The sequence below is a fragment of the Prevotella multiformis genome, from assembly GCF_018127985.1.
Lineage (GTDB): Bacteria > Bacteroidota > Bacteroidia > Bacteroidales > Bacteroidaceae > Prevotella > Prevotella multiformis.
Map to the genome: position 1 here is coordinate 807,402 of NZ_CP072358.1, position 461,373 is coordinate 1,268,774.

The 461,373-nt window shown below is 53.7% G+C and carries 323 protein-coding genes, 6 tRNA genes, 3 rRNA genes, 1 other RNA gene and 12 pseudogenes (1 of these 345 cut by a window edge); 177 read left to right on the plus strand and 168 right to left on the minus strand.

Features of this window, described 5'->3' with window-relative positions; genetic code table 11:
• From J4864_RS09525 to J4864_RS09585, 13 genes are all read left to right on the plus strand, one after another.
• A protein-coding gene (locus tag J4864_RS09525) for a SusC/RagA family TonB-linked outer membrane protein (protein ID WP_211814702.1) crosses the window boundary here: on the plus strand, positions 1 to 282 show its final stretch. The gene continues 3,003 nt to the left of window position 1, outside the view; 282 of the gene's 3,285 nt are visible here — the last part of the coding sequence; its start codon lies off the left edge, out of view; it ends in the stop codon at positions 280 to 282.
• A gap of 18 nt (positions 283 to 300) precedes the next feature.
• Entirely contained in the window at positions 301 to 2,061 is a 1,761-nt protein-coding gene (locus tag J4864_RS09530) for a RagB/SusD family nutrient uptake outer membrane protein (RefSeq protein ID WP_211814703.1), read from the plus strand.
• A gap of 31 nt (positions 2,062 to 2,092) precedes the next feature.
• Entirely contained in the window at positions 2,093 to 3,382 is a 1,290-nt protein-coding gene (locus J4864_RS09535) for a glycan-binding surface protein (protein WP_211814704.1), read from the plus strand.
• Positions 3,383 to 3,479: 97 nt separating this feature from the next.
• Positions 3,480 to 5,153: a glycoside hydrolase family 26 protein gene (locus J4864_RS09540; RefSeq protein ID WP_211814705.1), complete on the plus strand. Its 1,674-nt coding sequence runs from the start codon at positions 3,480 to 3,482 to the stop codon at positions 5,151 to 5,153.
• Between the two features lie 365 nt (positions 5,154 to 5,518).
• A complete protein-coding gene (locus J4864_RS09545) occupies positions 5,519 to 6,865 on the plus strand; it encodes a sialate O-acetylesterase (RefSeq protein ID WP_211815410.1) in 1,347 nt (448 codons plus the stop codon).
• Between the two features lie 181 nt (positions 6,866 to 7,046).
• Positions 7,047 to 11,207: an acetylxylan esterase gene (locus J4864_RS09550; RefSeq protein ID WP_211814706.1), complete on the plus strand. Its 4,161-nt coding sequence runs from the start codon at positions 7,047 to 7,049 to the stop codon at positions 11,205 to 11,207.
• Between the two features lie 688 nt (positions 11,208 to 11,895).
• Positions 11,896 to 13,623, plus strand: coding sequence for a GH25 family lysozyme (locus J4864_RS09555; RefSeq protein WP_211814707.1), 1,728 nt, complete (start codon positions 11,896 to 11,898; stop codon positions 13,621 to 13,623).
• Between the two features lie 266 nt (positions 13,624 to 13,889).
• The gene (locus J4864_RS09560) at positions 13,890 to 14,597 is read left to right on the plus strand and encodes a glycoside hydrolase family 25 protein (RefSeq protein ID WP_007367057.1); all 708 of its coding nucleotides are present in this window, start codon (positions 13,890 to 13,892) and stop codon (positions 14,595 to 14,597) included.
• A 58-nt stretch (positions 14,598 to 14,655) separates the two neighbouring features.
• The gene (locus tag J4864_RS09565; RefSeq protein ID WP_211814708.1) at positions 14,656 to 16,008 is read left to right on the plus strand and encodes a zinc ribbon domain-containing protein; all 1,353 of its coding nucleotides are present in this window, start codon (positions 14,656 to 14,658) and stop codon (positions 16,006 to 16,008) included.
• Positions 16,009 to 16,427: 419 nt separating this feature from the next.
• Entirely contained in the window at positions 16,428 to 16,637 is a 210-nt protein-coding gene (locus J4864_RS09570) for a hypothetical protein (RefSeq protein ID WP_211815433.1), read from the plus strand.
• Between the two features lie 116 nt (positions 16,638 to 16,753).
• Positions 16,754 to 17,857, plus strand: coding sequence for an Mrp/NBP35 family ATP-binding protein (locus J4864_RS09575; RefSeq protein WP_211814709.1), 1,104 nt, complete (start codon positions 16,754 to 16,756; stop codon positions 17,855 to 17,857).
• A 1,018-nt stretch (positions 17,858 to 18,875) separates the two neighbouring features.
• On the plus strand, positions 18,876 to 19,964 hold the full coding sequence (locus J4864_RS09580) for an o-succinylbenzoate synthase (RefSeq protein WP_211814710.1): 1,089 nt from the start codon (positions 18,876 to 18,878) through the stop codon (positions 19,962 to 19,964).
• 2 nt (positions 19,965 to 19,966) lie between these two features.
• Positions 19,967 to 21,010, plus strand: coding sequence for an AMP-binding protein (locus J4864_RS09585; protein ID WP_211814711.1), 1,044 nt, complete (start codon positions 19,967 to 19,969; stop codon positions 21,008 to 21,010).
• A gap of 213 nt (positions 21,011 to 21,223) precedes the next feature.
• Here the strand turns inward: J4864_RS09585 and rbr are convergent, their stop codons facing one another.
• From rbr to J4864_RS09605, 4 genes are all read right to left on the minus strand, one after another.
• Positions 21,224 to 21,877 carry a rubrerythrin gene (rbr, locus tag J4864_RS09590; RefSeq protein ID WP_007367068.1) on the minus strand — a complete coding sequence of 218 codons (654 nt, stop codon included), beginning with the start codon at positions 21,875 to 21,877 and terminating at the stop codon, positions 21,224 to 21,226.
• Between the two features lie 604 nt (positions 21,878 to 22,481).
• Positions 22,482 to 24,647 (minus strand): alpha-amylase family glycosyl hydrolase, encoded by a 2,166-nt coding sequence (locus J4864_RS09595; protein WP_211814712.1) that lies wholly within the window; start codon positions 24,645 to 24,647, stop codon positions 22,482 to 22,484.
• A gap of 176 nt (positions 24,648 to 24,823) precedes the next feature.
• A complete protein-coding gene (gene fabD, locus J4864_RS09600) occupies positions 24,824 to 25,711 on the minus strand; it encodes an ACP S-malonyltransferase (RefSeq protein ID WP_036854045.1) in 888 nt (295 codons plus the stop codon).
• Between the two features lie 101 nt (positions 25,712 to 25,812).
• Entirely contained in the window at positions 25,813 to 27,537 is a 1,725-nt protein-coding gene (locus J4864_RS09605) for a DUF4153 domain-containing protein (protein ID WP_211814713.1), read from the minus strand.
• 689 nt (positions 27,538 to 28,226) lie between these two features.
• Between J4864_RS09605 and mfd the strand changes: the two genes are divergently transcribed.
• The gene (gene mfd / locus J4864_RS09610; RefSeq protein WP_211814714.1) at positions 28,227 to 31,775 is read left to right on the plus strand and encodes a transcription-repair coupling factor; all 3,549 of its coding nucleotides are present in this window, start codon (positions 28,227 to 28,229) and stop codon (positions 31,773 to 31,775) included.
• A 487-nt stretch (positions 31,776 to 32,262) separates the two neighbouring features.
• Here the strand turns inward: mfd and J4864_RS09615 are convergent, their stop codons facing one another.
• Entirely contained in the window at positions 32,263 to 33,102 is an 840-nt protein-coding gene (locus J4864_RS09615) for a peroxiredoxin family protein (protein ID WP_211814715.1), read from the minus strand.
• 185 nt (positions 33,103 to 33,287) lie between these two features.
• Between J4864_RS09615 and J4864_RS09620 the strand changes: the two genes are divergently transcribed.
• Both J4864_RS09620 and queF read left to right on the plus strand, forming a co-directional pair.
• Positions 33,288 to 33,980 carry a queuosine precursor transporter gene (locus J4864_RS09620; RefSeq protein WP_007367077.1) on the plus strand — a complete coding sequence of 231 codons (693 nt, stop codon included), beginning with the start codon at positions 33,288 to 33,290 and terminating at the stop codon, positions 33,978 to 33,980.
• Positions 33,981 to 34,085: 105 nt separating this feature from the next.
• Positions 34,086 to 34,541 carry a preQ(1) synthase gene (gene queF, locus J4864_RS09625; RefSeq protein ID WP_211814716.1) on the plus strand — a complete coding sequence of 152 codons (456 nt, stop codon included), beginning with the start codon at positions 34,086 to 34,088 and terminating at the stop codon, positions 34,539 to 34,541.
• Between the two features lie 687 nt (positions 34,542 to 35,228).
• Here queF and J4864_RS09630 read toward each other — a convergent pair.
• The 7 genes from J4864_RS09630 to J4864_RS09660 all read right to left on the minus strand — a co-directional run bounded on the left by J4864_RS09630 (position 35,229) and on the right by J4864_RS09660 (position 46,948).
• Positions 35,229 to 36,212 (minus strand): ISAon1 family transposase, encoded by a 984-nt coding sequence (locus tag J4864_RS09630; RefSeq protein WP_449579656.1) that lies wholly within the window; start codon positions 36,210 to 36,212, stop codon positions 35,229 to 35,231.
• A 1-nt stretch (position 36,213) separates the two neighbouring features.
• Complete coding sequence (locus tag J4864_RS09635; protein ID WP_211813571.1) at positions 36,214 to 36,558, minus strand: ISAon1 family transposase N-terminal region protein; 345 nt, start codon at positions 36,556 to 36,558, stop codon at positions 36,214 to 36,216.
• Positions 36,559 to 36,855: 297 nt separating this feature from the next.
• Entirely contained in the window at positions 36,856 to 38,745 is a 1,890-nt protein-coding gene (locus tag J4864_RS09640; RefSeq protein WP_211814717.1) for a DUF349 domain-containing protein, read from the minus strand.
• Positions 38,746 to 38,903: 158 nt separating this feature from the next.
• Positions 38,904 to 39,830 carry a magnesium transporter CorA family protein gene (locus J4864_RS09645; protein WP_007367083.1) on the minus strand — a complete coding sequence of 309 codons (927 nt, stop codon included), beginning with the start codon at positions 39,828 to 39,830 and terminating at the stop codon, positions 38,904 to 38,906.
• 321 nt (positions 39,831 to 40,151) lie between these two features.
• Positions 40,152 to 41,933 (minus strand): 30S ribosomal protein S1, encoded by a 1,782-nt coding sequence (gene rpsA / locus J4864_RS09650; RefSeq protein WP_211814718.1) that lies wholly within the window; start codon positions 41,931 to 41,933, stop codon positions 40,152 to 40,154.
• Positions 41,934 to 42,041: 108 nt separating this feature from the next.
• Positions 42,042 to 46,469: a translocation/assembly module TamB domain-containing protein gene (locus J4864_RS09655; protein ID WP_246479536.1), complete on the minus strand. Its 4,428-nt coding sequence runs from the start codon at positions 46,467 to 46,469 to the stop codon at positions 42,042 to 42,044.
• Between the two features lie 98 nt (positions 46,470 to 46,567).
• Positions 46,568 to 46,948 (minus strand): hypothetical protein, encoded by a 381-nt coding sequence (locus J4864_RS09660; RefSeq protein WP_211814720.1) that lies wholly within the window; start codon positions 46,946 to 46,948, stop codon positions 46,568 to 46,570.
• 4 nt (positions 46,949 to 46,952) lie between these two features.
• Here J4864_RS09660 and J4864_RS09665 point away from each other — a divergent pair, with 4 nt between their 5' ends.
• From J4864_RS09665 to J4864_RS09710, 10 genes are all read left to right on the plus strand, one after another.
• Positions 46,953 to 48,305, plus strand: a complete 1,353-nt coding sequence (locus J4864_RS09665; RefSeq protein WP_211814721.1) for a Na(+)-translocating NADH-quinone reductase subunit A — start codon at positions 46,953 to 46,955, stop codon at positions 48,303 to 48,305.
• Between the two features lie 262 nt (positions 48,306 to 48,567).
• A complete protein-coding gene (locus J4864_RS09670; RefSeq protein ID WP_007367088.1) occupies positions 48,568 to 49,719 on the plus strand; it encodes an NADH:ubiquinone reductase (Na(+)-transporting) subunit B in 1,152 nt (383 codons plus the stop codon).
• 15 nt (positions 49,720 to 49,734) lie between these two features.
• Complete coding sequence (gene nqrC / locus J4864_RS09675) at positions 49,735 to 50,448, plus strand: NADH:ubiquinone reductase (Na(+)-transporting) subunit C (RefSeq protein WP_211814722.1); 714 nt, start codon at positions 49,735 to 49,737, stop codon at positions 50,446 to 50,448.
• Positions 50,449 to 50,478: 30 nt separating this feature from the next.
• The gene (locus tag J4864_RS09680) at positions 50,479 to 51,108 is read left to right on the plus strand and encodes an NADH:ubiquinone reductase (Na(+)-transporting) subunit D (RefSeq protein ID WP_211814723.1); all 630 of its coding nucleotides are present in this window, start codon (positions 50,479 to 50,481) and stop codon (positions 51,106 to 51,108) included.
• Between the two features lie 2 nt (positions 51,109 to 51,110).
• Positions 51,111 to 51,737, plus strand: coding sequence for an NADH:ubiquinone reductase (Na(+)-transporting) subunit E (gene nqrE, locus J4864_RS09685; RefSeq protein WP_211814724.1), 627 nt, complete (start codon positions 51,111 to 51,113; stop codon positions 51,735 to 51,737).
• A 10-nt stretch (positions 51,738 to 51,747) separates the two neighbouring features.
• Positions 51,748 to 53,016: an NADH:ubiquinone reductase (Na(+)-transporting) subunit F gene (gene nqrF / locus J4864_RS09690; protein WP_007367092.1), complete on the plus strand. Its 1,269-nt coding sequence runs from the start codon at positions 51,748 to 51,750 to the stop codon at positions 53,014 to 53,016.
• A gap of 252 nt (positions 53,017 to 53,268) precedes the next feature.
• Positions 53,269 to 54,333, plus strand: coding sequence for a LacI family DNA-binding transcriptional regulator (locus tag J4864_RS09695; RefSeq protein ID WP_211814725.1), 1,065 nt, complete (start codon positions 53,269 to 53,271; stop codon positions 54,331 to 54,333).
• A 158-nt stretch (positions 54,334 to 54,491) separates the two neighbouring features.
• On the plus strand, positions 54,492 to 55,775 hold the full coding sequence (locus J4864_RS09700) for a Na+/H+ antiporter NhaC family protein (RefSeq protein ID WP_211814726.1): 1,284 nt from the start codon (positions 54,492 to 54,494) through the stop codon (positions 55,773 to 55,775).
• Positions 55,776 to 55,877: 102 nt separating this feature from the next.
• Entirely contained in the window at positions 55,878 to 56,693 is an 816-nt protein-coding gene (locus J4864_RS09705; RefSeq protein WP_211815411.1) for a hypothetical protein, read from the plus strand.
• Between the two features lie 234 nt (positions 56,694 to 56,927).
• Positions 56,928 to 59,879: a TonB-dependent receptor gene (locus J4864_RS09710; protein ID WP_211814727.1), complete on the plus strand. Its 2,952-nt coding sequence runs from the start codon at positions 56,928 to 56,930 to the stop codon at positions 59,877 to 59,879.
• 932 nt (positions 59,880 to 60,811) lie between these two features.
• Here J4864_RS09710 and J4864_RS09715 read toward each other — a convergent pair.
• The 5 genes from J4864_RS09715 to feoB all read right to left on the minus strand — a co-directional run bounded on the left by J4864_RS09715 (position 60,812) and on the right by feoB (position 70,845).
• Entirely contained in the window at positions 60,812 to 62,092 is a 1,281-nt protein-coding gene (locus J4864_RS09715) for a DUF4302 domain-containing protein (RefSeq protein WP_211814728.1), read from the minus strand.
• 10 nt (positions 62,093 to 62,102) lie between these two features.
• Entirely contained in the window at positions 62,103 to 63,038 is a 936-nt protein-coding gene (locus tag J4864_RS09720; RefSeq protein ID WP_004353573.1) for a zinc-binding metallopeptidase, read from the minus strand.
• 20 nt (positions 63,039 to 63,058) lie between these two features.
• Positions 63,059 to 64,621, minus strand: coding sequence for a RagB/SusD family nutrient uptake outer membrane protein (locus tag J4864_RS09725; protein WP_040554427.1), 1,563 nt, complete (start codon positions 64,619 to 64,621; stop codon positions 63,059 to 63,061).
• 31 nt (positions 64,622 to 64,652) lie between these two features.
• A complete protein-coding gene (locus J4864_RS09730) occupies positions 64,653 to 67,961 on the minus strand; it encodes a SusC/RagA family TonB-linked outer membrane protein (protein ID WP_211814729.1) in 3,309 nt (1,102 codons plus the stop codon).
• Between the two features lie 403 nt (positions 67,962 to 68,364).
• Positions 68,365 to 70,845 carry a ferrous iron transport protein B gene (gene feoB / locus J4864_RS09735; RefSeq protein ID WP_211814730.1) on the minus strand — a complete coding sequence of 827 codons (2,481 nt, stop codon included), beginning with the start codon at positions 70,843 to 70,845 and terminating at the stop codon, positions 68,365 to 68,367.
• 845 nt (positions 70,846 to 71,690) lie between these two features.
• On the opposite strand from feoB, the gene J4864_RS09740 reads away from it, so the two are divergent.
• Both J4864_RS09740 and J4864_RS09745 read left to right on the plus strand, forming a co-directional pair.
• A complete protein-coding gene (locus J4864_RS09740) occupies positions 71,691 to 72,950 on the plus strand; it encodes an ATP-binding protein (protein WP_211814731.1) in 1,260 nt (419 codons plus the stop codon).
• The gene (locus J4864_RS09745; protein WP_211814732.1) at positions 72,947 to 73,237 is read left to right on the plus strand and encodes an HNH endonuclease; all 291 of its coding nucleotides are present in this window, start codon (positions 72,947 to 72,949) and stop codon (positions 73,235 to 73,237) included. Before J4864_RS09740 ends, J4864_RS09745 begins: the two co-directional genes overlap by 4 nt.
• Before the next feature lie 377 nt (positions 73,238 to 73,614).
• Here J4864_RS09745 and trxA read toward each other — a convergent pair whose 3' ends face one another.
• Positions 73,615 to 73,929: a thioredoxin gene (trxA, locus tag J4864_RS09750; protein ID WP_211814733.1), complete on the minus strand. Its 315-nt coding sequence runs from the start codon at positions 73,927 to 73,929 to the stop codon at positions 73,615 to 73,617.
• A gap of 137 nt (positions 73,930 to 74,066) precedes the next feature.
• Positions 74,067 to 77,786 (minus strand): DNA polymerase III subunit alpha, encoded by a 3,720-nt coding sequence (gene dnaE / locus J4864_RS09755; protein ID WP_211814734.1) that lies wholly within the window; start codon positions 77,784 to 77,786, stop codon positions 74,067 to 74,069.
• A gap of 129 nt (positions 77,787 to 77,915) precedes the next feature.
• Between dnaE and J4864_RS09760 the strand changes: the two genes are divergently transcribed.
• Genes J4864_RS09760 through J4864_RS09770 form a run of 3 tightly spaced genes read left to right on the plus strand, consistent with a single transcriptional unit; the run spans position 77,916 to position 79,630 of the window.
• On the plus strand, positions 77,916 to 78,614 hold the full coding sequence (locus tag J4864_RS09760; RefSeq protein ID WP_211814735.1) for a phosphatidylserine decarboxylase family protein: 699 nt from the start codon (positions 77,916 to 77,918) through the stop codon (positions 78,612 to 78,614).
• Positions 78,615 to 78,635: 21 nt separating this feature from the next.
• Positions 78,636 to 79,340 (plus strand): CDP-alcohol phosphatidyltransferase family protein, encoded by a 705-nt coding sequence (locus J4864_RS09765; protein WP_211814736.1) that lies wholly within the window; start codon positions 78,636 to 78,638, stop codon positions 79,338 to 79,340.
• A gap of 20 nt (positions 79,341 to 79,360) precedes the next feature.
• On the plus strand, positions 79,361 to 79,630 hold the full coding sequence (locus tag J4864_RS09770; protein ID WP_211814737.1) for a DUF4834 domain-containing protein: 270 nt from the start codon (positions 79,361 to 79,363) through the stop codon (positions 79,628 to 79,630).
• A gap of 1,333 nt (positions 79,631 to 80,963) precedes the next feature.
• On the opposite strand, the gene J4864_RS09775 is transcribed toward J4864_RS09770, so the two are convergent.
• From J4864_RS09775 to J4864_RS09790, 4 genes are all read right to left on the minus strand, one after another.
• Positions 80,964 to 81,131 (minus strand): 4Fe-4S ferredoxin, encoded by a 168-nt coding sequence (locus J4864_RS09775; RefSeq protein WP_007367116.1) that lies wholly within the window; start codon positions 81,129 to 81,131, stop codon positions 80,964 to 80,966.
• 243 nt (positions 81,132 to 81,374) lie between these two features.
• Positions 81,375 to 82,016 carry an ABC transporter permease gene (locus J4864_RS09780; protein WP_211814738.1) on the minus strand — a complete coding sequence of 214 codons (642 nt, stop codon included), beginning with the start codon at positions 82,014 to 82,016 and terminating at the stop codon, positions 81,375 to 81,377.
• Positions 82,006 to 82,731, minus strand: coding sequence for a DUF5932 domain-containing protein (locus tag J4864_RS09785; RefSeq protein WP_007367119.1), 726 nt, complete (start codon positions 82,729 to 82,731; stop codon positions 82,006 to 82,008). The genes J4864_RS09780 and J4864_RS09785 overlap by 11 nt, the downstream gene beginning before the upstream one ends.
• Positions 82,718 to 86,293, minus strand: a complete 3,576-nt coding sequence (locus J4864_RS09790) for a sensor histidine kinase (RefSeq protein ID WP_211814739.1) — start codon at positions 86,291 to 86,293, stop codon at positions 82,718 to 82,720. The genes J4864_RS09785 and J4864_RS09790 overlap by 14 nt, the downstream gene beginning before the upstream one ends.
• Before the next feature lie 483 nt (positions 86,294 to 86,776).
• On the opposite strand from J4864_RS09790, the gene J4864_RS09795 reads away from it, so the two are divergent.
• From J4864_RS09795 to J4864_RS09830, 9 genes and pseudogenes are all read left to right on the plus strand, one after another.
• Positions 86,777 to 88,792: a transketolase family protein gene (locus J4864_RS09795; protein ID WP_211814740.1), complete on the plus strand. Its 2,016-nt coding sequence runs from the start codon at positions 86,777 to 86,779 to the stop codon at positions 88,790 to 88,792.
• A 65-nt stretch (positions 88,793 to 88,857) separates the two neighbouring features.
• On the plus strand, positions 88,858 to 89,304 hold the full coding sequence (locus J4864_RS09800) for an RpiB/LacA/LacB family sugar-phosphate isomerase (RefSeq protein ID WP_007367123.1): 447 nt from the start codon (positions 88,858 to 88,860) through the stop codon (positions 89,302 to 89,304).
• A gap of 948 nt (positions 89,305 to 90,252) precedes the next feature.
• Positions 90,253 to 90,337 (plus strand) — tRNA-Ser (locus J4864_RS09805).
• 255 nt (positions 90,338 to 90,592) lie between these two features.
• On the plus strand, positions 90,593 to 90,937 hold the full coding sequence (locus tag J4864_RS09810) for an ISAon1 family transposase N-terminal region protein (protein ID WP_211813571.1): 345 nt from the start codon (positions 90,593 to 90,595) through the stop codon (positions 90,935 to 90,937).
• Position 90,938: 1 nt separating this feature from the next.
• Positions 90,939 to 91,922 (plus strand): ISAon1 family transposase, encoded by a 984-nt coding sequence (locus J4864_RS09815; protein ID WP_449579656.1) that lies wholly within the window; start codon positions 90,939 to 90,941, stop codon positions 91,920 to 91,922.
• Positions 91,923 to 92,604: 682 nt separating this feature from the next.
• Positions 92,605 to 92,964: pseudogene (locus J4864_RS09820) on the plus strand (IS4 family transposase); the annotation flags it as partial.
• Between the two features lie 133 nt (positions 92,965 to 93,097).
• Positions 93,098 to 93,314 (plus strand): annotated as a pseudogene (locus J4864_RS11850) (IS982 family transposase); the annotation flags it as partial.
• A gap of 668 nt (positions 93,315 to 93,982) precedes the next feature.
• On the plus strand, positions 93,983 to 95,308 hold the full coding sequence (locus J4864_RS09825; RefSeq protein ID WP_211814741.1) for a reverse transcriptase family protein: 1,326 nt from the start codon (positions 93,983 to 93,985) through the stop codon (positions 95,306 to 95,308).
• 155 nt (positions 95,309 to 95,463) lie between these two features.
• Positions 95,464 to 97,545, plus strand: coding sequence for a GDSL-type esterase/lipase family protein (locus tag J4864_RS09830; RefSeq protein ID WP_211814742.1), 2,082 nt, complete (start codon positions 95,464 to 95,466; stop codon positions 97,543 to 97,545).
• A 498-nt stretch (positions 97,546 to 98,043) separates the two neighbouring features.
• Here the strand turns inward: J4864_RS09830 and J4864_RS09835 are convergent, their stop codons facing one another.
• Positions 98,044 to 99,411, minus strand: a complete 1,368-nt coding sequence (locus J4864_RS09835) for a DDE transposase (RefSeq protein ID WP_211814648.1) — start codon at positions 99,409 to 99,411, stop codon at positions 98,044 to 98,046.
• 356 nt (positions 99,412 to 99,767) lie between these two features.
• Here J4864_RS09835 and J4864_RS11990 point away from each other — a divergent pair.
• A pseudogene (locus J4864_RS11990) lies at positions 99,768 to 100,088 on the plus strand (hypothetical protein); the annotation flags it as partial.
• 112 nt (positions 100,089 to 100,200) lie between these two features.
• On the opposite strand, the gene J4864_RS09845 reads toward J4864_RS11990, so the two are convergent.
• The 10 genes from J4864_RS09845 to J4864_RS09890 form a co-directional block, all read right to left on the minus strand.
• Positions 100,201 to 100,773, minus strand: coding sequence for a chromate transporter (locus tag J4864_RS09845; RefSeq protein ID WP_211814743.1), 573 nt, complete (start codon positions 100,771 to 100,773; stop codon positions 100,201 to 100,203).
• Complete coding sequence (locus J4864_RS09850) at positions 100,770 to 101,315, minus strand: chromate transporter (protein WP_156792415.1); 546 nt, start codon at positions 101,313 to 101,315, stop codon at positions 100,770 to 100,772. The genes J4864_RS09845 and J4864_RS09850 overlap by 4 nt, the downstream gene beginning before the upstream one ends.
• Positions 101,316 to 101,398: 83 nt before the next feature.
• Positions 101,399 to 101,929, minus strand: a complete 531-nt coding sequence (locus J4864_RS09855) for a hypothetical protein (protein ID WP_211814744.1) — start codon at positions 101,927 to 101,929, stop codon at positions 101,399 to 101,401.
• Positions 101,930 to 101,976: 47 nt separating this feature from the next.
• On the minus strand, positions 101,977 to 103,041 hold the full coding sequence (locus J4864_RS09860) for a Gfo/Idh/MocA family protein (protein ID WP_211814745.1): 1,065 nt from the start codon (positions 103,039 to 103,041) through the stop codon (positions 101,977 to 101,979).
• A gap of 5 nt (positions 103,042 to 103,046) precedes the next feature.
• On the minus strand, positions 103,047 to 104,114 hold the full coding sequence (locus tag J4864_RS09865; RefSeq protein WP_211814746.1) for a radical SAM/SPASM domain-containing protein: 1,068 nt from the start codon (positions 104,112 to 104,114) through the stop codon (positions 103,047 to 103,049).
• A gap of 99 nt (positions 104,115 to 104,213) precedes the next feature.
• Positions 104,214 to 105,896 (minus strand): sigma-70 family RNA polymerase sigma factor, encoded by a 1,683-nt coding sequence (locus J4864_RS09870; RefSeq protein WP_211814747.1) that lies wholly within the window; start codon positions 105,894 to 105,896, stop codon positions 104,214 to 104,216.
• Positions 105,897 to 106,245: 349 nt separating this feature from the next.
• Positions 106,246 to 108,345: a protein-disulfide reductase DsbD family protein gene (locus tag J4864_RS09875; RefSeq protein WP_211814748.1), complete on the minus strand. Its 2,100-nt coding sequence runs from the start codon at positions 108,343 to 108,345 to the stop codon at positions 106,246 to 106,248.
• Between the two features lie 401 nt (positions 108,346 to 108,746).
• The gene (gene pyrH, locus J4864_RS09880) at positions 108,747 to 109,457 is read right to left on the minus strand and encodes a UMP kinase (protein WP_007367237.1); all 711 of its coding nucleotides are present in this window, start codon (positions 109,455 to 109,457) and stop codon (positions 108,747 to 108,749) included.
• A gap of 98 nt (positions 109,458 to 109,555) precedes the next feature.
• Positions 109,556 to 110,347, minus strand: coding sequence for a biotin--[acetyl-CoA-carboxylase] ligase (locus tag J4864_RS09885; protein WP_211814749.1), 792 nt, complete (start codon positions 110,345 to 110,347; stop codon positions 109,556 to 109,558).
• An 18-nt stretch (positions 110,348 to 110,365) separates the two neighbouring features.
• Positions 110,366 to 110,731 carry a YraN family protein gene (locus J4864_RS09890; RefSeq protein ID WP_211814750.1) on the minus strand — a complete coding sequence of 122 codons (366 nt, stop codon included), beginning with the start codon at positions 110,729 to 110,731 and terminating at the stop codon, positions 110,366 to 110,368.
• Positions 110,732 to 110,937: 206 nt separating this feature from the next.
• On the opposite strand from J4864_RS09890, the gene J4864_RS09895 reads away from it, so the two are divergent.
• A complete protein-coding gene (locus J4864_RS09895) occupies positions 110,938 to 111,390 on the plus strand; it encodes a nucleoside deaminase (protein ID WP_211814751.1) in 453 nt (150 codons plus the stop codon).
• Between the two features lie 158 nt (positions 111,391 to 111,548).
• Here the strand turns inward: J4864_RS09895 and J4864_RS09900 are convergent, their stop codons facing one another.
• The 3 genes and pseudogenes from J4864_RS09900 to J4864_RS11940 all read right to left on the minus strand — a co-directional run bounded on the left by J4864_RS09900 (position 111,549) and on the right by J4864_RS11940 (position 113,496).
• The gene (locus J4864_RS09900; protein WP_211814752.1) at positions 111,549 to 112,247 is read right to left on the minus strand and encodes a TetR/AcrR family transcriptional regulator; all 699 of its coding nucleotides are present in this window, start codon (positions 112,245 to 112,247) and stop codon (positions 111,549 to 111,551) included.
• Positions 112,186 to 112,660, minus strand: a pseudogene (locus J4864_RS11855) (aminotransferase class I/II-fold pyridoxal phosphate-dependent enzyme); the annotation flags it as partial. The gene J4864_RS09900 and the pseudogene J4864_RS11855, both read right to left, overlap by 62 nt.
• A gap of 671 nt (positions 112,661 to 113,331) precedes the next feature.
• Positions 113,332 to 113,496 (minus strand): hypothetical protein, encoded by a 165-nt coding sequence (locus tag J4864_RS11940; protein WP_317194573.1) that lies wholly within the window; start codon positions 113,494 to 113,496, stop codon positions 113,332 to 113,334.
• 322 nt (positions 113,497 to 113,818) lie between these two features.
• On the opposite strand from J4864_RS11940, the gene J4864_RS09910 reads away from it, so the two are divergent.
• Both J4864_RS09910 and J4864_RS11995 read left to right on the plus strand, forming a co-directional pair.
• Positions 113,819 to 116,101: a TonB-dependent receptor gene (locus J4864_RS09910; protein ID WP_211814753.1), complete on the plus strand. Its 2,283-nt coding sequence runs from the start codon at positions 113,819 to 113,821 to the stop codon at positions 116,099 to 116,101.
• A 37-nt stretch (positions 116,102 to 116,138) separates the two neighbouring features.
• On the plus strand, positions 116,139 to 116,234 hold the full coding sequence (locus J4864_RS11995; protein ID WP_394371031.1) for a cysteine peptidase family C39 domain-containing protein: 96 nt from the start codon (positions 116,139 to 116,141) through the stop codon (positions 116,232 to 116,234).
• 480 nt (positions 116,235 to 116,714) lie between these two features.
• Here the strand turns inward: J4864_RS11995 and J4864_RS09920 are convergent, their stop codons facing one another.
• Complete coding sequence (locus J4864_RS09920; RefSeq protein WP_211814755.1) at positions 116,715 to 119,576, minus strand: hybrid sensor histidine kinase/response regulator transcription factor; 2,862 nt, start codon at positions 119,574 to 119,576, stop codon at positions 116,715 to 116,717.
• A gap of 34 nt (positions 119,577 to 119,610) precedes the next feature.
• Positions 119,611 to 120,879 (minus strand): ATP-binding protein, encoded by a 1,269-nt coding sequence (locus tag J4864_RS09925; protein ID WP_211814756.1) that lies wholly within the window; start codon positions 120,877 to 120,879, stop codon positions 119,611 to 119,613.
• Positions 120,880 to 121,240: 361 nt separating this feature from the next.
• Between J4864_RS09925 and J4864_RS09930 the strand changes: the two genes are divergently transcribed.
• The 7 genes and pseudogenes from J4864_RS09930 to J4864_RS09960 all read left to right on the plus strand — a co-directional run bounded on the left by J4864_RS09930 (position 121,241) and on the right by J4864_RS09960 (position 129,578).
• Positions 121,241 to 121,513 carry a hypothetical protein gene (locus J4864_RS09930; protein WP_211814757.1) on the plus strand — a complete coding sequence of 91 codons (273 nt, stop codon included), beginning with the start codon at positions 121,241 to 121,243 and terminating at the stop codon, positions 121,511 to 121,513.
• Between the two features lie 60 nt (positions 121,514 to 121,573).
• The gene (locus tag J4864_RS09935) at positions 121,574 to 122,923 is read left to right on the plus strand and encodes a hypothetical protein (RefSeq protein ID WP_211814758.1); all 1,350 of its coding nucleotides are present in this window, start codon (positions 121,574 to 121,576) and stop codon (positions 122,921 to 122,923) included.
• Between the two features lie 39 nt (positions 122,924 to 122,962).
• The gene (locus tag J4864_RS09940; protein WP_211814759.1) at positions 122,963 to 124,468 is read left to right on the plus strand and encodes a hypothetical protein; all 1,506 of its coding nucleotides are present in this window, start codon (positions 122,963 to 122,965) and stop codon (positions 124,466 to 124,468) included.
• Between the two features lie 337 nt (positions 124,469 to 124,805).
• Positions 124,806 to 126,317 (plus strand): hypothetical protein, encoded by a 1,512-nt coding sequence (locus tag J4864_RS09945; RefSeq protein ID WP_211814760.1) that lies wholly within the window; start codon positions 124,806 to 124,808, stop codon positions 126,315 to 126,317.
• A gap of 62 nt (positions 126,318 to 126,379) precedes the next feature.
• On the plus strand, positions 126,380 to 127,573 hold the full coding sequence (locus J4864_RS09950; RefSeq protein WP_211814761.1) for an Lcl C-terminal domain-containing protein: 1,194 nt from the start codon (positions 126,380 to 126,382) through the stop codon (positions 127,571 to 127,573).
• Positions 127,574 to 127,658: 85 nt separating this feature from the next.
• Positions 127,659 to 127,990, plus strand: a pseudogene (locus J4864_RS09955) (RteC domain-containing protein); the annotation flags it as partial.
• A 370-nt stretch (positions 127,991 to 128,360) separates the two neighbouring features.
• Positions 128,361 to 129,578, plus strand: a complete 1,218-nt coding sequence (locus J4864_RS09960) for a transposase (RefSeq protein ID WP_211814762.1) — start codon at positions 128,361 to 128,363, stop codon at positions 129,576 to 129,578.
• A gap of 61 nt (positions 129,579 to 129,639) precedes the next feature.
• Here J4864_RS09960 and J4864_RS09965 read toward each other — a convergent pair whose 3' ends face one another.
• Entirely contained in the window at positions 129,640 to 131,961 is a 2,322-nt protein-coding gene (locus tag J4864_RS09965; RefSeq protein ID WP_211814763.1) for an outer membrane beta-barrel family protein, read from the minus strand.
• Positions 131,962 to 132,285: 324 nt separating this feature from the next.
• Positions 132,286 to 132,915 (minus strand): hypothetical protein, encoded by a 630-nt coding sequence (locus J4864_RS09970; RefSeq protein WP_211814764.1) that lies wholly within the window; start codon positions 132,913 to 132,915, stop codon positions 132,286 to 132,288.
• 190 nt (positions 132,916 to 133,105) lie between these two features.
• Here J4864_RS09970 and J4864_RS09975 point away from each other — a divergent pair, with 190 nt between their 5' ends.
• Entirely contained in the window at positions 133,106 to 133,861 is a 756-nt protein-coding gene (locus J4864_RS09975; RefSeq protein ID WP_211814765.1) for a helix-turn-helix domain-containing protein, read from the plus strand.
• Positions 133,862 to 133,871: 10 nt separating this feature from the next.
• Here J4864_RS09975 and J4864_RS09980 read toward each other — a convergent pair whose 3' ends face one another.
• From J4864_RS09980 to J4864_RS09990, 3 genes are all read right to left on the minus strand, one after another.
• Positions 133,872 to 134,621 carry a ThiF family adenylyltransferase gene (locus J4864_RS09980; RefSeq protein ID WP_211814766.1) on the minus strand — a complete coding sequence of 250 codons (750 nt, stop codon included), beginning with the start codon at positions 134,619 to 134,621 and terminating at the stop codon, positions 133,872 to 133,874.
• Between the two features lie 164 nt (positions 134,622 to 134,785).
• Positions 134,786 to 135,241, minus strand: coding sequence for a transposase (locus J4864_RS09985; protein WP_246479446.1), 456 nt, complete (start codon positions 135,239 to 135,241; stop codon positions 134,786 to 134,788).
• A 139-nt stretch (positions 135,242 to 135,380) separates the two neighbouring features.
• Positions 135,381 to 135,638: a helix-turn-helix domain-containing protein gene (locus tag J4864_RS09990; RefSeq protein WP_246479447.1), complete on the minus strand. Its 258-nt coding sequence runs from the start codon at positions 135,636 to 135,638 to the stop codon at positions 135,381 to 135,383.
• A gap of 237 nt (positions 135,639 to 135,875) precedes the next feature.
• On the opposite strand from J4864_RS09990, the pseudogene J4864_RS09995 reads away from it, so the two are divergent.
• Positions 135,876 to 136,108: pseudogene (locus J4864_RS09995) on the plus strand (IS4 family transposase); the annotation flags it as partial.
• A gap of 212 nt (positions 136,109 to 136,320) precedes the next feature.
• Here J4864_RS09995 and J4864_RS10000 read toward each other — a convergent pair.
• From J4864_RS10000 to uvrB, 7 genes are all read right to left on the minus strand, one after another.
• Positions 136,321 to 136,788 carry a nucleoside deaminase gene (locus tag J4864_RS10000; protein WP_211814767.1) on the minus strand — a complete coding sequence of 156 codons (468 nt, stop codon included), beginning with the start codon at positions 136,786 to 136,788 and terminating at the stop codon, positions 136,321 to 136,323.
• A 20-nt stretch (positions 136,789 to 136,808) separates the two neighbouring features.
• Positions 136,809 to 137,447, minus strand: a complete 639-nt coding sequence (locus J4864_RS10005; protein WP_211814768.1) for an HD domain-containing protein — start codon at positions 137,445 to 137,447, stop codon at positions 136,809 to 136,811.
• Positions 137,448 to 137,536: 89 nt separating this feature from the next.
• Positions 137,537 to 138,475: a 1,4-dihydroxy-2-naphthoate octaprenyltransferase gene (menA, locus tag J4864_RS10010; protein WP_211815413.1), complete on the minus strand. Its 939-nt coding sequence runs from the start codon at positions 138,473 to 138,475 to the stop codon at positions 137,537 to 137,539.
• Positions 138,476 to 138,530: 55 nt separating this feature from the next.
• Positions 138,531 to 140,924 (minus strand): putative porin, encoded by a 2,394-nt coding sequence (locus J4864_RS10015; protein ID WP_211814769.1) that lies wholly within the window; start codon positions 140,922 to 140,924, stop codon positions 138,531 to 138,533.
• Positions 140,925 to 141,155 carry a hypothetical protein gene (locus tag J4864_RS10020; RefSeq protein WP_211814770.1) on the minus strand — a complete coding sequence of 77 codons (231 nt, stop codon included), beginning with the start codon at positions 141,153 to 141,155 and terminating at the stop codon, positions 140,925 to 140,927.
• A 158-nt stretch (positions 141,156 to 141,313) separates the two neighbouring features.
• A complete protein-coding gene (locus J4864_RS10025) occupies positions 141,314 to 142,273 on the minus strand; it encodes a DUF4468 domain-containing protein (protein WP_211814771.1) in 960 nt (319 codons plus the stop codon).
• 119 nt (positions 142,274 to 142,392) lie between these two features.
• Complete coding sequence (gene uvrB, locus J4864_RS10030) at positions 142,393 to 144,438, minus strand: excinuclease ABC subunit UvrB (protein ID WP_211814772.1); 2,046 nt, start codon at positions 144,436 to 144,438, stop codon at positions 142,393 to 142,395.
• A gap of 530 nt (positions 144,439 to 144,968) precedes the next feature.
• Between uvrB and J4864_RS10035 the strand changes: the two genes are divergently transcribed.
• The 4 genes from J4864_RS10035 to J4864_RS10050 all read left to right on the plus strand — a co-directional run bounded on the left by J4864_RS10035 (position 144,969) and on the right by J4864_RS10050 (position 151,184).
• Positions 144,969 to 146,264 carry a hypothetical protein gene (locus J4864_RS10035; RefSeq protein ID WP_211814773.1) on the plus strand — a complete coding sequence of 432 codons (1,296 nt, stop codon included), beginning with the start codon at positions 144,969 to 144,971 and terminating at the stop codon, positions 146,262 to 146,264.
• Positions 146,265 to 146,383: 119 nt separating this feature from the next.
• Positions 146,384 to 148,456 carry a TonB-dependent receptor plug domain-containing protein gene (locus J4864_RS10040; RefSeq protein WP_211814774.1) on the plus strand — a complete coding sequence of 691 codons (2,073 nt, stop codon included), beginning with the start codon at positions 146,384 to 146,386 and terminating at the stop codon, positions 148,454 to 148,456.
• Positions 148,457 to 148,458: 2 nt separating this feature from the next.
• Positions 148,459 to 149,307: a DUF4249 domain-containing protein gene (locus tag J4864_RS10045; protein ID WP_211814775.1), complete on the plus strand. Its 849-nt coding sequence runs from the start codon at positions 148,459 to 148,461 to the stop codon at positions 149,305 to 149,307.
• A 386-nt stretch (positions 149,308 to 149,693) separates the two neighbouring features.
• Entirely contained in the window at positions 149,694 to 151,184 is a 1,491-nt protein-coding gene (locus J4864_RS10050) for an alpha-L-fucosidase (protein WP_394371014.1), read from the plus strand.
• 407 nt (positions 151,185 to 151,591) lie between these two features.
• Here J4864_RS10050 and J4864_RS10055 read toward each other — a convergent pair whose 3' ends face one another.
• From J4864_RS10055 to J4864_RS10065, 3 genes are all read right to left on the minus strand, one after another.
• Complete coding sequence (locus J4864_RS10055) at positions 151,592 to 152,617, minus strand: esterase-like activity of phytase family protein (RefSeq protein WP_211814777.1); 1,026 nt, start codon at positions 152,615 to 152,617, stop codon at positions 151,592 to 151,594.
• A gap of 101 nt (positions 152,618 to 152,718) precedes the next feature.
• The gene (locus J4864_RS10060; RefSeq protein WP_211814778.1) at positions 152,719 to 153,786 is read right to left on the minus strand and encodes a mannose-1-phosphate guanylyltransferase; all 1,068 of its coding nucleotides are present in this window, start codon (positions 153,784 to 153,786) and stop codon (positions 152,719 to 152,721) included.
• 545 nt (positions 153,787 to 154,331) lie between these two features.
• Positions 154,332 to 157,325, minus strand: a complete 2,994-nt coding sequence (locus tag J4864_RS10065) for a PEP/pyruvate-binding domain-containing protein (RefSeq protein WP_211814779.1) — start codon at positions 157,323 to 157,325, stop codon at positions 154,332 to 154,334.
• 258 nt (positions 157,326 to 157,583) lie between these two features.
• Here J4864_RS10065 and gdhA point away from each other — a divergent pair, with 258 nt between their 5' ends.
• From gdhA to J4864_RS10080, 3 genes are all read left to right on the plus strand, one after another.
• Positions 157,584 to 158,921, plus strand: a complete 1,338-nt coding sequence (gdhA, locus tag J4864_RS10070) for an NADP-specific glutamate dehydrogenase (RefSeq protein WP_007367298.1) — start codon at positions 157,584 to 157,586, stop codon at positions 158,919 to 158,921.
• A 94-nt stretch (positions 158,922 to 159,015) separates the two neighbouring features.
• Positions 159,016 to 159,816 carry a septal ring lytic transglycosylase RlpA family protein gene (locus tag J4864_RS10075; RefSeq protein ID WP_211814780.1) on the plus strand — a complete coding sequence of 267 codons (801 nt, stop codon included), beginning with the start codon at positions 159,016 to 159,018 and terminating at the stop codon, positions 159,814 to 159,816.
• 281 nt (positions 159,817 to 160,097) lie between these two features.
• Positions 160,098 to 160,538, plus strand: a complete 441-nt coding sequence (locus J4864_RS10080) for a DUF4890 domain-containing protein (protein WP_007367300.1) — start codon at positions 160,098 to 160,100, stop codon at positions 160,536 to 160,538.
• 301 nt (positions 160,539 to 160,839) lie between these two features.
• Here the strand turns inward: J4864_RS10080 and J4864_RS10085 are convergent, their stop codons facing one another.
• A complete protein-coding gene (locus J4864_RS10085) occupies positions 160,840 to 162,327 on the minus strand; it encodes an ATP-dependent DNA helicase (RefSeq protein ID WP_211814781.1) in 1,488 nt (495 codons plus the stop codon).
• Positions 162,328 to 162,382: 55 nt separating this feature from the next.
• The gene (locus tag J4864_RS10090; protein ID WP_211814782.1) at positions 162,383 to 163,249 is read right to left on the minus strand and encodes a DNA/RNA non-specific endonuclease; all 867 of its coding nucleotides are present in this window, start codon (positions 163,247 to 163,249) and stop codon (positions 162,383 to 162,385) included.
• 185 nt (positions 163,250 to 163,434) lie between these two features.
• Between J4864_RS10090 and J4864_RS10095 the strand changes: the two genes are divergently transcribed.
• From J4864_RS10095 to J4864_RS10140, 10 genes are all read left to right on the plus strand, one after another.
• Entirely contained in the window at positions 163,435 to 166,170 is a 2,736-nt protein-coding gene (locus J4864_RS10095) for a SusC/RagA family TonB-linked outer membrane protein (RefSeq protein WP_211814783.1), read from the plus strand.
• A gap of 32 nt (positions 166,171 to 166,202) precedes the next feature.
• Positions 166,203 to 167,843 carry a RagB/SusD family nutrient uptake outer membrane protein gene (locus J4864_RS10100; RefSeq protein ID WP_211814784.1) on the plus strand — a complete coding sequence of 547 codons (1,641 nt, stop codon included), beginning with the start codon at positions 166,203 to 166,205 and terminating at the stop codon, positions 167,841 to 167,843.
• Positions 167,840 to 169,036, plus strand: a complete 1,197-nt coding sequence (locus tag J4864_RS10105) for a metallophosphoesterase (RefSeq protein ID WP_211814785.1) — start codon at positions 167,840 to 167,842, stop codon at positions 169,034 to 169,036. The genes J4864_RS10100 and J4864_RS10105 overlap by 4 nt, the downstream gene beginning before the upstream one ends.
• A gap of 184 nt (positions 169,037 to 169,220) precedes the next feature.
• Positions 169,221 to 169,291, plus strand: a tRNA-Gln gene (locus J4864_RS10110).
• A gap of 180 nt (positions 169,292 to 169,471) precedes the next feature.
• Positions 169,472 to 169,858, plus strand: a complete 387-nt coding sequence (locus J4864_RS10115) for a rhodanese-like domain-containing protein (protein ID WP_007367308.1) — start codon at positions 169,472 to 169,474, stop codon at positions 169,856 to 169,858.
• Positions 169,859 to 170,857: 999 nt separating this feature from the next.
• On the plus strand, positions 170,858 to 173,827 hold the full coding sequence (locus tag J4864_RS10120) for a SusC/RagA family TonB-linked outer membrane protein (protein WP_211814786.1): 2,970 nt from the start codon (positions 170,858 to 170,860) through the stop codon (positions 173,825 to 173,827).
• Between the two features lie 13 nt (positions 173,828 to 173,840).
• Positions 173,841 to 175,415, plus strand: coding sequence for a RagB/SusD family nutrient uptake outer membrane protein (locus tag J4864_RS10125; RefSeq protein ID WP_211814787.1), 1,575 nt, complete (start codon positions 173,841 to 173,843; stop codon positions 175,413 to 175,415).
• A 15-nt stretch (positions 175,416 to 175,430) separates the two neighbouring features.
• The gene (locus J4864_RS10130) at positions 175,431 to 177,128 is read left to right on the plus strand and encodes a DUF5114 domain-containing protein (protein WP_211814788.1); all 1,698 of its coding nucleotides are present in this window, start codon (positions 175,431 to 175,433) and stop codon (positions 177,126 to 177,128) included.
• Positions 177,129 to 177,153: 25 nt separating this feature from the next.
• Positions 177,154 to 178,200, plus strand: a complete 1,047-nt coding sequence (locus J4864_RS10135; protein ID WP_211814789.1) for a glycoside hydrolase family 53 protein — start codon at positions 177,154 to 177,156, stop codon at positions 178,198 to 178,200.
• A 537-nt stretch (positions 178,201 to 178,737) separates the two neighbouring features.
• The gene (locus J4864_RS10140) at positions 178,738 to 182,508 is read left to right on the plus strand and encodes a response regulator (RefSeq protein WP_246479448.1); all 3,771 of its coding nucleotides are present in this window, start codon (positions 178,738 to 178,740) and stop codon (positions 182,506 to 182,508) included.
• A gap of 207 nt (positions 182,509 to 182,715) precedes the next feature.
• On the opposite strand, the gene J4864_RS10145 is transcribed toward J4864_RS10140, so the two are convergent.
• The 7 genes from J4864_RS10145 to rsmA all read right to left on the minus strand — a co-directional run bounded on the left by J4864_RS10145 (position 182,716) and on the right by rsmA (position 191,049).
• Entirely contained in the window at positions 182,716 to 184,002 is a 1,287-nt protein-coding gene (locus J4864_RS10145) for a bifunctional folylpolyglutamate synthase/dihydrofolate synthase (RefSeq protein ID WP_211814790.1), read from the minus strand.
• 74 nt (positions 184,003 to 184,076) lie between these two features.
• Complete coding sequence (gene dnaJ / locus J4864_RS10150) at positions 184,077 to 185,219, minus strand: molecular chaperone DnaJ (protein WP_211814791.1); 1,143 nt, start codon at positions 185,217 to 185,219, stop codon at positions 184,077 to 184,079.
• 149 nt (positions 185,220 to 185,368) lie between these two features.
• Positions 185,369 to 185,935, minus strand: a complete 567-nt coding sequence (locus tag J4864_RS10155; protein ID WP_007367320.1) for a nucleotide exchange factor GrpE — start codon at positions 185,933 to 185,935, stop codon at positions 185,369 to 185,371.
• A gap of 200 nt (positions 185,936 to 186,135) precedes the next feature.
• The gene (locus J4864_RS10160; RefSeq protein WP_211814792.1) at positions 186,136 to 187,752 is read right to left on the minus strand and encodes an ABC-F family ATP-binding cassette domain-containing protein; all 1,617 of its coding nucleotides are present in this window, start codon (positions 187,750 to 187,752) and stop codon (positions 186,136 to 186,138) included.
• Positions 187,753 to 188,008: 256 nt separating this feature from the next.
• Positions 188,009 to 188,803 carry a DUF3825 domain-containing protein gene (locus J4864_RS10165; RefSeq protein WP_211814793.1) on the minus strand — a complete coding sequence of 265 codons (795 nt, stop codon included), beginning with the start codon at positions 188,801 to 188,803 and terminating at the stop codon, positions 188,009 to 188,011.
• 759 nt (positions 188,804 to 189,562) lie between these two features.
• The gene (locus J4864_RS10170) at positions 189,563 to 190,051 is read right to left on the minus strand and encodes a free L-methionine (R)-S-oxide reductase MsrC (protein WP_211814794.1); all 489 of its coding nucleotides are present in this window, start codon (positions 190,049 to 190,051) and stop codon (positions 189,563 to 189,565) included.
• A 125-nt stretch (positions 190,052 to 190,176) separates the two neighbouring features.
• Positions 190,177 to 191,049, minus strand: a complete 873-nt coding sequence (gene rsmA / locus J4864_RS10175) for a 16S rRNA (adenine(1518)-N(6)/adenine(1519)-N(6))-dimethyltransferase RsmA (RefSeq protein WP_211814795.1) — start codon at positions 191,047 to 191,049, stop codon at positions 190,177 to 190,179.
• Positions 191,050 to 191,127: 78 nt separating this feature from the next.
• Between rsmA and J4864_RS10180 the strand changes: the two genes are divergently transcribed.
• The 4 genes from J4864_RS10180 to dcm all read left to right on the plus strand — a co-directional run bounded on the left by J4864_RS10180 (position 191,128) and on the right by dcm (position 195,994).
• Positions 191,128 to 192,159 (plus strand): lysylphosphatidylglycerol synthase transmembrane domain-containing protein, encoded by a 1,032-nt coding sequence (locus tag J4864_RS10180; RefSeq protein WP_211814796.1) that lies wholly within the window; start codon positions 191,128 to 191,130, stop codon positions 192,157 to 192,159.
• 70 nt (positions 192,160 to 192,229) lie between these two features.
• Complete coding sequence (locus tag J4864_RS10185; RefSeq protein WP_211814797.1) at positions 192,230 to 193,684, plus strand: aminoacyl-histidine dipeptidase; 1,455 nt, start codon at positions 192,230 to 192,232, stop codon at positions 193,682 to 193,684.
• Between the two features lie 280 nt (positions 193,685 to 193,964).
• Positions 193,965 to 194,681 (plus strand): PmeII family type II restriction endonuclease, encoded by a 717-nt coding sequence (locus tag J4864_RS10190; protein WP_246479449.1) that lies wholly within the window; start codon positions 193,965 to 193,967, stop codon positions 194,679 to 194,681.
• Between the two features lie 5 nt (positions 194,682 to 194,686).
• Positions 194,687 to 195,994: a DNA cytosine methyltransferase gene (gene dcm / locus J4864_RS10195; protein ID WP_314648391.1), complete on the plus strand. Its 1,308-nt coding sequence runs from the start codon at positions 194,687 to 194,689 to the stop codon at positions 195,992 to 195,994.
• A gap of 443 nt (positions 195,995 to 196,437) precedes the next feature.
• On the opposite strand, the gene J4864_RS10200 is transcribed toward dcm, so the two are convergent.
• The 12 genes from J4864_RS10200 to J4864_RS10255 all read right to left on the minus strand — a co-directional run bounded on the left by J4864_RS10200 (position 196,438) and on the right by J4864_RS10255 (position 208,284).
• Positions 196,438 to 197,181: an inorganic diphosphatase gene (locus J4864_RS10200; protein ID WP_211814799.1), complete on the minus strand. Its 744-nt coding sequence runs from the start codon at positions 197,179 to 197,181 to the stop codon at positions 196,438 to 196,440.
• Positions 197,182 to 197,463: 282 nt separating this feature from the next.
• Positions 197,464 to 198,822, minus strand: coding sequence for a glucose-6-phosphate isomerase (locus tag J4864_RS10205; protein ID WP_211814800.1), 1,359 nt, complete (start codon positions 198,820 to 198,822; stop codon positions 197,464 to 197,466).
• A 6-nt stretch (positions 198,823 to 198,828) separates the two neighbouring features.
• Positions 198,829 to 199,824 carry an NAD(P)H-dependent glycerol-3-phosphate dehydrogenase gene (locus tag J4864_RS10210; RefSeq protein WP_211814801.1) on the minus strand — a complete coding sequence of 332 codons (996 nt, stop codon included), beginning with the start codon at positions 199,822 to 199,824 and terminating at the stop codon, positions 198,829 to 198,831.
• Positions 199,825 to 200,054: 230 nt separating this feature from the next.
• Positions 200,055 to 201,791 (minus strand): lysine--tRNA ligase, encoded by a 1,737-nt coding sequence (lysS, locus tag J4864_RS10215; protein WP_211814802.1) that lies wholly within the window; start codon positions 201,789 to 201,791, stop codon positions 200,055 to 200,057.
• 460 nt (positions 201,792 to 202,251) lie between these two features.
• Complete coding sequence (locus tag J4864_RS10220) at positions 202,252 to 202,704, minus strand: DUF4293 domain-containing protein (RefSeq protein ID WP_211814803.1); 453 nt, start codon at positions 202,702 to 202,704, stop codon at positions 202,252 to 202,254.
• A 2-nt stretch (positions 202,705 to 202,706) separates the two neighbouring features.
• Complete coding sequence (locus J4864_RS10225; protein WP_007367336.1) at positions 202,707 to 203,048, minus strand: DNA-directed RNA polymerase subunit omega; 342 nt, start codon at positions 203,046 to 203,048, stop codon at positions 202,707 to 202,709.
• Positions 203,049 to 203,080: 32 nt separating this feature from the next.
• Positions 203,081 to 203,905: an outer membrane protein assembly factor BamD gene (locus J4864_RS10230; RefSeq protein ID WP_211814804.1), complete on the minus strand. Its 825-nt coding sequence runs from the start codon at positions 203,903 to 203,905 to the stop codon at positions 203,081 to 203,083.
• A gap of 94 nt (positions 203,906 to 203,999) precedes the next feature.
• Positions 204,000 to 204,197, minus strand: coding sequence for a hypothetical protein (locus J4864_RS10235; RefSeq protein WP_211814805.1), 198 nt, complete (start codon positions 204,195 to 204,197; stop codon positions 204,000 to 204,002).
• A gap of 457 nt (positions 204,198 to 204,654) precedes the next feature.
• Positions 204,655 to 205,743, minus strand: a complete 1,089-nt coding sequence (locus tag J4864_RS10240) for a helix-turn-helix domain-containing protein (protein ID WP_211814806.1) — start codon at positions 205,741 to 205,743, stop codon at positions 204,655 to 204,657.
• A complete protein-coding gene (locus J4864_RS10245; protein WP_246479450.1) occupies positions 205,740 to 206,861 on the minus strand; it encodes a helix-turn-helix domain-containing protein in 1,122 nt (373 codons plus the stop codon). The genes J4864_RS10240 and J4864_RS10245 overlap by 4 nt, the downstream gene beginning before the upstream one ends.
• Positions 206,862 to 206,871: 10 nt before the next feature.
• Positions 206,872 to 207,903 (minus strand): helix-turn-helix transcriptional regulator, encoded by a 1,032-nt coding sequence (locus J4864_RS10250; protein ID WP_246479451.1) that lies wholly within the window; start codon positions 207,901 to 207,903, stop codon positions 206,872 to 206,874.
• Positions 207,904 to 208,080: 177 nt separating this feature from the next.
• Positions 208,081 to 208,284, minus strand: a complete 204-nt coding sequence (locus tag J4864_RS10255; RefSeq protein ID WP_211814809.1) for a hypothetical protein — start codon at positions 208,282 to 208,284, stop codon at positions 208,081 to 208,083.
• Positions 208,285 to 208,635: 351 nt separating this feature from the next.
• Here J4864_RS10255 and J4864_RS10260 point away from each other — a divergent pair, with 351 nt between their 5' ends.
• From J4864_RS10260 to rrf, 7 genes are all read left to right on the plus strand, one after another.
• Positions 208,636 to 212,181 carry a hypothetical protein gene (locus J4864_RS10260; protein WP_211814810.1) on the plus strand — a complete coding sequence of 1,182 codons (3,546 nt, stop codon included), beginning with the start codon at positions 208,636 to 208,638 and terminating at the stop codon, positions 212,179 to 212,181.
• Between the two features lie 9 nt (positions 212,182 to 212,190).
• On the plus strand, positions 212,191 to 212,385 hold the full coding sequence (locus J4864_RS10265; RefSeq protein ID WP_007367345.1) for a hypothetical protein: 195 nt from the start codon (positions 212,191 to 212,193) through the stop codon (positions 212,383 to 212,385).
• 1,839 nt (positions 212,386 to 214,224) lie between these two features.
• Positions 214,225 to 215,757 (plus strand): 16S ribosomal RNA (locus J4864_RS10270).
• 138 nt (positions 215,758 to 215,895) lie between these two features.
• A tRNA-Ile gene (locus J4864_RS10275) sits at positions 215,896 to 215,969 on the plus strand.
• Positions 215,970 to 215,991: 22 nt separating this feature from the next.
• Positions 215,992 to 216,065 (plus strand) — tRNA-Ala (locus tag J4864_RS10280).
• A gap of 220 nt (positions 216,066 to 216,285) precedes the next feature.
• Positions 216,286 to 219,187: ribosomal RNA gene (locus J4864_RS10285) — 23S ribosomal RNA — on the plus strand.
• Positions 219,188 to 219,354: 167 nt separating this feature from the next.
• Positions 219,355 to 219,467: ribosomal RNA gene (gene rrf, locus J4864_RS10290) — 5S ribosomal RNA — on the plus strand.
• Together the 16S, 23S and 5S rRNA genes with 2 tRNA genes alongside form the textbook arrangement of a ribosomal RNA operon.
• A 236-nt stretch (positions 219,468 to 219,703) precedes the next feature.
• On the opposite strand, the gene J4864_RS10295 is transcribed toward rrf, so the two are convergent.
• The 3 genes from J4864_RS10295 to J4864_RS10305 all read right to left on the minus strand — a co-directional run bounded on the left by J4864_RS10295 (position 219,704) and on the right by J4864_RS10305 (position 222,814).
• Positions 219,704 to 220,198 carry a gliding motility lipoprotein GldH gene (locus tag J4864_RS10295; protein ID WP_211814811.1) on the minus strand — a complete coding sequence of 165 codons (495 nt, stop codon included), beginning with the start codon at positions 220,196 to 220,198 and terminating at the stop codon, positions 219,704 to 219,706.
• Entirely contained in the window at positions 220,195 to 221,535 is a 1,341-nt protein-coding gene (ricT, locus tag J4864_RS10300) for a PSP1 domain-containing protein (RefSeq protein WP_211814812.1), read from the minus strand. Before ricT ends, J4864_RS10295 begins: the two co-directional genes overlap by 4 nt.
• A 139-nt stretch (positions 221,536 to 221,674) precedes the next feature.
• Positions 221,675 to 222,814, minus strand: a complete 1,140-nt coding sequence (locus tag J4864_RS10305; protein WP_211814813.1) for a DNA polymerase III subunit — start codon at positions 222,812 to 222,814, stop codon at positions 221,675 to 221,677.
• Between the two features lie 587 nt (positions 222,815 to 223,401).
• Between J4864_RS10305 and J4864_RS10310 the strand changes: the two genes are divergently transcribed.
• The 8 genes from J4864_RS10310 to J4864_RS10345 all read left to right on the plus strand — a co-directional run bounded on the left by J4864_RS10310 (position 223,402) and on the right by J4864_RS10345 (position 235,012).
• Positions 223,402 to 225,021 carry a BACON domain-containing protein gene (locus tag J4864_RS10310; RefSeq protein WP_007367355.1) on the plus strand — a complete coding sequence of 540 codons (1,620 nt, stop codon included), beginning with the start codon at positions 223,402 to 223,404 and terminating at the stop codon, positions 225,019 to 225,021.
• A 36-nt stretch (positions 225,022 to 225,057) separates the two neighbouring features.
• The gene (locus J4864_RS10315; protein ID WP_013672022.1) at positions 225,058 to 226,662 is read left to right on the plus strand and encodes a BACON domain-containing protein; all 1,605 of its coding nucleotides are present in this window, start codon (positions 225,058 to 225,060) and stop codon (positions 226,660 to 226,662) included.
• 17 nt (positions 226,663 to 226,679) lie between these two features.
• Complete coding sequence (locus tag J4864_RS10320) at positions 226,680 to 229,442, plus strand: S8 family serine peptidase (RefSeq protein WP_211814814.1); 2,763 nt, start codon at positions 226,680 to 226,682, stop codon at positions 229,440 to 229,442.
• 12 nt (positions 229,443 to 229,454) lie between these two features.
• Positions 229,455 to 230,408 (plus strand): PorV/PorQ family protein, encoded by a 954-nt coding sequence (locus tag J4864_RS10325; RefSeq protein WP_211814815.1) that lies wholly within the window; start codon positions 229,455 to 229,457, stop codon positions 230,406 to 230,408.
• A gap of 42 nt (positions 230,409 to 230,450) precedes the next feature.
• Positions 230,451 to 232,007, plus strand: coding sequence for a hypothetical protein (locus J4864_RS10330; RefSeq protein WP_211814816.1), 1,557 nt, complete (start codon positions 230,451 to 230,453; stop codon positions 232,005 to 232,007).
• 916 nt (positions 232,008 to 232,923) lie between these two features.
• Positions 232,924 to 233,886 carry a type I phosphomannose isomerase catalytic subunit gene (locus tag J4864_RS10335; protein WP_211814817.1) on the plus strand — a complete coding sequence of 321 codons (963 nt, stop codon included), beginning with the start codon at positions 232,924 to 232,926 and terminating at the stop codon, positions 233,884 to 233,886.
• Between the two features lie 68 nt (positions 233,887 to 233,954).
• Positions 233,955 to 234,092 carry a hypothetical protein gene (locus tag J4864_RS11860; RefSeq protein WP_246479453.1) on the plus strand — a complete coding sequence of 46 codons (138 nt, stop codon included), beginning with the start codon at positions 233,955 to 233,957 and terminating at the stop codon, positions 234,090 to 234,092.
• Between the two features lie 494 nt (positions 234,093 to 234,586).
• Positions 234,587 to 235,012, plus strand: a complete 426-nt coding sequence (locus J4864_RS10345) for a hypothetical protein (protein WP_211814818.1) — start codon at positions 234,587 to 234,589, stop codon at positions 235,010 to 235,012.
• A 249-nt stretch (positions 235,013 to 235,261) separates the two neighbouring features.
• On the opposite strand, the gene J4864_RS10350 is transcribed toward J4864_RS10345, so the two are convergent.
• A complete protein-coding gene (locus tag J4864_RS10350) occupies positions 235,262 to 236,329 on the minus strand; it encodes an AI-2E family transporter (RefSeq protein ID WP_211814819.1) in 1,068 nt (355 codons plus the stop codon).
• A gap of 7 nt (positions 236,330 to 236,336) precedes the next feature.
• Complete coding sequence (locus J4864_RS10355) at positions 236,337 to 236,936, minus strand: thymidine kinase (protein WP_211814820.1); 600 nt, start codon at positions 236,934 to 236,936, stop codon at positions 236,337 to 236,339.
• A 346-nt stretch (positions 236,937 to 237,282) separates the two neighbouring features.
• Here J4864_RS10355 and rsmI point away from each other — a divergent pair, with 346 nt between their 5' ends.
• Complete coding sequence (rsmI, locus tag J4864_RS10360) at positions 237,283 to 238,005, plus strand: 16S rRNA (cytidine(1402)-2'-O)-methyltransferase (protein ID WP_211814821.1); 723 nt, start codon at positions 237,283 to 237,285, stop codon at positions 238,003 to 238,005.
• On the plus strand, positions 238,002 to 238,916 hold the full coding sequence (locus J4864_RS10365; protein WP_007367367.1) for a Cbp1 family collagen-binding glycoprotein adhesin: 915 nt from the start codon (positions 238,002 to 238,004) through the stop codon (positions 238,914 to 238,916). The genes rsmI and J4864_RS10365 overlap by 4 nt, the downstream gene beginning before the upstream one ends.
• A 90-nt stretch (positions 238,917 to 239,006) precedes the next feature.
• Here J4864_RS10365 and J4864_RS10370 read toward each other — a convergent pair whose 3' ends face one another.
• The 11 genes from J4864_RS10370 to J4864_RS10420 all read right to left on the minus strand — a co-directional run bounded on the left by J4864_RS10370 (position 239,007) and on the right by J4864_RS10420 (position 252,894).
• A complete protein-coding gene (locus J4864_RS10370) occupies positions 239,007 to 239,381 on the minus strand; it encodes a hypothetical protein (RefSeq protein WP_007367368.1) in 375 nt (124 codons plus the stop codon).
• Complete coding sequence (locus J4864_RS10375) at positions 239,378 to 239,860, minus strand: RNA polymerase sigma factor (RefSeq protein ID WP_211814822.1); 483 nt, start codon at positions 239,858 to 239,860, stop codon at positions 239,378 to 239,380. The genes J4864_RS10370 and J4864_RS10375 overlap by 4 nt, the downstream gene beginning before the upstream one ends.
• Before the next feature lie 6 nt (positions 239,861 to 239,866).
• On the minus strand, positions 239,867 to 240,316 hold the full coding sequence (locus J4864_RS10380) for a hypothetical protein (RefSeq protein WP_246479455.1): 450 nt from the start codon (positions 240,314 to 240,316) through the stop codon (positions 239,867 to 239,869).
• A gap of 355 nt (positions 240,317 to 240,671) precedes the next feature.
• On the minus strand, positions 240,672 to 242,369 hold the full coding sequence (gene ettA / locus J4864_RS10385) for an energy-dependent translational throttle protein EttA (protein WP_211814824.1): 1,698 nt from the start codon (positions 242,367 to 242,369) through the stop codon (positions 240,672 to 240,674).
• An 863-nt stretch (positions 242,370 to 243,232) separates the two neighbouring features.
• Positions 243,233 to 244,837, minus strand: a complete 1,605-nt coding sequence (locus J4864_RS10390) for a leucine-rich repeat domain-containing protein (protein ID WP_246479457.1) — start codon at positions 244,835 to 244,837, stop codon at positions 243,233 to 243,235.
• Positions 244,838 to 244,895: 58 nt separating this feature from the next.
• On the minus strand, positions 244,896 to 246,338 hold the full coding sequence (locus J4864_RS10395) for a DUF6850 family outer membrane beta-barrel protein (protein WP_246479458.1): 1,443 nt from the start codon (positions 246,336 to 246,338) through the stop codon (positions 244,896 to 244,898).
• A 100-nt stretch (positions 246,339 to 246,438) separates the two neighbouring features.
• Positions 246,439 to 247,746 (minus strand): DUF4876 domain-containing protein, encoded by a 1,308-nt coding sequence (locus J4864_RS10400; protein WP_211814826.1) that lies wholly within the window; start codon positions 247,744 to 247,746, stop codon positions 246,439 to 246,441.
• Between the two features lie 22 nt (positions 247,747 to 247,768).
• Complete coding sequence (locus J4864_RS10405) at positions 247,769 to 250,537, minus strand: TonB-dependent receptor (protein WP_211814827.1); 2,769 nt, start codon at positions 250,535 to 250,537, stop codon at positions 247,769 to 247,771.
• A gap of 517 nt (positions 250,538 to 251,054) precedes the next feature.
• Positions 251,055 to 251,834, minus strand: coding sequence for a nuclease-related domain-containing protein (locus tag J4864_RS10410; protein ID WP_211814828.1), 780 nt, complete (start codon positions 251,832 to 251,834; stop codon positions 251,055 to 251,057).
• A 188-nt stretch (positions 251,835 to 252,022) separates the two neighbouring features.
• The gene (locus J4864_RS10415) at positions 252,023 to 252,274 is read right to left on the minus strand and encodes a hypothetical protein (protein WP_211814829.1); all 252 of its coding nucleotides are present in this window, start codon (positions 252,272 to 252,274) and stop codon (positions 252,023 to 252,025) included.
• A 119-nt stretch (positions 252,275 to 252,393) separates the two neighbouring features.
• Positions 252,394 to 252,894 carry a very short patch repair endonuclease gene (locus tag J4864_RS10420; protein ID WP_007367382.1) on the minus strand — a complete coding sequence of 167 codons (501 nt, stop codon included), beginning with the start codon at positions 252,892 to 252,894 and terminating at the stop codon, positions 252,394 to 252,396.
• A gap of 276 nt (positions 252,895 to 253,170) precedes the next feature.
• Here J4864_RS10420 and J4864_RS12010 point away from each other — a divergent pair.
• Positions 253,171 to 253,269: pseudogene (locus J4864_RS12010) on the plus strand (IS982 family transposase); the annotation flags it as partial.
• A gap of 865 nt (positions 253,270 to 254,134) precedes the next feature.
• Here the strand turns inward: J4864_RS12010 and J4864_RS10425 are convergent.
• Positions 254,135 to 255,160, minus strand: coding sequence for a helix-turn-helix transcriptional regulator (locus J4864_RS10425; RefSeq protein WP_211814830.1), 1,026 nt, complete (start codon positions 255,158 to 255,160; stop codon positions 254,135 to 254,137).
• 620 nt (positions 255,161 to 255,780) lie between these two features.
• Between J4864_RS10425 and J4864_RS10430 the strand changes: the two genes are divergently transcribed.
• The 8 genes and pseudogenes from J4864_RS10430 to J4864_RS11865 form a co-directional block, all read left to right on the plus strand.
• Complete coding sequence (locus J4864_RS10430; protein ID WP_211814831.1) at positions 255,781 to 257,520, plus strand: helix-turn-helix domain-containing protein; 1,740 nt, start codon at positions 255,781 to 255,783, stop codon at positions 257,518 to 257,520.
• A 46-nt stretch (positions 257,521 to 257,566) separates the two neighbouring features.
• Positions 257,567 to 257,914 (plus strand): hypothetical protein, encoded by a 348-nt coding sequence (locus J4864_RS10435; RefSeq protein WP_246479460.1) that lies wholly within the window; start codon positions 257,567 to 257,569, stop codon positions 257,912 to 257,914.
• A gap of 53 nt (positions 257,915 to 257,967) precedes the next feature.
• A complete protein-coding gene (locus J4864_RS10440; protein ID WP_211814832.1) occupies positions 257,968 to 261,663 on the plus strand; it encodes a peptidase M26 in 3,696 nt (1,231 codons plus the stop codon).
• Positions 261,664 to 261,788: 125 nt separating this feature from the next.
• Positions 261,789 to 261,989, plus strand: coding sequence for a toxin PIN (locus J4864_RS10445; protein WP_211814833.1), 201 nt, complete (start codon positions 261,789 to 261,791; stop codon positions 261,987 to 261,989).
• Positions 261,977 to 262,978: a hypothetical protein gene (locus J4864_RS10450; protein ID WP_211814834.1), complete on the plus strand. Its 1,002-nt coding sequence runs from the start codon at positions 261,977 to 261,979 to the stop codon at positions 262,976 to 262,978. Before J4864_RS10445 ends, J4864_RS10450 begins: the two co-directional genes overlap by 13 nt.
• Before the next feature lie 135 nt (positions 262,979 to 263,113).
• A complete protein-coding gene (locus J4864_RS10455; RefSeq protein WP_246479462.1) occupies positions 263,114 to 265,285 on the plus strand; it encodes a discoidin domain-containing protein in 2,172 nt (723 codons plus the stop codon).
• A 122-nt stretch (positions 265,286 to 265,407) separates the two neighbouring features.
• On the plus strand, positions 265,408 to 268,230 hold the full coding sequence (locus J4864_RS10460) for a hypothetical protein (protein ID WP_211814836.1): 2,823 nt from the start codon (positions 265,408 to 265,410) through the stop codon (positions 268,228 to 268,230).
• A gap of 225 nt (positions 268,231 to 268,455) precedes the next feature.
• Positions 268,456 to 268,608: pseudogene (locus J4864_RS11865) on the plus strand (winged helix-turn-helix transcriptional regulator); the annotation flags it as partial.
• A gap of 183 nt (positions 268,609 to 268,791) precedes the next feature.
• Here the strand turns inward: J4864_RS11865 and rmuC are convergent.
• The 4 genes from rmuC to J4864_RS10485 all read right to left on the minus strand — a co-directional run bounded on the left by rmuC (position 268,792) and on the right by J4864_RS10485 (position 274,651).
• Positions 268,792 to 270,123: a DNA recombination protein RmuC gene (rmuC, locus tag J4864_RS10470; protein WP_211814838.1), complete on the minus strand. Its 1,332-nt coding sequence runs from the start codon at positions 270,121 to 270,123 to the stop codon at positions 268,792 to 268,794.
• A gap of 508 nt (positions 270,124 to 270,631) precedes the next feature.
• Positions 270,632 to 273,112 (minus strand): bifunctional UDP-N-acetylmuramoyl-tripeptide:D-alanyl-D-alanine ligase/alanine racemase, encoded by a 2,481-nt coding sequence (locus tag J4864_RS10475; protein ID WP_211814839.1) that lies wholly within the window; start codon positions 273,110 to 273,112, stop codon positions 270,632 to 270,634.
• Positions 273,113 to 273,395: 283 nt separating this feature from the next.
• A complete protein-coding gene (locus J4864_RS10480) occupies positions 273,396 to 273,827 on the minus strand; it encodes a Fur family transcriptional regulator (RefSeq protein ID WP_007367393.1) in 432 nt (143 codons plus the stop codon).
• An 11-nt stretch (positions 273,828 to 273,838) separates the two neighbouring features.
• A complete protein-coding gene (locus J4864_RS10485; protein WP_211814840.1) occupies positions 273,839 to 274,651 on the minus strand; it encodes a GSCFA domain-containing protein in 813 nt (270 codons plus the stop codon).
• A gap of 258 nt (positions 274,652 to 274,909) precedes the next feature.
• On the opposite strand from J4864_RS10485, the gene J4864_RS10490 reads away from it, so the two are divergent.
• On the plus strand, positions 274,910 to 275,362 hold the full coding sequence (locus tag J4864_RS10490) for an NUDIX domain-containing protein (RefSeq protein WP_211815417.1): 453 nt from the start codon (positions 274,910 to 274,912) through the stop codon (positions 275,360 to 275,362).
• Between the two features lie 423 nt (positions 275,363 to 275,785).
• On the opposite strand, the gene J4864_RS10495 is transcribed toward J4864_RS10490, so the two are convergent.
• The 9 genes from J4864_RS10495 to J4864_RS10535 form a co-directional block, all read right to left on the minus strand.
• Positions 275,786 to 277,993 (minus strand): sodium-translocating pyrophosphatase, encoded by a 2,208-nt coding sequence (locus J4864_RS10495; RefSeq protein ID WP_211814841.1) that lies wholly within the window; start codon positions 277,991 to 277,993, stop codon positions 275,786 to 275,788.
• 297 nt (positions 277,994 to 278,290) lie between these two features.
• The gene (locus J4864_RS10500) at positions 278,291 to 278,944 is read right to left on the minus strand and encodes a carbohydrate-binding family 9-like protein (RefSeq protein ID WP_211814842.1); all 654 of its coding nucleotides are present in this window, start codon (positions 278,942 to 278,944) and stop codon (positions 278,291 to 278,293) included.
• Positions 278,941 to 280,032, minus strand: coding sequence for a phosphotransferase enzyme family protein (locus J4864_RS10505; RefSeq protein WP_007367399.1), 1,092 nt, complete (start codon positions 280,030 to 280,032; stop codon positions 278,941 to 278,943). The genes J4864_RS10500 and J4864_RS10505 overlap by 4 nt, the downstream gene beginning before the upstream one ends.
• 99 nt (positions 280,033 to 280,131) lie before the next feature.
• The gene (locus tag J4864_RS10510) at positions 280,132 to 282,282 is read right to left on the minus strand and encodes a GH92 family glycosyl hydrolase (RefSeq protein ID WP_211814843.1); all 2,151 of its coding nucleotides are present in this window, start codon (positions 282,280 to 282,282) and stop codon (positions 280,132 to 280,134) included.
• A gap of 254 nt (positions 282,283 to 282,536) precedes the next feature.
• Positions 282,537 to 284,636: a glycoside hydrolase family 20 protein gene (locus J4864_RS10515; protein WP_211814844.1), complete on the minus strand. Its 2,100-nt coding sequence runs from the start codon at positions 284,634 to 284,636 to the stop codon at positions 282,537 to 282,539.
• A gap of 52 nt (positions 284,637 to 284,688) precedes the next feature.
• Positions 284,689 to 286,944, minus strand: a complete 2,256-nt coding sequence (locus J4864_RS10520; protein ID WP_025067607.1) for a GH92 family glycosyl hydrolase — start codon at positions 286,942 to 286,944, stop codon at positions 284,689 to 284,691.
• 153 nt (positions 286,945 to 287,097) lie between these two features.
• Complete coding sequence (locus J4864_RS10525; protein ID WP_004353840.1) at positions 287,098 to 288,072, minus strand: glycoside hydrolase family 130 protein; 975 nt, start codon at positions 288,070 to 288,072, stop codon at positions 287,098 to 287,100.
• Between the two features lie 298 nt (positions 288,073 to 288,370).
• Positions 288,371 to 289,600: a uracil-xanthine permease family protein gene (locus J4864_RS10530; RefSeq protein ID WP_211814845.1), complete on the minus strand. Its 1,230-nt coding sequence runs from the start codon at positions 289,598 to 289,600 to the stop codon at positions 288,371 to 288,373.
• Positions 289,601 to 290,401: 801 nt separating this feature from the next.
• Entirely contained in the window at positions 290,402 to 292,690 is a 2,289-nt protein-coding gene (locus J4864_RS10535) for an NADP-dependent malic enzyme (RefSeq protein ID WP_211814846.1), read from the minus strand.
• Between the two features lie 121 nt (positions 292,691 to 292,811).
• On the opposite strand from J4864_RS10535, the gene J4864_RS10540 reads away from it, so the two are divergent.
• From J4864_RS10540 to J4864_RS10550, 3 genes are all read left to right on the plus strand, one after another.
• Positions 292,812 to 293,459 carry a TetR/AcrR family transcriptional regulator gene (locus J4864_RS10540; RefSeq protein WP_211815418.1) on the plus strand — a complete coding sequence of 216 codons (648 nt, stop codon included), beginning with the start codon at positions 292,812 to 292,814 and terminating at the stop codon, positions 293,457 to 293,459.
• Between the two features lie 321 nt (positions 293,460 to 293,780).
• Entirely contained in the window at positions 293,781 to 295,184 is a 1,404-nt protein-coding gene (locus J4864_RS10545; RefSeq protein ID WP_211814847.1) for an SGNH/GDSL hydrolase family protein, read from the plus strand.
• A gap of 84 nt (positions 295,185 to 295,268) precedes the next feature.
• Complete coding sequence (locus J4864_RS10550) at positions 295,269 to 296,789, plus strand: MBOAT family O-acyltransferase (RefSeq protein WP_394371032.1); 1,521 nt, start codon at positions 295,269 to 295,271, stop codon at positions 296,787 to 296,789.
• A gap of 740 nt (positions 296,790 to 297,529) precedes the next feature.
• Here J4864_RS10550 and J4864_RS10555 read toward each other — a convergent pair.
• Both J4864_RS10555 and J4864_RS10560 read right to left on the minus strand, forming a co-directional pair.
• On the minus strand, positions 297,530 to 298,345 hold the full coding sequence (locus J4864_RS10555; protein WP_211814849.1) for an SGNH/GDSL hydrolase family protein: 816 nt from the start codon (positions 298,343 to 298,345) through the stop codon (positions 297,530 to 297,532).
• Positions 298,346 to 298,351: 6 nt separating this feature from the next.
• A complete protein-coding gene (locus tag J4864_RS10560; protein WP_211814850.1) occupies positions 298,352 to 299,323 on the minus strand; it encodes a transporter in 972 nt (323 codons plus the stop codon).
• A gap of 582 nt (positions 299,324 to 299,905) precedes the next feature.
• On the opposite strand from J4864_RS10560, the gene J4864_RS10565 reads away from it, so the two are divergent.
• Entirely contained in the window at positions 299,906 to 300,250 is a 345-nt protein-coding gene (locus J4864_RS10565; protein WP_211813571.1) for an ISAon1 family transposase N-terminal region protein, read from the plus strand.
• Position 300,251: 1 nt separating this feature from the next.
• Positions 300,252 to 301,235 carry an ISAon1 family transposase gene (locus J4864_RS10570; protein WP_449579656.1) on the plus strand — a complete coding sequence of 328 codons (984 nt, stop codon included), beginning with the start codon at positions 300,252 to 300,254 and terminating at the stop codon, positions 301,233 to 301,235.
• Positions 301,236 to 301,784: 549 nt separating this feature from the next.
• On the opposite strand, the gene J4864_RS10575 is transcribed toward J4864_RS10570, so the two are convergent.
• On the minus strand, positions 301,785 to 302,075 hold the full coding sequence (locus J4864_RS10575; protein WP_007367414.1) for a DciA family protein: 291 nt from the start codon (positions 302,073 to 302,075) through the stop codon (positions 301,785 to 301,787).
• Positions 302,076 to 302,080: 5 nt separating this feature from the next.
• Complete coding sequence (recF, locus tag J4864_RS10580; protein ID WP_211814851.1) at positions 302,081 to 303,187, minus strand: DNA replication/repair protein RecF; 1,107 nt, start codon at positions 303,185 to 303,187, stop codon at positions 302,081 to 302,083.
• 274 nt (positions 303,188 to 303,461) lie between these two features.
• Here recF and J4864_RS10585 point away from each other — a divergent pair, with 274 nt between their 5' ends.
• From J4864_RS10585 to trmB, 3 genes are all read left to right on the plus strand, one after another.
• Positions 303,462 to 304,136: a tetratricopeptide repeat protein gene (locus J4864_RS10585; RefSeq protein ID WP_007367417.1), complete on the plus strand. Its 675-nt coding sequence runs from the start codon at positions 303,462 to 303,464 to the stop codon at positions 304,134 to 304,136.
• A 6-nt stretch (positions 304,137 to 304,142) separates the two neighbouring features.
• Positions 304,143 to 304,619 (plus strand): 6,7-dimethyl-8-ribityllumazine synthase, encoded by a 477-nt coding sequence (gene ribH, locus J4864_RS10590; RefSeq protein WP_007367418.1) that lies wholly within the window; start codon positions 304,143 to 304,145, stop codon positions 304,617 to 304,619.
• 983 nt (positions 304,620 to 305,602) lie between these two features.
• Positions 305,603 to 306,400 (plus strand): tRNA (guanosine(46)-N7)-methyltransferase TrmB, encoded by a 798-nt coding sequence (gene trmB, locus J4864_RS10595; protein ID WP_007367421.1) that lies wholly within the window; start codon positions 305,603 to 305,605, stop codon positions 306,398 to 306,400.
• A 188-nt stretch (positions 306,401 to 306,588) separates the two neighbouring features.
• Here trmB and J4864_RS10600 read toward each other — a convergent pair whose 3' ends face one another.
• The 5 genes from J4864_RS10600 to J4864_RS10620 all read right to left on the minus strand — a co-directional run bounded on the left by J4864_RS10600 (position 306,589) and on the right by J4864_RS10620 (position 311,990).
• Positions 306,589 to 307,692 (minus strand): bifunctional methionine sulfoxide reductase B/A protein, encoded by a 1,104-nt coding sequence (locus tag J4864_RS10600; protein ID WP_007367422.1) that lies wholly within the window; start codon positions 307,690 to 307,692, stop codon positions 306,589 to 306,591.
• Positions 307,693 to 307,892: 200 nt separating this feature from the next.
• On the minus strand, positions 307,893 to 308,825 hold the full coding sequence (gene trxB, locus J4864_RS10605; protein ID WP_040554493.1) for a thioredoxin-disulfide reductase: 933 nt from the start codon (positions 308,823 to 308,825) through the stop codon (positions 307,893 to 307,895).
• A 227-nt stretch (positions 308,826 to 309,052) separates the two neighbouring features.
• On the minus strand, positions 309,053 to 309,673 hold the full coding sequence (locus J4864_RS10610; protein WP_007367424.1) for a deoxynucleoside kinase: 621 nt from the start codon (positions 309,671 to 309,673) through the stop codon (positions 309,053 to 309,055).
• 149 nt (positions 309,674 to 309,822) lie between these two features.
• Complete coding sequence (locus J4864_RS10615) at positions 309,823 to 310,437, minus strand: deoxynucleoside kinase (RefSeq protein WP_007367425.1); 615 nt, start codon at positions 310,435 to 310,437, stop codon at positions 309,823 to 309,825.
• 83 nt (positions 310,438 to 310,520) lie between these two features.
• Positions 310,521 to 311,990 (minus strand): alkaline phosphatase family protein, encoded by a 1,470-nt coding sequence (locus tag J4864_RS10620; RefSeq protein WP_211814852.1) that lies wholly within the window; start codon positions 311,988 to 311,990, stop codon positions 310,521 to 310,523.
• 114 nt (positions 311,991 to 312,104) lie between these two features.
• Between J4864_RS10620 and J4864_RS10625 the strand changes: the two genes are divergently transcribed.
• Positions 312,105 to 312,749 carry a helix-turn-helix transcriptional regulator gene (locus tag J4864_RS10625; RefSeq protein ID WP_211814853.1) on the plus strand — a complete coding sequence of 215 codons (645 nt, stop codon included), beginning with the start codon at positions 312,105 to 312,107 and terminating at the stop codon, positions 312,747 to 312,749.
• 663 nt (positions 312,750 to 313,412) lie between these two features.
• Here the strand turns inward: J4864_RS10625 and J4864_RS10630 are convergent.
• Positions 313,413 to 314,321, minus strand: a complete 909-nt coding sequence (locus tag J4864_RS10630; RefSeq protein ID WP_211814854.1) for a DMT family transporter — start codon at positions 314,319 to 314,321, stop codon at positions 313,413 to 313,415.
• Positions 314,322 to 314,605: 284 nt separating this feature from the next.
• Between J4864_RS10630 and J4864_RS10635 the strand changes: the two genes are divergently transcribed.
• From J4864_RS10635 to crcB, 7 genes are all read left to right on the plus strand, one after another.
• Positions 314,606 to 315,295, plus strand: coding sequence for a peptidylprolyl isomerase (locus tag J4864_RS10635; RefSeq protein WP_211814855.1), 690 nt, complete (start codon positions 314,606 to 314,608; stop codon positions 315,293 to 315,295).
• A gap of 349 nt (positions 315,296 to 315,644) precedes the next feature.
• Positions 315,645 to 317,249, plus strand: coding sequence for a sugar phosphate nucleotidyltransferase (locus J4864_RS10640; RefSeq protein WP_211814856.1), 1,605 nt, complete (start codon positions 315,645 to 315,647; stop codon positions 317,247 to 317,249).
• Between the two features lie 162 nt (positions 317,250 to 317,411).
• A complete protein-coding gene (locus J4864_RS10645; protein WP_211815419.1) occupies positions 317,412 to 318,347 on the plus strand; it encodes a CDP-alcohol phosphatidyltransferase family protein in 936 nt (311 codons plus the stop codon).
• A 60-nt stretch (positions 318,348 to 318,407) separates the two neighbouring features.
• Positions 318,408 to 319,178: an HAD family hydrolase gene (locus J4864_RS10650; RefSeq protein WP_246479464.1), complete on the plus strand. Its 771-nt coding sequence runs from the start codon at positions 318,408 to 318,410 to the stop codon at positions 319,176 to 319,178.
• Between the two features lie 60 nt (positions 319,179 to 319,238).
• Complete coding sequence (locus J4864_RS10655; RefSeq protein WP_211814857.1) at positions 319,239 to 320,546, plus strand: inositol-3-phosphate synthase; 1,308 nt, start codon at positions 319,239 to 319,241, stop codon at positions 320,544 to 320,546.
• Positions 320,547 to 320,840: 294 nt separating this feature from the next.
• Complete coding sequence (locus J4864_RS10660) at positions 320,841 to 323,462, plus strand: DUF5686 and carboxypeptidase-like regulatory domain-containing protein (RefSeq protein WP_394371016.1); 2,622 nt, start codon at positions 320,841 to 320,843, stop codon at positions 323,460 to 323,462.
• A 300-nt stretch (positions 323,463 to 323,762) separates the two neighbouring features.
• On the plus strand, positions 323,763 to 324,146 hold the full coding sequence (gene crcB, locus J4864_RS10665; RefSeq protein WP_007367437.1) for a fluoride efflux transporter CrcB: 384 nt from the start codon (positions 323,763 to 323,765) through the stop codon (positions 324,144 to 324,146).
• A 221-nt stretch (positions 324,147 to 324,367) separates the two neighbouring features.
• On the opposite strand, the gene J4864_RS10670 is transcribed toward crcB, so the two are convergent.
• Positions 324,368 to 325,075, minus strand: a complete 708-nt coding sequence (locus tag J4864_RS10670) for a DnaJ domain-containing protein (protein ID WP_211814859.1) — start codon at positions 325,073 to 325,075, stop codon at positions 324,368 to 324,370.
• Positions 325,076 to 325,133: 58 nt separating this feature from the next.
• Positions 325,134 to 326,300 carry a carboxynorspermidine decarboxylase gene (gene nspC, locus J4864_RS10675; protein ID WP_211814860.1) on the minus strand — a complete coding sequence of 389 codons (1,167 nt, stop codon included), beginning with the start codon at positions 326,298 to 326,300 and terminating at the stop codon, positions 325,134 to 325,136.
• Between the two features lie 73 nt (positions 326,301 to 326,373).
• Between nspC and J4864_RS10680 the strand changes: the two genes are divergently transcribed.
• Positions 326,374 to 326,985, plus strand: a complete 612-nt coding sequence (locus J4864_RS10680; protein WP_211814861.1) for a thiamine phosphate synthase — start codon at positions 326,374 to 326,376, stop codon at positions 326,983 to 326,985.
• Positions 326,986 to 327,040: 55 nt separating this feature from the next.
• Positions 327,041 to 327,979 (plus strand): ribose-phosphate pyrophosphokinase, encoded by a 939-nt coding sequence (locus J4864_RS10685; protein ID WP_007367441.1) that lies wholly within the window; start codon positions 327,041 to 327,043, stop codon positions 327,977 to 327,979.
• 695 nt (positions 327,980 to 328,674) lie between these two features.
• On the opposite strand, the gene J4864_RS10690 is transcribed toward J4864_RS10685, so the two are convergent.
• Together J4864_RS10690 and J4864_RS10695 are read right to left on the minus strand one after the other, a co-directional pair.
• A complete protein-coding gene (locus J4864_RS10690) occupies positions 328,675 to 329,784 on the minus strand; it encodes a penicillin-binding transpeptidase domain-containing protein (RefSeq protein ID WP_246479537.1) in 1,110 nt (369 codons plus the stop codon).
• Between the two features lie 339 nt (positions 329,785 to 330,123).
• Positions 330,124 to 330,819 (minus strand): glycoside hydrolase family 25 protein, encoded by a 696-nt coding sequence (locus J4864_RS10695; RefSeq protein ID WP_211814863.1) that lies wholly within the window; start codon positions 330,817 to 330,819, stop codon positions 330,124 to 330,126.
• Positions 330,820 to 330,985: 166 nt separating this feature from the next.
• On the opposite strand from J4864_RS10695, the gene J4864_RS10700 reads away from it, so the two are divergent.
• The 6 genes from J4864_RS10700 (at position 330,986) to J4864_RS10725 (ending at position 338,621) form a co-directional block, all read left to right on the plus strand.
• Entirely contained in the window at positions 330,986 to 331,930 is a 945-nt protein-coding gene (locus tag J4864_RS10700; RefSeq protein ID WP_211814864.1) for a serine O-acetyltransferase, read from the plus strand.
• A 63-nt stretch (positions 331,931 to 331,993) separates the two neighbouring features.
• Complete coding sequence (locus J4864_RS10705; RefSeq protein ID WP_211814865.1) at positions 331,994 to 333,508, plus strand: THUMP domain-containing class I SAM-dependent RNA methyltransferase; 1,515 nt, start codon at positions 331,994 to 331,996, stop codon at positions 333,506 to 333,508.
• A complete protein-coding gene (locus J4864_RS10710) occupies positions 333,498 to 335,699 on the plus strand; it encodes a S9 family peptidase (RefSeq protein ID WP_211814866.1) in 2,202 nt (733 codons plus the stop codon). Before J4864_RS10705 ends, J4864_RS10710 begins: the two co-directional genes overlap by 11 nt.
• A gap of 177 nt (positions 335,700 to 335,876) precedes the next feature.
• On the plus strand, positions 335,877 to 337,145 hold the full coding sequence (gene purD, locus J4864_RS10715; RefSeq protein ID WP_211814867.1) for a phosphoribosylamine--glycine ligase: 1,269 nt from the start codon (positions 335,877 to 335,879) through the stop codon (positions 337,143 to 337,145).
• Positions 337,146 to 337,251: 106 nt separating this feature from the next.
• The gene (locus J4864_RS10720) at positions 337,252 to 338,196 is read left to right on the plus strand and encodes a hypothetical protein (RefSeq protein WP_211814868.1); all 945 of its coding nucleotides are present in this window, start codon (positions 337,252 to 337,254) and stop codon (positions 338,194 to 338,196) included.
• Positions 338,169 to 338,621 (plus strand): YqaA family protein, encoded by a 453-nt coding sequence (locus J4864_RS10725; RefSeq protein ID WP_211814869.1) that lies wholly within the window; start codon positions 338,169 to 338,171, stop codon positions 338,619 to 338,621. Before J4864_RS10720 ends, J4864_RS10725 begins: the two co-directional genes overlap by 28 nt.
• 930 nt (positions 338,622 to 339,551) lie before the next feature.
• Here the strand turns inward: J4864_RS10725 and J4864_RS10735 are convergent.
• Positions 339,552 to 339,704 (minus strand): hypothetical protein, encoded by a 153-nt coding sequence (locus J4864_RS10735; protein WP_156792421.1) that lies wholly within the window; start codon positions 339,702 to 339,704, stop codon positions 339,552 to 339,554.
• A gap of 41 nt (positions 339,705 to 339,745) precedes the next feature.
• Between J4864_RS10735 and J4864_RS10740 the strand changes: the two genes are divergently transcribed.
• From J4864_RS10740 to J4864_RS10765, 6 genes are all read left to right on the plus strand, one after another.
• Complete coding sequence (locus tag J4864_RS10740; protein ID WP_211814870.1) at positions 339,746 to 343,231, plus strand: SusC/RagA family TonB-linked outer membrane protein; 3,486 nt, start codon at positions 339,746 to 339,748, stop codon at positions 343,229 to 343,231.
• Positions 343,232 to 343,237: 6 nt separating this feature from the next.
• Positions 343,238 to 344,785, plus strand: a complete 1,548-nt coding sequence (locus tag J4864_RS10745; RefSeq protein ID WP_211814871.1) for a RagB/SusD family nutrient uptake outer membrane protein — start codon at positions 343,238 to 343,240, stop codon at positions 344,783 to 344,785.
• 42 nt (positions 344,786 to 344,827) lie between these two features.
• Complete coding sequence (locus J4864_RS10750; protein WP_007367454.1) at positions 344,828 to 345,460, plus strand: hypothetical protein; 633 nt, start codon at positions 344,828 to 344,830, stop codon at positions 345,458 to 345,460.
• Between the two features lie 3 nt (positions 345,461 to 345,463).
• Positions 345,464 to 345,937, plus strand: a complete 474-nt coding sequence (locus tag J4864_RS10755; RefSeq protein WP_007367455.1) for a hypothetical protein — start codon at positions 345,464 to 345,466, stop codon at positions 345,935 to 345,937.
• A 199-nt stretch (positions 345,938 to 346,136) separates the two neighbouring features.
• Positions 346,137 to 347,471, plus strand: a complete 1,335-nt coding sequence (locus J4864_RS10760) for a thioredoxin family protein (RefSeq protein WP_211814872.1) — start codon at positions 346,137 to 346,139, stop codon at positions 347,469 to 347,471.
• 9 nt (positions 347,472 to 347,480) lie between these two features.
• A complete protein-coding gene (locus tag J4864_RS10765) occupies positions 347,481 to 350,330 on the plus strand; it encodes a M16 family metallopeptidase (RefSeq protein ID WP_394371033.1) in 2,850 nt (949 codons plus the stop codon).
• 324 nt (positions 350,331 to 350,654) lie between these two features.
• Here the strand turns inward: J4864_RS10765 and J4864_RS10770 are convergent, their stop codons facing one another.
• The 8 genes from J4864_RS10770 to J4864_RS10805 form a co-directional block, all read right to left on the minus strand.
• Complete coding sequence (locus tag J4864_RS10770) at positions 350,655 to 351,206, minus strand: hypothetical protein (RefSeq protein ID WP_211814874.1); 552 nt, start codon at positions 351,204 to 351,206, stop codon at positions 350,655 to 350,657.
• 8 nt (positions 351,207 to 351,214) lie between these two features.
• Positions 351,215 to 352,978, minus strand: a complete 1,764-nt coding sequence (locus J4864_RS10775) for an ATP-dependent DNA helicase (protein WP_211814875.1) — start codon at positions 352,976 to 352,978, stop codon at positions 351,215 to 351,217.
• Positions 352,979 to 352,993: 15 nt separating this feature from the next.
• Positions 352,994 to 355,519 (minus strand): transglycosylase domain-containing protein, encoded by a 2,526-nt coding sequence (locus J4864_RS10780; protein ID WP_211814876.1) that lies wholly within the window; start codon positions 355,517 to 355,519, stop codon positions 352,994 to 352,996.
• 90 nt (positions 355,520 to 355,609) lie between these two features.
• A complete protein-coding gene (miaA, locus tag J4864_RS10785) occupies positions 355,610 to 356,521 on the minus strand; it encodes a tRNA (adenosine(37)-N6)-dimethylallyltransferase MiaA (protein ID WP_211814877.1) in 912 nt (303 codons plus the stop codon).
• A gap of 108 nt (positions 356,522 to 356,629) precedes the next feature.
• A complete protein-coding gene (gene lpxA / locus J4864_RS10790) occupies positions 356,630 to 357,400 on the minus strand; it encodes an acyl-ACP--UDP-N-acetylglucosamine O-acyltransferase (protein WP_211814878.1) in 771 nt (256 codons plus the stop codon).
• A gap of 16 nt (positions 357,401 to 357,416) precedes the next feature.
• A complete protein-coding gene (locus J4864_RS10795; RefSeq protein ID WP_007367464.1) occupies positions 357,417 to 358,805 on the minus strand; it encodes a bifunctional UDP-3-O-[3-hydroxymyristoyl] N-acetylglucosamine deacetylase/3-hydroxyacyl-ACP dehydratase in 1,389 nt (462 codons plus the stop codon).
• Between the two features lie 172 nt (positions 358,806 to 358,977).
• Complete coding sequence (gene lpxD, locus J4864_RS10800) at positions 358,978 to 360,018, minus strand: UDP-3-O-(3-hydroxymyristoyl)glucosamine N-acyltransferase (protein WP_211814879.1); 1,041 nt, start codon at positions 360,016 to 360,018, stop codon at positions 358,978 to 358,980.
• 50 nt (positions 360,019 to 360,068) lie between these two features.
• Positions 360,069 to 361,289 carry an HD domain-containing protein gene (locus J4864_RS10805; protein WP_211814880.1) on the minus strand — a complete coding sequence of 407 codons (1,221 nt, stop codon included), beginning with the start codon at positions 361,287 to 361,289 and terminating at the stop codon, positions 360,069 to 360,071.
• Positions 361,290 to 361,876: 587 nt separating this feature from the next.
• On the opposite strand from J4864_RS10805, the gene J4864_RS10810 reads away from it, so the two are divergent.
• The 3 genes from J4864_RS10810 to J4864_RS10820 all read left to right on the plus strand — a co-directional run bounded on the left by J4864_RS10810 (position 361,877) and on the right by J4864_RS10820 (position 367,618).
• Positions 361,877 to 364,267, plus strand: a complete 2,391-nt coding sequence (locus tag J4864_RS10810) for a DUF3943 domain-containing protein (RefSeq protein ID WP_246479466.1) — start codon at positions 361,877 to 361,879, stop codon at positions 364,265 to 364,267.
• 129 nt (positions 364,268 to 364,396) lie between these two features.
• Complete coding sequence (gene pheT / locus J4864_RS10815) at positions 364,397 to 366,865, plus strand: phenylalanine--tRNA ligase subunit beta (RefSeq protein ID WP_211814882.1); 2,469 nt, start codon at positions 364,397 to 364,399, stop codon at positions 366,863 to 366,865.
• Between the two features lie 12 nt (positions 366,866 to 366,877).
• On the plus strand, positions 366,878 to 367,618 hold the full coding sequence (locus J4864_RS10820) for a YebC/PmpR family DNA-binding transcriptional regulator (protein WP_007367469.1): 741 nt from the start codon (positions 366,878 to 366,880) through the stop codon (positions 367,616 to 367,618).
• Between the two features lie 589 nt (positions 367,619 to 368,207).
• On the opposite strand, the gene J4864_RS10825 is transcribed toward J4864_RS10820, so the two are convergent.
• On the minus strand, positions 368,208 to 370,511 hold the full coding sequence (locus J4864_RS10825; protein ID WP_211814883.1) for a transglycosylase domain-containing protein: 2,304 nt from the start codon (positions 370,509 to 370,511) through the stop codon (positions 368,208 to 368,210).
• Between the two features lie 163 nt (positions 370,512 to 370,674).
• Here J4864_RS10825 and pyrB point away from each other — a divergent pair, with 163 nt between their 5' ends.
• Together pyrB and pyrI are read left to right on the plus strand one after the other, a co-directional pair.
• Positions 370,675 to 371,622: an aspartate carbamoyltransferase gene (gene pyrB / locus J4864_RS10830; protein ID WP_040554505.1), complete on the plus strand. Its 948-nt coding sequence runs from the start codon at positions 370,675 to 370,677 to the stop codon at positions 371,620 to 371,622.
• 193 nt (positions 371,623 to 371,815) lie between these two features.
• Complete coding sequence (pyrI, locus tag J4864_RS10835) at positions 371,816 to 372,271, plus strand: aspartate carbamoyltransferase regulatory subunit (protein ID WP_007367474.1); 456 nt, start codon at positions 371,816 to 371,818, stop codon at positions 372,269 to 372,271.
• A 163-nt stretch (positions 372,272 to 372,434) separates the two neighbouring features.
• Here the strand turns inward: pyrI and J4864_RS10840 are convergent, their stop codons facing one another.
• From J4864_RS10840 to J4864_RS10905, 14 genes and pseudogenes are all read right to left on the minus strand, one after another.
• Positions 372,435 to 372,980, minus strand: a complete 546-nt coding sequence (locus tag J4864_RS10840) for a hypothetical protein (protein WP_211814884.1) — start codon at positions 372,978 to 372,980, stop codon at positions 372,435 to 372,437.
• Between the two features lie 643 nt (positions 372,981 to 373,623).
• Positions 373,624 to 374,586 (minus strand): annotated as a pseudogene (locus J4864_RS10845) (cysteine peptidase family C39 domain-containing protein); the annotation flags it as partial.
• Positions 374,587 to 374,607: 21 nt separating this feature from the next.
• Positions 374,608 to 376,917: a TonB-dependent receptor gene (locus J4864_RS10850; RefSeq protein WP_211814885.1), complete on the minus strand. Its 2,310-nt coding sequence runs from the start codon at positions 376,915 to 376,917 to the stop codon at positions 374,608 to 374,610.
• A gap of 18 nt (positions 376,918 to 376,935) precedes the next feature.
• A complete protein-coding gene (locus tag J4864_RS10855) occupies positions 376,936 to 377,202 on the minus strand; it encodes an SPASM domain-containing protein (protein WP_231556696.1) in 267 nt (88 codons plus the stop codon).
• Between the two features lie 35 nt (positions 377,203 to 377,237).
• A pseudogene (locus J4864_RS10860) lies at positions 377,238 to 377,393 on the minus strand (3-oxoacyl-ACP synthase); the annotation flags it as partial.
• A gap of 7 nt (positions 377,394 to 377,400) precedes the next feature.
• A complete protein-coding gene (locus J4864_RS10865; protein ID WP_007367479.1) occupies positions 377,401 to 378,027 on the minus strand; it encodes a TetR/AcrR family transcriptional regulator in 627 nt (208 codons plus the stop codon).
• Positions 378,028 to 378,881: 854 nt separating this feature from the next.
• Entirely contained in the window at positions 378,882 to 380,519 is a 1,638-nt protein-coding gene (locus J4864_RS10870; protein WP_211814886.1) for a dipeptidase, read from the minus strand.
• A gap of 17 nt (positions 380,520 to 380,536) precedes the next feature.
• A complete protein-coding gene (locus J4864_RS10875) occupies positions 380,537 to 382,174 on the minus strand; it encodes a M23 family metallopeptidase (protein WP_211814887.1) in 1,638 nt (545 codons plus the stop codon).
• A 67-nt stretch (positions 382,175 to 382,241) separates the two neighbouring features.
• Positions 382,242 to 382,472 (minus strand): hypothetical protein, encoded by a 231-nt coding sequence (locus J4864_RS10880; protein WP_007367483.1) that lies wholly within the window; start codon positions 382,470 to 382,472, stop codon positions 382,242 to 382,244.
• Positions 382,469 to 383,422 carry a DUF4296 domain-containing protein gene (locus tag J4864_RS10885; protein ID WP_211814888.1) on the minus strand — a complete coding sequence of 318 codons (954 nt, stop codon included), beginning with the start codon at positions 383,420 to 383,422 and terminating at the stop codon, positions 382,469 to 382,471. Before J4864_RS10885 ends, J4864_RS10880 begins: the two co-directional genes overlap by 4 nt.
• An 11-nt stretch (positions 383,423 to 383,433) precedes the next feature.
• Positions 383,434 to 384,141 carry a lipoprotein signal peptidase gene (locus tag J4864_RS10890; protein WP_211814889.1) on the minus strand — a complete coding sequence of 236 codons (708 nt, stop codon included), beginning with the start codon at positions 384,139 to 384,141 and terminating at the stop codon, positions 383,434 to 383,436.
• Positions 384,141 to 384,524 carry a TraR/DksA family transcriptional regulator gene (locus J4864_RS10895; protein WP_007367486.1) on the minus strand — a complete coding sequence of 128 codons (384 nt, stop codon included), beginning with the start codon at positions 384,522 to 384,524 and terminating at the stop codon, positions 384,141 to 384,143. Before J4864_RS10895 ends, J4864_RS10890 begins: the two co-directional genes overlap by 1 nt.
• 134 nt (positions 384,525 to 384,658) lie before the next feature.
• Complete coding sequence (ileS, locus tag J4864_RS10900; RefSeq protein ID WP_211814890.1) at positions 384,659 to 388,324, minus strand: isoleucine--tRNA ligase; 3,666 nt, start codon at positions 388,322 to 388,324, stop codon at positions 384,659 to 384,661.
• 838 nt (positions 388,325 to 389,162) lie between these two features.
• Positions 389,163 to 389,591: a Fur family transcriptional regulator gene (locus tag J4864_RS10905; protein ID WP_007367489.1), complete on the minus strand. Its 429-nt coding sequence runs from the start codon at positions 389,589 to 389,591 to the stop codon at positions 389,163 to 389,165.
• Between the two features lie 577 nt (positions 389,592 to 390,168).
• On the opposite strand from J4864_RS10905, the gene J4864_RS10910 reads away from it, so the two are divergent.
• Positions 390,169 to 390,696 carry a flavin reductase family protein gene (locus J4864_RS10910; protein WP_211814891.1) on the plus strand — a complete coding sequence of 176 codons (528 nt, stop codon included), beginning with the start codon at positions 390,169 to 390,171 and terminating at the stop codon, positions 390,694 to 390,696.
• A 203-nt stretch (positions 390,697 to 390,899) separates the two neighbouring features.
• Here the strand turns inward: J4864_RS10910 and J4864_RS10915 are convergent, their stop codons facing one another.
• Positions 390,900 to 392,474, minus strand: a complete 1,575-nt coding sequence (locus tag J4864_RS10915) for an NAD(P)/FAD-dependent oxidoreductase (protein WP_211814892.1) — start codon at positions 392,472 to 392,474, stop codon at positions 390,900 to 390,902.
• A 153-nt stretch (positions 392,475 to 392,627) separates the two neighbouring features.
• Between J4864_RS10915 and thrA the strand changes: the two genes are divergently transcribed.
• Both thrA and J4864_RS10925 read left to right on the plus strand, forming a co-directional pair.
• Complete coding sequence (gene thrA, locus J4864_RS10920; RefSeq protein WP_211814893.1) at positions 392,628 to 395,063, plus strand: bifunctional aspartate kinase/homoserine dehydrogenase I; 2,436 nt, start codon at positions 392,628 to 392,630, stop codon at positions 395,061 to 395,063.
• A 435-nt stretch (positions 395,064 to 395,498) separates the two neighbouring features.
• Entirely contained in the window at positions 395,499 to 397,166 is a 1,668-nt protein-coding gene (locus tag J4864_RS10925) for a formate--tetrahydrofolate ligase (RefSeq protein ID WP_211814894.1), read from the plus strand.
• A gap of 184 nt (positions 397,167 to 397,350) precedes the next feature.
• Here J4864_RS10925 and J4864_RS10930 read toward each other — a convergent pair whose 3' ends face one another.
• The 3 genes from J4864_RS10930 to J4864_RS10940 form a co-directional block, all read right to left on the minus strand.
• The gene (locus J4864_RS10930) at positions 397,351 to 398,061 is read right to left on the minus strand and encodes a DUF2461 domain-containing protein (RefSeq protein ID WP_040554293.1); all 711 of its coding nucleotides are present in this window, start codon (positions 398,059 to 398,061) and stop codon (positions 397,351 to 397,353) included.
• A 140-nt stretch (positions 398,062 to 398,201) separates the two neighbouring features.
• A complete protein-coding gene (nth, locus tag J4864_RS10935; RefSeq protein ID WP_211814895.1) occupies positions 398,202 to 398,849 on the minus strand; it encodes an endonuclease III in 648 nt (215 codons plus the stop codon).
• Between the two features lie 49 nt (positions 398,850 to 398,898).
• Positions 398,899 to 399,519, minus strand: a complete 621-nt coding sequence (locus J4864_RS10940; RefSeq protein WP_211814896.1) for a Type 1 glutamine amidotransferase-like domain-containing protein — start codon at positions 399,517 to 399,519, stop codon at positions 398,899 to 398,901.
• A 205-nt stretch (positions 399,520 to 399,724) separates the two neighbouring features.
• On the opposite strand from J4864_RS10940, the gene J4864_RS10945 reads away from it, so the two are divergent.
• The 7 genes from J4864_RS10945 to J4864_RS10975 all read left to right on the plus strand — a co-directional run bounded on the left by J4864_RS10945 (position 399,725) and on the right by J4864_RS10975 (position 405,751).
• On the plus strand, positions 399,725 to 399,946 hold the full coding sequence (locus tag J4864_RS10945; protein WP_040554297.1) for a hypothetical protein: 222 nt from the start codon (positions 399,725 to 399,727) through the stop codon (positions 399,944 to 399,946).
• A 1,067-nt stretch (positions 399,947 to 401,013) separates the two neighbouring features.
• Positions 401,014 to 401,358, plus strand: a complete 345-nt coding sequence (locus tag J4864_RS10950) for an ISAon1 family transposase N-terminal region protein (RefSeq protein ID WP_211813571.1) — start codon at positions 401,014 to 401,016, stop codon at positions 401,356 to 401,358.
• 1 nt (position 401,359) lies between these two features.
• Positions 401,360 to 402,343 (plus strand): ISAon1 family transposase, encoded by a 984-nt coding sequence (locus tag J4864_RS10955; RefSeq protein WP_449579656.1) that lies wholly within the window; start codon positions 401,360 to 401,362, stop codon positions 402,341 to 402,343.
• Positions 402,344 to 402,717: 374 nt separating this feature from the next.
• A complete protein-coding gene (locus tag J4864_RS10960) occupies positions 402,718 to 403,062 on the plus strand; it encodes an ISAon1 family transposase N-terminal region protein (RefSeq protein WP_211813571.1) in 345 nt (114 codons plus the stop codon).
• Between the two features lies 1 nt (position 403,063).
• A complete protein-coding gene (locus tag J4864_RS10965) occupies positions 403,064 to 404,047 on the plus strand; it encodes an ISAon1 family transposase (protein WP_449579656.1) in 984 nt (327 codons plus the stop codon).
• 374 nt (positions 404,048 to 404,421) lie between these two features.
• The gene (locus tag J4864_RS10970) at positions 404,422 to 404,766 is read left to right on the plus strand and encodes an ISAon1 family transposase N-terminal region protein (protein WP_211813571.1); all 345 of its coding nucleotides are present in this window, start codon (positions 404,422 to 404,424) and stop codon (positions 404,764 to 404,766) included.
• A gap of 1 nt (position 404,767) precedes the next feature.
• Complete coding sequence (locus tag J4864_RS10975; protein WP_449579656.1) at positions 404,768 to 405,751, plus strand: ISAon1 family transposase; 984 nt, start codon at positions 404,768 to 404,770, stop codon at positions 405,749 to 405,751.
• 269 nt (positions 405,752 to 406,020) lie between these two features.
• Here the strand turns inward: J4864_RS10975 and J4864_RS10980 are convergent, their stop codons facing one another.
• From J4864_RS10980 to J4864_RS11005, 6 genes are all read right to left on the minus strand, one after another.
• Complete coding sequence (locus J4864_RS10980; RefSeq protein ID WP_211814897.1) at positions 406,021 to 406,686, minus strand: Crp/Fnr family transcriptional regulator; 666 nt, start codon at positions 406,684 to 406,686, stop codon at positions 406,021 to 406,023.
• A gap of 3 nt (positions 406,687 to 406,689) precedes the next feature.
• The gene (locus J4864_RS10985; protein ID WP_211814898.1) at positions 406,690 to 407,706 is read right to left on the minus strand and encodes an FAD:protein FMN transferase; all 1,017 of its coding nucleotides are present in this window, start codon (positions 407,704 to 407,706) and stop codon (positions 406,690 to 406,692) included.
• The gene (locus tag J4864_RS10990; protein WP_211814899.1) at positions 407,703 to 408,395 is read right to left on the minus strand and encodes a DUF6048 family protein; all 693 of its coding nucleotides are present in this window, start codon (positions 408,393 to 408,395) and stop codon (positions 407,703 to 407,705) included. The genes J4864_RS10985 and J4864_RS10990 overlap by 4 nt, the downstream gene beginning before the upstream one ends.
• Positions 408,349 to 408,852: a DUF6452 family protein gene (locus J4864_RS10995; protein ID WP_246479468.1), complete on the minus strand. Its 504-nt coding sequence runs from the start codon at positions 408,850 to 408,852 to the stop codon at positions 408,349 to 408,351. Before J4864_RS10995 ends, J4864_RS10990 begins: the two co-directional genes overlap by 47 nt.
• Before the next feature lie 135 nt (positions 408,853 to 408,987).
• Positions 408,988 to 409,941, minus strand: coding sequence for a glycosyltransferase family 2 protein (locus J4864_RS11000; protein ID WP_007367504.1), 954 nt, complete (start codon positions 409,939 to 409,941; stop codon positions 408,988 to 408,990).
• Between the two features lie 143 nt (positions 409,942 to 410,084).
• Positions 410,085 to 410,624: a DUF4199 domain-containing protein gene (locus J4864_RS11005; RefSeq protein ID WP_211814900.1), complete on the minus strand. Its 540-nt coding sequence runs from the start codon at positions 410,622 to 410,624 to the stop codon at positions 410,085 to 410,087.
• 154 nt (positions 410,625 to 410,778) lie between these two features.
• Here J4864_RS11005 and ffs point away from each other — a divergent pair.
• Positions 410,779 to 410,871: signal recognition particle sRNA small type (ffs, locus tag J4864_RS11010), an RNA gene on the plus strand.
• Between the two features lie 7 nt (positions 410,872 to 410,878).
• Positions 410,879 to 410,952: transfer RNA gene (locus tag J4864_RS11015), tRNA-Thr, on the plus strand.
• A 1,277-nt stretch (positions 410,953 to 412,229) separates the two neighbouring features.
• Here J4864_RS11015 and J4864_RS11020 read toward each other — a convergent pair.
• Both J4864_RS11020 and J4864_RS11025 read right to left on the minus strand, forming a co-directional pair.
• Entirely contained in the window at positions 412,230 to 413,477 is a 1,248-nt protein-coding gene (locus J4864_RS11020; protein WP_211814901.1) for an ABC transporter permease, read from the minus strand.
• Between the two features lie 87 nt (positions 413,478 to 413,564).
• Positions 413,565 to 414,770, minus strand: coding sequence for a pyridoxal phosphate-dependent aminotransferase (locus tag J4864_RS11025; protein ID WP_007367510.1), 1,206 nt, complete (start codon positions 414,768 to 414,770; stop codon positions 413,565 to 413,567).
• A gap of 229 nt (positions 414,771 to 414,999) precedes the next feature.
• On the opposite strand from J4864_RS11025, the gene J4864_RS11030 reads away from it, so the two are divergent.
• Together J4864_RS11030 and J4864_RS11035 are read left to right on the plus strand one after the other, a co-directional pair.
• The gene (locus J4864_RS11030; RefSeq protein WP_211814902.1) at positions 415,000 to 415,488 is read left to right on the plus strand and encodes a DUF4494 domain-containing protein; all 489 of its coding nucleotides are present in this window, start codon (positions 415,000 to 415,002) and stop codon (positions 415,486 to 415,488) included.
• Positions 415,489 to 415,517: 29 nt separating this feature from the next.
• Positions 415,518 to 416,189 (plus strand): YggS family pyridoxal phosphate-dependent enzyme, encoded by a 672-nt coding sequence (locus tag J4864_RS11035; RefSeq protein WP_211814903.1) that lies wholly within the window; start codon positions 415,518 to 415,520, stop codon positions 416,187 to 416,189.
• A gap of 274 nt (positions 416,190 to 416,463) precedes the next feature.
• Here J4864_RS11035 and hisC read toward each other — a convergent pair whose 3' ends face one another.
• Both hisC and J4864_RS11045 read right to left on the minus strand, forming a co-directional pair.
• Positions 416,464 to 417,510, minus strand: coding sequence for a histidinol-phosphate transaminase (hisC, locus tag J4864_RS11040; protein WP_211814904.1), 1,047 nt, complete (start codon positions 417,508 to 417,510; stop codon positions 416,464 to 416,466).
• 49 nt (positions 417,511 to 417,559) lie between these two features.
• On the minus strand, positions 417,560 to 418,288 hold the full coding sequence (locus tag J4864_RS11045) for an RNA methyltransferase (protein WP_211814905.1): 729 nt from the start codon (positions 418,286 to 418,288) through the stop codon (positions 417,560 to 417,562).
• Positions 418,289 to 418,438: 150 nt separating this feature from the next.
• Here J4864_RS11045 and tamL point away from each other — a divergent pair, with 150 nt between their 5' ends.
• The 7 genes from tamL (at position 418,439) to J4864_RS11080 (ending at position 427,181) form a co-directional block, all read left to right on the plus strand.
• Positions 418,439 to 420,703, plus strand: coding sequence for a translocation and assembly module lipoprotein TamL (gene tamL / locus J4864_RS11050; protein WP_211814906.1), 2,265 nt, complete (start codon positions 418,439 to 418,441; stop codon positions 420,701 to 420,703).
• A gap of 121 nt (positions 420,704 to 420,824) precedes the next feature.
• Positions 420,825 to 421,631 carry an MBL fold metallo-hydrolase gene (locus J4864_RS11055; protein WP_211814907.1) on the plus strand — a complete coding sequence of 269 codons (807 nt, stop codon included), beginning with the start codon at positions 420,825 to 420,827 and terminating at the stop codon, positions 421,629 to 421,631.
• 178 nt (positions 421,632 to 421,809) lie between these two features.
• On the plus strand, positions 421,810 to 421,974 hold the full coding sequence (gene rd, locus J4864_RS11060; protein ID WP_211814908.1) for a rubredoxin: 165 nt from the start codon (positions 421,810 to 421,812) through the stop codon (positions 421,972 to 421,974).
• Positions 421,975 to 422,267: 293 nt separating this feature from the next.
• Positions 422,268 to 422,774 carry a DMP19 family protein gene (locus tag J4864_RS11065; protein WP_211815423.1) on the plus strand — a complete coding sequence of 169 codons (507 nt, stop codon included), beginning with the start codon at positions 422,268 to 422,270 and terminating at the stop codon, positions 422,772 to 422,774.
• Entirely contained in the window at positions 422,771 to 423,250 is a 480-nt protein-coding gene (gene smpB / locus J4864_RS11070; RefSeq protein ID WP_007367519.1) for an SsrA-binding protein SmpB, read from the plus strand. The genes J4864_RS11065 and smpB overlap by 4 nt, the downstream gene beginning before the upstream one ends.
• A 356-nt stretch (positions 423,251 to 423,606) precedes the next feature.
• Complete coding sequence (locus J4864_RS11075) at positions 423,607 to 425,280, plus strand: AMP-binding protein (RefSeq protein ID WP_211814909.1); 1,674 nt, start codon at positions 423,607 to 423,609, stop codon at positions 425,278 to 425,280.
• Positions 425,281 to 425,516: 236 nt separating this feature from the next.
• A complete protein-coding gene (locus J4864_RS11080; protein WP_211814910.1) occupies positions 425,517 to 427,181 on the plus strand; it encodes an AMP-binding protein in 1,665 nt (554 codons plus the stop codon).
• 417 nt (positions 427,182 to 427,598) lie between these two features.
• On the opposite strand, the gene J4864_RS11085 is transcribed toward J4864_RS11080, so the two are convergent.
• Positions 427,599 to 428,198 (minus strand): Crp/Fnr family transcriptional regulator, encoded by a 600-nt coding sequence (locus J4864_RS11085; RefSeq protein ID WP_007367523.1) that lies wholly within the window; start codon positions 428,196 to 428,198, stop codon positions 427,599 to 427,601.
• A gap of 33 nt (positions 428,199 to 428,231) precedes the next feature.
• A complete protein-coding gene (gene lepA, locus J4864_RS11090) occupies positions 428,232 to 430,013 on the minus strand; it encodes a translation elongation factor 4 (protein WP_211814911.1) in 1,782 nt (593 codons plus the stop codon).
• A 173-nt stretch (positions 430,014 to 430,186) separates the two neighbouring features.
• On the opposite strand from lepA, the gene J4864_RS11095 reads away from it, so the two are divergent.
• From J4864_RS11095 to J4864_RS11130, 8 genes are all read left to right on the plus strand, one after another.
• On the plus strand, positions 430,187 to 430,591 hold the full coding sequence (locus J4864_RS11095) for a DUF8479 domain-containing protein (protein ID WP_007367525.1): 405 nt from the start codon (positions 430,187 to 430,189) through the stop codon (positions 430,589 to 430,591).
• Positions 430,592 to 430,758: 167 nt separating this feature from the next.
• Positions 430,759 to 432,276: a Y-family DNA polymerase gene (locus J4864_RS11100; protein WP_211814912.1), complete on the plus strand. Its 1,518-nt coding sequence runs from the start codon at positions 430,759 to 430,761 to the stop codon at positions 432,274 to 432,276.
• Positions 432,273 to 432,698 carry a hypothetical protein gene (locus tag J4864_RS11105; RefSeq protein ID WP_211814913.1) on the plus strand — a complete coding sequence of 142 codons (426 nt, stop codon included), beginning with the start codon at positions 432,273 to 432,275 and terminating at the stop codon, positions 432,696 to 432,698. The genes J4864_RS11100 and J4864_RS11105 overlap by 4 nt, the downstream gene beginning before the upstream one ends.
• 887 nt (positions 432,699 to 433,585) lie before the next feature.
• Complete coding sequence (locus J4864_RS11110) at positions 433,586 to 434,698, plus strand: MORN repeat-containing protein (protein WP_007367529.1); 1,113 nt, start codon at positions 433,586 to 433,588, stop codon at positions 434,696 to 434,698.
• 40 nt (positions 434,699 to 434,738) lie between these two features.
• Positions 434,739 to 436,832 (plus strand): alpha amylase C-terminal domain-containing protein, encoded by a 2,094-nt coding sequence (locus J4864_RS11115; RefSeq protein WP_211814914.1) that lies wholly within the window; start codon positions 434,739 to 434,741, stop codon positions 436,830 to 436,832.
• A gap of 5 nt (positions 436,833 to 436,837) precedes the next feature.
• Positions 436,838 to 437,794, plus strand: a complete 957-nt coding sequence (locus tag J4864_RS11120; RefSeq protein WP_211814915.1) for a hypothetical protein — start codon at positions 436,838 to 436,840, stop codon at positions 437,792 to 437,794.
• Positions 437,795 to 438,009: 215 nt separating this feature from the next.
• Positions 438,010 to 438,807 (plus strand): DUF5715 family protein, encoded by a 798-nt coding sequence (locus J4864_RS11125; RefSeq protein ID WP_211814916.1) that lies wholly within the window; start codon positions 438,010 to 438,012, stop codon positions 438,805 to 438,807.
• A 1,555-nt stretch (positions 438,808 to 440,362) separates the two neighbouring features.
• Positions 440,363 to 440,563 (plus strand): hypothetical protein, encoded by a 201-nt coding sequence (locus J4864_RS11130; protein WP_048799179.1) that lies wholly within the window; start codon positions 440,363 to 440,365, stop codon positions 440,561 to 440,563.
• 349 nt (positions 440,564 to 440,912) lie between these two features.
• On the opposite strand, the pseudogene J4864_RS11135 reads toward J4864_RS11130, so the two are convergent.
• A pseudogene (locus J4864_RS11135) lies at positions 440,913 to 442,157 on the minus strand (IS1380 family transposase).
• A gap of 292 nt (positions 442,158 to 442,449) precedes the next feature.
• On the opposite strand from J4864_RS11135, the gene J4864_RS11140 reads away from it, so the two are divergent.
• The 4 genes from J4864_RS11140 to J4864_RS11155 all read left to right on the plus strand — a co-directional run bounded on the left by J4864_RS11140 (position 442,450) and on the right by J4864_RS11155 (position 445,827).
• Positions 442,450 to 442,893, plus strand: coding sequence for a helix-turn-helix domain-containing protein (locus J4864_RS11140; RefSeq protein ID WP_246479470.1), 444 nt, complete (start codon positions 442,450 to 442,452; stop codon positions 442,891 to 442,893).
• Positions 442,894 to 443,033: 140 nt separating this feature from the next.
• The gene (locus tag J4864_RS11145) at positions 443,034 to 443,489 is read left to right on the plus strand and encodes a transposase (protein ID WP_246479472.1); all 456 of its coding nucleotides are present in this window, start codon (positions 443,034 to 443,036) and stop codon (positions 443,487 to 443,489) included.
• A 111-nt stretch (positions 443,490 to 443,600) separates the two neighbouring features.
• Positions 443,601 to 444,020, plus strand: a complete 420-nt coding sequence (locus J4864_RS11150) for a hypothetical protein (protein ID WP_211814918.1) — start codon at positions 443,601 to 443,603, stop codon at positions 444,018 to 444,020.
• A 145-nt stretch (positions 444,021 to 444,165) separates the two neighbouring features.
• Positions 444,166 to 445,827, plus strand: coding sequence for an IS1182 family transposase (locus J4864_RS11155; protein WP_211814387.1), 1,662 nt, complete (start codon positions 444,166 to 444,168; stop codon positions 445,825 to 445,827).
• 338 nt (positions 445,828 to 446,165) lie between these two features.
• On the opposite strand, the gene J4864_RS11160 is transcribed toward J4864_RS11155, so the two are convergent.
• Positions 446,166 to 446,239: transfer RNA gene (locus J4864_RS11160), tRNA-Ile, on the minus strand.
• Between the two features lie 244 nt (positions 446,240 to 446,483).
• On the opposite strand from J4864_RS11160, the pseudogene ribF reads away from it, so the two are divergent.
• Together ribF and J4864_RS11170 are read left to right on the plus strand one after the other, a co-directional pair.
• Positions 446,484 to 447,538, plus strand: a pseudogene (gene ribF, locus J4864_RS11165) (riboflavin biosynthesis protein RibF).
• Positions 447,539 to 447,587: 49 nt separating this feature from the next.
• Complete coding sequence (locus J4864_RS11170) at positions 447,588 to 448,415, plus strand: CPBP family intramembrane glutamic endopeptidase (protein ID WP_211814919.1); 828 nt, start codon at positions 447,588 to 447,590, stop codon at positions 448,413 to 448,415.
• A gap of 1,340 nt (positions 448,416 to 449,755) precedes the next feature.
• Here J4864_RS11170 and J4864_RS11175 read toward each other — a convergent pair.
• The 3 genes from J4864_RS11175 to J4864_RS11185 all read right to left on the minus strand — a co-directional run bounded on the left by J4864_RS11175 (position 449,756) and on the right by J4864_RS11185 (position 451,660).
• On the minus strand, positions 449,756 to 449,941 hold the full coding sequence (locus tag J4864_RS11175) for a hypothetical protein (RefSeq protein WP_004351520.1): 186 nt from the start codon (positions 449,939 to 449,941) through the stop codon (positions 449,756 to 449,758).
• A 33-nt stretch (positions 449,942 to 449,974) separates the two neighbouring features.
• On the minus strand, positions 449,975 to 450,334 hold the full coding sequence (locus J4864_RS11180; protein WP_007366639.1) for a four helix bundle protein: 360 nt from the start codon (positions 450,332 to 450,334) through the stop codon (positions 449,975 to 449,977).
• Between the two features lie 144 nt (positions 450,335 to 450,478).
• On the minus strand, positions 450,479 to 451,660 hold the full coding sequence (locus tag J4864_RS11185) for a phosphoribosylaminoimidazolecarboxamide formyltransferase (protein WP_211814920.1): 1,182 nt from the start codon (positions 451,658 to 451,660) through the stop codon (positions 450,479 to 450,481).
• Positions 451,661 to 451,942: 282 nt separating this feature from the next.
• On the opposite strand from J4864_RS11185, the gene J4864_RS11190 reads away from it, so the two are divergent.
• Positions 451,943 to 452,317 (plus strand): RidA family protein, encoded by a 375-nt coding sequence (locus J4864_RS11190; RefSeq protein WP_004351529.1) that lies wholly within the window; start codon positions 451,943 to 451,945, stop codon positions 452,315 to 452,317.
• Between the two features lie 159 nt (positions 452,318 to 452,476).
• Here the strand turns inward: J4864_RS11190 and J4864_RS11195 are convergent, their stop codons facing one another.
• Positions 452,477 to 453,109 (minus strand): hypothetical protein, encoded by a 633-nt coding sequence (locus tag J4864_RS11195; protein WP_211814921.1) that lies wholly within the window; start codon positions 453,107 to 453,109, stop codon positions 452,477 to 452,479.
• Between the two features lie 431 nt (positions 453,110 to 453,540).
• On the opposite strand from J4864_RS11195, the gene J4864_RS11200 reads away from it, so the two are divergent.
• Positions 453,541 to 453,825: a hypothetical protein gene (locus tag J4864_RS11200; protein WP_007366634.1), complete on the plus strand. Its 285-nt coding sequence runs from the start codon at positions 453,541 to 453,543 to the stop codon at positions 453,823 to 453,825.
• A 99-nt stretch (positions 453,826 to 453,924) separates the two neighbouring features.
• Here the strand turns inward: J4864_RS11200 and rplS are convergent, their stop codons facing one another.
• Positions 453,925 to 454,293, minus strand: coding sequence for a 50S ribosomal protein L19 (gene rplS / locus J4864_RS11205; RefSeq protein ID WP_040554333.1), 369 nt, complete (start codon positions 454,291 to 454,293; stop codon positions 453,925 to 453,927).
• Positions 454,294 to 454,586: 293 nt separating this feature from the next.
• Between rplS and J4864_RS11210 the strand changes: the two genes are divergently transcribed.
• Entirely contained in the window at positions 454,587 to 455,351 is a 765-nt protein-coding gene (locus J4864_RS11210) for a 5'-nucleotidase C-terminal domain-containing protein (RefSeq protein WP_211814922.1), read from the plus strand.
• Between the two features lie 20 nt (positions 455,352 to 455,371).
• Complete coding sequence (locus tag J4864_RS11215) at positions 455,372 to 456,211, plus strand: bifunctional metallophosphatase/5'-nucleotidase (RefSeq protein ID WP_211814923.1); 840 nt, start codon at positions 455,372 to 455,374, stop codon at positions 456,209 to 456,211.
• 486 nt (positions 456,212 to 456,697) lie between these two features.
• On the opposite strand, the gene porT is transcribed toward J4864_RS11215, so the two are convergent.
• The gene (gene porT / locus J4864_RS11220) at positions 456,698 to 457,444 is read right to left on the minus strand and encodes a type IX secretion/gliding motility protein PorT/SprT (RefSeq protein ID WP_211814924.1); all 747 of its coding nucleotides are present in this window, start codon (positions 457,442 to 457,444) and stop codon (positions 456,698 to 456,700) included.
• Positions 457,445 to 457,649: 205 nt separating this feature from the next.
• Between porT and J4864_RS11225 the strand changes: the two genes are divergently transcribed.
• Together J4864_RS11225 and J4864_RS11230 are read left to right on the plus strand one after the other, a co-directional pair.
• Positions 457,650 to 459,245: a capsule assembly Wzi family protein gene (locus J4864_RS11225; protein ID WP_211814925.1), complete on the plus strand. Its 1,596-nt coding sequence runs from the start codon at positions 457,650 to 457,652 to the stop codon at positions 459,243 to 459,245.
• Positions 459,246 to 459,278: 33 nt separating this feature from the next.
• Positions 459,279 to 459,728, plus strand: coding sequence for a lipocalin-like domain-containing protein (locus tag J4864_RS11230; protein WP_211814926.1), 450 nt, complete (start codon positions 459,279 to 459,281; stop codon positions 459,726 to 459,728).
• Positions 459,729 to 460,115: 387 nt separating this feature from the next.
• Here J4864_RS11230 and J4864_RS11235 read toward each other — a convergent pair whose 3' ends face one another.
• The gene (locus J4864_RS11235; RefSeq protein WP_211814927.1) at positions 460,116 to 461,255 is read right to left on the minus strand and encodes an MraY family glycosyltransferase; all 1,140 of its coding nucleotides are present in this window, start codon (positions 461,253 to 461,255) and stop codon (positions 460,116 to 460,118) included.
• Positions 461,256 to 461,373: the final 118 nt, after the last annotated feature.

Consider the following 461,373-nt stretch of genomic DNA (forward strand, 5'->3'; position numbering starts at 1 on the left):
GACGTGATCAGCGACCGGTACATCGAGAACGGTTCGTACATCCGTCTGAAGAACATCGCCCTGGGCTACACCTTCCCCAAGAAGTGGATCACGAAGTGGGGTATCGAGAACCTCCGTGTCTACATGAACATCCAGAACCTGCTGACCATCACCGGCTACGACGGCTACGACCCGGAAGTAGGTGCCAGCACGGCCGATATCAACGGCTATTCCTACGGCGTGGACAACGGCCGTTATCCCTCGCCGACGACCTATTCGTTCGGTCTGAGCCTGAGTTTCTAACATAAAACCTTCATCACAATGAAAAGATTAAAGTATCTATATACGGCCTGCCTCCTGGCAGCCGGCATGCTGGTCGCATCCTCGTGCAACGATTTCCTGGATCGGCCGGCGGAAGACTCCTACAATGCAGGGACATTCTACAAAGACGACAGCCAGTGCGTGCAGGGCGTCAACTACCTGTACAACTCGCCCTGGTACGATTTCCAGCGCGGTTTCATCAAGGTGGGCGAGGTCATGTCGGGCAACTACTACTGGGGGTCGAGCCCCTACATGACGCTCACCGTGAACAGCACCGATGCCGACCTCACGAGTATGTCCAACTCGCTCTGGTCGGTCATCGGACACGCCAACACCGTCTACAACAACCTCAAGGGCGCGTCGGCATCGCAGGCCGTGAAGAACCAGTGCATGGGCGAGTGCCTGGCATGGAAGGCCATGGCCTACTTCTTCCTCGTGCGTTCCTTCGGCGACGTGCCCATCATCCACGACAATTCCGCCATGCTGGCCGACGGTTCGTACAGCAACGTCAGCCGCGTGGAAAAGGCCGACGTGTACGATTACATCATCATGACGCTGGAGAAGGCGATGGAGCTGCTGCCCCGCAAGGGCAACCCCGGCCGCATCGACTACTATGCCGCCGAGGGACTCCTGGCCAAGGTCTATCTCTACCGGAGCGGCGTGAAGGCCAACGGAAACGGACAGCGTGATGCCGCCGACCTGCAGAAGGCCGCGCAGTATGCCAAGGACGTCATCGACAACAGCGGACGGACGCTGATGCCGAACTACTCGGATGTGTTCCGCCTGCAGAACGCCCTCAACAGAGAGTGTCTCTTCTCATGGCTGTGGACGGCGGACACCAGCATCTGGACCGTGCAGAACACGCTCCAGAGCGACCTCGCCATGCAGGGCTTCGACGAGTTCGGCGACTGCTGGGGCGGCTACAACGGCCCTTCAGCCGACCTGCAGGCAGCCTTCGGCGTGTCGCCGCTGGAGGACCCGGCGACGAGAACCGAGGTCGACGCACGCCGCAAGGCCACGATGATGATGGCCGGCGACTTCTACGACTACTTCTGGACCGACAAGACCGACCGTCAGGGCCGCAAGGGATTCAACTTCCTACAGTTCCTCTACGACAGCAACGGCTATGGCTCCGGCGGCCCGGGGACACTGCAGAGTGCGACGGGCGCCAACTGCGTGAAGCATCTCTACGGCGACGCCTACGACCACAAGACGTATGCCGTGGACGGCATCTCGGCCTCGAACATGCACAGCAGCCTCGCCACGCCGGTGCTGCGCCTGTCTGATGTCTATCTGGTTTATGCCGAGGCCGTCATCGGCAACAACGGCAGCACCGCCGACGCCAGTGCCATCGACGCTTACTACAAGGTGCGCAGCCGCGCCGTCAGGTCGGCCGCACGCCCGGCAAGCATCACGTGGGAGGATGTGTGGAAAGAACGCCGTCTCGAGCTGGCCATGGAGGGCGACCGCTGGTACGACTTCGTGCGCCGCAGCTACTACGATATGGCGGGCAGCATCCGCGAGCTGAAGCAGCAGAAGCGCGGCGCCTACTACGGCCTGAACACGCTCTACAAGAACTACTACGAGAGCAAGGCCTGGAACGTAGACCCCTCCACGATGCACTATGCCACGGAGACACAGGCTCCGAACGTGTCGGAGCAGAGCTTCACGCTGCCCTTCCCGAGCCAGGACATCGTGTTCAACGGCAATCTGCAGAAAGGCTCCGTACACGTCGATGTGCGCTCGACATACGCTTACTGATCCGAAACTTTCAAAAAACAAGAGACATAAGATGAAACATTCCAATAACATACGCCTTGCGCTGGCTGCCCTGATGGGGGCGGCAGCCATAGGCTTCGCATCCTGCGAGGACCAGCCCGACGAATACAAGTCAACGAGCGGAAGCCCCGAGGTGCAGTACGTCAGACTGCCCGAGAGCGCCGACTCCGTCATCACCAAGAGCTACCTCCAGACCACCGTCTGCCTCGTCGGAAACAACCTGCGCAGCATCCGCAAGCTGCTCTTCAACGACCAGGAGGCACTCCTCAACACCAGTTACATCACGGACAACACCCTGCTGGTGGACATCCCGAAGAACATTCCCGCTGCCGTGACCGACAAGATCTACATGATCAACGAGGCCGGCGACACCACCACCTACGACTTCCATGTCATCGTGCCGCCGCCCGTGGTGTCGGCCATGAGCTGCGAGTACGCCGCCGCCGGAGACGAGGTGACGCTGACGGGCGACTACTTCATCCAGGATCCTTACAAGCCGCTGAAGGTGAAGTTCAATGACGGCACGCTGCCCGTGACCGACATCAGGTCGATTTCCAAGAACAGCATCACCTTCACCGTACCGGCCGGCGCACAGAGCGGAAGGGTCTGTGTGGAGAGTGTCTACGGCGAGAGCAGGTCGCAGTTCGTCTACAAGGACAACCGCAACATCCTCTTCGACTTCGACGGATCGCACGGCGGACTGGCCGGCGGACACGGCTGGCGGCCGGGACGCATCCGCACCGGCGGCATCGACGGAAGCTACCTCTATCTCGGCGGCGCGGCGATGCTGGGCAAGGTGGGGGCCACCTGGGACGAGGACGACTTCGCCATGAACTACTGGCCGGAGCCTTCGGCGGGATTCCCCGAACTGACCGCCATCCCCTCCTTCGCCAATATGCTGGACACCTGCGACATCGGCGACCTGGCCCTGAAGTTCGAGTGCCGCGTGCCGGAGACGTCTCCCTGGAGCGCATCCGCCCTGCAGCTCATCTTCACCGGCAACCAGGATGTCACCGCCCTCACGGCGAACAGCCAGTATTACAACAACGCCGACATCGCACGCGGACTGTGGATACCCTGGCAGACGACCGGCTCGTTCAGCACGGGCAGCGGCTGGACGACGGTCACCATCCCGCTCTCTGCCTTCAACAAGACGCACGAGGGACAGGCGGCCGGAAAGACCGTCGCCAAGAACCGCATGACGGGCTTCACCTTCTTCCTCTGGAACGGAGGCGTGGAAGGCACCGACTGCACACCCGAGCTGGACATCGACAACATCAGGGTCGTACCGATCAGCAAGTAGAAACACCATGGCCGGAAGGGGGCAGGGAAGCGTCTGCTCACGAATGAGGATGCACCTTGCCCGCTTCCTTTCCCGTAAAAACAAAAGAAAAGAAACAATGCACACCCATAGACTTCATGCCGCAGCCCTTGCGCTGCTCTCGCTGACGGCCGCAGCCTGCAGCGACACCGTAGAACACTCCATCGCCGCCGTGGACGCACCGTCGTTCGTCAGCGTGAGCCCGCAGACGAACATCCGGGCCGGCCTCGACTCGATTGTCGTCACCTACGACAAGAACATCTTTTTCTCTTCCGCCGACTACCGGAAGATCACCCTCAACGGCTCGCCGGCCGTCAGCGCCAACGTCATCGGCTCGTCCAACCGGCTGCTCGTCATGGCCGGCATCAGCCGCGGCAAGAGCTACGAGCTGGTCATCCCCGAGGGCGTCGTCACCGGGCCTAACCGCATGGCGGCACCCATGGTGAAGGCCACCCTGACGGCCCAGACCCAGCACATCGCCGGCCAGCCGGTCAACGCCGAAGCGACCGCCGAGGCGAAGGCACTCTACCGGAAGCTGGCCGACAACTACGGCAAGAAGACCTTTTCGGCCACGATGGCTGACGTGGCATGGAACAACAAGACCGCCGAGAGGGTACACCGCCTCACGGGCAAGTACCCCGCCATCAACGGCTACGATTACATCCACCTGCAGTCCACCCGGCCGGGCGGATGGATCGACTATGCCGACATCACCCCCGTCAGGACGTGGCACGATGCCGGCGGCATCGTCACGATAGGGTGGCACTGGAACGTGCCCACCTCCGATCCCTACGCCTCCGTCGTGCCCGTCGTCCTCTACGGCGGCCCCGACAAGGTCATGCCGGGCGACTGGAGCGGGAACATACAGCTCACCACACAGGCGGCGAAGGACATCCTGGCCGGCGCCTCCATCGGGAGCAGACTGGTGGTGAAGATTACCGACGTGAAGCCGGGCGCACAGGGTTCCATCAAGAACAGCAGCTGGGCAGGCTTCGTGGACGAGAACGGAAAGAACTGGGACTACTTCGACATCAGCGGCGACAGCTACTCGATGACGCTCGACCAGACCACGCTCAACGAAATGCGGGCCAACGGCCTGATCATCGGCGGACACGACTATACGGTCACCGGCATCACCGTCGAGGCAGCCGGCACGGTGAAGTACGGCTTCTACGCCGCCAAAAGCGAGTTCACCCTCGATGCCGCCGTCACCGAAGGCACATGGGCCAACCGCTTCATGAAGTCCGACCTGGAGAAGATCGTTCCTTACCTGCGGCAGCTGCAGCAGGCCGGCATCCCGGTTCTGTGGCGGCCCCTGCACGAGGCGGCCGGCAAGTGGTTCTGGTGGGGCAACGGTTCCGCCGCCTCCTACGTGAAGCTCTGGCGCACGATGTACGATTACTTCAGGCAGCAGGGCATCAACAACCTCATCTGGGTGTGGACCTCCGAGAAGGCCGATGCCGACTGGTATCCCGGCGACGAATACGTGGACATCATCGGGACGGACGTGTACGGAAAGGACGGCAGCGCCGTCACGGCCGAGGAGATGGCGGCACGATTCAACGAGCTGGCCTACCGCTATCCTTCCAAGATGATTTCGCTGACCGAGTGCGGCACCGTCGCCGACATCCCCTCCCAGTGGAAGAGCGATGCCGCATGGAGCTGGTTCATGCCGTGGTACGGCGACGGACACGCATCGGACGAATGGTGGAAGGCGGCGATGGACTCCGAAGACGTCATCACGAGAAAGTGAAAGGTTTGAGGTTTGAGGTTTGAGGTTTGAGGTTTGTCCCAGGTCTGATCAATCCGTCTTGGGTTCGCTCCAATTGAAATACGGAGTCGGTTCGAGGTTTATCCCAGACGTGATCAATCTGCTTCCGTACGCTTTCAATTGAAACATTGGGATCGGGAGACCTCTTCTATAATGCGGTTCCGCATGATGAACGTTGAAACAAGAATATGAGAGATGTCGAATCAAGAACAAGGATGAACGTTGAAACAAGAACGATGAAGCTGTCAAGAATGATGAAGCTGCGTTTTCTCACGCTCCTTTCCGTCCTGCTCGCCGGCCTCACGGCAGCGGCGAAGGTACGGCTGCCGCACATCCTCGGCGACAACATGGTGCTGCAGCAGCAGACCGACGTGCGGCTGTGGGGATGGGCGAAGCCCGGGGCACGCATCAGCGTGAAGCCCTCCTGGAGCGGGGCACGCCGTACCGTCGCCGGCAGGGACGGACGGTGGAGCCTCCGTGTCCGCACACCCGAGGGCGGCTACACGCCGCTCAGCATCACCTTCAGCGACGGCGAACCGCTGACGCTGCACGGCATCCTCGCCGGAGAGGTGTGGGTATGCGCCGGACAGAGCAACATGGAAATGCCCCTGCAGGGATTCCACGAGTGTCCGGTCGAGGGCTATCAGGAGGCCGTCGCCGGCGCGGGGCGCATCCGGGGGATGCGGTACGTGAAGATTCCGGCGGTGATGCGTGCCGTACCGCAGGACGACGCCGACTGCCGATGGGAGACGGTAAACGCCAACACAGCCAACGACTGCAGCGCGGTGGGCTTCTTCTTCGCCCGACGTCTACAGGAGATGACCGACCTGCCCGTAGGCCTCATCCTCGCCGACAAAGGCGGCACGAGGGTGGAGAGCTGGCTCGACGAGGACAACCTGCGGCGGTACACCGACGAGCCTGTCGACTCAGCCGCCATCGCCGCCCGCTATCCCACGGAATGGCTGCGCCCCCTGCTCTGGGGCAACGGCACCTTCCACCCCGTCCTCCCGTACACCGTGCGGGGCATTCTCTTCTACCAGGGATGCAGCAACGTAGGCCTCCGCCCGGAGACCTACGCCGACCGCCTGACACGGCTCATCGCACAGTGGCGAAGCGGATTCGGCATCCCCGACCTCCCGTTCTACTTCGTCGAGATCGCACCCTACAGCTACGGCAACGCCCTCGGGACGGAGGCCGCCGTCATACGGATGCAGCAGCAGCGGGTGGCGCAGACCGTCGCCAACACCGTGCTCATCGGGACGAACGACCTGGTCGGGCCCGGCGAGGCCGAACAGATACACCCCTGCCGGAAACGGCAGGTCGGCGAGCGGCTCGCCATGACGGCGGCGGCGCGCGACTACGGCTTCGGCAGGGTTTTCTACCGCTGTCCGGCCTTCGGACGCATGGAGGTGTGCGGCGACAGCTGTCTCGTACATCTCAAGGACACCTACAACGGCATCGCCGCAGCCGCCTCCTACGAGGGCTTCGAGATGGCAGGAGCCGACAGGGTCTATCATCCTGCCCGTGCCCGGTACGCAGGCGGCGGCACGTTCGTCCTGACGTCGCCGGCGGTCGTGCGGCCCGTCAGCGTCCGCTACTGCTTCCGCAACTTCCTTCCGGGCACGGTGAAGAACCAGGCCGGGCTGCCCCTGCTGCCCTTCACGACCGAAGAAGACTTCCTCCGCCGGCCGTGAGGATGCCCGTCACCGGCGGTGCCGACACGCATCACCGCTGGTGACGGCACTCCGCACCGGCGATGCAGACGGGCTCTGCAGCTGTTGGAAGCCAGGAGGAAACAGTCTCCGCCAGCCGTTTCCCCCTGACGGTCTGCCGGTTTCCGGACTACAACGACTTAAACAAAAAAACAACAAAAAAATGAAGAAGTATTTTCTATTTTTCCTTTTTCTATTGCTGTCCATGACCATGAGGGCAGCCACGGTGGACGTGAAGTCCAATCTGTGGAGCGGCGTCCAGGCCATGGATGCCGGATGGAGCAACTGGATATCTGTTCCGGCCTCTGCCTTCTCGGCCGCCGAAACCGGCAACGTCATCTCGGTGCATGTCTCGGCCATCTCCGCCGGTTCTACACTTGTCATGCTCAATACCGGCACATGGAAACCCATGCCCGGAGCCGAAGAGGGAAAGGCGGTTGCAGATGCACCCTGTGAAATGCGATGGGAAGTGACGGATGCCATGCTGGCCGAACTCAAGGCACACGGCCTGATTGTAAAAGGAGTGAGCTATACCGCTACAAGCGTGGACCTGATACGGAAGGTGCAGACGAGCGACGAGGTGAAAGGCAATCCTGTAACAACCGTCTGGACCGGGAGGAAGGTCATCGACTGGTCGGGTGCGCTGCCCGACGGCTGGCTGAAGCTGGACAGGACGCTCTTCGAGGAGGTCAAGGTGGGCGACAGGCTGCGGTTCAACTATGCCGGTCTGGCGATAGGTGCGACTGCGAGAATCTCTACCGGAGACTGGAAGGAGATGCCGGACGGAGCAGGCTACAGACAGCTGTCTTCCAGCTGCTTCGAATATGCCGTGACGGCCGGAATGCTTGCCAGGCTGAAGGCCGGCGGCTGCATCGTGTCGGGCATCGGATTCACCCTGACAGGGGTAGAGGTCATCGACCCGAAGCAGATTCCCGCACTCGTCTGCCAGGTGGACAGGCGCGACATCAGGTGCTGGGAGAAAGGCGAAGCCCCCGTCATCCATGTCGGCATCCAGAGCCTGGAGAGCAGACCGCAGGACGTGACGGTGGAAGTGCTGCTCCGCACCGACGGTTACGAAGACCTCCGCACCGAGCGCAGACAGGTCACGGTGGATGCGGGCAAGACACAGGACGTAGCCGTCAGCCTGGGAGAACTTGCACCCGGATTCTATCATGCGGTGGTGAGGGCCAACTACGGCGAGCTGGCCGACTTCAACATCGGTTACGACCCGACCGGCATCGTGTCGGCTCCTGATGCGCAGCCCGACTTCATGGCGTTCTGGGACAAGGCGAAGGCAGACCTCGCCAAGGTGGCGCCTGCCTACAAGCTGACCAGGATTGCCGAGAAGTCTACCGCCAGCCGGAACGTGTACCTCGTGGAGATGCAGTCGGTGGACGACGGCGACGGAAAGCCGGTCACCATCCGGGGCTACTATGCAGAGCCGGTGGCGGAAGGCACCTATCCCGTCCTCATCACCCAGAACGGATACGACAGCGATGCCAAGATTCCCGCCCTCGACTTCTGTCCCGCCGGCGGTCAGAACAGCGGCTGGATAGAGCTGAACCTCTCGGTACGCGGACAAGTGATCAACAACCGGGGCGAGAATGTCAACAGATACGGCGACTGGTTCGCTTATCATTTCGGCGACAAGGACACCTACTATTACCGGGGAGCTTACATGGACGTGGTCCGCGGCATCGACTTCATCGCCTCCCGCAGGAAAGCCCGGCAGGACGCCATCTTCATGATGGGCGGCAGCCAGGGGGGAGCCTTCACAATTGCCGGAGCAGCACTCGACCGCCGCATCAAGGCCATCGCGCCGTCCATCCAGTTCATGGGCGATTTTCCCGACTACTTCAAGGTGGGGGCATGGCCGGCATCGGTGGCACGGAAACAGCAGAAGGCTCTCGGGATGAGCGATGAGGATATGTACAGGTTCCTCTCCTACTTCGACACGAAGAACCTGGCTCCTTACATCACCTGCCCGGTCAAGACGGCCATGGGACTGCAGGACCCCATCTGCCCGCCCCATACCAACTTCGCCCCTTACAACAACCTGAAGGTGGCCGACAGACAGTACGTGGTGAACGCCGAATGCAGGCACGAGACCCCTTCCGCCTGGTACGGCGACTGTCTGGAGTTCTTCAAAGCGCATCTGACGGACAATACCGAGTATGCGGAAGTCGGTCTGGATATCTGGAAGGGCAACCTCTCCGTAGACGACTGGAACACGTACCGGCAGATAGCACCGGGCAGGTTCGCACCGGTACGTACGGGCGACGAACTCCGGATCACGATACCGGCGCTGAAAGGAAAGTCCCACCTGCTGATGCTCCAGAACGGCGACTGGAAGACGCTGGCGGGGCTGGAAGACAAATACGTCTTGACGGAAGCTCCCTGCACCTTCAGGACGACCGTCACAGCGGACATGCTGGCGGAACTGCAGGCAAAGGGACTGATTGTGAAAGGCACCGGCTACGTCCTCTCCCGCGTCAGCATCCTGCACAGAGTGCCCAAAGGAAACTCCGGAAACAAGGGGAACGCCCTGACGAACCTGTGGACAGGCTGCGAGCCGATAAGCTGGAGCGGCGCGCACAAGAACAGCGTGTGGCTGGAACCTGCCGACATTCAGACGAAATGGGCCGGAGTCAAGCCCGGACACCGGCTCCGCATGAGCTGCTCGGGGCTGGGCATCGGGACGGCGCAGGGCAAGATCCTTGCCAATTACACGGAACTCCCGGGACTGGCGACGGCACGGTTTTCCGACGGAGGCTACTTCGAATACACGCTGACCGGCGAATGGATCGCACGCATCAGGAAAGAAGGACTGCGCGTCACGGGCACCGGCTTCACGCTGACCGCCGTCGACCTGATCGACCCTGACAGAGAATACAGCCTTGTCGCACAGTGCGACGACGAGGACATCAAGGCATGGGAACCCCATGAGACCCCCAAGCTCGGCATGACGATAACCAATCTGGAGACAGTCCCGGTGAAGGTGCCCTACAAGGTCACGCTGACGAAGGATATGGTGGACAAGGACACGCAGACGCACAGCGTCTACAAGACCTATGTGCAGGAGGTGACCCTCGGGGCCGGAGAGACCCGCCACGTAGACCAGCCGTTCGACGGTCTGGACGAACCGGGGTTCTACAGGATGACGGCAAGTGTGGACAACAACACCGTCTGCTCCTACAACATCGGTTATGCTCCGAGACGCGTCCCCGTGAAGGCCACCGCACCGGCCGATTTCTGGGACTACTGGAAGGAAGGACTGCAGGAACTGGCAGCGACGGCACCCGACATCCGTATGGAGGAACTGCCCGGGAAAAGCTCGGCCGCCCGGAAGGTCTATCTCGTGACCATGAAGTCGGTGCCGGACAGCAGAGGCGGCCGCCCGGTGACCCTCCGCGGCTATTATGCAGAGCCTGTCGGCGAAGGCAGGTTCCCGGCCATCATCCACTATCAGGGAACTGACGGCGGAACCGGTACGCCATGGTGCATGAATGCGGACGACAACCCCGGCTGCTGCGAGTTCGTCCTTTCCACCCGCGGGCAGATGCTCAACAACCGTGAACCGAACCTGGCAGACAATGTCTACGGACGTGACAAGACGACCGGAAAGACCGATTACTACTCCTTCGGCTGGGGCGACAAGGAACGGCACTATTACCGCGGCGCCTACCTCGACTGTGTGAGAGCCGTCGATTTCATGAAGTCGCATGCCAAAGCAGACACCTGCAACCTCTATGCCGCAGGGGGCAGTCAGGGAGGCTGCTTCACCTATGTGGCCGAAGGACTTACCGGAGCGTTCAGGGCGATAGCCCCCTCCATCACCGGCCATGCCGACTTCGAGGAAGGGATGAGAATCGTCAACTGGCCCCGTGCCAACTTCCTGGCCGCCAAGGAGAAGCTGGGAATGACGGACGATGAGATGAATACCTTCAATGCCTACTTCGATGTCATGAACTTCGCTTCCCGCGTCACCTGCCCGGTCATCTCCTGTTTCAGCCTGCAGGACACGACGGATCCGGTCCGCACCAACCTGGCGCCGTTCAACCTGCTGGACAAAGTGAAGGAGGACGACAAGGTGTACATCATCAACCCGTTCCTGGGACACGCCACGCCTGCCGGATGGGGGAAACGGTACATGGAGTTCTTCGAGAAACATCATTCTGACAGGACACCCGCCGCCATCCGGCAGACGACTTCCTCCACGGGTGGCGACACGTGTGCCGTCTGCTTCGACATGACCGGCAGGCGGGTGTCTGTCCCTGGCCGCGGGCTTTACATCACGGGAGGCAGGAAACTCGTGATGAGATAAGCCCTCCCTATCGCTGCTGCGGGCAGACCGCCCATGCAGCGGCATCCCCTCACGCCTCCATCCATGCGGCGGCATCCAACGGAAAAGAGGGTGTGTCAAAAGGCAAATACCATTTTGATCATCTTACAGTTTGAAACGATTCATTGAAAATGACCATTTCTGTACTCGATTCTGAGTAAAGAAATGGTCTTTTCTTTGCTTTTAGGAAAACCTGCTTGTAGTTTGAAAGTTGTCAATTTGTCAATTTGCATTTTGACACGCCCCTTTTCCGTCCCGTCCAGGCCTCGACAGCATCCCGTCCCGGGCGGAGTACAGAAAGCCGCAGGGGAATCCGGGAAGAGAAAATCCATCATGCAGATGTAAAACTTCAGGTCACGGCTCTGTCCATTTCAAAGCAGCCCTGAAGATTCCGCGTTAGGCTTTTGTTTATATGGGCATTGTCAACTCGCGGCAGACTCCTGCCCATCAGTCGGACGGCAGATGCCGCACAAAAGGCAAAAATCCATCAAAGGTATTTCTCAGGACCTGTCGATACAGGAATCCGGGACAAGACGGACAAAAAAACTGAAGTCCAATGGAATGAAAATAATCCGTATCTTTCCTCTGAAGAAAAAAACTTTCTTTGTCCGATGGGCTGATAAATCACAGTCTTTGTGTAATTTTGCAGTGTTTTTAAAAAATTAGACAGATGTCTCAACTGCGCCTTGGCAGGCGGCTCGCATACATAGGAGGCGGCATGACGGCCGTTCTCCTATTTGCCTGTCTCATCATCCGTAGTCTTCCTCCCTCGCAGCGGGAGGTGGAAGAGAGTGCCGTGTCTGTCGCCCAGACCTCGTACTACGTGCTGGAGGCGGACGGAAAGACGGCGGCCTGCTTCGCCGACTATGCCGATTCGGTCTTCACGGGCGGGACGGTCGGCCGGGACTCCATCCCTGCCCGGCGCATCGTGCAGCGCGGCTACTGGGTGAACCGGCTGCCTGTCGTCCCCTCCTGCTTCGGCCGGATCGTCATCCGCTGGAACTGCCGTCCCGACCCGGTCGTCAACCTCAGGGACGCCGCTCTGCGCCGGGTGCTCTTCCGCACGCTGGTCAGGATGGACACGGAGCTGGGCGGGCTGCAGACCGTGCGCAACGAGACGGGCTATTACCTCCGCGTACACAGCGTGCAGGACTACGGGTACAACAGAATCGCCGGCTATCATGCGGAGGTCGTGCGCCGGATGGACTCGCTCCGCAGCGTGCTGAAGACGGTACACGACCTGTCCGCCTCGCCTGTCCGCCTCCGTGTCCGGCAGGTGAACCGTTATTCCATCGCCTCCGGTCCGGGGGAGCGTACCGTCTGCAACCGCCTGAGAATCTACAAGGAACGCGGTGCCGTGCTCTTGCAGACGGCAGACGGCATGACACCATTCCGTGTCACGACCCGCCTGCAGTCCGGCAAGGCGATGGACGAGCTGGAGAAATACCGCCGGAAGCATCCTGCCGTGGCGGCGGGGCCGCAGCCCAAGGGCATCCGCGTGGCCGGCGGCCGCTATGACGGTGAGGTGCGGAAAGGGCTTCCTGACGGCTACGGACGGTTCTACGGCGATGACGGCGGCTTCTACGACGGCCACTGGAAGGGCGGCCGCCGTGACGGATTCGGGATCTATGTCGCCCCGCATGAGTATCTGCAGGTGGGCGAGTGGAAGGAAGACGTGTTCAAGGGCGAACGCCTCACGTACAATGCGGACCGCATCTACGGAATCGACCTCTCGAAGCACCAGCACGAGCAGCGCGGCCGGTACTATCACATCTATTGGAACCGGATCCGCATCACGCACCTCGGCACGCTGAGCAGCAAGACCGTCAGGGGCCGGGTGGACTATCCCGTCTCGTTCGCCTATGTGAAGTCGACGGAGGGCTGTACGGTGCGCAACGCCTATTATCTCACCGACTATGCCGAGGCGCGGCGGCACGGCATCCGCACGGGGACCTACCACTTCTTCTCCACCACGTCGCCCGGCGGGGCGCAGGCCGGCCATTTCCTGCAATGCAGCCGTTTCGGCAAGGGCGACCTCCCGCCGGTGCTGGACGTGGAGCCGAGCGACGCACAGATTGCCAGGATGGGCGGTGCGGCGGCGATGTTCCGCAGCATCCGTGCATGGATGACGCATGTGCGGCGGCGCACGGGCCGCCGGCCCATCCTGTATGTCAGTCAGATGTTCGCCGACAATTACCTGCCGCTGGCACCCGACCTCGTCGACAACTACCTCGTCTGGATAGCCCGCTACGGCGAATACAAACCCGACATCAAGCTGGCTTACTGGCAGCTGAGCCCTGACGGGAAGGTGCGGGGCATCCACGGCGACGTGGACATCAACGTCTTCAACGGCTACCGCAACCAGTACGAGGATTTCCTGAAGCGGCACTGCTTCTGACCCGTGCCGGCATCCGCCGTCCTGTCCATTTCCCGTCTGTCATTGCCGGCTCTGCCGGCCTGTCCGGGCGTGGGGCGGGGCAGAGCCTCTGCCAAAGGGAATTTATCGGATCTGCCGGACTTCCAAGGCAGAAGGGCAGTGCCCCCTTCTGTCCGCTCCCTCCCCCTTCCGTCCTGGAGATTCTGAGGATTCGGGCTGCCTTAAGAAAAACTAAATTATATCCTTTTCAATCCGCCGTCTCAACTTAAAATGTTACCTTTGCATTTATGGAATTGAAAAAACTATTGTTCTTTATCCTCTGCATATTCTCCTTCACAGGACTCCGGGCACAATACAACATCCAATGCGAAGACACCTGCAGCCACATCCACGGACTCGACATGAGCCATTACCAGGGTGACGTATGGTGGGAGACGGTGGCCGAAAACAGCAACCACAAGCTCAACTATGTCTACCTGAAGGCGACAGAAGGCGGTTCGCGCACCGACCAGCGTTACCTTGACAACATCGAGGCGGCGCAGCGCTACGGCATGAATGTAGGGTCCTATCACTTCTACCGGCCTGCCGTCCCGCAGGAAGAGCAGCTGCGCAACTTCCGTATGCAGTGCCGCCCGCAGGACCAGGACCTCATCCCGATGGTCGACATCGAGACGACGGGTGGCCTGGGACGCGAGGCGCTGCGCGACAGCCTGCAGCGGTTCCTCGTCCTCATGACGAGAGAGTACGGCGTGCGGCCGCTGGTGTACACCTACACCAATTTCTACGACCGCTACCTCAGCGGTGCGCTGGACGGCTACAAGCTGTTCATCGCACAGTACAACGGGCGCGAACCGGTGCTGCAGGACGGCAGGGACATCTTCGCCTGGCAGTACACCGGAAAGGGACGCATCAACGGCGTGAACGGCTACGTGGACAAGTCGAGGCTGATGGGAAAGCACAGCATGAGGGAGATACGCTACCGACGGCGGAGATAGTCTGCGTGGAGAGAGACTGCGACAATTGACAACACAACTATAATCTTACATTACGTAAATGATCATCAAATGCCCTGAATGTGGCCATCAAGTGAGCGACAAGGCACCTGTCTGTCCGAGCTGCGGCGTGGAGATCGCCGGACACATCGTCAGATGTTCCCACTGCGGCGAACTCTACCTCAAGGAGGAACCGTCGTGCCCGAACTGTCACCATACGGAGACGGAGAATCCGTCTGCCGGAAAGAGAGGCGGGACGGACGGGACGAAGGAGGCTGGACCGATTGTCGTCCTGCCTATGGAAGAACATCCGGCGGCCGGGAAAGAGACTGTCCGTACCGGCGCACAGAAGCCGGCCGGCGAAAGGAAAGAGGCTGCGCGCGATACTGTGCGTACCCCGTCCGCGGATGCCGATGAAGCGACGGTAGACGCCGATTTCCTCATGGAGGACGATGCCGATGAGGATGTGATCGCTGCCGCTGAGGCGGTGCAGGAAGCGGACGAAGCCGGTGCGGAGAAGCCGGCGCAGAAGCACGGCCATGTATCGCTGGCGGTGTCGCTGCTCATTGCGGCCATCACGGCCGCCGTCCTGCTGTTTCTGTACAACCAGGGAGCCGGGGTGAGCCGGGCGAACGGCGAGCAGGAGGCCTATGCGCTGGCGCTCTCCAGCGACGAACCGACCGTCCTTCAGAACTATCTCTCCGAGCATCCCGCTGCTCCGAAGACCCACCGGGACAGCGTCTCCGCCCGGCTGAAGAGGCTGGTGGCAGCCGACCGCAGCCTGCAGACTGCCGACAGGGAGCTGGCAGCCGCCATGTCGGGCAATTCGACGGAAGAACTGAAGCGGTTTCTTGCGAAATATCCCGCCTCGAAGCACCGCAAGGAGATAGAGGCGCGGATCGACGAGATGGACTGGGCGCAGGCGGCGGCGAAGGACGACGAGAACGCCTACCTCGGATACAAGGCGCAGCATGCGGACGGCATACACAGCAGGGAGGCGGATGAGAAGCTGAAGCGGCTTCTGGTACATACCGTCTCAGATGACGAGAAGTCGTCTGCCCTCGGGGCTGTCCGGCAGCTGCTGCAGGGTATGAACAGCAAGAGCAGCGACAAGATAGCAGGCGCCGTCGCACCCTCGCTGAGTTTTCTCGGTGCAGGCGGTGCAACGGCGAAGGACATCCGCCGCTACATGACCGACAGGCTCTATCAGGCTGATGTCAAGACCATCAACTGGCGCCTCGGATCGCCTGCCGAGATTACCAAGGACAGCAACGACGAGGGGGCGGAGCTCCGCCTGAAAGTGCCTGCAACGCTCGACATTGAGCGTAAAGGCGGCAGGTCCAGACGGAGCTATGTCATTTCGGCCGTTGTCAAGGGCGGAAGAATCACAAGCGTGAACTGGAACCAGATATAAACCGGCGGGACTTCAAGGAAGCTGCACACCGACAGGATTCATGACCGGATCCTCTCGGTGTGTTTCTTTTTACAGGGGGCTGTTCTGCGGGCGGTCTGCCTCTGCGGTTTATCCGTCCCCGGTCTCCCGGTGTGTTTACGGAGGCCTGCTCCCTGGAAGAGGATGCTGTTCAGCCGTCTTTCTCATGTGTCTGCAGATGACCGCCCCCGTCGCCCGGAAAGACGGTCCGTCCTTTCAGCGGGAAGTGCAGTCCCGGACGTTGGCCTGCTGCGTCCTATGCTCCACGCACCGGCAGTGCCTCTGTCATGGGTTCTTGCCTCCCTCTCTGCCTCTATGGGGTATTTCATCAAAGTCATCAACGCACGAGACAGACCTCATCGCTCCAAATCCCTGAAGTCCCTGATTTCTCCCGATAAAATTTGCATCATTGTAAATTTGTTGCTATCTTCGCAGACAGGAAGTCCGTGCAGGAAGCCGGTAACCGATGTGGGCGGCCTGCAGAAGGGCATGCTGCGGGATGGGCCGAGGCGATGTCCGAGATTGTCAAGCGGATGCGGGAACTGGGAACACCGACCGACATCACCGTCCCGGCCACAGGCCTTGCACCGGAAGAGACAGCCCGTCTGTAATCATCCCGTCATCACCTGTCCTTCCATCCCCGGCTTCCCGGAAACTTCATCCCCCGGCACCCCGTCAGACATTCCTCTCCGTCGGAGGGGGGACTCTCTAAGACATCAAGAAAACAATGACACTATATCCAAAACTCATCACAGAAGCCCTGGAGAAAGTAATCTACCCGGGCACAAAGAAGAACATCATCGAGAGTGAGATGCTGGCCGACACTCCCAGCATCAACGGCAACAAGGTGCGCATCACGCTCATCTTCCCGCGTGAGACCGACCCGTTCCTCAAGTCCACCGTCAAGGCGGCCGAGGCGCAGATCCACTACTCCGTGGGCAAGGACGTGGAGGTACACATCACCACCGAGTTCCGCAATGCGCCGCGGCCGGAGGTGGGCAAGCTCCTCCCGGAGGTGAAGAACATCATCGCCGTCAGCTCCGGCAAGGGCGGCGTAGGCAAGAGCACCGTCTCCGCCAACCTCGCCATCGCCCTGGCACGGCTGGGCTACAAGGTGGGACTGCTCGACACCGACATCTTCGGACCGAGCATGCCCAAGATGTTCGGCGTGGAGGACGAACGGCCGTACGGCATACGGAAGGACGGCCGCCAGCTCATCGAACCGATCGAGAAATACGGCGTGAAGCTCCTCTCCATCGGATTCTTCGTCAATCCCGACACCGCCACGCTCTGGCGCGGCGGCATGGCGACGGCGGCACTGAAACAGCTCATCGCCGATGCCGACTGGGGCGAACTCGACTACTTCATCCTCGACACGCCGCCGGGGACGAGCGACATCCACCTCACCCTCATGCAGACGCTCGCCATCACGGGAGCCGTCATCGTATCGACACCGCAGAACGTCGCCCTGGCCGATGCGCGCAAAGGCATCGACATGTACCGCAACGACAAGGTGAACATCCCCATCCTCGGGCTGGTGGAGAACATGGCCTGGTTCACGCCGGCCGAACTCCCTGAAAACAAATACTACATCTTCGGCAAGGACGGCGGCAAGAACCTCGCCAGGGAACTCGACTGCCCGCTGCTGGCACAGATTCCGATCGTGCAGAGCATCTGCGAGAACGGCGACAACGGGACGCCGGCTGCCGCGCAGGTGGACACTGCGACGGGACGGGCTTTCCTCAGTCTGGCACAGTCGGTCGTGACGGTGGTGAACCGCCGCAACAAAGAGCAGGCCCCGACGAAGATCGTCAATGTGAAGAACGAATGATCCGTTGTCTCCGGAAATCCGGCAGACCTGCCTGAGACCGGTTCTGAGAAAGCACAAAGAACCGGCAATCGCCCTCAGCGGCAGACCGACGTGAGGTGTCTTTGCATATTCCTTATGACATCCGTTAATCGAGAGCCTTGTCAGTACTCATCGTCAGAGGCTGGCAGGGCTCTTTTTCCATGGAATCGGGACAGGGGCAGTTTCGTTTTGGCGGTATGGCGGCATGAAGCCTTCCGGAAGGTCGCTGTCCGGCAGGAACTTGGAGGTCATGGACTTCCCTGCGCAGCGTGGATGCTTTTCGTATAGCCTTGACGGATGAACCAAGGTGATTCATTCTTTCATTTTAATACGTGAAAAAGACAGATAAGATTTTGAAAAAGCATTACATGATTTCAAACAGATCCTCTGCAAATATAAAAGGAACGTGTAAAAAGCAGGACTGTAACCAGCAGTTTATCAAATGGTTATCAATCCGTTCGTAAAAGGTGACTGATTGGCCTCCAAAAGGGCGTTGGCAACACCTCAAAAGAGCACCTGTTGCAAGCCAATCAGGCATCTTTCGGGAGCCAGAAGAGCATGTGTCAGCTTTGGACCGCATAAAAATTTTTACAAACACCGATGGTAAGGGAATAAATTGTTTGTAGAAGATGGAAAGACAGGCTGATGGATGGACATTGTGTCAATTTACTTTTTCTGCATTTTATCCTGTAGTCCATCCTCCTTTGTACGACCATCCGTTTTCGGAGAGTCATACTATGCAAGTGCACAAGCCCTTTATTCTATCCTCGCCTATCCATTTAACGGAAGAACCGGAAATGTCTGCCGGACAGCTGCCTGTCAGAACATCGTCTGAAAATTTGTACGATCCGTTGTTTTTCCGTAACTTTGGATACGGATTCGGCTGCACACGGGGGCTTCCGGATCCGACAGTTCTGTCCCCCCCGTGCGCAGACCGGGACCTGCGTCTTGGACAGACGGGAAAGGAAAGGGGACCGGAACGGATGAAAAAGGAACAGAAATGTACAGCATAGCAATCACCTCAAGGACGCTTCACTTCCTCCAGCCGGCAGGAACGTCAAGGGGAGTCTACACTACAAGGAAGAGTTTTTACCTCACCCTGTCGGACAGCGGACGGCCGGGCGTGACAGGACTGGGAGAGTGCGCCACCCTCCCGGATCTGTCGTGCGACGCGCTGCCCGATGAGGAATACGAACGGACGCTGCGCCGCTTCTGCGCCGACTTCTGCCGCACAGGCCGTCTGGACATCGATGCGCTGCGCCCCTATCCGTCCATGCTCTTCGGTCTGGAGACGGCGAAGGCGCAGCTGGATGCAGGGGGCAGCACCGACTTCTTCGGCACGCCGTTCGGGCGCGGGGAGGAGGGGATTCCCATCAACGGTCTCGTCTGGATGGGGACTTTCGACGAGATGTACAGGCGGCTGGAAGCGAAGCTCGAGGCGGGATTCCGCTGTGTGAAACTGAAGATCGGAGCCATCGACTTTGACAGGGAACTCGACCTCGTCCGGCACATCCGCCGGACGTTCCCCCGGGAACAGGTGGAACTGCGTGTAGATGCCAACGGCGGCTTCCGTCCGGAAGAGGCGCTGCAGCGGCTGGAAGCCCTGGCACCGTATGGCATCCACTCCATCGAGCAGCCCGTCCGGCAGCACCAGTGGCGGGAGATGGCGCACCTGTGCGCCGCATCCCCCCTGCCGGTAGCCCTCGACGAAGAGCTCATCGGCGTGAACGATTCCACGGAGAAAGCGAGGCTGCTCGATACCCTCCGTCCGCAGTACATCGTCCTCAAGCCGAGCCTCCACGGCGGCATGGCGGGCACGAGGGAATGGATCCGGCTGGCCGGGGAACGCCACATCGGGTCGTGGATAACCTCTGCCCTGGAAAGCAACGTCGGGCTGAACGCCGTCGCCCAGCTCACGGCCGATGTCTACGGACCGCACATCAGCCTGCCGCAGGGACTGGGTACAGGCCGGCTCTTTGCAGACAACATTCCCATGCCGCTGGCGATGAGGGGCGACCAGCTGTGGGCATGCCGTCAGGAGAAGGACCGCCCGGGCGTGACGGCGCCGGCTTCCGACAAAAACCGCTGACAATGACACTACAGGATTTCCTTTCCGAATGGCGGAACGACAGTCCGCGGCTTCTCGTCCATACAAGCGGATCGACCGGCCGGCCGAAACCGCTGTGGGTGGAGAAACGGCGGATGCTCAACTCTGCCCGCATCACCTGCGATTTCCTCGGACTGAAGGCCGGCGACACGGCGCTGCTCTGCATGCCGCTCGACTACATTGCGGGGAAGATGGTCGTGGTGCGAAGCATCGAACGCCGGCTGCATCTGCTTTCCGTACCCCCTTCCGGGCATCCGCTCTCCGACTCCTCACTGTCCCGGCTGCCCAACCCTGACGGCGAGATTACCTTCGCCGCCATGGTTCCGCTGCAGGTTTACAATTCCCTGCAGGTCGCCGGGGAACGCGAGAGGCTGCGGCGCATCCGCCATCTGATCATCGGCGGCGGAGCGGTGGACGACAGGCTGGCTGCCGCCCTGCACGATTTCCCCCATGCCGTATGGAGCACCTACGGGATGACGGAGACGCTCTCGCACATTGCCCTCCGGCGGCTGAACGGCCCCGGTGCCGACGGCTGGTACCGGCCTTTCGAGGGCGTGGAGGTATGGCTCGACGAGGACGGCTGCCTCGTCGTCAATGCCCCGGCGGTCTGCTCCCGTCCGCTGGTGACCCGCGACAGGGCCGAACTGCGCCCTTCCCGTCCGGCGGATGCTTCTCCGCTCTGCGGCTTCCGCATCCTCGGGCGGAAGGACAATGTGATCGATTCCGGCGGCATCAAAATCCAGATAGAGGAAGTGGAACGCCGTCTGAAACCGCTCCTCGCAGACGGTTTCGCCGTCACAAGCTGCCCGGACGAGCGGTTCGGCGAGGCGGTCGTATTGCTTACCACACAGACCGACACCCCTTTGGTCGATGCGCTCTGCCGGCGGTGTCTGCCTAAGTTCTGGCAGCCCCGCCGCATCCTCCATGCCGCCGTCATCCCGCAGACGGCGACCGGCAAACCTGCGCGGGCGGAAATCAAAGCCCTGGCCCTTGCGCTGTGCAGGGCGGGCGACGGCTCCATCCGCTGACGACGCTGCCGTCCGGTGACCGGTCCCGCATACCGCCTCCCCGGACCGGCGTGCACGGCGGCGCAGCCCTTTTCGGCATAGACACGAGAAACCCCGGAAGTCCTTTTGTCAGACTTCCGGGGTTTCTTCATGTCTGTTGCAGCCCCCGGCGGGTCGCCCCGCCATGTCCTTCTGCCGTCCCGGCGGCCGTGGGATGAGGCTGCCGCTGTGGTCTTAGAAGTTGTTCTCCTGTACCTGGAAGAAGCTCTGCGGATGGTTGCAGACCGGGCAGACAGCAGGTGCCTTCTTGCCGACTACGATGTGTCCGCAGTTGCGGCACTGCCAGATGCAGTCGCCTTCGCGTGAGAACACCACGCTGTCCTCGATGTTCTTCAGGAGTTTGCGGTAACGCTCCTCGTGGTGCTTCTCCACCTGGCCTACGCCGCGGAACTTGACAGCCAGCTCGGGGAATCCCTCCGCCTCGGCATCCTTTGCCATCTGGTCGTACATGTCCGTCCACTCCCAGTTCTCACCGGCAGCGGCGTCTGCGAGGTTCTGGGTCGTTGTCGGGATGTCGCCCTCGTGCAGGAACTTGAACCAGATCTTGGCGTGTTCCTTCTCGTTGCGTGCTGTCTCCTCGAAGAAACCGGCGATCTGCTCGTAGCCGTCCTTCTTGGCCTTGGAAGCATAGTAGAGGTACTTGGTGTGCGCCTGGCTCTCACCGGCAAAAGCATTCTTGAGATTCTGCTCGGTCTTCGTGCCCTTCAGGGCTGCCGGGTCGAAAGCCTTGAACTTGCCGGCTTTTGCGTGACATACCGGGCACTCTGCCGGTGCCTCTGTTCCTTCGTGGATATAACCACAGACGGTGCAAATAAATTTCTTCTTCATAATGTCTTTGTATTATAATGTAATCAAATCTTGTTCTTTTGTGGCTGCAGGCCGCTTCACCCTACTGGTGTACAGCCGGATAGGACATCGTCCGATTCCTGTAATTATTTCAATCTTTCGGGTGCAAAGTTAGGAATTTAATCCGATACCATCCAAGTTTTCATCGATTTTTTTCTCGGATCCGACCTATTTAGACGGTGGATAATTAAAAGGAAAAAGCCTCACCCCCGCCCCCTCTCCGAATGGAGAGGGGAGTGGATACCGAGATACCCCTATATGTCAGACAGGTAATGAGAGTCGATAAGACAAAAACAAGTCAAAGGATATGCAAACGGTGAGGTATCACACTGTTCACTCCCCTCTCCGAATGGAGAGAAAAAAAGGCCTCACCCCCGCCCCCTCTCCGAATGGAGAGGGGAGTGGATACCGAGATACCCCTATATGTATATGTCAGACAGGTAATGAGAGTCGATGAGACAAAAACAAGTCAAAGGATATGCAAACGGTGGGGTATCACGCTGTTCACTCCCCTCTCCATTCGGAGAGGGGCTGGGGGTGAGGCTTTTTCTTCCAATTCGGAGAGGGGTTGGGGGTGAGGCTTCCCTCACGCCGGAATCACCTTGAAGCGGATGCGGAAGGCATGCTTCTGCTCGTCCCAGTTGGTGCCTAACAGCTCGAAGCGGCCGATCTGTGCAGTGGAGCGCACGTGCCTGCCGATGCAGGGGCACACGTCATAGTCGCCGATGCGGACAAGGCGCAGCATTTCCGATGCGTCCTCGGGCAGGCGGTCAAGGCTGACGCCTTCGGGGAGGCTGTCGCGGTCGACCAGCTCGAAGGTCACCGGCAGGTCGTCGGCGATCAGCCGGTTCATCTCGTCCTCTATCGCCTTCTCTTCCTTGCGGTCGGGCTTGTGGTCGAGGATGAAGGTCATCTTGCTCTTCTTCCGTTCGATGTGCGCATTGGTGCTGCGTGCCGCGCCGAACAGACGGAACATCACCTGGTTCAGCAGATGCTCGGCGGTATGCGCCGGCGGGAACTCCTCTTTGTTGTGCGAATTCAATACGTATTCCACGGTTTTCTTCTTTATGTTGAACTTGTAAATCCGGCCATAGTTCCCGGGGACATCCAGTGCGATCTGTCCGTCACGTTTCAGTTCCGCCGTCTTCGTGAAGCCGGAAAGCAGGTCGGTCATCTCCACCTCCTGCTCGGGCAGACCGAGGAAATCGTAGGCATGGGCCGGCACGGTGACGCTGATTTGTACACGGCGGTCGTCGAAGTTGGCGACGACCAGCAGCACCTCGTCATCGGCCTTACGCAGGAAGGCGAACTGCCGGCGGGGATTGAACTGGTAGCTCTGGTTGTTGGCGTACATGAGGTCGAAGGTCTGTCCTTCACGCACGGCCTTCTCCCGGTTGCAGAAACGGAGGATGCCCTGGTAGACCAGCGACAGCTTCTTCTCGTCGGTCGTCAGCGCGTCACGGTGGAAGAATCCCTTGTAGACGGCCTCGCACGTCCAGTAGTCGAAGATGGTCGAACGGCCGTCACGCCCCGAGAAGCCTTCCTTGTCCATGCCCCTTTCGCCGAACTCCTGTCCTGCATAGACCATGACGGGGTTCTGCTGGAGGAGTGCGGAGACGATCATCCCCGGCACCCCTTTCCACGGATTGCCGGCGAAGAAGGCGGAGGCGATGCGCTGTTCGTCGTGGTTCTCGAGGAAGTAGAGCATGTGGTCGCGGATGTCGTCCACCTGCTGCCACTCGCGGGTGATGGACGATGCCGGCCGCTGGTCGCAGATCACGCCGCGGATGCAGTCGTACATCCCCACCTTGTCGTACAGATAGTCGAACCCGGACTCCACGTACATACGGTACTGGCCGGGGTCATAGACTTCGCCGATGAAGATGGCTTCCGGATAAAGGGCCTTGACCTGCTGCGTGGCGTATGCCCAGAACTCATGCGGCACCATCTCGGCCATGTCGCAGCGGAAGCCGTCGACACCCTTCGCCGCCCAGAAGAGCAGGATGTCGGTCATCTTCTTCCACGTGGAGGGGACGGGATTATAGTGGCAGCTTCTGCCGCCCGCATCGCAGTAATCCACACCGTAGTTCAGCTTGACCGTCTCGTACCAGTCGTTCTGCTGCGGATGGGCGTCGAAGCGGTCGTTGCCGGTACACTTCGCCGGGAACTCCTCGTAGGGTCCGGCACCATGGGCGTACTCGCTTTCGGAGATGCAGGAGAGGTCGAGCCGTTCGCCCGGACAATAATAAAAGTTGTTCTGCGCATCGAAATGCTTGCCGGTGTCGTCTCCCTCGCCGAGGTCCTCCACGCCCTGCGGCCGGGCGATGCTCCTGTACTGGCGTGCGACGTGATTGGGCACGAAGTCCATGAGCACCTTCATGCCTGCCGCATGGGTGCGGCCGACGAGCGCCTCGAACTCTGCCATGCGTGCGTCTACATCCACGGCGATGTCGGGGTCGATGTCGTAGTAGTCGGTGATGGCATACGGCGACCCGGCACGTCCCTTCACGACCCGGGGGTTCTGGCACGGTATGCCGAAAGCGGAATAGTCCGTACATGTCGCATGGCGGATGATGCCGGTAAACCAGAGATGGGTGACACCGAGGTCATGGATGCGCTGCAGCACCTTGCCGTCGAAGTCGTTCATCTTCCCCGCACCGTTCTCCTCCAGCGTTCCGTATGCTCTGCGGGTAAGGTTGCGGTTGCCGAAGGTGCGGGTGAGGACCTGGTAGATAACTAATTTAGTTTTCATTTGAAATCGCCTTTCCGCTCTTCCGGGACGGCGGAGCGGAAAGGTCTGTGCTTACAATTCTTGCAGGTGCGTCGGACGTCGGACGAGCCTCCTGTCCTGACAGACCTGCAAATCCATATTCTTGTTCTTGACTTTCCTGCGGCTCCTGCCCTCTCTCCAGAGGGCAGGGTGGGGGATTAATCTATGCCGTGTGCATTGACATTACGGTCGATGCGGGCGAGCATGCCCTGCAGGGCCTTGCCCGGACCGCACTCGATGAACTCGTCGGCACCGTCGGCGATCATGTTCTGCGCGCTCTTCGTCCAGCGTACGCTTGAGGTGAGCTGTGCGATGAGGTTCTTCCGGATTTCGGCCGGATCGGTGTGCGGGAGGGCATCCACATTCTGATAGACAGGGCACTTCGGCGTGTTGAACTCCGTCGCCTCGATGGCTGCCTGCAGCTCGTCCTTGGCCGGCTGCATCAGCGGAGAGTGGAACGCACCGCCCACCTTCAGCGGCAATGCCCGCTTGGCACCGGCAGCCTTCAGCAGTTCGCAGGCCTCCTCAATGCCTTCCTTCGAACCGGAGATGACCAGCTGGCCGGGGCAGTTGAAGTTGGCTGCCACGCAGACTTTCCCTTCCTTGGAGACCGTTGCGCAGACTTCCTCCACCTTCTCGTCAGGCAGGCCGATGATGGCCGCCATCGTGCCCGGGTTCTTCTCGCAGGCCTTCTGCATGGCGTTGGCACGTGCCGCAACAAGTTTCAGTCCGTCCTCGAAGCTCAGTGCGCCGGCGGCGACCAGTGCGGAGAACTCGCCCAGAGAGTGGCCGGCCACCATGTCGGGCTTGAACGCATCGCCTAAGCAGAGGGCGGAGATGACGCTGTGGAGGAACACGGCAGGCTGCGTCACCTTGGTTTCCTTCAGCTGCTCGTCCGTTCCGGCAAACATGATGCCGGTTATCTTGAAGCCAAGAATCTCGTCTGCCTTGTCGAAAAGTTCTTTTGCCAGCGGGTTGTTCTCATAGAGCTCCTTGCCCATGCCGACAAACTGAGATCCCTGTCCTGGGAATACAAATGCTTTCATCTTTTGTCAATTGTTTAATTGTTAATACTCTACAGCGTGCAAAGATACAGAAAATAAAGCAGATAAAGAAGAAATCGTCCTGAAAAGCCCCTGCTTGTCCCTCACTTTACGAAGAGAATGCCCGACAGAAAGCCGTTCTCGTCCTTCTCTTCCTCGTAGCAGGTCAGCCCCGTCAGGTACAGGCAGGTGTGCCGGCCGTAGAAAAGAGCCGGCCGCTGCATGCGGCTTTCGTTCAGTTCCTTCAGCTTCGCAACCGGCATCCGGACAGTGTCGGCCGTCTTTCTGCCCCGGTACTGATAAGGTATCGTCACGCTCAAGGTGTCATGCTTGACGTAACAGGGCAGGAAGCCCGTTTCGTAATCATACCTGACCGTCCGGAAAGCGGCATATCCCTTCGGTATCTCCAGTACACTGTCGGAGGCAGAACACTGGATGTTGAAGTAATACTTATCGTTGACTGTCGTGAAGGAGGGCTCGCCGGAAAGAAAATCCCGCATCGAGACCGCCTTCGCATCAACGACCCTGCTGATGTCTGTCGTGTCATAATGGGTATAGAGATAGACGAGTTTGTCTTCAAGGAGCTGGGACTGCCCGTCCTCCGGACCCTCCCATATCTGCTTCAGCTCCGCATCCCGCATCGGGAAGTGACGGATGCCTTTCTCCTCCGCAAGGCTTCTGATGTCCCGGCACAGCTGGCCGCACGTGAACGAATAGACATTGTAAGGCAGGACCGAAAGAAGCAGCAGCACGCCGGCAAACGAGCCGCCTATCCACCACAGCCGTTTCGCCCTCGTCACACAGAGTCCTATGCAGACGGCATAGCACCAGACGTTGAACGCCAGCAGATAGACACGCAGCACCGACACGCCGTAGTCGCTGAAACGGCGGACGATGCCGATGGTCATCAGCACCAGCAGCGGCAGCACGACAAGCGGCAGCCAGCGGAGGACCCTCCTGTCGAACCGTCTGTCTTCCGCCTGGAAACGGACAGGATAGAGCAGATGGACAACAATGACGGTAAGAAACATCAGCGCCGTTACCAGCCAGCTTACCCATCCGTCGGGCAGCGTCCATTCGAGGATGATCTTGAAGACGTAGAGATACAGCGTGGCGAGATAGGCGAAGAGCAGGGGGAGGAGCAGGAAATGGATGACGCCGTTCATGAACCTGTGCTGCATCCAGTCGCGGGGTGTACGGTTCTCTTCGGCCGAAGGTGTCTGCACGACCACCAGCGTGGGTGCCAGGAACACGAAGCAGAAGACCAGAAGATAAAGGAAATGGCTGTCGCTGACCTGGGCGCCGAACAGATAGAGGAAAGACAGCACCAGCAGCTCCAGCCCCAGGAACAGGAGTCCCGAAACGGCTATGGCCAGCCCCGCACGCCCCAGAAATCCGATGGCAAAGCGGATGGCGGGCCGGTCGTCCCCCAGCCGGCGGAAAGGAACGATGAAGAGGCTCACCGCAACGGCCACGCAGCAGGCTATGCAGGCGGCCGTCATGGCACCGTCCAGCGGATAGCGGCAGGCGAAAAACGAGCAGACCGCAATCCACACGATGTTCGCCGGCAGCATGACGACGTGCCGACGCCCTCCCGCACGCCCCTCCATGAACAGATGGAGCATATAGGAGAGTACGATTCCGCCCAGGGTCAGCAGGTCGGCCAGGAAATCGATACAGGTATAATCGTCCCCCGGCATCTTCCCGCAGACAAACCAGAGATGCACCGTGGCAAGGACGATATACACGAAAGTGACCGGAAAGCGGCCGACCGTCTCCACAAGACGGCCGCTCCAGTCTGCAAGGCTTGGCTTCTTCAACGGTGTCATACGCTTTTGATGTTTCAGCGCCGGCTCCCTGTCCGCCTGAAGGCAGGTGCGGAGCCGGACTTTGTGTTGATTCCGCAGCAAATTTACATAAAAACCTTGGTTTATGAGCCGATTGGGTAAGGAAACTGTTTTTTTTCAGAGGAAAGTCGGGTAAAGAAAGTGTTTTCCTTATTTAGAGCCAAGATGATCATTCCCGGTGAATGCAGTCCCGATCGGTCCGTTCTTTAATGGAGGCTGCGTTTTTCACCGGCGTACCTGCTCTGCACCCTGTAAATCCCGGTCTTCCGCTGAATGTATAGGCAGGGATAAAAAACGGCTCTCCCTCCCTTCTCGCTTCCCCTCCAGTCCTCCCTTCCTCTCCGCACCGGAGCTGCCCCTTTCTCCGTGTCCCCTCCGTGTCCTCTGTGTGAGCCGGATTCCCGGTCGGTGCATCGGTCGTATTCTCCGGGGGCTGCCGGGAACTCGGGTACCGGCGGCTGGGAACTCGGGTACCGGCGGCCGGGAATCCTGTTCCCAACCGGTCGGGAACCGTGTTCCCACCTGGCCGGGGACGTGCTCTGCCCTCCCGTCCGTTTCTTCCCCGCCGTGCCTCTTCCGCCGGAAAAGTAGCCGCCGTCCCTGAAAGGACGGGCCGTTTTGTGCCCTCTGTCTGAATTTTATTGTAACTTTGCACGCACAACGCATTTGCGATGAAGATACAGGATATACGGAAACTATACGCTATGCTGCCGCAGGCAGAAGCGGTACGGAAGGTACAGGAAGACGCGTCGGTGAAGACGGTTTTCCTGCAGGGACTCGTGGCGTCGGCGGCCCCGGTGTTCTTTGCGTCGGTCGCTGAACGGTGGAAGGCGACGACCGTCTTCGTGCTGAACGACAGCGATGAGGCCGGCTATTTCTATAACGACCTCAGGACGGTCGCCATGCCGGAAGACGGAGAGGACAGGGTGGCGGATGTGCTCTTCTATCCCTCGGCCTACCGGCGCGCCGTGAAGTACGGGCAGCGCGATGCCGGCAACGAGATACTGCGGACGGAGGTGCTGACGCGGCTCTCCGCCCTGGCTTCGGAGAAGGAGCGCCCGCTGCCGCTCTTCATCGTGACCGAGCCGTCGGCCCTGGCGGAGCTGGTGGTGTCGAAGCGGCAGCTGGACGAACGGCGGCTGACGCTGGCCGTCGGACAGCACACCGGCATCGTCGAGGTGGAAAAGACCCTGCGGTCGTTCGGATTCAGCGAGACCGACTATGTCTACGAACCGGGACAGTTCGCCGTGCGCGGCAGCATCATCGACGTGTATTCCTACTCGAACGAGCTGCCGTTCCGCATCGACTTCTTCGGCGACGACATCGAGACCGTCCGCACGTTCGAGGTGGAGACGCAGCTCTCTGACAGGAAGCTGGAGCGGGTGGAGATCGTACCCGAACTGACGACGCTGTCGGAAGAGAAGGTGCCGTTCCTGCATTTCCTGCCGGAAGACGCCGTGCTGGCTTTCAAGGACTTCCTCTATGTGCGCGATGCCATAGACCGGATTTACCAGGAGGGGTTCACCTCGCAGGCCGTGACGGAGAAGCTGGAGGGAAAGACGGAGATGGAACAGCGCGAGCTGGAGCAGGCCTTCCGCCGGGAGGGACTGCTCGTCCCGGCCTCGCGCTGGATGAGCGACGCCCTGGACTTCCGCCGCATCGAGTTCGGCGCCGGCCGTTCCGTCCCCGAACCGGCCGGGAAGGACGACGGCAGCCGGGCGGCGGTCGGCTTCGCCACCTCCCCGCAGCCCCTCTTCCACAAGAACTTCGACCTCCTGTCGAAGACCCTCCGCGACTACCTCCTCCAGGGGTACAGGCTCTACATCTTCGCCGACAGCGAGAAGCAGACGGCACGCCTGAGAGATATTTTCGACTCCCGGTCCGGCGGCGGTTCGGCGGCAGACTCCGAGAACCTGTCGGTGGCGGACGGCGTCTCCGCCTCTGCCGGGGCGAACGGGGGCTCCATCCCCTTCACCCCGGTCAACCGCACGCTGCACGAGGGCTTCGTCGACGGCACGCTGAAGGTGTGCTTCTTCACCGACCACCAGATCTTCGACCGTTTCCACAAGTACAGCCTCAAGTCGGACAGGGCGCGGCAGGGCAAGATGGCCCTGACGATGAAAGAGCTTCAGGAGATGGAGCCCGGCGACTTCCTCGTCCACGTGGACTTCGGCATCGGCCGGTTCGCCGGGCTTGTCCGTGTGCCGGCCGGCGACTCCTACCAGGAGATGATCCGCCTCGTCTATCAGCACAACGACATCGTCGACGTGTCCATCCACTCGCTGTACAAGATCAGCAAGTACCGCCGCGGCGACACCGGAGAGCCGCCCCGCCTGTCGGTTCTCGGTTCGGGCGCATGGGACCGGCTGAAGGAGAAGGCGAAGAAGCGCATCAAGGACATCGCGCGCGACCTCATCCGCCTCTATGCCAGACGGCGGCGGGAGAAGGGGTTCGCCTTCTCGCCCGACTCGTTCATGCAGCACGAGCTGGAGGCTTCGTTCCTCTACGAGGACACCCCCGACCAGCTGAAGGCCACGCAGGAACTGAAGCAGGACATGGAGAGCGCACGCCCGATGGACCGCCTCGTCTGCGGCGACGTGGGCTTCGGCAAGACGGAGGTGGCCATCCGCGCCGCCTTCAAGGCCGCCGCCGACAACAAGCAGGTGGCGGTGCTCGTGCCAACGACCGTGCTGGCCTTCCAGCATTACCAGACGTTCCGGAAGCGGCTGAAGGACATGCCGGTGCGGGTAGACTACCTCTCACGGGCCCGCAGCCCGAAGCAGACCCGGCAGGTGCTGGCCGACCTGGCGGAGGGGAAGATCGACATCCTCGTCGGCACGCACAAGCTGATAGGGAAGTCCGTGAAGTGGCACGACCTCGGGCTGCTCATCATCGACGAGGAACAGAAGTTCGGCGTGGCGACAAAAGAGAAGCTGCGGCAGCTGAAGACGAACGTCGACACGCTCACCATGTCGGCGACGCCGATCCCGAGGACACTGCAGTTCTCGCTGATGGGGGCGCGCGATATGAGCATCATGCGCACGCCGCCGCCCAACCGCTATCCCATCCAGACCGAGATAGCCTCTTTCTCGCACGAGGTGATCGCCGACGCCGTCAACTTCGAGATGAGCCGCAACGGGCAGGTCTACTTCGTCAACGACCGGATCAGCAACCTGCAGGAGATCGCCGGTCTCATCAGGAAGTACGTCCCCGACTGCCGAGTCGCCGTCGGGCACGGACAGATGAAGCCCGAGGAGCTGGAGGAGACCGTGATGGGGTTCATGAACTACGACTATGACGTGCTGCTCTCGACGACCATCGTGGAGAACGGCATCGACATCCCCAATGCCAATACCATCATCATCAACGACGCCCACCGCTTCGGACTCTCCGACCTGCACCAGATGCGCGGACGGGTGGGACGCTCCAACAAAAAGGCCTTCTGCTACCTGCTGGCGCCGCCGCTGGCCGCTCTGAACCCCGAGGCGCGCCGCCGGCTGGAGGCGCTGGAGACCTTCTCCGACCTCGGCAGCGGCTTCAACCTGGCCATGCAGGACCTTGACATCCGGGGGGCCGGCAACCTCCTGGGGGCGGAGCAGAGCGGATTCATGGAGGACCTGGGCTACGAGACCTATCAGAAAATCCTCAGCCAGGCGGTGATGGAACTGAAGAACGACGAGTTCCAGGACCTTTATGCGGAGGAGATGGGCGAGGGGAAGCAGATCACGGGCGACGACTTCATCGACGACTGTGCCGTGGAGAGCGACCTCGAGATGTACTTCCCCGACAACTATGTGCCGGGCAGCTCGGAACGGATGCTGCTCTACCGGGAACTGGACAACATCGAGAAGGACAGCGACCTCGAGGCCTACCGCCGCCGGCTGCAGGACCGCTTCGGCCCCGTCCCGCGGCAGGGCGAGGAGCTGATGCAGGTCGTGGCCCTGCGCCGCGTGGGCAAGCGGCTGGGCTGCGAGAAGATCATCCTCAAGCAGGGACGGATGCAGATGCAGTTCGTGTCCAATCCCCGCAGCATGTACTATCAGAGTGCCGCCTTCGGCAAGGTGCTGGACTATATCGGGCAGCATCCCCGCCGCTGCAGCCTGAAAGAGAAGAACGGCAAGCGGTCGATGGTGGTCGGCGACGTGAAGACCGTGGAAGACGGCGTGAAGGTGTTGAGGGAGATCGAGAGCGGGACGCGCACCCTGCCGTCCGCCGGGTAGCGGTATTCTGTTCTGGTTGGCAGGAATCGGAAGGTGTCGGGAAAAGGAGGAGAAGTGAAGGAATCCCCTGGGTGACTTTTGCATTTTAGGCGGACAGATGCTGCTTCCTGCCTGCAAGGGAAACAGCAGCCTCTATGACTGAAAGAGAAAGCCGGAGATGCGTAGGAGGTCGGGTAACGGAGAGGCTGTCGTTCTGAAACCTCTGCGAAGACAGACCTGCGCCCACTTCCCTTTTATATACTTCAGATCGTCTGCATCCCTGCCGTCCGTCTCTGCATGGGCAGGGATGATTCTGCGGAAATATGCGAATGAGAAAAGCCCCTTCCGCTACTCGGGCTGAGTAGCGGAAGGGGCTTTTCTCTGTTTTCCGGGGCCGGGCGGTCCTGCGGGGCGGAAGCTGTCAGGCTGCGGTTTCGCATTTGCCGCCTCGGCATCCCTGCCGGCACGTCCGGAAGTCCGCCCTGCCGGAGATGGCCGCGGAGGACGTTTACTGCTTCAGCTTCTCTGCCAGTACGTCCAGCAGTTTTGCTTCCCTGAGATCCATGGCGACGATCCTGCCTTCGGGATCCAGCAGGATGTTGGACGGGATGCTGCGGATGCCGTAGACGGCCCCTGCCGCCGACTGCCATCCCTTGAGGTCGGACATCTGCGGCCAGGTCATCCCCAGCTTCTCCACGGCAGCCGACCACTGCAGCTTGTTGCTGTCGAAGCTGACGCCGATGATTTCCAGCCCCTTGTCCTTGAAACGCTTGTAGGCTTCGACGACGTTCGGCATCTCCGCGCGGCAGGGGCCGCACCAGCTGGCCCAGAAGTCCACCAGCACATATTTCCCTTTGCCTGCCCACTGGCTCAGCTTCACCTGCTTTCCGTTGAGGTCGTCCATGGTGAGGTCCTTGTACAGGGATCCCGGCTGGCGCAGCTTGTAGGAGTCGAAGAGCTGCTTCACCTTCGTCATCTCCGGCTCGTTGTAGTAGCCGGTCCCGGGGTCGCAGAGTGCCTTGAGCTGGTCGTACTCCACGTCGTACATGATGTCCGCCACATACTTTGCCGGGAACCTGGTGTTCCGGAACTTCTCCACGATCTCCAGTACGGTGGCCTTCTGCATCTTGTCGAGGGAGTCGGCCTTCACCATGATCTCGTTCATCCGGGCCTTCTCCGCATCGGTGAATGTCGTGGGGTCCTTCTTTCCGAAAGCCTTGAAATCGGCTTCCAGCGTCTTATACTGTGCCTCGATCCGGGACATTTTCTGCTCGTAGGGTTTCGTGTCCTGCGCCTTGGCCGTCCATGCGGCGGCGGCCAGCAGGGTCATTAAAAAGATCTTTCTCATGTTCTTCCTTAAATTTAGTTCGATAATCTGATGAGGCTACAAAAGTAATGATTTTCCGCTTATCTCAAGGCCTTGTTATGTTTTTTTATGTGTTTTGTCCTGCCGGCCGGATAAAAATGCGTACCTTTGCAGCCGCTTAATTTCAACAGGGGTACTTGCTCAACCCCCTTCAACAAAACAAGACAATGACAAAGAACAGACAACAGGTGAGTGTGCTGTTTATGCTTTTCAGCATCCTCTTCTGCGTTTGCCTCATTGCGGCAAACATTCTCGAGACAAAGCAGATTTCAGTGGCAGGCATCTCCTTGACAGGCGGTCTGATCGTCTTCCCGATTTCTTACATCATCAACGACTGCGTCTGTGAGGTGTGGGGCTTCCAGAAGGCGCGCCTGCTGATATGGACCGGATTCGCGATGAACTTCTTCTTCGTGACGATGGGTGCGCTGTGCGACTGGATTCCGGGTGCACCTTACTGGACGAACGACGCCGGTTTCCATGCCATCTTCGGACTGGCTCCGCGGGTGGCGGCAGCCTCTTTCGTGGCGTTCATCGTGGGGTCGTTCGCCAATGCCTACGTGATGAGCCGGATGAAGATCCGCGACGAGGGCCGTCACTTCTCCTGGCGCGCCATCCTGAGTACGGTCGCCGGCGAGAGCTGCGACTCGGTCATCTTCTTCCCCCTGGCGCTGGGCGGCGTCGTGCCGGCCGAGGAACTCCCGAAGCTGATGCTGTGGCAGGTGCTCCTGAAGACCGTCTATGAGGTCATTGCCCTCCCGGTCACCATCCGCGTCGTGAAGGCGATGAAGGCGCATGAGGGGGAGGATGTCTACGACAATGACGTGAACTACAGCATCTGGAAGATATTTGCATTGAACTGAGGGACGCCAAGGGCGTTGGAGGGGACGGGCAGCCGCCGCTGCCGGCTGTCCCCTGCGGATTCCTTTGAATCCCCCACCGCTCAACTCCTATAACTCCTGAAACAGATGGAAAGAAACGAAGAAGGTCTGAAGTCCTTGGGGACGAAGACCGCATACAAGACGGACTATGCGCCCGAAGTGCTGGAGACTTTCGCCAACAGACATCCCGGGAACGACTACTGGGTACGGTTCAACTGTCCGGAGTTCACGAGCCTCTGTCCGATTACCGGGCAGCCCGACTTCGCCGAGATCCGCATCTCCTATGTCCCCGATGTCCGCATGGTGGAGAGCAAGAGCCTGAAACTCTACCTCTTCAGCTTCCGCAATCACGGCGACTTCCACGAAGACTGCGTGAACATCATCATGAAGGATCTCATCCGGCTGATGGATCCCAAGTATATTGAGGTGACGGGACTGTTTACGCCCCGCGGCGGCATCAGCATCTACCCGTACGCCAACTACGGCCGCAAGGGTACGAAGTACGAGAAGCTGGCCGAGCAGCGGTTTGTGAACCACGTGTAGCCGGAGCTGCCCGGTGCGGAGACTGTCTGCCGAACGGCAGCAGCCGCGCATCGCATGGTCGGGAATGCACCAGAAAAAAGGTTCTTCCGTTCAATGCGCGGATGCTTTTCATATAGCTTTGACGGGAGAACCGGCGTGGGTCATTCAACGAAAACATAGCCAAGGCTGTCAGCTGCCTGTTCTGTCGTCAGCCTCCGATGCAAAGACCTTTTCAATTTAATATGTCGGGAATACAGACAGGATTTTGAAAAACCATTACACCGTTTCAGACAGATCATCTGCGAAAATGAAAAACACGTGTAAAAAGCAGGTTCGTAACCAGCATTCAATCAATTGGTTATTGAGCCGTTCGGAAAAGGTGCCTGATTGGACTTCAAAAGGGCGTTGGTAACGCCTCAAAAGAGCACCGGTTGCAAGTCAATCAGGCATCTTTCAGAAGCTGAAAGAGCATGTGTCGGCATGGGTTGCATGAAAACAGTTTACAAACACCGATGATATGGGAATAAGTTGTCTGTGGAAGACGGAAAGACATGCCGGTGGACAGGTATCGTATCAATTTGCTTTTTTAGCGTCTTGTCTTGCAGTTTATCCTCCTTTGCAAGGCCATCTGATTTTAGATGGCCATACCTGCAAGTGCATGAGCCTTTATTCGGGTCAGTCCTAAAACCCAGTTGCAAGCCTATACTCTTAAGCACACAATTTCATAAGCCTATATAAAAAGAAAGGAATATCTGTAACTCCTCTGAACTGTGCCCTGAATGCCTTAACCTTAGCATTGAATGACTCGGCATTTGCATTCGTAGCTCTGTTTACAAAGAAATTGAGTATGGTTTGATAATGATTTTCAAACGTGTCAATCACTGTGTAGAAATTGTCCACTCCCAGCTCTTCAACCTCATTAAACCATTTTGCCAGCTTCAGCCTTGCAGCATCCTTGATGCTCTTGATGTTATAAATGTCGGTAAGTTTCATAGCCAAATCATATGCCTTTTTCAGTGTCGGATAATGTTCAAAGATGATTTCCGCCCTACCTTTCTGTGTTTCAGTCCACTTGGTCTTGTGCTTGGTCAATATGAACTTTGCTCTGGCGAGCAACTGCTTGCGCGTGTCACCATTGCTGTATCTAAATGGTATATATTCCTTACCCTTACTTTTAGCTTCTTTTATCTCCTCATTCTCTTTATCTCTTGCCATCCATCGGTAAGCAATACGCATGTCATCCAGAGCATCATAATATAGTTTCTGCACATGAAATCTGTCATTGGTAATAAGTGCTTTTGGAAAAACAGAGCGGGCTATGCGCATCATAGAAGATGATAAATCGAGTGTTATCTCCTTGACTGTCTTTCGTTTAGAAAGGTTTATCGTCTTGAGAACCTGGATGACGTCCTCTGCCTTGGTCCCTTTAACCACAGCTACCAAAGTCCCTTTTCTGCCCTTTCCCGCCTTGTTGGTCAGAAAAGTATAAACCTCGCCACTGCTTAGACAGGTCTCATCAATACTTAGGTTCTCACCTATGTTATCTTCAAACAATAGCCAGTCTTGAGCATGCCCCAACTGGTCCCAGCTACGATAATCACTGAAATGTTCCTTGTACTGTGTGGATAACTGCTTGCCATTTACGCCATAGTGCGCACCGATGCTTGCGATGCTCTCTGCAGTGGACTCAATTCTATTCTTTTAAAAAAGAAACGAACTCGGGGGATAGTTTACTGCCCTCGGCCGTCAAGTCATCATATGAATAAGTAAATATCTCTCCGTTGGAACTGTCACGCCACTTGCGACGGCGAACATGGAGGTAGACGGCTTTGCCACGAAGAGGAAAGTCCTGAATTACACGCTCGCTGGTAAAACCATAACTGCTTACAGTGCCTAGCTTATGGTCTGACTTTTCCATAAAGTTACGCTCGTCAAGCCAAAAGTCAAACTGGGAAACACTCTCTTGAATATCGACAACATCAAAGTAGTCGGCAAGTACATCTGGAAAGATGCAACGTAATAGTTGGTCACTCTTCATGATGCAAAGGTAATAAATACTTATGGAATTATGTGCTTAAGAGTATAGGCTTGCAACTGGGTTTTAGGACTGACCCCTTTATTCCATTTCCCATCTGCGCATTTAACGGAAGAACCATGAAAAAAGACCCTTCCGGCACTCGCTTTTGAGTACCGGAAGGGTCTTTTCCTGTTCGGGGAGGAGCTGTCTGCGGCCGGTGGCCGGCGCATTGCCCGGCAATGGCGCCGCCTTCAGGCGGATGCCGCATCTGCCGTTCTGAAGGGGCGGATGCCCCGTCAGAGGCAGTGCCGTCCCCCCTTATTTGTTCTCGGCATCGATGGCCTTGATCTTCTGCTTCACTTCCTCCATGTCGTCCTTGAGCTTCTGGATGCGGCGGTTCATCTCGTCGATGAGGCTGTTCCCTTTCTTTGAACTGATGTTGAGGAATCCGAGGTTGTTCTCGTAGGTGTTCACCTCCTGTTTCAGCTGTTCAAACCGGCGCATGAGCCTGCCCCGCTCGTTGTCGAGGGCGTCAGCTCCCCGGTCGGCCACCTTCTTGAGGTTGCTGCGGAAGTTGTCCATGCGTCTGCGTGCGGCAGTCACATGGAGGTCTTTGTACAGTCTGTCCAGCACCTCGTGGTATTCCTTGTAGAGCTTGTCCTTCTCCTTGTAGGGTACATGGCCGATCTTGCCGTACTGTTCGGTCAGCTGCTGTACCTTCTCCTGAAGGTCGTCGCCAGCATCCTCGAGGAGCTGCTGCAGGCGGGCGATGATGTCACGCTTCCTGTTCAGGTTCTCGTGTTCCTCGTTGCGTGTGCCGGCGTGTACGGCGTTGCGTGCCTCGAAGAAATGGTTGCAGGCCGTCAGGAAGTCGTGCCACAGCTGGTCGCCCAGCTTCTTGGGCACCATGCCGATGGTCTTCCATTCTTTCTGCAGGGCGATGAGCTTGTCGGAGGTCGCCTTCCAGTCCGTGGAGTCGGTCAGTGCCTGCGCCTTCTCCACGAGCGCCTTCTTCTTCTCCGCATTCTCGGCGAACTGTGCCTTGAGCTGCTTGAAGAACTCTCCTTTTCGTCCGAAGAAATCGTCGCAGGCGGCGCGGAAGCGTTCGAAGATCTTGACGTTCATCTTCTGCGGGGCGAAGCCGATGGTCTTCCATTCCTGCTGGACGGCGATGATCTCCTTGGTGTGCTTCTCCCAGTCGGCCGAGGTCTTGTTCTCCTGCCTGGCGATCTCCTCTACCTTCTCGCAGAGTGCGGTCTTCTTCGTGAGGTTCTCCTCCTCACGGCTCCGCAGTTCCTCGAAGTGCTGCTGGTGGCGTTTGTTGATGACGGTGCTGGCGGCCTTGAAGCGTGCCCAGATCTGTTCGCGGAGCTCTTTGGCGACGGGTCCCGTCTCCCGGTATTCCTGGTGCAGCTCCTGCAGCTGGTGGAAGGCGCTGATGACATCCGGCTCGTCGGCCAGTTTCTCCGCCGCCTCGCAGAGACGGGTCTTCTTCTCGAGGTTCTTCTTGAAGTCGTATTCGCGCGCCTCCCGGTTGAGGTTCAGCAGGTCATAGAACTGCTCGACGTAGAGCTGGTAGTTCCGCCACAGTTCGTTCGCTTTCTCTGCCGGCACCATCTTGATTTCTTTCCATTCCTGCTGCAGCTTCTTGAGCTGGTCGAAGTTCTTGTTGGCTTCCTCGGGTGTCGTCACCATCGCCTTGATCTGTTCGATGATGCCCTCCTTCCTCTTGAGGTTCTGCTGTTTCTCCTCTTCGAGGGCGAGGAACGCTTTCTGGCGTTTCTCCTTGATGATGGTCATCTCGGCCTTGAAGGTCTCTTCGTCCTCGTCGGGCAGCACCTGGAATTTCTCCGGGTCGCCTCCGTCGTCGAGGTAGGCCTTCTGCTGTGCTTCCCGCTCGGCGAAGTGCAGCTTGTAGAAGGCCGTCTTGAGATGGTCCACTTCGGCCTTTTCGGGTGTCTCGTCGCTGCCGGCGATTTCCTTCAGGCGTTCTATGATTTCCTTCTTGGAACCGTATGCCTTCGCCGCGGGGTTTTCCTTCCCGTCTTCAGGTTGTGTTTCAACTGGCTGGTCCTGGCTTTCATCAGCCGTGTCAGCCTGTCCGTTCTGTGCCCCGGCCTCTTCTGCGGCTGCGGGTCTGGCAACTTCTTCAGACAGTTTAGCTTCTTCCGTACCCTGGTTCAGGGCATTCTCTTGAGAGTCCATCATTTCACTTGTTGTTTGTGATTCGGGTTTTTCCGCATTTAAGGTTTCCGGCTGCTGCGCTTTCGCGCAGCAGTCGTCCGCCATCTTATATATCAACTGCAAACTTATATAAAAAGTTTGAAAATACCTAATATTACGTTGATTTTTTTCGTTTCTTCGTTCTAAAGCAGGCGTTTGCGGCGCAGGAACCACCAGGAGGCGGCCGAGACGACCACCGACATCAGCAGTGCGATGGGGAATCCCCAGGAGTAGGTTTCCATGCCGTTGATGAGGTTCATTCCGAAGAGGGAGGAGATGAGCGTCGGCAGCATCATCACGATGGAGACCGAGGTCAGCGTCCGCATCACGGTGTTCATGTTGTTGTTGATGATGCTCGAATAGGTGTCCATGGTGGATTCGAGGATGTCCGAGTAGATGCTCGTCGTCTCCCTGGCCTGCGACATCTCGATGTTCACGTCTTCGATCAGGTCGGCATCCAGTTCGTCTACCTGCAGTTTGAATTTCAGTTTCGCCAGCAGGTTCTCGTTGCCCCGGATGGAAGTAATGAAGTAGGTGAGCGAGTCCTGCAGCCGGCTCAGTCCGACCAGGCTCTCGTTGTCCACTCCCTTGTCCAGGTTGCGCTTGGCTTTCTCTATCAGGGTGTTGATCTGCTTCAGCCGTTTCAGGTACCACACGGCGGACGACAGGAAGAGGCGGAAGATCAGGTCGACGTAGTCGGTGAATCCCTCCCCCCGTTTCTGCTGGTAGCTGACGAAGTCGAGCATCATGTTGGTCTCGAAGTTGCACACCGTGATCGTCACGTCCTTCTTGTGGATGATGCCCAGCGGCACGGTGGTGTAGGGGGTGCGCGATCGTATCTCCTTCACGTAGGGGATACGGAGGATGATCAGCATCCATCCGTCGTCGTACTCGTAACGTGCACGCTCGTCGGTATCGCTGATGTCCGAGAGGAAGTAATCGGGGATGTGGAAGGTGTCTTCAAGCTCCTGCTGGTCCTGCTCTGTCGGGCAGGTCACCTGAATCCAGCAATTCGGCTGCCATTCCTTAATGACATTCAGGTTTCCGTTGATGTTCCAGTATGTCTTCATTTTGCTAATCTCCAAAGTTAGGGATGGTGTGGGGATCAGCAGCTCACGGTTGCGGTCCTCACGCCTACAGATTGAAATTCTCCGCGTGATAATCGTCCATTTATGATGAAGTGTTGGTTTGTGCCTGCAAAATTAGACAAAAAAAACGGTTGGGGCAAACAAACGCATAAGTTTTTCGCAGGGGGAGGATTCTTAAGGCTTCTGGGGGGAGGGTAGGCGGGGATAAGCGGGGATGTGCGGGGGGAGGCGGTGATAGGCGTTGATAAAAAAAGTACCAGGCCGGAACGGCCTGGTACTTTTATGACAGGTGATGGGGCAGGATTACTTGCCTTCCTCCATTTTCTTCTTCAGGTCGGCCAGTACGCCGAGGTCGCCGAGAGAGGTGCCGGCAGCGATGTTGTTGATGGCTGCTGTCTCGTTCTTCTGCGGCTTGTTGCTGTTGCGCTGGCGGCGCGGTTCGTCCTTCACTTCCTCGAACGTGCGGGAGTGGGAGAGGATGATGCGCTTGGTGTCCTTGACGAACTCGATGACCATGAACGGCAGTACCTCGCCCAGCTGTGCCTGCGTGCCGTCCTTCTTGACGAGATGCTTCGGCGTGGCGAAGCCCTCACCGCCTTCGTTCAGCGTGATGACGGCGCCCTTGTCCATGGACTCGGTGATCTTGCCCTCGTGAACAGAGCCCGGCGTGTAGATGCGCTCGTATTCGTCCCAAGGATTGGTCTCGAGCTGCTTGTGGCCGAGGCTCAGACGGCGGTTCTCCTTGTCTATCTCGAGTACGACGACGTCGATGTCGGCACCCTGTGTGGTGAACTCTGAAGGATGCTTTACCTTCTTCGTCCAGGAGAGGTCGCTGATGTGGATCAGGCCGTCGACGCCTTCCTCAAGCTCTACGAAGATACCGAAGTTGGTGAAGTTGCGTACCTTTGCCGTGTGCTTCGAGCCTACCGGGTACTTCACCTCGATGGTCTCCCACGGGTCTTCCTTGAGCTGCTTGATGCCGAGAGACATCTTGCGCTCCTCGCGGTCGAGGGTCAGGATGACTGCCTCTACCTCGTCGCCCACCTTCAGGAACTCCTGTGCGGAACGCAGGTGCTGGCTCCAGCTCATCTCGGATACGTGGATCAGGCCCTCTACGCCCGGCTGGATCTCGACGAATGCGCCGTAGTCGGCCATGACGACTACCTTGCCCTTGACGTGGTCGCCCACCTTGAGGTTCGGGTCGAGCGAATCCCATGGGTGCGGCGTGAGCTGCTTCAGGCCGAGTGCGATGCGCTTCTTCTCCTCGTCGAAGTCGAGGATGACGACGTTGATCTTCTGGTCGAGCGAAACGACTTCATGCGGATCGCTTACGCGGCCCCATGACAGGTCGGTGATGTGTACGAGTCCGTCGACACCGCCGAGGTCGACGAATACACCGTAGGAAGTGATGTTCTTGACGGTACCCTCGAGGATCTGTCCCTTCTCCAGGTGGGAGATGATTTCCTTGCGCTGTGCCTCCAGCTCGGCCTCGATGAGTGCCTTGTGTGAAACGACTACGTTGCGGAACTCCTGGTTGATCTTGACCACCTTGAACTCCATGGTCTTGCCGACGAATACGTCGTAGTCGCGTATAGGATGAACGTCGATCTGGCTGCCGGGAAGGAAGGCTTCGATGCCGAACACGTCAACGATCATGCCGCCCTTGGTGCGGCTCTTGATGTAGCCCTGGATGACCTCGTCGTTCTCCAGTGCCTTGTTGATGTTCTCCCAGCTCTTCTGCAGGCGTGCCTTCTTGTGGGAGAGGACGAGCTGTCCGCGCTTGTCCTCCTGGTTCTCTACATAGACCTCGACCTTGTCGCCGGGCTTGAGCTCCGGGTTGTAGCGGAACTCGGAAGCGGGGATGATGCCGTCGCTCTTGTAGCCGATGTTGACGACTACTTCCTTCTTGTCGACCGAAATGACAGTCCCTTCAACTACCTGGTGTTCCTGGATCTTGTTGAGCGTCTCGTCGTATGCCTTGGTGAGGTCGTCCTTGCTGGCCTCGTTCTTGGCACCGTTCTCGAACTCGTCCCAGTTGAAGTCAGCTAAAGGCTGTACATTCTGGACGTCTTTGAAATTTGTCATAAAGTGTTTAAAAAATAATTGAATTAATAAAGTTCGACTTTATATTGCCTGTGAAATGGGCTGAAACGGCCCAAGTCGGCTGCAAAGTTACGAATAATATTCTGAACGTCAACGTTCTTGCCGGGCTTTTTTTGTCTTTTTCTTCCTGTGCCCGAAGATGTCGCCCAGGTTGTTGAAGTCTTTTTTCAGGATCAGTCCTATGCCCTGCGTGGTCAGCGAGTTGCGGGTGAAATAGCGGTCGTTGGTCTGGTTGTAGACGCGGAAGGCGACGTTGCCGCTCGGGAAGAGGAGGTAGCGGATGTCGAAGTCGCCGATGAACGACGCCTTGTCCTTCGCCACGTTGTTGCGGTAGCCGAACTGTCCGTTGAAGAGGAGGCGGTTGTTGAACATGCTTCCCGAGAGCATTCCCTCGTATTCGGCGTTGTCGAATCCCTCGTTGCCGGTGGCGATGTTTGCGCCGAAGTTCCAGTTGTTGTCCTTCACGACGTTGGACAGCACGGTGTTGATCTGCTGCGAGAGCGTCCCCGAGAGGAGGCTTTGCATGGCGAGCGACGCGCCGCTGTGTTCCTCGTTCTTCTGCGCCGTGCTGTTGTTGTTGGTCTGCGGATAGAAGCGTCCCACGGCGAGGAGGTAGAGCACCTGCTGGTTGAGCTCCTGTTCGGAGTTGAGGACGGAGCGCACCATCTGCTGCGCGTCGGGCGAGAGGGAGGGGAGGTCGAGCCCGAAGGTGACGGCCGGCGCGCCCGGTGTCCCCCCGATGTCCAGCAGGCAGTTCACCTTCGTGTTGTTGCCCGAGAAGGTGCTGCCCAGCCCGAGGTCGCCCAGCGGGACGGAGTTGATGATGTAGCTGGCCTTCAGGTTCAGGGCGGCGTTGAACGGGTCGCCGCCGAAGGCGATGGTCGAGCCGGGCTGGAAGACGAACTGCTTCTTGATGATGTCCTGGATGGTGAGGTTGTATTGTCCCTGTCCGACGTTGTAGTTTCCGTAGAGCTGGAAGGCCCCCTTATTATAATAGGTGGCGCGGATGATTCCCGATCCGTTCAGGCGGATGTTGTCGCCCGTCGTCTCGTCGAGCAGCACGCCGAGGGTGAGGTCGGGGGTGGTGTGCAGGAGGAAGTTCATGCGCAGGTCGCTCGGGATGTCGTCATATCCCGGGAGGACGACCGCCGCCTTTTCCGGGCTTCCGGCGGCGTCGGCCGTTGCGGCGTCCGGCAGTCCGGTGCTGTCCTTGGGCAGTCCGGTCCACCGGATGAAGTTGTTCGGCCCCGCATCGCCGGCCGCGGCGGCATCGTAGGTGAGGCGGGTGTTCTTCTCCGGCGTGAGTTCTATGTCCATCGTCGTCTCTCCCGGGCCGCCCTTTATGCGGCAGTCGCCGGTCCCGTAGACGACTCCCCAGAACGTCTCCTTTCCCTGTTTCTTCGGGTAGTTGTAGGCCAGGAGATTCTTCGCCTCGATGTTGATGTCGTAGGTGAGGTGTCGCAGGCTGTTGTGGTGCAGTCCGCCGGTGACGATGCCGATGTGCGACTGCGGGTCCGTGAGGGTGTCCCTGTCGAAGAGGATTTCGTCCGGGATCATGCGGATGCGTGCGTTGCGCAGGGTGTAGACGGCTCCCGCCGGCTTGACGAAGACGCTGCCGCAGGCCTCCATGTCGCCTTCGAGGTTGACGTTGCTGAGCGGCCCGACGACCTTGCACCATCCGTTCGCCCGCACCTGGATCCGGTCCATGAACGACCCGCAGAAGCTCCGGAGGAAGTAGAGGTGGGTGTCGTGGGCGTAGACGGGCAGGTTGATGTAGCTGTTGCGGAGGTCCACGTAGCCCTTGATGTCCGTGCGGGCGTCACCGTCGTCGGCCCGTGCGTCGATGTGGATTCTTCCGTCGCGGCCGTTGTATCCGACGCTGGCGGAGAGCGTGCCCATGTCGCCTTTCTCAAACTGGAAGCCGTTGACCTTGAGGCGGGCCTCCATCTGCGGGCGGTGGAAGAACGACCTGACGGAGGCCGTCCCTGTCGCCGTCCCCGAGAAGCTGACGCTGTGGAAGTTGACGAGGTTGAGGACATACGGGATGTCGATCTCCCTGAACCTGATGAGGATGGAGTCCTCGGGGTTGCCGGAGGTCTGTCCGTTGACGATGATGTGCTGGTTGCGGTTCGACAGTTCGAAATGGTCGATCATGAGCCTGTTCCGGTGGTAGGAGAGGTCGGACGGCTGCACCTGCAGGGCGATGGAATCGAAGTGGATGGTCGAGGGGTTGAAGTGCAGGCGGGTCTCCAGTCCGCCCCGGCGGCGTTCGAAGGCGGCGGTGCTGCTGATGTGTCCGCGGACCGGCGACGGCCCCGGCAGCTGGAAGTCGATGTCCGAGTCGATGCGGTTTCCGGCGATGTGTCCCTGTGCCGTCATGCGGACGTGCGGCCCTGTCCCGCCCTCCCGTTCGGCGGAGAGGACGGCATGCAGCCCCTGCGGCCGGCTGCCGACGTCCAGCAGCAGGTGGCGGAGGCGCTGTCCGGCGCAGGTGAGGTCGGGTGCGTCGACGTGCAGGTCCAGGCCGTTGTGCCGTTCGTCCACCTTTCCCTCCACCCGGACGGGGCGGGATGCGTCGAGCGGTGTCCGCAGCAGGCGGTTGAGCGTCCGTGTGTCGTCCAGCTGCAGGGAGAAGGCGTAGGCCGCCCGCCCCTTTGCGATGCTGTACTCCGGACGGGGGTAGACGATCCCGGGGAGATAGTGCCCCAGCACCCGGAGGAGGCTCTGCGGCAGCGTCGCCGGGTCGTACTGTCCTGCCAGGTGCGCCTCGCCGAAGTCGGTGCGTACGTCGAGCGACCTGCCGAGGAGGCCGTTGTCCGCCGTCGCCTCCAGCCGGTCGAGGGCGATGTCCTGCCCCTCGCCTGCCAGGTTGAATCCGCTGACGGCGAGGCTTCCGGTCAGGTCGTCGGGACCGGCCCCCTGCCCTTTGATCACGGATCTGAACGACAGGGTGCGGTCGCCCAGTGCGTCCGTCAGCTGCAGACGGTGCAGGTTGACGGCCCGGGCGTCGACCGTGAGGTCGGCCTTCAGCTTTCCTTTCCGGTGCAGGAAGGCGAGGAGGTTGGCGGCCCTGCCGTCGATGGCGAGGCTGCCGTTCGGGTCGTCTATCGATGCCTTCCCGCTGAAGGCATCCCCGGCGTAGACACCGTCCAGCCGGATGTTGCGGTAGGTATAGCCTTTGTAGCGGAACGACCGTATGTCGCCCTTCGCAAGGAGGCGGGAGAGGTCGGTGCTCCCCTCCGCCAGCAGGTCGGCGCTGACCTTCCCGAAGTCGGGATTGTCAAGCACTTTCGTCATGTCGAATCCCTGTGTGCGGACGCTCGCCCGGACGTTCTTCCCCTGTACGGCGGCCGTCAGCCGGATGTCGCCGGCTCCTGTCCTGAGCAGTCCCTTTGCGCTGTATCTGCCTGTGGCATGGGTGAAAGAGCCGTGGTAGAAGATGCCGCCGAGGGACTCCAGCGGCTTCGGCAGCGGCTGCCGGAGCGCCTGTGCGATGCGTAGGATCATGGGGTGGCTGATGCGCAGCGGCGTAAAGGAAATGTCCCATGCGGGGCGGGTGTCGAGATGCCGTATCCGTCCTTTCGCCCTGACCTGTGTGGCCAGTGTCCTGTCGGCGACGGAAAGGCTTTCTATGCGGAGCGAGCGGCGCGTGCCCTGTGCCTCCAGGGAGGCTTCACAGGCGGTCGTGAAAGGGCGTAGGGCGGGCAGGAGAGCGGCGAAGTCGGCCGGCGTGACGGTCGCCTTGAAGCCCCTGACGGCATAGCGCAGCGTGCTGCCGTCAGGCCGTCCCCTTTCCATGCGGTAGCCGGCCGACAGTTCCTTCAGGACGATGCGGCTGGCGGGGGTCTCGAGGCGGAAGCCGTGCAGCGAGGCATGGCGGCAGTCGGCCTTCAGGCCGAACGTCAGCTGCCGCACCTCCAGGCCTGCCGCTTCCCTGAACGCCAGCGTACGGAGGTCGGCCCACAGGCTGGTGTCCTTCAGCTCGTGGAGGACGAGATAGGCCGAGATGCCGCTCACGTCGATGTGGTCCGGATTCAGCCGGCCGGGCGTGCGGGGGGCATCCAGCCGGTCGTAGCGGATGCTTCCGTGGCGGACGACAAGGCTGTTGATGGAGAGGCGGAGCGGGGTATGGGCGGTGGTGTCTTTCGAGGCCAGCGAGTCCAGGGCGAACTGGAAGTTGGGGCGGGCGTTGCGGCCCGTCTTGTAGAAATCCGCCTTCAGGCCGAATACCTGTGCCGACGAGATGTCGATCTCTCCCGTGCGCAGCAGGTGCCAGAGGTCGACCTTCGCCCCGATGCGCGAGGCGGAGAGCATCCGCTTCTTCTGCTGGTCGTAGATGAGGACATCGTCCAGCACGAAGCGGTTGAAAACGCCCAGGTCGATACGTCCCACACGCACCTCCGTGCCCAGCTTCCGGCCTGCCGCACCGGCCGCCTTGCGGGCGAGGAAGTCCTGTACTGCCGGCAGGTGCAGCAGTACGATGGCGGAGAGGTAGAGACCTGCCACGGTCCATACCATCCACCGGATAAATGTCCTGAGTTTCTTCAATTCGTCTACAAAACTACTAAAAAAACGTTTTATGCTCAAATTATTACATTCAAATATGCCAAATCTATTTAAATTTTGCTACATTTGCAGAAAATAAGCTGCGCTCGGCAAATTGAAAACAAGTTTTCTTTGCGCTCGCCTGCATTGTTTTTGCAGAAAATAAGCTGCGCTCGGCAAATTGAAAGCACGCTTTCTTTGCGCTCGCCTGCATTGTTTTTGCAGAAAATAAGCTGCGCTCGGCAAATTGAAAACAAGTTTTCTTTGCGCTCGCTTGCATTATTTTTGCAGAAAATAAGCTGCGCCCGGCAAATTGAAAGCACGCTTTCTTTGCGCTCGCCTGCATTGTTTTTGCAGAAAATAAGCTGCGCCCGGCAGGGCGGGGCGCTGTGCGGCTTGTTCCGAAAGAGGAATCTTAAAGATGAAATAATATAAAAAATCGGATTTATCATTGTTATGGCAAATGTAATTAAGTTGCGGAAGGGCTTAGACATTCACCTTGCAGGACGTGCGCAGGAACAGCTGCTGCCCGTGAAGGCGGCCGTGGAGTATGCGCTCGTGCCCGACGACTTCGTGGGCGTGACCCCCAGGGTGACCGTCCGTGAAGGCGACCACGTCCGTGCCGGCGATCCGCTGTTCGTGGACAAGGGATGCCCGGAGGTGGGCTTCGCCTCCCCCGTGAGCGGCACCGTCTCGGCGGTCGAGCGCGGAGAACGGCGTAAGGTGTTGCGTGTGAAGGTGACTGCTGATGCGCAGCAGGAGTATGCTGACTTCGGCGTGAAGGACGTGGCGGGCCTGTCGGCAGACGAGGTCAAGGACGGGCTGCTGAAGGCTGGGCTGTTCGGGTATATCACCCAGCTGCCGTATGCCGTCGCCACGCGTCCCGACACGGCGCCGAAGGCCATCTTCGTGTCGGCTCTTCGTGACAAGCCCCTGCAGGGCGACTTCGAGTATGAGCTGAAAGGGCAGGAGCACGACTTCCAGACGGGGCTTACGGCGCTCTCCAGGATCGCCCGGGTCTGCCTCGGCATCGGTGCGCGGCAGACGGCGGAAGCCCTGACCGGGGCGAAGGATGTGGAGGTGAACGTCTTCGACGGTCCGTGTCCGGCCGGCAATGTCGGCGTGCAGGTCAACCACGTCGCGCCGGTCAACAAGGGCGAGGTGGTGTGGACGGTCGATCCCACGGCCGTCATCTTCTTCGGCCGCCTGTTCAACACCGGGCGGGTGAACCTCATGCGCCGTGTCGCCGTGGCCGGCAGCAGGGTGAAGCAGACCGGTTATGCGGACGTGCTCGTGGGCACGCCGCTGAAGCAGATCCTGGCCGGCAACGTCGCCGACGGCGGCCGCCATGTGCGCATCCTCAACGGCAATCCGCTCACCGGTGCCGTCGCCGACGAGGCCGCCGTGCTCGGCGCCCACACCTCGGAGGTGACGGTGATTCCGGAGGGTGACGACGTACACGAGGCGTTCGGCTGGATGCTCCCCCGGCTCGACGACTTCTCCACCTCTCGCAGCTACTTCAGCTGGCTGCAGGGCGGAAAGACTTACGACCTCGACGCCCGCATCAAAGGCGGCGAACGCCACATGATCATGAGCGGCGAGTACGACAGGGTGCTGCCGATGGACATCTACGGCGAGTACCTCGTCAAGTCGATCCTCTCCGGCAACATCGACAGCCAGGAGCAGCTGGGCATCTACGAGGTGAGTCCGGAGGACTTCGCCCTCGCCGAGTTCGTCGATAGTTCCAAGCTGCCGCTGCAGAAGATCGTCCGCCGGGGATTGGATATCCTTAGGAAAGAAAACGCATAGGGGACTTGACGGACCCGCAATGATGTCAACTTCAGCTCCCTGTCCGGCCGTCTGCAGCCGTCTGTCCGGCAGCCTGCCGTCATTCTGCGGCGCGGACGGAAGATTCCCGCACGGCCGGGACCGGGATTCCCGACGGCCGGGAACACGGTTCCCAAGGGTCGGGAACAGGATTCCCAACCGGTTGGGAACAGGATTCCCAACGGCCGGGACGGTTTCGCCGGAGAGGAGCTTCAGACTTTAAGAACCCTGTAACAAAAGTAATATGAGTTTAAGAAATTATCTCGATAAGATACGCCCGAACTTTGAAGAGGGCGGAAAGCTGCATGCTTTCAAGAGCGTCTTCGATGGTTTCGATTCGTTCCTCTACGTCTCCAGCGAGACTTCCAGGAGCGGTGTCTCCATCCACGATGCGATCGACTCGAAGCGAATCATGAGCCTGGTGGTGCTGGCGCTGGTGCCCGCCATGCTGTTCGGAATGTACAACATCGGCTACCAGAATGCCGCCGCCGCCGGGAAGCTGGCGGAAGCAGGCTGCTGGGGGATGTTCCTCTACGGCCTGCTGGCGCTGCTGCCGAACATCCTCGTCTCTTACATCGTCGGCCTGGGCATCGAGTTCGCCTGGGCACAGTGGAAGGGCGAGGAGATCCAGGAGGGCTATCTGGTGTCGGGCATCCTGATCCCGCTGATCATCCCCGTGACCACGCCGCTGTGGATACTCGTGCTCGCCGTGGCCTTCGCCGTCATCTTCACCAAGGAGATCTTCGGCGGAACAGGCATGAACATCTTCAACGTGGCACTGGCGGCGCGCGCCTTCCTCTTCTTCTCCTATCCGAGCCGGATGACCGGCGACAGCGTCTGGGTGGCCCGTGACTCCATCTTCGGACTGGGCTACACGCTCCCCGACGGCTTCACGATGGCGACGCCGCTGGGGCAGATAGGGCAGGGCGTGACGGTCAACGCCTCGCTCCAGGACATGATCACCGGACTGATTCCCGGCTCCGTCGGCGAGACGTCGGTGATCGCCATCGCCATCGGTGCGGCCATTCTTCTCTGGACGGACATCGCCAGCTGGAAGACCATGCTCAGCGTGTTCCTCGGCGGGACGGTCATGGGCCTCCTCTTCCAGGCGACGGGAGCGACCCCGGTACAGTGGTACGAGCACCTCGTGCTGGGCGGCTTCTGCTTCGGCGCGGTCTTCATGGCGACCGACCCCGTCACCTCGGCGCGCACCGAGACCGGCAAGTGGTTCTACGGCTTCTTCATCGGTGCGATGGCCATCATCATCCGTGTCCTCAACCCCGGTTACCCCGAGGGCATGATGCTCGCCATCCTCTTCGGTAATATGTTCGCACCGTTGATCGACTACTGTGTCGTACAGTCCAACATCAGCAAGCGCGCCAAGCGTGCCAAATAAACAAGGAGAAACGAAATGAAAACAAACAGCAATTCCTATACAATCATCTATTCCGCCGTCCTCGTGCTGGTGGTGGCCTTCCTGCTGGCCTTCGTGTTCCAGGCGCTGAAGCCGATGCAGGATGCCAACGTGCAGCTCGACCAGCAGAAGCAGATTCTCTTCGCGCTCAACCAGGACCGTGACATGACCGATGCGCAGGCGGTGGAACTCTGGAAGAAGATCATCGTCGCCGACGACGTCATCGACGCCGCCGGCAAGGTCGTCGAGACAGGACGGCCGGGCGGCGTGGAGGCCGGCTTCCGGCTCGACAGCAAGGATGCCAAGGCCGGACGGCTCGCCCTGTACCGCTGCAAGGTGAACGGCGAGGAGAAGTATGTCATCCCCGTCTATGGCAACGGCCTCTGGGGTCCCATCAACGGCTTCATCGCCATCAACGGCGACCGGCGGACGGTCTTCGGGGCCTACTTCAACCACGAGAGCGAGACGGCCGGCCTGGGTGCGGAAATCAAGGACAACGCGGCCTGGCAGGCGAAGTTCAAGGGTAAGCACCTCTTCGCCGGCGGCAACGACAGGCAGATAGCCCTCTCCGTGGAGAAGAAAATCTCCGACCCCGGCACGCAGGTAGACGCCGTGACCGGCGCCACGCTCACCAGCAACGGCGTGACGGAGATGCTCCATGCGGAGAAAGGCGGTCTGCAGCCCTACGTGAAATTCCTGAACAGCAAATGAAAATCCCAACCATTCAGAACGTAAAGAAAAATGGATTTATTCTCAAAGCAAAATAGAGAGGTGTTCAGCAATCCGCTGAACCTGGACAACCCCATCCTGGTCCAGGTGCTCGGCATCTGCTCCGCCCTCGCCGTCACTTCGCAGCTGAAGCCGGCGATTGTCATGGGGCTTGCCGTCACCATCATCACGGCATTCTCCAACGTGATCATCTCGCTCATCCGCAACACCATCCCCAACCGCATCCGCATCATCGTGCAGCTCGTGGTGGTGGCGGCGCTGGTGACCGTCGTCAGCCAGATACTCAAGGCCGTGGCCTACGACGTGAGCGTGCAGCTCTCCGTCTACGTCGGGCTGATCATCACCAACTGCATCCTCATGGGACGGCTCGAGGCGTTCGCCATGACCAACCGGCCGTGGCCGAGCTTCCTCGACGGCATCGGCAACGGACTGGGCTATGCCCTGATCCTCGTCACCGTGGGGGCCGTGCGCGAGTTCTTCGGCCGCGGGTCGCTGCTCGGCTTCAAGCTGCTTCCGCAGAGTTTCTATGACGCCGGCTACATGGACAACGGCATGATGACGATGCCGGCCATGGCGCTCATCCTCCTCGGGTGCGTCATCTGGGTACACCGTGCTTATTTCTATAAAGAAGACAAGAAGTGATTATGGAACATCTTATCAGTTTATTCTTCCGGTCCATCTTCGTGGACAACATGATATTCGCCTTCTTCCTCGGCATGTGCTCGTTCCTCGCCGTGTCGAAGAACGTGAAGACATCGCTCGGGCTGGGTGCAGCCGTCACCTTCGTGCTGCTCGTCACCACGCCGGTCAACTACCTGCTGCTGACGAAAGTGCTCGGATCCGACTGTCTGGCCGACGGCGTCGACCTGACCTATCTCAGTTTCATCCTCTTCATTGCGGTCATCGCCGGCATCGTGCAGATCGTGGAGATGGCGGTGGAGAAGTTCTCGCCCTCCCTCTACGGCGCACTGGGCATCTTCCTGCCGCTGATCGCCGTCAACTGCGCCATCATGGGCGCGTCGCTCTTCATGCAGCAGCGCATCGGCCTCGACCCTTCGAGCACGCAGTACATCGGCTCCGTGTGGGACGCGCTCGTCTACGGCCTCGGCTCCGGCCTCGGCTGGACGCTGGCCATCGTGGCGATGGGCGCCATCCGCGAGAAGATGGAATATTCCGACGTGCCCAAGCCGCTGCAGGGACTGGGCATCACTTTTATCACCGTAGGACTGATGGCAATGGCAATGATGTGCTTCTCAGGTCTTAAAATCTAAGCGAACAATCATGGGACAATTCATAACAACAAGTATTGCGGTATTCCTGATTACCATCCTCGTGCTGGTAATCCTCCTGCTCGTGGCGAAGAAGTACCTCAGCCCGAGCGGAAAGGTGACGATAACCATCAACGGCGACAGGCAGCTGACCGTCGACCAGGGCAGCTCCGTCATGGCGACGCTGAACGAGAACGGCGTCTTCCTGCCTTCGGCCTGCGGCGGCAAGGCCAGCTGCGGACAGTGCAAGGTACAGGTGGTGGAAGGCGGCGGCGAGATACTCGACTCCGAACGTCCGCACTTCAGCCGCAAGGAAATCAAGGACCACTGGCGGCTCGGATGCCAGTGCAAGGTGAAGGGCGACATGGCGCTGAAGGTGCCGGAGTCGGTCATGGGCGTCAAGGAGTGGGAGTGTACCGTCATCTCCAACAAGAACGTGTCCAGCTTCATCAAGGAGTTCAAGGTGGCGCTGCCGCCGGGCGAGCACATGGACTTCCTCCCCGGGTCCTACGCGCAGATCAAGATTCCGGCCTACGACTGCATCGACTACGACAAGGACTTCGACAAGAACGACATCGGCGAGGAGTACCTCGGGCCGTGGAAGAAGTTCAACATCCTCTCGCTCAAGGCACACAACCCCGAACCGACCGTCCGTGCCTATTCCATGGCGAACTATCCGGCCGAGGGCGACATCATCATGCTGACCGTCCGCATCGCCTCGACACCGTTCCTGCCGCGCCCGCAGGTGGGCTTCCAGGACGTGCCGACGGGCATCGGGTCGTCGTACATCTTCTCACTCAAACCGGGCGACAAGGTGATGATGAGCGGCCCTTACGGCGACTTCCATCCCAACTTCACTTCCGGGAAGGAGATGATATGGATCGGCGGCGGCGCCGGCATGGCTCCGCTGCGGGCGCAGATCATGCACATGACCAAGACGCTGCACGTGCGCGACCGTGAGATGCACTTCTTCTACGGGGCACGCTCGCTCGGCGAGGCGTTCTTCCTCGAGGACTTCTGGGAACTGGAGAAGGAATATCCTAACTTCCACTTCCACCTCTCGCTCGACCGTCAGGACCCGAAGGCCGATGAGGCCGGCGTGAAGTACTACACCGGTTTCGCCGTCAACTGCATCCGTGACGAATACCTCAGCAAGCATGAAGCACCCGAGGACTGCGAGTATTACCTCTGCGGACCTCCCATGCTCATCAAGACCGTCACCGACTATCTCGACAGTCTGGGCGTAGACCAGGATGCCATCATGTACGACAACTTCGGATGACAGGTCGCCGGTCTTCAGGAAGCTGCCTGCCGGCCGTCAGACGGCGGTCTGCCGGTTTCCGGGCGATCTGTTTCCCTGATAACGAACAGGCGGGGATGCCACTGGTGGCATCCCCGCCTGCTGTTCCTTCCCCCTTTCCGTCTCTCCTCCGTGCGCCTTCTGCTGCAAAATAATGTCTGTGACTACACGCATTCCAACAATTATTCGTAATTTTGCACCGTGTAAGGTGAAATCATTTATCCCTTTCTACCTATGGCGGAAAAGATCAGAATCAAAGACATCGCGGAGCGCGCCGGCGTAAGTGTCGGGACGGTTGACAGGGTGCTGCACAAACGCCCCAACGTGTCGGCGGCGGCCCTGAAGCGGGTGGAGAAGGTGCTCAAGGAGATGGACTACCAGCCCAACGTCTATGCCAGTGCGCTGGCCTACAACAAGAGCTATACCTTCTACTGTCTCCTGCCGAAGCATGCCAGCGAGACTTACTGGGAGGAGATAGAGACGGGGGCACTGAAGGCGGTCGAGATGCGCAGGGACTTTGACGTCGACCTGGAAATCATGTATTACAGCCGGCTGGACTCCCATTCCTTTATCACGACCTATCAGAAGTGCCTGAAGAAGAACCCGGACGGCGTGATTCTCGTCCCTACGACGCTGGAGCTGACGCGTCCCTTCACCGACGAACTGCACGAACGCAACATCCCCTTCATCCTGCTCGATTCCTATATGCCGTCCCTGCAGCCGCTGTCGTTCTACGGACAGGACTCCATCCAGAGCGGACGGTTCGCGGCGAGGATGCTCATGCTCGTGGCGGGAAAGGAGCGGCCGGTCATGCTCATGAAGCAGACGAAGGACGGGAAGATGGCGAGCCGCCAGCAGGAGAACCGGGAGGTGGGATTCCGGCGTTACATGGAAGAGAACTGTCCGGAAACGGAAATCCTCGAGGTGAACCTGCCGCTGGACGAGGAGCGCAAGCGCTACGACCGCATCCTGGAGAAGTTCTTCTCTGCCCATCCGGAGGTAAGGCACTGCATCACGCTGAACTCCAAGGCGCACATCGTGGGCGAGTTCCTCCTGAAGACCGGACGCCGCAATGTGCAGATCATGGGCTACGACATGGTGCACAAGAATGCCGACTGCCTGCGGGCCGGGAGCATCTTCTTCCTCATCGCACAGCATGCCTACCAGCAGGGGTTCTTCAGCGTCGATTCCCTCTTCCATGCCATCGTGCTGAAGAAGAAGGTGGAGCCGGTCAACTACATGCCCATCGACCTGCTGACCCCCGAGAACATCGACTTCTACCACCGCTCCTGGGGCTGATCGGCATCCCCTCTCCCCCTTTTGTAATCGCTTATCCTCTCTTATAATCGCCTATCCCCGCCTATCATCGCCTATCCCCGCCTATCATCGCCTATCCCCGCTTATTATCGCCCATCCCCGCCTATCATCGCTTATCCCCTCCCACAAATATCCCCCCAATGACAGAAAACAAAAAAGGCCTCCTCGCCCTGAGTCCGCTCATGGTATTCATCGTGCTCTATCTGGTCACGTCCATCGTGTCCGGCGACTTCTACAAGGTGCCGATTACCGTGGCATTCATGGTCTCCAGCATCTTCGCCATCGCCGTCTCCGGAGGCTATCCGCTCTCGAAGCGCATCGAAATCTACAGCAAGGGAGCCAGTACGGACAACATGATGATGATGCTCTGGATATTCGTGCTTGCCGGGGCTTTCGCCAATTCGGCCAAAGAGATGGGCAGCATCGACGCCACCGTCAACCTGACGCTGTCGGTCCTGCCGGGCAATCTGCTGCTGCCGGGGCTTTTCCTTGCCGCCTGCTTCATTTCCATCAGCATCGGGACGAGTGTCGGGACCATCGTCGCCCTGACGCCCATCGCTGCCGGTGTCGCCGCCTCGACAGGCAGTTCGCTGCCCTTCGTCGTGGCGGTGGTGGCAGGCGGGTCGTTCTTTGGCGACAACCTCTCCTTCATCAGTGACACGACGGTCGTCGCCACACGGACGCAGGAGTGCAAGATGGCCGACAAGTTCAAGGTCAACTTCTTCATCACCGCACCGGCGGCCGTCCTCATCCTCCTTGTCTATGTCTTCATGGGCGAAGACCTGCATACGACGGGGCAGGCGGCATCTGTCAGCATTTACAAAATCATCCCGTACATGGCCGTCCTCCTCTGTGCCGTCTTCGGCATGAACGTCATGGCGGTGCTGACGATCGGCATCACCCTGACAGGCGTCATCGGCATCGTCGACGGCACTTACGATGTCTTCGGCTGGTTCTCGAGCATGGGGACAGGCATCACGGGCATGGGCGAACTGATCATCATCACGATGATGGCAGGCGGAATGCTGGAAATCATCCGTGAGAACGGCGGCATCGACTATCTCATCCGCATCATCACACGCCACGTCAGCAGCAAGAAGGGAGCGGAGCTGACCATTGCCTTCCTCGTGAGTCTGGTGGACATCTGCACGGCCAACAACACGGTGGCCATCCTCACCGTGGGCGGCATAGCACGGCAGATCGGCAACCGGTACGGCGTGGACAGGCGCAAGGCGGCCAGCATCCTTGACACCTTCTCCTGCTGCGTCCAGGGGCTGATTCCGTACGGCGCGCAGCTGCTGATGGCTGCCGGACTGGCCAAGCTCAATCCCGTGAGCATCATTCCTTATCTGTATTATCCCATGGCGCTGGGCATCGCAGCCCTGCTGTCGATCCTCTTCCATTATCCCCGCCGCTACTCATAGCGTCCCTCTCTCATCCCTTCTTATTACCGTCTATCATCGCCCATCATCGCCCATCCCCGCTTATCATCGCCTATCATCATGCAGACAATCGATTCTTCTTCAATGGACATCATACAGCGTAATTTCTTCCGCATCCTCTGCTCAGGAGCGTTCGGCACGCAGTCGAGCATCGAACCGATGTCGCCTTTCAAGTGGCGGAGGCTCATGCAGATGGTGGAGGCGCAGCAGGTCATGCCGGTCTTCATCAACGGCATTGCCCAGCATGCCATGGACGAGGGACTGAACCTTCCGGAGGGGATCATCGCCGACCTCAGGGGAAGGCAGGACGAGCGCAAGTCGCTGGCGGCGAGGATTCCGAAGACCGTCAGGCTCAGCAATGCCTTTCTGAACCGGCGGTTGAAGAATCTCATCTACAACGAACTGCACAGCATCGACACCTCTGTGGAGGCGCTCGATATGCTGAAGCTCATTGTCTCCAACTCCGAGGTGATGTTCACACGGGGGATGAACCTGGGGGGAATCATCACGATGGGCGAATACCTCCGGACACGCGGCGACAAGGTGGACTTCGTGAAACTCGACAACTGGCTGACGGCTCTGCAGCTGCACGGGATGGCGGAACTGCAGGGCAACGTCCTCATATCGGTCTTCGGCTTCGAGCAGGACGAGCTGCCTTTCGTCACCAAGAGCGACCCGAAGGCATACCGGCTGACCCTCCGCAGCGTGTCGGACCTGGCGAAGGACACGGCGCAGGAGTGGCATTTCAGGCAGAACTCCGCCGGCTTCGTGCAGAACAACAATGCCGTTCTCCGTCGCAACCTCAGCCGGAGTCTGCGTTACGTGGGCTATGCCCCTGTCGAGACCACCAGCAACTTCTTCCGCAACTTCGTGAAAAGTCTGTCTGAAATCGAAGAGTAGACCGGCGGCAACACACCGTGATGTTTTCCTGTTGTCTATCCCCGCCCATCCCCTTCTATCCCCTTCTATCCCCGCTTATCATTGCCCATCATCGCCCCTCCCCGTCCCCCTCTTATCCCCGCCCATCATCCCCCCTCCCCGCCTATCACCCCCTGAAAAACTCCCCCCTTGATTAAACCTTATCCTCTCTCAGACGTCATATTTCACGTTTAGATCATCAAAAAGAAGACATTTATGGTAAAAAGACTGTTGACACTTGTCCTCCTGCTTTCCGCCTCCATGGTGATGCTGGCACAGAACAGGACAATTACAGGAACACTCTATGACGGAGAGATGAAGGAACACGTGCCCTTTGCCGTCGTCCAGCTGCTGAAGCAGGACAGCAGTTACGTAGTAGGAGCCACCTCCGACGAGACCGGTACGTTCAAGGTCACCGCCCCGGCAAACGGACGGTACATCCTGAAGGCATCGTATGTAGGCTACAGGACGATCTTCCAGAACGTGACGATTGCCAATGAGCAGGATGTCTCCGTCGGACAGCTTGACTTCCAGACAGACACACACATGTTGAAGGAGGTCAAGGTGGTGGCGAGCGCGCCGAAGGTGGTCGTGAAGGCCGACACCTTCCAATACAACGCCTCGGCCTACCGCACACCGGAGGGCTCGACCATCGAGGCACTGGTGAAGAAGCTGCCCGGGGCAGAGGTGTCGGACGACGGGACGATCAAGATCAACGGCAAGGAGGTGAAGAAGATTCTCGTCAACGGAAAGGAATTCATGGCGGGCGACACGAAGACCGCCATGAAGAACCTCCCCGCTTCCATCATACAGACCATAAAGGCCTACGACCAGCAGAGCGACCTCACCCGTGTGACGGGCATCGACGACGGCAACGAGTCTACGGTCCTGGACTTCGGCGTGAAGCAGGGGATGAACAAGGGACTTTTCTCCAATATCGACCTCGGAATCGGGACGAAGCACCGTTATTCTGAACGCGGCATGGCGGCCTACTTCAACGACAAGTTCCGGATGATGGGATTCGTCTCGGCGAACAACGTCAACGACATGGGCTTCGGCGGCGGACCGCGCGGCGGCTTCGGCGGTGTACGGCAGGGACTGAATGCGACGAAGATGGTCGGCCTGAACATGAACTACGACAACGGACAGTCGCTGCAGTGGGACGGCAGTGTGCGGTGGAATCATGCCGACGGCGACCTGAACGCACGCATCGCAGCGGAGAACTTCGTGGCGCAGCAGGGCTCTTTCTCCAACCGCCTCTCACAGCAGTACACCCGGACTGACTCGTGGGACGGCCGGTTCCGTCTGGAGTGGCGGCCCGATTCGGTCTGGAACATCATGTTCCGCCCGAACATACAGGTCGGCAGGAACGACGGACAGACTGTCAGCACGTCGGCCGCCTACAGCGCCGACCCTTACGGGACCGTCGACGACCCCTTGTCGGCAGCGGCCATCGCACAGCTCAAAGCCAGGGGACTGATGGTGAACAGTCAGCAGAACACGACCATCACCTACGGCGACAACACCTCGCTGGGGGCGATGCTGCAGGTGAACCGCCGGCTGGGGAAAAAGGGACGGAACGTGACGCTGCGCATGGACGGCGACTATACGGATGCCGACTCCAGGACTTTCTCGACACAGGACCTCCAGTATTTCCAGCTGCGGGACGCACTCGGCAACGATTCCACCTACCGGGCGTACCGGTTCAACCTCATGCCGACGAAGAGCTGGGATTATGCCGTGCAGGCGACTTACAGCGAGCCGATAGCCCGGAAGACCTACCTGCAGTTCAGCTATCAGTTCAAGTACGGTTTCTCGAAGAGCAACCGCGACACCTACGATTTCTCGGCACTGCCCGCAGCGACATTCAGCGGTGTGCATCCGGCTTACCGCTCGTGGAACAGCTATTTCGGTCTGCTGGCGCAGCCGGTGGACAGTTACCTGGACGGCAGTCTGAGCCGCTGTTCGGAATACCGCACCTACACACACGACGTGCAGGTGATGCTGCGCATGATCCGCAGCAGGTGGAAGATGAACGTGGGCGTGATGCTGCAGCCCCAGCGTTCCACCTATAGGCAGGATTATCTCGGTGTACACGTCGACACGGCACGGACGGTGGTGAACTGGAGCCCGACGTTCGACTTCCGTTACCGTTTCAGCGAGCAGAGCAACCTGCGCATCAATTACAAGGGGACGGCGACACAGCCGACGATGAGCCAGCTGCTCAACATCACCGACAATACCGACCCGCAGAACATCTCCGTCGGTAACCCCGGACTGAAACCGGCCTTCACCCACCGTTTCCGACTCTTCTACAACACCTTCCGGCAGAGCCATGCACAGGCGCTGATGACCTTTGCCAACTTCTCCGCCACACGCAACGCCATCGGCAACAGCGTCAGCTATGATGCGGCGAGCGGAGCACGTACGGTGAAACCCGTGAACGTGGACGGAAACTGGGACGCCGATGCGGCGGTGATGTACAATACGAGCATCGACTCGGCCGGTGTATGGAACTTCCATACCTTCACGCGTGCCGGTTTCAACCGATACGTCAGCTTTCTGCAGCCGGACTTCGCAAGCAGTCTGCAGAAGAACATCACGAAATCGCTGACGCTGGGCGAACGCCTCGCCGGCAGCTACCGCAACAGCTGGCTGGAACTGGAGCTGGACGGGTCGGCCGACTTCACCCGGACGAAGAACAACCTGCAGAGCTTCAGCAACCTGCATACCTGGCAGTTTGCCTACGGCGGCACGTTGAGCCTGAGCCTGCCGTGGAACATGAGCCTGTCGACCGACCTTCACCAGACCAGCCGCCGCGGTTACAGCGACGCCTCGCTGAACACGAACGAGCTGCTGTGGAATGCACAGCTGTCGCAGAGCCTGCTGAAAGGCAATGCGCTGACGGTCAGCCTGCAGTTCTATGACATCCTGCACCGGCAGAGCAATCTGTCGCGGGTCATCAGCGCCGTGAGCCGTACCGACACGGAGTACAACAGTATCAACAGCTACATCATGCTGCGTGCCACCTACCGGCTGAACCTGTTCGGCGGCAGGAATGCCATGCCGAGACCGAAGGATGCGCCGCCTTTCGACCATCGCGGGCCGGGCATGAGACCGGGCGGGCCGGGGCCTGGCGGTCGTCCGCCTATGGGGGGAGGGTTCTGAAAAGGGAATCGTCCCTGAGGAGACAGAATGCAAAGCGGCGGCCTGACAGCTTCCGGCGTGTAAGTTGAATTTTCAGAAAACAAGGAAAAGTCCATTTCTCTGCCCACAGACGGGTTTTGAAATGGACTTTCCGGTTTTTCCGGTCAATGCGTAGATGGGAAACAGAAGAAAGGCTTCTACGCCTGCAGGGCATGACCGTCCAGAATCAGACGGAGCCTTGCAAAGGGGGATGAGCTGCAAGGTAAGATGCAGGAAAGGCAGATTGATACGATGCCGGTCCATCGGCAGGCCTTTCCGTCTTCTGCAGACAGCCGATTCCCATGCCGCCGGTATTTGTAAACTGTTTTCATGCAGCGCAAAGCAGCACATGCCCTTCTGGCTTCTAAAAGATGCCTGACTGGCCTGCAGAAGGTGCTCTTTCAGCGTGTTGCCAACGCCCTTTTGAAGTCCAATCAGGCACCTTTCAGAAATGAAGTGACAACCAGTTGATAGACTGCCGGTTACAGACCTGCTTTTTGCACGTTTTTTTTATATTTTCAGATGATCTGTCTGGAATTATGTAATGGTTTTTCAAAACCCTGTCTGTATTCCCGGCATATTAAACTGAAAAGGTTTTTGTATCAAAGGATGATGACAGAACAGGCAGTTGACAGCCTTGGCTATGTTTTCGTTGGATGAATCACTCCGGTACTTCCGTTGAAGCCATACGGAAAGCATCCGCGCATTTAACGGAAGGACCAAAAAGAACCCTGTCAAAACTCGCCGTCCGAGTCTGACAGGGCTTTCCTGTTATAATGGGTATCGGCAAAGCCCTATACCCTGTGATTTGCTTGCGGAGGAGTTCTGCAGAGATTCCCGTCTGTGTTGTTCCCTGTCATCCCTCCTGTCCGTCTTCCTTGTCCCGTTGGTTCTTTCTTCCGGGGGATGGGGTGTCAGAAGTCTGCGCTCCAGATTCCTCTGTAGAAGACGAAGGACACCTCGTCGTGGCTGTTGCTCGTCATGCGCAGCCACAGCGGATGCTTCGGGTCGTCGATCGACAGTGTATAGTCTGTCGCCTGTCCGTTGACGAGGAAGGTATTGGCGATGTCCTTCAGCTTGTACTGGTTGTAGAAAACGGCACCGTTCCTCTCGTTGGCCGTACCTTTCGGATTGGGCCTGAAGCCCTTGATGGTGATCTGGTTCTTCCCGCTGGTGCTGTAGAGCGTGCGGAGGTTGCCCCAGTAGTCGCCCACATAGGATGACAGGCTCAGGAAGCCCGGTGTAGTGCTGAAGAAGACCGTGACGATCTCCATGTTCTTGCTTGCGGCATAGGCGGCGGCGGCCTTCCATACGTTCATCTCCGCCGTGCTGCTGTAACCCACGTTGATGGTCCAGTTGTCGCTGAAGAAAGCTTCGAGCGGCGTGATGTCGCGCGGGGACAGCATGACGCTCTTGTCGTCGGGGTCGACCCACTTGTCGTCTGTGGAATAGGTGAATGCCGTCAGTTTCCTTCCGTTCAGCGAGTCGGCCTTCAGCACCTCGATGCCCTGCGGCGTGTAGATGAACGGAATGGCGACGGCCTTTCCGTTCTTGTCCGTCGTGTGCAGGGTATGCAGGTTCATCCTGGCAGGCAGCGTGTCCTTGTCGATGATGATGTTGTAGCGTTCGGAACTCATGCCCGACGCAACGGTGGCAATCTGCGTGAAGAAGCTGTCCCACGTGAGGTCTTCCGGCATAGGGGTCATGACGACCCGGTCGCCGTGCTTGCGCCCTTTCAGGACGATGCTGTCCTTCGTGTAGGACATGACGCGGAACTCGAAGTCGCCCTGGAAGCCTTTCCCGTCCTTGCCGACAGCCTTCCCGTTGATCTTCCCGACAGGGTCTGAATACTTGTGCAGGGCGGCATTGAAGGAGTCGAAGGACAGCAGCACGCCCTGTCCCTGCTGTACGGTGTAGTGCGAGGTGCCCTTGGCGTGATCGCTTTCCTCTTCGCAGAACACGTTGTCCTCCTTGTCGAATCTGCAGAGGATGTTGAATCCGCCGAATCCGCCGGAGCCCTGATAAGCCATTTTCCATCCGTTCGGGGCAGCCGTGAGGATATCCTTTGTCTCGCTGATCGCCTCGGCGATGCGGTCGGGAGACGGCTTGTCGAAGGCATCCTCCACCTCCGGCGTGCAGGAAGCCGTGAAGACGAGTGCCGTCAATGCAAACAGTAATCGATATGTCTTTTTCATAACTTAAGTCTTAATTTAATGTTTCCAGATCCAGTGTGCTTACTTCGCTTGCACGGCGCAGCACGATGGTGCGCAGCTTGTCGATGTCCACGCCCCACGCATCCTTCAGGTAGGTGCGGATGATGCTCAGCTTGGCAAGGATGGCCTTTTTGCCGCTCTCGTCGCCGTTGGCTGCCGTGACGGCCTGTGCGAGCCGTTTCTGCCACATGGCATCGGTGTCGGTCACGTAGCAGGAGAAGACCTCGGCGAAGTCCTCGTTGTATTCGCTGCTGGCATAGCCCGTGACGAATCCTTCCGCTCCCGAGTTCAGGTCCTTCACGTTCACCCAGTCGGCCGTGTGGTACTTGCCGGCGGAGATGCCGCGGAAGTCGGTCGAGTAGTCCTTGAGCTGGGTCAGGATGTGTGCGAACTCATGGTGCATCGTGTGGAAGTAGGCCCGGTTCAGGTCGAAGGCGTCCGACGTGCCGTAAGGCGTCGTCTGCTCGATGTAGATGTGGGCGGGGTCGAGTGCGTTCACCTGGAAGAGGTTGACACGGATGCCGCCCTCGGCGAATCCCAGTACGATGGAGCCGTTGCTGGTGTATTCCGCCGACCCGATGAGCTGGAACTCACGGAAGCAGTGCTGCTTGAGGAAGTCGGGACCCATCAGTTCGGTATAGGCGTCGAGCCACACGTGCTTGATGATCTTTGCCAGGGCGATGGACTTCTTGATGTCCGCCGGACTGACGTTGTATGACATATCGCTGTTCTGGTCGATGTAAAGGTAGTCGAACCGGATGTTGTACGGGTCGGCGAAGTTCTTCCGCAGCCATTTGTCGAAAGCCGTGCTGTCCGCCTTTGCCTCTCCTTTCTGGAAGATGGAGCGGGACGTGTCGACATCGTCGTTTGAACAGGCGGCAGCCAGGGCTACGACGACTGCCATGAGCAGGAATTTTATTGTTTTCATACGTATAGTCCTCCTTTTGTTTAATTTTCTCGTGGGTTAGGTTCCATTCCGGCCTCGATGACGTCGCCCGGCAGCTGCAGGGCGCCGCGGAGGTCGCCCGTCTTGAAGTAGATGGGGTTCTCGCCGTCGAGCAGATGGGTGAAGGCGATGCCGTAGCGTTTGAGGTCCATGAAGCGCAGTCCCTGCATGCAGGTCTCCAGCCGGCGCATCTGCAGCAGGGCGTAGAGCAGGTTGGTCTGGGTCTCGTCAATCGTGAATCCCTGTGGGTGCAGTGCCTTCTTGACGCCCATCTGGTCTTTGCTTTCCATCTTCTCCGGCACCGTTTCCTGGCTGTCGAAGAACGCCTTGATGGAGGCGATGGTCAGCGTCGGACGTGTCGCCGTACCGGAAGACGGGGCACAGTGTACGGACACCCATGTGTTCATGTCGGCCAGCGCCTCGGTGTATTTCTTCAGCAGGATCTCCGCCTCGGCACGCACGAGGAGGGTCTCGTCAGCCGTGAGGACGGGATCGACGACATGGATGTAGCCTCTCGTCTTGGCGGCATTGGTGTATTCCCATTCGTCCGCCAGCTTCGGATAGACAACCACCTGGTTGGGTCCGTAGAGGAGCTTCGTCTCATAGAGCGTGTTGTTGATCGAGCCGGTGCCCCAGGGCATCTCCGCCCAGTACAGCTCTCGGTCGACGAGGTAGTTGGCGTAGTTGTAGCGGTTGAAGGCGCCTGAGGTGGTCGCATACCCGAGGTAAGAGACCGCCGTCTGGAGCATGAAGTTGGCATTCTCGCTGGAACTGATGTAGTTGTTGTGTATTTCGCGGCGGCCGCCCGACAGGCTCTTGTAGTGCGAGACGGTGCGCATGAGCGACGCCGGCTGCGTGCCGAGTGCCTTGGTGGCATACTCCAGTGCCTTGTCCCACTTGTGGTAATAGAGGTTGAAGCGTGCGGCGAAGGCATAGGCGGCCCGCGGGTTGAAGTGATACTTGGGCACCGTCATGTACTCGTCGCTGACGTGGGGCAGTGCCGCCTCGATGTCGGCGTTGATGTTCTCGTAGAGTTCGCGCAGCGTCCCCCGCTTGTCCACCGACCGGTTCGCCTCCTTGGGGTAAGGCAGTCCGAGATACTGGTCGGCTTTCGACTCGTCGTAGGCCATGCAGAAGGCATTGGCGATGCTGAAGACCGCCCATGCCCGGCAGAGCAGCGCCTCGGCGCGTACGGCTTCGATGTTGCCGCTCTTCACCTTGCCGAGGTCTTCCAGCGCCTGGTTGGCGTTGCCGACGGCGTAGTAGGCGTAGCCCCATACGTGCTGCGGGTCGTCGTTTCCGGTCGTGTTGACCGCCTTCCAGCGGTACACCTGGTCCTGGTCGGTCTGGTAGTAGAAGGTCTTTCCGTTGTCGGTGACGTTGTCGCTGCTCCACTCCATCATGAAGGCCGGGGAGGCTGTGGAGTAGGCGGAGGACACGAGCTGCGTCGCTTTCTCAAAGTCGTTCACCTCGGCACGGTCGTCAGGCAGACGGTCCAGGAAATCGTTGCAGGAGGAAAGACCGAGGAGGCCTGCCCCCAGAAGCAAAACACTTATCTTTTTCATTTTCGTTTTCTCCTTATTGTTTTTGTATGTATCAGATTCCAAGCCGCAGCGTCAGGGTGAACTGGCGGGGTACAGGCAGGGCCACGCCTCCTGAATTGAAGAACTCCGGATCCTGTCCGTTGAGTTTCTTGTCAGAGTAGATCAGGAAGAGGTTGGTCGCCTGCAGCTTCAGGCTCATCGAGCTGAGTGCGATGTGCCGGATCAGCTGTGCGGGGAAGTCATACGCCAGGGAAATCTCCTTCATGCGGATGAAGTCGCCCTTGGCGATGCGCTCTGTAGAGTAGTTGTATGCGTTGTAGGCACGGTGCAGATAGCCGTCCTGCTGGATGGAGCGTAGGTCGGCGATGGCGGGGATGGTGGTGTGGGCCTCGTCGCCGGTCTTTGTCCATCGGTTGCGGAACTCCTTGGGCATGGCGGACATATCCGAGTAGCTCGTGCTGAAGAAGGGGTCGAGGCGCACTTTGTTGCCGAAGGCGTAGGTGGTGAAGATGCTCAGGTGCCAGCCCTTGTAGGAGAAGGTGTTGCCGAAGGAGCCGGTGACGGTCGGGTCGGTAGGGCCTTCGTACTTCAGGTGGTCGAGGTCGTAGCTCTGGAAGTCTACGCCGCTGGTGGTGAGTTCACCGTCCTGGTTGATGACCTGCGGTATGCCGTGCTTGTTGAGTCCCTTGAACTCCCAGGAGAAGAGGGCGCGGTAGGGATAGCCCACCATGGTGAATCCCGACCCGCTGACCATCGACATGATGCGCGAGCGGCTGTCGAGGTCGGTGACGCGTGTCTTCACGTGGGAGAAGATGAAGTCGGTTGTCCACTGGAAGTTCTTTGTCAGGATGTTCTTGCTCGAGATGGAAAGCTCCTCTCCGTGCGACTTCATGCTGGCCACGTTGGCATATTCGGTGATCGTACCCTTCGTGCCGTTCGTCGTGCGCGGCCCGATGAGGTCGTAGTTGTTGCGGGTGTACCAGTCGAAGACGACGTTCAGGCGGTTGTTGAGGAAGCCGAGGTCCATGCCGATGTTGAACTCGTGCTTCTTCTCGTAGGTCAGGTCGGGATTGGCGAAGCGGGAGATGTAGAGTCCCGTCTCCTTGTCGACGGCGAAGGGCCGCCAGATGTTCGAGCTTCGGATGATGACCTGCGAGTTGGTGACGGCCGGCTTGTCGCCCGTCAGCGAGTAGGAAGCGCGCAGCGTGGCGTGGGTCATGGCGTTCTTGAAGGTCTTCTGGAACCACGGCTCTTCATGTGCGTTCCACACGCCGGATATGTTCCACGTAGGCAGCCATCGTGCCGTGCGCGCCTTTCCGAGGCGGTTGCTGCCCTCGTAGCGTGTGGTGAAGTTGGCGGCATAGCGTCCTTTCCAGGAGTAGTTGGCCGTCCCGAAGAAGGAGACATCGCGGTTGTACGAGTTGTAGAGGTCGTAGTACAGGTTGTTGTCCTCGATGGCATGCTTGAAGTAATGGTAATCGTAATTGGGGAGATAGCCCATGCCGTACTGCATGCCCACACCCTCGAAGTAGCTCTGCGTGCGGACGGTGTTGTTGATTTCCATACCGCCGTAGAAGTTGACGATGTGCCGCTCGTTGAAGACGTCGTTGTAACTTGCCGTCGCACGGAAGTCCCAGCTGTTCATGCGGTACTTCGTCTCGTCGTAGAATCCACCCTTCGGCAGCACCGAGAACTTCAGCGAGTTGGGCTGGTCGGGGTCGAGGTAGAGCCAGGGGTTGGCGTTGCGGATGGTGGCATCGTCCATGGCACGGTAGGCCATCGCCATGTTGGAGCCCTCACGGATCTGTGTGGCCTGCGAGGTGATGGAGTACTTGTAGGCCCCCAGCACGGACAGCTGCACTTTGCTGATGGGCTTGTACTTCAGTTCCGCCTGCATCTTGAGGTCGAGGACATCGAAGTCGATGAAGTTGTTCGCCAGCTCGTGGTGGATGTTGAACGGTGCGTAGTTGCGCACGTAGAACGTGTTGGGATCCAGGGCCCGCGAGGAGTTGATGGCGTAGGAATAGGGGTTGATGTCGAAGTTGCGGTTCACTGCCCCCGACACGACATCCACGTCCTGGTTGACCGATCCCGGTGCCCGCTGCTTGCGGTAGGCGGTGTTGCCGATGAGGTTCAGCGTCACCTTCTTGCTGATGTTGTAGTTGGCGTTGATGGAGTAGGTCAGACGGCGTACCTTGCTCTGCTCGGCCCATCCGGGGTCATCCATGAAGGAGAAGGAGGTGTAGTACTGCGCCTTGTCCGTACCCGACGACATGGAGATGGAGTGGTTCATCGAGATGGAATTGCTGAACAGCTCCTTGAACCAGTTGGTGTTGCGCATTTCCGCCTCCCGGAGGTAGGCGTTGATGGCGTCGTCGTTGTGGGCGATGCCGAAGCGGCCGTTGGTGGTGTCGTAGGTGTTGAGGAGGTTGTACATCTTCCCGTAGACACCGCTGGTGGATGCACGCAGCGTACGCGAGAAGGAGAACAGTCCGTCTGCGGCCATCTCCTTGTAGATGCCCATCTGCTCCTGGGAGTTCATGATGTTGAACTGCGAGTAGCTCGGGCGGAGCCGCATGGTGTATTCTCCGGTGTAGCTGATGCGGTTGCTGCCGGCCTTGCCCTTCTTCGTCGTGACGACGATCACACCACCCATGGCACGTGCTCCATAGATGGAAGTTGCCGAACCGTCTTTCAAAATCTGGAAACTCTCGATGTCGTCAGCATTCAGTCCTGCAATGGCTGACGAAATCAGCGTGGCAGCATCACCCGAGGAGAGGTTGTCGGCATCGACTTCGGTGACGTCTTCCATGATGACTCCGTCGACCACCCACAGCGGCTTCGACGAACCGTAGATGGACGTGGCGCCGCGCACACGGATCTTCGGTGCCGTTCCGAACGTACCCGAGACGTTCTGGACGCTCACGCCGGCGGCGCGGCCTTCGAGCGACCGGCTCACGTCGGCCATGCCGTCGAGCTTCGCCTTCGAGGCGTCGATCTTCGTGGCGGCACCCGAGAAGAGGCGTTTGTCCTGCTGGGTCATACCCGTCACGACGACCTCCGTGAGCTGGTGGTTGTCGTTGGTGAGGCCCACCTTCATGCCGTCCTTGGGCGTGAGGGTCTGCGTGACCATGCCGATGTAACTGACTACGACTTTCTTTCCTGCAGGCACGTCCAGCGTGAACTTTCCGTCGATGTCGGTGACGGTTCCCGCCGTGGTACCCTGTACCATGACGGATGCGCCGATGATGGGTTCGCCATCGTCCTGAGAAAATACAGTACCATTGATCTTTGTCTGACCGAACGCCGTGCCGATTGACAGGACGAGCCCAAACAAAAAGAGCGCAAATCTTTTCTCCATAGATTTTTTAAAATTAACTGATTTGTTTACTAAGGCATTGTTTTCAAGGCATCTTCCTCCTCCTTTCCTGGAGGCGCACAGGGCGGACGGCATGATGCGGCGGCAGATGCGGGTATCATGGGGGTGCGGCAGCACCTCGTCGATATTCCGGCATTGAAGCGTGATTGTTTAGGTTTCTTTATGCTTTGTTACTGCCGTTGGGTGCAAATGTAGCGAATATTTATAAAAGAACCAAGAAAAAAACGAAAAAATGTTGTGGGGGTAGGAGAGGGGGAGGCGGTGATAGGCGGCAATAAGCGAGGGTAGGCGGTGGTAAGCGGTGATAGGCGGTGGTAAGCGGGGATAAGCCTTATCCCACCTTACCCGCCGCATCCCCTCCTTCGGAGGGGCTTGGGGAGATTCCTCACATCATCCACATTCCCACCTGGAACACGGCGGCACTGACCACCCAGGCCAGCACGGTGGTGTAGCCGGCGGCGAAGAGCGCCCACCGCCAGCTGCCGGTCTCGCCCTTGATGGCGGCGATGGTGGCGATGCAGGGGAAATAGAGCAGTACGAAGAGGAGGAAGCAGAACGCCGTCAGCGTGGCGACCGGTTCTGCCTCACGGTAGCTGATGCCGTGCAGCTTGGCGACATCCTGCGTGATGAGGCGGTGCAGCTTGGTGTATTTGCCCGTCTCGTCGCTGTAGCTGTTGTCGTCGGAGAAGCTGTCGTCATCGGAATAGAGCACGCCCATCGTCGAGGCCACGATTTCCTTCGCCCCCACGCCGGCCAGCAGTCCCACATCCAGCTTCCAGTTGAATCCCTGCGGCCGGAACAGCGGCTCTACCGTCTTGCCCAGCCGTCCGATGTAGCTCTGTTCCTGCCGTGCCTGCCGGTCCATGTGCGGGTCGTCGGGCAGGGGGAAGTAGCCCAGTGCCCATACGATGATAGATGCCACGAGGATGATGCCTCCCATCTTCTTGAGGTACTGCTTGCCTTTCTCCCAGGTGTGCCGTCCGATGGCCTTCCACGTCGGGAAGCGGTAAGGCGGCAGCTCCATCACGAACGGCGTGTCCTCGCCCTTGACGACGAAGACCGAGAAGAGACGGCTCATGACGACCGCCATCACGATACCTATTATATATAAGGAGAGCATGGCGAGCGACCGGTACTTCATGGCGAAGAACGAGCCGGTGATCATGACGTAGATCGGCAGGCGCGCCGAACAGCTCATCAGCGGCAGGATGAGCATCGTCACCAGGCGGCTGCGCCGGCTCTCGATGGTGCGTGTCGCCATCACCGCCGGCACGTTGCAGCCGAAGCCCATGATGAGCGGTATGAACGATTTTCCGTGCAGTCCCATCTTGTGCATCAGGCGGTCCATGATGAAGGCGGCGCGCGACATGTAGCCGCTGTCCTCCATGTAGGAGATGAAGAAGTAGAGAATCAGGATCTGCGGCAGGAAGACGATGACCGCTCCCACGCCGCTGATGACGCCGTCTACGAGCATGTCCTTCACCGGTCCGTCGGGCATGTGGGTGGCGATGAAGCCGCCCAGCCGGCTGACGGCGGCGTCGATCCAGTCCATCGGGTACTGCCCGATGACGAACGTGGCGGTGAACATCACCAGCAGGATCAGGAAGAAGATGGGGAAGCCGAGGTACTTGTTCGTGAGCACCTTGTCGATGAGGTGTGTCGTCTGGTACGTGTCCTTCTTGTCGCCCGTGGAGAAGCCCGCCTCTTCCAGCGCGCCGTGGATGAAGCCGTACTTGGCATCCATGATGGCCGTCTCGCTGTCGCTGCCCGTCTCCTCCTTCACGCGTGCGGCGGCGGTGTCGCGGTGCCGGAAGATCTCGGCCGAGTCGCCCAGCGGTGCGATGAGCTGCTCCACGTCCTTGTCGTGCTCGAGGAGCTTGATGGCGAGGTAGCGGGTGGAATACCGCTGGCGCAGCTCGGGGTATTTCTTCAGGTGCTCCTGCATCTCCCCGATGCCGTTCTCTATCTCGTGTCCGTGGTTGATGTGGATGTGGCGGAAGCAGGGCGACTCGTCCTCCTTCCCCTCGTAGACGGCGATGACCTGCCTGAAAAGCTCCTTCACGCCGCGTCCGCTGGTGAACACCGTCGGCACCATCGGCGCGCCGAACAGCTCGGAGAGCTTCCGCACGTCGATGTTGTCGCCGCGCTGTTCGGTCTCGTCGAACATATTGAGTGCGCAGACCATGCGGACGTGCATGTCGATGAGCTGCGTGGTGAGGTAGAGGTTGCGCTCCAGGTTGGACGAATCGATGACGTTGATGACGATGTCCGGCGTCTTGTCTACGAGCTGCTTGCGCACGTAGAGTTCCTCCGGGCTGTAGGCCGAGAGGCTGTACGTGCCGGGGAGGTCGACGAGGTTGAACTGATAGCCGTCGTATGCGGCGTGGCCCACCTTCGCGTCGACCGTCACGCCCGAGTAGTTGCCCACCCGCTCGTGTGCCCCGGAGGCGAAGTTGAAGAGCGATGTCTTGCCGCAGTTCGGGTTGCCCACGAGTGCCACGCTGATGGTACGGCTCTTGCGGTCGGCGGCATCCGACAGCTCGGCGGGGGTCAGCTCCTTGTCGCTGCCGTCTCCGGGGTCGGCAGGCAGGGCGGCGTTGCGGGCCGTACGGACCTCTGCTTTCTCCAGCCTGCGGGCCTCCTCCTCCGAGAGCACTTCGATCTGGTCGGCCTCGCTGTGGCGCAGACTGACTTCATAGCCCATGATCTTGTATTTCACGGGGTCGCGCAGGGGGGCGTTGAGCAGCACCTCGACGGCCTTGCCCTTGATGAACCCCATCTCGATGATGCGTTTCCGGAATCCGCCGTGTCCCGATACCTTCACGATGACGCCGGTCTCGCCGGTCTTTAATTCTGATAGTTTCATAAGCTCCTGATTCTGTGATCCGGCCTGCAGCGTCCCTCATCCGGAAGAATGGTTCCGCCGCCGTCTCCTCCTTTGCTTCTTGCCGCTGCTCCGGCCTTGCGGCCGCCGCATGCGGCGGTGTCTGTCCGTCCGCCGTCCTGCTCCTGTCCGCTGCGCAGGGCTTCGTCCGGCTTGACAGGCAAAGGTAATGAAAAAAATCAGAACGGCCATTCCCGACAGGCTAAATACCTAATAATGGGGATGCCGGTTGCGGCCGGTCGTGTGCCTGCGGGCAGACTGCGTTTCAGACCGTGTGCGGAAGCCTGCCGGCCGTCCTGGCCGCTTCGTTCCCTTCTCTTTTGTATCAGTCTGTCTCACAGTAGGTTGCAGACCGCAATCGAACAGGTGCTTACTTGCACTGCAACTAACGCCTGATTGAGCCCTAAGTAAGCCTTGGTTGCAATGCAGTTGACGGCCGTTTACATCGTGAGTGGTTATCCGCAACAGGACATTCTATGCAGGCATGAAAATTTGATCACGAAAGATGCCGGAAGAAGGAAAAGAATCCTATAAAAGCACAGACGTTCTCTAAGAGAGGCTATCTTTCTTCTTTCCTCTAAAGAATAAAGCATTTTCTTTATCCCGCTGGCTTATAATTCACGGTTTTTATGTAAATCTGTCCCCGGTTATGGCAACAGTCGAACGATATATAACAGAAAACAACAAGCGGATATCGCATGTATCCTGTTTTATCGTTTAATGCGTATTTACGCAGAAAAAACGAATAAAGGCTTGACGTTGTGAGAAAATAGCTCTATCTTTGCAGTCGTAGAGGATGCGTCTTTACGCACAAAAAACGAATAGGGATGAGGATAGAACGACCGACATATCTGCAAAGGTTAATTGACCGACGACACAATGGAATGATAAAGATCATTACTGGATTGCGTCGGAGTGGCAAATCGTATCTCCTCTTTACACTTTTCTGCCAGTATCTCAAAGAACAAGGGATAGATGACACCCAAATCATCAAGTTGGATTTGGAGAACATTTATAATGAGCGTTATCGAAACCCTTTACCCTTGTTGGATTACATTAGCCAAAGGGTAACAGATACGCGGGAATACTTTATACTCATAGACGAGATACAATTGCTTGACCGTTTTGAGGAGGTGCTGAATACACTGTTAAAAAATCCGCAATTAGATGTGTATGTCACGGGCAGTAATGCACGCTTCCTTTCAAAAGATGTAGTGACGACCTTTCGTGGTAGAGGTGATGAGGTGAGGATTCATCCTTTGAGCTTTAATGAATATATGTCCGTAAAGCCCGACGCTCCTTTCTTGGAAACGCACCTCAATGAATACATGCTTTTGGGAGGATTGCCCCAAACGGTCACGATGCCCACGGAGCAACAGAAGAAGGACTATCTGCAGCAGCTTTTCTCCAACACCTACCTTATCGACATCAAAGAAAGGTATGGCATACGAAACGATGATGATCTGGAAGAGCTCATTGATGTCATTGCAAGCAGCATCGGAAGCCTTACCAACCCGCAGAAAATAGCGAGCACCTTCCGTTCTGCAAAGCGGAGCACCATCACCAGAGACACCGTCAAGGCTTATCTGGACTATATGCAGGACGCTTTCCTGATGGAGCGTGCCGTTCGCTACGACATCAAGGGTCGTAAGTACATTGATACTCCGGCAAAATACTATTTTGAGGACTTGGGATTACGCAATGTCCGATTGAATTTCCGCCAGACAGAGCACACACACTTGATGGAGAATCTTATATACAATGAGTTGCGGATGCGTGGCTATTCGGTGGATGTAGGGCAGGTTACCCAAAATACGAAAAACGCAGATGGAATAAGTCAACGCAAGCAGCTTGAAGTGGACTTCGTATGCAACAGGGGACAGGACAGAATCTACATCCAGTCGGCTTATGCTTTGCCGTCTGAAGAAAAAACGGAACAAGAACTGCGATCGCTCAAACAGATTAAAGACAGTTTTCAGAAAGTTGTCATCGTAGGAGGCGCGCAGCCCACTTTCCGCAATGATGACGGTATACTCATCCTGAACATTTTTGATTTTCTGCTGAATCGGAGTGGACGGAATCTGTGACCATCAGACGAGGGCGTGAGGGACAGCAGAAATACCGTGAGAAGCTGCTGGAGCAATGCCCTTATTGTCCATTTACCATGGTGGCAGACGATCGTCTGCTCATAGCGAGCCATATAAAGCCTTGGGCAGTTGCAGATGAAAAGGAACGTGTTGACCCCTGTAATGGCTATATGCTTACACCTACTTACGACCGCCTTTTTGATCAAGGCTTCATCACGTTTACTGAGGACAGACATGTACATGTGTCTGATTTCCTGTCCAACAGGACTTGTAAGCAATTAGGATAGGAAGATGATAAGTTTATTCAGATGCGTCCCATGGACAAGAAGCGTATAAAGTATCTTGAGTTTCACAGGCAATCTGTGTTTAAAGATTAATCTTAAACTCTCTCTCGGCAATATATGGATAGAGAGAACGTTGAGAAGCCGTTGCGTAACAGGTTTGGGACGATGGTCAGAAAGTATGCCTGGCTTCGTGTCAAATTTGAGTTCAGCGAGATCGAAGGTGTATATATGGTATCTTTTTCACCTGTGGACTGTTTCGGAAGAACCAGGTGGAATCCCCCGGGAGACCTTCCGCCACATGGAGAAAACAGGGAAGCCCTGCCGGGCAATCACCGGAATGATTGTCTGACAGGGCTTCCGCTTATCCGCAATGCCGCGGCTTACAGCAATGCCTTGAACTTCTCGTCCAGCACATCCTTCGGAGCCGCGCCGACGAACTTGTCGACCAGCTTGCCTCCCTTGAAGAAGAGGATGGTCGGGATGTTGCGCACGCCGAAGTCGATGGCGACGTCATCGTTCTCCTCGATGTCGCACTTGCCGACGACGATCCTGCCGTCATAAGCTTCTGCCAGTTCTGAAATGACAGGACCCAGCATCTTGCAGGGGCCGCACCAGGGTGCCCACAAATCAACTACCAACGGCAGATCGCCGTTCTTGTAAGTCTCCAGATTCTCGGATGTGATCTTTACTTCCATGTTTGTCTTCTTTTTATGATTCTGTTTATTATCGTGATGATTCTTCTTTCTTGTCTTCAATCAAAGACCGTGCCACTTTCTTTCCTCCGGCAGCCTCTTCTCACGCTGCGCCTTGCCGGCTCCAGACCGGCCTCCCGTCAGTTGATGTGGAACTCCATCTTCTGATTGGCGTCGATGAAGTCGACCAGCTTGCGGTCTACGTTCACCCCGCCGCCGCGGCTCTTCAGCACGACCGTCGTGTTGTCGGGCGTGCGGAGCTGGATGAAGAGCTGCGTGCTGCCCTTGTGCTGCTCCACGACGGTCGACAGCTCCGATACCAGCGCGTCGTCCATGGCGGCCGCGTCCATGGAGACGGTAAAGCGTTTCAGCCGGTGTGCCTTCACGTCGTAAAGCTGTTCGATGCTCTGCACCTTCAGTTCGAGTACCGACGGATTGTTGCGGTAACGGGGCTGGCATCTTGCCGTGAAGTAGACGGTGTAGTTCACCTTCAGGAGGTTGTTCCACCGTGCCCAGTCGTCGCCGAAGAGCGCCAGTTCGCCCGAGCCGTTGAAGTCCTCGATGGTTACGAACCCGAACGGCTTTCCGGTCTTCTGCGAGAACCGTTCGTTGACTGCTGTCACGATGCCGCCGAACGTCACCTCGTCCAACGCCGAGAGGGCGGCGAGGTCGGCATCGCGCCCTATCTGCGGGCATCGGGTGTTGCACATGTTGTTCAGTATGACGCTGTATTCGTCGAGCGGGTGGGCCGACAGGTAGATGCCCACCAGCTCGCGTTCCTTGTTCAGTTTCTCTATGGCGGGCCAGTTCTCGGTCTTCGGTGCGACAGGGTGCATTACCTCTACGGCATCCATGCCGCCGAAGAGGGAGTTCTGCTGCTCTGCCTTCTCCGCCTGGTAGAGCTGCCCGTAGCGGACGATGGTGTCAAGGAACAGGCTTCCTTTCCCCGTCTCGGCAAAGTACTGTTCACGCAGCAGGCCGAAGCTGTCGAAGCCGCCGCTGTAGGCCAGGCTCTCGAAGGCCTTCCGGTTCACGTTGCTGAGGTCGACGCGCTCGGCGAAGTCGTAGATGTCCTTGTAGGGGCCGTTCGCCTCCCGTTCCCGGACGATGCTCTCGGCGGCGCTGGCTCCCATCCCTTTGATGGCGGCCAGTCCGAAGCGGATCTCGCCCTTGCCGTTCACGCCGAATCCCGTCCGGCTCTCGTTGACATCCGGCCCGAGCGTGGCGATCTTCATCGCCTTGCACTCCTCCATCAGCTTCGTGATCTCTGTGATCTGGCTGAAACGGCGCGTCATCAGCGCGGCCATGTATTCGGCGGGATAATGCGCCTTCAGGTAAGCCGTCTGGTAGGCCACCCAGGAATAGCAGGTGGCGTGCGACTTGTTGAAGGCGTAGCTGGCGAACTTCTCCCAGTCGCTCCATATCTTCTCCAGGATCTGCGGGTCGTGTCCGTTCTCCTGTCCCTGCCGTATGAACTTCGGCTTCATCTGGTCTACGATGGCCTTCTTCTTCTTTCCCATCGCCTTGCGGAGCGCATCGCTCTCGCCGCGCGTGAAGTTGGCCAGCTGGCGGCTGAGGAGCATCACCTGCTCCTGGTAGACGGTGATTCCGTAGGTGTCCTTGAGGTACTTCTCCATGCAGGGGATGTCGTACTTCACCAGAGAAGGGTCGTGCTTGCGCTTGATGAAGTCGGGGATGTAGTCCATCGGCCCCGGCCGGTAGAGGGCGTTCATGGCGATGAGGTCCTCGAAGACCGTCGGGTGCAGCTCCCGGAGGTACTTCTGCATGCCGGCCGACTCGAACTGGAAGGTGCCGACGGTCTGTCCGCGCTGATAGAGCCGGTAGGTCAGCTCGTCGTCGATCGGGATGTTGTCGAGGTCGACCACGTCGCCCGTCGTCTGCCTGATGACCTTGCAGGCCTCCTTCAGCTCGGAGAGGGTCTTCAGCCCGAGGAAGTCCATTTTGATGAGCCCGGTCGATTCGATCACGTGTCCGTCGTACTGTGTCACAGGCACTTTCTGCTCCGGGAAGTCGGGGTCGGAGGCCGTCGACACCGGTACCCAGTCGTCGATGGGGTTGCGGCAGATGATGAATCCGCAGGCGTGGATGCCCGTGCCGCGCACCGTACCCTCCAGCATCTTGGCGTACTTGATGGTGTTCCGTTCCCTGGCGTCTTCGCTGACCTCGGCATCCTGCAGTCTGGGCGTGCACCTGATGGCGTTCGTCAGGTTCATCTTCATGCCGTCGGGCAGTCGGTCGGGAATCGCCTTGCAGAGGCCGTTCGCCACGTCCAGCGGCAGCCTCTCCACCCGGGCGACATCCTTGATGGAGTTCTTCGTCGCCATGGTGGAGTAGGTGATGATGTGCGCGCAGTTCTCGTGTCCGTACTTGTCCATGACCCACTGCAGCACCTTCCCGCGTCCGTCATCGTCGAAGTCGGTGTCGATATCCGGGAGGTTGACACGGTCGGGATTGAGGAAACGCTCGAACAGGAGGTCGTATTTCAGCGGGTCGATCTTCGTGATGCCCAGACAGTACGCCACCACGGATCCGGCGGCCGACCCGCGCCCCGGCCCCACCATGACCCCCAGCTTCTCGCGGGCGGCATTGATGAAGTCCTGCACGATGAGGAAGTAACCGGGGAAACCCATGGTCTTCATCACGTGCAGCTCGAAGCGGATATGGTTCTTCACCTCGTCTGACAGCGGGTCGCCGTACAGTTTCTTCGCTCCGTCGTACGCCAGCTTCGCCAGATAGTCGGCCTCGAACTTGATGCGGTAGATCTTCTCGTAGCCGCCCAGCCGGGCGATGACCTTCTGCCCCTCCTCGGGCGGAAGCGGATGTTCGCCGTTCTCGTCGGTCGTGAACTCCCGGTACAGGTCGTCCTCGGAGAACTTCTCCCGCCACTCTCCCTCCGTCCCGAAGTCTTCGGGGATGGGGAAGAACGGCATGATCGGGCCGTGGTCGATGCTGTAGATCTCCACCTTGTCGAGTATCTCCAGCGTGTTCGTCAGTGCCTCGGGGATGTCGGAGAAGACCTCGTTCATCTCCTGGCGGGTCTTGAACCACTCCTGCTTGGAGTAGCGCATCCGCTTCGGGTCGTCCAGATCCTCGTTCGTCGAGATGCACAGGAGGTGGTCGTGTGCCTCGGCGGTCTCCTTGTCTTCAAAGTGGCAGTCGTTGGTGCAGATGACCTTGATGCCGTACTCCCTGGCGAAGCGCAGCAGCACCCTGTTGGCCTTCTGCTGCAGCGGGTAGGCCTCGCGGTTGGCCGCCAGCGCCGGGTCCTTCACCTCGTGCCGCTGCAGCTCCAGGTAGAAGTCGTCGCCGAAGACGCGGTGGTACCATTCGCAGGCCTCCCTCGCCCCCTCTATGTCGTCGTGGATGATCTTGCTGGGTATCTCGCCGGCGATGCAGGCCGAGCAGACGATCAGGTCCTCGTGGTACTTCTCGAGCTGTTCCCGGTCGGTGCGGGGCTTGTAATAGTAGCCGTCCACCCATGCCTTCGACACGAGCTTGATGAGGTTCTTGTAACCATGGTAGTTCTTCGCCAGCACGATGAGGTGATAGCCCGAGTTGTCGTGCATGCCCTTGTCCTTGTCGCGCATCGTGCGGCGGGCGACGTACATCTCGCAGCCGAAGACCGGCTTGAAAGGCGCTTCGCCCTTCTCCTTCCTGCCTTTGTTGACCTTGGCGCAGTAGTCCGAGAACTCCTTGATGCCGAACATCACGCCGTGGTCTGTGATGGCCATGCCTTTCATCCCGTCGGCTACGGCCTTGTCGACCAGCCTTGTCACCTTCGACTGTCCGTCCAGGATGGAGTAGTTCGTGTGGACGTGCAGATGTACGTAATCTTCCATTGAGTTATGCGTTTTGAGGCGTAAAGTTACGATGAAATACCGACATGGCAAAAGAATGAGAGTGAAAATTTGTGCAAATGACAAAAAAGGAGTACCTTTGCAACAAATCAAAAACGTCGTCCAACGACCATGGGAAAAATAAAAAAGAAACTCAAAAAGATAAGAATCCATCGGGAAGGCACAAATACATTGCTTTACGGAGCAATCTGTCTTGCCCTCATTGCGCTGGTTCTCTGGTTTGCAGTTCCGTCAAAGATACCCTTCTGCATTTTTGCAGTTCTATCCGGTACCGTCTATGGCATTGTGCTCAACTTCTACCGCTGTCCTATCCGCTACTTCAACAGCGAGGAGACGGAGGGCGTCGTCGTCGCACCGGCCGACGGGCACATCGTCGTCATCGAGGAGGTGGACGAGAACGAATATTTCCACGAACGCCGGCTGATGGTCTCTATCTTCATGAGTCTCTGGAATGTCCACGCCAACTGGTTCCCCGTAGACGGCGTGGTGAAGTCGGTGAAGCATTTTGACGGCAACTACCACAAGGCGTGGCTCCCCAAGGCAAGCGAAGAGAACGAGCACGCCGACACCATCATCACCACCCCTGACGGGACCGACATCCTCTGCCGCCAGATTGCCGGGGCGGTGGCGCGCCGCATCGTGACCTACGCCAAGGAGGGCGAAGACTGCTACATCGACGAGCATCTGGGCTTCATCAAGCTGGGCAGCCGGGTAGACCTCTTCCTCCCGGTTGACTCGGAGGTCTGTGTGAAGATGGGGCAGGCGACGACGGGCGACCAGACGGTCATCGCCAGGATGAAGACCCGATAAACAACATAAAAGAAGGAAAAGATGAAAAAGCACATTCCCAATTTTGTCACCTGCTGCAACCTCTTCTCCGGCTGCGTCGCCACCGCCTTTGCCTTTGCAGGCGATGCGAAGCTGGCCCTGCTGTGCATCATCATCGGAGCGGTGTTCGACTTCTTCGACGGCATGACGGCACGGCTCCTCCGGGTCTCTTCTCCCATCGGAAAGGAACTGGACTCGCTGGCCGACGACATCACCTTCGGGCTGGCTCCGTCGACCATCCTCTTCTCGCAGCTGCAGGTCATGGCCTATCCTCAGTTCCTGGAGCCGCTGCGCCCCTGTCTGCCTTTCGTGGCTTTCGTCATGGCGGCATTCTCGGCGCTCCGCCTCGCCAAGTTCAATCTTGACGAGCGTCAGGCACTGGGCTTCATCGGGCTGCCGACTCCTGCCAACGCCCTCTTCTGGGGCTCGCTCATCGTGGGGCTCGGCGACAGACTGGAGGTCTGTCCCTGGGCGGTCGTCCTCGTCCTTGCCGGGATCTTCGTCAGCTCCTGGCTGCTGGTTGCCGAAATCCCGATGTTCGCATTGAAGTTCAAGCACTGGGGATGGAAGGGCAACGAGGTGAAATACATCTTCCTTGCCACGTGCGTGCCCCTGCTGGTCGTCTTCGGCATCTCCTCGTTCGCCATCATCATCGCATGGTATGTAATCCTGTCGGCTATCGTAAAACCTTCCTCCGTCCAGCAATAGAGGATACAACCTGAAAGGACATGACGTTTATTGCTTTCCTGCTGAAGTTCGCTTTTTTCATCTTCATCGCCTTTCTGGCGATCCTCGTCTGGATCGCCTTCTCCTTTTACAGGCAATTGACCAGGGTGCGCCGGCAGTTTGATCCCTTCGCGCAGCAGCAGGGAAGGAAAGAGGACGCTGGAAGCACCGTCATCGACAAGCGGACGGCGGAGCAGCGGAACAGGAAGGTCATCCCCGACGGCGAGGGCGAGTATGTCGACTTTACGGAGGTCGATGATCCCGGACGCTGAAACGGCGGAGGATTATTAAAAACAAGGCAATGGTCCTCACGGAGGCACCGTCTGTGCGTGGAGCAACGGAAAGTATCTGAGAGTTTTATCAGCGTATTTGCTGGTGAGGATCGTGAATGGCGTTTATCCCGAAAATAAAGGAAATCCGTGCATTGCCTCTCTGTCGTTCTTTTGTGTCGTCGGCACCGCCGTGATGTTTTTCCTCTGTTTTCTTCGCTTCTCTGTATGCCTTATTATGTGTTCTTCCGTTCAATGCGTGGATGCTTTTCGTATTGCTTTAACGGAAGAACCAAAGTTATTCATTAAACAAAGACATTGTCAAGCCTGCAACCGTCTGTTCTGTTATCATCCTCCGATACAAAAGCCTTTTCGTTTTCATACGTTGAAAAGACAGATAAGGTTTTGAAAAGTCATTACATGATTCCAGATAAATCATCTGTAAATATGGAAGACACGTACAAAAAGCAGGTCTGCAACCGGCAGTAAATCAATTAGTTGTCAATCCGTTCAGAAAAGGTGCTTGATTGGACTTCAAAAGGGCGTTGGTAACACGCTAAAAGAGCACCTGTTGGAAGTCAATCAGGCACCTTTTAGAAGCCAGAAGAGCATGTCTCAGCTTGGGCTGCATGAAAACATTTTACAAACACCGATAATATGGAAATAAGTTGTTTGTAGAAGACGGAAAGACATACTGATGGATAAACATCGTGTCTATTTACTTTTTCTGAATTTTATCCTGTAGTTTATCCTCCTTTGTAAGACCATCTGATTTTGTATAGTCATACCCTGTAAGTGTATAAGCCTTTATCCTGTTTCCAATCTATCCATTTAACGGAAGAACATTGTCATGCAGTGAGGTCTGTCCCGTGTATTGATGGCTTTGATGGAATATCACATAGAGACAAGGAGCTGTTGGAGAAGTAAAAAGGTAAAAGAGTGAAAAGGTAAACATGGTTCTGTCTTTCTGCCGTCTTCCCCTCTGCTCTCCGCTTCTCCGTGCTCATTATGTAGCAGACTTACTTTATCACTCCATATTTCGGGAGAACCCTTTTTGATGGATGCAATATAGTGGACAAATCTCAAACCTCAAATCTCAAACCTCAAATCTCAAACCTCAAATCTCAAACCTCATTATGTAGCAGGCTTACTTTATCACTCCCTGTTTCGGGAAAACCTTTTTTATAGAAGATACCTTGAGATCCGGCAGACAGAAACAGGGGCGGAATCTGTCTGCCTGGAAGCGGGATTCTCCGCCTGCCCTCCGCCCGTCGACACAAAAAAAGGCGGGTCTCACGACTCGCCCTGTGAATTTAATCAGTAACAGGTCTGCACCTTATGGGAGGCTGATCGCCTCGTTGGGGCAGACAGATGCGCAAGTGCCACACTCTGTGCACGCGTCTGCATCAATCTTGTAGATGTCGCCCTCGGAGATGGCTCCTACCGGACATTCATCGATACATGTACCGCAAGCGATACAGTCATTACCAATTACGTAAGCCATAATGTTCTTGTTTTATGATGTGAATAATGTTTTTGTATTACAAACAGGCTTGATACCTAACTTTGATGGTGCAAAGATAGAAAGAATTTCCGTAATACCTAAATATTGTGAGCGGAATTGTAAATATTTAGACGGCATAAAAATAGAAAATCCCGGCTCTGCTGCCCCTCCCTTTCCTTTGTTTCGGGTGTTCCCGGCAGGGGCCGTCCGCCGGAGAACCGCCCGTGTGCGTCCGCTCTTCTCTCACCTCACAAGCACATACAGCAGCGACATGTACAGCTGGATACCGATGACGTAGGCCGGAACCAGATGGGCGGCGACCAGAAGGCCGCTCACCAGAACACGGTGCATGGCGGCTACGCTGTCTACCGTGCCGCTCGCCACGCCGTACGACAGCGACATGATGACAAGGACGGACGACAGCGAGGGGATGAGGCTGGAGGAGAAGGCGCTGGGGAAGAGATGTCCCGTCACGCTCAGGAGGATGGCATGGGGAACGGCCGTGAGCAGCAGCATGATGACGGCATAGACCAGCAGCTCCAGCAGCGCCAGGCGCAGTCCCACCCGCTCCCGGTAGTGGAGGGCCGTGCGCCCGCCGTCCGCCGTCTTCCCGTGTGCCAGCTCCTTCATCCGTGTGCGGAAGGCCGCATAGAGGCGGCTGCTGACGCACGCCCCCGCCGCCATCGCCGCCATGATCAGTGCCACCAGCAGCGGCGACAGCTGGTTGTCGGAGAAGCATCCGAAGAACCAGCGGATGCCCTCGCTGCTGAGCAGGGAGCGGATGGGCAGCTCGGGGAAAGCGGCCGTCAGCACCCACGAGAGCAGGATCAGTGCCAGCTGGGCGGTGAGCAGCACGAGGACGAGCCAGCCTAACTTACTCTTCATCCGCATGGAGGTTGTCGATGTCGATGATGCGCAGCTCCAGCGCCCGTACGACGAGGCGGGTCGCATTGACGCTCATGCCGTTGTTGCCGTCGGGGAAGAGTTTCTGCACGAGTTCGTTCTGCCGTTTCTCCAGGCTCTTCACCCCGAAGGGCATCCCGCGCAGGTTGGTGATCTGCTCCTTGGTGTAGCCGAGGGCAAGATGGCGGAGGAAGCGCTCGTCGTACTCGTCGATCTCGTAGCCTACCATCGCCTCCTGGTGCATGAGCATGCTGCTGACGCTCTGCTTGAACCGGCCCACGATCTTCTCGAGGATGGGCTGGTTGAACACCATGCGCTTGCCCGACATGACGCTGGCCACGTCGCCCCGCGTCAGGAGCTCGCCGCTCTTGAGGCAGATGCCGTCGGCGCCGGCGTCGAGCACGTCGACCCACAGTTTCTCGTTCAGTATCTCGCCCGTGAAGATGAGCACCTTCACGTTGGGATAGGTCTGCTTGGTCTGCCGGCAGATTTCCACGCCGACCGTCGTCGAACCGCCCAGGCCGAGGTCGAGCAGCACGAGGTCGGGCAGCTGCCGCTTGATGAGTTTCCAGTAGGCCGGTTCGCTCTCGGCCGTCCCGATGATCTCGGCTTCCGGGATTTCGTTTCTGAAGATGCCTTCCGTCCCTTTCAGTTCCAGAGGGACATCCTCGACGATGATGACTCTAAAATTCTCCATACGTATCTTTCGTTTTTGTTTCTTGACTGGATTGCGAGAGGACGACCTTCACGCTCGTGCCGTCGGGCGTGGCCGTCGCCGATATGCCGCATCCCCGCCGGTTGGTCGCCTCGCCGTTGTCGCGGACGATCTGGCGGCAGATGAATGACATCAGATGGTCGGCGGAGGGCTGGAACAGCTGCCGGCACGCCTCGCCCGACAGGTGGAGTGCGGACATCAGGACGTGCAGGGTGACATAGCCCGGCTGCCCCTCCCCGGCGCTGACCGTGAGGGGGCGGCTGTGGTTGCTCTGGTACAGGATCTCGAAGAGGTAGGCGATGAGGACCGGGTCGCCGCTGACGGGCGGCACCGCAGGGACGGGAGCCGTCAGCTTCGCCGTGCTTACGACTGCGGCGAGGTTCAGGGGACGTGCGATGAGCTTCACACCTTCGACCTGGCGCATCGCCTGCTGGCTCAGGATCAGGTAGAGTTCCTTGTAGTAGACGGCCAGTTCGTCGATGCTGTCGAGCTGGTTTCCCGGCTGGTCCACGAGCTGCCGGATGCGCGAGGGATAGTACATCGTCTCGTGCTTGAGCGTCGACAGGCAGTTGTCGAGAATGCTGTTGCTGATGTGCAGGCGTTCGTTCTCGTATTCCGTACACCGCACCTCGTCCTCCAGCATCTCTATGTCGGCCTGGCTCTTCTGGTCCTCCTCGACCGATGCGAGGAGGGCGTCTCTGATCTGCGTGACGATGGCCAGCAGGCGCGGCGGAAACCGGTCGCTCGCCGCGCGTTCCACCTCCCGGAGCTTCTCCTGCACGTCCATGTCGCTGAGGAGAATGGTGTTGATGCTCTTCACCCGTTCCAGGCAGAACTGATAGGACAGTCGGCGGCGGTAGTACATCACGTAGTAGACCGGGAAGATGGACAACAGGAAGAGGATGAGCAGGGCGACGGCCACGTTCTTGTTCGTCTCCGACTTCATCATCATCCGGCAGTACTCGCCCAGCGACCTGTCGGCGTAGCGCTCCTTGAAAAGGTGGGTATAGACGGAGTTGTTGTACCGGTAGAGGTCCCACTCGTGCAGGGCCAGTGCCGCCACCGCGCTCTCGTTGCGGATGTCGAGGATGACGGCGTAGTCCATCGGTATGCCTTCCTGTATCCACCTGATCTCCGCCGGGACATTGGGGAGGCTGCCTGTGCGCAGCATCAGGTCCTTCCCCTTGGGGCGCAGGCGGCGGTAGAGCTGGTTGATGTAGTACCGGCAGGTATCGGCATAGGCGAGGGTCTGGCTATAGGAGCCGTTGATGTTGGAGAAGTAAGCCGAATCGGCATAGATGCCGGCAAGGGTGCTGTAGTCGTGGCGCGCCAGCGCCGCCGCCTTGTCGATGGCTCTGACGGGACGGGCGGAGGCGGCCGTCAGGCCGCAGACGGCGGACAGGAGGAGCACCGCCATGCGGCTGATGCCCTTCGGCAGGCGGAAGAAGAAGCGGCTCCCTCGGCCTTCCCGGCTCTCTACGCCGATCCGGCAGACGGAAAAGATCTGGCTGATCTTGCGGTATTTGTTGATGATGCCGTTGCAGTTCATCAGTCCGAAGCCGTGCGACGTGCAGTCGCTCTGGTCGCGGATGGGCTTGTAGTCGAAGATGTGTGCCTGCTGTGTCTCGCTGAGTCCGCAGCCGGTATCGGCGACGGAGATTTCCACATAGCCCTCTTCCTCGGCCGCACGGATGGTCACCCGGCCCCCTCGTCCGGTGAACTTGCGGGCATTGTCGGCGAGGGTGTTGACCATGAAGAGTGTCAGCACACGGTCGGCCTTGACGACGGCGCCGGTGTCTTCTACCCGGAGGTCTATGCCTTTCATCTGGAAACCCATGCGCCCTTTCTTCACGATGTCGAACACCTGCTGTACGGGGAAGCTCTCGATGTGCAGTGACAGGCGTCCCTGCCGGAGCTGTATCCACTGGGTGAGGACCGTGTTCAGTTCGTTGATCTTGTCGGTCAGTTCGCAGATATAGGTGTAGCGTTCCGCTTTCAGCGTTTCGCTCTCACCGCCTTTCTTCAGCCTTCCGATCTCGTGGAGCATCCGGTCGATGAGGGGGATGACGCTGTTGACAAGCGACACCTTCGCCCGCTGCTCGAGGTTCTTGCGCCGGTTGTCGACGAGGTGGAGCCGGCAGAGGTCGAGCTGTTCGGCGATTTCGCCGTACTTTTCCGTCATCGCCGCCCTGTGCTGCCCGTTCTGTCTGCGCCACTGTTCGAGCGGGAGCAGGAGGTCGTCCAGCGAACTGCGCCGGTCGCTGCGCCGCCGGAGATAGTGGAAGAGGACAAGCAGGGCGAGGACGATGAGGATGGACAGTCCTACGGCGGCGATGATGAGGTTGAGCTGCTGGGAGGTGCGGTCCAGCTGCTCGGCGCGCGACGCAAGGTAACGGTCCTGGCGGGTCTCGTCCTGCAGGTCGAGGTAGATGTTGCGGTTGTAGTCGCTCTGCTGCTTGTTGTTGATGGCGGAGTACGTCACGCTGAGCTGCTCGCGGATGGAGGCGACGAGGTCGGGGGCCTGGCGGATGGCGGGGTTGTCGTTCAGTGCCTTCTGCAGGCAGATGATGGCGGAGCGGTAGTCCTTGATCTGCCAGTAGCAGGAGGCCAGCGTACGGTAGGAGCCGGCGGTCTGGTAGACGTCGCCGTACTTCCGGAAGATGTTGAGCGACCGCTGCACCAGGTTGCCTGCCAGCAGGCTGTCGGGCATGTTGTCGAGGTTGAGGAACTGGAACGACGGCAGGTTGTCGCGCATCAGCGTCCTGCGGCTGCGGTCGTTGACGAGGTGCTCGCTGAGTGCCTGCAGCGAGTTGGCCTCCCAGTAAGGATAGCCGTGCTGGCGGGCGAGCATGTAGCAGCGCATGAGGTAGTCGAACTCGCGCTGGCTGACGGCTTCCTGTGTCCCGGTGGTGAAGATGCCGCCTGCGCCGATGTTGTAGTAGTAGTCCAGCAGCTGCGCCATGTCGGTCTGTATCTCGCCGTCGGGATTGATCTGCCGGATGGCCTTGACGGAAGGCTGTTCCAGTCCCACATAATAATAATAGGTGGAGGTGACGATGGCGAACTCTGTCCGCGCATACACCATGCGGCGCCGCTGGCGGGTGGAGAGCAGGCTCTCGTCCTCCTCGATGCGGTGGAGCCGCTTCTGTGCCTTCTCGTAGTAGTCGTAGAACTCCTTGTTGAGCGACTCGCGCTGGCAGAGACGCATGAGCTGGATGTCCGCCACCAGAAGCTCCACCTGGTTGTCGGTGATCTGGAGTACGGAGTCGAGCTTGGCAAAGGCTTCCGTGAAGCGCATCTTCATCAGGTCGGCGAACGCCAGGTTGTTCAGGGCCTCTGCCCGTCCGGCATCGTACCGCTTCGCCAGCCTGTACGCCCGCCGGGCATACAGGTCGACCGAGTCGAGGCTGCGGTAATGGAAGGCGTAGGCCTTGTCGTTGCAGGCATCCACCTCCTGCTGGTGGGGGATGCTGCATGCCGTCAGCAGCAGGCACAGGCCTGCCGCCCATCCTGCTGCCGTTCTGTATAGCCTTCTTTTCTTCATCTGTCTTGTTTCGCCTTGCTGGCTTTCTTCTGTGAAATCGAAGGCAAATATACAAAACTTTTCCCAAACGGCGGACAGCCGGCGGGAGAATCTTCCTGTGCCCGCCCTCTACGGCTCTGTGGACTGGTACAGGTCTGTGTCTGGCCGGAATCCTTAGGGGCAGGTGGATAATGATGTCGCACAGGATTTCACGGCATCGCTGAATCCTCGCGGGCAGGAGGATGCGGGATGTGTCCTGGACTTTGTCGCACCGCCGGTCAGACATGAACATCGTGAACATCCCGTGAATATCCGTATGTCCAGAAGGAATCTGCCGTATTTCCCGGATGCCGTCCGGACGGGTAGGGGAGACGGACCGGTTCCGCCGGAAAGCGGCCTTTTGGGGGATGCGGAACGATTTTATGAAAAATGTAACCTGATTATTTTGAGTTCTCCTTATTTATCTTTATATTTGCATTATAATAAATTAAATCCAATCTATATATGAATGACAAGAAGCTGATGAACCGCGCGGCAGACAACATCAGGATCCTCGCAGTGTCAATGGTTGAGAAAGCCAGATCAGGCCATCCGGGAGGTGCCATGGGCGGTGCAGACTTTATCAATGTCCTTTTCTCTGAATTCCTCGTCTACGATCCGGACCGGCCGGAATGGGCAGGACGCGACCGTTTCTATCTCGATCCGGGACACATGTCGCCGATGCTCTATGCGGCGCTGACCCTCCAGAGGAAATTCACTGTCGACGACATCAGGCAGTTCCGCCAGTGGGGATCGGTCACGCCAGGCCATCCGGAACGCGATCTGGCACACGGCATAGAAAACTCGTCGGGGCCGCTCGGACAGGGACATGCCTATGCGGCAGGAGCCGCCGTGGCGGAGAAGTTCCTCGAGGCACGCCTCGGGCATACCATGATGCAGCACAAGATATACGCTTACATCTCCGACGGCGGCGTCCAGGAAGGCGTCAGCGCAGAAGTCGGAAGACTGGCAGGCGCGTTGGGTCTGGACAACCTCATCATGTTCTACGACTCCAATGACATCCAGCTCTCTACCGAATGCGGTGCCGTCATGGCGGAAGATACGGCCATGAAATACCGGGCATGGGGATGGAACGTCATGAAGATTGACGGCAACGACCCCGATGCCATCCGGGAGGCACTCGCCGCTGCCAACAGGGAAGAGAACCGCCCCACCCTCATCATCGGTGACACCGTCATGGCCAAAGGCGCACGCCAGGCCGACGGCAGCAGCTACGAACACAGCATAAAGACACACGGCGCACCGCTCGGAGGCGATGCCTATATAAATACGGTGAGAAACCTCGGCGGCGACCCTGACGACCCGTTCAGAATCTTCCCCGAAGTACAGCAGCTCTACGACGACCGTGCTGCCGAACTCCGGAAAATCGTGGCGGAACGCCATGCCGCGGAGGCCGGCTGGGAAAAGGAGAATCCGGAGAAAGCGGCACAGATGCGGCAGTGGTTCTCGGGCAAGGCGCCGGAGATCGACTGGAGCGGTCTTGTGCAGAAGCGTGACATCCCGACACGCAACGGATCGGCAGCCTGCCTCGGCCTGCTGGCAGAACAGGTGCCGAACATGATCGTGTCGTCTGCCGACCTCAGCAACTCCGACAAGACCGACGGCTTCCTCAAGCACACGCATTCCTTCGCCCGCGGCGACTTCAGCGGCGCCTTCTTCCAGGCCGGTGTGAGCGAACTGGCCATGGCATGTATGTGCATCGGCATGATGCTCCATGGCGGTGTCGTCACGGCAATGGGTACTTTCTTCGTCTTCTCCGACTACATGAAACCGGCCATCCGCATGGCGGCCCTCATGCAGGTGCCCGTGAAGTTCGTGTGGAGTCACGATGCGTTCCGTGTCGGCGAGGACGGCCCTACCCACGAACCTGTCGAACAGGAGGCGCAGATCCGCCTGATGGAGAAGCTGCAGAACCATGCCGGACAGGATTCCGTCCGTGTGCTCCGCCCTGCCGACAGCGATGCGGCGACCGTCTGCTGGCAGATGGCCATGGAGAATACTGACACGCCGACGGCCCTCATCTTCTCCCGGCAGAACGTGAAGAGCCTGCCGGAAGGAACCGACTACCAGCTGACCCGCAGGGGGGCATACATCGTGAAAGGCTCTGACGAGCCGTTCGATGTGATTCTCCTCGCCAGCGGATCAGAAGTGGCCACCTGTCTCGACGGAGCGGAGCTTCTGCGCAGGGACGGACTGAAAGTGCGAGTCGTCAGTGCTCCGTCGGAAGGGCTCTTCCGCCGCCAGAGCAAGGAGTATCAGGAGCAGGTACTTCCGGAGGACGCAAGGATCTTCGGTCTCACGGCCGGCCTCCCCGTGACGCTCGAGGGAATGGTCGGTGCACACGGCATGGTGTACGGTCTCAACAGCTTCGGCTTCTCCGCTCCTTACAAGGTGCTGGATGAGAAACTGGGCTTCACCGCCGAGAATGTATACAGACAAGTGAAAGCATTTTTAGCATAGACGTTTAACCTGAGCCTTTCGTCCGCCGGATGCGGACGGAAGGGCTCATAAAACCTAAACAGCTTATGGAAATTAAGACAGTAGGAGTTGCCTGCGACCACGCAGGCTATCCGTTGAAGCAGTTCGTCATCCAGTATCTGGAAGAACACAAGTACCCATATAAAGACTTCGGTTGCAACAGCGACCTGAGCTGTGACTATCCCGACTACGCCCATCCGCTGGCTGAGGCTGTCGAGAAGGGTGAGGTCTATCCGGGCATCGCCATCTGCGGAAGCGGCGAGGGAATGGCGATGACACTCAACAAGCATCAGGGGGTGCGCGCCGGACTGGCATGGAACAAGGATGTTGCCGAACTGATACGCCAGCACAACGATGCCAATGTCCTGGTACTCCCGGGACGGTTCATCGACAACAAGACCGCCGGGAAAATCCTCGATGAGTTCTTCAAGGCTGGATTCGAGGGCGGCAGACACGAACGGCGTGTCAAGAAGATTGCCATGCAGCAAGGATAGAAAGCTGGCCGGCAGGCGGACTCAGGCAGAGGGCGGAGGCTGCCCTCTGCCCTTTGGGTGAGGCCGAAGCGGCCGGTCAAATGTCTCTGATTCGGCTGGCGGCGACTGCGAGTCTTTTCTGTGCCCTTTGGGTGAGGCCGAAGCTGCCGGTCAAATGTCTGATCCGGCTGGCGGCGACTGCGATTTCTTCCTGTGTACTTTTAACGGCATCAGAATGCGAACTGACGGCCAGACGACTTTTAGACTGTAAGTTAAGACTCTCTGAAGGCAAACAGTCCATTTCTTTACTTGCAAGCGAGTTTAGGAATGGGCTTTTCCTGTGGTGATGCCTCTGTAAAGCTCCTTGGTATAGCTTCCCTCCCCAAGAAACTCTGCCAAAAGGAAATCCCTCCCTGTCCCCAAAAAAGAAACTCCCCGCCCCGAAGGAGGCAACTGCCTGACGGAAGTAACTTTGGATAATGCCAACTGCCGCTTATCCACGCTTATTCCCGCTTATTCCCGCCCATTCCCGCTTATTATCGCCCATTCCCGCATCTCCTTACCCGTTCTCGCCAATATCTCCCTTATCCTCCCTGTTCCCTCCTTACTGCTTCTCCCTCTTCATTCCCTCTTCATTCCCTCTTCATTCTCTCTTTATTCCCTCTTCATCCTCGTCTATTCCCGCCTATCCCTGCCTTTCCTCACCCATTCCCAACCTGCCGCTTCTTCCCACCCATTTCCTCCTTACGGCTTATGCTTGTCAAGAGGTTGTAGATTTTAAAGTCTCTTTGCGAGAGAGTTTACGGCTCAATCAACAGAATGGGACAGGCTGACATTCTTCATGACAAAATGGTTAAAAAGTGTTTTAATCCTCAAAACGCCTGTCTCAAATTTCACATTCTCGAGAATTATTCCTACCTTTGCACCGCTTTTCACAAGGAAGCAGGAACGCTTTACGGTTCCTTTTATGGAGAGATGGTAGAGTGGTCGATTACAACGGTCTTGAAAACCGTCGTACCGAGAGGTACCGGGGGTTCGAATCCCTCTCTCTCCGCAGGAAGTACTCTGGAGAAGACTTCAGAAAACACTTCAAAAAATCAGTAAGTATCGTAGCTTCAATAAGTTACGATACTTTTGTTTTATACTTACATGTTTTTTCGGGTCAGTCCTAAAACCCAGTTGCAAGCCTATCCTCTTAAGCACACAATTTCATAAGTCTATATAAAAAGAAAGGGGTCAGTCCTAAAACCCAGTTGCAAGCCTATACTCTTAAGCACATAATTCCATAAGTATTTATTACCTTTGCATCATGAAGAGTGACCAACTATTACGTTGCATCTTTCCAGATGTACTTGCCGACTACTTTGATGTTGTCGATATTCAAGAGAGTGTTTCCCAGTTTGACTTTTGGCTTGACGAGCGTAACTTTATGGAAAAGTCAGACCATAAGCTAGGCACTGTAAGCAGTTATGGTTTTACCAGCGAGCGTGTAATTCAGGACTTTCCTCTTCGTGGCAAAGCCGTCTACCTCCATGTTCGCCGTCGCAAGTGGCGTGACAGTTCCAACGGAGAGATATTTACTTATTCATATGATGACTTGACGGCCGAGGGCAGTAAACTATCCCCCGAGTTCGTTTCTTTTTTAAAAGAATAGAATTGAGTCCACTGCAGAGAGCATCGCAAGCATCGGTGCGCACTATGGCGTAAATGGCAAGCAGTTATCCACACAGTACAAGGAACATTTCAGTGATTATCGTAGCTGGGACCAGTTGGGGCATGCTCAAGACTGGCTATTGTTTGAAGATAACATAGGTGAGAACCTAAGTATTGATGAGACCTGTCTAAGCAGTGGCGAGGTTTATACTTTTCTGACCAACAAGGCGGGAAAGGGCAGAAAAGGGACTTTGGTAGCTGTGGTTAAAGGGACCAAGGCAGAGGACGTCATCCAGGTTCTCAAGACGATAAACCTTTCTAAACGAAAGACAGTCAAGGAGATAACACTCGATTTATCATCTTCTATGATGCGCATAGCCCGCTCTGTTTTTCCAAAAGCACTTATTACCAATGACAGATTTCATGTGCAGAAACTATATTATGATGCTCTGGATGACATGCGTATTGCTTACCGATGGATGGCAAGAGATAAAGAGAATGAGGAGATAAAAGAAGCTAAAAGTAAGGGTAAGGAATATATACCATTTAGATACAGCAATGGTGACACGCGCAAGCAGTTGCTCGCCAGAGCAAAGTTCATATTGACCAAGCACAAGACCAAGTGGACTGAAACACAGAAAGGTAGGGCGGAAATCATCTTTGAACATTATCCGACACTGAAAAAGGCATATGATTTGGCTATGAAACTTACCGACATTTATAACATCAAGAGCATCAAGGATGCTGCAAGGCTGAAGCTGGCAAAATGGTTTAATGAGGTTGAAGAGCTGGGAGTGGACAATTTCTACACAGTGATTGACACGTTTGAAAATCATTATCAAACCATACTCAATTTCTTTGTAAACAGAGCTACGAATGCAAATGCCGAGTCATTCAATGCTAAGGTTAAGGCATTCAGGGCACAGTTCAGAGGAGTTACAGATATTCCTTTCTTTTTATATAGGCTTATGAAATTGTGTGCTTAAGAGTATAGGCTTGCAACTGGGTTTTAGGACTGACCCTCTATAATCTTATACTTGATATAATAAATCAAATATATAATCGTTATTATAACAAAGTTAATAAAGAAAAGCCGCCGTTACGGTGTCAAAATAACAGCAGCTTTGAGAAGACACATCTATCGTGTTGCCGCACGAATATAGAGTGGGGTGTTACATTACACGGATGTCTAATAATAACGACATCCGTTTTTATCTTAATCCCCTTTCTTATGAATGTGAGGCTTCAAAGATGGTGTATTACCAGGTGTCTGCTTATTGTCTCTTTGACGTCTGTCAGGTTTTCCTGTAGTAACAGCAATTCTTTTTGGTCCAGGTTTAATTCCCATTGAGTAACCATTTTGATTCAACATGTAAACTCCCCTTTTATAATGGAGTTGAAGCTCCACTATCTTATATCGAAAGATTAGTAGAAACGCTGCATCCTATTAGGTTTTCAGCAAGCAAGTGCCTATGACACCTTTTAAATAAATGCAACAATGGTACCCCCATAACTGCATTATTGTGGGGATAACCCCACGTTAATATATGAATTAACTAAAGTTTCTCACCCAAATAAATAGATAGAAAAATAACAGTTTGTCGAATTTTCTTTGTAAATTAGTAATCGCCAAAGAACTGATTTTAAAGACAAAACAACAAAACTGTTATGGAAGCAAAAATAGAGAAAATAAGTGAGTTATCCAAACTTCTGAGTGTTAAAACTCGAATGAGTGATGATTTATTTCATCTTTTTGGCAAGTTTGGTATCGGTCACCTGTTATCTCGCCTGTCATTGGAGAAACATGACGGGGTTTCCGCTTCGGAGTTGATCCTTTCTCTTTGCCTCTTCCGCATTGTGGGTAAGAGCATCCACAGCGTATGCAAGCATAAGATATATAAGCTTTCAAATCATGGCAAGAACTGTTTCTATCGGATGATGATTCGCCCGCAGATGGATTGGAGGCGCCTGATGAACCACTTTGCCCTGCGTTATATGTGCCTGTTGCGTAAGTATGGCGAAGCTCCTTGATCCGAAGCCACGACATGTTTCATCATAGATACGTGAGTTCGGGTTAAGAAAGTCCTTATAAAAGTTGGTAATCTCGTTGTTTTTTGTAATTTTATGGTTGAAAATCAATAGCTTACAAAACAACCAAGCGATGATTACAAAAGACAAGGTTATAGAAATTTTCTGTATTATTGACGAGTTTGACAAGAATTTGAATGTTGAACTGAGTAAAAATCTATGTTTACCATCCTAATAATAGCAATGGTAAACGTTGTAGAAATCGTAAGGGAAGGCTTTCTGAAAGTGAAATCATGACTATCCTTGTGTGCTATCACTTCGGTACATATCGTAATTTCAAGGAGTATTATCAGGGTTCTTCCGAAATTTGGAGTGATAAATATATGGTTCATCCGACATTTGGAGTGATAACCTATGAATGATACTCAAAGTTTGAGACAAAAATCTCTTCATAACTTTCTCATTAATAATGGATTTAGACTAAATGAAGTGAATTTATAAGTTATAGTAACTCCTGCACTACTAATTAGCACATTATGATTATAATTCTCCGTATATAAAGGGTTTAACATATATGAGCAATGGTGTAAGTAGTCGATTATTAATAACTAATTATTATCACTCCAAATTCCGGAAGACCCTAAAATATTTTATTTATCGTGTGCAAAAGTATTGTTTTATGAGGATAAATACAAGGTCTCAAAGGCTTTACTTAGTAGACAAGACAGACTTGTTTTCATCATTCAAAATATTTGATTACTTGATTCCTAAAGATTTATAACCGTTCTGTCAAGTCTCAACAAATATTTTACAGTTATAATTTAATGGTTGAAAAGTTTTGCTGTTTGAATTATAATATCTATCTTTGCCAAAGATAGGAACGTCTGAAAGAATTAGAAGTAGTTTCCGGCGTATTCGCCGGAGTTTGATACGAAGTATCGTTTTATCGTTAACGAAGGTTCACGATAAAAGTAATTCCCTTACAGCGTTCCTATTTTTTGTTTAAAACAAAGGCACTATGGCAACCAGAACAATAAACGGAAGGGAATACACAAAGGCTGATTTTGAGAATCAGTTGCGTTATTTAAATGATGCACAGGAACTCGCCAATCTGCTGAATGAACTGAAAGCACCCTACATCTATTCTGACTTTCGCGGGAAACAGCTTAGTTTCTTTGCTGATACCAATAATATACGGCGACGCTGCAAGACATTCCGACTTCGCAAGAAGCACGGCGGCTATCGTGAGATTACTGCTCCGAAAGGAAGACTGCATGATGTTCTTCACATATTGAACATCGTCCTGCAGACCTATGATGAGCCTACTCCTTGGGCATACGGCTTCGTTTGTGGTCGTTCTGTGGTAGATAATGCACGTCCACACGTGGGCAAACGTTATATCCTGAACCTTGATTTAAAAAACTTCTTCCCCACTATCACACGCCGTCAGGTGGCTGACTGCTTGATGGCAGAGCCTTTCGGCTTCTCGTCATTGGCTGCAGAACTCGTATCGGGACTGGCTACTGTGCGCACGGATAACGGCGAGGAGGTGCTGGCGCAGGGCTTTGCAACATCGCCAACACTGTCGAACTTTATTTGTCGGGAGATGGATAAGGAGATTGCGGGCGTAGCTGCTGCACAGGGTGTCACCTTTACCCGCTATGCTGATGACCTCACTTTCAGTTCTGATGCAGACATACTTCGTCCACAGGGAGAACTGGCACAGCAGGTAAAGACTATCGTTGAGCGTTACGGCTTCATACTGAATGAGGCGAAAACCCACTTGCAACGCCGTGGAAGACGGCAGGAGGTTACGGGCTTGATGGTAACTGAAAAGGTGAATGTTAGCCGCCGTTACGTGCGTGAAATCCGTTCACTGCTGTATATCTGGGAGCGTTATGGCTATGAAGATGCCTGCCAGGCTGCGTGGAAGAGCTACAAGCAGCAGCACGGAAAGACAAAGGGACATCAGCACCACGTACCTCTTAATAAAGTTCTGGGTGGTAAGCTGCACTATATGAAGATGGTGCGTGGATCCGATGATCCACTCTATCTGCGTTTTGCAAGTCGTTACACTTCTTTGCAACAACGAAGTAAGGGAGATATAAAAGAGGTGGAATATAAGGCTTATATGGGTAAGTGTCTTTCTAAATCGGGCAAAGATAGAGTGACAAGAACTACTGTTTTGTCAAATGACAACACATCAACACGCCAGCGCGGAGTTACAAGCAGCAATCCTTATGACCCAGGGAAAAAGAACAAACGCATTCTTAACTTCATAGTGATGGTGATTATATTTGCTGCCATTATACTCATCAAACTGTTTTTAAAATCACGTCTGTAAGCAGTAAAAAGGCTGTTTAATATAGATTCTTGAAACCAACCTTAATACTTCCAAAAGAGTTTCCGTTATTCACAGAATATAGTTACATTTGCAAAGCTCTTATGAGAGAATAACCTTTCAATTAAAAAGCTATATCTTCAGCTGCTACATTATTAATGAATATGAAGAAAAGAATATTCGTCTTGTCTGGACTACTTTTGATGGTGCTTACAGTTGTTGCTGGCGGCAGAATCAAGGTGGCGTGTGTGGGGAACAGTGTGACATGGGGCATGACAATAGTCGACAGGGAGAAGAATTGTTATCCGGCACAACTGCAACGGATGTTAGGAGAGGGATATGAGGTGAGAAACTTCGGACACTCTGGTACTACGTTGCTTCGTCGCGGACATCGCCCTTATGTGGATCAGAAAGAGTATAAGGAGGCGTTGGCCTTCCAGGCAGACCTTGTCGTTATCCATCTCGGACTCAATGATACTGACCCACGTAACTGGCCAGAACACAGTGAGGAGTTCAATACAGATTATATCAGGCTGATCGACAGCTTCCGTCAGGCAAATCCTAAGGCAAAGATCTGGGTATGCCTTATGACGCCTATCTTTGACCGTCATCCACGTTTTGAGAGTGGTACACGTGACTGGCATGAGCAGATTCAGAAGCATATACGTCAGGTAGCTAAGGCGGCACGGCTTCCATTGATTGATTTGAATACGCCTTTGTACAGTCGTCCTGACCTTCTTGCTGATGCAATCCATCCGAATGCTGAGGGCGCAAAGATCATCGCTGAGACTGTGTATGGAGCCTTGACCGGCAACTATGGCGGTCTTGCTCTTTCTCCACTTTATACGGATGGCATGGTTGTCCAGCGCAACAGGCCTGTTGTCTTCCGAGGGAAAGCAAACACAGGCGAGACTGTCAAGGTGAATTTCAACGGTCGTACACTCTCAGCCATAGCTGATGGGGCAGGGAAGTGGAGAGTTTCTTTCCCGGCTGAAAAGGCAGGTGGACCTTATCATGCAGTGATAAGTACGAAGAAAGAGAAACTTACAATTAAGGATATATATGTCGGTGAGGTGTGGCTTTGTTCGGGGCAATCGAACATGGAATTGCCTGTGAACGCTGTACAGAGCAGAAAACAGGACTTGGACGAAGCTGACAGACAGACTCGCCTGCATCTGTTTAATATGTCTGCCATCTATCCAACAAATGCCGTTGCATGGTCGGCTGGCGCCTGTGACTCAGTAAATCGTCATCAGTACCTTCGTGTCGGACCATGGCGCAACTGCTCCCGTGAGTCATTGAGTGGCTTCTCTGCCGTTGCTTATCACTTTGGTAAGAAGTTGGCTGACAGTCTGCAGGTACCTGTGGGCATCATTTGTAATGCTGTTGGCGGAACGACTACGGAGTCGTGGATTGACCGTAGGACGTTAGAACAGCGTATGCCTGCTATCCTCCGCGACTGGTATCATGGTGATTTCGGTATGAAATGGGCACGTGAGCGGGCATTGCAGAATATCAGTGTGAGCAAGAACCCACTGCAGCGTCATCCCTATGCGCCGGCTTATATGTTTGAGGCAGGTATGCTTCCTTTGAAGGGTTATGATGTCAAAGGCATTGTATGGTATCAAGGTGAATCCAATGCGCACAATATGGAATTACATGAACGGTTATTCCCCATGTTGCAGAAGAGCTGGCGCAGGTTCTTCCACAACCCGGAGCTGCCGTTTTATTTCGTGCAGCTTTCAAGTTTGAATCGTCCTTCATGGCCACGTTTCCGTGACTCTCAACGTCGGATGGCATCAACGCTTCGTAATACCCGGATGGTTGTTACAACGGATGTGGGTGATTCTCTGGATGTACATTACACGAATAAAAAGCCTGTTGGTGAGCGGCTTGGTTTGCAGGCACTGCATCATAGCTATGATTACAAGATTGAGTCTGAGGGACCTGTCTGTCATTCGGTTTCGGTGAAGGACAATGGTCTTGAACTTCAGTTCACCCATGCCCGATCGCTGTCAGCCAATGGCAGCTGTCTTGTTGGCTTTGAAGTAGCAGGTGCTGATGGTATCTACTTTCCTGCTGAGGCACAGATAACATCGTCAAACACACTCCTTGTCAGGTCTTCCTCTGTTGCACATCCTCGATATGTCCGGTATGGCTGGCAACCCTTCACGCGTGCCAATCTTGTGAATGAAGCGGGACTGCCATGTAGTACATTCCAATGGAAGGTCAGGAAGTGAACGTTTTAATCAGCCGTCCCTTAGATACGTTATATTATACTGTATTTAAGGGATCGGCCTGTCTTTCCGTCTTCTACAGACAGCTTATTCCCCTATCATCGGTATTTGTAAACTGTTTTCATGCAGTCCAAAGCAACACATGCCCTTCAGGCTTCTGGAAGATGCCTGATTGACTTGCAGAAGGTGCTCTTTCAGCATGTTACCAACGCCCTTTTGAAGTCCAATCAAGCACCTTTTACGAGCGGCTTAATAACCAGCTGATCGACTGCTGGTTACGAACTCGCTTTTTACACGTGTTCTTTATATTTAGGGAATTTCAGTTAATTCCCTCTTGGAATTCCCCAAGGGCAGCCAAATACTGCATTCTTTTCCTTGGAAAAGTTCCCAGAAAAAGAATATGCTGTGTTTTTTGCTCGAAAACCTCAAATAATGAGTTGTATGGGCACACCTGTCCCTTCCATACTGCCTATGGACCTGTGGGAACACCTTCGATTTTTATCAGACTGCTTTCTTCATACTCCGGGCCATCTCCCTTGCGGCAAGAACGGCAGCATTTGCCGTATGGATTCCGAAGAAGAGCAGCAGCCTCTCGCTGAACATATTGCGTGCCTTGATGCGTCCGACGCTATAGTGTTGCTTCTGGTTTCCAAAGCTACCCTCCATTACCGTGGCTCTGAGGTTTCCGATGATCTTTCTCGCCGTCCTGAGACACTCAGCTTCTTCTTTGGGCCCTGGGCCTTTTCTGGTGAAACAGGTCGTTATGCCTTTCTCTGTACACATAGTGCGGTTGGCATTGTTGGCGTATATGGAATCGGCACCGACACGCCTGACTTTGACTCCCGTCAGAGATTCCTGATATTCAATGCATTGCTTAAGACGGACGCCCTCGTTGAATGCCTCAAAGCTGTGGTGCTCTATGAATGATATGCCGTCTATCTGTATGTTGTTGACCTTTGCCCCGAACTCTACACGCCTGTTTTCTTTGCCTCTGACAATAGGACGGAGGTAGGGGCGGTCGATGCTGACGATACGGTGTTTGACTTCCTTGCCGGAGAACAGCTCTGACTGTTGGAGACATACCTCACACACAGCGGACAGCCGCTTTTCTTGTTCTGCCGACAGACAGATGCAGGGACTGTACTGTTTACGCAGACGGTTCCATTGGGACAGGAGCTTGGAGAGGAGCCTCAGGAGTCTTCTCCTGAGCTTGCGCGTGGACGAGGCTGTGTGCCTGCGCTGCCTGGCGTATGCAAGCCTGGCCTTGTCAACATTATCATACTTGCTTCTCGGGACACGCTCTGACAGGTGTTTACACTCGGAGACGAGCAGACTGTGAAGCCAATGGCAACACTCCCAGAGCAGCTTGATGTCCGTAGGAAAACGCAGGCAGCTCTCGTAACAGGTCGCATCCGTCAGGCACAGGTCCTTGTCTTTGAGACTGTCTTTCCATTTGGCGTACAGTATGCTCTGGAGACTGTCTATGTCAAGAATACGGGCAAGACGGTTGCGTATGGCACTTACGATCTTCCCGTCCTTGATGGGACAGGAAGGATCTATCAGAACGCCACAGAACATCTGCATGTGGATGCTTCCGTTAAGCAGCTCTATCAGGCCGTCGTCAGACAGACCTGTGTACGATTTGAGGAACATTAAAGCAATTTCTCCTTCGCCCGAGAAAAGAGGCTTGTTGCCCCGCTTGCTCTTATGGCTACGATTCGTGTACTCTGCAGCCAACTCCTTAAGTGGGAGCTGGAACTGGATGCGTCCAAGTTCGCTTCTTTCAAAGCTTTCACGATAGCTCTGTAAGAAATCGAACTCTGTAAAGGGCAAAGTTGGTGTTATATCAGAAATTTTTTGTATCTTCACGACGAATTTTTTTTAAGTTCCCCCGATTCTGCCCGTGATGGGGCGTTCGGGGGATTTTGTGTAAAGGTACAAATAATATATCACACTGGAAAACAGTTAGTTGTATATTTTCTGAATATCCCTATTTACAGACGATTTGTTTGAAATTATGTAATGGTTTTTCAAAACCTTGTCTGTGTTTTCAACGTGTTAAAATGAAAAGGTCTTTGTGTCGGAGGAGGATAACAGGATAGACAGCTGTCAGCCCTGGCTATGTTTTTGCTGAATGAATCACCTCGGTTCTTCCGTTCAAGCTATACGGAAAGCATCCACGCATTTAACGGAAGACCCAAAATAATTCTGGCCATTAAACCTGGGCTAAACTCGGTGGTATGTTCATCCATACTTATCAATACGGTGACTTCAACCGCTTGATCTCTGCAACAGGTAAAGCCAAGATCGCCTCTTATGCCATGCAGATGACTTTTGGCAGGATGAGCGAGCCGCCGGCCAAGGTACAGAAGGCGGACCCTACAACGACTGACCAGTCTTATGACTTTGCTTATAGGTATGAGGACAGCAGCCATCCGACGGCCCCGACGCAGATCGGTCATGGCCATTACACCTACGATGTCAACGGTAATCTGACGCCGGTCATGAATGATTCAATCAATACTGCTCGCGAGATGTACCGGGATGGAGGCCGTCTCCGTCATACCCTTCCAGACTGTCAGAGCGGAATCGGGAATCGTGCCTGCTGGATGGAGGCGCAAAACGGTTCTCCGCCGGCACGCCTCTTCCCGTCCCCAGTCAATAGAATAGCAGGCCTGCTATTCCGCAGACGAGCATCACGAGGATGGGATTGGTCTTTCTGTACCTTGTAAAATAGAAGGCCGCCGCAAAGAGGGCGATGCTCAGTCCGAAGAGACAAGGATTGTCCGCCGGCGATCCGAAGTTGTCTTTCGTCATCAGCAGCAGGGCGGCGGCGGCAATCAGTCCGACAATCGTAGGGCGCAGGGCCTTGAAGACATCCTTCACCTCGCGCGAGTCTTTGTGGGCAAGGAGGTATCTGCTGACGCAGATCATCAGGATGAACGACAGCCACATGATGGCCAGCGAGCACATCACGGCACTGCATACGGCCGCCCAGTGGGGGTAGCCCGCATTGACGACGGCCGTATAGCCCACGTACGTCGCCGCATTGATGCCGATCGGCCCCGGCGTGCTCTGGCTGATGGCCACGATGTCGGTAAACTCGGCGTTCGTCAGCCAGTGGTTCTTCACGACGGTCTCGTTCTGGATGAGCGAGAGCATGGCATAGCCGCCGCCGAAGTTGAAGATGCCGATCTTCGAGAACACATAGAACAGCTTGAAGAATATCATCGTTCTTTCCCTTTCCGTTTCTGATACTGTCCCCACAGATAGCCGCCGGTGCCGGCAGCGATGATGACCCAGATGGGGGAGACGCCCATCAGCCATATCAGCAGACAGCTGGCAAGGGGGATCCAGCCGGTGCCCCATGTTATCTCTGCCGTCTTCGCCATCTTGAAGCAGGGGGCGGCGATGAGGGCGACGACGGCAGGGCGTACGCCGCAGAAGAACCTGTTGACATACACGTTGTCCTTGAAATTGTGGAAGAACATGGCTATCAGCGTGATGGCGATGATGGAGGGGAGGGCGATGCCCAGCGCGCCGACGATGCCGCCCCACACGCCCCGCAGTTTGTAGCCGATGTGGCTTGCCATGTCCACGCTGAAGATGCCCGGGGTTGTCTGCGCCACGACCATGATGTCCATGAACTCCTGCTTCTCCATCCAGTGGTTCCTGTCGACGAACTCGCGTTCCATGATGGGAATCATGGCATAGCCGCCGCCCAGGGTGAAGGCTCCGATCTTGTTGCAGGTAAGAAAGAATTGCAATAACATCCTGATGATCTTTTTTCCGGGCACAAAGGTACGCCTTTTTATCGATACTGCCGTCTGCCATGCCGTTTTTATGACCTGCATTTTTAATTCTCCGGCAGCCCTGCTTCCGGATTGAATCTTACAGAGACTTTCTTATTCTGAACTATATTTACCTGTCCGTTATATGCAATGTCAGCTTCATCATATTTCCTGTCCGGTCTGGCATAATATGCCTTCAGATGATAGCTGCCTGCCGTCAGCCTGCCCATCTTGAAACGGACGTCGTATTTGCAGATGCAGTCGGCAAGCGCATCAAGGACGTTATGGTACACGACGAGGGTAATCTGATTGTCCCGGCTGGCGATGTCCACATGAATGTTTCTTACGGCACAGTTGGCCTTCACGTCTTCCAGCACGCACCGGGCTGTGCCGTCTTTGCCCAGCTCTATGCTCAACGTCGCGGGCCTGCCGTCGTTTTCCGCATAGAAGTCGGGACGTGTCTCTGTTGGAGAGAGGCTCGCCTTGCAGGCGGAATTTTCCACATCGTAAACGCTTAATGCCTCAATAGCGGCATGCTCTGATGAACACGCCGACAGGCCCATGATGCACAGAAGGCTGTAAAATGCTTTTTTCATAATTGCATGGATTTGGTTGTTGTTATTTATATGAACTTGATTGCGGGTCATTTCTTGCCCGTCCTGTTACGTATTTCCGCCATTAACGAATAAACCTGACCGACACTTTCCAGGCCCAGGGCGTAATCAGCCTCATGCTTGTTTTCAATCATGTCGGCAAAGGTCTTGATTTCAGAGAAGAACCCTTGCGAAACGATCTGGTTATTCCCCATCGTTGGGACAAAACCGTTTCTTCCGTAGAGACAGACCGTCGCTGCATGGTTTGGAAAGACTTTCTCCAACGGAATCCCCAGCACAGCAGAGCGTCTCGGCATGAAATCAAGCCGCTCCATGTTGTCCAATACATACAGTCCTTTGTCTGTACTGACATTCAGCTGTTCCTGTGCATCCTGCCAAGAGTAATCCGTCGACAGTTCCAACATACCTGTTATATCCTTGTGCCCCAATACAAGAAACAGAGTCTGCCCGCCATCTCTACTGCGAATGACATCCAGACACTTTATCTTTGCCTCTCCAAAAAGGAATGTTGCATAGTCAAGAGGATGGATGAACAGGTCGAGTAAGGCATCTCCTTCAGGGTATAATCCTGTCAGATAGCGATAATGGTAATGCCGTCTGCCGTCACCTTTCAACCTTTTTCGCAGAATCCGGGTTGCAGGGGCGAAGCGTCTTTGCAGTCCGACAACGATATGCTGTGGGCCATATAGTCTGATGGTATCAGTCAAAGCCTTCAGTTCCCTTTCGTCCTCACAGGGCGGCTTCTCAATGAACAGGGATTTGCCTGCTTTTATGACTTCGGCTGCAATCTGGAAATGTGAATGCGGATCGGCTGCCACGAAGACTCCCGAGACCGTATCGTCAAGCAGGATGTCCTGTAGAGAAGTCGTACCTTTGACTCCTCTGTACTTTTGAGAAATCAGCCCGGCTTTCTTCTCCGAGGTGCAGCAGATGTATTTCAGCGGCAGCTGAAGATACTGTATGACGGGCAGCAGGTTGTCTGCACAATGATTGCCAAGCCCCACGAGAGCATACTGCTGTGTGTAAGTATTGCTCAGTTCCTTTATACTGCGTATATGCTTGTATCTGCCTATGATGTTATCTGAATATCCCATTTCAGCTATGCTGTTATTCGTTTGAAATGTTTCTTATAGGTGGTCTTCCTGTCGCTGGTCCATTGATATTTCCCGTAAAACAACTCTATCAGGCGTTTTGGCAGTATTTTCTCCAGGTTTCTCAACAGGATAATGTCATACTTCCGGTGATAGTTGATCCAGCATTGATTACACGCTTTGGAGTGTTGACACTGGATCTTGCAGGTCTCCTTTGAATTGAATATCTCGTCAAGCGTATGCTCATGGATATTGCCTAATACCACGTCCAGGTTCTGGCACAAGGGGACATCGCCATTGGAATGAATGACCAGTTCGCTGAAGATGCTATGACACCGCAGTTTCAGTCTGTTGTTCTTCCACCCGTCATATAGGGCTACGAAATCGAAGTTTTCATCTGTCTGATGGATGGAAGAGGGTATCCGGCTGATGAAATCCGTATTGTCGGCTTCCATCAGATCGCTGGTCGTGTCAAAGAATGACATCGTACTGTAAATGCCGATACGCACGTCTATGTCATATTCGCTGGCGATGCCTATGACATACTCCATGTCTTTAAACGAGTTCCATGGGGAGAGACAGAACATCAGGGAGGTGGGCACGGTGTCTTTACAGGTCTCTATGACCTTGATCACCTTGTCATATCCATCCCGTCCACGCATATAGCGATAAGTTTCCCTGTTGCCGTCAAGTGATATGTACAGATGTCGGGGGCGGTGGTTCTTTACGGAAGAAATCACCTTGTCCGCTGCAAGGCAGTTGGACAGCAATGTATAGTTGGGATGATGGGTGTCAAACCATCCCAGTATCTTGTCTGCTTCGGGATGGAGGATAAACTCACCTCCTTCCAAGCCGACCGTCGTGCGTTTTGTTACACATTTGCTGTTCATTATTCTGATGATGTCATCTAAGCTGAGATCTTCCACGGGTTTCTTCCAAATGGAACAGTGCCTGCAACGAGACTGACAGCTTGTTGTGGAGTAGATCATCAGGGATGTGAGTTCCTTGTGCTGTCTGCGTACTACATTGTTGACAAATACAATTCCATTGTGGATGTAGTCATAAATACCGTACATTCTTTCTTCTGAGTTCTGTCTTATACCCTTAAGAGCAGAAAACTGCGAAAAGACTGCACGGTATTTATGACTTTTCCTTGTCTGTTCATTTCCCGCCGTTTACCAGGTAAGCCGCAGTCCGAATGGCACTGTTATGATGAACGGATGCTCTGTGCGGTAGGTTTCGAGACCGCTGCCATTCCTGAAGTAGTAGAACATATTGGGTTCCAGATACAGGCTGAAAGGCTTGAATATCCTGTACTGTACACCGACACCCAAGTTCACAGACCACTGACAGTGCGCCTTGAGACCGCTCTTCAGCGTGTACGACGAGTCGGCTGTCATGATGTACTTCTTCTCAAGCGAGCTGTGGACAGGCATTTCAAATGCCATGCCGCCTGTCGTATATGCGCTGAACCGTCCTTTTGACCATACTTGATAGGTCAGCCTCAATGGTATGCCCACGTAATCTGTTTTCTGGGTCTTCACCAGTCTCGCCTTGTGGTACTCGCTTTCAAACTCGGATTTCAGTCTGGTGTAGGTTATGCCTGTCCCGAAAGTCCATTTCGGACTTAATTGCCTGTTGATGGAAAGGCCGAAGGTCTTGGGACGGAAGTGATGTGCGACCTCTCCCAGCGGACCGTTGCCGTCTGCCGGATGTCCGCGCAGTATCAAGGACATTCTTGCCCTCTCGACGGAATCCATCAGCGCATTGTTCCGGGCATAATAATCCTCCAGATCGGCCCAGGTGTAGAGTCTGGCCGCCGCACTGCCGTTGGCGTAGTCTACAAGTGACAGGTAATCCAGATTCGACACGGCTCCGCCGGCGCCGGCATTGGATGAACAGCCGAAATTGAATGTCCACGGATGCTTCTTCTTGCCGGCATTGGGGCCTGTTCTTTCATTCAGTGCCGTCATCCTGTCCTGTGGTATCTGTGGAATGCAGTATGAAGAATCGTCAGTTCCGGCAGCTATAGCCAGATGTGTTGGCAGGGAATCCACATTGAAGGGTAATATTCGCTGTTCTGTTCCGGCACTGTCCGTCGGCACTTGCGAAGCAATATTCCCTTCAGGGACCGTCACACCGGCAGCGGCTCTTCCCTCACGGCCTTCGGTACCGGGCGAGGCAGAATGTCCCGGCTCTTCTTCTTTCAGCGTTCCCGATTCTTTCCGGACACGTTCTGGCTGATTCTCATGGGTGTCTGCGGCAACAGGCCTGTTCCCGGCGGTCCTGTCCCTCGTTATGAAATAGATACAGACCGGTATCAGAACCGGAATCAGGAAGAACATCCAATAGTTGATCAGCATTTCACGCAGGGCCTTCTTCGCCCTGAACAGCTGGGAAGACGAGCTGTGCGGGTTGATGCCGAGCAGTCCGCCTATCTCCTTATGGGAAAGACCGTCCAGGACGGAGAGCCTGAACACTTCACGGTTTCCCTCCGGCAGGGATTCTATCGCTGCCAGCAACAGCCCCAGTTCAATGTCTTTCCTTCCCTCCCGTTCTTTTTCCTGTAGCTCTATATCCAGGCAGGATAAGGGAATGGTCCCCTTCTCTGTGCTTTGGAGATACTTCAGGGACAGATTCCTTACGATTGCAATCATCCAGCCTTCCAGTTTCGACTCATCCTTCAGATCCCGGATAGACGTGAAGATGATGATGAAAGCATCATGCAGAACATCCCGGGCAGAGTCATCATCCTTCACATAATGCCGACATACGCCTAAAAGTCTGTCGGCGTATGTCGTATAGAGTTCTCCGAGGGCTTCCTTGTCCCCGTTTTTACAAGCGTCAATCTGTATCATACTGTTTCAAGCAAGAGAATATCTCCTTTTTATCAAAGGAGGATGCCGGCTCTAAAAGACTGCACTTGTTTTCGCCGTTTTCCTTCATTTTAACTTTTCATAACCTTTCAAAAGGAGCTTGCGGACACATTGCGTTACTTCAAAAAATCCCTTGCAAATTTACATGAAGAATGTGATTGATAAGTCAGGGGATAAATAAAGCGCTTTTTAGGGGAAACGCCAAAGGGGCTGTATCAAAAGCAGCCTTGGGTTTCGTCCAGGCTTTTGATACAGCCCCTTTCGTCCATGTGTCATCGTCCGGCGGGGTACGCCGCAGTCTGCAGGGAACGGATGATGCTATGTGTAAATCCTATTGTCTCTCCGTCCGGTAGCGCTCCAGTCCCTTGTCGAGGAAGCTGAGGTAGGCAGGCACATCCTCCTTGAAGCTGAAACTGCCGTTCAGCGGCTTGCCGGCATTGTCCAGAGGAACATAGAACGGCTGTGCCAGATAGCCGAACTTCGTCTGCTCCAGATAGCTCCACTTGTCGCCGACGGTACGCAGCGTGCGGGTGCCGCCGTCAGCAGATTTCACCTGTACAGGCTGCTTCAGCGGCGTCTTGTCGTCTACATAGAGCGAGATGAGCACGTAATCCTTCATGAGCCTGTCGGCCACGCGTGCGTCGGTCCATACGGATGCCTCCATCTTCCGGCAGTTGACACAGCCGAAGCCGGTGAAGTCGATCAGGACTGGCTTGCCGGCTGCCGCCGCCGCGCGCATCCCCTCCTCGTAGTCGGTGTACTGGGCATGGACGCTCTGCGGGGCAAGGTTGAAGTCCTGCGTGTTGATGGGGGGGGCGAAGGCGCTGACCGCCTTGCAGGGTGCGCCCCACAGTCCCGGGAGCATATAGACGGAGAAGGCCAGAGAACACTGTCCCAGCATGATGGCCGGCACCGGCATCGCCTTCTGCTCCGGGTCGTCGTGCGGGAACTTGAGTCTGCCGATGAGGTAAAGGCCCAGCAGGCCGAAGAGCGCGATCCAGATGGACAGGAAGGTCTCACGGTCGAGGATGTGCCAGCCGTAAGCGAGGTCGGCCACAGAGAGGAACTTCAGCGAGAACGCCAGTTCGATGAAGCCCAGGACGACCTTGATCATGTTCATCCACGAGCCGGACTTCGGGGCCTGCTTCAGCCAGGAAGGGAAGAGGGCGAAGACCGTAAAGGGCAGGGCGAGCGCCAGGGCGAAGCCGAACATACCGACTGCCGGTGCCACCCAGTCGCCGCTTGTGGCTGCCTGTACAAGGAGCAGGCCGACCACCGGTGCCGTGCAGGAGAAACTTACCAGCGACAGGGTGAATGCCATCAGGAAGATGGAGAGCAGACCGGTCGTGGCGGAAGCCTTGTTGTCGACCGCATTGCCCCATGAGGAGGGCAGCCGGAGCTCGAACCAGCCGAAGAAGCTGAAGGCGAAGACCAGCAGCAGCAGGAAGAAGAAGATGTTGAAGGGGGCGTTGGTGGCCAGTTCGTTCAGTTTCTGCGGCCCGAAGGCGGCCGTAATCAGCGTTGCCAGTCCCATGTAGATGACGATGATGGACAGCCCGTACGTGACCGCATCGCGGATGCCCTTCCTGCGGTCGTCCTTGGCCCGCTTGAGGAAGAAGCTGACCGTCATCGGGATGATCGGCCATACGCACGGGGTCAGCAGAGCCACCAGACCGCCTGCGATGCCCATGAAGAAGATCGCCCACAGGGACCTGCTGCCGCCGTCCTTCGTGTTGTTGAACGCTGACAGTTCCTTGATGACGGGCTTCCACAAGTCGGCGTCCGGCGTGGCCTGCACGCTTGCCTGCTGTGCGGAGACTGCCGAATCGGCCTGCGGGGCCGTACCGGTTCCGGCGGTGTCGGCCGTCATGGTGGCAAGGGCAGATAAACCATCAGCTGCCACGGGGGTGGCAGCTGTTGTCGTTTTATCGGTTTCCGTGCTGGCTGCCGTCGGTGCGGCAGCCGGTGCGGAGGCGGGTCCGTTGCCTTTGAAGTTGAACTCTTCCTGCATCGGCGGCATGCACATCTCGTCGTTGCAGGTGCCGTACTCCAGATAGCCTTTTATACTGTAGGTCTTGGCGGTAATCTTGTAACGCTGGACGAAGCTGGCGCTGTGCTCGAAGTAACGGAGCGTCATCTCGAAGTTCTTGTCATACGCGCTGGTCTCCTTGCCGTGGGGCGTCAGCCTGCCGACAGGCGTCACCCCCTCGCTCTTCTCTACGTGCAGGCTCGCCGATGTAGGGCCGCCTGCCGGCAGGTTGGTGGAATAGATATGCCATCCCTGGTCGATCTTCGCCGTGAAGATGACGTCGACTTCCGTCGGACTCACCTGCTTCTGCTGCACGGTGAAATGGACAGGCTTCTGCTGTGCCATGGCGGTAAGGCTCATCAGCAGTGTGAAAAGGAACAGTAAGGTATTTCTTTTTTTCATTGATTTATACAATTAAAATTCGTCTGCAAAGATAAGAAAATTATTTCTTACTGTCCATGGACAATGTATAGATTAAGGAATTATAACAGCTGCTTTCCATACGTATGGAAAACAGAGGAGACAGGAGGACTTCCACTGCCGTTATGTCAGGAAGACGGCAAAGACAGAGGAGGGTGTGTCAAAATGCAAATACCATTTTGATCATCTTACAGTTTGAAACCATTCATTAAAAATGACCATTTCCGTACTCGATTTTGAGTAAAGAAATGGTCTTTGCTTTTAGGAAAAACCTGCTTATAGCTTGAAAGTTGTCAAGTTGTTAATCTGCATTTTGACACACCCTCGTTCCTCTTCACAGGCGGGGGGCTGATGCTCCCCCGCCTTTCGTGTTCACGCTGTCGTCAGTTATGCACCAGCGTGCCGATGTCCTCGCCGTCCATCACCTTCTTCAGGTTGCCGACGACATCCATGTTGAAGACGTAGATCGGCAGGCCGTTCTCTTTGCACATGGTCGTCGCCGTGAGGTCCATCACCTTGAGCCCCTTGTTGTAGATTTCGTCGTAAGTGATTTCGGTGAATTTCGTGGCGGTCGGGTCTTTCTCGGGATCGGCCGTATAGACACCGTCCACACGGGTTCCCTTGAGCATGACATCGGCCCCGATCTCTATTCCCCGCAGGCTTGAGCCTGTGTCGGTGGTGAAATAAGGATTCCCCGTCCCGGCCGAGAAGATGCAGATGCAGCCGGCCTCCATTGCCTCTATCGCCTTTCCCTTGCTGTAAAATTCTCCGATCGGCTCCATGCGGATGGCCGTCAGCACCTTGGCCTTCACGCCGATCGCCTCGAGTGCCGAACTGAGCGCAAGGGAGTTGATGACGGTGGCACACATCCCCATCTGGTCGCCTTTCACACGGTCGAAGCCCTTCTGGCTGCCGCTCAGCCCGCGGAAGATGTTGCCGCCCCCGATCACGATACCGATCTGCACGCCCATGTCGTGTACTTCCTTGATCTGCCTGGCGTAATCGCCGAGCCGCTCCGGGTCGATGCCGAAGCCCTGTTTTCCCATCAGGCTCTCCCCGGAGAGCTTCAGGAGTATTCTGTTGAATCTTGCCATTGTATTTAGTAGTTTGTTTGGGAGTTGAAGAAGTCAGAGGAGTTGATGTCCAATGTGATGTCAACTTCTTTGACTCCTTTGATCACATTAACTTCTGATTAAACAATAAATTCCACCTCTTTGAACTGATAGGAACGGATCCTGCCGTTGCGGTCGCGGAGAATCAGATGGCCGTCGTCCTCCACCTCGACGATGGCTCCGTCGAACTCGCCGTCCGCATCACGGAACCGGTGGAAGCCGCCGCGGCGGTACAGGGCCTCGTGGTACATCGCACTGATGTCGTTGTAGCCGCCCATCTCCAGCAGATGGTAGAAGTCGGAGAACTTCCTGATGATCTTGTCCAGCAGTTCGTCCTTGTCCACTTCGTGCCCTAAGATCTGGCAGAGAGAGACCGGGTTGGGCGCATCGCTGCGGAAGACGGTCTGGTTGACATTCAGTCCCACGCCGAAGATGCAGTCCTTGATGTGGCCGCCGCCGAGCTTCGTCTCGATCAGTGTCCCGCTCAGTTTCCGGTCTTTCCAGTAAACATCATTCGGCCATTTCAGGCGTATGCCGTCTTTCACATAGTCTGCCAGCGCCTCCTTCAAGGCCAGCGCACCGGCCTCCGAGAGCAGGAACTGGCTGCGGACGGGCAGCATTACGGGGTGGACAAGGACTGAGAAGAGGAGGTTCTTCCCGGCTTCGCTCTCCCAGGTATTCGCTCCCTGTCCCCGCCCCGCCGTCTGATATCCGGTTACCGCCACGGTCATCGGCTCATCGGCAGCAGGCGTGTAGTTGCGCAGGAAGGAGTTGGTACTGTCGACCGTCTCCAGCCGTATCCTCTTCACTTGGGGTTCCGTCGTTATGGCATCGGGCCTGAACCAGCCCAGCACAGCATCTATTATCTTCATCGTCTGTCAGTTTCTTTCTCAGATATAAGGCAGGAAGGCATCTTTCACATGACGCACTTCATTCGCCCCTGCCGGCTCTCCCACGACCGTGATGATGTCGAAGCGGATCTCGAGGCTGATGCCGTACCGCTTGACATAGGCGTTGGCGGCAAGAGAGATCGAGCGCACCTTCTGGGGAGTAACAGCCTCGTCGGCATCGGCGAACCGCTCGTTCTTCCGGGTCTTCACCTCGATGATGACGAGCACGCCGTTGTCCATCGCGACAATGTCCAGGTCACGGTGGCGATAGTCCCAGTCACGGTGGAGAATGGTGTAACCCAGCTGCCGGAGGTAGCTGGCGGCCACCTCTTCCCCCCATTTTCCCAGTTCATTGTGGTAGCCCATACATCCTTTCTGTAAAAGCCGGGAGAGACGGAAACGGGACATGCCTTCTGTCCGCATCCATGACCGCCATGGTGTACGAGGAGGCTGGTCCGGCTCTTCCGGGGGTCTCTGTCACCGCTCCCGTCATCTTCGGTTACATTGTAAATAACCGTACAAAGATAGGCGAATCTTTTGTAAAATCAAAACAAAACCTGTATTTTTGCAGCATGAGTACGGAAGAACAGATGAAGAAAGACCTCTACTATATGCGGCAGGCTCTGGCAGAAGCTGAAGCGGCATACAGAGAAGGAGAGATTCCGGTCGGTGCCGTGGTGGTCTGCCGGGACCGCATCATCGCCCGGGCACACAACCTCACCGAGACGCTCAACGACGTAACGGCCCATGCGGAGATGCAGGCCATCACGATGGCTGCCAGCGGACTGGGCGGGAAATACCTGCAGGACTGCACGCTGTACGTCACCCTTGAACCCTGCACGATGTGTGCCGGCGCCATCGGATGGGCACAGCTCCGCCGCATGGTCTACGGATGTCCGGATGAGAAGCGGGGCTATCGCCTCTATGCCCCCAGGACGCTGCACCCCAGGGCGGAAGTCGTCTGCGGGGTGATGGAAGAGGAGTGCAAGGCGCTCATGCAGCGTTTCTTCCGGGAGAGGCGGTAGCGGAGGAACGGGGGCGTCGGCTGGCCTTGTCCTGACAGGTCCGGTCTGCCATGCCCGTCTTGCCGGTGCGTGATTTGCCCCTTTGTGCGACCGGCTCTGAATAAAAATTCCCCAATTATCACGCTGGATAAGTGGGGAATATACTTGTTATGTATCGTTCAGTTAAGGCATTTTTTAATGATTTCATCACTGATGCCGTTTTCTTTCATTTTCTCTGCGACAGTATGTCTGTAATCAGTCAGATCTTGATAGTGGAATATCATGTTTCCTAAATCCTCCAAAGCTTTTTCTATGCGTTTGCGACCAACCTCTGTGTTTAAGTCTATTTCAGCAAATTTAGAGCGATCCCTATGCAGGTTAAGGTAATATATGCCACCGATAATCAGTGCAGATATGGCAGAGATGTCTATATCCTTAAATTTCGCCTCATAGATATTGGCAAGAGGCAATGTGTGCATTTCCCTGAGCATGGCTGTGCGGACCGTGGTCTCATTTCCCTCTGCAATTTCCCAACGTAATAGTTCTAACATCACAGATTTTTCTTGAAGTTCTTTCTGTAGATTTTTGAGAATATTGATATACCCCAATTCTGAATCTGTCGGAAATTCAATTTCTGTCAGGACATCCTTAAACCAATAATCGTATCTCTTGACGAATTCATCATAAAACCCGCCAAGATTGTCATATCTGTTATAGAAGACAAGCGGTTCAATTCTGGCTTTCTTGATAAGTTCTGTCACCAGCATTGATGCAAAGCCTTTTTTCTTGATCAGACTTTCTGCTGCCTTGATAATGTCAGCCTGTATATCGACGTTCGTCCTTCTGTGTCTTTTGGGCTTGTTTTCTTCTTCTGCCATTTAAAAAAGGTATTGATTTCCTGATTTCCACAAGAGCGGTTACCAATTGTTCCTGCCGTACTGTTTCATGGGAAGCCAACACACTGACGCTAACTAAGCCGTGCTTCCTCGGTTCTTACCGCAGGGTATGTGATACCGCTTACAAAGATACATCTTTTCTGCAATTCTCGTGCTATTTCATATATTTTTTTATTGTCCCTGACCATAATAGGGAATATGGCTGATACGGAGCAGCCTATGTCAATGCCTTCCTCTGTCAGTCGTTTGCGCAGATAATTGACATTGGTCTACAATTTCTTGCGGATCTCAGGACGTGCTTGTATGAGTTTCGGTGCCTTCAGTGAAGATGCCGCAACCTGTGGAGTTATTGCAGCGGAAAATACATTGCTGTCGGCATAATATCTCAGATACTGTGAACGGAAGACCCGAAGTGATTCATCAAACAAAAGCATAGCCAAGACCGTCAGCTGTCCATTCTGTCATCACCCTCCGATGCAAAACAACCTTTTCATTTTAATACGTTCAAAATACAGACAGGATTTTGAAAAGTCATTACATGATTTCAAACAAATCATCTGCAAACATGAAAAACACGTGCAAAAAGCAAGTCTGTAACCGGCAGCCAATCAATTGGTTGTCAAGTCATTCTTAAAAGGTGCTTGATTGGACTTCAATAGGGCGTTGGTAACACGCTAATAGAGCACCTGTTGCAGGTCAATCAGGCATCTTTTAGAAGCCGGAAGAGCATGTGTCAGCTTTGAACTGCGTAAAAATATTTACAGACACCGATGATACGGGTATAAGTTGTCTGTAGAGGCGGAAAGGCATGCTGATGAATAGACACAGCATCAATTTGCCTTTTCTGCATCTTATCTTGTAGTTTGTCCTCCTTTATAAGACCATCTGATTTGGGACAGTCATACCCTGCAAGCGCATAAGTCTTTATTCTTCTTCCAACCTACGCATGTAACGGAAGAACCGTGTTTCCGGACGGCATTCATGCCAGCCTCCTTGGTCTCACTCCTTTGCGACATGCCTGAATAATCATTGGATATATATGCCGAAACCTCACCGTCATAACCATCTATCTGCATTTTGGCTCCAACTCCCGTTCTTGCATGACCCGATAACTCTTGCAGCCGAACTGGGCCGTCTGGTCAATGCAGCTTTGGAATTTTTGGGCACGTTCGATAACGTTCTCGTTGAATGTAACCTCGAAGTCTTTTAATGAAATAAGTTCTTTTCTCATATAAACAATGTAAAAATAGAAAATGACACAACAGTATTTATTATAAATACATGTTTTTGGAAAATTAAAAACTGATTTTTCTTGTTTTAAACAATATGTATATGTATATTTGCAGTGGCAAGAAGATAATTTGTCTACAAGATTATTGAACAGACATTACAAAGCAATGCCGGAAGCTAAAAAAGGCAAACTAAACATCAAAATTATGAATAAGATTAATAAAATCACAATTCTTAGTGATGACTTCTCTCTGAAACGCTCGGAGGATTATCCAATCGGACAGAATTTAGCTTTTTATCAATAATTTAACGCATCTATATATATGAGGTATCTTCTGTTAATTCTTTTTGGGACTATATCATTTACATCTTTTGGTGAAGGACTTAAAGGTAGAGTAATAAATGCAAAACAAGCAACAATACCTTTCGTAAATATTTTAATATATGTGCAGAATAACAATAGACCTTTGGGGGGAACGACAACAGATGAAAATGGAGAGTTCACCATTAACAACCTTACCAAAGGGAATACATTAACATTTTCCTCCATTGGTTATAAAACTAAAACATGGCTGTATGATGGACAGGACTCTGTAAATATCATGTTAGAAGAGGAGACACAAGTGCTTGAAGAGGTTGTTGTCAAAGCTTCAAGATACAAGAAAATGGTGGATAGATTAATAATATATCCAAATAAAGAGCTTAGGGGAAGTACTGACAATGTATGGGGGGTACTTGATAAGCTCCATTTGCCTAATGCTATTGTTTCCAAAGAGTCAATGGGGATCACGATGTTTGATGGAAAAAGCGTCGCCTATCAAATAAATGGTGTGCCGGCTACTGCTGAAGAATATCTTGCAATCTCCCCCAACCAGATAAAGTCAATTGAGTTTATAGATAATCCTGGCGTCAGATATGCCACTCAAAATTTTGGCGGAATCCTTAATGTCAAGACTAAGGAAGGGGTAAAAGGTTATGGATTCGGATTCAAAACAATGGATGCTGTCACGACTTTATCAAGTGAAAATAACATCTTTCTGAAACTTAATAACGTAAAGGATCAAATCACGTTTATTTATGGCAATAAGCTCAGGCATTATACCAAGAACAGAAATGACACAAGGCTTGCGTCCGACCCGCTTTCGCTCTTACAGATAAAAGAAGGTGACAACTCGGTTTACAGTTATCGGCAACATAGTCTGAAAGGTGTGTATAGTCATGTTGCTGAATCACTTCTTTTGAACGTTAATTTCAACACAGAACTCTACGATAATGACAAAGATGAAACCTTACAGAAAGTGTACGCATTCAATAACTTCATCAGTAACACCGCTTTGACACCCACGTACAAATCAAATTTATATTCATTAGACATATATGCGGCTCAAAAGATTGCAAAAAAGGATAATCTGATATTTGACTTGTTAACAACATACAGAACCAGCAATTATAGATATAATTTTATGGAGACGGACCGGTCTTCCATGATTTCATTTAACTATCAGTATGGTGTGCGTGGTAAGCGTCTGTCCTTTATTCCGGAGCTCTTGTACGAACATAAGATAAATGACCTGAACAATCTTACTATTGGAGTAAGAATAAATTATGCCAAAACAAATAACAACTATAGTCAAGCCATAATGAAGAAAGACCACTCTGACAGTTATGACATACTCAGTTATGCACAATTTCTTGGTCGCTATAAGAATCTAAGTTATCAGATAGGACTTGGAGGAAATATTGTTAGCTATGACAAGGACAGCATTTCCTATACGAAAAGATTCATGCGCCCCATGATTAAATTTTCATATACGCCAATGAATAATTTGACTTTCTCTTTCAATGCAGAACTTATTCCCCATGTACCAGAGTTGACAGATATGGCAAATATCACAAGAAAGTTGAATTCCATAGAGATAGAAAAGGGCAATCCTGACTTACGTCCTTACATAGAATATAACAATAAGTTTGATGTCGCCTGCAATATCAGCAGATTTTATTTCCAGTTAGCTTATTCGCATGGGTTCAGCCGCCATCCTTTTGCCCCGAACAGCTACATTGATAATGGTAATCTTTATTATATTACAGATAAATATAATAAAAGTCGAGTCCATACCCTAAGTACCTTTCTCAATTATGAAGTTATTAAAGATCGATTAACATTATCGGGATCCTGCGCTTTTTCAAAAACTTCATTTCAGAAGGACAATCTCGACTACTCGAAGAACATATGGAACTACTACGTAGAGGGTAACTTGAACTTGACAAAGAACTGGAGTATGAATTTTGGTATTATCAATAACCGCAAGGAACTTAGAGGTAATCTTTACTTAGCACAGGAAGATGCTGCCTATTTCTCTACATCTTATCACCTTAAACAATGGATGTTTACCGCAGGGATATGGGATCCATTTAGAAGTAAGATCAAGCTTTCCGAAAGGAATTATGCTAATAGCAAATTTACCAAAAGCATCATATCGTGGAATGCCGATAAAGCCAATATGGTGTATATACAAGTTTCGCTTAGCCTCAATAAAGGACATAAAGCTCAAACATTGAGGCAAAAGATTCACAATATTGACGATGAGGATGGCATTGTTAAATAAAAGTTATAAATTTCCAAATCAATTGCAACATGATACTATGCAGTGTGGAGTAGCATGCTTAGAAATGATATGCAAGTATTATAAAAAAAATATTCTGCAAATTGTTCACCTTATTTTTTGCGACTGTATATGACAGCGACTGGAATGAACCGCACTCTCCAGCAAATGTGTGGATGCCCACCACGTATTGTGTTGTCGGTAAACACCGGTCGTGTTGACGGCCCGCTCCTTGCAACATATTGCTGGGGATGGGGTCAGCTTGTAAATGGAGATGCGCTGTGCCGGCAGAACTCATTTAATTAGAGGGCTTACTTTTCCGAAAACAATGCGGATTTTTCCTGTTTATAAGGATATGCATGGGAAACCATGCTGTTTGAGTCTTATCGGACAGTATTCAATAAATTTAAGTGCAGGAAAGTGAAATGCATGGCCTTGGTGAACAGCCGGCTCTCACGTCAAGGCTATGCGCTCTATGCGACAGCTGTCTACGCATTAATGGTGGACCCCGTTTTCCCTTCAGATGAGCAGATTCAGCTTTCTTCTTGAGGGAGAGTACAGCGGCTATGCGGATGGACGGAAAAGCGAGATGCTGCTATCTACGACTTATGTGGACTCAAATGCCGATTCCCCTGCGATAATCCATAGGCGTGACGCCGTACATCTTCCTGAAAGCACTATAGAAATTGGGCGTATGCTCGAAACCGCAACGGTCGGCGATGTCCTCAATCGTAAGTCCGGGTTTGGTTTCCAGCAGGTTTCGTGCCTTCTGCATCTTTATCTTCAGCATGTATGAGGCGGGGGAGTCGCCTGTAATGGCAACGAGTTTACGGTGCAGCTGTCGTGGGCTCATGCAGAGTTTCTCTGCCAGCGTGTTCACCTCCAAGTGCCGTTTGTCCAAGAGCTGATAGATGAAATCCACCGCCTTGGCAAGGAAGCGTCGCTCTGCATCCGTGAGTTTCTGCTCCTTGTCCGTATCAGTACTATTGCTGAACTTGTCACGCAGAAGGCGATGACGGTCGAGCAGCTTCTCCACCCTTGTGCGCAGCTCGTCGGCGTTGAACGGCTTGGCAATATAGGCGTCGGCCCCTGACTCCAATCCCCTGATACGTTCTTCCTCCGTGATCTTCGCCGTAACGACGATGATAGGGATATGGTTGATGATTTCGTTTCCACGCACCTGCCGGCACACTTCCAGACCGTCCATGCCGGGCATCATCAGGTCGGTGATGATGAGGTCGGGCACAAGGTCGAGTGCCTTTTCCATTCCTTCCTTGCCGTTGGCGGCATAGGAGACAGCGTAACGGTCGGCAAAGAGCGAACCGATATAGGCGGCGATGTCGCGGTTGTCCTCAATGACAAGCAGATGACACTGGCTGTCCTCGCCTTCGCTGTCGGCAGGCGTTGTCTCGTTTTCGGGCAGGAGCGGAGAGTTGTCAATCGTTGTAATACCCATATCTCGCTTGCTGTCATTGTGAATCGGCACATGGATATGGAATGTCGTGCCTTTTCCTACCGTGCTCTCTACCGTGATGGAGCCTTCTACTGCGTCAATAATCTGCTTGACGAGTGCCAGCCCCACGCCCGTACCGATGTTTCGCACCTCAGTCTCTGCCTGATAGAAAGGCTCGAAGATATGGGAAACTGTCTCCTTGTCCATTCCCTTGCCCGTATCGGATACATCCAAGAGCAGGCTGTTGCCTTCACGCCATACGGACACGCTTACCTTTCCGTATTCGGGCGTGAACTTGAAGGCATTCGAGAGCAGGTTGTTCATTACTTTGCTCACATAGTCGGGCACAAAGTCCATCTCCACCGCCTCCTTGGCAAAGAAGTGCAGGTCTATGTTGCGACTGCGGGCATAGTCGCGGTAGGTCTCTATAATCATCGTGAGATGCGCCGTAATGTTGCCGTTGCACCAATCGGGATTGCCCACGGAAGATTTGATTTTCGAGATGTCCAGAAGCTGGTTGATAAGCGTGAGCAGACCCTTGCCCTGCCGTTCGATAGTCCGAGCGCTTTCCCTGACCGCTTCCGTTTCGGCATCTTGCAGGTCGTGACTCAGTCCGAGTATCACGGTGAGCGGCGTACGGAACTCGTGGGTGATGTTGGTGAAGAAGTTCTCGCGCAAGGCTGACAGTCTTTTCAATGCCAGATGGCTGCGACGGCGCAATCGGTTGGTATAAAGTACGATTGCCAGTACTCCTGACAAGACGAGCAGCACAACCCCCAGAATAGCAAAGCCGACATAGCGCGCCGTCCGTTCCTGTTCCAGCCTGTGCCGTGCCTCGCCCATCTCCCTCGCCTGCCGGTTGCGCTCGATGTTCAGGCTCGTGTTCTGTATGCGGTTCACCTTTTCCATGTTCAGCACACTGTCTTGCATGGCCGTTGCCTGCTCGTAGGAGGACAAGGCCGTGCGGTAGTCGCCTGTCCGTTTATAGTGCTTGTAATATAAGGTATGGATTTCCGTCAGATGCTCCGGCGACTTGATGCGTTCGGCTATCGCTTTCGCCTTGCCGAGATATTCCATCTCCTTTGCGTCGTTGCCGGTGGTATGGTAGATGTCCGCAAGGGCAATGAGCGAATTCAGGGCATGCCATTCGTCCTTTGAGGCTTTCATCAGGCGGTAGGCGGTTTCGTATTCCTCGGTTGCCTTGTCGTATTGCCGTGACTCCTTGTAGAGCGAACCGAAGTAAGTGTGGCAGAGCGATATGCCGAGTGTGCTGCCTGCTTCTGTGTTGAGTGCCATCGACTTGCGGTAATACACCCAAGCCGAGTCGATTTGCCCGCGATGCTCGAAGATGGAACCGAGGTTAGCGTAGTTGATAGCCTGTCCCAATGTACTGTGTAATTGCTGCTCGACTTTCAATGCAAGGCGCAACGCACTGTCGGCACGCTCGTAGTTGCCCAGTGTCATGTAGATGTTGCCCAGTCCGTTGAGCGATATTGCCCGGTTTTTCTTAGCGGTGAACGAGGTATCGGCGCATTCCTCGCTGAGCGTCCATGCACGGTAATGATATTCCTGCGCCACGTCGAGCACGCCCATCCGCCGGTAGTCGGTGCCGATGTTGTTCAGCGCCTGCACCCACTCAAGCGTATCGCCGATGGCTTCCGCCTGCTGCTGTCCCTTGCTGTGTACGTTCAGGGCTTCCTCGAAGCGGCTCTCGTTGCGCAATGCCTTGCCCCATTCCCGCAGGGCGATGATGCTGCCGAGCCTGTCGCCCTCGCTTTCCAACCGCTTTTGCAGCGAGGCGAGTGAATCGATGCCGTGGGTGGAGCGCACGATGCTGTCCGCCACCTTGCGTTCGTCAGGGGTGAATGACACAGGCTTCCTCCCGCACGAAACGAGTAGAAAACAAACTGAAATAAACGCCGTTAACGCGCTTAAAATCAAACGGAGGTTTTTACCCACCGTTTCACTAAAAGACTCATAGAGAGGCTGTAGGAAGGCTTTAAGACCGCGTTTGTGGTGCTGCATAAGTATAACGTTTTACATTTATTCATGAGTGTGTTTATTGCCGGGTCAACCATTCGGCGGCAGGAACCATACGGATGATATGTCCGTTCTTCTCCACCTCACGGTCTTCGTCGAAGTTGATGAGCAGCAGGTTCTCGCAGTGGAATTTCGTGGCGGCTTTCAGCAGGGCGTTGATCTCACGGTTCAGAGTTTTCTCCGCGCTGATGTCGTAGGACACCTGCACCAGTTGTTCCACCTTGCCGCCCTTGGCGATGACGAAGTCAACCTCCCATTGCTTGTCACGGTAGTAGAACACGTCGGCATATTCAGGGCGGTAGCGGCGGAGCAGTTCCACATAGACCACATTCTCCAGTCGCCAGCCCGTGTTCTCGGTGGAGAAGGTGCCGCCGCGCTCCGACACGAAAGCCACGTCCACGACATACACTTTTTCGTTTCGTACGCGTTCCCGGCTCTTGTAGGAGAACTTGGGAACACCCAGAAGCAGGAATGCTTCCTTCAGATAGGAATAGTAGTTTTCTATGGTATGGTTCGATACGCCGAACATCTGGGCAAGATCCGTAGCCACGAACTCCTGACAGAAATTGTCGGCAAGGTAGGTTGCCATCCGCCGGAGCACCTCCACATGTCGCAGGCGGAACCGCCGGGCAATGTCGTTCTTGATGATGGAATTGAGCAGAGCCTCTATATATCCCCGTTTGTTCTGCTCGTTCAGCAGTTCGGGAAAACCGCCGTCCGTCAGGTATTCATGCAGGGCTTTTTTGCGCAGGGCCTTGGACTTGGTGGAGAGGGAGCGGAGCTCCACACCGCGCATCGTGGCATATTCGGCAAACGAGAACGGATAGAGCTCCACCTTGTTGTGCCGTCCCGTCAGGTGGGTGGCCAGTTCGCTGCTCAGCAACTTGGAGTTGGATCCCGTGACGAACAGGTGCACTTTCTGGCGAAGCAGCCGATTGACAAACAGCTGCCAGCCCTTGATGTTCTGCACCTCGTCGAGGAAGAGATACTTGAAATCGCCGTATAGCTGATACAAGGCATCGAGCACGCGGTCGAAATCTCCGGTCTCCAGCCCTGTCAGTCGGTCGTCGTCGAAGTTGGCGTAGGCAAATTCCACTCCCTGCTGCCGTATGAACTTCTCGCACAGGGTGGATTTTCCGCTTCTCCGCACACCTATCACAATCTGGGCAAGGTTGCTCGACGGCGAGAGCTGCCCTTCCTCCATCCTGTCGCACAGCAGTGACAGCTCGCGTGACAGCAATTCTTCCTTTTGGTCGGAAAAGACGGTCATCAGTCTTCTTGCATCCATGTCATCATGATGTTTCAACTACCTGCAAAGATAGCGAAAAGTTCCATAATCCGCAAAACGATACCGAGAAAACTTCCATAATTCACCAAATATTTCTTTTATCGGCTCATTGTCTTCTGCTCCGAAACCTATCAGGAAATGCGAAAAGACCTGCCTCGAAGCCTCAAAGTATCCATCTCTTAAAAGATGTAAAACTATTCATGGGTTTCTTATGAGTATCAGTGAGTTGCAAGCCTGAAATGTCCGATTAGAATAATTGGGGCAGGTACAGAATGTCCGATTAGAATAGTTTTTTGTCCGATTAGCATAGTCCCCTCCCATCGTTTTATCTTTAATTTCGCAACAGAAAAACAGATGAGCTATGACCCAAACAGAAAGAAAAATACAATCGGAAGAACGACGGCGGAAGTCCGATGAGGCACAGCGGTTCTCGGAAGACCGTATGCAGCTGCTCGATACCGTCCGCCAAATGATCGACTTTGAGTTCGAGCGCCGCGGAGTGAAAACCGAGGGCAACCCTCATCCTGAGAATCCCCCGCCCGAGGGCACGGGGCGAGAGCCTCCCGACCGCAAGCCACCCCGCCGCTCCCTCTGGCAACGGCTCATGGGTATCTTTACAAGCAGCCTATTATAATAGGGTATGCAAGGCAAGACAGTATATATCATCCATCCTTTTAATTTAATTCAAGCAAGTATGAACGAAAGACGAACGAAACCGCTCATCCCGCCGCTCAGCGGCAGATGGACAAGAGTAGGTCTCACGGCACTGCTCACCGCAGTCGTCGCCGTCGGCGCACAGGCGCAGACGAATGGCGAAGGGGCTGCGCAGCCACCACGAGACCGGAACAGCGAGCTGCGCACCCGCACCTGGAGCGTCTACGCCCAGAGCGGACTGTCGTGGGCAAGCGACGTGTGGTATCAGAACCTCGATGCCAAACGCAGTTACAAACAGTCGCCCGCCGTGGGCGGCGGCATCGACTTCACCATCCGCCCGTGGGTGCGTGTGGGTGCCGAGTATCTCTGGTCGCGCTACCGCCGTGAGCAGCGCTTCTCCACGCTCGACACCAAGACGATGCCCGTCAAGGTGTATGGCAACTACCTGATGAACTACCACAACGCCAAGCTGGGCGTAGGCTTCAACCTGATGGAGCTGTGGCCGCGCCGCCGCGCACAGTGGCTGAATATCTGGGTGGGCACGGGCGTAGGCTACACCTTTGCCAAGGGCAACGAGTACGGCATCTACATCAGCAACACGCAGACGCAGGGCGGACAGACCACGCCCATCGGCGACGGTACGACCATCGGCAACGACTCGGAGATAACCGTCACGGGCAACGTGCGCACGGCGAACCGCCACGAGAAGTTCAACACGCTCTACGTTCCCGCCTCGCTCCACATCGAGGCCGACGTGAGCCGCCGCTTCACCGTCGGACTGAAAGGCGAGACGGACTGGCTTCTCAATCGCAAGGACATCGCCCCGAAGAACCTCATCTTCGCCCTTGCCACCGTACGCTACAACTTCGTGGCGAGCCGTGCCAAGGTGCAGCGAGTCTACTATGAGGGCGAACTCTCCGCACTCAACGATCGCATGAACGCCCTGCAACGGGACGTGGCAACGGAAAAGGCACGTGCCGAACGCGAAGCGGAAGACCGCCAACGGGCAGAGCAGCAGCAGGCCGAACTGCAACGCCGCCTGACCGACTGTGAAGAGAGACAAGCAGAGCTTCCCGCCACGGTACAGCCCTCGCACTTCGTGCAGTTTGCCCACAACAGCTCCTATATGATCCGTGAGGAGGCCGAACACCTCAAAGCCTTTGCCCGCAGCGTGCGCGGCCATAGGCTTACCCTCGTGGCCGAGGCCAGTACGCCGGGTGCGGACGGCTACAACCAGCAGCTCTCCGAGCGTCGCCTGGCCCGTGTGGTAGAGGCACTCGTAAGGGAGGGCTTCGACAAGGCCGACCTGCACCCGCAGACAGCCATCGGCGAGCGCAACGGCAAGCCTGCCGCCGAAGGGCGCAGGGTAACCATAAAGGTGGAAAAGTAAGCAACAACAAAGTAAACAACCCATTAAAATCATAGTAAGATGAAACGAATCAAATCAATCCTGTTCGCCATCGCGATGCTGTTAGCAACACCCGCGTTCTTCACCTCGTGTCAGGAGGACGCGCCCGAGATCAATTACACGATGAACGTGTCGGTCATCAACGACTTCACCAAGGTGGTGGAGGCCATCAACAACGGCTTCCTGAAAAACGAGGAAGCCATCAAAAAGCTCACCGAGGCCATCGACAAGATGAACGCCGACCAGCAGACCAAGCTGCAGGCCATCATCGACGTACTCAACTCCGTGAATGCCACACTCGAGACCAAGCTCACAGCCATCGAGGCAGCGATGAAGGCGCAGACCCTCACTCTCGAGAGCAAGCTCACCCTCTTGGAGACCGCCATCAAGAACCAGACCCTCAAGCAGGAGGAGATGGCAGGCAAGCTCATCACCGCCATCGAAAACTTGCAAGGCGATATGCAGGAGAAGATAGCAGCCATCGCCGAGGCCATCAACAATGTGAACACCACGCTCCAGAGCAAGCTCGCCCTCATCGAGGCGGCCATCAAGGCACAGACCCTCTCGCTCGAGGCAAAGCTCGCCCTCATCGAAGCCGCCATCAAGGCGCTGCCCGACTACAGCTCGCAACTCGCTGCCATCAAGACGGCCATCGAGAACCTGCCCGACTACGGCGACAAACTCGCTGCCATTGAGGCCGCCATCAAGGCGATGCCGAACTACAGCGACAAATTCGACGCCGTGGTTGCCGCCCTTAATGCGATGAAAACGCAGATTGAGGCACTCGGCACGGGGCAGGCCGACATCGTTACGGCGATCAACAACACGACAGCCGCCATCAACAGCCTCATCGCTGCCGTGAACAGTGGCAACGCCGATACAGCCGCAGCCCTCGCACAGATTATCCAGAAGCTTGAGGAACTGAAGGAGAAGATTGGCAACGGCGGCGGAGGGGTAACACCCCCGACACCGCAGCCCACGATGGAATATGTAGACCTCGGCCTGAGCGTGAAATGGGCAACCTGCAACCTCGGTGCATCGAAGCCGAGCGACTACGGTCACTACTACGCCTGGGGCGAAACAATGGTTAAGGCCGACTACTCATGGAATACCTACAAGTGGGGTACGAAAAGCAATATTACCAAGTATAATAAAGGCGGCAAGACCGTCCTTGATCCAGAAGATGATGTCGCCACCGCCAAACTTGGCACTCCCTGGCGCATGCCGACCGATAAAGAAATCAATGAACTGATCGGCGGATGCACCTGGAAATGGACGAAGAAGGACGGCGTAGAAGTCTACGAGGTGAAAGGCACGAACGGCAACGTCATCTTCCTGCCTGCCGCCGGCTACCGCAAAGGTTTCGAATCCCAAGATATCCGCAAAAGGGGCTACTACTGGTCGAGTTCGCTCAGCGATGTGCCAGGCAGCGTCAACGCCCGCTACCTCATCTTCAATTCGAACGACCAAAACTTGGGCTTCGACGACCGCTGCTATGGGTTCCAGATTCGCCCCGTCCATCCATAAGCTTGCCTCGCCCCCACAGGCATGATGCAATAAGCTGACAATAAAACCTCTCCCTCCCGTCCGCAGCGGCGGGAGGGAATATAAGAACAACGCTCAGCCGCTTAACTATATAAATCAGAATCACAAACAGACATTCAAGACATTACAGACTGAAGAAGGGCATCGGGAACGATGCCGATGACAAGAAACTCATCCTTGTCCTGCCGAACAAGGGCAAGGGCAAGATGACAGAGAAAGAAAAAACAACCAAAAGGAAACAAGACATTGCCACTAACGCCCAAGTCCCCGACACGGCGTTGCTCAGAAAAGAGACTCAACAGGGGGGCATTATACTATCATGGTAAAACTGAACAGAATCATAGCAACAACAACCGCCGTGGTGCTGGCTTTCACCTTTGCCACACCCGCCCAAGCACAGTTTGGCAACATTCTCAAGAGAACCAAAGACGCAGTGAAAGAGAAGGTAAAGGAGAAAGCCACGGAAGCCAAGGACAAGGCGGTGAACAAGGCCATGAACAAGGCAGCCGATGCTGTCAACAACGTCACAGGCACGGACAAGGCAGCCGATGCCGTCGGCAACCTCACCGGCATAGACATGACAGCCGGACAGACCGGGCAGTCCGGGCAGCCGTCGGCAGACATGCCTTACCTCCACGGGAGCAACTTGAGCAAGAGCGGTGCTTACAGCAAGCTCACCAACCTCTACAAGCAGAACTTCAAACCCTCGAAGCAGGCACTTGCCAACGAGCCGTATGCCAAAGACGAGAGCGTGCCGGGCGGCTTCTCGAAGTCGTACAAGCAGATGTATGCCGCCTACGAGCATCTCGACCCGAGGCTCTTCCCGTTGCAGCCCTACTACAAATATCCCAATTTATATGCCCTTGGCAAAGAGCGGCTCATCTATCCGCTTGCCTACTATCTCGATATGATCAAGATGTTCCTCACTGCCCCGATGGGCTATGAAGGCTATGAGAAACTGGGCATCGTGGGCTACGATGCAACGAAGAACCCGGAACTTGTTTCTGCCGACGGACAGAAACTGGCCATGCAGGTGGACGAGCTGTTCCGCTATCCTATGGCGGCACGCTTCTTTGCCGACCCCAATTGCAAGAACTCGGTATGGGCGCTGGGCATGCTCCTTGCCTACGAGAGCACCCGCGTAACGGCGGTGAGGGAGTATGCGGTAAGCGGTAATACCGGAGTGGCCGATGCGAAGGCAGGCCTGATGTTCCCCTACGCCGCAGGGGTATCGCCCTACGACCGCGAGGTGCTGATGCGGGATGTGGCGTGTGTGGCAGTAGACATTAACCTCATTGCCTCGACTGTGAAGGATTTCTATGAAATGGTGGAAACCTCGAAAGAGCCCCATCTGAAAGTATTGTATATGCTTGCCGGCAACGAAATGTACAGGCACATACTGACCCATCATAAAGACTACGAGCGCAACAAGAGCAAGTTCAACACGCAGCTGATGGCTTACACCCGCTACAACAATACGCCCGAATACACAAAGATCGTCAATGAGGCGGTAATAACGCCCGAACCCCCGACAATAGAACTAAAGGCAGGAGCAATGGACAAGCAGCTCAACGCCCAGGTGCTGCGCATAGCGAAGCAGAAAGTGCCGGGCGCGATCCGTGTGGTTGTGACTAACCCAGCGTGGAAGGTTCACTACAACGGCACTGTGCCCACCGACCGCGCCGTGCGGGCATGGGTGGTTTACCGCAACAAGAAGGGCAAGCTCGAAGCCCACGACTACAGCTTCTGTCAGGACTATCAGGGCGGCGGCAAGTATGGGGCAATGCGCTATAAGGGCGTGGGGTTGCAGACGGTATATGTAAAACAGTGATATAAGCCTTTCGAATCGTTCGCGACGGGAAGGCAACCAACATCGCAAAACATTCAACAATAATGAAACGAAAAAATTTCTTTGCGAAAGCGGCAGGAAGGACGCTTGCTCTCGCAGCAACAGTGATGATGATGAGCGCGGCGTTCACCGCCTGCTCGAGTGATAACGACGAGCCGAAACCCGACCCGAAGCCCGAGCTCAAGGCGCAGACTGTGACCATAGACGGCAAGGAGAAGCCCATCCTCAAGGCCGAGTACAAAGACAAGGGCGGCTACAGCCTCTACCTCAACCTCTCGGCCGACGGTAAGGAAAAGGTGGAAATACAATTGAACAAAGCCCAGCACATCACCGGCAGCCCCATCGACCTGACCAAAAAGGAAAAGGAGCACGGCGGGTGGTATTGGGCGGTAGATTACTATAAGTCCGACGGCACCAGCCTCATCAAGACTTATGCCGCCCCCGACGATAGCGACTTCCCCGTCTTCACCACCGGCACACTCACCGTCAGCGGCTCGCCCGAGGGCACCATCAATATCAAGCTCGAGAACGGGCGCGTAAAAGGCGAAGACGGTAAGGAGCACACCCTCACCGCCAACTACAGCGGCACGATGACGGAAATCGGAGGCGGAGGAGGCTCCACGGAAGAATACGTAGACCTCGGCCTGAGCGTGAAGTGGGCCAAGTGCAACCTCGGCGCATCGAAGCCGAGCGACTACGGCAGCTACTACGCCTGGGGAGAGACCGAACCCAAAGCAGAATACACTTGGGCAACCTACAAGTGGATGCAGGCGGGGCAGTCCGACTGGAAGCACATCACCAAGTACACCATCGCCGACGGCCAGACCGAGGGCATCTGGTATGACGCCGGCGGCACCTTCATCGGCGACAACAAGACTACCCTCGAAGCGGCCGACGACGCCGCCACCGCCAAGCTCGGCTCGCCCTGGCGCATGCCGAGCTTTTACGAAATCCAAGAACTGATCGACTACTGCACATGGACGTGGACTATGCAGGACGGCAAGAACGGCTACGAAGTGAAAGGCAAGAACGGCAACTCCATCTTCCTGCCTGCCGCCGGCTACCGCAAAGGTTCCGTACTCAACAATGCCGGTAGCTGGGGCTACTTCAGGTCGAGTTCGCTCTACATAGGGTACAACGACTACGCCAGCAACCTCAACTTCGATTCGGATAGACACGACAAGTACAACTACAGCAGACGCTACCTCGGGTTCTCGGTTCGGCCCGTCCGTCCATAGATTTTTCCTTGCTTCTGTGGGCATAGTGCGCTAATTTGTAATAGAACTTTCGGACATCGTCGCCATCGAGCTGGAACTCCTCGACATGTGTATCAAAGGGCTGCTGCCGACAGCGAAATCCGTCCTTGCCTCTCCTGCCAAGAAGTTCCGCTGGACAGGCAAGGTCGTGGATTTGGTGGAACTGCTCTATGCCCTTGACACCTGCGACTGTATCAACAATGGAGAAATCGGTGTGGAGGAACTTGCAGACGCTTTTTTCCGACATCTTCGGTGTGGAAATCAAGAACTGCTACAACGTCTATATGAACATGAAGCGCCGCAAGGACGACAGCCGCACCTGTTTCCTTGAGACTCCGGGAGAAACTGAATAAACGCATGGTGGAGAGCGACTTGAAAGGCGGGAATTTCAAGAAACGCCTTAATTCCGCAACCTCACTAAACCTTTTTTGTATTGTCGTCAATGTTCATTTAATATGTCATTTTCGTTAAAGAGACGGCCCTTTACGGCTTTTTGTCCGTCATAAGCACATAATTCCCCCTTTCCCCCATGGGGGGAGTTAATGCTTAACCCTCGAAAATATTTGATTCATTGTGTCGTTAAGCAATAGTCCGTTAAATTTTCGCGGTTTGCGAATCTTTCGTCCCTAAGGCAACAGAAATTGTGACAGAAAGAAAACATGATAAGTCTCTGAAAAAGAGCAGATCAAATAACAAAATATAACATAATAAAATCGTCTATCTCATTGAATTTCAGTAACTTTGCAGATGTAAAAAGACAATAAAGTTTATGCTGATAACCAACTTGATTAGCCGATATACGAAGCTCTGCAAAGCAGCATTCAGTGCCGAAGATGGAGCAAAGTTAAGCAAAAGTATTCAGACAAACGTCATGGAAATGCTTTTTCTTTTGATGGTCATCCCAAGGAGATGCAATTTCACGCAGATGGGACGCTATGGCAATCGTGGCGAGCAGTGCTGTCGGCAGACGGCAGAGCGCAGCGTGGACTGGCTTGAGATGAACATGTGGCTGAGTACTTTCGCCTTCAAAAAAGGCAAGGGTCGCAATGCCATCGTCATAGGCCCGAGCTTCATCAAGAAGGCTGGGAAGCATACCCCATACGTGGGTACGTTCTGGTCGGGCTGTGCAGGTGCGGTAAAGCACGGTCTTGAGATCCTCGGCATCGGTGTGATAGACGTGGGCCTGCATGAGTGCATGATGCTGAAGGCTGTGAAGACCACATTGGAGAAAGGCGAGGAGAAAAAAGAGATGAGCCTATACGACTGGTATGCCAAGGTGTTGCAGGACGACAAGGTAACCTTACAGCGTATCTGCAAGGTGCTTGTCGCCGACTCAGCCTTCTCCAAAAGACCCTTCATCGACAAGGTTATGAAGATGGGATTCCATGTTGTGAGCCGCCTGCGTCATGACGCAGCCTTGTTCTACACATGGGACGGGAAACCCACGGGAAGGCTCGGCCGTCCCCGTGTCAAAGGTGACAAGATTGACGTGAGGAACATCGATATGTCCAAAGTCGAAATGCCTGAGCTGGAGGAGACCTCCGGCAAGGCTTATGCGCTCAAGGCATGGTGCAAGTCCTTGCGCAGGGTCGTTTCGCTTGTCATCCACGAGTTGCCTAATGGCAGTCGGCGCTTGTATTTCTGTACGGATGAGAGCATGGACGGACGCGATGTGGTGGAGTACTACACCACACGTTTCCAGGAGGAGTTTTGCTTTCGCGACGCAAAGCAGTTCCTCGGCCTTACAGATTGTCAGGCACGCGACAGGAGAAAACTTGACTTTGCCTTCAACTCTTCATTCACGTCACTCAATGTGGCCAAGATCATGTGCAGGGAACTTGGCACGTCCATCGGTCGACTTAAAGCGCAGATGGTCAATGCCTACTATGCGCAACGAATTATTGACGTGTTCGAGAAAAACCCGAACACGCCTTTAAATAAAGAAAGTATTAATGAGATATTTAGTTTCGATGCTGAAGCAGCATAATATTTAACGGACTATTGATATTATTGGATATCCCATAAAAAATAACCCTTATATTGATTTCTTACATTCTGTTTTTCTGTGCTTGCCCTGCACCTGTACCTTTATACTTACTATTGTGCAGGTTGAATTGATACTTCACAGATAACTGCACATAGCTGCAAGAATAGTTATCGAATTCTGTCCAATTATTTGGTCCAGAATAGAGTGTAAACTTGTTATTGTTCGTGCCAAAGATGTCGTAAACGTAGAAAGAGAGGGTGAGGCGGTCTTTTAAAAGTTGCTTATAGGCTGAGAAGTTGGTGACAAAAGATGCCTTACAGAGATAAGTGTTGGTCTCGCCTCCTCGGGTGTTCGCCTGAAGACCGAGTGAGAGTGTAGCCCATTTGGTTTCGAAAGTGTTGGTGATCTTGAAGTTCGCTAATGGCGCATTAAGGTTATTACCATCGCTAATATCCATCTTATACCATTGTTTTGATAAGTTCGCATTGAACGAAAGTTGATAAATTCCGATCTTAGGTTGTAGTGAAAGATTAAATACAAGTTTATTATAATTAGGCATATTAACAGGATTAAGAATCAAAATGCGAGGATTGTTGTTGTAAGGTGTCGATAGATAAGCCACTTCGTTCTTGAAAAGTTGTACCATAGAGGTGAAAGTTATCCACTTCCAAGACAAAGTATAGCTGATGTTTCTAGTAAAGGTTGGGCGCAAAAGTGGGTTGCCTCCTTCATATGTAAATCTGTTATCGTATTGTATACCAGAACGTAGTTGGCTATAACTAGGACGGCTTACATCTACACCATACGATAATTGCATCTGTGTTCTGCCCACAGGCATTGACAAAGAGAGGGATGGGAAAATATCATTATATTTCTTGCTAGCCTCTTCTTGCAGTACATCATGGTCGTAAAACTTAAAGTTGAGATGTTCGTAACGCAGTCCAGCCTGAACGGAAAGTGGTTCAAACTGGCGTGCATAATCCACCATCATGGCTTGCATGATTTCGTCAATATGATTACTAACATTTTTTACTTTGTTTTCGGGTAGCACTGAATAGTATTCTTTTCGGTTGGTTTTGCTGCCTTCGATACCCCATGACAAAGTACCATTCCATACAGGATAAGACAAAACGAGCTTTGATGCTATGATCCAGTTGTAGGTGCGGCGATGCGTATTTATATCTTCTGTGTGCTTAATAGCGTCCGTCCCCGTGTAGACTTCATGGGTGTTCATAGGCTCTTTCTTACCATACCACATATAGTCTGTATTAAAATCGACACCGAGTTTGCCTACTTTCCCGTAGTAATAGAAGTTACTGCCAAAGTTTTTTGATTGGGCAATTGAATGGTATTCGCTAAAGTTTTTTTCATCCAAAGAGCCATTTTTCAAGAGGGTAACATTGCTTGTACCTTCGCCTCCATTGTAAGCATAACGGTCGTAATACACGCAGGCACCAATCGAGTTGCTATCGTTTAGTAAGTAACTCGCAGATAGTTTTCCATACGGATTTACATTCTTGTAGGTCTGAGCAATGTCGGTTGTCTGTAGCCAAGAGTCGCCTACAAGGGTGTGTTGACGCATTTGTTTATCATCAGGACGCTTATTAATTTCGCCAAAAAGATAGACATTGAAATCCCAATGGGTGGTTTGCTTGCTGATACGCAGCGCATCGATCCATGTCATTTGGCGTTTTTCGTTAAGCCGTGAAGTGATTTGATTGCTGATGCCGAGTCCTTGATTGCGGTTGCGGAGAGTGGTGATTTTCAATACACAGGTGGTAGTTGCTGGATATTTTGCGCCAGGATTGTTAATCACTTCAATATTTTTAATCTCTTCCGGCTTAAGCGTTTGTAACTCGGTAGAACTCTGCATAGGACGCCCGTCAATATAGATAAGCGGTGTTCCACGTCCTAATACAATGATATTTTCGTTCTGAACAGATACCATTGGTACAAGGTTAAGCATCTGATAAACCGAACTTGTCTTCGCAAGGAAGCTGCCTACTACATTAGTTATCATACCTTCGCCCTTCAATCTTGTCTTTGGTAAGGTAGCCTTAACAACAACTTCTTTTAACAATGTTGCATCATAGCCAAGGGCAATGGTCAAAAAAGATTGTCCTGTATAATTTATAAATTCCGTTTTATATCCTATGTACGAAATTTTAAGGATACTACCATCCTCTATTTTTTCTATTTGGAACATCCCTTGTTCATCACTCACTGTCCCTCCAAGGAGTGTGGAATCTTTCCCAGATAACACAGCTATATTAGCAAATGATAGAGGGCAGTTATTTTCATCGGTAATATTACCTGAGATACACTGAGAATTGGCTTTTATGCATGAAAGCAATATTAAAATAAATAATAGTACCTTTTTCATTTCATTTAATTTTATCTATTAGACAATTATGGGACTTTGCGAATATACCATTTTCTACAGTATAACTTTTTATTCTGCAATTCCTCATGCTACAAGCTGAATAACATCCTCTACGCCGAAAGCACCTTGTACTTGTGCGAGTTCTGCTTTTGAAAGCAGTTCTGTTTCTTTTTCATTTTGATAACGTTTTAATTAATAAATAACGATAGTCGACATCCCCGTTTTGTCTTTTGACAATGCAAATATATTTATATCTCCAAATTATATCGTTACACTTTTGTGTAATTCTGAATTTGTTGTCTGGAATATTACACAAAAGTGTAATCATGCAGCCTTACAAAGTTCACCATACTTAGAAAAGAAGCCCATAATACCTCTTTTACTGGAACATACAGGAACGGTCTCAGATGTCAGGTAGTCGATGGATTTTCCGATTTGACGTGTACCAAATCCCAATACCTTCATTACTTTCAATAGTTTGCTGTCAATCTCTGCAATCATATAGCTGTACTTGTCCTCCACTATCGGCTTTACCGCTAATGCCATTAACCGCTTGAACAATGTCAATGTTGATATTCCCGAATCCTTTGCAACGGCAAAGCGTCCGATATGCCAAAAATTATATTTACTTTCCTGGTGAATAGCATTCAGTGGGTTTATCCCATATATTTTTTCGATAGGAAGAATCTTGTGTTTATCCCAATGAAAACTCCTGATGCAGCCAATTATATTCCCAAAGGCATCCCTTGCAATATAGATATGAGATTTGTTATCATACAGATATTCCTCTTCTTCAAGCACTGATTTGATGTCTTCATTTACTTCTTTCTCTGTAAATGAAGATAAGTGATGAGAGTAATTTTCCTTGACCACAAACTGTGCTATTTCCAACAGACTCGTTTTGTCTGCCATGAAGATAGCGTAATCCTTAAATGTTGCAATCTGTTTTTCCATAATGCTTTTTGTTTCTTGATTTATATGGCAAAAATACTCCTTATAGAAATATCACCTATTACACTTTTGTGTAATTTGGCATTTCTCTCTTTGTTTTTTACACTTTTGTGTAATATTTTTGCGGTATTCCACATTAAAAATGTACTTTTGTAGTGAAATATATCAGAGGACCTCAGCACGTTTAGCATATATGACAGACATAAAAGATTTCTTTATAGCATCGAACACCGTGCGTAATGCACCAGATTACGATTCAAATGTATTGTCAACATTGATTCATACAGTAGAGGCTTTTGCACGTGTAACCTATCAAAGCGTTTACCTGATAGACTATTATAAGCAGGAATTTCTTTATGTGTCGGACAATCCTTTGTTTCTTTGTGGTCATACAGCAAAGGGGGTGAAGGAATTGGGGTATAGTTTTTATTTGAAATATGTACCAGAGGAAGAACTAAAAATGCTTGTTGAGCTGAACAAAAGTGGTTTTAAGTTCTTTGATACTTTCGACAATGTTGATAAATACCAATGCTCCATGTCCTATCATTTTCATCTGAAGAGTGGAACAAAAAGTAAGTTGATTAATCACCAGCTTACTCCCATTCTATTGACAGATGAAGGCAAGATATGGATTGGTATGTGTGTCGTATCACTATCTTCACATAAAACAGTGGGACATGTAGAGTTCCACAAGAATGGGCTCAGAAACTATTGGAAATACTCTTTCGAGGGGCATCGGTGGAAAGAATGTGATGGAATATCACTCAAAGAAGAAGAACTTGAAGTGCTACGGTTGTCAGCAGCAGGGCTTACCATGACGGAAATTGCGGACAGAATGTGCCGTTCGTTAGATTCTATCAAAACCTATAAACGCCACGCCTTTGACAAATTAGGCGTGACGAATATCACCGAAGCTATTTCAAGAGCTACCTTAAACAAACTCTTCTGAAAAAAATAACTTAAGGCAAAAGCGAAGAGAGATAGAATTTAGGAAAATAGTTTACAGGTTTTCCTGTAGCAAGATTGTACATTGCCGTTGTACACAATCCTGCTGCAATCCATGATGCTATGGACAGTTGTGGAGGTGGAAGCATTTCGCTTTCCTTTTTATATTGGGTTACAATTTTGTCTAACCATTCTTTAGGTTGATTCCAAAAAGCCCCGTGTCCGGTAACATACTCAGCTACCTTTAATTCAAATCCCTTTGGCTCTTCAGTCAGTTCAGATAAAGAATGCCCCAATGGGTCTACAACCGTAACAAAGCCGGCCCAACCAAAGTTGTATGGGTGCAGTACTGGGATTTTCCTTTCTTTGCATATTTCATCAAAGACGAATGGAGTTTTATCCTTAAAGTCCAATGCATTGATGGCTACATCATGCTGATTCAGCATCTCTTCGATGTTATCAGGAGTCAAGGACTTTGTATGAAAGTCTATCTGCGCATTGGGATTGATATTTAGCAAACGTTCAGCCAAACACTCTGCTTTGTATCTGCCAATATCATTCTCCGTATAGTTCTGCCTGTTCAGGTTGCTTCGCTCTATCTTGTCTCCATCAACGATGGTGATATGTTCAAAACCAAATCTTAAAGCACATTCAGCGATAATGCTGCCTATACCTGCACCACCAAGGAATATTTTATAATCCTTTATGATGCTTTGTTCTCTTTCGCTCACATAGAGCCTGTTTCTGCTGTATCTTTCTTCCATAATGAAATAATTATTTTAGGCAAAAGTAGATGTAATAAAGCATATATACTCTACACAAAAGTGTAATAATCAATTACATTGTTGATTATTTTAGATTTTATAACATATTCAGAAGAGAACATGTTTGCTACTCCTTATAAGTAGGTCGTAAGAATTAATTTATACTAAGCTACATGGGTAAAACTGATTTTGAGTCCAGATCCGATTGCCGCCAAGGCCCTGTTTGTGGCATAGAGCAGGGTGTCTGTGTAGAGATAATCCACAGGTCTGAACCACTTCCCCTTGAGGATGCGCCAAAGAGTCTCGGCAATATTGAGATGCGGGCTATAAGGAGGAAGAAAGAAAAGGAACAGCCCCCGCTTCTCCCATACGGGGCGAAGTTCCCGCATAAGCCTGCACCTGTGTACACCTGCGTTGTCAAGGACCACGAAGGTCCTTCTGCTGATACGGAGCGACATACGGTCAAGAAAGTCAGCGACCTTGTCTGCGGTCATGTTCTCTTTCGTAGTGAATCCCTCATATCTGTTCCTGCGGTCTATCATACCGAATATATTGAGCCGGAAACCTCTTTCACAGGGGATGTAGACATCTTCACCGCGGAACTGCCATCCGTATGGCACATATCCACCCGTGCAGACATGACTCTCATCACCATAGTAAAGGTCTATGAGACCGTCTTTTTCCTGTTGTACGAGTTCTTGCAGCTTCTCGCTCTTGTAGACATAGAGCTGCGCGAGGGTCTACCCTTGGGACGTTTCCTTATACGTCTATATCTCGCGCCAATGCGGATAAAAAAGCCCGGAAGGTACTTTCGCTCGCTTTCTTGCCGGAAGCCTGCTGCCAGGCTTCCTTCGCTTTTTTCACGCTCTGCCTGTCGTTCTCGATAGCTCTGCGTACCGCATCTTCGTCAGAACTGTCCATTATCGGCTTCCGACCCCGCCCGGGACGTGTAGCTAGACCCTTGACACCTTCACACTCGAACCGTCTCACCCATGAGTTCACTGATATGTGTGTCATTTCTGTCTAAATCCCGACTTCTTTTGATGTCAGGCCATTGGATTTCAACAGTATGGCACGGCAACGCATACGGAAGGAATGGCTTTTGCCACGGCGGAAGCCCTCCTCCAACTGAAGACGCTCTTTGTCTGTCAGTTCTATAATCTTGATCTTTCCGATAGTTGTACTTCTTTTATATGTTCGCACAAAGGTACGCAAAAAAATATGATATAAAGTGTTTTTCAACATCTACTTATCAAAACCATGGGCGGACTCTTTTCGGATATGGAGGACGATCTCAAGGCACTCACGTTATGGAAGCGAGTCCTAGCCTGTATCGAACGCATTCTTCGCGTTTTAGGAGAAACACTTGGGATGACACCCCGACACCTTCTGGCAACGATCAGCGGCAATGACAACGAGATGGTCAAAATCCTTGTAACGGCGGAAGCATTGGAAAATGGGATGAAGTATATGGACAGACTGCATAACTTCTATTAGCCATGCGTTAAAACTCAATGGATACGGGGGACGACAGCCAAAGTAAATGAGAAAAGCCAGTGTTTTAAGGGGTGGGAAACTTTAATGGATCACTTTGTTTCTTCCGTTAAAGCTATACGAAAAGCATCCACGCATTGAACGGAAGAAACTGAAAAAAGCCAGTGTGAACAGCAGACGGTTCACACTGGCTTTTTGCCTTTTATTAATATTCTGTCTTGTCGGTCTTTGCTGTCCATTGTTCAAAGACCTTTATCGCTTCACTGCGCAGGAGTATTTCCGACGGCTTTTTGCGATGCTGCGGTTCCAGTTCTATTTCCTGATAGATGAAGTCGTCATCGAACCCGATGGCGGCAGCGTCCTTGCGGTCGTTGGCATAGTAGATCTTGTCGAGGTGCGCCCAGTAGATCGCTCCCAGGCACATCGGGCAAGGCTCGCAGGAGGTATAGATTTCGCATCCGGTGAGGTCGAACGTATGCAGCTGGTGGCAGGCCTTCCGGATGACGGAGACCTCCGCATGGGCTGTCGGGTCGTTGTAGATGGTCACGCCATTGCTTCCCTCGGCGATGATTTCGCCATTGCGGGCAATGACAGCGCCGAACGGACCGCCGCCGTTGCGCACACTGTCGGCGGAGAGCTTGACCGCCCTCCGCATTAATTCTTCTTTCGTCATATTGTAGGATTGATGGTTTGTTATTTTTTCTTGTCGTGTATCTGCTTGTAGAAATGGCTGAACACTTTGTGGAGTTCCGTCTCGCAGTCTATCGTCTTGCGGATCACTTCAAGGTTCTTTGCATTCGGCGAACCGGGAATCCACAGCCGCAGGTATCCCGTCCGTCCGTATTTCTCCCTCATGTGTCTCTGGAAACGTTCCCACATCTGCTCCTCGTTCATCTCCGGGTAGTTCTCGAAGCCGAAGAGGACGGCACGTGAGAATACCACATCCGGCTCAAGGTCACGGTCGGCTTCAGCGACGATCTTCCCATAGATGCTGCGTGGCGCGCGTGAACTGCTGGCGCGGTGGTCTTCGACGGCCTCCTTCATGATCTTCAGCTGTTCGGCGGAGAACCATCTGCGGAGCCGTGCATCGGCCATGAGGATCTTCCCGCCGGTGAGATGGTGGATGGCACGCGGCCCCTTCATGCCCAGGTCGTGGTAGGCTGCGATGACATAGACCATATTCACATCGGCACCTGTGACGGCCGCCAGTGCCAGAGAGTTTCTGATGACCCGCTGGACATGGCCGAGCCCGTGGCTCTGCCCGAAGGCATTGTAGCGCGGCAGTATCTGAAGTTCCACAAAGGTCATTATTTCGAGGTTGGGTTGAGGCATGATGAGAGGAGATAGGAGGTGATAGGCGGGGATAAGCGATGATAAGCGGGGATAGGCGGTGATGAGAACGAGGATAGGGGCGTGGGGCTTTAGGAGATGAGGATGAGGAGGGCGGTTGAGAGTCCGTAGACGAACATATTGCGGGCAGTCTGTGCGAGAATGATGTTCAGGTCTCTTCCTTGCTTTATCCTCATCATGAGCGCACTGGTTTTCCCATGGAGAATCCCGTAAGGTGCATAGAGAACCAGTGTCAGGATACAATAGAGAAATCCATTCTCTCTCCCGACGAACAGGAGGTTGTACATCAGCAGGATCCCCAGGACACCCAGCCATTGATACAGCTTCTCCGTCCGCCTTTCCCCTAAGCGTACGACGAGTGTCCGCTTTCCGTCCCTCCGGTCATTGTCCCGGTCGCGGTAATTGTTGACCACAAGGAGGGTGTCGATGACCAGACCGCAGGCCAGCCCCGACAGGATCACGTCTGCGCAGACTGCCTGAAGATGATCGGGAAGAATCACATAGGTGGTGAATGTCACGGGGACAAAGCCGAAGAAGACAAGTACCAGCACGTCGCCCAGACCGAGATAAGAAAAGAATGTGGTATAGAGAAAGGCGAAGAGGACACAGGCAGCCCCTACGCCGATCATTTCCCAGCCGCCGTAGAAGACAAGCGGGAGACCGGCCATGCAGGCAAGAAGCGATGTGACGGCAAGGCCGGTACGCATCGCCGGGAGCGTGATCCAGCCTTCCGAGCAGGCCCGTCTCGGTCCCATCCGTGTCGCACGGTCATCATTCCCCCTCACACAGTCGAAGTAATCATTGATGAAGTTTGAGTCTATCTGCATCAGGAAGGCGAAGAGGAAACAGAGGACGGCAGGGACAATGCGGAATTGTCCGCTCCCCCCGATCTTCCAGCCCCATGCTGTCCCGATCATCACCGGCACCATGGCTCCCGTGAGCGTCTTGGGACGTGCGGCGAGTATCCATGCCGCAAGGCTGTTGGTCTTTATGTTGTTTTCTGAAATCACTTTATGGTACGAATATCTTTCCTCGGAAATCATCTTATTATATAATGTGTACGGATCAGTTGAAGAAGTTCCAGCTGATGCCGAACCTGAACACCCGCTGGTTCAGGGGATAATGCGGCGTATAGAAATAGTCGCCTCCATCCCCGCTGTTCACGTGCGTGAACATCACGAAGAACCGGGTGTGCTGGAGCTGGAAGTTGGCATAGGCGTCGAGTACCGGATAATTCCCGATTTTCGTACGGCTTGCTTCCGTCTCCTGTATGCCGAAGGAACCGATTCCCGGGATGTACTCCGGCGCATAATAGTCCGTGAAGTAGCGGCCGTCCACACCGAGGTCGACATCCAGCACCCGGGCGATTCTGAACCGTATGAAGAGGTTGCTGTAGGCATTGAACACAGGGAGCGGAAGGATGTCGTCCTTGCTCGACTTCTGCACGGTCAGCACGTTCTGCCAGTTGAGGATGCCCAGCCGCAGGTCCTGCCGGAGCTGCAACGTGAGCAGGCTGACAGGACTCCCCGACTGACGGACGTTCAGCGCATTGTGCTGTACAAGATAGCTGTCGCCGCTCTTCACCCGGTCGTTCTGGATTCCGAAATAGGTGTAGTTCTTCAGCACATCATAGCCCACACGCAGCCGCGTGCGTGTCTTCTTCAGGAAGAACTCGCCGAGCAGGCGCGAATGGATCTGCTGGTCGAGCTGCTGCTCCCACCAGTAATGCTTGCCGTGGAACTGCTCCATATAGAAAGAGGCGGCGGAACGGTGCAGGAACGCCGTGGCAGCCAGCTGTACCGTGTCGCCCAGAAGCGGGAAGCCGAGGTCGGCGTGACCGTCAAGATGGAACTGTCCGGCTCTGTCCCCGGCCAGCCATGCCTCTGCACTGATGTCATAATGGAACGTGCGCCCCAGTGTCTTCAGCAGCTGCCCGCCGACCGACACGTCATGCCGGTTCCACTTCTCCTCTCCGGCAAAGAAGGCGGCGGAGCTTCCTGCTGGAGTCGCCATGACGGGCAGCTCATAGTGGCGCAGCTCATGTGATACAAACGCCTTCAGCCCGGCCTTCGCCCATTTGTTGAATCCCTCCAGCAGGGCTACGGCAAACGTGTTCTTCAGCGACCAGTGCTTTGTACGGTCGTAGATGGAGTCGTTGGCCGTCGTTCCGTAATTGAAATAGTTCTGTGCATAAAAGTCCTTCGGGGTGTTGTAAGCCTGGTAGATGCGGCGGTAATTGTCGAAGCGGACCGTATGGATGAAACTCGTCACGGGCACATACTCCGTCTTCATCCACTTCTCTGTAGAGTCCTTTGCCTGCGCGTCCCGCCGCCTGAGGTCGGCCATCTGCAGGGAATCTCCCAGGTCGACCGTCACACGGTCGCCGGTTCCGGCACTGTCTGCCGCCTGCCGTGCCTGCGACACGTCGCCGGCTATCGCGGCATCCTCCGGCCGCCCCGACGAGCGTTTCTCCCGGTCGTATGCCTCTTCGTCGAAATCGTCGCCGTTCGCCTTCGCACGGCGGCGTGCCTTTTCCTTTGCCCGTTCCTCTTCCTGTGCTTTCTGCGACTTCAGGGCAAACTGCTTCGCCTTGATTTCCTCGGCCGTCATCGGAACCTTGCGGAAGAATCCCAGACTGTAACGGTGGTTGAAGAAGACGTGCTGGTTGTCGTTCCGGTTCCAGTTCTTCTGCAGGATCGTCGGAATCTCCTCCTCGCTGTATGAATCATTGAACGACTCCGGATGCGTGATATAAGCGTCATTGGCGATGCCGCCGTTCTCCGCCACCTTCTGATGGTTCAGCGACAGCAGCAGATGCGCCTGATACCGCTCGCCGAGATAGCTTCCCCACATGGAATAATCGAAGAGGGACGTGCTCTGGTTGCTGTAATACCCGCGTCCGTAAAGATAATCGAACTTGAACCCGAAGCCCCATTCCTTCCCCGCATTGACTGCAAAGAGAGCCCTGAAGCGGTCTTCTCCATTGGTCCTGTTGCCTGCCGTGTTATAGGTGAGGATGGTGATCGGCGACAGCGTGGAGGTAAACTGGAAATCGCCCGGCTGCACGATGAACATGTCATACGGATCGAGGAAAAAGAACTCCGATGCCGGCCGGCGGTCGACGAAGATACGGCTCTGCCGGGGAGATCCGAGGTTGCCCAGGGTGTTGTACGACCCGTACAGACCGGTGTTGAGTCCGGCATTCATGAACATATACGAGAGCGTATCGGGTACGGCAGGCCTGCGGTCGCCGAAGCGTTCGTCTATCGTCCATACTTTCATGCCGCGCGGAATCTCCTTGTGCTGGCTCTGTATGGAGTCCGAACGCCCCGTCTTCCGGCCGTTCCGGATGCCGTCTGCGGCAAACGTGCCGTCGTCGGCCGTGTTGTCCAAGACCTGCGCCACTGCCGCATGGGACACCAGCACGAGGAGGACGAGCAAAGAAACAAATCTCTTCATCTAACGGATAAAACGGAGTAGGCACTCGACGATCTTGAAGACCATCGCTGCAAGAATGATGACTGTGCCGGTCGTGGTGGTGTCGGCAAGGAAGTAGACCGCCACTCCCACGACCGCACCCAGCATAAAGATGATGTTAAGCCACTGCCGGATGTGCAGGAATCTGTCTGCCGGCTCACGTCTGTGCATGCGGTGGTCGGGCCGGCGCGCCGTACTGTTCTGTATTTCCATTATCTATGTTTAATGTTTTAAAACGGGGAGCATTGAAAAGACACAGACCCGCAGGCGGCAGGCCTTCAGCCGGTCTTCTTTCTGGGGAACGGGCACTGCTGGCCGCGACCGGCTCCGTCGTCGTCGCAGTCCCATCCTGTCCGTCCGCCTCCTGCTCCTTACTTCAATGCCTGGCAGAAGCCCTCAAAGATGCTGTTCTTGCGGTCGACCGTAGCACGGCGGAATTTCCCTGACACGGGCAGAAGGCGTGTCCGCTTTTTGTTCACGGCATACTTATCGGTGATCCACGTCTCTGCGGCAAAGTTCGACACGTTCCCCTGGACATCGTACTTGTAGGTCAGGCGGTTCATCGTCAGCATCGCCTGTCCCTCGCGGCATGCCACCTGGAGCACGTAATTGAACTGTGTGTAGTCCAGAGAGAGGAACGATGAGGAGAAGATCAGCTTCTCACGGACGGTCGCCACAATGCTGTGTTCCTTCTCGTTCACCAGAGCCACCTTGCTCCCCTCCAGCTGGTTGTCGGACTGTGTAAGTTCCGTAAGGTAGGCGAAGGCCTTGCGGTAGAGCTCGTCGGCCGATGCATCGGGCACACTGACGCACTCGGTCCAGATCACCTGACCGCCCGCCTCGGGGACCGTCCCCGGCTGAAGATAGAAGTCCTTGCTGTCTTTCTCTTTTAAGTCCGCCGTATTCTTCGTGCGTCTGGCAGCCGGAGCCGTCGGGACGGTCCATGCCGCCGGGTTCTCTTTCTCCGCGGCGTTCCCGTCCTCCTTCGCCCCGTCCTTTGCGGCAGGGACGGCCTGCATCTTTCCGGCAGCCTCGCTGACTGCCGCAGCTTCCCGCTTCAGCCGTTCGGTTTCGGCCTTCGTCTCGGCGATTTTCCTTCTTATTTCCTTCTCCTTCGCTTCGGCCTCTGCCTTGGCGGCATTCTTCTTGGCGGCATTCTCCTTGGCCTCTGCCTCCGCCTTGGCTTTGGCTGCCTTGGCCGTTTCCAGGGCTGCCTTGGCCGCCTCCAGCTGCCGCTGCGCCTGTTCCAGCTGCTGTTCAGGGGTGAGCGTGGCCTGTGCGAGGGCCATCATGGGCAGGCACACGAACAGGAATATCAGGGTCTTCTTCATTGTCTCAAACTTTAACTGGATGATTAACTAATCAGCAAAGATACAAAATAATACTTGCTCTATCAAGACTTATAAATTCTTTTAACGTTTTCTTGGCAAAGTCCTGCACCGCACGGTCTCTACTTTGCCTCCAGTTCTTTCTGCAGACGGATGATTTCGTCACGGTACTGTGCAGCCTGCAGGAAGTCGAGGTCCTTTGCCGCCTGTTTCATCAGGGCTGTCGTATTCTCGATGCTCTTTTCCAGCTGCGCCCGGCTCATCTTCGCAATGACCGGGTCGGCTGCGAAGAGCATGCCGTCGCCCGGCTCCACGTATGCCCGGGCGGTTCTCCTTGCGGCGGAGTCGGCCGGTGCGGCAGCGTTCCCCTCGCCGCCGGTCGGCAGTGTTCCTTTGATGGCCCTGACGATCTGCTTCGGCGTGATGTGGTGTTCCTCGTTGTATTTCAGCTGCTTCGTGCGTCTCCGTATGGTCTCGTCGATGGTTTTCTGCATGCTCTCCGTGATGTTGTCGGCATACATGATGACCTTCCCGTGTACGTTGCGCGCTGCACGTCCCGCCGTCTGTGTCAGACTCCTGTGGCTGCGGAGGAAGCCCTCCTTGTCGGCGTCGAGGATGGCAACGAGCGATACTTCGGGCAGGTCCAGTCCCTCACGGAGCAGGTTCACCCCCACCAGGACGTCATAGACGCCGGCCCGGAGATCGTTGATGATCTTGACACGGTCCAGGCTCGCCACGTCGCTGTGGATATAGGCCGTGCGTATGTCGTGGTTCAGCAGGTATTCCGTCAGCTCCTCCGCCATCCGTTTGGTCAGTGTCGTGACGAGCACGCGCTCTTCCTTCTCGGCACGCACGACGATCTCGTTCATCAGGTCGTCTATCTGGTTCTCCGAGGGGCGCACGTCTATCTCCGGATCGAGCAGCCCCGTAGGACGGATAAGCTGTTCCACCACGACCCCTTCGGACTCCTTCAGCTCGTAGTCGGCCGGCGTGGCCGACACGTAGATCACCTGATGGATAAGGCTGTGGAACTCCTCGAAGCGCAACGGACGGTTGTCGAAGGCGGCCGGGAGGCGGAAGCCGTACTCCACGAGGTTGGTCTTGCGGGCACGGTCGCCGCCGTACATGGCGGAGATCTGCGGTACGCTCACGTGGCTCTCGTCGATGACCATCAGGTAGTCCTTGGGGAAGAAGTCCAGCAGACAGTAAGGACGCTGCCCGGCCTGCCTGCCGTCAAAATAGCGTGAGTAGTTTTCGATACCCGAGCAGTGCCCCAACTCCTTGATCATCTCCATGTCGTATTCCACACGCTCCTTGATGCGCTGTGCCTTGATGTTGTCGCCGATGCCCTTGAAGAAGTCCACCTGCTTCACCAGGTCGTCCTGTATCTGGCGGATGGCGCTCTCGGTCTGCTCCTTGGAGGTGACGAAGAGGTTGGCAGGGTAAATCTCGTAATCGTCAAAGGAGGCGATGCGGTGGAAGTCGACCGAGTCGACTTCCTCTATGGTGTCTATCTCGTCGTCCCACCACGTGATGCGCAGCACGTTGTCATTATACGCCATGGCGATGTCCACCGTGTCGCCCTTGACGCGGAAGTTGCCGCGCTGCAGGTCAATGTCGTTGCGCATATAGAGGGCATCCACCAGCCGGCGCAGGAAGTCGTTGCGGTCGACGGTCTGCCCTTTCCTGACAGGAATCACATTCTCCTTCATCGCCACAGGTGCTCCCATACCGTAGATGCAGGAGACGGAAGACACGACTATCACGTCCTTCCGGCCTGACAGCAGCGAGGAGACGGCAGACAGGCGCAGCTTGTCGATCTCGTCGTTGATGGCAAGGTCCTTCTCGATGTAGGTGTCCGTCGTCGGCATATACGCCTCCGGCTGGTAATAGTCGTAATAAGAGACGTAATATTCCACGGCGTTGTCGGGGAAGAAACCTTTCATTTCCTCGTAGAGCTGGGCCGCCAGCGTCTTGTTGTGCGAGAGGATCAGCGTCGGTTTGTTGACGTCGGCAATGACATTCGCCACCGTAAACGTCTTTCCCGACCCCGTCACGCCCAGCAGCACCTGGCTCTTGTCGCCGCGCTCCAGTCCGTCCGTCAGTTCGCGGATGGCCTCCGGCTGGTCACCGGTCGGTCTGTATTTCGATGTTAACTTGAAATTCATATCTATGTTCCGGGAAAAACAATCTTTGTCTGCAAATTTACACAAAGACTGTGATTTATAAGCCAGTTGGATAAAGAAAATGTTTTTTTTCTTTGGAGGAGGCGCAGAAACCAGAGACGGTCCATCGCCAGGAAGTCTGCGTAGTGTCATCGGCACGACCGGTGTTTACCATCGGCACGATTCTCATCAGGCATCAGCACACCGGCAGGAAGGAATGGCCGGCTGCGGCGGGAAATGCCTGCCGGACAGGCTGACACCGAATCCTGGGGCTCTTGTCCCGCAGGCCGGTCGGAGACAGCCCGGCAGTTGCAGATGGTGGAAATGTGCCGCGACCGTGCTGTACCCTGTTGAAATACGATAAAAAATCGGTTTCCTACTTTCTTTATAATATATTTTCACTATATTTGCACCGCGGATGGGCATCTTCCTTCTTATAGTCCCTTCCGTAGATAAAAACTATGGCAGGAGACGTGAAGTGTCCGTTGCCCCCCTCTGACAATGTTTGCAAACAACCAAAAACCAAAATGAATATGAAGAAAAAGAAGTTACTGGGCTGCCTGTTCTTAGGCGCTACATTGGTATTCACGGCTGTCGGCTGTGGTTCTGACAACGATTCCCCCGCCCCCAAGGAGCGTCCGGAAGGGCCTGTCCTGACGCAGGAACAGCAGAAGCAGCAGCTGGACGCCACCGCCAGGAAGTTCATGAGCAGCATCCATCCCGATGATTTCAAGGTGCTGGACGAGATAGCCTACTATGTCAATAAACACTATCTGGACGACCAGAGCGTGGAGCCGTTGAACAAATGGGCGAAAGGCATCCTGCAGTCGATGACGAAGACCATCGCCACCGGACAGCCGGGCTACACGGAGTATGCACGGATCATTGATGCGACGAAGTACAGAGGCCGCTTCGAGCATCAGGGCTACAAGTGGGTGCGTACGAAGGACTCGCAGAACCTTGAGTTCCTGTTCCGCGACCAGGAGGGCAACGACTGCCTGCTCGCCTTCACGGTCAGCGACAAGGCGAAGGAGGTGAGGTCGGAGTTCTTCAACAGCGAGGACACCGAATATGTCCCGGGGGCATCGGGATACCCGGGGTACACGGAAAGGACGAAATACAAGAACACCGTCATGGTGCCGGAGGACGTGCGGATGACGCTGCAGCAGGGCGGCAGGCAGCTGCTGTCCACCGACATCCACACCGACCTGACCACCTCCGGCGACCTCAACCTCGCCGTAGACCAGCTGGCATTCACCTGCAAGACCGTCTTCCAGAAGTACGAGGTCATCGTACACCGTGCCTTCTACAAAGGGCCGGGCGATGCCGAGGCCGGTGTCGAGCTGAAGGCGGACGGGAAGACCCTCCTCGGTGCCAAGGCCACAGGGCACGGGCTGGTCAGCAACCGGGGAGTTGACAACGTGGGCAGTGTCGACGTTGCTGCCGACGTCCTGGGCGAGCTGCAGGTAAAAGGAAAGTGCTCCAACGGCAGCCGGCTGGCCGAGATCATCGACAGGATGGAAAAGGACAAAGCCGTCTATACCGATGAGACCCGCTTCAAGAAAGAGGTGGCCGATGCCAACAGCCTGCTCGACGTGAACGTCTATTACAACTATGCCACGAAGCCTTCGGCCGGTCTGCTGCTGGGTGCGATGAAGACTGTGGACGACTACAGCGGGCGTGCTGAATGGTTTTCCAATGCGCAGATCAAGTTCACTGACGGCACGACCTATGCTGTCGACGACTATTTCAGCCGGAAGAACTTCGCCGGGGTCTTCAAGGAAGCCGGCGATATGATCAACGCCTTCAAACGTCTTTTCAAGTTCTGACGCCGACGGATCATGGCAGGAGGAAGACCTGCCTGTGAGTCGAGGACATGTCCTGGGAATCCGGCAAAGGAGATTCCCAGGATTTGTCTGTGCCTTGTGATGTAACCTCACTGCCCTGTATGAACCCATCCACCGATGATACGATGCGTATCTGTTCCATCCGTCCGAAAGCCGGCAGACTGCTGCTTTCCCTGCTCTGCTCCCTGCTCTTCACGCTGCCTGCCCATGCACAGGAAGCCGACACGGCAAGGGTAAAGGAGCTGCAGGGCGTGGAGGTCGTCGGCCGGCACGTGACGGGGAAGCTGCGGCACGACAGCCTCGGAGGCATGAGCCTGGACCTGTCGTTCCTCGACGATATGCCGCGCATAGCCGGCAATGCCGACCCGATACGCTACACGCAGCTGCTGCCGAGCGTGCAGACCAGTTCCGAACTGGATGCCGGCCTGTATGTCCAGGGCTGCGACAATGCGCACAACGGGGTCAGCATCAACGGTGTCCAGCTGTATGATGTCCAGCATATTCTGGGCATCTTCTCCGTCTTCAATCCCTCCCACTATTCCCGCCTGCTGTTCGCCGGTTCGGCCTTCACCGCCTCGGCAGCCAACCGTCTCGGCGGTTTCGTCGATATGCAGCGGCCGGACACGCTGGCAGGAAGGGTGAAAGGCGATCTGTCCGTCGGCCTGATCTCGTCGCAGGGAACGCTCCGCCTGCCCCTCGGAGGGAAGTCCGAACTCATCCTGTCGGGCCGCGGGGCCTACATCAACCTGCTCTACGGACGGTGGCTGAAGGTGGAAGAGTCCGCCATCCGGTATTCGTTCTGTGATGCCAACGTCACGTGGCTGTACCGCCCCGATGCGCGCAACACCCTGTGGCTGGACTTTTACGGCGGCAACGACCGGATGGACTATCAGGAAGACGGCGAGAAATATGACGCACGCCTCGGCTGGGGCAACCGGATGGTCTCGATGAACTGGGAGTGGAAACGGCGGGGATTCGTCCTGCGCCAGACGGCCTATATGACCCGCTACGGGAACCGCTTTTCCATTGAACGGCCGGACTTCCGCCTGCGTATGCCGTCGGGCATCACGGACTACGGCTACAGGCTTTCGCTGCGGCGGGGCAGATGGACTGCCGGCACCGACTGGGCGCTGCACAGCATCCGTCCCCAGCAGCCTGAGACGGAAGGAGAACGGCAGACGACGACCCTGTCGGCCACCCGCCGGCACAGCACGGAGGGTTCGCTGTGGGCAGACTGTAAGTTTGCCGTTGCCCGGAACATGGAGCTGCTGGGCGGACTGCGCGCAAACGTCTACACGATCCGCCGTTCCGCCTTCTTCAGTGCCGACCCCGTCCTGTCGCTGCTGTGGACGCCGGGGTACGGACAGTTCCGCCTCACGGCGAACGTGAAGCACCAGTACCTCTTCCGGACCGGCCTCTCCGCCGTCAACCTGCCTACGGACTTCTGGCTTCCGGCCGATGAGCGGCTGCGTCCGCAGTATGCCTATGGGCTTTCGGGCGAATACCGGACAGACCTCATTCCCGGGCGGCTGCAGCTGTCGGCCGGGCTGTATTACAAGCGGCTCTATCACCAGACAGAATACATCGGGACACCCTTTGAGCTGATATACGGCGACTACGACTACCGCAAGAACCTCATCAGCGGGAAGGGAGAGAACTACGGACTGGACCTGATGATAGAGAAACGCACCGGCCGGCTCACGGGCTGGATGAGTTATTCACTGGGCCGGGCACTGCGCAGATACCCCGGCCGGTTCAGCGGGACCTTCCCGGCCGGTCACGAGCGCATACACGAGTTCAATGCCGTGGCCACGTGGAAGGCCGGGCGCAGATGGTCGTTCGGGGCCACGCTGGTATGGGCGGGCGGTACGCCGTTCACCCCGCCGAGCTATTTCTACCTGCAGAACGGAAACCTCCTGTCGCAGTTCGGCGACTACAACAGCGGCCGTCTGAGCACCTACATCCGCCTGGACGTGTCGGCGACCTGCCAAATCAAGGTACACGGCGGCCGGGAAAGCGGTCTGAACTTCTCCGTCTACAATGCGAACTGCCGGCACAACGACCTCTTCTGGCGGCTGAAGTTCAACGACGGACAGTATTATTATGCGCCGCTGCGCCCGCTCCCGAAGAAGCTGCCTTTCCTGCCGTCCATCAATTATTACATCAAGTTCTGATCATGCACAGACTGTCTTTTCTTCTGCTCGCCGTCCCCCTTCTGCTCTCCTCCTGCTACCGGACGGAGATTGAGGAGGCGGCTCCGCAGCTCGTCGTAGAGGGCTGGATAGAGAACGGCCGGCCTCCTGTCGTACAGCTGACGACCACAGTCCCCATCACCACTTCGAAGCACAGTGTCGATTCTCTGGACCGCTACGTGCTGAAGTGGGCCAGGGTGACGGTCTCTGACGGTACGAAGGAAGTGATTCTCACAGGTGTCTACAACCGCCGCTACACCCCGCCTTATCTCTATACGACGGGTGATATGCTGGGCGAGACGGGCAGGACCTATACCCTGAAGGTGGACTATGCGCAGTTCCATGCGCAGGCCAAGACCACCGTCCCTGCCGCCGTCGGTCTCAGCGGCATCCATGCCCGGCCGCTGGAAGACGGCAGCCGGCGGTACACCATCAAGGCCTCGGTGCAGGACGATCCGCAGACGGAAGACTACTACAAGGTGTTTGTCCGCACGTCGGAGAAGGACATGACGATGCGCAGCGCTTACTTCGGCGTGTTCAGCGACAGGACGTTCAACGCCGGCAACACGATCACGATCAACAACGGACGCAACAACCTCCTTCACCCTGTCCCCGATGTTTATTTCTCGGAGGGCGACAGGGTGCTGGTGAAGTTCTGTCATGTCGATTCAACCGGCTACCGGTATTGGAAGGCCTTTGAGGACTATAACGCCGAGGGCCGCAACCCGCTGTTCAATACGATGCAGAACCTCCCGGGCAACGTCAGGGGCGGACTGGGCTGCTGGCTGGGCTACGGTGCCGCTTATTATGTCGTGCAGGCCGGCAGGAAATGAACGGTTGAGGTCTGACGTCTCCTCCGACGATTCAGCCCTCGAGGACTGGGAGGAGATTCTGCCGGCATGTCGCCCGGCCGTTGGGAATCGTGTTCCCGACCGGTCGGGAATGCTGCTCCCTGTCGTCAGCTGTTTCTGGCCGGCTCCCTTCCGTCTTCTTTTCAACTTGGCTGGCGGATCAGGGACTTGTTTTTGAATGTTGTTGACGGTATCTTGTCGGTCGGCGGCAGTGTCACGCAATTTGATGCGCTGTATTTTGGGTCGTTCAATAAAAAAGTGTAATTTTGCCGTGAAATTCTTTTTTCATAGTTTACAAATCATTACCTGATCATATTCGTATGTGGCTGAAAACTCATTCTCGTTTCTTCAGAACAGCAGCGGCCTGTATGGTTCTGCTCTTTTCCGTGTCGTCGCTTCTTTCTGCCCAGGAGCAGAATGTCGTCGTGATCGATCCGGCGGACTCTCCGGCCGAAATCGTCCGCAAGGCTGCCAATGTCGTTCCGTCCCGCCGGCAGTTCGACTGGCAGCGGCAGGAACAGACGGCCTTCCTTCACTACGGCGTAAACACCTATACGGGCCGGGAATGGGGTGACGGTACGGAGTCGCCGGCCGTCTTCCGTCCCGCCGCCCTCGATGCCGACCAGTGGATCCGCGAGCTGAAGGCGGCCGGATTCAAGTGCGCCATCCTGACCTGCAAGCATCACGACGGCTTCTGCCTGTGGCCGTCGGCCTATACGGAGCACAGTGTGAAACACGCCCCTTGGAAGGACGGTAAGGGCGATGTGGTGCGGGAGGTGAGCGATGCGTGCCGGAAATACGGTATGTCGTTCGGCATCTACCTCTCGCCCTGGGACCGCAATTCAAGACTCTACGGCACGGAGGCCTACAACGACTACTTCGTCAAGCAGCTGACCGAACTGCTTACGCAGTACGGCAAGGTGAGCGAGGTGTGGTTCGACGGAGCCTGCGGCGAAGGGGCGAACGGAAGGAAACAGGAGTACGACTTCGTGCGCTGGTACAGCCTTATCCGGCGGCTGCAGCCCGATGCGGTGATTGCCGTCATGGGGCCGGATGTCCGGTGGGTCGGGACGGAGACCGGGCGTGGCCGTGAGACGGAGTGGAGCGTCGTTCCCAAGGACAATCTCGACCCGGAGGCGATAGCGGAACACTCGCAGAAGGAGGTGCTGACGGCTCCCGTGGGCGACATGAGGGGGCAGGATCTGGGCAGCCGGAAGGTGATAGAGAAGGCGAAGTCGCTCGTCTGGTATCCTGCGGAAATCGACGTGTCGATCCGTCCGGGGTGGTTCTATCATGCAGACCAGGACAGCAAGGTGAAGTCGCCGAAGGAGCTGATGGACATCTATTTCACCTCTGTCGGCATGAACGGCGTCCTGTTGCTGAATCTTCCGCCGGACAAAGAGGGACGGCTTGCCAAGGGCGACGTGGAGAGTCTCCGCGGCTTCCGCCGGCTGTATGATACGACGTTTGCACACAATCTGCTGTCCGGTGCCCGGGTCAGGTGCCGCCTTTCAGACGGCAAGGCAAGCAATGTCATTGACGGTGACTATGACACCTCTGTCCGTCCGGAGCTGAAGGGCGGCAAGGCGGTCTTCCTGTTCCGGACGAAACGTCCGGTCACGTTCAATGTCCTTTCCGTGCAGGAGGACATACGCAGGGGGCAGCGTGTGGAGGCGTTTTCCTTAGAGGTGAAAGATGCCGGAGGAAAATGGAAAGAGGTAGCCGTAGGAACGACTGTCGGACACAAACGGCTGCTGAAGTTCCCCACACAGACCGCCCGGGAAGTGCGGCTGACCATCGGTCAGGCACGCGCTGTGCCCACCCTCTCGGAGATCGGCCTGTATCGTCTGGTGGAGTAGGGAGGCCGTTTCGCATCGCCGGGAGGGTAGACGGCCGGATCCCGCTTTTCCCTTCCGTGTCGGAACAGGTGGAGAAAACGGTGCGCCGTTGCGCTGTTTCCGGGAAGGAATGCAGCCTGTTCAAACCCGGGAAAAGGAACGGATGAAGCCGGAAGCGCCTTCTCATGAACCCGCGTCCGCACCAGAAGGGCAGGTGCTTCTCCTTGTTTTTTATCTTCCGGCGGGAGATGGCAGAAGTGTCGGTGCGTAAGTCGGGTTTCCCCCAATACAGGAAAAGACCATTTCAAAACTCGTTTCGAGTAGAGAAATGGTCTTTTTCCTGTCGTGCCGTTTCTGGTCGGAAGGCTCTCTGAAAGGCCTTTGGATGGCGGTGGGCCTCCTCGAATGTGTCCTGTCCCGGGAGAGTGTCATCGGATGACGACCGTACGGAACCAGTCGCGCAGGATGCCTCCGTACTGGTTCTGGCTGTCGGCGCAGAGCACGACGACCTGGCTTCCGTCGGCAAGGTGCGGCCCGAGGCACATTCCCTCGTAGTTGGCCAGGCTCTGCCGGAAGAGGGTAAGCGTCGTCTTCCACGCTGCCAGCAGCTTTTTCCGCAGATAGGGGCTGTCGGCATCAAGCCTTCTGTCCGGACTGACCGGTGCGGACAACGCCGGATTCACACAGAAGAGCCTGTTGATGACAAACGAGCCGAGCTTGCCCGGCGTCACGAGGAACTCACGCTCCAGAACGAGCAGCCGTCCGTCGTCCATGGCAGCCATGGCCGGTACGCCCATCGCATAGTTCGAGGCGGAAGGGTGGTGTTCCGGTGCGTCCATCTGATAGGCATACTGGCTGCCGGGCTGGAAATTGTCGTCAAAGCTCTGCAGTCTGATGCGGTTGCAGACCCTGTTTCCGGCATCGGCCTGTTCTCCGTCCCCTGCCAGCGTGCTCTCGGTAGTGGTCCAGAAAAGATGCGTGACGGCATTGTAAGTCAGGGCTTCAAAACCATACCGGGGGGAAGCGCTGTGGAAGATGCGGGGAATCGCCAGCCGCCTGCCTGTCAGTCTACCGTCCATCCCGTATTCCAGGATACTGTTGTCGGCCTCCCGTGAGATCAGCAGCGTGCTGTCTTTGGGAAAGAAGGCGATGCCTTCCTCGTCCCGGTTCGGTTCGCCGGACGGGCAGAACCGTTCTGTCCTGATGCCGGTGATCTCTCCGCTGACGGTATCCGTCTGTATGTGGAAAATGAAGAATCCGCTCTGCGGTGCTTTGTCGGAAACGACGGCATAGCGGTCGCCTCCGAGCCAGGTCAGGCCGCTGTAATTGCCCTTCGGCACCGTATGCTGGAAATGATGCTGCGGATGGATCCGCACCCGCTGCGGCTCCTGGGAAAAGAGGAAACGTGGTGAAAGCAGGAGGATGAAAAGAAGCAGACTTGTTTTCTCTTTCATGATTCTGACGAATGTGATTATGCTCTTCGGCCGGTTCTGTCGCCCTCCCTTCGGCTCCTCCTTCCGGATGGTGGGACAACGCTCCCGGATTTGCGGCGGGCTTACCCCTCTCCTGTAAACTGTTTCAGCCGCTGTTCTTCCGAGAGCCGGCAGATGAGCAGCTTGCCGTTCTGTTCGGCGACGATGTAGCCGTCAAGCCCTTGGATGACGACCTTTTTCTCTTCTGTCGTATGTACGATGCAGTTCCTGCTGTCGAAGAGCCGTACGTCTTTGCCTATCACCGTGTTGCCGTAGATGTCGTGCTGTGTCTGTGCAAGCAGCGACCCCCATGTGCCCAGGTCGCTCCAGCCGAAGTCGGCCGGACAGACGAATATCTCTTCGGCTTTCTCCATGATGGCGTAGTCGACGGAAATGTTTTCGCATTCCGGATAGACCTCGTCGATCACCCGCTGCTCGTCGTCCGTGCCCAGGATATCCATGATGCGTTCGAAGATGCGGGCCACGCCGGGCTGGTAGATGCGGAAGGCGTTGATGATGGTCGAGGCACTCCAGATGAAGATGCCCGCATTCCAGAAGAAGTTGTTCTGTCTGATGTAACGCTCGGCCGTCTCCAGATCGGGCTTCTCACGGAACTGGTCGACCCGGAAGATCTCCCTGTTCCGGGCGGAGGCGGCGGTGAGGTCGGCCTGTATGTAGCCGTAGCCTGTTTCCGGACGTGTCGGCTTCATGCCCAGCGTCACGATGGCATCCGTCTCGGCCGTGAACTTCAGGCAGTTCCCGACGACTCTTCTGAATTCCTTCTCGTCGGTTACGATATGGTCGCTCGGCGACACGACGATGTTCGCCTTCGGGTTCTCTTTCTTGATGCGCCAGCTGACATACGCCACGCAGGGGGCGGTATTGCGGCGGCAGGGTTCGCTCAGAATGTGATTGAAGGGAATGTCCGGCAGCTGTTCATGAACCAGTCCGACGTATTTCTGATTGGTGACGACCCAGACGTTCTTCGACGGGACAACGTCTGCAAAGCGGTTGTACGTCAGCTGGATGAGTGATCTGCCCACCCCCAGGACATCGATGAACTGTTTGGGACATTCTGCCGTACTCATCGGCCAGAACCTGCTTCCTACCCCTCCTGCCATGATGACAAGATGATTATCCGTTTGCGCCATAGCTTGTTTTAAAAGTTTATAATCAAAAAATTAATATAATTGCAAATATACAAATAAAATTGAAAAAAACAATTTTAAAAGCAGTTTTTTCCCGATAAGCATATCAGTCGGGGGCTATCAGTCGGGGTGGTCAGGGCGGAGTCCAGCCTCAGCAGGCTGTCTCATCTACGCAGCCTCTGCCGTCATTGACTTTCCGGGAAAGGGAAGAGCAGACTGTTCTTTGTCCGACGGTTTCCCTTCAGGCAGGAAGACCTGCTTCTATCTGACGGATTCAGATAGATTGTCTGTCCTTCTTAAACCCATACAGAAAATCGGACGATCATTTAATCCTCAACGATCAACTCCCGGCAGTTTTCGAGTCTTCTCCGAAGTGCAGAAAATCATGAGGGCAGCATCCTGATTCCATTTATCCTTAACCGTCTGAAAACCAGTATGCTATAATCATGCTTCCAGAAGGTGCCTGATTGCGCTTCAAGTAACGCCCGATTGAAGTCCAAGCAGGCCTTGCTTGGATGCCAAGTGAGGCCTGCTTGCCAAGGTGACTGTCAGATACCGGGCATCAGCACGACTCCTTCCTGCTTCTTGCCATCCATCATGATTTTCAACGGACGGGAGAAGCGGACGTGGCGGACGTGGGCTGTCTCGTCTACGGCAGGCAGGGCATCGAGGGCACTGCGCTGGTAGAAGCCGTCGTGCCTGTAGGGATTGATGGTGAAGTAGCCCACACCGAAGGAGGTGAGGTTCTGGAAGAAGTGTGTTCCCTGGCTCGGGTCTACACGGTAGTGCTCCAGCCCTTCTTCGACGATGACTCGCGCCGCGGAGATATGCGGCCACTTCACGGGAATGCCCAGCCAGGAATCGCTCGATCCCCAGCGGCCCGGACCGATGAGTACATAGTTGCGGCCGGCATCGAGGAACCTGCGGTTGATCTGTTCGATTTCGCCGGCGATGGCAGGATTGTCCTTTGCGGTGAAGTCGGCGTCCGTCTTCACATAGACGACATCCGTCACGTCGTCCGAAATGCCATGTCCGAGGGAGTTGTGGCTCCTGAGCAGGCACCGTTCGTCGGGGATGGAAGCGAGGTCTTCTTCCAGCATCTGTTTCGTATCGACGATCGGTCGGATCTGGAGAAGGTAGAGCTCCCCCGTCCTGTCGCTGTTCAGGTTGACGGCGAACTCGATTTCCACCGGCCGGCGCATGGCTTCCGCCCCGTATCGCATCGCCATCTGGAGCAGTTCGGGAAGGGGGAAGACCTCCTGTTTCAACACGCCGCAGAAGGAAACAATCTTGCGCCCTTCTTCGTAGGCTCCGTCGTAGATGGCCTGATCGTCGGGCGAATAGGTGGAGGCGATGTACTGCAGGCTGCCGTCCGCCTCAGCCTCTTTCACCTGCAACTTGAGAATGTTAAAGCCGTCGTCCACCTTGAAGTCTTCGCCTACGTGCTGCATATCGAGGGCATAGAACTGCGTCTGGGTCTCACGCAAGGCCATCTTCAGCTCGCTCATCTGCAGCACCTGGTGCGGATGGAACGGACAGACGCGCAGGGTCTGGCCGCCGTCGACGATGTATTTTCCCAGGCCGAGCGCCAGGGAGGCGATGCCCTCCTCGGCCTTCTCTTCCCCGATGGGATAGTAGTTCAGGGAGCGGAGGACACCCGAGATGTTCGGGTAGAAGCGGCCGCCGTAGTCCTTGCCTGTCACCTGCTGGAGGATGACCGCCATCTTCTCCTGGTCGATGACGTTGCTCGTGGCGGCCATGTAGGCCTTGGAGTCGCGGTAGTAGACGGAGGCATAGACGGCCTTGACGGCGCACGCCAGCATCCGCAGCATCTCGTACTTGTCCTCCAGGCAGGGTATCATATAGGTGGAGTAGATGCCGGCGAACGGCTGGTAGTGGCTGTCTTCCAGCAGCGAACTCGACCGCACGGCGATCGGCGATCGTGTCGCCTCGAAGAATGCGAAGAAGTCGGGGATGAACGCATCGGGCAGCTGGGCGTGCAGGAAGGCATGGAGAATCTCTTCGTCGGGGGCATCGCTGAGGGCGATCTGGTAGAGGTTGTTCTGCTCCATGAAGCTGTCGAATACATCCGTACACAGGACGACCGTCTTCGGAATCTGCACCGTCGCGTTCGGAAAGCCGTTGAAGTCGGGATGCCGTTTGATGATGTTGTCGAGGAAGGCCAGTCCGCGTCCTTTCCCGCCCAGCGAACCGTCGCCGATGCGGGCGAAATGGGCATAGCGGTCGAACTTGTGGCGGTCGAACAGGGCGACGACACCCACGTTGCGCATCCGCCGGTAGGCGACGATGGCATCGAAGATGATCTGCCGGTGCATGTCCACGTCCTGCAGCTTGTGCCAGGTGATGCCCTTCAGAAAAGTCGATACGGGGAAGATGGCCCGGGCGGTGAGCCAGCGGCTCACGTGGTTGCGCGAGACGTGGTAGAGCATGGAGTCGCGCGGAATCTTGAAGATGTTGTCCTGCAGTTCTTTCAGGCTGTGGATGCGCATCACCTCCTCGTGTGTCGTCGGGTCGCGGAAGATGAAGTCGCCGAAGCCCATGTGCTCTTCGAGCAGGTGGCGGAGGTCCACGCTCATCTTCTTCGAGTTCTTGTCTACGAACCGGAAGCCTTCCGCCTCCGCCTTCTCCCGGTTGTCGCTCTCCGAACTTTCGAGGATCAGCGGCAGGTATTCGTCCTCCTTCCGGATGGCGCGGAGCAGCTTCAGTCCGGCTTCCGGGTCTTTCGCTGAGGTCTTTTCCTTCCGTTCCACATTATTATTAATAGGGAACCTCACGTCGGAGATGACGCCCAGGCAGTTGTCCTTGTAGCGTTGGTATATCTCCCATGCTTCGTCGTAGGTGCGGGCGAGGACGACCTTCGGACGGCCGCGCTGGCGCAGCGAGGCATCGTGTCGGGTGAGGGCTTCCGTGGCGAAGTTCCGGCTTTGCGTGAGGATGTAGCCGTACAGGTTCGGCAGGATGGAGGAATAGAAGCGGATGGAGTCCTCCACGAGCAGGATCATCTGCACGCCCACCTCGCGGATGTCATGGTCGATGTTCATCTTGTCCTCCATCAGCTTGATGATGGACAGGATGAGGTTGGTGTTGCCCAGCCAGCAGAAAACATAGTCGAAGATGCTCAGGTCTTCGTGCTGGATGCGCTGCGTGATGCCGTGGGAGAAAGGAGTCAGCACCACGCAGTGGATGCCGGGGAACTCCGCTTTCACGGCTCTCGCCACGTCGAAGGCGTCGTTGTCGGCATTGCCCGGCATGCAGATGACCAGGTCGATGTCTACCGTGCTGAGTACCCTGGCGGCCTCTTCGGTCGTCGAGACCTGCGTGAAGGTAGGCGGATAGCGCAGCCCCAGCTCCATGTACTCGTTGTAGATCTTCTCTTCCACACGTCCGTCGTCCTCGAGCATGAAGGCATCGTAGGGGTTGGCGACAATCAGGACGTTGTAGATACGGCGCATCATCAGATTGACGAAACTGACGTCCTTCAGATAAAAATTGCTCCATTGCGGGGGAATCTGCTCGCTCATCTTCAAAAACTTAATTTTCGACAAAAATACGAAATAAATACAAGACATCCTATCTTTTCGCTACATAAATGATATGTTTTTTATTACTTTGCACGCCGGTAACTTTCCCTGACAACCATGGCGACAGCCGAGAAGCCAGTGGAAAATTAATTTTTTTCGATTTTCATTTGGTGGTTTGACAGAATTTGGATATATTTGCCGTACCATTCTGAACCGGATGAAACTACCTAACATAAACAAATAAAAAGTCAATTTACTATGGAAGTCGAAAAAATCATGCAAGCACTGGAGCAGAAGCATCCAGGTGAGTCAGAGTATCTGCAGGCGGTACGTGAAGTGCTCGTTTCTGTAAAGGATGTGTACAACCAGCACCCCGAGTTCGAGCGCGCAAGCATCATCGAACGTATCGTGGAGCCGGAGCGCATCATCACTTTCCGTGTGCCATGGGTGGATGACCAGGGCAAGGTACAGGTGAACCTCGGTTACCGTGTACAGTTCAACGGCGCCATAGGCCCGTACAAGGGAGGTCTGCGTTTCCACGCATCCGTAAACCTCAGCATCCTGAAGTTCCTCGGTTTCGAGCAGACTTTCAAGAATGCACTCACCACACTGCCTATGGGCGGCGGCAAGGGCGGCTCGGACTTCTCACCGCGCGGCAAGAGCGATGCTGAAGTCATGCGTTTCTGCCAGGCTTTCATGAACGAGCTTTACCGTCACATCGGTCCTGACGAGGATGTGCCAGCAGGCGACATCGGTGTCGGCGGACGTGAGATCGGGTATCTCTTCGGTCAGTACCGCAAGCTGACCCATCAGTTCCAGGGCATGCTCACAGGCAAGGGCAGAGAGTGGGGCGGCTCTATCCTCCGTCCGGAGGCAACGGGTTACGGCGCGCTCTACTTCGTTCACCAGATGATGGAGACGCACGGACTCGACATCAAGGGCAAGACAGTGGCTCTCTCCGGCTTCGGAAACGTAGCATGGGGCGCTGCCAAGAAGGCTACCGAGCTGGGTGCGAAGGTCATCACGCTGAGCGGTCCTGACGGTTACATCTACGATCCGGCCGGCATCAGCGGCGAGAAGATCGAGTACATGCTCGAACTCCGCGGCAGCGGCAACGATGTCTGCGAGCCTTATGCAGCGAAGTTCCCGGGTTCACAGTTCTTCAAGGGTCGCAAGCCCTGGGAGCAGAAGGCGGACATCTATCTGCCATGTGCGACACAGAACGAACTGAACGGCGAGGATGCCGACAGGATTCTGGCTTGCAAGCCGCTGTGCGTAGCCGAGGTCTCAAACATGGGCTGTACCGCCGAGGCTGCCGACAAGTTCACCGCAGCCAAGCAGCTCTTCGCTCCCGGCAAGGCCGTCAATGCAGGTGGCGTGGCAACGTCAGGCCTCGAGATGTCGCAGAACTCGCTCCGCCTCTCATGGAGTCCGGAGGAGGTCGACCAGAAGCTCCATTACATCATGAGCTCTATCCACGAGCAGTGCGTGAAGTATGGCAAGCAGGCTGACGGTCACATCGACTATATCAAGGGCGCCAACATCGCAGGCTTCATGAAGGTGGCGAAGGCCATGCTTGCACAGGGTGTCGTATAATAGAAACCGGTTTTCCTTCGCACTTCCCTGCCGTCAGGGCGGGGAAGCGCATGAAACGTTACAGGAGGAGGCTGGTGATGTAGAATGAATGTTTATGTATAGAACCAGACTTCTCCTGACAGCTTTTTTCTCGCTGGTCAGCATCTTCACGCTGACCGTTCAGGCACAGTCGGACGGTAAAGCTTCTTATTACAGCAGCGGGCTGCACGGCCGCCGGATGAGCAACGGCGAACGTTACGACCGTAACGGCTTCACTTGTGCGCATCGCACCCTTCCATTTGGCACGCGTCTTCGGGTGACGAATCCCCGTAACGGCAGGTCGGTCATCGTCCGTGTAACGGATCGTGGCCCTTTTGTGCGTGGACGTGTCGTCGACCTGTCCTACGCTGCCGCACGTGAATTGGGGACGCTGTCCTGTGGTGTAGCGTACGTGAAAGTGGAGGTCGTGCCGAAGGAAACCGAAGTCCCGTTTGTCTCCGAGTCAAAGGGCGGTATCGAAATGCCCGAGGTGGAGTATGGAACGGCAGGTGTATGTTATGAATTTATCCCCGAATGGGAGAAGCCCGAGGAAGACAGGCCGAAGGAGATTGAACGCAGGGTGAATACCCGTCTGGGTAACAGGAAACCCCTCGCACAGACAAGGACGGAAAGAGACGGAAAAGACAACAATACGGAAACACGCAATGCCTCTCAGCCGTACAGGGCAAAGTCCCAGCAGGCGGCGGCGCACCCGGCACGCCCTGTGGCGAGCCGTCAGCAGCCGCCCTCACAAGGCAGTCAGGGCAGGCAGAATGGGCAGAACACGCAGACTGTCAACGAAAAGAAGGGGTCGAGCCGGAGCTGGACAAACTTCTTCAAGCGTATCAAAGACGGTGTGGCAGGGCTGTTTGAATAGCCTGTGAGATCGGCCGTCCGGGGGGGAGGGAGTATCAGGATAAATCCCTTCTTGCGGGACTTCCTGTCGGGAACCATCCGGCCAGAGGGTTTCTGCTTGCGGTCCGTCAGCGCTTTGTATTGCAGGATTTTTCCGTTGAAAGCGTATCCCTTGCATGATAGAGCGTATGGTGTCAGCGTGAAGACTCCCTTTGTTTCTCAATCTATTCATTACAAAATAAACATTATCCAATGGTTTGGATAGCAGCATAGAAAAGTAAAAACAGATCAAACGGAAAAACAATGAAGAAAACGATTCTATCCTTCCTTGCCGCCGGTCTGCTGACCGCTTCCGGCGTGTCGGCAGGACTGTATCATGTTCCGGCAGGCCGCCGGGCAGTCTTCCAGCATGACAACAACCCTGCTGCCCTGACTCCGCAGCAGGCGACGGACAATCTCGTGAGGGAACTGGCGCTGAACGAGAAACAGGCAAAGAAACTTCTGAAACTCAATCAGCAATATGCGGACCTGATTGCCAATCCGCGCTTCAAGGGCAGACCGCAGCCTGTCAAAGAGCGCAAGGAGACCGGTGTCGACGGTTCCACTGGGGCTACCCAGCATGCGCAGTCAGAGGAAGTTAGGACGCATATCAGGCAGCAGCACGAGCGGCGCAATGCCTATAATGCCGCCCTGAAGAAGATTCTTACCAAGGAACAGTACGCCAAGTACACGAGCCATAAGTAGTTCTTTTCGTTCCGGAAAAGGCCGGATGCTCCCTGCGAGTACGGATTCTGTTGCCTGCAGGGGGTGATTTGGGGTCTTCAGGAATTCGGAGTGGTGAGGGCTGTCTCATGAGTTGATGACTTTGATGAAATATCACGCAGAGGCTGGAAATGGACTTCGGAATCGGTTTTGCAGTTCTGTCGTGTCCGTGTAATTCCGGGACGGGGGCAGACAGAAGTAGCCTGTTCCCCGTGTGCCCGGCCGGTGGCAGAGCAGCCGGTGGCAGCCTGCCCCCCAGAGGGACGGCCGGTGGGAGAAGCCCCTACCGTTCCATATCCGCCTGCCCCGCTATCTGCGTCTTCGGCCAGTTGACAAGATAAAGATGTGTCGTGGCCCGGGTGAAGGCGGTGTAGAGCCAGTGGATGTAGTCGGGCGTGAGCATCTCGTCGGTCATGTAGCCCTGGTCGAGATAGACGTGCGCCCACTGTCCGCCCTGTGCCTTGTGGCAGGTGATGGCATAGCCGAATTTCACCTGCAGGGCATTGTAGTAAGTGTCTTCCCGGACTTTCTTCATGCGGTCGTCCTTCAGCGGCAGGTCGGCATAGTCCTCCAGTACCTGCTGGAAGAGCTGCTCGTTCTGCTCCCGTGTCAGAGCCGGCGCCTCTGTCGTGAGCGTGTCGAGGAGGACGGTCATGTCCTCCTCCTGCCCGTCGTAATCCGGGAATTCCAACGTCACATCGGCAAACCGGAATCCATAAAGTTCCCGCACGTTGCGGACACGGCGGACGACGGCATGATCGCCGTTGGCGATGAAGGTCAGGGAGGGCGTGCCCGCCGGGCCGTCCGCGGTGTTCATGCCGTTCCCGGCTGGGGAAGGGCCGGCTGCCGGTGTCCTGTATTTGTTCTTCACCACCATCAGCATATCGCCTGTCGTCAGTTCCTCTTCACGTCCGAGCACCCTGTTGCGGATGCCCTGGTTGAAGACGTTGGCCCGTTTGTTGGAGCGGGTGATGACCATCGTCTCGTCGGTTCCCACCTCCGAATAGCTGGATGCGAGGCTCTCGATGAGTTCGTCGCCGGAGACGACGGAGATGTCGGCGAATCCGTCGAAGCGTATCTTCGGCAGCCGTGTCGCCTCATGGTGGGTGATCATCTGCCGGATGAGGGTGGCGTTGTAGAGGATGCCCGAGCCGCGTCCCTGTCGGAGCACCTCGTTCAGGTCGCACGCATAGACCGTCAGTCCGTAGGCCTGCAGCACGTCTGCCCGCAGGGCCGGACTCTCCTCCTCGCCGACAGGCGGCAGCTGTGCCTTGTCGCCCGCCAGCAGCAGGCGGCAGCCGCGCCCGTTGTAGATATACTGGATGAGGTCGTCCAGCAGGCAGCCGCTGCCGAAGATCGTGTTGCCTGCCGACTGGCTGATCATCGAAGCTTCGTCCACCATGAACAGCCGGTTGCGGAAGAGGTTGACGTTCAGGTTGAACGTGCCGTCCAGTCCTGTAAAGCTCTTCTCACGGTAGATTGCCCGGTGGATGGTGGCAGCCGGCCGGCCGGCATTCAGCGAGAACACTTTTGCAGCGCGGCCGGTCGGTGCCAGCAGTGAAACTCTTTGCTTCAGCTCCGTCACCGTCCGCACAATGGCGGCCGCCAGGGAGGTCTTGCCAGTGCCGGCACTGCCCCGGAGGATCATCACCGCCCGCTCGTCACGGTCGGTGATGAAATGTGAGAAGGTCTCGGCGGCACGCCGCTGGTCGGCGGTCGGTTCGAAGCCGAGGTTTTGTAGGATCCGGTATGTTATCTCTTCGTTTATCATTGTCTGTTGCTTCCGAACGTCAATGGGGCGGGGGGTCAACTCCTGCCGGCTCCAGTCATTCCCCCCACTCGGCAAGGTCTGCCTTCCGCTCCACATGCCGTTCCAAGTCGTCCGGCAGCCGTGGAAAGAAGTCCAACCCCGTGATCCGCTCTACCTCGTCCACCGAATTGACATAGTCGGTCTTCTTGTATCCTTTGGCCGATACATTCCTGCATATAAAGCCGATGGCTTTCGGTTTCCCCTGCATGCACAGCACCACCTTGAAGAAAGCCTCCGGCACCTGCACCCTGCTGCTGCCGATCGTCCTGTGTCTCTGGCGGAAGTAGATGGGGCCGCAGACGATGTAGACATCGCCGTATTCCTGTGCCCATGCGCGGCATAGCTTCTCGATCGTGTTCCACAGTCCGCTGTTCAGCGCGCGGTCCTGCGGGCAGACATTCGTCATCAGGAAGCTCTGCTCCATGGCCTTCCGGCTCCAGTGGTTGTCGCCTGCCGGACACATGTGCCCGCGGTCGTACCCCGACAGTATGTAGTCGTAGGTATCTGCCCTGGGCTCCGGCACCTCCTCGTCCGCATGGAAGGCAATGCCTTTCCGCCTCACGGGTCCGTCTGTGTGAGCGGCCGTCAGGTGCCATGCCACCCAGTTGGGCGTGCGTGTCTCCACGTTGTAGGAAGCCGTATAGCCCTCCCGGAAGAGCAGGATAGAAGGTGCTCCGGTTCTGCCGGCAGGAATCTCCAGCCCCTGACTGTCCGTCACCCGCCTGCCGTCCGAGGTGTTCTCCGGACCGGTCCGGGCCGTGTCCTGCCTTCCGTCCAGAGCCGGGCTGCTGGCAACGGGGTGTCCTTTTCCGCCCGCTCCCTGACATGCGACGGCCAGCAGCGACAGAAAGGAAATGATGGTTTTAAGAAGTGTTCGACGCATAGATTCATCCTCTGCCACTGTCATGTGGCTTCTCTCAGACGTGATGTCCTGCCCTCCGTCTGGCAAGGGGTCAGAAAATAATATCGACAAAATTAGCAAAAAAAACGGCAAACAAGTGTTTATCTTCCAAAAAATGTGTATATTTGCTAAGACAAACAGCATATATAACATTTATTACCTTTAATATGGCTGGACAATACATTTTACCCCGGACGCTCGTTTGCTGCCTTTTGATAACGGCTTCTACCGGCATGGCAAACGCGCAAAGACAACACAAGCCACGTGCTATCGTTCAGGAACAGCCGCTGTTCCACGTCAGTGACACCCTGCCCGTCATCGGGTCGATAGCGAAAGTGGGGGAGAAACAGATGAACAAAGGTCTGGTAAGTTCGGCGCTCGATGCCCTTTCGGGTCAGGCGGTGGGCGTAAACGTCGTGTCGAACGGACAGGACCGCATGGCCATGCTGACGAGTGTGCGTGTGCGCGGTACCACCTCCCTTACCGGCGGCAACGACCCGCTGGTCATCATCGACGGTGTCTCCTCCGACCTTGCCACCCTGTCTACCATCTACCCCGCCGACATCGAGAGCTTCACGATTCTCAAGAACGCCTCCGAGACTTCCAAGTACGGTTCGCGGGGTGCATCGGGCGTCATCGAGGTGAAGACGAAGCGCGGCAAGGGCGGCGGGTTCCAGATCTATTACGACGGGACGATAGGTTTCGAGCACGTGTACAAACGGCTCAATATGCTGGATGCCGCCGGGTATGTCGGGGCGGCGAAGGCGCTGGGGCTGGTCTATGTCGATAAAGGATATGATACCGATTTCCAGAAGGAAATAGTGCGGACAGGCTTTGTCAATACGCACCACATCGCCTTCAGCGGCGGCAGCGGGACATCGAACTACCGTGCTTCGCTGGGCTATATGCGGGGACAGACGGTCATCAGGAACAAGGACTACAGCAATTTCACCGCCAAGCTGGACATCTCCCAGCTCGCCTTCGACGAGAAGCTGAAGATCGACTTCGGGGTCTTCGGAGCGTCCCAGCAGGATGACAAGATCTACGATCTGCAGATGCTTGCCTACTCCACGGCGGCGATGAATCCCACCATGGCGTTCGGCAAGGTCGGTGACGGCTGGCAGCGGAACAGCAATTCTTCCCAGATAGCAAGTCCCGCCCCCCTGCTGCTGGAGCGCAACGACGAGAAGAATCTCACGTTCAATACGCATCTGCAGCTGTCTCTGCAGCTGGGACACGGCCTGCAGCTCTCCACCTTGGGTTCTTATTCCTACACCTCGACGGAGAATGCGAAGTTTGCCCCTACGTGGGTGTGGGCGCAGGGCATGGCATACCGGGGCGAGCGGAAGACAGAAGAGATGCTGGGCAACATCTCCCTCGACTGGAAGCACCACTGGGGCGTACACGCCCTTTCTGCCACCTTGCTGGGCGAATACCAGAAGAAGAAGAAGGCGGCTTTCTGGACACAGGTGAAGGGACTTGCCAGCAACAGCTTCGGGTACGACAATCTTGCGGCAGCGTCCGACAGGCCCTACGGCGGCACAGGCAGCAGCTATGCCGACCCCGGTCTGGCCTCCGTCATGGGAACGCTCACCTATACGCTGCTCGACCGCTATACCGTCAACCTGACGACCCGCGCCGACGGTTCGTCCATGGTGGGCAATGACCACACCTGGGGAGTGTTCCCTTCTGCTTCGATGACGTGGAACATGAAGAAGGAGCGTTTCCTGCGCGACTGCAGACCGGTCAGCCTGCTCGACCTGCGGACGGGCTACGGACGCTCCGGCAACCTCGGCGCCATCAGTTCCTATCTGACCATGAAGCAGTTCGTTCCGGTCGGGCTGATCTCCTACAACGGCACGCCGACCGTGACGATGGGAACGCTGCGGAACAGCAATCCCGACCTGCGGTGGGAGATGCGCAGCACCTTCAACCTCGGTGCTGACCTCGGCCTGTTCAGCAACCGGGTGCTGCTTACGGCAGAGTGCTACTATTCCAAGACGACCGATATGCTCTACGAGTATGATGTGCCCGTACCGCCTTTCTCCTTCAACAAGCTCCTGGCCAACATCGGTTCGATGTCGAACAGCGGTTTCGAGCTGGGCATCGGGGTCGTTCCGGTCTCGAAGAAGGACATGGAACTCAACGTCAATGTCAATATGTCCTGGCAGAAGAACAAGCTGCTCTCGCTGAACGGAAGGTGCAACGGCAGGGAGATGACCGCATCGGACATTACGGCCATCGGAGGCATGAACGGCGCCGGCTTCCACGGCGGCAACAGCGACATACTGTACCAGATTGTCGGCCAGCCCCTGGGCGTGTTCTATCTTCCTCACTGCAAGGGAATCGTTGACAACGGGCACGGACACTACAAATACGACATCGCCGACCTGAACGAGGACGGCGTGATCGACCTCAGCGACCATGGCGACCGCTACATTGCGGGACAGGCCACACCGAAGATGACGCTGGGCTCCAACATCAGCTTCCGCTACAAGAACTTCGACATCTCGCTGCAGATGAACGGAGCTTTCGGCCATAAGATCTTCAACGGGACGGCGCTGTCCTACCTGAACATGTCGAACTTCCCCGACTATAACGTGCTGGCGGAAGCTCCCGGGCGCAACATCGTCGACCAGAACGTAACCGACTACTGGCTGGAACGGGGCGACTATCTGAACTTCGACTACCTCGCCATCTGCTGGAACGCCCCCGTCAGGAGCAGGTACATCAGCTCCCTGCGCTTCTCGTTCAACATCAACAACCTCGCCACCATCACCTCTTACAGCGGGCTGTCGCCGATGATCAACAGCTACGTGGTGGACAATACGCTGGGCATCGACGACAAGCGCACCTATCCTCCTTATCGCACTTACTCCATCGGAGTGAGCATCAAGTTTTAAGCATGGTATCCTAACACAAACATCTGTTTCACATGAAGTATTTACGCCATTCTCTATTGATTCTAAGTGTCATGACACTGACCGGCTGCCTGGACGAGAACGCAAGGGACAGTCTCGACGAAAGTCAGGTCTATACTTCGGCGAAGGCTGTCTACGTCAATGCCGTCGCAACCTTATATAATTATATGGGAAGCGACAAGGACAGCGAGGGACTGCAGGGAACCTACCGCGGTGTCTACGACTACAATACCTTCACGACCGACGAGGCGCTCATCCCCGTACGCGGCGGCGACTGGTACGACGGCGGCTTCTGGGAGAACCTGTACCTGCACCGCTGGAAGACGGATGACGGACCGCTTTACAATACCTGGTTATATTTCTACAAGGTGATCACTTTCAGCAATGACGGTCTTGCCACCATCGACAAGTACAGGCATCTGCTTACCGACACACAGTACAAGGCCTACCGGGCCGAGGTGCGTGCCGTCCGTGCCATGTTCTATTATTACCTCATGGATATGTTCGGCAATGTCCCGCTGATAACGGGCGTGGAAGAGACCCCGGGGAATGCCGTCCAGACAGGCCGGCCGGAAGTGTTCAGATTCGTCGTGAAGGAGCTGCAGGAGGTAGAGCCGCTGCTTCCGGCAGGGCACAGTAACTTCGAGGGCAAGGATTACGGACGCGTGACGCGCTCTGTCGCCGACTTCCTTCTGGCCAAACTCATGCTGAATGCCGAGGTGTATGCCGACGCCGACTGGACGGACGGCCAGCAGCCGGACGGCAGTCAGCTGCACTTTGCGGTCGACGGCCAGCAGATGAACGCCTGGCAGGCCTGCAAGCACTACTGCGACAAGGTGACGGCTGCCGGCTTCACACTGGCACCCGACTACCTGAGCAACTTCTCTGTCCACAACGAGAACTCGCCGGAGAACATCTTTGTCATTCCGATGGACAAGCACCTCTATAAAGCCCAGTTCCAGTATCTGTTCCGTTCCCGCCACTATGCCCACGGCGGTGCGGTAGGCACTTCCTCGGAGAACGGATCCTGTGCGACGCTCTCCACCGTCCGCACCTACGGCTATGGAACCAGCGCGGTGGACAGGCGTTATGCCTATAACCTCTATTCCGACACGGTGCGTGTGAACGGTGAGATCGTCCGTCTGGAGAACGGCGACCCGCTTGTCTACATGCCGCTTGAAGTGGAGGTGAACCTCACGAACAGTCCTTATGTAAAGACGGCAGGGGCACGGATGGCGAAGTATGAGGTGGATCCCAATGCCTACAACGACGGAAAGAGTCCCGACAACGACATTGTCCTCTTCCGCTATGCCGATGTCCTGCTGATGAAAGCCGAGGCAGAGGTGCGCAACGGCGAGAACGGCGATGCCGAGCTGAACGCCGTGCGCAGCCGCAGCGGAATGGGCTACAGGGCGGCCACCCTGGACAACATCCTTGCCGAACGGCTCATGGAGCTGATGTGGGAAGGATGGCGGCGCAACGACCTCATCCGCTTCGGCCGTTTCCACCGGTCCTACGACCAGCGGACGGCACCGGCGACGGAAGCCGACCGCCACACCATCGTCTTCCCGATTCCGGAACGTGTCGTCGACCTCAACGGCAATCTGGTACAGAATAAAGGCTATCGGTCCGGGCGCAAATCCACTCTCCGATGAAAGCGGATTTCAAGGAACAGTTGCTGCCCGTCGTGCTTTTCCTTCTGCTGCTCGTCTTGCCCGACGGGTACGTGGGATGGCGGTATGTGCTGCCTTCCCGGGCCTTCGGGCTGGGCGTTGTCTGGCTGCTGCCGACCGTGGCGACTGTCGCCACCTTCTATCTGTTCCGTGCGGGAATCTACCATAATGCGCTCCTGCGTGCCTTCACGGTGCTCCTGCTCTGTCTCGACCTGCCCAGGCTGGTGTTCGTCCTGTTGCAGTTTGTCCTCCCGCCGGAGGCCGCCCTGCTGTGCGCTGCCGCCCTGATAGCCGTCTTCGTCTACGGCTTCTTCTTCGGCTGGCGGCGGATCATGGTGCGTACGGCGGTCTGCGAGTCGGCACTGCTACCCCCGGCTTTCGACGGTTATCGTATTCTGCAGCTGAGCGACCTGCACCTCGGCACGTATCTCCGCAATCCCGGATTCATCAGGAAACTGGTGCGGATGGTCAACGAACAGAAACCGGACCTGGTGGTTTTCACCGGCGATCTGGTGAATGTGCGGGCAGACGAGGTGCTCCCTTTCCTTGCCGACCTCAGCCGGATCACCGCCCCGGATGGCGTCTACAGTGTCATGGGCAACCATGATTACTGCGAATACGGCATGGAGGCGACTGCCGGGAACAGGTGCGGCGACCGGAAAGGGGCATTCGCCCAGGAACCGCCCGCCCTGCGCAACCAGCGTGTGCTGGAGTATCTGGAGGAGAAGATCGGCTGGCATCTGCTGATGAACCGCCATGTCCATATTGTCCGTAAGCGCCGGCGGGAGGGAGCGGACGAGAGCGAATCGATAACCCTGATCGGTGTGGAGAATATCAGCCGCCCGCCTTTCAAGAGCATGGGCGACCTGGGGAAAGCCATGGAGGGACTGGCCGCCGGGACGTTCAAGATCCTGCTCAGCCACGACCCTACGCATTGGCGGCGGGGCGTCCTGCACAAGACGGACATCGCCCTTACCCTTTCCGGCCATACCCATGCCGGACAGCTGAAGATCGGCCGGTTCTCTCCCGCCAAGTGGGCGTACCATGAGTGGGGCGGCAAATACGTAGAAGACGGTTCCATGCTGTATGTCTCGCTCGGTATCGGCGGTACGGTCCCGTTCAGGTTCGGGGCGTGGCCGGAGGTGAACGTGATCCGTCTGGTCCGCAGGCAATGAGCGGGATTTTTCCTCCGTTCCTTCACGCCGAAGGCGGTGCGGCAGGCACGGCGGGAATCCGCCCGTTTGGCGGGCGAAGCATAAAAAACAGGCTGTAGATAGAAAAAAGTCTATGGAAATTTTGGCAGTTCGGGAAAAAGTGCTACCTTTGCAATCGCAATTCGGAAATGAGTTGAATGTTCATTGGGATATGGTGTAATGGTAACACTACAGATTCTGGTCCTGTCATTCCTGGTTCGAATCCGGGTATCCCAACAGAGAGAGAGTTGATGATTCAACTCTCTTTTTTTTGTCTTATAACAAACCAGATGACGGCCGGTGCAGGGATCCGTGAGGCTCTCCGGGACATGCCCTTGCGTTGAGCAAGGATTGTCAGGGGGAGGAGAGGGAAGGCCTGTGCAGTCCCCGTCAGTAGATAAAAGAACCAGAAGAGAGATGAAAAAGATGATTACAGCCCTGCTGGCAGCAATGGGCGTCAGTCTTGGCGCAACGGCGCAGGAGCTTTTCGAGAATGTAGATGTCAACCGTTTCGAGCAGGTCATCAGTTCCGATTCTGTCCAGCTGGTGGATGTCCGTACACCGGCGGAATATGCCGAGGGGCATCTTGCCGGGGCAGTGAACATCAATGTGAAGGATTCCGCCTTCCTGACAAATGCGCTCGCCCGGCTCGACAGGAAGCGTCCTTGCGCCGTCTATTGCCGTTCGGGCAAGCGTTCCGCCATTGCCGCTCTGCTCCTTGCCGGGAAAGGGTATTCCGTCACCAATCTTCGGGGCGGAATCATCGCATGGACAGAAGCCCGGAAGAAAGTCGTCAACGAATAGGGAGGCGGCCGGCGGTCAGATCACAGGCCGTCGGAAGAGCGGATTCTGTCTTGAAACCGTCGGCCCGGTCTGAGAGCAGGCTGAAAGGCGGTCAACCGGAACATTGAACCGCACGCCTCCGGACATCAGGTGCCCCTCGGAATGGTCTCCAGCCGGTCGGGACTCGGCTTCCCGACGGCCGGGAACTGGATTCCCAGCGGCTGGGAACAGGAATCCCAACCGGTTGGGAACAGCATTCCCTGTGCCGGCGGAAAGCCTCTTGCCGTCGGTACATGACATTCTGTCTGTCCTATTGGGTCAGACCGGCATCATCCACTTGCCTGCGGTCCGGGTATGTCTGTCCTCCGGGCTGTCAGACTGTATCCCGGGAATAGGATAACTGTATCCCATCATACAGATCTGTTTTGAGGGTGTGTCAAAATGCAAATACCATTTTGATCATCTTACAGTTTGAGACAATTCATTAAAAATGACCATTTCTGTACTCGATTTTGAGTAAAGAAATGGTCTTTTCTTTGCTTTCAGGAAAACATGCTTATAGTTTGAATGTTGTCAGGTTATTAATTTGCATTTTATACATCCCCTTTTTCATTATCGGTCTGATGAGGTCTGCATGACAGACCCGCCCGCGGTTCATCCCTGCGTCATACAGAAATCTTATTCGTTCCATTCCGGCTGCCGGATAGCTGTCGGCTTCACAATGGGAATGGAAAATCCCCCTCCTGCACCGGTAGAAAACGTTTTGCCCCAACAGATTCCCACCCTGTCCAAAATGAGCAAAACATTGTCCATTTTGTGCTTGCGCCGTATCGGGAAGTCTATTAATTTTGCCACATCAAACAGATCGCCTCTCTCTGGCAGGCTGCTCCTGACCTGGACGATGGTGTCATCGGTCAGCCCTTCCAGCCTTGTTGCAGGGAGGACAGGAGGCGGCCGGCCGGCTCTGGGGAGCACGATTTCTTATACCGGATACAATTATCTATATAACTAAAAACCAATATGATTTACAAAAGCAATTTCAAAGCGCGCTTGTTCTGTATGGTTTTCCTTGTCTTTCTCGTCACTGCATCTTCTTTCGCACAGAATGTCAGGACGGTGACAGGCACGGTGTCGGACGACAATGGGGAAGCCCTTGTCGGTGCGACCGTGACGACAGGGAGGCAAGGGAAAGGCACTGTCACCGATCTTGACGGAAAGTTCGTCCTTGAAGTAGACGGGCAGACGGCAGAAGTGCAGGTCTCCTATGTCGGTTACAAGACCCGGACGGTGCGCATCCCCGCAAAGGGACCGCTGTCTGTCACGCTTGCCTCTGACGAGCAGGTTCTGCAGGAGGCTGTCGTCATCGGTTACGGTGTACAGCGCAGGAGCGATCTTACCGGCTCCGTGTCGAGTGTGGGCAGCAAGGATTTCAATCAGGGGGTGGTCAGTTCGCCCGAGGCACTGGTCAATGGCAAGGTAAGCGGTGTGCAGATTGTCAACAGCGGCGGCTCGCCCTCGGCGGGCAGTACCATCCGTATCCGCGGCGGCGCATCGCTCAATGCGTCCAACGATCCGCTGATAGTGCTCGACGGCATGCCCATGGAAGTCGGCGGATCCGTCTCCGGCAGCGGAAACTTCCTGAGCCTCATCAATCCGAACGACATCGAGAGCATGACCATCCTCAAAGATGCGTCCTCGACGGCCATCTACGGATCGCGTGCCTCCAACGGCGTCATCATCATCACCACTAAGAAGGGCACCAGTTCCGTCCACCCGAAGATCACGTTCTCCTCTACGAATGCCCTCCAGACTCCCACCCGGACGGCTGACATGATTACACGTGACGAGCTGTACCGTCTGGTGCGCACTTACGGCAATGACAGCCAGAAGTCGCTGCTCAACGACGGCGTCGACACCGACTGGAACAGGGAAATATTCCATACCGCCTTCTGTACGGACAACAACCTCGGAGTCTCTGGCAGGGTGGGCATCATGCCTTACCGCCTGTCCCTCGGCATAAGCGACCAGAACGGAATCCTGCGGACGGACAATGTGACCCGCTACACCGGCAGCCTTACGCTCACTCCCACCCTCCTGGACAACCGTGTCAGGCTGAATGTCAACTTGAAGGCGACCTATGGCGACAACCGATTTGCCAATACGGAAGCCATCTGGAGCGCTGCCACGCACAATCCCTGTTCGCCGGTCTATTCGGGCAGCGACGCTTTCCTCGGCTATCACGAAGCGGTCGATGCCAACGGCGTTCCTGTCACGGGTGCTACGGGAAATCCGGCAGGACTGCTTTCCAACTATCATTCCACGAGCAAGGTCTGCCGGGTCATCGGCAGCCTTGATGCAGATTACAGCTTCCGTTTCCTGCCCGGTCTCCACGCCCACCTTACGCTCGGCTACGACGGGTCGCGCGGCCGGGGACACGTCTATGTGCCACACGATGCCTACCAGTATTACAACACGGGAGGCCGCAACTACGGGTACGGACCGCAGAAGAACCGGAACAGGCTGTTCACGTTCTATTTCAACTACAACAGATATGTGGAGCGTATCAAGAGCAACTTTGAGGTCACGGCCGGTTACGACTACCAGTTCTGGAAGTACACCAACGCCGCCTACACCGAACTCAATGACAGAGAACCGGCCGAGCAGCAGGCAGCCTCTGCCGCCGACGACCAGCGGCATGTCCTGCTCTCGTATTACGGCCGTCTGAACTACAGCTTCGACGGCAGGTATCTGCTCACGGCCAGTCTGCGCCGCGACGGTTCCTCCCGCTTCGGCAAGGACAGCCGGTGGGGTTCTTTCCCGTCGGTCGCGCTGGGATGGCGGGTGTCTGAGGAAGGCTTCTTCAAGGTGCTCAAACCGGCTTTCAGCACGCTGAAGCTGCGTGCCAGCTATGGTGTGACCGGGCAGCAGGACGGCATTGCCAATTACAGCTATCTGCCTTTGTACACGCTCAGCCAGCGCGGGGCTTATTATATGTTCGGAGGCATTCCGACGGCAACCTATCGTCCGTCCGCATACAACAGCGGTCTGAAGTGGGAGACGACAAAGGCCTGGAACTGGGGGCTGGACCTCGGATTTTTCGGCGACAGGCTGACAGGTTCCATCGACTATTACCGCCGCAGGACAGAAGATCTGCTGGCCACGGTTCCCGTTGCAGCCGGTACGAACTTCAACAAGCAGATGCTGAGCAACGTGGGGAACATCACAGGCGAAGGTGTGGAAATGTCCCTTTCGGCAACTCCCGTACAGACCGCCGACTGGCAATGGAGCCTCAGCGGCAATGCGACCTGGCAGCGCAACCGGATTACGAATCTCCGCCTCAACGCCCGTTCGGCATCGCCCCATACGCCGGCCGGTGCCATCGATTCGCATTATGTACAGGTGCTGTCAGAGGGGCATGCACCTTATAGTTACTACGTCTACAAGCAGATTTATGACGAGAGGACAGGAGTGCCGATAGAAGGACTCTACGCCGACCTCAACGGCGACGGAAAGGTAGACTCGAAGGACCTGTACCATCACCATTCGCCGTCGGCCGACTGGCTCTTCGGTCTCTCCACGTCAGTGCGCTGGAAGCGGCTCACGCTGAGCACATCGCTCCGGGCCAGTGTCGGCAATTACCTCTACAACGGGATGGCCATGAATACGGGTGCATGGGAGACGATGTCGTACAACAGCTACCAGCTCAACCGACTCCATGCCAGCTATCTGGAGACACATTTCCGGAAACGGCAGTTCGAGAGCGACCTCTATGTGGAGAACGCTTCGTTCCTGAAGATGGACAACCTGCAGCTGTCGTACAACTTCGGGAAGATTGCGAAGTGGTGTTCGCTCAACGCCTCATTCATGGTGCAGAACGTGTTTACCCTCACGGATTACGCGGGTGTCGACCCGGAGTGCCAGGGCGGCATAGACATGAGCGTGTACCCGCGTCCCCGTATCTATTCTCTGACCATTGGACTGGATTTCTAAAACATCGAAAACAATGAAGACGAAACATATCATTCTCATTACTCTGGCCGTATGCGGTCTGAACGCCTGCACGGCCGACCTCGACCAGACTCCCCATACCGACAGCCAGCATTCCGCCGGTGAAGTCTACGGCACGGAAGAAGGATACAGGCAGGCACTTGCCAAACTGTATGCCTCGTTTGTCATCACCGGACAGGAACAGGGCGGCGGCAATGCCGATCTGGCAAGCAACAGCGGCTACGACTTCCTCCGCGGCTACTTCAACCTTCAGGAAGCTCCGACCGACGAGCTGGCGGGGACATGGCTCTCGGGCGACAAGATAGAGGGACTGACCTATATGTCGTGGGATGCCAGCGACCCCTGGGTGGCCGACACCTACTATCGTGCATACTATACGATTGCCTTGTGCAATGAGTTCCTGCGCCATGACACCGAAGCCGTCTCCGAGGGGAACAGCCGTCTGAAGGCCTACCGTGCGGAGGCCCGCTTCCTGCGTGCGCTGTCCTACTACTACGTGCTCGACCTTTTCGGGAAGGGGCCTTTCGTGGATGAAACGATGGGTGTCGGCTCTTACACGCCCGGGTGTTACAGCAACAGGCAGCTCTTCAGTTATATCGAATCGGAACTGAAAAGCATATCCTCCGACGGCCTGCAGGACCCGCAGTCGTGCGAATACGGGCGTGCATCAAAGGCTGCTGCATGGGCTCTGCTGGCGAAGCTGTACCTCAATGCAGAAGTGTACGGTGCCGGTATGCACTACACAGACTGCATTACCTGCTGCAAGAAAATCGTCAGTGCCGGCTTTTCCCTTGAGCAGGATTACGGCAAACTGTTCAATGCCGACAATGACAAGCGTACCAACGAGATTATCTTCCCGCTTGTCGTCGATGCCGTCCATACGGTCTCCTGGGGTGCCACGACCTATATTGTCTGTGGCGAATGCGGCAACACCAGCACCCAGAATCCTGCCCGCTATGGACTGACGAACGGATGGGGTATGTTCCGTGTGCGGGGTGAACTGCCGCAGCTTTTCGCAGGCAGGGAGAAGACCGACCGGCGGTACAGGTTCTATACCGACGGTCAGGAGCAATGGCTCGGAAAGGGCATCGACAACCAGTCGGAAGGTTATTTCGGCGAGAAATACTCCAATCTTACCGATGCAGGCGAGCCTGCCAGCAATACCGGGGCAGCTGGGTGCAGCATCGATTATCCTGTGTTCCGCCTTGCGGATGTGTACCTCATGCTTGCTGAGAGCGTGCTGCGTGGCGGACAGGGTGCGTCACGTGCCGAGGCACTGCAATGCGTCAACCGTGTGAGGGAGCGTGCCTTCGGCAATGCCGACGGCGACATCCGTGCGGCGCAGCTCACGCTGAAGTTCATCCTCGACGAGCGGGGGCGCGAACTCTACTGGGAGTGTACGCGCCGTACGGATCTCATACGGTACGGCCTGTTCACAGGGGATGCGTACACGTGGCAGTGGAAAGGCGGCGTGGCAGACGGACGTGCCACGGACAGCCGGTACAATGTCTATCCGATTCCCGCGGCCGAACTGTCGGCCAACCCCAATCTTTCAAACGAAAATTATTAACTCCCTGAATAGGTTATGAACAAAACAAAATATTTTTTACTATCTTTGCTGGCCGTCCTGTCCTCTGCCTCATGCAGCACCGATGCTGACCTGATTTCCTCCAGCGGAGCACAGGCCGTAGAACTGGACGGATCCGGCGATGTCGTCCTCGACAAGAACCATAAGCCGGATCTTGCCCTGACCCTCTACTGGACGGACAATTCCCGGCTGTCCACCAGCGATGAGCGTGTACAGGCACCGGCCGGTACGACAGCAAACACGCTGCAGTTCGCCGGTACGGAGGATTTCTCCTCTCCGGTGGAAGTCCTCACCAAGGCCGGCAGCACTTCCCTGCAGTACACGGTCGAGGCGCTCAACACGCTTGCCGGACGGCTGGGGCTGGCGGGCGATACGCCGTCGCCCCTGTACATACGGATGAAGTCGGTGCTGGCGAACAACCTGGAGCCCGTGTACAGCAACGTTTACCGCATACAGGTCACCCCTTACCGGATTGACATGAGCCGGGCCTTCATCCTCGCCTCCGACCGTACTGACACCGGCAGGCGGCTTTCTTCGCCCGAGTCCGACGGCATCTACCGCGGGTTCGTGGGGGCTGCCGGATGGTACAACTGGTGGCTGCAGGAAGGCGACGGCACGCTCTGGGGCAATGTCGGCGACGACAGCGGCGGCAAGGCGTTTGCGGCAGGCAGCGGCGAGACGCATTGGAACTTCTGGTTTCCGGGGCCGTCAGGCTGTTACTACACGGTCGTGAACACCCCGCGGCAGGAATGGAGTGCGCTGTACATTCCTTCGCTCTCCGTCAGCGGAGCCATCGAGGGCGAAATGACCTACGACAGGAAGACGGGCAGGTGGACGCTGCCCTTCCATGCGGCATCAGCCGGAGAGGTCAGAATCCGTATCAGCGGTACCGGCAGGCAATACAATGTCTCTACCGGGACAGACGACGAGGCTGCCCTCCGCACGGACGTGGCTTTTGGCATGGAGAACGGGAAGATCACATTCGGTTCTGTCCCTACTGACATCACGGTGCAGGTTCCTTCTGCGGGCGACCAGACGCTGATGCTGGATCTTTCCGATCCGACAGGCTGGACCTGCACGGCGGGCAAGGCCAGCACTCCGGAAGAAGTCCCGGGAAAGCTGTACATCCTCGGCAACGACGACCTGTGGGACTACACGGAATATCTGACGTTGTACGACGAGGACAATCTCTGCTATGCCGCGGCGGTCAGTTTCAATTCCTCATGGGGCTATTACTTCTCGAAGGCTTATCAGGACTGGACGGAAATCGACCAGGATCCCGCCACGGAGGAGAAGAAGCTCACCGTGAAAGGCCGGAACATTCCCCAGCCCGGCAAAGGCCTGTATGTCGTGTGCGCCTCGCTCGGTTGGATGAGCTACTGGTATCCGATGGACGAGGCTGTCACGGAAGTCGCATATGCCGGCTTCAACGACAGCTGGGAACCGGTCGGGATGTCCCCCGTAGCCGGCCGTCCTGGGGTATATGCCGCAACGGTCGCGGCGACAGCCGATACCCCGTGGGGCGTGCAGATTCTCCTCAACGGTTCCAGCAAGAACCTGTTTGGCACGCAGACTGACGGCACGCTCCGGTGGGGCAGGAAGGAAGAAGGTGCGCCGAAGGGATGGAAGGTCGGGAAGACCTATGTCTTCACCGTCGATCTCTGCAAGGGCACTTATACATTAACTGAACAATAGACAACATCCTTATACAACTGTAAAAATGAAGAAGTTTTTTAATATGATTGCCCTGCTGCTGTTCATCACAGGCGTGCAGGCATCCTGCAACAAAGAAGACAGTCCCGTGACCTCCCCCCGGCAGCCGGAACAGACACCGGCCGCAGCCGGAACGTTCGCCAAAGGAGCGGACATAAGCTGGGTGACCCAGCTGGAGAGCGAGGGACAGAGCTTCTATGACAGGAACGGCGAGCGCACGGAACTCATGACACTGCTCAAAAGAGACTGCCATGTAGACGCCGTCCGTCTGCGTGTCTGGGTCAACCCGGCATCGGGCTGGAACAACGCCGACGATGTGCTGGTGAAGGCGCGCCGGGCAGCGGCACTGGGGCTGAGGGTCATGATCGACTTCCATTTCAGTGACAGCTGGGCTGATCCGGGACAGCAGACCGTTCCGGCAGCGTGGGCAGGCTACGACCTCCCGCAGATGAAGACGGCGGTGGCCGCCCATGTCACGTCGGTGCTGACGAAACTGAAGTCGTTCGGCATCACCCCTGAATGGGTACAGGTCGGCAACGAGACCCGCACGGGCATGCTGTGGCCGCTGGGCCGCATCGACAACGGAAGCAACTATGCCGAACTGACCAATGCGGGCTACGATGCGGTAAAGGCCGTATTCCCCGGCGCCAAGGTGATTGTCCACATTGACTGTGGCGACAACCTGGCGTTCTATACCCGTGTCTTCGACTATATGCGGAAGTACGGCGGGAAATACGACCTCATCGGCATGTCGCTCTATCCGGAGAAGGGGAAAGGCGCCGTGTATGCAGACAAATGTGTAGACAATATCAAGACGCTGTATGCCACTTATGGAAAACCGGTCATGCTCTGCGAGATCGGCATGGACTATGACAATGCAGAGGAGTGCCGCGACTGCATCGCCTCGGTCATCCGCAAAGGAAAGGCCACGGGACATCTCGAGGGGGTCTTCTACTGGGAGCCGGAAGCACCTGCCGGTTACAACGAAGGCTACAACAAGGGCTGTTTCGTCAACGGTACACCCACGGTGGCGCTGGATGCCTATGCGGAATAGCCCGCTGTGCAGCGGAGGACGGCGGGAAACCGCAGGCGGTGGGAGAACGGCCCGCTCTTCCGGACCGGGCTGGCAGACTGCCGTCCGCATCCGTCGGAAGTCCTTTTTTCCACTTTTTTTCACGGTCTCCTCCTTCATCCGAAGGGCGGCTGGAACCGGACTTGTATCCATCTGATGAACAGTGCATTATAAAGCCGTTTCCAAAAGGTGCTTGGTTGCGGTCTAAGGAGGCGTTGATTGAAGGCTGATGGGGCGTTGATTGAAGGGCAAGAGGGCGTTGGTTGGAATGTCGGGGACGGCAGGTCACAAAACGGCCGGTGCAATCCTGTCCGTTCCTTGGAGGCGGATCCGTCCGGAAGAGGGCTGTCCGCCGCTTCCCAGCCTTCCTGTCCGCTGCCGTGCGGAAAACACATTAAAAACAAGAAGAAGCCGCCCGGAAAGCGGCTTTTTCTGTAATTTTGCAAATGATTTGCCGTACGGGGAAAACAGGGACGGTCCCGTCTGCTCCACGGCTGTAATCTTTTTGGTATGACAAAGATGTTCGGACATTTAAGACGAAGAATCCTCTCACTGCTGCTCCTTCTGTCGGGAGCAGGCTGCATGGCGTCCGGGTCGGCGCACTTCGCCCGGTTTTTCAACGTTTCTCTGCCTTATGCGGCGAACGAGGTGGAGCAGGTGTGGCAGGACCGCCAGGGGATGGTCTGGCTCATCACGAGGCAGGGCGTGTTCACCTATGACGGTTACAGCACTCGGAAGATTACCGGCGGCAGCTTCTGGACTGCTGCCGCATTGAACCGCGACATCCTTATACTGGGCGGTGACGACGGACTCCGGTTTCTCGACATCAGAACCGAACGGCTCTGCAACCCTCTGGGCAATGTCCCGCAGACAGGCGAGATACGTGTAGTCGTCATGTCGGGAGGAGTCCTCTATGCGGGGACAAAGTCGAACGGTCTCTTCAGCTTCGACACCCGGCGCCGGCTGTGGCAGCGGTATATGGTTCCGGGCGGCAAGGACAATATCATCTACGCCATCCGGCCTGTCGGCAACGGCGTGTACATAGGCCATCTGAAGGGACTCTCTTTCATGGACGGCAGGGGAAACATAAGGGACACAGGCATACACGACAATGTCTACAGCATCGGTATAGACCGGAGACGCAGGTGTCTGTGGGTCGGCACGGAGCATGGTCTCCTGCACCGCAGTCTGGTGGACGGAAAGACGGCCCGTGCCCTGTCGGGCAGCACGTACAACCATCCCTTCGTCCTGCCTGACGGCAACCTGCTCGTCGCTTCTGAATACGGCATGCTGGTGTTCAACCCGGAAAGCGGAAGCAGACGGACGGTGAGCCATGACGTGTCGTCGCCTCTGTACAGTCTGCCCAGCAACCGTATCAACAGCTTCTTCCGCGACCGTCGGGGCAATATATGGATCTCCACCGACCACGGGGCGGCATTCGCCCGGCAGGCGGATCCTTTCGAGTACACCCGCATTGTCGACATGACCCGCTCGAACGAGGGAAACACCTTCACGAACATCCTCGAGGCGGCTGACGGGGAGAAGTGGCTCGGAGGAGAGAACGGAATCCTGCACGTCACGAGGCGGGGCTGCAGATGGTTCAGGGTCGGCAGCGGACTGAAGAAGAACATGATACGCTATATCTATGAAGACCGTGACCATGACATCTGGATCGCCACGGATGCGAGTATAGCCAGGTACGACCGGCAGGCGGACCGGTTCGACTATTTCACCCTCACCGGCAGCGACGGACGGAATTCGGACTGGGCCTATGCCCTCTACGAAGACGACCGGCGGAGGCTGTGGGTGGCCACCTACATGGGCGGACTGTACGTCGTCGACAAGAAGGCGCTGCTGCGGAGCGGCGGGACTTACCGGATGCTGCGGTCGCCCTTCGGGAAGGATGCCGAGCTGGTAAGCACGGCCTACCGGCTTGTTCCGGACGGCAGCGGACACCTGTGGACCTATACCGGCAAGGGACTGGTGTCCATCGACACACGCAGTTTCCGCGTGTCGCTCAGGCGGAAGATGTTTCTTGACGGCATGACGGTGGCAAGAGGCTCTGTATGGATCGACGTGCAGGGCCGTCTTTACAGATACGAGATGGCATCGGGCAGGTACACCGATACCGGGTTCAGCGTGGATGACGGCATGATCTATGCCTTCGTGAACGAGAACGCCCGGGTATGGATGTCTACGTCAGAAGGACTTTTCTACATCGACCTGCACGACAATACGGTCCATTCTTCGGGCAAGCCCGAGTACAGGTTCACGGCCGGTACTTACGTGGGTGCAGACCGTTCGATATGCTGGGGCGGACAGGATGTCGTGGCCAGGCAGCGGATATCGGACGGAAGGAACAGCCGTGACGTGGATGTTTACGTCACGGGGATAAGCGTCGACGGCAGAGCTGTCGGCGGCATTGTCCCGCGCTTTGCCACGGATATCCGTCTTGGCGGAAGGAAGAACATCTCCATCTTCCTTTCCACCTACGACTACGGCAACGGCAGCTCGGAAGTACTGTGGTACAGACTGGGCGACGGCAGCCGCTGGATGCCGCTGGCTGCGGGGACGAACAGCATCGCCCTGCCGGCCCTGCCGGGCGGTGCCTGCGAACTGTATGTGTCGGCCGGTCCCCGGTCGGGCAGCGTCAGGAAGTACACGCTCAGGGTGCCCTATCCCTGGTACCGGCAGTGGTGGGCATGGCTGCTGTATCTTCTGTCGTCCTCGTCGCTTGTCTATGCGGTCTTCTCCTTTTACAGAAGGCGTGCGCAGCAGGAGCTAAGAGAACGCGAACGGGAGAACGCCATCGCCCTGACGGAGCAGAAGATGGACTTTTTCGTCGAGATGTCGCATGAGGTCAAGACACCGCTCAGCCTGATCATAGCCCCGCTGGAGAAGCTGCTGTCGGAAACGACCAATGCCCGTTTTCGCGGAAAGCTGCGGTCGATACATGGCAATGCCATGCGGCTGAGCGACATCATCAACCGCATATTGGACTTCAAGCGGATGGAAGTCGAGGGCGATGACCGGATTCTCGACTCGCACGTCGATTTCGTCTCCCTGGTGGGCAACTGTGTCCGTGAGTTTTCTGACCGGGCACGGGACCGGCAGGTGTCGCTGTCGTTCCACAGCTCCGTAGAGACGCTCTGGATGGATGTTGACATCGTCAAGATACAGTCGGTCGTCCGCAATCTCCTGTCCAATGCTGCAAAATATGTTGACGACAGGACTGGGCGGATTACGGTCAGCGTCGGTATGGGGCAGGGCTGTGCAACGGTCAGCGTTGCTGACAACGGGCCGGGTGTCCCGGCAGGCGAACTCCGCCGGATCTTCTATAAGTACTACAAAGGCGACAGCCAGCATGACGGTACGGGGCTGGGGCTGGCCGTGGCGAGGAAATATGTGGAACTCCATGGGGGGACAATCGCCGCCGAGAATGCCGGCGGTCTGAGGGTGACCTTCTCGATTCCTGTCGGCGAGGCCGGGTACGGACTGTCGGGCGACGGAAGTCGTACCGGCGATGCGGACGGACGGCCGACGGTGCTTGTCGTGGATGACAACCATGACATGGTGGACTTCCTGAAGTCTGCCCTGAACGAGAACTACAGGGCGATGGTGGCTTACAGCGGTGAGGAGGCGATGGAACACGTGGCGGCGACAGTCCCCGACATCATCATCACCGACCAGATGATGCCCGGCATGGATGGGACGGAACTGTGCAGGCGGCTGCGGCATAACCATGCGACAGCAGACACGCCCATCATCATGCTGACGGCAAAAGATGACCAGACGACAGAACTGAAGAGCATCTCGTGCGGTGCCGACGTGTTCATTCCCAAGCCTTTCAATCTGCAGAAACTCCAGCTGCACATGGTACAGCTGCTCAGGCGGAAGGCTTCGATTGTCAAGAGTGCCCATATCGTTTCTATTGCGGAAGAGGGACAGGGAAGAATTGAAACGGTGAATGATGACGAGCGTTTGATGACCGAAATCATGAAGGCCATCAACGGCAATATGTCGTCGGAAGAATTCAATGTAAGCAGACTGTGCGAGCTGATCGGAATCGAACAGAAGCAGCTTTACCGGAAGATGAAGACACTCACAGGGCAGACGCCTGTCAGTTTCATACGTGAACAGCGGCTGAAGCGGGCCGCCATGCTGCTTGGACAGGGGCAGCTTACGGTTTCCGAGGTGATGTATCAGGTGGGCTTCAGCAGTCTGTCGTATTTCAACAAATGTTTTACCGGGATGTACAAGGTGTCTCCAAAGGAATACAAAGGCAGCTGACGGATCCGGCATCGGCGGGAAGGGGGATTGATAAAAGGGAATGAAGGGACGTGCTTTGTAGCAGTCGCCCCTTCATTCCCTCTGTGTGTCTTTGTCTCTTTTTGCTTTTCTTATGTCTCTTTCCTTCCCTTGTGTGTCTTTGTCCTTTCGTGTTCTTGTTGTGCTTCGTCGGACTTATGTGAGCCTGTACCGGAGGCTGCCCGGAGGTCATCTGATGGCTGCCAGAAGGTCGGCCACTACATAGCTGGAACCTCCGACGAAGATGAAATCGTCCTTGTCGGCGGCATGAAGGGCGGCACGGTAGGCCTCCGGCACGGTAAGGAAGGTCTCTCCGTGCAGGCCGTAGCCGGCAGCTGTGGCGGCGACTTTCTCTGCCGGGAAGGCACGGCGGGTGGAGGGCTGTGTCCAGTAGTAGACGGCATCGTCGGGCAGCATGGACATGACAGCGTGCAGGTCCTTGTCGTCTACCATGCCGAAGACGATGCGCCTGCAGCGGCAGGGCTGGTGACGGATCTGCCGGGAGAGGTACTGCCAGCCTCCGGCATTGTGCCCTGTGTCGCAGATGACCGGCGGACGGTCCTGCAGTTTCTGCCATCTCCCCATCAGGCCTGTAGCCTCGCAGACATCGGCGAAGCCTCGGGCGATGCTGTCGGTATTTCTGATCACGCCTTTATTATACAGGAGCATGGCGGTTGTCAGCACCGTGTTGGCATTCTTCTCCTGATAGCTGCCGCCCAGTTCGCCGGTGATGTCGCCGAAGAAGCGTGTCCGGTAAGCGATGCCGCCGGTAGGGAGTGCGTGTGATGCGCATACGGCCGGAATGTCTTCCGCAAAGACGATGAGTGCGTCCATCTTCTGTGCCTTTGCCTGGAATACCGCCTTTGTCTCGGGTACGGCCTCACCGATGATGACGGGTACGCCCTGCTTGATGATGCCTGCTTTCTCGCCGGCAATCGCTGCCAGGGTATTACCGAGGAACTGCGTGTGGTCGAGTGAGATGTTGGTGATGATGGACAGGACGGGGGTGATGATGTTCGTGCAGTCCAGCCTGCCGCCCAGACCTACTTCGATGACGGCGATGTCTACCTTCTGTTCGGCAAAGTACTTGAATGCCAGTGCTGTCGTCAGCTCAAAGAAAGACGGATGGAGCGGTTCGAAGAAGCTGCGCTCCTGTTCGACGAAATCTATGACTTCCTGTTCCGGAATCATCTGTCCGTTGACCCTGATGCGCTCTCGGAAATCAACAAGATGCGGACTGGTGTAGAGTCCTACTTTGTAGCCTTCGGCCTGGAGAATGGCGGCCAGTGTGTGCGAACAGGAGCCTTTGCCGTTGGTTCCGGCAACATGGATGGACAGGAAACGGGTGTGAGGATGGCCGAAGTGTTCGTCCAGAGCCTTTGTCGTGCCCAGTCCTTCTTTATAGGCGGAAGCACCGATGTGCTCGAAGACGGGGGTGCTGTTGAACAGATATGTTACGGTTTCCTGATAGGTCATGGTGGGTTGTTGACAGTGATGGGCGATGATAGGCGGTGAAACGATGATAAGCGGTGATGGGAGGTGATAAGCGGCTATGAGAACAGTTTACGGAAGTTCTCGAAGATGGAGTGCTTGGTCGTGGTGTCGCCTTTGAAGTTTTCACTCTCACGCAGCCTCTCGATGGCTTTCCGCTCTTCTTTGTTCAGTTCCTTCGGGACATACACGCTGATGTGGACGATCAGATCGCCTGTGCCGATTCCATAGCCTTGGACGGCGGGCAGTCCCTTGCCGCGCAGGCGGAGCGTCTTGCCCGGCTGCGTGCCCGGTTCGATCTTGATCTTCACGCTGCTCCCGTCAATGGTCGGGATGTCAGCCTGTCCGCCCAGTACCGCCGTCGGGAAATCAAGCAGGAGATTGTAGACGACATTCTGTCCGTCGCGGATGAAGGTGTCGTCGGGCTCTTCCTCTATGTACACTTGGATATCTCCCGTCACACCGTTGTGTCTTCCGGCGTTGCCCTTGCCCGGGACATTGACGACCATACCCTCGGCTACGCCTGCCGGGATGTTGATTTCAACGACTTCTTCGCCTTTGACGATGCCTTCTCCATGGCAGTGGCTGCACTTGTTCTTGATAACTGTCCCCTCGCCGCCGCAGACATGGCAGACAGTCTGGGTCTGCATCATGCCGAAGATGCTCTGCTGGGTGCGGATTTCCACGCCCGTCCCATGACAGTTCGGGCAGGTCTCGCTACCGCTGCCGGCCTCTGCTCCAGAGCCGTGGCAGTGGTCGCAGGTAACATCCTTGCGTACTTTGAACTTCTTGGTGACCCCTGTCGCCACCTCCTGCAGGGATAGCCGAACCTTCAGACGCAGATCCGTACCCCGGTATCTCTGTGTCTGATGTCCGCCTCTGCCGCGCCCGCCGAAGATGTCGCCGAACATGGAGAAGATGTCGTCCATGGAGAATCCGCCGGCTGCACCGAACGGACTGCCGCCGCCAAATCCGCCGCCCGGTGCATTGAAACCGAACTGGTCGTACATCTGCCGTTTCTGCGGGTCATGCAGCACATCGTATGCTTCGGCGGCTTCCTTGAACTTTGCCTCTGCCTCCGTATCACCCGGATTGCGGTCGGGATGATACTTGATGGCAAGTTTCCTGTATGCTTTCTTTATCTCGTCTTCTGAGGCGCTCTTGCTGACACCCAGCACCTCGTAGTAGTCTCTTTTTGCCATTCTTCTTTATGGAATTTAAGGAGGCAGGGAGAGCCGCAAAGGGTAAGGCGGCCGTCTCGACCCTTATGTCCGGAGTGCCGAGGGGACAGCCCCCGCATGAGTGGGATTTCCTTCAGCGCCTCTTCGTCTCTTTCTGTCTCCTTCCGATATTATTGTCCGACGGCCACTTTCGCATGGCGGATGACCTTGTCGTTGAGCGTGTAACCCGTCTGTACGCAGTCGATCACCTTGCCTTTCTTTTCGTCGCCCATGCCCGGGACCATTGCGATGGCCTCATGGTAGTCGACGTTGAAGTCGGCATTGTCGGTTTCGATCTTCTTTACGCCTAACGTTTCCAGCACCTTGATGAACTTCTTGAATATCAGTTCAAAGCCCTCCTTGATGGCCTGCGGGTCTTCCGTCTTGTCAGCAAGTGCGCGTTCGAAATCGTCAAGAACGGGCAGGACTGCCGAGACGGTCTTCTCGCTTCCGTTGAGGATAAGCTCCGACTTCTCCTTCAGCGTGCGTTTTTTGTAGTTGTCGAATTCAGCCGCCAGACGGATGTACTTGTCTTTCCACTGGTCGGCTTCCTGCCGTGCAGCCGTTGCAGGGTCGGTCTCCTGTTCTTCCGGCACAGGCTGCTCTTCCTGCGTCTCAGCTTCGTTCGCGGCGGTATTCTGGCTGTTCTGTTCCAGCTCTTCGCCATCCACGTTTATCTTTCTCTTGTTCTTACTCATGTCTAAATTCTATTTCTCATAAGTACGTATTGCAAATTGTATGCCATCTTTGACGTTCTCAAGACCGGTTCTGCCGACCGCCCTTGACGGCTTCAGCCTTCCCGGCCGGCCGGGGATGCCGCATGAAAGCAGGAAGACACCGGCGGGCCAGCCCTGCCTCATGGCTCCGGCATGCCTGTATGGAATCCCCGGATTCTGCCTTAATACATCCCCGCCTTCTGCTCTTTGATGCGGTCGTCGTGAATGTATTCGTCATAGGTCATCAGCTTGTCGATGGTCCCCTTCGGCGTCAGTTCGATGATGCGGTCGGCCACGGTGTTGATGAACTCGTGGTCGTGGGAGCTGAAGAGGATGTTGCCCTTGAAGCTGATCAGGTTGTTGTTGAACGCCTGGATGCTCTCCAGGTCGAGGTGGTTGGTAGGCGTGTCGAGAATCAGACAGTTGGCGTTCTGCAGCTGCATACGTGCAATCATGCAGCGCATCTTCTCGCCTCCGGAGAGCACGTTCACCTTCTTTTCAACCTCCTCCTGCTTGAAGAGCATGCGCCCGAGGAATCCCTTCATGGCGACCTCGTTGCCCGGCCCGTACTGCGACAGCCAGTCGACGAGGTTCAGGTCGCTGTTGAAGAACCCGGTATTGTCCAGCGGGAGATAGGCCGTCGTGATGGTCACGCCCCAGTTGTAAGTGCCGCCGTCAGCCTTTCGGTTGCCGTTGATGATCTCGAAGAGAGCCGTCATCGCCTTCGGATTGCGGGAGAGGAAGACGACCTTCTGCCCTTTCTCGATGTTGAAGTTCACGTTGTCGAACAGCACTGTGCCGTCGGCATCGACAGCCTTCAGGTTCTCCACTTCAAGGATCTGATTGCCCGGTTCGCGCTCCATGGAGAAGATGATGCCCGGATATTTGCGGCTCGACGGACGTATCTCCTCGACGTTCAGGCGTTCCAGCATCTTCTTGCGCGAGGTGGTCTGCTTGCTCTTTGCCACATTGGCCGAGAACCGGCGGATGAACTCCTCCAGCTGTTTCTTCTTCTCCTCGGCCTTCATCTTCTGGTTCTGGGCCTGGCGGAGAGCCAGCTGCGAGCTTTCGTACCAGAAAGAGTAGTTGCCGGCGAAGACGGTCACCTTGCCGAAGTCGATGTCGATGGTCTGCGTGCTGACGGAATCGAGGAAGTGACGGTCGTGGGAAACAACCAGTACCGTCTGGTGCTCGTCGATGTCGCCGAGGTAGTCCTCCAGCCACTCGACGGTGTCGAGGTCGAGATCGTTGGTAGGCTCATCGAGCAGCAGGTTCTCCGGTTTCCCGAAGAGGGCTTTTGCCAGCATGACGCGCACTTTCTCCGTATTCGACAGTTCCGCCATCTGCTTCTGGTGCAGGTCCTCCTTGACACCGAGGTTCTGCAGCAGCTGTGCCGCATTGCTCTCAGCCTCCCATCCGTTCATCTCGGCGAACTTCAGCTCGAGGTCGGCAGCGCGGTTGCCGTCTGCCTCGCTCATCTCCGGTTTGGCGTAAAGTTCCTCACGCTCCTTCATGTTCCGCCAGAGCGTCTCGTGACCCATGAGGACGGTATCCATCACCTTGTATCCGTCATATTTGAAGTGGTCCTGCTCCAATACCGACAGCCGTTCGCCCGGCCCCAGTTCCACGGTTCCCTTGTTGGGTTCCAGGTCGCCGGAGATGGCCCGGAGCAGCGTCGACTTGCCGGCGCCGTTGGCACCGATGACACCGTAGATGTTGCCCGGTGTAAACTTCAGATTAACGTCCTTGTAGAGAACCCGCTTGCCGAATTGGATCGCAAGATTTGAAAGTGTGATCATCTTTTTCTAATACCTTATTATATCGTAATTTGACTGCAAAGGTACTACTTTTATTTTATTTCCCCAAAAATCCTCCGTGCTACTACCGGCGTTGTGTGGCCGGCCGTTCTGTGCGTGGGGGCATCTGTCCTTCCTGTGTGTAACGGAGCGGCAACTCCCCGGCAAAGCCTGATTACAAGAGTGTGCTTTTCGGGCGGGGATGTTGATAGGCCATGGGTGAATGACAGATGGGTGGCTCACCCTGATGGAGAAGTGCTTATGGTTTCAGCCATACGCTTTGCGGCTTCACGATCAACCGGGCATTGTTATACGCCATTTTCAGTGTGAGACAGGTGCGGGCGGTATAAGTATCCTCGCTGATTTTATGGATGACCAATGCCAAATCAGGATTGGGAGACCCTGGCGTAAGGTTCAGGGGTAACAATAGCTGGATACGGTTGTTGTAAAATTGAGGGACAGCCAGTTTGTAGTTGGTTTTTACTCTTTTCTTCACTTCTTCTATGGCTCCATCCAATCTACGGCGTATTTCTCCCGAATCCAGAGATTGGATGTGGATGGGGAATCGTGTCAGGTTGTCTTCAATGATATGGTCAAGTTGTGGAATAAGTTGACATCGTGGATTGAAAATCAGATCCTCGGGTTTCTGAAAGAAGTCGGCAATGTCCGGGTGTCTGCTTGGAAATGTTTTTAGCAGTTGGATGTCACTTTCTTTTAGGAAAGCCTTGAAACAATATTGGGGATTGTCCTTTCCTTTCCGAGGTTTGCGGTATTCCTCAAAGAAAGCGAATATAGGCTCCAGATTCTTGGTTACCAATCCCGTATTGAAACAAGCGTGAGAGTTGTTGCTTGTGTATGCCACCTTGTTCTCTGCTTTGAGCTTTCTGAAAATATGTTCCAGATAACTCTTCAAAATTGAATAATGTTTTTCGTTTGCATCCGAGAATTCCCAAGCTTCAGGGTCTGCAAGATTCTCGGCCAGGAACTCAATGGCTTTGTCATAGTTGGGGAAGTAGGCAAACTTAAAAAGTGCTGATTCAAAAGTCTTTTTCATGTGTGTAATGAATCTAATGTTAATAAAAAAGGATTCTCAAAAATCTGATGAGAATCCCTATTGTCTAACTTAAATTTATCTAAAATGGTTGTGGATAGACCCACACGTCATTATGTTTATGCCGCAAAGATAAGCATTTTCTTGTTCAGTTCCAAATTTTCCCCCTGTTTTTTGTTCTTCTGTTAAATCCATAGATTGGAAACAGAATAAAGGCTAATGCACTTGCAGGATATGACCGTCCGAAATCGGATGGATTACAAAGGAGGATAGACTGCAAGATAAGATGCAGAAAAGGGGAACAGATACGAGGTCTGTCCATCAGCAGGTCTTTCAGTCTTCTACAGACAACTTATTTCCCCATCATCGGTGTTTGTAAACTGTTTTCATGCAACGCAAAGCGACACATGCCCTTTTAGCCTCTAAAAGATGCCTGATTGACTTGCAACAGGTGCTCTTTCAGAGCATTACCAACGCCCTTTTGAAGTCCAATCAGGCACCTTTTAGAAACGGCTTGATAACCTGTTGGCTTTCTGCTGGTTGCAAACTTGATTTTTTGTATGTGTTTTTATATTTGCAGATGATTTGTCTGCAATTATGTAATGGTTTTTCAAAACCTTGTCTGTATTTTCAACCTGTTAAATTGAAAGGCTTTTGTATCGGAGGGGGCTGATAGAATGGACAGCTGACCGTCTTGGCTCTATTTTGTTGAATGAACCACCTCGGATCTTCCGTAAGGATCTACGAAAAGCATCCGCACATTTAACGGAAGAACCGGAAAAGGGACTCTGTCTCCTTCATCAGCAGGCCGACAATGTGCTCCAGCTCTTCTTTGTCCGTCTCGTTGAAGTCGCCGGGGCGGGTACTGTCGATGTCGAGCACGCCACGGAAGGTATGTGTGGAATCGTACATCGGGATGACGATCTCGCTGCGTGAGAGGCTGCTGCAGGCGATGTGTCCGGGGAAGTCGTCTACGTCGGGGACGATGAGCGTGTGTCCTTCCTCCCATGCCTTGCCGCAGACTCCCTTTCCGTAAGGGATGGCATAGCAGGCAACGGATCCCTGGAAGGGACCCAGCCGGAGCCGGTCTTTGTCCTGCTGCAGGTAGAAGCCGACCCAGAAGAACCGTTCCGGGAAGGTGTCGTGCAGGGCCGCTGACACGTTGGCCAATATGCCCACGAGGTTTTTCTCGCCTTTGATAAGTTCGGCGATCTGCGGTATCAGCTGTTCGTATTGTTCTTTTCGGGTCATGGGTTCCGGGGGGAGTAAAGGATTCATCGAGGATTAAAGGAGCCGGTCCGGGGGAGGGAAGGGGCAAGCCGACAGTGGAGGGGGGAGGGGAGGCGGAGGATAGGCGGCGGTTCAGGAGCATCTGTCTACGAGGCATCTGCCTTTGCCTCCTTTGATTCCTTCAACCCCTGAGACTTCTCCCGGCTTTCTCCATTCCCGGCGGAAAAGAGTTTCAGCTGTTCGTCAACTTTGTTCGTGAGTTCTACGAACTGTGGGATGGACAGCTGTTCGGGGCGTTTCGTCATGATGTCCTGTGCATAGAAGCTGTCGGCCGGTTTCCCGGTATTGAACAGCTGTCGCAGGCTGACACGCAGCATCTTCCGCCGTTGGTTGAAGACGGCCTTTACCAGCCGTTTGAACAGCTGCCCGTCACAGCCTAAGTCTGTCACGCCGTTCCGTGTCATGCGGATGACGGCGCTCTTCACCTTTGGCGGCGGGTTGAATACGTTTTCATCCACGGTGAAGAGATACTCCACGTCATACCACGCCTGCATCAGGACGGACAGTATTCCGTATGCTTTCGATCCCGGCCCGGCGGCCATGCGGAGCGCCACCTCCCGCTGGATCATGCCTGTGCAGCAGGGGATGAGATCCTTGTAGTCGAGCATCTTGAAGAAGATCTGCGAGGAGATGTCGTAGGGGTAGTTGCCCGTAAGGACGAACTGTCTGCCGTCGAACACCTGCGAGAGGTCCATTCGGAGGAAGTCTTCACCGAGAATATGCTCATGCAGCGTGGGGAATTTCTCGTAGAGGTAGGCGACACTTTCCGCATCGATTTCCACCGCCTTCACCTCCCGGGGCTTCCCCACGAGATACTGCGTGAGGACGCCCATGCCCGGTCCGATCTCCAGAATGGGGATGTCGGGACAGGCATCGACGGTGTCGGCAATCCGGCGGGCGATGCTCAAATCGACAAGGAAGTGCTGACCCAGATTCTTCTTTGGCTTGACTGATTTCATAATTTTTCTTTATTCGCCTACAAAGATATACATTTTATTTTGCATTTAAAAGCATTTTCCTTATCTTTGCTCCATTATATGAAGACGAGGAGACTGTTCAACTATACTGTGAAGATTGCATTGCCGTTACTGCTTGGAAGTGCAATCCTTTATTGGATGTATAGGGGATTCGACTTCTCCAGCATCCGGCATGTCCTCTTTCATGAGATGGACTGGACGTGGATGCTTCTTTCTCTCCCTTTCGGCGTTCTGGCACAGGCTTTCCGTGGATGGAGATGGAAACAGAGCCTCGAACCCATCGGCGAGCACCCCCGTGCGTCGGTCTGCGTCAATGCGGTCTTCCTGTCTTACGCCGTCAGCCTGCTGATTCCCCGTATCGGCGAGTTCGCTCGCTGCGGTGTCTTGAACCGGTACGACAAGGTGCCTTTTCCGAAAGCAATCGGTACGGTGGTAACGGAGCGGGCTGTCGATACGCTCATCGTTCTGCTCATCACTGCCGTCGCCTTCTTCATGCAGCTGGCAGTGTTTTCCAGTTTCTTCTCAAGGACCGGCACGCGCATCGACGACGTCTTCGGGATGTTCTCGGCAACAGGCTGGCTGGTGACGGCTGTCTGCGGCATAGCCTCTGTCATCCTCTTCTATTATGTGCTGCGTCGTCTGGCTTTATATAATAAGGTGAAGGAGATGCTGACCGGTATATGGCAAGGCATCGGTTCGCTGCGGAAAGTAAGGAACATCCCCCTGTTCCTTTTCTACAGTCTTGCGATATGGGGGAGCTATTTCCTGCATTATTACCTGACTTTCTTCTGCTTCGATTCGACGGCACATCTCGGCCTTTCCTGTGCTCTGGTCAGCTTTGTGGTAGGTTCTATTGCCGTCATCGTGCCGACGCCGAACGGAGCAGGACCGTGGCATTTCGCCGTCAAGACGATGCTCATCCTCTATGGCGTGGCGGACAACCAGGCGTTGTATTTCGTTCTGATCGTGCATACTCTCCAGACGTTGCTGGTTGTCCTTCTTGGCGTATATGCGTGGATAGCATTGAGCTTTACCCATACGCCCGTCTCACTGGCGAGCCCGGCAGAGCTTATCCGACCGGTAGAAGAATGAAATGTCAGGGCAATGAAAGAAAAGGACAGATAAACAATCCATAACTTAATAACCTTTTAAAATCAACATTATGAGTGAAATCAGAAATCTTAAGCCGGAAGGTGTTTGGAGAAACTTTGATGATCTGACACAGGTTCCGCGTCCGTCAGGACATCCAGAGAAGGTGCAGAAGTTCTTGCTGGACTTTGCTGCAAGAGTCGGTGTCGAGGCATACGTGGATGCCGGCGGCAATGTCGTCATGCGCAAGCCTGCCACACCGGGATATGAGAACCGCAAGACTGTTCTGCTGCAGGCGCACATGGACATGGTGCCGCAGAAAGCCCCCGACAGCAATCATAACTTCGAAACCGACCCGATCACGACCCATATCGTGGACGGATGGGTATATGCCGACAATACGACGCTTGGTGCTGACGACGGTGTAGGCGTTGCGGCCATCATGGCGGTCATGGAGGACAAGAGCCTGAAGCATGGGGCTGTAGAGGCACTGATTACACGTGACGAGGAGACGGGTATGTTCGGTGTCAATGAAATGCCCGGAGGCGAACTGCACAGCGACATCCTCATGAATCTCGATTCGGAGACATGGGGAAAGTTCGTCATCGGTTCTGCCGGCGGTGTCGACATCACATCGACCCTGGAGTACAAGGAGGTCGTCAACGACCGTGAGGCAGCTGTCAGGGTTACCCTGAAAGGACTGCGCGGCGGACACTCGGGCCTTGAAATCAACGAGGGACGTGCCAATGCCAACAAGGAAATGGTACGACTGGTACGCAAGGCTGTCACCGAACTGGATGCCCGGCTGGCACGCTGGGAAGGAGGCAATATGCGCAATGCCATCCCGTTCAAGGCAGAGGTAGTCCTTGCCCTGCCGCAGGCCAATGTCGCTGCACTGAAGGAGATGGTTGCCTGCCAGAAGGCACTCCTCGAGGACGAGTTCAAGGGAATCGAGCCGAACGTGGAATTTTTTGTCGAGGAGACTGAAAAGCCCGGAAGCCTTCTTCCAGTGGAAATCCAGGACAACCTCATCGATGCCATCTATGCCTGTCACAATGGAGTGTTGCGTATGATCCCGTCTTATCCGAATGTGGTAGAGACCTCCTCGAACCTCGCCATCATCGACATCGACCCGGCCAAGGCCGCCATCAAGATCCTGGCCCGCTCGAGCCGGGAGGATATGCGCGACTATATCTCTGCCCAGTTGGAGAGCTGTTTCAACATGGCAGGTATGAAGACGGTCTTCAGCGGACAGTACGGCGGCTGGGATCCGAACCCGGAGAGCGAGATACTCAACCTCCTGAAGAAAGTCTACAAGGAGCAGAACGGCGAAGAGGGCATCGTGCAGGTAGACCATGCCGGCCTCGAATGTTCCGTCATTCTCGGCAAGTATCCGGGCATGGATGTCGTGAGTCTCGGTCCTACGCTCCGCAGTCCGCATACCGCTAAGGAGCGTCTTGAGATTTCAACCGTCGAGCCTTTCTGGAAACTCCTCGTTCAGACACTGGAGGAGATTCCTGTCAAGTGAATCGCCGTTCCATGACAGGAGGGCAGGGGATTTCCCCATCCTGTTTTTCTGTCCGGCAATTCATTCCTGTCCGGAGCGCAGAGGCGCATGGCCTCTGAACATCCCTCCGGAATACGGCGACCCGCCTTCCGTCTGGCAAGCAGATGGAAGGCGGGTCTTTTCGTAGAGACGGCCGGATCCGTATCTTCCGTTGAAGGGAATAACCGAGAGTTCTTTATAGGCGGCCGGTATATAATCCGATATTTTTTTGTAAATTTGCATTCTCCAAAACGCTATGCTTATGAACGAGGAACAGAAGCTGTCTATCATCTATAAAGGAAAGCAGTATTTCCGTGAGATTATCATACCCAACCATTTGAAGGGACTAAGTTCTCTGCGACTGAAGAACTTTAACGTAAATCCTTTCCTGGTGAATTATCTTGCTTCTTTTTTGTGTGGCGATACCGAGCCGGAATCTATTGCAAAGGCTCTCGTATATCCCCGCATATTAGGTACGAGCATCAATACAAGCTTCGGTCAGAATGTGCAGATTTTCATTTCCAGTCTGGCCGAGGTCGTCGGGAACGCTTCGGGGATTGATGGCATAGACATAGAATTTGTCGATGCACTTGACGGACGCCGGAAATACTGCCAGTGCAAGGCAGGTCCGCAGACGATCAACAAAGATGATGTCGCGACGATATTGGGACATTTTACACATCTCCAGAACAAGGCTCGTCTGGATCGTCTTGACATAAGGATTGCCGACATGATGGTCGGAGTACTTTACGGTGAACCGTCTGAATTGTCGGGAAACTATCGGAATGTAGACAAGTTCTGTCCTGTCTATATCGGTGCAGCTTTCTGGGAACACATAACGGGAGACAAAAACTTCTACCATCGTCTGGCACATGCCTTCGGTGAGGTCGTCGAGGAAGAGAAGATTGACGGAAGTCAGCTGGTCAGGGAGAAAGTGAAGTCGATTGCAGCCGAAATAAGAGAGAGAGGAGGAATTTAATGCCCATGTTTTTATCTGAAAATAATCTGGCGGACATCTTAGGGACTTCTCTGCGTACGGTTCAGACGTGGGGCGAACAGGGCGTTTATCCTGTTCGTATCGACAGGAATGGACGCAAAGGGTTCAATATGGAAGACCTCACGGACAAACCGGCGGTCAAGGCTATGCTGGAGTCTGGCTGGGATGCAGAAGCAACGGTAAAACCTCGCCGGAGTTTCACTTCTGTTGAGCTGTTCGCCGGCTGTGGAGGATTGGCTTTAGGTATTCACAAGGCCGGATTCAGACATGTCCTGCTGAATGAGATAGAGCCTGTGGCGTGCCGGACATTGCGCAGGAACCGTCCGGACTGGAATGTATTAAACGAGGATATTCACCGTGTCGACTTTTCACCGTTAAGCGGAAAGGTCGATCTTTTGACGGGTGGATTTCCCTGTCAGGCTTTCTCGTATGCCGGCAAGAAAGGCGGCATGAAGGATGCACGCGGGACGCTGTTCTTTGAACTGGCCCGTGCTGTGCGGGAAATACAGCCCAAGGTCTTTCTTTGTGAGAATGTCAAGGGGCTGCTGTCCCACGATGGGGGGAACACCCTGCGTGTCATCAAGGGAACCATTGCGGAACTGGGCTATACACTTGTTGAGCCACGGGTGCTGAAAGCTGTCATGTACAAAGTTCCGCAGAAGCGTGAAAGGCTCTTTCTTGTGGCTTTGCGTAATGACCTTTCTGGACACGTCACATTCCGCTGGCCTTCGCCCTATCACCGCATAATGACCCTTCGGGATGCTTTCTTCAAGGGAGACCTGTTCTCCTGTGACGTCCCGTCTTCGGAAGGGCAGGCTTATCCTGAACGTAAACGGCGTGTGTTGGAACTTGTGCCCGAGGGACAGGATTGGCGCAGTCTGCCGGAGAAAGAACAGAAGGCCTATATGGGGGCGAGCTATTATCTGGGAGGAGGCAAGACGGGCATGGCCCGCCGGCTGGCAATGGACGAGCCCTCGCTTACGTTGACATGTTCGCCCGCTCAGAAACAGACGGAGCGGTGTCATCCTACCGAGACGCGTCCGTTGACCGTCAGGGAGTATGCCCGGATTCAGACTTTCCCGGACGACTGGTCTTTCTGTGGTAGTCTGTCTGCACAGTACCGGCAGATCGGCAATGCTGTCCCCGTGAATCTCGCCTATGCGATGGGGCGCTCGATCATGCGCTTGATGAATGATATTGATGTCTTCCGGCCGGAAAAGAGCAGCTGTGCAGAAGCGGAGGAGGCTGCCGGTCGTATGCTTGCAATGGCGGGTAACGAAACGGGGATGTTCTGATAAACAGGGAGGTCATCTCTGCGGGGATGTTTCTGCCACTTGTCGCATATCTGCGGCCAGACATTGTCGCACTTGTGCTGACCCTCAAAACGACTGGTGTTCGCCAACGGCACGACTGGTGTTTGCCCCCGGCACGGATGGTGGCGGGCACCGGCACGTCGGCAGGCGGTCGGGCTCATTCCGGTCACGACGGGCATATACAAGAGGGATGGCCGTCTTATGTGCAAATGCCTACCGGTCAGCAATGATATTCTTCCCTGATCCGGTTTTCGTCCAGATACCGTGCTTATGGATGAGTGACGGCGGCGGTCCGTCATCCGTAAGGGAAAACAATGCCTCTGCGAGTGGATCGTCTCCTGCCATTGTCGGCTTTCTCTTTCGGCGCATAGTCCGTTGCAGTCCTTCACGGGAAAAGGAAATCCTGCCCGCAAAAAGGAGGGAAACTATTGGAATTTATTGATAACCTGCCTGTAGAATACCTGTTCCCAATTGTCCGCAAAGGCACGGATGGTAGGGAAGAGTAGGTCGGCTCCTTCCTCTAAAAGGGCGGCGTCGGGGAGCGGACCGCTGTTGACAGCCACCGTGTAGCAGCCGGCAGCCACACCGGCACGTACTCCGAGCGGTGCATTCTCGACGACGATGCCCTCTGACGGTGCATAGCCGCCGGCTTTCCGGAGTCCCGTCAGATAGGGGTCGGGAGCCGGTTTCCCCCGCTTCACATCAAAGGCCGTCGTTATCTGGTCGGGGGCGACATATTCGGCGAAGTCGCGTGTGATGCGTTCGATGAGGGGACGCTGTGCGCTTCCCGTCACGATTCCTATCTTCAGTCCGCTGGCCTTGATCTTCCGCATGAGGTCTGTTACGCCATCGAAGATCTTTGCTTCCGGCATCTCATGGAAGTAACGTGCCTTCACATCGTATATCTTCTGCGCCTCCGCTTCGCTCAGTTCCTTGCCGAGCTGTGCCTTTGCATACCTGCGGATGGTATCGACTCCGCGTGCCCCTTCCGTCGCATACGAATCTTCGAGGGTGAAGTGGATGCCGAACTCCTTCATGGCGCGCTGCCAGGCAATGCCGTGGTTGGGCATTGAGTCATAGAGGACACCGTCCATGTCGAAGAGGACGGCCTTGAAACCGTTGCGAGCCCCTCCGGCGGAGGGGATGTCTTGCTGTTGATGGGATAACATTTTTACTTTCTTTCTTTCATGATCTGTTATTGTCTCCACAATGAGGGGGTGTCAAAATGTAGAACAGGGAGGAGAATCCTTTCATAGGGATTGGCTCTGCCGGCTGTCATCAACCCAAACAACCGCTATCATTGAGCTTTTTGTTCTTTGATAGCGGTTGTTCTTTACGGATGACAGTTGATCCCAGAAGGAGGGGGCTCCTGACGCACCTTTGTGGGGGAGGTCTTCCAGCTGGCCGCCTCCTCTGTATCCCCCTCTCTCGGAAGAGATTGGGTGAGGCGTTTATTTCTCCTTGGTCAGCCGCTCCTGGATGGCTTTGCTTTCAGCCTCGTAGCCCGGCTTGTTGAGGAGTGCAAACATGTTCTTCTTGTAAGCCTCGACACCCGGCTGGTTGAAAGGATTCACCTCCTGGACAAGACCGCTGATGCCGCAGGCCTTCTCGAAGAAGTAGATAAGCTGACCGAGATAATACTCGTTCAATGCCGGAACACTGATACGGATATTCGGTACGCCACCGTCAACGTGTGCCAGACGGGTACCCAGTTCCGCCATTTTGTTCACCTCGTCAACACGCTTCCCTTCAAGGAAGTTCAGTCCGTCAAGATTCTCATCATCATGCGGGAAGAGGAGCTTGGCGTCAGGCTGCTCCACGGAGATTACCGTCTCGAAGATGGAACGTTCGCCCTGCTGAATCCACTGACCCATCGAGTGCAGGTCGGTCGTGAAGTCGCAGGCTGCAGGGAAGATGCCCTTGTGGTCCTTGCCCTCGCTCTCGCCGTAGAGCTGCTTCCACCACTCTGCAAAGAAGTGGAGCTTCGGCTGGAAGTTGGCGACAATCTCGATCTTCTTGCCTGCCTGCGAGTACAGTCCCTGCCGTACCGCAGCGTATCGGGCAGCGATATTGCTTGCAAAAGGAACGTCGTTTGCAGTCTCTTTCTCCATCTGCTGCGCGCCTTCGACGAGTTTCTTCACATCGAAACCGGCTACGGCAATCGGCAGCAGACCTACCGGGGTGAGGACGGAGAAGCGGCCGCCGACGTTGTCAGGAATAATGAAGGTCTTGTAACCTCCCTTGGTGGCAGCGGCACGCGCAGCTCCCTTGTGCTCGTCGGTGATGGCCACGATGACTTCCCGGGCAGCTTCCTTGCCCAGCTGGTCCTCACACTGTTTCTTCAAGAGACGGAAAGCAAGGGCGGTCTCTGTCGTCGTTCCCGACTTGGAGATATTGATGACACCGAACTTCTTTCCTTTCAGGTAAGCTGTCAGCTCAGCAAGATAATCCTCACCGATATTGTTTCCTGCAAAGAGGATAGTAGGATTCTTCTTGTCGTTGACAAGCCATGCGAAGCTGTTGCCCAAGGCCTCGATGACGGCACGGGCACCGAGGTAGGAACCGCCGATACCTGCGACGACAACCACCTCGCACTTCTCACGGAGCGTATCGGCTACTGTCTGGATCTGACCGAGGAACTCCGGCGTGATGCTCGACGGCAGATGCAGCCATCCGAGGAAGTCATTGCCAGGGCAAGTAGCCTTCTCCAGTGCTTCCTGTGCGGCAGCCACATGAGGAGCATAAGCCTCTACTGCGCCCGGATTCAAGAACTGGGCGGCTTTTGAAATGTCTAACTTAATACTTTCCATTTGCGTTTATCTAAATGAGTCTGTTAATAATTTTATTTCAATCTGCGGGCTGATGCGCTCGTAGAGGATATTGTAGACGGCATCGAGAATGGGCATATTGACGTGCAGCCGCCGGTTGATTTCCTTCATGCACTTCGTTCCGAAGTAGCCTTCGGCGATCATCTCCATCTCAATCTGCGCCGACTTGACGCTGTATCCCTTGCCGATCATCGTACCGAAAGTATGGTTGCGCGAGAACCTGCTGTACCCTGTCACCAGCTGGTCGCCGAGATACACGCTGTCGATGATGGACCGCCGGATGGGATTGATCGTATTGAGGAAACGTTCCATCTCCTGCATGGCGTTCGACATGAGTACCGCCTGGAAGTTGTCGCCGTACTTCAGACCGGAACAGATGCCGGCCGCTATGGCATAAACGTTCTTCAGGACGGAAGCATACTCTATGCCCAGGACGTCCGGCGAGGTCTTGGTCTTGACATAGCCGGAAGCCAGCACCTCCGTGAAGGCACGTGCCTTGTCGAGGTCTGCACAGCCCACGGTAAGATAGGTGAGCCGTTCCATGGCGACCTCCTCAGCGTGCGAAGGACCTCCGATGACAGCGAGATTGTCGTACGGGACACCGTAAGCCTCGTGGAAATACTCAGAGCAGACGAGGTTTTCGTCAGGTACGATTCCCTTGATAGCCGTCACGACCAGTTTCGTACTTAGCTTTGTCCTCAGTTTCTTCAGCAATGCTTTCAGGTAGGGAGAAGGCGTGACGAACACCAGCGTGTCGTATTCCTGTACGATCCTGTTGATGTCGGAAGAGAAGGCGATCTCGTCCAGATTGAACCGAACGGCAGTAAGGTAAGCCGGATTATGCCCTCTCCGCCGGAACTCCTCTATCCTGTCGTCGCGCCGGAAATACCAGCCGATATGGTGCGTATGTTCCACGACAATCTTGGCGATAGCCGTTGCCCAGCTGCCGCTTCCGATGATTGCTATTTTACCGAGGTCGAACATAACTTTCAAAAGTAAAAAGGTAAATAAGGTGAAAAGATAAAAGGGTGAAAAGCAAGAAAGTAAAGTAGGCGGGCGATACATCATGGCCTGACATTTTCGCAACAGTCCTGCTTTCTGCCTCCCCTGTTACATCTTAGCTTATACCTCCCCTTGTCATCATCTTTCCATCCTTTCTTTTACTTTCACCTTTTCACTTTCTTACTTTTCACCTTTTTTACTTTTTTACCCTTTTACTTTTCTTTTGCTCTCTCAATCCACTGCTGGATCTCGTCAACAGAAGGCTTCTCGTATCCGAGCTTGTACTTCTTGTTGATTTCACCGAGTTTCTGCTGCAGGCCCTGTGCCTTCTCGTCCTTGATGTCGGAGATGAGGTTGAAACCGGCCTTGCGCAGCACATACACCCAGGATTCTGCCACGCCCAGCTCTGCCCACTCCTTGACGGACGACTGCGGAATCTTCGGTTCCGGCTTCATCTGCGGGAAGAGCAATACCTCCTGGATGTACTCCTTGCCGGTCATCAGCATTACCAGACGGTCGATACCGATGCCGATACCGGAGGTCGGCGGCATGCCGTACTGCAGCGCACGGAGGAAGTCCTGGTCGATGATCATCGCCTCGTCGTCTCCCTTGTCGGCCAGGTGCATCTGGTCGAGGAATCGCTCCTCCTGATCGATCGGGTCGTTCAGCTCGGAATAAGCATTCGCCAGTTCCTTGCCGTTTACCATCAGCTCGAAACGCTCTGTCAGCCCCGGCTTGGAGCGGTGCATCTTCGTCAGCGGCGACATCTCGACAGGATAATCGGTGATGAAGGTCGGCTGGATGAACGTCCCCTCACAGAACTCGCCGAAGATTTCGTCAATCAGTTTCCCCTTGCCGAAGCTCTCGTCAATGCCTTCCAGCTTCAGTTCGTCCACGGCGATGTGGCGGATTTCCTCCTCCGACTTGCCGGCGAGATCGAAGCCCGTCTTCTCCTTGATGGCGTCGAGGATAGGCAGCCGGCGGAAAGGAGCCTTGAAACTGATGGTCTTGTCGCTCATCTGCACCTCCGGCTTTCCGTTCACTTCCGTGCAGATCTTCTCCAGCAGCTGCTCGGTGAACGACATCATCCAGTTGTAGTCCTTGTACTGGACATATAGCTCCATGCAGGTGAACTCCGGGTTGTGGAAGCGGTCCATACCCTCGTTGCGGAAGTTCTTTCCGATTTCATAGACACCTTCAAATCCTCCGACAATCAGCCGCTTCAGGTAAAGCTCCGTGGCGATACGCATATACATATCGATGTTGAGCGCATTGAAATGGGTGATGAACGGACGTGCGCTCGCACCGCCGGGAATGCTCTGCAGCGTCGGTGTCTCCACCTCCGTATATCCCGCCTCGTCGAAGAAGCGGCGCATCGTACGCAGGACGGTGGCGCGCTTGAGGAAAGTATCCTTCACGCCGTCGTTCACGACGAGGTCGACATAACGCTGGCGGTAACGCTGCTCGGGGTCTTCAAATTTGTCGTATGCCTCGCCGTCCTTGTACTTGACGACCGGCAGCGGCTTCAGACTCTTCGACAGCAGCGTGATTTCCTTGGCATGAACAGAAATCTCGCCCATCTGTGTCTTGAAGACGAAACCCTTGATGCCGATGAAGTCGCCGATGTCGAGCAGCTTCTTGAATACCTTGTTGTATAAGTCTTTATCCTCACCCGGACAGATGTCGTCACGGGTGATGTAAACCTGGATTCTGCCCTTGCTGTCCTGTATCTCTGCGAAGGAGGCTTTGCCCATGACACGGCGCCCCATCATACGGCCGGCGATGACGACCTCACGCTGCTCGCCCTCCTTGAACTGCGCCTTGATGTCAGTAGAGTAAGCATTGGTGGGGAACTCTGCTGCCGGATAGGGGTCAATGCCCATCGCACGCAATTCCTGCAGGCTCTGGCGACGGCCGATCTCCTGCTCCGATAATTCTAAAACGTTCATATTGATGATTAAATCGAATATATATTCTTACTGTCTGCAAATTTACTAAATTATTCGCAAACCATGGCTGCTTTTGCCTTTTTTTGATTCTTCCGTCAAATGTGTAGATGTCTGCCGTGCAGAACGCATGATATCAGTTGAAGACTCGTCTTGTCCTCTCACGAATAGAAAAGTTCCGGCCTGACGGGTGTGGTTTCTGCCCGCCGGGCACTCCCATGCGGTTCGGGCTGTACCCGGGAAGGTGCCTGCATGGAGGCTGGGGAGAGGCATTGGGACTCCGGTTCCCGGCCGTCGGGAATGACATTCCCAGCCGTTGGGAACCAGAGTCCCGGTGGCCGGGAACCGTGTTCCCAGACGGCGGTACCGGACCTTGGAGCGATGTGCCTTGGCGCAGACCCAAAAGAGACAGCCCCGGACGGTGCGGACCGTCCGGGGCTGTCTCTCCCAAGGGCTGTTTTTCTTATCGTATTCTGTCGGCCGCCCTCACCAGGGCCTCATCTGCAAGAATCGCATGGCGGGCAAGCCACAGGAGGATGAAGGCGACGAGCGGCAGGCAGGCGGCGAACGCCACGTGGAACGTGAAGCCTGTCATAAGCACCTGACTGAACACGCCGTAGACGATATACCAGCCTGCGATCATCAGCATGGAGAACATGCAGAAGCGTGCCTGACGCCTGCGGTTATGATAATCGAAAATCGCAAAAAGATCCATCGGGCACGTCACCAGCAGGATGGCGAACAATGCCCATACATTGAAGTTCTTTCCGCCGTCCGCATCGCTCAGCCAGAGGTTCATCAGCTGGTTTTCCGTACCCATCCCCTCCGGTTCGAAGCTGCCGACAGGCAGGCACAGGCAGGCGATGGTGACAAGCAGGGCGAGGAGCAGGAAGACCGTTTGTTTCCGTTGTATCATGATCAGTATTCTTCTTCGTTCAGGGCATCCTTAGAAGGATCACGCCAGTAGACCTCTCCCTCCAGGAACTCCTGTGTGGCGAGCAGGGTCGGTTTCGGCAGCTTCTCGTAATAGCGGCTGATCTCGATCTGCTCGCGGTTCTCGAAGACCTCGTCGAGCGAGTCGTTGTAAGAAGCAAATTCTGCAAGTTTCTTGCTCAGGTCCTGTTTGATCTCAACCGAAATCTGGTTGGCTCTCTTTGCAATGATCGCAACACTCTCGTAGATGTTGCCGGTCTCTTTCCAAAGTTCCTGAACATCCCGGGTTACCGTATTCGACGGTGCTTTTGACTTCCTGTAATCCATTCTTGTTGTCTATGTTTTTAAGTCTGTTATTCTTAATCCTTTGTGATTTCCTTACATTTCCGGATATACTCCTCGGCGGTCTTCCGTTCCTTGGAGTCGGGGTATTCATTGATGAATCCGTAGCATTCATCCTCGGCGTCCTGGAAGCGCTGCAGCTTCTTGGCCTCGACGCTCATCTGTGCCAGCTCGAACTTGCTCTTCATGACGAGAACGGCGAAGTCCTCGCGCATATTGCTGTAAGGATAGTCGTTCAGGGCATTCTGCGCCGTGATGATGCACGCCTCGTAGTTGTTGCCGCCGCTGGTGCAGTTGCCGAAATAAGAGCCGAGGTTGTAGTACAGTTTCGCACTGAGATACTCCTTTCGGATGAGTTTGTCCTGCAGGGCGAACAGCCGCTGCTGGGCCGTTCCCTTCAGCTTTCCGTTCGGATAGATGTCAAGATAATCCTGAAAGGCGGCAATGGCCGCGACGGTAGGGGTCTGGTCGAGCCGCGGCTCCGGTGTCCCCTCAAAGAGGCTCTGTCCGATGTAGAACGATGCCATCTCGGCATACTGTCCGCGCGGATAGGTCTGGTAGTATTTCTTGAAAGTCTCCGAGGCGGCCTGATAGTCTTTCAGCCCGTATTCCGCCATTCCCAGCATGTAAAGACATTCCTGGGCGTTGTCTGTTCCTTTCTCTACGGTGACGAGATCCTGCAGCAGCGGCACGGCGAAGCCGTACTTGCCTTTTGCAAAGCATTCTTTTGCAAACTCATACTTATAATCATTGTTGGTTGTCTTGTAGACCTGATTATATTCATGGGCGCAACCTGTAAGGAGCAGCACTGCACAGAGGCCGGCGAGGATTCTTTTCTTCATAATCTGATTTTGAAGTGCAAAGTTACATATTATTCTATAAATACGCAAAGGAGGTTTGGTTTTTTAGCAAAAAATCACGGCTAAAAAACAAAAATTAGTAGAACACCGTTTCTGTTTTGAGTTTCAAGTGATTATGTCTGCCGTCCTGCCAGATGGCATGGATGAAAGAAAGAGTGTAGGAGAGGCGGATTGGAGAAACGGGAGCGTTCTTCACCCCCTGCGGTATTGCCCTCCGGTCTTTCACCTGCCGCCGCACGTTCTTTTCATCATCTTCTTTCTTGCGTTTTGCCATGCACGCTGTGTCCTGCAGATATTTGCTTTTCTGAACGGTGCATGCTTTGATTTCTATTGACTGCCGCCCGTTGGGCATTTTCGCATAAGACGGTCATTCACAGCAGTGCGTATGCCTGCACAGGATCTGTCTTCCTGCCGATGTGTTGATGCCTGACACCGCTCGTGTGGATGCCCGTCACCCGTCGTGTTGAGGGCGCACGCGCAGTCGGTCTGCCGTCTGGACGGGGCCAGCTTGTGGCAGAAGGCAAGGGCTGGCGTTCTTCATTTGCTGATGGGAGCTTGCTTCCCCCGTGACAATGAGTGCGCTGCCGGTTGAAAGGAAATCACGCATCCCCCATGACCTTTAGGCTTTACAGGACGCAGACAGTGTAAGGCGCGTTCTGAAGGTTCCACGCTGGTCCGTCGTTGACAAGGGCATTTGATATTTGCCGGAATCGGGAATGTCTCCCCGCTGTTTACGGCTTCCCCTTGTCCCCTTGCTTTTTTCTCCATTGCTGCGGTGTCATCCCTTCCAGGGCAGTGAAGAGGTGGGAGAAGTTGCTGACGGATGAAAAGCCACAGGCCAGAGCAGCCTCCGTGATGCTGAGTGAAGCATTTTCTGCAAGCATCTGCTTGGCTTCTTTCAGGCGCAGCTGGGACAGCCAGGTGCCGAAGGGCATGTTCAGCTCCATGTTGATGTATTGTGAGAGATAGGTGCGGTTGGTATGCAGCTGGTGTGCCACATCGTTGAGTGTCAGCTGGCTCTTCATGTACCGCTTCTCACTTGTCCACTGCCGTATGTCGGTTTCTATCTTCCTGTTTTTCTTCTGTTGCCTTGAGAGTGCGGAGGGTTGTCGTCCCTGTGCTTCCTTTTCAAAGTGCATGGCATAGTTGAGAAGGGAGACAAAAAGGTAGCAGGGGTAGATGGCAAAGCCGGACAGCAGCAGAAGGGCGATCTTCTTGCTGACCATCATGACGGCGACTCCCGTTACTCCAATGGCGATGCCCCAGTACATGGAACGTTGCAGCCACTGTATGAAAGCATTGACAGAAGGCTGTTTCTTCTGTGTCCTTGTCTGTCTGTTGAGCGATTTCCGCATCATCCGGCAGAGGATGACGGTCTCTGCGAGGAAAACCGTTGAGACGACGACAAGTAGGGTGAGGCGGATGGCACTGCCGCCGAATCCTCCTCCCCACAGGAGGATGATGCAGGCGATGGCGGGGAGGAAATTGCGTTCCAGGTGTTCCGGCCTGATGTTCTCTTGGCGTATGATGGAGCTGAATGCCATGATGAACAGGACAAGGGCAGGGTACAGCGCACCCAGGCTGATTGCGACGGAATAGTAAAGAGACTGTTCTCTGAGACGGAAGTACCAGTGAATGAAGCAGAGGGCAGAAGCCAGCAGCAGACCTGTGGCGATGGCATAACGGGCCTGTCGGTAGCATTTGTCGGCGTCGTGGTTGGGAAAGACCGTGAAGACCAGGCTCAGTGCGAATATGCACGGAGTAATCGTCAGATAAAGCAGTATGTAGTAATAGATGCTGTCGAAGAGCGGGCTGTTCATTCTGTATCCTCCTTTCCTTCGGCTTGTGTTGTTTTCCTGTACCGGTTCTGTCTGCGCCATAGCTTTGGCGATAGTCCTTCATGCGCCTTGAAGTAATGGCTGAACGCCGAGGCCGACGTGAATCCTGCTGCCTCCGCAATCTGCTCCATGGTCATTATGGCATCGGATGCCAGCAGCGACTTGGCTTTCCTGAGCCGGATACGTCCTATCCACTCTGTGAAGGTCGTGTCCAGATACGTGTTGAGATAGAGTGAGAGATAGGCGCGGTTGGTGCCAAGCTGGCGGGAGACATCGTTGATCGTGATGTTCTTTGTCAGGGCTCCGGGCGTTTCCTGCCAGCGTCGGGTATGCCGCTGGAGTTTCTCTATGGTGCTTTTGCTGAGCCTTCCGTTCTCCTGCGGCAGCCCGACTGCCAGTGCGACGAAATCGACATTGAACATGTAATTGATGAACGACAGGAACACGTAGATGGCTGAGAGAAAGCAGAGCGTCTTGTGAATGGCTATTCCCCAGTGCGGAAAGAAGGGTGCGGAACAGCTTGAGATTCCCAGGATAACAATCAGCGTTACCGAGCTTGAGAGACGGGTTATGGACTGCTTGAAGTTGTCAGCATAGAAGTTGTCCATCTTCTGCTGTGCCTTCTGGTAGTAGCTGTAGAAACGGATTCCGAAAAGGCAGACCGTCACCAGAAGCACTGCCGTCACCGCAATGCGGCTTGCCAGACTGAAGACACCGCCAGTGACAGCTCCGGAGAAGAGGGCGGAAAGGCTGCCGGCAAGAAGCAGGATGTTGAGGAATACCTTCTTGCGGGTGATGTAGTCAGGCTGGACAAACGGGATATAAGTCATGGAAAGCAGTACTGCCACAACAAGGTACAGACCCAGGCCGATGACTCCCAGCTGCGGAATCCGGCAGATGCCCTCCTCTGTCAGCCAGTAGAGAAAAGGATCCAGGGAGAAAAGCAGGAAGTCGATGGCGAGCAGGTGACGTGCCCTTGTATAGATAGGGTAGGTTGGCTTCTTGTGTTTCTGAAGCGCAAGAAGGCATATACCCAAGGTGACAAGCGTGGCCCATTCGGTAAACAGGAGACTGTTGAAGAGGTTTATCTGCTGGTTCATGGCTGTTTCTTTAGACGGTTGCATCTTCCCTTCTTGCCAGTCGTCCGGCTGCCCGCCACTGGCTGATGCGGCTGCTGAAGCCCGACTGTCGGGCTATCTCGTCCTGACTGGCTTCCGGGTGTTCGTCAGCATAGCGGGCCGCGTAGGCCAGCCGCAGCCGGTTGATGTAATTATAGAATCCTCCGAACTCCTGTTTGAAGACCTTTGAGACATAGGTCCGTCCGTAGTCGGTCTGTGCCGCCACGGAGGCAAGTGTCAGATGGGGATTGAGAAAGCCTTGCCTCCGCTCTACGATCTCGAGAATGTCTGCCTTTATCAGGTTCACCCTTTCCGCACTGATGCTTACAGTATTCTCCGGCTCGTTGTAATCGGGTTGTGGAATGAGATGCTTTCGCTTGATGTATTGTGCTATCACCTCGTCCAGTTTCTGCATGGCATCTGCATTGCTGCGGTTGGGGTGGAGGGAGGCAAGCAGGATGACGATATGCCAGCCGCTGAGCAGGAAGTCGAAGCAGGCTTTCAGCAGGCGGCTGTCCGCGAAAAGTACGATCCAGCCTGTCAGCGTGTAGGCCAGTGGCTGCCAGATAACGTAATTGGCGAAACGTACCGGGAACTCTTCCTCGTTGGAGTAGTTGTCCCGGTTGTATTCATTGGTCTTGCGATAGAGCCAGAAGGTCGAATAGACAAGATAGCCGAAAAGGAATGCGCCGATGCCGGTTCCGATGTAGGTTATCTGGTTGATTTGTTGTTCAGAAAGATTTTTCGGGACAATGCTCAGGACAAAGAGTAGCAGGACTGTCAGTATCGGAACTGATGCTATCAGGTGCAGCTTGTGTTTCTCCCGTTTATAGCCTGAAGGGTCAAAGTACTTGTGGAACAGCATTATCCATGTCGTCGGCATGACGAGAATACCGTAGAACTTTACCAGTATCCACGTCTCTGTACGCATCGGATGGAATACGTATGGAAACATGATGACGGTGAGGAGGAGAAAGAAAATGCTTATTTTCCGTGCGGGGAAGAACTGGTCTGCATATTTCACATAGGGAGAGCATACGTGTCCCCATCTTATTGCTGCGAAAAAGATGCAGGAAAGGATAAAGGAATAACACCCCAGGGAATATATCAAGTTGTGATCCATACACAGGTTCTTTGATTTTATTATTGTGTCAGGCCAGGCGGTATGCCCTTTACGGCTGTTGGCTATGGCTGGGCAAATTTAATAAAAAAAACAACACAATGTTGCTTTCCCCGGTTTAGTTTTATCTTTATGGGTGGTTGCCTCAGCAGTTTCTTCTGCCTCCTCAGTAGTTTCTTCTGCCTCCTCAGTAGTTTCTTCTGCATCCTCAGTAGTTTTTTCAGCAACTTCAGCAGTTTCTTCAACTGCTTTGTCTCCCCCGCCATAGATTCTGGTCTGTGCCATTGTATAGTACTTATTGTAACGTTTTTTTGTACGAATTGACGGTTTCAATTCTGTAAATTTAATTTCATAATTAGTTGAATAACCGTCAAAATGTGTGTATGCGCATATTAGTCAATATTGCGAAATCAGTTGTCTGTAAAGGCTTTTGGAGGGTCTGGAATATTTTCCTAAATTTGTGAAATCAATGTTTCAACTTAAAGGGTTGTCTGAAAAAATCAGTATGAAATTACTTTGATATTCATGAGACCAATACAAATATTTACGAACTTAAATTAAGTTTTTATGAAGCATCTGTCTTTATTAAAATTAAAAAGGAGGGGACGAAGGCTGAACCCGTTTCAGCGTGTGGTGATGTTATTGACACTACTTGTCTCTTTTTCCGTCTCTAAAGCGCAGAACGTAACCATCAGTCCCAGTTCTGGAAAGCTGGTCGCAGCTCTGACCTATGACAACGAGATCGGTTTCCAGCATGGCTGGAGTTCTCTGTGGCGGCACAACCAGCTGCCGCTGACGCTTACAGTCTCCGACAAGACGGACCTGGTGGAAGGCGGACAGCTGAAAGACCCGGCAGGAAACATCTCTCTGGATGCCGGGCAGGGAATGTATGTCATAATGGGTGGAAAGAACGTTACGACCAGTATGAACATTTCCCTGCCCAAAGGCTTCCGCTTTACCGGCTACCGCATCGTACTGCTGAACAACGTTAATCGGAAAACGGTCAACACCATGCCGATTGCCAGCATGAACAAGGTAATGTACGAAACGGATGAAAAGTTTGATATTAATCGTCCAAAAGCGAAAACAGATGTAATGGGAGGAAGCAATGAGTCCAAGGAGTATGTCATTGAACGGACCAGCAGGGTTGACACTGATATGGGCAACAACCTTTACTTCTACTTCTGGCGGCAGCGGGACGAGTTCTATGGCGTTACCATCAAGTCGTGCGAGCTGTACTTCACGGCGGAAGGGCCTTTCCAGGCCAATGTGGCGCCGGGGTCGCCTTCCATGATCATCAAGGACGGTGTCAACATGGTGGATGTTCCTTTCGCCACCAGCAAACTGGACCTGGGTGTAATCAAACCGAACAGCAAGAGCGGTGTGACCTATTTCAGCTACGACTACCGGAATGTCAGAGAGCTTATGGCGAACAACCATCTCTATCAGCAGGATGCCGTCACAAATGACAGAAAGCTGCCGGCAGCAGCCAAGGCGGGTGACATCCAGGCGCTCAGCAACGACGGGAAACTCTATTATGCTGTGGGCAATAACACCTACTATATAGAGACACCCATCTCGACCAGGTCGCAGGACGAAACAGACATCCCGCTGGGGTATCGTATCACGGGTGCCAAGATCAACTATCATTATGGTACATCGGCAGGGGAAGGAAGTGTCAGTCATGACGATGGCTTCTATATCACGGCAAAAGAAAGAAAAACCTTTGTTACTAAGACTTTCTATCTTCAGCCAGATGGCAAGTGGATGGAAAACAGGCCGGTGGTCTGGACAATGAACGTTACAGGTAATCTCTATAGCGAGGAACGTTATCTGTATGTTCATTATGCAAATGGAACGTATTATCTGTATCCGACCCAAAGTCCTGCACAGGCTTCTGTGTTTCAGAAGGATGGTGATCATATCAGAAGGCTGATTGATGGCAAGACTTTGTACATCTCTATGCCTGACCGCAGGGGCAACGCCCAGCTGCAAGAAAGGGGCAATTCTTTTGCCACCTACTCGCAGGCACATGGACAGACTGTCAACCCGGGCTTCACGCCTTCACCGTACACACTGAAGGTCTATGGAACGGACAAGGATACTCCTTACAAGGAGGTGAAGGTAACCGCAGGGGCTGACGGAACCATCGATGTGCCCAATCTGAACAACGATGCTGTCAAGTTCGAGGTCTCCGGTCTGGCTCCTGGTTCAAAGGCACTCGTCACCTTTGAACTGACACTCGAGGCACTGGACCCGTTCGTCAACTCCATCGACATCATCTGCCATTCACTGAAGGCAAACGGCCCTACGCTGATGCAGCAGTTCACCTCCAACGACTTCCAGGTCTCCGGCGGCAAGTTCCTTTTCTATGTGCCGAAGGACTTCATAGGTGACACGCAGCGGTGCAAATTCACCTTCGAGAACCTGTACAGCAAATATGGTGACAGCACTTATCCCGGTGGAACCCGCCATGCACGCTACTACTTTGTCAAGTCAGACTACTACAACAGCTTCGGCGACGGAAAGCAGTACACAGCTACGGGCAGGGAAGGAGCCGACATGAAGGTGAGCACCAAGATGTGTGGTGACAGACCTTTCAAGTACAGCAACATTGACGAGTTGGACAACGGTAATACCGGTGCGACACCGACCACATTGAAAGAGTATCCTTACTCTGAGGCACTCTATGGTGAGCAGGGCGGAACCTTTACGGAAGACATTGAGATTGCCGTCAACAATTCAAAGAAATGCTATCTCTTCACGGGAGACGAGACGCGATGGAACCTTGCTCCGACCACGGCAATGGAACACCGCTACTATGCCTACTACCTGATGGACATCGACCTCATCGTCAAGGACTACACAGCCAGGTGCGAGCTGACCAGGATTTACGACCACACCTGCTACAACCTCGACGGCAATGATACGGACAAGCCGATGTACGGCGGTAAGTTCATCGCACTTGATACGCAGACAGGGGCTAAGATTCCTACGGGCAATGCCTATCTGACGGTCCCGATGATGGAGAAGGCTCTCACGGAAGAGCTTGCCGCCAAGCATGCTACGGGGTATGAGGTGCTTTACCTCGACTATACCGACCTGTACTCTGTCCATATCCCGGAGAAGAAAGAGATGGACCGCATGAAGGGACTGCTGAACCCGAACTGTCTGATCTACTTCCCCGAGCGTTCCAACTACAATGAGGACAACTACGTGCAGAAGACGAAGAGCGGTGACTACCGTGCCTGCAAGAACATCGTCATCACCGACCGGCAGCCGTTCTATGCACCGTACAGGATTACCGTTCCCAACGAGAACTATGCGACCTACAGGCGCGAGATCACCATTCCGAAGAACGGAAAGGTGGCGAATGCGTCCATCATCCTGCCGTTCACGCTCTCACTGACAGACGGTGTCCACACCAATGCTACAGAGGATGCCTGTTCGTTCGAGGTGCTGAAGATGCACGAGACGGACTGTCTGTTCCTGAAGAACCCGGAGACGGCTTCTGCCCGCAACTATTATGCTTCGGCAAAGTTCGACCGGGTCGAGGGCATCAGCACCGAGGCGAATGTACCTTACATGGTCAAGGTCGTCAACGCTCCTGTGGATGAGACGATCTCCTTCATCGCTACACAGTACGGCGCGGATGTGATGGCATCTGCCGACAAACGGGATGCTTCCGGTTACACCTATCCTGGAGAAAAGGCGACCGGCACGATTGCCGGCGCCGTTTATCAGTTCAGCAACTGCGGATCCTATGCCGGCATGAAGCTGGAGAAAAATGCAGATAAGGTGTTCTACTTCTCCGGAGACAGATTCCTTAGTTCCAGGAATCTCCTCCCGGCGTATCCGTCAGTTTACGTTTATCCGTTCCGCGCCTGCTACCGCTACACCCGAAGCGGTCAGGGTGCTAAGGAGATGACCGGCTTTGATGTCGTTGCCGATTATGACAATACGGCAACAGGCATCACCGACCTCGGCCATGAAGCCGACCTTGTCGTCCGGACCGGAAAAGGGCACATCACGGCAACGGCTTCGAGGCCGGTCCGGCTCAATGTCTACAATGCAAACGGCATGAAGATTGAAGCAGTAATGCTTGATGCCGGTGAAGGCAGAACGATGAAGCTGCCGGCTGGATTCTATATCGTGAATGGTGTGAAAGTTGTTGTAAACTAAAAAAATAAGATGATGAAAAGAGCATATATTCCGCCCAGGATCTGGGAAGTCCCGGTAGTGGTAGAACTTCCGCTTGCTGCAGGTAGTGGCAGTGAAAACGACCATGCGGACAGCAAAGAAAACCCTCTGATGTTCGAGGAAGGTGAGGAGAGGACATTTTATAATCCGGATTGGACAAAGGTGAAAGGTGTCTGGAGTGATTGACGGAATGCGCGGAGCGATGATACCTGCCGTATCGGAGCTCCGCGCATTGTCGTAGGCAGGCGGGGTATAATTAAGTTGCGGATTTCTTAAATCCGCAGGAACAGCAGGCTCTTTTGATGGACTTGAATCCGGCTCTTGACGTTTCGGGCAGTCTTGCAGGTGTGTCAATGCTCAGGATTCAGGAACCCTTCTCTCCGATTAACAGTTTCAACCCCCTCATGAATGTCAAGACAACCGCAATTGGCGGGTTATTGGCTTTTGGGTAGCGGTTATCCTTTACGGTTGGCTGAAATTTCCCGCTTGAACTCAAAAAATACGCAAGTCATTGGAATAAAGAAAAAAGAAGAAAGAAGAAAGGCGCAGTGCAGAACTTCCGTGGTTAAGTCCAGTATAGTCTACCCAAATGTTTATACAATGGTATAAAGACAGAGTAGTTGCTCTAAGTCGGTTACGGGAAAGTGGAAATTATAGGATTAGGGTAGACTGTATGCTGCAAAAGCTGTCAATATAGGTGAGGTAACATATCCTATGGACATCGACAGCAATGTGATGAAAGGATTGGAACGGTTGCGGAATTAAGGAAGATAGGATCATAATAGTTTTCAGCTTAAAAAAGAGTTTCTTCCATTGAATGCATAGATTGGAAGAATAAAGGCTTATGTACCTGCAGGGTATGGCTGTCCGAAACCGGATGGTCTTAAAAAGGAGGATGAACTGAAAGATAAAGTGCAGGAAAGGTAAATAGATACGATGCCTGACCATCAGCCTGTCTTTCCGTCTTCCACAGACAACTTGTTTCCATACCATCGGTGTTTGTAAACTGTTTTCATGCAACGAAAAGCAACACATGCCCTTCTGGCTTCTGAAAGATGCCTGATTGACTTGCAACAGGTGCCCTTTCAGCGTGTTGCCAACGCCCTTTTGAAGTCCAATCAGGCACCTTTTACAAACGTCCTGATAACCAATTGATTTACTGCTGGATGCGGACTTGCTTTTTGCACGTGTTTTTTATATTTTCAGATGATTTGTTTGGAATTATGTAAAGGTTTTTCAAAATCCTGTCTGTATTTCCGACGTATTAAATAGAAAAGGCTTTTGTATCGGAGGATGATGATAGAATAGGCAGCTAAGACAGTCTTGCCTGTGTTTTTGTTGAATGGATCACTTCGGTTCTTCCCTTGAAGCTATACGGAAAGCATTCACGCATTTAAAGGAAGAATCCCCAAAGAGAGTTCCAGACATTTTTGTCTTCCTTTGCCTTCTGTTTTTTGAATAGAAGCAGTCCTTTTATTATTGGTCACCTTACCCATATCCGTTCCCTTTGGAATGTATTGCCTTATAAGTCCTGTTTGCCCCCTCTTCATCTATCTCTCCGGAAGGGTCTTATATTATAATGTGGAGGCTCGTTGCATAGCTGCTGAAGAAGAAAAATACATCTTTTTTGAAAAATAATCTCCGAAACATTTGGCGCGTATGTTTTTTCTTTATACCTTTGCACTCGCTTTACGAAACGAGCCGCACGGCTGGTATCGTCGGCACAGAAAGAAAGAGTTCTTTGAAAGGATTTACATAGACAGAGAAGTAGTACAAGAAGCGTCTGCGCGGCATGCATGCCGTGCGGACGGGTAAAAGAAACGAACCGATCAATTCGGCATCAGGGCAGGCATTCTGGCTTCCGCCATTCCGCCGTTCCGCCCTTTTGCTTTTTGAACGAGGTGCTCTTTGAGCTTGATAATTCGGTAAAGGCGTTCCGGGACAGAGATTATCCGAGGCCTGGATGACGGGACGGGGCTTTCGCTCCTGTCCGCTATCCGTCGTCCGGTCTTGTCATCACATTTTACAGTGGAGAGTTTGATCCTGGCTCAGGATGAACGCTGGCTACAGGCTTAACACATGCAAGTCGAGGGGAAACGGCGTTGAGTGCTCGCACTCTTCGGACGTCGACCGGCGCACGGGTGAGTAACGCGTATCCAACCTTCCCGTCACTGCGGGATAACCTGCCGAAAGGCAGACTAATACCGCATGGCCTTCACTGACGGCATCCGAGGTGAAGTAAAGCTTTTTTGCGGTGACGGACGGGGATGCGTCTGATTAGCTGGTTGGCGGGGTGACGGCCCACCAAGGCGACGATCAGTAGGGGTTCTGAGAGGAAGGTCCCCCACATTGGAACTGAGACACGGTCCAAACTCCTACGGGAGGCAGCAGTGAGGAATATTGGTCAATGGGCGGAAGCCTGAACCAGCCAAGTAGCGTGCAGGAGGACGGCCCTACGGGTTGTAAACTGCTTTTATGCGGGGATAAAGTGAGGGACGCGTCCCTTTTTGCAGGTACCGCATGAATAAGGACCGGCTAATTCCGTGCCAGCAGCCGCGGTAATACGGAAGGTCCGGGCGTTATCCGGATTTATTGGGTTTAAAGGGAGCGTAGGCCGGGGATTAAGTGTGTTGTGAAATGTAGGCGCTCAACGTCTGATGTGCAGCGCATACTGGTTCCCTTGAGTACGCGCAACGCCGGCGGAATTCGTCGTGTAGCGGTGAAATGCTTAGATATGACGAAGAACCCCGATTGCGAAGGCAGCCGGCGGGAGCGCAACTGACGCTGAAGCTCGAAGGTGCGGGTATCGAACAGGATTAGATACCCTGGTAGTCCGCACGGTAAACGATGGATGCCCGCTCTCGGCGCCTGGCGCCGGGGGCCAAGCGAAAGCGTTAAGCATCCCACCTGGGGAGTACGCCGGCAACGGTGAAACTCAAAGGAATTGACGGGGGCCCGCACAAGCGGAGGAACATGTGGTTTAATTCGATGATACGCGAGGAACCTTACCCGGGCTTGAATTGCAGAGGAAGGATTTAGAGATAATGACGCCCTTCGGGGTCTCTGCGAAGGTGCTGCATGGTTGTCGTCAGCTCGTGCCGTGAGGTGTCGGCTCAAGTGCCATAACGAGCGCAACCCCTCTCCCCAGTTGCCATCGGGTTATGCCGGGCACTCCGGGGACACTGCCGCCGCAAGGTGCGAGGAAGGTGGGGACGACGTCAAATCAGCACGGCCCTTACGTCCGGGGCTACACACGTGTTACAATGGCCGGTACAGAGGGCTGGCGTTCCGCGAGGCGCGCCGAATCTATAAAGCCGGTCTCAGTTCGGACTGGGGTCTGCAACCCGACCCCACGAAGCTGGATTCGCTAGTAATCGCGCATCAGCCACGGCGCGGTGAATACGTTCCCGGGCCTTGTACACACCGCCCGTCAAGCCATGAAAGCCGGGGGTGCCTGAAGTCCGTGACCGCGAGGATCGGCCTAGGGCAAAACTGGTGATTGGGGCTAAGTCGTAACAAGGTAGCCGTACCGGAAGGTGCGGCTGGAACACCTCCTTTCTGGAGCGGTCGTCTTTCCGCTTCATGCGACGGGAGCGTCTCGGGTTCGTTTCCCTTCCTGTGCTGCTCCGTCTCTGTCTTTTCGAATAAGAGAAGAGGAAGTCCGGCAGCGGAGGCCGCATAGCTTTCTTCCAACTCAGTCCTATAGCTCAGTTGGTTAGAGCGCCACACTGATAATGTGGAGGTCGGCAGTTCAAGTCTGCCTGGGACTACTTCCGTCCTTTCTCTTTTCCCGGGGGATTAGCTCAGCTGGCTAGAGCACCTGCTTTGCAAGCAGGGGGTCAACGGTTCGAATCCGTTATTCTCCACTTCCGGAGGGAACCGGTGCGGGTCCGGGGGATTCCATCCTCCCGTCCTCCTCCTTCTCTCTCCGCACGATCTTTGACATATTGACACAGGCAAGACTGTAAAGCAGAGCCGGTCTCCTCACGGAGTCCGGCGTTCTCCGGGGGTTTTTTCCCCCGGATGGAATCTGAAAGACAGCTGAAAGTATGAGCTGCATCCCCGCGTTTTCCCGCGGGGAAGGCGAAGAAAGTAAGAAAGGGCGCATGGCGGATGCCTTGGCTCACGGAGGCGATGAAGGACGTGATAAGCTGCGATAAGCCCCGGGTAGGTGCAAATGACCGTTGATCCTGGGATTTCCGAATGGGACAACCCGGCAGGCTGAAGGCCTGTCATCACCGCATCTGCGGTGAGGCGAACGGAGGGAACTGAAACATCTTAGTACCTCCAGGAAGAGAAAATAAACGAATGATTCCCCCAGTAGCGGCGAGCGAACGGGGAGTAGCCCAAACCGGCTGCGTAGCGATGCGCCGCCGGGGTTGTAGGACCGCGCCGTCGCACCCTGACTGTGAGGAGAACCCGCTGGAAAGCGGGACCGTAGCGGGTGACAGTCCCGTATCCGGAGCATGATGGGGCGTAGCGGTATCCTGAGTAACGCGGAACACGTGGAATTCTGCGCGAACCCGCCGGGACCATCCGGCAAGGCTAAATACTCCCGTGAGACCGATAGTGAACGAGTACCGTGAGGGAAAGGTGAAAAGCACCCCGCGAGGGGAGTGAAAGAGTTCCTGAAACCGTGCGCCTACAAGCGGTCGGAGCCGCGCGAGCGGTGACGGCGTGCCTTTTGCATAATGAACCTACGAGTTGCCGTGTCCGGCGAGGATAAGCGTCATGAGACGCGCATCCGCAGTGGAAGCGAGCCTGAAGAGGGCGTCGAGTCGGACGGGGCAGACGCGAAACCAAGTGATCTACACTTGCCCAGGCTGAAGTCCGGGTAACACCGGATGGAGGGCCGCACGGATAAGCGTTGAAAAGCTTCCCGATGAGGCGAGTGTAGGAGTGAAAGGCCAATCAAACTTGGAGATAGCTCGTACTCCCCGAAAGGCATTTAGGTGCCGCGTGCGGCGATATCCATGAGAGGTAGAGCGACCGATAGGTCGAGAGGGCTTCACCGCCTGTCGAGACCTGACGAACTCCGAATGCTCATGGACTGCAGCCGTGCAGTAAGGGGGCGGGTGCTAAGGTCCGTCCCCGAGAGGAGAAGAATCCAGACCGCCGTCTAAGGCCCCGGAATTCTGCCTGAGTTAGTCTAACGAAGTCTGGTCCCCGTGACAGCCAGGATGTTGGCTTGGAAGCAGCCATTCATTCAAAGAGTGCGTAACAGCTCACTGGTCGAGGGTCCGGGCGTGGATAATAATCGGGTATAAGGCAGATGCCGAAGGCGCGGGATAGCAATGTGCATTGCAAGTATCGGTAGGGGAGCATTCCATGGCCGCTGAATGGTGAGGGCGACCGATCCTGGAGGGCATGGAAAAGCAAATGTAGGTATGAGTAACGATAAAAAGGGTGGGATTCCCTTTCGCCGAAAGACCGAGGTTTCCCGGGCGATGCCAGTCAGCCCGGGGTCAGTCGGGTCCTAAGCCTCAGCCGAACGGCGATGGCGATGGCAGATGCGGTCAACATTCCGCAACTCGCATTATCAGTGACGTGGAGACGGAGCAGTGACACTGCCGCGCCCTGACGGAACAGGGCGTTTAAGTGCGTAGGCTTTGACAGCGGCAGGCAAATCCGCCGCTGGAGCTGAAACACGAAAGTACGGCTCTTCCTCCGGGAAGCGCCGAGCGCAGGTAACCATACTCCCGAGAAAATCCGCTAAACTTAATGGTACTGCGACCCGTACCGCAAACGGACACACGTGGTCGGGTAGAACATACTGAGGCGTTGAGAGATTCATGGTCAAGGAACTAGGCAAACTGACCCCGTAACTTCGGGATAAGGGGTCCTCGTGGCGACACGAGGCGCAGAGAATAGGTCCAGGCAACTGTTTAACAAAAACACAGGGCTGTGCGAACTCGAAAGATGAGGTATACAGCCTGACACCTGCCCGGTGCCGGAAGGTTAAGAGGAGACGTCACCAGCGATGGGAAGCGTCGAATTGAAGCCCCGGTAAACGGCGGCCGTAACTATAACGGTCCTAAGGTAGCGAAATTCCTTGTCGGGTAAGTTCCGACCTGCACGAATGGTGTAATGATCCGGACGCTGTCTCGACCATGATCTCAGTGAAATTGTAGTATCGGTGAAGATGCCGATTACCCGCGATGGGACGAAAAGACCCCGTGAACCTTTACTGCAGCTTAGCACTGACCTCGGTCATCCGATGTGTAGGATAGGCCGGAGGCTTCGAGGCGGGCGCGCCAGCGTCCGCGGAGCCGCCCTTGAAATACGGCCCTTCGGCTGTCTGAGGTCTAACGCGCCTGTGGCGCGGACACTGCTTGGCGGGCAGTTTGACTGGGGTGGTCGCCTCCAAAAGCGTAACGGAGGCTTCCAAAGGTGCCCTCGGGCCGATCGGTAACCGGCCTCATGGAGTGCAATGGCATAAGGGCGCCTGACTGGGAGGCAGACATGCCGAGCAGGTGGGAAACCAGGGCATAGTGATCCGGCGGACGTGCATGGAAACTCCGTCGCTCAAAGGATAAAAGGTACTCCGGGGATAACAGGCTGATCCCCCCCAAGAGCTCATATCGACGGGGTGGTTTGGCACCTCGATGTCGGCTCGTCACATCCTGGGGCTGGAGAAGGTCCCAAGGGTTGGGCTGTTCGCCCATTAAAGTGGCACGCGAGCTGGGTTCAGAACGTCGTGAGACAGTTCGGTCTCTATCTATCGTGGGCGTTGGAGTTTTGCGTGGTGCCGTCACTAGTACGAGAGGACCGTGGCGGACAGACCTCCGGTCAGCCGGTTGTGCCGCCAGGTGCACCGCCGGGTAGCTGAGTCTGGATCGGATAAGCGCTGAAAGCATCTAAGTGCGAAGCCGGCCGCAAGATTAGAACTCCTCATGAGGGCCGTCAGAGACGATGACGTTGATAGGGCGCAGGTGTAAAGACGGCGACGTCAAAGCCGAGCGCTACTAATTGCCCGAGACTTTCTTCCGGGTCTCCCCCGCCTTTCCGGCGCCGGGGAGGCCGGCGCTCACTCTTCCGGCTGTCCCCTCCCCCCTCCGGGGGACGGGTTCCTGTCCTGCCTGTGCGATACGTCACCCATACGGGCGCCGCGTCCCTGCGGAAGTGCATTCCGCGGGAGCGCCGTCCCGGAGACATTCAGGTGGTTATTGCGGCGGGGTCCCACCTCTTCCCATTCCGAACAGAGAAGTTAAGCCCGCCTGCGCCGATGGTACTGCAATGCAATGCGGGAGAGTAGGTGGCCGCCTCCTTTCAGACACGGGAGAGCCCCGGAGAGAAATCTCCGGGGCTCTCCCTTTTTCTGTTGGGGGCAGGCGGTGATAAGCCATGATAGGCGGTTATAGGGGGTCAGTCCTAAAACCCAGTTGCAAGTCTATCCTCTTAAGCACACAATTTCATAAGTATTTATTACGGGTCAGTAGAAAATAAGTAGTGATAGGCGATGATAGGCGATGATAATAGGGCGTTGGAAGATGATGGGAGCGGATTATTGCTGTGTCAGCCTGATACCGATGTCACTGATTCCGGGGACGGCATCCTGGCTCATGATATGGTGTACGGTAATGTGCAGAGAGTCGTTGCGGTTCAGGTGGAAAGATGTGACGGGGCGGCGTATCTCGGTGGTGCTGATACCGTTCTTTCCTTCCAGCATCCCTTTTTCATTGATTATTTTACAATTGATGGTATCATGGAAGATCACCTCCTGCTTCTTTCGATGCCTGTGACTGGTTACCTTGCGTTCCATGAGCAGGCTTATGCTGCGGTAGGGATAGGTCTGCGCAGCACGTATGCAGAGATCCAGCTGATAGGTTCCTTCCCACTGTCGCGGGATATTGAATGTGAGTGTGTCGCTGCGTGTCCAGCCCTGGAGCGAAACGCTCTCGTAGTGATCGTAGGTACGAGAATCGCTGCACGAGGCAGCACCTGCGACAGTCGCCGTAAGTGCAGCCATATATAATAAGGTGGAAACCTTAAGTCTCATTCCTGTGTTCTTTCCGTTTGCCGAGTTTGTCTGTTTTCGTTTTTCCGATCGGAAGCCGCCATCGTGGATCCGTTCTGCTGCTGTTCCGGATGCCGTCCGCTGTAAGGTCTCCGGTTGCCGTTTGGCATCCTGCGGTTGTCATTCTGGGGACGTCTTCTGTCGTTCTGTGTCTGGTAGGTGTTCTGTCCATCACGTGAATTGCGCCGGTTGGTCTGCTGTCCGTTGCCGCCCCGCTGCGGGTTGTTTTTCCTGCGTTTCTTTGCCTTGTCGAACCGGCTGAGGTCAGCGCCAGCCAGCAGGTCGACAGGTTTTTTGACAGGTCTGGCCTTTCCGTCTTCGAGGAGTGAGAGCGGTTTTTCGCCACGCCGGTTCATCTCTATGATTTCTCTGGCCCGCTCGGCGCTGATGGTCTCGAGGTTGGCCCCGAGGTTTTTGTCGGTAGAGTAGGTACACTGTCCGCTGAGGATATCGGTCTTGAAGAGATGGTATTCACCGTCCATTGTCTCCAGAAGCACCTCTTTGCTCGGCAGTTTCCGGGCAGCCTCCATGTAGTCGTCCACCTCATAGTTCAGACAGCATTTCAGCTTGGCACACATACCCGCCAGCTTGGTGGGATTGAGGGAAAGGTCCTGGATTCTCGCTGCCGTAGTAGAGACACTGGAGAAGTTCTTCATCCACGTAGCACAGCAAAGTTCGCGTCCACAAGGCCCCGTGCCTCCGATGCGTCCGGCTTCCTGCCGTGCCCCGATCTGCTTCATCTCGATGCGCACATGGAAGGCTGCTGCGAGGTCTTTGATGAGCTGGCGGAAGTCCACCCGCTCGTCGGCGATGTAATAGAAGATGGCTTTGTTGCCGTCGCCCTGATACTCCACGTCGCCGATCTTCATCTTCAGCCCCAGTCCCTTGGCAATCTGCCGGCTTTCGATCATCGTTTTGTGCTCACGTGCCTTGGCTTCATGATACTTCTGCATATCCACCTCCTTTGCAAGGCGGTAGACACGCTTGATGTCGTCGGGCGACTTCACGCAGGAGGTTTTCTTTATCTGCAGCTTGACGAGCCGTCCCGTCAGTGTGACGACCCCGATGTCGTGTCCGGGATTGGCCTCCACGGCCACGATGTCCCCTTTCTTGAGGTCGAGGTTGTTGACATTGTGGTAGTAGCCCTTCCGGGTATTCTTGAACTGCACCTCGACGAGATCAGTGGTCTGGTTGTTGCCCGGGATGTCGGCCAGCCAGTCGAAAGTGTTCAGCTGGCGGTCCTGTCTGCCGCAGCCTTTATGGCATAGGCCTCGGTCACATCCGTGCCAGACCTTGAATTTCATATCTTTGTAATCCATTGTTTTTTATATTGGGAAGCCCCCGGATTCCTCGGAGAGAGGAGATGTGGCGGGCGTTGATAAGCGATGATAAGCAATAATAAGCAGTGATGAGGGGGGACGTTGATAAGCGATGATGGCTGCCGGCTGCCGATTTCATTTACTTCTTCAGCAGCAGGACAATGAGCTTCAGTGCCATGTCGTAGAGGACGATCTTGGCATTTGCATTCTGTCCTATGTCCCGGCCGGCCCGCTGGAACAGTTCGTTGATTTCGATGACGTTCGCTTCATTGATGAACCGGGCGAAGTTCTTTGCAAAGTTCTCCTCCTCCAGTGTCATGTAGTTGAGTTCCGGATTGCGGAAGTTGAACATGAAGTTCTCTCGTACCTGCTGCTGGAAATAGACAAGCATACGTCGTTCCTTTTCGCGTCCGTAGCCTGCCGTCACCTCGCTCCATCGCTTGAGGTCCTTCACGTTGCGGAGGTAGCAGAGGCGCATGAGCATCTGGAACATATTGAGGAACTCGCGGCTTTCATTGCCGGTGTCCAGCGACTCCAGGGCTTTCAGCCAGCTTCCGTGTGCGATGCGTGCAATGCGGTGTGCCGCATCGGCATCGATTCCTCTCCGTGCGATGAGCGCCTGTTCCACCGCTTCGTCGTCGATGCGTTTCACATCGATGCGCTGTGTACGGCTGACGATGGTCTCGAGCAGCTTCTCCGGTTCTTCGCTTACCATGAGGAAGACGGTGCCCTGCGGGGGCTCTTCGAGGAGTTTCAGCAGCTTGTTGGCCGAGGTGAGATTCATCCGTTCAGGTCGCCAGATAATGGCGACCTTGTATCCTCCCTGACTTGATTTCAGTGCCAGTACACGTGCCAGTTCATCGCTCTCGGCCCCCGTGATGATGGCCTGCTGCGTGGTCGCTCCCATCTGCTTCATCCACTGGTTCATGGTGAAGTAGGCTCCCTGCATGATGAGAGCATGCCATTCCTTGGCAAAATCGCTGCTCACGGGCTGGTGTTCGCTGCTCATGCCGGGCAGTTTTATGGTGGGGTAGGAGAAGTGAAGGTCGGGATGTTCCCACTGCCGGAGCATGGCCCTGGCGTTGGAGACAGAGGTCGGAACGGTGTCTCCGGCTTCGTCACCGGCAAGCAGATAGCAGGCAAACGCCATGGCAAGCGCCATCTTGCCTGTCCCCTCTGGACCGCAGAAGAGCAGTGCGTGCGGCAGTCGGTCTTCCTTCACCATCTGCACGAGCCTGCTGCTGACCGCATCCTGTCCTATGACATCCGAAAAGTCCATCTTCCCTCTTGTTTTATGTTATTATGTTATTGTCCTGTGATGCAGGCGGCATATTCCCGTCCATCCTGTCGTTCAGCAGCCTCTTTATGTCTGTTGTGCCGACGGCATCGGGCTACAAAGGTAGCAAATAAAAGTGAGAAAATGGAAAGTAAGTCTGAAAGAAACAATTTACGAGGAAGGATATTCTCAACAGCCGGGAATCCTGTTCCCAACGGCTGGGAATCCTGTTCCCGACGGCTGGGAACAGAATTCCCTGACGGTTGGGGGTGTCAGTCTATCGTTTGTCTTGACTTTTGCCTGTACCGTACTTTCATGTGATTTCACGCATAAACTGCTGGAAATTACTCATAAATGAGTATTGCCGTATCAGCAGGAAGGGAGTACCTTTGCACAGGAATTTACATATCCTCAATAACCGATGAAGAATTATCACCTGCCCGGGCCGCTTCGCAAAGGGCTTTGCTCCTCCGTATCGGGATGCCGGAGTGATGTCGTCGTGCCATTATCCATGTCCCTGCCGGGAACTATCAATATAATTTCAGAACATCATCCAAAATAATTTTTATCTGACAAAAACCTTGAAGAGTATGAATTTAAGAAAGACTTTTTACTCCCTTTTCCTTGGCGGAATCCTTCTTTGCCTGTTCTCCTGTGCAAAGGAAGACGAGTTTGAGCTGCCGACGCTGGTTCTCTCGGAGAACAACGTTGCGTTTGACAAGGGAGTCGGTGAAAGGAACATCAGCGTGACAACAAACCAGAGCAGCTGGGTAGCTTCGTCTCCCCAGGAGGGCGACTGGATTTCGCTGGTGCAGGACGGCAATCTCCTGAAAGTGAAAGTGGGAGAAAACAAGATGGGGGCGGAGCGTACCGGTTACGTGCTCGTGAACGCCAACGGAGCCACGGGAAAAATAGAGGTGAAGCAGAGTGCGGCCGACGTGACGCTCGACGTTGTCCCGACCGCCATCTATCTGCCCCAGACAGGCGGCGAAAAGACAATCGACGTAACGACCAATTCGTCGGTTTATGAGGTTACGCCGAGTGAAGAGGTCGACTGGCTCAAGATCGTCAAGTCTGACGAAGAGATAAAGCTGGTTGCCGGACGTAACGATACTTATCAGAAACGTGAAGTGAAGCTGTATGCCAAGAGCGGCAGCGTCACCCGTGAGATCGTCGTGTCGCAGTCGGGCATCCAGCGTTATATCCTTCCCATCAATCCCGGTGCGCCGCAGGATGTACACAGAATCATGGAATACGAGCTGGGACGCGGCAGCTATCTGCGCGAGTACCAGACGGCGATGCCGGCCTACGGCCTGGAGGAAATGTACACGTTCATCACTCCTTCACCGATCTTCACACTGATACAGTATTGCAGCTCTGACGGCGTTACGCCCTCGCAGATCATCACTGTCGGCGACGGCACCAAGGCCATAGCGGCCGTCAAGGACAAGGCTTTCGGGCGGTTCCTTTCCGACAACGGTTATGTGCGCAGCAACTCCGAGTCGGACAGGGAATATATGAACGAGAAGGAGCTGCTCTCGTTGAAGATCTACATCTCGGAAAAGGAGAACAACGAAGGCGTCAACCTTACCTTCACGCCGGTGATGAAGCAGACGGGAGAATACAAGACCTTCGACAGGATTCCTTATTATCCGCTTGAGCTTCTGCAGGCCGACAACGTGAAGGTAGCGCAGGTGGAACAGTATGAGAAGAATGCCGGCAGCAAGGAAGAAGAGCGCACGATGAACGAGAACAAGGACACGGAAGTGTCACAGCTTCAGTACACGTTGAAGAAGAACGAAAGTCCGTCGGCTCCCTATGCCCGCATCCACATCTTCTATACGACGGACAAGGACGGCAATGTCCCTGCAAAACTGGGGAGCGTACAGATCGGTGCGCTGCTCTTCAAGGACACGAGCCTCGGTGTATGGAAATATGGGAACAAATGGATTGCCACGAATGAAATCAAGAAGAAACTCGGTGAGGAAGGCTTCTCTTACCTCCGTTCTTCCGGCAACAATCACTTCTTCGCCCGCGAACGTGACCATCTTGTCATCGCTGTCACCTGCGTAGCCGACAACAACGTGCCGACACTCGCTCTGCTCTACAGCTACGACCCGTCAGTGTCCGGTGCAGGCAGCAAGGCCGTGAAGGCGCAGGCAAGGATGGTCCGGAACTTCATGGAGGCAAAGCAGACGTTGAAGTTTTAGCCAGGTTGTTATACCTTATTTAAATGTTATCCTGATATGCGTATAATGAATTTACATAAGCTGCTGCGGTTCGCCTTCCTGTGTCTGGTACTGGCGATGGTGGCGGGCTGTTCTGAAAAGGACAGCTTTGAGCAACCGCAGCTGAATGTTTCAGAGAAAGACATCACCTTTTCCAACCAGATGGGAGAGAAGACCATTACCGTAAACACGAACTGCAAAGAATGGATTGCCACGACACCCAAGCCGTGGATTCATCTCACACAGAGCGGGAACGAGATTGCCGTAAGGGTGGATGCCAATACGACCGGCGTGGAACGGAGCAGTTACATCCTCGTTGACGGCGGTCTGGCAGTGGAGAAAATCATGGTAAGACAGAGTGCCGCTGACTTTTCACTGGATATTGCCAACGGCGAGGTTGTCCTGCCGCAGGCAGGCGGTACGACGACCGTCGACGTGAACATGGAAAGCAGTCTGTACGAGCTGCACCAGAGCGAACAGCCCGAATGGATGCAGGTCATCAAGAAGAAGCGTGGCCTGAAATTCATTTCCAAACCGAACTATGGTACTGTGGAAAGGACAACGAAGCTGACTGTATCAGTCGGTGGGAAAACGCATGACATTGCTGTCAGGCAGCCGGGTGTGGCAACCTTCATCCTGGCCTGCAACCCGGGCAATCCTTTCAGCCTGCACAGGATGATGGACTTTGAAATCCGCCGGGGAAGTATTCTCTCGGAGTACGGAGCGCCGGATGCAGAGAACGGAATCTATGAGGAGAGCTATTTCTTCAAGACCCCCTCTCCCTTGTTCAAGGATGTTGTCTACGTTCACGACACAAAGCATTTCGTGCCCACCCGCATTTATACGCGTTCGCTGGTAAAGGAAGGCGTCGATGCGGTGAAGTCGCAGGCTTTCCAGGACTTCCTGAAAGGCAGCGGCTACGTGAGGGACGAGAAAGACCCGAACCATTACATCAATGTGCGGGAGCACTTCACCATGGATGTCGACATTATGGAGAGCAACAACAGTGTCGTGCTGTTCTTCTATCAGATGCATGAGCAGGACCGTGATTATGAGACGTTCCGGCACCTTGAGCTCGGCCCGCTCGAGCTTCTGGACAAGGCTGACAAGAAGGTCGGTGCAGTAGAGGAGTACGAAGCAGGCAAGAAGAGCGAAGAGGTGAAGCGGCAGGTCTCCAAGAGCAGTGAGGTTGAAGCAATCGTCTACAAGACGACCGATCCGACGCTGGTAGCCCGCACCTACTACTTCTATACCCGTGGCGGTGACAGTCCTGCCCCGCAGGGCAAGGAAGGGAGTGTCGAGCAGTACAGCATGAGCTTCAGCCGGCCGAATCTGGGCATCTGGCAGTATGGCAACGAATGGTTCGTGACCCGTGAGTTTGACAGGCTGCTCACTTCAAACGGTTTCGAGTTCGTCAGTTACAACGGCCAGCATCATGTCTATGCCCGCCGCTCCGATTATCTGACGCTGGCTATCTCCGGCGGTAAGTTCTCCGATGTGAACGACGGACAGCCGGTCATGCAGGTCAGCGTGCTTTACAAGAAGAATGTTTTTGAAGGAAGCAAGCAGCAGCGGATGGCAAAGATAGAGCGTATGCTCAAAGAGCACAAAGTAAGGAAGTAATATAGAAAAGAACAGTAATGAAGAAAACCATTATATCTTTATGTGCGTGTGCGCTCTCGGGTATGATGCTCATGTCGTGTCAGGACAGTATCGACATGGAAGCAGCCGGCAGCGGTACACGCTCCGTTAACATCGACAAGGACCTCTTTGCAGTAAAGGGATGTGTCCATGTGAAGCTGTCGAAGGCCGCCAGTGCCGCCTTGCCTGCTACCCGAAGCGGGGAGGTAGAGATGCAGAGCGTGCCCTCGGCAATGTCTTCCGCCATGCAATACGCCGGTGCCTACAGGATGGAAAGGGTCTTCAAGCCCGCAGGAGTCTATGAGGCACGGACCGTGGCAGCGGGACTTGACCGCTGGTACACTGTCTATTTCGACGACAGCAAGGATGTTGCTGCAGTCGTACAGCAATTCAGCAAGGCGAAGGGAGTGGAATACGCCGAACGTGTCCTGCCCATTGCACGGCCGGAAATCACCGCAAAGCCTTATACGGCAGCTGGCGCGGATGCTTCCATGCAGCAGGCGGCGGCAGGCGGATTTGACGACCCGCTTCTGGCAAAGCAGTGGCATTATTACAATGACGGGTCGGTCAGCGTCCGTGCGAAGAAGGGGGCTGACTGCAACGTCAGGCCGGTATGGGAGAAATACACGACCGGCAGGAAGAATGTCATTGTAGCCATTGTCGACGGCGGCATTGACGTTACACATGAGGACCTTGTGGACAATCTCTACGTCAACGAGAAGGAAAAGAACGGACAGCCTGGTGTCGACGATGACGGCAACGGTTTCATAGACGATGTCTACGGTTACAACTTTGTTGAAGCGAAGGATGTTGTCGGAGGAACGATAGAGCCTGATGACGAAGGGCACGGCACACACGTCGCCGGCACGGTCGGCGCACGTAACAACAACGGAAAGGGTGTTGCCGGCATAGCCGGCGGTGATGGGACAGCCGGCAGCGGCGTACGGCTGATGAGCTGTCAGATTTTCCGGAGGAAGAACGAGCAGGGCGATGCGGCGGCTGCCATCAAGTATGCGGCTGACAACGGAGCCGTCATCTGCCAGAACTCATGGGGATATGCGTCCACAGCGGGTGTCACGGCAATGCCGCAGCTGCTGAAGGAGGCCATCGATTACTTCATCAAGATGGCAGGCTGTGATGCCAGCGGACAGCAGCGGGCGGACTCTCCGATGAAAGGAGGCGTAGTCGTATTCGCTGCCGGCAACGAGAACAAGGAGTTCTCGGCTTATCCGGCCTGCTATCCCCCGGCCGTCTCGGTCTCTGCCATGGCCTGGGATTTCACGAAGGCAAGTTACAGCAATTATGCCAAATGGGTCACGATCATGGCGCCGGGCGGCGACCAGGACCGTTACGGTACGGAAGCCGGCGTGTTGAGTACCGTCCCTAAGCGCAAGGCTGCTTCCGGTTACGCCTACTTCCAGGGAACATCCATGGCCTGCCCGCACGTTTCGGGTATTGCCGCACTTATCGCCTCCTACTTCGGAAAGCAGGGTTTCACCAACGAGGAATTGAAGTCGCGGCTGACGACTGCATACAGGCCTTACAACATCGACGAACAGAACCCGGCATACAAAGGGAAGTTGGGCCGGGGATATATCGACGCCGAGGCTGCCTTTGAATCTGACACGAAGATTGCACCGGAGAAAGTCGGGACGTTGTCGCTGACCCCTGACTTCGTGGATGTCACCGCTGAATGGAGCATTGCGAAGGACGAGGACAAGACGGCAGCCTTCTACCGGCTGTACATCAGCCCCGGCGATCTGACGACTGAAAGTCTCAAGGACATGAGCTACAAGGAGGTGAACGGTGTGGGACACCGTCTGGGCGAAACGTTGAAATACACTTTCAACGACCTTCAGGACAACAAGACGTACAGCATTGCCGTAGTGGCTGTGGACCGTTGGGGCAATCTCTCGGCACCGGTCATACGGCAATGTACGACGAAGCTCAACCATGCCCCGGAGACAAGCGGATTCCCGGAAGGGGTCATCGAAGTGGGCGAAGACGAGCGGAAGTCCTTCAGTTTCAATGTTTCCGACCCTGACGGACATGGCTGGGACATAAAGACTGCGGGCGAGACCCAGGGCGTTTCCTACACCTTGAACCGGTCTACAGTGACCGTACACCTTGTCCCTGTACTTGCGGCAGGCAGTTACACCTGTACGTTCATCCTCACAGACGACTTGGGAGCAAAGGCAGAGAAGAGCTTTACGTTCAGAATCGTCAAGTATATCCCGCCGCAGTTGGAAAAGCCGTTCGGCGACTGTATCATCGGCCTGGATGAAGGCATCGTGACAATTCCCCTGACGGGACATTACGCATACAGCGGCAAGAACCGCCTTACGTACAAAGCCGATGTCTCTAACGGCAGCATCGCCTCTGCCGCCGTCAGCAATGACAATCTTCAGCTGCGGCCGCTGGCAAAGGGCATCACACGTGTCAATGTGTCTGCGACAGATGGCCGTCAGACCTCCTCTGACGCTTCTTTCCAGATCCGTGTCGTTGAACGGAAGTCCGCACCGGTTTATGCGGTCTATCCCATTCCGGTCAGGAAAGACATCCATGCACTGCTCAACCCTGAGGTGAAGCAGGCGGAACTTGTCGTCAGCACGACCGTAGGCGAACGGCTGATGAAAGCTGACGTGACTCCTGACAGGAATCATGTGGCGACACTGGATCTCTCCAGACTGAATCCGGGAACCTACAGACTTGCGGTGCATACGGGCAAGGGAGATCACACCCAGATGTTCATCAAACGATAATTACAAACGAGTATGAATTCAAAACATATCATTCTAACAGCCTGTACAGCACTCCTCTGTGCCGTGCAGGCCCATGCACAGGGACAGAACCTCCCGATATTGACTGCCGGCACCGATGCACGGACTGCTGCTATGGGCAATGTGTCGGCAGCGGCCGAAGGGATGTATCTGTACAACAGTCCTGCTGCTTTCTTTGCAGCAGACAAGAAGTTCACGGCAGACGCTTCCGCTTCATTATACGAAAAGGCAGAGGGGGCTGACGGAACATTCGGACTCTATACAGCCACCGTAGGCTGGCAATTCGCCAGGCATCATGCAGCGTTTGCCGGCTTCCGGTATGCCGGCGGTCTGAAGTTCAAGGGGTACGATATGCTCGGTGAACCGACCAAGGATTACAAGCCCTACGACTGGACCATCGACATGGGTTATGCCTGTATGATCGGCAAGGGATTCGCTGCCTATGCAACGGGAAGCGTCCTCTTCAGCCACCTGTCGAAGAATGCCACCGGAGGTGCATTCACCGTGGGTGCCTCCTATCAGAACAGAAGCGTGACCGTCGCCCGCAAGCCTGCACGTCTCATGGTAGATGCCAAGGTGGGGGCAATCGGTCCCCGGCTCGACTATGGAAACGGCAGCAAGACATCAATGCCTACGTATGCTGCCGTTGGAGGGGCGTTGTCGGTGGATGTGGCGGACAGGCATCAGGTGGCGGCTGCCCTGTCTTCCCGCTACTTCTTCCAGCCGTCAGATTACACGACCCTCATGGCTGGCGGCGGACTTGAATATACTTATGACAAGATGGTATCAGTGCGTGCCGGATATGAATACGGCTCTCACGACCTCAGCCATGTTACGATGGGTGTCGGCTTCAGGTATCACGGACTGCGCCTGAACGGAGCCTATCTGCTGAAAACGGCTGATGCCGGTAGCAGTTATTGCACCTTCGGCATCGGATATGACTTCTGACAGACACAGACAAATAATTTATCTCATCTAAAATATCAGATTATGAAGAAAACTTTATTCTCTATTTGTGCATTCCTTCTGGCGCTCACCGCTTCCGCACAGCGGATGGATACGCCGGCGGGGACGCTTATTGATAACATGTACCGCACCAGCGATTCGTGGAAACAGAAGAGCTGGACAGGCACGGCACCAGGCAGGTACGAGGGGCTGGTCTCCAAGATCGTGGTGGGCGATGATGGCTGCCTCTACGTCTACAATCCGCTTTCAGGCCTTGACAGCAAGTCGTGGCTGAAGCTGGACAAGGTAAGCGACGGCCAGTACAAAGCCGTTCTGCCGCAGGACATCCACAAGGACGACAACGGTGACGACGATGACGATGATTCTGGTTCGGAGCGTATCTTGCAGCTTAATCGTTTGCAGCTCAAAGGCAATGACAAGTACGAGGTTGTTGCAAAGAACAGAAATTACATGATGTTCACCTGGGACGGCAAGACGCTCACGATGCAGGGCGTAGGCTCCAAGAGCGAAATCTTGGGAATGACTTACAAGAATGTATGGGAAGACCGCTACGGCGACTGGGCTGTCACGATTCAGACGCTTGAAGACAAGCTCGTCACCCCTCCGGCATCGGCCAGGAAGGAGCAGTACACGCTTACCTCCAGGGAAGTGACTTCTCCACGCATCGTGGAGGCGGCTGTCGACGGCAACGACCTTTACCTGAAAGGAATCTTCAAGAGTGCGAAACTTGCCGGCGTATGGGTGAAGCTCACCAAGGACGGCGACAAGTACGTGATGCAGACGAACCAGTATCTGGGTACGACGAAGAAGACCGACTTCAAGAGCTATTCCTATGATAAGGCGGAGTATCACACCTATGCCGCTGCTTTCAATGATGCCGCAAATGTTGCTGACCATATCGGATTCAGTGTGGATGCGACAAGCGGCGTGCTGACGGCTGACAACATTCTCGGTGTGGTGCAGGGCAGAAGCAGTGCGAAGAATCTGCTCGACAGCGACCTTGAGAGCTACGAGAACCTTGTGCTGACTCCTTACCAGCACAAGGCCGCCAAGCCGGAGACCCCGAAGCTGCACTACTGTTCGGCAGCGGAAAGCTACGACTACACCACGACCACCACGACCCTGGCTTTCTATGTGAAGAATGTAGATGTCGAAGGGAAGTATCTCGACCCGGCCAAGATGTACTATAACGTTTACGTCAATGACAGCAAGGAGCCGTTCAAGTTTCTGAAGGCGAAGTACACGGATCTGGAGAAGGACATGACCGATATTCCTTTCAGCTATAAGGACAAGCGGAACTATGACATCAAGGTTGTAGACAATCAGCGCATTATCCACTTCTACGATGCATCCGTCAAGAAACTGTCTGTCGTGATGGTCTATGAGGAAGACGGCAAGAAGTATTCCAGTGATCCGATGACGGCTCCGGTCGTCACTGCCGGCATCGAGGATGCCGCCGTCAACAAGAATGCCGCCGAGAAGTATTATACGGTTGACGGCCGGCGGCTCCAGCACTTGCAGAGAGGCTTGAACATCGTGAAGTCTTCTGACGGAACAACCCGGAAGGTGCTTGTGAAGTAGTTTCCTCTGCACAGACAGGGAGTGTGCATCAGGCGTGCATGCGCATGACAGATACAGAAGGTCCTGTTGAGGCATAATTCGTCTCGACGGGACCTTTTTGTGTCAGTACAGCCTTTTCCTGGTTCTTCCGTTAAATGCGTAGATGGAAAATAGAATAAAGGCTTATGCCTTTGCAAGGTATGACTGTCCGAAATCAGATGGTCTTACAAAGGGGGTTAAACTACAGGATAAAATGCAGGAAAGACAGATAGATACGATGTCCGTCCATCGGCCTGTCTTTCCGTCTTCTACAGACAACTTATTCCCATATCATCGGTGTTTGTAAATATTTTTACGCAGTTCAAATCTGACACATGCTCTTCTGGCTTCTAAAAGATGCCTGATTGACCTGCAACCGGTGCTTTATTAGCGTGTTACTAACGCCCTTTTGAAGTCCAATCAAGCACCTTTTAAGAACGACTTGACAACCGGTTGATTGACTGCTGGTTACAAGCCTGCTTTTTGCACGTGTTCTTTATATTTGCAGATGATCTGTTTGAAATTATGTAATGACTTTTCAAAATCTTGTCTGTATTTTGAATGTATTAAGATGAAAAAGGTTTTTGTATCTGAGAATGATAACAGAACGGACAGCTGACGGTCTTGGCTATGTTTATGGTTAATGAATCACTTCGGTTCTTCCGTTAAAACCATACGAAGAGCATCCACGCATTTAACGGAAGAATCCTTTTTTGATGGATGCAATACAGTGGACAAACCTCAAACCTCAAACCTCAAATCTCAAATCTCAAACCTCAATCCTCAAACCTCAAAGTTTTGCCATGTCCGGAATAAAATGTAACTTTGCAATGCTGAAAGAATCTGTCTGACGGATTCTTTGCAGATCTGTTGATAATAACCAAATGTAACAATAAAAATGGAAATGTTTAAGTTCAATCCTCTGTTGAAGTCAACCCTCTGGGGCGGTGAGAAGATAGTCCCCTTCAAGCATCTTGCTTCAGACCAGAAGCAGGTGGGCGAAAGCTGGGAGGTCTCCGGCGTGAAGGATAACGAGAGTGTCGTGGCAGACGGCAAGTACAAAGGCTGGACGCTGAACGCACTTGTCGACACGCTGAAGGAGCGGCTGGTAGGCAAGGAGAACTATGCGCGTTTCGGCAACGAGTTCCCGTTGCTCGTGAAGTTCATCGATGCCCGGCAGCAGCTCTCCATACAGGTGCATCCCACCGACGCGCAGGCACAGGCGAAGGGGCTGGGACGCGGCAAGACGGAAATGTGGTATGTCATGGAGAGCGACGCCGACGCCTCCCTCCGCAGCGGACTGAAACGGCAGATTACGCCGGAGCAGTACAAGTCGATGGTGGAAGACGACACCATCACCGACGCACTGGCGGAGTATCCAGTCAAAGAAGGCGATGTGTTCTTCCTCCCGGCAGGGCGCATCCATTCTATCGGTGCCGGCTGTTTCCTGGCGGAGATACAGGAGACGAGCGACGTCACCTACCGCATCTACGACTTCAAACGCAAGGACAAGGAGGGCAACTACCGGCAGCTGCACACCCGGGAGGCGGCCGAGTGCATCGACTACACCGTCTATCCTGACTACCGCACGCGGTATGAGGCACGGAAGGACGAACCGGTAGAACTGGTGCGCTGTCCGTACTTCACGACTTCCGTCTATGACCTCACAGAGCCGATGACGCTTGATTACAGCGACCTGGACTCATTCGTCATCCTCGTAGGACTGAAAGGCGAGGGCGGACTTACCGATGCCGACGGCAATACCGTTGCTTTCCGTGCCGGCGAGAGCGTGCTTCTGCCTGCTACGGCAACCACCGTGAAGGTCTCCGGGACGGTCAAGTTCCTGGAGTCGTATGTGTGAGCCATGTCTTCTGGGAGGAACCATCAGGGCGATGCGTGAGGATCAGGGACGTACCGTGAAGGAACTCCGTGAACAGACAGAACGCTTCGCTGGCGAAGGTCTTCAAAGACAGCTCGAAGATGCAGGGTGGCCGGGGAGAAATCGTCCTCGGCAAGCTGCCTTGGAAAGCTGCCGGCTCTTTTACAAGCCGGCAGCTTTTCCTGTAAGAGAACTGCAAGGACGAGAACCGTGACTTTCCCCATAAGGGCACAGGCTGTTTTCGCAACGACACGGGCATCTGGCGGACAAAGAGTCATGCAGAATGTGTATTCAGTATACAATAAACTGTGTATAAGCGACTTGTAAAGAAAAAGCTGCATGACACCTGCGAGCTGACGATAGTGAAACCATGTTTAAACATCGCTAAACGGTCTTAATAAATGATGCTTTTATACATTTTGTTTATAGTTTTGCGAAAACGAAGTAATTTAAACGACACAATGAAAAAAGTAATTGACAGAAACGCTATTTTTCCCTCAATGATTTTACTGCTCACGTTCTTTCTGTTCACGGGCTTGTTGAGTTCGTGCAGTCATGATGATGACGAACAGGAGCAGATCCATACACCTCTGCAAAAATGTAATGTTATGGGAATTATTAATAAAAAAATATAGACATTACGGAGTCAGACACCACTAACACCGACCGTCTCAGCACGGTTATGGCATACAGAACTGCAGATGACAAGCAGAGCTTGGCATTGAAAGTAAGACTGATAACGTCGAAAGATTCTACCGTAGACCTTCATCTTTATGTTCCTGACTTTATGGACACATACACAGCAACAGATAACCATCTTTATAGACCCCAAAAATATAGATACTATATTGAGGTCAATTATTCTGGCATCAAAACACCTGTCACTTATGTTTCATCGAAAGTGGGTTTCCCGGCAGATCTTCGTTTTTCAACCATAGCCTTAATATCGTACTACACAAATTCTGCTAATACCTCAGCACACATAAGAAAGTATAGGTATAATATAAAAGGAAGATTTGACGGTATACTGGTTAATAAAAACAATGAACAAGACAAATTGCGGATAGGACTTGATGTGGATTTGGATACGCCCATCACTGTAATCTGACATGGAGGATTTCACATTCTGGCCTGTCATGCTTTCCTTTGAATGACAAGGGCATGGAAGTACGGTCATGAATCGCTCCCGGACTTACAGCGGTGCGGCTGCATGGCAGCTGCCTGGGGAAAAGCAGACACCCTCGCTTTCCGCAGCACAACATAGTGTCTGTCGGAGAGCGAGGGTGTCTGTCCTAACGGTCTGCCCGTCATGCGCCTGTCGGAAACCTTGCAAGGAGAGACGGGACGGATAGGATGTTTACTGTTCCTCCTTTGTCACATACCGCTGCCAATAGGCAATGATGAGCGTGGTGAGCGGAAGGGCGATGATCAGTCCGATGAAGCCTAACAGTGCCCCCCATACGGAGAGGGAAAGCAGCAGGATGGCCGGGTTCAGTCCCATGGCTTTTCCCATGATCTTCGGCGTAATCACCATGTCCATCAGCACCTGCACGACGGCGAAGACCGCCAGGGCCGACCCGAAGATGATCCAGAAGTTCTGTCCTGTATCGGCCGCCTTGAGCAGGGCGAGGAACGCCGTCGGTATGAGTGCGAAGGTATGAAGATAAGGTACGAGGTTGAGGATGCCGACGAGGATGCCCATGCCGATGGCCATCGGGAAGTCGATGATGGTGAATCCGATGCAGAACAAGATGCCTAAGCAGAGCGATACCAGTCCCTGTCCTCGGATGTAGTTGTTCAGCTCGCGTTCCACGTCCTGTGCCAGTCCGGCCCAGAAGGGGCGCACGTTCCTGGGGAATATCTTTATCCATTTTTCGGTCAGCGTCTCATAGTCGAGCAGGATGAAGAACATATATAACAAGGTGATGCAGGATGCGATGATCGACAGGACGATGCTTGCCGTCTGCCCGATTACCGAGAAGAGCTTCGGCATGGCGGTCTTGAGGGTATTGGTGAAGTCCGGACTCTTCAGGTAGCGTTCTATCTCGATCTGGTTCTCCATGACCCACCGCTGTACGATTGCCGACAGGCTGTCGGTATGGGTCGTCTCGTGCAGATAGCGGTTGGCAACGTGCATGAGCCGGTCGATCTGGCCGATCATCGGGGGGACTATGAAGAGGAAGATGGCGGTAATGACCGCTGCGACGAACAGGAGGGTGACGAGGATGCTCAAGGCTCTGCCCGGCACATGGAGCCTGTACTGTACAAACTTCACAATGGGGTAGAGCAGGTAGGCGAGTAGCCATGCGACAAAGAAAGGCAGAAGCACCCCGGAGAGGGCATTGATGATAAAGCCGACGGCGAGGATGGCAAGTGCGATCAATGCCCATCGTATGAACTTGTCGAATGTGATAGTCTGTGCCATAGTCCTTTTATTTTCTGTCTTTTCTTTCCTCCTGTATCGCTCTCTGGTAGCAGGCACGGCACAACGGCTCGTATTCCTGCTGTTCGCCCAGCATGACACGGCGGTCGTCGGCCACAAGACGGTGGCTCACGTATGCCAGCGCACCGCACTTCACACAGATGGCATGCACCTTCGTCACCTCGTCGGCGATGGCGCAGAGGGCGGGGATAGGACCGAAGGGGGCACCCTTGTAGTCCATGTCGAGGCCGGCGATGATGACGCGCACGCCGTTGTTCGCCAGCTGGTTGCAGACATCTACAAGCCCGTCATCCAGGAACTGTGCTTCGTCGATGCCGACGACATCGATGCCTGCTGCAAGGAGCGGGATGCTGCCCGATGAGTCGATCGGTGTGGAGTGAATGGTATTCTGGTCGTGGCTGACGACATCCTCGTCGGAATAGCGGGTGTCAATGGAGGGCTTGAAGATCTCCACTTTTTGTCTGGCGAACTTCGCCCGTTTCATCCGTCGGATGAGTTCTTCGGTCTTGCCGGAGAACATACTTCCGCAAATCACTTCAATGCGTCCCTGCCGACGCCTTTCACCGTTGAGATTGTCCATCGTTGTCATTTGTTGATGCAAAGATAGATATTTTATAGAGAAAAGGTAAATGTTAAGCGTTAAAAGTTGCTGAAAGAGGGGGAAGCCGGGGAAGAAGCTGTCTTCCCGGTTGAATGTGTCGAGAGGTCAAGATTTCTGAACCTTTCCCCTGAAGGATGCCGTCTTTTCCTCAACCTGTGGCGGTGGAACATTCTCCTTTCCCCCTCTCATCCTGTACCTGCAGCCGGATGTGCCCCTCTTCTGAATGCCCCCGGTCTCCGATGCTTCTGCCCCCTGCAAACGGAAATGATTGTTATGTAAAAAAAGCTAATTTATTTTGACTTTCATCCGATTTGACTTACATTTGCAGCTAAGAATGGGAATACTGTATCTCGTACCGACCCCTGTCGGCAATATGGAGGATATGACGCTCCGGGCCATCAGAGTCCTTAAGGAGGCTGATCTGGTTCTGTGTGAAGATACCCGCACCTCGGGTATTCTGTTGAAGCATTTTGAAATCAGGAACCGCCTGATATCTCATCATAAGTTCAATGAGCACAGCACTTCTGCAGGGATTGTCAACCGTCTGAAAGCAGGGGAGACCATTGCGCTCATCTCTGATGCGGGGACGCCGGGCATCAGCGATCCGGGCTTCTTTCTGGCCCGTGAGGCGGCAGCCAGCGGCGTGACTGTCCAGACGCTGCCGGGTGCGACGGCCTTCGTGCCGGCGCTTGTGTCGAGCGGACTGCCTTGCGACCGGTTCTGTTTCGAAGGCTTCCTGCCGCAGAAGAAAGGGCGCAGGACGCATCTTGAAAGCCTGTCGGAGGAAACGCGGACGATGGTCTTCTATGAGTCGCCTTACCGGGTGGTAAAGACCCTGGAACAGTTTGCGGAGGTGTTCGGAACGGAGCGGCAGGCAAGCTGCTGCAGGGAAATCTCAAAGGTGCATGAAGAGAGTGTACGCGGAACGCTGGCAGAGGTGATCGCCCATTTCAAAGAGACCGAACCACGGGGTGAGTTTGTCATCGTGGTGGCGGGAAAGGAAAAAGTCAAGTCTTCCGACAGGAAGAATCAAACGGATAAAACATATAACGTATGAAGAAACTATTAGTAATGGCAGTATGTGGAGCTCTTGCACTGGCATCCTGCAATCAAGACAAGAAGTCGGCATTGAATCCTGCCGAGATACAGAATGACTCCCTGCGCTCTATCATCAGTGCACGTGACAATGAAATCAATGACATGATGGGCACGCTGAACGATATCCAGCAGGGCTTTACCGAGATCAACGAGGCCGAGAACCGGGTAACGATTGCGAAGGACGGTGAACGGCCGGACAAGGCTACGCAGGTGAAGGAGAATATACAGTTCATCGCCCAGCGCATGAAGGAGAACCGCGAACTGATCAAGAAGCTGCAGCAGCAGTTGCGCGAGACGGGCTTCAAGGGGGACGCCATGAAGAAGACCCTCAGCCAGCTGACCAACCAGCTGAGCCGCAAGGAGTCGGACTTGAAGCAGCTCCGTTCCGAACTGGAGTCGAAAAATATCCATATCAAGGAACTTGACGAGACCATCACGGGGCTGAATACGGATGTTGCGACGCTGAAGACGGAAAAAGAGAGCCTTGCTACGGAGAAGGAGACCCTCACCAAGGAAAAGGAAAATCTTCAGGCGGAAAGCAATCAGAAGACCGAGACCATCAACACACAGGACAAGCAGCTGAATACAGGCTGGTATGTGTTCGGTACGAAGAGTGAACTGAAGGCACAGCACATCCTCGACGGTGGAAAGGTATTGCAGGGTTCGTTCAACAAGAACTACTTTACGAAGATTGACATCCGTGTCAACAAGGAAATCAAACTTTACAGCAAGAGCGCCCGGCTGCTGACGGCTCATCCGAGCAGCAGCTACTCTCTGTCGACTGACACCAACGGGCAGTACGTCCTCCGTATCACGGATCCGCAGACCTTCTGGAGTACGAGCAAGTATCTGGTCGTACAGGTTCGATAGCTGTCGGAGAAGCATAAGAAAAGAGACATCCTCATCGTGTGGATGTCTCTTTTTTTGACACTTTCCTTCTGCTTCTCGCAGGATGGGACTTTACGGTTTCAGGTTGACCATCCTCATGGTGAACAGCAGGCTGAACGTGACGAAGGCGGCACCGATCGCCAGACCGATATACCGGACGTTGTGAAGCAGGACAAGGATAAGTTCCGGTTCTGTCCCATTGACATATGTCTCCATGATGGCAGGCAGTGTGAAACTTGCGAGCGTCACCATGCACCCCACTACAATGCCGACGGCAAGCATCCAGATTGACAGCCGTCTGTTCTTACGGGTCTCTGCGCGTTGATAAGCCTTTACTTCTTCTACAAGTTCCATCTGCCGTTGCAGCCTCCCCATGAACTGCCTGTCATCCGAAAGCCGGGGATGATAGTCTGCCAGCAGGTCTTTTAAGAATTTGTCCTCGTTCATCTTTCCAGTAAGTTTTTAAGTTCCTCCCGTCCCCGTGAGAGCTGCTTCTTGATGGCACTCTCACTGCTGTCGGTTATCTCTGCAATCTCTTTTATCTGATAGCCCTGCATGTAATAGAGCAGGATGCTTGTCCGTATCGTTTCAGAAAGCGTTGCCAAGGCACTGTGCAATTCCTCGTAGCGGAAAGCATCATCGCTCCCATTGCTTCCCTGTAACGTCAAGGCTTTCTCAATAGGCTGTTCGGCCCGGTTCTTCTGTCTGCGGTGTGAATCGATGAAGACACGATAGGCGATTTTCATCAGCCATGCCGGGAACTTCCCCCGTTCGTCGTACTGTTCGCTTCGAAGATAGGCCTTGATGAGTGCTTCTTGAGCAATGTCGTCAGCTTCGGCACTGTTGCCGCAGCACAAGGCCGTCAGGAACCGGCGCAATGCTGCCTGCTCCTGACCGACCCGGTTGACGAACTGTTCTCTTGTCATAGTTTCCTAATCGTTGTCGTTCAGCCTGTCCAGAGCCTTCTTGCCATTGTTGTAGGCTGCCAGCAGACCGCATCCGACAGCCAGTGGAAGTACGCCGAAGACGGCACCAATAGGAATGTACGTGTTGGCAAAGCCCAACACGAGCCACAGTGTTATAATCACCAAGATGGTTGCGGTCCCGCCTATCATGCAGATTGTTCCCCAAAGCATCTCGTAATGCACCATTGTCATCAACTTCTCCTTGTACGGTTTCTTCGGAGGATTTATCTGGCGGAGGAACTCCTGTATGTCGACATCAGGGTTCTTTTCGATGAAGGCCATTACAATCTGGCTTCTTTTGTCGGTCTCGTGCTGCTTGTTCCGGTAAGTGAGCCAGGTGTACACAATAGGAAGAATCACCGCGACGGCTATTGGGAAAACAGCGTCAGCAAGGGTGTGGAGAACTACAGAATCCATAATCATTCATTTTTAAGTAGGTTATACATTGAATTTTCTTTCTGAACCGATTCACATGTATAACGTTGCCGGTGCACAAAAGGTGACATGGACAGGTCTCATTTTAACAACAGACAGCTCATTTTGTTTTTATCCTCCCTGTTGAGGAGGGTTCTCCGGTCTTTTCTTCATCTGTCCCGGAATCCCTGTTTTACCTGGCTTCGGGTTCAGTTTCTCCTGCATAGAGGTTTCCTCCTTCTGTCTTCGGAATCCCAGCCTCACCCGAATCCTGTCGCGGCCTCGGTCCCTTCCACGCAGGAGTCTCCCGCCGTCTACTCCCCTCTCCATTCGGAGAGGGGTCGGGGGTGAGGCTTTTTTATCCCTCCATCAGCTTCCTGTACCTTCCTTTCTTTATCTCCTCATTACCCAATCGGCGTGCCTTATTGATCTCATAATCAGAGAAACCGCCCTCGAAGAAGACCACCTCGCCGTTGCCCTCAAAGGCAAGGATGTGAGTACAGATACGGTCGAGAAACCAACGGTCGTGACTGATGACGACCGCACATCCCGCGAATGCCTCGAGACCTTCCTCCAGAGCACGGAGCGTATTCACGTCGATGTCGTTCGTCGGTTCGTCAAGTAAGAGGACGTTGCCTTCCTGCTTCAGGGCCAGTGCCAGCTGCAGGCGGTTACGTTCACCCCCGGAGAGTACGGAACAGAGCTTGCTCTGATCCGTGCCGGAGAAATTGAAACGAGAGAGATAGGCACGTGAGTTGATGTCGCGCCCACCCATGCGGATCGTCTCATTCCCCTGTGCTACAACGTCATACACTGTCTTCTTCGGGTCAATATCCTTATGCTGCTGGTCGACATAAGCGAGCTTCACGGTCTCACCCACCTCGAATGTTCCGCCGTCGACCTGTTCCAGTCCCATGATGAGGCGGAAGAGCGTTGTCTTGCCCGCACCGTTCGGTCCGATGACACCCACGATGCCGTTCGGCGGCAGCGTGAAGTTGAGGTCGTTGAAGAGCATCTTCTCACCAAAGGCTTTCTTCACGTGCTGCGCTTCGATCACCTTGTTTCCAAGACGCGGACCGTTTGGGATGAAGATTTCGAGTTTCTCCTCACGCTGCTTCTGTTCCTCGTTGAGCATCTGCTCGTAAGAGTTCAGACGGGCCTTGCCCTTTGCCTGCCGTGCCTTCGGTGCCATGCGCACCCACTCCAGTTCACGCTCCAGGGTCTTGCGCCGCTTGGAAGCCGATTTTTCTTCCTGTTCCATGCGTTTTGTTTTCTGGTCGAGCCACGAAGAGTAGTTGCCCTTCCATGGAATGCCCTCGCCACGGTCGAGTTCAAGAATCCACTCGCTCACATCGTCCAGGAAGTAACGGTCGTGGGTAACGGCGATGACCGTACCCTCATACTGCTGCAAATGCTGCTCCAGCCAGTCGATGCTTTCGGCGTCAAGGTGGTTCGTCGGCTCGTCGAGCAGCAGCACATCGGGCTTCTGAAGGAGCAGGCGGCAGAGTGCGACGCGGCGACGCTCTCCACCCGAAAGGTTCGTTACAGGCAGATCGCCCTTTGGACAGCGCAGTGCATCCATCGCACGGTCCAGTCGCGAGTCGATGTTCCAGGCATCTGTTGCATCGATGATATCCTGCAATTCAGCCTGTCGCTGCATCAGTTTGTCCATCTTGTCGGCATCAGAGTAATACTCCTCCTGTCCGAACTTCACGTTGATGTCGTCGTATTCTTTCAGTGCATCATAGATCTGCTGTACGCCTTCCATGACATTCTCTTTCACGGTCTTTGTCTCGTCGAGCGGCGGATCCTGCGGCAGATAGCCCACCGAGTAGCCGGGACTCCATACCACCTCACCCTGTGTAGGCTCCACCAGTCCGGCGATGATCTTCATCAGCGTGGACTTTCCGGCACCGTTGAGACCGATAATGCCTATCTTTGCACCATAAAAGAACGAGAGGTAAATGTTCTTCAGGATCTGTTTCTGATTCTGCGGGATGATCTTAGACACCCCCACCATTGAGAAGATAATCTTCTTGTCGTCTACTGTTGCCATTGGTTGTTTCGTTTGTTTTGTTGACAAAGATAACGAAAATAATCCGTATCGGCAAATTTAGGGTTCCTCCGTTAACTGCATAGATTGGAAATAAAGGCTTATGCACTTGCATGGTATGGCTATCCAAAGTTAGATGGTCTTATAAAGGAGGATAAAATGCAGAAAAGACAAATGGATACGATGCCTGTCCATCAGCCTGTCTTTCCGTCTTCTACAGACAACTTATTCTCATATCATCGGTGTTTGTAATCTGTTTTCATGCAACCAAAGCTGACACATGCTCTGTTAGCTTCTAAAAGATGCCTGATTGGCTTGCAACAGGTGCCCTTTTAGCGTGTTACCAACGCCCTTTTGAAGTCCAATCAAGCACCTTTTAAAAACGACTTGACAACCTGTTGATTTACTGTTGGTTACAAACTTGCTTTTTTGTTTGTGTCTTTTATATTTGCAGAAGATTTGTTTGAAATTATGTAATAACTTTTCAAAACCTTATCTGCATTTCCAGCATATTAAATTTAAAAGATTTTTGTATTGGAGGATGATGATGGAATAGCCAGTTGGCAGTCTTGGCTATGTTTTTGTTGAATGAATAGTTTCGGTTCTTCCGTTAAAGCTATACGAAAAGCATCCACGCATTTAACGGAAGAATCTGAAAGTGTGCCCTCTTGAACCGTCCATTCGATGGGATTGCCTTGACGTAATCAGAGTCGGAGTCGCTCGACTGTTGCAGTCTACACCGCCCTGTCTCTCTGTCTTTCAGGAGAGAAGCAGGGCGGGTTTCTTGCGGTTGCCTTATTTGGCGAAAGGGCTATATCGTTGCCCAATCGCCAGATCGGGCGTCGTGCCAAATGTTTTTCTTTCTTTTACTGATTTGGAGAATCGGCCAGCACTTTCCGTGCGCTTCCATCACTCATCTTGATGATATTCAGGCCGCGTGTCCTGTGCTGGAGCTTTCTGCCATCGATGCTGTATATGCCCGTTTCTACAACGTCGGTTGCCCTCTTGGTGACATTCTTGACAGATGTCGGTGTCAGATCGCCTACAATGCTGTCAAACAGACTTGACCCGAAGATGTCGTCTTGTTCGTATTTTCTTTCCGCTCCTCCCACAACGTGCAAGGTCACACTGTTGTCGAAGGTGTTGAAAGCACCGGCTGCACAGGTAGGCGGTTCAGGGGCATAGATAGAAACGTCCGTGAGGGAAGTGTTGTAAACGGCAAAGATGTCATTACCTATATACGTCAGCGTGCTTGGCAAAGTGACGCTCTCCAGGCTGCCGCAGGCTCCGAAGGTGGCATCCTCCAGCCGGGTGATGCCCTCCGGAAGGGTAATCTCGCCTAAGTCCGTATAATAGAAACAGCTGCTGCCTATACTTCTAAGAGTTTTGGGAAGTTCTATTTCCTCCAGTCCACTGAAGAGGAACGCATCTTTTCCGATGGTTTCAGTACCTTCGTTGACCGTTACCCTGGCAAGATTCTTCTCGCGTTTTTCTTTTCCTTTCATCCCGGCATGGGCATTCTGACCGCCCGCCTGGGAAAAGGCACCGTCGGCAATCTGTCTGACCGTAGCCGGAGTGGTATAGCTTTTTCCGTCCTTGGAGGCCGGATAGGTCCACAAGACTGACCTGTCTTTGCTGAAGAGTACGCCGTCAACTGCTGTGAAAGAAGGATTTTCCGATGCCACTTCAATCTTTTGCAGCGCATAAGTCATACTAAATACTTCACTGCCGATATGGGTGACAGAAGCAGGAATACGGACAGTCGTGACCTTCTTCAACGGAGAGAAGGCCTCATCACCGATGCTCTCCATGTCCTGCGGGACTTCCACGATGCCCTCGGACATATTGAAACATTGCAGTACCTTATGTCTGCTGACATCGCAAAGCATGTACCCAATCATCTTGAAGACGGTGTTGGCAGGGTCGACCTTCACCTCCGTATAATCTTTGCTGCCTGCAAAAGCCGCATCTCCGATATACTTTACAGAGGCCGGTATCGTCAGGGTCTTACTGTGAGTACTGTAGAAGGCACGCTTCCCAATGCTCTCCAGGCCATTGTTCAACACTACCGAAATCAGGTCGCAGTTCTGGAAGGCATTGTCAGAAATGGTTCTGAGCGTCTTCGGGAAGTAAATATACATGAAATAAGTCAGGTTCTGGAAGCAGCCTTCGGGTATGCTTTCAAACTCCGCATCATGCAAATTCGCCGAATGCAGGTCCGTCAGCGAACCTCCTTTCGCAAGTCTGGCCAGGAACTTCAGGTCAGCATCATTCATCGGTCCGGTGACTTTGATGCCCTGGACATGTACGTCACCATAGAGTTCCATCACAGTCTGTTCCAGCGTGCCGGCCTTGGTAAGCTGTACAACACGCTGATTGAAATAGGCATCAGTGGGAACCTTGTAATCGTCCTGTGCAAAGACAAACGTCGTACTGAACAAGACGAAGAGGGTAAGTAAGATCTTTTTCATACGCAATTGATATTTAATAAATGAATTCATTACAGGAGGCAATGCGTTGCCGCCTGCCTCAAAGTGTTACGCCCATTGAAATTTCAAGATTGTGGCCATGCTGGTGGTTGTCGTACCACCTGCGCCCCAGCTGCATCTGCATGAAAGCGGAAGTCAGGGACCTGACAAGTCTGAAATCATAGCGGATGTGAAGCCCTGCGTCCCAATAGCTTGCCTGCTGCATGAATGCGTTGTTGCGGAACATCCCGACGGGCTTGTCGAACACCTGGGGTTCAGTGAAGACAAAATGATGGTGGACCTGCCTGCCTACATGAGACAGGAAGCCTACCGACAGCAGACTTCTTGAGAACATTCTCGACAGATCCAGTTTCAAGGAAGGTACGAGAAAAGCTGTTTTCAGTTGTCGAACAGGGGTCAGGTACTGCGTATTGTCTACGTCATAAGCCAGTCTCGGCAGCATGACGAGCCAAATGGCAGGTGTGAATTTATATAACGCCGAGAGCGACAACTGCATGCCCTGGTGCTGGTAAATGAAAGGTCTGGAGCTTGCTATCTCCTTGTAATTTGTCAGTCCGCTGTCATAATAGCGTTCCTGCCCCTCTCTTTTCGTTGTCTCGGCGGAGAATGTTGCCTTGCAGTCCCACTGTCTCCATTGCCCTGTCCAGCTTAGTTCACCTCTCCACTTCGTCTGGAAAACATCACAGATAGGAATGTCACGTTCGGAGGAAAGCCGTTTCTGGATGTTCTCATACTCGAGATCCGTTGAAGCCTGCAGCCCGAGCCCGTCCTTCGTATGTGTGGACAGCCCCGCCGAGTAATTTCCACCTTCATACTTCACGCCGTTCTGCAATCCTTTGAAACGGAAATACTGCATGCCCAGACCGGTGAGATGATACAGGACACGGTTGCCCTGCGGGTTCATAAACTGTACGTCACTCTGCTGTGTGTACTTCCCGACGCCGGCATACAGCCCTACGACACGCCGTGCAGCCACAGCATAGCCTCCTCCAAAATGCAGCTGTACGTCAAGTGTCGTGTTCTTGGGACGTGGGTCACGGTCGCGGTACTCTATTGTAGAGCGGTAACTCATCTCAGCTCCTATGGAGAGTCTGTTCATCTGGTGTGCATACCCACCCCTGAACAAATAGTACTCGCGCCGCATTGATACAGTGGCAGTATCGGCAATGACGTAAGGGAACACACGCTGGTAATCGCTGTTCAGATTCCATGATATACCCTGCCTGCTGCCGTTCTCATAGACGGCTTCCCCCCATGCCACAGACTTCTTGCTGATTCTTAAGTGCGACTGTGCTCTGAAGAACATCAGCTCCGCACCGGTCCCCTGCTGTGCATCGACCGCGAGAGACGCTCCGTCATGGCGGTAGCCGGCCTGTACCTGCGAAAGGCTGGGGGTAAATTCATTCAGATTGGAGACTACGTCTGACGGGTTCAAGTAGCTCAAAGAAGGCAGCCGGAGGGTAGTCTCCCGTACGGCTTCCAATGAATGTGAATGCGAAGACAGGGACGGCTGTATGTACTCTTGTGCGGCTCCACAGAGAGGGGAGACACACAGAAGCACAAAGAGGGAATACCGGCATGGCCTATTTGAAGACATACCATGGATCAGCCTTAACCGTCTCGAAGTCATTTTGAGAGTCGTTAGTGTCAATCAGCTTATGTTTCCTGGCATCGTATTTCCTGCGCACCGACTTGCCATAACGCTGCTGGTCATGGTCGACTGTGGAGAACCAGGCATAGCCGTTGTCCAGTGTCGGACTGATTACATTCCATTTCTTCTTGTCTTTGATGGCCAGTACTACGGCATCTACAATCCATGTGTTGGGGACTTTAACAGCATGGAATTTCATGTCCTTGACCGTCGTCCCGTACACGAAACGGTAAGAATAATCGTATTGGTAGTCTTTTCCGGTCGTAAAGGTATGGTTGTCCACTCCCAGGAAACCCATGACATAGGAATAAAAGCCACGGTCGTGCGGGCCCCATATCGTGCGTGAATAGGTATAGAGACGCTCCATGTTGGGGACATCGGGGTTGTCAATGTCAGTGACCCTCGGGCTTGTCGACTCGTCATACCATTCGAAGTTGGCCTTTGAAAGATTGAAAGAGTTGGGATTCCTGCCGGCTGTGGTATGGTCAATGGCATTGTCGCAGATAATGAGCGAAGCACCGGGCTGGACAGGACATTTCTTGTCTACACCGTGCATTCCCGGGATTTTGGTGATGTACTGTACCGGTGTTTCCTTGTCCAGAACATAAGGCTTATAGTCCTGGTGTATCATCTGCTGGAAGGCACTCTCCGCAATGAACAGTCCATCGGCATAGAGCACTTCATCCGAATTATTGGTAATTCTGAAGTACTGGTCACCGGTATATGGATCGCCACTGGGGCGGAGTGTGCGGGCGGCAAAGATTTCGGCAATCACGAAGCCATTACCCATATTGGGGAAGAACAGGTCGATGGCGAAACGAGGCAGCGTAGAAGCGGTGCTTTTCACCAAGGACTGGTTCATCAGATTGCCACGGACAATGCTTTTAGTCTTCAGCTTGCTGTGATGAACGGCATTAGCCTCAAGCTCTATATTGTAAAGCCCTTCAGCGATATTGAGCGTATCAATACTGATGGACGACTGCAGTTTCCCCTCCGCATCAAGGCATTTGACGGACGGAACGGTAAAGGTGCTGTCCCTTCCTGTTGACACGTTATGTACCTTTACCTTGATGGAGACAAGGGAATCGACACCACTGAATGCCTGGGACAGGCTGATGTCAAGTCCGAACTTGGCATAGTTCACGGCAGAACCGCCAGGAGAAACATCATCATTGGTGCAGGAGTTGAAAAGAACTGACACCAGTATGATGGCAAAGAAAGTTTTGATTAACGTTTTCATATCTGTCTGTTTATAATTAGGTTTATATCTTCAGTCCCATTTCCATTCCAAAATAAGGCGAGAACGTACGGCGTACAGTAAACCCGTTCACCTCATAATCAGGGGCGATGTAAAGTACCCTGTCGGCAAAGAAAGACAAGGAAAGATGCTTGCCGAACCTTTTTGTCGCCTTGAAATTGACCAGCATATAGCTGCGTTCCCTATTGCTCATGTCCTGCCCTGCCGTACCGCTCAGTACAAGCCAGCGCAGGTAAGGGTCGTTCTTGTCGGCTTCGGTATAAGGATGTACCGCACCAGTGATGTCCATATAACCCATGGGGACACTTGAGGTTGGCGGGCGTTTCGTGCTGCTCATCCAGAAACATTCAGACGTTGCCGACAGAATCAGTCCCAGTCTGTCGATATACGAGTCAAAGATAAAATTAGATGTAAAGATCTGTTTGTCATATCTATCCGTATTCAGATAGTATCCGGCATATCTGTCGGCAACAGCCACACCGCCGACAACCACATTGGGTGCGGATCTGAACAGCGGAATGCTGTTCTCGTATACGGTCCTGAACCATGCTCCGTTCACGGTTATGCGGGTCTGGATGACAGGTATGCGCGGTGAGGAATACTGGAACTCTATGCCCCGCTTCTTTATCCTTGATCCGTTTTCGGTCGTTCCGTAACCGTCTAAGATGGTATCGGTAACAGATGGCAGGGCATCCAAGGCCGGCGGCCCGGTGAGTTTTGACGGGTCGATAGCCGACGTAGCGTATTTCCTGTAAGTAAACGGACGTATTGTCGTGGTGCTTCTGAAGCCATCCTTCATGTCTTCCAGGAAACAGGTAAGGTTGAAATGATGCGCGCCTCTGTCTACTCCCATGCGAATTTCCCATTTTCTGTTGCGTGCCGGCTGCAGATCGGGATTGACGGGATTCAGCTTGTACGTGCGGATATGGATACGTTTGTATTCGGGGCGGATGTCCCAGTAGTTCAGTTCCGTAATGTCCTTATAGATATAGTCAGGGTACAGGTCAAGGATTGTCGGCATCTTCGTCATCATTCCGAAGCCGCCGGAGACATAGCACCTGAAGCCTGCAAACTGCGGAAAGTCCCATTGGGCATTGATACGTGTGTCGGTGAAGATTCTGCCGTGTATGGCGTAATAGCCCGGAATATTGAGCAGCTGGGTTGTACGGATGCCGCCCATCAGCGTCAACCGGTGTCTGCCGACAGGCATGGTCGCATTGTCTTCCGCATAGAAAGACAGGATATCCGTTGCCGGGATGTCCTTGTACGATCGGGGGCGGCGGGCCGTTGAAGCATGCAGGGGTCTTGTGATGTCGAATATCTGTCCTCTCCCATAGTTTTTGTTGAGCTGGAATTCTGCACCTGCCGTTATACGGTGGCGCATGGATGCAGTCCGTGCCGCCCATTCCGTCTCACCTCTGACAGTACTGTAGAACGGAATGCCTTCTACCCGGTAGTCGCACACATACTGGAACGGCAGGAACAGTCCGTCGTACTCACCGCTCTCATAAGCCAGCGGGACGGCATAGTCCCGTTGCAAGGCGACGGCCTCGGTCTGGTGTATTCGGTCGAAGGCAATACTGGCGGCATAGGTCAGCAATGCACTTCTGAATCCGGTCTGCTCCATTCTCCTGAACATGAGCTGCTGGTTCACTCCCATCTTGAGGTACGAGGACCGGTAACGGTCGTCTTTATGTATCTGGATCTCCGGATCCGTCTTCACATTGTCTATGTTCAGGGCATAGTCCGTAGCTCCGTTCCATTCAAGAACATAATGCCTGCCCAATTCCCACTTGCGCTGCAGGCGGGCCGAGAAGGTGAGGCGGCGATAGGTCTCGAACCTGTTCCTCGGTTCTTTGCGGGCTTCGAGCAGACCGCCGTCAACATTCAGGTTCCACTTCCCCGACAACAGGAAACCTTTTCCCAGCGACATCAGTTTTCCGTATTCGTCGGCCTTAAGGCGGAGCTGCAAGGGCGATTGTGTATGCTTTCTCGTGATACTGATCAGTCCGCTCGTCAGTTCTCCGTATTTTACGGACGGTATGCCGCGGATGATTTCCACTTTCTCGATGTTGTCAGTAGGTATTTCCCGCATATCCACACCGTAGCTCGTGTGGTTTCTGCTGTTATCGGCATCCCCCTGGAATGTACCCGCAATGTACTGCATATTGGCATCCGTGCCGATGGCCTGTCCGTCTATCACGAACTTCGTACCCAACGAGGAGGTGGCATACTGTGAGCTTGGAGAACCCGCCTCGCGCAACGTAATGACATTGGCACTGCCCAGCGAAGGTGGCTTCGTCATTCCACCGGGCAGCAGTGCCAGCAGATCGGCAAACGAGGAAGGCTGCAGATGTTCCATGGCAGTCTGTCCGATGATGGTGGCGCTTGTCATCCCTTTCTGTTCGGATGCCGTCACCACTACTTCTTTCATTGATTGCCTCTTCGCGGACATATAAATCCGTATGGGACCGGATGCCTGGATCTGTATGGTGGTGTCAGCAGGCTGGTAACCGACAGCTGTAACATGAAGATGCAGGACATCTGCGGGAAGGTTTTTCATGACAAAATGGCCGGCTGAGTCTGATACCGTTCCCCCCAGCAGTTTCTTCTGCCGGTACGCACGTATTGTCGCACCGGCCACCTCCTGTGTGTCATCGGAGGCGGTGACCGTCCCATGTAGGAGAAATGCAGGAGGGGAACCGTCTTGCTGTGCCTTGACAGCTTCAGCTATCAACAGCAACACGACAATAATGTAGGTAGACTTAGCCATTAGAATTGATTTGGTGGCAAAGTTAAGAAGATGTGACACTCCTGTCAATACCTAAAAGACATGATTTTATACAATTATGATGGGCGAATCTCCTGTCTTTGCTTCACGAATGGGGGGAGAGGTACACGTTCAGAACCCTAAATAAAATGAAAGAAGTCGGTGTCAACAGCGTTTCAAAGGTGGAAGTCCCTTGACATAATCTATGATTGCCGTCCGATAAAACTTAAATGGTAGTTTCTGAAAATTGCCTTTGCTGAATTTAATCAAAAAGTGAAAGGTCGTTGACAATACTCCTATTAGGGACAGGCCAGCGTGGATTTTTAGAGTATGCCCGATGATATTTTGTTCTGTACGGAGGCTCTTTCCTTCTCCTCAGAACAGACAATTCTGTGTTGTCTGGGGGATGGCCGGTCTCCTGAACAAATAAGTTTTGTTAGCTTTTTAGCGATGAGTGGTTTTCGCTCAGTTGTCATGTTGTTAAGGTGTTGAGGAGGCACACGGCTGGAATTAAAGCTTCTTAAGAGGCACCGCCTTTCATCAATGTTTGCTCGTTTAATGTGTAATGACATTCCGGATAATTGCAGCATCCCCAGAATGCTCCGTATTTTCCTTGTCTGTGAACAAGGGTTCCTCCGCAACGAGGACAGATGCCCTGCATGATTATAGCTTTTCGCTCTCTGATACCATCTTTTATCTGGTTAACATGATTCGATGCAGTCTCGCTTGTTTCAAAGCTCGAATAAGATAACTTGTTGATTATAGTGGTCAGGATTTCTTCTGTAAGAACTATTTTCCGATAAGCCTTTATGGTGCTTAACAACTGACGGGCATAAATAACATAGTGGTTCGGATAATGTCCTTTTATAGTTGCTCTCCCAGTGAAAACAACTATCGGCACAAAATATAGCATGGGAAAGCCGAACAAGGATTGCAGAGCTTTCACATGGCTGTAATTCTGTAATAGGGGATTGTAGAATCTATATTTTGTTCCGTATTTGTTCTTCGTCCAATATTGGGCATTCTCACTGCCGTAAATCCAACCGCTATAATTTTTTGTCTCTATTACAAATATCCCATAAGGCGACAAGATGACATGATCGATCTGGGTGCTCTTTCCGTTTTCCTCAATATAGATATTATTGAATACGGTGTATTCGTCAGGTAGAAATTTGAGGATTATTGATACGGCTTTCTCTCCAATCCACCCTCTGACTTTTGCTTGGATTAAACGTAAGACAAGGCGGACAGCAAGTATCACGACAATCGCAGTAATCAATAAAAATAATAGAGTTTTCATTTACGATGTTTGTTTTCAATCATATCCCTTCAGTTCTCCCAGATTCGTTGTAATTCCATCGAACAGCTTATACATCAGCTCGGGTTCTTCTTTCTGCGGAATGTATGGGGGATGACACGTCTGTCCCTGCCCGCAAACCATCCGGCTTCTGTGTGTGGAAAGGCCGCATGGAAGGAGGATCGAACAGGTTATCGCAGGAGACCCATTCCTGTACTGTCGTTCCTGAACTGACTTTCGGCCATGGAGTGATCGGGGATGTTCCCGGTATTCTGCGGGTGTCCAGTCCATATAATTACGGTCAATGTTGCTCCATTTGAAAGTAGCGCCTTCTGCTGGTGGATTGCGGAAATCATAGACTTCATGACCTGCTGCACGGAGTGCTTTTGCCCCTTCGGGAAAAACTCGTTGCGCCGGCCGCTTGCTAAACAGATCTTTGCCATAATGGTGTTTTGTCTGTGAGGTGTCAGGGTGTACAAGAGAACGGCGAGAATCCCTGTCCCTGCATTGTCGTCAACATGCAATCAGGAAACATACTGTCGGACCGGTTCCCGTCGTCCCTTCAATCTTCCACCTCCGGCTCGGCGGCCATGCACAGTCCCGTCTCTTCTTCGGGAGATTGGTAAGTCACCGTGCGGTCCTTCAGGTAGATGCGGTTGAGCGTATAAGCCAGGGAAGAAAGTGTCCGTTCACGCTTGTTCTTCTTCAGTTCACATTCCCACACCGTGATGCAATGCCAGCCCATGCGGGCAAGCTGTTGTTGTTCTCGTCTGTCACGTTCCTTGTTGCGTGCCACCTTCTTTATCCAGAAGTCGGTGTGGGTCTTGGGGACGACATAGTAACGGCATCCTTCGTGTCCATGCCAGAAACAGCCGTTCACGAAAATGCAAGTCCTGTACTTGCGCAGTACGATGTCCGGATGTCCCGGCAGCCGCGGACTGTTCACCCTGTAACGGAATCCGCACCGCCACAGATATTTCCTGACAATCATCTCCGGCTTGGTGTCCCTGCCTTTGATGGCCGCCATGTTGTCGTGCCGCTGTTGCCTTGAGAGCGTGTCCATAACCGTACCTCTTACGCTATTACGGTTCAAAGGTAAGCATTAATTTGCAGAAGGGCAAGACCTGCCAGCTTTTTTACGGACTTGGCATCTGCTGGCCAAAGAATTGGCGGCCGACTGTCAAAAGATTGTCAAACGCCCGTGCTGTTTTCTCTAAGAGGCTGTTTCTCGCCCATCGGGTATGCAGCTGCTTTCGCAATGGCACGAACACTTGGCAGACAAAGAGCCATACTTAACCGGTTGGCGGAATTAAATTAAGTTGCCAAATGTGCTAAAAAGTTGCACATATCTTTGATTTTTAGCAACTTAGTGGAGTATAAATCATTAAGTTCAAACCGACAGATGCACGACCTTTACACAAAATTCATCAAAATCATCGGTTCTTCCGCTTTTCGGGTTGATAAGTTGCGAAATAAGCCTTCTTTCCAATAAAAGGAGGCTGGGTTCCGTTATCTTTAAATTCACCACAAATCAAATATAAAAAAAATGGAATCCAGCCTCATGTATCATGCGTTCGGAATCGGCAGAGATTATCGGTGTCACGCAACTGCGTACAAAGATAACCCAATTGTCTTTAAACTCAAAAGTATTTCGGAAGAAAAATAAATATGAACGTTTCCGGCGGAGGGACTTATTTATGGTTCTTCCGTTAAATGCGTAGATGTTTTTTCGTATAGCTTTAACGGAAGAACCGAAGTGATTCATTAACCAGAAACATGCCCAAGACCGTTCAACTGGCTATTCTGTCATCATCCTCCGATATAAAAACCTTTTCGTTTTAATACGTTGAGAATACAGATAAGATTTTGAAAAACCATTACACAAACTCTAACAGGCTCCTCTGCAAATATAAAAAACACGTGCAAAAAGCAGGTCTGCAACCGGCAGTAAATCAATTGGTTGCCAAGCCGTTCAGAAAAGGTGCTTGATTGGACTTCAAAAGGGCGTTGGTAACACGCCGAAAGAGCACCTGTTGCAAGCCAGTCAGGCACCTTTTAGCTTCTAAAAGGGCATGTGTTGCCTTGCGTTACATGAAAACAGTTTACAAATACCGATGATATGGGAATAAGTTGAAGAAGACGGAAAGACAGCCTGATGGACAGGCATCGTATCCATTTGCCTTTTCTGCATCTTATCTTGTAGTCCATCCCCCTTTGTAAGACCATCTGATTTCGGACAGTCATACCATGCAAATGTATAAGCCTTTATTCTCCAATCTATGTATTTAACGGAAGAACCTTATTTATTTCCTTTCCCCCTTGTTCAAATATTCTTTTTCTATCAATAAATTGAAGAGGAAATTCTGCAGGTCTTGGTCAGTGGGTACATTGAGTTTCTTGCGTACATGGGTGCGCACCACGTCGACGTTCTTCTCCGTCTTGTCGAGCAGCCGGCATATCTCCCCCCGTTTCTTACCTTGCAAGATAAGGTTGCATACGTCCACCTCCGACTTGGTGAGTGTGGGGAGATGGCGGGCGAGGCTGTCGTCGTCTGTCAAGTGGTTTTTAAGATGCAGGCGCACGGCGTTGATGAGGTTGCGCTGTGATGTCGGTTTGAGCATGGCGAACAGGCGGTCGGTATCTTCGGGCAACGGCCGGTTGTTGCTGCTCATGCACAGATAGGCCTCGATTTCCTGCTCGTTGAGTCTCACGGCGCGCATGAGTGCCGTTTCGCGGTGGTGCAGGTAGACGTTTTCCTTCTGCACATGCTGCACGTTGCGGCGCAGCAGTTCGCCCAGCACGCAGAGCAGGAACTCCACGCCGAGAAAGAAACCGAAGAGCTTCCACAGAGCCGGTTCCTTAAGATAGGCTGTGACGCTTCCGTATGCAACTAAACTGATGGCGGCGACAACAGACGGCGTATATCTCACGAAGCACATCACGAGCAGCACCACTGCCATGAGCGACACCATCTGGTTGAGAATGATGAGTTGGAGGAAATGCTCGGGGCGCACATGGGAGAAATAGACGAAACGGCACACGATGGTGACCTGTGACACGAGGGCTACCACTGAAAGAGCCATGGGCGCGGACACCCGTCGGGCGAAGAAGAGCGTCAGCGCCGTGAGGCAGGCCGTCAGATGGACGATGCTCATCGCCTGTGGCATCACTTCCTGCGAGCCGCCTAATCCCATGAGCTGCATGGCAATAACGATGACGACGATGGCGGAGTGGAGCAGATAGACGATGATCTGATGACGTTCTACGGTGGTCTTGCTTCTTGAATTCAAAAAGTTTTTTACTTTTCCCAAGGGTGTATGATGGAACATGTGAGCTGCAGTTTGTATTAAAATCATGATGCAAAGTTACGTCTTTATTTTTGTATTTCCGAAAAAAATATTAGGGGTTTTTAGGGTAGTGTTAGGGTTTTTAGGGTGCGATATTTAACAAAATATACTATTTTGCAAGAAGAATAATGTTCAAAATCCTTGTCTTTTATTAATTTTGTTATATAATCTTCTACCGAAAGGTATTCTACCCATGCCGGACAGTTAAAAGGGACGTACCATAAATGAACAAAAAACATCTGACTACGAAATGTCAGTCATAGCTCACCGAGGAGTCTATGGAGAGGCAAATAAACGTTGCGGCAAATGACGAGAGCCTTGCTGAATCTCAGCAAATGTTGCGACAAATGACGGTAGCCTTACTGAGCCTCAGCAAACGTCACAGCAAATGACGGGAGACTTGCTCAACTTGAGCAAACGCCACTGTTAAAAAAAGAGGCTTGCTGAACTTCAGCAGGTGCCAAGACAAATTAGAATAAAGAATTTACACTTAAAAACAAAGCAGTCGTTGCTACAACCTGCGGGATATACTTTAGGGGGGCGAGGAAGGACAAGAAAACTGCTATGTCTATGAAACTGTAAAAACTGAATATATATCGGAAATGAAACATTTTATCATACTGCTGTTTGTCATTACACTCTGCGCAGGAGAAATGTATGCCGCCACTCCGGCAGACTCTATCCGCAAAGAGATGAAGCACCTCAAAGGAGAAAAACTTTTGCAGGCCTACCATCATCTTTGCCGGTTGGCAGCTGCCGAAGATAATATGGGCTATGAGTTACGCTGCATCCGTGAATATCTTGCCGAATCCTTACGCCAAAAAGACAAGGAGGCGGAAGCCCGGGCGCGCGTCACCCAGTTGTATTGCTATTACAACTACGAGATGACCGACAGCATCAGCTACTATTTGCCCGAAGTCCTCAGTGCAATGAAAAAGAACGGCACATGGGATTATTACTACAATGCGTGGAACGTGCTGATTGAGAGTTATCTCTACGAAGACAAGGTGCAGACCGCATTGTTTGAAGCGCAAAAGATGTATGCCGACGCACGAAAGAGAAAGAGCAACTATGGATTAGGCACTTCCACCTACGGCATGGCATGCATCTATCAGACAATGGGACGCTTCCGCGAAGCCGAGAAGACCATCGAGGAGAGCATCGCCGCCCTTTCCAAGGCCGATGAAATCTCACAATTGCTCTCTGCCTACAACGTCTTGGGCGAAACGCTCGACGGGCTGCGGAAATATGAAAAGCTAAGGGCGAAATGCGTGGAGTGGAAAGCGGTCATCGACAAATACAAGAACGAAGCCCTGCGAAAAGGCTATACACCCTCGCTCAACGGACGCTATCTCTACTGCACGCTGGCAACTGCCGTCGCTGAATTGGAAACAGGCCATTACGACCGCGCCAAGGACTTGCTGCAGCTCGCCGATAAATATGCCGAGGGACGCAAAGCCGTCGCCCGATTCAAGCTCCTTCAAGTGAAAGCCCGCTACTATGCAGCCACAAAACAGTACGACCGGGCCATTGCCTGCAACAACGAGAACATGGGCATCATGACTGCCGCCGGCGACTCCGTCAGCCTGCTCACCGTGCAGATGCAGCAAGCCGACCTCTACATGCAGGCCGGACGATACAAGGAAGCCGCAGAATTGTACAGCCTCGTCATCCCACACAAAGACAAACTGCGCAACACCGAACTTGCCAAGCAGCTCGACGAACTGCGCACCATCTTCGAGGTTGACAAGCTCACACTCCGGAACGAGGTCATCACCACGCGTCTCTATCTCTCACTCATCATCGTGGCATTGCTGCTTGCCACCGTCGTACTTTACATCATCTACACCCGCCGCTTGCGCCGCAAAAACAGGGCTTTGTACGACTCCATTCTATTATACCGCAAGGCGGAAAGCGACATGGAGACCGCGGCAAGGCTCGTTCCCGAGGAAGAACTCGACCGTGAAGGGAAAATCTACCGCCGGTTGTGCGAGCTGATGCAGAATGAGAAAATCTATAAAGACACGGAGTTGAACCGCGACATTCTCTCAAAGCGGATCGGAACAAATACCGTCTATATCACCAATGCCGTGCGCAAGTATGCCGATGGAGCCACGGTCAACGAATTTATCAACGGCTACCGGCTGCGACATGCGGCATCGCTGCTCACCAACAATCCCGACTTGAACATCAACGAGGTGGAATATAGGTCAGGATTCAATTCCCGAGCCACATTTAACCGTTGTTTCCGGACTTTCTTCGGGATGTCGCCTTCAGAATACAAAGCTGTTTCCAAAGAAAAAAAGAAAACGCAAAAGGATTCAGCCGATGAGAAGGCATAGGTGTTCCGGACATTTATAATTCGTCATTTCCTTGTGAATTACAAATATGATACAAGTTTTTGCAAATATGAAACGCCCTGTTGGTCTTCGTGGAATAATTTTGCAACAGAATCAACGAGCAGCAAAGATGAAAAAGAACTGTTGGGTATATATCTTAAGAAATGAAAGCGGAGAAATAACCATCGGCTTTTCGGTCGATATGGATGAAAAGTTCACAGAAATCTCCATGCGAAAGGAAAAGCTGTATTACCTCCGTCCGTTTGAAGAACCGTTCGACGGCTTGGCACACAAGCATCTTTTGGATTCCCTTTCCCAAGATACGATCAACCTTCTCGTACGACGTAATCGGGAACAGACAGAAATATACAAGGAAGTCTTCCGGAAAACGCAGTAACTCCCCCCCAAAAAAACAACCAAAAGAATATTTAATTTTTAATTTCAATTTATATGAAGACAACAAACATCATTCAGAGGCTCTGCCTCTTCCTCTTTGTCCTCGTGCTGGCGGCACCGGCGTGGGCAACAGATTATGGTCGTTTCGACTATGAGACATTCCGCTCACGCAATACCGTGAATGCGGTAGGCAAGAAAAAGCCGGTAGGAACTCTCCGACAGGGGAGGGTGGAAATAAACTTCAGCGATTGCAGAACCACCAGCGGAACGGGCAACAGCGCCATCTACGAGCTGGCAAAGGGCTCCCACTTCAGCGTAAAGGTCGACGAAGGCTATGCCGTCCGCTGGATCATCCTGCGCGATACGGAGGGAGGAAAGGACTATGACGAACGGGAAGGCATCTGGCGCATCGACAGAGTTCCGCACTATGCCTATTTCTTCGAGAAGACTGCCATTTCGAACGCGCATATAAGCGGGGGCAATAAAGATGGTCTCAATGACGACAACAACAACATCGTTGTTTACAATTATAGTGCCCCGGAAAGAGTTGTCAACATCTACACCCACAACAATAAAGATTGGGATCAGTTCAAGGTGCGCGACATCATCGTGGGCTACGTCAAGGTGCCCAAGGTGAAATTCGAAAGAGACAGATATGACGTGTACACCGTATCGGGAGGGTTTTATGCCAACCTCGACAAGGATGAGTACGACGGCAAGGTAGAGTACAATGTGGCCAACTATGAAGATGTTGTGAAACTCTACGGGGATGGAAGCTTAAAGTTATTGCACCCTGGCACAGAAGTCCTCACCGCCATTTTCCCCGCCAATGAAAAGTTTGCCGGAGCGTCGTGCAGCACGACGATCAACGTGAAGCGCGACCGAGTAACCTTCAACTACCAGATCGAGCGGCCTAAGGTGTTGTACTACGAGGGTGAAGGATACGCCCACGAAGTCCATAACTTATATGATTATTCGGATTTTACGACGGAAAGTGGTATACCTTACAAAAGTGGTAATGACGGGTTTAACGTCGAATGCACTAATGACAACGTGCTGAGGCCCGAAGCAATGTCAGGAAAATGCTTCTTTGAAGGTACCGCAGGTACTGTAGACGTTACCATCAATCAGCGGAAGAACGACCTTTACGAGGAGTCTTCTCTTAAGCAAACATTCACAGTAATACGCACGGACAAGGGGGCTCATACCATGCTCATCAAAGACCTCAACGAATGGAAGGTATTCGCTCATCTGGTCAACGACGAGGGCATGGCTTGGCTCAACGCACGACTCGAAGCCGACATCGACCTCGCCTCGGACATCACGATGGTGGGAACTGACGGTCATAGGTACTCCGGCACCTTCGACGGACAGGAATACGCGCTGAAGATCAACTGGAATAGCGGCGATAGAATAAGGATAGCTCCTTTCCACACTGTGGAGAACGCCACTATCAAGAACCTGCGCACCGAGGGAGTGATCAGTTCGAGCACCCACTTCCTGTCAGGATTGATTTACGAAGCCTATGGCACCACCACCATCTCGGGCTGCATCAGCGCGGTGAACATCACGAGCAGCTATGGCAATGGTGGATGCGACGCGGCGGGCATGATTGAATGCGTATGGCATAATGCCAAGGTTACCATCACCGACTGCGTCGTCAAGGGCAAGTTCCACGCCGCGACGGAGTCAGGCAGGAGATATATGGGCGGATTTGTAGAAAATCAGTATGGTAAGTGCACCCTGAACAACTGCCTCTACATCGGCGAGAACAACGCCACCACCGGCGGCCACACCTTTGCGTCGAACTCTTCCTCCGGCACCACCCTCAACAACTGCTACTACCTCAACACCTGCGGCACGGCGCAGGGCACGAAGATAACCGAGGAGCAGCTCAAGAACGGCGAGGTGGCGTATAAGCTGCAAGCCCGCAGAAACAACATGGTGTGGGGACAGGAACTCAATAAGGACACCGAGCCCCTGCTCACCACCGACGGCGCGAAGCGGGTCCGCAAGGTGGAGTTTACCTACAACAGCCAGGTAAAAGCCACGCGCTATGCCAACAGCGGCAAGACCATCTACGGCTCCATGCCCACCTTTACACCAAAGGACCTCCTTGGCAGCGACTACAACGAGCACCATTATTACTCCGGAATCGCCTTTGAGGACGGCTTCAACGGCTCAACCACCGTCAACACCGACCGGACCGTGGCAGTAACCTTCAACAAAAAAGACTACTACGAAATCGCATCAAAGGAGAACTGGAAAGAGTTCTGCGACCTCGTCAACGGCGGACAGAACGCTGTTGACGCCAAGATGACGCGCAACATCGACCTCGGCTCGGAAATAAACATGGTGGGCGATGCTAACAACAAATACTCCGGCACTTTCGACGGGCAGAACCACACGCTGAAAATCAACTGGAATAACACATCAAGCAGGTTAGCCCCCTTCCACACTGTGGACGGCGCCACCATCAAGAACCTGCGCACCGAAGGAGAGATCAATTCGAGCACGAACTTTTTGTCAGGATTGGCTGGCAACGTCTATGGCACTACTACCATCTCGGGCTGCGTCAGCGCGGTGAACATCACGAGCACCTATAACGAAGGCGGATGCGACGCGGCGGGCATGGTTGAATGCGTAAGGGATAATGCCAATGTTACCATCACCGACTGCGTTGTCAAGGGCAAGATCAACGCCACGACAGAGAAAGGTAAGGAAAACATCTGCGGATTCGTAAATAATCAGTATGGCAAGTGCACCCTGAACAACTGCCTCTACGCCGGCGAGAACAATGGAACCAGATGGTCAAGGACCTTCGCCCCCTACTCTGGCTCAACCCTCAACAACTGCTACTACCTCAACGCCTGCGGCGACGCGCAGGGCGATAAGGTAACCGAGGAGCAGCTCAAGAACGGCGAGGTGACAAAGAAGCTACAGAACAACCGCACCGACAAATGCTACTGGGCACAGCAGTTGGGTGAAATGCCCGACTTCTACAACGCAGCCGACAAGAGCAAGGCGAACTACGTGTATTACGACGCGGCAAAGAAAGGCTGGACGTGTGACGACTTCCGCCTCACCGACGGACAGCCGTTGCCCATCGGGCTCGACTTCACTGCCGCCACCGTTACCTACGAGCGTAACTTCAATGGCACGCAGAAAGCCACGCTGTGTTTGCCTTACGACTTGTATGCTCAGGGCTTCAAGGCCTACACCCTCTCGGGCGGCAACAAAAACGAAGTCCATTTCAAGGAAGTGGACGACAAGCTCCCGGCATACACGCCGTATTACATCACGGCTAACGGTATGCCACAGCTCGGCGGCAGAAACATCGAGGTGAAAGCCTACAAGGCCGACAAGATGACGACCCTCGCCGCAGGTTACAAATTCACGGGTACGGTAGCCGGCGTGAGCAACGCCACCGCTGCCGCCGACAACGCCTACATTCTGCAGGACGACGGCAAGTTCCACAAGGTAACGACGACCAATTCCGCCGCCACCATTCCTGCCTACCGTGCCTACATCATCTGTCCACCGCAGGCGTCAGGTGCCAAGCAGCTCTCTGTCGTCCTCGACGGCGAGACCACCGGCATCGGCAGCACGACGAACGAGGCGACCGACGGAAAGAACGGTCCGTTGTATGACCTGCAAGGCCGCCGCGTGGCCGATCGCCTCGATGACGCACGCCACCGGCTGCCCGCAGGCGTCTACATCGTCGGCGGCCGCAAGGTTGTTGTGAAATAAAAAGATGTCTCTCTCATCGGGGGTGCGGCACGCCGCAGGAGCGTGATTCATCACGTTCCGAATCCCACGGAAACGGGTGGTGCGCTCCCCCCGATGATTTAAAACAAACAGTTAATTAATATAAAATGAACAATTACATCAAACCGGAAATCAAAGTGGTCCCCATCACATTAGAAAACTCTATCCTCGCCGGCTCCCTCAGCGTGGGCATCAGTGAAGACCCCGCTACGGGACCGGCCCTGTCGAAGGGTAACAGCTTCTTCGACGACGACGAGGACAACGAGGGCAACAGCGGCAGTTCCTCGTCCTCGCTGTGGGACGATTAACGCTCTCTTTCAACTGGGATGCCGGCAACAGAGGAGAGATTGCCCCCTTCAAGTATGTGAAGGACGCCACCATCCGCAACCTGCGCACCCAAGGGAAGATTACGTCGAGCAGTTACGATAGCCAGTTGTCCGGATTGATTATGAACGCTGAGAGCAACACCACCATTTCGGGCTGTGTCAGCGAGGTGGACCTCAAGGGGGGCAGCTCATTGGCGGGCATACTTCAATGGCCGGATGGCGATGCTCATATTACCATTAACGACTGCTTAGTCAAGGGAACGTTCCACGCCACGTACGACCTGGAAGGCGGCAAAGCAAGAGGTATATGCGGATTTATAACTCATATGCCCCTAGAAGCCACCTGCACGCTGAACAACTGCCTCTACCTCGGCACGAACAACGCCCTCGACCACGACGAAACCAGCCACACCTTCTGTATGAACAAAGGCACTACCATCACCAACTGCTACTACCTCAACACCTGCGGCGAGGCACAGGGCGAGAAGATAACCGAGGAGCAGCTGAAGAGCGGCCACGTGGCCTATCAGTTGCAGAACGGCAGAGATACGCAGTTTTGGGGACAAGAGCTCGACAAGGACAACGAGCCGCAGCTCACCGCCGACGCTGCGAAGCGGGTCTGTAAGGTGGAGTTCGCCTATAAGAATAAGGTGGCCGTCACACGCTATGCCAACCAAGGTGGCAACGTGAAGCTGCCCACGGCAAAGGAACTCCTCGGCGCCGACTATGACGCACAGAAAAGTTATAAGCTCGCCTTTGAAAACGGATTCTCGGAGACAACCGCCATTAACGGCGACATCACGGTCAATGTAACCGTGAGCGTCGTCACCGGCATCGACGGCGTGACGGCCGACAAAGCCGATACGAACACCCCCGTTTACGACCTGCAAGGCCGCTACCTCGGCATCTCGCTCGACCATCTGCCCCGCGGCATCTACATCGTTGGCGGCAAGAAAGTGATAAAGAAATAAATCTCACATCACCTACATGATGAACCTACTCAAACCGGTCATGACAGTGTGCTACACGCTTTATCAAGCGTGTAGCACACCCTTTGGCAAAGAAAATGATATATAAGTATTATAAATTTTAAATCGATGATGACAATGAAAAAAAGATTATTTACTCTGATGGCATTGGCTGCAGTCAGCATCGGTGCGATGTGCCAGGTCACATTCACCGCTGTCGAAGGGTCGGATTGGACCGACGCAGAAGGCTCGGCGAAAGCCTTCGACGGGAATCTCAACACCAAATGGTGCAAGGGAGCCAACAGCGATGTGAATAAAGCCTACCTGATGCTGGAAGCCAGCGAGCCCACTTACATCCAAGGCTTCAAGATGACTACGGCCAATGACAACACTGACGACCGTGGGCGCGTTCCCGGAGAGTATACTATCTTCGGAAGTAACGACAAGACCCAGTGGGACGTTATTTATCACCAGCAGGAAGAGCACCTCATCGAGGACAAGAACTTCACCGAATACACGGTGTATTGCAACAGCAAGCAGAAGTACAAGTATTTTAAACTCTGGATTAGGAGGAACTCATATCGTTCTTCCGATTTTAGAAGGCATCTTTTCCAGCTTTCCGAATTTGCGCTGCTGCCGGCTGCTGTCGGTATGACCTTGGAGTCGGGCAGTGCCAAGGCAATGGATGGCGACACCGGAAAGAAATGGGAGGGAACGACTCCCCAGACAGTAGTAGTGAAAGCCACATCGGCATGCTATCTTGAGGGCTATCAGTTCATGACAGGGAATGACAATTCCAGTTATATCGGGCGCAATCCCAGGGACTGGACGGTGGAAGGTTCCAACGACCAGCAGACGTGGACGACTATCGACAGCAAGACGGACGACAAGGTGATGCAGGACAATAACTACTATCCCTATTTCTTCCCCGTAACCCCTCCGGAAACGGCTTACCAGTATTATCGCTTCACCGTTACCCAAAGCGTAGGTAACGAGTATTTCCAGATGAGCGAACTGGCACTGAAGACCATTGCGGCTCACACCCACCAATGGAAAACCACTCAGACGGTAGCTCCCACCTGTGGGGCTGAAGGATACGACTTGCAGACCTGCTCCATCTGCGAGGCAACCCGAAAAACAAATGTCGTACCTGCCACCGGGGCGCACGCCTATGTGGATGGCATCTGCACCGTCTGCGGTCAGATCGACCCCGCTGCCATGACCCTCAATGCCGAGGGAGTTTATGAGCTGAGCACAGCCCTACAGCTGAAACTATGGGGCAAGATGATTGAGAATGGTCAGCATGCCGTCAAAGCCAGACTGATGGCCGACATTGACCTGAAAGGTACGGATTTCAACGGCATCAATATTCCCCAAGGCACTCCCTCCTTCAGCGGAGAAATTAATGGCAACGGGCACTGGATTCTGAATATGAATCTCCATGGCTCTCGCGACAACATGGCTTTCCTGAGCCGCACGGAGAACGCAAAAATCTATGACCTCGGGTTCCGCGATGCCAATGTAAAGCTCAGCGGACCTTTCAATAATACGAGTGTCATCGTGGGCACTGCCGTCAGCACCGAGATCAGCCGGTGTGCCGTGATGGAATCTTCCGTAAGAGGCCATGACCATGTGGCTGCTTTCGTCGGCGAATCGAAAGCAACTACTGTCATTTCCGATTGTCTGGCCAAGGCCAAAATCGTATCGGACGAACATCAGGCCGGTGGACTGGTGGGCACCAGTACCGGACTGACTCTCGCACGCTGTCTCTTCAGAGGTACGGTGGATAATGAGCTCCACGCTTCCGGTATCTTGGGGTTGATAGATGCAACCGCTGTCCCCACCCAACTGTCTCATAATATGGTGGCAGCCGATCATATCTTTAGCGTACGAAAATGGACTCATCCATTACTTCAAACTTCCGGAAAAGTTTGCAGCTTGGAGTCTAACTATACGCTGGCGACCACCCTCTACGGTTCTCCCGCCTCTCCCTCCACCAAGAGCTATGCCAATCCGAATGGCGAGGACGGCCAGCAGGTAACCGAAGCCACGGCCAAGTCCAACGCACACTATGCTACGACGCTCGGATGGGATATGGAGAAGGTATGGGCACACGTCGACAACGACTATCCCATCCTGCGCTGGATGAAGACCAATGGCGGACCGACGGGCATCAACCATATCAAGACCACCGACTGCGACGGCACCGTGCGCTACTACGACCTGCAAGGTCGCTACATCGGCACATCTCTCAACAGTCTGCCCGCCGGCGTCTATATCGGAGGTGGAAAGAAAATCATGAAGAAGTAACGGAGTGCCCTACGGGCGGAGGTGTTTATTCGCCTGTCGGCCCATCAATTCGTCTCGGGCACAGCCCGATTGAATATCAGAAAATAAAGCATTCGTTTAAACTTTATCCATTCAAAACAAACATGAGAACAAAAGACATTCTTCGTAGATGCTTCGCCGCTATGCTGGCGGGCATCGCATGCCTGTCCATCGGCTCTTGCTCCGACGATAATGACCAACAGACGGGCGACCCGGGCGTGAACGTCAGCTTCGAGGTAAGCGTCGCGCAGACAGAAATGCTGAACGATCCTGCCACGAAGGCTGCCGCCATCGCCCGCCAGCAGGCGCAAGGCCTGTCGGGCGAAGATCTGGCCACGCGTCGCATCGATGTGTCGGGGCTGCCCAACACCTGCCTCATTCAAACCACTACCGAGGGCATCAACGCCGTGCTGCCCCAGCCCGGCACACGCGCCAACGTGAAGACCGCCATTGATGCGCGGTTCAGTTCGCTGGGCTATCGCGGCGCGACGGCCGGTTTTAAGGTAGAGCGTCCCGAGTGGTTCCACAGTGCGCCCACCGATGCCGCCGGTACCCTCGTCACGCCGCTGCTATGGTCGTGGGCGGAGCCTTACGCCCGCTTCTATGCCGTCTTCCCCGAGGCTACGACGGCCAACAGCATCGCCCTCTCGCCCGCCACGCATAGCGGCACGCCCTATGTGGACTTCGAGGTGAAACCGAGCATTGCCGACCAAGTAGACCTGATGGTGGCCAGCTCGGGCGAGGTGAAATATGAAACACGCGGTACGGCTCCCAAGGCTCGCCTTGAGTTCTATCACGCCCTTACGGCCGTGAAGTTTGCCGTGGGAGAGAATCTCTCGTGGAACAAGCACATCACCAAGGTGGAGCTGCGCAACGTATGCAGCAAAGGTCGGCTCCATCTCACCGACAACGCCAACGGCAAAGGCCTGCGCTGGGAGGTGGACGCCAGTTCGAAGACCACCTTCACGCTCACGCCCGAAACCCCTGTGAGCACCAACAGCCTACCCAATCAGGTGATCGTGGGCAAAGACGGCGACAACTACACGTTCTACATGATTCCGCAATCGTTGGAGGGCGTCACCGTTCACGTTGAGTTCAGCGAAGCCGATGCCCCCGCGATTGACATTCCCTTGAGCGATGCTTGGCAGCCGGCCACCACTCGCACCTATAAACTAAGCAATGCCGCCAGCAACTGGAACTACAGTTTTACAGTGACAAGTCCCACCACTACGGCCGCCTACAACAGTACCGACGGCGGCACCTATACCGTGGAGAGCTTCCGCACAGACGCCTCCGCTCCCGGCGTGAAGCAGGCCGTGCCTTGGCAGATTGTGGGCTACGAGGAGTATAACTATACCACCGGCACTTGGGAGGACAAGGGCATGAACAAGCCCGAATGGTTTGACGGGATTAGCAACGTCCGCACGCAAGCCGAAGACTATGTGGCAGCCGACCAAGGTCAGGGCACGGTGAAGAAGATAGTCGTAAAAGACTTGCTTAAAGCGCGCAACGACAAACTCAAAGAGGGTGACAAGGGCAGTAGCTCTGCCTACTACGACCTCTCCACGCACAACATCAAAGGTGCCGTCACGCCGCGCAACACGGCCAACTGCTACGTCATCTCCCACCCAGGCTTCTATAAGCTTCCCTTGGTGTACGGCAATGCCATCACCAACGGCACGGAGAACACTGCGTCCTACACCGGCCCTTCTACCGTCGTAAAGTATAATAATACCGATGTCATTCTGCATAAGTTTAAAGACCATGCCGGTGCCGACATCACCAACGCTTGGATCGAGAAAACCAACGGCGGTGCCAACAGCGGCATCGACGGTGCAAGGATTGTTTGGGAAGACGAGAAGGACTTGGTACACCTCGATGCCAACGCCATTGAGCGCAACGGCAGCGAAACCTACCTGAAGTTCGAGGTGAAGGCCGCCGACATCAAAAACGGTAACGCCGTGGTAGCCGTCACCAAGAATGGTACCATCGTGTGGTCTTGGCACCTGTGGTTTGCTCCCGACAACGTGCTCGATCCCATTCCTGTGGTCAACTACAGCAAATCCCATACTTATAAATTCAGCACCGAACCCCTCGGCTGGAAATATACCGCTTGGAGAGGTTCTGACAATCAGCAGCCCCGTCGCGTGAAAGTGCATATCCGCCAGCAGGTTTCCAATCAGCAGGGCGACATCATCATCACGCAAGCCTCCGGCGTTGCACGAGAAGGCAGTTCCACTCACTATCAGTTTGGCCGTAAAGATGCTTTCCCCGGTGGATTGAAAGGGGATTTGAAAACAGGGAAAGCCGTGGAACCCACGCTTTATCCTGCCGACCACCTGTTCAACAAGAATGCGGGCGAGCAGATCTCTCTCACCAACGCCATCCAGCATCCCGGCAACTTCTACATTCGTGGAACCGGTGTGGATTGGTATCCTCATGGCTTTGGCGCCCCTGCAGGTTTTGCTTACTTTAATCTCTGGTCGACGCAGAACACAACGTGGGATGTCTACAATGTCGGTAACGACCTCCCCGTGGTGAAATCCATTTACGACCCCAGTCCTGCAGGCTTCCATCTGCCCGCCAGCAACGCCTTTACGCGGTTCACCACTACGGGCAAGAACTCCACCAAGGTGGAAGAGATGAACATACAGGGTTCAAAAGCTACTATCAACCTTGTTGTCAACTATGGTTGGAACTTCTTTGCCGACGCAAACAATACGTCCACCATCTTCTTCCCCGCCGCGGGCTACCGTCACTACGACGACGGTTCGCTCATTGGCGCCAACATCGTAGGCTCTTATTGGTCGGCCGCTCCGAACACGGCGAGCGGCGGTTTCTACTTTGCTTTTAATTGGCAAATCGCGCATCCGCTGAGTACGCCCCTTCGCTGTTTAGGCGCATCGGTGCGGCCCGTGACGGAATAGACATGTGCAGCACGCAGCAACGCGCAATCATCTTTTTAACCAACGGAGGTGGCTTCCCGCATATCGGGAAGCCACCTCTTGTATATGAGCATTCTTCGCACTAACCACACAAAAGGACGATAGATTTAGAGTATAACATATTGAATGGACATTGACGACAATACGATGAACGGATTAATGCGGTTGCGGAATTAAGGAACAATACGACTTAAAGACTTTGTAAGCATGAACAGAAATGAAATAAGGGATGCCCTTTCCCCCAACTGTCCCGTCCGGAACGTGTTGTCAAGGGTCGGTGACAAATGGTCGATGCTGGTGCTTTTCACATTGGAGGCGAACAGAAGTCAGCGATTCAAAGAGCTGCAGCGCAACATTCCAGTCGCAGCATCACCGGCTTCCTCTCATGATCTGACGGGTTATGATATTGTTGCAGGAAAAGAGAGTCTGTCAAAAAAAAACAGTAGGAACAGCTATCTCCTCTCTCTGACCAACAGCTTGTCATAGACGAGGAATCCGTTCCTGCGGAATGGAAATCTGAATGGGAGTCTGGGCTTCCTCCTGTTACAGCTGTTCCGGTATCTGCTTCTTCGGCGTGATGCCCAGTGCCTTCATGCCTTCCAGACGGCGGATAATATTGCCCTTGCCTTCGTTGAGCTGTCCCTTGGCCTTGCTGTAATCCTGCTGGAGGCGTTCGATGCCAGTACCGACCTTGAGAAAAGTCTCGCCGAAGGTGACGAACTTGTCGTAGAGGTCGTTGCACTGCCGCAGGATTTCGTCTACGTTGTTGTTCAGACGGTAGTTCTGCCACATGGTGCGGGTCAGCTGCAATGCCATGAGCAGGTTGCTCGGACTGAGGACGAAGATGTGCTTGCGGAAAGCGTATTGCAGGATGGCCGGATCCGTCTTCATGGCAGCCGAATAACCGCTCTCGTAAGGAACGAACATCAGCACATAGCCGATGCAGCCCGGAACGAGTTTCTCGTAGTTCTTTGCCGACAGCTCGTCGATATGCCTGCGGACCGATGCCGCATGCTCCTTCAGCAGCCTGTCCCGTTCGTTGTCATCGGTCTCTCTGAGCGCAGCCTGATACGCCGTCAGCGACACCTTTGAGTCGACGACCGTCCGCTCGTTGCAGGGAAAGACGATGACGGCATCGGGGCGGAAGTTGTTGCCGTTCTCGTCCTTGTAGTTCTCTTGCAGGAAGAACTGCTGGCCCTTTACCAGTCCGCAGTCTTCCAGGGTCTTTTCGAGAATCATCTCCCCCCAGTCGCCCTGCATCTTCGAGTCGCCTTTGAGGGCTTTCGTCAGCGAAGCGGCATCGTTGCCGATGCGTTCTGTCTGTTCACGTAGCTCTTTCACGGTGCGTTCCTGATCTTCACGCATCGCCTTGATGGTCATTTCCTGTTCGGCGTGCAGCCGCTTCATCGCCTCCTCGAAGGTGGTCTTTATCTCCGCCTTGTTGGCAGTGCTCTCCTTGCTGTTGTTCACAACGGTCTGGCTGAATGCTTCCAGCCGGTCTTTCAGCGGTGAGAGCAGGGCATCGAGCCGTTCCTTGTCAGCGGCGTTCATCTTCTCCCGGCTCTCTGCCAGCATCTGTGCGGCCATGTTGCGCACCTCCTCCTGCAACAGCCGGTTCTTCGCCTCCGCCTGCTTCTGCAGTTCGCTGCGCAGCTCCTCGCCGTGTTTCCGTTCTGTTTCTATCTGATTCCGGCTGCTCTCCTTCACCGCAGCGATGCGTTCGTCCATATTCTTCCGCTCCGTTTCAAGCTGACTGCGAAGCGCTGCCAGTTCCTCACCGGCTTTCCTTAGTTCTTGTGTTGATTTGTTCTTCATCCACAGCAGCATGATGGTTGCGCCGGTGATGATACCGATAAGTAAATACATAATTGCCATAGTTGTTGTCATTTTAGTTCTCTCACAGAAGGTACGGATAGACGGAGTTTACTTTTGGCGCAGAACCCTTGCGGGCAGGGATGGCACAGAACCTTGATGGGCATGTACCCATGTCGTTTATATCCATTAACAACTCTGTGGATAGGATGTTTTATATCTTGCAGTCTGAAAGTTTGCGAGTACCCCGGGCTGTAGACGGGATAACCTAAGATAAGTCAGTTGTTGTCTGCCCCCAAGGTTGAGCAGGCTTTGTAGATTGCGGCTATAATACAATTAGGTGATATTGTTTTCTTCCATGGTAAATAAGATCGGGGTGCATGGATCCCTTGACTTTAGCTAAGATGACTGTATCGTTTCCGGCAACACTCTGCATCGTCTAAGTCCGTGAGGGGTCTGTGGCAGAACCCTGTAAGCTCTGTTTATCCGTGCCTTCTGTGTGAGAGAATGAAACTTGTCCCCCTCTTTCCCTCCCTACGGGGAAGGGGACGAGGGGGGACTGTTTTCTCTTTTAATCCTGGAAGTAAACTTTTTTTACACGGTTGCTGACCGTGGTAAGGACCTCGTATGGAATGGTGTCAAGTACATCGCTGAGCACAGTGACCGGCAGGTGGTCACCGAAAATCTCGACACTGTCGCCTTCTTTGCAGTCGATGCCCGTGACGTCGATCATGGCCACATCCATGCAGATGTTGCCGACATACGCTGCCTTCTTTCCGTTTACCAGGCAATAGCAGTGCCGGTTGCCGAGATGGCGGTTCAGGCCGTCTGCATAGCCGATTGGTATGGCGGCGATCAGGCTGTCGTGCTCGACAGTCCCCTTGCGGGAATAGCCAACGGTGTCACCGGCAGGCACATGGCGCAGCTGGAGGATGGTCGTCTTCAGGGTAGAGACGTTGTTGATGATCTTGTTCGTACGGGGATTGATGCCGTAGAGTCCCAGTCCCAGCCGGCACATGTCCATCTGCCGTTCAGGGAAATGTTCGATACCGGCGGAGTTGTCCATGTGACGGATGATCTTGTGCTTGAAAGCTGACTGCAGCTTTCCGCTGCCCTCCTCGAAGAGAGCGAACTGGCGGGCAGAGAAGTCGTCGAAGCTGTCAGCGTCGGAACCGACGAAATGCGAGAAGACGGAACGGGGTATGATGGCGTTCTGGTGCTTCAGCCGGCTGATCAGTTCATCCATGTCTTTCTGCGGGTCGAAGCCCAGCCGGTGCATCCCCGTGTCGAGCTTGATGTGGACAGGGAAGCCGGTGATGCCCTCCTTCTGCGCCGCCTTTACGAGTGCATCCAGCAGCCGGAAGCAATATACCTCCGGCTCGAGGTCGTAGTCGAAGAGGGTCTTGAACGAACTCATCTCGGGGTTCATGATCATGATGTTGCTCGTGATGCCGTTCTTGCGGAGCGTCACGCCTTCGTCGGCCACGGCCACGGCAAGGTAGTCCACACGGTGGTCCTGCAGCGTCTTGGCAATCTCCACGGCACCTGCACCATAGGCATCGGCCTTGATCATGCAGACAAGTTTCGTCTCCGGCTTCAGGAAGGAACGGTACCAGTTGAGGTTGTCGACAACGGCGTTGAGGTTCACTTCCAGTACGGTTTCGTGTACTTTCTTCACCAGCAGCTCTGTCAGCCGGTCGAAGCCGAACTGTCGTGCGCCTTTCAGCAGGATTACTTCATCGTGCAGATTGGCAAATACATCGCTGTGGATAAAGGCATTGACGGTGGCGAAGAAATGCTTTTTCCCCAGATGCCTGAAGGCGGAACGCTGGCCGAGCAGTCCCTCGCCGATGCCGATGAATTTCTCCACACCACGTTTCTCACACAGGAATGCCACCTTGTTATACAGGTCCTTGTCAGTGTCGCCGCTCTGCAGGATGTCGCTCAGAATCAGTGTGCGTCTGCGTCCCTTGTGGTCGGGACGGCGGTTCATGAAGTCGAGTGCGATGTCCAGCGAGTTGAAGTCGGAGTTGTAGGAGTCGTTGATCAGCGTGCAGCCGTGCTGTCCTTCTTTCACCTCCAGCCGCATGGCGACGGGTTCCAGCTGTGCCATCCGTTCTCCGAGGGCAGCCGGAGTGACGCCCAGCTGGAGTGCCGTCACGGCACAGGTGATGGAATTCACGACGCTGGCATCATCGATGAACGGAAGTCTGTACTGTGCTTCCTTTCCGTTTTTCCATGTGTAGGTGACGGTGGTTTCAACGTCCTTCTTTTCGATAGACTTGATGTAGAAGACCGCCTTTTCATCCTTTGCCGACCAGCAGAGCTTCTCTCCTTTGTAGTCGTATTCGTCCAGACAGCGGTTCAGCACCTCGTCGTCCAGGGAGTAGACAATCGCCTGCGTGTCGTGGAAGAGGTGCAGCTTCTCCCTGCATTTTGCATCCAGGGACGGGAAGTTCTCCTGATGGGCCGAACCGAGGCAGGTGAACACACCGATCGTAGGCTGGATGATGTCGTGGAGTGCCGACATCTCACCCGGCTGGCTGATACCGGCCTCGAAGACACCCACCTGTGTGTTCTCGTTCAGCAGCAGTACGGACAGCGGCACGCCGATCTGTGAGTTATAGCTGCGCGGTGAGCGTGTGACGACCATCTGCGGAGAAAGCAACTGATAGAGCCACTCCTTGACCATCGTCTTGCCGTTGGAGCCGGTGATGCCGACAATCGGAACGAGGTATTCGTCACGGTGACGTTCTGCCAGCCGCTGCAGAGCCTCCAGCGAGCCGACGACCTTCAGAAAGTTGGAGTCGGGATAACGCCTGTTCCAGTCTTCCGGGACCGTTTCTACAACAAAGTTCCTGACGCCCCGTCCGTAGAGTTCCGGGATGTAGTTGTGCCCGTCGTTGCGTTCGGACTTGAGGGCAAAGAACAATGTTTCTTCCGGGAAACATAGGGAGCGGCTGTCGGTGAGGACGAAGCTGATGTTCGCTTCCTTGTCGCCATAACGGCGTGCGCCGATGAGCGTCGTTACTTTCTCAATAGTATAATTCATTACTATCTAAATTGTTTTTTAATCTTATGCAAAGGTAATCAAAAGTCTTAATACGGCCTATCATCCGCACTGTTTTTTCGTCTTGACGGACAGGTCATGGCCGTTGGGCAGATGTACAGGCTGGAGTTTCAGTCTGTCTGACGGTCTGGTGAAGGCGATTTTCAGAGCCGTCCGTCCTGCGTCCGGGGAGAGGAGGAACGTGAAAGAGCCTGACGGCAGGACGAAGGGAGGAAACCGATACCGGGCGGAGCGATACGTATGTGGCTGGGGGCGTCCGGGCTTGTCAGTCGTGATGAGGACGGCGGGAACAGTCGGGACAGATGCCTTTCACCATATAGTTGACGGAGGTCTGTTCGTATCCTTGGGGCAGGCTGACCCTGGGGACAGGCGTGTCGCTGAGGCAGAATGTGCGCCGGCAGCGTTCACAGTAGAAGTGTACGTGTACGTCTTCATCATCATCCGGGTCATGGCTCAGGCACAGTTCGTACCGTGCCACGTCGCTGCCGTCCTCGAGCTGGTGTACCAGATGGTGGTCCTTGAACAGGAGCAGCGTGCGGAAGATGCTCGACTTGTCTATCGTCAGGATCATTGCTGTCAGCTCTTTCATGGAGACCGGATGGTCCAGTGCCGCCAGCGTCCGTGCGATGAGGATGCGGTTGGCCGTTATTCTTATGCTGTGTGTCCTCAGTAGGTTTTCAATCTGTCTGTCATCCATATCTTCTCTTCTTATAGGTTCAGTTCCATGTCCGGATATTTCTTTTTCAGTGTCCTGGCCGCTTCCTTTGTCTTCTCCAGGAAGTCCCGGTATGCCTCCGACCCGGGATGGAACGGCCGGTGTCCCAGTGCCGCCTTGACCGGTCTCCATGCCTCGAGAAATACTTTCGCCTCCGCAGAGAAGCAGGCCTCTACGAGCCGTTCCCATATATAGTCTACTGTCTGGTCGCTGGGATGCAGCATATCGGGCTTGTAGAAACGGTAGTCGCGCAGCTCGTCATTCACAATCTCGTAGGCCGGGAAGTAATAGGCCGTTTCGCCCAGTTCCTTCACCAGCCTGTCGGCCGCCAGCAGCAGCACGGCCTTGGAAAGCCGGCTTCCATGATAGCCGTATTTGGCATAACGGATAGGACTGACGGTGAGGATGACCTTGATGCCGGGGTTGTTCTTCCGCAGCAGCAGGACAGACTCGTGCAGTGCGCCGGTACATTCCTCAACGGTAAGCTCCCGTTCTTCAAACAGTTGTTGCGGGCGTTTCCGGCAGTTGTCGACGATCTCGCCGGTCGTCCGCTCCACATAGACATGATTGGTCCCTAACGTGAATACGGCGGTGTCAAATACGTGTTTCTCCATCTTCTCCACCGTATGCAGGATGGATACAGGGTTGTACATCACGCCGGAGGGGTTTACAACAGCCCTGAACTTCTCTTCCTGAAACCGCCTGCCCATGCTGTCTGCAAAGCATGACCCTACGAAAAGAATCCGTTCGCAGGGCATCAGCTCAAATGCCGGCCGGGGAAAATGGACGATTGTTCTGAATTCCATCGTCGCAAAGTTAGCAAAAAAATAAGAGAGAATACTTATCCTTAAAGATTATTTTTCATACTTTTACTTGGCTGAATAAACTTGTTTCATATTTTTTCCGTCACATGATGTTCCATTTCATATATTATTCGTATATTTGCCCTGCTCCTGAATCTGTGTGTCTCTGCTCGGTCGGACCGTTTCCATTTGCCGGCCCGCCTGCCTGGCTGAGGACACGAGAGAGAGAGGAGAAGGACAGATTGATTCCAGATGAAGAAGATGTACACTTATCAGTATCCGCATCCGGCAGTGACGGCAGACTGTCTGGTGTTTGCACACACTGCCGAAGGGATGAAACTGCTGCTGATACAGCGCAGGAATGAGCCGTGCAAGGGAATGTGGGCTTTCCCGGGCGGCTTTATGAATATCGACGAGACGACTGCTCGGGCTGCACGCCGGGAACTGGAGGAAGAAACCGGTCTGACGGTCGGCGGACTGTACCGGGTCGGTGTCTTTGATGCCGTAGACCGTGACCCGCGTGAGCGGATCATCACCGTAGCATATTACACGGTTCTTGACAGCCCCGTGACAGTCAAGGGACAGGACGATGCGGCGCAGGCCGGATGGTTCCCGTTGTCAGACCTCCCTTGCCTTGCCTTCGACCATGCCGAGATACTCAAAGAGGCTGAACGGCTGATGGAGGGGCGTGCCACTGCTGGTACGGCATTCTGAACGCTTCATCTGGGAACAGGAAAAACATGATAGAAGCGTTTTCTGTCGGAGGAGACAGGGTGGGGAAGACTTCGCTGAGAGTATGCCATTCTGTATTTTCTGTCCTGAAAATTCATATTCGAGAAAATCAAGAGAGACTGTCATGGGAACAGAACGGATGCTGTCCTGAAGGACTTGTAATAAGCTGTATTTCATGAGTTTATATCTTGTGTAGGAGAAGGTGCTTAGTTGCGCCCCAAGTAAGGCTTGGTTGGGATGCAAGTAAGCGTCAGTTGAATCCTTATTAGTGCTTAGTAGCCATGCAGGTAAGCATATATACGGATTCTGCAGGTATGACAAGAGAAGTTTACATTTGCAGATGTAAACTTCTCTTACCATGCAAGTCGGATCCTGGCCTCTATGGATACGGTGTGAGACCTGTTGTCACAGGCAGGCGACGGTCAGCCCTGCCATGACTATGCTGACCATGCTCATGAGTTTGATGAGGATGTTGAGCGACGGTCCTGAGGTGTCCTTGAAGGGATCGCCGACGGTGTCGCCCACGACAGTTGCCTTATGACAGTCGGAGCCTTTGCCGCCGAAGTTGCCTTCCTCAACGTGTTTTTTCGCATTGTCCCATGCACCGCCGGCATTCGACATGAATACGGCGAGGGTGAAACCGGCAGCCAGGCCGCCGACCAGCAGGCCCAGCACTCCGGCAACCCCCAGCACGATCCCCACGACAACAGGGATGATGATGGCCAGCAGGGATGGGATGATCATTTCGTGCTGTGCGCTCTGTGTACTGATTTCCACGCATCGTCCGTAGTCGGGCGTGCCTGTTCCCTCGAGTATTCCTCTGATCTCACGGAACTGACGGCGCACCTCGGCCACCATCTTTCCGGCAGCCCTGCCGACAGCACCCATGGTGAGGCCGCAGAACAGGAAGGCGGCCATGGCACCGATGAACGCACCGACAAGCACCTTCGGGTTCATCAGATTCACTTGGAAGAAGTTCATGAAATCGGGGATAGTCGCCTTTGTGGCATCTATCGTTTCACCGGCAACGTTGGTCATCTGCTCTCCGACGCGTGCCATGGCAATCTTGATTTCTTCGATATAGGAGGCCAGCAGTGCCAGTGCCGTCAGTGCGGCCGATCCGATGGCGAAGCCCTTGCCTGTGGCGGCGGTTGTGTTGCCCAGTGCGTCGAGGGCATCCGTGCGGTGGCGTACTTCCTCTCCCAGCTCGCTCATCTCGGCGTTGCCGCCGGCATTGTCGGCAATAGGTCCGTAGGCATCGGTCGCCAGGGTGATGCCCAGGGTCGACAGCATTCCGACGGCGGAGATGCCGATGCCATAGAGGCCATGCTGGATGGATACCGCCGACATGGACATATCGAATCCGTTGGCACAGAGATAGCTCAGCATGATGGCTGCCGATATGGAAAGTACGGGGATGCAGGTGGAAATCATGCCTGTTCCTATACCTTTTATGATTACCGTTGCCGCACCTGTCTGGCTGGCTTCGGATATGTCTCTCGTCGGACGGTAGCTCTGGGAGGTGTAGTACTCCGTTGCCTGGCCGATGACTACGCCTGCCGTCAGACCGGCGATGACCGAGAAGCTGACACCCAGCCAGTTTTCCAGTCCGAGAAGATACAGGATTACGAAGCTGGCAGCTGCGATGAGCAGGGCGGCCGTATTGGTGCCGAGTCCCAGGGCATGCAGCAGATCCTTCATTGTCGCCCCTTCTTTAGTCCTTACCAGGAAGATGCCGAACAGGCTGAGGAACACACCCACGGCGGCGATGAGCATCGGGGCGATGACGGCCCGCAGCTGCATATCACCCGCCGAGGCGGCAAAGGCGGTTGCGCCCAGGGCTGCCGTGGAGAGAATCGAACCGCAGTAGCTCTCGTAGAGGTCGGCTCCCATGCCGGCCACATCGCCGACATTGTCGCCCACGTTGTCGGCGATTGTCGCCGGATTGCGCGGGTCGTCCTCGGGGATGTTCGCCTCCACCTTACCTACAAGGTCAGCTCCCACGTCGGCCGCCTTTGTGTAGATGCCGCCGCCTACACGGGCGAACAGTGCCTGCGTAGAGGCACCCATACCGAAGGTCAGCATGGTTGTCGTTATGGTGATGAGCATCTCGCTTGCCGTCATCTTGTCCGAGTAGAACCAGGTCAGGACGATGAACCACAATGCAATGTCAAGCAGTCCCAGGCCGACGACGACCAGTCCCATGACTGCTCCGGAGCGGAAGGCGATCTTGAGTCCGTCGTTCAGTCCTTTCCGTGCGGCATTGGCTGTTCTGGCACTGGCATAGGTGGCTGTTTTCATTCCGAAGAACCCGGCCAGTCCCGAGAAGAACCCGCCTGTCAGGAAAGCGAAAGGGACCCAGGCGTTCTGTGCGTTGAAACCGTAGGCCATGACGGCGAAGACAGCAGCCAGAATGATGAATACGATCAGGACGACCTTGTATTGCTGCTTCAGATAGGCCATGGCTCCTCGGCGCACGTATTCAGCAATCTCTCTCATGCGGGGTGTGCCTTCCTCGGCCTTGATCATGGACTTGAAGAAATACCATGCCATTCCCAGCGCGCACACGGAAGCAATGGGAATGAGCCAGAATACTTGTGGAATGTGTTCCATATTCAGTATGTTTTAGGTTATTGTAATAGATGCCCCTTTCTGTCCGCAAATATATAAAAAAATATCGAATGCAAGTGTTTTTATCCTTTTTATTTCTGAATGGCTGATCAAAAAAGCCCCCCGTCCCTTTCATTCTCTTTGCAGAGAGTGGAAAGGGACGGGGGGCTTTTTAGGGGGTAAGTCCGGGCAGTGTGTGCCTGTGTGTTGCTTTCGGAGGGGGATGGGATGGCAGCTCTTTCCGCCGCTTGCTCCATCAGCAATTCCGGCTTCTGATGCAGGCAATATTCTGTGGATGGGCTACAGAAAAGTCACTTCGCCGAAGAATTCCGGACAATGGAAGTCGGGAGCGGGCAGACTGATGGGATTCCATGAAAGGAAATGGGGCTGACGTGTCTTGTCGCCGCATTTATAGAAGTTGGCTCTTACCGTCTGTCCGGAGAGATTCTTCAGCGTATGACGGAAGAATGAGCTGACGGGCACGGCGAGCGCAAGCTCCCATGCCTGTCTTCCGTCTCTCGTTCCGAACGGTTCGCGTCCCAGGGAGGCCCAGCGGTCGATGTCCGCAAGTGTCCCGTGAGAGGCCGGTGTACGGTTCTCACGGCCCTTTCCGTTGCAGAGCAACACCGTCCCGATGCAGTTGGTCTCGAGGTTGTAATAGCCTCCTTCTGTATCCGGACAGCAGAAGAACTCGCAGCAGGAGTCTTCCCAGACAGGACCCAGGTCGGCCCCCGAAACGGCTCGTACGCAGTCTTCTTCTACCTTGTAATGCAACAGGAGACAATCGCCCTTATGGGCAATGGCAAACTTTACATCCGGACAATATGGATAATCTGAAGGCCAGTCCACCGTGTCTATCCTGTGGTAAGCTACCCCGTTCTTCCTGAAAAGGGCCGGAATGTCGGCGGCCTTCACCTGCCGACAGTCCAGACGTACTGCTTCTATCCGTTTCATAGCTTCAAGGTTTTCTCGACAAACTCCGCCATCATCCGGTCGTGACGGCGTACGTCACGGTAGAGCAGGAGCTGGTTGCGTGAGCGGACAAGGTTGTGCTCGGGATATTTTATCTTGTAATAGATGTCGCCGTTGATGTAATCAGTCAGGAAACGGACACACTGCATATAAGGGAAGAGTGCCACGGCGTAAGGCAGATGGCCTGTCTCTACCGGTGTCAGGAAGCTGCCTGCCGAACCGAGATAGCCCTCGGTAAACGAACGGAAAATATCCTCTTTCAGACCTACCGACTGGTAGTCGTCGCTGTCTTCTGCCACCCGGTTGGCACCTGTACGCAGGAAGTCGCCGTAGTCGGAGAAGACGAAGCTCGGCATAACCGTGTCGAGGTCGATGACGCAGAGAACCTTTCCGTCGGCATCAAACAGCATATTGTTCACTTTCGTGTCACAGTGGCAGATGCGCTTGGGCAGTGTCCCCTTACGGTAGAGCCGTTCGGCAAGACACATTTCGTCGGCACTGCATTCCAGCTCGCCGAGGATGTCACGTACCGAGGCGACACGTCCCATCCTGTCTGCCTTCACAGCTTCCTGCAGCTGGCGCAGACGGAGTTCCATGTTGTGGAAGTCGGGGATTGTCTCACCCAAAGGCTCTTTCAAGTCTACCAGCATCTGCTCGAAGTTGCCGAAGGTCTCGCCACAGCAGAAGGCATTCTCCGGGTTCACTTCTTCCTTGGTGCAGGTATCAGGGATGAAGACGCTCATGCGCCAGTAGCGTCCGTTGCCGTCCTTGTAATAGGTCTTGCCAGCCGAAGTCTCTATGAAGCGCAGGCACTTGCGGTCGATGTCCTGCTCGCCCTGTGCCTCCAGCTTATGGCGTATATGTGCTGTCACCGTCTCGATGTTGTGCTGCAGCAGGTCTACATCGGTGAAAACGGTGTCATTGATGCGCTGCAGGATGTAGTCGGGAGTGTCAGTCCCCACAGTGGTCACATGCAGCGTTTCGTTGATCAGTCCGTTTCCTATCGGACTGACGCTTTCGACAGCTCCTTCGATGCGGAACTGTGAGACGACATTGATGAAATCGAGCATGGTTTTATTAGGTTTTATTTGAAGATTGTTTGTTTTGAGGAAGGAGTCATAGGGGGCAAGAGTGTTAGAGAAGTTAACGCTCTTGACCCCTCCAGCCTCCTACGGTCTGTCTGCCGGTTTTACGCCGAACCGAGAAGGCTTGCTGCCCATCGTCAGCTCGAGCGTGCCGCCGCAGGCGATGTCCTTGAAGTCGATGTACGAGCGGGTATAGGGCTTGCCGTTCAGCCGGGCACGCTGGACATAGATGTTCTCCGGGCTGTTGTCATGCGCCACGACACGGAATGTCTTGCCGTTTCCCACGTTCACGGCAGCTTCGTCGAAGAGCGGCGATCCGATGATGTATCTTCCGCCGGCCGGCTCCACCTGATAGATTCCCAGTGCCGAAAGGACGTACCATGCCGACATCTGTCCTACGTCCTCATTGCCGCTCAGGCCGTCGAAGTCGTCGTGATACAGGTTCTTGAGCACATAGCGTATCTTCTCCGCACCTTTCCATGGCTGTCCCACATAGTTGTACATATATAATATATGGTGGCTCGGTTCATTGCCATGTGCATACTGGCCGATCAGCCCCGTGATGTCCGGCGAGGCATCAGCGCCCATGTCGCCATGGACGATGAAGAGGGAGTCGAGCTTTGAGACAAACGGCTTCTCACCGCCGAAGGCAGCGACAAGTCCGTGTACATCATGCGGCACGAGCCATACATACTGCCAGGCATTGCCCTCGGTATAGTCGTCCTGGCGATGGACGGTGCTGAACGGATCGAACGGTTCACGGAACTTCCCGTCCGAAGTCACGCCCCGCATGAACTTCGTCTTCCGGTCAAAGTAGAAGTCACGGTACGACTGGCTGCGTTTGTGGAAATACTTGTAATCATCCGTTCTGCCCAGCTGCCTGGCGAGCTTTGCTATACAGGCGTCTGCCAGTGCATATTCCAGTCCCTTGGCAACTGTCTCACGTTCCGGGTCGAGGTCGCAGGGAATATATCCGTATTTCTTCAGCAGTCCCATGCCGCGTTCGTCACGCATGGCAGAAGCCTTGGCGGCTTCAAGCACGGCACGTTTGTCCACATCAAAGCCTTTCAGGGCAATGTCCACGAGGATGGGAATGCCCGGATTGCCCACCATGCAGTCTGTCTCGTTGCCCATCAGATGCCATACCGGCAGCTTGCCTTGCTCTTTGAAGATGTGCAGGAACGTCTGGGCAAGATCGCGCTGCATTTCCGGATGGATGATCGTCATCAGCGGGAAGGCGGCCCGATAAGTGTCCCAGAGTGAAAAGGTGGTATAGTCGGTGAAGTCGCCCCGGTGTGTCTTTCCGTCTGCCCCACGGTATTCGCCGTTGACGTCATTGAATACCGACGGTGCAATCATCGTATGGTAGAGTGCCGTATAGAATATGCGCTTTGCGTGTTCATCTTCCGTCTTGACGGCGATCTTGCCCAGTTCACGGTTCCATTCGGCTTTCGCCTGGGCAACAGCATTGCGGAAATCCCATCCGGGAAGCTCCTGCTGCAGGTTCTGCCGGGCATTTTCTACACTCACAGCAGAGATGCCCACCTTTACAAGGAGGGGCCGGGCGGTGTCGTCAAGGGCATAGACACCGATGGTGTTACGTTCGTTTTCCTGCAACCTGACAGGCTGCGAGAACTCTGCCACGAAATAGACACGCTGGTCCTTGGCCCATCCCGTAGACATACGGAAGCCGCTGATGGTCTTGTCCGACTCCTGCTTGAAGCTGCACGAGGTCATCCTGTCCCATCCGATACCTTGTGCGAGGTTCAGTACGACATACCCTTTCGCCGCATCGGCAGGGAAGGAATAGCGGTGGAAAGCCACGCGCCGGGTCGCCGTCAGCTCCACGCGCACGCCGGAAGCCAGCATCACCGAGTAGTAGCCGGGGCTGACGTGCTCGGCACGATGGGCGAACTTCACCTCCCGCTGTGCCGGGTCGGTGACCGGCAGCAGGGAGATGTCTCCCAGGTCGCCGATACCTGTTCCGCTGAGGTGCATCTGCCCGAATCCGATGACCGTCGAGTCGCTGTAATGATAGCCGGAACACCAGTCCCAGCCTTGCTTCTTCTGTGTAGGACCCGCCTGAATGTTTCCGAACGGAACATTGGCTCCGAGGAACACATGGCCGTGTCCGTCTGTTCCGATGAACGGGTCGACATACTGCGTGTAGTCCTGCGCAAAGGCGAAGAGAGCGGCGGCGGTAAGCACCGCCAATGTTAAGAACCTTTTTCTCATATCTTGAATTGTTTTTAATCTCATTGTCTGATCCGTCAGCTGATGAGGCTGTTTTCCGTTCCCGGATGTCATGCTTTTCCGGCCGGCTGTCAGCTGTCTGTTGTCCCGGCACATGAAGCCTGTGGCTGTCCCGGTATCTGGGAATGCTGTTCCCAGCCGTTGGGAACAGCATTCCCAAGCGTTGGGAACAGCATTCCCAAGCGTTGGGAACGGGATTCCCGACCGGTTGGGAATATGGCGGAAAGCTCTCCCGTTTATCCTTTCCCGCAGCTTCTGATGATTCTGTTGACAATCACCTCATCGGTGAATATCCATGCGTCTTTCTCACGGGAGAGTGCCCTTATGCGTACATAGCGTCCCTTGGCGTTACCCTTCCACTGGTAAGGATAGACAAGATAGGCCTCTTTTGTCTTTACTCCCGGCTGTGCGGTGTCAATCGTTTTGTAGTTCTTCCCATCGTCGGAGACCATCAGCTCAACGGATGCCGGAGCATAGATTACCGCATCGTACTGGTGCATGAAGTCGACTTCCACGTCACGTATCTCTGTCACCTTGCCCATATCGACGACGACATCCATGCCGGTACTGTCTATGAAGCCCTGCCAGCGTCCCTCAAGATAGCCCCAGTCGCCTCGCAGTCCGTTGGTCAGCGTGCTGTCGCCTTCCGCCCTGTATTTCTCTGCATAGCGTCCCAGGTAAGTGACGGGGCGGCCCATTGCTTCGTGTTGTGTTATGCTACGGCTTTCGATGCGTGAACCCTTCTCCTTTGAGAGGTCAAAGGCATTGTAGCCCGCACGTCTCAGTCGGTCGACATTCACAACTGCTCTCTGGCGGAATTTGTCGTATCCTGTGCGCTGCTTCGTCCATCCTGTCTCTGCCAGAGCCAACAGACGAGGATAGAGCATATACTCTAAATGGCCGGGTTCGGCGATGAATTCCGTCCAGACACAGGCCTGCACGCCATCCATATACTTCTCAAGACTGGTTCCTTTATACTTCGCTGGGATGGGCTCATAATTGTAGGTCTTATCCAAACGGGTATAACCTCCCTGTGCCTTCGGCTGTTCCATCGGATTGTCCTGATACATATTCAGATAATAGAACTGCTGCGGTGCCATCACTACATGGTGCTTGCTTGTTGCAGCCTCGATACCTGCTTCAGTCCCACGCCATGACATCACGGCTGCGTTAGGAGCCAGTTTGCCTTCCATAATCTCGTCCCAACCGAGGAGTTTACGACCGTTACGGTTCAAGAACTGTTCCATACGATGGGTGAAATGGCTCTGCAACTCGGCTACATCCTTTAAGTGATTTTCCTTCATCATTCTCTGGCAGTCAGGACAAGTCTTCCATGTGCGACGCTCTGCCTCGTCTCCTCCGATGTGGATATACTTGGAGGGGAAGAGTTCCATCACTTCTTTCAGCACGTTTTCCATGAAGGTGTAGGTGGCTTCCTTTCCTACACAGAGGTCTGACTGTGTGTAGGGTTTGCCTGTACACGACAGTTCCGGATAGGCGAAGACCACCTCGTCGCTGTGTCCGGGCATCTCAATCTCGGGGATGATTTCTATGTGACGTGCTGCCGCATAGCGTACGATATCCTTGATGTCCGCTTGTGTGTAATAGCCACCGTATGCTCCCGGTGTTCCTGCCGGACAGTAACGGCGGTCCTTGTCCATCCACCAGCAGGTCCAGTCCGACTGTGTCCGGTAGGCCGTTTCGGCTGTCAGACGAGGGTACTGCTTCACCTCCATGCGCCAGCCGCCGCCGTCAGTGAGATGCCAGTGGAAACGGTCGAGCTTGAAATAAGCCATCGCATCCAGCTGTTTCTTGAGGAACTCCTTCGTCCAGAAGTGGCGGGAACAGTCGATCATCAGCCCCCGGTAAGCGAAACGAGGCGTGTCCTTGACTTTTACGCAGGCTATTTTCCCGTCTTTCTCCAGCTGACGGACGGTCTGCAGGCCGTAGAACAGTCCCGTAGGTGTCAATGACTGGATGGTAATTCCCTTAGGTGTCACCTCCAGCTCATAGCCTTGCAGGCGCACGCTGTCCATTGCCTGTGCAGCCTGTTGGGCTGTCCCCTTGCAAATCAAGCGAAAAACGGCTTGTTGAGAAGGGTTCTTCGCATAAACCAAAGGATGGCTCATTACCTCAGAGGTATATTGGTTAAGCACCTTGAAGTCACTGCCTGTAAGATTGGTCACGATCTTCAAGCCCTTATTCAGCTTGAATTGACCCTTCAAAAGACTGATATGCTCAGGTTGTGGGATGATGTTCTGAGCTGCAACAGGCATCGGAACGGCAGTTGACAGCAGCAGGAAGGCTGCACTCAAAAGGATATGTTTTCTCATCATATACGGTAAATGTCGTTTTTGTTTCTTAGGTTTGACAATGCTGTCGGGAGGCTTATTTCAGATAGAACTTCAATGTTCCGCCCTTCAACAGTTCGTCGTTCGTGATTCGGTACCGGTTCAGCGGCTTCCCGCCCAGTTCCATCTTCCGGATGATGACGGCCTCGGCAGAAGGGCGCACGGTCTCTATGACAAGCTGGTCTTTTCCCCATTGCTCCTTGTCCAGGCGGATGGTCACCTTGTCGAAGACCGGCGACGTCAGCGTGTAAGACGGGTCGCCGGGACAGTCGGGATAGAACCCTATCATGTTGAATACCGCCCAGGCCGACATGGTCCCCGTGTCGTCGTTGCCGGGAATACCCTCCGGTGCATTCTTGAAGTACTCCTTCAAGAGCCTGCGGGTCAGCATCTGTGTGCGCCATTCTTCCCCCTTGAAATAGGAAAAGAGGTAAGGGTAGGCAATGTCAGGTTCGTTTGCCGGGTCGTAATAACCCTTGTCGAACACGCTCTGGAGCTTGCTGACAAACGCTTTCCGTCCTCCCATGAGCCTGGCAAGTCCCGTCACGTCGTGCGGAACATAGAACGTGTAGTTCCAGGCATTGCCTTCGTGGAAGCCGGGGGACGGCTCGAAGTTCTCTCCCTGACGTGGGTTGAAGGGCTTGTAGAAAGTCCCGTCGGGCATCAGAGGGCGCAACATGCCGTACTCCTTGCTGAAGTAATGGCGATAACCCAAAGCACGGTTGTGGAACAGGCGGGCATCGTCTTTCTTTCCCAATGCCGCTGCCAGTCGTGAAAGGGCGTTGTCGGCAATGTAGTATTCGAGGGCATGGGAGACGGAGTTGTCGAACTGCTCGTGCAGGGCGACATATCCCTTCTCTATGTACTCATCATTATCCGGACGCAGAGGGTTGTCGCTTCCTTTCGTCAGAGCCGACTTGCGGAACGCCTCGTAAGCCCTGTTGATGTCGTAGCCGCGCAGTCCTTTCAGCCACGAGTCCGTGATGACAGGGATGGCCGGATCGCCTTCCATCGTGTAAGTTTCTCTTCCGAAGAGTTCCCATTTCGGCATCCAGCCGTGTTCGTCGTACATGGAAATCATCGTGCGGATCATGTCGCGCTGCCGGTTCGGGTAGACGAGTGTCAGCAGCTGATGCACGTTGCGGTAGGTGTCCCACAGCGAGAAGACCGTATATCGGTTTCCCTCCTTCACCGTGCGGATGTCGTTGCGCTCCATGGCAGGGTACTGTCCGTTGACATCCTGTAGTATGTTCGGGTGGATGAGTGTGTGATAAAGTGCGGTATAGAATATGGTCTGTTCCGTCTTCGTTCCTCCTTCGACGAGTATGCGGGACAGATCGTCGTTCCATTTCGTGCGTGCTTCGGCACGGATGGCATCAAAGTCCTTGCCTCGCTGTTCGGCATCAAGGTTCTCACGGGCGTTCGCCATGCTCACGAACGATACACCCATCTGCACCTCCACCTGGTCGCCGGCCTCGGTATCGTAGTCCATCCATACGCCGATGTCATCGCCTGCGAGTTCCTTCTGGTAGGTCTTATAGAGTTTGTACTTGCCGTTGTCGGCATCCCATTCCGCCTCTACGCCCGTCATCGGCCGCTGTTTCTTCCAGTAGCCGGCTGCTGAAGGCTTCTTGCTGACACGCATCACGAAGTAGATGGGGAAGACAGCCTGCGGGTTGTAACAGAATGTTCCCTGCAGCTTCACGCCCTCCCATTCCGTGTCGCTCACCTTCTTTACCATTGCTCCCGTCTCGTTGGTCAGTCCCTCGCCGAGGTTCAGCAGGACGTGGCTCTCACCTTTCGGGAATGTGAAGCGGGCAACGGAACTGCGGAGAGTGGCTGTCACCTCCGTCGTCACATCGTATTTGACAAGGTGGTTGGAGTAATAGCCGGGCTGGGCAGCCTCCTTGTCGTATGTACTGCCATACTCCTTATAGTCTACGTTCAGCTTTCCGGTCGTAGGCATAAGCAGCAGTGAGCCGACCTCCGGGCAGCCCACACCGCTCAGATTGACATGAGAATAACCCGTGAAAAAAACGTTGTGGTACTCGTAGGGTGTCGACCACCAGCGTGCATCCTTGTCGTATTTGTTCAGGTCGGAGCCCATCACGTTGAACGGTACCACCGACATCAGGCCGTTGGGGCACACCGCCCCCGGGTTGGTAGTACCGAAGTTGGATGTGCCGATGAAAGGATTGACGAGGTCGACAGGCTCTTCTCTTTCCCTGCCTGCTGCCTCCAGCGAGAGGAAAGAAAGGGACATGAGAAGCCCAAGGAGAAAGTTATGTTTCATGTGAGATGATGAAGGGGAATGATGATTGGTGGGTAGTAAATGCCGGATGTCGGGGGATTGCTGATGGAGAGTGGGTGATGAAAGACCGTGCATGGCATACACGCTGTAAGGACAGACAAAGACATCTGTCCCTACAGCGTGGGCAAGGCTTCTTTATAGAATGCTGTTGTTCTTCGTGAATGCTACGATCTCCTTGATGTACCCGAAGGCCATTCCGACAACCGTGTCAGCCGCACCGTAGTAAACGGCTACACGTTCACCGTCCTGCAAGGCGGCACATGGGAAGACGACGTTGGGCACGTCGCCCTGCAGTTCATAGGTCGCTGCAGGTGCCAGAAGGTAAGGACGGGTACGATAGAGCACCTTTTCCGGATGGTCTTTGTCGAGAATGGCTGCCCCCATTGAATAGCGGAAGCCGTTGCAGGTGTTGATGACCCCATGATAAAAGAGCAGCCAGCCCTCATCCGTCAGGAAGGGGACAGAGCCGGCGCCGATCTTCGTACACTGCCATGCACTCTCCGGAAATGGCGTCACCTTCATGACACAACGATGTTCGCCCCAGTACTTCATGTCAGGACTGAAGCTGATGTAGATGTCGCCGAAAGGTGTATGGCCATTGTCGCTCGGACGGCTCAGCATGGCATACTTTCCGTTGATTTTCTCGGGGAAGAGCACGCCGTTGCGGTTGAACGGCAGAAAGGCATTCTCGCACTGATAGAACTTCTTGAAATCGAAGGTGTAGGCAATGCCGATGGTCGGACCGTGATAGCCGTTGCACCAGGTGATCCAGTAGCGGTCATCAATCCATGTGACGCGCGGGTCATACTTATACTCTGACTCAATCATCTCGGTGTTGCCAGCCTCAAACTTGATGGGTTCGTGATTGATTTCCCAGTGGATGCCGTCCTTGCTGAAGCCGGCGAAGATGTTCATCTGCACCGCTTTGTTGTCGCAGCGGAACACACCTGCATAACCGTCTTCAAAAGGAACGACGGCGCTGTTGAAGATACTGTTTGATGTCGGGATATGGTAACGGCCGATGATCGGATTCTTAGAATAACGCCACATCACGTCCTTGCATCCCTCCGGGCGGTCTTCCCAGGGCAGAATATCTTTTAAACTTTTCATTGTAAATAGTTTTATGCTTTTAGTTCTGTAAACTTCGATACATAATAATTACAAGCAAAGTTAGTGTTTTACTTCAACAACAGGCGGGTTTTTATCATTCGTTAAGCTGGCAAAACGTTTCTTAACAGCCGTGGGGCGCCGTCCGTCCGGGCAGCTCCCCGGACATGGCTTCCCCCGGCGTGCCATTGAACGGTATCGGCTGTGGATGCATCGGGGGCATTCCCGTGATGGGCATGCCCTCGAGATTCTCCCGTCGGCGTAGCGGCGCCGTGCCTCTGTCTGCGCGCTGCTTGCAGCGTCAGTCTGCCTTCTCCGGATTCCGTGCAGGCTTCTCCTTTGCCGGCGGCAGAAGCAGATTCAGTACGACACCGATGACAGCTGAAAGGCCGATGCCGCTGATAGAGAAACTTCTCCAGTGCAGTACGGCTCCTCCGATTCCCATGGTCAGGGTGATGGATATGATGATGATGTTGCGTGTGCGGTTGAAGTCGACCTTGTTCTGGATGAGGTTCTGGATGCCTACCGAGGCGATCGTGCCGAAAAGCAGCAGCATGATGCCGCCTAACACGGCGGAAGGGATGCTCTGCAGCAGCGCGCTCAGCTTCCCGATGACCGAGAAGACGATCGCTGTGAGCGCCGCAATGCGGATTACCTGCGGGTGGGTGACCTTCGTAATGCTCATGGCACCGGTCACCTCGCTGTACGTCGTCACGGGAGGACCGCCCAGCAGACAGGCCGCGAGGCAGGCCAGTCCGTCGCCCAGCATCGTGCGGTGCAGTCCCGGCGACTTCGTGAAATCCTTGTTTGCGACGGCGCTCACGACATATACGTCGCCCACGTGTTCTATCACGGGGGCGATTGCCACGGGAATCATGTAGAGGAAAGGTTCCCATGCGAATTGCGGCAGATGGAAGTGTGCCAGGGCCGGCGGCAGCGACAGCCACGGGGCCGCCTTTACCTGTGTGAAGTCGACGAGCCCCATGCCCACCGCCACGATATATCCGGCGATGATGCCGCAGATCACCGGTACCAGCTTCATCAGTCCCCGTCCCATGGAGAGGACCATTACGGCCACTGCCAGCGAGACGAAGGCCAGCAGCCAGTTTGTCTTCGCCATATTGACAGCCGACGTGGACAGGGACAGACCGATCAGGATGATCACAGGGCCGATGACGACCGGTGGGAAGAGCCGGTCGAGCAGTTTCTTTCCCTGCCATTTTATCAAGGCCGACATCACGAAGTAGACCAGCGCCACCCCGGCAATGCCTGCCAGTGTCCCCGGCATTCCCCAGTGTCTGGCGGCGGAGATGATCGGTGCTATGAAGGCAAAGGAAGAACCTAAAAAAATAGGAACTTTACCTTTCGTAACCAGATGAAAGATAAAAGTTCCTAAGCCTGCTGTGAATAATGCCGTTGCGGGGTCGAGCCCCACAAGCAGAGGGACGAGGACGGTGGAGCCGAAAGCCACGAAGAGGAATTGTATCCCCACGATCGTCTTCCGTGCCGGTGATAGATTTGTATTGCCCATGTATTGGTCGTTTGTATTGGTTTGTCTGGAAAGAACTTGAACGGATGATTCCGAGTGCAAAAGTATAAAAAAGATTGTGCATTGCGGATAAAACCGACGGGAAAAGTACACTTCCGCCGCGAAAAAGTTTCGTCTGTATTGATGGGGGCTGCCGGACAGGTGCTTCTCACAGACAGGGAAAATCGTGTCTCGTCAGGGGGCTGTGACGTATCGGGGGGCACATGTGCAGGATGAAATATGTTGACAATTCGGACTTTTCTGGCGGCGGGTTTTCCTTGAAAAAACAGCTGCTTTGGACGGTACATGCGGCAGGCTGTTTCGCAACTGGGCACCGATTGCCTTCCAATTAACGCCTGATTGCAGTTCAATTAACGCCCGATAACGTCCCAATTAACGCCCGTTTGGAGTGTAACAGGACAGTTCTTCGCCTGGTGTCTGTATGTGCCTGATCTTTATCTGGTTGTGGATCCGTCTGAAAGTCTATTTCCCAAATGGGGAGGCTGGCTTTGCCTTGTCTGTGGAAGAGGGACGGAGGCGATGGGGGAGGAGGCTGTACGGTGATGAAATATCAGGACAGGATGAGCGCCTCCTAAGCTCCTCCGAAGGAGGGAGCGTGGCAGGTAAGGGTGTACAAATGGTGGGCGGCGATGGGGGAGGATGGACGATGGCGGGTGGAACAGGGCCGGGCGGGGAGCTTGCAAAAAAACAGGAGGAAGGCAAAACTGTCTTCCTCCTGTCCGGGTATTGTCTCGGTTGTAGGCGGCCTGCCGGAATCGGCGGCCGCGGGCACAATGCCGTCAGTTACTTGTTTTTCTTCAGTTTCTCCACGTATGCGTCAATGGCAGCGATGGCCGTGATGTTCACGATGTCGCGTACCGAGCACTCGAAGTCGGTGAAGTGGATGGGCTTGTTCAGTCCCATCTGGATAGGCCCGATGACCTCCGTCTCCGGACTCAACGCCTGCAGGAGCTTGTAACCGCTGTTGGCTGAAGAGAGGTCGGGGAAGACAAGCGTATTGACATCCTTCCCCTTCAGGCGGCTGAACGGGTACTTCTCGTCCCGCAGCTGTCTGTTGAGTGCGAAGTTCACCTGCATCTCTCCGTCGATGGCCAGCTCCGGACATTCGTTCTGTAAGGTCTCCACGGCCGTGTGTACCTTCAGCGGAGAGCCCTCCTTGTCTGAGCCGAAGTTGGAGTAGGAGAGCATGGCGATGACCGGCTCGTCGTTGAAGAATCTTACGGAGTGGGCTGCCAGCCGGGCTACGTCGGCCAGCACGTCGCCGTCGGGATGGCGGTTGATCAGCGTGTCGGCGATATAGTACACACCCTTCTTGGTGTTCAGGATGTGCATGGTGCCGAAGTGCCTGTACTCCGGCCGGATGCCGATCACGTCCTTGGCCACCTTGATGGTATTGCTGTATTTCGTGTAGAGGCCCGTGATGAAGGCATCCGCATCACCGTTCTCGACCATGGACATGCCGAAGTAGTTGCGTTCGTACATCTTGTCGTATGCCTCCTCGAAGGTATAGCCCTCCCGTGCCCGCTTCTCTGCCAGATGCTTGGCGTAGGTGGCGCGGCGGCCCTGCTCCTTGTCGGCACGCATGTCGATGATCTCAATGTCCGATATGTCCAGTTTCAGCCGGTTGGCGACACGGTTCAACCGGTCGGGATTCCCCAGCAGGATCGGTACGCAGATGCCTTCCTGCTTTGCCTGTACGGCCGCTTTCATCATCGTCTGGTGACCACCCTCTGCAAAGACGATGCGCTGCGGATGGTGGGCTGCGGTGGCGTGGAGGGTGCGGGTCAGCTTGGTTTCCTGTCCCAGCAGCTGCCGGAGGTTCTGCTTGTAGGCCTCGAAGTCCTTGATCGGCGTGCGTGCCACGCCGCTCTCCATGGCGGCCTTGGCCACCGCCGCACTTACCTCGGTGATCAGCCGCGGGTCGACCGGTTTCGGAATGAAGTACTTCGGTCCGAAGGTGAGGTCGTTCACGCGATATACCTCGTTGACGACATCGGGCACGGCCTGCTTGGCAAGGTCGGCAATGGCTTTTACGGCGGCCATCTTCATCTTCTCGTTGATGGCTTTGGCATGGACATCCAGTGCGCCGCGGAAGATGTAGGGGAATCCGATGACGTTGTTGATCTGGTTGGGGTAGTCGGAACGGCCTGTCGACATGATGACGTCCGGCCGTGCGGCAACGGCGTCCTCGTAGGATATTTCCGGAACCGGATTGGCCAGTGCGAAGACGATCGGCTTCTCGTTCATCGAGCGGATCATGTCCTGCGAGAGGATGTTGCCCTTGGACAGTCCGACGAAAACGTCAGCCCCCTTGATGGCTTCCTCCAGTGTGTGGACGTCGCGGCGGTCGGTGGCGAAGAGCGCCTTCTGCGGCGTCAGCTTCTCCCGGTCAGAGGTGATGACCCCCTTGGAGTCGAGCATCAGGATGTTCTCCTTCTTCAGTCCCAGTGCCATGTACAGCTTGGTGCATGAGATGGCGGCGGCTCCAGCGCCGTTGACGACCAGGCGCACGTCGGCGATGTCCTTGCCCGCCACCTCCAGTGCGTTCTTCAGTCCGGCGGCCGAGATGATGGCCGTGCCGTGCTGGTCATCGTGCATGACCGGGATGTCGAGGGTCTTCTTCAGCCGCTCCTCAATGGCAAAGCACTCCGGCGCCTTGATGTCTTCGAGGTTGATGCCGCCGAAGGTCGGTGCGATCTTCTCGACGGCTTCGCAGAACTTGTCGGGATCCTGTTCGTTCACCTCAATGTCGAAGACATCGATGCCGCCGTAGATTTTGAACAGCAGTCCCTTGCCTTCCATGACCGGCTTGCCGCTCATGGCGCCGATATTGCCCAGCCCCAGAACGGCGGTGCCGTTGCTGATGACGGCCACCAGGTTGCCTTTGTCGGTGTATTTATATACGTCGTCGGGGTTCTGCTGGATTTCCAGGCAGGGATAAGCCACACCGGGCGAATAAGCCAGACTGAGGTCGGTCTGGGTGCTGTAAGGTTTCGTCGGCTTTACTTCAATCTTGCCGGGACGACCGTTGTGATGGTATTCAAGAGCGGCCTCTTTTGTTACCTTGACCATAATTCTCTTCTGTATTTATGTATTGAGTATGTATGTTTGACCCACAAAGTTAATAAAATCCCTTCTAAAACAAACGGCATTATCAAAGTTTTTTGTAATTTTGCCGCAAAAACAGACATTGATGTATAATACTGCAACGGAAACCGCCTACCGGCGTGAACTCAAGGAGAAGATTCTCCGGGTGGCCACGGCTCTCTTCCACAGGTACGGAATCAGGCGGGTCAAGATGGACGACATTGCCAACGACCTGAAGATATCCAAGCGGACGCTCTACGAAATATACAGCAACAAAGAGAAGCTGCTGCTGGAGGTGATGCGGAATGACAAGCTGGTGGAAAGCCGACGGATGGAGGGGTTTGACAGACCGGGATCGAACGTCATCAATATCGTGATAGAGGTCTGCAAGTACCGTATCGAGGAGTTCAGCCAGATCAATCCGCTCTTCTTCGAGGATATCCACAAGTATCCGGAGCTGCTCGCACACGTCCGCAAACTGCATGAGCAGAGGGAGTCGGATGTCCTCGCCTTCATGCAGCGGGGCATAGACGAGGGACTTTTCCTTCCCGATATCAATTACGGAATCGTCCGTACGCTGACGAACGCCTCACAGCAGGCGATTATGAATCTGTACCTTTATAAGAAATACGATGTGACGGAACTCGCACATGTGGCCATCCTGCTCTTTATCCGTGGCTTCTGTACGCCGGAAGGTGTCAGGCAGCTGGATGAACAGCTGGAATCCCTTGCCTGGATCAGAGCCGGCAGATAGCCGGCCGGTGCGTGTGTATGTTCCTGTCCGGAGGGCTTGCATGGCGCACCTGCGATGTGAGGGAAACCGCCCTTCTGGAAAGATTGGATAAGACAATAGGATAGTCCAGGCAAGTGGGCGTCTGCAACGGATTTCCCTACAGACCCGGGAGTTTCTTCCCGGTCAGTCCGCCATTCGGAAGAAAGCGCATGACGGACTTGCATGCCGGATAAAAGATCCGAAGCCGGGAAAGGCAGTCTGGGGAAACCGGAAAGACGGCTCCGGAAGGCAGAAAGACCGGAGGGTTCCGGCAAGACACCGACTTCATAGCATTAGATTAAGATGAAAGATAATATCTACCGAACCTTGCTGCTGACACTGTTGGTGGCATTGTTTCTTTTCCTGCTCCACTTTCTCCCGACCTTCAAGATAGACGGGACGGAACTGCGGGAAATTGACATTTTGAGCGACCTTGCCAGACAGAAGAAGGAACTCAAGGAAGTCATCCCTTCCCCCAAGGAGCCGTCGGCTTCGGTCGCTTACGACAAAGACGGGAAGGCGATCCGTTTCAGGGAAGTATGGCCCAAGGGCACGGAACGTATCGTAGACTATTCGGCCGGGAAGGGCGGCGGGCTCGACCATTTCTACAGCCAGCTCGACCGGCTGGCGCGGAAGGAGGCGGTCGGCCGTCCGGTGCGCATCGCCTATTTCGGCGACTCGTTCATAGAGGGAGATATTCTGCTTGCCGACCTGCGGGAGGATCTCCAGCGGTACTACGGCGGCTACGGGGTGGGCTGGATAGATGCCGGCAATGACCTCGACCAGTACAAGCATACGGTGGACAACAGGTTTTCCGGACTGACAGAACACATGGTGAAGAAGCCTGCGGGCTATGATGTCGGTCAGGCGGGCATGGCCGAGCGGTATTATACCATGGGCGGACAGGCCACGATGTCGTTCGCCCCTTTCGCCCTGACGCACGATTATCCGCATACGGAGAAATGGGCAAGCACCTGGCTCTATCTGCGCTCGAAAGGAGGGGCTGACGTCAGCTTTGAACTGGACGGCGGGAAGAAAAGCACGCAGCGCGTAAGTCCTTCGCCCGAAGTGCAGGCTGTGAAGATGGACGGTATTACGGCTCATGCCACGGTCAAGGTGAATGGTGCCGGCACCGTTCTTTTCGGCACATCGCAGGAAGGAAAGGAGGGAATCGTACTCGACAACTTCAGTATGCGGGGATCTTCGGGCATAACCCTGGCGAAACTTCCCGGGAAGATGCTGGCCGAGTTCGCCCGTGTCCGTCCTTACGACCTCATCGTCTTCCAGTTCGGTGTCAATGCCATCGACGCACAGACGACGCCGGAGCGGCTGAAGAAGTACATGGCCGACATGAAGCGGGTCGTGGAACTCTTCCGCAGGTGTTTCCCCGAGACGAGCATCCTCGTTGTCAGTACGCCCGACCGCGGGTCGAAGACTTCACCCGACGGCACCATGAAGGGAGTAGAGATGCTTGTGGGATACCAGGAGCAGCTTGCGGCCGACTGCCGCGTGGGCTTCTACAATCTTTTCCAGGCCATGGGCGGCGCCGGGACGATGATGCGCATTGTTGACGAGCAGGACATGGGCACCAAGGACTATGTACACATCAATTACAAAGGGGGTAAATACGTCAGCCAGCGCATCTTCAAGTCTGTCGTGGCAGGACAGAAGAATTATACGCGCCGTGCAAAGCTGATGGAACAGTAGACGGCTTTGCGCATCCGGCGGCACGGCCGGAGCTGACAAACCCTATAAAGAACCAAGATGGAAACAAATGATATTTTCAGCCAGATGACGGCTCAACTTAAAGTCTTCCTGCAGAGCATGGCATCGTATGTCTCAGGCCTTGATTTCACGAAGGCGGCAGACATCCTGCTCTATAATCCGCGCGAACCGCTCCTCTTTTCGTCAGGTGCGTTCCTCTTCGTCTTCCTGATCTTTGTCACGGGCTATTGCTGTCTGCGCAGGAAGGTGGATGCAAGACTGCTCTTCGTGACGCTTTTCTCTTATTATTTCTTCTACAAAAGCAGCGGTTTCTACTTCCTGCTGCTGCTTGTCGTCACGGTAAGCGACTTCTGCCTTGCACGGAAAATCGCCGAAAGGAAACATCCTCGTCTGTGGCTGGCAGCCAGTCTGCTCATTGACCTCGGTCTGCTGGGCTACTTCAAGTACACCAACTTCTTTGCAGGGATGATCGCACAGATGGTCGGGAGCAACTTCCAGCCGTGGGACATCTTCCTGCCTGTCGGCATCAGTTTCTATACCTTCAAGACCATTTCCTATGTCGTGGATGTCTACCGGAAGAAGGTAGAACCGATGGAATCGCTCCTCGACTATGCTTTCTATGTCAGTTTCTTCCCGACCCTCCTGGCAGGCCCTATCACCCGTGCGACCGACTTCGGACCGCAGATCCGCAAGCCCCTTCATGTCAGCCGTGAGATGTTCGCACAGGGCGTGTTCTTCATCCTCATCGGTCTCTTTAAGAAGGCGGTCATCTCCGACTATATCTCCCAGAACTTCGTCGACCGCATCTTCGACAACCCGACGCTCTTCTCCGGCGGGGAGGTGCTCCTCGGCCTTTACGGCTACTGCATACAGATCTACTGTGATTTCTCGGGCTATTCGGATATGGCGATCGGTATCTCCCTGCTGCTCGGATTCAAGATCCCGATGAACTTCAATGCGCCGCTCACCGCCGATTCCATGACCGACTTCTGGCGTCGCTGGCATATCTCGCTCTCTACATGGATCCGCGATTACGTTTACATCGCACTCGGAGGAAACCGGAAAGGGACGCTGCACATGTATCTCAACCAGATGGTGGCCATGACGGCCTGTGGCCTGTGGCACGGCGCGTCGCTCAACTTCGTCGTGTGGGGAGTGCTGCACGGTGCGCTGGTCTGCCTGCACAAGTTCTGGTCGCAGACCGTCATGAGGCACGACCGACATTATCATCCCGCCGGCATACGCCGTTTCGTCTCCGTGTTCATCACGTTCCACGTCCTCTGCTTTACATGGCTTTTCTTCCGCTGCAAGGACTTCGAGGGGGTGTGGGTCATGCTCAGGCAGATGTTCACGAAGTTCAACCCTGCCGTTCTTCCCGATGTCTTCGTAGCTTATAGATATGTTTTCCTGCTGATGGCCTTCGCCCTCCTGACGCACTGGATTCCCGACTCCTGGCAGAACCGCTGTGTGCGCCTCCTGGAAAAAGGGGGTGTCGTGCTTTCTGCCGTTGCCGTCACGGTCGTCATATTTATCATCATGCAGGTGAAGAGCTCTGATATTCAGCCGTTCATTTATTTCCAGTTTTAGCTGTCCTCGGCCGCCGGAAAGCATCCGCTCCCTCCCTTTTTCTCTTGGGAGGGAGCGTTTCTCTTGGTTCTTCCGTCCAATGCGCGGATGCTTTTCGTATGGCTTTGACGGAAGAACCGGAGTGATTCATTCAACAAGAACATAGCAAGACCGTCACTGGCTATTCCATCCTCCTCCTCCGATACAACAGCCTTTCCAATTTAATATGTTGAAAATACAGACAAGGTTTTGAAAAACCATTACATAATTTCAGACAAATCATCTGCAAATATAAAAGACACGTGCAAAAAGCAGGTTCGTAAACTGCCGTAAATCAACAGGTTATCAAGTCGTTTGTAAAAGGTGCCTGATTGGACTTCAAAAGGGCGTTAGTAACACGCTGAAAGAGCACCTGTTGCAAGTCAATCAGGCATCTGTTAGAAGCCAAAAGAGCATATGTTGCTTTGCATTGCATGAAAACAGTTTACAAACACCGATGATGTGGGAATAGGTTGTTCGTAGAAGACGGAAAGACAGGCTGATGGTCAGACATCGTTTCTATCTGCCTTTCCTGTATTTTATCTTTCAGTTTATCCTCCTTTGCAAGACCATCCGATTTCGGACAGTCATATCATGCAAGTGCATAAGCCTTTATTTCCAATCTATGTATTTAACGGAAGAACCGGAAAAAGTCTCTTTCACCGTACGGTGCAGTACATCATCATCGACCGTTCCGATCCGGTGTGCCCCAAAGGCCGTCTCTATCTGCGTCCATGGTATCCCATCCCGTGCTTTTCATCATGGGTAAAGCGGGTGGTGAAGTCGGGTCTGTCCATCTCAATGGGGTTCGCATTCTTGTCAGGTTCGCCCATCCACTGCACAATCTTGTCTACCCACAGTGCAGCGCCCTGCCGTGTCGGATGGATCCCGTCTGTCCGCGAGGCAATGACCGAACTGCTGTCAAAGAAGCGTCCTGTCCCCGTACAGTCCCGGATGACATTGACGATCGTGCGGTCTTTCACCCTGTGCCAGGGCAGCGGTCCGACCCACACATACGGAATGTTGCCGATACGGTTCAGTATCGTCTGTATCGCCGTTTCACGTCTGCTGTAATCTTTGTATCCCAGATCATTGGTACCCAGACTGATGATGATATAGGTAGGATGGATCCGCTCTATCTGATACTGGAGGTCGGAAGCAATCGCCCAGTCGCGCGTCGTACTGCCATACCACACGACAGAGTGGAACTCAAATCCGTTCTTGACAGCGTAATCGTTGAAACGCACACCCAGACCGTCGGCCATCGAGTCGCCGACAAGCAAAACAATCTGGTTGCGGCTTTCGGTAATGTGTGCCACATGTGTGGAGGAGGACGGAAGAGGCGCGGGCATCATTTCCTCCGCCTCTTCCAGGGGCTGCTGCGATGCCGGCTGCACAGGCATTGCATCAGGTTCTGGCGAGTCTGCCGGACGGACAGGCTGACAGTCCGGCAATGCGCTGCTGCCAGTGTCCTGTGACCAAACCGACTGTACGGAAAGGATGAAAAAGAATACTATAAAATACTTTACTGCTTTCACAATTGTCTACTTTCTGTGTTGTCCGGCACGTCCATGCTGCCAGATCTCAACACTGTTGATGATATTCTGCCACAGGATGTAGCATCCCGGCCCCACTGACGAGAGCGGATTCAGGTAAGTATAAGCGATCCAAATGGCGAAGGCCGTATTCTTCTGCCCCAAGGCCTGACCGGCATTGACCGTGCTGTGGAAGAAATGTCCGACATATCTGCCCACGGCAAACTGAATCAGACAGAGCAGGAGAGCCAGAACCGCTATCAGCAGGAGGAAACCGGCCGTAACATCGGCATGTACGATGTTCTTCACCGTTGTCCCCGATACGATGAGCAGCGAGCATCCCCAAAGGTAATAGCTGAGGTCGTTCACATGGATCATCCACTGGTAGAAGCCGTGAAGAACCTGCCAGTGCTTTGTGACATACGCCAGGAACATCGGTACGACCAACACCATGCACACCTTGTACAGAATAAGCAGGAAGGCATTCCAGAACGCCATGCCTGCACAGGGGTCTATCAGAGGGAAACAGACCGGGATGAGCAGGGCACAGATAAAGTTGGAGAGGAACGTATAGGTCGTCATCTCCTCGAGGTCGCCGCCTAACTTCTGTGTCACCACGGCTGCGGCAGAGGCACAGGGACCGATGATGCAGGTGAGAACAGCCTCGAGCAGTATAAGCGTCCTGCCCGTGGCATGGATAACGAGGGCCATACCGACAACGGCGGCGACGAACGCCACCTGGAAGATTCCGATCCAGAAATGCCACCCTACAGGGACGAGCTTACGGAAGTCTACCTTGCAGAAAGTGACATACAGGACAAGGAACATAAACAGCGGCAATGCCTCATTGAGGACCGGAGCAAAGAATCCCCCGGCACCATCCAACGCCGGAATCAAGGCAAAGACAAGGTACGTCAACGCTCCCGTGCCTATCGACACCGGCAATGTCCAATCCTTTATAAACTGAATGATCTTACTCATCTGGCTTCTTAACCAAGCTGCGTCTCCCTCCTGTGATTCAGAGACCGGCTGCAAAGGTACGAAAAAAGACTGGAAATCAAGCTGAAACCTCTGTGCATTCTCCCATTCCGCCAGACTTGTCCGGATACTGTGATGATGGCCGTCGGACGGACTGCCCCCGTGGAAGCCGTTCATTCCCTCCTGCATATGGATGAGCATGAGCGGAACGAACAACGCTCCCCTGCATGATGTACTGATGCCCGACACCGATCGTGTTGTCGGCAAATACCGATTGTGTCGTCGGCAAAAACCGATCGTGTTGTCGGTGAATACCGATCATGCTGATGGCTCACACGCCTGCCGTCGGATACCCGGGATGGAAACAGCCTGTCGTGAAAGCCGGAAGCCAACGAACTTTGTCTGACAAGGGGGCGGCCGGCCTTTCCAAAAACAATGAGGGACCGCCGGTCGAAAAGAAGGGACACATGGACATCCATGGCCTTCCGTTTTTACCGGACAGTAATATAGGGTCAGTCCTAAAACCCAGTTGCAAGCCTATACTCTTAAGCACATAATTCCATAAGTATTTATTACCTTTGCATCATGAAGAGTGACCAACTATTACGTTGCATCTTTCCAGATGTACTTGCCGACTACTTTGATGTTGTCGATATTCAAGAGAGTGTTTCCCAGTTTGACTTTTGGCTTGACGAGCGTAACTTTATGGAAAAGTCAGACCATAAGCTAGGCACTGTAAGCAGTTATGGTTTTACCAGCGAGCGTGTAATTCAGGACTTTCCTCTTCGTGGCAAAGCCGTCTACCTCCATGTTCGCCGTCGCAAGTGGCGTGACAGTTCCAACGGAGAGATATTTACTTATTCATATGATGACTTGACGGCCGAGGGCAGTAAACTATCCCCCGAGTTCGTTTCTTTTTTAAAAGAATAGAATTGAGTCCACTGCAGAGAGCATCGCAAGCATCGGTGCGCACTATGGCGTAAATGGCAAGCAGTTATCCACACAGTACAAGGAACATTTCAGTGATTATCGTAGCTGGGACCAGTTGGGGCATGCTCAAGACTGGCTATTGTTTGAAGATAACATAGGTGAGAACCTAAGTATTGATGAGACCTGTCTAAGCAGTGGCGAGGTTTATACTTTTCTGACCAACAAGGCGGGAAAGGGCAGAAAAGGGACTTTGGTAGCTGTGGTTAAAGGGACCAAGGCAGAGGACGTCATCCAGGTTCTCAAGACGATAAACCTTTCTAAACGAAAGACAGTCAAGGAGATAACACTCGATTTATCATCTTCTATGATGCGCATAGCCCGCTCTGTTTTTCCAAAAGCACTTATTACCAATGACAGATTTCATGTGCAGAAACTATATTATGATGCTCTGGATGACATGCGTATTGCTTACCGATGGATGGCAAGAGATAAAGAGAATGAGGAGATAAAAGAAGCTAAAAGTAAGGGTAAGGAATATATACCATTTAGATACAGCAATGGTGACACGCGCAAGCAGTTGCTCGCCAGAGCAAAGTTCATATTGACCAAGCACAAGACCAAGTGGACTGAAACACAGAAAGGTAGGGCGGAAATCATCTTTGAACATTATCCGACACTGAAAAAGGCATATGATTTGGCTATGAAACTTACCGACATTTATAACATCAAGAGCATCAAGGATGCTGCAAGGCTGAAGCTGGCAAAATGGTTTAATGAGGTTGAAGAGCTGGGAGTGGACAATTTCTACACAGTGATTGACACGTTTGAAAATCATTATCAAACCATACTCAATTTCTTTGTAAACAGAGCTACGAATGCAAATGCCGAGTCATTCAATGCTAAGGTTAAGGCATTCAGGGCACAGTTCAGAGGAGTTACAGATATTCCTTTCTTTTTATATAGGCTTATGAAATTGTGTGCTTAAGAGTATAGGCTTGCAACTGGGTTTTAGGACTGACCCGTAATATATTGTAACGACCTTCTCATTGCAAAGCTGACAGGCACATACGGAAAAGCACGACAGGAATCCTGTCGTGCCTCAAACTATTTCTTTCGTATGAAAAGTCCGTTCCATGCTTGATTTTTGGTTCGCGCCTCACGGCGTTCCCCAATCATCTTGCATCTTTGTTATCCTTTATGCAATCTTCTTTGCTACCTTGAACTAATAACCTAATGTCTGTTATCTGAACAATCTCTTTTGTTCTACCTTAAACTAAATAACTAAAAACCTAAATCTATTACTACTAACCTAAACAATCTATTTATTTGTCTTTTGACGGTGCAAAGGTACGATTGTTTGCGCACACATCAAAATTATCCAGCACAAATTACAATTATTTTAATATTTATTGACCTGCGTCAATACTTATTGTCAGAAAACAGGGGCCATGCGAAAGAGCTGCAACAGTTTTTCACCATCCGGCCGACCGTCTGTCCGAGTGTCCGCCTCCGGGAGGCGGACGCAAGACGGAAGTCAGTAGAACCGGACTTCCGTAATGACCATGGAGCCGACGGCCGCATTCAGTTTCTTCACCAATTCCGACTGCATCATGCAGAGGTCTGCACGCAAGGCAGGGTTCTGTATCTTCACGAACAAGGTCTGGTTCCTGATAAACTTCCCCTGCGTGTACCGTGCCACGGCAGCTCCCGCCACGGTGTCCCAGGCATCGACAAGCCGCTTCTGCAGCAGAGGGGCTTCCAGTCCGCCCTGTCTCAGAAACTGATTGAGCACGTCTCCCAACGGCTGCACTTTCCGTCTGAACATGATCCTCAGTCCTCCCGCTGATTGATTTCTCCGTTTTCGACAGAGAACAGTTTGTAATCAAATCCACTCCCCTGCAGAATCCGGTCCAGGTGATCCCGGTTGGTATCGGTAATGAATATCTGGCCGAAGTCATCGCCCGAGACAAGCCGCACGATCTGTTCCACCCTGCTGCTGTCGAGCTTGTCGAAGATGTCGTCAAGCAGCAGCAGCGGCGTATTGTTGCCGGATGTGCGGTGCAGGAAATCAAACTGTGCGAGCTTCAGAGCCAGTACGTAGGTCTTGTTCTGTCCCTGACTCCCCTCGCGTTTCATCGGATAGCCTCCGAGCTTCATCACCAGGTCGTCCTTGTGCGTGCCGTGCAGGGAGAACCCCATGATGCGGTCTTTGGCGCGGTCGCGCTGTATCACGTCCAGCAGACTGCCCCGCTGACAATGCGAGACATACTCGAGCGAGACCTGCTCCCGGTTGCTGCAGATGGTCTGATAGATGCGTTGGAAGACCGGTGTAAGCTCCTGTACAAAGGCTTTCCGCTTCCGGTAGAGCGTCTCTCCATGCTCGGCCATCTGCATTTCGAGCAGTTCCATAAGCGTCGGGTCGGGCTCTTCCTCCTGCTTCAGCAGGCTGTTGCGCTGCTGCAGAGCCTTGTTGTAACGGCCGAGAGCTTCTATATAAGGTGTGTCATATTGCGAAATGACGACATCCATCAGCCTCCGCCTCTCCTCGCTGCCCCCCTCGATCAGTGCGGCGTCAGCAGGCGATACGAATATCAGCGGCACCTTTCCGATATGCTGGGACAGCCGTTTATACTCCTTTCTGTTCCACTTAAAGTGCTTCTTCGTGCCGCGCTTCATCCCGCAGTACACCTGTCCCTGCTCACCGGCATCCGTGGTGTAGTTCCCCTCCAGCACGAAATAATCCGAATCATGGCGTATCACCTCGGAATCCTTGGGATTGAAGGCGCTCTTGCAGAAAGAAAGATAATAGACCGCATCCAGCAGGTTGGTCTTTCCCTCTCCGTTCCGACCGATGAAACAGTTGAGCCTGGCAGACAGATTCAATGTGGCCGCCTGTATGTTCTTGTAGTTTATGATGGATAATTTGTCTAATTGCATCGTCTTTGATTTTGAGGAATAAGAAAAAGACCGCAGCTGGCCGCTGTCGCCGTTCCTCCGGAGCGTGAGACCAGCGGCGGCGGCACACCGCCGGTTTCCGGACGGCCGATTGCCGGACAGCCCTTTCCCGACCTCTGCAAAGATAGTTCATTTCCACCCAATAAAAGAAAAAAGTCGTTGATAAATTTCAATATATGCGACTTTTTCACTAATTTTGTCGCGCTATAATGCACGCCCCGCAGCTTAGATAAAAATAAATACATCAATAATAAAAATGGCAAAAAAACAAGAACAGGGTACATACGAAGAAACCCTTAACCATTCGGAAGCCGTCTTCTTGAAATACAAGAAGCAGCTCCTTATCGCTGTCGCAGCGCTCATCGTTGTCGTGGCAGGTGTCATCCTTTACAGGAACTTCATCTCAGCGCCGCGCGAGGCGGAGGCCAGTACAGAGCTGGCAAAGAGCCAGATGCTCTTCAACGGACAGCAGTACGACCAGGCGCTCACCGGTTTCCAGAAGGTACAGAGCGACTACAGCAGCACAGCTGCCGGCAACCTTGCCAACCTCTATGTGGCACTCTGCTACGCCCATCAGGCCAAGCCGGACTGGGCAAAGGCACTGGAGAACGCCGAGAAGTTCAGCACGTCCGACGACGAGATGATCAGCCCGGCATCCCAGATGGCACTAGGCGACATCTATGCCAACAACAACCAGAACGACAAGGCGGTCGACTGTTTCAAGAAGGCTGCCAAGATGGCCGATGCGGAGGCTGCCGACGACACCAACCTCAGCATCGCACCGCTGGCACTGCGCAAGGCGGGCATTCTCCTCGAGAGTGAGGGAAAGAAGGCCGATGCGCTCGAGATCTATAAGGAGATCAAGAAGAAGTATGTCAACTCTCCTGTCTATCAGGATATTGACAAATACATTGAGCGTGCCTCCAACTAAACCGTCATGGCAACAGAACTTCATCACTTATCCGACTACGATGCACAGAGCGTACCTGACGCGAGCAACATGTGCTTTGGCATCGTCGTAGCCGAGTGGAATCCGGAAATCACCGATGCTCTCCTTGACGGGGCCGTCAAGACACTTGAGAAGCATGGCACTCTCCCGGAGAACATCCACATCAAGACGGTTCCCGGCAGCTTCGAGCTGATCTACGGAGCGCAGCAGATGACCAAGAACGACGGATTCGATGCCGTCATCATCCTCGGAAGCGTCATCCGGGGAGAGACTCCTCACTTCGACTATATCTGCGAGGGGGTCACCTACGGCATTGCGCATCTCAACGCCACACAGAACATCCCCGTCATCTACGGGCTGCTCACCACGGACGACTTGCAGCAGGCAAAGGACCGCAGTGGCGGAAGGCTCGGAAACAAGGGGGACGAATGTGCAATTGACGCCATCAAAATGGCTAAGTTCTAAGATCAAGGATGGAAAGACAGAAGGCGGCAGAGACGGAATCATCCGTTTTCTGCTGCCTTTTTTGATTCTTCTGTCAAGTGCATAGATTGGAAATAGAAGAAAGGCCTATGCACTTGCAGGGCATGACTGTCCGAAAGCAGATGATCTTGCAAAGGAGGATAAACTGAAAGATAAAATACAGGAAAGGCAGATAGAAGCGATGTCTGACCATCAGCCTGTCTTTCTGTCTTCTACGAACAACCTATTCTCACATCATCGGTGTTTGTAAACTGTTTTCATGCAATGCAAAGCAACACATGCTCTTTTGGCTTCTAACAGATGCCTGATTGACTTGCAACAGGTGCTCTTTCAGCGTGTTACTAACGCCCTTTTGAAGTCCAATCAGGCACCTTTTACAAACGACTTGATAACCTGTTGATTTACCGAAGTTTACGAACCTGCTTTTTGCACGTGTCTTTTTTATATTTGCAGATGATTTGTCTGAAATTATGTAATGGTTTTTCAAAACCTTGTCTGTGTTTTCAACATATTAAATTGGAAAGGCTGTTGTATCGGAGGATGATGATGGAATAGCCGGTTGACGGCCCTGGCTATGTTTTTGTTGAATGAATCACTTCGGTTCTTCCGTCAAAGCCATGCGAAAAGCATCTGTGCATTTAACGGAAGAACCCTTTTTCTGCTGTCCAGCTTCCGTTGCGGCTGTGTTCGGACAGACAGGGCAATGATCTGTTTCAGCCGGTGGAGACGATGCGTTCTTTTCTGGAGGCCTGATTGTTTCCGGCTTGTCCGTAGACGGTTCTGTGCTTCCCGGCATATTGGCTTGGGGAAGTGCGGCTGCTGGAAGCTGTATGTGCAGACGGTCACGGTGAGGAGAGAAAGGCGTTTGCCGAAAGGACTTCTCCGTAGGAGGCGATGCGGGCGATGATGCGATAAAATCGGCCGTGCCTTTTCTCATTCCTTAATTTTGTTGTAACTTTGCAGCCATGAGTAAAGGTAAGTTGCAGAAGTTTGCGGAGATGGAGACATTCAAGAATGTCTTTCAGTATCCTTTCAGTGTCATCAGTGAAGTCCCGTTCGGGATGAAAGGATCCTGGCGTGAGCAGTATTTTCATAATGACAACCCGATTGTACTTGAACTGGGATGTGGCAAAGGCGAATATACCGTCGGGCTGGCACGTGTCTATCCGGACATCAACTTCATCGGCGTAGACATCAAGGGCGCACGCATCTATACCGGTGCCAGGCAGGCTCTGGAGGGCGGCCTGGACAATGTGGCGTTCCTCCGAACGAGCATCGAGGTCATCGACCGTTTCTTTGGCGAGGACGAGGTACAGGAGATATGGCTTACATTCTCGGATCCGCAGATGAAGAACGTACACAAACGCCTGACGTCGACATTCTTTATGGAACGTTACCGGCGTTTCCTGGTGGATGGAGGGATCGTGCATCTGAAGACAGACTCGAATTTCCTCTTTACATACACGACCTATATGGTTCAGGCCAATCATCTTCCTGTTCTTTACCGGACGGAAGACCTGTATGGCAATACGCTTGAAGGAGACAGGGCGGCAGCGCATCTGATGGACGAGAAGACACGTGAAATCCTGGGCATCCACACCTATTATGAGAACCAATGGATTGACCGGGGACTGGATATCAGGTACATGAAGTTCCGCCTGCCGCAGGCCGGTGTGCTGGTGGAGCCCGATATTGAGATAGAACTCGACGACTACCGGTCGTATAAGCGTCCGAAACGCAGCGGTCTGACGACAAGCAGATAACGTTTCGTTGGCCGCTCCCGCCGCTGGCGGATAAGGCGTCTGAAGCGCAGGAAGCTGACGGCAGGCAGATAACCGGGCGCGGACGGTCCGGTCCCTGTTCAGGAGAGGGCTTCCGGGAGAACAGGTGAAAAAAACAGCGATCGGTCGCCCAAGGGCATCCGATCGCTGTATTACGTTCCGGGTGTTCTCTATTTCTTCATCTTCGCCTTGCGGGCATACTCGAAGAGTGCCTGCGGGAGGTGGCAGTAGCCTGAAGGATGTTTGTCGAGATAATCCTGGTGATACTCCTCTGCCTTATAGAAATTCTTCAGGGGCTTCACCTCGACGGCGATCTTCCCGCTCGTCTGTTTCTGCTCTTCCGCAAATACCTTTCTGATTGTGGGGAGGTCGGCCGGATCGGTATAGTAGATTCCCGTGCGGTACTGCGTCCCCCGGTCGTTGCCCTGTCGGTTCACACTTGTCGGGTCGATGGCCTTGAAGTATAAGCCTAACAGGAACTCCAGGCTGATGACTTTCGGGTCGTAGGTGATGTGGACGGCTTCGGCAAACTGCGTCTTGTCCGTACATACCTCTTCATAGGTGGGGTTCTTGATGATTCCGTTCGCATAGCCCGCTTCCGTGGCCGTGACACCTTCTATCTGCTTGAGATAGTGCTCTGTTCCCCAGAAGCATCCGCCTGCGACATAGATTTCTTTCATGGGTCTTACTAAATGGATGTAGGCTCCGTAGCCTTCAGCCTTCATCTTCTCAAGTGGGATGAAGCGCAGCGAAGCACTGTTGATACAATATCTTTTTCCGCCGGTCTCGGCGGGGCCGTCGTCAAAGACATGCCCCAGATGCGCCTTCCCGGTCTTGCTTCTCACTTCGGTGCGCACCATTCCGTGTGAAGTGTCCGTATGGTCGGTGACGAGGCTTTTGTCGATGGGCTTGGAGAAAGCCGGCCATCCGCATCCTGAATCATACTTGTCTGCCGATGAGAAGAGCGGCTCGCCTGTCGTGACATCCACGTAGATGCCTTCTCTGAACTCATGGTCGTACGCATTGGTGAAAGGACGTTCGGTGGCTGCCTGCTGCGTGACGGCATACTGCTCCGGTGTAAGGGTCTTACGCAGTGTGGCATCGTCGGGCCGGGTGAATCTCGTCTTGGAGACGGCTCCGGAATCGGTCTGTAACATATTCGTGTTAGGTTTGGTTGTGCAGGATGCCGCTCCGGTCATCAGGATGCCGCAGCCCGCTGCCTCGGCGAGGACGGGTAAGGCAAGACTGCACAGGATGGATAGGATGTTGCGCATAAGTCGGTGGAATTAAGTTGTTTGTCTGAATGGAGAAAGACCGAGACGGAGCGGCAGGACCGGCTGCCGGCCTGCTGCGGTCTTGAAACGCTGTATGGCACAGGCAGGGATATACGGCTCGTACGTCCGTTGTCGTCTTTCTTTACGTCCGCATGGATCCTATATCCCTGCTGTCGGAGAGAATCACTTGGAGGGATTTTCTACTGTTTCTGCAGGAAACGGTCCGCCTCAATCGCTGCCATGGCACCGGTGCCGGCTGCCACGACTCCCTGCCGGTAGGTGGGGTCGGCTACGTCGCCTGCTGCATAGACACCCTCGATGCTGGTGGCGGTAGATTTCGGACGGGTGACGATGAAGCCCTGGCCGTCCGTCTCCAGCTGTCCCTTGAACAGTTCTGTGTTGGGAGTGTGCCCGATGGCGAGGAAGAAGCCGTCGATGTCGATATCGTACTTCTCCTCGTTCTCCTCGCCCTTGAAGCGGACGAGGTGCGCTCCCTCGACGCCGTTCTCACCGAAAAGTCCCAGCGTGTTGGTATTGTAAAGTATTTCGATGTTCTCTTTCTCGGTCACGCGTTTGCGCATGATTTCCGCAGCACGCAGGTAGGGCTTCCGCACGATCATGTACACTTTCTTCGCCAGTCCGGAGAGATACATGGCCTCCTCGCAGGCTGTGTCTCCACCGCCGACGACGGCTACCGTACGCTTGCGATAGAAGAAGCCGTCGCAGGTGGCACAGGCACTGACACCCTGTCCGCGGTACTTCTCTTCGTCTGGCAGCCCAAGGTATTTCGCACTGGCACCGGTGGCGATGATGACGGTCTCTGCCTCGATCTTGTTGCCGCGTTCGTCTTCAAGGTGGAAGGGACGGCTGCCGAGGTCGGCCTTTACGATGGACCCGTCGCGGAGGTCAGCACCGAAAAGTGCAGCCTGCCGGCGCATTTCGTCCATCAGCTGGTTGGCATCTATGCCTTCGTGGAAGCCCGGGAAATTCTCGACGAGGGTCGTAGTCGTCAGCTGTCCGCCCGGCTGCAGTCCGGAGTAGAGTACTGGCTGGAGGTTGGCACGTCCGGCATAGATGGCTGCGGTATAGCCTGCAGGCCCGCTGCCGATTATCAGGGTCTTTACTTTTTCCATACTTGTATAATCGTGTTGTGCGCCCTTCTGGGACAGTATGTCCTGTCCGCAGGGCGGGTTCATACTTTGTAATCGTTACAAAACAAATATCATGCCAAAAGTATCCGCCGGCCGTTCAGGGTGCGGACAGGCGATGAGGGAGGAACGGATGGCAGGAGCATGGGGGGAGTCCCGGTACAGGGCCGGCCTGCTCTGCGGCCGCCTCTCGGTTGGAGGGTGGGGCATCCTTACTCCATTGGGAACAGTCCGAAGAGGCGGTCGTCGATGATGTCCGTGACGCGCTTGAAGTCCTGCGGATTCTCTTGGAAGTCGGTCGTGTCGCCGTCTACGATCATCAGATGTCCCTTGTAGGTCTTGATCCAGTCCTCGTACCGCTGGTTCAGTCCCCGGAGGTAGTCTATGCGCATCGTCTGTTCATAGTCCCGTCCGCGCTGCTGGATATGGTCGATGAGGCGGGGGATGGAGCAGCGGATGTAGATCAGCAGGTCGGGCAGCTTGACCAGCGAGAGCATGAGGTCGAAGAGATCCGTGTAGTTCTTGAAGTCGCGTTCGGACATCAGCCCCATGTCATAGAGGTTGGGCGCGAAGATGCGTGCGTCCTCGAAGATGGTGCGGTCTTGTATGATGGTCTCTTCCGAGCGTGAGATCTCCACGATGTCGCGGAAACGCTTGTTGAGGAAGTATATCTGCAGATTGAACGACCAGCGGGTCATGTCTTTGTAGTAATCTTCCAGGTAGGGATTGTTGTCGACCGGCTCGAAGTGGGCTTTCCATCCGTATCTTCTGGCGAGCATCTTCGTGAGCGTTGTCTTTCCGGCTCCGATGTTTCCGGCAATGGCTATGTGCATAATGTATGTCTGTGAATCCCCTTCTTCCTGTCAGCTTCTCTCGGGGAGAGCCTTCGGTGTCGGGGCGTGAGATTATTGTTTCTTGTCTGTTGTGTAATGGCGATGCCCTTCTTCGTCTTTTGGCATCCCTCCGGAAAAGAGGTCGGAAGTCAGAACAGTCCGAAGAGTTCCCGGTCTATTTTGTCGGTGATGAAGCCGAAGTCTTTCGGCCGGTGCTGATAGTCGAGCCTGTCGACATCGATGGTCAGGACACGCCCTTTGTACTTGTCCCTGATGAACTCGTCGTAGCGTCTGTTGAGGCTTTCGAGATAATCCAGGGGCATTTTCTGTTCGTATTCCCGTCCCCGTTTCTCTATGTTGGAAACGAGGTGGCTGACCGAAGACCGGAGATAGATCATGAGGTCGGGGAAGCGGACGGCATCCGTCATGTCCTCAAACAGTTCCATGTAGGTCTCGTAGTCACGGTCGTCAAGGTTGCCCATGGCGTAATTGTTTTCCGTAAAGACGTAGACCCCTTCGTAGATGGAACGGTCCTGCACGACCGATTCTCCGCTTTGCCGTATTTCCAGCAGATCTCTGAAGCGTTCTTTCAGGAAGAACACCTCCATGGGGAACGACCAGCGTTTGATGTCTTTGTAATAATCTTCCAGATAGGGATTGTAGTCTACCGACTCGAACCTCGGCTTCCATCCATATCGTCTGGCCAGCATGGTCGTGAGTGTCGTCTTGCCACTCCCTATGTTTCCTGCGATTGCAATGTGCATAAGTATAGGGTCTGCATGCCGCCTCGCCTCCTTCGCCGGGAAGGATTCCGTGGCGTGCCGTGCAGAGAAAAGTTGTTTGTAATTCAGTAGGTGTATCTTGCTGTTCCTATACAGCCGTTTGGCATCTGGATATGCAGCATGGCGCAGACTGTCGGTGCGATGTCGACGATATGTGTCTCCGTATTCGTCGAACCGTGTTTCACGTGCCATCCGTAAAGCAGGAAGGGAATGTGTGTGTCATAGGGGAACGGCTGCCCGTGCTGTGTTCCACGGAAGGCCGGGTCGTCCTTCCCGCCGAAGAACTGCGGACGGGTGACGACACCGATCTCTCCGGACCGTCCGCGGAAGTACCCGTTTTCCATGCGTTCCTTGATCCATTCCGGCATGGTCGTCCCCGTCACTTTCTCTTCGTCGAAGACATAAAGGAACTGCGGGTCCTTCTTCAGCCAGTCTACCGATTCGTCAATCACCTCCTGCTTCTTCTTTCCAGCAGCGGCAATCAGTGAGTCGTTGAAGTAGATCTGGTAATTGTCCTCGCTCATTACCGGACTGATGCCGAACTTCCCCTGCAGATAGGCGTTAAGGTCTGTTACGGTCTGCTTATAGTCCCATCCGCCGGCCGGGATGCGATGCTCACGCATATAGTTGTAGTTGTGTGCAGCGCCGTGGTCAGCCGTCAGGAAGAGCAGATAGTTTCCCTCGCCCACTTCCTGGTCAAGTGCTTTAAGGAACTGTGCCAGGTCCCTGTCCAGCTGCATGTATACAGCATGGTTCTCCTCGCCCCGGGTAGAGTATTTGTGTCCGATGATATCCGTCGAAGAGACGCTCACGGTGAGCATGTCCGTCTCCTTCCCCTTGCCGAGCCGCTCGTTCTTCAATGCCGCTTCTGCCATCTTGAAGGTCATCGTCACGCCCTGCGTCGATCCTTTGATGTCGAATCGGGGAGCGGTATGGTTCTTTCTGTTGAAGTCCTCGACCCACTGCGGCAGCCTGTCCATGTAAAAGGTAGATGTGACAAAATGTCCTGCCGAGGTGTCCCACCAGTAAGCACCGTCAGCCGCATGGCCGGCCGGCAGGATGGAGGCACGGTCCTTCAGCGCCACGCCGATCACCTTCGACCGGAAGTCGGTTGCGGTCTGCAGCTCGTCGCCGATGGTGGAGGTGAGCATCCGCCGCGGACTCATCTGTCCTTCCCGGCTGTCCGAACCGACGCTCTTCACGGTCCTGTCCTCACAGCAATAGACGCTTTTGTCATCTTGGTAGAAATAGTTTCCTGCAATGCCTGTAATCGCAGGGACGGACCCTGTGAATATCGAACTGTGTCCGATGGCGGTCACCGTCGGTGCATAGTTGATGTGCGTGTTCTCGAACGAGAAGCCATGGTCGAGCAGCCGGCGCAGGCCGTCGTTCTCATATTCGTCATAATAGTAGTAGAGATAATCCCAGCGCATCTGGTCGACAACGAGCCCGACGACGAGCTTCGGCCGTTGTATCTGTGCGCCGGCGGCAGCTGCCATCAGCAGTCCGGCTACGAGGAAAAGCAGTTTCTTCATTTCAGGTAATGTGTTTGAATGATGTTGCAAACTTACAATATTTTTTTTATATTCTCGATTATTTTCCCTACTTTTGCACTCTCCGGCAGGATAAAACAGCAGGAAGGAACAAAGATGAAACAGATCATCATAGCGGACAATCAGGATATTACACGGGCGGGGCTGCTCCATGTCCTCTCACGCATGGGAGAGGTCTCCTGCCGGGTGGCAGCCGGCAAGTCTGAACTGATGCACCGGCTGAAAGCGTGTCCGGAGGCCGTCGTGATACTGGATTATACCCTGTTCGATTTCTCCGGTGCGGCCGACCTGCTCGTGCTCGGGCAGCGTTATCCGCTTGCACACCTGGTACTCTGGAGCGAGGAACTCAGCGTCGGTTTCATCCGCAGCGTTGTCAGTGCCAGCGGTCTGGTAAGCGTGCTTATGAAGGATGCGAAGCTGCCGGAGATAGAACAGTGTCTCGACTATGTGCTGCACGGACGGCGTTTCCTCTGCCAGCACGCCGCCGGCCTGCTCCTGACCCCTGCGGAGACTCCTGACAGGGAGACGGTGAAGCTGACGAAGACCGAGACCGAAATCTTGAAGGAGATCGCCCTGGGGATGACGACCCGAGAGATAGCCGAGAAGCGTTTTTCGTCATTCCATACGGTGAATACGCACCGTAAGAACATCTTTCGCAAGCTGGGGGTCAACAGTGTACACGAGGCCATGCGCTATGCCATGCGGTCGGGACTGGTGGATGCTGCGGACTATTGCATCTGATCGTCCCCGGGTGTCGTCCTGAACGGCGGCGGGCGTTCCCGTCTCCCTCTGGTTCTTCTCCAAGCGGGGAAGCGTGTCGTTTCCCCTTTCTCTCAAAAAGGTTTCCCCTGTGATGGCCGTACCTTGTCAGCTGCTCCACGATGGGGGGCGTGTGTTTTGTCCTTATAATTTACTTCCCTTTTCCCTGCGGTGTCCTGCCAAGTCTCTCCTCTTCAATTCGCATGGGGAATATTTCAGATACAGACTTCCCGGACTTTTCAGGCTTTTTGCAACCCGCTTGTAGACAATGAGATAAGAGGTTCTTTTCAAAAGGTGCTTCCTTGCGGTGCAAACAGGCGTTGGTAAGCGCCCAAGTAAGCACTGATTGGAACGCAATCAGGCGTTGGCTGGAAGGCAAGTGACCGTTGGTTGTTCTCCTGCCTGCCGTTCCCGTTCTTCCAGAAAGGGTTCGTCGGGACGGGAAAAGAGGTTTGACGGCCTCGGAATGTAAAGTTGTTTTACCCGTTGCGTGCAGCCGGTCTTTCTGCTCCGGTTCTTTCGTCGGATGGAAGCCGCATGGCGTGGAGGCCGGTTCTCCGGGCCGGTTCTGCAGGAGGAAGAGGCGTTGTCCGTAAGGGTTGCAGAGAGAGGTGCGTACAGGCTGCCGGGCTGCCCGGGGGAGACCTACTTGCTGATAAGGTATATCCCGCCTGCCGCCAATGCTCCGGCTATTACGTATTTCAAGTAGAAAACCTCACCGAGGCAGAGGCAGGAGGTGACGGCCCCGACAACCGGAATCAGGGAATTGTAGATGGCTATCCGGCCGACAGGATTGCAGGTGATCAGTTTGTTGTAGAGCGTGAAGCCGAGGGTGCTGATGGCGATGAGCAGCAGCAGGCAGACGATGCCCGGCGCGGTGATCTGCGGCAGGCTGCCGCCCAGCAGCAGTCCCGGGACAATCAGCAGCGCTCCTCCGATGGCGAGGCTGTATCCCGTACCGACAAACACGTCGATGCGTTTCCCCAGTCCGCGGGTGAGCAGTGAGGCCGATGCGCCGCAAAGCGCATTGAGGATGATCATGCCGTCGCCCAGCCAGGTGAACCGTCCGCTCTCCGTCCCTCCTAAGTTCAGCGACAGGATGCCGGAGAAGCCGACGATGCAGCCGATGATCTTCTTCACCGTCATGCGGTCGCTCTTGAAGAAGATGCAGGCAAGGATGACGACGGAAAAGACGCTCAGCGAGTTGAGGATGGCTGCCCGGGAACCTTCGCTGTGGGAGAGTCCGAAGTAGAAGAAGGCATAGTGCAGGGTGGTGTTCAGCAGGCAGAAGAGCAGGATATACCACCAGTCGGCCGGCTTCCTCACGTGGAAGTCCCGTCGGCCGGCACCTGCCATGCCCAGTATGATCAGCCCCGAAAGGCAGAACCGGATCCCTGCAAAGAGCATTTTCGCCCCCGTCATGCCGGAGGTGATGCCGAATGCGGCAAATCCCGACTTGATCAGCGGATAGGCCCATCCCCATGCTGTGGCAGCCGTGAGGGCGAAGACGGTCACCCATAACGGACGCTGGAATATACTTTTCTTTTGTGTCATTTCTGTTCTGTCTGATGTCCGGCGGTGTCAGCGGCCGGTGTCCGGTCCGTCAGGGATGACAAGGCTTCCCTGCCCTGTCCCCGTTTCTGGAAAACAGGCCTCTGCCGGTCTGCCGCCGTGATGGAAATTCCGCGGGGACTGTCCCCCGGACTCCTTGATGGAGCGTGCAAAGTTACTTCCTTTCCCTGATATATTGCAGGTCTGCAACGTTTTTTATCCTTTCAGTATTAGGATATTCGTCCTGAAATGCTTATCTTTGCCGGGAATTGATATTTATGAAAACGATGAAGAAGATTTTGTGTTCTTTGGTTCTGGCCTTTTCCGCAGCCTGTGGCTGGGCGCAGGCACCGGCCGACACTTTGCGCCATGAGGTGCTGCTCGAGACGGACAGCGGCAACATCCGCATCCAGCTTTACAACGAGACCCCGCGCCATCGTGACAATTTCCTGAAGCTGGTACGCAGCGGAGCATACAACGGCGTGCTGTTCCACCGTGTCATCAAGGACTTCATGATACAGACGGGCGATCTGGGATCGAAGACGGCGAAGCCCGGCGAGGCCGTGGGGGATACGCCGGAGACCTGTTCGATCCCGGCGGAGATACATTATCCTGCGCTGCTCCATCGCCGGGGCGCCGTTGCGGCGGCGCGCGAGCCTGATGATGTCAATCCGAAGTGGGAATCGTCGGCTTCCCAGTTCTACATCGTATGGGGAATAAAGTTCTCTGACGGACAGCTCGACTGGGCGCAGGAGCGGCTTGACGCACATACCGGCGGAAAGGTGAAGATGACCCCGGCTGTGCGTGAGATCTACAGGACGGTGGGCGGAACGCCCCATCTGGACGGGCAGTACACGGTCTTCGGGCAGGTACTGGAGGGACTGGAGGTCGTGGACCGCATCCAGCGGCAGGCCGTCGATGCGAATGACCGTCCGCTGGCAGACACGCATATCCGCAGGGCGACCGTCCTAAAATAGTACGGAAAGGGAAGGCTTGTCCGGCCGTTTTCCGTCTTTCCTTCCGTGGATCCCGTCGGTGCTTCGGTTCGCTGGATGACGACCGCCGGGGATGTCGGCCGCCTGTTGCCCGGCAGCCGCCTCAGGAAGGGAAGAAGGAGGGACTTGCGCCGGCGGGCGTGCGATGCCGTTGCCGGTGCGATCGTACCGTGGAAAGCTGCGGCGGGATGGCATGTGCCGGGCTGGCTGCGCAGAGCGGTTCTCCGTTTGCGGACGGTTCCGCAGAGCGTGCAGCGCCTTTGCAGGCAAGGAGCCGGCTTTTCGGACGGAACAGATGTGGTGACCGGATAAAACAGGTAATTTTAAAGTAATGAAATTCGCTATAATCGCTGCCGGAGACGGTTCAAGACTGGCACTGGAGGGGATAACCGACCCGAAGCCGCTGGTAAGGGTGGGGGAGGAACGGCTCATCGACCGGCTGGTCAGGATCTTCATGGCGAATGGTGCTGCGGAGATCGTCGTTGTCTGTAACAGGCATCTGCCTGCCGTGGCACGCCATCTGTCGGTCATTCAGCGGGAAGGCCTGTACGGACAGCCTGTCCCGCTGCGTTATGTGACACGGTCTACTCCCAGTTCGATGCACAGCTTCTATGCTTTACGCACGTTCCTGCAGGGGGAGCCGTTCATCCTGACAACGGTTGATACGGTCTTTGACGAGCGGGAGTTTCACGATTATGTGTCGTCTTTCCAGGACCGGACAGCCCGGGGGGCGGATGCGCTGATGGGCGTCACGGATTACATCGACGACGAGAAACCGCTCTATGTGGATGTTGACGGCGATATGCGGGTCAGGGGGTATTACGACACGGCTCGTCCCGGTTTCCGTTTTGTGTCAGCCGGCATCTATGGTCTGACCCCCGGGACCCTCTCTGTTCTGGAGCGTTGCGTGGAGCGGGGAGATAGTCGGATGCGCAGTTTCCAGCGTGCCCTTGTTGCGGACGGGCTGCGGATAGAAGCTTATCCGCTGACACAGGTGTTCGACATTGACCATGCAGAAGACATACGGAAGGCGGCTCTGCGCTCGCCTTCTCTTCAGAAAGAGAAAGGGGGGATCGCCGCAGGCTCTGTCCCTGGCGACAGGGAGAGGATTCTGCTGGTACAGCGTGCAGAACGCTTTTCTCCTAACTCGGTAGGGAAGGATCTGGCGATTTTGCAGGAGGTCGGACGGATTCTGGGGAACGTAAGCATCGTCCGCGAGGAAGAGCTGGCGGCTTTCGGAGGCCACGGTGGTCAGCCGGTTCCCTGGAGTCGGCCAGTGTCGTCAGCGGCCGGCGGCCGGATCTTCTCGATGGCGCGCAGCGCTGAAGCACTGGACAGGCTGGAGCGGTTGGAGAAGGAAGGCATGCGGGTTCTCAACCCGACGGCGGGTGTGCGGGCCTGCAGCCGGAGCAATATAGAGAAGGTGATGCGTGAGAATCATCTTCCTCTTCCGCCTGACGAGGGGCCGGACGGCTACTGGGTGAAGCGCGGAGATGCCGCCGCACAGTGCAGGGAAGACGTGTGTTTCTGCCGTGATGAGCATGAACTGCTGCGGGCAAAGGACCGTTTCGTGCAGCGTGGCGTTCGGGAGGTCGTCGTCCAGGCGCACGTGAGAGGAGACCTTGTCAAGTTCTATGGTGTCGAAGGAACCGGTTTCTTCCGTTGCTGTTACCCCGGCGACGATGACGAGACCAAGTTCGGCGATGAGCGTCTGAACGGCAGGCCGCATCATTACCCGTTCTCTTCCCGCAGCCTGCAGGCGGATGCGGAGAAGCTGTCGCGGCTGCTGCATACGGCGGTGTACGGCGGGGATGCCATCGTCACACGCAGCGGCGACTACGTGATTGTCGACTTCAACGACTGGCCGAGCTTCTCCCGGTGCAGGGAGGAGGCGGCAAGGGCGATTGTAATGTTGTCTGAAAACGCTCGCCCATAACAGCTTTTAATTCTTCAAGAACCTATGGCAAAGAATCGACAGGACGGACCTGCGCTCCCCCTCTCTCTGGAGGAAGAACAGGTCGTTTCAGTACAAAATCAGGGCGACGGAACCGTCCGCCGCACGGGGTTCCGTTCTCTTCTCCATGCTTCCTTCAAGTCCATGGACACCGAGGAATGGCTGGATGTTCATTTCACACGTCCCATCGGACTGGCGTTTGCCTTGCTGTGGTATCGCCTGGGGGTGACTCCCAATGCCGTAACCATTCTGTCTATCTTCCTCGGAGTAGGGGCGGGTGTCATGTTCTTCTTCACCGATACGCTGCATAACGTGCTGGGCATTCTCCTGCTGATGCTGGCAAATTTCTGCGATTCGACAGACGGTCAGCTTGCCCGGCTCACCCGGCAGCAGTCGATGAAGGGGCGTTGTCTGGATGGCTTTGCCGGTGACGTGTGGTTCTTTGCCATCTATCTCGCCCTGGTGTTTCGTCTGTGGGACCGGCATGTGCCGTATACGGCGGAGACATGGGGCGTCCTGGGGCTGGGACTGGCGGCCGTGGCGGGTCTGTTGTGCCATTCCCCCCAGAGTTCGCTGAGCGACTATTACCGGCAGATACATCTCTGTTTCCTGAAAGGAAAGGAGGGCTCCGAGCTGGACACATACGCCCGGGAACACGCCATAGCAGAGGGATTGAAGGGGAAGGAAGGGGCTTTCTGGGACCGTGCCTTCCACGGCAATTATCAGCATTATTGCCGGAGTCAGGAGCGCAGGACCCCTGCTTTCCAGCAGTTCCATGTGGCCTTGATGCGACGGTATGGCAGTATCGGCAATGTACCGCAGGGGATGAAGGATCGTTTCCTGGCCGGCAGCCGTCCTCTGATGCCCTACACGAATTTCCTGACCTTCAATAGCCGGGCGATCCTCGTTTATGTGACCTGCCTGCTGGACTGTCCGTGGGTTTATCTCTTGTGTGAGATTACAGTGTATAATGTGTTGTATGTCTATATGCACAGACGGCATGAAGCGCTGTGCAGGGAGCTGACCCGCTCTCTTCCGCCTTTCTCCGGTAAAGAGGTAGAGCATGCCGGGGTGCGTTGACCGGGACATGGTCTTGCCGTGCATCTTCCCTCCTTCTCAATCATTCCTTATCATCAGTTCATGAGCAAAGAGACAGATAGAACACCCTTTCCACCGGCTTCCGTACGGCTCCCGGGTGAAGCGGTAACCGGGAAAGTGCCGGCTGTTTTCCTCTTCGACTTCGGGGGGACGCTCGATACGGCCGGCTGTCACTGGGGCAGAATGCTGTGGCACGCCTATGAAAGGCTCCGTATCCCGGTTACGGAAGCCCAGTTCCGTGAAGCCTACGTGTACGCTGAACGCACTTTGGGACAGCAGAAGATCATCCGGCCGGACTTCACTTTCCGGCAGATGCTGGCGGCGAAGCTGAGGATGGAAATCGCATTCCTGACCGGAAAGGGAAGTCTGCCTGCTGATGGGCAGACGAACGGACGTGTACAGGCCGCCCTCGTGAATGACCTGTATGATAAGGTGAAGGAGAACACGGAAGCGAGCCGGAGGGTGCTCGAGCGGCTGAGGAGGCGGCACAGACTGGGACTGGTGACAAATTTCTATGGCAATATGGCGGTCGTCCTTGACGAGTTCGGACTGTCTTCTCTCTTCGAGACCGTCACCGAGAGTGCCGTCGCCGGTGTGCGGAAACCCGACCCGCAGATATTCCGTCTGGCGGTGGCGGAAATGAAGGAAAAGCCCGAGAATGTGACGGTCGTGGGGGACGGCTATACGAAAGACATCCTGCCTGCCCATGAAATCGGCTGCAAGACGGTGTGGCTGAAGGGAGAAGGATGGACGGAAGAAGCGCCTGTCATGTGCGTGGCAGACCGTATCATCAGAAGTTTAGATGAATTATAATCTGCACAAAGGCAATATATGCCGCATGAATACGTTAGAATAATATTGTAGTAAAGTCACATGAAGCAAACAGATGTCATGCCTGCTGAAGGCAAATTGGGTATTATGGTCGTTGGTTGCGGCGCAGTTGCTACGACTTTTATGACCGGGGTATTGATGGCACGCAAGGGTCTTACGAAACCTGTCGGTTCCATGACCCAATACGATAAGATCCGTGTGGGACGAAGGGATGCCAAGCAGTATCTTCATTATAAGGACATTGTCCCGTTGGCGGATTTGAAAGATATTGTCTTCGGCACATGGGATGTCTATCCCCAGAATGCGTATCAGGCTGCGGTATATGCCGAAGTCCTGAAGGCGAAAGATATAGAACCGGTACGTGAGGAACTGATGGCTATCAGGCCGATGAAGGCTGCTTTTGACAGAAACTACGCCAAACGCCTGGATGGTGACAATGTCAAGGACTGTCAGACACGCTGGGATATGGTACTGGAGCTGCAGAAGGACATCCGTAATTTCAAGCAGCAGAACGGCTGTGCGCGTATCGTTGTCATCTGGGCTGCATCTACGGAAATCTATGTCCCTTATGATGAGCAGTATCACAAGACGCTCGGCCAGTTGGAAATGGCCATGAAGTCAGACGACCGCGCGCACATCGCACCGTCCATGTGCTATGCCTATGCGGCGCTGGCAGAGGGGTGTCCGTTCGTCATGGGCGCTCCGAACACGACGGTTGACATACCGGCCATGTGGGAACTGGCAGAGAAGACGCACATGCCGATTGCCGGCAAGGACTTCAAGACGGGGCAGACGCTGGTCAAGTCGGGCTTCGCACCCATCATCAAGACCCGCAACCTCGGGCTGGCCGGCTGGTTCTCTACCAACATCCTGGGCAACCGTGACGGTCTGGTGCTTGACGAACCCGCCAATTTCCATACAAAGGAAGTCAGCAAGCTGTCTACCCTTGAGACGATCTGCAAGGCCGATGACCAGCCCGACCTCTATGGAGACATTTACCATAAGGTGCGCATCAACTATTATCCTCCCCGCAATGACAACAAGGAGGGATGGGACAACATTGATATATTCGGCTGGATGGGTTACCCCATGCAGATAAAGATCAATTTCCTCTGCCGCGACTCCATCCTCGCAGCACCGCTGCTTCTCGACCTCGCACTGCTCTCCGATCTTGCGGCACGTGCCGGCCGTTATGGCATCCAGCGGTTCCTGAGCTTCTTCCTCAAAAGTCCTATGCACGATTTCACACGTGGTGAGGAAGCAGTCAACAACCTCTTCGAACAGTACACGATGCTGAAGAATGCCATCCGGGAAATGGGAGGGTATGAAGCTGACGAGGAAATCGATTAGCACGGACACGGCCTGCGGGAGGGTTTCTCTGTAACCTCCAGAAGCTGCGGCCTGTCCTTGATGCAGGATAACAGTGCAGGACGATCCTGCGCTCTACTAAAACAGAAGCACGAAATGAGCAGATTACCAGATCTCGACAGACAGGGCCTTTCACGTTCCCTGTCGGATAAGAAAAAGACAAGTGCATGGAGGGTTGGGGGGAGATTCTGCCTCTCGGTCCTTTTCCTGTGTGCGTTTCTGACGGTGCAGGCACGCACTTTCACTTTCCTGTATGTTGCGGCAGATACCGTCCCTATGCGAGGTGATTCTCTGTCGCTGGGCAAGGACTCTCTTCTGATGAAGGCCGACTCGATGGCGATGGTCACCGATTCGCTTCTCCAGATGATGGACTCCCTGTCCGGGGAGACGGCGCCCCCAGCCGTGGTAGACAGTACGTTGCTTCAGTGTTATGTGGTTGATTCCCAGACCGGCGACAGCATCCCGTATGCCAATGCCATCTACCGTAATCTGAAGAAGGGGGCAGCCAGTGATGCCAACGGACACTTTTCCATCGAAAGAAAGGCAGGAGAACTGCTTACCGTGACGGCCGTCGGCTACAAGCCGCGCCGCATAAAGGTCACTTCGGCGACACCAAGGGAACTCCACGTGACGCTTATAGCCGATTCAAGGCAGCTGCAGGGAGTCGTGGTAAAAGCCAAACGCAGGCACAAGTATTCCCGCAAGGACAATCCGGCGGTGGAACTCATGCGGCGTGTCATTGCTGCCAAGAAGCAGACACATCTTGAGAACCACGACTATTACCAGTACGACAAGTACCAGAAGGTGACGATGGCGGTCAACAATCTCACCCCCGATGATCTGGAAAGCTCCCTGTTCAAGAAAGCTCCCTGGCTTCTCGACCAGGTGGAGACCTGTCCTTATAACAACAAGCTGATCCTTCCGCTCTCTGTGGACGAGACTCTCACACAGCATATTTACCGCAAGAATCCATGCGATGAAAAGGATATTGTACTGGGACAGTCCACGAAGGGCATCTCGAAACTGATCCAGACGGGAGAAGCTCTGAACACGGTCGTAAAAGACCTGTTCAAGGACATCGACCTCTACGACGACCAGATTGACCTTCTCCAGAAGCGTTTCCCGTCACCGATCGGCTCTACGGCCATTTCGTTCTATCACTTCTATATCGACGATACGGTCTATGTGAATCAGGACCAGTGTATCCGTCTGCAGTTCATGCCGGCCAACCAGCAGGATTTCGGCTTCCGTGGTGAACTGTACGTGCTGAACGACAGTTCGCTGCACGTGAAGAAATGTGATATGCAGCTGCCTGCCGGCACCGGCGTGAACTTCGTAGATGCCATGAAGTTCGAGCAGGAGTTCTCCAGACTGGACAATGGCGAGTGGGCGCTGACGACGGACAACATGATCGCCGAATTGAAGCTGACGGACTTCCTGCAGCGGGCTGTCGTCATCCGGACAACGGGCATGACGCACTATGCCTTCAACCCGATCGACGACAGGCGCTTCAAAGGCAGGGCGAAGATCGTCTATGATGCCAATGCCAAGATGCGTGACAGCGATTTCTGGGCGGCCCGCCGCACAAGCCAGCTGACGAAGAGTGAGGCGGGGATGGATTCTTTCATCCAGCGCATGGCGAAGACCAGGCACTTCAAGTGGGTCATGTTCGCGTCAAAGGCGTTTATCGAGAACTTCATCGAGACAGGAACGGAGAAAACACCAAGCAAGGTAGACCTCGGTCCGGTCAATACCTTCCTGTCCAAGAATTTCGTCGACGGCATCCGTCTCCGTGCTTCAGCCCGCACCACTGCCAAGTTCAATCCCCATTGGTTCTTTGAAGGCTATTATGCGTATGGCACGAAGTCGCACCGCAATTACTATGATGCCAAGGTGACTTACTCGTTCAACAAGCCCGATTACCAGCCTATCGAGTTCCCTATCCGGACGGTATCGGTAGAACTGAACAAGGATGTCGAATCGCCGTCGGATAAATATCTGATACATAACAAGGACAACATCTTCATGACTTTCCGTCCTGTAAAGGTGGAGAAGATGTACTTCTACAACCGCCAGAAAATCAATTTCATGTGGGAGACGGACTACGGTCTGGCAACCAGTCTTGAACTGCGTACGGAGGTCAACAGACCTACGGGCAGGCTCGTCTACGAGAAGATGGACGGGACGTTGATAGACCGGATGCGCATGACGGAGGTGATTCTCGGCCTCGACTTCCGCCCCGGGCAGAGCTATGTCAATTCCAAGCAGCAGCGCATGGAAGTCAACCTCGACGCGCCGGAGTTCAGAGTGAAGCATACGCTGGGGCTCCGCCATGTGCTGGGCGGCAATTTCCACAGCAGTCTTACGGAAGTATCCGTCTATAAACGGTTCTGGCTGGGCAGCTGGGGACATATTGATACCCGTGTGGAAGGGGGGGCGCAATGGAGCAAGGTGCCGTTCCAGTTCCTCATTACGCCGCCGGTCAATACCTCCTATTTTGAACACCAGGGGACGTTCAACCTCATGCAGAGCCTCGAGTTCCTCAACGACCGGTATGCCCAGTTCAACCTTGCATGGGACTTGGAAGGCAAGCTCTTCAACCGTCTTCCGCTCATCAAGAAACTGAAGTGGCGTGAGTACTTGGCGTTCAAGGGGATGTGGGGACACCTGACGGACAAGAACAATCCCTACCTGCCACAGAATGCCAACGACCCCGACCTGTATAAGTTCCCGGAAGGGACACGGGTGATGACGCACGACCCTTATCTGGAGCTGGTGGTGGGTGTACACAACATCTTCAAGTGTCTGGAGGTCGATTATGTGCGCCGCCTCACTTACACGCATGTGCCGGGTATCTCGAAAGGGGGCGTCAGGTTCGGCTTCAACCTGGTGTTCTGAACAGCCTGACACTTTCTCGGGCTCGGCAGAACGATTATATGGGAATACGGTTCCCGGCCGTTGGGAACAATGTTCCCAGTCGTTGGGAACAGGGTTCCCAATGTATCGGGAACCCTGTTCCCTGTACCGGCGACCGGTTTCTCTCTGTGCGGATGGTAATGTCCCTGTCGCCGGATTGTTGCGTGGAATCGGGCATGCTGTCCGGAGAATATGGATACTTGCAGGAAAAGAACGGAATCCTATATGCAGGCGGCGGACTGCATCGATTCCTGAGAATGTATTATAATTCAGATAATCAAGATGTTCAAGGATATATTGCTGGTCGGAATCGGCAGCTTCGCAGGCGGCAGCCTGAGGATGGTCGTTTCAAAGTATCTTCAGCTGTGTGTGGCAGGGTCTTTCCCTTTGGGGACTATGGTGGTGAATGTTCTGGGCTGCTTTCTGATAGGCATCGTCTCTTCACTGTCAGGCAGTGAGAGCAGCATCAGCCCTGCCGTCCGCCTCCTGCTTGCCACGGGATTCTGCGGTGGTTTTACCACGTTCTCCACCTTCATGAACGAGAATGTCATGCTGATGAAGGACGGAGATGACTTCTCTACGTCTGTTCTTTATCTTTTCGCCTCCCTCTTTCTTGGCTTTGTCGCCGTGCTGGCTGGCCGCCAGCTGGTCCTGGCCTTCCGATGACCGATGCTCTCCTTCAGCAGACTGGAGCAAGACAATGGTATAAGCCCGGAGGGCGGTGAGCACGTATTCTGTCCCTGTAAGCAGCACGGAAAAGGGGCATGCCGGAGTGTCTGTACACTCCGGCATGCCCCTTTGCTTGAAGAAGACAGTCCCTTCTCGTCGTGCGTGCGCACACTCCCGCCGTGGGAAGTTCCGGTGGAAGTCACGTGCGCCCTTTGCCGTCAGCCTTCCCTTCTCATCTGTTCAATCAGTTCTTTCTGATGATCAGTCAGGTGATCCGGCAGCTTCACGTTGTACGTGATGATGAGGTCGCCGAAGGTGCCGTCGCCCCGGTCATAGCCTTTCCCGCGCAGCCGGACTTTCGTTCCGCCTTGCGTCAGCGGCTTTACTTTCAGCTTCAGCTTCTGTCCGCTGGACAGCTGGATGATGATCTCGCCTCCCAGAAGAGCGGTGTAGAGATCGATGCCGACGTTGGCCTCCATCTGCCCCGGCGGCTGCTGCCTGTATGTCCGCCCGGTGCCGGCTCCTGCCGCCCGGCGCCGGCTTCCGCCACCGAACAGGTCCTGGAAGAAGCTGCTGAATCCGCTCCCGCCGCTTCCGAAGCTGCTGAAGTCGAATCCGCTGAACGGATTTCCGCCAGCCTGTCCGCCGCCTTGCTCTCCTTGGAATCCGCCGAATCCGCCGGCCTGTTCATAGGCTTCGGCATTGCGCCATTGTTCACCGTACTTGTCGTACTTGGCACGTTTCTCTGGATCGCCGATGACCTCGAACGCCTCGCTGAGCGCCTGGAACTTGGCCTTTGCTTTCGGATCGTTGGGGTGAAGGTCCGGGTGGAACTGCTTTGCACGTTTCCTGTAGGCTGCCCGTACATCCTTCTGCGGGATGTTCCGGTCTACGCCCAGGATCTTATAGTAGTCTATAAATGCCATAATTCATCCTCCTTGATAGTTGTTTTCTTACATCGTCAAGACAGCAAAGAATGTGCCATTAATCCATTCTGTCCCGATAATCCTCATAGCTATATTCACGCAGCATCTCCAGTTCGTTGTCAACGTGGAGCAGGGCGATGGCGGGATGGCTGATGCCGTTGAACATGGTGGTCTTGACCGTCGTGTAGTGAAGCATGTCTTCAAAGATGATGTTCTCTCCTGTCTGCAAGGCATGGTCGAATGTCCATGACCCCATCCAGTCGCCGCTCAGGCAGCTGTTAGCCCCCATCCGGTAGGTGTGCTCTCCCCTGGCGCTTCCGTCTTCGTCGGCCAGACGGGCATTGCGGATGGCGGGGTGGTAAGGCATCTCCAGGCAGTCGGGCATGTGACAGCTGAAGCTGACGTTCAGGATGGCGGTCTTGATGCCGTGGTCTTCCACTACGTCTACCACCTGTGCCACCAGCGGTCCGGTCTGCCAGGCAAAGGCGCTGCCGGGCTCGAGTATGACCTTGATCCACGGGTAGCGTTCCTTGAATCCGCGGAGCGTACGGATAAGCCGCGGGACATCATAGTCTTTCCGCGTCATGAGGTGTCCGCCGCCGAAGTTGATCCATTTCAGCTGCGGGAACCACCTGGCGAATCGTCCTTCGATGCGTGTCAGAGTGCGTTCAAAGACGTCGCTTCCGCTTTCGCAGTGGCAGTGTACATGGAATCCGTCTACGTCGGCAGGCAGTCTGTCGGGCAGTTTCTCTGAAGTGATGCCGAAGCGTGTGCCCGGTGCGCAGGGATTGTAGATGAGCGTCTCGACCTCTGAATACTCAGGGTTGACACGCAGTCCGAGGCTCAGCCGGCTGTTTCCCATCCTGGCCCGGACGTGGTAACGCTCGTATTGTGTCAGGGAATTGAAGACGAGGTGGGACGAGCAGCGTGCGATCTCATCAATCTCATAATCGGTGTAGCCCGGTGAAAAGGTATGCGTCGGGGCACCGAACTCCTCGAATCCGAGCCTTGCCTCGTATAGTGACGAGGCGGTGGTCGCCCTGATGTATTCGCAGAAGATGGGGAATGTACGCCACAGTGCGTATGCCTTAAAAGCGAGGATGATCTCTACACCCGCCTCTTCCGCTACCCGGGCGATGAGTTTCAGATTATCCCGGAGCCGTTTTTCCTCCAGAATGTACATGGGGCGGGAGAGTCCGTCGTAGGTCAATGGATTTACTTTCATGGTGCAAATATAAGGAAAAATTTGCAGTTATCGGAAATAATCTCTACCTTTGCAATGCAAATAAACAAAAGGCATGAAACTGGTCGTCATGACTAAGTCCACTTATTTTGTGGAAGAAGACAAAATCATCGGTATGCTCTTCGAGGAGGGTCTGGATAGCCTTCACATCTCGAAGAGAGATACATCCCCACTTTATCTGGAACGTCTTCTTTCTCTTCTCCCTTCAGAATTTCATCACAGGATCATCGTCCATCAGCACTTCTGTGCGAAGAACGAATTTGCACTGGGCGGTATCCACCTGGACAGTGCAGGTGCGGCCGTCCCCACGGGCTACAAGGGGACGGTAGGCAGGACGTGTGAAGACGTGATGCAGCTGAGAGCCATGAAGAAGCAGTCGGATTATGTCTTTCTGAAGAATATCCACCAGCCTCGTGAGGCGACAGCCGACAGGGAGCGTGTCCTCTCGGATGCGGAACTGGACGAAGCCGGCAGGCAGGGACTTCTCGGCCGGCACGTCTATGCCATGGGCGGAATCACGCTGGCGGACATACCGGTTCTCCGTGAGCGGGGATTCGGAGGCGTGGTGATCCGCAACGACCTCTGGGAGCGGTTCTGCATTCACAGCGAGCAGAACTTCAGTCCGGTCGTTGAATACTTCCGCAAGCTGCGCGCTCTTTGCCAGTAAGATGCAGAAGTGACGATAGATTTATATACCTCATCAATATAAACAACGAAAAGAAATGAGTGAAAACAACTCTTTTTTGGTATTCTCTGGCACGAAGACAAGATACCTTGCAGAGAAAATCTGTGCCAGCCTCGGCTGTCCGCTTGGCAACCTGGTGATGACTCGCTTCTCCGACGGTGAGTTCGTCGTTTCCTACGAACAGAGTATCCGCGGAAAGGATGTCTTCCTTGTGCAGAGTACTTTCCCGAATTCGGACAATCTCATGGAGCTTCTCCTGATGATCGACGCTGCCAAGCGTGCTTCCGCCCGTCAGATCATCGCCGTCATCCCTTACTTCGGCTGGGCCCGTCAGGACCGCAAGGACAAGCCGCGTGTGAGCATCGGCGCGAAACTGGTTGCCGACCTGCTGAGTGTTGCCGGTATCGACCGTATGATGACGATGGACCTGCATGCCGACCAGATTCAGGGTTTCTTCAATGTTCCTGTCGACCACCTCTACGCCAGCGGCGTACTGCTCCCTTACGTGCAGAGCCTGCATCTGGACGACCTCGTCATCGCCAGTCCTGATGTCGGCGGTTCGAAGCGTGCCAACACGTATGCCAAGTACCTCGGCTGTCCGCTGGTTCTCTGCAACAAGACGCGTGCCCGTGCCAATGTCGTCGCCACCATGCAGATCATCGGTGACGTGAAAGGGAAGAATGTCATCATCGTTGACGACATGGTAGATACTGCCGGCACCATTACCAAGGCGGCTGACATCATGAAGGAAGCCGGTGCCAGGAGCGTCCGCGCCATTGCCTCCCATTGCGTGATGAGCGGCCCTGCTACCGAGCGTGTGGAAGCTTCTTCGCTGGAAGAGATGGTTTTCACGGATTCCATTCCTTATACGGCCCGCTGCTCGAAAGTGAAGCAGATTTCCGTTGCAGATATGTTCGCCGAGACGATCCGGCGTGTCCTCAACAACGAGAGCATCTCCAGCCAGTATCTTATCTGATCCGTGCTTTCGCGGCATCTTCAGGGAGTTCCGTGCCCGCCGGCTGCCGAGTCGGATCAGCAAAGAGACTGCCCGGGGGGCTGCCGGCCTTATCCTATTAAGGTATATATTACAGTTCCACAGACCTTGTAGAGGCTGTGTCAAGGATGTTCCGCCGGTCCGGCATCCTCGGCACAGCCTTTTCTCATGCCTTCCTCTGCTGTTTCTTGGGTATGTCCGGGTCTTTTTCTTCCGCATGGAATCGTCCGGCGCCCGGGAGATTGATGTAGGTCAATTAATGCCGGATTTATGAGAAAAACGCATGGAAAACCTTTGCTGTGTACGCAAACAGTCGTACCTTTGCATCGTCAAAAGACAAAAAATATAGATTGTTTAGGTTAGTAGTAATAGATTTAGGTTTTTAGTTATTTAATTTAAGGAGAACAAAAGAGATTGTTCAGGTTTCAAGAAGATAGGTTTAGTTAAAGGTAATTAGAAGATTGATTAAAGGATAACAATGATGCAAGATGATTGGGTGACGCCGTGAGGCGGAAGCCCAAAAATCAAGCACAATGTCCGCAGAAATGCAGACGACAAAGGGTTCGGCAACAGATTGCCGAGCCCTTTGTCGTTTCTGTCATTTCCATAGAACGCGGAAGACAGCCTCCTCCTGTCGCACGGCATCTGCCTCCCGATGTCGCCGCAGGATGGCGTTTTCATCTGGCAGGAGGATTCTGTTTTTCGATTGTCTGCATCTGTGCCAGCCGTCTGGCCCTTGCCGTCGACTTCGGACTCAGTCTTCCCTTCAGGTATTTCTCCATGACCAGACCGGCTATCGGCGCCGCCGTGTCGGCTCCGAATCCGCCATGCTCGATGTACACGGCAATGGCTATCTTCGGGTTGTTCATGGGAGCGAAACCGATGAAGGCAGAATGGTCTTTGCCGGCATTCTCGGCGGTTCCGGTCTTCCCGCATACGGGGTAGGAGGTCCCGTTGAGTACGGTGGCCGTCCCCTTGGTCACGGCCAGTCTCATTCCTGCAATCACGGTGTTGTAGGCGGCCGGGAGCGCTTTTGTCTGATGGGGAGTGAGGAAACGCGGCGGCAGGGGAGACCACTCCGTGTTCTTATGGATGTGTGGCGTGAAGAAGAAACCGCGGTTGGCGATCGAAGCAGCCAGATTGCAGAGCTGGAGCGGGGTAACGGTAATGTCGCCCTGTCCCATCCCGGCCCACAGGATGGTTCTGGGCTCCCATCCTGTCTTGTAGCGGCGTGTGAGATAGTTCACATTGGCCACCAGGCCGCCTTTCTCCCCCGGCATGTCGATGCCTGACGGGCCGCCCAGCCCCATGCTCACGAGATAGTCGTGCCATGTGCTGACGGCCTTCTCCTTCGAACCGTATTTCTGTCTGTCGTTCAGCATCGTCAGGTACGATTGCAGAAACCAGGTGTTGCACGATACGGCCAGCGCTCCCGTCAGTGTCTCGGGGGAATAGTGGGAGTGGCATTTCACCTTGATGTTCCCCTCGTGGAAACCATGGTGGCAGGCGATCTTCGTATCGGCCTTTACAAGTCCTTCAGAGAGAAAGACCAGCGCCTGGGCCGGTTTTATCGTAGATCCGGGAGGGTAGGCGGTGGCGATGGCGAGCGCATCGTCAGGGCCTTCGGGCGAGTTCGTCACCATGCAGAGTATCTCGCCGGTAGCGGGGTCGATGGCCACGATGCTCCCTTTCTTGCCTTGCATGAGTTCCGTCCCGAGCTGCTGCAGCAGTGGGCGGAGGGTCAGCGGCGGATCTTCATGAAGTCTCTGTGCCGGTGCTTCCCCCATGGCGAAGAGGGCGAGTGCCAGCAGTGCGGTACGAAGCAGGCCGGCCGGTCTGCGGCCGGCGTATGGATGCCGTTTGTCGGGCTTATGATCTTTCATGTTGTCTGTCTTGATAGGTTGTTTTTCCTGACAGGGCCTTCCGTCCCGGATGTACTTTATGGGAAACGGAGGCTGCTTGCCTTTATTGTCTGGGCGGATGTGAAAGCGGAGAATGTTTCCGACTGTCTGGGACTTGTGTTCCCAACCGGTTGGGAATCCTGTTCCCGGTGGCCGGTACCTGCATTCCCGGCGGCCGGTACTCCTGTTCCCGGCGGCCGGGCACTTCCCTGTGCCGCAGGTGCGTTATAGCCGGATGTCTGCAAGTGAAGTTCCCGACATGAAGCGGTCGAGGTCCACATGTCCGCGGATTCCCCGGATCTTTCCCCGTTCGGTGAACTGCCAGATGTTGTGGTGTCCCGCTCCCCTGATGGACGGACGCACGGCATTGTATCTGCCCAGGAAAAGGAAGTAGCTGTTGAATCGGGGCGCAAGGTGGGAGTTGTAGAAGTTCGCCTGCGAATAAATCAGCGGTTTCTTCCCGTAATGTCTGCGTATGAGTCCTGCGAAGGCAGCCACGCTGTCCTGCACCTGTTTGCGTGTCCATCCTCTTACCCCTTCGCGTTCTACATCGATCATCGGTATCAGGTCCTGCCTGTGTTTCCGGATTACTTTCCGGAAGTGCCGGAACTGTGCCCTGATAGGGGTGGAGGAGGAGAGGAAGTGATAGGAACCGCAGCGCAGTCCCTGCCGGCGCGCCCCCTTGATGTTCCGGTCGTAATGTTCGTCCTCGATGGTCGTCCCTTGTGTCGCCTTGATGTACACGAATCGGATGCTCTTGTTTCTCGCCACCTCTTTCCAGTCGATCTTTCCCTGATGATGCGATACGTCTATGCCGTCGTAGGAGCGCCGGGAACGGTCGGGCCGGGACGCGGATGCTGCTGCACAGCCGGTGAGCGGAAGAACGATGCTGATGATGAGCGGGAGGATTCTTGACTTCATTGCTTGTAAGTGTAACTGTCCGGAAAGATTCCTGATGAATCGGGACCATCCTGTCAGATCTCTTGGTGACGGCTGCAAAATTACCATATTTTTCCTGAACAAACACATAAAAATCCGATAATAATCATTATCTTTGCATCGTAAATACATCTCGATACAAGCAGCAATGAGCAGACAGGACATCACGCAGCAGCTCATCCAGACGGTGGATGAACTTTCGGAGCCGGAGGCGTTGCAAGGTCTTTTCCATGAACACCGCGAGGGAGACCCCCTGCCCTCGGCAAAGGAGCTTGAAGAGATCGTCGGCCTTTCGCGTTCCATCCTCTTTCCGGGGTTTTACGGGAAGTCGTCTGTCAATATCGAGACCATCAAATATCAGATAGGAGTAAGTGTAGAGCGGCTGCACAAGCTGCTCAGCCGCCAGGTGATGGCGGGCCTGTGTTTCGACGAGGATTGCCACTGCCCGAATGTGGAGGATATGCGCCGCTGCATGCAGGAGGAGGCCGACATGATTGCCGGGCGCGTCATCGCCAGGTTCCCGGCCATTCGCAGGATTCTCTCGACCGACGTACAGGCGGCCTTCGACGGTGATCCGGCGGCAGTCAATCAGGGCGAGGTCATCTCCTGCTATCCTGCCGTCAAGGCGATCATCAATTACCGGCTGGCACATGAACTGGTGCTGGAACAGGTCCCGCTCATTCCGCGCATGATGACGGAGCTGGCACATTCTGAGACCGGCATCGACATCCATCCGGCCGCCGTGATCGGCACCCATTTCACGATCGACCACGGTACGGGCGTCGTCATCGGCGCGACGTGCGTCATCGGCAATCATGTGAAACTCTATCAGGGCGTGACATTGGGTGCCAGGAGTTTCCCGCTCGACAAGGACGGGAAGCCCATCAAGGGGATTCCCCGCCATCCGATTCTGAAGGACGGGGTGATTGTCTATGCCAATGCGACAGTCCTCGGACGTGTCACGATAGGGAAAGGGTGCGTCATCGGCGCCAATGTATGGGTCACCCGGGATATGCGCCCGCGTTCGAAGAAGTACAGGCAGAGCAGGACCGACATACTGGACACCGACTTTGAAGGCGGTGGGGGGATCTGACCTTCCCGTCCGTTCTGCAACTTATTCTTTCCTTTCAATGCTTATAAAATCACGATCACATAAATGCAAGAATTTGAACTCATCGCCAAGACCTTCATGGGTTTGGAACAGGTATTAGCAAAAGAACTGACAAAGTTAGGCGCCAACAACGTACAGATAGGACGCCGCATGGTGTCGTTTACCGGTGACAAGGAAATGATGTACCGTGCCAACTTCCAGCTGCACACCGCCATCCGCATCCTTAAACCCATCGCACACTTCAAGGCGAGGAGCGCAGAGGATATGTACGAGGAAGTGAAGAAGATAGACTGGAGCGAATATATCCTCGAGGGAAAGACCTTCTCTGTCGATTCCGTCGTGTATTCCGAGGAGTTCACCAATTCGCGCTTTGTCACGTATAAGGTGAAGGATGCCATCGTTGACCAGTTCCGTGACCGGACGGGGAGCCGTCCCAATATCTCTGTCAGCAACCCTGACATCCGGCTGAACATCCATGTGGCGGAAGACAATGCGACCCTGTCGCTGGATTCGAGCGGGGAGTCGCTGCACCGGCGCGGCTACCGTCAGGAAAGCGTCGAAGCTCCGCTGAACGAGGTGCTGGCCGCCGGTATGATTCTGATGACGGGCTGGGAGGGAGAGACCGACTTCATCGACCCGATGTGCGGGTCGGGGACACTGCCTGTCGAGGCGGCCCTGATAGCCCGGAACATCTCGCCGGGTGTCTTCCGCAAGGAGTTCGCCTTCGAGAAATGGCCCGACTTCGACCAGGAGCTGTTTGATATGATCTATAATGACGACTCACAGGAACGTGAGTTCACCCATCACATCTACGGCTACGATGCCGACATGAAGGCCGTGAACACGGCACGTATGAATGTGGCCGCCGCCGGCCTGTCGCGGGATGTGACCATCGCCCAGCAGGACTTCAAGGACTTCACGCAGCCGGAGGGGAAGAGCATCATCGTGATGAATCCTCCTTATGGAGAGCGTATCTCCACACCTAACCTGCTGGCTACCTACAAGATGATCGGCGAACGGCTGAAACACCAGTTCATGGGCAATGAGGCATGGATCCTGTCTTATCGTGAGGAGTGCTTCCGGCAGATCGGCCTGAAACCCAGCATCAAGATTCCGGTCTACAACGGCTCTCTGGAGTGTGAGTTCCGTCGCTATCAGATGTTTGACGGCAAGATGAGCAGCTTCCGCCACGAGGGTGGGGTCGTGAAGACCGAAGAAGAGAAAAAGGAGATGGCGCAGAAGCACCGCTTCAGGAAAGAACGTGATTTCAAGAAGCGGCTCGAAGAGAACGAGGAGAATGCCGAAGCTGACATACGGTCGTTTACGTTCCATAGCCTGGAACATAACAAGTTCGGCGGTGGGAAGTTCCGTGACAGCCATGAACGCCGCCCCCGTTTCGACCGTGATGACGACAGCCGCAGACGCTCCTTCAAGCGCATTGACGACCGCAAACGCTCCTTCAGGCGTGACGACGACCGTAAGTTCGGCGGCAGACGATTTGATAAATCTAACAAGCGCGGAGGATTCCGTGGTAAAAACACATACAGACATGAAGATTAAATCATTTATCGGTCTCGTGGGGCTTTGTGCTCTCACGGGGCTTTTCTGTCCTACTGAGAGTATGGCACAAAAGCTGTTTACACTGGAGGATCTGAACTTCGGTGGCACGAATTTCTACAACATGCGCCCTGAAGCGCGCTATCTTACGTGGTGGGGCGGGAAACCGGTACGGCAGGACCTGAACTGCTGTTCGCTGGTCGATCCTGTGAGCGGCAAGGAGAAACTGCTCTTTTCGCTGGACGAACTGAACAGGTGGGCAGGACTGAAGGAGGCTGGTGAGGTCGTCCGCCATCTCTATGGGGCGGAGTTCCCTTATGCTGACCGTCCGGTGGTCTTGGTGCAGAACGGCCATGAGGACCTGTATGTGAACTTCAGGGAACACCGGCTGGAACAGCGTCTGGAGCGGCCGGCCGGCCTGCAGGCACGGCAGTGGAACAGCCGGTCCGGAGCAACGGCATTCGTTGCTGACAATCAACTCTACGTGACCGATGCCAAAGGGTCGAAGCACCAGTTGACGACGGACGGTTCACGTAATATCGTTTATGGGCAAAGCGTACACAGGGACGAGTTCGGCATCGATGGCGGGCTTTATTGGAGTCCGAAGGGGAACCGGCTGGCCTTCTATCGCATGGACCAGAGCGGGGTGGCGGACTATCCGCTCGTAGACATCCCGGAACTGGACTGGACACCGGAGAAGGGGGAGTCGCGTGCCGCCAAGGCTGCTCCCATCAAGTATCCGATGGCCGGGGAGACGTCCCACAAGGTCACAGTCGGCGTGTACGACCTGACTTCCGGGAAGACGGTTTACCTTCAGGCAGGCGATCCGACCGACCGTTATTTCACCAACATCGCATGGAGTCCGGACGAAAAGACGGTTTATATGTTTGAACTCAACCGTGACCAGAACGATTGCCGGCTGGTTTCATACGATGCGGCGACGGGTGCGAAGCTGAAGGAACTCTATCGGGAGACGGATGCGAAGTACGTTGAACCTTGCCATCCTGTCCGGTTCCTGCCGTGGAATGACAATGAGTTCGTGATGCAGAGCCAGAAGGACGGGTATAATCATCTCTATCTTTTCGATAAAGAGGGGCGTCTGATCAGACAGCTTACAAGTGGCAAGTGGGTGGTCCTGGATGTGCTGGGATTCAATGCAAAACAGAAAAGCATCGTCTATGTGTCCAACGAGTGCAGCCCTATCCAGCGCAATGTATGGCTCGTCAACGTGGCGACAGGGAAGCGGACACTGCTCGACAACGGCCGTGGATACCACTACCCGAAGTTGAGTGAAGACGGCAGCGTGCTCATAGACAGTTACAGCGAACCGGACGTGCCCCGTAAGTATGAACTGGTCACGCTGAAGGGAAAGCCGCAGCGGCATGGGTATTTCACGTCCGCCAATCCATGGAAAGCGTATGACGTTCCCGAGTTTACGTGCGGAACCGTCAAGGCGGCTGACGGGAAGACAGACCTCTATTGGCGCATGGTGAAGCCTGTCGGCTTCGATCCGAGCAGGAAATACCCGACGGTCATCTATGTATATGGCGGCCCCCATGCCCATAACGTTGAGGCCTCCTGGAACTGGGGATCACGTGGCTGGGAGACTTATATGGCACAGAAAGGATACCTGCTCTTCATCCTTGACAACCGTGGAAGCGAACACCGTGGGAAGAAGTTTGAACAGGCTACGTTCCGTCACCTCGGACAGGAGGAAATGAAAGATCAGATGGAGGGTGTGAAGTTCCTGAAGTCTCTCCCATACGTCGATCAGGACCGGATCGGCGTGCATGGGTGGTCGTTCGGAGGATTCATGACGATTTCCCTGATGACCAACTATCCTGATGTCTTCAAGGTGGCAGTTGCCGGCGGACCTGTCATCGACTGGAAATGGTACGAGGTGATGTATGGAGAACGATATATGGATACCCCCCAGGCGAATCCTGAAGGCTATGCCCAGACCTCACTTCTCCAGAAGGCGAAAGACCTCAAAGGCAAGCTCCAGATCATCATCGGTCTGAACGATCCGGTGGTCGTTCCGCAGCATGCGTATTCTTTCCTGAAGGCCTGCATCGCTGCCGGCACGCAGCCGGACTTCTTCGTTTATCCGGGCGAACCTCATAATATGCGTGGACACCAGAGCGTTCATCTGCATGAACGCATCACGCAGTATTTCGAGGATTACCTTAAATAACAGACGGGAATCTCTCTGCCCCTCTTCCGGAAGGAGGGGGAGCAGAGCTGCATGGAGGATGAAAGAACCGGTTGTAGACGGCCGGTGCCGGACATCATCCGCCGTAACAACAGTCAACATCGCATCCGCTTCCTCCTCGCAGCAAGCCGGATGGAATGAATCAGATAGTCATTATTTATGAACATTTTACTTTTAGGTAGCGGCGGCCGCGAGCACGCCCTGGCATGGAAGATCGCACAGAGTGCGAAGTGTAGTAAGCTCTTCATCGCACCCGGCAATGCCGGTACGGGGGCTGTCGGTGAGAATGTGGCGATCAGTGCAGACGATTTCGGCAGGCTCAAGGACTTCGCCGTGGAAAGAAAGGTGGACATGGTCGTCGTGGGGCCTGAGGATCCTTTGGTGAAGGGCATCTATGATGCCTTCAAGGACGATGTGCGTACAGCCCGTATCCCGGTCATCGGTCCGTCCAAGGCGGGAGCCGTGCTGGAAGGATCCAAGGACTTCGCCAAGGCATTCATGAAACGTCACCGCATCCCTACCGCCGCCTATCAGACTTTCGACGGGACGACCCTTGAGGAGGGGATGAAATTCCTCGAGACGCTCCATGCTCCTTATGTGTTGAAAGCCGACGGACTGGCTGCCGGAAAGGGCGTGCTTATAGTCCCGACGCTCGAAGAGGCCCGGAAAGAACTGCGCGAGATGCTCGGCGGGATGTTCGGGAATGCCTCGGCGAAGGTCGTCATCGAGGAGTTTCTCTCGGGCATAGAATGTTCCGTCTTCGTCCTCACGGATGGTACGCATTATCAGATATTGCCTGAAGCGAAGGACTACAAGCGTATCGGGGAACATGATACGGGGCTGAATACAGGAGGGATGGGGAGTGTGTCTCCTGTTCCTTTCGCCACTGCCGAGTGGATGAAGAAGGTGGAAGAACGCATTATCCGCCCTACCGTGGAGGGACTGAAGTCCGAGCATATCGACTATAAGGGATTCATCTTCTTCGGTCTGATCAATGTCGATGGCGACCCGATGGTCATCGAATACAATTGCAGGATGGGCGACCCGGAGACGGAAAGCGTCATGTTGAGGCTGGAAAGCGACCTTGTCGACCTGTTTGAAGGGGTCGCTGAAGGCGATCTCGACAAGCGGACGGTTGTGTTCGATCCGCGGTCCGCGGTCTGCGTCATGCTTGTGAGCGGCGGCTATCCTGAAGCATACGTAAAGGGTTATCCCGTTTCCGGACTAGACAGAATAAAGGATTCGGTCGTTTTCCACAGCGGGACGGCACTGAAAGACGGGAAGGTCGTCACCGCCGGAGGGCGTGTCATTGCGGTCTCCTCTTATGGGGAGAACAAGGAAGAGGCACTCAGAAAGAGTTTCGCCGGAGCGCAGGAGATCGACTTTAAGAACAAATATTTCAGAAGAGACATCGGACAGGATCTGTAGCCCCCCTTGCCTGGCATGCGGCTTTATCCTGCCTGACACCGAACCTCTCCGCCTGTCGATTTCTTCCTCCCGGAGGATATGACGGACACCTTTCATCAACCCGACAATGCAAAAGAAACGTATTCAGAACAAAATAGCTGAAAGCCGCTGGACGCAAGTATATGTCGTCTCAGCGGCTGCTCTTGTATGGATTATCGCAGGTCTGCATCATCCGGCGGTGATCGTACCGGGAATCTGCCTCTTGCTGTCTACCTATCTTATGATGGAACTGAACAACGGCAATGCGCTCATCCGCATCTACAGTCGGATGGTCTCCTGTTCGTTTCTCGTGTTCGCCACAATGGCGGGGTTCATGTTTCCGTCTGTCCGGGCAGCAATCGTCATGCTCGGGACGGTAGGTTATTACACCCTGTCTTTCCGCTGTTACCAGGATGCCCATGCACCTGGATGGACTTTCTATGCTTACTTTTGCATCGGCATGGCAAGCATCGCATGGGTACAGATTCTTTTCTTCCTGCCCATATTCTGGATAATCATGCGCACGAATCTTCTTGCATTGAGCATCCGCAACTTCTGTGCCTCTATCCTCGGGCTCCTGCTTCCTTACTGGTTTCTTTCAGGTTATCTGGCGGCCAAGGGAGATCTTTCAGTGCTTGTAAATCATTTTGCACAGCTTGCGGTGTTTCATGAGCCGTTCCGTCTCACCAGCCTGAGCGTAAGTGAGTTGGTCGTGATTTCGTTTGTACTGTTATGTGCGCTGATCGGTATTGTCCATTTCCTGAATCAGAAACGGAACGACAACATACGTACCCGTCTGTTCTATCAGATTTTCATTACGGTCGACCTTTCCGCTGCCGTATTCCTGTTGCTTCAGCCCCGGCATTATGAAGCATTGCTGAGCATGTTGATGGTAACGACAGCACCGCTGATCGCACATTTCTTCGCACTGACGCGTACGCGGCTGACCAACTGGATGTTTGTCTTCCTTTCTTGTTCCGCCGTCATCATCATGTTGATCAATCTATGGACTTTCTCACACACTTCCTTCTAGATTACGGTTACTGGGGGATGCTGCTGTCGGCATTTCTTGCCGGGAGCTTCTTCCCTTTCAGCAGTGAAGCAGTCATGCTCGGCCTCCTTGCCGCAGGACTTGACCCTGTCTTACTGCTTGTCTACGGCAGTATCGGCAACGTGATGGGGGGAATGTTCAACTACGGGCTGGGCAGACTGGGCAAGCTGGAGTGTCTTGAACGCTATTTCCATGTGAAGAAGGCCTCTATCGACAGAGCCTACCGGTTCATGGGCGGGCATGGCGCATGGATGGGTTTCTTTGCTTTTCTTCCGATACTGGGCAGTGCGATCACCATCGTGCTGGGGCTTACACGTGCCAACCTCCCGCTGTCTGTTCTCAGTATCACAATAGGAAAGGTGATGCGTTATGCCGTTCTCATCTGGGGGGCAGACTTCTTTCTTTAGGCAGGTTCTGAAAGGTACTTCTGGTGGTTTTCGGTCTTTTCAGCCGTGCGAGCCTGTCTTTCTTGGGAGAGCATGGATCCTCCTCCGACACAAAGATCTTTTCATTTTAATACGTTGGAAATACAGATAAGATTTTGAAAAACCATTACACAATTTCAGACAAATCTTCTGCAAATATAAAAGAAACGTGCAAAAAGCAGGTTCGTAAACATCCGTAAATCAACAGGTTATCAAGTCGTTCGTAAAAGGTGCCTGATTGGACTTCAAAAGGGCGTTGGTAACACGCCAAGAGAGCACCTGTTGCAAGTCAATCAGGCCTCTTTCAGAAGCCAGAAGGGCATGTGCCAGCTTGGGTTGCATGAAAACAGTTTACAGACACCGATGATGTGGGAACAGGTTGGTTGTGGTAGACGGAAAGACATGCTGATGGACAGGCATCGTATCAATTCGCCTTTTCTGCTTTTTATCCTGTAGTTTATCGTCCTTTGCAAGGCATCTAATTCTGGATAGCCATACCCCGCAAGTGCATAAGCCTTTATTCTTATTCCAATCTATGCATCTAACGGGAAGAACCGGAATTTCTGCCTTAAAGGAAAACTGCGCATGGAAGGCTGTGCCGTTTGTTTTTTTTCCGTAAGCTGTATGCCGGCATCTGTCCCGATGTCCCCGGATTGTTTTTCTTTATTCGGAAAGTCTTTCAAGTAGTGTTTTGCATGCAGTGCGCTCAACGCCTGCCGGCGTGGGAAGTAACGCCCGCCGCAATACAGCCAGGCTGCGTTCTCCGCATGCTCTGTCCTGTACCGGTCTGTGCACCGTTTCCCGTCTTCGTTCCTGTCAGGGAGCCCCGGTAGGCTTTCAACCCGGCCCATAATCTGTCTGCAATCTGTTTGGAACAGTGACAGTTCTTTTTTTCAGTCAATTGCCATGAGATTAAAAAAAATTATGTACATTTGCAGCTTGTTCGATATTAATACCTTTTTTATGTAAAAATGCTGTAAATGGGCCACGAGAATCTACATTCATTTGTTCAGGCGAAGCATACTTTAAATGAGGAAGGAATGGAGGACATTGGCTTTTAGTCATTCACTTTAATCAAAGCGCATATTAATTATACAAACTGATCAATGAAGCATCACCAACATGTTTTCAACACGGTAAGGAGGTTACCTTCTTTCGTGTTTCTGGCAGCGTTTGCCCTGCTGTTGTCGTGGGCTTCTCCTGCTTCCGCACAGGTTGCAGGGAAGAAGTTCTCGATCTCGTTCAAGGACAAGGGCGTTGCACAGATCTTAGATTTTATTGCCACAAAGGGAGATTACAAGATTCATTACTCCGATGATGTGAAGAACGACTCGCTGCTCCTGACCATCTCCTTCGAGGATGTGGACGAGCTGGGGGCTGTGGAAAGCCTGCTGTCGCATACGCCCTTCATACACAATGTGGAAGGGAATGTGATTGACGTGTTCAAGATGAAGAACGCTGCACAGGGAAAGTACACGCTTCACGGAACGGTGAAGGACAAAGACGGACTGGGCGTCCCTTTTGCCATCGTGCAGATAAAGGGGACATTGAAGGGTGTTACGGCCGATATAGACGGAAACTTCTCCATGTCTGTCGAGCAGGAGGAGGGGACCGTCAGCATTTCCAGCGTGGGGTATGAGGCGAAGACGCTGAAGTACCATGCCGGCAAGCCCCTGAACGTCGTCCTGCCTTCGTCAGCCTATGCGATGGGCGAGGTGACGGTGGTGGCGTACGGCAAACGCAACACCCGTGAACAGGTGGGAGCCGTCGCTTCCGTGAAGGTGGAAGACCTCCAGAAAGCCCCGACGGCAAGCATCGAGAACCTGCTGCAGGGACGTATGGCAGGTGTAGACGTGACCAACCTCTCGGGGTCGCCCGGCGGCGGCGGTTCACGCATCACCATCCGCGGCTTCAGCTCGTTGAACCAGCAGGGTGTCAACGACGGAACGCCCCTCTACGTCATCGACGGTGTCCCTGTTTCGGGCAGTGCCACGGAGGCGACCGGCGGCATCAACCCCTTGGCGGGACTGGATCCGTCGAGCATCGAGTCGGTGCAGGTGCTCAAAGATGCGGCATCGGCTTCTCTCTACGGCTCAAGAGCCGGCAACGGTGTCATCCTCATCACCACGAAGAAAGGCAAGTCCGGCCGGACGGAGGTCAGCTTCAACGTGTCGCAGTCGCTCTCCTGGCTGCCGAGCACACCGATGCAGACAATGGGAAAGGGAGAACGTGACATCGCCCTGCTTCTGGCAAAGAGCCAGCGGGGAGCGCACTATGACTATCTTACCGACAAGCTTGTCTATCCTCATTCCTATAAGGACTCTTACGGCTGGGATGCCGACAACGACGGTGCCTACGACTATCTGTGGCGCAACGGAAAGGTGCTGGACCCTGACCGTCGTCTTCCCGGTATTGCACAGGACTCGCTCAACACCTTCTACAACAACCGTACGAACTGGTGGAAGTATGCCTTCCGGGTCGGCAAGGTGACGAAAGCCGATATGCAGCTGGCAGGCGGAACGGACAATATGCGGTATATGGTCAATGCCGGTATCTATGACGAGACAGGCATCATGATCAGTTCCAACTTCCGCCGTTACAGTCTGTTGAGCAACCTCGACTTCAATCTGTCGACGAAGCTGAGCGCCTTCACACGCATCAACCTCACCTATGCCACACAGAATGCCGGCTCGGACGGAGGACGTGTGCAGGGACTGACCTTCGACCCCAAACGCACGTCAACGCTGCTCCCGGGCAAGGGGAGTGTCGCTGAGCAGGCGGCTTTGAGGGAGCTGAAGGATATTGACAAGACCAACTCCAACTATAATGTCCGGTTGAGCGTCGGCCTGAACTATAACATCCTGAAAGGGCTCAAGTTCTCGTCCACCTATTCGCTCGACCATTACTTCACGCGGGTCTATACGTTCACGCCCGATTATCTGAAATATGACATGAAGTCGGAGGTTCAGGCATCCAATATCGCCATGACGAACATCCAGACGGAGAACATCCTCACTTACAACCTCGCCCTTCCGCACGAGCACAAACTCGAGCTGATGGCAGGTATGACCTACAACTACGACCTGCTGCAGAACCTGAACGGTACGGCAAAGGGCGGTCCTACCAATTCCATCAAGTATGCCGGGGAGGGATGGCCCTCGCTGCTGAACGACGGCGGTACGGCGAGAGCCGCGCAGACTTTCCGCACCGACAAGCAGGAACAGGCTCTTGTCAGCTTTCTTGGCCGGGCGGCTTACAGCTATAAGAAGCGTTACATGGCCGAGCTGTCCATCCGTTCGGACGGTTCGAGTGTGTTCGGACGGGATGTGCGCTGGGGTACTTTCCCCTCGGTAGGTCTCGGCTGGGCTTTCAGTGAAGAACGGTTCATGAAGAAGCTGTGGTGGCTGAGCTTCGGCAAGCTGCGTGCCTCATGGGGCAAGTCGGGGCAGAAGTTCCAGGAGCCTTACCTCGCCTTGGGTGTGATGGAGGAAAGCAATGTCTTCAACGGAAAGCTGGGACTGATACCGCAGTCTATGGCGAACAAGAAACTGACGTGGGAGGAGAGCGACCAGTACGACCTCGGTCTCGACCTGCAGCTGCTGGATTACCGGCTGAAACTCAAGCTGGACTATTACTATAAGTATTCCAGCAAGCTGCTGATGCAGTCCTATCTCCCGGGCAATGTCTTCCTTGCAAACAACATGTGGGACAATGCTTCCGCCATCTCCAACGAGGGTATCGAGTTTGAAGCACAGTATGATGTTATCCGCAAGAAGAACTGGAACTGGAGCGTAGGCATGAACCTCTCGCACAACAAGAACATGCTGCGCAAGACCTACAACGGTGAAGACCTCAACGACAAGGTGCTCGGCCGCCCGGTCTACGGCATCTATACGTTCAAGGACGAAGGAATCGTCCAGAAGGAGGAAGACATCCCGATGTACCGCAACGCATCGGGCAAGCTGATACCGCTGTATTTCCAGTCTATCAACAACCCGCTGCGTGTCGGCGGCAGGAAGATCAAGGATCAGAACTATGACGGTGTGATCGACGACAAGGATCTTTACTATGCCGGCAGCACCCTCCCCGCTGTCTACGGCGGTCTGAACAGTCACCTTGCATGGAAGGGGCTGAGCCTCGATGTGCTCTTCAGTTATACGATCGGCCGCAAGGTGATGAACATGTACAAGAACAGCGCCTTCACCTTTACAAAGGACTTCGGGGTCATCATGAACTACTTCCATGCCAGCGACTTCTGGACACCGGAGAACAGAGATGCGAAGTATCCGTCGCTTGAGTTTGCCGACAAGGATTACATAGGACAGTTCGACGGCAATGTCGACTCCAACATCGAGAACATCAGTTTTCTGCGTCTGAAGCAGTTGGTCATTGGCTATCAGCTGCCGAAGAACTGGCTGAAAGGCTCGTTCATCAAGGATGTCAGCCTCTACCTCAGCGGCGAGAACCTGTTCCTGATTACCAACTATTCGGGTGTGGATCCGGAGGTCATCAATCCTTATACCGGCAAGGACGACGGTACGCAGTACCCCTTGAACCGGAAAGTCACATTAGGTCTCAACTTAAAATTCTGACAGCAAATGAAGAAGATTATCTTACTCTCGATATGCGGTTGCCTCCTCTCCTCCTGTAGTCTTGACCTGCAGCCGGAGAACGGGCTTACTTACAGCAATTCGTTCAACAATGAAAAAGAACTGGATGCGACGACCACGTCCATCCAGTACTTCATCAATACGGTTGTCGGCGACAACTACGTTCTTGCGACAGCCGGCATGAAGGCCGACGAGGTGCTGAATGCCAGTCAGCTGCGCGAATGGAACCCGCGGACGGTCATCTCAAGCGAGTATTCATGGAAGAACCTGTACAACATTATCTTTGAGAGCAATCTGCTGCTCGACAACATCGACAAGCCGAAGGATCTGACACCTGACCGCCGGGATTTCCATGTGGGTCAGGCGGAGTTCGCTCTCGGACTGTCTTATTTCCTGCTGGCACAGCGTTATGGCGAAGCCATCATCACAGAGAACTCTTCCGAGATCAAGCCTTATCCGTTGTCTTCCAAGACGGAAGTGCTCAATGCGGCCGTCGACCATGCGAAGAAGGCACTCGACCTCCTGCCTACATGGGACAAGCTGAAGGACCTGAACGGCGTGGCGATAACCAACCGGCAGACGGCCTCGAAAGGTACCGCTGCAGCCCTGCTGGCACAGATCTATGCCTGGAAAGGCAGTGTGACGGAGCTTTACAGGCTGCAGGGGAACGCACAGGAAGACTATCGGAATGCGGTTAAGTACGCTACGGAACTGATTGATGGAAAGGCTGGCAGTTACCAGCTGTGTGCTTCTCCGGAGGAACTGTGCAAGTATCTGTCCAATGAGAAGAGCCCCAACCCCGAGGCGATCTTCAGCCTGCTGTTCGACAAGACACGTTCGGAATACGTCGTCTCGCCCAACGAGGTGGCGCAGAACTTCGTGAGCTGGCCTGTACGGGAAGACCATACGCTGGCCGACCTGCCTTCAAACACCACCTACCAGCTCTACAAGTCGACCGTCGACCAGCTCTTCCCCGATGCTGCGGACCGGCGTCCCAAGGCTTTCTTCTACGAGTGGGGGACGCCGCACGAGGTCGACGGACAGGATTATGCCGTCATGTACAAGTTCCGGAAGGCCATCATGGATCCTGACCAGTATTCGCCGAGCGGGAAGAGTTACCGCACGGTAGATGCCGACTATGTGTACTGGAGACTGGCCGATATTTACCTTCTGCGGGCAGAATGTTATCAGAAGCTGGGCGATGCGGCCCATGCCATAACCGACCTGAATATGATCCGGTCGCGGGCGGGCGCACAGCCCTATCCTTCGGTCTATGATACGGAAGGCCTGAAGAAAGCCATCTTCCTCGAGAGGGAGAGGGAGTTCATCGGCGAGAACGATGCACGGTATGCCGACATCATCCGCAATGGTTACGTGAAGGAAGAACTGCAAGGTAAGTTCAAGCTGCTGACCAACCAGAACATTCAGGGCGGCGCACTCTTCCTGCCGCTGCCCAAGGATGCATGGCAGGACAAGGACGGACACGTGATCAACAACAGGCTGCGGCAGAAACCTTACTGGCAGGCTTACAACTGATCCGGCATCCCAAGCTGCATAACAAATATAATTGTCTGAAAAATGAAAAAGATTATCTATATCGCAATGGTGTGCCTGACGGCGGGACTGTTCGCCAGCTGCACCCAATACAATTTCGACGATACCGGACTTGCCAACGGCAAGCACGAGACCACCATGTGGGATTACTTCAAAGGCGACAAGTACAACTGGGAACTCCTGTGCGAAATGACGGAGCGTGCCGGCCTGGTTCCGCTCTTCCAGGGGACAAGCCGGTATGGAAAGGACTTCACGTTCTTCGGCCCTACCAGCCACAGCATCCGCCGTTATCTGTTAGACAACGGCATGGAGACGGTCGCTGACATGCCTGTGGCCGACTGCCGGACGTTTATCCTGAACTGTGTCCTCCCCGGCAGGCGCGTGATGCTTGACGACTTCAAGGAGGGCGTCAAGTCGTCAGACCCTTCCACACCGATCGGAAAGGGAGGCGAGCAGGTGCAGATGGCTTCGGGAAAGCGGCTGTGGATCTACACCTTCCGCGAGGCTTACAACAATGTGCCGGGCAAGGGGCCTCTGCGGATTCATCTTGTCTCGCCTGCGACGACGCAGACCACGGATGTCGCTTCCTGTAACATCGAAACGCTTACAGGGGTCGTCCACTCACTTGATTACAACTTCAAACTAACGGACTTTTAGAACATGAAAAAGATGAAGAAAAGGATCGCCCTGCTCTGCCTGACGGCGCTCACGATAGGTTTCATGGCATCCTGCCGCAGGATGGATGTCGGCTACCTGCGGACGACAGGAGCTTCATTTACCCCCGATTCGATCAACGTTTTCCACAACATCGACCCGACGAGCGACCGTGCCGTCGGCAATCTCCCGTTCGTTTCGACACGTATCCAGGGCGTTGCCGGCACCAATCCCGTCAATTTCGAGCTGGCCGGTGTCAAAGCCGGCAGCCCGGAGCAGGAGCAGCTCTTCCTGAAGCTCTGCCGGGAGGGCGAAATCTCGGTGACGGGCGGTCTGGTCGTTGTCTCGCTGAAAGCGGTGAAACAGCTGCCGAATGGCAGATACCAGCTGTCGTTCAGGGTGTATAACGAAGATCATGAGGCCGTTCTGGAGAATGTCTTCAAGGTTGTCGTGACCGACGACGAACTGCCTTTGGACTGACGCTGAAGACAGTCGGAGGACAGGCCGGCGGCTGGGACTGCTGTTCTCGACCGGTTGGGAACAGTGCTCCCAGCGGCTGGGAACATCGTTCCCGACGGCCGGGAATGTGAATCCCGGCGGCAGGCCGGTCTGCTCCAGCCGACAGGATCCGGAACGATCAGAAACAAAAAGATTATAAACCATTTTAATCAGATTGATTATGAAAAGAAGTAGATATGTCCTGTTGCTTGCAGCCTTTCTCCTGCTGGCAGTACAGGGACGTGCACAACAGGGTGCGACATCCGATGCTGCAAACGGAATCGCTTTCTTTAAGGGTACATTCGGAGAGGCACTTGCAAAGGCGAAGCAGGAGAACAAACCGCTCTTTGTAGACTTCTACGCCGTGTGGTGCGTGCCGTGCAAGAAGATGGCCAAGACCGTCTTTACGCAGGAGGAAGTCGGGAAGTATTTCAATGAACATTTCATCAGCCTGCAGTTGGATGCCGAGAAAGGCGAGAATGTCGAGATTGCCAGAAATTATAAGGTGGCAGCTTATCCGACGGTAGCCTTCATTGCACCTGACGGCAAGGCCCTGTCGGTAAATACGGGTGCTATGGACAAGGACGAACTCATGGAAGCGGCGAAGATCGTCGCAGGCGAGCGGGTCAGCTTTGAAGAACTGTACAACAAGTACAAGGCCGACAACAGCGACCTTGACGTACAGCAGCAGCTCCTCCTGAAGGCTCCTTCTTTCCTGCAGGCGCAGGAGGGAATGGAGGCCGACAAATGGGTGACCCGTCTGCAGAAGCTCTATAAGAACTACATTGCGGCCAAAGCACCGTTGAAGCTCATCAACGAGAACGACTACAAGATCATTCTGACGCTTGAGGGCGACGAGGACAAGGAGCACAAGCAGTATGTGATAGACCTCATCAACGACCATCTCGACGACTGGACAAAGGCTGTCGGAAAGGCACCTTCCTATTACATCGTCGAAGCCAACGATCTCCTTGCGGAAGACCTGGCAAAGGACGGGAATGCAAAGTATAAAGAGTATGTGGAGAAGGTGAAGAGCCAGTATGCAAAGGCATACGGGGTCGTCGGGCTGAAGGGCATCACTCCCTACGAGAAATCCAGACTCTATTTCGACGCCCTCTACAATCTGTACAAGAACAAGGACGTGGACGGCTATGTGAAGGCGATGCAGATCTATTTCGGCAAGATGGAGGGGAACCTTCGGTCGGCGGATTATGGCAAGGCGGCGCAGAATCTCTATATGGCGGCCGGCAAGAGTCTGAAGAGCAAGGATCATGAGGTGGCCATCCAGTGGGCTGAAAAGGCTCTGGCACAGGAAGACGCTGTCATGGACCGTGTGAACTACATGGTGATGATCGGCGATTCCTACCGTGAACTGAAAAACTATGCCAAGGCACGTGAGTTCTACAACCAGGCTTTTGCCGAGACGCTCCGGCTGGAGAATATGGAGATGCCGCAGGCGATGCTGCAGGGAGCCATCAAGCAGAAGCTCTCCACACTCGAACTCCTTGAAAAGTAAATGACGATGATGTTCAAGAATCTCATTCAACGCCTCACGGGCATGGCGCAGGCACTGCTCGTGGGCTTCCTGCTTTTGTCCTCCGGTACGGCCTGTGCGCAGATGCGGGGTCTGCGGACGGGGAAGCTGCCGAACGGGCTCACCTATTATATATACAACGACGGCTCGGCCTCGGGTGAAGCGCAGTATTACCTCTATCAGAATGTGGGCGCCATCCTGGAGACGGACGGGGAACTGGGGCTGGCACACGTGCTGGAGCACCTGGCGTTCAATACCACCGACCACTTCCCCGGTGGTGTGATGAACTTCCTCCGCAGCCACGACCTCAACGACTTTGAGGCGTTCACCGGTGTCGACGATACCCGGTATGCCGTACACAATGTGCCGGCGGGGGATGCGAAGCTCAATGAAGATGTGCTCTGGGTGCTCCGTGACTGGTGTCATGGCATCAGGATGCTGCCGAAGGACATAGAGAAGGAACGGGGCATCATCCTCGAAGAATGGCGTCATCGGGCGGGGGTGGACCGCCGGCTGACAGATGCCATTGCGCCTGTCGTCTATAATCATTCAGGATATGCGACGCATAATGTCATCGGCTCGCGGAAGCTGTTGGAATCGTTCCAGCAAAAGCAGGTAAGGCAGTTCTATGACAAGTGGTACCGTCCGGACAAGCAGTTTGTCGCCGTCATCGGCGATGTCGATCCCGACCGGGTGGAGCAGCGCGTCCAGGCTGTCTTCAAGACGCTTCCTGCAAGGCAGACACCTCCGGTGAGTCCGCAGGCAAGGCAGATTCCCGACAACGCCACGCCGTTGTATATGCGTTTTGTCGATCCGGAGAACAAGAGCGCATCATTCGGACTTTACCAGCGTTATGCGGTGACAGGCGATGCTCCCGAGGACGACCGTGTGCGGCAGTTCCTCTTCACGCAGTTTTTCAATCTGCTTGCTCCCAGGCGTTTTGCCCTGTTGAAGAATGCCGGCAAGGAACGGTATATTGCCGCCGAAGTGAGTCTTTCGTCTCTGGTAAGAGGCTATTCTCAGATGGCGTGGGACATGGTGCCGTACCGGGGCAGTGAGCAGGAAGCGTTGCACCAGCTGCTGGCGGTACGTGAGTCGCTGCGTGACAAAGGATTTACGGCGGCCGAGTTCAATGAGGAGAAAGAACGGATGTACGACGGAATGAAAGGCGTGTTGGGCGAGAAGGGACTGGGCACACCCGACAATGCCCTGATGCTCTTCCGCCAGAACTTCCTCTACGGTATTCCCGTACAGGACTTCCGCACACAGATCAGCCGCAACATAGAGACACTGGTCGAACTGGAGGCGGAGGACATGAACGCATGGATGAAATCCCTGCTCAACGACGACAACCTTGCTTTCGTCACCTATTCCAAGACACCGGACGGGATGAATATCACGGAGGCCGACTTCAGGGAGGCTTTGAATGCAAAGGGATCGTATGGCGGTCTGATACATATCGACAGCGTGAAGCCGGTCAGGCAGCTTGTCGATTTCAATCTGACACCGGGGAGGATCGTTGCGGAGAAGCCGTTGAACCGCCTGCAGGCAAAGGAATGGACGCTCTCTAACGGGGCAAGGGTGCTGTACAAGCACGTGCCGGAGCTGCAGGGCAGGTTCTTCTTCGTCGGTTCTGCGGAAGGCGGGAAGTCGATCGTTCCGGCAAAGGAACTTGCTGATTACACGGCCATGCGCTCGCTTCTGATGCAGTCGGGAGTGTACAACTATGACCGCAACCAGCTGGCGCAGTGGCTGCAGGGGAAGAACATCGATCTCTCGCTCTCCTTGGAGGATTACAGCGACGGGGTAGGGGGCAACGCTCCTGCCGGCAACGCCGACGACTTCTTCGGTTATCTGTATCTGGTCCTGTCGCGCCAGAACTTCTCGAAACCGGTCTTTGACAAGTATGTCCAGCGCAGCCTTTATGTCTACGAGAACCGTGCGAAGAGCGGTATGGAGGCCGTCCAGGATTCTATCCGGCAACTGCTTTATCCGGTCAGTGCGATGAACCCGCGTCAGGATGAGGCTTTCTTCAAGTCCGTCCGGTATGACAGGCTGCAGGAGCAGTTCCAGAAGCATCTGGGCGATGCTTCCCGTTTCACATACTGCCTGATCGGCGACCTGCCGGAGGCGAAGGCAAAGGACTTGGTACTGCGTTACATCGGTTCGCTCAAGGGAGGGGGCAAGCCTGTGAAGACGGAGGCGAAGCCCATGGACTTCTCATCCGCCGCACCTGTCATCAGGCATACGTTCGTTGCCGAGACCGAAGGAGACATGGCGGAGATTGAGATTTCGTTTGTCAATAAGCTGAAGCTGTCCGACCGCGAGCAGGCCGCCATGGAGGTGATGCGTGCCCTGCTGGAACGCCGCTGTTTTGACGTTCTGCGTGAGAAAGAGCACCTGACTTATACCGTAGGTGTCCGCGCTGACTACACTCCCCGTCCTGAAGCGAACGAGCATCTCAGCATCCACCTCTCTACGGCAAGGGAGCATGTGGACAGGGTGCTCACGCTGATTCATCAGCTTCTTGACGACATCAAGGCGCAGCGTTTTACTGCTGACGACTTCAAGGCAGCCATGGTGCCTCTTGCCATCCGGGAGGAGGAACCGGAGTCTCCCCAAGGTGAAAACAGACTGTCGGAGTGGATGGGACTGCTCAATGTCTATGCCGAGACCGGAAAGGAGCTTTCGCCGGATGACGAAGCCGTCGCCACACCTGTATTCAGTACGCTTACGCCGCAGGAAATTGCCGGCGTAGCCATGAAGGTCACGACCGGTGCCAGACAACGTGAAATCATTGTCAGGCCGGCCGTACAAGAAGGAAAACGTACGTTCGAATAGGCAGACTGGCATCCGGATGATGCAATGAAGAGAGGCTGTATCAAGCATGTGGAATGTCTTGATACAGCCTCTTTGCCGTTTCGTATGGATAAGTGCGGTGAAGGGGAGGACGGAAGATGTGGAGAAGGACAGAACACCAGCACGATGCGGTCCTTGCCGTTGCGGGGCGGGATTGCGAGGTTTTTATCGGTCATGATGTTCCCCGGACACGGTGTGGAATTGGAATGTCGGACGGTGATGCCTGTTGTCGGCATCGTCATTCCAGCCTCATTCTGCCGCCTGTCGGCTTGCACCCGGCTGCTCTGTTGGAAGGAGAGCAGTCCGTCAGGAGTGTTTTTCAGGTCTCTCCTTGTGCTTCTGAGGAGAATCAGGTCTGACCAGTTCTCTGTTCAGATGGGTGACGACAATCTGCCGTGCATCTCTGTCGAAAGCGACTTTGTAGAGACCGCCGGTCTTGTCTCTTCGTTCGTACGTGTATGAGTTCCTGCCGATGTTCCAACAGGTATCGTGCTGTGCGGCAAGGCCGACGGCTTCGTAAAAATGCTTGCCGGGAATCGTGTCAAGCAGCAGGACGGCTGTGTAGTTCCCGCTTGCAACGGTTTCTTCATCGGCCGCCAGACTGACCGAATCCGGGACGAAAGGGGTCGCTTTCGACAGTTTGTATTTAGGAAACCGGACAGCGGTGATACGCTGCAGACTGATGTCGGGCTTTCCGCTCTCCGTCTGGGGTTCAAATTCGGAGGCAGCCACGGTGTCGCCGTTGTCGGTTCCCTCGATGGCTCTGCTGTGATGGCAGGAGGCTATCATGGCAGTTACGAGGATGATGCAGAGGATGATGGTCGTTATGATTTTTGACAGATTTCTTTTCTTCTCCATAATCGTTTCTATTGCTTCCGGTAAGTTGCGGGTTTCAGCTTTTTCAGCCGTTTCAGTGCCGTGGGGTTGTCGGGGCAGAGCGTGACGGCTTTCTCGTAGTTGGCTATGGCCGCCTCGGTCATGCCCTCGTGTTCGCATTCCTTTCCCATCATGACATATTCCACAGACAGTTTTTTGAGATATGCTTTCTGTTCCTCCATCTGCTCTTTCAAGCGGCCGTTCTCGTCGCGCAGCCGGTTGATGACATCCAGTTTCCGCCGTATGAGGCGTTTCGCCGCAGGACGTTCTATGTCGTACCGGCTGTGGATGGCGAGGAAGAAATTGTGCAGGAAGGCATCGAAGTCCCCCTTGTCGAATGCTTTTGCGGCATCGGAGTATTCCTTGTCCGCCTTGCTCTGCCTGAGCGCTGCCGATATGATGTTGTGGTCGTTGTAGTGTCTGGCAAACTGTACCACCTCGCTCCTGACGAACACCTCGTTGCGGCGGAGCGGCTCTTTGAGGGTGATGCCTTCCAGACTTGTACAGCGTGAGAGGGCGACATAGGCCTGTCCGCCGGCGAAGACACCGCCCGTGAAGTCGATGTTGACATTCCGGAAGGTCAGCCCCTGACTCTTATGCACCGTGATGGCCCATGCCAGCTTGATGGGGAACTGCACGTAGGTGCCGATCTGCTCCTCCACGATCTTCTGTTCGGTTTCATTGAAATGGTAGCGTACGTTCTCCCACATCTCCCGCTGTACCTGCAGGTCGTCGCCGTCTTCTGTGTGTATGTAGAGCAGGCCGGCCTCTTCGTCAATGCCGATGACGAGTCCCAGCGTGCCGTTTACCCACTGCTTCTCCGTATCGTTCTTGATGAACATGACGTGTGCGCCTGCCTTGAGGTTGAGCTCGACGGGCGTGGGAAGACTGCTCTCCGGAAATTCTCCTTTGACTTCACCGAGGAACGTCACGGGGTCACCTTTGAGGCTCTCCAGTCCCTGGTTGTTGATCCAGTCTACCGTGTCCCGCCGGGTAGACAGGGTGATGGTGAAGGTTTCTTCTGCCTTTTCTATCTGTGTCCCGACACGGGTGTTGATGTATCTGATTTCTTTCTCGGAGACCTGGTTGGTACGGATATGGTCGAGGATGGAAATGAAGGAGGGGTCGCTCTGCCGGTAGACTTTATTCAGTTCGATACTTACCAGCGGGTAGTCCTGGAAGACTTTGGCATCGAAGAAGTAGCTGCTGGCATAATAAGGCTGCAGGAGCTGGCGGTCTTCCTCCTTGAGGACAGGTTCCAGCTGGTAGATGTCGCCCACCAGCAGAAGCTGTTTTCCACCGAACGGTTCACGCATGTTGCGGTTGTAAACACGGAGTACTTTGTCGATGAAGTCGATGATGTCGGATCTGACCATGCTGATTTCGTCGATGATAATCAGTTCCACTTCGCGCAACAGCTTGCATTTGTCACTGTTGTATTTCAGCGTGCTGCGGAGGTTGCGTCTCGTGTATCGTTTGTCGGTGGGGACAAGCGGATAGAGCGGGAGTTTGAAGAAGCTGTGCAGTGTGCTGCCGCCGGCATTGATGGCGGCAATGCCGGTCGGTGCGAGGATAACGTGTTTTTTCTTTGTGGTCGCAGCTATATACCGTAGAAACGTAGACTTCCCTGTTCCAGCCTTGCCGGTCAGGAACAGGGAATTGTTTGTGAACTGGATGATCTGGAGCGCCTTCTGTAACTCCGGGTTATCCAGGTCTATCGCCTTTGCATCTATGGCTTGGTTCTTCTGAGACATTGTACTTTGACGGGGTTATATCTCCATGTCTTCGCTGTGTGGCCGCTTTGCCTTCTTGATGATCTGTTGTGTCTCGTTGCCGTTGTTGCCGTGCCGTTCGGGTGCAGGTTGCGGGGCGGTCTCCAGTTCGAAGCCTCCTTCCTCGTTTCCTTCAGCCCCCTCTTCGAGGACTTCTTCCCCTTGTTCCTGATGATGGTGGCGGGCCGACGATGCGCCGCGCAGCGAATCGGGCAGCTGACGGCGGACAACCACCGGCTGGCAATTGTACATGGTCGGGTCTATGTCCTCGTCGGGATCCAACTGCCATTTGGCATGATACTTCTGGAAAGCCTTGTCGCGCATGAGGCTGTAGATGAACTCTCCACAGACAGGCAGTGCGGTCTTCGAACCCTGTCCTAATGCTCCTGTACGGAAGTGGATGGAACGGTACTCGCCACCGACCCATGCACCGACGACGAGGTTGGGGCTTACGGCCATGAACCAGGCGTCAGAATGGTTGTTGGACGTACCGGTCTTGCCTCCCCAGTCGGTGTCGTTGAAGATGAAGTGGCGCAGAGCCTGACTGGTTCCGCCGGCTTCATTCACACCGCCCTTCAGCATCTCCTGCATGAGGAAAGCCGTACGGTAAGGAAGGGCTTTCTCATGGTCTTTCGGTGCGACGTAGACCTCATTTCCGTCTTTGTCGAGGATGCGTGTGACGACGACCGGGACATGATGTTCTCCGTCATTGGCCACGGTACCGTAGGCATTGACCATCTCCAGCAGGTTCACGTCACTGGATCCGAGAGCCAGTGAAGGCTCGTCGTCCAGCGGACTCTTGATGCCCATGTCCTGAGCAGTACGGATAATGTTCTTGATGCCCATCTCCTGACCGAGCCGTACTGCCACGGAGTTGATGCTGCGCCCGAAGGCACTCTTCAGCGTGAGGGAGTCGTTGGAGAATCGTCCGTTGGCATTGTGTGGTGTCCAGGTCTTCATCTGTCCTGTCTTCTTGTCGAGTACCTGCATGCTGATGTACTCATCACGGCGTTTGTCACAAGGTGTAAGTCCCTGGTTGAAGGCCTCTGAGTAGACGAAAAGCTTGAAGGTAGAACCCGGTTGTCGCTCGGCCACGACCTTGTCATACTTCCACGTCTTGAAGTCGATGTCACCCACCCAGGCCCGCACGGCACCTGACAGTGGCTCCATGGCCACCATCGCACAGTGCATGAACTTCACCATGTAACGGATGGAGTCCATGGAAGACATCTCCTTTTCAATCTGTCCTTTCGCATAGTCGAAGAGCCTTACCTTGTGGGGCTTGTTGAGATAATAAAGCACGCTGTCAGGCTGGCTGGGGTATTTCTGCACCAGTTTCTTATAGAACGGCTGGCGTTCCGCGATCCCTTCGATGAAGCCCGGTATCTCATCTCCCTTTGCATCTCGCCATGGCTGCATGCCGCGCCAGTGGTTGTCGAATTGCTGCTGTACCTTCTCCATCTGCTTTGAGACAGCCTGCTCGGCATACTTCTGCATACGTGTGTCGATGGTGGTGTAAATTCTCAGTCCGCTGCTGTAAAGGTCGTAGCCGTTGTCCTTCATCCAGTTCTTGAGATAGTCGGCGACATACTCGCGGAAGTACTGTGCCTGTCCCTCATAGTTCTCTTCGACATGTATATCCAGCTTCAGCGGCTGCCGAGAGTATTCGTCATACTCGTTCCGGGGAAGTGCATTATGCGTCACCATATTGTATAATACGGTGTTGCGGCGGCGTATGGAGTTCTTGGCATGGGTAATCGGATTGTAGTAGGTGGTCGCTTTCAGCATGCCCACGAGTGTCGCGGCCTGGTCGACCGACATCTTTGCAGGAGTGGTGTTGAAGTAGGTCTTGGCCGCGGTCTTCACTCCGTAGGAGTTGTTTCCGAAGTCGACGGTGTTGGCATACATCGTCAGAATCTCCTTCTTGGAGTAGATCATCTCCAGCTTTACGGCAATGATCCATTCCTTGCTTTTCATGATGAGCATGCGGAGACCCGGCACATGTCCGAGCAGTCCGGCAGAATACTGCGTACGGACACGGAACATATTCTTGGCCAGCTGCTGCGTGATGGTCGACGCACCACGTCCGTCGCCGCGGGTCACTGCATCCTTGATTGCTCCTCCGATGCCCATGAAGTCGATGCCGTGATGACTGTAGAAGCGTTCATCCTCTGTACTGATGAGCGCCTTCCAGAAGGCCGGAGTCACTTCTTCATACTTTACCGGTGTACGGTTCTCCTTGTAGAATCTGCCGATAAGTACCGAATCGGCACTGTATATTTCAGATGCTGCGTAGGTCGGCGGCGTCTTTATTTCCACGAAGCCCGGTGACTTCCCGAAGAGCCACAGGAAGTTGATGTCCACCATTCCCAGGTAGAGGAAGATAGCGACAAAGAACGAGACGATGCCTATTGCGCCTTTTGTATACCAGGCACGCCCTTTATAAAGTCTGGCATACCACGGGAAGAAGTGAATGACACCACGGATAATGCTCCTGATGAACTTTGAGAATTTCTTTACCATTGATTGACAATCTTCGCGTTGATAATTTCCTTGTCAGCTTTATAAGGAAGCAGTGCGGCAAGGAAGTCTACTATCTGTCTGCAAAAGTAGTTATTTACTTGTATCTGATAAAGCAGTGTGGATATATTTTAAGATTTCTTCAACGTTGTCGGGTTCGAACCACCGGAGCCCCGCATCCTTTTTATACCATGTAAGCTGTTTGCGGGCATACCGTCGTGTATTGCTCTGTATTTTGAAGATGGCTTCATCGAGCGTTGTCAGCCCGTCGAGGTACTCGAACAGTTCCTTATATCCCACGGTGTTGAGCGAATTGAGTGCCCGCTTTGGATAGACGCGCAGCGCTTCCTCGATCATTCCTCCGTCGATCATCTGTATGACACGGCGGTTGATGCGGTCGTACAGTTCTTCCCGGTTGCGGTTCAGTCCTATCTTGAGGATGTTGAATGGGCGTTCTTTGCTGGTGTCAGAACGAAAGGAGGTGTAGGTCTTTCCTGTCTGTATGCAGATTTCAAGGGCATGGATGACACGGCGTGGATTGTTCCGGTCGACGGTCTCCCAGTGTTCGGGATCCAGTTCTTTCAACAGTCCGCACATCTTCGCAAGTCCTTCCCTCTCCAGCCTCCTTTTCATTTCCATGCGTGTCTCCGGCAGAATGGTCGGTATGTCGTCGATTCCTTTGCAGACTGCGTCGATATACATCATCGATCCGCCGGACAGGAGTGCAACAGAGGAGGGCATGCTGCGGACCAGCTTCAGCACCTCCTGTTCGTACAGGCTTGCCGAGTAATAATCCTCCAGATGTCGGCTTCCCACGAAGTAGTGCCGCACTCTCCGTTGCTGTTCGGCGGTCGGAGCGGCTGTGCCGATCGGTATCTCGGAGAATATCTGACGTGAATCGGCATTGATGACCGGTACATTGAAGTGTTCGGCGATACGCAGTGTCGCTTCGGTCTTGCCTACTCCTGTAGGGCCTGTGATGACGATGAGTGTTTTGTCTTTCAAGATGATGGGCCTCCTCGGAATCCATCGGAGGGTGCGTAGGCGGTGATAAGTTGGGGTAGGCGGTGATAAGCGGGATAGGCGGGGGTAGGCGGTGATAGGGGGAACCCCTTACTTGATGATTCCCCGCTGTGAAGTCTCTGCAAAATCGATGATGTGCTGGATTTCCGGTGTGACCTGCAGCTCATTCTTGATCTTCGCAATGTTCTCCGCACGTGTGCCGGTCCCGTAGAGGATGCGGTAGGTGTTGTGTATCAGTTCGATCAGTTCATTGGAGAATCCCCGCCGGCGCAGTCCGATGAGGTTGATGCCCATGTAGCGTGCAGGCTCCTTGCCTACGATGATGTACGGAGGAATGTCCATGGAGAACCGGCAGCCCCCCTGTATCATCACATATCCGCCGATGCGGCAGAACTGGTGACAGAGGATATTGGCCGAGATGATGGCATTGTCCTCCACGATGACTTCACCGGCGAACTTCGTCGAGTTGCCGATGATTTCGCCCGAACCGATGATGCAGTCGTGCGCAATGTGTACGCACTCCATCAGCAGATTGTTGCTGCCCACCTTGGTCGTACCCTTCGATGCCGTACCGCGCGAGATGGTGACATTCTCCCGGATGGAGTTGTTGTCTCCCACCTCACAGATCGTTTCTTCCCCCCGGAATTTCAGATCCTGCGGTTTTGTCGATATGCTCGCTCCGGGGAAAATCTCGTTGTTGCTGCCCAGCCGTGCACCGTAGTTGATCGTCACGCTGTTCTGGAACACATTGTTGTCGCCGATGACGGTGTTCCTGTCAATATAGCAGAACGGGCCGATGATGTTGTTGTCACCAAGTTTTGCCTCTGGATGAACAAAGGCCAATGGGCTTATCTGGTTCATTGTTTCCTTTAATTCCTTACTTGTTCTTTACTATCTGTGCGGTGAATGTCGCCTCAGCGACAACATGGTCGCCGACGAACATATATCCTTTCATCGAACTGATTCCGTGGCGGACAGGTCCGAGCAGTTCGACGCGGAACAGCAGTGTGTCGCCCGGGACAACCTTCTGCCGGAACTTCACGTCGTCGATCTTCAGGAAGTAGGTGGACCACCGTTCCGGCTCTTCCACCTGTGAGAGGACGAGAAGTCCGCCGCATTGTGCCATGGCCTCTACCTGCAGTACGCCCGGCATGACCGGCTCCTGCGGGAAGTGTCCCTGGAAGAACGGCTCGTTGCTCGTCACGTTCTTGATGCCGATGATGCTCGTCGATCCCATGGCGACTACCTTGTCGACCAGCTGCATCGGATAGCGGTGGGGCAGCAGTTCGCGGATGCGGATGTTGTCCATCAGCGGTTCGTCGTTCGGGTCGTAGATGGGAGCCTGTACCTCGTGCTTGCGGATTTCCTTGCGCATCAGGCGGGCGAACTTGTTGTTCACCGTGTGTCCGGGACGTGTCGCGATGATGCGTCCCTTGATGGGCTTTCCTATGAGTGCCATGTCGCCGATGATGTCAAGCAGTTTGTGTCGTGTACACTCGTTGTGCCACATCAGCGGCTTGTGCTGTATGTAGCCGATGTTGTTGGCATCCATATGGGGCACTTTCAGCAGGTCGGCAAGCTGGTCGAGCTTCTCCTGCGACACCTGCTGCTCATAGATGACGATGGCATTGTCCAGATCGCCGCCTTTGATGAGGTTGGCCTGCAGCAGCGGCATGATGTCGCGTACGAAGACGAACGTGCGGGCCGGTGCGATCTCGGTCGCATAGTTCTCGATATTGTCCAGTGTGGCGAACTGGCTGCTGATGAACTTCGAGTCGAAGTTGCACATGGCCGTAATCGAAAACTGCTCATCCGGGAGGAGGGTGATTACGGAGCCGTTGTCGTCCTTGATCTCGATCTTCTTGCGGATGATGTAGTAGTCCTTCGGGGCGTTCTGGTCGATGATGCCCACCTCGTTGATTTTCTCTACATACATCATTGCGGAACCGTCGAGAATCGGAAATTCCGGGCCGTTGATCTGAATCAGGCAGTTGTCGATGCCCATTGCATAGAGGGCTGACATGCCGTGCTCTACGGTGCTGATGCGGACATCCCCCTTTGCCAGGACCGTTCCGCGCTGGGTGTCGACCACATTCTCGGCGACGGCATCGACGGTGGGCTGGCCCTCGAGGTCAATCCGTTGAATCTTGTACCCGGTGTTCTCCGGTGCAGGATTGAAGGTCGCCGTGAGGCTCAATCCTGTGTGAAGTCCTTTCCCGAAGAGGGAGAAGCTCCCTTTCAGTGTTTTCTGCTTGACAGTGTCCATGTATGTATATCTGATATTTCGCTGTTTCCGTTCCGTCTGGAGGCGGAAAGGCGTCCAGAGCTTTTAGCGGGGAGCCGGGGACGGTACCGGTCTCCGGTGTCCTGCCTGCGGTTTCCGCATGGTGCGAAGCGCTTTCCGGCCTCGCTGTCTCTTCTCGCCTGCGGACGTTTTGTTATCTGTTCTTTTTCAGTTCTTCAATCTCTTTCTGCAGGGCGTTCAGCTGTCTGTACATCTCCGGCAGCCGCTGGAAGATGGCCTGCGACTTGAAGTAGGGACGCTGTTCCATCGGCGGTGTGCCGATGAGCTGCTGGTTGCTTTTCAGGCTGCCCGGCACGCCCGACTGTGCGCCGAGGAATACTTTGTCGCCGATGGTGATGTGTCCGGCAATGCCTACCTGCCCGCCGAACATGCACCACTTTCCCACTTTCGTAGAGCCGGCGATGCCCACCTGGGCCGACATGACGGTGTTCTCGCCGATGTCGTTGTTGTGTGCTATCTGTACAAGATTGTCGAGTTTCACGCCCTTGCGCACGTAGGTGCTGCCCATGGTGGAGCGGTCCACGCAGGTGTTGGCGCCGATCTCGACGTCGTCCTCGATCGTCACGATGCCGATCTGTGGGATCTTGTCGTAGCAGCCGGTCTCCGCATTGGGAGCGAAGCCGAAGCCGTCGGCTCCGATGACCGCGCCGGAATGCAGGATGACGTTGTCGCCGATCTTGCAGCCGTGGTAGATGCTGGCGTTGGGATAGACGATGCAGTTGCTGCCCAGCTGTGCCCCGTCCATGACGGTCGCATGGGGGTATATCTGGCAGCCGTCGCCCAGCTTCACGCCGTCGCCGATGTAGGCGAAGGCGCCGATGTAGACATCTTTGCCGAGGGTCGCCTTGGGGGAGATGAAAGCGAGGGAGTCGATGCCCTGCCTTTTCGGTTTCATGCTTTCGTAGAGCTGCAGCAGCTTTGCCACGCAGTCGCGTGCGTTCTTCACCCGGATCAGCGTGGGCTGCACGTCTCTCTCCAGCTCTATGTCCTCGTCGACCAGGACGACGGACGATTCCGTATCATATATATAATGTGTGTATTTGGGATTGGCAAGGAAGGAAATCGCCCCTTTCCTGCCTTCTTCAATCTTGGCGAAAGTGTTGACGGTGATGTTCTCGTCACCTTCCACGCGGCCTTGTATGAATTGCGCGATCTGTTTCGCAGAGAATTCCATTTAAATTACCGTTTATGGGTTTTCAATTGTGCAAAGATAGGTAAATTTTATCAGAATCGTTGATAACAGAGGTAATATTTACATATTTTTTTAGACAGCAGCTCGATGTTGAGAATCTCAGAGGCTTCGGTGATGTCCCGTAAAGTGCCGTCTTTGTAAAGTATGCTGATGTGGTCGTCGAAAGGATTGTACATGTCTTTCTGCACCCTGTCGACCCCCACCAGATAACTGCTGTCGGCAAGGCTCACCCCGTACCGGGCGGCTATCTGTTCCTTCAGCCGGGTCATCTCTCCGGCGGTCGGTTCTTCCTCCCGTACCTCCACCTTGAAGAGTCTCCGGTTGACGATGTTTGACGACAGGCGTGCGAGAATCCGGTCGTCGTGTTGCTGCCACACCTTCAACGCACTCCATATATCGTTGTCGTCCAGAGCGATATAGTTGTCCAAGGCCTCGGCGTGGGTGTGGAATGAGCGGGCTGTGATGTCGTCGTACAGAAAATAACGCAGGGCAGGTGAAGCGAACAGCTCCGTTCCCGTCCTTGCCAGCTGCTTGGCACGGCGCAGGGCGTTGATGAGAATATGCTCGCAGCCCACGGTGGTCTTGTGCAGGTACACCTGCCAGTACATCAGCCGGCGGGAGGTGAGGAAATTCTCGATGGAGTAGATGCCGTTCGACTCCACCACCAGGGCATCGTCCACCACGTTGAGCATCTTGATGATGCGTGCCGACCCGATGTTTCCCTCTGTCACTCCTGTGAAGAAACTGTCACGGCGCAGGTAGTCCAGCCGGTCCATGTCGAGCTGGCTGGAAATCAGCTGGTGGAGGAACGACTTGGGGTATTCGTTCTTGAAGATGCTGATGGCGAGGTTCAGCGCACCGTGCATTTCACGGTTGATGCGGTCCATCATTATCAGCGAGATCTCCTCGTGGGTGATGCCGCTGATGAGGGTGTTCTCCAGTACGTGCGAGAAAGGGGCGTGTCCGATGTCGTGCATGAGGATGGCCGCCTGCACCGCCTCCGCCTCGCTGTCGAAGACGAACACGCCTTTCTGCCGCAGGGAAATGAGCGCCTCGCTCATGAGATGGAATGCTCCTAACGAATGCTGGAAGCGCGTGTGCTGTGCGCCGGGATAGACCTCCTGCGTGAGTCCCAGCTGCTTGATGCGTGCCAGCCGCTGGAGAAGCGGATGGCGGACGATGTCGAGCAGCAGGCCTCGCGGTACCTTGATGAATCCGAACACCGGGTCGTTGATGATCTTCGAGTCTGTCATCGTGCCTGTTTTGATTTTTCTGTCGTCGTTTGCCTGCAAAGATACCACATAATGCTGTAATGCGCAAAATTCTGTTGCGATTTCTTTGCAGGGCGGCTGTGGGGGAAGTCGCCCCTCCATCTACTGCCATCCGAGGCAGCGTGGCGCATTGCGAAATATGTTTACAATCCGGGCGGTTCTCACCCCCCTCTTTTATCTGTCATGACGAACGGTCTGAGGGCGGAGAACGCTCCCCTGTTCTGCAACATGGCGTTACTTGCGTTCTAATCTGTGCCCGATTGGACTTCAAGGGGTGCTTGTTTGCATGCCGACTGACGGTCGTTTGCACCGCAAGGGGGCGCCGTTTGAAATGATGATTATAACAGGTTGTCTGTTAGGTGTTTATGTTGTGATGGAAAAGCGGATGCGTGACGTTGCTCCTGTTCGGCCCTGATGGGACAGGAGGCATGGACGGGCTGTGTTTCAAAGGATCTGCCGGAGGATGATTTTTTATGACAGAATATACGTCTTTCCGTTACTTTATCGGTCATGGTGCCTCCCATAATCAGGAATATTTTGCTAACTTTGCACTGACAACAACTCTTTTTATGATGCGGAAACATCAGCTGATCATCTGGATAGTCTTGCTTTGCAATGTGTCGAATGCCGTTGCCCAGTCGAGTGCGGACACTGTCCGCGGGCTGAATCTCGGGCCGGTGGCGGCTCATGTGCGGGGGGAACTGACAGGTATTCAGGCGAGTATCATCGTAAACGATGCGCGTGAGGTGAAGGGAGTCCAGCTGGCGGGGCTTGGCAATCTCTGCCTTACACCCCTCTATGGTGTGCAGATTTCACCGTTGAACAACCTTTCCCGAGGTGTCAGGAAGGGTGTCCAGCTTGGCGGCCTCAACATCACTTCGGGGGATATGCGGGGCGTGCAGGGCGGTGTCTACAACTATGCCGACACGCTCTGCGGCGTGCAGATAGGGCTTGTCAATGTCAACGACCGCAATCCCAGGGGATTCCAGTTCGGTTTCATCAACCTCAGCAATGATCTCTCCGGCGTGCGTCTCGGACTGCTCAACGTCGGTCCCGCCACGACGACCGACCTGCTTGTCTTCGGAGGAAACAGCACGGCCGGGAACATCGCATGGCGTTTCCGTAACCGCAGTGCTTACAGCATCATAGGCACCGGGTTCTATTATGCCGATTTCGACCGCCGTTTCTCCGGTTCGGTCTTCTACCGTATGGGACGTTATTTCCCGCTTTCCCCGCGCCTGACGGTCAGTGCCGACATCGGTTATGCGCACATCGAGACTTTTGAAGAGAAATCATCTGACCGCCCGCAGCGGTTGTTTTCTCTGCAGGGACGTTTATCGATAGACTATCAGTTCGGCCGGCACGTCGGGGCATTCGTCACGGGCGGATACGGTCATACCCGCTGGTATGCCCATCATGAGAGGTTCCGCAACAAACCGGTCCTGGAGGCAGGACTGACGTTCCGTCTGACACCTGCCCACGATGAGCAGCCCGGTTTCTCGCACAGGATGAGAACGCTGGAAGAGGAGACGCTCGCCCTTGCCGGAGACAGCGCAGAAGCCGTCCGGCAGCAGCTTTTTGCCTGCCATGACCCCCGGGCAGGGAGGAGGCGTCCCTGGAGAGCCGTCGCCGAGGTGACAGGCATCAACCTGCTTGTAAACTCGGCCGACCGTTTCATGCTGCATTACGACTATGCGAAGACCAGCGCGGCGACCGTATGGCGCAATATGAAGAACGGCTTTGTGTGGGACAACGATTACTTTTCGACCAACCAGTTTGCCCACCCTTACCACGGCAATCTTTATTTCAATGCGGCACGCACCAGCGGCCTGGGATTTTTCGCCTCTTTTCCCTATGCACTCGGGGGCAGCCTGATGTGGGAGCTGGCCGGCGAAACCGATCCTCCCGCCCTCAACGACATCGTCTCGACCTCCATCGGAGGAGCCGCTATCGGCGAGGTGTTCTACCGCACCAGCAGCCTCCTTCTTGATGATCGTGACAGAGGCTTCTCACGCTTTCTGCGCGAGCTGGGAGCCGGTATTCTGAACCCCGTAAGGGCATTCAACCGCATCGTGACAGGACAGGCATGGCGGATCCGGTCGGATCATGCGCTGTACCATGACTTCATGCGTCTGCCTGTCGATCTCTCGCTTTCCTTCGGCGTACGCTATCTGGCCGACGGCGGGGCCATGACACGCGGAGAGTACAGCCCCTTCCTGAACGTCCACCTGGAGTATGGCGACGCCTTCAACGAGACGACTGTCCGGCCCTATGACTTCTTCACGGCCGACCTGAGCCTGATGCTGGGCGGCAGCCAGCCTTTTGTCAGTGGGATACATCTGATGGGCCGCCTCTGTTCCAGACAGATACGGAACGGTAATCATGTGAAGATGCAGGCGGGCATTTTCCAGCATTTCGATTATTATGCTTCTGAAAAGATTACCCACGGCTCGGACAACATTCCCTACAAAATCTCCGAGGCTGCGGCATTCGGTCCCGGACTGATCTACCGGATCAACGGAATCGGATCGCTGAAGCGTCTGGAACAGCGCATCTTCCTCAATGGAATCCTGCTGGGAGGCGTGAAGAGCGATTATTACAGCGTGCTCGACCGTGATTACAATATCGGATCAGGATACGGCATGAAGTCGTCTACCCTCATGCAGTTCCACCGTTTCGGGAAATTCTCTTTCCATGCGGCGTTCTATCACCTGTGGACGTGGAAAGGATACGAGGAGCGTGACCTGGCCGGGGTGGACCCTCACTTCTATAATGTCCAGGGCGACCATAGCCATGCGAGGCTGATCGTCATTTCGCCGAACTATCACCTTCGGCTCCGTCATGGATGGGAGCTTTCCGTTTCCGGAGCCTCCTACAGCAGGGTGACGACGTATCACAGCCATGACCAGGTTTATCTGCATACCTACGAAATTCTGTTAGGCATGGCCTACCGCTTCTGATTCTTCCGGTCGCCCCTTTGAGCGTTGACCGTACCTGCTCCTCCTGTTTTTTTCTTTTTATCCCTTTGCCATGTCTGGGAATTTTCGTACTTTTGCACGTATTTCGGAATATAACAACATATCGATAGAATGAAGATTTCATACAAATGGCTTAAGGAATACGTCGATTTTGACCTGACCCCGCAGGAGACAGCGGATGCGCTGACCTCCACGGGACTTGAGGTGGATGCACTGGACGAGGTGGAAACAATACGGGGAGGACTGAAAGGGCTCTTCGTCGGCAAAGTGTTGACCTGTGAGGCGCACCCCAACTCAGACCATCTCCACGTGACAACCGTCGATCTCGGCAAGGGCGAACCGCAGCAGATTGTGTGCGGCGCACCGAATGTGGCTGCAGGACAGAAAGTCATTGTGGCTGATCTGGGCTGCGTGCTCTATGACGGCGACAAGGAATTCACCATCAAGAAGAGCAAGCTGCGTGGTGTGGAGAGCTTCGGTATGATCTGTGCCGAGGACGAAATCGGCGTCGGTACGAGCCATGACGGCATCATCGTGCTGCCGGAGGATGCACCTGTCGGACAGCCTGCCGCCGAGTATTATCATCTGGACAGCGACTGGCTGATCGACATAGACATCACGGCCAACCGTGCGGATGCGCTGAGCCATTACGGTGTGGCCCGTGACCTCTATGCCTGGCTGACGCAGAACGGTTACAAGACATCGCTTCATCGTCCGGACTGCAGTGCCTTCAGGGTTGACAATCATGACCTTCCTGTCGATGTGACCATCGAGAATACGGATGCCTGCCGGCGCTATGCCTGTCTGAGCATAACCGGCTGCGAGGTGAAGGAAAGCCCGAAGTGGCTGAAGGACAAGCTGAATGTCATCGGTCTGCGTCCGATCAACAACATTGTCGACATTACCAATTACATCATGATGGCCTACGGCCAGCCGATGCACTGCTTTGATGCGGACATGGTCAAGGGGCAGCACATCATCGTCAAGGACAGGAACGAAGGCAAGAAATTCGTCACCCTGGACGGAGAAGAACATACGCTCGGGGAGCACGACCTCGCTATCTGCAATGCGGAAGAACCGATGTGCATAGCCGGTGTTTTCGGCGGGAAGGGTAGCGGGACCTACGAGACAACGAAGAACGTCGTGCTGGAGAGTGCTTATTTCCATCCGACATGGATCCGCAAGAGCGCGCGCCGGCATGGCCTTTCGACTGATGCCAGCTTCCGGTTCGAGCGTGGTATTGACCCGAACGGGGTGGTCTATGCGCTGAAGCAGGCGGCTATCCTCTGCAGGGAACTGGCCGGCGGAAAGGTCAGCATGGAGATACGTGACGAGTATCCGACGAAGATGGAGGATTTCTCCGTCCGGCTGAACTATGAATATTGCGACCGCCTCATCGGCAAGCAACTGGGGCATGAGACCATCAGGCGCATTGTCGAGAGCCTTGAAATGCGGGTGCAGACGGAAGATGCCGAGGGGCTTGACCTGCTCGTCCCCGCCTATCGCGTAGACGTCCAGCGTCCGTGTGATGTGGTCGAGGATATCCTCCGTATCTACGGATACAACAACGTGGAGATTCCGGCAGAGCTGAAGTCATCGCTCACGATTGCGGAAGAAGCCGACAGGAACTACCATCGGGAGAACATCATCGGCGAACAGCTGGTGGGCGAGGGCTTCTCTGAAATCATGAACAATTCCCTCTCCAAGAGCTCCTATTATGAGGGGACAGAACTCAATGCCTATCCCTGGGAGGAGACGGTAAAGGTAATGAATCCGCTGTCGGCCGATCTGGGCGTAATGCGCCAGACGCTTCTCTTCGGCGGTCTGGAGAGCATTGTCCGTAATGTGAACCGCAAGGCACAGAACCTGCGCTTCTTCGAGGTGGGCAATGTCTATAAATATAATAAGGAGAAATGGACGGAGGAAAGTCCCGTCAAGGCTTATGTGCAGGACTATCATATGGCATTATGGGTGACCGGAAAGCGTGTGCAGGGTTCGTGGGCACACCCTGACGAGGAGAGCTCTTTCTATGAGCTGAAGGCATACGTTGAGAATGTCCTCCGCCGTATCGGCATCGCACAGGGCCTGCTCGTCAGCGAGAAATCCGATAACAATGTGTTCGACAAGGCGATTGCCTTGAGGACACGGGCCGGTAAGGTGCTGGTGGAAATGGGTATTCTCAGCCACAGGCTCCTGAAGCGTTTCGGCCTTGAGCAGAAGGTTTACTATGCCGAACTGGACTGGGCCGGGCTGATGAAGGCCATCCGCAAGAACAGACTCCAGTTCCAGGAAATATCCAAGTATCCGGCTGTCAGCCGCGACCTTGCACTGCTGGTTGACGACAACGTGGAGTTCGCACAGATTGAGGAGATTGCCTGTCAGACCGATAAGAAGCAGCTGAAGCGTGTCGAACTCTTCGATGTCTATCAGGGAAAGAATCTGCCGGAGGGCAAGAAGAGCTATGCTGTCAATTTCATTCTTCAGGACGAGAGCAAGACGCTCAACGACAAGGCGATTGATGCCATCATGCAGAAACTAATCAAGAATTTAACAAATAAACTCGGAGCAGAACTCCGTTAACAGACAAATCCAATGGGTAGAGCATTTGAATACCGCAAAGCTACTAAGCTCAAGAGATGGGGTCACATGGCCCGTACATTCACCAAGTTAGGCAAGGAGATCGCCATTGCCGTCAAGGCTGGCGGTCCGGAACCGGAGAACAACCCTCGCCTTCGTGCCATCATCGCTACTTGCAAGCGTGAGAACATGCCGAAGGACAATATCCAGCGTGCCATCAAGAATGCGATGGGCAAGGATCAGAGCGACTACAAGGAAGTGCCGTACGAGGGCTATGGCCCTCATGGGATTGCCGTGTTCGTCGATACTCTGACGGACAATACGACACGTACGGTAGCGGATGTTCGTTCGGTCTTCAACAAGTTCAACGGCAACCTCGGCACGCAGGGGTCGCTCGCTTTCCTCTTCGACCATAAGGCGGTCTTCACCTTCAAGAAGAAGGAAGGGCTGGACATGGAAGAACTGATCCTCGACCTGATTGACTATGGGGTTGATGATGAGTACGATGAGGATGACGAAGAGGATGAAATCACGATTTATGGTGAGCCGACAAGGTTTGGTGATATTCAGAAGCACTTGGAGGACAATGGCTTCGAGATCACTTCTGCCGAGTTCACCCGCATTCCCAATGATCTGAAGGATGTGACACCTGAACAGCGGGAGACCATCGACAAGATGGTTGAGAAGCTGGAGGACTTCGACGATGTGCAGAATGTCTATACCAATATGAAGCCGGCGGCGGATGAGGAGGCATAATACCTCAGCTTCTTCCATGCAGCAGGTCTCGTTCCGACGGGTATATGATATGTACCATATCGGGCGATTCCTTCTGTATATAAACGCAGGCGGATAGATGACCGGCTGTCTCGGACAATGAGTCTGTTGCCCATCGGCAAATGCTTTTCTGGACTTTCCCGGTTTGAGAAAGTCCCTGATAAAAGCTTGAATCGGCTCTTCTAAAGGTTTGAATCAGTCCCTGATAAAAGCTTGAGACAATCCTGACACAAGCCTAGGGGTAATCATGGTAGTAGCCTGGCCAGTGCTGACGAAAGCATGGGTTAGTCCGATAAAAGTCCGGCGGCTCCGTCAGCAACATGGGATTGTATCCATAAAAGCTTGAGAAAGTCCCAAATGAAGAAGACCATTCCAAAACCCGTTTTCGGGTTTTGGAATGGTCTTCTTTGTATTTTCCCGGGAAGTGTTGCTTTCAGACTACGCAGGGGACAGTAGAAGAAGCCGCGCTTTCTCATGATACTGTATTCTGCTTCTCCATACGCAAGGCCGTCGGCAAGGGATTCTATTGTCTGCCCGTCTGCCAGCACATCTGAATCGTCAGCGGAACGGCTTAGAAGTATTCTTCCTGTATGCCGTTCACGTTGATCGTGTCAGCAGCCTGACAGGGATTGAATTTGGGAGGTATGGCAAACTTCGTGTTCTGGCTGTAGCCTAACCGTTTGTCTGCATAGATGCTTTGCATGTAGTAAGCCCAGACCGGCAGAGCGGTTGTGGCTCCCTGTCCCATTGCGGTGTTGTCAAAGTGGATGTCCCGGTCCTCACCGCCTACCCAGCAGCCGCTGACGAGATCGGGCGTGATGCCCATGAACCAGCCATCGGCATTGTTGTTGGTCGTACCGGTCTTGCCCCCGATGTCCGCAGTGAGATGATAAGCGTAGCGCAGCCGGCTGCCCGTACCTCCCTGAATGACGGCACGCAGCATGTCAATCATCTGATAGGAGCTGACTTCCGAGATGACCTCGGTCATCAGCGGCTGGAACTTTGCGATGACATTCCCATGGCTGTCTTCAATCTTCGTGACGAAGAGCGGCGCACAGCGGATTCCGCCATTGGCGAAGGTGGTATAGGCACTGGTCATCTCGCCGACGGATACTTCGCATGGCCCGAGACAGAGCACGGGGCTTGTGTTCTTGTCTATGTCAGGATTGTTCAGACCGAAGTCGTGCAGGATATTGACAAACTGTGACGGTCCGAGCAGATTGATCAGATAAGCAGAAATCCAGTTGTTAGACTGCTGCAAGCCCCACCGCAGCGGCACTTCCTGTCCGTAGCGGGCGTGTGACCCGTTGCGCGGTGTCCATCCGCCGTAGGTCCGTTGTACGTTCGGCGCCAGCGTGCAGGGTGTCATGCCGTTCTGCATGGCAAGTGCATAGAGGTAAGGCTTGATGGTCGACCCCACCTGCCGCCGACCGCCCATCACGACATCATACTTGAAGTGCTGGTAGTCGATTCCGCCCACATAGGCTTTCACGGCTCCTGTATGGGGATCCATGCTCATGAATGCGGCACGCAGGAACGACTTGTAGTAGCGGATGGAATCTATCGGAGACATCACCGTGTCTATGTCGCCATGATAGGTGAAGAGCGTCATCTCGTGGGGGGTACGGAAGCTGCGCTTGATCTCCTCCGGTGTAGCTCCCTGTTCCTTCATGCGCTGGTAGCGCAGGCTCTGGCGACAGGAACGGTTCAGTATCTCTTTGATGGTGCGCCGCGAGATGTTCGACGAGAACGGCGCATTCTTCTTGTAGCGGCTGGCAAGGTTGAACTGTGCCTGCAGGTAGCCGCCCACATGCTTGCGTACCGCTTCCTCGGCATACTGCTGCATTCGTGTGTCGATGGTCGTATAGATGCGCAGGCCGTCCGTGTTCACGTTGTAAGGCTCGCCGTTGCGTTTCGTGTTCTTGTTGCACCAGCCGTAGAGCGGATCCTGTTCCCAGGCGATGGAGTCAAGGACGAACTGGCGGTTCTGCCAGGCCTGGTAGTTCTCCCGTTCGGGTTTCTTCGCCATCATGTACTGCCGGAGGAAAGCCTGGAAATAGTCGGCCGAACCGTTCACAGGCTTGGCCTTTGTGAAGTGTATGGCCAGCGGCCGCTGCGACAGTTCCGCATATTCCTCCTTCGTGACGTATCCCGACTTCACCATCTGCATCAAGACCACGTTGCGGCGCTGCATGCAGCGTTCCGGGTGGCGGAGCGGATTGAACATGGACGGGTTCTTGCAGAGACCCACCAGCAGTGCTGCCTCCGTCACGTTCAGATTGCGCGGCTCCTTGTTGAAGTAGACATTGGCCGCCCGCTTGATGCCCACGGCATTGTGCAGGAAGTCGAAGTAATTGAAGTACATTGCCAGAATCTCCTCCTTCGTGAAGTGGCGTTCCAGCTTGACGGCAATGATCCATTCGATGGGCTTCTGCAGGAGTCGTTCCAGTGTGTTGTGTGCCTTTTCCGAGAAGAGCTGCTTCGCCAGCTGCTGGGTAATGGTCGACCCTCCGCCGGCACTCGCCTGCTGCATCACGCCGCGTTTCACAATGGCACGCCCCAGTGCGATGAAGTCGATGCCCGAATGTTCGTAGAACCGCTCGTCCTCCGTGGCAACAAGCGCATGGACAAGATGCGGCGACAGGCCGTTGTAGTCGATTGCCACACGGTTGTTGTTGTCCTGGTTCCATGTTCCGATGAGCTGCTGGTCAGCCGAATAGACCTGTGAGGCGAATTTGTCTATAGGGTTGGAAAGCTCGTCCATGTCAGGCATATAGCCTATCCATCCATTCCATACGGAAATGAAGAATACGGCGATAAAGCCTAGCAGGACTGTCAGGAATCCCCAGAGGAAATGTACGAAATGCCTTCTCATAAACTACGGAAATATTATGCAAAGATAATGTAAATCAGCGGATAAGCAAAATAAATGGATGTTTTTTTGCCGCTCGCAGAACTTTCCTTTTCCACGCTTCGATGGAAAGAAAATTAATATGTACCTTTACAGACGGAAAGAACCAAAACATCACAAGCAGAATATGGAAAAGCATAACTTTGTGAATATCCAGGGGTTGGACCGTGAGCAGCTGCTCTACCTCATCCGTATGGCACAGGAATTCGAGCGGCACCCGAATCGTGAACTGCTCAAGGGAAAGGTGATCGCAACGCTCTTCTATGAGCCGTCGACACGGACCCGTCTTAGTTTTGAGACGGCTGCCAACCGGCTCGGTGCGCGTGTCATCGGCTTTACGGATGCAAAGGTATCGAGCGTCAGCAAGGGCGAGACGCTGAAGGACACGATTCTCATGGTCTCAAATTATGCAGACGCCATTGTCATGCGGCACTATATAGAAGGTGCTGCGCAGTATGCCTCAGAGGTGGCTCCTGTACCGATCATCAACGCCGGAGACGGTGCCCACCAGCATCCCTCACAGTGTCTGCTCGACCTTTATACGATCTGTCAGACTCAGGGGACGCTCGAGAATCTGAACATCTATCTTGTCGGCGACCTCAAATACGGCCGGACCGTCCACTCGCTCATCATGGCGATGCGGCATTTCAACCCGACGTTTCACTTCATCGCGCCTAAGGAACTCGCCATGCCGGAAGAGTACAAGCTCTATTGCCGTGAACATGGCATCCGCTTTGAAGAGCACGAGGCGTTTACACCGGATGTCATCGCAAAGGCTGATATTCTCTATATGACACGTGTGCAGAAAGAACGGTTCTCCGACCTGATGGAATACGAACGGGTGAAGAACGTCTACATCCTCCGGCGTGACATGCTCTCGCAGGCCCGCCCGAACATGAGGATTCTCCATCCGCTGCCTCGTGTCAACGAAATCGCCTACGATGTGGATGAAAGTCCGCACGCTTACTATATCCAGCAGGCCCGTAACGGTCTCTTTGCCCGTGAGGCCATCTTCTGCCACTGTCTCGGCATATCGTTAGAGCAGATAAGGAATGACAGAACCATCATCAGATGAGGGAGACGGAATGACGGATGCGGACGGCTCCTCCCGGAGAGGATGTCCCCGGCGGTGCTCCCGATGCGTGCCACTGCCTTTACCTTCTCCTCCTCATCGACAGTTTCCGTGCCCGTCCCTCGTTTCCGGCAATTCCCTTCATCACTCGATAAAAAGCCCTCATTCCTCCAACCATTAATTCCATCCTGCAAAAATGTCAAAGAAAGAACGCCTTGTAGCCGCCATTGAGAACGGCACCGTCATTGATCATATTCCAGCTGAAAAGACCTTTCAGGTGGTCAACCTATTACAGCTCCAGAAGCTCTCCACGCCTGTCACCATCGGCTATAACTTCTCATCGAAGATGGTAGGCACAAAGGGAATCATCAAGGTGAGCGACAAGTTCTTCACCGATGATGAGATCTCCCGTCTGTCGGTCGTGGCACCGAACGTGGTGTTGAACATCATTAATGACTATGAAGTGGTAGAGAAGAAGAAGGTGGTGACACCGGACGAGCTTCGGAGCATTGTAAAATGCAACAATCCCAAGTGCATCACCAACAACGAACCGATGGATACGATCTTCCATGTCGTTGACAAGGCACATGGGATTCTGAAATGTCATTACTGCGATAAGGAACAGGTAATGGACGAGGTAGAACTGGTGTAGCCGCTCTCCTGCCGGCATGGCCCGTGCCTGCAGCGTGCATGGGCTTATGCGGGGCTGAGGCCGTCGGCAGTGGGGGCGATGTCTTTCCCCGGCTGCCGGATTCTGTCAGTATCGTCCTTTCCTCTGCTGAATGCCCTTGGGGCAGGGGCTTGCTGACGGGGTTTTACATTCTCGTCATGCGGTATCCCATGCGCTTCAGCTGTATGGCGGCGCCGAAAAGATAAAGCTGGTGAAGGGCGGCGACATAAGCGTGGAAGGCATCACTGCTGCCTGCGGCGACCGGCAGATGACGGAGCAGACTGTCGGTCCGGGCGGCACATTCGCCGACGACGGCTGTCAGCTGCTTGTGTTCGTCAGCGGTGAGGAGCAGCACTTTCTCGCAGATATAATCGTCCATGTGGTCATAGTCGATGCGGTCGCGCAGATAGGTGTAGAGGTTCTCTACCTTGTCGTACAGCTCCCAGTCTTCATCCCAGTATTTCGCTATCGCCATGCCGATGTACATCATCCAGCCGAGGGAGACGATGGGGTAAGCCGTAAATTCACGCATGCCGTCAGGCAGATAGGCTTCTGCTATCTTCTGCCATTTCTCTTCGATGTCTGCTGCTTCCGGCAGCATCTTGTCTGTAAGGTTCCTGCCCTGCAGGTAAGTGGAGAGGTCTTTCCTGAAATTCTCCTCGAATGGATATTGAGTCTGTCCGTTTTGCATTGTGCTATGTTTTGACGGCAAAGTTACGATAAAAATCAGGATTGTCTCCCCTTTCCATGCGAAATTCCGGGTTCTTCCGTTAAATGGATAGATGGGAAACAGGATAAAGGCTTATTCACTTGCAGGGTATGACTATACAAAATCAGATGGTCTTACAAAGGGGGTAAACTACGGGATAAAAATTCAGAAAAAGTAAATAGATATGCTGCCTGTCCATCGGCGTGTCTTTCCGTCTTCCACAGACAACTTATTCCCCTATCATCGGTATTTGTAAACTGTTTTCATGCAACGCAAGGCAACACATGCCCTTTTAGCTTCTAAAAGGTGCCTGATTGACTTGCAACTGATGCTCTTTTAGCGTGTTACCAACGCCCTTCTGGAGTCCAATCAGGCACCTGTCAGAAATGACTTAATAACCAATTGATCGACTGCCGGTTACCAACCTGCTTTTTGCACGTGTTTTTTATATTTGCAGATGATTTGTTTGGAATTATGTAATGGTTTTTCAAAACCTTGTCTGTATGCCCAACATATTAAAATGAAAAGGTTTTTGTAACAAAGGATGATGACAGGATGGACAGTTGACATCCTTGGCTATGTTTTTGTTGAATGAATGACTTCGGTTCTTTCGTTAAGGCTATGTGAGGAAGACGGCAAAGATACCGAGATTATAGACTGCCAGCACAACACCGAAGACAAGGAAGGTAAAAAATGAGAAAAGCAAACTAAGACTGCTCGATGTGAGGAACTGCTCAACCCGCCGATGGTCTTCAATGCGTTGCAAAAGGTCGCCCATCAGCTTGGTATCGAAGAACTTCATCGGTAGTTTCATCAGCTTGATGAAGAAGTCTGATATGAGCGAGATGTTGATACGGGTGGAGATGTGCAGGAGTATCTTTGAGCGGATAAAGTCAATGGCGGTACGACTGAAAAGAAGCATCATCTCTGCCAGCAGCACCAACCACACAAAGCCGACATCCTTTCCCCCTATACCTGTATCTACAATAGCTTGGGTGAGGAACGGGAAGACAAGTTGCAGGAGTGAGCCGAGTAACAAACCGAGAATGAGTTGCGTAAAGAAACGCTTGTATTTCTTGAGATAGCTCCAGAGAAATTTCACTCGCCTTTGAGTCGGCACTGCTTTCGTATCGTTTTGAGCATAGAATTGTTCTGTTGGTTCGAGGAGAAGAGCAATACCTTTCTCCTCGCCATTGGTCTTGGTGCTTATCCAATGCTCGCAGAACTCCTCCTTGGTATAGGTTATAAGTCCTTTTCCAGGATCTGCCACATAAACTTCATATCGATTACCTCTGCGTTTCTTTATCTTATAAACAACCACAAAGTGGTTCTGGTTCCAATGAATGATGCAAGGTAAGGGAACTTCTGACGTAAGCGTGTCAAAACTCAAACGACCACCGATAGTTTTAAAGCCTATCTCCTCTGCTGCTTTGCTGATACCAAGAAGAGACACTCCATCTTTGCCTAAGGAACAGATTTTCCGCAATTGCTCCTTATCAGCTTGCTGTCCATAATGTTTGGCTATCATTGCCAAACAGGAAGGACCGCAATCCATAGCATCTCGCTGTCGTTTTATTGCAAAACTCATTATTAAAATCAAAAATTATTATTATTTCTCTCCTTTAATGACGGATGATTCACTGCTTGTGTTGCTGTTTATGCGTTTTGAAGCCTCCTTGTATTTTTTACCATACGATAGGTTCAGCGTAAGGTTTAAACGTATAAGATTTCTTGTTTCATCAAGATATTCATAGCGTTTGTAAGGAGCCACGCTTGAATAGTTTTCTTGTGCGGAAATATGCTTCAAAGAAAACAGATTCAGCACATCGGCAGAAAGGCTGAGTTTATTTGTCTGATAGCCAAACGACAACATGTGGCCGTCTTCATACCGATAAAGCGTTTCTCCCCAAAACCTGTCCTGCACATTCTTGCGAAACTGCCATCTCATAGTGAATTGTTTATAGTAAACAGAAACCTGACCTCCATAGTAGGGTATTGTTTTGCGGTGAGTGTATTGATTGCCATTGCTTTTACAAAATTTCAAGCCGGTATAAACTTTGAACGACAGCAGATTGCCAAAAGGCTGCCCTCCATATTCAAATTCCGCATTATAGTTCTGAAAATTCTTGTGGTTTTCCATGGTTCTGACTACCTTTTCATTATCCAGATATGTGCATTCCATGATTGGCGACTTTGAATATGTTTCATTCAAGTAGAGAGCCAATGCTGTTTTTGTGAATTTATAATTGAATACCAACGCATTATAGAAATCAATCTGCGGCTTGAGATTAGGATTACCTCGCTGTATCTGTATAAAATCTATATCCTGTGAATAGTCAGAAATAGCCGAAAGTGTAGGCATTATATTAGAGACCGACCCCTGATAACGAAGTTCGATTTTTGGAGAAACGGTATAACGGACGAATAGCATCGGACGAATCGTAAAGGTGCTTTGTTTTTGTTCTCCCACATGCATCCATCGCTGGTTCAGTCCAATGCCCACTCGGCAATAAAGTTCGCTCCATGCCTTTCCCCATTGTGCATAAGAATAAAGGTTGGTCTGGCGTTGGCCTGTGTGATGCTTCTGTGTCATATCGTTTCGGACTGAATTGTAGTCGCTTTTGGTAAACTGCTGGTTGAAGTTTGCTCCAATGGTCAAAGTTCCCCAATTCTGCCTGTTCTCGTATAATTGCGACAGCGCATAGCCTTTTTGAATCTCACGGACATTACTGCAGAATTGGTTGGATTCACTTTCGTTGTCTGCCTCCTGATACAGACGGTTGTATTTCCCTTTGTTGTATTGACCAGAGAGATTCATTACATATAGTTGATTTTCTCCTATGGGCAACTGTATATATAGTTGCGAATAAGGATTTGTGGCCGATGATTTCGCATTGTCGTATAAGTTGAGTGCTGTCCCTTTATAGTGCAAATCACTGTTCCACTCTTTATACGGTGCATTTTGGATGGCTGTCCCCAGTGAAAAGTTAATTATTTTCTTGTTCTCCTGATAGTTGTAATTGAAATGTACGTTGTGATTGTCGTATCTGTATCGTCCAGGATGCCCCAGTTCGGTTCTCGAAAAGTTCTCATTTTGCAGATTAAAGTCCTCTTCATATTCCCTGCTGAGGTGTTTCCAATTGCGGTATGCCATATTGTAGTCTAATGAAAACTGGCTGTTCCAGCGGTTGAATTTCAAGGAAATGTAGTCCTCTCCGAAACTCGTTAAAAGCCCCTGCCACAAAGAAAGGTAAACCCTTGCGCCAACTTGGTCGTTTTTGGTAATAAAATCCAAGACCACGTCTGCATTGCCATACCGTGCTTCCGGCGTGTCGTGGTATTCTACGCGCTGTATAATTTCCGGGGAAAGTGCAGCAATTTCAACGGCTGATACCTCCCTTCCGTTAAGCAATGTCTTAACGCTTCCGCCACCGTTCAGTGTCAGGCTTTTTGTTAGTGGGTCAACATTAATCCTCGACAGGTTCATCTTGTCAAGCATAACCATAGCGTCAGGACTGTTTCTTTGAAATTCATTGGGGAAAATTCTCTTGCTTCCATTTTGAAAACTTATGCTGCTTCCCACAACGGTAACTTCGTCCAACGTAGTAAGACTGTCTTTAAGGAACATTGTCCCAATGTTCAGATCCTTTGTTATGCGGTCTATCTTTATTGTGTCAGTAGTATATCCGACATGTGATGCAACCACATAATAAAAATTGTTTTTTGCGAGATTTGAGAATGAAAACATTCCTTTCTGTGTTTGTACGGCAGAGACAACCGTATGGCTTTTGGTGTACAGCTCTACATTGGATTCAAGGGTGTCACCATTCTCGATGAGGACTTTTCCAATAATAGAATACTGCGCATTTATGTTGCTAAATGTGCAAACCATGAACGCGAACAAAAATAGTCTTTGCATATAGATTATATTAAAATTTCAGATAGAAGGTGTTTTAATCCTCAGTTTATCCAAATGTAAACAAATACATTTTTCTATTACTCCGTTATCTTTGTAGAGTGAGCAAATGTCAAAATTCCCATTGTCAAACATATTCTTGATTCGATAAAAGGCGCATCCTCCCATGCAAATAGGTATAAATTCGCAATCCTTACATTTTTCATCTTCAAAACAATTGGCTGATAATACATATTTTCGTATTAAATCTTTGTTTTTGAAGTCTTGATCGTTAATATAACCAATTATTTTCTTGCTATCTCCAAGTTCATTCCAACATTTATATAACTCGTTTTGATGCCATTTTGTCTAAGGACAATGGAACGAACCCTTGACGGATTTCCACCAATTTTTCCGATATAGTCTTCCATATCCTCATTGGCGATGGGAGAATTAGGAAGATATGCCGATACGCTATTGATATATGCTGCTTTTTCCATAGGAATATTATTTGGTTATTAAATAGTATATTGTGTATATTTGCTCTTTCAATTCGGAAATAGAAAGTTGGCTGCTCAATGCACTTCTGTATGACAATCCAAGATATATATTTCTAATGGAAGATATAATCTTTTCTGTTTCCACAGTTTGAGTAATCTCTCCTTTCTGTTTGGCAAGCTCTATCACCTCTTTCCACTCAAGGTTCTTTCTATTCTCATATTCTTGAAATTTCTCTTTCCAATCCGGGTAGTTGTCTTTCAGATACAAGATAAATGACATGAAATTGGCAGGAGTGACTGTGCCTTTTGTCATTATAAGAAATGATTTCATACGGCGACCGATGTTTTCTACACGATTATCAATGAAGTCCTTTAATGGTGTCGAGCTTGTAAGTTCAAGAAAGTCTGTAGCATCATTTGTCAAGAATTCAAATACAAACCTATCAACGGCATGATTGAATATATCCTCCTTATTCTTGAAGTGATGAAACATATTGCCACGAGAAATGCCGGTAGCTTCCACTAAATCCGAAAATGATACAGCTGCATAACCTTTTTTCAGAAACAGCCTGAACGATTCATTAAGGATAATGTCCCTTTTGCTTATGCCTTCTTTATCTATTTGTTTTTCCATTATTTCATTATACTAGAATTAGAACAGAACGTTCGTTCTGTGTTTATAAGTGCAATATTATGCAAATTATTTCAATCTGCCAAATTTTTCGGAGGATTTTTCTCCAAAAAGTTTCATTTTTCTTATTTTGCAATGCAAAAGAGTTGATTCTGGGTATTTTTTGCAGGCTTAATAATTAGGCTGAAAATCCCGTCAAATTCCTCCCATTAGACTTTGTATGTGATTATTTTTTAGGTGTGTTTCCTATTTATTTCCGTAAAAGCACACTGTTTTCATCAGAAAAGCATTATCTTTGCACAATCAATTTAAGTGTTCTTTGAGGCATTGCAGAATAAAGAAGGAGAAAGAAACTCGCTCGTTTCCAAGTCGTAACCCATTTATCCTTTATTCATTCTTACTCTATTGATTATCTGAAAGATACAAATTTATTGAATCTTTCACTCGCATAGTCCGTATTATGCCTTCAAGACTTTGGAGAAGCAGGCGGCTTTCATCGGAAAAGAATGTTCACCTTTGTTTTTGGCGACAGGCTTTTTCCAACCGGGCGGCGGAATGCAAATGTGTGAGCCTTCAACTCGAGTGGTGTCGACCCTCAACACGACAGGGGGCGATCCCCAGCACGGTTGGTGTCGGGCATCAATACATCGCCGGCAGGTGGGAAGCCTGCGTCCTTCCTGTCATTGCGTCATATATAGCAGGCAGCGGGTGACCAGCCTATACGGAGACTGTCTGCCGGACAACGGTGGCCAGGGGCGGTCTGCCGGATGGTGTTCCATCTTCCGGCACACAGAAAGGGAGGGTGACTGTCCTGACTTGGCAGGCGGTCATCCTCCCTTTCCGTATTGCTTTCCGATTTACTTCTCTGGCATGACGAGTTTGTCACCCGTCTGCCTGATCAGTTCTCTTTTGAAAAATTCACTGTAGCCCGGACGCTGTACCCGTTCCCCGAGCCCGGTCGCTGTGCGGAGGAACTTGCCGTCTTTTTCAGGCTTGACAGCCATGTCGTTGAATTTCACAATCATGTAGATTGCCAGCTGCCGCCAGCGTGCAATCATCTCGTCGCTTTTCTGGATGGAATAGTCGTTGAGATATTTTACAGCTGCCGCCTTGTCACTGGCATAGAGTGCCTGTGCCTTGGCTTCCACATCTTTCTGTGCTGCGAAATAAGAGTTTTCGAGCGAGTCGCGCACCTCTTTCAAGGCCGGGAAAAGCTGTGAATAGCGGGGATAGGTCATGTTGCTGACCCAGTTGCATACCCAAAAGGCATTCTTGTCAGAGAAGGTCACGGCATCGGCGCCGGGTGTATTGAAGCACTCGGCACGCTTCGTGTTGCTGCAATAGATCGGCACGTAGGCCACCATGTTGCCGTCGTCGTTGCCGAACCACAGGATTCCTCCGATTTCACGTGGCAGCCAGGAACGGAGCTGTGCGACATAGGAGAAGGCGGTCTGCTGAGTAGAAGTAGGACGCTCGTTGAAGCATTTCTTCCCGTCTACCTCGAACTGGAGCGGAGTAGGGCGGTAGGGGGAGTTCCATATTCCCTGGGCAATGTCCTTGTCGAGTGCCAGCGGTGTTCCCTCATAGTGGTCGCGCATGCAGCTCTCCATCATGGCGACATCGAGCTTCTTGTCCGGTGCGATCCAGAGCGGCATATCCTCTGCCTGTTCGTCTCTGCCCAGCGCCCAGGGGATCCAGCGGGACATGTCCTTGAAGTGGTTGAAGAAACTCCATACGCGGGCATCGCACCAGCGGCGGCCGGTGAAATCGGGCTTTGCATAGGCCATCTTCCAGTTGAAGTCCTTGTCCTTGCCTGTGAACCAGCCCTTTGAGCGGGCAAAGCTGATGCAGTTCTTTGAAGTGATGACCTCGGTGTCATAGGTCGAGAACTGACCGATACGGCTCTGGTTGGCGTGAGCGGAGATCATCCCGTCGGGGATGCGCACGGCCACCCATACCACCTTCTGTTTCTTGTCACCGCCGCATCCCTGCATCTCGAGCAGCCAGGCCTCGTTGGGGTCGGCGATGGTGAAGGTCTCGCCTTCAGAATTATAGCCGTAGGTCTCTGCCAGCGAAGTCATGATTCTGATGGCCTCGCGGGCGGTCTTGCTGCGCTGCTGACCGATATACATCAGTGAACCGTAGTCGATTGTCCCCGACTTGTCGACCATCTCTTCACGTCCGCCATAAGTCGTCTCGCCGATGCTGACCTGGTATTCATTGATATTTCCGATGACGTTGTAGGTGACTGAAGCCTCGGGGATGAAGCCGTGGCTTTCGTGCGTGTCATAGTCGATGATTTCCCGGCGTTCCCCCTTGGCATGTGTGCCGGCAGGATAATGGCACAGGTTGGTGAACAGGCCGTAGTCGTCGGCATTGTAAGTCACGAGGACAGATCCGTCCTTTGTCGCTCCCTTGGTTGCAATGAAATTGGTACACGCATGGGCATACGCCATCATGGAAAGGAAGAACAGTGTTGCAAATGTTTTCTTCATAATCTGCAATTTAAGAATTAATACTTTATCTTGGTCATGTATTCATGTCGGTTGTCCCGGTTGTCGACGGCTATGACCTTCAGCGTCCGTTCTTTTCCTGTAGGACGGACGGGGGTGTCGGCCAGGTCGCAGAAGAAGACTTCCTTGTTCTTTCCGAATGCCAGGAGGATGAACTTCCCGTCGACATAAGCCTCGTATCCTTTCAGCCCGCTCCCCGTATCGGTTATCTTGAAGAAGAGGTGGTGCGGGTTGAGGTTCATCCGTGTAATTGCCGGCGAGGTTTCATCAGACGCTATGTAATAGACATTCGACAGTTCCCGCAGTCGTCCTGTCACCCAGCCGTCGGCATATTCACCACCGCAGAACGATGCCGGTGCAGCAGCCCCCATGCCCGTCCGCATGGCAATATACAGTTTCTTGGGATTACGGACTACGCCTGCCGGCTTGATGCTTATCCGTGCGTAGTGGAATAGCGGGAATGACGCTTTAGAAAAACTATAACCCATTGACAGTGCCCCGGCGGCATGGAAGTATTGCGGCTGGATCCAACTGTCCTTTGCTAGCAGTCCTCTCGGGATGTTCAGTTGCACGCCGTCAGCCTTGAAGTGGTTGTCCTTGGCATAATAGAGCGGACTTGCCCCTTCCGGACGGGCAGGCTTGGGGATGGCTTCCGGTTCACCGCGCACGACGAATTCCTTGACCGTCTGGTTGCCGAAGACATCGCTTATCACGTAGCGCAGGTGATAGTCGCGCTGCTGGTTGAAGTTGATGATGCCCCTGTCTTTCCCTGCCCGCAGGACAGGAAGCGTGTTGCCGGGTTCGATGTACGATTTCATGAACCAGATCTTGGTGGACAGGAAATGGTCGTAATCGCCCCATGAGTTCACCATCCGGTGGCAGCTTGTCGGGATGTCGTTCACGTCGGAGGTAAAGACGAGCCTGCCGTCACAGTACAGGTGCGTATAGCGTACGCCGTAATTGTTGTACACGCCGTCCATGTGGTCGTTGGCTCTTACGCCGAAGCCCACCTTGCCCCATGCCTGGAAATGTCCTTTGTCGAAAGTGAAGATGCGTGAGGAAGGGGAATGCTGGAAGACCCCCTCGCCCGGCTGCGGATATGTCTTGAAGGCATAGACGGCCGGTGCCGTCCTGTCTTTTACAATCTCTTTGAGGAAGTTGAGCGGATCGCAGAGGTTGTCGTTCTTCGTCCTGTGCATCTCAAGGTGGATGTGCGGCCCCTGCGACGAACCTGTGTTTCCGCTGAGAGCGATGAGCTGTCCCTTTGCGACAGGGAACTCCCCCCGGGGAAACTTTATGTCGCAGGCATATTGGCGGTGTGCATACTGCCACTTGCGGACGGCAGCTTCTATCTGTGGTGCAAAGCGGTTGAGATGGAAATAATAGCTTGTATAGCCGTTCGGGTGGGCGACCATCAGGGCATGACCTTCACCATATTTCTCGATGACGGCTCCGGAAATGTAGCCGTCGGCGATGGAGTAGACCCCGAGGTTGACTTCCCTGTCGGTCTTGACATCAATCCCTCCGTGAAAGTGATTGGGGCGGGGCTCGCCGAAGTTGCCTGCCAGCTGTACGGGGATGTGGACGGGCGATCCGAAAGGCAGTGCGGATAATAAAAGATTCACTAACAGGATCATTCGCTATCAGATTTTTGTCTTATTCTATGTTACGGTTCAATCATGCTTGCCGAAACGGAGGGAAGGATCATTCCAGCAGTGTGTCTCCTTTGTAGGCCCTGGGCTTTCCCTCGTCGTCGAGACGTACGGTGATGGTGCCGGATAACCATTCTGTCATGGGTTGTTCTGCGGTGAAAGGGAAGGTCATCTTGACGATGCCGTCTTCTATCACTGCTATGCCCTGTTCGATCAGGCCTTCAGGGAGTTCGATTGCATGGGCTCCGATGCGTCTTATCGTTGTCTTTTTTTTCTTCGTCATGAGCGGTTTCTTTCTGGTATGCCGCGTTCTCTCATCGCATCTGCCGGTGTCCTTGCCGGTGGTGCGGCAGGCTGCCCGGGGATGGCCTGTGGGTTGACAGGCTCGCCGCCGATGGTGCGTATCGGGTCGGGATTCTGTAAAGAGTCGGCGTTCTGCACACCTTCTCCGCGCCGGATGTGCATTCGCACGAGGTGGATGTTGCTCAGGACAAGCATCTTGAAGGTTGTCGTGGGCTGCTGTCCCCTCAACATCAGGAAGTAGCCGCGTATATCCTTGATACGTAGGGAGTCGCCTGAATCGATGGTCATGGTCTGATGAGAGTCGGACGAGATGTGCTGGTATTGCGTGTTGATGCTGTCATTGGAGTAGGTGACAGCCAGCACGACGACTGCATCCCGCATGCCATCCTGTATCAGGAACTGCGAGTCGAAACTCAGCAGCAGGCGGTCGCCCTTGTGGTAGGCCGTGTCCGCCTTGATCTCGAAGGTCTCCCGGTCTACAGGAGCGTAGGGGGAGAGCACCAGTGAACGGCTGCCATGCCAGATGTCGGTCGTGTCTCCCTTTGAAGTGATGTCGCCGTATTGGGCCAGTTCACTCTCGGATGCGCCCTGTGCTCTTGCTTCGTTTTCAAGCCGTTTGGTTAGGTCTACATAGATGTCGTGCAGTTTCTCTGTATGGCGCATATAATACTGAAGCGACCTGTCGAACTTCTCTTCCGATACGCCATACTTCTTCATCACGGCCAGCTTGAAGGCCTTTTCCCTTACGGCAGTATAACCGTCACGGCTCACCATTGCCATCGACAGATGGTAGTCGTAGAGCATGTCTTCCATTTCCGAAGGCTGGATATACTCCGAAGGAATGGCCGGCTTGCAGCTTGCAAAGAAGACTGCAGGTACAAGCCAGCAGAGCAGGGCACACAAACGCCCCCGATGTCTATTCCTTGTCATCTGACGTATGATTATCTGCATTGTTCTGATTGTCGGCAGCCGTCCCTGTCGGCGGCAGCCGCCTTGTTGTCTGCGACCGGTCTGCTGCCGGCCGGAACCCAGCCGTTGAAGTCCTTGCGGAATGCGAGGAGAATGGTCATTACTCCAATGGAAATACAGGAATCGGCAAAGTTGAAGACAGGTGAGAAGAAGACAAAAGACTCGCCCCCCCACAGCGGAATCCAGTCTGGGAATGTGCCATGAAAGAGGGGGAAATAGAGCATATCGACCACTTTTCCCATCAGCACCGGGGCATACCCTTCGCCCCATGGGACGAGTGTCGCCGGCGTTGCACCCTCTATGTAATAAGGTGCTGAGGCGGTGAAGATCTGTCCATAGAAGATGGAGTCGAAGATGTTTCCTGCGGCACCGGCAGTGATCATGGCCAGTACGACGATGTATCCCGTCCTTGCTCCTTGTCTGATACGGTCGGTTATGTACCAGACAAGGAAGACGATGGCAATGATACGGAACAGGCTGAGGAAGAGTTTGCTTCCCAGCTCCATGCCCCATGCCATACCCACGTTCTCGATGAACTCTATCTGGAACCAGTCGAAGATATGGATGGACTCCCCTAAATTCATGTTCAGCTTGACAGCCACCTTGATGACCTGGTCGATGGCGATCAACAGGACAATCAGTATGGCGGCTGTCAGAGCTTGTTTCTTCTGTTTGCTCATCAGTGGTTTTTGTTTGCTATCTTGGATGCAACGCTCAATGTTGCATGAGGCACTATGCGCAGGCGTTCCTTGGGAATCAGCTCTCCCGTGATTCGGTCGATGCCGTAGGTCTTGTTGTTGATTCTGACGAGTGCGGCCTGCAGTGCCTGGATGAACTTCTGCTGGCGCTGTGCCATCTGCACCAGCTCCTCCTTTGTCTGGCTTGAACTGCCTTCTTCCAGTGCCTTATACGTCGGCGACGTGTCGTCCACGTCATTCGTATTCTTGTTCATCAGGATTTTCATCGTTTCCTCATAGTCGGATTTGGCAACAGACAGTTTGTCATTCACAATCGAGCGGAACTCCTCGAGCTCCTCATCGGTATAACGCTTTTTTGTTTCCATAAAGTAAAATTGAATTAGGTTTATTGAATATGATCAGTAGAATACAGGAGCAGAGGCCGTCTCACAAGAAGACATCTTGCCTGCTGAGAAAGAGCTTCCGGGCGCATTTGCCAATGCCCCCGGAGCCCATGGCTTTAGTTCTTTCGTATGTCGATATGCAGTCTGAAGTCATCGAATTCGACCTCCGTACCGTTGTTTTCGCCAAGAGTGACATCATCGGCAAGCACCTGGGTCCTGATCAGTTCGCCGAATGACTCGACTGCTGCCGCCGCCGCCTTGTTCGGTTCAATGACAACGGCAATGCGGTCGGTGATTTCAAGTCCGGATTCCTTGCGCAGGTTCTGGATACGGTTGATCAGCTCTCGTGCCATACCCTCGCGACGGAGTTCGTCTGTCAGTTCAACCTCAAGGGCCACCGTCAGATTCCCCTCGTTGCTGACCAGCCACCCCGGGATGTCCTCCGAGATGATTTCCACATCGGCTGCCTCCACTTTGACCGGCTGACCTTCTACCTCGAAGCAGAACTCGCCGGATGTCTCCAGTGTGGCGATCTCCTCCTGTGTCAGTTCGTTCATGCGGGCAGCGACCTGCTTCATCAGCTTGCCATATTTCTTGCCCATGACACGGAAGTTACACTTCACCTTCTTTACAAGAACGCCCTGACCTTCAACGAATACGAGCTCCTTCACGTTCACCTCGTGTCTGATAAGATCGGCCACAGCCTCTATGTGCTTCTTCTGTGTTGCGTCAACAGCCGGTATCATGATCTGTGCCAGTGGCTGACGCACCTTGATGTTCACCTTGCGGCGAAGGGCGAGAACCATTGATGTGATACGCTGTGCCATGTCCATACGTGCTTCAAGGTCAGCATCGATGACAGCCTCGTCGGCCACTGGCCAGCGGTCGAGATGGATGCTCTCGAGTTCTCCGCCGAGGTCCTTGTAGAGCTGGTCGGCATAGAACGGAGCGAAAGGCGCCAGCAGCCGTGCAACGGTCATCAGACTGGTGTACAGCGTGTCGTAAGCACTCTTCTTGTCAGCACTCATTTCCTTGCCCCAGAAACGTTTGCGGTTCAGGCGGACGTACCAGTTGCTGAGGTCGTTGTTGACGAAAGCGTCAATCAGCCGGCCGGCACGTGTCGGGTCAAAGTTCTCCAGCTCATGGGTAACGCCCTTTATGAGTGAATTGAGTTTGGAGATGATCCAACGGTCAATCTCCGGAGCACCGGCCTTCACCGCTTCGCAGGTTGCGGCATCATATCCGTCAACGTTCGCATAGAGTGCAAAGAAGCTGTATGTGTTGTATAATGTGCCGAAGAACTTGCGGCGGCACTCGTCAACTCCCTCCGGGTCGAACTTCAGGTTGTCCCATGGTTCGCTGTTGGTCATCATGTAGAAGCGGACAGGGTCGGCACCGTATTTATGCAGCATCTCGAACGGATCGGTCACGTTCCCCACGTGCTTGCTCATCTTGTTGCCCTTGGCATCGAGCACAAGGCCGGACGAAATGACATTCTTGAAGGCGACAGAATCGAACACCATCGTCGCAATGGCATGGAGCGTGAAGAACCAGCCGCGGGTCTGGTCGACACCCTCATTGATAAAATCGGCCGGGAAGAAAGCCGGTGGAACGGCTGTTCCTTCGTAGGTGGAGTGTACCAGTTCCCTGCGGTATTCGGCTTCGGTCTTGCCTGTGGCCTTCAATCCTTCTGCATTGATCTCGCCCTCGAACGGATAATGCAGCTGGGCATAAGGCATGGAACCGCTGTCGAACCAGACATCGATAAGGTCTGCCTCCCGGTGCATGGGTCTGCCCTCCTCGTTTACAAGAACAATCTCATCCACGTAAGGACGGTGCAGATCAATCCTGTCGTAATTCTCCTGGCTGAAGTCTCCCACGACGAATCCGGCTTCTTTCAGCGGATTCCTGTCCATCACACCGGCGGCGACAGCCTTCTCAATCTCATTATAAAGCTCCTCTACCGAACCGATGCACTTCTCGCCGCGGTTCTCGTCACGCCAGATCGGCAGCGGAGTGCCCCAGAAGCGTGAACGGCTCAGGTTCCAGTCGTTCAGGTTCTCCAGCCAGTTGCCGAAACGGCCGGTACCTGTCGACTCCGGCTGCCACTGGATGGTTCCGTTCAGTTCAACCATGCGCGCTTTCCTTGCCGTGTCCTTGATGAACCAGCTGTCAAGCGGATAATAGAGGATGGGTTTGTCGGTACGCCAGCAGTGGGGATAGTTGTGTACGTGCTTCTGGATGTTGAAAGCCGTTCCCTCCTGCTTCATCTCCATGCAGATGACGATGTTCAGGTCTTCCGCCTTTTCTGAGGCCTTCTTGTCCCAGATGCCATTCGGATTGAAGCGCGGATCGTAGGCATTCTTCACATAGTCACCGGCATGATGGCCGTAAGCCTTTTCGTTGACACAAGCCTTGACGAAGTTTCTGTCCAGTTCGTCAATCGTGTAGTATTTCCCCTGCAGATCCACCATCGGGCGTGTTTCGCCTTTCTTTGATATAAGGTAGAGTGCAGGAATGTCGGCATCCCTGGCCACCTTGGCATCGTCTGCACCGAAGGTAGGGGCGATGTGTACGATGCCCGTACCGTCTTCTGTCGTCACGTAGTCGCCGAGGATGATGCGGAAAGCCTCGCTTTCCATCTCGACGAACCTGTCGCGGCCGTCCTCGCCCGTGAACACCTTCTCCGGATGGGCGGCAGCATAGTCGTTCACGAACTTAGGAGCAAGTTCACCGGTCTTCTCCACCGGCTTTACCCATGGCATGAGCTGCCGATAGTGCAGGCCCTCGAGTTCCGTACCCATCAGTCTGGCTACGACACGATAAGGGACGTACTTGTCGCCGCGCTCGTAGGGCGGCAGCTCGCCGCCGTCCGTTATCTCGCCTTCCGGTTTCAGATAGGCAGCGACACGGCTTGAAGCCATGACCAGCGTCAGTTTTTCAGCATCGTAGGGATTGTAGGTCTCGATAATATCGTATTCTATCTTTGGTCCTACGCAGAGTGCGACGTTTGAAGGCAAGGTCCAGGGAGTGGTGGTCCATGCCACGAAGCAGGGCTTTCCCCAGGTCTCCTTGGGAAGATCCGCCTTCTCTGCTAATACTTTCCAATCAGCAGCGGGGATGGCGAACTGCGCCGTAACGGTTGTGTCCTTCACGTCACGATAGCACCCCGGCTGGTTCAGTTCATGGCTCGAAAGGCCAGTGCCGGCAGCAGGGGAGTAGGGCTGTATGGTGTAACCTTTATAGAGCAGCCCCTTGTTGTAAAGCTGCTTGAGCAGCCACCACAGCGTCTCGATATACTTGTTGTCGTAGGTGATGTAGGGATGCTCCATGTCGACGAAGTAGCCCATTTCCTCTGTCAACTGCTTCCACTCGGCTGTGAACTTCATCACGTTCTCACGGCATTTGTGGTTGTAGTCTTCCGTCGAGATATATTTTGGGGATGCGTGGTTGTCAATGTCTTTCTTGGTGATACCCAGCTCTTTCTCTACACCTAATTCAACAGGAAGGCCGTGCGTATCCCAACCCGCCTTGCGATGAACCTGGAAGCCCTGCATGGTCTTGTAGCGGTTGAAGGCGTCCTTGATGGAACGTGCCAGCACATGGTGAATACCCGGGTGACCGTTGGCCGAAGGAGGTCCTTCGAAGAAGATGAACTGGGGATTCCCCTCTCTTTCATCGATACTTTTGTGGAAGATGTCTTTCTTCTCCCACTCTTTCAGGATTTCCTGGTTGGTACTTACAAGGTCCAGTCCCTTGTGCTCGGCGAATTTCCTTGCCATATTATCTATGCTTATTGTACTTATTTTCTAAATACCTGCAAAGATACGAATAACAACTGAAAATACCAAACTTTTAAGTCTTTCGTTTCGTCTGGCGGAGGTGGCTCTGTCTGAGATGGCCGTGGGGAAATCAAAAGCTGAAGTCCTCATGAAGGAATCTTAGGCAGATTCCGCATACATTTCCCTTAATTTTCTGTTGTAAAAAATTACCATCTGAATCCGGGATTCTTCAGTAGGATATGGATATGTTTTGGTTTTGAGCGGAAGCGGTGTCTTTATAAGTGCCAGACTGTTCGCATGGGATTTGCAAACCGCTTGTAATCAGCGGAGTGTACGCCTGATTTTAAAAGGTGCCTGATTGTGTTGCAAACGGGCGTTGGTTGGCCTGCAACTAAGCATCCCTTGAAGCCCAAGGAGTGCTTGGTTGGATGTCAACTGACGGCATATTGAAAACCAGATGATTCTTTGGAGTTGATTTAGTGGCCGCCGCGGGAGGGGAAAGCAGTCGTATGGAGGGCTTGAAATGTAAAGATGTTTTCCCTTTCGGAGCAAGTCCCCGATCGTTTCCCGTTTATCGGGATGAGCTGTTTCCACGATACAAAAATGCCCCTCCCTCTTGGTCTTCGTTGTCTGCATAGGGAGAGGGTGGAAGCTGTCGGCATACGGTGTCAGCGGAAACCGGTGTTTCCTGGAGTTGTCCCCGGACAGTTTCTGTAACAACAGCCTGACAGGATAGGGGGCATTGTCGGTCGGGCGGATGGTTATTTCCGGGCGGCAGGTAGCTCCTGTTACAGGCTTGCTCTGCAACGCATCCTTTCCCGGACGGAGAGGAAAGGGATCAGTTCACCCCTTCCTTCTTCATCGCTTCCAGACACTTGGGGCAGATTCCCTTATAATAGAGCTGGGTATCGTCAATCTGGAATCCCTTGCCGATTTCGCCCGTATAGCGCGGCATCTCCATGGCCTCAAAGTCGTAGACCTTCTCGCAGCGTTTGCAGAAGAAGTGTGCATGTGGCTCTGTAACACCGTCGTAGCATACACGGTGGTCGTCGATGGTTATCATCAGTGCGGCCCCATGTTCCGACAGCATCCTCAGCGTGTTGTAAACCGTCGTACGGCTCACCGTCGGCAGTTGCTTCTTCAGTGCCACGAACACCTCTTCGACAGTCGGATGCGTATGGTGGGCAAGTAGATACTTCATGATGGCAACGCGCTGGATGGAAGGGCGGATGCCCAATGCGATAAGTTTATTATAAGCTGAATCCACGATGATGACTTTCTTTGTTGGTTCTAATTTGAAGGATATTCTTGTTCGATTAAAATAAGGTGTCGGTTCCCGTAGGGAAACCGCGCACGATACTTTTTGCAAAGGTACGAACTTTGTATGAATTTGCAAACAATCTATTGTAAATAATACAATGCTTTAACGAATTTGACTTTAATTTACACTTCGTCTTTGTTTTTCCATCTTTTCATGCCCGTTAGCTGACAGTCTCATATAAGGTGTGTCCTGAAAATCCCATCAAAGGTATTTCTTGGAACCTCCGTAAAGCTGAAAATATCTGCTGGAGTCTGTCGTTCTGGAATATAAAATTCTTATTTTTGCAGTTGGATAGGAACTGGATGTCCTACATGGCAGCGGCTGCTGAAGCGTTCCCGAGGTTTCTCCTTCCGTTTGGCTGGTTCTCGTCTTTTAAAAAAGGCAGGGGGGGGCTATACTGCCGGAGGGAGACGGAGGAAGCTGTGTAGAGGCAGGACGGTGTAAAGGGGGGGGCCGCTCCTGTCGGTCAGGAGTGACAAGGGAGGTGATTCAGAAGACACTACAATTATAAAACGAACATATAATGAAAGAAATCAGTTACAAAGAATTGAACTTCAATCCGTTCAACCTTCTGGGGAAAGAATGGATGCTGCTGTCTGCCGGCAATGAGCAGGATGGCTGTAATACAATGACAATCAGCTGGGGACATCTGGGATGTCTCTGGGGACATAACGACCCGACTGCTGTCGTCTACCTCCGTCCAAGCCGCTATACAAAGACGTTTGTGGACCGGGAAGATTACTTTACGCTCTGTGTCATGGACGGAACCTTCAGGCAGCAGATGGCCTATCTCGGCTCCGTGTCGGGACGTAATGAAGACAAGATCGCAAAGGCCGGACTGACGAAGGTCTTTGCCGATCACAGTGTCTACTTCAAGGAAGCCAAGCTGGTCTTTGTCTGCAAGAAAGAGTATGCAGCTGAACTGCAGGAAGGCGGATTCATCGACAAGGAAATTCTCCGGCAGGCTTATCCGGCCCATGACCTCCACACGATGTATGTCGGCCGAATCGTAAAGGTGCTGGTCCGCGATGACGAGTATCTGTCCCGGTAGACCGGTGCACGGTCTTGTTTCCGGGTGTGTGTCGGATAATCAGATAGGGTGGCTCTCTGCCAGCCAAGCTGTGCCGGAGCTCCGGCAAGAAGCATGACAATGGCAGCTGTCGGCGGCCGGGGCTGTCGGGAGGTTTAGGACATGCCCCTGTGTCTGTATAAGGAGTTCCCTGCCATGTTCCGTGGGAAGCTGGGCGCAAAGCGTTACAGCTGCCGGAGGTAGGCCGCGGCCATCTCGGCGCACCGCTCGCCGTCGATGCCTGCACTGACGATGCCACCGGCATAGCCGGCGCCCTCGGCGCATGGGAACAGTCCCTCCAGACGTATGTGCATGAGGGTGTCCCGGTTGCGGAGAATACGGACCGGCGAACTCGTACGGGTTTCGGAGGCGATCATCACGGCTTCGTTCGTAAGGAAGCCATGCGCCTGTTTTCCGAAGGTTTTGAAAGCCTCCTGAAGCCGTTCTGTGATAAAGGAGGGCATCCAGAAATGGATCGGACTGGAAATAAGACCGGGTGCATAGCTCGACTTTGGGAGGTCGTACGACAGCCGGTTGTTCACGAAGTCCGCCATGCGCTGTGCGGGAGCTGTCTGGCTGCGGTTGCCCTGTTGCCATGTGTCATGCTCCAGCTGCTCCTGGTAGTGCATGATGCGGAGCAGGTCGTCTCCCTCCACGTCTTCCGGTTCGAGCTGGACGACCATTCCCGAGTTGGACCATTGCGTGCCGCGGTTGGCAGGGCTCATCCCGTTGGTTACGGTCTGTTCCGGACCGGTAGCCGAGGGGATGACGAATCCGCCGGGACACATGCAGAACGAGTAGACACCACGCCCCTGCACCTGTGTCACGAACGAGTATTCAGCCGTCGGGAGATATTTTCCTTTTCCGTTCTTGTTGTGATACTGTATCTGGTCGATCAGCCGGGCCGGATGTTCCAGACGTACTCCCACGGCAATTCCCTTTGCTTCCATCTCAATGCCGGCGCCGGCAAGATAGCGGTAGACATCCCGTGCGGAGTGTCCGGTAGCAAGAATCACCGGGCCGTGGAACGTACGCTTTGTGCCGGTTGCCTCCCGGTTGTCGACGGCTTCCACGCCCACGACTTTGCTGCCTTCGAGCAGCAGGGAGGTCATCTTGGTCTGGAAATGTACCTCGCCTCCGCAGGCAAGAATCGTGTTGCGCATGTTCTCGATCACACGAGGGAGCCTGTCTGTCCCGATGTGGGGATGGGCATCGGCGAGGATGGAGACCGGTGCGCCGTGCTGGCAGAAGACATTGAGGATCTTGTCGACAGGTCCGCGTTTCTTGCTGCGCGTATAGAGTTTTCCGTCCGAGTAGGCCCCGGCTCCGCCCTCTCCGAAGCAGTAATTCGACTCCGGGTCTACCGTCTGCGTCTTCTTTATCGAGGCAATGTCTGTTTTCCGGTCGCGCACGTTCTTTCCGCGTTCGAGGATTATCGGGCGCAGGCCCAGCTCTATGAGCTTCAGCGAAGAGAACAGTCCGGCAGGCCCTTCGCCCACCACGATGACGGCAGGGCAGCTGCTCACATCCCGGTATTCGGTCTTCACGAAAGCGTCATCCTGCGGGAACTCATTGATGTAGACACGGACTTTCAGGTTTACAAAGATGTCACGGTGACGTGCGTCAATCGATCGTTTCAGGGTGCGTACCCGGTAGATCGTGCGCTCGTCAAGTCCTTTTTCCCGGGCAATATATGCCTTCAGATTGTCCTCGTCATAGGCTGCCTGTGGTAAAACCCGCAGCTGGTATTCCTCTGTCATAATCGTGCTGTTTCTTCTTATAGCCACAAAATTAGTCAAATATATTGAGAAAAACGTTGGCAATTGGGATATTTCTTGTTATTTTTGCGCCCAAGTCCGGCCTTTCCATCATTGTAAAAGGGAGGCGGATGATAATCCCAAAAGCCATCAGCAATGAAAGTATTGAAGTTTGGAGGAACATCCGTAGGTTCTGTTTCGAGTATTCTCAGCCTGAAGAATATCGTGGAGCGGGAGGCGAAGCACCAGCCTGTCATCGTGGTTGTCAGTGCCTTGGGCGGCATCACCGACCAGCTCATAGCCACATCCCAGCTCGCTTTGAAGGGCGATGAAGGCTGGCGGACGGCATTCGATGCAATGGTTGACCGCCATCACAGGATGATTGATGCCGTCATTACCGATCCGCAGGACCGTGAGAAGCTGTCCGGCAAGGTGGATGCCCTCTTCGAGCAATTACAGTCTATTTATTACGGTGTCTTCCTCATCCACGACCTCAGTCACAAGACACAGGACACGATTGTAAGCTACGGCGAACGCCTCAGCTCGAACATTGTGGCCACGCTCATCGGGGGTTCCAGGTGGTTTGATGCACGTACATTCATCAAGACCGAGGAGAAGCTGGGCAAACGGAGTCTCGACACGGAACTTACCAACAGGCTTGTCTCGGCGGCCTTCTCCGACCTTCCCCGCATCTCCCTCGTCCCGGGTTTCATCGCACAGGACCGAGACTCGGGCGACATCACCAATCTGGGACGTGGCGGAAGCGATTACACCGCTTCGATCCTCGCCGCCGCACTCAATGCCGAAGTGCTGGAAATATGGACGGATGTCGACGGATTCATGACCGCTGATCCCAGAGTCATCAAAGGAGCCTATACCATCAATGAGCTTTCGTATAAAGAAGCCATGGAGCTCTGCAACTTCGGAGCAAAGGTCGTCTATCCGCCGACGATATACCCTGTGTGTGTGAAGAATATCCCCATCAGGGTGAAGAATACCTTTCACCCGGAAAGAAAAGGGACGGTCATCAAGTCGCACATAGAGAACAATGGGAAACCCATCAAGGGCATATCGTCCATCAAAGACACGACGCTCATCACTGTGACCGGTCTGTCCATGGTGGGAGTAGTGGGGGTCAACCGGCGCATTTTCAGTTCGCTTGCCGACAACGGAATCAGTGTCTTCCTCGTTTCGCAGGCTGCATCAGAGAACAACACCTCTATCGGCGTGAAGGACGAAGATGCCGTGCAAGCCGTGAATGTACTGAACGAGGAGTTCCGGCTTGAGATAGAGGACGGACGGATGTTCCCCATGCATGCTGAGAGCGGTCTTGCCACCGTGGCCATCGTGGGAGAGAACATGAAGCGCACGCCGGGCATCAGCGGAAAGCTCTTCGGCACGCTCGGACGGTCGGGAATCAGCATCATTGCACTGGCACAGGGTGCGACGGAAATGAACATCTCCTTCGTTGTGCGGGGGACGGATCTGCGCAAATCCCTGAACGTACTGCACGATTCGTTCTTCCTGTCCGAATACAAGGAGCTGAACCTTTTTATATGCGGTGTCGGTACGGTGGGCGGAAAACTCATCGAGCAGATCAAGAACCAGTATGAAGAACTGAAGCGGCATTCCCATCTGAAACTGAATGTCGTGGGAATCGCTTCATCGCACAATGCCATCTTCAATCGTGACGGACTGGACCTTGACAACTGTCTGGAAGATCTCCGGGCAAGCGAACCGTCCAGTCCAGAACATCTGCGTGATGTGATTCTCGGGATGAACATTTTCAACTCGGTGTTCGTCGACTGCACTGCCTCCAAGGAGGTTGCGGCTCTTTATCAATCGCTCCTTGAAAACAACATATCGGTCATTGCGGCCAACAAGATAGCGGCTTCCAGTGCTTACGAGAACTATTGCCGGCTGAAGCAGACAGCCCTCCAGCGTGGGGTGAAGTTCCGTTTTGAAACGAACGTAGGTGCCGGTCTGCCGATTATCGGGACGATCAACGACCTGCGCAATTCAGGAGACAGGATATTGAAGATAGAGGCGGTCCTGTCCGGCACGCTCAACTTCATCTTCAACGAAATCAGTGCGGACATTCCTTTCTCGGAGACGGTGAAACGCGCAAAGGAGCAGGGATACAGCGAACCGGATCCACGTATCGACCTCAGCGGAACGGATGTGATCCGCAAACTGGTCATCCTTACACGCGAGGCTGGCTATAAGGTGGAACAGGAAGATGTGGAGAGACACCTCTTTGTCCCTGATGAATATTTCAAGGGATCGGTGGACGGCTTCTGGAAGCATCTGCCCGAACTTGACGCAGACTTTGAACGGCGTCGCCGGAAACTCTCCGAAGAGGGGAAACGCTGGCGGTTTGTGGCGACGATGGAACACGGCAGGGCAAGTGTGGCGCTGAAGGCGGTCGATGCACTCCATCCTTTCTACAACCTCGAAGGATCCAACAACATTGTCCTCCTCACCACAGAACGTTACAAGGAATACCCCATGCAGATACAGGGCTACGGTGCCGGCGCTTCCGTGACTGCTGCGGGCGTGTTCGCCAATGTCATGAGCATTGCCAATATATAGTCTCCTGTTGCCCCGGTATGCATTTCCTTTATGGTAAGTTCTGAAAGTTTCCCTTGATGGCTTTTTGTCTTTCAGGCGGGCAGACTCCGCTTTTTTTCTTGAAAGAGCATGGCGGGCTATGCGAATGAAAGAACGAACTGAAGCGACCACATAAAGACGGAAAGGTACGGAAAGTTGACAGAAATCCTGTCTGCGACAGACCGACATGGAGTTTTCAGAACAGGCCTTGTCAGCCTGTATCATCCGGCCATCCGCCTCTTGCCTGTATGTATGTCGTGCAGGGGAGGGACTTCTCTTCTCGCTCCTGCTGTACGCATCGAAGCCTATGCCGTTTAGGTTTTACCGGACAGTAATGATAAAAAATCTCCATTCGAAGGTGATATTCATTTTTTTTTTCTATCTTTGCCCACATAACTTAACGTAAAAAATATAACTATGAAATCAGACATTGAAATCGCTCGTTCATGTAATATGAAACGGATCGAGGAAGTTGCAGCGACGGCAGGAATCCCTGCGGAAGTATTGGAACATTATGGCAAGTACATGGCAAAGATTCCTCTCTCGTTGATCGATGAGGAACGCGTAGCCTGCAACCGCCTTATTCTTGTCAGCTCCATTTCTCCCACACGTGCGGGAATCGGAAAGACAACGGTCAGCATTGGTCTGTCCATGGCACTCAACCGCATCGGGAAACGCTCTATGCTTGCCCTGCGCGAACCGAGCCTCGGCCCCTGTTTCGGTATGAAAGGTGGAGCCGCCGGCGGCGGTTATGCCCAGGTAGTACCGATGGAGAAGATCAACCTCCACTTCACGGGCGATTTCCATGCCATTACGAGTGCGCATAACATGATTGCCGCCTTGCTCGACAACTATATCTATCAGCACCGCAGTGAAGGGTTTGCGCTGAAGCAGATCTTGTGGAAACGCGTGCTGGATGTCAACGACCGCAGTCTTCGCAATATCGTGACGGGACTGGGGAATACGACCGACGGACTGCCGGCGCAGTCAGGCTTCGACATTACGCCGGCCAGTGAAATCATGGCGGCCCTGTGCCTTGCGGACAGTGAGGATGACCTCCGCCGGCGGATTGAGAACATGGTCTTGGGCATAACTTTCGAGGACAAGCCTTTCACGGTATGCGACCTCGGGGTGGCCGGAGCGATAACCGTCCTGCTGATGGATGCCCTCAAGCCGAATCTCGTACAGACGCTTGAGGGGACTCCGGCGCTGGTCCATGGAGGGCCGTTTGCCAATATCGCCCATGGATGCAACAGTCTGGTCGCTACGAAGATTGCAATGTCTCTGAGCGATTATGCGGTGACGGAGGCCGGCTTCGGTGCGGATCTCGGTGCAGAGAAATTCCTGGACATCAAGTGTCGTAAGGCTGGAATCCATCCTCGTATTACGGTGCTTGTCACTACTTTACGCGGCTTGAAGATGCATGGAGGACTCGTCGGCGGCGAATCGCACGAGCAGGAGCGGCAGGCTCTTATCGAAGGTTTCGCCAATCTCGACCGTCATGTCAAGAACATGCAGCGTTTCGGGCAGCCTGTTGTGGTGACATTGAACAGATACGGTGATGACAGCGAGGAAGAGATCGCATTGCTTTCCGAGCATTGCAGGATGCTGGGCGTAGGCTTTGCCGAGAACAATGTGTTTGCGCAAGGCGGAGAAGGTGCAGAAGAACTGGCCCGGCTTGTCGTAGAGACGATTGACAGGCAGGGGGCGAAGGAGATCCGCATGGCATACGCGGATGATGACACCATCGAAGAGAAGGTGAACAGGATCGCCAAGAACATATATGGTGCCCGTTCTGTTATCCTCAAGAAATCGGCAGAAAAGAAACTTGCCCGTATTCGTGCCTGGGGGATGGAACGCTTCCCTGTCTGCATTGCCAAGACACAGTTCTCGTTCAGTGAAGACCCCAAGCAGGTGGGTGCTGCCAAGGACTTTGACATTACCATCCGGGATTTCGTAATCAACGGCGGTGCGGAAATGATTGTGGCTATTGCCGGAGACATCATGCGTATGCCGGGGCTTCCGAAGATTCCGCAGGCGGAGAAGATCGATATTGTGCATGGACAGATAGAAGGACTGGCTTAGCATGATCCGCTGACTGTCCGTTTGTATCGGAGACGGTTCTGACAGTTTCAGAACCGTCTCTTTTTTTGCCTCAGGTAGACTTTCTACAGATTGAGTAAAACTGAAATCTGAAACCTGAATCTTCAGCATTTGCAGTATTTTTATACCTGCTTATGGCTTGATGGGAATCTTATCGGATTTCCACCTACTCGTAGTCATCCACCACATTGTTGATAAAGTCCATCATGGGTTTGCCGGTCTTGCAGATGTTCTCCAGTTTTCCAAGCCAGTTACCGCCTTCAAAGAAATCGTCGGGGACGGACACCCAGCAGCAGTAGTCCTTCATCCGGAGATACTGGAGGAACTCGTAGTCCTTGGGAAAACCTTTCGGAACGGTCTTCAGGGATGCAAGGCCGAAGCCTTTCTTGCTCACCTTGTCGTCCGTCCATCGTCCTTCGTTCGGTCGGCCGAACAGCTTTGCAAAGTCCGGATTCTCCACATCTTTCCGCCATTCGTCGATGTTTGCCATGATCTCATTGCGACAGGATGTAAGGATGTTTGTAGGCAGCCAGTAGCAGCCAACGGCCACCAGGCAGTTGCCCGGTTGTAGATGGATGTAATAGCCGCCGCGCAGGGCCTTGCGTCCGTGCGCACAGATATAGGCGCCGAAGTGGCGTTTATAGGGGCTCTTGTCGGGCGAGAAGCGTACGTCACGATAGAAACGGTAAGTGCAGTCCTTCGCCGTCAGATGTGAAACCTCTTCGTCAAAGGTTGCCAGGCAAGATATAACTTGGTCGACGCCCTTCTCGAAGTCGGCCTTCACCGCATCATATTCAGCCTTATGTTCCTGAAACCACTGCCGGTTATTGTTCGCAGCAATGCCTTCCAGGAAGTGCATGATCTTCTTTGTATTCATTTCTTCTTGTTTTGCGGATTTATGTTTTGCTGTCAGGGAAGTCTGAAGAGTTAAAGGAGCCGGACCGAACGAATTGGGTTGAGGCATATAGCGGAATATCGCAGTTGGTCTCAACTCCTTCTGAGCCTGAAAAATACTCTTTATAATTTGCTGTTCTTCATCAGCTTGGGACATATAGCATCAAACGGGCAGTGCTCGCAATCAGGCTTAGCACTCTTGCAGACATACCGGCCATGCAGCAGTATCCAGTGATGAGCATCCGACACTTCCTCCGTCGGGATGTTCTTCATCAGATAGTCTTCCACCTTGCGGGGTGTGTCTGCTGTTGACGGAACCAGCCCCAGCCGATGGCTGACACGATAGACGTGCGTGTCGACGGCCAGGGTCGGCTTGCCGAACCACACGGCCTGTATGACGTTCGCCGTCTTGCGGCCTACCCCCGGCAGCATCGTAAGTGCAGTGGGGTCAGACGGCACTTCGCCGCCGAACTGCTCTACCAGCATCTTCGACATTTCCACCAGATGTTTTGCTTTCGCATTCGGATAGGACACGCTCTTCACATACCCGAACACCTCTTCGGCCGTTGCCTTGGCCATCGTCTTTGCATCCGGGTAATGGCGGAACAGTTCCGGGGTAATGGCGTTGATGCGCTTGTCCGTACACTGTGCGGACAGCAGCGTGGCGCAGAGCAGCTGGAATGCCGAGCCGAACATCAGCTCGGTCGACACGTGTCCGGTGTGTTTGCGGAAGTAATCCAAGACATAAGTATATCGTTCTTTCCTTGTCATCTTTCTTTTATTGTATAGGGCTGTGGCTATGCGTCCCCGCCCGATCAACTTATTTTGCTTCTTTTATCACGACACTGTCTCCCACAACGGCAATGGCCTGCCGGTTTGTGATGATCTTCAAGGGCAGGTGGCTGTTCTTGTGGACGACTCTCCGTGCAGCCTCCTCAAAAGGAAAGCTGTCGAAATGTACGACAGGATAGAAGCTGACGATGCCGAGACCGCCGAAGTCCGTGAAGCCCGGTGTCAGCGCAAGATGGTCGTCCATGTCCTTGGCATATTCTATGTCGGGGGCAAGAATCATCGCTCCGGCTGATTCCCCGATGTATGTTTTTCCTTTCCCCACCTGTTCTGTGATGTATCTGTCGGCACCTGTCCTCCTCAATTCCTGCATGAGGAAAAATGTGTTACCCCCTGAGACGTAGATGCAGTCACAGTCGTTCAGTACTTCTTCCGTCTTGTTCCTGCTGCATTGAGAGATTTCCAGCTCCTTGACGATAAGTCCGAGAGCGTCAAGTGCCGCCCTGCTGTCCTCCACGTATCGTGTGTATTCCTCATGGATGCTTGCGGTAGGGATGAATGCTGCTGTCTTTCCTTTCAACGGAATGGCGACAGACTCGGACAGGACCGAAGCCACATCCGCAAAAGACGAGCATAAAAAGATTCTCTTCATTGGCGTATTATGTTTTAGTGCTTCCTTATCGTTGATGCAGCGAACAGCCTGGACAAGGAGTAAAGCACAGTACCATGCACAGGAATGACATTACTTTGCATACCTTTCGTGTCTGATGGTGCAAAGTTACTGAAAACCTAAAGATTATTTGGTTCTTTCCGAAACTTAATGTACTTTTGCATCAGAAAATTAAATCAAATCAATTATGACAACTCCAATGATAGGACTGATTGCACTGCTCGTCATCGCACTGGTCGGGTGGGCAATCGCAGAGCAGAAAAGCAAAAGCGTAACATTCGTTCACTCAGAGGCGGAAGCTGAAGGGGAAGAGGAAATGAAAGAGGCTTACGAAGCCAATGGCAACAAAGAGCTGAACCTCAAAGACCTGCTTGCACACAACAGCACCAAAGGTTACAAGGCTATTTAGAACCAGACGGTTACAAGTATAGATGGACGGGAGCCATGCGGTCGCATGATTCCCGTCCATTTTCTTTTTCTTCCGTTAAATGTGTAGATGTCTGTCATGCAGTGCATCTTACCTGACGGAAGAACTTTTTGTTCTTCTGTTAAATGTGTGGATGCTTTTCGTGTTGCTTTAACGGAAGAGCCGAAGTGATTCATTCAACAGAAACATAGCCAAGGCCGTCAACTGGCTATTCTATCCTCCTCCTCCGATACAGGATCCTTCTCATTTTAATACGTTGGAACTACAGATGGGGTTTTGAAAAACCATTACATAATTTCAAACAAATCATCTGCAAATATAAAAGGAACGTGTAAAAAAGCTGGATTGTAACCGGCCGTCAATCAGATGGTTATAAAGCCGTTCGTAAAAGGTGCTTAATTGGACTTCAAAAGGGCGTTAGTAACACGCTAAAGGAGCGTCTGTTGCAAGTCAATCAGGCATCTTTTAGAAGCCAGAAGAGCATGTGTCAGCTTTGAAATGCGTAAAAATGTTTACAGACACCGATGATATGGGAATGAGTTGTCTGTGGAAGACGGAAAGGCATACTAATGGACAGGCATCGTATCAATTTGTCTTTTCTGCATTTTATCTTGTAGTTCATCCTCTTCTGTAAGGTTCTGTTCTGACAGGGTTCTGTGATGTACCCGACTGCCGCAGGGGGTTCACGGGCGAGGCGGACGGTGCCCGGGAAGCGGGCGGATTCATTCCGACCGTATAAATTCATCCGGGTCTTACGGATGGAAAAGGGCTTGAAAAGCCTTGTACGCTTTGTTTGTCTACCATTCATCAAACTGTCCGTCTGCGGAGGCACTCCGAGGGAAGAACAGCTGTCTCCCACAGAGGAACAAAGGGTGCAGAGATAAAGGCGGCTCAGATTCGGCAGGAAAAGAAACGCAGTGAAGAGCGGGAGCATGTATTGTGTTCCCCTTTTTTGCAGACAGGCAGGTAGTCTGGGTCAGTCCTAAAACCCAGTTGCAAGCCTATACTCTTAAGCACATAATTCCATAAGTATTTATTACCTTTGCATCATGAAGAGTGACCAACTATTACGTTGCATCTTTCCAGATGTACTTGCCGACTACTTTGATGTTGTCGATATTCAAGAGAGTGTTTCCCAGTTTGACTTTTGGCTTGACGAGCGTAACTTTATGGAAAAGTCAGACCATAAGCTAGGCACTGTAAGCAGTTATGGTTTTACCAGCGAGCGTGTAATTCAGGACTTTCCTCTTCGTGGCAAAGCCGTCTACCTCCATGTTCGCCGTCGCAAGTGGCGTGACAGTTCCAACGGAGAGATATTTACTTATTCATATGATGACTTGACGGCCGAGGGCAGTAAACTATCCCCCGAGTTCGTTTCTTTTTTAAAAGAATAGAATTGAGTCCACTGCAGAGAGCATCGCAAGCATCGGTGCGCACTATGGCGTAAATGGCAAGCAGTTATCCACACAGTACAAGGAACATTTCAGTGATTATCGTAGCTGGGACCAGTTGGGGCATGCTCAAGACTGGCTATTGTTTGAAGATAACATAGGTGAGAACCTAAGTATTGATGAGACCTGTCTAAGCAGTGGCGAGGTTTATACTTTTCTGACCAACAAGGCGGGAAAGGGCAGAAAAGGGACTTTGGTAGCTGTGGTTAAAGGGACCAAGGCAGAGGACGTCATCCAGGTTCTCAAGACGATAAACCTTTCTAAACGAAAGACAGTCAAGGAGATAACACTCGATTTATCATCTTCTATGATGCGCATAGCCCGCTCTGTTTTTCCAAAAGCACTTATTACCAATGACAGATTTCATGTGCAGAAACTATATTATGATGCTCTGGATGACATGCGTATTGCTTACCGATGGATGGCAAGAGATAAAGAGAATGAGGAGATAAAAGAAGCTAAAAGTAAGGGTAAGGAATATATACCATTTAGATACAGCAATGGTGACACGCGCAAGCAGTTGCTCGCCAGAGCAAAGTTCATATTGACCAAGCACAAGACCAAGTGGACTGAAACACAGAAAGGTAGGGCGGAAATCATCTTTGAACATTATCCGACACTGAAAAAGGCATATGATTTGGCTATGAAACTTACCGACATTTATAACATCAAGAGCATCAAGGATGCTGCAAGGCTGAAGCTGGCAAAATGGTTTAATGAGGTTGAAGAGCTGGGAGTGGACAATTTCTACACAGTGATTGACACGTTTGAAAATCATTATCAAACCATACTCAATTTCTTTGTAAACAGAGCTACGAATGCAAATGCCGAGTCATTCAATGCTAAGGTTAAGGCATTCAGGGCACAGTTCAGAGGAGTTACAGATATTCCTTTCTTTTTATATAGGCTTATGAAATTGTGTGCTTAAGAGTATAGGCTTGCAACTGGGTTTTAGGACTGACCCGGTAGTCTCTGTATAATCAGTTTTGGATCCGGTTAAAACAAAAAAGCGATGACCTTCTCAGGTGACCGCTCTTTATCTAATAGGTATTAGCCATTTAAAAGGTAAAAGATTGTTTTCAGGATAACAGTTGCAAATATAGAGCTTTTTCTGTTTACCTGCAAACTTTTTGTACGTTTTTTTGTATGGAAATTGTATGTGTGCGGACACGTTGCCGACATGGGAGGCTTCAGATCGTCTGCTGACTGACAAATCGATCAAAAAGGGGTCAGTCCTAAAACCCAGTTGCAAGCCTATACTCTTAAGCACATAATTCCATAAGTATTTATTACCTTTGCATCATGAAGAGTGACCAACTATTACGTTGCATCTTTCCAGATGTACTTGCCGACTACTTTGATGTTGTCGATATTCAAGAGAGTGTTTCCCAGTTTGACTTTTGGCTTGACGAGCGTAACTTTATGGAAAAGTCAGACCATAAGCTAGGCACTGTAAGCAGTTATGGTTTTACCAGCGAGCGTGTAATTCAGGACTTTCCTCTTCGTGGCAAAGCCGTCTACCTCCATGTTCGCCGTCGCAAGTGGCGTGACAGTTCCAACGGAGAGATATTTACTTATTCATATGATGACTTGACGGCCGAGGGCAGTAAACTATCCCCCGAGTTCGTTTCTTTTTTAAAAGAATAGAATTGAGTCCACTGCAGAGAGCATCGCAAGCATCGGTGCGCACTATGGCGTAAATGGCAAGCAGTTATCCACACAGTACAAGGAACATTTCAGTGATTATCGTAGCTGGGACCAGTTGGGGCATGCTCAAGACTGGCTATTGTTTGAAGATAACATAGGTGAGAACCTAAGTATTGATGAGACCTGTCTAAGCAGTGGCGAGGTTTATACTTTTCTGACCAACAAGGCGGGAAAGGGCAGAAAAGGGACTTTGGTAGCTGTGGTTAAAGGGACCAAGGCAGAGGACGTCATCCAGGTTCTCAAGACGATAAACCTTTCTAAACGAAAGACAGTCAAGGAGATAACACTCGATTTATCATCTTCTATGATGCGCATAGCCCGCTCTGTTTTTCCAAAAGCACTTATTACCAATGACAGATTTCATGTGCAGAAACTATATTATGATGCTCTGGATGACATGCGTATTGCTTACCGATGGATGGCAAGAGATAAAGAGAATGAGGAGATAAAAGAAGCTAAAAGTAAGGGTAAGGAATATATACCATTTAGATACAGCAATGGTGACACGCGCAAGCAGTTGCTCGCCAGAGCAAAGTTCATATTGACCAAGCACAAGACCAAGTGGACTGAAACACAGAAAGGTAGGGCGGAAATCATCTTTGAACATTATCCGACACTGAAAAAGGCATATGATTTGGCTATGAAACTTACCGACATTTATAACATCAAGAGCATCAAGGATGCTGCAAGGCTGAAGCTGGCAAAATGGTTTAATGAGGTTGAAGAGCTGGGAGTGGACAATTTCTACACAGTGATTGACACGTTTGAAAATCATTATCAAACCATACTCAATTTCTTTGTAAACAGAGCTACGAATGCAAATGCCGAGTCATTCAATGCTAAGGTTAAGGCATTCAGGGCACAGTTCAGAGGAGTTACAGATATTCCTTTCTTTTTATATAGGCTTATGAAATTGTGTGCTTAAGAGTATAGGCTTGCAACTGGGTTTTAGGACTGACCCGGTAGTCTCTGTATAATCAGTTTTGGATCCGGTTAAAACAAAAAAGCGATGACCTTCTCAGGTGACCGCTCTTTATCTAATAGGTATTAGCCATTTAAAAGGTAAAAGATTGTTTTCAGGATAACAGTTGCAAATATAGAGCTTTTTCTGTTTACCTGCAAACTTTTTGTACGTTTTTTTGTATGGAAATTGTATGTGTGCGGACACGTTGCCGACATGGGAGGCTTCAGATCGTCTGCTGACTGACAAATCGATCAAAAAGGGGTCAGTCCTAAAACCCAGTTGCAAGCCTATACTCTTAAGCACATAATTCCATAAGTATTTATTACCTTTGCATCATGAAGAGTGACCAACTATTACGTTGCATCTTTCCAGATGTACTTGCCGACTACTTTGATGTTGTCGATATTCAAGAGAGTGTTTCCCAGTTTGACTTTTGGCTTGACGAGCGTAACTTTATGGAAAAGTCAGACCATAAGCTAGGCACTGTAAGCAGTTATGGTTTTACCAGCGAGCGTGTAATTCAGGACTTTCCTCTTCGTGGCAAAGCCGTCTACCTCCATGTTCGCCGTCGCAAGTGGCGTGACAGTTCCAACGGAGAGATATTTACTTATTCATATGATGACTTGACGGCCGAGGGCAGTAAACTATCCCCCGAGTTCGTTTCTTTTTTAAAAGAATAGAATTGAGTCCACTGCAGAGAGCATCGCAAGCATCGGTGCGCACTATGGCGTAAATGGCAAGCAGTTATCCACACAGTACAAGGAACATTTCAGTGATTATCGTAGCTGGGACCAGTTGGGGCATGCTCAAGACTGGCTATTGTTTGAAGATAACATAGGTGAGAACCTAAGTATTGATGAGACCTGTCTAAGCAGTGGCGAGGTTTATACTTTTCTGACCAACAAGGCGGGAAAGGGCAGAAAAGGGACTTTGGTAGCTGTGGTTAAAGGGACCAAGGCAGAGGACGTCATCCAGGTTCTCAAGACGATAAACCTTTCTAAACGAAAGACAGTCAAGGAGATAACACTCGATTTATCATCTTCTATGATGCGCATAGCCCGCTCTGTTTTTCCAAAAGCACTTATTACCAATGACAGATTTCATGTGCAGAAACTATATTATGATGCTCTGGATGACATGCGTATTGCTTACCGATGGATGGCAAGAGATAAAGAGAATGAGGAGATAAAAGAAGCTAAAAGTAAGGGTAAGGAATATATACCATTTAGATACAGCAATGGTGACACGCGCAAGCAGTTGCTCGCCAGAGCAAAGTTCATATTGACCAAGCACAAGACCAAGTGGACTGAAACACAGAAAGGTAGGGCGGAAATCATCTTTGAACATTATCCGACACTGAAAAAGGCATATGATTTGGCTATGAAACTTACCGACATTTATAACATCAAGAGCATCAAGGATGCTGCAAGGCTGAAGCTGGCAAAATGGTTTAATGAGGTTGAAGAGCTGGGAGTGGACAATTTCTACACAGTGATTGACACGTTTGAAAATCATTATCAAACCATACTCAATTTCTTTGTAAACAGAGCTACGAATGCAAATGCCGAGTCATTCAATGCTAAGGTTAAGGCATTCAGGGCACAGTTCAGAGGAGTTACAGATATTCCTTTCTTTTTATATAGGCTTATGAAATTGTGTGCTTAAGAGTATAGGCTTGCAACTGGGTTTTAGGACTGACCCTCAAAAAGACCGTCTGAAGTGACGCTCCCGGCAGACAGGGTACGGCCTTGCTGTCTGGGTAGATGCAGGTTGGTTCCATCCCCTTTCCCGGAAAGACAGGAGGCAGTATAGTGTGTTTTCACCGCTTTCCTTCTTGAGAACAGGCGACGGCTCTGTCGGGATTCAGAGGGACTGATGGAGGTCGTCGACTTCATGCGATGCCTTCTGCAGACGCTTCCGCATTGTAAGCGGCATCAGTCTCTCAGAGTTTCCAGCCGGGGAACAATAAGGATGCTTCTGCCCATTGACAGCAGACCTTCACGTTGCAGCTGGTGGAGCATGCGGGAAACATTGATCCGGCTCTGGTGCAGTTCATGGGCAAGATCTTCCATCCTTATTCTCAGTATTTTGCGTCCGGCCTGTGTCATGCAGCGGTGACGGAGGAATGTGATGAACTGCTGCCGGATGTCGTCAGACGGTTTCTGCCAGGGGATGCGTCCCATGCGCTGTGCCTGCATCGAGAGACTGTTGAGAAAGTTCAGACGGAAGATCAGGTAGCTGTCGAGGAGACGCAGCACCTCCGGCTTGGCCAGGGAAAGCAGACTGCAGTCGGTCTGTGCCGTGACATCCTTGGTGTAATACTGCATGAGACCGAACAGGTGTTCCGGCTGGATGACGGCCGGTGCCTTCAGTTCTTCTTCAATGCAGTAGCGGTGGCTGTCGGCATAGCTGGCGACCTGCAGTACCCCGCTCATCAGGAAAAAGAGGCAGTCACACTTCTCGTCTTTCCTTATGAGCGGCCTGCTGGCTGGCAGCTTGTGGAAACCGAACTTCGTTTGCTCAATGATGTCGGACAGCTCATCCGTGCTGATTCCGATGAAGAGCGGCAGTTCGAGGAGTTTGTTATAGAGTTGGAGCATTCCTTATTCCACTACTTTCCCTTTCATCGACGGACTGTACCATACCCTCAGGTTTCCTTTTGCATCCGAATAGATGAAATAAGCCATCAGCTCCGGATGGCGTTCGAGCACTCTGCGTGCCTTCTCAATGCCCATCACCATGAATGAGGTGGCATAGGCGTCGGCCGTGGCACAGTTCTTGGCCAGGACGGTGGCGGAGAGCAGGGAATGCTGTACAGGGTATCCGGTCTTCGGATCGATGGTGTGGGCGTATTTCTTCCCTCCTTTGTAGTAGAAGTTGCGGTAGTTGCCGCTTGTCGCCATGGCCTTGTCGGTGACATTGAGCACGGTCTCAAATTCCTGATTCGTGTTCAGCGTGTCGTCAGTCGGCTTCGTCACGCCGATCTTCCAGGGCATCCGCTGTTCGCTGTTGCCTTTCGTGACGATCTCTCCGCCAATCTCTACCATGAAGTTTTCTATGCCGTTGCGGCGCAGAAGACGTGCCACGGCATCCGAACCATATCCCTTGGCAATGGCAGAACAGTCGAGCATCGTGCGCCGGTCCTGTTTCCGGATGGTATTGCCGACGAGTTTCACCTTCTCATATCCCACCATCCGGCGCAGGCTGTCTATCTTCTCCTTGGACGGCCGTTGTCCTGTCTTGAAGCCGAAGCCCCAGAGGTTGACCATCGGCGCGACCGTTATGTCGAAGGCGCCGCCGGTATCCTCGGACACCTCTTCCGCCAGTGTGAAGACTTCACTGAACATCTCGTTTATCTTGACCGGCCTGTTCCGGTTGATCTGTGAAATCATCGAGTTGGGGTCGAAGGTCGAAAAGGTCTCGTTGACCTTCTTCAGTTCGGCATCAATCTGCGGCTGCAGATCCTCGTTGCTCTGATATGTGATGTGGTAGACTGTCCCGAAGATAAAGCCTGTGTTATGCTGGTAAGGCATTGCATGCTGGCAATGGACAATGGCGACTGATCCGATAAGCAGTACAAGCAGGAAAGGTATCTGCCAATATATTTTTTTCTTGTTCATATTTCGAAGAGGATGTTGAAAGTTGCTCCCAGTCGCGACGAACCTCCCCGGCCGTAGCCCGGCACATACCAGGGCTCGCCGATTTCACCTGTCTTATGCGACAGTCTGAACTTGTAGCGTACCGTCCAGCCCATGCGTATCGGCCCCCATATTTTTGCATCCACACCGCCGGCGACTTCCGCCCACAGCTGGCTGCCCTTGCTGCCGACGGCTCCGTAGGCTGCCTGTGTGCCCCAGATGGGATCGGCAATGCCCGGACTGTAAATGTCATATTGAAAGGAGGAGTAGCCTACTCTTCCCCCGACCAGGAAGCGGTAGGCATCGTGCTTGTCCTTGAGCATGTTGAAGTCGCAGCCTATCCGGAAATAAGGGGCACTTGTCTTGAATCCGGTCCCGGTTGTTTCATCGGTCTTGTCGGCCTGTCCCGCACCTGCCTCGATGACGGGAAAATACCTGTCCTTTATGTTGATGCGCAGCAAGGCTTCATACTGTCCGTAGGATGCAAGCGAACGCATGACCGGCCCGACGGCATCGGCGCCTACTGCCATACCCCGGAAGAAGCCGACAGCGTCTTCTTTCCTCTCCGGTGCGGATGGTCTGTGCTGTGCATGGACGGCAGAGACCGGCAGCAGGGACAGCAGGCTAAGGATTAGTGAAGCGGATAAGGATGTTCTCTTTCGTACCATCATCGTCGACATTAGGATTACTGATTTCTATCTGACTGATGCGTGTCCCCTTGGCCGTGACAGAAGTGAGCGTATGGAAGAAGACTGGCGAGCAGTCCACACTCTCAAAATGGCTCATGTTCGTCTTCGATACGGTCACGGTGTCGACCGTCGTCACGCCGGTCTTGCTTGTGAAGACAAAGCGCAGCCGGTCGGTGTCGCCGCTGTAGCTCATCGGCAGACTGAATTTCGTCGTTTTGACCATGCGGTTCAGCAGTACCGTGTCGGATCTGTTCTCACGGATGGCCGATACCGTGAGTGTATCTTGCAGCGTGTCGCCTTGGACAACATAATTCGCCAGCACGCCATTTGTCACGGAGCAGTCGATGTCGGAGCAGGAACTGATCCAGCCCATTCCTGTCACGAGGAGCGAAAGCAGGATGCCTCTCTTTGCAATGTTTCCGATCAGTTGGTTATTCATTCCCTGTTGTTTTCTTTTGTCCGAAGCCGGAGCGGATGCCTTGTCAGTCTGTCGTAGAGGTTGTCCGACGGGCTGACGGAAGTACTTGTCCTTGCCGGATCGGACGGTATTACATTCCCCTGCGAGGAATCATTCCTACATCTCTTTTTCTATCTGATAGTCGTTCCTGCGCGGGTTGCCCCGGCTGATGAGGTCGCCGATAAATCCTGCGAGGAAAAGCTGCGTTCCCAAGATCATTGCAGCGAGTGCGATGAAGAAGGACGCATGGTTGGAAAGCAGGTCACCGTAGACATCATGGGCAAGCATCACGCATTTCTCCACGATCAGCCAGAAGAATGCGATTAGTCCGATGAAGAACGTGAACGACCCCATCAGGCCGAAGACGTGCATGGGCTTTTTGCCAAAGTTGGTGAGAAACCAGAGCGTCAGAAGGTCAAGATAGCCATTGAAGAAACGGTTGATGCCAAATTTGGATTTACCGTACTTGCGCGCCTGGTGGTGTACCACCTTCTCGCCGATGCGTGCGAAACCGGCTTCCTTGGCGAGATAGGGAATGTAACGGTGCATCTCTCCGTAGACTTCGATGTTCTTGACCACGTCGCGCCGGTATGCCTTCAGGCCGCAGTTGAAGTCGTGCAGGTTGTGTACGCCGCTGATCTTGCGCGCCGTCGCATTAAACAGCTTCGTGGGAATCGTCTTCGACAGAGGGTCGTAACGCTTCTGCTTGTATCCGCTCACGAGGTCGTACTTCTCCTCCGTTATCATGCGGTAAAGTTCCGGGATCTCATCGGGAGAGTCCTGCAGGTCGGCATCCATCGTGATGACGACATCGCCCTGGGCAGCCTTGAAGCCGCAGTAGAGGGCAGGACTTTTGCCGTAATTGCGGCGGAACTTGATGCCGTGTACGTGTTGCGCATCCTTGTGGTGCAGTTCTTCGATGACATTCCAGCTGTTGTCCGTGGAGCCGTCATTGACGAAGATGATCTCATACGTGAATCCGCTGGCGTTCATTACGCGTTGGATCCATGCGTGTAATTCAGGAAGGCTTTCTTCCTCGTTGAAGAGAGGAACGATGACTGATATGTCCATATTTTGAATTTGGAGTTTTGATTGAAAGGTAGGGGCGGCTGGGAAGGGGGGAGGCGAGCGCAGGAGAGGGTGATGGCCGGACTTGTGCAGGACCTTTCCGGCTGCTGCGGAGCATCAAGATTCCGGAACCGGTCTCTCCGCTGCTATGGCTCCTGTTTCCTTACTCGTTTCGCCATAACGGCTGCAATGAACAGCGAACAGACGGCACCCAGCAAGATGGCTGTTACAAAGCTGCTGGAGGCCAAAGAATAAGGCTGGAACGCTTCAGGCAATGTAGCCATGAATTGCTTATAGGGGATTCCAATGGCTGCCAGAGTACTCTTCCCCTCACTGCTTGAATAGAGGTTCATGACCATCAGGAGCAGTCTGCCATTGTCGATGTAGTGCATGTAAAGCCATTGCAGCAGGCTGAATATGAGTGCCGCATTGAAGAATACACGCAGGAAGTAAAGCAGACTGCGGCGATAGGAAATGACTCCTTTCCGCCCTTCCTCACGGAATATCTTCAGGCGATAAGCTACGAAAAAAGGGCTTGACAGACACAGTAACAGACTGAATTGCGCCAGAATCGGAAGAAAGGTCATCCCCAGCAGGCACGCAAAACTTGCCAGCCAGATGATGGCAAGATAGAAACCGTCATAACGGGTATAAGCCGTCAGCTGTTTAAATTCTTCGTAAATCATGGTGCAAAAGTACGGATTAAATATTATAAATAATGTGGTGTCTCTGCAAAATTATGTTTTTTTGTTAAAATCGGAAAAAGTTTATCTTGCGCCTTGCCGTTGTTAAATTAAATACGTATCTTTGCAACCGCTTTTACAATAAGGGCATAGACATGGGCAAGTCTCCTACGACCAGCTCCCTTTGAATCCCCCAGGACGGGAACGTAGCAAGGGCAGAAGGTTGTAGCGGTGCGATAGGAATCGCTTGCCCACCTGCCTCTTTAGCTCAGTTGGCCAGAGCACGTGATTTGTAATCTCGGGGTCGTTGGTTCGAATCCGACAAGAGGCTCGAAATGATAAAATGACTAAGAACACAGAAGAAGGCATGTCGCGAGGCATGCCTTCTTTCGGTTCTGGGAAAAAGTCGTTTTGCTGGATTCTCGGGACAGTAGATTTTCTTTCTCTGGCGGTTCTGTTTGCTTTTTCCTGAAAGGGAGCGGGACAGAAAGAGACAGGTGATGATACCACGAAAGACAGACAAAAAGGCGTGTGTGTCAAAATGCAGATTAAGAGCTTAACGACTTCCAAATTATAAGTAAAGTTCCCCCGAAAAGAAAGGGTCTTCTGTTAAATGCGTAGATTGAAAATAGGATAAAGGCTCATGCACTTGCAGGGTATGACCGTCCAAAAACAGATGGTCTTGCAAAGGTGGATAAACCACAAGATAAAATGCAGAAAGGACAAATTGAAACGATGCCTGTCCATCAGCACGTCTCTCCGTCTTCTACAGACAACTTATTCTCATATCATCGCTGTTTGTAAACCATTTTCATGCAGTTCAAGGCAACACATGCTCTTCAGGCTTCTAAAAGATGCCTGATTGACTTGCAACAGGTGCTCTTTCAGCGTGTTACCAACGCCCTTTTGAAGTCCAACCAAGCACCTCTTTCGGGCGGCTTGATAACCCATTGACTGGCTGCTGGTTGCAAACTTGCTTTTTACACGTTTTTCTTATATTTGCAGCTGGGTTGTTTGAAATTATGTAATGGTTTTTCAAAACCTTGTATGTATTTCAACGTATTAAAATGAAAAGGTCTTTGTATCGGAGGATGATGATAGAATAGACGGGGATGTGTCAAAACGATATTTGTGTTTTGACATACCCTCAGCGAAGAAGTAAATCCCCGCAATTTCTCGCTTTTGTGCTGGCCGTGTTGCGGTGAGGGTATTCCCCTTGGGCGTTCCCTTGTGTATTTGAGTGAGACCATGCGCCTGTATATCAGGTTGCCGCTGGCGGGTAAACCTTGAAAGTCCATGGCTTCCTGTGTGATTTTTTTTAAGCCGGCAATTCTCATGGCTTTCGCAGGCTGTTCCCATTCTGACGACTGATTGCAAAGGTGTTTGCTGTCAACACGCCTGGTGTTTGCCGTCAACACGATGCGTGATGGGCATCAATACGCTGGAGAAGGATGGGAGCGCACTGGAGAAGGATGGGAGGACTCAAAAGGCGGAATGCGGTCTCGGCAGAACTCCTCTACATGAACTCTTGGGAAATGTAGCTCATTGTTAATCAGGCATACGGTTTTGGGAGAAATAGAGCTTTGCAGAGGTTCTGGGCGGATGAGGCTATTCGTAGTGCATGGACCGGGCTGGGTGGATGTGGCTGATGAGGTAGCTCGGTGCGATGAGAACCCCGACACATACCATCAGGGTGACGAGGTTGAGGGCGATGACCAGTAGAATGTCCAGCTCTACCGGTACTGTGCTGACGTAATAGGTCTGCGGATCAAGCTTTATGAGCCCTGTCCATTTCTGCAGGAAGATGCAGCCCAGTCCGATAAGGTTGCCCCAGAAGAGTCCTCGGCCGATGATGAATGTGGAGAACCAAAGGAAGATGTGGCGTATCTGTCGGTTTCTTGAGCCGAGTGCCTTCAGTATGCCGATCATCTGTGTGCGTTCGAGGATGATGATCAGCAGTCCGGAAATCATCGTGACACCGGCGACAGCGGTCATGAGTGCAAGGATGATCCATACGTTCATGTCCATCAGGTCGAGCCATGAGAAAATCTGCGGGTTCTGCTCTGTGATGTTTTCGGAAGAATAGGTTTCTCCGTAATGGTCGATGGTATTCTTCACCTTTTTCAATACACGGCGGGACACGGCATCAAGCTGTGAGAAATCATCCACCTGCAGTTCCGCCCCGCTGTACTGGTCCGGTTCCCAGCCGTTGAGCTTGTTGGCTGTGTACAGGTCGGTGAAGCATATCTGTGAATCAAACTGCTTCATGTTGGTGGCATAGATGCCGGCAATCGTAAATCGGCGTGTGCGGACACCTTGCTTGTTGATGAAGTAGGCAAAGATCCGCTGTCCGACTTTCAAGTTGAGCTTGTCGGCAATCGTCCTGGACACAACGAGCTTCTGGTGGCTTTCCGTGTCAGAGAAATGAGGCAGCCCGCCTTCCACCATGCTGTTATGGATGAAAGTGGAATCAAAGTCGGGGCCTACTCCCTTCATCACGATACCCAGGAAATCGTTGTCCGTCTTCAATATGCCCTGTGTATAGACATAACGCTGCACGTGTTTCACCCCCGGCACCGCCTTCAGTACCTTGATGAGAGAGTCACTCACCTGGATAGGATACTGTTCGGAGCTTTGCAGGGTAAGGAAGTCGGCGACGGTGATGTCGCTTCCGAACCCCACCACCTTGTCACGGATGGTATGCTTGAAGCCCAGGACGACGCAGACGGACACGATCATGACCGCCAGGCCGATGGCGACACCGGCGGTGGCGATGCGGATGGCAGGCTTCGACACTTTCCGTGTCTTGTCTCCTCCGTCGTATATTTTCCGGGCAATGAAAAGAGGGAAGTTCATGCTGATGAGGATAGGGGATAGGCGGTGATGGGGCGGTAGGCGGTGATGGGGCGATAGGGGGGCTGATGCGCAAGCCTTAGGCGTCCGTCATTCCTCCTCCACTCGTCCGGGATAGGTCTCCAATGCCTTCCGCAATACGACCAGTGCCTGCTGCAGGTCTTCACGTTTCAGTACGTAAGCGATGCGCACCTGGTTGCGGCCGGCACCGGGTGTCGTGTAGAACCCGCTGGCCGGTGCCATCATGACCGTTTCTCCCTCGTAGCTGAACTCATTGAGACACCAGCGGCAGAACTTCTCCGAGTCGTCAACGGGGAGTCTGGCCACGGTATAGAATGCCCCCATCGGTATGGGAGAGTAGACGCCGGGAATGCGGTTCAGACCGTCGATCAGGCACTTGCGCCGGTCGACGTATTCATCATATACGTCACGGTAGTAAGATGCCGGTGCGTCGAGACTTGCCTCTGCGACGATCTGTCCGATCAGGGGAGGGGAGAGGCGTGCCTGACAGAATTTCATCACGGCCTTGCGTATCTCCTCGTTCTTCGTGATCAGTGCGCCGATACGGATACCGCACTCACTGTATCGTTTTGATACGGAGTCGATCAGTACGGTGTTGTTCTCTATCCCCTGCAGGTGCATGGCGGAGATGTAGGGTGATCCCGTGTAGATGTACTCACGGTAGACCTCGTCGGAGAAGAGGTAGAGGTCGTACTTCTTGACGAGGTCACGGATCTGGTTCATCTCCCTCCGGGTGTACAGGTAGCCGGTCGGATTGTTCGGGTTGCAGATCATGATGGCGCGTGTGCGTTCGTTGATCAGCTCTTCGAATTTCTCCACTTTGGGCAAGGCGAACCCTTCCTCGATGGAAGTCGCGATGGTCTTGATTTTCGCGCCGGCGGAGATGGCGAACGCCATGTAGTTGGCGTAGGCCGGTTCCGGCACGATGATCTCGTCGCCCGGATTCAGGCATGCCATGAACGAATAGAGCACAGCCTCCGAACCGCCGGCGGTGATGATGATGTCGTCCGGTGTGACGTTGATGTTGAATTTCTTATAGAATCCGCAGAGCTTCTCCCTGTAAGAGAGAAAACCTTGCGAAGGAGAATATTCCAACAGCTTGCGGTCGATCCTTTTCAGGGCATCCAGTCCACACTGCGGTGTCGGCAGATCTGGCTGGCCGATGTTCAAATGGTAAACTTTTATTCCACGGTTCTTTGCTGCAACGGCAAGCGGAGCCAGCTTTCTGATAGGCGACTCCGGCATTTCGAGTCCACGAACTGATATTTCCGGCATAATGACTTTGTTTGTTCTTCCGATGACGGGAGAGGGGGCAGAAAGAACTGCTCCTGTTTTCTTTACTATGATGCAAAGTTAGACATTTTTTTTATTTTATCTGCACATTTAGAGGATTAACGCAGAATTTTTACTACTTTTGCACAGCTGTAAAAACCGCCTTCCGCATTTCCTTTCGTCTGTTTCTGATGATGGAAAAGGAGGGCCTGAAAACATAAAGACAAAGATTATGAGAAGTAGAACAAGTACCTGGTTTGAGACAAGGGTGAGATATGACAAGACCATGGAAGACGGTCAGAACAAGAAGGTCATAGAACAGTATGTGGTCGATGCCCTCAGCTTCTCCGAGGCCGAAGAACTCATCACGGAAGAGATGTCGCACTATGTAAGCGGTGAATTTGACGTAAAGGCGATTGCTCCGGCAGCCTACGGGGAGATTTTCTTCAGCGATGTAGATACGGATGACAAATGGTTCAAGGCCAGGCTCTCATTCATCACGATAGATGAAAAGACGGAGAAGGAAAAGCGGTCATCCGTGACCTATCTCGTACAGGCACATTCCGTGAACGGTGCTGTCAAGCACGTGGATGAGGTCATGGGGGCTACCCTGATCGACTACGAGATAGCCGCCATCACCGAAACAAAGATCATGGATGTCTTTGAACACCGTTCCGGCAAGAAGACCGAGGCTGAAGAGAACCCGGAGTTCGAGCAGTAACCCATTTGTAACGAAAGGACCCTGCGATTATGTATGACGTAGCGAAGAATTTGCACGAAGTGCTCGGGACTCTTCCTGATGGTGTGAAGTTGGTTGCCATCAGCAAGTTTCATCCTGCCGAGTATATCGAGGCTGCCTACCGTGAGGGACAGCGGCTCTTCGGTGAAAGCCAGGAACAGGAACTCGCACGGAAGGTGGAGTGCCTTCCGAAAGACATCGAGTGGCATTTCATCGGTCATCTCCAGACAAACAAGGTGAAGTACATTGCCCCTTATATCTCGATGATAGAGGCCGTCGACTCGCTGAAACTGCTGAAGGAAATCAACAAGCAGGCGGCCAGACACGGCCGTGTCATCCGAGTCCTGCTGGAGCTGCATATTGCAGAAGAGGAGAGCAAGTACGGCTTCAGTCCGGCCGCCTGCCGCGAACTGTTGGAAGACGGCGAATGGCGGGCACTCCGGAATGTGCATATCTCGGGGCTGATGATGATGGCGTCGAATGTGGAGAACCGCAGCCAGATCAGGCGGGAGATGACCTTGGCAGCCGATCTCTTCGACGAGCTGAAGGCGAAGTATTTTGCGGACGACCCCGAGTTCAAGGAGCGTTCATGGGGTATGAGCCATGACTACGACATTGCCGTGGAATGCCGTTCCACGATGGTACGTGTCGGTACCGCCATCTTCGGCCCGCGTGTCTATTGACCTCAACGCCGTCCGCAGTAATACCCGCCGTCCGTTGGACAGGCATGGACCGCAGACGTTTTTCCTGTCACTTCCTTCATTCTTTCTGAACGCTTAAGAGATTGACCGATAAGCTGTTTGCAGAGAATGTTAAAATGACAGCAGACAAAACAAAAACTTATATTACGGGAAAAGCTGTCTCTTGAATGACTCCGTGGCGACATGGAGGTTGGCATTCAAGGGGCAGCTTTTCACATTGCAGGCAGCGTTTATCATGCGGTTTTAGGGGCGGATCTTATTCAGCCGGGTTGTAGTATCTCAGTATTCCGAGGATTTCTGCATTCTCAGCTTTCGACCCTATCGTGATCCGCAGGCAGTCTTCGCACAAGGGTTCATGAGAACAGTCGTGTACCCTGATCCCCTTTTCCGCAAGATAGTTGTATACGCTCCGGGCATCTTTCATGCGTGCAAGGAAGAAGTTCGCGCTGGACGGATAGACCCTCTCGCAGCAGGCGAGACTTTCAAAGGCTTTCATCATGCGGTTGCGTTCCAGCAACAGAATCCTCGTCCAGTCCTCTATGTCGTAGCGGTGTCTGAGCAGTTCGACCGCCTGTTCCTGTGTCAGCAGATTGAGATTGTAAGAAGGCCTGATCATGTCGAACAGCCTGATGACGGCCTCCTGTGCGTATGCTACGCCCAGCCGTATGGCTGCTCCGCCCCATGCTTTTGAGAATGTGTTAAGGACAATCATGTTCGGGAACTCTTCCAGCCGTTGACGGAACGATGGCTGCCTGGAGAATTCCGTATAGGCTTCGTCAACGATCACCATCCCCTGGAAAGTCCTTGCCACTTTCTCTATTTCCTTCACCTTGAGTGTATTCCCTGTCGGCGTGTTGGGAGAGCAGAGCCAGACCAGTTTCGTATGACGGTCGCATGCCTTGAGCAGTCTGTCGGCATCCAGCTGGAAGTCGTGGGACAATGGAACCGGCCGGTACTCGACATCATTGACGGCTGCAAAATGCCCATACAGTCTGCAGGTCGGTTCGATGGCTACGGCATTGTCGGTTTGTGGCTGGCAGAAGATGCGGTAGCATAAGTCTATGATTTCAGTGGAGCCGTTGCCGGAGAATATTTCCTTTTCGCCGACCCCTTTCAGCTTTGCAAGCCGTGCTTTAAGGTCATGCTGCAAGCCGGAAGGGTACCGGTTGAGAGGTCTGTTATAAGGGTTCTCATTGGCATCAAGGGCGATACGACGGGGCGATTCCGGCTGTCCGTCTCCTTGTTGGAAAGGAGAAGACAGCTTTCGTATGTTCGGTCTGACCAAATGCTGTAAATCTATCATACACGGCTTGTTTTGGATAGTAGGTGTGGTTGTTTACGAGATAGGAGTCTTATCCTTGTCTTCTTCTGAACTCTGCACAGACGATGGAGGTGGCGATGGCGACATTCAGCGATTCCGCTGTCTCCCGCCCAGGAGGATAATTCGGAATCAGCAGCTTACGGTTGATTTTCGACCGCAGCATAGGTGTGATGCCGTTTCCCTCATTCCCCATGACAATCATCCCCTGTTTGCTAAGAGGGTGTTCGTAAAGGCTGTCCCCGTCGAGGAGTGTGGCGTAGACAGGGTAGTCGGCCGGCAGACCTTCTGTCAGCCGGTTCAGATTCAGATAATGTAACTTCACCCGTGCAATGCTCCCCATCGTCGCCTGCACCACCTTCGGATTCCAGCAATCCGCTGTTTCCTGCGAGCAGAAGATGTTTTCAATGCCGAACCAGTCGGCTATTCTTATGATTGTGCCGAGATTGCCGGGATCCTGTACGCCGTCAAGCGCCAGGACAAGCCGGTTGTCAAGATATTGCCGGAAGATGTCCGAGTATGCGGGAGGTGTCTCTCTGTCTGCTGCCGGCAGTCTGAATACTCCCAACACGGGCTGCGGATGCTTCAGAAAGGACACTTTCCTGATGTCGTCCAGGTCGTCCAGGATCTCTTCCGCAACGAATCCTTCATGCAGCAGGTCGTTGACGATTTTCGGCCCTTCTGCAACAAACAGTCCTGCTTTCTCTCTGCCTTTTCTGGTTTCGAGCGTGTGGATGAGTTTCGCTTTATTCTTTGATATCACCTCGCAAATTTACAAAAAACTCTCCATTTGTCACCTGTTACGTTCAACTTTTTGCAGACTTTTCTCTAAAGGAAAAAGCATTTTCTTTATCCCACAGGCTTGTAAATCACAGTTTTTGTGTAAATTTGCATCAATTCATACAGACAGTCCATGTTGTTTTCAAGATTACATAGTCTTTCTTCGCTGTTTCTTATCGCTTTGATTACGCCGGTTCTCATCGCTTGTTCGTCCGATAAATTCCTTTCAGACGGGGAATACCTGTTGGATAAGGTGGAACTGCGTTCCGACCGGAAGGACGTCAATCCGTCGCTCCTGATGCAGTATGTGCGTCAGAAAGGCAACTCGCGCTGGTTCTCCCTTTTCAAGATACCGTTGGGCACATATGCCATGGCCGGGAAGGACACGACGAAATGGATCAACCGTACACTTCGCAGAATGGGGGAAGAACCGGTGCGGTATGACACGCTTCAGGCACGCCTGTCATGCGAAGACCTGACCGTCGCCATGCAGAACATGGGGTATATGAACGCTTCTGTCGACCTCGACCGGAAAGTCAAGGGAAAGAAGCTGACGGCCATCTACCGGCTTCATCCGGGAGAGCCTTATATCATTGACCATTTCAATTACGATATAGAAGACTCCGTTGTCGCCAAGGTGCTCTCTCCCCATCTCAGGACGGACACGGAACGCCCGCGCCGGTTTACGGTCACGTCATTGGACGATGAACGGAAGCGGATTACCCATATCCTCAATGATTCCGGTTTCTATCGTTTCCATAAGGATTTCATGTATTACACGGCCGATTCGACCCGGGGGCGACAACACGTCAGTGTGACACTCCATCTGACGAAGTATGTGGAGACCAGCGGTGCCGGGGCGGCACTGCATCCACGCTACATCATCAGTCATGTCCGCTTCCTCCCCGGTGACTCCACCGGGTTTCATCTTCGGAAGAGCGTCCTCGAAGACAATACGCTGATTGAGAAAGGGAAGTACTTCTCTGCAACCGACCTGCAGCGGACTTACAACAATTTCTCACGTCTTGGGGCGGTACGTTATACCAGCATCAATTTCAGAGAGCCGCCTCGTTATGACAGTCTGGTCATAGGGAAATCGTTTGCCTACCGGACCTCTTCCACCCATTATCTGGATGCTGACATACAGGTCTACAACAACAAGCCGAACACGATTTCTTTCCAGCCGGAAGGAACCAATACGGCAGGAGACCTCGGGGCGGCGGCCGTCCTTTCCTATCAGAACAGGAATCTTTTCCGCGGAAGTGAACATCTCAGCGTGGAGCTTCGTGCCGCCTTTGAGGCCATCAAGGGACTGGAGGGCTACAAGAACAGTGACTACGAAGAGTACAGCCTGCAGGCAAGCCTGCAGTTCCCGCGCTTCCTTGCGCCGTTCGTCTCCAGAGACTTCAAACGGAGGAGCAATGCCATTTCAGAGGTTTCACTGGGCTGGAATCTCCAGAACCGTCCTGAATTTCACCGCAGGATATTCTCTTCTGCATGGAAATACCATTGGACGAATCCCGTACACCACCTGACATACGACTTCGAACTCCTCGACCTCAGTTATATCTACATGCCGTGGATCAGCGGCACCTTCAAGCGCGACTACCTCGACAATGCCACGACACGCAATGCCATCCTGCGGTATAATTACCAGGACCTGTTTATCCTGCGTACGGGCTTCGGACTGCATTACAACAGTTCCAGCCATGCTTTCAGGGCACGTGTGGAACTGGCGGGAAACCTCCTGGACGGGCTGGGAAACCTGTTCGATTTCAAGAAGAACGGACAGGGGAAACGTACGCTGTTCAACATCGCTTATGCCCAATATGCCAAGTTCGACTTCTCTTACACGCAGATTCTCCACTTCGATGACCGCAACGCACTGGCACTGCATGGCGGCATCGGTATCGCCTTCCCGTACGGGAACAGTACCGTCCTCCCCTTCGAGAAACGCTATTTTTCCGGCGGAGCCAACTCGGTCCGGGGCTGGAGCGTGAGGGAACTCGGGCCGGGCAAGTTCCGTGGCGTGGACGGCAGGATAGACTTCATCAACCAGACGGGCGACATGAAGCTGGACCTGAATGCAGAGTATCGCACGCATCTGTTCTGGAAACTGGATGGTGCCGCCTTCGTGGATGCCGGGAACATCTGGACATTGCGCAGTTATGCGGAACAGCCGGGAGGACAGTTCCGTTTCAAAGACTTCTATAAGCAGATGGCTGTTGCATACGGTCTCGGCTTGCGGTTGAACTTCGATTATTTCATCCTCCGTTTCGACGGAGGCATGAAGGCCGTCAATCCGGCTTATGCCGACCGGAACGAGCATTATGCCCTGTGGCATCCGAATCTGAAACGGGATTTTACATTTCATTTTGCTGTCGGACTTCCTTTTTGAATCTTTCTGCGGGCATTTATGTTTAATTATTCCTAAAATCAAGTGGTAATGTTCGGTAAATGTTATTGTCGGTTTTGCCCGTCGAATATCTTTTATTACATTTGCCTAAAAGAATAATATAATGCTGAAATTTTTATCTTTCGGCAGTGGTAGTAGTGGGAATTGCTATCTTCTCTACACAGGCACCGATTGTCTGATGATCGACTGCGGGGTCGGTATTCGTTCTCTAAAGAAGCATTTCCACAACTACGGTCTGCAAATGAAAATGGTTCACAATGTGCTTATCACCCACGACCATGCCGACCATGTGAAGTCGGTAGGTTCTATCAGCGGTGATCTGCAGCTTCCGGTATATACGACAGAGGACATCCATCGGGGTATCAGCCAGAACTGGTGCGTGAGGCGCAAAATCGACAAGGCGTTGGCGATGTGCCTTGCCAAGGGTGAAGAAATCAAAATCGGGGAATTTGCCGTTACCCCTTTCGGTGTGCCGCATGACAGTACCGACTGTGTGGGCTATTCAATAGTACAGGGGGGCATACGCTTTACGCTGGTAACTGATTGCGGGCATATTACAGAGGAAATCGCCCATTACATCTCCATCTCGAACTATCTGGTGATAGAAGCCAACCATGAGCCGGAGAAGCTGGAGGCAGGCCCTTATCCGCGCCATCTGAAGGTGCGCATCAGCGGTCCTAACGGACATCTGAGCAATGAAGCCTGCGCCGAGGTCTTGGTAGAGAATGCCTCCCCGGGACTGCGCCATGTATGGCTGTGCCATCTGAGCGATGAGAACAACCACCCAGAACTGGCCAAAAAGACGGTCGAGGCGGTGCTGCGCGACAGGGGTGTCATTGCGGGAAAGGATTTCCTGCTTGATGTGCTGAAGCGGAAAATACCCAGTGAAGTGTATGAACTGCATGGGTGATGCCTGACAGGAAGCGATGACCGCGCTTTTCCGACAGGAGTGTCCCGTTTGTAGAAATTCTCGTTGACGATGTAATCGGATGACATTTTTTAACGCTGTAAACTTGTAATTTTTGCAGAATACTTATAACTTTGCGCCCGATAAATGATCAAAGATAATATTTAACAACAAAAACATTATGAAGAAATATGAATGTGAGACCTGTGGGTATATTTACGACCCGGAGGCCGGCGATCCAGACAGCGGCATAGCGCCGGGTACAGCTTTTGAGGATATTCCAGACGACTGGGTATGTCCTCTGTGCGGTGTCGGCAAGGATGATTTCAAGCCGGTTGACGAATAAACCGGAAGGACAAGTCAGAATATAGAAGTCTGCCCAGAACTCTGGGCAGACTTTTTTCTTTTCAGGGATATTGGAAGTTCAATCCATAAAATATCTTGTCTTTTCTCTGAAGAAGAAGCATTTTCTTCATCCAGCGGACTTATAAATCACCGTTTTTATGTAAATTTGCAGTATATTTTCCGGTGCATCGGAAACATGGGGACATCCTGACGGGGTGGTTCATAGGGCCAGGTTTCACCCCTCTTGACAGAATATACCCATAGAAGCATGATAACATTTGCAGGACAAGCATGATGATGGAAGTAAAAGTAAAAGAAAGCGATATACGCAAAGCCGTAGAAGAAGGAATGGACAGTTTTGTCCGTGTCTTTATTGATGCCGTCGACAAGGCGATAGACCACAGTCTGACGCTGGAGGCCATGCAGCAGCTCACGTCCGACCAGATTACCCTGTTGGCATGGAGCTATCTTCATCAGGAAGTGATGGATGGCGGTTATATCCAGCTGATTTACAACGGCTATGGAGCATTCATTTTCAAGAATCCCTTTGCTGTCGCCATACGGGGGTGGGGACTTGATGATCTTTACAGGCACATCCGCCATGCGAGGAAATATTATGATATGTATCATGAAAAGATCGAGGCGGTAGTTTCTGATGATGATTTCATGGCTTTGTATGAACAGATGCCCGAGTTTGATGAGTATGATGATGAATTTATTGTCAATGAGGAGCATTGGACAGCCCTGGTAGCCGCTTATATCGATGATCATATTGAAAATTTCGCCACGATTGAAAAATGAACAAGGAACAACAGGAAAGAAGAAAGAAATCCCCCGTGCAGATTAGGAACAAGAAGGCCTCATTCGAGTATTTCTTTGTTGATACCTTCACGGCGGGAATTGTTCTCACGGGGACAGAGATCAAGTCGATCCGTGCCGGCAAGGCCTCGCTGGTCGATTCTTTCTGTACCATCAGCAGAGGGGAGATGTGGGTACAGGGGATGAACATCTCTCCTTATTTCTATGGATCATACGCTAACCATGAAGCCAGACGTCCGCGCAAACTGCTGCTGACACGCAGGGAGATCCGAAACCTCGAGGCCGAGTCGAAGACGCCGGGCTATACCATCATTCCGACCCTGATCTTCATAGACGAGCATGGACGTGCCAAGGTGGATATAGCACTGGCGAAAGGCAAGAAGGAGTACGACAAGCGTCAGACGCTGAAGGAGAAGGAGGACCGGAGGGAGATGGACCGTGCAAGGAAACACTATTGAGCCTGGTCCAGGGCAGGCCGTCAGAGAAACTTTTCAGAACCTGCCGGCAACGGCAGGACAGTGTAGGATTTTCTCATCATGCCTTGACCGCAGGAGGAGTCTGTTGCTCTTTGTCAATTGGGAATGATGTTCCCGGCCGTCGGGAATAGAGGTACCGGCCGTCGGGAACACCATTCCCAACCGGTTGGGAATGATGTTCCCATGTTTCATCCTCCCGGTAAGACCATGCGGTTTGTCCGGGACATGGCTGAAGGCGATTGCCGGAACAATCCGGTGGAGACGAAATTTCCTGCACAAAGTATTTGTATCTGTGCAGGAATTTGTTTACCTTTGCACGCGAATCATATTTTTGTGCAATGGAGCCTGTAATAAGTTTTAACGCATACATAGAGAGTAGCATCAAGGATAACTGGGACAAGGATGCCCTTACAGACTATCTGGGCGCTACGCTGCAGTACCATGACGTAGCCCGCAAGATAGAGAAACTGCACATTCTTTTTGAAAACAGCGGTCTGAAACGGGGAGACAAGGTCGCTCTCTGCGGGCGGAACTCATCGGCATGGGCGGTCGCCTTTCTCGCCACGCTTACATTTGGCGCTGTGGCAGTCCCCGTCCAGCACGAGTTCAAACCGGAACAGGTGTACAATATCGTGAACCATTCTGAAGCGAGGCTGCTCTTCGTCGGTGACGTGGTTGCCACTACGATTGACGGGGAACAGATGCCGCTTCTGGAGGGAATCATCTATCTGCCGGACAACTCCCTGATCCTCTCACGTTCGGAAACACTGACCTATGCACGCGAGCATCTCAATGCGATGTTCGGACACAGGTATCCGAAATATTTTCATGCAGAACACGTAGACTACTTCAAGGATGCGCCGGACGATCTTGCATTGATCAATTATACCAGCGGCACCACGGGATTCTCCAAGGGGGTCATGCTGAGTTACCGGTCTCTCCGCAGCAATCTGGACTGGACCATAGAGGCACTGAAGCCGCACATCAAGGCGGGAAGCAATGTGCTCAGCATGCTGCCGATGGCGCATATGTACGGTATGATCTGTGAGTTTCTGAGCGAGTTCTGCTTCGGCAGCCATCTGTTCTTCCTCACCCGCCTGCCTAGCCCTTCGCTGATTGCCCAGGCCTGTGCTGACATCCATCCGGCGATCGTCGTGGCTGTCCCGATGGTCGTTGAGAAGATCATCCGCAAGAAGGTGTTCCCAAAGATACAGAACAAGGCGACGAGGATGCTGCTGATGATGCCCATGGTGAACAAGAAGGTGAAGGAAAAGATCCGTGCCATGGTGATGGAGGTCTTCGGAGGCAATGCGTATGAGGTGATGACCGGCGGAGCCGCCCTCAACAAGGAGATAGAGGACTTTCTGACGGGAATAGATTTCCCGATTACCAGCGGATATGGTGCGACGGAAACGGGGCCGATGATTACTTACAGCGATTACAAGGACTTCTGTCCGGGATCGTGCGGAACACCGGTCGTGAACATGGAAGTGAAGATAGCAAGTCCTGATCCTGCCGGTATTCCGGGCGAGATCCTTGCCAGGGGCGAGAATATCATGCTGGGTTATTATAAGAATGTGGAAGCGACAGAAGCCGTGCTCGATGCTGATGGCTGGTATCATACAGGCGACCTTGCCACGATGAGCGAAGACGGCCATGTGTTTATCCGCGGGCGTATCAAGAACATGCTTTTAGGTTCAAACGGGCAGAATGTCTACCCCGAAGAAATAGAAGACAGACTGAACTCTATGACGATGGTAAGCGAGTCTGTCATCATTCAGCGTGGCAATGAACTGGTGGGACTGGTTTATCCGGAGATGGAAGAGGCGAAAGAGATGAACTTCTCTGCCTCCGATCTGCAGGACATCATGGAACAGAACCGGATCGAGCTGAACAATTCCCTCCCGTCCTTCTGCCATCTCTCCTCCATCGAGCTGCGTGACGAGGAGTTCGCCAAGACCCCGAAGAAAAGCATCAAGCGCTATCTCTATCAGGAGGTCCCCAGGCCGTAAGTCCGGATGCGGCAGGTGCTGCGGAAATAACTGATGTACAGAAAGAAGTGGGAGGCAGAATGTTTTTTCTGTTTCGGCCCGTTCTTTCTGTACATTCTTTCTTTCTGTTGTCCGTTCTGTGGCTCTTGTTGCTGTAACAGGCAGATTATCGCCTGGGCATCGTATATTTCTGCACATTATATTTTGAAATGTGCGGATAAGTATGTACCTTTGCACATAGATTGAAAAAATGTGCAATGGAACATATTCCGAGTTTTAATGAATTAGTAGAGAAGAGTATCATTGAGCATTGGGACCTTGATGCTCTTACGGATTATAAAGGCAAGACCCTCCAGTATCATGATGTAGCCAGAAAGATCGAGAAACTGCATATTATGTTCGAGGCGAGTGGCGTGCACCGGGGCGACAAGATTGCGCTTTGCGGACGCAACTCTTCGGCCTGGGCCGCTGCATTTCTGGCGGTGATCACCTATGGGGCGGTGGCTGTACCGATCCTGCATGAGTTCATGCCCGAGCAGATTCACAATATAGTGAACCATTCTGATGCCAAGCTGCTCTTTGTCGGCGACGTGGTCGTCACACAGGTCGATGCGACGAAGATGCCGGGACTGGAGGGAATCATCTATATACCTGATTATTCCCTGGTTGTGAGCCGTACGGACCGGCTTACTTATGCCCGCGAACATCTGAATGAAGAGTTCGGGAAACGTTATCCGAAGTATTTCCGCCCGGAACATGTACATTATTACCGTGAACAGAGTCCCGACGAACTGGCACTTGTCAATTATACGAGCGGTACGACGGGGCGTTCGAAGGGAGTGATGCTGCCTTACCGTTCCCTGTGGAGCAATTCCGACTTCGCAAAGCACGTGTTGGGCAATATCGTGAAGCCGGGCTGCAACGTGATCAGCATCCTGCCGATGGCGCACATGTATGGCATGGCATTTGAGTTCCTCTACGAGTTCCTTTCAGGGGTTCACATCTTCTACCTGACGCGCATCCCTTCGCCTGCCGTCATCTCCCAGGCGTTGCTGGAGGTGAAACCGGTCATCATGATTGCCGTACCGCTGGTCATCGAGAAGATCATCCGCAAAAAGGTGTTCCCGAAGATCCAGAACAACCGTATGCGTCTCCTGCTGAATATGCCGGTAATCAACAAGAAAGTCCGTGAGAAGATCCGCGAGCAGGTCTATCAGGCTTTCGGCGGCAACCTGTATGAGATAATCATCGGCGGTGCAGCCCTGAATGGAGAGATTGAAAGTTTCCTTCGCCGTATAGATTTCCCCTATACCGTAGGGTATGGTGCGACGGAGTGCGGCCCGATTATCTGTTACCGTGACTGGCATACCTTCAAACAGGGATCCTGCGGACAGGCCGCCCTCCATCAGGAAGTCCGGATTGACAGTACAGCCCCTGCCCATGTGCCGGGTGAAATCCTTACGAAAGGTCCCAATGTCCTTTTGGGCTATTATAAGAACGAGGAGGACACTGCCCGTACGATCGACAAGGACGGATGGTTCCATACGGGTGACCTCGGTCTGATGGATGAGGACGGGAATGTGTTTATCAAAGGACGCTCGAAGAATATGCTGCTGGGCAGCAACGGCCAGAACATCTATCCGGAGGAGATTGAAGACAAGCTGAACTCTCTGCCTCTGGTCAATGAGTGCCTGGTGATACAGAAAGGGGAAAAGCTCATCGCACTGGTACATCCCGATTACGATGAAGCCCAGAACCTCGGACTGAATGCGGAGGACATCAAGAGCATCATGGAGGAAAACCGCACGCAGTTGAACACCATCGTGCCTGCCTACTGTAAAGTAGCGGAGATTCGCATTCAGGAAGAGGAGTTCGAGAAGACACCCAAGAAGTCTATCAAACGATTTCTCTATGCCCGGTAACCCCGCAATGGCTTCCGTAGGAACGGAATGTGACCGTTGTCATAATCCTGACCCAGTCTACGAAGATACAAAACCACATGAAAAAATCCTTCTACCTCAGCAGGTGATGCAGGGTAGAAGGATTTGTTGTTTCTTTTAGAGCCGGTTCTGAAAGAATCCGCAACGGGTGCTGTCGTCGGCATGAACATCGCCCGCTCTTCGCGTCTTCCGTCCGAATGCGGATGAACCGCTGCCAGCTTTCGCAGACATCGTGACCTCTGCTTTGATACGGTGTGTTCAGCAGTCTCTTCGCAGTCCGCATAGAGGCTATGTCGGCTGAGGATAGGCTCGGCAGGCGGCGTGCCAAGAAAGAGAGGACAGACGGGACAGGGGGATCATCGGACGGGAATGGCAATGCAGGACTTCCCGGGCGCAAGCTTAGTCATCCAGCAGTGTTGACGAACGGACACGGCTCAAGGTCTCGGGAGTCATCTGCAGATAGCTGGCTATATAGACCAGCGGAGCGCGTAGGACAACCTGCGGGTTGAGTTTGCACATCCGCTTGTAACGTGCCTGTGCCGTCTCAAAGCGTACGAGGTCGGCATGGATCTGTGAGGTGATGAGGCTCTCCTCCAGTATCTTACGGTAGAGAATCTGAATGTTCACATTGTGGAGAGCCACCTGCTCCAGCTTCTGTTTGGGCAGTGCATATACCTGTGTCGGCTCCAACGCTTCCACCTGCAATCTCGTAGGTTCTTCACGGAACAGGCTCTCGATGCACATGAAGATGGTCCTGTCTTCTCCCAGGTGCTCGGTAATCTGCTTTCCGTTCTTGAAGTAGAACTGGCGTATAAGCCCCCGCTCTATGTAATAGAAATGGCGGCAGGTCTCCCCTTCACTCAGAATCATCTGTCCTTTGGCGAATTTCATGGGCACAAGGATACTTTCCAATACGTCCAGTTCGTCATGGGTCATCGTACTGTATTTCCGTGCAAGTTCACGTGCTATATCTCTTGTGTCGTTGACCAATTCTTTCATCTTTCCTTTCCTTTCTTGTTTCTCTTTTGTCTTTTAGTCCAGCTTCAATACGGCGAGGAATGCTTTCTGCGGAACCTGTACGTTCCCGATCTGCTTCATGCGCTTCTTGCCCTTCTTCTGTTTCTCCAGCAGTTTACGCTTGCGGCTGATGTCACCTCCGTAACACTTGGCTGTCACATCCTTCCGTACCTGTTTTACGGTCTCGCGCGCCACGATTTTGGCACCGATGGCCGCCTGGATGGCGATGTCGAACTGCTGGCGTGGAATCAGGTCCTTCAGTTTCTCGCACATCCTTCTGCCGAAGACGACCGCATTGCTCTCGTGCGTCAGGGTGGACAGGGCATCGACCGGCTCTCCGTTCAGCAGTATGTCGAGTTTCGCCAGCTTCGACGGTCGGAACGAGTCGATGTGATAGTCGAAGGAGGCATAGCCCTTGGAAATGCTCTTCAGTTTGTCGTAGAAGTCAATCACGATCTCGCCCAGAGGAATCATGAAGATGAGTTCCAGCCGGTTTCCACTCACGTAGTTCTGACTGACGAGTTCACCTCTCTTGTCGAGGCAGAGCGTCATGATGGGGCCGATATAATCGCTGGAAGTGATGATGGAAGCCCGGATGTAAGGCTCCTCTATATGGTCGATCATCGTCTGGTCCGGCAGTCCGGACGGGTTGTGGACCTCCTTCACGTTCCCCTGTTTGTCGTAAACCTTATAGCTTACATTAGGAACGGTGGTGATGACGTCCATGTTGAACTCACGGTCGAGCCGCTCCTGGATGATCTCCATGTGGAGCAGTCCCAGAAAGCCGCAGCGGAAGCCGAAGCCCAGTGCCTGCGAACTTTCAGGCTGGAAGGTGAGCGAGGCATCATTGAGCTGCAGTTTCTCCAGGGAGGCGCGGAGATTCTCATAGTCGTTCGGGTCGATGGGGTAGACGCCTGCGAAAACCATCGGCTTCACTTCCTGGAAGCCCTCAATCGCCTGCCGGCAGGGATGCTCGATGTGGGTGACGGTATCGCCTACCTTCACCTCGGTAGCGTTCTTGATACCCGAGATGATGTATCCTACTTCGCCGGTAGACAGCTGTGGGGCAGGTACCATATCCATCTTCAGTACTCCCACCTCGTCTGCCGTATATTCCATCCCTGTCTGTACGAACTTCACTTTGTCGCCTTTTCTTATGACACCATTCTCTACCTTGCAGAGTGTGATGATGCCCCGGAACGAATTGAAGATGGAATCGAAGATGAGCGCCTGCAGCGGTGCCTTCACGTCTCCTTCAGGTGCCGGAATCCGCTTGACGATGGCTTCGAGAATCTCCGGTACGCCCTCACCTGTCTTGCCGCTGGCCCGGATGATGTCTTCCGGATCACATCCGATGAGGTCAACGATTTCATCTTCTACCTCCTCCGGCATGGCATTGGGCATATCTATTTTGTTGATGACAGGGATGATTTCCAGATTGTGGTCGATGGCCATGTAAAGGTTGGAGATGGTCTGGGCCTGTACGCCCTGTGTCGCGTCCACGATGAGCAAAGCCCCTTCACATGCGGCAATGCTTCGCGACACTTCATAGGAAAAGTCAACGTGTCCCGGCGTGTCAATGAGGTTCAGTACATATTTTTCCTTGCCTGAAGTGTACTCCATCTGGATGGCATGGCTCTTGATGGTAATGCCGCGCTCACGCTCCAGATCCATATCATCGAGCATCTGCCCTTCCGTGATCTTGATTGTCTGTGTGTATTCAAGTAGACGGTCGGCCAGAGTTGACTTTCCATGGTCGATATGGGCAATGATGCAGAAATTTCTTATGTGATTCATCTATTTGTCTCTGTTTTCAAAGTGCAAATATACTCATTTTTGCCGAGAATTGATAACGGGAAAGTAAGAAATTGACTATTTTTTGTTAACTTTGCAACGCATATACGAGGTGGGATGACGTGTGACTAAACAGCTTTGCACAGCTTTCCCGTCCCTGCTTTAAGATCCGTCGAATGAGAAAGAAACACTTGCTTTATACAGTTGCTCTGCTGCTTGCTTTCTCCTCCTGCCATCGTAGCCTGGAGGACAGGGCGGCACGAGAATGTAAGGAATATACGGAGAGAAAATGTCCGACACCTGATGTGAACAACACGAGGATGGACAGTATGGTGTTCGAACCGTCGTCCCGTACAATCCATTATTATCATACGCTGCTGGGGGTTGCAGACAATGAGAAGGCCGTCACCTCGAAAAAGGCAGAACTGCGGAGAGCTCTGGGCGAAGCCTTGAAGGCTGACCCGGGAACAAAGGGATACAAGGATGCCGGCTTCAGTTTCCGCTATACTTATCACTCAGAGAAAGCTCCTTCGAAGGTGTTGTTTGATGTGACCTACACGGCGAAAGATTATCAGCGTTGATTACGGGAGTCGGGAAAGAGCTAAAGGTGTTGAAGGAGGTAAGCCGTTGCTTTCATCTGCTGATGTGTAGGAGATGTCCGGGCGGAGCGGAGATGTTGTCGGCTTGATTCCTTTGACTTCTTCCGGCTCTCTGGTTCTTCTAGCTGCTCTAACTTTCAGTACCAATTATGTATTCATCAGAATCCTCATCCACAAGAACTTACATTGCCATAGACCTCAAATCGTTCTATGCCAGTGTGGAGTGTGCCGAGCGTGGACTTGACCCACTGACCACCCACCTTGTCGTTGCGGATGTCAGCCGGACGGAGAAAACGATCTGCCTGGCCGTATCGCCCTCGCTGAAGGCATACGGCATCCCCGGACGCGCACGTCTGTTTGAGGTGGTGCAGCACCTGCGGGAGGTCAACGGCAGGCGGAGTTCCTTGGCAGGAAAAGCCTTCACGGGGAAGTCATACGATGCAAAGGAACTGGAGCGGCATCCCGATTGGGAAATAGATTACATTGCGGCAGTCCCGAGGATGGCGCATTACATCCGGCAAAGCGCACGGATATATGAGATTTACCTGAGGTATATCGCACCAGAGGATATCCATGTCTATTCGATCGACGAGGTATTCATCGACGCCACGTCGTATCTTTACAGTTACAGGATGACGGCGCATGAGCTGGCAAGGAAGATGATCCGTGACATATTGCGGGAGACAGGAATCACGGCGACGGCAGGCATCGGTACGAATATGTATCTCTGCAAGGTGGCGATGGATATTGTCGCCAAGCATATCCCTGCCGACAAGGACGGTGTGCGCATAGCCGAACTGGACGAGCAGAGCTACCGGGAGAAACTTTGGAGTCATCGGCCGCTGACCGACTTCTGGCGTGTCGGAAGGGGAATCGCACAGCGGTTAGACGCATACGGTATTGACACGATGGGGAAGATTGCACGCTGCTCCATCGAGCAGGAAGAACTGTTCTACCGGCTCTTCGGTGTCAATGCCGAACTTCTTATCGACCATGCCTGGGGCTGGGAACCTTGCACGATGGAGATGGTGAAGGCCTATCGCCCGGAAAGCAATTCGATGAGCAGCGGACAGGTGCTGCAGGCGGCTTACCCCTTCCGCAAGGCGAGGGTCGTCGTGCAGGAGATGGCGGATGCCATTGCCCTGGACCTTGTGGAGAAGCGTTGTGTGGCAGGCCAGCTTGTCCTCTCTGTGGGGTACGACCGTGAGAGCCTGACCTCCTCGGCAGGCTGCGGATATGCCGGTCCGGTTTCTGTCGACTGGTATGGGCGTAAAGTTCCGAAGAGCGTCCATGGCACAGCCCGTCTTCCTCACTTCACATCTTCCTCACAGCAGATCGGTAAAGCCGTCCTTGCCCTTTATGATGAGATCGTAGACCGCAGACTGCTCATCAGGAGGCTGAATATCTCTGCCAGTCATGTGATCCGTGAAGCACAGGTGAGGCAGGCGGCCGGGCCTGTCGAACTGGAGCTGTTTGCGGATCATGAGATGGAGGAAAAGAAAAGACAGGCCGAAGCGGCACGGTATGCCCGTGAACGGAGGATGCAGGAGACCATCATCAACATCAAGCACAAGTTCGGCAAGAATGCCCTGCTCCGGGGCCTGAACTTTGAAGAAGGCTCTACGGCAAGGGAACGAAACGGACAGATAGGAGGGCATAAGGCATGACAGACAGTTATGATGACATTCTCCATCTTCCCCATCATGTTTCGAAGCGGCATCCGCAGATGAGCCTTTATAACCGTGCAGCGCAGTTCGCACCCTTTGCCGCTCTTGCCGGATACGGGGAAGCGATCGCCGAGACGGCGCGTCCGACGGTGTCGGAAATGGAACTGGAGGAGGATGGCCGCCGCCTGCTCGACCGGAGACTCATCGAACTCGCCACACGTCTGGCAGGGCATCCGGTCGTCTCGATCACATATTTCCAGCCGGATGCACGTAAGGCCGGCGGAACTTATGTGGTCGCAAAGGGAGTCGTCAAGGAGATTCATGACGATGGACGCATGATACAGATGGAGGATGGCGGGCTGATTCGTATCGATGCCATTGTTGCGCTGGAAGGCGATGTATTCCTGCCAGATGAAGGGTAGCAGGCGCGGGCGTCGTCCATTCCCGGTAACGGGAGCCCTTTCCGCCCTGGCCATCAGAGCGCAGGCCTCCCTGTATCAGCACGCAGCTGGCCGTACTACGCTTTTCATGGGTTATTGACAGGTTAGTATAAAAAAAGTTTCTTCCGTTAAATGCGTAGATTGGAAGGTTAAAGGCTTATGCGCTTGCACGGTATGACTGTCCAGAATTGGCTGGTATTGCAAAGGAGGATGAATGGCAAGATAAAATGCAGTAAAGGCGAATTGATGCGATGCCTGTCCATCAGCAGGTCTTTCCGTCTTCTACAGACAACTTATTCCCCTGTCATCGGTGTTTGTAAACTGTTTTCATGCAACGCAAGGCAACACATGCCCTTTTGGCTTCTAAAAGATGCCTGATTGACTTGCAACTGATGCTCTTTTTACACGTTACTAACGCTCTTTTGAAGTCCAATCAAGCACCTTTTAAAAACGGATTGACAACCAATTGATTTACTGCTGGTTGCAGACTTGCTTTTTGCACGTGTCTTTTTATATTTGCAGATGATTTGCTTGAAATTATGTAATGACTTTTCAAAACCTTATCTGTATTTGAAACGTATTAAAACGAAAGGTCTTTTGTATCGGAGGAGATGATGATAGAATAGCCAGCCAAGACAGTCTTGGCTATGTTTTTGTCGAATGAACCACTTCGGTTCTTCCGTTAAAGCTATACGGAAAACATCCGCGCATTTAACGGAAAAACCCTTTTTATAAACTTAAAGATAAAATATCTACGCATTTAACGGAAGAACCTTAAAAAAGATTTATAAATTTGTTGCTTTCATTGGAAATAAGTATCTTTGCATTAAGGTTATATTCAACTTTACACGGACTTAAAACCGAATGACGTGAGAAATAGACATATCATCATATTGTTGCTTTTTATCCCCTCCTGTCTCTTTGCGCAAAAGATTGAAATAGGGAATTGTACGACGAGAGACGGAGGCAGCTACCATGGGCAGATGTTCCGGGGGAAGCCGAACGGAAGGGGGAAAACCACCTATAAGAAAGGCAATGTCTATGAGGGCGAGTATATGAAAGGGCTGCGGCAGGGACAGGGAACTTATACCTTTGCCGATGGTGAGAAATATGTTGGACAGTGGTTTCAGGACCAGCAGCACGGACAGGGTGTTTATTATTTTTCCAATGGCAACCGCTACGACGGCCTATGGTATAAGGACTATCAGCAGGGACAGGGGACGATGTATTATTACAACGGTGACAAGTATGTCGGCAACTGGGACCATGACAAGCGCAGCGGAGACGGAAAGTATATCTTTGCCAATGGTGCTTTCTACGATGGCGCATGGAAGAACGACATGAAGAACGGACATGGGCGGTTCTGCTGGCCGGACCACTCCTCATTCACGGGAGACTGGGTCAACAACCTGAAAGAGGGAAAGGGCATCTACATCTATGCGGATGGGGACGAGTATAACGGCGAATGGAAGAATGACCTGCAGAACGGAAAGGGAATCTACAAGTTCAAGGACGGCGAAAGCTATGAGGGAGAATATGTGGATGGCGAACGTACGGGGCAGGGGATTTTCCGCTACAAGAACGGTGACCAGTATTCGGGGCATTTCCTGAAAGGTCTCAAGTCCGGCTTCGGTACGATGTCGTGGCACAACGGCGACATATACACCGGCTATTGGGAGAAAGGAGTGCAGAACGGACAAGGCAAGCTGACGAAGAAAAACCAGGATGTCTATGAAGGACAGTTCAGGAACGGAGTTGTCGAGGGACTTGTCATTATCCATTATGCCGACGGAAGCAAATTCCGGGGCAGCTATCACAATGGAAAACGCAATGGAAGTGCCGTCGAGGAGTCGGCAGAAGGTGTCCGCTTTGAAGGCAGTTACAGGGACGACCGCCGCGACGGAAAGTTTATCGAGCGGGACAGGAACGGGAAGGTGACCGCAAGCGGCCATTATGAGAGCGGGAAGCGCTATACGAATTAGGCTTCATAAAATATAACAACAAACATAAAGCTTTTTCACCATGGTAACAAAGAAGACCACAACCAAGAAGGCTCCAGTCAAGAAGGCTCCAGCCGGAAAGACGAAAGTAAAATGTACGACCGAGACCGCTCACATAGGTCTCGTAAGAGACGATGCCTATCTGGCTCCTTATGAGGATGCGATACGCGGGCGGCACGAGCATGCCTTGTGGAAGATGAATGAGCTTACGCAGCATGGTAAGCTGACACTCTCAGACTTCGCTAACGGTCATGATTACTATGGCTTGCACCTTACACCAGATGGCTGGGTGTTCCGTGAATGGGCACCGAATGCAACGGCGATTTACCTTGTCGGTGACTTCAATGACTGGAAGGAGGAGGAGGCCTATCTGTGTCATAGACTCGAAGGGACAGGAGACTGGGAACTCACCCTTCCGCGCAAGGCGATGCAGCACGGACAGTTCTATAAGATGCGGGTACACTGGCAGGGTGGAGAAGGCGAACGGATTCCGGCCTGGGCGCAGCGTGTCGTACAGGACGAGACGAGCAAGATATTCTCCGCACAGGTATGGGCTCCTGAGAAACCATACGTCTGGAAGAAAAAGACCTTCAGGCCCCAGACTTCTCCCCTGTTGATTTACGAGTGCCATATCGGTATGGCACAGGATGCTGAGAAAGTAGGCAGTTACAACGAGTTCCGCGAGAAAGTGCTGCCGCGGATCATCAAGGACGGATACAACGCCATTCAGATTATGGCGATACAGGAGCATCCTTATTATGGCAGCTTCGGTTATCATGTGAGTTCTTTCTTCGCAGCCAGTTCGCGTTTCGGCACGCCCGAAGAGCTGAAGGCCCTGATCGACGAGGCGCACAGAAACGGCATTGCCGTCATCATGGACATAGTCCATTCTCATGCTGTCAAGAATGAAGTCGAGGGGCTGGGCAATCTGGCTGGCGACCCCAACCAGTACTTCTATCCCGGCGACCGCCACGAGCATCCGGCATGGGATTCACTTTGCTTTGACTATGGCAAGGACGAGGTGCTCCACTTCCTCCTTTCCAATTGTAAGTACTGGCTGGAGGAATACCATTTCGATGGTTTCCGCTTCGACGGTGTGACCTCCATGCTCTATTATAGTCATGGGCTGGGAGAGGCTTTCTGCAACTACGGTGATTATTTCAACGGGCACGAGGACGACAATGCCATCTGCTATCTTACACTGGCGAACTGCCTTATCCATGAGGTCAACAAGCATGCCGTTACCATTGCCGAAGAAGTGTCGGGTATGCCCGGACTGGCAGCGAAGTTCGAGGATGGCGGCTATGGCTTCGACTACCGTATGGCCATGAATATCCCTGACTACTGGATCAAGACGATCAAGGAACTGCCGGATGAGGCATGGAAGCCGTCGTCCATCTTCTGGGAGATAAAGAACCGCCGTGTAGACGAGAAGACCATCTCCTACTGCGAATCACACGACCAGGCACTGGTAGGCGACAAGACCATCATCTTCCGTCTGATAGATGCCGATATGTACTGGCACTTCCGCAAGGGCGACGAGACCGAGATGGTACACCGCGGCATAGCCCTGCACAAGATGATACGGCTTGCCACGGCAGCGGCCATCAACGGAGGTTACCTGAACTTCATGGGCAATGAGTTCGGTCATCCGGAATGGATAGACTTCCCGCGGGAGGGAAACGGCTGGGGCTATAAATATGCCCGCAGACAGTGGAACCTGGTGGACAACAAGGAACTGTGCTACCATTATCTCGGCGATTTCGACCGAGAAATGCTGGCGGTGATCAAGAGTGAGAAGAAGTTCAACGAGACCCCTGTCCAGGAAATCTGGCACAACGACGGCGACCAGATACTGGCCTTCAGCAGGGGAGAGCTTGTCTTCGTGTTCAACTTCTCGCCGACACGTTCCTATTCTGACTATGGCTTCCTGGTACCGGAAGGGGCTTATCATGTCGTATTGAACACTGATGACAAGAAGTTCGGCGGCTATGGTTTTGCCGATGACTCCGTCGAGCATTTCACCAATCCGGATCCGCTTTATGCCGACCAGCATAAGGGCTGGCTCAAACTCTATATTCCTGCACGCAGTGCTGTCGTGCTGAGAAAGAAATAAGCGTGATGATGGAAAGTAAGTTCATGCGTATAGTCTGTTCGGTGCTGTTCTGTACCTTCGCTTTCTGCTACTTGTTCTTCTTTCAGGCGGATGTAATGACGGTCACGCAGCATCTGGCTTCGGGAGGACAGACCTTCTACAGTCCTTTGCCGGGAGCGGTCCTGATTACCTTCACCCTGAAACTGTTGCAGACAGGTGTCAGTTCGCTGGCGAAATTATCCAAACGAGGCTTTGCATTGACTTACTTTCCATCTTTCCTTTTTCTGACGATCTTGTCCGATATACGTCCCTCTGCGGAGGGTGTCACATTCGGTGCCTGGCTTTGGACGGCTCCGTTGCTGCTTGTCGCCTATGTGCTGGTAGTGGCTGCGGTCAGGCGTTATGAGCCGTACGAACCGGAACTTCGGAGTTGCGGTCCGCTCTCTCAGCTGACTTGGAACAGTCTGCTTATGTTCCTGGTGTTCATTCTCTTCACTGGGGTCTTCAGCAATACAGACAGATGTTTCCATCAACGTGCCAGAGTGGAAGCCTTGATTGACCGGAAAGACTATTCCGGTGCATTGGATGTCGTAAGGACGATGCACCGTGCCGATTCTGTAATCTCTATGCTGACGGTCTATGCCGTGGCACGCCGGGGACATCTGGCAGACAGCCTCTTTTATTATCCGCTGGTGGGTGGAGCACATATACTCCGTCCGGGGAAGGTGCATTCCTGGCTGCTGCCGGACAGTATTCTGTTTAAAGTGACGCGCAATTCGGCAAATTACCAGCTGACAGGATTCCTGCTGGATAGGAATCTGCATGACTTTGTGCGGTATCTCCCACAGTATTATCCTGTTGACTCATTGCGTCCGACCTATTATCGGGAAGCCTGTCAGATCTTCGCTCTCCGGCAAAAAGGTTTAAAGCTGAAGTCTCCCTACAGGTCCGGAAGTTATGCGGCATACTATTATGCACGATGAGCAGCGGCTGTCCGGACAGTGTAACAGCTTTGCCAAGTCAGTAAGGCAGTCATCGGATCAGAGCCTGCCATAAGGTACTCCAGACTCCGTATGGCGAGAGGGGGAGCGCAGATCTCTTCCGTCCAGCCTTTTTATAGAGAGACAGGGAGGAATACGCCATAAGGTGTTGCCGAGACAGTCCGACATCCACCGGTTTATGAATTATATACATGACAATGAATCGAAAATCAAAGATAACAAAGAAGCGTTTTTTGTTGGGTTTCATCATCATCACACTCTTTCTGGCCGTCATCAGGCTGCTGTTCCCGTCTATTGCACGGGATAAAAGACAGGGGCGATATGCCGGGGAGGTGAGGGAGAAGGCAAAGAAAGAGAGGATAACAGATTCGGTCAAGGTCACATCGCAGTCTACGTTACGGCGCATGCAGCTGTCGCACTTCTTCAATGCTGACGGATCACTGAAGAAAAATAGAATAGTAGGCGTGCGGGATTATGACGAGAGCTTTCCCGACTCCCAGCCTCAGCAGCTGGATGCCGCTTTGCGCTATGGGGTGAAACCGGTTGCCAGTCGCACGGATGCCGAGAAGCGGAAGAATGAACTGGTCTATATTGGAAGCAACCCCTATTACGACATGAAGAGGCTGAACAGCAGCGTACCTTATCTTGTCCCGCGCGCGGCCATACTGCTTCAGGACATAGCACGCAACTTCATGGACAGCCTGCAGACGAAAGGAGTACCCTTGAACAGACTTCTGGTATCAAGTGTGCTGAGAACGAAGGAAGACGTGGAGAAACTCCGGCGGCACAATCACAATGCAACGGAAAACAGCTGCCATCTGTATGGTACGACATTCGACATCGCCTATAACAAATATGCGTCTATCACCCGTCCGGTACGGAATGATACGCTGAAGTGGGTGTTGAGCGAGGTTCTGAACGATCTCCGTTCTCAGGGACGCTGCTTTATCAAGCATGAGAAGCATCAGGGGTGTTTCCATATCACGGTAAGATAGTAGTTCCGCATTTTCTTTCGCTTATGGTAATTCTGGAAGTCTGCATAGAGGGCTTCCTGTTTTTTTGATGAGCCTGTTTTTCGGTTCTTCCGTTAAATGCGTGGAGGCTTTCCGTATAGCTTTAACGGAAGAACCAAAGCTATTCATTAAACAAAGATATAGATAATACTGTCAACTGTCTGTTCTATTATCCTCTTCCGATACAAAAAGCCTTTTCATTTTAATTCGTTGGAAATACAGATAAGATATTGAAAAGTCTTTTACATAATTTCAAACAAATCAGCTGCAAATATACAAATACGTGCGAAAAAAGCAGGTTCGCAACCGGCAGTAAATCAACAGGTTGTCAAGCCGTTTCAAAAAGGTGCCTGATTGGACTTCAAAAGGGCGTTAGTAATGCGCTAAAAGAGCATCCCTTGCAAGTCAATCAGGCATCTTTTAGAAGCTAAAAGAGTTAGTTCTTTGTAACTCTTTGATTATAAATACTTATAAAATTGAAAAAAGGAAAAGGGTTACGATTTGGTTACTACTCAAATTCCCTGAACTTCCTTGATTTGCTGTCGTTTCAAACAACTCTTGTTATTGGTACAAAGATAAATAAAATGTGTTGTACGGCCAAAGAGAACACTTGTTTTTTTCTTATTAGACAGACTTTTCGGCTGTCATTTCAGCGGTTTAATTGTCTTGCTGAAATCCTCCTCGTCTTTGGCAGGAACAAGTTATGCCCTCTCTTCGTAAACTTCGCTATCGGGCATAACACATTCCTGCCTTTAGCATGGCCGACGAAAAGAGGCAGGGATCAGTCTGTCGAAAGAGCTTCGGCAAATCTGCTTCCTGCCACATTTCTGTGTATCGGCTATACTTTCTAAGGTACGGATTTCAGCAAGACAATTTTTCAGTGCACTTCTCTTTCGATATTTTCCTTTTCTTGGAAGCGGTTGTAAAAGCCGCATTGTTTGTCGTCGGAGAAGTCGGAGCTATTCAGGTGGTGATAAATCTCTCACCCGCCTATCTCCGACATCTCCGACTTATCTGACAAAGCCGCAGGAAAAGTACACGCCTGCCGAAAGGCAGACTTCGTACCTTTCCTTTCCCGTCTTTGTCTTCTTAGGTGGTTTTTACATGCCTCGCTTCATCACACGTTTCTCTATTTATCTGATTATATGGCATGCAAACAGATTTTCAATCTTCATCCGAATCTGTCTCTTTGCCGTTTACCTCCATTTGGATGCAGTCTTTACCGCATCATATCCGTTGGTCGTTCCCGTTCAGTCGCAAAGGTAATTCCGGGATGTTACGCTACTGCAAGGTCGGTGCCTTCGGTTTTGGAGAAAATCTCCACGCCTGCGCTCCACCGCATTTTGCTCCGGGTCGTATTTTCCCTCAAAAACCTTGCATTCGCTCATCCCTACCTTTGTGGGGCACCTGAAACGAAAACGACCGATGTGACAGGAAGACGCATAAAAAATGTCGGATAAACGAGAGACAGATAAGTAGTGAAACTCAACTCCCTCAAGCTCTTGGATCCGCATTAAACATTAAAACCCGAACAAAAATGGAAAAGTCAGTCAACATTCACCGAGCCTTGCGCACAACCCTCCGCCTGATGCTCACAAGCGTTATAAGCATCGTCTTTGGAGCGGTCGGGGTGGTCATCGGTTTGCTTGCGAAAATCATTGCAGACGTTCTCCGCCTCCTTTGGACAATAGTCCTCTACGTGCTTACCCTCGTAAGCATTCTCGCCCTTATTCTTTAGATATTCACCCTATAATTACGTATTTGAAATAATTAACGTGAGTTCAATGATCGTATCTATTTGAGAAAAGAATGTTTACTTGATTTTACGTCGCCAAAGGAACATATTGGCAAAACTCGGAGTGGATGATGGTTGTTTTATAAAGTAAAGATACTAAAAATACTTGAATTAAGAAAATCCTTAATTCCGCAACCTCACTAAACCTTTTTTTGTATTGTCGTCAATGTTCATTTAATATGTCATTTTCGTTAAAGAGACGGCCTTTTGCGGCTTTTTGTCTGTCATAAGCACATAATTCCCCCTTTCCCCCATGGGGGGAGTTAATGCTTGACCCTCGAAAATATTTGATTCATAGTGTCGTTAAGTTGAAGATTGACCAATAATGCAGCCACCTATCTTTCGTGTAGATATTTAGTGTCCATTGCCTGGCTACCTGAACTCATTTTGCAGGTACTACAATGAAGGAAAAGATAAAGCGTTTCAGTCGACTTTTCATGTCAACACCTGGGAAGACGCGACTGATTCCAGTTAGCAGGTACTGGTAAAAATTCTTCAGCATGGCAGTGAAAAGTAGGAACACCGTATTGTCCTCCATCATTGAGAAAGGAAGGTGAGCCCATCCGAAGTCGCTGTTCTGCACATCAAAGTTCTTTTCGCATGCTCCTCGCTGGTTATACTTGTCAACAACCTGTTCTTCAGTGCTGTCATGGTCGTTGGTCAGTATGGCACGGTATATATACTGCATACCTGGCAGGAACTGTTCTCCCTGTGCTGTATCCATTTCTGTGCGCTGCACGACAAGGCGTAGATGCCAGTCAGAAAGGAAATCGGCAAACTCAAATGAAGCAACGTCCATCTCTTGTCCGTTTGCCACCGTACGCCTCCATTCCGTGCATTGTTCATACATCCCTCTGCGCCATGCACAGCTGCCAGCACGGAGGTAGAAAGTCTCTGTACGCAGGGTCAGTTCTTCGACAAGTTCCTTAATGAACAAGCCGCAGTCAGCACGGAATGTACGGATGTGTAACCCGTGTGCCTCTATGTTGTCAAACATATGCGTGAGTTCTTCCACCTGCTCGAACTTCACATTGGAGTTACCCTGCCTGTTCTCGATACCTATAATTAACGGACCAGAAGTCATTACGCCAGGGAAATAGCCACGTTTTTTCTTGTAAGAGTACGGTGCATCGTTCTTCTCGGCAGGGATGAACTCATTATCAAAGTCAACATCAATGCCCTGTCCTCTTTTCAAAAGACCGAGTAAGAGGGTCATTTCCAGTAGGAGGGAGTTGAGTTTCATGGCAGGATCATGCATATAAACACCCCCTTTCTGGCTTGTATAGGCTATACTCGTGCTGCGCAATTCCTTCAATCCTCGCGCAATAGTGTCAGAACTGGGTATTTTAGCGTCAGGTGCAGTGCTCAGATATTTCTTCAAAATGGCAGTGATATCTTCTATATGATCACCACCACAGAGATAAATGCAGAACAATGCAAGCATGATGTCACTGTACTGATAACCATAGTTCTGACAGCGGGTATTCAGACGGCTATCCACCAACCTGTCTACCCCCGTGCACTTAAATTCGTCCATTACATAAAAAATACCGCCATAAGGGGTTATGTTCTCGTTTTTTAGTAAGCATCCAATATTCGCCGTCTTTTTCCGATATGTTTTGTTTCCTACCTTTGTGCAAAAAAATATGTTTGCACTCAACGAAACAAATGTTTATCGTGTTTGTTGTACTCCTGTTGATATGCGTCAGGGAATCCTCCGCTTATGTCAATTCGTACGTGGTAATGACTTCAACCCTTCTGACGGCTGTGTCTATGTGTTTTAAGTAGATGTTGAAAAACACTTTATATCATATTTTTTGCGTACCTTTGTGCGAACATATAAAAGAAGTACAACTATCGGAAAGATCAAGATTATAGAACTGACAGACAAAGAGCGTCTTCAGTTGGAGGAGGGCTTCCGCCGTGGCAAAAGCCATTCCTTCCGTATGCGTTGCCGTGCCATACTGTTGAAATCCAACGGTCTGACATCAAAAGAAGTCGGGATTCAGACAGAAATGACACACATATCGGTGAACTCATGGGTGAGACGGTTCGAGTGTGAAGGTGTCAAGGGTCTGGCTACACGTCCCGGGCGGGGTCGGAAGCCGATAATGGATAGTTCTGACGAGGATGCGGTACGCAGGGCCATCGAGAACGACAGGCAGAGCGTGAAGAAAGCGAAGGAAGCCTGGCAGCAGGCCTCCGGCAAGAAAGCGAGCGAAAGTACCTTCCGGGCTTTTTTATCCGCATTGGCGCGAGATACAGACGTATAAGGAAACGTCCCAAGGGGAGACCCTCGCCGCAGCTCTATGCCTACAAGAGCGAGAAGCTGCAGAAACTCGTACAACAGGAGAAGGACGGTCTCATAGACCTTTACTATGGTGATGAGAGTCATGTCTGCACGGGTGGATATGTGCCATACGGCTGGCAGTTCCGCGGTGAAGATGTCTGCATCCCCTCTGAAAGAGGTCTCCGGCTCAATATATTCGGCATGATAGACCGCAGGAACAGATATGAGGGATTCACTACGACAGAGAACATGACCGCAGACAAGGTCGCTGACTTTCTTGACCGTATGTCGCTCCGTATCAGCAGAAGGACCTTCGTGGTCCTTGACAACGCAAGTGTACACAGGTGCAGGCTTATGCGGGAACTTCGCCCCGTATGGGAGAAGCGGGGGGCTGTTCCTTTTCTTTCCCCTCCTTATAGCCCGCATCTCAATATTGCCGAGACTCTTTGGCGCATCCTCAAGGGGAAGTGGCTCAGACCTGTGGATTATCTCTACACAGACACCCTGCTCTATGCCACAAACAGAGCCTTGGCGGCAATCGGATCTGGACTCAAAATCAGTTTTACCCATGCAGCTTAGTATAAATTAATTCTTACGACCTACTTAAAAGGAAAGATTTTACATATTATCTTTTGCATATAAACAATATTTTATATACATTTGCACAATTAATTTAAATAGAATATAAGTATGAAGAAATTATTTTTTTTAGGATTAATAACGTTGTCTTTTGTATCTTGTGCCTCTTCTTTAAATAGTGAAAAGATTGACACTCTGAAAGAACATCGGAAGGTGCTCAAGATGACTACAGAGTTAAACAAACTGCAGTTAGATTACGAAAAAGAGAAGGCAAACAATGTCGAACTCAGCAAGAAAGCTGCTGACATCAATGTTGAAGCAAATATAGCAACAACAGAATTCAACACAACCAACGCATCAAACACTGTTAAGGATGCAAAGACCACTATCAAGCGTCTGAAGGAAGCTAAGTCTATCAACAAGAAGTTGGCTAAGAGTCAAAAGACTTTAAGAAAGATGGAAAAGAAGATTGCTAAGTTTCAGGCAAAGATTGATGACTGTAACAAACGCATCAAGTTTGTTAACAATTAATATTGTTAGAGATATTGCAATAAATAAGAGGGTGTGTCAAAATGTACACATCCTCTTTTTTATGCACAAAGCCCCGACTTTCTCAAGCCAGGGCTTTGCTATTTCCTAAAGTTTTTGTACCTTTAGGCATACAAAAAATCTCATTATGACAAAGGTACACTTTCGTTCTTACATACACAAGAAAATGATTCTTTTTCCTCAAAGAATCGATAAGGATATCGCAGAAGATGCCCCTGTTCGTCTTTTAGACGCCTTGGTGGATAATCTTATGTTGGATAATGTCTACAAGCTTTATAAGCCCAGTGGTCGCAAACCTTATCATCCACAAATGATGCTCAAGGTGATTCTTTACGCCTATATGAATAATATCTATTCCTGCCGTCGTATAGAGTCGCTTCTCAAGCGTGACATTCATTTCATCTATCTGGCAGGATATGAGCTGCCTGATTTTATTACCATCAATCGTTTTCGTAATCGTGTGAAAAAGGAAATCAACAATATCTTCACACAAGTGGTATTAGTACTTGCAGCCAAAGGTTTGATAAGTCTTGACGTTGAATATATTGACGGCACAAAAATAGAATCGAAAGCCAACAAGTATACCTTCGTTTGGAAGAGAACCGTGGAAAAGAACCGCGCCAAGTTGCAGGAACAAATACGCACACTCCTGCTTCAGGTTGATGATGTCATAGCGCAGGACAATGCCGCTAAGACAGAAGGTGTCGAGTTTACGGCAGCTCTGCTCGATGAGATATCCGAGGAATTGAACAAGTCTTTGGAATCAGCCCCTGAGCCTAAGACTAAAGAAGAGAAGCAGACTGTTAGAACCAAGAAAAAACAGCTTAAAGAACTTGAGAAGAAACGTAATAAACTCCAGGAGTATGACCAACACCTTGAGATTATGGGAGAGAGAAACTCCTACAGCAAGACCGACCCTGATGCCACGTTTATGCACATGAAGGAGGACGCTATGCGGAACGGACAGACTAAGCCTGGATATAATCTGCAGATAGCAACGGAGAACCAGTTCATCACCGACTTTGCACTCTATGCCAATCGTACCGATACACTCACACTACCTTCTTTCTTGGAGTCTTTCAAATCACGCTATCATCGTTATACCAAGACAGTCGTAGCCGATTCGGGGTATGGCTCCGAGGAGAACTATCTGTTCATGGACGTACACAATATGGAAGCCTATGTGAAGTATAACTGCTTCCATAAAGAGCAGCGTCCACGCTACACACCTGACCCATTCAGTCCCGCAAGCCTTTATTATAATAAGGAACAGGATTTCTACGTCTGCCCTATGGGACAGCATATGAAGCGTATAGGTATGAAGCGTTCCCTAACCTCTAATGGATTCGTTACTTACAGCGTACGTTATCAGGCAGAACGCTGTGATGGTTGTCCGTTGAGAGGCTCATGTTTTAAGGCAAGAGGGAACAGAATTATAGAAGTAAACCACCAACTACAGCAATATAAGCAAAAGGCACGGGAACTACTGACCTCGGAAGAAGGCATCAAGCATCGAGGACGAAGGTGCATAGAACCAGAAGCTGTTTTTGGACAAACAAAATATAATAAAGCCTACAAGAGGTTTAGGCATTTTGGCAAAGACAAGGTCAATATGGACTTTGCCTTCTTCGCTATTGCCTTTAACATAGGGAAAATGTGTAGAAAAACCAATCTAAAGGAACTAAAAGCCGTTATGGAGGTACTTTTAGTCACCTTCAGATGCTTTATACAAGTTTATATAGGTTATTTAAAGCCCAATAAATCATTTTATATGAAATTAGCAGCATAGCTGCAGTAAATAATGAATTATATGGTAGACAAGGTAAAGGAAGAATAAAAAAGAGGATGTATCAATTTTGACACACCCTCCAAATGATAGGGGACATGATGTGTGGACAGAAATATGGAGTGAAAAGACTAAGAAGATGGAAAAAATGTTTTCCCAACTGTTTTCCCATCGCAATTTTGATACTCTGCGAGACCCCGTTTACATGTTTTACTTGTGCTGATACGATGCCAAGTTTATCAAAAAATCATGGAGTTTTCAAAATTGCTGTGTTTTCCCATTGTTTTCCCGAAAAGAAAAATCAGCAACTTGAATTTCTTCTAAGTTACTGATTTTCAGCGTGGACCAGCCTGGGCTTGAACCAGGGACCTCCAGATTATGAGTCTGTTGCTCTAACCAACTGAGCTACAAGTCCGGGATTATATTAATTCGGCTGCAAAGGTAATCAATAAAATGGAAACAGGGGAAAGGAAGGTAAGGAATTTTAAGGTTTTAACACATTTTGAGCGGGACAGGAGGGCTTTTACGCCGATTTGGAGTACCTTTGCAGCAAACTTCCCGGCCGACCGGAGACAGCAACGGGCATCCTATGACGCTTCATCCAGACGGGTCTGCAGAAGCGGACTATCAGGTATGTCCGGATCAAGGGCGTATATGATATGCCTCCGGCACGGATGGACATAACGGATGGACAGCATACAGGAACAGACGGGAACAGAAAACAGATTTACAGACAACCGGAATTGAACATCATATACATCAAAGAGGGTGAGAGGCCGGAGCTGCCGGCATTGGCGGCTACCATCGGATTCTTCGACGGGGTACACCGGGGACACCGGTTCCTGATCGGACGTGTCGTCGACGAGGCACGACGGTCGGGAATGGCATCGGCCGTAATCACCTTCGACCGCCATCCACGACAGGTGTTGCAGGCTGACTATCAGCCGGAGCTGCTGACGACGCTCGAGAGGAAACTGCAGCTGCTTTCGGAAACACAGGTCGACAACACCCTCGTACTGCATTTCGACAGGTCGCTGGCCGCCCTCCCTGCCCGCCGGTTCATGGACGAGGTGCTCCGCCGGCAGCTGAACGTGCGGAAGCTTCTGATCGGCTACGACAACCGCTTCGGACACGACCGTGCGGAGGGCTTCGACGACTACGTGCGCTATGGACAGGCACTGGGCATCGGGGTTGTCCGTGCCGATGCTTTCCTCCCGGGGGAGAGAAGGTCAGCTCGTCGGTCATCAGAGACCGCATACGCCGGGGCGACATCGCATCAGCCAACCACCTGCTGGGCTATGCCTATACGATAGAGAGCACCATCGTACGCGGTTACGGGAACGGACACCGGCTGGGATTTCCTACCGCCAACCTCAATATGGCAGCCTGCCGCCAGCTCATCCCGGCAGCAGGTGTCTATGCCGTAGCCGTACGGCAGAAGGATTCCTCAGAGTGGAGGCGGGGCATGATGAACATCGGCACACGTCCCACATTCAACGGCAAGGCGATGTCGATGGAGGTGAACATCTTCCACTTCGACGGCGACCTCTACGACAAGCCGCTGGCTGTCAGCTTCATTGCCAAAATCCGAGGCGAGCGGAGGTTCGGGTCGCTGGAAGCCCTGGCACACCAGCTGGAACAGGACCGGGAAGCTATCAACCACCTGTTCGATGCCGGACAGATCCGGCAGCAGCAGATGGAAGCCCGACTGTAGGCAGCCCGCAGAAGAACAAAGTGATCATCATCAAGGAAAAGAGAGAAATATGAAGCATAAAGACACGTGGACAAACGTCCTTTACATCATCCTGTTCGTCGCAGTCTTCGTACTGCTGCAGTTCCTGTCACGGTACCTGTCGGCAGGATGCATTGCCATTGTCCGGGACATACCGTTCCGTACCGCCATGAACGAGGACAGCAGCGGAACGGCCGTTGCCGTCACCACTGTCATCAGCAGCCTGCTCACCTTCGCCCTCTTCACCCGTTCCGGATGGGCATCGGTGTCGCGCACCTACCTCAGGTCGCGCCCCTGGGGTGTCCTTTTCTGGGCATTCCTGCTGGCGGCAGGCTCGATACTCCCGATGGAGTTCATGGCAGAGAAAATCAATCTGACCCTCCCCTCGCAGACACAGCAGCTGTTCGAAAGCATCATGAGAACCTCCTGGGGCTATCTCGCCCTGGGCATCATGGCTCCGATAGCCGAGGAGGTCGTGTTCCGCGGAGCAGTGCTGCGCACGCTGCTGGACATCTTTGGCAGCAGAGCCCACTGGGCAGCCATCGTGTTCTCCGCCCTCGTCTTCGGCGCCATCCACCAGAACCTGGCACAGGGCACGCACGCCTTTCTGGTCGGTCTGCTGCTGGGCTGGATGTATTACTGCACGGGCAGCATTCTCCCGGGAGTTCTGTTCCACTGGGTCAACAACACCGTGGCCTACCTGATGTTCAATTTCATGCCGCAGATGAATGACGGAAAACTCATCGACCTCTTCCATGGCAGCGAGCGGATGATGTACGGCGGACTGTTCTTCTCGCTCTGCATCCTCATACCATCACTCTTCCAGCTGGGAATGCGGATGAAGAAAGTGAAAAGATGAAAAAGCTGGAATGACAGAACTGGATCCTCGACACACCGACTGTCGCATTCTATAAAATCTTCCGATAACGGATGTGTTTTTTGAGCCTTAAAGCCATTCTTCGGAGTCTCTCGGCAGAACTTCTCTGTAAGGGGACAATAGGAGATACAGCTTGTTGAGAATCAGCAACGGGTCTTTTGAACGGATGGAGTCTTGAAGATGGTCTTTTGTTGGTTGTTTCCTCTTCGCCCTGGCTGTTTCAGGGGGGATATGCTGCTGCCCGTCTTTTCCCATCTTTCAATACTGGACGAAAAGGGTACTGCTTTGTGGCGGAGTATTGTTGTATATCATAATGACGTTAGGAAAGGCGGTGATTAGCGATAGGACTGCTTAGCCATAACCATTTTTGGGTTCTTCCGTTAAATGCGTGTATGCTTTTCGTATAGCTTAACGGAAGAGCCGAAGTGATTCATTCAACAAAAACATAGCCGAGGCCGTCAGCTGTCTATCCTGTTCTCATCCTCCGATACAAAGGCCTTTTCGTTTTAATACGTTGAAATACAGACAAGGTTCTGAAAAACCATTACATAATTTCAAATCAATCATCTGCAAATAAAGAAAACACGTGCAAAAAGCAAGTTTGCAACCGGCAGTAAATCAGTTGGTTATCAAGCCGTTTGGAAAAGGTGCTCGATTGTGCTTCAAAAGGGCGTTGGTAACACGCTAAAAGAGCACCTGTTGCAAGTCAATCAGGCATCATTCAGAAGCCAGAAGGGCATGTGTCAGCTTGGGTTGCATGAAAATGGTTTACAAACACCGATGATGTGGGAATAAGTTGGTTGTAGAAGACGGAATGACGTGCTGATGGACAGGCATCGTATCAATTTGCGTTTTTGCTTTTATCTTGTAGTTTATCCTCCTTTGAAGCCCCTCTGATTCTTGACGGTCATACCCTGCAAGTGTATAAGCCTTTATTCTATTTCCTATCTATGTATTTAACGGAAGCCCCCGTCTTTCCCATCTTTCAATATTGGACGGAAAGGCTACTGCTTGTGGCCGTGGTATTGTTCTATGTCATAATGAGGTGAGGGAAGGGTGGGGGATTAGCGATAGCACTGCTTATCCGTAACCGTTTTTTGATAGCGCACCCTATAGGAGTTGCTCGAATGCCTTACAGTTTACAACGAGACAACAGGAAAAGCCCATTTCAAAACTCATTTGTGAGTGGAGAAATGGGCTTTCCCTTTCTTTCAGAGAATCTCAACTTGCAGATTGGAAGCTGTCAGGTCGCTGTCAGTACAGAGCCACATTTTCCTGTCCATGGCTTGTACTCCCGGACTTCCAATGTGGGGAAACGGGTTCTATTTGTGCCGGTTGGCACGTTGCTGGCGGTATTTAGCTTTCTGCTTTGCACTGCCGGAACCGTGTGCCCCGGTAATATACTTCTTCTTCTTGGCTTTGGTCTTCACTTTGTCATCTTCCTTTTTCGGTCCTGATGATCCCTTGAAGCTGATGCCATTCTCTAATATACTTTGAAAATCATCCATGAGGTTTGAGGTTTGAGGTTTGAGAATTGAGGTTTATTCTTTCGGAATTTTCGTTGCTTTGACAATTTTAACGAGTACTGCCTTAACTCGGCTGCAGTCCGCATATAGTGATTCGTATGCCTCTTTAGAAATGAATGTTGCTTCTTTCAGTAAGTCAATCCAATATTCAGATTCTGTAGCTTCTTTCAAAGCGATGTTCATTTTAGAGGAGAAATCAGCCCTGCTTTGTGCATTCTTCGCTTCATGTACGTTTGCCCCGATACTTGTTCCGGAACGAAGTAATTGTTTTGATATTACATTTTCTCTTTTCTCATTGGTTAAATATCTATATAGATGGATTATCCTTAAAGCAAAAGCCTTGGATAAAACGTATATGTCATTTTCTATTTCCATATTGATTTGAGGTTTGAGGATTGAGGTTTGAGATTTGAGGATTGAGGTTTGAGATTTGAGGTTTGAGGTCTGAAAATTGAGCCTGCATTATCCCGTAGGCATAAACCTCAAATCTCAAACCTCAAACCTCAAATCTCAAACCTATCAGTGGTGGAATAAGCGGATGCCTGTAAATGCCATTGCGATGTTGTATTTGTCGCAGGTATCAATGACATGGTCGTCACGTATGCTGCCGCCTGCCTGTGCAATATATTCCACGCCGCTCTTGTGCGCACGCTCAATGTTGTCGCCGAATGGGAAGAAAGCGTCAGAACCGAGTGTGACACCCGTATTCTTGGCAATCCACTCCTTGCGTTCCTCACGTGTCAGAGGCTCTGGACATTCCGTGAAGAACTGTTGCCATACGCCATCTTGCAGCACATCTTCATACTCGTCAGAAATGTAAACGTTGATGGTGTTGTCACGGTCGGCACGGCGGATGCCTTTCTTGAACGGCAGGTTCATCACCTTCGGGCACTGGCGCAACCACCATTCGTCAGCCTTGCTGCCTGCCAGGCGTGTACAGTGGATGCGGCTCTGTTGTCCGGCGCCGATGCCGATGGCCTGTCCGTCTTTCACGTAGCAGACGGAGTTGCTCTGTGTGTACTTCAGTGTAATGAGCGATATGATAAGGTCACGCTTAGCCGCCTCGGTAAAGGTCTTGTTCTTTGTCGGGACATTCCCGAAGAGTGCAGGGTCGTTGAGCTTCACCCCATTGCGCCCCTGTTCGAAAGTGATGCCGAACACCTGCTTATGTTCAACAGGTGCCGGGATATAAGCCGGGTCAATCTTTATCACGTTGTAGTTGCCCTTGCGCTTGGCCTTCAGAATTTCCAAGGCTTCAGGTGTATAGTCAGGTGCAATCACACCGTCGCTGACTTCACGCTTGATGAGCAGTGCCGTCTCCTTGTCGCAGGTGTCGCTGAGGGCGCAGAAGTCTCCGTAGGAGCACATACGGTCGGCACCGCGGGCACGGGCGTATGCACTGGCAAGCGGCGTAAGCTCAAAGTCGACATCATCGACGAAGTAAATCTTCTTCAGCGTGTCGCTGAGAGGCAGACCGACAGCAGCCCCGGCCGGACTGACGTGCTTGAACGAGGCTGCGGCAGGCAGACCGGTTGCAGCCTTCAGCTCCTTTACAAGCTGCCAGCTGTTGAGTGCGTCGAGGAAGTTGATGTAGCCCGGACGGCCACTGAGCACTGTGAGGGGAAGTTCGCCTTCTTCCATGTAGATGCGTGAAGGCTTCTGGTTCGGATTGCATCCGTACTTGAGAGCTAATTCTTTCATATAACTTATGTGGTATATGTAATTGAGTAGTGCAAATTTACATAAAAACTGTGATTTATAAGCCAGTTGGATAAAGAAAGTGCTTTTTCTTTAGAGGAAAAATAATGGAATATGATGGCACGTTCGTTGTTTTTAAGTAAATTAGCGGTATAGGTTTGTTTCTTTTGAAGAAAAGCAGTACTTTTACACTCGAATAGAAATGAACATTGGAGCGTATAGGGGGTGTCTCGCCGTCGGCCCGGCTCCCTGTAACTCCTTTAACTCCTTTAAATTCTTAAAGATATGCACGCATTACACACAGACAAGGCTCCTGCGGCAGTAGGTCCTTACAGTCAGGCTGTCGAAGCCAACGGTTTCATCTTCGCATCAGGTCAGCTTCCCATCGATCCGGCTACCAATGCCTTTGCTGAAGGCGGTGTGAAGGAACAGACCCGCCAGTCGCTCACCAATGCACGCAATGTACTGGCATCAGCGGGTGTGGACCTTTCCCACGTCGTAAAGACAACTGTCTTTCTCTCCGACATGAACAACTTTGCTGCAATGAATGAAGTCTATGCCGAGTTTTTCCAGCAGCCTTATCCTGCCCGCTCGGCCTTTGCCGTCAAGGATCTGCCCAAGGGCGCATTGGTAGAAGTGGAGTGTATTGCGGTGAAATAGACCGCTGGCTTCTACCGGGAAAAAGAATCCCTTTATAATGGAGGTACATAAGTGGAACTCCATTATAAAGGGATTTCTTCTTGTAATAGTCAGTATCGGAGAAAGATTCCGGAGAATTACGCTGTGTCTGCTACAGACTGTGCTGCCTTCTTCGCTCTGTTATTTGTTATTCAGCAGTACTTTCTTGCCATTGACAATGTACAATCCTTTCTGCGCCCTTTGTGTCCGGTGCCCATGCAGATTGTATATTACATCCTTGTCGTATTTGGCTGATAAGGAATTGATACCGCTCGTACCTAACTTTTTCCCTTTGAAAACATGCTTTACTTTCCTTTCAGGGTTTGTGTAGATTTCAAAAGTGAAATCCATGGTCCCGTTTTCGTAGACAAAGCAGTAGTCATCAATGGGATTCCCCCATAGCTGTATGGTGTAAATGTTGTCTTTTGTCCTGAAATATTTACCTGAAAGGGGATCGGTGAAGAAGTTCCAGCCTTTCTTTTCCGGTTGGTAATACTGATCGAAATTGTCAAATACAATCTCTTCAAATTCGTAGTTGCCTAATTTGTAATCCTTTAATATCAGCTTCGTGTCATTAGCTCTTTTCACAATCTCTACTTGGAATTTCCTTTCACCAGGTTGTTTCATGCTTCCACCTGCTGTTTCGATTTCTGTCGTGGCTGTTCCGGCATATACTCCGTAAATCCTGGTAAGATCGTCTTGTGCCTTTAGCGTGACAGTCTGCAGAAACAACATGGATAAAAGCAGAATGGACTTGATGTTTACTTTCTTCATACTTCTTGTTTGATATTAAAATTAATACTCAGATATTTCTCTTTTCCTGATTGAATATAAAAATCAGCAACTCAGATAATTCCTCTCTTAATAATGATGACCGTTATCAGGTTTGTTTTACTGTCCGTAAATAGACAGATGTCTTTTACGAAATGGGACTGAAAACATCATTTGGGCTGCAAAGGTAAGACTTTTCTGTTGTGCTTTCTGTGTATAGAACTTATTTTTGTGTTCTTTTGATTTATTTACGTTTTCTACAAGTCGTTCTGTGAATGACATTTTGGGTGTTTCGTATGTGTTTTTCCCCTTTTCATCATTTAGGGCAAGGTAAGATTTTCTATAATCTTAACGAAGAAAACCAGTTGAACCTTATGTGGTTACGCGATCTTTTATTACTTTTGCATCACATTAGTATTTGTCGTAGATGAGAGATGAAAAAGAGCTTTAAAAGCATTATTGAGGAGCTGGGTCGTAAAACGCAGGTGCGGAAAGATCTGGCTTCCGACTTGGAGAAGTTGTCAGGTAAGTTGGCTGTCCACCACATTCATCTGGAAACTTCATCACTGAAGAGACTGACAGGTTATTTCAGGGGAAAGGAGAGACCGTCTAAAAAGACGCTGGACCGACTGGCACTTTTTGCCGGCTTTCAGAACTGGAAAGACCTGAGTGCCGCCTTGCATGGAAACAGTGACGCCAGGCTGAATTATGAGGATTGAAGTCTCTGCCTTTTCAGCAAGGATTCAGCACGTAGGTAAAAGAAAAAGTCCGGGACCGTCAAGGGTCTCGGACTTTTATTTTCCTGGATTTCCAAGGGTTTACTTCTCTGCAACAGCAGCAACGGTTCTCTTTTCCTTGATGCGTGCAGCCTTACCCGTGAGCTTGCGCAGGTAGTAAAGCTTGGCACGACGAACCTTACCGCGTTTGTTCACCTCGATAGAATCGATGTTCGGTGACTCCAGCGGGAAGATACGCTCGACACCGACGGTACCGGACATCTTGCGAACTGTAAAGCGCTTCTTCTCGCCATGCCCTGAAATCTTGATGACTACGCCACGGTAGAGCTGAATACGCTGTTTGTTACCCTCGACGATTTTGTAAGCGACAGTGATGGTGTCTCCAGCTTTGAACTCTGGAAACTGATTGCCGGTTGCAAATGCTTCCTCAGCAACTTTAATTAAATCCATTTTCTTGTTAATTAAATATTGTTTGTCGTTCCCATGCAACATAATCCATGACTCTTCCACGATCAGCGGTTACACCGGAAAGCGGCTGCAAAGTTACGGCTTTTTTCCGAACCGGCAAAGCTTTCCGCAGATTATCTTTACAACCTGCTTGGGCAGCAGCCTGTGCGTCATTTCTCCTTTTTCCTGTTTAGGTAAGCGGCAAACCGCCCTCTGTGGATAATTTCATGCAGCAGACAGGTGTCCAATCATTTTTTTTTCTTACTTTTGCAACAATCAAAAGTCATAATATAAATATGTATAGAAAAACATTCTATCTGGCGGGATTGTCGGTGTTGCTCACGGCGGGCGGCTGCGCTTCTCATTACGAGCTGGCAGGCATACAGCGCACACGTGTACTGGTTGACAGCCGGTATGACGCTGCCCCTGATGCTGAGGCGGCAAAGTTCATGGAACCTTTCAGGCACAAGGTAGACTCGGTGATGGGACCCGTTGTGGGCGAAGTCGACCACGACATGGTGGCACACCGTCCTGAGAGCGATCTCTCCAACCTGCTGGCAGACATCATGGTGTGGGCTGCCCGGGACTATAATGAGAAGGTAGACTTCGGGGTGTATAATATGGGCGGTATCCGTGCGGCGCTCTCGAAGGGGAAGGTTACCTATGGAGACGTGCTTGACATTGCTCCTTTCGAGAACAAAATCTGTTTCGTTACGCTGACAGGCGGGAAGGTGCTCGAACTGTTCTCGCAGATGGCCCATACCGGTGGCGAAGCTGTCAGCCATGGCGTTCAGCTCGTCTTCACGCACGACCACAGGCTCAAGTCGGCACGGCTGAACGGAAAGGAGATAGACCCCAAGGCCTCTTACCGCATCGCTACGCTCGACTATCTGGCACAGGGCAATGACAAGATGGAGGCTTTCAAGTCGGCCACGGATGTCGTATCACCGCAGGAGATCAGCAACAACACACGTTTCATCATCATGAATTACTTCAAGGAACAGACCGCACAGGGCAGGGTTGTCAATGCACATACCGAGGGTCGCATCCGTGTGGAGTAACCCGTTAACGAAAAAGGAATATGAAAAGAAAGATATTACTGGCAGTGTTCTGCCTTCTGGCTGTTGTCGCTTTCGGACAGGACAAGCAGCTGGTCATTTTGCATACCAATGATGCGCACAGTCAGATTTACCCGCTCAATACGAACCTCGCCGATACGATGAAGGCCGGACGTGCCGGCTTCCTCCGCCGTATTGCCATGCTGAAGGAGGAACGCCGGAAACATCCTGACCTGCTGCTCTTCGACAGCGGCGACTTCTCGCAAGGATCACCTTATTATACAATGTTCAAAGGGGATGTCGAAGTGGGGCTGATGAACCGGATGCATTATGATGCCGCTACGATCGGCAATCATGAGTTCGACTTCGGCCTCGACAATATGGTACGTCTCTTTCGGATGGCCAACTTCCCGATTGTCTGTGCCAACTACGACTTCAGGGGAACTGCACTGGAAGGCCTGGTGAAGCCTTACATCATCCTGAAACGCAACGGATTGAGAATAGGTGTCTTCGGACTGGCCCCTCAGCTGGACGGTCTGGTCGTCAAGGCGAACTATGGGAAAATCGTCTACAACGATCCTGTATCGTGTGCCCAGAAGGTTATCGACGAGCTGAAAGCGAAGAAGTGCGACCTGATCATCTGTATTTCCCACCTCGGCTGGAACATCGAAGGGGTCAGCGACGAGGAGGTCATCGCCGGCACCCGCGGTCTGGATCTCGTCCTTGGCGGGCACTCTCATACCTATCTCACGAAGCTGGAATATGTGAAGGACCTTGACGGCAAATGGGTCGGCGACGACCAGAACGGCAAGCATGCCATCTTTGTGGGGAAACTGGTGCTTGACCTGAAGAAGAAAAAGTAAAGCATACTTGTTCCCAACGCCTGGGAACAGTGTTCCCGACCGTTTGGGAATCCTGTTCCCGGTGCTTGGGAAGGGGATTCCCGAGCGGTCGGGAAGTGTGTTCCTTTGTGTCCAGTTCGATTGGGTGGATGCAGTCTAATGTGTCATAATGTATCTTTTACCTTGCATGAATGCGAGAATGTGTTTAATAAATGATACATTACGCTGATTTTTTTTTGTAACTATCTGATTATCTCAGAATGTTTTTTCCGGTATTTTCATTGATGATAGGTCTGCCCTTCATGTAGTGCCGACGGGTCTGATGAATGCGAGAACCCCCGTGCGATGATGAATGGTGAACTTGCAGTCAGGGGGCGTAGAACAATGTTTTTAGACAAAAAATCCATGTGACCTTGGGATTGAACTCCAAGGTCACATGGATTTCACGTTGTCTCTGTAAAGACCTCTCTCGGTCTGTCATCAGACAGTAGTTGTTGTCGGGGAGGTTTATTCAAAGTAGAAGGTCAGTGCAATCATCTTTGCCCGGGTTTCATCGACCGCATTGGTGTACATCAGCATGTGTTTGTCTTGCAGGTCCTTGGCGTGGTTCTTGTCGAGGCTGTTCGTAAGGCTGTACATGAACTTCAGTTCCGGACGCAGCTTGAAGTAAGGGAGATAGAAGTCGCAGCCCAGACCGATTTCCAAAAAGACATCACTCCGCTTCAGCTTGATGTAATCATTGTCCTTGCCCGAAAGATTCAGCATCGGATTGATGCCCAGCATCACGTATGGGCGATGGTTGTTGAAGCGGGGAGCAGCGGCAATGAGGTCGAAGGCGCAGGAGACGTAGGCGGTCTTCAGTTCCTGCACCTGTTCGGTAGGCTCCCCCTGTATTGTGCGGTCTGTGAGATTGCGGAAAGTAATGTGGCGTGTGCCGAAATACATGGCCGGCGCCATCCGCAGCTGGAGCGTCGAGTTGAGGCGCAGCTCGCCCAGGACACCCACCGTGAAGCCGGCATCCCACCGGTCCTGATCGGCTGAGACGGTCTTCTCGACAGGTCCGTTGCCGTCGTCAAGGTCAATCATCTGTGGTCCTACGTTGTTGAGTTCAAGGTCCTGCAGATGTGTCCCGACGAGCACTCCGAAATGGAACTCACGCAGATCCGTATAGGGACGGTTCTGCACTCTTCGCTCCTGTGCCGGGCATACGAGTGCGGCTGCCAGCAGGGTTAAGGTGACGAATATTCTGTTCATAACATCTTTCAAACGCATTCTGTCCTGTTTTATTGTCTGCCGGTTTTCCCTTTTACCGGCACGAGTCCGAAATCAAACGCCTCTGTACCTTCTTCTTCCTCTCTGTCCGGAAGCGGAAGACGGCCCGGGCGGGCCGTTGCCTGGCTGTTCGTTTGCATAGAAGCACTTTTTTTACTAACTTTGCGCCTGATATTTACGCGATGATATGAGAAAGTTTGTTTCAGTTCTGGCTGCCTGGTGCATGGCTGCGGCAGTGCATGCCCAGTATCAGGAACCTTTGCGGCGAGACACGTCGGGATGGCACCCGATGAAAGGTCTGGAGTACAGGGTGGAGATGCAGGGCAGTCTCTCGAAGGGGCGGACGCCCCTTTGGCTGAATGCCGACAGGTACGGACTAAGCTCGTTGGAAACGGCGAACGGCTATGTGCGAGGCGGAGTAGTGCGCCCGTTGAGCACCGACGACGGACGCAAGTTCGGGCTGGGCTACGGACTGGATGTCGTCCTGCCGGTCCACTATACCAGCAAGGCGATTGTCCAGCAGGCGTATGTCGAAGGGCGGTGGTGGCATGGAACGCTGACCGTCGGTGCCAAGGAAGAGCCGATGGAACTGAAAGACAACCGTCTGAGCTCCGGTGCGCAGACACTCGGCATCAACGCACGGCCGGTCCCTCAGGTACGCCTGGCATTGCCCGATTACTGGACCTTGCCCTTTGCCAACGGATGGCTGCATCTGAAGGGTCACATTGCGTACGGCATGATGACCGACCAGAACTGGCAGCACGGCTTCACCCGGCGTCAGTCAAAGTATGCCGACCGGGTGCTCTATCATTCCAAGGCCGGTTATCTGAAAATCGGAAATGACGAGGTGTTCTGCCCTTGGTCTTTGGAGATGGGACTGGAGATGGTCTCTCTCTTCGGCGGTACGGCCTATCGTCCGGACGGTGCCGGAGGCATGGAACAGTTGAAGAGCGGAAAAGGTGTCCGCGATTTCTGGAATGCATTTCTTCCCGGCGGTGCTGATAACGGCGAGACGACTTACCAGAATGTAGAGGGCGACCAGCTGGGCAGCTGGTTGATGCGGCTGAACTACGACGGCGACTGGCATGGTTTTTCTCTCTATGCCGACAAGTTCTTCGAGGATCATTCGTCAATGTTCCAGCTTGATTATGACGGTTACGGGGAGGGCGACGAGTGGCAGGTGAAGAAGCGGCACCGCTATCTGCTCTATGACTTCAAGGACTGGATGCTGGGTTTGGAGTATCGTTTCAAACCCGATAACTGGCTGAACAGTATTGTCTTTGAATATCTTTACACGAAATACCAGAGCGGTCCGATCTACCACGACCATACCCTTACCGTTCCTGACCATATCGGCGGAAGGGACGACTTTTACAACCATTACATCTTTCCCGGCTACCAGCACTGGGGACAGGCGATGGGCAATCCGCTCTACCGGTCGCCGCTGTACAATGAAGACGGCACGGTTGAATTTCAGGACAACCGTTTCGCTGCCTTCCATATAGGACTGGGCGGTCATCCCTCCGACTATGTGAAATGGCGTTTCCTCGGTACGTGGCAGGAGGGACTGGGAACATACGAAAAACCTTACACGAAGAAGCATCATAACGTCAGTCTGATGGGCGAAGCCACCTATACGTTTCATGGAGGGAGGTTGCCGGAGTGGTTGAAAGGTGTTGATGTCCGGATGGGAGTCGGCGCCGACTTCGGTGCCATCCTCCGCGGAAACAATTATGGCATGCAGCTGACCGTCTGTAAACGGGGCTTGCTGGAAAAGCTTTAGCCTACTATATTATTATAGGATATGAATCAGAAAATGAACAGAACAAAGGTGTTGTCTTTCGTCTTTCCGCTGCTGGCCCTTCTCTTCTCCTCATGTTCGTTGGAGACGGATAACGATGCCGGCAGACTGGAAGGAATGTGGCATCTTGTGCGTATTGACGATCTGACAGCCGGAACGACAGAAGACATGAGCAGTAAGACAGTCTTCTGGTCTTTCCAGGCAAGACTCCTGGAACTGGAGGAAAAGAAAGGTACACACAGCAGTTATCTTTATCGCTTCAGTATTGACGGCGACCGTCTTACCCTGTCTTCCCCTTATCTGTACGACCGTGAGAACGGCGACCGTCCGCTTTCGGTCTATGAACCTGCATTGGCATTCTTTGGCATCAGGACACTTGTCCCTGCGTTCAGGATAGAACGGGTCCGGAAAGGAGAAATGGTGTTGAATGACGGCAGTGTAAGACTCTGTTTTGACAAGTTCTAAGCTGATGCTGCCCGGAAGTATCTCCTCACGTAAGTTGATTGCAGACGGGTTCTGAAGATTCTCTTTGATGTTTTCTTTTTGTCCTTTCGGCTGGCAGATAGAATAATGTTTTACCTTTTTACTTTTCCTACAAACTCTGTGTTCTCTGTGTGAGAATAAATCCTTACGGAAGCGTCATCTTTCGGTATGTGTCCTCTCACGGAGTCACGGAACTCACAGAGCCTTTAATGGGAATCAAAGCACACAGAGAGACCTGAGGGTCAGGAGAAAGATGAGCCGGAAAGTTTACCGGTGTCCGAGGATCCCGATAAAAACAGAAGAGCAGGAGTAACAATAGGGCAGGATGGAGAAATGATAGAATAATGTTTACCTTTTTGTTTTTTACCCTTACTTTTCCCCTTTTACTTTTTTACTTTTATATTGCTCTGCAAAGGGAAGCAAGCCGTTTTTTCTGATATGGAAATCGATTGCATAATGGAAAATGGCATATAAGAGGATGTCTGTCGAGATGATCCATGTGACAGACAGATGGTTGAACAGCGAGACATTGAGGAGGATGAAGCAGAACGACAGCAGGATGATGCAGAGCAGTGCCTGATGCTGTGTCAGTCCTGCCCGCATCAGCTTATGGTGAATATGGTTCTTGTCCGCGCCAAAGACCGGACGGTGGTGCAGCAGCCGGACGATGATGACCCGGAAGACATCGAAGGTGGGGACCATGAGCAGGGTCGCGGAGAGCAGGATAGAATCTTTCTGATAAGCCATGACGTGCGGATTGTACATGCAGAATTTGACAAGCAGGACACCGAGAATATAGCCGAGGGTCAGGCTGCCCGAGTCGCCCATGAAAATCTTGCGGTTATTCTCCGCCTTGCCCCAGATGTTGTGATAGAGGAACGGAACCAGTACCCCCATCAGTCCGGCGATGAGAATGCAGTAGACCCCTATCTGCTCACGGAGGAAGATGTAGTAAAGACCGGACAAGGCGATGAGCACCAGGCTGGTGGACAGACCGTCGATACCGTCAATCAGATTGATGGCATTCATCGTGAAGACCAGGATGCCGACCGTCAGCACCATCCCCACAGACACCGGAATCTCATGGATGCCCAGAAAGCCGTAGAGGTTGTTGACATAGAGATAGGACAGGGGGAGGAGGCCGGCAACGACAATCTGCATGAGGAGTTTCACTCTTGCCCGCAGGCCGAAGACATCGTCGGCAAGCCCCGTCACGTAGATGACCGTGATGCCCACACCGAAGAAAATGCTCCAGGGGCTGACTGCGATCTTGCTGCCCTTGCTGGTGTACGACCAGACCAGCAGTGCCACGATGGTGGCTATAAGCATGCTGGGCAGGAACGATACGCCTCCCAGCCGCGGGACGGCATCCTTGTGTACTTTCCGGGCGTTCGGAGTGTCATAAAGTTCCCGCTTCCTGCAGAACGAAAGTATCTGTGGAATCATGATGAATCCGCAGGCAGCACTCATCAAGAAGGCGAACAGGCTGATCAGAATGTATGTCAACATATATCGGTAATCAATTCTTTTCTTTAACAAAACTCAATTTTTGTAATAATATTGTATTTGGATGTCGGAAAAGTGCGGCTGTACTTTCTGAAGCACCTGCTTTGTGAAATCTTCTTAC

Excerpts from the sequence above, each read along its gene's own strand:
- uvrB (WP_211814772.1), bottom strand. The coding sequence starts at position 144,438 with ATGAATTTCAAGTTAACATCGAAATACAGACCGACCGGTGACCAGCCG.
- J4864_RS09910 (WP_211814753.1), top strand. The coding sequence starts at position 113,819 with ATGAGGTATCTTCTGTTAATTCTTTTTGGGACTATATCATTTACATCT.
- J4864_RS09720 (WP_004353573.1), bottom strand. The coding sequence starts at position 63,038 with ATGAAAACAATAAAATTCCTGCTCATGGCAGTCGTCGTAGCCCTGGCT.
- J4864_RS10820 (WP_007367469.1), top strand. The coding sequence starts at position 366,878 with ATGGGTAGAGCATTTGAATACCGCAAAGCTACTAAGCTCAAGAGATGG.
- J4864_RS09895 (WP_211814751.1), top strand. The coding sequence starts at position 110,938 with ATGAGTACGGAAGAACAGATGAAGAAAGACCTCTACTATATGCGGCAG.
- J4864_RS10415 (WP_211814829.1), bottom strand. The coding sequence starts at position 252,274 with ATGGCAAAGATCTGTTTAGCAAGCGGCCGGCGCAACGAGTTTTTCCCG.
- J4864_RS10565 (WP_211813571.1), top strand. The coding sequence starts at position 299,906 with ATGAAGAGTGACCAACTATTACGTTGCATCTTTCCAGATGTACTTGCC.
- J4864_RS09560 (WP_007367057.1), top strand. The coding sequence starts at position 13,890 with ATGGAATTGAAAAAACTATTGTTCTTTATCCTCTGCATATTCTCCTTC.
- J4864_RS10230 (WP_211814804.1), bottom strand. The coding sequence starts at position 203,905 with ATGAAGAAAAGAATCCTCGCCGGCCTCTGTGCAGTGCTGCTCCTTACA.
- J4864_RS10625 (WP_211814853.1), top strand. The coding sequence starts at position 312,105 with ATGAAACAGATCATCATAGCGGACAATCAGGATATTACACGGGCGGGG.
- J4864_RS10770 (WP_211814874.1), bottom strand. The coding sequence starts at position 351,206 with ATGGAGAAGAAAAGAAATCTGTCAAAAATCATAACGACCATCATCCTC.
- pheT (WP_211814882.1), top strand. The coding sequence starts at position 364,397 with ATGAAGATTTCATACAAATGGCTTAAGGAATACGTCGATTTTGACCTG.
- J4864_RS10145 (WP_211814790.1), bottom strand. The coding sequence starts at position 184,002 with ATGACCTATCAGGAAACCGTAACATATCTGTTCAACAGCACCCCCGTC.
- J4864_RS11180 (WP_007366639.1), bottom strand. The coding sequence starts at position 450,334 with ATGGAAATAGAAAATGACATATACGTTTTATCCAAGGCTTTTGCTTTA.
- J4864_RS10430 (WP_211814831.1), top strand. The coding sequence starts at position 255,781 with ATGAAACATTTTATCATACTGCTGTTTGTCATTACACTCTGCGCAGGA.
- J4864_RS11190 (WP_004351529.1), top strand. The coding sequence starts at position 451,943 with ATGCACGCATTACACACAGACAAGGCTCCTGCGGCAGTAGGTCCTTAC.
- porT (WP_211814924.1), bottom strand. The coding sequence starts at position 457,444 with ATGAACAGAATATTCGTCACCTTAACCCTGCTGGCAGCCGCACTCGTA.
- trmB (WP_007367421.1), top strand. The coding sequence starts at position 305,603 with ATGAGTAAAGGTAAGTTGCAGAAGTTTGCGGAGATGGAGACATTCAAG.
- J4864_RS11995 (WP_394371031.1), top strand. The coding sequence starts at position 116,139 with ATGCAGTGTGGAGTAGCATGCTTAGAAATGATATGCAAGTATTATAAA.
- rsmA (WP_211814795.1), bottom strand. The coding sequence starts at position 191,049 with ATGAAATCAGTCAAGCCAAAGAAGAATCTGGGTCAGCACTTCCTTGTC.
- hisC (WP_211814904.1), bottom strand. The coding sequence starts at position 417,510 with ATGATAGATTTACAGCATTTGGTCAGACCGAACATACGAAAGCTGTCT.
- J4864_RS10925 (WP_211814894.1), top strand. The coding sequence starts at position 395,499 with ATGAAATCAGACATTGAAATCGCTCGTTCATGTAATATGAAACGGATC.
- J4864_RS10350 (WP_211814819.1), bottom strand. The coding sequence starts at position 236,329 with ATGGCACAGACTATCACATTCGACAAGTTCATACGATGGGCATTGATC.
- J4864_RS10410 (WP_211814828.1), bottom strand. The coding sequence starts at position 251,834 with ATGAAAACTCTATTATTTTTATTGATTACTGCGATTGTCGTGATACTT.
- J4864_RS10020 (WP_211814770.1), bottom strand. The coding sequence starts at position 141,155 with ATGGAAATACAGAACAGTACGGCGCGCCGGCCCGACCACCGCATGCAC.
- J4864_RS11215 (WP_211814923.1), top strand. The coding sequence starts at position 455,372 with ATGAAAAGAAAGATATTACTGGCAGTGTTCTGCCTTCTGGCTGTTGTC.
- J4864_RS10575 (WP_007367414.1), bottom strand. The coding sequence starts at position 302,075 with ATGTTCAGACGGAAAGTGCAGCCGTTGGGAGACGTGCTCAATCAGTTT.
- J4864_RS10320 (WP_211814814.1), top strand. The coding sequence starts at position 226,680 with ATGAAGAAAACCATTATATCTTTATGTGCGTGTGCGCTCTCGGGTATG.
- J4864_RS10995 (WP_246479468.1), bottom strand. The coding sequence starts at position 408,852 with ATGAATAACCAACTGATCGGAAACATTGCAAAGAGAGGCATCCTGCTT.
- J4864_RS11085 (WP_007367523.1), bottom strand. The coding sequence starts at position 428,198 with ATGAAAGAATTGGTCAACGACACAAGAGATATAGCACGTGAACTTGCA.
- J4864_RS10000 (WP_211814767.1), bottom strand. The coding sequence starts at position 136,788 with ATGACGAAAGAAGAATTAATGCGGAGGGCGGTCAAGCTCTCCGCCGAC.
- J4864_RS09760 (WP_211814735.1), top strand. The coding sequence starts at position 77,916 with ATGGGAAAAATAAAAAAGAAACTCAAAAAGATAAGAATCCATCGGGAA.
- rplS (WP_040554333.1), bottom strand. The coding sequence starts at position 454,293 with ATGGATTTAATTAAAGTTGCTGAGGAAGCATTTGCAACCGGCAATCAG.
- rd (WP_211814908.1), top strand. The coding sequence starts at position 421,810 with ATGAAGAAATATGAATGTGAGACCTGTGGGTATATTTACGACCCGGAG.
- J4864_RS10640 (WP_211814856.1), top strand. The coding sequence starts at position 315,645 with ATGAAATTCGCTATAATCGCTGCCGGAGACGGTTCAAGACTGGCACTG.
- J4864_RS11030 (WP_211814902.1), top strand. The coding sequence starts at position 415,000 with ATGAGAAGTAGAACAAGTACCTGGTTTGAGACAAGGGTGAGATATGAC.
- J4864_RS11230 (WP_211814926.1), top strand. The coding sequence starts at position 459,279 with ATGAACAGAACAAAGGTGTTGTCTTTCGTCTTTCCGCTGCTGGCCCTT.
- J4864_RS10970 (WP_211813571.1), top strand. The coding sequence starts at position 404,422 with ATGAAGAGTGACCAACTATTACGTTGCATCTTTCCAGATGTACTTGCC.
- J4864_RS10710 (WP_211814866.1), top strand. The coding sequence starts at position 333,498 with ATGAAGATTAAATCATTTATCGGTCTCGTGGGGCTTTGTGCTCTCACG.
- J4864_RS11195 (WP_211814921.1), bottom strand. The coding sequence starts at position 453,109 with ATGAAGAAAGTAAACATCAAGTCCATTCTGCTTTTATCCATGTTGTTT.
- J4864_RS10890 (WP_211814889.1), bottom strand. The coding sequence starts at position 384,141 with ATGAGCAAACAGAAGAAACAAGCTCTGACAGCCGCCATACTGATTGTC.
- J4864_RS10455 (WP_246479462.1), top strand. The coding sequence starts at position 263,114 with ATGAAAAAAAGATTATTTACTCTGATGGCATTGGCTGCAGTCAGCATC.
- J4864_RS11210 (WP_211814922.1), top strand. The coding sequence starts at position 454,587 with ATGTATAGAAAAACATTCTATCTGGCGGGATTGTCGGTGTTGCTCACG.
- J4864_RS10170 (WP_211814794.1), bottom strand. The coding sequence starts at position 190,051 with ATGACCCGAAAAGAACAATACGAACAGCTGATACCGCAGATCGCCGAA.
- ricT (WP_211814812.1), bottom strand. The coding sequence starts at position 221,535 with ATGGATTACAAAGATATGAAATTCAAGGTCTGGCACGGATGTGACCGA.
- J4864_RS10635 (WP_211814855.1), top strand. The coding sequence starts at position 314,606 with ATGAAGAAGATTTTGTGTTCTTTGGTTCTGGCCTTTTCCGCAGCCTGT.
- J4864_RS10810 (WP_246479466.1), top strand. The coding sequence starts at position 361,877 with ATGATGCGGAAACATCAGCTGATCATCTGGATAGTCTTGCTTTGCAAT.
- J4864_RS10310 (WP_007367355.1), top strand. The coding sequence starts at position 223,402 with ATGAATTTAAGAAAGACTTTTTACTCCCTTTTCCTTGGCGGAATCCTT.
- J4864_RS09770 (WP_211814737.1), top strand. The coding sequence starts at position 79,361 with ATGACGTTTATTGCTTTCCTGCTGAAGTTCGCTTTTTTCATCTTCATC.
- J4864_RS10840 (WP_211814884.1), bottom strand. The coding sequence starts at position 372,980 with ATGCAAAACGGACAGACTCAATATCCATTCGAGGAGAATTTCAGGAAA.
- J4864_RS10445 (WP_211814833.1), top strand. The coding sequence starts at position 261,789 with ATGAACAATTACATCAAACCGGAAATCAAAGTGGTCCCCATCACATTA.
- J4864_RS09810 (WP_211813571.1), top strand. The coding sequence starts at position 90,593 with ATGAAGAGTGACCAACTATTACGTTGCATCTTTCCAGATGTACTTGCC.
- J4864_RS09550 (WP_211814706.1), top strand. The coding sequence starts at position 7,047 with ATGAAGAAGTATTTTCTATTTTTCCTTTTTCTATTGCTGTCCATGACC.
- J4864_RS09825 (WP_211814741.1), top strand. The coding sequence starts at position 93,983 with ATGGCAACCAGAACAATAAACGGAAGGGAATACACAAAGGCTGATTTT.
- J4864_RS10370 (WP_007367368.1), bottom strand. The coding sequence starts at position 239,381 with ATGAACGAGGACAAATTCTTAAAAGACCTGCTGGCAGACTATCATCCC.
- J4864_RS09990 (WP_246479447.1), bottom strand. The coding sequence starts at position 135,638 with ATGACACACATATCAGTGAACTCATGGGTGAGACGGTTCGAGTGTGAA.
- J4864_RS11065 (WP_211815423.1), top strand. The coding sequence starts at position 422,268 with ATGATGGAAGTAAAAGTAAAAGAAAGCGATATACGCAAAGCCGTAGAA.
- J4864_RS11200 (WP_007366634.1), top strand. The coding sequence starts at position 453,541 with ATGAAAAAGAGCTTTAAAAGCATTATTGAGGAGCTGGGTCGTAAAACG.
- dnaE (WP_211814734.1), bottom strand. The coding sequence starts at position 77,786 with ATGGAAGATTACGTACATCTGCACGTCCACACGAACTACTCCATCCTG.
- J4864_RS11115 (WP_211814914.1), top strand. The coding sequence starts at position 434,739 with ATGGTAACAAAGAAGACCACAACCAAGAAGGCTCCAGTCAAGAAGGCT.
- J4864_RS09565 (WP_211814708.1), top strand. The coding sequence starts at position 14,656 with ATGATCATCAAATGCCCTGAATGTGGCCATCAAGTGAGCGACAAGGCA.
- J4864_RS09555 (WP_211814707.1), top strand. The coding sequence starts at position 11,896 with ATGTCTCAACTGCGCCTTGGCAGGCGGCTCGCATACATAGGAGGCGGC.
- J4864_RS10735 (WP_156792421.1), bottom strand. The coding sequence starts at position 339,704 with ATGACTAAAAGCCAATGTCCTCCATTCCTTCCTCATTTAAAGTATGCT.
- J4864_RS10560 (WP_211814850.1), bottom strand. The coding sequence starts at position 299,323 with ATGAGTAAGATCATTCAGTTTATAAAGGATTGGACATTGCCGGTGTCG.
- J4864_RS10045 (WP_211814775.1), top strand. The coding sequence starts at position 148,459 with ATGCACAGACTGTCTTTTCTTCTGCTCGCCGTCCCCCTTCTGCTCTCC.
- J4864_RS09640 (WP_211814717.1), bottom strand. The coding sequence starts at position 38,745 with ATGATGGACTCTCAAGAGAATGCCCTGAACCAGGGTACGGAAGAAGCT.
- J4864_RS10910 (WP_211814891.1), top strand. The coding sequence starts at position 390,169 with ATGAAAGAAATCAGTTACAAAGAATTGAACTTCAATCCGTTCAACCTT.
- J4864_RS10125 (WP_211814787.1), top strand. The coding sequence starts at position 173,841 with ATGAAGACGAAACATATCATTCTCATTACTCTGGCCGTATGCGGTCTG.
- J4864_RS10375 (WP_211814822.1), bottom strand. The coding sequence starts at position 239,860 with ATGACAAGAGAACAGTTCGTCAACCGGGTCGGTCAGGAGCAGGCAGCA.
- J4864_RS10660 (WP_394371016.1), top strand. The coding sequence starts at position 320,841 with ATGCGAGGTGATTCTCTGTCGCTGGGCAAGGACTCTCTTCTGATGAAG.
- J4864_RS10345 (WP_211814818.1), top strand. The coding sequence starts at position 234,587 with ATGGCATACAGAACTGCAGATGACAAGCAGAGCTTGGCATTGAAAGTA.
- lepA (WP_211814911.1), bottom strand. The coding sequence starts at position 430,013 with ATGAATCACATAAGAAATTTCTGCATCATTGCCCATATCGACCATGGA.
- thrA (WP_211814893.1), top strand. The coding sequence starts at position 392,628 with ATGAAAGTATTGAAGTTTGGAGGAACATCCGTAGGTTCTGTTTCGAGT.
- J4864_RS10060 (WP_211814778.1), bottom strand. The coding sequence starts at position 153,786 with ATGGCGCAAACGGATAATCATCTTGTCATCATGGCAGGAGGGGTAGGA.
- J4864_RS10700 (WP_211814864.1), top strand. The coding sequence starts at position 330,986 with ATGAGCAGACAGGACATCACGCAGCAGCTCATCCAGACGGTGGATGAA.
- J4864_RS09920 (WP_211814755.1), bottom strand. The coding sequence starts at position 119,576 with ATGCAGCACCACAAACGCGGTCTTAAAGCCTTCCTACAGCCTCTCTAT.
- J4864_RS10650 (WP_246479464.1), top strand. The coding sequence starts at position 318,408 with ATGAGCAAAGAGACAGATAGAACACCCTTTCCACCGGCTTCCGTACGG.
- J4864_RS10825 (WP_211814883.1), bottom strand. The coding sequence starts at position 370,511 with ATGAGAAGGCATTTCGTACATTTCCTCTGGGGATTCCTGACAGTCCTG.
- J4864_RS10480 (WP_007367393.1), bottom strand. The coding sequence starts at position 273,827 with ATGGATGACAGACAGATTGAAAACCTACTGAGGACACACAGCATAAGA.
- J4864_RS10390 (WP_246479457.1), bottom strand. The coding sequence starts at position 244,837 with ATGAAAAAGATCTTACTTACCCTCTTCGTCTTGTTCAGTACGACGTTT.
- J4864_RS10520 (WP_025067607.1), bottom strand. The coding sequence starts at position 286,944 with ATGAAACATAACTTTCTCCTTGGGCTTCTCATGTCCCTTTCTTTCCTC.
- J4864_RS10210 (WP_211814801.1), bottom strand. The coding sequence starts at position 199,824 with ATGTTCGACCTCGGTAAAATAGCAATCATCGGAAGCGGCAGCTGGGCA.
- J4864_RS10765 (WP_394371033.1), top strand. The coding sequence starts at position 347,481 with ATGTTCAAGAATCTCATTCAACGCCTCACGGGCATGGCGCAGGCACTG.
- J4864_RS10405 (WP_211814827.1), bottom strand. The coding sequence starts at position 250,537 with ATGGCTAAGTCTACCTACATTATTGTCGTGTTGCTGTTGATAGCTGAA.
- J4864_RS11025 (WP_007367510.1), bottom strand. The coding sequence starts at position 414,770 with ATGCCGGAAATATCAGTTCGTGGACTCGAAATGCCGGAGTCGCCTATC.
- J4864_RS10165 (WP_211814793.1), bottom strand. The coding sequence starts at position 188,803 with ATGAAAAAGACTTTTGAATCAGCACTTTTTAAGTTTGCCTACTTCCCC.
- J4864_RS10050 (WP_394371014.1), top strand. The coding sequence starts at position 149,694 with ATGGTTCTGCTCTTTTCCGTGTCGTCGCTTCTTTCTGCCCAGGAGCAG.
- J4864_RS09900 (WP_211814752.1), bottom strand. The coding sequence starts at position 112,247 with ATGGCAGAAGAAGAAAACAAGCCCAAAAGACACAGAAGGACGAACGTC.
- J4864_RS10105 (WP_211814785.1), top strand. The coding sequence starts at position 167,840 with ATGAAAGCGGATTTCAAGGAACAGTTGCTGCCCGTCGTGCTTTTCCTT.
- crcB (WP_007367437.1), top strand. The coding sequence starts at position 323,763 with ATGTTCAAGGATATATTGCTGGTCGGAATCGGCAGCTTCGCAGGCGGC.
- J4864_RS10120 (WP_211814786.1), top strand. The coding sequence starts at position 170,858 with ATGATTTACAAAAGCAATTTCAAAGCGCGCTTGTTCTGTATGGTTTTC.
- J4864_RS10795 (WP_007367464.1), bottom strand. The coding sequence starts at position 358,805 with ATGGACACTGTCAAGCAGAAAACACTGAAAGGGAGCTTCTCCCTCTTC.
- rmuC (WP_211814838.1), bottom strand. The coding sequence starts at position 270,123 with ATGGCAATTATGTATTTACTTATCGGTATCATCACCGGCGCAACCATC.
- J4864_RS10895 (WP_007367486.1), bottom strand. The coding sequence starts at position 384,524 with ATGGAAACAAAAAAGCGTTATACCGATGAGGAGCTCGAGGAGTTCCGC.
- J4864_RS10065 (WP_211814779.1), bottom strand. The coding sequence starts at position 157,325 with ATGAGCGAGCAGATTCCCCCGCAATGGAGCAATTTTTATCTGAAGGAC.
- J4864_RS11225 (WP_211814925.1), top strand. The coding sequence starts at position 457,650 with ATGAGAAAGTTTGTTTCAGTTCTGGCTGCCTGGTGCATGGCTGCGGCA.
- J4864_RS10875 (WP_211814887.1), bottom strand. The coding sequence starts at position 382,174 with ATGATCCTGTTAGTGAATCTTTTATTATCCGCACTGCCTTTCGGATCG.
- J4864_RS10025 (WP_211814771.1), bottom strand. The coding sequence starts at position 142,273 with ATGAAGAAGACCCTGATATTCCTGTTCGTGTGCCTGCCCATGATGGCC.
- J4864_RS09680 (WP_211814723.1), top strand. The coding sequence starts at position 50,479 with ATGGATTTATTCTCAAAGCAAAATAGAGAGGTGTTCAGCAATCCGCTG.
- J4864_RS10155 (WP_007367320.1), bottom strand. The coding sequence starts at position 185,935 with ATGAGTAAGAACAAGAGAAAGATAAACGTGGATGGCGAAGAGCTGGAA.
- J4864_RS11170 (WP_211814919.1), top strand. The coding sequence starts at position 447,588 with ATGAAGCATAAAGACACGTGGACAAACGTCCTTTACATCATCCTGTTC.
- J4864_RS09960 (WP_211814762.1), top strand. The coding sequence starts at position 128,361 with ATGCTGATAACCAACTTGATTAGCCGATATACGAAGCTCTGCAAAGCA.
- J4864_RS09790 (WP_211814739.1), bottom strand. The coding sequence starts at position 86,293 with ATGAAGAAAAGAAGGCTATACAGAACGGCAGCAGGATGGGCGGCAGGC.
- J4864_RS10980 (WP_211814897.1), bottom strand. The coding sequence starts at position 406,686 with ATGCTCCAACTCTATAACAAACTCCTCGAACTGCCGCTCTTCATCGGA.
- J4864_RS10240 (WP_211814806.1), bottom strand. The coding sequence starts at position 205,743 with ATGAACAGCCCGCTCTTCGACAGCATCTATTACTACATACTGCTTTAT.
- queF (WP_211814716.1), top strand. The coding sequence starts at position 34,086 with ATGGAAAGAAACGAAGAAGGTCTGAAGTCCTTGGGGACGAAGACCGCA.
- J4864_RS09730 (WP_211814729.1), bottom strand. The coding sequence starts at position 67,961 with ATGGAGAAAAGATTTGCGCTCTTTTTGTTTGGGCTCGTCCTGTCAATC.
- J4864_RS10495 (WP_211814841.1), bottom strand. The coding sequence starts at position 277,993 with ATGGAACACATTCCACAAGTATTCTGGCTCATTCCCATTGCTTCCGTG.
- J4864_RS10095 (WP_211814783.1), top strand. The coding sequence starts at position 163,435 with ATGGCTGGACAATACATTTTACCCCGGACGCTCGTTTGCTGCCTTTTG.
- J4864_RS11175 (WP_004351520.1), bottom strand. The coding sequence starts at position 449,941 with ATGGATGATTTTCAAAGTATATTAGAGAATGGCATCAGCTTCAAGGGA.
- J4864_RS10915 (WP_211814892.1), bottom strand. The coding sequence starts at position 392,474 with ATGACAGAGGAATACCAGCTGCGGGTTTTACCACAGGCAGCCTATGAC.
- ileS (WP_211814890.1), bottom strand. The coding sequence starts at position 388,324 with ATGGCAAGGAAATTCGCCGAGCACAAGGGACTGGACCTTGTAAGTACC.
- J4864_RS09655 (WP_246479536.1), bottom strand. The coding sequence starts at position 46,469 with ATGGTATGGACCGTGGCAGGTCTCTACCTCTCCGCCATCGTACTGCTG.
- J4864_RS11005 (WP_211814900.1), bottom strand. The coding sequence starts at position 410,624 with ATGATTTACGAAGAATTTAAACAGCTGACGGCTTATACCCGTTATGAC.
- J4864_RS10510 (WP_211814843.1), bottom strand. The coding sequence starts at position 282,282 with ATGAGAAAAAGGTTCTTAACATTGGCGGTGCTTACCGCCGCCGCTCTC.
- J4864_RS10435 (WP_246479460.1), top strand. The coding sequence starts at position 257,567 with ATGATACAAGTTTTTGCAAATATGAAACGCCCTGTTGGTCTTCGTGGA.
- J4864_RS09865 (WP_211814746.1), bottom strand. The coding sequence starts at position 104,114 with ATGTACGGTATTTATGACTACATCCACAATGGAATTGTATTTGTCAAC.
- J4864_RS10315 (WP_013672022.1), top strand. The coding sequence starts at position 225,058 with ATGCGTATAATGAATTTACATAAGCTGCTGCGGTTCGCCTTCCTGTGT.
- J4864_RS10775 (WP_211814875.1), bottom strand. The coding sequence starts at position 352,978 with ATGTCTCAGAAGAACCAAGCCATAGATGCAAAGGCGATAGACCTGGAT.
- J4864_RS10100 (WP_211814784.1), top strand. The coding sequence starts at position 166,203 with ATGAAGTATTTACGCCATTCTCTATTGATTCTAAGTGTCATGACACTG.
- J4864_RS11155 (WP_211814387.1), top strand. The coding sequence starts at position 444,166 with ATGACAAAGGTACACTTTCGTTCTTACATACACAAGAAAATGATTCTT.
- J4864_RS10400 (WP_211814826.1), bottom strand. The coding sequence starts at position 247,746 with ATGAAAACGTTAATCAAAACTTTCTTTGCCATCATACTGGTGTCAGTT.
- J4864_RS11940 (WP_317194573.1), bottom strand. The coding sequence starts at position 113,496 with ATGAGAAAAGAACTTATTTCATTAAAAGACTTCGAGGTTACATTCAAC.
- J4864_RS10680 (WP_211814861.1), top strand. The coding sequence starts at position 326,374 with ATGAAACTGGTCGTCATGACTAAGTCCACTTATTTTGTGGAAGAAGAC.
- lysS (WP_211814802.1), bottom strand. The coding sequence starts at position 201,791 with ATGAACGTTTTAGAATTATCGGAGCAGGAGATCGGCCGTCGCCAGAGC.
- J4864_RS10515 (WP_211814844.1), bottom strand. The coding sequence starts at position 284,636 with ATGATGAGAAAACATATCCTTTTGAGTGCAGCCTTCCTGCTGCTGTCA.
- J4864_RS11055 (WP_211814907.1), top strand. The coding sequence starts at position 420,825 with ATGCTGAAATTTTTATCTTTCGGCAGTGGTAGTAGTGGGAATTGCTAT.
- J4864_RS09830 (WP_211814742.1), top strand. The coding sequence starts at position 95,464 with ATGAATATGAAGAAAAGAATATTCGTCTTGTCTGGACTACTTTTGATG.
- J4864_RS10600 (WP_007367422.1), bottom strand. The coding sequence starts at position 307,692 with ATGCGCAACATCCTATCCATCCTGTGCAGTCTTGCCTTACCCGTCCTC.
- J4864_RS09930 (WP_211814757.1), top strand. The coding sequence starts at position 121,241 with ATGACCCAAACAGAAAGAAAAATACAATCGGAAGAACGACGGCGGAAG.
- J4864_RS11020 (WP_211814901.1), bottom strand. The coding sequence starts at position 413,477 with ATGAACTTCCCTCTTTTCATTGCCCGGAAAATATACGACGGAGGAGAC.
- J4864_RS10940 (WP_211814896.1), bottom strand. The coding sequence starts at position 399,519 with ATGAAGAGAATCTTTTTATGCTCGTCTTTTGCGGATGTGGCTTCGGTC.
- J4864_RS10085 (WP_211814781.1), bottom strand. The coding sequence starts at position 162,327 with ATGATAAACGAAGAGATAACATACCGGATCCTACAAAACCTCGGCTTC.
- J4864_RS09575 (WP_211814709.1), top strand. The coding sequence starts at position 16,754 with ATGACACTATATCCAAAACTCATCACAGAAGCCCTGGAGAAAGTAATC.
- J4864_RS10015 (WP_211814769.1), bottom strand. The coding sequence starts at position 140,924 with ATGAAGAGATTTGTTTCTTTGCTCGTCCTCCTCGTGCTGGTGTCCCAT.
- J4864_RS09875 (WP_211814748.1), bottom strand. The coding sequence starts at position 108,345 with ATGAAAAAAAGAAATACCTTACTGTTCCTTTTCACACTGCTGATGAGC.
- J4864_RS10055 (WP_211814777.1), bottom strand. The coding sequence starts at position 152,617 with ATGAAAGAGAAAACAAGTCTGCTTCTTTTCATCCTCCTGCTTTCACCA.
- gdhA (WP_007367298.1), top strand. The coding sequence starts at position 157,584 with ATGGAAGTCGAAAAAATCATGCAAGCACTGGAGCAGAAGCATCCAGGT.
- nqrF (WP_007367092.1), top strand. The coding sequence starts at position 51,748 with ATGGGACAATTCATAACAACAAGTATTGCGGTATTCCTGATTACCATC.
- nqrC (WP_211814722.1), top strand. The coding sequence starts at position 49,735 with ATGAAAACAAACAGCAATTCCTATACAATCATCTATTCCGCCGTCCTC.
- J4864_RS10005 (WP_211814768.1), bottom strand. The coding sequence starts at position 137,447 with ATGCCTCAACCCAACCTCGAAATAATGACCTTTGTGGAACTTCAGATA.
- J4864_RS11075 (WP_211814909.1), top strand. The coding sequence starts at position 423,607 with ATGGAGCCTGTAATAAGTTTTAACGCATACATAGAGAGTAGCATCAAG.
- J4864_RS10460 (WP_211814836.1), top strand. The coding sequence starts at position 265,408 with ATGAGAACAAAAGACATTCTTCGTAGATGCTTCGCCGCTATGCTGGCG.
- lpxD (WP_211814879.1), bottom strand. The coding sequence starts at position 360,018 with ATGGAATTCTCTGCGAAACAGATCGCGCAATTCATACAAGGCCGCGTG.
- J4864_RS09540 (WP_211814705.1), top strand. The coding sequence starts at position 3,480 with ATGCACACCCATAGACTTCATGCCGCAGCCCTTGCGCTGCTCTCGCTG.
- J4864_RS09935 (WP_211814758.1), top strand. The coding sequence starts at position 121,574 with ATGAACGAAAGACGAACGAAACCGCTCATCCCGCCGCTCAGCGGCAGA.
- J4864_RS09595 (WP_211814712.1), bottom strand. The coding sequence starts at position 24,647 with ATGAAAACTAAATTAGTTATCTACCAGGTCCTCACCCGCACCTTCGGC.
- J4864_RS10720 (WP_211814868.1), top strand. The coding sequence starts at position 337,252 with ATGCAAAAGAAACGTATTCAGAACAAAATAGCTGAAAGCCGCTGGACG.
- J4864_RS10245 (WP_246479450.1), bottom strand. The coding sequence starts at position 206,861 with ATGAACCAGCAGATAAACCTCTTCAACAGTCTCCTGTTTACCGAATGG.
- J4864_RS10380 (WP_246479455.1), bottom strand. The coding sequence starts at position 240,316 with ATGGATTCTGTAGTTCTCCACACCCTTGCTGACGCTGTTTTCCCAATA.
- J4864_RS11000 (WP_007367504.1), bottom strand. The coding sequence starts at position 409,941 with ATGGACATATCAGTCATCGTTCCTCTCTTCAACGAGGAAGAAAGCCTT.
- J4864_RS10550 (WP_394371032.1), top strand. The coding sequence starts at position 295,269 with ATGACGGCTCAACTTAAAGTCTTCCTGCAGAGCATGGCATCGTATGTC.
- pyrH (WP_007367237.1), bottom strand. The coding sequence starts at position 109,457 with ATGGCAAGATTCAACAGAATACTCCTGAAGCTCTCCGGGGAGAGCCTG.
- J4864_RS10525 (WP_004353840.1), bottom strand. The coding sequence starts at position 288,072 with ATGAAAAGTTTAAAAGATATTCTGCCCTGGGAAGACCGCCCGGAGGGA.
- J4864_RS11130 (WP_048799179.1), top strand. The coding sequence starts at position 440,363 with ATGGAAAAGTCAGTCAACATTCACCGAGCCTTGCGCACAACCCTCCGC.
- J4864_RS10355 (WP_211814820.1), bottom strand. The coding sequence starts at position 236,936 with ATGACAACGATGGACAATCTCAACGGTGAAAGGCGTCGGCAGGGACGC.
- J4864_RS11120 (WP_211814915.1), top strand. The coding sequence starts at position 436,838 with ATGATGGAAAGTAAGTTCATGCGTATAGTCTGTTCGGTGCTGTTCTGT.
- J4864_RS10990 (WP_211814899.1), bottom strand. The coding sequence starts at position 408,395 with ATGATGGTACGAAAGAGAACATCCTTATCCGCTTCACTAATCCTTAGC.
- J4864_RS09700 (WP_211814726.1), top strand. The coding sequence starts at position 54,492 with ATGACAGAAAACAAAAAAGGCCTCCTCGCCCTGAGTCCGCTCATGGTA.
- J4864_RS10945 (WP_040554297.1), top strand. The coding sequence starts at position 399,725 with ATGACAACTCCAATGATAGGACTGATTGCACTGCTCGTCATCGCACTG.
- J4864_RS09645 (WP_007367083.1), bottom strand. The coding sequence starts at position 39,830 with ATGAAGACATACTGGAACATCAACGGAAACCTGAATGTCATTAAGGAA.
- J4864_RS09605 (WP_211814713.1), bottom strand. The coding sequence starts at position 27,537 with ATGACACCGTTGAAGAAGCCAAGCCTTGCAGACTGGAGCGGCCGTCTT.
- J4864_RS10630 (WP_211814854.1), bottom strand. The coding sequence starts at position 314,321 with ATGACACAAAAGAAAAGTATATTCCAGCGTCCGTTATGGGTGACCGTC.
- J4864_RS10880 (WP_007367483.1), bottom strand. The coding sequence starts at position 382,472 with ATGACGAAGAAAAAAAAGACAACGATAAGACGCATCGGAGCCCATGCA.
- J4864_RS11105 (WP_211814913.1), top strand. The coding sequence starts at position 432,273 with ATGACAGACAGTTATGATGACATTCTCCATCTTCCCCATCATGTTTCG.
- J4864_RS10655 (WP_211814857.1), top strand. The coding sequence starts at position 319,239 with ATGAAGCAAACAGATGTCATGCCTGCTGAAGGCAAATTGGGTATTATG.
- J4864_RS10535 (WP_211814846.1), bottom strand. The coding sequence starts at position 292,690 with ATGGTCAAGGTAACAAAAGAGGCCGCTCTTGAATACCATCACAACGGT.
- J4864_RS09665 (WP_211814721.1), top strand. The coding sequence starts at position 46,953 with ATGGCAAATGTAATTAAGTTGCGGAAGGGCTTAGACATTCACCTTGCA.
- pyrB (WP_040554505.1), top strand. The coding sequence starts at position 370,675 with ATGGAAAAGCATAACTTTGTGAATATCCAGGGGTTGGACCGTGAGCAG.
- J4864_RS10670 (WP_211814859.1), bottom strand. The coding sequence starts at position 325,075 with ATGGCATTTATAGACTACTATAAGATCCTGGGCGTAGACCGGAACATC.
- J4864_RS09670 (WP_007367088.1), top strand. The coding sequence starts at position 48,568 with ATGAGTTTAAGAAATTATCTCGATAAGATACGCCCGAACTTTGAAGAG.
- J4864_RS09530 (WP_211814703.1), top strand. The coding sequence starts at position 301 with ATGAAAAGATTAAAGTATCTATATACGGCCTGCCTCCTGGCAGCCGGC.
- J4864_RS09940 (WP_211814759.1), top strand. The coding sequence starts at position 122,963 with ATGAAACGAATCAAATCAATCCTGTTCGCCATCGCGATGCTGTTAGCA.
- J4864_RS10200 (WP_211814799.1), bottom strand. The coding sequence starts at position 197,181 with ATGTTATCCCATCAACAGCAAGACATCCCCTCCGCCGGAGGGGCTCGC.
- J4864_RS09850 (WP_156792415.1), bottom strand. The coding sequence starts at position 101,315 with ATGTTATTGCAATTCTTTCTTACCTGCAACAAGATCGGAGCCTTCACC.
- J4864_RS10115 (WP_007367308.1), top strand. The coding sequence starts at position 169,472 with ATGAAAAAGATGATTACAGCCCTGCTGGCAGCAATGGGCGTCAGTCTT.
- J4864_RS11185 (WP_211814920.1), bottom strand. The coding sequence starts at position 451,660 with ATGAAAGAATTAGCTCTCAAGTACGGATGCAATCCGAACCAGAAGCCT.
- J4864_RS10755 (WP_007367455.1), top strand. The coding sequence starts at position 345,464 with ATGAAAAAGATGAAGAAAAGGATCGCCCTGCTCTGCCTGACGGCGCTC.
- J4864_RS10255 (WP_211814809.1), bottom strand. The coding sequence starts at position 208,284 with ATGGCACAGACCAGAATCTATGGCGGGGGAGACAAAGCAGTTGAAGAA.
- dnaJ (WP_211814791.1), bottom strand. The coding sequence starts at position 185,219 with ATGGCAAAAAGAGACTACTACGAGGTGCTGGGTGTCAGCAAGAGCGCC.
- J4864_RS10160 (WP_211814792.1), bottom strand. The coding sequence starts at position 187,752 with ATGATCACACTTTCAAATCTTGCGATCCAATTCGGCAAGCGGGTTCTC.
- J4864_RS10750 (WP_007367454.1), top strand. The coding sequence starts at position 344,828 with ATGAAAAAGATTATCTATATCGCAATGGTGTGCCTGACGGCGGGACTG.
- J4864_RS09870 (WP_211814747.1), bottom strand. The coding sequence starts at position 105,896 with ATGATACAGATTGACGCTTGTAAAAACGGGGACAAGGAAGCCCTCGGA.
- J4864_RS10760 (WP_211814872.1), top strand. The coding sequence starts at position 346,137 with ATGAAAAGAAGTAGATATGTCCTGTTGCTTGCAGCCTTTCTCCTGCTG.
- J4864_RS10475 (WP_211814839.1), bottom strand. The coding sequence starts at position 273,112 with ATGAATTATACTATTGAGAAAGTAACGACGCTCATCGGCGCACGCCGT.
- J4864_RS09965 (WP_211814763.1), bottom strand. The coding sequence starts at position 131,961 with ATGAAAAAGGTACTATTATTTATTTTAATATTGCTTTCATGCATAAAA.
- J4864_RS09620 (WP_007367077.1), top strand. The coding sequence starts at position 33,288 with ATGACAAAGAACAGACAACAGGTGAGTGTGCTGTTTATGCTTTTCAGC.
- trxA (WP_211814733.1), bottom strand. The coding sequence starts at position 73,929 with ATGGAAGTAAAGATCACATCCGAGAATCTGGAGACTTACAAGAACGGC.
- J4864_RS10985 (WP_211814898.1), bottom strand. The coding sequence starts at position 407,706 with ATGAACAAGAAAAAAATATATTGGCAGATACCTTTCCTGCTTGTACTG.
- J4864_RS11095 (WP_007367525.1), top strand. The coding sequence starts at position 430,187 with ATGAGAAAGAAACACTTGCTTTATACAGTTGCTCTGCTGCTTGCTTTC.
- J4864_RS10075 (WP_211814780.1), top strand. The coding sequence starts at position 159,016 with ATGTATAGAACCAGACTTCTCCTGACAGCTTTTTTCTCGCTGGTCAGC.
- J4864_RS10645 (WP_211815419.1), top strand. The coding sequence starts at position 317,412 with ATGGACACCGAGGAATGGCTGGATGTTCATTTCACACGTCCCATCGGA.
- J4864_RS09765 (WP_211814736.1), top strand. The coding sequence starts at position 78,636 with ATGAAAAAGCACATTCCCAATTTTGTCACCTGCTGCAACCTCTTCTCC.
- J4864_RS10140 (WP_246479448.1), top strand. The coding sequence starts at position 178,738 with ATGTTCGGACATTTAAGACGAAGAATCCTCTCACTGCTGCTCCTTCTG.
- J4864_RS10440 (WP_211814832.1), top strand. The coding sequence starts at position 257,968 with ATGAAGACAACAAACATCATTCAGAGGCTCTGCCTCTTCCTCTTTGTC.
- J4864_RS10040 (WP_211814774.1), top strand. The coding sequence starts at position 146,384 with ATGAACCCATCCACCGATGATACGATGCGTATCTGTTCCATCCGTCCG.
- J4864_RS10530 (WP_211814845.1), bottom strand. The coding sequence starts at position 289,600 with ATGGGCAATACAAATCTATCACCGGCACGGAAGACGATCGTGGGGATA.
- trxB (WP_040554493.1), bottom strand. The coding sequence starts at position 308,825 with ATGGAAAAAGTAAAGACCCTGATAATCGGCAGCGGGCCTGCAGGCTAT.
- rpsA (WP_211814718.1), bottom strand. The coding sequence starts at position 41,933 with ATGACAAATTTCAAAGACGTCCAGAATGTACAGCCTTTAGCTGACTTC.
- J4864_RS09705 (WP_211815411.1), top strand. The coding sequence starts at position 55,878 with ATGGACATCATACAGCGTAATTTCTTCCGCATCCTCTGCTCAGGAGCG.
- J4864_RS10610 (WP_007367424.1), bottom strand. The coding sequence starts at position 309,673 with ATGCACATAGCCATTGCCGGAAACATCGGAGCCGGAAAGACAACGCTC.
- J4864_RS10500 (WP_211814842.1), bottom strand. The coding sequence starts at position 278,944 with ATGAAACGGATAGAAGCAGTACGTCTGGACTGTCGGCAGGTGAAGGCC.
- J4864_RS09725 (WP_040554427.1), bottom strand. The coding sequence starts at position 64,621 with ATGAAAAAGATAAGTGTTTTGCTTCTGGGGGCAGGCCTCCTCGGTCTT.
- J4864_RS09795 (WP_211814740.1), top strand. The coding sequence starts at position 86,777 with ATGAATGACAAGAAGCTGATGAACCGCGCGGCAGACAACATCAGGATC.
- J4864_RS10335 (WP_211814817.1), top strand. The coding sequence starts at position 232,924 with ATGGAAATGTTTAAGTTCAATCCTCTGTTGAAGTCAACCCTCTGGGGC.
- J4864_RS10035 (WP_211814773.1), top strand. The coding sequence starts at position 144,969 with ATGAAGAAAAAGAAGTTACTGGGCTGCCTGTTCTTAGGCGCTACATTG.
- J4864_RS10220 (WP_211814803.1), bottom strand. The coding sequence starts at position 202,704 with ATGATACAACGGAAACAAACGGTCTTCCTGCTCCTCGCCCTGCTTGTC.
- J4864_RS10265 (WP_007367345.1), top strand. The coding sequence starts at position 212,191 with ATGATGAAAAGAGCATATATTCCGCCCAGGATCTGGGAAGTCCCGGTA.
- nspC (WP_211814860.1), bottom strand. The coding sequence starts at position 326,300 with ATGAAAGTAAATCCATTGACCTACGACGGACTCTCCCGCCCCATGTAC.
- J4864_RS10850 (WP_211814885.1), bottom strand. The coding sequence starts at position 376,917 with ATGCAAAGACTATTTTTGTTCGCGTTCATGGTTTGCACATTTAGCAAC.
- J4864_RS10205 (WP_211814800.1), bottom strand. The coding sequence starts at position 198,822 with ATGGAAAGTATTAAGTTAGACATTTCAAAAGCCGCCCAGTTCTTGAAT.
- J4864_RS10685 (WP_007367441.1), top strand. The coding sequence starts at position 327,041 with ATGAGTGAAAACAACTCTTTTTTGGTATTCTCTGGCACGAAGACAAGA.
- J4864_RS10540 (WP_211815418.1), top strand. The coding sequence starts at position 292,812 with ATGTATAATACTGCAACGGAAACCGCCTACCGGCGTGAACTCAAGGAG.
- J4864_RS10780 (WP_211814876.1), bottom strand. The coding sequence starts at position 355,519 with ATGGTAAAGAAATTCTCAAAGTTCATCAGGAGCATTATCCGTGGTGTC.
- J4864_RS10950 (WP_211813571.1), top strand. The coding sequence starts at position 401,014 with ATGAAGAGTGACCAACTATTACGTTGCATCTTTCCAGATGTACTTGCC.
- rbr (WP_007367068.1), bottom strand. The coding sequence starts at position 21,877 with ATGAAGAAGAAATTTATTTGCACCGTCTGTGGTTATATCCACGAAGGA.
- rsmI (WP_211814821.1), top strand. The coding sequence starts at position 237,283 with ATGGGAATACTGTATCTCGTACCGACCCCTGTCGGCAATATGGAGGAT.
- J4864_RS09800 (WP_007367123.1), top strand. The coding sequence starts at position 88,858 with ATGGAAATTAAGACAGTAGGAGTTGCCTGCGACCACGCAGGCTATCCG.
- J4864_RS10695 (WP_211814863.1), bottom strand. The coding sequence starts at position 330,819 with ATGAAGTCAAGAATCCTCCCGCTCATCATCAGCATCGTTCTTCCGCTC.
- J4864_RS09635 (WP_211813571.1), bottom strand. The coding sequence starts at position 36,558 with ATGAAGAGTGACCAACTATTACGTTGCATCTTTCCAGATGTACTTGCC.
- J4864_RS10805 (WP_211814880.1), bottom strand. The coding sequence starts at position 361,289 with ATGACAGACTCGAAGATCATCAACGACCCGGTGTTCGGATTCATCAAG.
- J4864_RS09580 (WP_211814710.1), top strand. The coding sequence starts at position 18,876 with ATGTACAGCATAGCAATCACCTCAAGGACGCTTCACTTCCTCCAGCCG.
- J4864_RS11150 (WP_211814918.1), top strand. The coding sequence starts at position 443,601 with ATGAAGAAATTATTTTTTTTAGGATTAATAACGTTGTCTTTTGTATCT.
- J4864_RS09885 (WP_211814749.1), bottom strand. The coding sequence starts at position 110,347 with ATGAAGATAATAGATGCTGTGCTGGGCTGGTTCAGGCCCGATGCCATA.
- J4864_RS09855 (WP_211814744.1), bottom strand. The coding sequence starts at position 101,929 with ATGAAAAAAGCATTTTACAGCCTTCTGTGCATCATGGGCCTGTCGGCG.
- ribH (WP_007367418.1), top strand. The coding sequence starts at position 304,143 with ATGGCAACAGAACTTCATCACTTATCCGACTACGATGCACAGAGCGTA.
- J4864_RS10130 (WP_211814788.1), top strand. The coding sequence starts at position 175,431 with ATGAACAAAACAAAATATTTTTTACTATCTTTGCTGGCCGTCCTGTCC.
- J4864_RS09890 (WP_211814750.1), bottom strand. The coding sequence starts at position 110,731 with ATGGGCTACCACAATGAACTGGGAAAATGGGGGGAAGAGGTGGCCGCC.
- J4864_RS09710 (WP_211814727.1), top strand. The coding sequence starts at position 56,928 with ATGGTAAAAAGACTGTTGACACTTGTCCTCCTGCTTTCCGCCTCCATG.
- J4864_RS09740 (WP_211814731.1), top strand. The coding sequence starts at position 71,691 with ATGAGGATAGAACGACCGACATATCTGCAAAGGTTAATTGACCGACGA.
- J4864_RS10485 (WP_211814840.1), bottom strand. The coding sequence starts at position 274,651 with ATGGAATTCAGAACAATCGTCCATTTTCCCCGGCCGGCATTTGAGCTG.
- dcm (WP_314648391.1), top strand. The coding sequence starts at position 194,687 with ATGTTTTTATCTGAAAATAATCTGGCGGACATCTTAGGGACTTCTCTG.
- pyrI (WP_007367474.1), top strand. The coding sequence starts at position 371,816 with ATGTCAAAGAAAGAACGCCTTGTAGCCGCCATTGAGAACGGCACCGTC.
- J4864_RS10690 (WP_246479537.1), bottom strand. The coding sequence starts at position 329,784 with ATGGGGGAAGCACCGGCACAGAGACTTCATGAAGATCCGCCGCTGACC.
- J4864_RS10705 (WP_211814865.1), top strand. The coding sequence starts at position 331,994 with ATGCAAGAATTTGAACTCATCGCCAAGACCTTCATGGGTTTGGAACAG.
- J4864_RS10180 (WP_211814796.1), top strand. The coding sequence starts at position 191,128 with ATGAAGACGAGGAGACTGTTCAACTATACTGTGAAGATTGCATTGCCG.
- J4864_RS10425 (WP_211814830.1), bottom strand. The coding sequence starts at position 255,160 with ATGTTCCATCATACACCCTTGGGAAAAGTAAAAAACTTTTTGAATTCA.
- J4864_RS10190 (WP_246479449.1), top strand. The coding sequence starts at position 193,965 with ATGAACGAGGAACAGAAGCTGTCTATCATCTATAAAGGAAAGCAGTAT.
- J4864_RS09950 (WP_211814761.1), top strand. The coding sequence starts at position 126,380 with ATGAAACGAAAAAATTTCTTTGCGAAAGCGGCAGGAAGGACGCTTGCT.
- J4864_RS10295 (WP_211814811.1), bottom strand. The coding sequence starts at position 220,198 with ATGAGACTTAAGGTTTCCACCTTATTATATATGGCTGCACTTACGGCG.
- nqrE (WP_211814724.1), top strand. The coding sequence starts at position 51,111 with ATGGAACATCTTATCAGTTTATTCTTCCGGTCCATCTTCGTGGACAAC.
- J4864_RS09945 (WP_211814760.1), top strand. The coding sequence starts at position 124,806 with ATGGTAAAACTGAACAGAATCATAGCAACAACAACCGCCGTGGTGCTG.
- J4864_RS09535 (WP_211814704.1), top strand. The coding sequence starts at position 2,093 with ATGAAACATTCCAATAACATACGCCTTGCGCTGGCTGCCCTGATGGGG.
- J4864_RS11080 (WP_211814910.1), top strand. The coding sequence starts at position 425,517 with ATGGAACATATTCCGAGTTTTAATGAATTAGTAGAGAAGAGTATCATT.
- J4864_RS09615 (WP_211814715.1), bottom strand. The coding sequence starts at position 33,102 with ATGAGAAAGATCTTTTTAATGACCCTGCTGGCCGCCGCCGCATGGACG.
- J4864_RS10620 (WP_211814852.1), bottom strand. The coding sequence starts at position 311,990 with ATGAAGAAACTGCTTTTCCTCGTAGCCGGACTGCTGATGGCAGCTGCC.
- J4864_RS10090 (WP_211814782.1), bottom strand. The coding sequence starts at position 163,249 with ATGCGTCGAACACTTCTTAAAACCATCATTTCCTTTCTGTCGCTGCTG.
- J4864_RS10960 (WP_211813571.1), top strand. The coding sequence starts at position 402,718 with ATGAAGAGTGACCAACTATTACGTTGCATCTTTCCAGATGTACTTGCC.
- J4864_RS10135 (WP_211814789.1), top strand. The coding sequence starts at position 177,154 with ATGAAGAAGTTTTTTAATATGATTGCCCTGCTGCTGTTCATCACAGGC.
- J4864_RS10585 (WP_007367417.1), top strand. The coding sequence starts at position 303,462 with ATGGCAAAAAAACAAGAACAGGGTACATACGAAGAAACCCTTAACCAT.
- smpB (WP_007367519.1), top strand. The coding sequence starts at position 422,771 with ATGAACAAGGAACAACAGGAAAGAAGAAAGAAATCCCCCGTGCAGATT.
- ettA (WP_211814824.1), bottom strand. The coding sequence starts at position 242,369 with ATGGCAACAGTAGACGACAAGAAGATTATCTTCTCAATGGTGGGGGTG.
- J4864_RS10615 (WP_007367425.1), bottom strand. The coding sequence starts at position 310,437 with ATGCACATTGCAATCGCAGGAAACATAGGGAGTGGCAAGACGACACTC.
- J4864_RS11035 (WP_211814903.1), top strand. The coding sequence starts at position 415,518 with ATGTATGACGTAGCGAAGAATTTGCACGAAGTGCTCGGGACTCTTCCT.
- J4864_RS11235 (WP_211814927.1), bottom strand. The coding sequence starts at position 461,255 with ATGTTGACATACATTCTGATCAGCCTGTTCGCCTTCTTGATGAGTGCT.
- J4864_RS10235 (WP_211814805.1), bottom strand. The coding sequence starts at position 204,197 with ATGGCAAAACGCAAGAAAGAAGATGATGAAAAGAACGTGCGGCGGCAG.
- J4864_RS09785 (WP_007367119.1), bottom strand. The coding sequence starts at position 82,731 with ATGGAGAATTTTAGAGTCATCATCGTCGAGGATGTCCCTCTGGAACTG.
- J4864_RS10505 (WP_007367399.1), bottom strand. The coding sequence starts at position 280,032 with ATGCTCGATTTCATCAATGTCGTCTCACAGTTCCGCATCGAAGGAGCT.
- J4864_RS10740 (WP_211814870.1), top strand. The coding sequence starts at position 339,746 with ATGAAGCATCACCAACATGTTTTCAACACGGTAAGGAGGTTACCTTCT.
- J4864_RS10745 (WP_211814871.1), top strand. The coding sequence starts at position 343,238 with ATGAAGAAGATTATCTTACTCTCGATATGCGGTTGCCTCCTCTCCTCC.
- J4864_RS09715 (WP_211814728.1), bottom strand. The coding sequence starts at position 62,092 with ATGAAAAAGACATATCGATTACTGTTTGCATTGACGGCACTCGTCTTC.
- J4864_RS10490 (WP_211815417.1), top strand. The coding sequence starts at position 274,910 with ATGTACACTTATCAGTATCCGCATCCGGCAGTGACGGCAGACTGTCTG.
- J4864_RS09925 (WP_211814756.1), bottom strand. The coding sequence starts at position 120,879 with ATGGATGCAAGAAGACTGATGACCGTCTTTTCCGACCAAAAGGAAGAA.
- J4864_RS10885 (WP_211814888.1), bottom strand. The coding sequence starts at position 383,422 with ATGACAAGGAATAGACATCGGGGGCGTTTGTGTGCCCTGCTCTGCTGG.
- J4864_RS09695 (WP_211814725.1), top strand. The coding sequence starts at position 53,269 with ATGGCGGAAAAGATCAGAATCAAAGACATCGCGGAGCGCGCCGGCGTA.
- J4864_RS10225 (WP_007367336.1), bottom strand. The coding sequence starts at position 203,048 with ATGGATTACAGGAAGTCAAAAGCACCGTCGAATACGGTAACCCGGGAT.
- J4864_RS09660 (WP_211814720.1), bottom strand. The coding sequence starts at position 46,948 with ATGATAAATCCGATTTTTTATATTATTTCATCTTTAAGATTCCTCTTT.
- J4864_RS10725 (WP_211814869.1), top strand. The coding sequence starts at position 338,169 with ATGGACTTTCTCACACACTTCCTTCTAGATTACGGTTACTGGGGGATG.
- J4864_RS10420 (WP_007367382.1), bottom strand. The coding sequence starts at position 252,894 with ATGGACACGCTCTCAAGGCAACAGCGGCACGACAACATGGCGGCCATC.
- J4864_RS10185 (WP_211814797.1), top strand. The coding sequence starts at position 192,230 with ATGAGTGAAATCAGAAATCTTAAGCCGGAAGGTGTTTGGAGAAACTTT.
- J4864_RS09860 (WP_211814745.1), bottom strand. The coding sequence starts at position 103,041 with ATGGGATATTCAGATAACATCATAGGCAGATACAAGCATATACGCAGT.
- J4864_RS09545 (WP_211815410.1), top strand. The coding sequence starts at position 5,519 with ATGGTGCTGCAGCAGCAGACCGACGTGCGGCTGTGGGGATGGGCGAAG.
- J4864_RS09845 (WP_211814743.1), bottom strand. The coding sequence starts at position 100,773 with ATGATATTCTTCAAGCTGTTCTATGTGTTCTCGAAGATCGGCATCTTC.
- fabD (WP_036854045.1), bottom strand. The coding sequence starts at position 25,711 with ATGAAAGCATTTGTATTCCCAGGACAGGGATCTCAGTTTGTCGGCATG.
- J4864_RS11100 (WP_211814912.1), top strand. The coding sequence starts at position 430,759 with ATGTATTCATCAGAATCCTCATCCACAAGAACTTACATTGCCATAGAC.
- J4864_RS10080 (WP_007367300.1), top strand. The coding sequence starts at position 160,098 with ATGAAGAAAACGATTCTATCCTTCCTTGCCGCCGGTCTGCTGACCGCT.
- J4864_RS10330 (WP_211814816.1), top strand. The coding sequence starts at position 230,451 with ATGAAGAAAACTTTATTCTCTATTTGTGCATTCCTTCTGGCGCTCACC.
- J4864_RS10365 (WP_007367367.1), top strand. The coding sequence starts at position 238,002 with ATGAAGAAACTATTAGTAATGGCAGTATGTGGAGCTCTTGCACTGGCA.
- J4864_RS10260 (WP_211814810.1), top strand. The coding sequence starts at position 208,636 with ATGTTATTGACACTACTTGTCTCTTTTTCCGTCTCTAAAGCGCAGAAC.
- J4864_RS09980 (WP_211814766.1), bottom strand. The coding sequence starts at position 134,621 with ATGGAAGAAAGATACAGCAGAAACAGGCTCTATGTGAGCGAAAGAGAA.
- tamL (WP_211814906.1), top strand. The coding sequence starts at position 418,439 with ATGTTGTTTTCAAGATTACATAGTCTTTCTTCGCTGTTTCTTATCGCT.
- J4864_RS11125 (WP_211814916.1), top strand. The coding sequence starts at position 438,010 with ATGAATCGAAAATCAAAGATAACAAAGAAGCGTTTTTTGTTGGGTTTC.
- J4864_RS10325 (WP_211814815.1), top strand. The coding sequence starts at position 229,455 with ATGAATTCAAAACATATCATTCTAACAGCCTGTACAGCACTCCTCTGT.
- feoB (WP_211814730.1), bottom strand. The coding sequence starts at position 70,845 with ATGAAACTATCAGAATTAAAGACCGGCGAGACCGGCGTCATCGTGAAG.
- J4864_RS10865 (WP_007367479.1), bottom strand. The coding sequence starts at position 378,027 with ATGGAAAAACAAATAGATAAAGAAGGCATAAGCAAAAGGGACATTATC.
- J4864_RS09780 (WP_211814738.1), bottom strand. The coding sequence starts at position 82,016 with ATGAAGAGTAAGTTAGGCTGGCTCGTCCTCGTGCTGCTCACCGCCCAG.
- purD (WP_211814867.1), top strand. The coding sequence starts at position 335,877 with ATGAACATTTTACTTTTAGGTAGCGGCGGCCGCGAGCACGCCCTGGCA.
- lpxA (WP_211814878.1), bottom strand. The coding sequence starts at position 357,400 with ATGAACCAGATAAGCCCATTGGCCTTTGTTCATCCAGAGGCAAAACTT.
- J4864_RS10930 (WP_040554293.1), bottom strand. The coding sequence starts at position 398,061 with ATGAATACAAAGAAGATCATGCACTTCCTGGAAGGCATTGCTGCGAAC.
- J4864_RS10305 (WP_211814813.1), bottom strand. The coding sequence starts at position 222,814 with ATGGACTTTTCGGATGTCATAGGACAGGATGCGGTCAGCAGCAGGCTC.
- recF (WP_211814851.1), bottom strand. The coding sequence starts at position 303,187 with ATGCAATTAGACAAATTATCCATCATAAACTACAAGAACATACAGGCG.
- J4864_RS09585 (WP_211814711.1), top strand. The coding sequence starts at position 19,967 with ATGACACTACAGGATTTCCTTTCCGAATGGCGGAACGACAGTCCGCGG.
- nth (WP_211814895.1), bottom strand. The coding sequence starts at position 398,849 with ATGACAAGGAAAGAACGATATACTTATGTCTTGGATTACTTCCGCAAA.
- J4864_RS09975 (WP_211814765.1), top strand. The coding sequence starts at position 133,106 with ATGACAGACATAAAAGATTTCTTTATAGCATCGAACACCGTGCGTAAT.
- J4864_RS10870 (WP_211814886.1), bottom strand. The coding sequence starts at position 380,519 with ATGAAGAAAACATTTGCAACACTGTTCTTCCTTTCCATGATGGCGTAT.
- J4864_RS09775 (WP_007367116.1), bottom strand. The coding sequence starts at position 81,131 with ATGGCTTACGTAATTGGTAATGACTGTATCGCTTGCGGTACATGTATC.
- mfd (WP_211814714.1), top strand. The coding sequence starts at position 28,227 with ATGAAGATACAGGATATACGGAAACTATACGCTATGCTGCCGCAGGCA.
- J4864_RS10545 (WP_211814847.1), top strand. The coding sequence starts at position 293,781 with ATGAAAGATAATATCTACCGAACCTTGCTGCTGACACTGTTGGTGGCA.
- J4864_RS09970 (WP_211814764.1), bottom strand. The coding sequence starts at position 132,915 with ATGGAAAAACAGATTGCAACATTTAAGGATTACGCTATCTTCATGGCA.